We start from the raw sequence: 453600 nt of genomic DNA, 5'->3' as shown, positions 1-453600 counted from the left end.
CCTGGCAGTGCTCTGGGGCGGCGCGATGACGGTGAACCTGATCTGGCCACGGCCGGAGATCTACAACTCAGTACCGCCCTTCGAGTGGTACCTGCAGTGGGGCGGCGTCATGTTCGTTGCTGCGGTGATCATCGGCGGAACGCTCCTTTACCGCCTCCGTATCAGGCATCGGACAGGGGTTTTGGCCGAGCACGCCGCTGCGGCCCCCTCTCCCGAACCAGCCTCCGCGCAGCCAAACTCCGCCGAGCCAAACTCCGCCGAGCCAAATTCCCCCGAACCTGTCCAGGTCCTAACCCAAAGTTGATAGCAGTCTGACAATGAGGGCATCTCTTCGCTTGCGTTCCACGAGCGAAGAGATGCCCTCAGTGTCGTTCTAGACGAACGCCGACTTTCCCGTGACGGCCCTGGCCACGATCATGGAGTTGATCTCGTAGCTGCCCTCGTAGGTGTACAGGATTTCGGCGTCGCCGAAGAGCTTTCCCATCTCGTAATCCGTGGTGATGCCGTTCCCACCCATCAGGGACCGGCCCATAGCCACGGACGAGCGCGCCAAACGCGTTGTGGTCGCCTTGCACATCGCGGCCTGCACCATTTCCAGCTTCCCCGCCTGCTGGATGCGGGCCAGTTCCACCATCAAGGACAGGGAGGCATTGGCGTTGCCCAAAATGTCCGCGAGTTGCTGCTGGATGAGCTGGAACCGGGCCAATTCCTTGCCGAACTGCTTACGTTCCAGGGCGTAGGACCTGGCAATATCGAAGGCCGCCAATTGGATGCCCGCAGCCTGCCACCCCACCCAGGCCCGCGAGTCCCGCAGCAGATCATTGGCCCGGGAGAATGCCGTGGCGCCGGGCAGCAGGTTATCCGCAGGAATCCGGACGTCGTCCAGCGTGATGTCCGCATTCTGCATGATGCGGAGGCCGATCTTGTTGGTGATCTTGGTGGCCGAGTATCCTGGCCGGTCCGTCTCCACAATGAAGCCCTTGATCTGGTGATCAGACACGTCACGGGCCCACACCAAGGCGAAGTCGGCGATTGTCCCCGCTCCGATCCAGCGCTTGGCACCGTTGATGACCCATTCGCCGCCGTCGCGCCGCGCCGTCGTCGAGAGTCCTCCGGCGATGTCCGAACCGTGGTCCGGTTCCGTGAGGGCGAAGGCGCCCAACTGTGTGAAGGCTTCCAGCCCGGGCAGCCACTTCCGCTTTTGTTCGGGAGAGCCGAGTTCATGGATCATGCCGACGATGAGTTCGTTATGGATCCCCACGAGCGCGGACAGCGACACGTCTGCCCGGGCAATCTCGGTGTACATGAGGCCCTTGAACAGTTTGGAGGAGCCGTCGGTCTGCAGCCCGCCGAGCCCGTATTTTGCCATCTCGGCCAGGAGCCCGAACGGGAACTCTTCGCGGTTCCAATATTCGATGCTGGCAGCGCGGATCCGCGTTTGGAGGAACTCCCGCACCTCCGCGTACCGCTCCTGCTCCCCCGCAGGAAGCAGGTCCACTACATGCATCAGGTCCGCCTCCGGATAAGGAGGGAGGACTTTCCGTGTCGGTTCGCCGCTGGTAACGGTGCCGGCAGCTGCTTTTTCGTCGAGCATTTGACCCCTTCGTCATGTCCAACGCAGGCTCTTCCAAACCCTTGGATGTCCTAGTATATTGCAAGGTGATGTGGACCACTAGGCGGGGTGCTCCGGCGACGGCGCCGAGGCACTAATCCCCCAGCGAAAGGCGGACTATGACAGTCACAGAAGACTTCCGTGCGGCCCGTGACCGGCTGCTGGAACTGCGCGAGGATTACAGGCAGGCCCACAGGGAATTCGAATGGCCACGTTTTGACGAATTCAACTTCGCCCTCGATTGGTTCGACCAGATCGCTGCGGATCCGGAACGGGGAAACAAACCGGCACTGGTCATCGTGGAGCAGGACGGCAGTTCCACACGTCGCACATTTGCGGACCTTTCGCGACGGTCCTCCCAACTCGCCAAGTGGCTGCGCAGCGAGGGCGTCAAACGCGGGGACCACATGATCATCATGCTTGGCAACCAGGTGGAGCTTTGGGAGCTCATGCTTGCCGGCATCAAGCTGGGCATCGTCATGATCCCCACCACCACCCTCATGGGCGCCCGGGATCTCCAAGACCGCGTAGAACGGGGCGGGGCCAACTGGGTGGCCGTGGGTAGCGCCAACATTGGGAAGTTCGCGGACGTGGCGGGCGATTACACGCTCATCGAGGTCGGCGCGGACCACGCCAACGACCAGGCGCTGCAGTACGCGGATTCGTACGACGCCGGCACGGACTTCACGCCCGACGCCCCCACCAAAGCGGACGAGACACTGCTCCTCTACTTCACGTCCGGCACCACTTCGAGGGCCAAGCTCGTGGAGCACACCCACACCTCCTACCCCGTGGGCCACCTTTCCACGATGTACTGGATCGGCCTTGAACCCGGCGACGTGCACCTCAATGTCGCCTCCCCCGGCTGGGCCAAGCACGCCTGGTCCAACGTCTTCACACCCTGGATCGCCGAGGCCTGTGTCTTCATCTACAACTACGAACGCTTCAATGCGGCCGCCCTCATGGACCAAATGGGCCGCGAAGGAGTCACGAGCTTCTGCGCGCCGCCCACCGTCTGGCGCATGCTCATCCAGGCGGACCTCACTCAGCTGGCCTCGCCGCCCCGGAAGGTGGTGTCCGCCGGCGAACCGCTGAATGCGGAAGTCATCGGCCAGGTGGAGGAAGCGTGGGGCGTCACCATCCGCGACGGTTTCGGCCAGACCGAATCCACCGTCCAGATCGCGAACACGCCGGCACAGCCGGTGAAGATCGGTTCCATGGGCCGGCCGCTGCCCGGATACGACGTCGTCCTGGTCGATCCGCTCACCGGCAAGGAAGCCGACGACGGCGAACTCTGCCTGCGCTTGGACCCCCGGCCCGTGGGGCTCATGAAAAGCTACTTCGGTGACGAAGCGAAAACAGCAGAAGCGTTCCGCGACGGCTACTACCACACCGGCGATATGGCCAGCCGGGACGCCGACGGGGTCATCACCTATGTGGGCCGGGACGACGACGTCTTCAAATCCTCCGACTACCGCTTGTCCCCCTTCGAACTCGAAAGCGTACTGATCGAACACCCCGCCGTGGCGGAGGCCGCCGTCGTACCTTCGCCTGACCCGGTGAAGCTGTCGGTGCCGAAAGCGTTTGTGGTGCTCGCCGCCGGCTACGAACCCGGACCCGCCGTTGCCGAGGACATCCTGCGATACTGTCGCGAGCACCTGGCGCCCTTCAAACGGATACGGCGTCTCGAATTCGGCGAACTGCCCAAGACCATTTCAGGCAAGATCAGGCGTGTGGAACTTCGCGGCACGGAAGTGGCGCGGCACGGAAGCGGACCGTTGCCGGCAGGCCTCGGCCTGGAATACACCGAGGAAGAGTTCCCGAATCTGAAAGACTAGCCACCCGAGCAACGAAGGAGGCCCATGGGCACCCCACTCCCCCGCGACCCCATCGCCGACGCCCAACGCAACTGGGAACGGCACGGTTGGGGCGATGTCGCCGCGCCCATGGCAGCCATCACCGCGATCATGCGCACCCAGCAGATCCTGCTTGCACGCATCGAGACGGTCCTCAAACCGTTCGGCCTGACCTTCGCACGCTACGAACTCCTCGCGCTGCTGAGTTTCGCCCGCAGCGGCGCACTCCCCATGAACAAGGCGAGCGCGCTGCTGCAGGTGCACCCCACCTCGGTGACCAACGCCGTCGACCGTCTCGAAAAGGCCGGCCTGGTGGCCCGCTCCCCGCACCCCACCGACGGCCGCACCACCCTGATCGAGCTCACTGCCGAGGGCCGCACCCTCGCCAAGAAGGCGACGGCGGCACTCAATTCCGAGGTTTTCGGCAAGTCAGGCTTCGGGGCCGACGACGTCGATCACCTTATCCGCGTCCTGGGGACCTTCCGCAGGGATGCCGGGGACTTTACAGAGGAGTGATCCTTTCGGCGCTCTTCATGCCAGCTGAGTGAAACCCAGGGGGTCCGGATTCAGCCCCTCCGGTCCCACGTCCATCAACTGACGCCCGGCGTTCTACGGGATGCGTCCGCCCGCCCCACGCACCGCCGCCCTGAAACGGTCACCGAGAAGTTCGATCCGTTCAACAGGTTCGTTGCTAAAAACAAGACGCAGATGACGGCCAGCTACGTCGCCGCCCCAGCCAGTCATGGCAGTGGCGGCTACACCATGCCCTAAAAGCACTCGGGAAAGGTCCGATGGATTCACCCCATGCTCCGTGGTGTCCAGGATCTGCGACCAACCTCCGGCAGCCGGGATCATGGCAAAGCCTTCCAGGGATGCGGTAAGGGCATCACGCCGGCGTTGCCACTCTTCAATGCATTGAGCCAGTCCGTCATCGGCCCCGCCCAGGGCAGCTATCAGCCCGGCTTGGGCGATGCCTCCGGGGGTGATGCCGTTGTAGATGTGAACCATCGCGAGGTCCGGTATCACCGCGGCGGGGGCGACGATCCACCCGATCCTCCAGCCGATCATCCGCTGCTCGATCGAGGGTGTGCCAACAATGACGGTGCGGTCCCGCATCCCCGGATAGGACACCGGGCTCACAACCGGCAAACCGTCGTAGACGACTCCCTCCATAAACGACCAATAGATCAGCCACAGGTCCTTCTCCACGCATAGCCTGGTAATGGCCTGCCATTCCTCGTCATTGAGCCTGTAGCCGGCGGGAAACGACGGATTCTGGAGGAAGACGGCCCTCGTTCCGGGTGTGACTGCCGCTTCCAACGCATCGATGTCCAACCGCCAGGTTCCATCCCCGGCTGTCATCGCCACCAACCGCGGCACGCCTCCTGCCAGATAAACCCTGTTGAGCATGCCCGCGTACGTGGGGTCAGTGAGCACTATTTCATCGCCAGGGTCGGTCAGGGCCAGCAGTGCGTCCAGAAGGCAGTCTCCGTCGCTGGCAGTCAGGATGATTTCGGTTTCCGGATCGTACTTGACGCCGCTGCGGGACGCCACATGGGCCGCCACTGCCTCTTTGGCGGCCAACTGGCCCGTGAAAGGGAGGTATGAGTTGGCCGAGTCCAGGCCAACGGCCGCGCGGGTAGCTTCGATCGCCAACGGAGGCGGAAGAAGGTCGGTATCAAGATTCTCCAGGCGCAGAGTGTTTGGATCCTCACCCGCCGCCGCGGCCACCGTGTCTATGTTGAAGCCGGCGACGTACTTCAGCCGGGCAGGCCTGGTTCTCATCGTTGCCTCATTTCACCGAAGAAGGGTCATCCAAGACCATCGTCCGCTCGAAGTTCCCGAAACGGAACGGCAATAACGCGATTTTGAACTGCAATTTCCACGGCCACATGGATTACCAGCTGCCACCTTCTGTACCCGGATGCGCCGCCGGGCGTATCCTAAAGCTCCATTGCCGCAGTGGGGGGTGGAGCGTTTGGCCAAGAACCCGGGACAACGCCGCAGCATACTTCTGCGCCCTTTCCTCCTTGCCATGCTTGCCTCGTCTGCATGGATGCTGTGGTTGACAGGCCCTTCAGCAGCCGCCGCGGATATCCTTCCCGTCATACCTCCGCTACCGAGCAGCACCACGCCGCTAACGCAGACTCTGCAGGCGCCCTCGGTCACATCGTTGGCCGATTCTGTGGACCCAGCGGCTCCCGATCTTGATCCGCTGGCCGAGGCTTCCGCAGCTCCCGTGCTGTCTGAGGCTCCCGCGCTGCCTGAGGCTCCCACGGCTCCCGCGCTCCCGACGGTAACCGTCCCCCAAGTACTAGGTGCCCCCCAGGTTCCGGTCGTCGGCCAGCTTCCCGAGGTACAGAAACTTCCTGTGGTGGAGGGAGTCCTGGAGCTCCTGCCCGAAGTTTCAGACGTACTTCCCGTGCCCGCGGTGCCCGTGCTGCCGGAAGTGCCTGGCTTACCCGATGTGCCGGACTTGCCCGGGCTTGCCGACCCTCTGTTTCCTCCAACGCCAGCGACCACACCGAACCCGCTCGACGGCGTAACCCCGCCTGAGGTATCGACCTCCCCGGACGCCCCAATCTCACCGTCAGGCGCTCCAACGCTGCCACTCGCCGTCGTACTCCAAACCACGCAGGCAGCGGCGCCCGTGCTCGGAGGCCCGAGCCTCCCGCAGCCCATACCGACCTTTGATCCAGCAGGGGTTCCGCCCGCCGCGATGCTCGCACCCGGCAGCCCGGTTCCCGGCGCACCGCTTTATCCGGTACCGGCGCCAAGCACCGCAGGCGCATCGGGAGCGGGTGGCTCAAACACGTCGGCCCCCGGGGCGTCCGACATCCCGGAGGTCCTCGCACCGCTGCCGCCTCCGAGAGCCGGTCCAGTGACGGACCCGCAGCGAACGGCATCACCACAACCCTCGTTCGATCCCGGGTCCCGACCTGACTGATGCGGTGGCTCCTGCTTTGGCAGGCACCACCACCTGCGCCAACCGACGCAGGCATAAGACATCAGTCAGGAGGCACCCATGCTTCGCAAAATCCAGGTCCCTGTCCGCAATCACGCAAAGGCATCCGCCAGCCAACGTATCGGCTTTTGGCCCGACTTGGTCGGCAACTGGCCGGACCCGATGCACGCGGAAAGGAGCCGGATAGTCTGCTGAGGGGCGGCACACCGCCCAGGAAATAACGACGCCGGCCGGATGGTCAGTCTGACTGTCCGGCCGGCGTCGTGCTGTCCGAAGGCGCCCGTTTCCGACACGGCTTCATGGGCTCCCGGGACCACCTTCCCCATACTGATGGGCTTGCTGACCGGACTAATTACCGGACGGGTGCGGGCTCGGGATGACGGTTAGGACGGCGAGCCATTTCTCTCGGGCATCCCTTTCGAGTGGGCTATTAGATCAAGGAGCGGAAGATGTCCCAGCCGGTGCCGATGGTTTCGGCGGTGGGAACGAAGCCGGTGTACTTGAGCAGGTCTCCGTCCGGGTTGATGGCGATGGTGTCGTTCCGTGTCACCGTGTGCCCCCAATGTATTGCCTCGCCCAGGTTGTGGGTGAAGCTGCCGGCGCCGATGATTTCCGACATGACCTCCCAGCCGGGACCCCAGGTATTAGCCCCTTGCCAGCCTCCTTGGCCGTCTGATCTGTAGTGGTGCATGTAGCCGGCGTGGTCACGTCCGAGGATGTCTACGGCACCGTCGCCGCTTAGGTCGCCGGAGGCAATGATCTTGTCGAAGACCTGCCAGCCGGTGCCCACAACGACCGCCTGCTTCCAGCCGCCTTCACCGTCGCCGGGGTACAAGTGGAGATCGCCCCGTGCATCGCGGGCGAGGACATCGTTGTTGCCGTCCCCGTCAAAGTCACCCGGACCCACGAACGTGTCGAACATGTTCCAGCCCGTACCGACGACAGATCTGTCCAGCCAGCCTCCGTGTCCATCGCCCGGGTATTGGTAGAGGTCTCCCTCCGCGTCGCGAGCAAGGATGTCGTTGTTGCCGTCCCCATCGAAATCGCCAGGTGAGAAAACGATGTTGAAGATGTTCCATCCGGTGCCCACGAGCCTGGGCTGGTCCCAGTGCGACGTTTCGTAGCTGGGGCACACTCCGGCGTCGCACGATCCGAGGGTGTAAGTGTAGGTCCGGGGATACAGGACCAGTTCCCCGGTGTCCGTACGGCCCAACAGCTCGAAGTTTCCCCGCCCGGTCCAGCCCATGGCCCGGTTGGACGCCGCAATGGGCTCTGTCTCCTTGCTGTGCAGCAGCGTGTTCTCATCGCCCCTTAGGGAGTCGCCGCACTGTTGCTTCTCCGGAGTCGTCGCGTAGACGTTGAAGGAGAGGCGGTTCCCGCGGTCTTCCGGCAGAATTTTTAGGGGTTCCACTTGGCGTTCCGCCGGAAGGGGTGTGCCGTTGCTCAGCCATTCAATCGTGTAACCATCCGGCGCTGCCCCGGTCTTGTCGCAGCCCGAGAATTCCCCCGGCGCACCCATCCTCAGCTCTGATCCCACGAACGGCATTCCCACCATGGACACAACTCCGTCCATATCAATATGGTGGAGCGGTTGGGCGCCTGCCGCCGTCGCCGGGACACCGCCGCTGCTTGCCAAACCGATCACGAGAAGCGCAGCCATGGCACTCCGCCGTGCGACACGCTTGAAACCGTTTGCGATCATATTTCCCCCTTGAAGACCTGTCGCAGACCTTCCGCCTGAACGGCATCTTTCCGCCAAGGCTACATGAGCGCCCGGTACCCCTTTTGGAAGCGAGCCATGGCTTAGGAATCGGATTATGGGCAGACGCTAAGAATTGGAGCACTACCCCCTCTGGCCTTTGAGCCGTGTGGGCGACGCCTGTCGCGCCGCGTCATTCAGCCGTAACCACCACCGTCGGCTGCTAGCGTGCAGTCCTGACACTTCAGGAGGAAACACGTGGGCTTTGCCGAAGAACTCAAGAAGGACTGCATCAACAATTGGGACGCCGCAATCAACCATCCGTTTGTGGATCAGTTGCTCGGCGGGAGTCTTTCCGACGACGACCTTCGGCGCTACCTTGTGCAGGACTACCAGTTCTGCGATGCCTTCATAGCGCTCCTCGGGCAGGCTGTGGCGTCTGCTCCATCGTTGTCCTCACGGTTGGTGTTCGCGCGGGTCCTGGGAGCATTCGCATCGGACGAGAACACGTACTTCCAGGACTGCTTCGATGAACTGGACGTTGCGGACGCTGACCGGGTCGGGCCTGTTTTGGGAGCCGTGACCCGGGACTTTGATTCACTCATGCGCAGCGCCCTGGCTACCCGCTCCTATCCGGACATCCTGGCTGTCCTCCTTGTTGCCGAGTGGCTTTACGGGGACTGGGCCGCGCGGGCCCGAGATCCTGAACTGCGGCCAGCCGCGCCAAAGCACTCGGAGTGGATCCGCCTCCACAATAATCCCGAGTACAACGCCTGGGTGACGTGGCTACGGGAGGAGTTCAACGCCGTCGAGCCTGTAGATCCGGAAGTTCGCGACCGCGTTACGGAGACGTTCCGCGAGGCTGTGCGTTTGGAGCTCGCGTTCTTTGACGCCGCCCTTGTCCCGTCAGGCGCCCCGTCATCCGTCCCTGCTTAGAGAGCAACAAGTGGCTGTCCCTATGTAAGAGATGGCAACTGCAGTGGCGTGGCGCGAAAAGAGTTAGTGAATGTGGGATGCGAACGCAGAGCTGAGGGCGAAATATGAGACCACAGCCCCCTCCTGCTCAACCTGATCGCGCGCGTAGGAGCACGCCACAGCGATGTCGTCCAGGTCGGTCCAGTGCCAGCTGTCCGGGCAGTGGTGGTTATCGCAGAATTGCCACGTCATTTTCGTTCCTCAGTCATCGCCCTGTTTGTCCTTATATAGGACCGCTCCGGGGCGGGATCGTGACGAGGAAAGTATGGTGACCTGCGTCCTACTGGCGGGTCACCGAAAACGAAAAGATGAGAGCCGACACGAGGGCCAGGGCGGCAATACCGTAACCGACAACCAAGGCTGCAATCGCGAAGGGCCGTCCGCGTTCTCCACGTTGCTGGATCTGGTTGAGGGCGACGTGGCCTGCGCCCACAACGAAGACCGCGATGACGGCCATCCCGGCGAAGAACAGACCCACGAGGGCCAGCACTGCCATCGCTGCTGCCACGATGGCTTGGCGGTTGATCGGTTGGACGGATGCTTCCGTTTGGCCGGTTTGAACGATCTCCGTTGACATGTTCTCTCCCCATTTGTCGGTGCCAAAGAGTCTATCCTCGCGCATGCCATAACTGCGTTGCGGGGCTCACTCTGCGCGCTTCGCGTCGGATTTGAAGCGCAGAGCAGGCCCCGCAACGTAAAGAAACTCCTAAAGGTGCTTGAACTCCGGCTCCCGCTTCTCGCTGAATGCGGCCATGCCCTCCTTCTGGTCCTCGGTGGCGAACAGCGAGTGGAACACCCGCCGTTCGAAGAGCACTCCCTGGGCCAGACCCATTTCAAAGGCGGCATTGACGGCTTCCTTGGCCACCATGGCCGCGGGCTTGGACTTGGAAGCGATGACCTCGGCGGCTTTCACAGCCTCGTCAATGACTTCAGCTGCGGGGACAATCCTGGACACAAGGCCTGAGCGTTCAGCTTCCTCGGCGTCCATGAAACGGCCTGTCAGGACCATGTCCATCGCCTTGGCCTTCCCAACGGCACGGGTGAGCCGCTGGGAGCCGCCCATGCCGGGGATGACACCCAGGTTGATTTCCGGTTGGCCGAACTTGGCGTTGTCCCCGGCAATGATGAAGTCCGCCATCATCGCCAGTTCGCAGCCACCACCCAGGGCAAAGCCGGAGACGGCAGCAATGACGGGGATCCGGAGCCGCGTGAGGTCCTCCCAGCGGCGGAACCAGTCCGCCGCATACATTTCCATGTAGCTCTTGGAGGACATCTCCTTAATGTCGGCGCCTGCCGCGAACGCCTTGGCGGATCCCGTGATGACCACGGCGCCGATGCCAGGATCGGTGTCCATTGCGGTGACTGCGTCCACAAGTTCGTTCATGAGTGCTGTATTCAGCGCATTCAACGCTTCCGGCCGGTTCAACGTCACCAAGCCCACGCGGCCCCGACGTTCCACCAGGATGTTCCCGTACTGCTCCGTCATGCTCTCCCTCTCACTCAACGTCGTCATGTACAGAATCTCTCACACAGACTTGTCGCGTATGTCCGTGATGATGCCTGAGAAGTCACGTCCGGCACCCTCGCCCGCGGCGTAGGCATCGTAGATCCGGGATGCCAACGGTCCCATTTCCGCTGCAACTCCAGTGCTTTCCAACGCATTGACGGCCAGCCGAAGATCCTTGGCCATCAGTGCCCCCGCAAAACCGGGCTGGTAGTCGCGGTTGGCGGGGCTGGTGGGGACAGGACCGGGAACAGGACAGTTGGTGGTCAGGGCCCAGCACTGTCCGGAGGCGTTGGAAGCGACGTCGAACAGTGCCTGGTGCGTGAGTCCAAGTTTCTCCCCGAGTACGAAGGCCTCTGCCACGGCAATCATGGAAACGCCCAGGATCATGTTGTTGCAGACCTTGGCTGCTTGCCCTGCACCGTGGTCTCCGCAATGCACGATCCTCTTGCCCATGAGTTCCAGGATGGGTTTGACGGTCTCAAAATCTTCAGGCAAAGCGCCCACCATGAAAGTCAGGGTGCCGGCCTCGGCACCCACCACGCCACCGGAAACCGGCGCATCCACGGAACGGTGGCCTGCGTCAACGGCAATGACGGCCGCCTCCCGGGCCTCGTCAACGTTGATGGTGGAACAATCCAGGAACAAGGTATCCGGCGCGGCTACTGACAGCAGCCCGGGCCCGTCAACCCCGCGATACGCATCCAACACGTGCTTGCCGCTGGGCAACATTGTCAACACCACGGCCGCGCCGTCCACGGCTTCGTGCGCCGTGGATGCCATGGGAATTCCGTGGGCTTTGGCGGCCTCGACGGCGGCCGGCACAGGGTCATAACCGATCACATCGTGTCCGGCTTTGATCAGGTTGGCCGCCATGGGCCCGCCCATATGGCCAAGTCCGAGGAAAGCTATGAGTCCCGTTGCCGATGCTGCGTTCTCTGTCATGTCGTCTCCTTCAACTGGCTAACAAACTGGCTGGACATGCGGGCTGCACAACCCGGCGGTCATGTGGCGTCAGCGCCCAAGGCGGCGAGCCCCAGCTCGCGGTCGCCGAGCGGCGCAAAGTAGCCCTCGACGTCGGACTCGCGCACCTCAGCCAAAGTGGGAGGCTTCCACTGCGGGTTCCGGTCCTTGTCCACTACCTGTGCACGGATCCCCTCCCGGAAATCAGGCCCGGCCAGGCAGCGCAGTCCCACCCGGTATTCCTGGTCCAGCGCTTCCTCCAGCGACATCCCCGGAACACGCCGCAAGGATGCCAAAGTGACCTTCACAGATGTGGGCGACTTCGCCTCAATGGTGTCGGCCGCAGAAGCTGCCTCGGGCGAAGACTCCCCCAGCGAGCGCAAACTCCGTACGATCTCCTCCGCATCATCATGGGCATAGGCGGCATCGATCCACTCCCGCTGGCCAGCGATGGCCGAGTCCGGCGCCGCTTGGGCAAAACGCCCGACGGCGGCCTCCGCCGTCGAGCTCTCCAGCGCCTCTGCCAGCGCGGCGAGGTTTTCGGACGGCATAAAGTGATCCGCGAGGCCGAGGAACAAGGCATCGGCCCCGGAGAGGTGGGCGCCCGTCAGCGCGGCGTGGGTTCCCGTCTCCCCCGGCGAGCGCGACAACAAAAAGGTGCCGCCGACGTCGGGTACGAATCCAATGGTGGTCTCGGGCATGCCGGTGCGCGTCCGCTCAGTAACAATGCGCACCGAGCCGTGCGCCGAAACCCCCACGCCGCCGCCCAGCACCAACCCGTCCATGAAGGCGACATAGGGCTTGGGGTAACGGGCAATGAGCGAGTTCAGCCGGTACTCGTCGGCCCAGAACTCCGCCGTTTCCGTTCCGCCGTGCAGCATGTCCTTGTAGATGGCAACAATGTCTCCGCCGGCGCATAGCCCGCGGTCGCCAGCGCCGCGCACCAGGACGGTTGCTACGGCGTCGTCGTCAGCCCAGGCAGCCAACTGCTGGAGCATGGCTTTCACCATTCCCGCGCTGAGGGCGTTGACTGCCCGGGGCCGGTTGAGCGTTACGATGCCAAGATGGCCGCGGCGCTCAAAGAGAACTTCGTCTGTGTCCAAAGCCCCCATCAGCTACCTGCCGGCATGATGAAGCTGGCGCCCTGTCGAATGCCGGAAGGCCACCGCGACGTCACCGTCTTGGTCTTGGTGTAGAAGCGGAAGGCGTCGGCGCCGTGCTGGTTGAGGTCGCCGAAACCGGATGCCTTCCAGCCGCCGAAGGTGTAGTACGCGATCGGTACAGGAATGGGGACGTTGATGCCCACCATGCCCACTTCGACGCGGCTGGCGAAGTCGCGGGCGGAGTCGCCGTCGCGGGTGAAAATTGCGACGCCGTTGCCAAACTCGTGCTCACTGCAGAGCCTTAGCGCTTCGTCGTAGTCAGCCGCGCGCAGCACGCTGAGGACGGGGCCGAAGATCTCTTCCTTGTAGATCTTCATGTCCTTGGTGACGTTGTCGAAGAGCGTGGGACCAACCCAGAAGCCGCCGTCGTAGCCTTCCACTGTGAGTCCACGGCCATCGGTGACCAGGGTTGCGCCTTCGTCAACGCCGGACTGGATGTAGCCTTCGATTCTTTCCTTCGCGGAGGCAGCAACCACAGGCCCGAAGTCCGAGTCCTTGTCCAGGCTGTGGCCGACTTTGAGGTGTTTGACGCGCTCGGTCAGCTTGGCCACCAGGGCATCGGCAGTCTGCTGGCCAACGGGAACCGCAACGGAAATCGCCATGCAACGTTCACCGGCGGAACCGTAGCCCGCGCCAATCAGGGCGTCGGCGGCCATGTCCAGGTCTGCGTCGGGCATGATCACCATGTGGTTCTTTGCCCCGCCGAAGCATTGTGCGCGCTTGCCGTGCGCAGCCGCGGTGGCGTAGATGTACTGGGCGATCGGCGTGGAACCAACGAAGCCAATGGCCTTGACGCGCGGATCCTCAAGCAGGGCGTCGACGGCTTCTTTATCACCGTTGATCACGTTGAAAACGCCGTTGGGAACACCGGCTTCGCTGTACAGCTCGGCAAGCCGCAACGGAACGGAGGGATCCCGTTCGGAGGGCTTGAGGATGAAAGCGTTGCCGGCTGCGAGCGCGGGGCCCGACTTCCAGAGGGGGATCATGGCTGGGAAGTTGAACGGCGTAATACCGGCAACCACGCCAAGCGGTTGGCGCAGAGAGTGCACGTCAATGCCCTGCCCCGCGTTGTCCGAGAACTCGCCCTTGAGCAGGTGCGGCGCCCCTGCGGAGAATTCGACTACCTCGATGCCGCGCTGGATGTCTCCCTTGGCGTCGGCGAACGTTTTGCCGTGTTCGGAGGACAGGAGCTTTGCGAGCTCGTCAATGTTCTCGTTGACCAAGTCAACAAACTTCAGCAGGATGCGTCCCCGGCGTTGCGGGTTCATCGCCGCCCATTCGAGCTGGCCCTTCTCGGCATTTGCAATCGCGTTGCGGACCTCGTCCGCGCTGGCCAGCGGAAGCCGCGCCTGCACTTCGCCCGTGCAGGGATCGAAGACATCGCTGAACCGTCCGGACGTGCCGTCGATCCTCTGGCCGTCTACGTAGTGTGAAAGCTCGCGCACCATGGTGGAATGCTCCTTTGCATCGTGAATGACTGCCGTGCGGCTGGTTCCAGTAATCGGCAGGAACGCCTCAGCGACTGTGAGCCAGGTCATCTCTGAACCGAATATACTCGGACTTCCTACTAATTTCCAGAGGCGGTTTTTCGGACCCTGTCCAACAGCGCACAGTAGCTAGTGCACCTCTTTGAGTCCCTTGTAGGCGTCCAGCGCATCCTGCCGGGTGGTCTTGAGATCCACGATTTCCTCCGGGTAATCCGGTGTGCCGAACTCCTCGATCCAGCGGGCTATGTACTTGCCCTGGGGATCGAATTTGGTGCGTTGCGCCTGCGGATTGAAGATCCTGAAAAACGGCGAAGCGTCCGCCCCTGAGCCCGCCACCCACTGCCAATTCGCAGGGTTGGATGCCGGGTCAGCGTCCACCAAGGTGTCCCAGAACCACTGCTCGCCGAGTTGCCAATGTATGCCCAGGTTCTTCACCAGGAAGCTGGCCGCGACCATCCTCACCCGGTTGTGCATCCACCCTGTCTGCCAGAGTTGCCGCTGCCCGGCGTCCACCAAGGGGAAACCCGTGCGGCCCTGCTGCCAGGCCCGAAGCTCCTCTGCTGCAGACTCGTGACCTTCTTGAGCATTCGCGGGGCGGGAGCCATCGCCATCCGGCCAAGCCCACGGGAAGTGGTCGAACTCTTTGCGCAGGTTCGCTGTGGCCAGGTCCGGGTTATGGAAGTACTGGTGCCAACAGAACTCACGCCAGCCGAGTTCGGAGGCGAAAATACCTCTGCTTTCCGAGCTATTGGAAGCCAGGGCATGCCACACCTCGAACGGGCTGAGCTCACCCCAACGCAGGTATGGCGAAAGACAACTGCTGCCATCGACGTCCGGTCGATTACGGCCTTCGCTGTAATTTGCGAGTCCGTCCGCCACGAATTGCCTAAGCCGCTGGTGTCCGGCAGCAGATCCCGGCGTCCATGCCTCCCCCAACCCTGTGGACCAGTCAGGGTTGGTAGGCAACAGGTGCCACGATTCCAACGAATCACAGCCTGTCAGTTCGCCCGCGTAGCCGTGGCCGGACGCCGGCACAGCCAACGGGTCCCGGAAGTCCTGCGCTGAAACGGTCCGCCAAAAAGGAGTGAAAACCTTGTACTGCCCGCCGGTCTTGGTGGTGACTTCCCACGGCTCATGAAGCAGGGACGCTTGAAAACTCTCCACATGCATGCCGGCCTCACGAGCCCACGTCTTGATCCCGGCGTCCACCATCCGCTCAGCGGGGCCGTACCGGCGGTTCCAGAACAGCGCGCCGGCGCCGACCGCCGTCGTGATCTCCTGAACAACCGCGGCAGCCGGTCCCCGACGCAACAACAGCGGTATTCCGAGCGCCGCGAGATTGTCCTTCAGCGCGGCCAACGAGTGGTGGAGCCACCAGCGTGCGGCACCGCCGTGCGGCCGGATGCCGGGCGATTCTTCGTCCAGGACGTAGAGTGCCACCGCCGCGCCATCATCGACGGCGGCACGCAAGGCGGGGTTGTCCCTGACCCTCAGGTCGTCGCGGAACCAGACGATGGATGGCCTCAAATTACTACCCTCTTCCGAATCGGCATACAGCTGATGCCCCTGGGAAGGCATCCTAAGGGCATCAGCTGAACAACTAACCCGGAACTCAGGGGGTTACCTCAATGAGGGAACCGAGTCCTCATTTATTTGGCTGAATTCGGGGGCGCTGGTGTCGGTTTCACTCCAGACGGGGACACTGTTCATCACGTAGTCCCTGGCTGCGGGACCCACCATGTTCAGGCCGGAGTAGATGCGCTGGCCATGATTCTTCCTGGCGCGCAAGCCTTCAAGTTCAAGGGCGGTCCTGAAAGCGGAATCGGGAATGGGCACTTTGCGTCCGAGGACGCACCAACTGATGTAGAGGCCGTAGAGGGTGTCGAAATCCAGACCCTGCTCGGTGTCGTCGTCAAACACCACACAGTCACTGAGGAAACTACTGATTTGGGTGTCGGTCATTGCGGGGCCTCCGGTGGCGGAAGTAAAAACGGGCCGCCGGGCTGCATCAGCGAATGTCCTGTTCACCCACTATAGTCCTCCTGGGGTTCGCCTGTACCGGAAAGTAGGTTAACTCTGGATGCATTCTCTGCGGCGACACCGTCAAACGAACCTTCAACCCTCTGGTGCCCACCGCCGCATCGGCGTAGCTTCGGATACGTCCACACATGCGGCTGCACACCGGCCCCTCGGGCGAGCCAGGCAACGGTTTGCGTGGGCACTGTGGCTGATTGACTGTTCCGCTGATTGGAGGCACAGACGTGGCTGGATGGAATGCCGATACTGCCGCCGGGCCCCTTGGTTCCGGCACGGTCACTCTGGTGGAAGGCTCGTCATTCTGCATTTCTGCCGCCAACGGAGACATCCGCCCTGAGCTACCGCAGGGTGTCTTCCATCTGGACACCCGGATCCTCTCCAAGTGGGAACTGACGGTCAACGGACAACCACTTGAGCCACTGGCCGCGGAGACCAAGGAACCTTACCGGGCGCTCTTTGCCTCCCGGGTGCCCCGTTCCGATGGATACGCGGACAGTCCGCTGCTGGTGGAGCGGCTGCGCGAGGTCGGGGCCGGAATCCTGGAGAAGATCACAGTCCGGAACTACTCCACCAAAGCGGCGGATTGCCGGATCCTGTTGACGGTCGAGTCTGACTTCGCGGACCTTTTTGAGGTGAAGGAGGCCAGGATTACCCGCCACTGGACCGAGACCCGGCTTCCTGAAGGCAATTCACTGGAAATTCGCGGCAAATGGGAGGGTTTCCGAAAAAGCGTCGTCATCCAGGCTGAAGGTGCGGGTGCCGGAGCAAAGGCGTTGGGCTTCACCGCGAAAATTCCCCCTTTTGGGAGCTGGAGTACCCGCGTGAGCGTGGTGCCCACCGTTGATGGAGCCGGCACGCCGGTGCCGTTCACCCATCCAGCCCAGGGTGAGCTCTCCCCCAGCGACAGGCGCAGGCAGGAGTGGGTAGCCAGGATCCCTGCCTTGCAAATCAGCAACCACTCCATCGAGAGCACGCTCCGCCGCAGCTATGAGGACCTGGGCGCCCTCCGGATCCAGGACCCGGAACATCCGGACAGGGTGGTGGTTGCTGCCGGCGCGCCGTGGTTCATGACGTTGTTTGGCCGCGACTCGCTGTGGGCTTCGGAAATGGCCCTGCCGGTGGACCCGTCACTGGCCTTGGGCACGCTGCGAACGTTGGCCGACCGCCAGGGAACGGTGGTGGATCCGGTCAGTGAGGAAGAACCGGGCAAGATCCTCCACGAGGTGAGGCTCGACGTCTCCAGCGGCCTCGCTCTCGGCGGAAAGTCCGCGTACTACGGCAGCGTTGATGCAACCCCACTCTTCGTGGTTGTCCTGGGATCGGTCAGCCGCTGGGGATTCTCTAAGGACACTATCGCCGCCCTCCTGCCGAACGCCGACCGCGCCCTTGAGTGGATCCGTGATTACGGCGACCGGGACGGCGATGGCTTCGTGGAGTACGCGCGGCCCAACGAGCACGGGCTCATCAACCAAGGATGGAAGGACTCCTGGGACGGCATCAACTTTGCCGATGGCACCCTCGCTGAACCGCCCCTGGCGCTATGCGAAGTCCAGGCGTACGTGCACGGCGCCTATACGTCCCGGGCCTGGATGGCGTACGACGCCGGCGACCTCACCTTGGCTGCCGAACTTCAGGAACGCGCTGATCGCCTCAAGCAGAAGTTCAACGAAGAGTTTTGGCTTCCGGACAAGGGCTATTATGCCGTTGCATTGGACCGCGACAAGCGGCCTGTGGACGCATGCGCCTCCAACATGGGCCACACCATGTGGTTTGGCTTGATGGATGAGGACAAGGCCCCCTCTGTTGTGGAGCACCTGATGTCCCCGGAGATGTTCAGTGGTTGGGGAATCCGGACGTTGGCAAGCAACATGGGCGCCTACAACCCGGCCAGTTACCACAACGGCTCAGTCTGGCCGCACGACAATGCGCTGATTGTCCAAGGACTGCTGCGATACGGATTTGTGGAGGAAGCACAACGGATTGCCACAGCCTTGCTGGAAGCCGCCGAGTATTCAGGCGGCCGGCTCCCGGAACTCTTCTGCGGATTCGACCGGAAACAATTCAGCGAACCAGTTCCGTATCCAACCGCCTGCTCACCCCAGGCATGGGCTGCCACAACGCCCATTCAGCTGGTGATGGGCCTCATGCGCTACGACGCCCACATATCGTTGGGCGGCGTCTGGCTGGATCCTGTTTTGCCGTCGTCCTTCGGAGACCTCCACATCGGCAACGCCCCCATGGGAAGCGACCGCATCACCATCGACATTGTCGGATCGAAGCCCACGGTCCAAGGCCTGCCGGATGGCTTGACGTTCCGCCATGCGCAGCGGCCTTGGCTCACGGAGCTACTGGAACAAGCACACCTACGGGGCCCGGAAACCTGAGGTCCGACAAAACTGAGGGCCGGAAAAGTGGGGCCCATGTGGGGCCCATGTGGGGCCCAAAAAAGCGAGCCGCCCGGAAAGTCCCTTTCAAAGGATACTTCCCGGGCGGCTTCAAGCGGGGTCAGTGAGTGGGCAACAGGCCTTACTGGATGGCTGCTTTGAGTTCCTTGGCGGCCAGTTCCGGATCAAGGGCGCTGTAGATGGCGCTACCGGCCACGGCTACGTCGGCACCGGCCAACTGCACGGCCTGGATGGTGGAGAGGTTGACGCCGCCTGCAACCGAGAACGGTACACGGGCTTCTTCACCGGCGTTAAGGAGTCCGCGAAGATCGAAGCCAGGCTGGGCTTGCTCGTCCAGGCCAGCGTGGAATTCGATGAACTTGGCCCCGAGAGCGCGGGCTTCCTTCGCACGGGTGACCTTGTCGGCAACGCCGATCAGGTCAACCACGATGCCCTTGTTGTGCGTCTGGGCTGCCTTGACGGCGCCTGCAATGGTGGAGTCGTCTGCCGTTCCGAGCACTGAGACGAGGTCGGCGCCGGCCTTGAAGGCGATGTCGGCTTCGAGTTCGCCAGCGTCCATGGTCTTCATGTCGGCGAAGACGATCTTGGTGGGGTGTGCTTCCTTGATCGCGGTCACTGCGGAGAGGCCCTCTGCCTTGATCAGCGGCGTGCCCAGTTCGATGATGTCAACGTGCTCGGCGACTTTGCCGGCCAGGTCCAGGGCTGCCTCGGTGGTGAGGAGGTCAAGTGCGACTTGGAGTTTCATAGTGTTCTTACTTTCTTTGTGGGTTGTGTTGAGTTGGTGCGGTCCCAAGTAGGTAGCAGCAGAGCCCCTTTTGAGCGTTCATAACGGCGTCTGCTGCTACTTAGTTGGGCTTACTCGAGGTTGGCGTGACGCAGCCAGAGCTGTTCAGCGGGTTCGTCGGCGGCGTCCCAGAGGGTCTGGAAAACCGACTCCGTGGCGAGGAACAGCGCCTGCTCGAAAAGGCTGCCGGAGTACTGGCGCGAAATGTTTGAACCGTGGTCCGTCTTTTGGGCCGCCGGGATGATCACCAAAGCGTCGGCCAGCCCGGCCAGGGGCGAGTCTGCATTGGTGGTGATGGCTGCAACCTGTGCACCTGCTTCAAGTGCGGTCTGGGCGGCTTTGACCACACCGGACGTCGTACCTGAACCGGATGCAACCACCAGGAGGTCTCCGGAACTGATGGCTGGCGTGGTGGTGTCACCGGCGACATGGACGGTCAGGCCGAGGTGCATCAGCCTCATGGCCGCCATCCTGAGGACCAGGCCGCTGCGCCCTGCTCCTGCAAGGAACACACGTCCGGCACCCTTGATCCTGTCCGCAAGATGGGCCAACTGGGCGTAGTCAATGCCGGAGGTAGTGTCAGCGACTTCGCCCAGGATCAGGGATACATTGCCGGCTACGTCCGCGCTCGTGGCAGTTGCTGTTTCTGCGGTGACGTTCACATTCACTCCTTCGTGGATAGGTGCTCAAGCCTTTCGGGCCTATAGACAAGTCTTCCGGGCAGTTCGGGTAGGGGGAACGCCGAAAACGAGCAGTTCATACCACCCTTTTGGGTAGTTAACGTGGCTCCTCTTCGTTTAGGCTGCATCCATGACCCAGCTGGCAGAGACCAAACGCCGCCCGGATGGCGGGGCCCTTCCGTGGCAACTTCTGGACGCCATCGCAGATATCACGCAAGCACCCCTGATGCGTATTGCAGAGAGCCTGCGTGGCGCCCTTGCACCCTTCATCAAATGCAGCGCCCTGGTGATCTTTACCGAGGACTGCACGGGCCGGCCGCAAAAGAAGGCGGGCGAGGAAAGCATTGTCAGCAGGGTTTCCATCCCGGAACTGGACCGTGTAAGGGCCGTGATTCCAGGCGGTGGCCCCTGGCGGGGCAAGGCTGTTGTCGCCGGGAAAGAGCGGGAGGTATTGGCCTTGGGCTATGCGCCCAGCAACGCCCTCCTGGTCCTCACCGATCCTCTGGAAGGCCAGGCAGAAGATGCCGGGCGTGTCCTCTCCTACCTCTGGCGGCTCACTGCGGCCCGTATCCAGGAGAAAGTCTCTGACGCGCCGCCGTCGTACCTTCTGGAATCCCGCGCCGCATCAGCGGAGCGGATCCGCGTAACTGCCGAGTTGGTGGATCAGCACTCCACCACATTGGAAACCGTGCTCGCGGCGTTGAGGTCCAACTCCATGGACGACCACGCGGCCCGTACAGCCGTCACAGACATGACCGTCAAGGCCCTGATCAGCCTGCGGACCTTGAACGACCGCACCAGTGATCTTGTGGAGGAGCCGGTCAGCACGGCGTTCGAAAGGCTTCGCGAGGACCTCCGGCCGCTGATGCACTTCAGCAACATCGATATCCAATTCATCGAACCGCCTGCGAACGGCAGGGCGTTGCCAGGGGAAGTAGCCCACGCCGCCCGCGCCGTGGTTCGAGGCCTGGTCCTGGCCATCGCCGAGCAACCTGACGTGCATCGTGTCCGGGCTCAGTGGGACTGCGACGGCGAGAACCTGCTCATCAACGTCCGTGACGATGGCAGGGGCGACCTATCCCCCGAGGCTCCCAATATCGAACGCCTGCGCCAACGCGTGCAAGCCGTTAACGGCAGGATGAGCCTGGACGTCATGCAGGGCTGGGGAGCCGACATCTCGGTTGTGTTGCCGTTGGATGCACCATCAGCTCCGGCAGGGGATGTCGCGGCTTGGGGCCTTGCGGCGAGGGAGCTGGAAGTCCTGCAATTACTGGCGGCCGGCCAACGTAACCGGGCAATCGCCGCTGAACTCAATGTCAGCGAAAATACTGTGAAATTTCATATCCGGAATCTCTTCCGGAAGCTCGACGTCCGGTCCCGCACTGAGGCCATCGCCTTGGCGCACAGTGCGGGACTCCGGTAGTCGGCCGCTTAGTCCTGCTTTAGGAGGGCCAGCGTCCCGCGCTCGGCTCCGATGGTGGTGTTGTCCCCGTGCCCGGTACGCACCACCGTGTGGGCGGGCAGGGTCAGGAGGCGTTCCCGGATGGATGCCAGGATGGTGGGGTAATCGCTGTAGGACCGCCCGGTTGCTCCCGGACCACCGTTAAACAGGGTGTCTCCGGTGAAGACCGTGTCCTGTTCCTCCAGCAGGAAGCACGTGGACCCGGGCGAGTGGCCGGGCGTGTGGATGGCCCGCAATTCAGCTCCAGCGACCGTGAAAACGTCGCCGTCGCTGAGGTACTTGTCCGGCGTGGTGTCCGGATAGACCTGCTCCCACAACACCAGGTCCTCGGGATGCAGGTAGATGGGCGCTTGAACGGCGTCAGCAACCTCCCGAACGGCCCCAATATGGTCGTTGTGGGCGTGGGTCAGCAGGATGGCCAGGACTTTTCGGCCCTGCACCTGCTCGATGATGGCCTGGGCATCGTGCGGGGCATCGATGATGACGCATTCCTGCTCATCCCCAACAATCCAGACGTTGTTGTCCACGTCCCAGGTGCCGCCGTCGAGCGAAAACGTTCCGGAGGTGACCCGGTTCTCTACGGTGACGGCCATCAGAGCGCCACCGCCGGTTCGATTTCCACTACGGAGCGAAGGACTTTGCCCTCCTGCATCCGGGCGAAGGCTTCCTCCACCTGGTCGATCGTGATGCGTTCGGTCACGAAGGCGTCCAGGTTCAGGTTGCCTTGCTTGTAGTGCTCCACCAGCATCGGGAAGTCGCGCGAAGGCAGGCAGTCGCCGTACCAGGAGGACTTCAAGGAACCGCCGCGGCCGAAGACATCCAGCAGCGGCAACTCCAGTGTGGCGGTGGGCGAAGGAACGCCAACCAGGACAACGCGGCCTGCGAGGTCGCGGGCATAGAAAGCCTGCTTGTACGTCTCGGGACGTCCGACGGCGTCAATCACCAGGTCTGCGCCGTTGCCTCCCGTCAGGGCCCGGATAGCTTCTACCGGATCTTCGATGCTGGAGTTCACTCCGTGGGTGGCTCCCAGGGACTTGGCCATGTCCACCTTGTTGGCATCGATATCCACGGCAATGATGGTGGTGGCACCGGCCAACTTGGCGCCGGCGATCGCGGCAATGCCCACGCCGCCGCACCCGATGACGGCCACGGACTCACCACGCTTGACCTCACCGGTATTGATGGCCGCACCGATGCCGGCCATCACGCCGCATCCCAGCAGACCCACTGCGGCGGGATCCACCGAATCATCTACCTTGGTGCATTGACCCGCAGCCACGAGGGTCTTCTCGGCGAAGGCGCCGATTCCCAGTGCGGGCGAAAGCTCAGTGCCGTCCTCCAGCGTCATCTTCTGCGTAGCGTTGTGGGTGTTGAAGCAGTACTGCGGCTGGCCCTTGGCGCAGGCACGACATTGACCGCACACCGCACGCCAGTTCAGGATGACCCTGTCTCCGGGGGCAACATCCATGACATCCGGGCCGACCGCGCTGACCACGCCTGTGGCCTCGTGGCCCAGAAGGAACGGGAAATCGTCCGAGATGCCACCCTGCTGGTAGTGCAGATCGGTGTGGCACACACCGCAGGTGAGGATATCCACCAACGCCTCACCCGGCCCTGGATCCGGCACCAGGATGGTCTCCAACGTGACGGGAGCGTTCTTTTCCTTGGCGATGACAGCTTTTACTTTGTGAACCACGATCGGTTCCTTTCTCGGGTCGCGGAGAACTGGCAGTAGTTTGGATCAGGCACGGACGACAATCATCACACCCACACCTGATAACCGGTTGACTTATCGAACAGCCTCCTTGTAGATGCCCCGGCAGCTGCGATCCAAAGGACGGAGTCGTCGTCGGACGCCTGCTCAACCACGCCTGTCATGACAAGGTCGTCCGAGAGCCAGACCTCCACAGTATGGCCTGTTAACTGTGCCCAGTCCTTGCGCAGGCCGCGCCCGGTAATTGTCCTGTCCGGTTTCGCCCCCAACATCGCACGTCACCAGCCGCGTTCTGCCAGGCGGTGGGGCTGCGGGATTTCGTCGACGTTGATGCCAACCATGGCTTCGCCCAGGCCGCGGGAGACTTTGGCAATCACATCGGGATCGTCATAGTAGGCGGTGGCCTTCACGACGGCGGCAGCGCGCTCGGCAGGGTTGCCGGACTTGAAAATGCCGGAGCCAACGAACACACCGTCGGCGCCGAGCTGCATCATCATGGCAGCGTCGGCCGGGGTCGCGATGCCACCGGCGGTGAACAGGACAACGGGAAGCTTGCCGGTGGCGGCCACTTCCTTGACCAGTTCGTACGGGGCCTGCAGTTCCTTGGCCGCGACATAGAGCTCGTCCTCGGGGAGGGCTGCGAGCTTGGCGATCTCGGAACGGATCTTGCGCATGTGGCCTGTGGCGTTGGAAACATCGCCGGTGCCGGCTTCGCCCTTGGAACGGATCATCGCCGCGCCCTCGTTGATGCGGCGCAGGGCCTCACCGAGGTTGGTGGCGCCACAGACGAAGGGAACGGTGAAGTTCCACTTGTCGATGTGGTTGATGTAGTCGGCCGGGGTCAGGACCTCGGACTCGTCGATGTAGTCCACGCCAAGGGACTGCAGGACCTGGGCTTCGACGAAGTGGCCGATGCGGGCCTTGGCCATGACCGGGATGGACACGGCGGCGATGATCTGATCGATCATGTCGGGATCGGACATGCGGGACACGCCACCCTGGGCGCGGATATCGGCGGGGACACGCTCGAGCGCCATGACGGCGACGGCACCGGCGTCCTCGGCGATACGGGCCTGCTCGACGTTAACGACGTCCATGATGACGCCGCCCTTGAGCATCTCCGCCATGCCCCGCTTGACGCGGCCCGAGCCAGTGAGCGTGATGTGTTCGAACGGGCGTGGTGTAAAGGTCACGTGATACTCCAAGGGACTGAAGCCTGCGATTCATCACAAGCTCCCGGAACTGCACGCCCGGCCAAGAGCCAGGAGAACACCTGATATCCGGGTGATATATTAGTTAGAGTTCAGTATGCAATCGCCGAAGCCGGGAGTCAATCCCGGATCGCGCCAGGCAAATTCCTATGCTGCGAAAAGTGCCGTGCGGACGGCGTGCTCAAAGCCCGTGACGTGCGCCTTTGCAAGCTCTGCGGCCTTCTCCTCATCACCATCGATGACCGCGCGCAAGAGGTCCAGGTGTTCGCGGACGTGATGCTCAAGGTCCGGTAGCCGATCCAGGACCATGCACCAAATTCGGGTGGCCAGGTTGTCATAGCGGATCAGGACATCCTCGAGATGTGGATTCGCCGCGGCCGCGTAGATGCCTTGGTGGACGCTGGCATCCAGGCGCAGGGTCTCCACTACGGAGGCGCCGGCAACATCGAAGTCCTCCACGGCCTTCATGACGTCCCGCAGATGCTGCCTCGTAGCCGCAGAAGCCACGCGCGCCGCGCGTGCCGCGGCCAGTGGTTCCAGTTGGGTGCGGATCTCTGAGATAAAGGCCAGGTCAGTCACGTCCACGCGGGTGGCAAAGGTGCCCCGGCGCGGATAAGTGACCACCAGGCGGTCCAGTTCCAACCGCTTCAAGGCTTCGCGCACGGGGGTGCGCCCAATCCCGAGGTCCTTCGCCAACTGGTCATCATTGAGGAGATCCCCGGGCTTGATGTCCAGCATCAGGAGCCGGTCGCGCAAACGCTCATACGCGACGTCGGCCAAGGATTTCCTGCTGGTATCGTCCGAGATTGCCAGAGTTCCAAATGCCACAGTGCCAGCCCTTTCCGCAGTTCCCGAAAACCTATTGACCTGTCCTTGAGACCAGTATACGCTGATTCCCAATCCTAATATATCAGTACGGGACTCAAGAATATATCTAAAGGAGGAGACATGACCCTCGTGGCGACAGACTCACCAACAAGCATCCTGCCCCAGCCAGCAGCGCTCAATGACGAGCAGGCTCAGAAGTTCGTACTCACATTGTCGTGCGTCGAACGCGCCGGAATCGTGCAGGCGGTCACAACCTTCCTGTTTGAGCGCGGCTTCAACATTGACGAACACCAGCAGTTCGACGACGGCATCCGCCAGACGCTGCACCTTCGCACCGCCTTTTCCGGCTCCCCCGAATACTCGGCGGACCGGCTTGAGGAAGAGTTCAGTGCAATCGCTGACCGCTTCGACATGAAATTCAGCTTCCATGACCAGACCAAGAAGCGCGTGCTGGTCATGGTGTCCAAGTTTGGACACTGTCTTAACGATCTCATCTTCCGCTGGCGCGGCGGCAGCCTGGGCGGAGACCTCGTAGCTGTTGTTTCCAACCACGAGACCCACCGCGCCATGGCCGAGGCAGCCGGACTGCCCTTCATCCACATCCCGGTTACGCCGGACACCAAGGCCGAGGCGGAGCAGAAGCTCCTGGAACTCGTGGATGAGTACAAGGCTGACCTGGTGGTGCTTGCCCGCTACATGCAGGTACTCTCCGATAACCTGTGCCGCTCCCTCGAGGGCCGGGCCATCAATATCCACCACTCGTTCCTGCCTGGATTCAAGGGCGCCCGCCCCTACCACCAGGCCTATGATCGTGGCGTGAAGCTTGTTGGAGCAACCGCGCACTATGTCACGGCAGACCTCGACGAGGGCCCGATCATCGAGCAGGAAGTCATCCGCGTGGACCACAGCTACGGCCCCAACGCGCTCTCAACGGTGGGCCAGGATGCTGAAGCACTGGCACTGTCCAGGGCTGTCCGCTGGCACTGCGAACACCGCGTGCTGCTGGACCAGACCAGCACAGTCGTCTTCCGGTAAGACTCCCTCCCCACCGTCCACACACACGAACTTCAGCAGGAGAAACTTTCATGACATCGACGCCTCGCATTGTCATCATCGGCGCTGGGATTGTCGGCACCAACCTCGCCGACGAACTGGTCAGCCGCGGTTGGAACAACATCACCGTCCTGGACCAGGGGCCGCTGAACATGCCCGGAGGGTCCACGTCCCACGCACCGGGCCTGGTCTTCCAGACGAACCCTTCCAAGTCCATGGCACTGTTCGCCAAGTACACGGTGGAAAAGCTGCTCTCACTCACCGAAGATGGCCAGAGCTGCTTCAACCAGGTGGGAGGCCTGGAAGTCGCGACTACAGAGACCCGCCTGGCTGACCTGAAGCGCAAGCTCGGTTACGCACAGTCGTGGGGCATCGACGGCAAGATCCTCTCCCGCGAGGAATGCAAGGAGCTCTACCCCCTGATCAACGAGGAAGACATCCTTGGTGGCCTTCACGTTCCCACCGATGGCCTGGCCTTGGCCGCCCGCGCGGTCCAGCTGCTGATCAAGCGGACCGAAGCTGCCGGAGTCAAGTACCTCGGCAACACCGAAGTCACGGGAATTGAGCAGTCCGGCCGACGCGTCACGGGCGTCCAGACCGCCGATGGCGTCATCCCCGCCGACATTGTGGTTTCCTGCGCCGGCTTCTGGGGTGCGAAAATCGGCGAGATGATCGGTATGTCCGTACCGCTCCTCCCGCTGGCCCACCAATATGTAAAAACGACGCCGGTTCCCGCCCAGAAGGGCAAGAACGAACTACCCAACGGCGCCCAGCTGCCCATCCTCCGCCACCAGGACCAGGATCTCTATTACCGCGAGCACGGCGAGCGCTACGGAATCGGCTCCTACGCACACCGCCCCATGCCTGTGGATCTTGACGAGCTGGGCAGCTACGAGCCCAGCAGCATCAGCGAACACAACATGCCTTCGCGCCTTGACTTCACCCTTGAGGACTTCCTCCCCGCGTGGGAAGCAACCAAGCAGATCCTGCCGGCACTGCGCGAAAGTGAGATCGAGGATGGCTTCAACGGCATCTTCTCCTTCACCCCGGACGGCGGCTCCCTGGTGGGCGAATCCAAGGAAGTTGACGGCTTCTTCGTTGCCGAGGCCGTGTGGGTCACCCACTCTGCCGGCATCGCCCGCGCCGTTGCCGAGGTACTGGTTGACGGCAAGTCGCAGATCGACCTTGGAGACTGCGACATCCACCGCTTCGAAGAAGTCCAGCTGACGCCTGAATACGTCAGCGAAACTTCGCAGCAGAACTTCGTGGAAATCTACGATGTCCTGCACCCGCTCCAGCCCAAGCTCTCCCCCCGCAACCTTCGCGTCAGCCCCTTCCATGCCCGGCACAAGCAGTTGGGTGGCTACTTCCTTGAGGGTGGCGGATGGGAGCGCCCGTACTGGTTCGAGGCCAACGCTGAACTTTTGAAGGAAATGCCTGACGAGTGGCAGCCGCCTGCCCGCGACGCCTGGTCCGGAATGTTCAGCTCGCCGATTGCTGCCGCCGAGGCGTGGAAGACCCGTACCGCAGTTGCCATGTATGACATGACTCCCCTCAAGCGCCTTGAGGTATCCGGTCCCGGTGCCCTGAAGTTGCTGCAGGAACTGACCACGGGTGATCTGGCCAAGAAGCCCGGCGCGGTCACCTACACGCTGCTCCTGGATGAGGCCGGTGGAATCCGAAGCGATATCACCGTGGCCCGCCTGAGTGAGGACACGTTCCAGTTGGGTGCCAATGGCAACATTGACACCGCTTACTTTGAGCGCGCGGCCCGTCACCAGACTGAAAACGGCAGCGCCGGCGATTGGGTCCAGGTTCGGGACACCACCGGTGGCACTTGCTGCATCGGCCTGTGGGGTCCGCTGGCCCGCGACCTCATGAGCAACGCCAGCAGCGACGACTTCACTAATGACGGCCTGAAGTACTTCCGCTCCAAGCAGGTCACCATCGGCGGCGTCACCGTTACCGCCATGCGGCTTTCCTACGTTGGTGAACTGGGCTGGGAGCTTTACACCAGCGCGGACAACGGCCAGCGCCTGTGGGATGCGCTCTGGAAGGCCGGCCAGCCGTTCGGCGTCATTGCCGCAGGACGCGCCGCCTTTAGCGCACTGCGCCTCGAAAAGGGCTACCGCTCGTGGGGCAGCGACATGACCACGGAGCACGACCCCTTCGAAGCAGGCCTCGGCTTCGCCGTAAAGATGGCCAAGGAGAACTTCGTCGGCAAGGCCGCCCTTGAGGGACGCACTGAGGAAAGCTCGGCACGGCGCTTGCGCTGCTTGACGGTCGACGACGGCCGCAGCCTGGTGCTGGGCAAGGAGCCTGTGTTCTACAAGGACCAAGCGGTCGGCTACGTCACCAGCGCCGCCTACGGCTACTCGGTGAAGAAGCCAATTGCGTACGCGTACCTTCCTGCCGCTGTTTCGATTGGTGATTCCGTAGAGATCGAATACTTCGGACGCCGTATCCAGGCGACAGTCACCCAGGACCCGCTGTACGACCCCACCATGAGCAGGCTCCGCGGCTAAGGCCTGGCGGACGCTTCAGTTGGCCAGCGGCCCGGACTCATCCCCTCGCAACGGGGTCCGGGCCGCTGTCTTACCCGTTCTACTTCAGCCCGGCCTTACTTCGTCAACCAGCCCAGGAAGACACATGATCAGTTCAGAAACCATCAACGACTACCTTGCCAGGCTCGCTTCGCGGCAGCCCACCCCCGGCGGAGGTGCCGCCGCCGCCCTTCACGCCGCCCAGGGCGCCGCCTTGGTGGCCATGGTGGCCAGGTACACCACGGGTGAAAAGTATGCGCAGCATGCAGAACCCGTTGCCCGCATCACCAGCGCTGCGGACCATTTAATTGTTGAAGCGCTGCGCCTCGCAGACGCCGATGAGCACGCCTTCCAACGAGTAATTGATTCGTACAAACTCCCGTCCGGGACCGGGGAACTCAAGGCCGCGCGCGCTGCCGGCATCCAGGATGCCCTGGTCCAGGCGGCACACACACCTGCCCAGCTGATCAACCTGGCCGGTGAGGTGGTGGAACTCGCCACGGAACTCTTTGACATGGCCAACCCCAATGTCATCAGCGACGTCGCGGCAGCAGCAGATGCTGCCCGTGCCGCAGCCACAACCGCACGTGTCAACATCGACATCAACGTAGTGGCCATCAAGGATGGCGAAGCCCGCTCGCGCTTGGCAGAACAGACCGACGGCCTTGAGGAAAAAGTGGTCCTCGCAGCTGATTCCCTCGTCAAGCGCGTACGCGAAAGGATCCTCGCGTGAGTACTGAAGTGCTTTCCGGAAAGGGACTGGCCGCCCTCATCCAGCAGCGTGCACAGGATGAGGCCCGCCTCCTTGAATATGAGGGCCAGCGCCCTTCACTGGCCGTGGTGGTGGCAACGGACGACGAGTCCACGCACTGGTACGTCCGCTCCATTGAGCGCGCCGCGGAGCGCGCCGGAATAGGTTGCCGGATCCTGGACCTTGGGCATGATGCCACGGAACAGGTGCTGGCGAGCGTGTTGAAAGACCTCAGCGCTGAGCAATCGGTCAACGGCATTATTCTTCAAACCCCGTTGCCCGCGGGTGTTCGAACAGACGCTCTCGTGGGGCTGATCGCTCCGGAAAAGGACATTGACGGCGCCAACCCGCTCAGCCTGGGCCGCCTGGCCGTGGGTCAGCCCGCCTTCGCCCCTGCAACCGCACAGGCCGTGGTGGAACTGCTTGAGCATTTCCAGGTTCCGCTCGCAGGACGGAGCGTCGCCGTCGTCGGGCGTTCCGCTGTGGTGGGAAAGCCGCTGTCCCTGCTGCTGCTCGAAAAGGACGCCACCGTCACCATCTGCCACTCCAAATCAGGGGCGCTTGAGCGCTATACCCGGCCCGCCGACGTCGTGGTTGTAGCCGCAGGGCGGACCGGGCTGCTGACGGGCAGCCACGTTTCGCCGGCGTCGGTAGTGATCGACGTCGGAACGAACGTCCTTCCCGACGGTTCCCTGGTGGGAGACGTGGACGAGGCCAGTGTCACTGGTGTGGCGGCTGCCCTGACGCCGGTACCCGGCGGGGTGGGCTCAGTGACCACCGCGTTGCTGCTCCTCCACACCGCTGAAGCTGCCCGGGCACAAGCACGGCTGCTGGAGAAGACGGCCCTGGTTTCTGGAACCGCTGGATAGCCATGGAAACGCCGATCCGCTTGGAGGTTAGTCCCTCCGCTGACCTTGCCCGGCAACTGCCTCCCGCCTACGAGGCGCCGGGGATGATCAGCGTGACCTGCCTGCCGCATCACGGTCCGGCCAGGACGGTCGCTGCGTCGATTGAACTTGCCCGGCTGGGCTACCACGTCGTCCCGCACCTGGCAGCCCGGAGCATCGCCAGCCAGGCAGAGCTGCACCTGTTCCTACGTCAATTGCATGACGAGGGCGTCCGGGAACTTTTCCTCATTGCCGGAGACCGCAGCGTACCTGCCGGCCCTTATTCCTGGAGCGGCCAGCTGATGGAGGACATCAAGGCCTTCCCGGAAGATTTCTCCCTTGGCATCGCCGGCTACCCGGAAGGCCACCCTCAACTGAGCGCAGAACAGTTGCGGAGCAGCCTGGCCGGCAAGTCACCCCTGGCGTCGTCCATGGTCACGCAAATGTGCTTTTCGGCGGAATCCATCAGCTCATACCTGCAGGAGTTGCACCGGGCCGGATCACGGCTTCCAGTCTGGGTGGGCGTCCCCGGGCCGGTGTCCGTGCAGAAGCTGCTGGCCATGGGTGCGCGATTGGGTGTGGGACGCTCACTCAAGCTGGCCCGCGGCACAGGAATGGCCAAGGCACTCCTGCGCGGTGGTGACGTCATGCGCTATGACAGCTCCGGGCTGATCCGGGAAGTTCATCAGGCCCTCGACGGCCATCCGCTGTTTGCCGGCATCCACGTCTACAGCTTCAACGACCTCAGCCGCCCACCCAGATTTGAAGGGAAGATCGCATGGCTTCCAAAGCCCCACGTGAAAACATCGACGAGTCAAAGCTGACCGTCACCAAACCCAAGACAAAGGCTGTCGGCATTCCAGCCGTTGCCAACGCACTGAAAATCTCCCTGGAACAAATGGGCCCGGTGCGAAGCGTACAAACGCTGCTGGCAGTCAACCAGATCGATGGATTCGACTGCATGGGCTGCGCTTGGCCGGAACACGAGAAGCGCAACGCGGCAGAGTTCTGCGAGAACGGGGCCAAGGCCGTCGCCGAGGAAGCCACCCGGCGCCGTGTCACGCCAGAGTTCTTTGCCCAGCACTCCGTTGCTGAACTGAAGACCCGCGATGACTACTGGCTCGGCCAGCAGGGCCGGCTGACCCACCCTATGTTCCTCGATGAAGGCGCCACCCACTACACGCCCATCGAATGGGACAAGGCCTATGACCTCATGGCCGAGGAACTCCGGGGCATGGACCATCCCGATCAGGCAGTCTTCTATACATCCGGCCGAACCTCCAACGAGGCTGCCTTCGTCTACCAACTCCTGGTGCGCGGCCTTGGCACGAACAACCTGCCGGACTGCTCCAACATGTGCCACGAGTCCTCAGGCTCCGCGCTGGTGGAAACCATCGGAATCGGCAAGGGTTCGGTCAGCCTGACCGACCTGGAGACGGCATCACTCATCTTCGTAGCCGGGCAGAACCCAGGCACCAACCATCCGCGCATGCTCAGCGCCCTGGAGAAGGCCAAGAAGAACGGCGCGGTCATCGTGTCCGTCAATCCACTTCCCGAAGCCGGACTCCTGCACTTTGAAAACCCCCAACACGTAGCAGGCATGGTGGTGGGAACCCAGCTGACGGATGACTTCCTGCAAATCCGTGCCGGCGGCGATCAAGCCCTCTTCCAGGGCCTCGGTAAATACCTCCTGGAAGCCGAAGCCGCGGGCCGCAATACCCCGGGCCTGGAAACCGTCCTTGACCACAGGTTCATCGAGGACCACACCGTGGGCATCGACGAATACCTGCGCTTCCTGGAAAAGGTGGAGTGGGACGACATCGTGGAAGCAACAGGCCTCACCCTGGAGCAGATCCACTCCACAGGCGAACGGCTCCTGGCCTCGAACGCCACCATCGTCTGCTGGGCCATGGGATTGACCCAGCACAAACACTCAGTACCTACCCTCCGCGACGTCGTTAACGTCCTGCTGCTTCAGGGGAACATCGGCAAGCCCGGCGCCGGAGTTTGCCCGGTGCGTGGCCACTCAAACGTCCAGGGCGACCGCACCATGGGCATCTTCGAGAAGATGCCGGAAAAGTTCCATGACCGGCTGGACAACGAGTTCGAGTTCCTGTCACCACGGGAGCACGGCTATGACACTGTTGCCGCCATCCGCGCCATGAGGGACGGAAAGGTCCGCTTCTTCATGGGGATGGGTGGAAACTTTGTTCGTGCCGCCCCTGACTCGGAGGTTACCGAACAAGCGCTCGCCAACACACGGTTGAGTGTCCAGATCTCCACAAAGCTGAACCACTCGCATCTGTCCACGGGTAAGCGGGCTTTGATTCTCCCAACACTTGGACGCACGGAGAAGGACACGCAGCGGACCGGTGACCAGAGGGTTACCGTGGAAGACTCCATGAGCGCGGTCCATGCATCCCGGGGACGCCTCAAGCCTGCGAGCGAGCACCTCCACTCGGAAGTTGCCATTGTGTGCAATCTTGCCCACCGGCTCTTCACCGACGGCGCCGTGCGCCTGCCCAACGCCCCCAAGGCCGCATGGCTGTCGATGCGTGATGACTACTCGCTGATCCGCAAACACATCGAGGCCGTCTTCGATGGCTTTGAGAACTTCGAAGAGCGGATCCAGCACCCGGGCGGCTTCGTGCTGCCGCACCCGCCGCGCGATGCCCGGAAGTTCGATACCGCTTCAGGCAAAGCACACTTCACAGGCAACGAGCTTGAATACATCAAGGTCCCGCCCGGCAGGCTGGTGCTCCAAACGCTGCGGTCACACGACCAGTACAACACCACAATCTACGGCAAGGACGACCGCTACCGCGGCATCCATGGTGGGCGGAGGGTGGTCCTCATCAACGAGTCCGATATCGCGGAGCTGGGATTTGCTGATGGCGAGATGGTCCACCTGATTTCAGAATTCCAGGGAACTGAACGCCGCGCAGAAGACTTCCGCATCGTTTCGTACTCCACCCCCAAGGGGTGTGCCGCTGCGTATTACCCGGAAACCAACGTCCTTGTACCGCTGGACTCTGTTGCCGATACCAGTGGGACGCCGACGTCCAAGTCCGTCATCGTCCGGCTCGAACGGGCCTGAATGAGTCTGGACACAGTGTGATACATGCCATAGTATGTGACTGATATATCTTTCCTATTGGATCAAAGATATTAGGAGACCAGGCGCCGGAGCCCGCGCCCACCAAGAGCAATTTGCCCTCATGAAGACATCTATCAATGGAGAAACAATGTCTGATATCACCCAAGTCCAAGCAGATGCTGTACTAGCTGCGGCGCGCGACGCCGCGCGCGGAACCGAAACAGCAATGAACATCGCCGTGGTGGACGCCGGCGGCAACCTCAAGGCCTTCACCCGCATGGACGGGGCGTGGCTCGGCAGCATCGACATCTCCATCAAGAAGGCACGCACCGCCCGCTACTTCGACATGCCCACGGGCGCAATCGGCGAGCTTTCGCAGCCGGGGGGACCGTTGTACAACATCGAGGTCTCCAACGGCGGACTCATTACGTTCCCGGGTGGCATCCCCCTGCGAGGGGAGGACGGCACTGTAATCGGGGCGATCGGCGTCAGTGGCAGCACGGTAGAGAACGACCACACCGTGGCGTCCGCAGGAGCAGCAGTAGAGCTTCAGGGCGCGGCCCGGCCGTAAGCAAAGAAAAAAACTGTCCAATTGTCCGTGAATGGTGCTTCGGTGGCCTGAAACCTGGGGAGGTATTTCCTCATCGAAGCACCGCTCTCGGGCAATTGGGCAGCATTCATTTTCCGTATCACCACATGCCCAAGGAGTGTCCATGTCTGGAAACCGAGCAGTCGCCTACAAGGAACCCGGTGTCGTCGAAATCATCAACACTGACTACCCGACGTTCGAACTCAAGGACGGACCGGGCGTCAACCCGGCCAACGTCGGCCGGAAGGTACCGCATGGCGCGATCCTCCGCACGGTGACAACCAACATCTGCGGTTCCGACCAGCACATGGTCCGCGGCCGCACCACAGCCCCGCAGGACCTGGTCCTCGGCCACGAAATCACCGGCGAAGTGGTGGAGGTGGGTCCCGACGTCGAGTTCATCAAGGTGGGCGACATCGTCTCGGTGCCGTTCAACATTTCCTGCGGCCGGTGCCGGAACTGCAAAGAGCAAAAGACCGGGATCTGCCTCAACGTCAACCCTGACCGCCCGGGCAGCGCTTACGGCTATGTGGATATGGGCGGCTGGGTAGGCGGACAGGCCGAATACGTGCTGGTTCCCTATGCCGACTGGAACCTGCTGCGCTTCCCGGACCGCGACCAGGCCCTGGAAAAGATCATGGACCTGACCATGCTCTCGGACATCTTCCCCACAGGCTTCCACGGCGCCGTTACGGCCGGCGTGGGCGTAGGGTCCACGGTGTACGTCGCCGGTGCCGGCCCTGTGGGTCTGGCTGCCGCCGTCGGCGCCCAGTTGCTTGGCGCCGCCGTCGTGATTGTGGGCGACATGAACGAAGACCGGCTGGCACAGGCGCGCTCGTTCGGCTGTGAAACCGTCAACGTCTCCAACGGTGACCCGAAGGAGCAGATCGCGCAGATCCTCGGAGTGCCGGAAGTGGATTGCGGCGTGGACGCGGTTGGTTTCGAAGCCCGGGGCCACGGAAGGGACGCCTCGCACGAGGCTCCAGCCACCGTGCTGAACTCCCTTATGGACATCACCGCAGCCGGCGGCTCCCTTGGTATCCCGGGCCTCTACGTCACGGGCGATCCGGGCGGAATCGATGAAGCAGCCAAGCACGGCTCCCTCTCGCTCTCACTGGGCACCGGCTGGGCAAAGTCCCTGTCCTTCACCACGGGCCAGTGCCCGGTGATGAAGTACAACCGCCAATTGATGATGGCCATCCTCCACGACAAGGTCCAGATCGCCAAGGCAGTCAATGCCCAAGCCATCCCCCTCGAGGACGCTCCCCGCGGCTACGCCGAGTTCGACGCCGGTGCGGCAACAAAGTTCGTACTGAACCCGAACGGCTACGTGAAGGCTTAGCACGCAAACACCAGGAAGGGGGCATCATGCTCGCGCAGGAAATTCTCTGCGGCACTTCGCCAACATCCCACGTGCCCTGCGAGCGGATGCCTGCCCCAACGTGGTCCCAAGCCAGGCAGATGGCCTTCGATTGCGCTGTTCCGCTTGCGTCAGCGTCTGTACCACTGGCAGACGCGATCGGAAACGTGCTGACCACTGATGTGACGGCGTGCCAGGACCTTCCGCACTACGCGTCCTCTGCCATGGATGGCTGGGCCATTCATGGCGGAGGACCGTGGGAGATCACGACGCCGGGGCTGCCGCTGGCACCGGGACAAGCCAGCGTTATTGCCACCGGTGGCCTGGTTCCGGAAGGTGCCGTGGCGGTACTTCAGAAGGAGAGCGGACACGCCTTCGACGCCGGATACGGGCTGCAGCTCTCACTGAGACCCGACGCGAAACCCGGCGAGACGCTCCCCGGCCGGCATATACGGCCAGCCGGTGAAGAAGCCCGGGCCGGCGACGTCCTCGTGCCCTCCGGCACACTCCTTAATCCTGCCCACATTGCCCTTGCTGCCGTAGCAGGCCACGACGAACTGCAGGTGCAACGCAAGCCGCGGGTCGCCGTCGTGCTTACCGGCTCCGAAGTGGTGACCTCGGGTGTGCCGGCAGCGGGGCAGGTTCGCGACACCTTCGGCCCGCAACTCGGCGCAGTGATTTCCCAGCTGGGCGGAATTCCAGGCGGCCAGCAACGGATCGGCGACTCATACGAAGAGTGGCTGTCCGCACTTGACTCTCCGCCCGGAGGCGGACACCCGGATGTCACGATCACCACCGGCGGCACCGGCAAATCCGGAACTGACCACTTCCGCGCCGCAGTGGCCGCGCTCGGTGGGCGCCTACTGCTCGACGGCGTCGCTATGCGCCCCGGTCATCCTGCAGTATTGGCTGAACTCCCGGACGGCCGCTTCATCATCGGCCTCCCAGGCAACCCCCTGGCCGCAATGATGGCCCTCATGACCATCGGCGAACCACTGCTCGCTGCCCTCCAAAACAGGCCTTTCCGCACAGCTGGCCACCTCACGTCCGGGGCGGACGTCGATCCGGGTCCTGGCCGGACACAACTCATCCCCTGCACCTTCGTCCACGGGCTCGCTTTTCCTGCTTCCCACACGGGTCCTGGCATGATGCGCGGGCTGGCTTGGGCCGACGGTTTCATGGCCGTTCCCCCTGGCGGAGTTGAAGCAGGCGAACCCGTCCCGGTCATGCCGCTGCCCTGGACCAGCGGCTGGACCAGCGCCTGGACAAGCGCCTGGACAAGCGCCTGGACACAGGCGCAAGCAACCACAGATTTCCCCAACCTGTCAGGAAGGTACGCACCATGGCACGGATGACACAGCGCCGGAAGATACACCGCTTCCATCTGGACGGGACAGGTACCGAATATCCGGTGCGGTTCAAGGAAGACGTCCTCGCCGCCGAGGAGCCCTTGGAAATCAGGATCGGCGGCCGCTCCTTCGCCGTGACCATGAGGACTCCAGGAGACGACTTTGACCTCGTAGCCGGATTCCTGGTGTCCGAGGGCATCATCCGCAGCCAGTCCGAGCTGATCTCCCTGCGTTTTTGTGCCGGCGAGAAGGACGGAACGCAAACCTTCAACGTTGTGGAGGCCCAGCTTCGCTCCGACGTGCAGATGCCGGACACCATGCGGCACGTCTACACCTCCAGCTCGTGCGGCATCTGTGGAACGGACTCCATCGAAGCCGTCCGCAAGACCCTTCATTTCGATCCCTCCCAGGACCCGCTGCGGGTTCCCGTCGACATCCTGGCCGAACTGCCTGAGCGCCTCCGGGAAGCCCAGGCGGTGTTCGACAGGACCGGTGGCGTCCACGCCGCCGGGCTCTTCAGGGTGGACGGCGCCACCCCCGAGCTCCTCTGTTTGCGGGAGGACGTGGGCCGCCACAACGCCGTGGACAAAGTAGTGGGCTGGGCACTGCGCCAGGATCTGCTGCCCCTGACGGGCTTGGTCCTGCAGGTTTCAGGACGTGCATCGTTCGAGCTGGTCCAGAAGGCTGCCCTCGCCGGCATCCCCGTCCTGTCAGCCGTGAGCGCACCCTCCAGCCTTGCCGCGGACCTCGCTACTGAGACCGGCGTGACCCTGGTTGGCTTCAGCCGTGGTCACAGCCTCAACGTCTACGCCGGACGCGACAGATTGATCCGCCCCCGCAAAGCAGCACGTGAGGAGGTCTACGCCGGGCTCTGACCGCCCGTTTTCCGCGTTTGCACGCAGCTAAAGCCCTGTTGATGCCGATAGGGTGCGTTTGCTGTGCACAAACTCCCCGCGTGTTTCAAGGCCCGTGTCCGTGTCGGACTAGGATGAGGAAAAGACGAGGAGCATGCCGGGCAGGGCTTTACAGCCCCGGCCGCCTGCTTGGGACAACGACACGAGGCATCATGGCCCCACGCAACAATCCAGACATCGAGAAGGACGCAGACGCCCAAGGCGGCGGCGTCCAATCAGTGGACCGCGCGCTGCAAATCCTGGAAATCCTTGCACGCGAAGGGGATGCCGGCGTCAGTGAAATCGCTGACGAAATGGGCGTCCATAAATCCACGGTGTCCAGGCTTGTGGGCTCGCTGGTAAACCGCGAGCTTGTCCGGCAGAACAGCGAGAGGGGCAAGTACCAGCTGGGCTTCGGAATCCTTCGGCTGGCGACCTCCATCCCCGGCAGGCTGAGCGTCGTGCACGAGGCCAGGGAAGTACTGGAAGCACTTGCGGGTGAGTACAAGGAAACGGTCAACCTTGCCGTGCTTCGGTCCAACTACGCAGTCAACGTGGATCAGGCCATGGGCCCCTCAACGCTTGCCACCTACGACTGGGTGGGCAGCCTGACCCCGCTGCATGCGACGTCCAGCGGCAAAGTGCTTTTGGCCGCGCTGACGGCCGATGAGCGGAACCAGGTCCTCAAGACAGTCGGCCTGCCTGCCCGCACACCCCGCACCATCACCAATCGCGCGGAGCTGGAGAAGCAGCTGCTCGACGTCGCACGGAACGGCTACGCAGTCGTGCATGAAGAGTTCGAGATCGGCCTGACGGCGGTAGCCGTGCCCATCTTTAACCACATGGGCAATGTCATCGCTGCGGTGAGTATCTCCGGCCCCGCCTTCCGCTTTGCCCCGGAGGAGCACCCAGGGCTCATAGACGCCCTCCGTGAGGCTGGCTTCACCATCAGCGCCAAAATGGGCTACCGACGCCGCTAGGCGCTGCCAGGCCGCTTCTCGACGCTTCAAACCGCTGGCATCAGCATGCCCATTTTTGGGTGGGAAAATCGCTTGTTACGCAACAGTAGGCACGATATGCAACAGACTGCGCATGTCGGCGGCGCTGTCAAGGTGCCGCGAAATGGAACAGAAACACCTTGACATTGCCCCGTGACGGGGCGCACTCTGTTGCTTAGCGCGAGAACTGTTGATTCTTGCGAAACGCACGAAGGCGATTCAGCCAAAGCGACCAGAAACCCGTTCCCCGACTAAAAGAGGTGCACATGCGCAAGGCCTGCCCCACTGGTGAACCCGCTCCCGGGGAGGCGCTGCGGCTCGATACTGCTCCAACCATCATGGTCATCCAACCGGAGGAAGCCCCCAACCTTCCATCCGGCCCCACCCTCCAGGGCCATGTATAAACCCAAGCCCATGACTCGCCGAGCAAAGGACCCGCTCATGGCTATAAATAGCGATTTAAAGCCTTTAACTCCCGAGGAATTGCCCGCCAACGATAACCTGGCTGACACTCCCTCATCACGTAAGACAAACCGTCTGGAGAACCCTGGAGACGTCATCAGCGTCTCCCCAGATGAAACCAACCCCGCAGTCCTCGACGATGAGGGCGAAGGCGCAGAAGCACTCCCGGATACTGAGGAATACGCACAGATCCTGGAAGAACTGCGCCATGCCAGGACCGAGCAGGCAGTCAGCGCCCGCCGGAACCGCAAACTTACGCTGGACAAAGTCACCTTCGGAATCACGGGCGCCATCGCCGTCGCCTTCGTGGTCTGGGGCTTCGTCGGCCGGGACAGCCTTTCCGAATCTTCCAAAGGCGCCCTGAACTGGGTCATGGAATACACCGGCTGGCTCTTCATGGTTCTTGCCTCTTTGTTCGTCGTCTTCGTCCTCTGGCTCGCGCTGGGCAAGTTCGGCAACATCCCACTGGGCAAGGACGGCGAGAAGCCGGAATTCCGTACTGTCTCCTGGGTAGCGATGATGTTCGCCGCCGGCATGGGCATCGGGCTCATGTTCTATGGCGTGGCTGAACCGCTCTACCACTACATCTCGCCACCACCAGGCACTGTGGACGGCCGCACCCCTGCTGCCATTCAGACTGCCATGGCCACCTCGATCTTCCACTGGACCCTGCACCCATGGGCCATGTACGCAGTGGTGGGCATTGCCATGGCATACGGCACCTACCGCCTGGGCCGCAGGCAGCTGGTCTCCGCAGCGTTCACATCGCTGTTCGGCATCAGGATGGTGGAAGGCCCCCTCGGGAAATTCATCAACATCCTGGCCATCTTTGCCACGCTGTTCGGTACCGCCGCTTCCCTGGGCCTTGGCGCCCTTCAGATCGGCAGCGGCATGACCTCCAACGGCTGGGTGGGCGAGATCGGCACCCCGGTACTCGTGGTCATCGTGGCCATCCTCACCTTCTGCTTCGTCGCATCAGCAGTCTCCGGAATCAGCCGTGGTATCCAGTGGCTTTCCAACATCAACATGGTGCTGGCAGTCGTCCTGGCAATCATCGTCTTTGTTGCCGGCCCTACCCTGTTCATCCTCAACCTGATCCCTTCCGCAATCGGCGACTACGCCAGGGACCTGGCAGAAATGTCGTCCCGGACCGAAGCGGTCGGGGACGAAGCATTGCGTAGCTGGATGACCAGTTGGACCATTTTCTACTGGGCCTGGTGGATCTCCTGGACGCCCTTCGTCGGCATGTTCATTGCGCGCATCAGCCGCGGCCGGACCATCCGCCAGTTCGTCACCGGCGTCCTGCTGGTGCCAAGCATCGTCAGCGTTATCTGGTTCGGTATCTTCGGTGGAGCTGCCTTCCATGTCCAGCAGGAAGCTGACAAGGCCGGCACACCCGGCCTGGTGACCATGACCAACGGCGTGCCTTCCGTCAATTTCGACGGCGCACTCTTCGATCTCGTCAAGAACCTGGGCATGCCCGGCTGGGCCACCGCAGCAGTGATCGTGCTGGCCATGGTGCTGGTGGCAATCTTCTTCATCACTGGTGCCGACGCAGCCTCCATCGTCATGGGGTCGCTCAGCTCCAACGGAGCCGAACATCCCCGCCGCGGAGTAGTGATCTTCTGGGGAAGCCTTACCGGTGCAGTAGCAGCGGTTATGCTCCTGGCCGGCGGCGACGAACCATCCGAGGCATTGGCCGGGCTCCAAAGAGTCACGATTGTTGCCGCCCTGCCGTTCGTCATTGTCATGCTGCTGCTCTGTTTCGCCCTGACGAAGGATCTGCGCCGTGATCCTCTGTCACTGCGGAAGCGCTTGGCGACATCCGTAGTTGAACGTGCGATTCGTACGGGCGTGGAACAACATCGGGGCGTTCAATTCGATCTGGTCACGAGGCACGAGTGTGCGGAAGACTGCCCGGATTCCGACTGTCCCGGGGGAACTCCGACCGGAACCATCCCCACGGTTCAGCCTCCCCGCACCCAGCCGACCGACAAGTAAGGTATCCCGCCATGTCGCAAACCCATGAACACCAAAGCACCCTGCGTGTCTCCAGCGATTCCGGGGACACCGTGAGCTTCACCCTGGATGCAACGAAACCCGTAACGGTCAAGCTCCAGGTTGACGGTGGTTGCACTTGTGGAACCACCGCCACGGTCCAGGGCTCCTACGTCGATAGCGACCTGGGCAAGCGCTGACCATTCATTTCCAGACCCAAAACAGCAGGCGCCGGAATCTGAGCAGTACAGATTCCGGCGCCTGCTTTTTGTTTGCGGACTGGCGGGTTACTTGGGCATCGGGTTACTTGGGCATCAGCACGGAGTCGATCAGGTAAACCGTTGCGTTGGCCGTGTGGACGCCGCCACAAATCACGTTGGCTCCGTCAACTGTGAGGGCATCTTTGCTACCGCCAACCGTCACCTCGCCACCCTGGACCGTCTTGTGCGTTCCGACCACCTGGTCCGGAGTCAGCTGGCCTGGGACTACGTGGTAGGTGAGGATCTTGCTCAGCAGGGCATCGTCCGTCTTGAGCGTTTCAATCGTGGCGGGGTCGATCTTTGCGAAAGCATCGTCAACAGGTGCAAAGACTGTGAATTCACTGCCGTTCAAGGTGGAGACCAGATCCACTTTCGGGTTGAGCTTGCCGGAAACAGCGGCAGTGAGGGTCTTAAGCAGCGGGTTGTTCGAAGCGGCAACGGCCACCGGGTCCTGGGCCATTCCCACTACCGAACCGGCACCATCCGGAACCTGTGCGGCGTAACCGGCACAGCCGGGGCCAACAAGATCACGCGCGGGATCCATGGCGGCACTGGTCATGGATGAAGCCGACGGCGACGGTGCCGCGGACGTCATCTCCGGGGCGGCGGACGACGACGAAGGTGTGCTGGAACTGCTTGAACCACCACAAGCGGTGAGTCCGAGAAGGGCGGCGGCAGTGAGGCCAACGAAGGCGAGGGCGGGGCGCTTTGTGGACAACATGTCATTCTCCTTGTTCGTGGAACCAGGGCATTGGGTCCATTGGGTGTGGGCACTGGCTCCCCGGCGCTGCATCTGCGTTGCCGGCGGTTTGTGCCTCACCAGCTATTCGGAGGTCGCACCGGCGTGGATGGGTGCGGATTGAAAAAGTTTTTAAACCAAGCCATCGCGGCTGCGGCTCCGAACTGCCTACAGATATCCGGAGTCGGCACCCTTAAGGGCCGGTCCGGCGAACGTTGGGAGACGCAATGCTGCAACTAGCACTTATCGGCCTGTTGGGCGGGTTGATTACAGGTATCTCGCCCTGCATCCTGCCCGTCCTGCCCGTCATCTTTCTTTCCGGAGGTGTTCAGGGTGCACGCAAAGGCTCTCCAACCAGCTCCGCGGTAACAGAGGTGCCGCCATCCGCCGTCGATCTTAAGACCCGGTCCAGGCAGCGACGGCGGGCGGGCCTGCGCCCGTACCTGGTGATCCTGGGCCTGGTCATCAGCTTCAGCACCTTTACGCTGGTTGGTTCGTTCCTGCTGACCCTGGTGAACCTGCCGCAGGACCTGCTTCGATGGATCGGGCTGGTGGTGCTGGTGCTGATTGGTTGCGGCCTGATTTTCGATCGCTTCCAGCACATCCTGGAGAAGCCGTTCTCCTGGATCCCGCAGCGAAAGGTTGGTACTGAGAACGGTGGGCTGGTGCTGGGACTGGCGCTCGGCGTCGTCTATGTCCCCTGTGCAGGACCAGTGCTTGCCGCCATTGCCGTGGCCGGTGCCACGGGACAAGTGGGCCCCGAAACTATCGTCCTCACGTTGACATTTGCCGTGGGGGCGGCCGTTCCGCTGTTGGTGTTCGCGCTGGCTGGGCGTCGCGTCGCAGAGCGGGTCAAGGCGTTTCGCAAGAACCAGCGCAAGATCCGCATAGCCGGTGGCATCATGATGATCGCCCTGGCAATCGGGTTGGTGTTCAACCTTCCCCAGCTCCTGCAGAAACTAGTGCCCGACTACACCTCCACACTCCAAGAACAGGTTCAGGACAACGAGGCCGTGAAGAAGGCCCTCGATCTTGGTGGACTGGTAAATGACCAAAACCGTGAACTGGACAAGTGCAGCAACGGTGCCACCGAGCTCGAATCGTGCGGCATAGCGCCGGATATCAAGGGCATCCAGGAATGGTTCAACACCCCTGGCGGCCAGGCCGTGAACTTGAAGGACCTTAAGGGCAAGGTGGTCCTGGTGGATTTCTGGGCCTACTCCTGCATCAACTGCCAGCGCTCCGTTCCGCACCTCACGGACTGGTACAGCAAGTACAAGGACTCCGGCTTGGAAATCATCGGGATCCACTCCCCCGAGTACGCGTTCGAGAAAGAGACCCGCAACGTCATGTCCGGCGCGATGGACCTGGGCATCACATACCCCGTAGCCATCGACAACACGCTGTCCACGTGGACCAACTACCGCAACCGTTACTGGCCGGCCCACTACCTGATCGACTCCGAGGGAACAGTCCGGCACATCAAATTCGGCGAGGGCGGCTACCAGACCACTGAGAAACTGATCCGCAAACTCCTGCAAGAGGCCAACCCTTCAGCGGCGCTCCCCGCGCCCATTGAAGCGTCCGACGACGGCCCGGTAGCAGGTGCCACCACTCCGGAGACGTACTTGGGCACCACCAAGAAGGTCAACTATGCGGGCACGGAACCCTATAAAGCCGGGGTTGGGCTGTATACAGTACCGGCAGACCAGCCCGGTGACAGCTTTTCCTTGAAAGGTTCGTGGGATCTCGGAACACAATCCATAACTCCTGCCGGCGCCGGCTCCTCTATTGCCCTGAACTACCACGCCAAACAGGTGTACATCGTGGTCAGTGGTGAAGGCATGATCGATGTTGTCCGCGATGGCAAGACCACGTCCGTGGCGGTCTCAGGGACGCCCACGCTACATCAGATCGTGGACGACCCCGAAATCCGCGAGGGCAAGCTCGAGGTCAAGGTCCCGCAGGGCATCCAGGCGTACTCCTTCACGTTCGGATAGGGTGCGCCTCGAAGGTGGAAGCTTGATAGGGGGCCGTGCCCGCTTCGCGATGCCCTCCACGCCGCGGCCCCCTATCCAGCTTCCGCTTCATCGTTAGAAATACGGCTTCGTGATCAGCTCCAGCGCGTGGCCAGAGGGGTCCTTGAAATAGACACCGCGGCCACCGTGCTCCGTATTGGTCTCGCCTGGACGGGTCATCTGAGGATCCGCCCAATGCTCGACGCCGGCACTCACCAGCCGCTGGTAGGCACGGTCAAAATGCTGGTCGTCAACGAGGAAGGCATAATGCTGCATCTGGATCTCGACCGGGGGCTCAGCGAATTGGAGCATTACGCCGCCAGCCAAGGTCAGGTTGGTGAAGGGTCCCCAACCGGGTGCTTCGTCCGCTTCGAGGATGGACCTGTAGAACCCGGCCGAGACGGCGCGATCGATGGACGCGATGATGGTGTGGTTGAAATGTGCGGGCATGCATGACTCCTGGAAATGGGTTTAAAATCGATGGGCTGAAATTCATCGACCCACAGGGAGGAGCGCGCGGGACACCATCGCTCTGGCTGACAGAGGGCGTCAGAGCTCGGCCGGGTAGCCAATCCGTGCAGGGCAGGTGCCCGATCCGGTCATCACGTCCGCCAGTCTAGCGAAGAGTTGGGCGGCGGTGACAGGATGGGCGGCATGGCAATCGAGGTTCGCCCGGCAACGGTATTCGAGGACGTGAAAACCATCGTCGGCCCCAAACGTCCGGACGCCAACGTGTGCTGGTGCCTGAGCTACCGGATTCCCTCGAAACAAAATCTTGCGCTCCAGCGCGAGGAACGGGGAAAGTTCGTGGAAAAGCTGGTGGCGGAGGATCCGCCGCCAGGCGTTCTCGCTTACGACGGCGGCGAAGTAGTTGGGTGGGCTGCCGTTCACCCCCGGGCCGACACCAGCTTCGCAACGAACCGGAAGATTCCACATGTGGACGACGCCGCCGTCTGGTCTGTCTGGTGCATCAGGGTGCGGCCCGGGCATCGAGGCAAGGGCATCTCCCATCATCTGCTGGAGGGTGCCATCGAGATGGCCCGCGAGTACGGCGCGCCAGCCATTGAGGGCTATCCCGTGGACAACAAGGGCAGCAAGGTGGACTTGACCATGGCGTACGTGGGGACCCGCAGACTGTTCGAGAAAGCCGGCTTCACAAAGGTCGCAGAGACAACGTCCGTCCTCAACGGTTTCCCCAGGGTACTCATGCGCCTGGACCTGCGCTGACCCAACTGAGTCGCATTAGAGCACGTTTAGAGCCGTCAAAACGCGCACAAATGCGACTCAGTTGGGTCAGCCTTGCAGTTTCGCGGTCATTCGATGAGCTTCCTCGAGCAGCAATTTGCCGAGGAATTCCTGTCGATCCGGACGGAACCGGGGTTCGATCCCCGTCAAGGAAAGGGCCCATGCGGGGCGCCCCTGCTGGTCAAAAACGGCCGCGCCCATCCCCCAGCTTCCTTCAAGGATCAGCCCCGGATTTACCGAGTAGCCCGTGAGCCGGGTGCGCTCAAGGTTCCCCCGAACCACGTCGGCCGGGTGTCCCACGGCAAAGTCGCCAGCGTGCGCGGGCCAGTCCTTCAGCAGGGTTTCCTGCTCATCGGCGGGCAGGAAAGCCATGATGGCCGTTCCTGCCGACGCAACTCCCAATGGAAAACGTACGCCTTCATGCAGCACGAAGGATCTCACCGGGAACGAGCCTTCCTCGCGCAACACGCAGACGGTTTCGTTGCCGCGACGGATGGAGAAGAACGCGCTCTCGCCAGTCTCCGCGGCGAGCCGGCGCAGGCTGGGCCGGGCAATATCCTCCATGGGGAAGCGTGCCGCCGCCACCGATCCAAGGAGGAAGATCTCCGGCCCCAGAACCCACTTCCCGGCGGCTGAATCGTGCTCCAGCAAACCCTCCGCGGCAAGGGACGTCAGCAGCCGGTGCACTGTTGGCCGCGTCAGCCCTGATTCCCGAACCAACCCGGCCAACGATGTCCCCTCGGGTTTGCGCCCAACAAGCCTCAGCAGCAGGGCAACCCGGCCTACGACCTGGGCGCCCTGGACTGGGTTTTGCGTGGATTTCTGTTCCGGCACAGGTGCTCCTTTGAAGATTCATCCACAATATGGACACCATTGAGCCTACAGTCCACACCGTGAGTAGCCAAGCAGTCTGGTCGTTGACCCTGGGTGGGATGACACCTAGGCTCCTCTACAGGTCACGAGTCCACAACGTGGATACGTCCACCACGAACACTCAAAGAGGAGCTCCCATGTCGAAGATTCACGCCAGCGCAACCCAAGCGCTCCAAGACTTGATGGCAGACGGCCTGACGATCGCCGTCGGGGGTTTTGGCCTGAGTGGCATCCCCGCCGACCTGATCGATGCCGTCCGTGAGTCGGGCGCCAAGGACCTCACCATCGTCTCCAACAACATGGGGGTGGATGGCAAGGGGCTCGGTGTGCTGATCGAGGCAGGCCAGGTCAGGAAGGTCATCGCTTCCTACGTCGGCGAGAACAAGCTTTTCGCCGAGCAGTACCTCGCAGGCAAGCTCGACGTCGAGTTCACTCCCCAAGGCACCCTTGCCGAACGCCTCCGTGCGGGCGGCGCCGGCATCCCTGCCTTCTACACGCGGACCGGCGTGGGCACGCTTGTTGCCGAGGGCAAGCCGTTGGAGGAGTTCGACGGCGTGACTTACGTCCGCGAGCGCGCCATCACCGCCGACGTCGCGCTGGTTCATGCGCACACCGCGGACACGGATGGAAACCTGATCTACCGCTACACGGCGAGGAACTTCAACCCGGTGGTGGCAACGGCCGGCGCCGTCACCATCGCTGAGGCGGAGGTCATTGTGCAGCCCGGCGGGCTCGACCCCAATCACATCGTCACTCCAGGCGTCTACGTCCAGCGACTGGTGCAGGCCAGCGCACGCGTTAAGGACATCGAACAGCGCACAGTCCGCCCCCGGCGCGAAGCGCTAGCCCTCTAGAAGCGGTAACGGTCTAAAGAAGCGCTAACGGTTTAAGGAACAAGGAGCACAATCATGGCTTGGACACGAGACCAGATGGCCGCCATTGCGGCCGAAGAATTGAACGACGGCGACTACGTCAACCTCGGCATCGGCATCCCCACGCTGGTTGCCAATAACCTGCCCGATGGCGTGCGGGTTGTCCTCCAGAGCGAGAACGGCCTGCTCGGAATGGGCCCGTTTCCGTACGAGGGCGAGGAAGACGCCGACCTCATCAACGCCGGCAAGCAGACCGTGACCATCACCCCGGGAGGCAGCATCTTCGATTCCGCTACCTCGTTCGGCATGATCCGTGGCGGGCATGTAAAGGTGGCCATCCTGGGCGCGATGCAGGTGTCCGGCGGCGGCGACCTCGCCAACTGGACCATCCCCGGCAAGATGGTCAAGGGCATGGGCGGCGCGATGGACCTGGTGGCCGGGACGCCGCGGGTGGTGGTCCTCACCGAGCACAACGCCAAGGACGGCTCGGCCAAGATCGTTACCGAATGCACACTGCCGCTCACGGGGCTCAAGTGCGTTGACCGGATCATCACGGACCTCGCCGTCTTCGACATAGCGCCGGACCCGGAAAACCACGACGGCGGCACGCGACTTCTGCTGACCCGCCTCGCCCCGGGCGTCACCGTGGAAGAGATACGCAGTAAGACCGAAGCCGAGTTCGCTGTTGCGCTCGAGTCTGAGGAAGAAAGCACCCTCGAAGGAGTAAACGCATGAGCCTGAAAGACCAGTTCGGCAAGGACATCCTGCTCACCGGGTGGGGCCACAGCAAGTTTGGCAAACTCACGGACGAGACTTTGGAGTCCCTGATCGTCCATGTAGCCGGGGAAGCCATCCGTAACTCGGGGCTGGAACCGAAGGACATCGACGAGATCTACCTCGGCCAGTTCAACTCAGGCATGCAGCCGCTGGGTTTCACGTCGTCCTTGGCCCTCCAGCTCTCCGCAGACCTGGCCAATGTCCCTGCAACGCGCACGGAGAACGCTTGCGCCTCCGGTTCCGCGGCGTTCCAGCAAGGCGTGAAGGCTGTGCTCGCTGGAACTGCCCGCAATGTCTTGGTGATCGGCGCGGAAAAGATGACCGACGCCGGAGCGGACGTTGTGGGGGCGGCTTTGCTTGGTGCGTCGTACGAGATGGCGGGCAAGGCCTCCACTACAGGGTTCACGGGGTTGTTCGCCGAGGTGGCGAAGCACTACGGGAAGCGGTACGGCACGGGCATTGACGCCGCCAACTACCCCGGGGGCCTGGGCGATGTCCTCGGTTCCATTGCAGCCAAGAACCACCACAACGGAATGGACAATCCCTACGCCCAGATGCACCGGGACTTTGGGGAGGAATTCTGCCGCACCATCTCGGACAAGAACCCGATGGTCGCGGACCCCTTGCGCCGCACGGACTGTTCGCCGGTCTCGGACGGTGCGGCCGCCGTCGTGATTTCAACGTCGGCAACCGCCGGCGCGACGTCGCCTGTGCGCTTGGCTGGCTTCGGTCATGCGAACGATTTCTTCCCCGCGGAGAAGCGCGATCCCACCGAATTCGCCGCCACCCGAGCATCGTGGGAGCGCGCGCTGGGCATGGCGGGCGTGGGCATCGATGGACTGGACTTCGCCGAAGTCCACGACTGCTTCACCATCGCCGAGCTCATCATGTACGAGGCCATGGGCCTGACTCCCCGCGGCGAGGGCTCGCGCGCTGTTCAGGAGGGCTGGGTATACAGGGACGGCAAACTTCCCGTAAACGTATCTGGAGGCCTTAAGGCGAAGGGGCATCCTGTGGGCGCAACTGGCGTGTCGCAGCATGTCATTGCGGCCATGCAGCTCACGGGGACCGCCGGCGACATGCAGCTTCCCAATGCCCGGCGGGGTGCCGTCCAAAACATGGGCGGAGTGGGCATCGCCAACTACGTCAGCATCCTCGAGTCCCTTTAGCCCATCTGAGTCGCATTAGTGCGCGTTTAGAGTCGTCAAAACGCGCACTAATGCGACCTAGTTGGGCCGGCGGGGGCGGTCGGGGGCGTTCAGCGGTTCCGGATCAGAGCCGCGATCTCCGTGAACCCGAGCCGCTCTGCGTTCTGCAGGGCGGTTCGGCCTTGGGGATCACGGATATCCGGATCAGCTCCCGCGGCCAGCAGCTGCCGGACCACGTCTTGCTGGTTCGGCCCGCCGTTGTTGAGCAGGATGGCTTCCTGCATGGCCGTCCAGCCCAGGTTGTTCACGTGGTTCACAGGCACGCCCGCGGCGATGAGGATCCGCACAGTTTCGGTGTGCCCATGCTCGCTCGCCGGAATCAGGGCTGTGCCGCCATATCGGTTGATGCTGTCGACGTCTGCCCCGGCCGCCAACGTCAGTTGCAGCACCTCGTTGAAGCCTTCCGCCCCCGCGTAAAGGAACGCCGAGTCCTGGATGTCGTCCTTGGCATTGACGTTGCCGCCAGCGGCGATAAGCTCGCGGACCCGCACGGGATCGTTGGCCTTCGCGGCGAGGATCAGGAGCCGGTCGGTTTCCCTTTGGGCCTCCGGTGACAGCTTGGGCGGCAAGGCAACGGACGACGCCGGGACAGGACTGACACTCGACGGTGTCACTTGGGTAGGTGCCGGGCTGTCAGGTGAGGCGGCCGCCGTCGTACTCGCTGTTTGCGAACCGGACGTCTGTGAGTCAACAGGCGAGGACGGCGCGCAGCCAGCCAGAAGTCCGGCGACCAGCAAACCTGCGCCGATTGCCGAACCCGCAGTCAGCCCACGCGCCTTAGGGGAACCCATACCTTCGAGGCTACTTCGCAGCTATGGCCAAGGCCTCGGCACCAGCAGTCGCGCACGCCTCGTCCAAGGCGCCGTCGGGAGCACCGCCGACGCCGATGCCAGCCACGGATACGCCGTTGACCTTCAACGGGACACCGCCAGCCAGGAAAAGCGTGCCGGGAAGGTCCGCGATGGACGGTCCGGTGCCGTTGATGCGCTTGGCCAGTTCGCTGGTGGGGGCACCAAAGGCAGCCGCCGTGTAGGCCTTCTGCTTGGCGGCTTCGATGGTGTGCTCGGCGGCGTTGTCGCCGCGGAGAAGGGCCTGGACCGTACCGAAGCGATCTACCAGTGCGACGGTCACGAACGGAAGCTTGTCCGCCTGGCACTTGGCAAGCGCCGCATTTACGGCCGCACTCGAAGCACCCACAGTGATTCGGTTCTGGGCAACCACATTCTCCGGAGCAGGCTGGACTTCGGCAGCTACCGGCGCGGCAGGTGCGGTAACAGGCGCGGCCGCGGGGGCCACGGCATTGGCTACTGCGGTAACCCCGCCTGTGAGCAACAGCGCTCCAGCAGCGGCGGCAGCAATCATCTTGTTGGACTTCTTCATGGAGTTCTCCTCGTGGCACGCATCGGCAATTTCGGGTACATATCCCATGCTTCCGGGGCAGCTCCGGGCAGGCATCGGCCGTGAGCCGGTTCCAAGGTCAGCCTTTCCGCCAGCCGTATCAGCCAAAAGGTGGAGAGACCAGCAATCACACGGGATCTAGCATGGAAAGAGCGCCTACTACCGACCGGAACGGAAACAGGGACCCATCCAATGCCAGCAGCCCCTCAGCGGCCGGATCCAAGCACCCGGCTAGAGCCAAGCCGGCCCGAGCCAAGCCGGATCGATACCCGCATCGATGCGGTGGTGCACCTGGGCTTTGCCGTGCTGATGGTCGCCTCTGCTGTCCGCTACGTCATGCGCCACTCCCCCGCGGACAACCTGTGGACTGTGGCCTTGGCGGTCGCCGTGTGTGCTCTGTACGTCGTGACAGCGTTGCTGGCCCAACACCGCCAGCCCACCCAACACCGCCACCTCACCGGTCACCGCCAGCCTGGGCAGAGCCAACAAACCCTGAACCGCAAGCTGTGGATGTTTGCCTTGGTGGGGGTTTGGTCGGCTCTGGTGATCGCGGCACCCAGCTTCGCGTGGTGTTCATTCGCCATTTTCTTCCTCAGCCGCACCGCGTTCCGAGGGTGGACCGCGTATCTGGCTGGTGGCGCGACGGCGGCGGCCACCGCCGTCGGGCTTTTCCGTATGAGCGGATGGACGGACGTCGCCATGCTGCTGGGACCGCTCGCTGCCGGCGCGCTGTTGACGCTGGTTTACGACAAGATCGAGCGCGACAGTGCCCTCCAGCGAATGCTCTTCGAAGACGTATCCCAAGCTCAGGAACAGCTGGCGGCGAGTGAACGGACGGCAGGAATCGCGGCGGAGCGCGAGCGTGTTTCACGTGAAATCCACGACACCATCACCCAGGGCCTCGCGAGCGGCTTGCTCCACTTGGAGGCAGCCCAACGTTCCTGGCCTGATCCTGCGGCGCATCACGAGGTCAGCAAAGCAACCAGCCTCCTCCGCGGAAATCTTGCCGACACCCGGAGCCTGGTGCACGAGCTCTCGGCACCTGGCCTGGAGACTGCGCCCCTTCACGAGGCCTTGGAACGCGCCGCCCGGACGTATCTGGACCACGTCCGCGTGCAGGTCACCGGCGAGACCCGTCCCATCCCGGCCGAGGTCCGGCACGCCCTGCTCCGCGTGGCCCAGAGCGCCGTGGCCAACATCAAACTTCATGCCCACGCGGACAACGCCAGCGTGACTCTTGGGTACCTGCCGGATGCGATCACCCTGGACGTGTTCGACGACGGCCGCGGCTTTGATCCAGGAGCGGTACCTCCGCCGTCGGAATCGGGAGGATACGGCCTGCGCGCCATGCGGCAACGCATTGAGCAACTAGGCGGAGAATTGTCCGTGGAGAGCACCCCGGGTGAAGGTACGATCATCGCGGCCCAGCTGCCATTGCCGGCTCTGCCCGAAGATACCCCGGCCGAAGATACCTGGCCCGAAGATTCATCGAAGGAGTCCCTGTGACTACCATTTCCGTGCTCCTTGTGGACGACCATACGGTGGTCCGGAGCGGGCTGAAGGCGCTGTTGGGCACCCAGGCGGATATCGTCGTCGTCGGCGAAGCGGCATCCGGTGAGGAAGCGTTGGAAGCGGCTCAACAGCACTCACCCGCAGTGGTTCTCATGGACCTTGCGATGGGTGCGGGAATGGACGGCATCGAGGCCATCAAACAGTTGCGGCAGCGCAACCCCCGCCAAGCGGTGATCGTCTTCACCACCTACGATTCCGACGCCGACATCGTCCGTGCGGTGGACGCCGGCGCAATGGGGTACCTGCTCAAGGACGCTGCACCGGAAGAGATCTTTGCAGCTGTGAGAGGCGCCGTGCAGGGCAAAAGCGTGATGAGCGCGCCCGTTGCGTCCCGGCTTTTCCAACAGCTGCGGAACCCGGACGAAATCCTCACACCCCGGGAGGCAGAGCTCCTGAGCCTCCTGACGGAGGGCCTCAGCAACCGCGATCTTGGCAAACGCCTCTTCATTTCGGAAGCAACCGTCAAAACCCATCTGGCCCACATCTACGCCAAACTCGGCGTGGAGACGCGGGCGGCGGCCATCGCAACGGCCATCCGTCGTGAGGGCATGCGGTAGGCAGGCCGCGCCTGGCGATTCAAGGCTCATTGCTATATATCCACAGCCCGCCTTCCATTAAGCTGGCACTATGTCCGACGCTTCGGCACGCAAGATGTTCAAACATTCCGGAACCGCCCTGCTGGTCCGCGGAATTCTGGCCGTACTCTTTGCCTTCCTCGTGGCATCTTTGCCGGTAGCCACGGTCTTCGGGCTGGTTGTCGTGTTCGGAATCTTCGCAATCGTGGACGGCCTCACCAACGTAGCCCACTACTTTTATGACCCTTCACGCCATTCCGGCTGGACGATGGTGGGCGGCTTCATCTCCATCGCCGCGGGTTTGGTGGCGGTTGCATGGCCGGGAATCACAGCTGCAGCACTTGGCATCCTGATTGGGCTCTGGGCCTTGGTCCTGGGGCTTTCCGAAATCGTCTTCGCCTTTGCTGCAAGGAACTCCGTTAATGGCTGGGGGGTCTGGCTGCTGACGGGTCTTGTGACTGCACTTTTTGGACTCTTCGTCCTGATCAACCCCGGTCTCGGCTTCCTGGGCGTGGTGGGTTTGCTGGCAGCATTCTCCGCTGTTGCGGGGCTGTTGTTGATCGTTTGCGGCATCAAGATGCGCAGGGGCGCCTCGTCTGCCTTCATGTACGCCCACTAATCGGCCTGTCACGCTCAATCCTTCATGAGGGGATGCGCTCGGCGCTAAGTTCGGTAAGTTAGTGGCTGTGAAGATAGCTACCTGGAATGTGAACTCCCTCCGTGCCCGTGCCGACCGCGTGGAAGCGTGGCTTGAGCGCAGCGACTGTGATGTCCTGGCCATCCAGGAGACCAAGTGCAAGGACGATAACTTCCCGTGGGAGCTCTTTGAGCGCATGGGCTACGAGGTTGCGCACTTCGGCGTGAACCAGTGGAACGGCGTCGCCATTGCGTCCCGCGTTGGGCTGGAGGATGTAGAACGCACTTTCCTGGACCAGCCGATGTTCGGCAAGGCCGGCAAGGATCCCGCGCAGGAAGCCCGCGCTATTGCCGCCACCTGCGGCGGCATCCGCATTTGGAGCCTGTATGTTCCCAATGGCCGCTCCCTGGACGACGAACACATGCCGTACAAACTCAAGTGGCTTGACGTCCTTCAAGGCAACGCCGCGGAGTGGCTCAAGACCGAGCCCACCGCCCAGGTGGCGCTCATGGGCGACTGGAACATTGCACCGTTCGATGACGACGTCTGGGACATCGAACTGTTCCGTAACAACAACTTCACGCACGTCAGCGAGCCGGAGCGCGCCGCATTCCACGCCTTCGAAGCTGCCGGTTACACCGACGTCGTTCGCCCCTACACACCCGGCCCTGGCGTCTACACGTACTGGGACTACACGCAGCTGCGCTTCCCCAAGAAGGAAGGCATGCGCATCGACTTCTGCCTGGCTTCCCCGGCGCTTGCTGCCCGGGTCACCGGTGCCTCCATCGACCGCGAGGAACGTAAGGGCAAGGGCGCTTCCGACCATGCTCCCGTGATCGTGGAGCTTGCAGACTAATCACCGCTAATGGACGAAAGGGGCCGGCTGGAGATGACTGGAAACCTGTATAGGGGCCAGGCAGGACTGCCGTTCTCTTCGTCCCTGCGCATCTACGAGCCCCTTGAGGCGTTTCCGCCGGAGCAGCAGCGCCAGCTCGTGGCGGACAGCAGCAAGATCCGGTCCCGGGCCGCCGTCGAAAACGCTGAGCTCCAAGCCTCACTGGGCCGCATCACCCGGACGGGCGGGGACCCCTTCCCCACCGGCCGGACTGATCTGGTGCGAATGACGCGCGTCCCTGGCGGGCGGCACACTGCGGCGGACAGTTCCACAGATGCCGCCACCGGCGCGGCGGCCCAGGATAAGGACGCCCACGACGCCGGACGGCTGCTTTACTGCCCCAGCCAACTGGTGATTCGCGCCGGGTTGGCAGCGAATGCCCTCATGGATGGTGTGCACAGCCCGCTGGCCGATCTGCTGATTCCGGTTTCGCAGCGGGACAAGCACCAAGCGCGGATCGATCGCATCAACGCCGGGGAGGAAGCCAAGCGGGTCCACACCCGGGCCTCCACCTGGGGTATCCCTTTTAGTTGGTTCTCGCTTTTCGCTGAGTCTGACCGCAAGGATGTGGTGGAGTCGGACGGGCACATCCTCACTGTCCGGGTGTGGACGCCGTTGACGGAGGCCCTGGACAGGGCACGCTTTGCCGTAGCCCATCTGGCTTTGGCAGCCCCGGACCTGGACATGCTGGACGATCTCACGCAGCTCACCGAGTGGCTGGAGTTGTTCCATGTCCAGTCCATGGTGGAGTTGGATTACGGAGCTGTGGCGGACAAGGTGTACCCGGACGAATCCCCCATGGATGTTCGCCTCGGGATCGAGTGCCTTGCCGAGGGAGATATGACGGGCGCAGCGGCAGCTTATCGCCGGCTAGCCTCGCGCTGGATCCCCATCCGGCAGTTGGCGCGGGCCTCGTAGGCTGTCATCACCGGCACGGCGGCGCTGTTGTCTCCCGCACAATCAATTGGTGCGGCGCTACCTCTGAATGAACGGCACCGGCGATGCCATCGAGTTCGTCCAAAAGCATCTTGGTGCCCAGTTCGGCTTGGTCGTCCGGCCGTTGACCCACCGTTGTCAGGCCCAGGGCTTCGGAGAAGTCGTGGTCGTCGATTCCGATGACTGAGAGGTCCGCGGGCACTCGAACGCCGTGTCGCGTGGCTTCGAAGATGACCCCCATGGCCATTTCATCGGAGGAACAGAAAATGGCCGTAGGCTTGCGTCCGGGCTGGCTCCAGAGGCGGTTGAATGCCTGCTGCCCGCTGGCAACCGTGAAGTCACCCCATTCGTCCCACTCGGGACGGACTTCCAAACCGGCGTCGGTCATGACGTCCTGGAAGGCGCGGATCCGGACGCGGGGAACGTCGAAGTTCAGGTCTGTCTCGTCATCGCCATGGAGCAGGGCAATGTCCTTGTGTCCGAGGTCCAGCAGGTGCCGCACGGCGGTGGTTGCGGCGTCGTAATCGTTGATACCGATGTAGGCACAATCCTCAACGTGCCCGCCAACAACCACCAACGGGATGTCGATCTTGTGGAGGTGTTCCAGTTCGTCCTCGCTGAGCGCCATACACAGCACCAGCAGGGCGTCGATCTGTTTGTAAACCATGGTGGAGCTGAAGAGCCGCTCGCGATTGCTGCCATGGCCGCCAAGGTTGAACAGGGAGAGGTTGTACTTGCGTGAGTGCAGTTCCCTGTCCGCGCCTTCGATTGCCTTGGAGAAGAACCAACGGCTGACGAAGGGCGCCAGGACTCCGATGGTGCGCGTACGCCCGGTGGCCAGACCCGACGCCGACGACGACGCCACATAACCCAGCGACGCCGCCACTTCCAGGATCTTTTCACGGGTTGCCGGCGAAACCCGTGGCAGTCCCCTGACGGCCCTGGAAACGGTAGCCGTGGACACTCCCGCTGCTGCTGCGACGTCCTCGATGCTGACGCCTGTATGACCACCGCGCTGGGACCTACCCGTTGTTCGTGTCACAGGCCCCCCTCTCCGGCTGCCTTCACTTCGCCGTTCTCTGTCTCATGGCGAAGAATCAGTCTATTTTGTGCAGGCCTTGGTTACGCAGCGGAGTCGTTCCGCTGCGTAACCAACGCTGCAATTGTCTAGCCCTTGAGACCGCCGGACAGCAGGCCCCGGACGAAGTACCGCTGCAGGCCGAAGAACACCAGAAGCGGGATGATGATCGACACGAAGGCCGCGGCCGGGTTCAAGTAGTCCCTGGCACCGCGCGTGCCGGAAATCTCGGCCAGACGCTGGGTGATAGGTGCTACGTCGGCCGTTCCGCCGGAGAACACCAGCGCAACCAGGAGGTCGTTCCAGACCCACAGGAACTGGAAGATCGCCAGAGAAGCCAGGGCCGGAACGGAAAGCGGCAGGATGATCCGCCAGAAAATGGTGCTGTGTCCCGCACCGTCCACCCTTGCCGCCTCGATAACCTCACCCGGGATCTCGGAGATGAAGTTGTGGAGGAGGAAAATACCCAGGGGAAGGCCGAACATGGTGTGGGCAATCCACAGCTGCGCATACGAACCCGCAGGCAAATGCAGGGTTTGCGTGAAGAGTTGCAGGAGCGGAATCAGTGCCATCTGGAGCGGGATGATCTGCAGGGCAAAAACGAAAATGAAGAGTGCGTCGCGGCCCTTGAACTTCCCCCATGCGAAAACATAGGCGGCCATGGACGCCAATACCAGCACAAAGATGGTGACTGGAATGACGATCGCCACGGAGTTGATGAAGTACTGGGAAAGGTTGGCGGACTGCGAGCCCGCCGGGGTAAGGACATCCACATAGTTCTTGAAGGTGAAGTCCCAGTCAAGGAAGGCATTCCACCAGCCGTTTGAGCGGGGGCCTACTTGCTTGGCTGCGGGCCTGAATGAGGTAACAAAGAGGCCAAAAGTCGGGACAGACCATACGACGGCGATGATGATCGCTGCCGCTGTGGCCCACTTGGAAGTGAGCTTGGTCTTGACCCTGCGCATCATCGGCTGGGCGTCCTCCGTGGGGTCCGATCCAGGACGCTGCCGGGTGGCGGCCTTGGACGCCTCTTTCGGGGCTGGCGTGGCTGTCAATGGATCTCCCTTTGCTTGCGAAGGACTCGAGCGTTGTACACGACGATGGGCAGCACCATGAGGAACAGGATCAGGGCCAATGCGGCACCTCGTCCCGGCTCACCGGCACGGAAGGCCTGCGTGTACATTTCGTTGGCCACAACCGACGTGTCGTAGTTACCGGCCGTCATGGTTCGAACAATGTCGAATACCTTCAACGTGGCGATCGTAATAGTAGTCAGGACCACCACCAGCGCCCCACGGATACCCGGGACCGTCACGTTGCGGAACTGCTGCCAGGCGTTGGCCCCATCCAAGCGGGCCGCCTCGATGAGTTCCACGGGGACACCCTTGATGGCCGCGGAGAGAATCACCATGGCGAAGCCGGTTTGGATCCAGACCATCACGATGATCAGGAACACCGTGTTTTCCGGGGCGTCGAGGAGGAACTGCTTGGGGTTCATTCCCAACGCGTCACGGATGAAGTTGATCACACCAGTCTGTTCGATGCCGGGGCCGCGGTAGTCGTACACGAGCTTCCAGATGATACCGGCGCCTACAAAGGAGATGGCCATCGGCATGAAGACCAGGGACTTCAGAACCCGCTCTCCGCGGGCCTTATCGATAAAGACGGCGTAGGCCAAGCCGAAAGAGGTTGACAACAAGGGGACCAGAACGGTCCAGATAATGGTGTTACGCAGCGTGGTCAAAGCCTCAGGCTGGGTAAACATCCAAACAAAGTTGTCGAATCCGTTGCCTTGGCCACTGGCGTCCGTGAAGGCCAACATTGACGTGCGCACCGCTGGGTACACGAGGCCCACCAGCATCAGGATTCCGGCGGGAGCCAGGAATCCTGCCACCGTAACTTTGTCCTTGACTGATTTCGGTGCTCTGTCCACCACCAGCATGAGGATGCCGATAATAGCGGCAAAGATCGCGAGGGCGATCACTACTTGAAGGAGTTTTCCTCCGATAAATTCCATACCCAACCTCCGGGGCGTGAGTGAATCACTAGGTTCCGGGAAAAACGCTGCCTCCCCGACTGGGCAAACCAGGCAGGGGAGGCAGCGCTTTCGGAGTTAGCCCTTGGGCCAGCTGGACTCGATGCTGTCAGTTACCTGCTGGGCGGAGCTGCCATTGATCCAGGCAACGATGCCCTTCCAGAACGAGTTGGAACCCACGGCGCTCGGCATCAGGTCCGAACCGTCAAAACGGAAGACGGTCTTGGGATCCTGAAGGAGCTTGATGGACTGCTTGTCCAGGGCCGACTGTGCGTTGTTCGGGGCAAGGCCCTTGTTTGCACTGATGGCGCCGCCGAGCTTCACGCGGTTGTTGGCGAAGTCCGCACTAGCCATGAATGCCAGGTATGCCTGGACCTCAGGGGTGTCCTTGTAAGCGGCAACCGACTCGCCACCACCGGTGATGGCAGTGCCCTTGGATTCATCCACCGGAGGCGTCATGAATGCCCAGACGTCGCCGTCTTCGGCCACGTTGGTACCGGCAGGCCAGTTGGCTGCCTGGAACGATGCCTGGTGGTGCATGGCGCACTGTCCGTCCAGAACCGGCTGGCCAGCCTGGGCAAACGCGGTGCTCAAGATCGAGCGTGGGTCACCGAAGCCGCCGTTGACGTAATCCGGGTTGAGGAGGATGTCGCCAACCTTGTTGAAGGAGTTGACGATCTTGGGGTCATTGAACGGAATCTGGTGCGTGATCCACTTGTCATAGACTTCCGGGCCTTCGGCACGCAGGACAACGTCCTCGATCCAGTCGGTACCCGGCCAACCCGTGGCTTCGCCCGATTCAAATCCGGCACACCATGGCTTCATGGTCTTGTCGTCGGCGATCTTCTTGGTCAGGTCCATCATTTCGTCCCACGTCTTGGGGACCTGCCAACCCTTGTCCTTGAAGGTCTTGGGCGAGTACCAGACGTATCCCTTGACGTTCGCAAGCATAGGGGCGGCGTAGAACGTGCCGTCCACCGTGCCGTACTTCTTCCAGTCTGCGGACCAATTCTTGTCCACAAGATCGGACACAGTCTTGGGAGCGGGCTTCAGGTAACCGGCCTTGGCCTGCGTGGCCAGAAGACCGGGCTGGGGGAAGATCGCTACGTCAGGGGCCGTACCGGACTGGGCCCGGACACCGATCTGGGTCTCGAACTCCTTGCTGCCCTCGTACTTGACCGTAATGCCCGTGCACTTTTCGAACTGTGCCCAGGATTCCTCGAGGTTTGTCGCTTCGACGTCGACGATCGTGGAGTACACGGAGACTGTCTTGCCGTCGTGCTTGCCGTAGGTTTCGTATGCGGAACAGTCGTCCGACGCGGTGCTTCCGCCGCCGCCGCTGTTTCCGCTACATGCGGACATGGTAAGTGCCAGAACGCCGGCCGCTGCGACCGGGAGCAGGTACTTGGTTTTTTTCATGCTGAAGACTCCTCGCTGAGTACAAGAAAATCGTGGCGCGATTGATGTGGTGGCCCTCACACTAGCGAGGTTGTCCATAGAAATGCAAGCGCTTACACCGACCGTAACCACAACGATACAAAGTAACCTTTGCATCGCGCCGGAACTGCACCGCAGCGATCGCCGGGCGCCGTCGTCGACGTCTTGAATCCGCCGCCTGCAGCGGCCGCCACCCCACGGGCACGAGGAAGTCGCGGGTCCAACACGCACGTCATGAGATTTGTTTGCCCAGTATTGCCTATGCAACAGTGGGAAGTGTGGATGAACTTGAAGCACTCCAGACTATCGGCCGCCTGATCAAAGAAGAACGGCTGGCCCAGGGGCTGAGCCAGGTGCAGTTGGCCAAGCAGGCTGGGACGGCAATCAAGACTGTACGGACGCTGGAATCCGGTACGCGCCGCACCCAGGAAATCAATCAGCGCAAGCTCGAGCACGCCCTGGGGTGGCGCGCTGGATCCATGTCTGAAGTCCTCAAGGGAAAATCCAGCTTCGCTCCGGACCAAATCACTCCGGACGACATGCGCAGCAGCGACGAGCCACGGCAGTCCCCGGGGCCTCGCGTCATGGTACCGGCAGCCCCTATAGCCCGGGCCTCGCATCTTTCAGACGAGGAACTCCTCGCGGAACTGACGTACCGGATGATGCACCGCAACAGGGGCTAGCTGGTTGCTGACAGTTGCTGCCGGCGCACCATCTCGTTGATCCAGGCAGGCGCGAACGGAGAGGTGCAGTTGGGCGGAGTTGGGTAATCCTTCAGAACCTCCAAGCGCTCACCAATACTCAAGGCGCGGGCGCGATACTCCGGGTGTTCGATGCCGATCTGGGCAAGACAGGTGTTCATCGCCCACTGCAGGCGGTCCGGGGCGTCCTTCATCCCCTCCTCGATGGCATCCAGCAGCCCGGTAAGGTCCAGGCCGGCCGGATCCTTGACGACGCGCTCCGAGGTCAGCGCCCAACCGGCACTCGCCACCAAGGGATCCTTGTCCGCAAACCAGGCCAGTCGCAGCTCTTCGGCGTGCGGATTCTTCTTGACCACGTAGTTCACGAGCCAGTCATGGACTTTGGGTGTTCGGGCCTCGCGCAGCATGGTGTCCAGATCTTCGGATCCGTACGACTTAGGCCGGCAAATCAGCAGTGCCAGCAGCTTCGCCGCGGTGTCATCGGTCTCCCAAAGCTCGCGCGAAAGCTCCGGCTGTATCTTCAACCGCTTCGCAATCGCGCGCAATTTACTGAGGTTCACACCGTGATCGTCACCGTGTTTTTCGTTCACCTCGCGCGACCTCGGGTCTTCCAGCGCGGCCAGCTCGGCCATCACGCCGGCCAGCGTCGTCCCAGTTGCAGTCGTACCAGTCGCAGTTTTCCCGACCACTGGAGCCTCCCGTCCATCGCGTGTGAAACTCAGCCTACTAGGCGTGGATGTGCGGGTTCGCCGATGAGCCGCAAGGCGGGATGACAGCTCATAAGGTGCGGTCCACCACGTTCCTGAACTGCCATCCCCGCACCATGCGGTTAGGGCTACTTCCCGCCCTTGAACAGGCCTGCGATCTTGGAGCCGAGACCCTTCACGTTTTCGGTAACATCTCCGGCGATTTCCCTGGATTTCCCGGCAACGTCACCAGCAAGTTCCTTAGCATTCTCACTCACGTCACCGGCGAAAAATTCCTTGACGTTTTCTGCTGCATCGCCTGCGAATTCTTTGACGTTTTCTGCAGCCGCTCCAGCAAACTCCTTGACATTTTCAGCGGCCTCGCCGGCAAATTCCTTCGCATTTTCAAGTGCCTCGCCAGCTACATCCTTGGCCTTGCCCGCAGCGCCTTCCACTGCTTCCGATCCCGTGGTTTCTTCACTCATGGTGCTCTCCTTCGTGACGGTTGAACGCTGATCACTCCCGGTATTTACCCTGCAAAGCAATCAATCGCATCAGGGAGTTTTCCCCCTCTACTTTCAAACTATTGGCATCCACGCGGGTTACGCAACGCAAAACACCCGGAGTGAAATATTCGGCAAAATTAGCCAGGACAGTCAGCGAACCCGTTCAGCTTTTGTAAATTTCGCACGGGCCCCTGATGCCATATGGACCAATACGGGCGTCTTCTTGCCGATCACCAGGTCCAGGGCTTCGACCAGCCGTGAAATTTCGGCGGCAAGGAGGTGCGGTGCCACGCCCTGCCGGGGCTGGATGCGCACCCTTAATCCGGGCTGGCCTTTGACCTCATACGTGGCCACAGACGCGCCGGCGAGGTCCGGCCGATCTGCCAAAGCTGCCCGGAGCGCCTGTTCCGCGACGCCGCCACCGATCTGGACCTCACCGTCCACATGGCTCTCATCGTCGCTGGCCACCAGAAGGTTGGCCCGGCCTTTACCCTGTTGCGACACCCAGGCGACCATCGCAATAATGATGGCCACCAAAACCACACCGGCCACAATCCACAGCCAACTTTCCTCACGGCCGGGGAACCGGGTTCGCTGGAATGCATCCTCGGCACGGGCCCACATGTCCGCGGCCCAGCCGTGCCACCACGTTGCTACGGCCGGAACAGTCGCCAGCAGGAGAAGAAGCAGCCCAACGGCCAGGAGTTTCACGCCAATGATGAAGAGAAGCACCCGGTTGAGGGCACGCGGTGTTTCGTTCATGCGCCGACCACCCCCGACGTAGAGAGGTTCACCCGAACAGTGGGCATGGGAAAGGGGGACATTTCATCGAGTTCGGACTGCACTGCTTGTAGGACGGCTTCCTCGCTGACCCTGCTGCCGGAGGTGGGCCGGACGTTGACCACCACTGACTGCCTGGACACAATCACCATGACCTGTTCCGGTGTCACGTTGGCGGCAGTCCGCGCACGACGAGCAAGTGCCGAGGCCAGCACTTCGTCATCAACGACGACGGCGGTGCGTGGGTCCCGCAGCAAATGCCGGGCCCGTCTGCCTGGTAAAACAGCGTGAAGGAGGAAAAAGAGTCCGACCATGGCAATGACAGCACCGCTGGCGCCAAGCAGAAGAGGCGGCATGCCCGCCGGAAGTGCGATGATTCGCTCCGCTGCCGTGCTTGGGTCAATAAGCCATGGCGGTTGGCCGATGGCGCGGAGCGCAGATTCCAGAAGCGCGAGGACGCAGAGAATGATCACCAGCACGGCGGCGATGGTGGCTGCTCCTGCCCGGGACGAGTGCGTTTCCCTGCGCAGGACACGGCTCATTGCCGGGTCCTCGCCGGCGATGGGGCTGGCTCCGGAGCCAGCGTCAGAAGGTTCAATGATTGTTTGCTGGTCCTGTGTCACCGGACGCGGCCTCCCTCTGAAACGTGGGCTCCACTAATCCTGATATCCACTCTGCTTATGCGGAAACCACTGAGCCGGGTCACACGCTCCAACACGGTTGCCTTTGCGGCCACAGCACGGTCCCAGATGGAGCCGCCGAAGCCCTGGACACGCTCCGGATTGCGCAGTACTTCACTCAACGCGGGGATGCTGATAGGTGCCACGATGGACAAAGCCAGCAGGCCGTCGTCGTCCGACCAATCTGCGCGGATGTCGCTGGGTTCCACGCCGAGAGCCTCGGCGGCAGCGGCCTGTGCCAGCGATGTCAAAGCCTGGGTACTGATCCGGTTATGTCCGGCCAGGCTGGTGGTAGGTTCCACAGCCCCAGCCACGCTCATGACGAAGAGCGCCGGCCCGTAATGGCGTCCAGGACGCTGCGAAGATCAAGCTTGCCTTCAGCTGCACGGCCCAGGAGGGCGCCTATGCCCATGAAGAGCAGGGAGATAAGGAAGCCCCACAGCCCGAATTGGAAGGACATGAACGCCACGAAGGCGCCGATCGCGATTCCCACAACGGTCATGCTCATTGCAGAGCCTCCCTTTCGACCACGACGGTTTTGGGCTTGGGTGGCGGGGCCACATAGACATCGTTGATCTCGATGTTGACCTCGATGACCTGCAGCCCGACGAGCTCCTCAACAGCCCGGTAAACAGCAGCGCGGACCTGGTTGGCGACGCTGTGCAAGGGGTGCCCATAGACAGCCACAAGGTTGATGTCCACCGCCACCTGGGTCTCGCCGACTTCGGCGCGAACACCCGCGGCATGGTCCGAACTGCCAACAGCGTCACGGATTGCGCCAAGCGCGCGGGATGGACCTGAGCCCAGGGAGTAGACACCTGGAACCGCGCGTGCAGCGATGCCGGCTACTTTTGCCACTGCCGCCTCGGAGATGATGGTGCGTCCGGTACCGAGGACCTCGCCCTCAGGCGCAGGGTCGATCTGCAAGTTCTGATCTGACATCGAAGCACTCCCCTTCTCTTGAGTACCACCCTAGCGTCTAGCTCCGACGCTTTGTGAGAGAAGCGAGTGTGCGCGGCGGCTACTTGCAGTTCTTATCCATCCAGTCCTGGATCGGCTTCATAAGTTCCTCGAATTCAGGCTCCCCGTACTTGCGGAAATCCGTTCCGGCGGACTCCGTATACGCCCTCAGCTTCTCAAAGCTCGGCTTCAGTTCGTCAGGCACCTTGCCCTGCATTTGCGACAGTTCTTCCTTGGCCTTCTTGATATCTTCCGGGTCGCCGCCCACCAAGGCCGCCAACGGAAGGATGGTCACGCTCAGCATGGCGGCACTGACGGAGATGCACGCTTCAGACAAGGAAGCGAACTCGCCATAGACGCCGCCTGTGCCTGTGGTCGCGTCCGGGCTTGCACTGATCTCCGCGGACGGCTCAGCACTGGATTGTGGGGCGCTGGCTGTTGGGGCGTTCGACGACGCAATGGGCGTGGGCTGTGCAACCGGCAGCGGGAAAGAGCAGGCACTGAGCGCCAAGGTCCCGGAGAGAAGACACCCGATCAGCAGCGGGCTTGTACCTCGCCGGCCGGCACCTTTCCTGCGATTCCTTCCAGGAAGCCTGGACGTGCTGGAGCCTGTGGTTTCGATCATGGTGTCCCCCATTGGATTGCGTGCGATGACGAACCGGCGAGGGCAAGAATACGCCCGGCGGGAGGCAGTGAACAGAGGCTGAGTTATCCACAGGAAGTTCTCTTCGAGGGGGTCCTTGAAGCCCGCGCCACCTAGACTGGCCGACACATCACCAAACAGCCGCTGGGGAGCCTGTCATGACACGTCTTTCGTTTGCCTCTTTTACTGTTCTCATCGTCCGCGTGGCAGCTGCTGCGCTCGGGCTTTCGCTGCTGCTCACCGGCTGCCAGGGCGGCTGCCCACCGAGCAAACCATCTTCAGAAACAGGCCCGACGACGGCGTCCCCCACCTCTGGCGCGTCCGGCTCACCTTCTGCCGATGGTCCTTCCGCGACCACCGCTCCCTCCGGCGTCTACAAGCCCGCGGATGCGAAGGGCAAAGCGCAGAATGTGCCCGTGCCCGTTATGCCCGAGCTGGCTAAGGAGAACTCGAAGGAGGGACTGGAGGCGTTTATCCGGTATTGGTACGCCCAGCAGAACTACGCGATAGAGACCGGCGATAGCTCAAGTTGGAAAAGGCTCACAGCTCCAGACTGCCGCGCTTGTAATCGGATTCAAGAAGGGATCGACGATAGCAATGTCGATGGACGCTGGCTCGCGGGCGGAAAGATCACAGTTCCCGTGGTTGAGCCGCTGTGGACGGATAACGTAGTTGGCCAACAGGCAAAAGTGCAAGTGATTCAGCAGCGGGCTGACTATTTCAACGCCGACGGAACAACTGGGCGCGCTTTTGAGAAGGCCACCAACTCGGCATTCGGTTTATCTGCTTCTTTCGGACCTAACGGATGGACGGTGGCAGATCTTGGTCTTATCGGTTAGTTCCGTTGCCATCTTCTCGAGGACGTCATTCATCATGATCATTGCTGGGATGTTTGGGCTGGCGGCCGCAGTGCCGGCACATGCAGACTCAGATTCTTGGACGGGTGCTAACAACGAAACCGGAACAGTCGACGTCGGAAGCAGGCTGGTAGTCGATGCTGACACTGGCAAAAGTGTGCCAGTGCTCGGCAGCGCGATTTTCCCAACAACAGATCCTAACCAGTACATGGCAGATACCCACTGCCGGGCAGACGGTCCCGACACCGTCGACCCCGGTTGCCTGGCCTTAAGCTGCCCTGCCACAACACCGGGCGGCGAAGAAGGAACACCGGTGATCTGGAAACAAGCCCCCAAGTCCATCACCAACCCCGGCTGGACCAACTGGATCCCCGTCAGCGGACCCACCTGCCTGTACGACGCCCAACCCGAAAACGTCCTGGCCAACATCGCAGCCCGGATCCTGAACGACTTCCGCCAACTCCCCGTCAACCCGGGAACCCTCCAAGCCCAACCCTTCCCCCACACCCTCAAAGGCGGACCAACAAACTTCTACACCACCACCACCGAACAAGCCTTCAACATCACCATCCTCGGCCAAACCGTCCACCTGAGAGCAACCCCGGCCAGCTTCACCTACACCTTCGGCGACGGCACCAGCCTCGGCCCCACCCCCGCAGCCGGCTATTCGATCCCCGAAGCCGACTGGCTCCTCAACGACACCCGCACCAGCCACAGCTACACGGCAACAGGGAACTACCCCGCCACCATCACCACCAGCTTCACCGGCACCTACTCCGTAAACAACGGCCCACCACTACCCATCAACGGAACCCTGGACCTGACCACCCCACCAAAAACCATCCAGGTCTGGAAAACAGAAAAAGCACTCGTCGCCGACACCTGCCAGGAAAACCCCACATCCTGGGGCTGCCCCAACGCCGAAAAATGACGGGGCCCGTCGCTTCCCGACCCTCATTGAGACTAAAAGGGAGCCAGATCGCCGGAAAACAGCAGCCTTGACCCGCAAAGAAGGTCAGGAAACCACAGCACCCAAGAGGATCACAGGCAAGGGGATCAGGAGAACCACGTGTCCAGCGGGGAAACCGTGTGCAGCAATGGCAACGCGATGACGCGGGACGGGGCAAGAGGCTCGCCCAATTCGCCCAGGACTTGCCGGGCCAGGGCTACATCGTTGACGCAGATCCCATCGACTCCGAGTTGGACGGCTGCGCTGATTTCATCGCTTGTCGCCAGAGTCCAAGGGAATACCTTGAGGCAGGCGCCATGAGCCTCGGCGACCAATCCGGCGTCGAGAATTTCAAAGGCGGGCGCAATGGCGGAAGCGCCGGTTGCCAAAGCAGCCATCACAAATTCCTCAACGGCAGAAGGATAGAGGCCTACCGACCGGACGGGGCTCTCCCTGCTCAGCGCCACCAGCGGAACTCCAGGCAACATTCCTGACAGTGCCCGAATGATTTGGGGATCGAAGCTGCGGACGCGCAAGGCCTGTTCACCCTGGTGAGCCTTGAGCAGCCTGGACAATTCAGTCACTATTCCGTGGGCATACTGGTCCCAGGCCGCACCGTCAGTTTTGACCTCAATGTCCAGAACGACGTCGGCGGCATTGGCGAATCGCAACAATGCAAGGGTCTCGGACAGCGAGGGCGCACGCGTTTCAGGATCGACGTCGGTATTCGTCGCCGGGTGCTTCTCAACTACAGCCTGAAGCATGCTTTCCAACCTGATGTCGGCGGTTCCGATGACGGCGTCGTGCCTCAATACCAGTTGCATGTCAGACGTGAGCCAGACATCGACTTCTATCGCATCAACGCCAAGGCGAAGTGCCTCGACGAAGCTCGCCAACGTATTGCCGTGCCGTGTGGCAAGAACGCCCCGGTGGCCCTGAATTTCGATCATTGATCTTCCTATTCCGATTCGTCCACGACGGAAACTTCAATAACGGTAGTGAGCTGGGACAGTTGGGCCACGATGTCCGACGCTGCCATGGTGCCTTCAATCTCCAGCTCTATCTCAATGAGGTCAGCTGTGGCGGCGGTTTCGGTAGCAGTCATCAACCGGTCCATCACGCCCTTGGACTCGGCCGAACCCCGCGTCGTAGCGAAACCTTGAACACGGAAACCTTGCTCGGTGCACGTTCGAAGCACGTCCCTCAGGGCTCCGACACCGTCCATATAGGTAACTTTCAACATCCACTGGCTTGGCAAACCAAAGCGGAGCTTCGCAGTCACCACGGGATAGACATAGACGATGACGAAGTGGGCTGCGGTGACGAATACCGCGGGAAGCAGGAGGCCTGCCCCGGCGGACGTTCCGACTGCTGCTGTAACCCAGATGGAGGCTGCTGTCGTCAATCCGCGGACTTGGTTCCGCCGCACGAACACCAGCCCCGCCCCTATGAAGCCAATGCCGGAAACCACTTGAGCCGCCAGGCGGGAGGGATCCAGCCTCACCAGGTCCACCGTCAGGACGTCGCTAAAGCCATATTTGCTCACCACCATGAACAGTGCGGCTCCAAGTCCAACCATGGCATGGGTTCTCATGCCCGCAGACTTGTTCCTGCTCTGGCGTTCAAAACCTATGGCTGTGGATAGGACGAGTGCTGCGGCCAAGGCCAGACACATCTGCCACCACTGTGTATCCGCGCTGAAGATCACTTACTGCTCCGATTCGGTTATCAACCCCCTTCTTCTGTCCTCTTTGTGGAAGATCCAGTCCGATACGGATGTTCCATGCAAAAGCAGCCCAAGGTAGGCACGACGCGAGCCGGTCCTCCCGCTAATTCTTCAAGCCATGGAACGTACCAGTCAACGCTTCTGCACATTCGTGCAAGTTGGTCGAGGAACTTTGTAAGGACGTATTAGCATGGTATTTTCAGCCAGTATTTGTGGCTGAAAATACCCAGTAACACGCCAGGGAAGCCTATTTCCACCGTCGCAGAATCTGGTCTTGTGATCAGCCATCTTTGTGTGTAGGTTGACCATGACCTGAAGTTAGGTTGTCAGGTCAAATATGAAACAAATGCTTTTTTGCAAGTGCTAAGTCGCCCGGACAGCGATGACGAGGGGGTCAACGTGAGGGTTTTCCATGGGCAGATTAGGTACAAGTAATGCGCAAACCAGCAGGGCGCCGGTCCACAGACCGCCAATAAGCACCCCGAAGAACCGACGGTGGAACCGGAGAACACGCAGGGACGCATGGGTTTTTGCCGCTTTTGCGGCACCCAATGTCCTGCTCATCCTCCTCTTTACATACCGTCCGCTGGTCACCAACTTCTACTATTCCACCCTCGACTGGACGCTCGGGGCAGCCACAGCAACGAGCGTCGGGCTGGGTAATTATGTGGAGTTCTTTACCTCCCCCGACGCTTCAAGCGTGCTGGGCGTAACAGCCATATTTACGATCACCACCGTTGGCGGTGCGATGATGCTGGGCCTGCTGGTGGCGTTGGCTCTTAACCAGAGGCTGAAGGGCACAACATTCGCCCGGGCAGTGGTTTTCGCGCCCTATGTCCTTTCCGGCGTCGGCGTCGGCTTGGTGTGGTTGTTCATTTTCGATCCGACGTACGGCGTCCTTTCATGGATGCTCCGCACAGTTGGCCAGGCGAGTCCCCAGTGGGTCAACGATCCTAAGCTCGCGCTGCTCATGGTCATCATCGTGTACGTGTGGAAGAACCTCGGCTATTGCGCAGTGGTGTATCTGGCAGGTCTGCAATCCATTCCCACCCAGCTCCTGGAGGCTGCCGCGTTGGATGGTGCAAGTAGCCTGCGGCGCTTCACGTCGGTGGTGCTTCCCCTTCTTTCCCCCACCACCTTCTTCCTCCTGATCACCTCACTGCTGAGCTCCCTGCAGGCGTTCGACATCATCCGCATCATGACTCCATCCGGCAACGGAACCAGCACGCTGATCTTTGACTCCTACCTTCAGGCATTCGGCTCCTACAACCGGGCCGGATACTCCGCGGCCATCTCGGTTGTGCTGTTCGCCGGCTTGCTCGTCATGACGGCCGTGCAGTTGCGCTTCGTGGAGCGAAAGGTTCACTACTCATGAGCACCAACACCGTTGAAGCCACACCACGTCGTGACCGCCCGTTCTCCTGGCAAAACCTTGGCAAGACGATTGCCGGGGGTTACGTCCCCCTTCTGCTGGCAACCATGGTTGTCTTCGTGCCCCTCCTATGGATGATGTTGTCTTCCCTCAAAGCGCCCGGCGAGATCGTGACAACAAACCTGACCTGGCTGCCGAAGAGCCCCAGCTTTCAGAACTACGCAGACGCAGCATCCACCGTGCCCTTCGCGCGATTCTTCCTCAACAGCGTGATCGTCACGGTCATCGGATCCACCATTAAGTGCGTACTTGCAGTCTTCACGGCCTACGCACTCGTGTTTGTCCGTTTCCCCTTCAAGAGGGTGATCTTCCTCCTGATTCTGGTTGCGCTGATGGTCCCGCCGCAGGTTTCCGTGCTTCCCAACTACGTTTTGATCGCAGGCATGGGAGGGCTCAACACGTATTGGGGAATTATCCTTCCAGGCCTGGGAACGGCGTTTGGCACTTTCCTCCTCCGGCAGCATTTCCTCACACTGCCGCCGGCAATCCTGGAATCGGCGGAAATCGACGGAGCGGGCCACTGGCGCAAGCTCTGGAAGATCGTTGTCCCTGTGTCCGTGCCGAGCATCGCGACCGTGGCTTTGGTGACAATCGTTTCTGAATGGAACGAGTACATCTGGCCACTGATCGTCACCGACCATCCAGACATGATGACCCTTCCTGTGGGTCTAACGCAGCTGGTTAACAGCGATGGCAGCACCCAGAACTGGGGCATGCTCATGGCCGGCGCGGTGATCGTCCTTCTACCGATCTTGCTCATCTTTGCCGCACTGCAGCGATACATCGTCTCCGGGCTCACTCAGGGCTCGGTTACAGGCTAAAACTCCACCCTTCGAGGTTGCTTGGGCACCTCGATCACTAGAAAGGCACTTCCCCTATGTCAAAAACACTTTCCCGGAAGCATTTCCTCGGCTTGGCTGGTGCTTCAGTCACCGCCGTCGCGCTTGCAGCCTGTGGCGGTCCCTCGACTGATGCCGGAAGCACATCCGCAAAGGCGCTCTCCCCGGAGGATTGGTCCAAGATCAAACCTGCCCCAAGCATCAGTTTCATGTCCAGCCATCCCGGTAAGTCCCGGGATACGGAGCAGAAGCTGATAGAGGCCTTCCAAGCGGCCAATCCGGATATCAAAGTCAACCTCATCACCGGAGGCTCAAACTACGAGGAAGTGGCGCAAAAGTTCCAAACCTCCCAGGCCGGGAGCGAAGTACCGGACGTGGTCGTGGCGTCGGACGTGTGGTGGTTCCGCTACGCGGTTTCAGGTGCCATCCTTCCGATTAATGCGCTTCTCAAAGCCGTCAATGTCAGCTCCTCCGACTACAAGTCCGGTTTGATCGCAGATTACGAATATTCTGATCAGCTGTGGGCAGTCCCCTACGCCCGTTCAACCCCGTTGTTCTACTTCAATAAGGACCACTTCAAGGCGGCCGGAGTTCCCGAGCGGGCGCCAAAAACCTGGGAAGAGTTCGCCGAGTGGGCACCCAGGATCAAGTCGGCGAATGCTTCAGCTTCCGGATACCAAAACGCCTACCAGTACCCGGCGATAGCAGGTTATGCCGGCTGGACCCTGCAAAACGTCCTGTGGGGCCAAGGCGGCGGCTGGTCCAAGGAGTGGGAGATTACGGCAAATTCAAGCCAATCTGTCGCCGCGATGCAGTGGGTGCAGGACTCCATTGTGAAGAATGGCTGGGCCGGGGTCTCCTCCAAGAACGCCATTACCGACCTTCAAGCCGGTGCAATCAGCGCCACGATCAGCTCGTCCGCCGACCTCGCCGCCACCCTAAAGGCTGCGAAAGAAGCAAACATGAGGATCGACGTCGGATTCTTGCCGGGCGGTTCGGCCGCGGCGTCGCAGGTTTGTCCCACTGGCGGTTCCGGTTTGGTGATCGCCAGCAAAACGTCGCCCGAACGGCAGCTTGCAGCAGCCAAGTTCGTCACGTTCATGACGAACGCGCAGAGCACGTCCACTCTGTCTGCCGCAACCGGCTACCTACCTGTGGCCGAGGCGGCAGATATCTCGGCGATTGTTGCCCAGACACCGGAATTCCAAACTGTCGTAGACCAGCTCAAAGAGACCCGCACCCAGGACTTTGCCCGAACGTTCCTTCCCGGCGGAGACCAGGAGCTGGCCAAGGCAGCCACCAGGATCATGAATGAAAAGGCCGATGTGCAAGCAACGCTGACCGAGCTGAAGGGAACGTTGGAAGGCATTTACAACAAGGATGTGAAACCGAAGCTGAAATCGTAAGCCCCGGCGGCGTAAGCGTAGGCATCGTTGGGGGTGCCTACGCTTACGCACCCGACATGGCTGCGGACACCCAAATTCCTTGGATCAACTTGGGTGACGTGAAGATCACAAAGCAACAACCCCCGGAAGCGGCGATGCGTTAAAGAAGAAAAGCACCAGTTCCGAAGAACTGATGCTTCCCAGTGGTGGCTCCGACCGGCGTCGATCCGGTGACCTTTCGATTTTCAGTCGAACGCTCTACCAACTGAGCTACAGAGCCTAGGTGACAAGTCACCTTGAGAACCGAAATTACTTCCGGCGCTCAGAGCGACCCTGACGGGACTTGAACCCGCGACCTCCGCCGTGACAGGGCGGCGCGCTAACCAACTGCGCTACAGGGCCTTGCGTTTGCAGTATCTCTACCGCGTTTTTTTCAAGGCTTCTAGCTTACCAGACTTTTTTCATCCGATTTACCACTTGCCTTGCGTACCCCCAACGGGATTCGAACCCGTGCCGCCGCCGTGAAAGGGCGGTGTCCTAGGCCGCTAGACGATGGGGGCCTGAACTCAATTCGGATTATGCGAGGAAAAACAACACTTTATGCGTTCTTTTCGGTTCTCACCCGTCCGAACTGGACTCTAAAACTTTAGAGCATAGATGGCGATATTCCCAAATCGAGGTCTGCGCGACTATGCAATAGCGACTACGGGACGTGCTCGAGGAGGTCACCGACCTGGCAATCAAGCGCCTCGCAGATGGCTGTCAGCGTGGAGAATCGAATGGCCTTCGCCCGGTCATTTTTGAGGACGGACAGGTTGACGAGGCTCACCCCAACTCGACGGCTGAGCTCCGTCAGCGTCATGCCGCGGAGCTCCAGCAACTCATCCAGCCTGCAGTGGATGGCGATCGTCTCTTCGGCTGGCATCAGACAAGGCCTTCGGTGTCGCCCTGTAGGCGTCGCCCGAATTGGAACACGCCCCCCAGCAACACGAGCACCCCGCCAGCCACCAAAGGTGCCGGGTCGAACCCGGAAATGTAGACCAACGTTTCCCCGACCCTCGCCGGCATGGCTCCAAGCTGTTCGGCCAGCCGACTCTTAGCGGTGGAATCCAGAATCTGGGCGGCGCTTCCCGAGATTGCCAGGAGCATGCCGACGGACCCAACGATGACGGCAGTGCGCGGGCCGAACAGCACCCTGCTCGTAAGCCGATAGGCCAGCAGAACCAGGAGCGAAACGACGCAGAGGACGGCCACCAGATTCATGGCTGCCGACCAACCCAGGAGTGAAGCCTCATATACAGGGAGGACGGGGACGGTTGCCTGCACTTCCGAGACGCGGGCTACGGCACCGAGATCCAGCGCTTCCGACTCCCGGGTGGAAGGGTCAAGGGGCAGCCGCAGGACCACCTCTCCGTCGCCATTACTGATGATCGTCGAGACTGTTGAAAGCGAAGCGGCAATGGCGACCGCCACCGAGACGACAATGAGGACGACCGAATCCACTCTTGACAGCACACTCACGCGCGCCAGCGAATCCACGATCCTTCTTTTTGGACCCACAGTTTCCCCCCAGTGGTTATCGAAATTCGTTAATATCGAACATCGATAAACTAACCCCGCAACCCACGCGGCGTCAAACATTGGCAGTTTCTTGCCGTGACGCGTCCGAAAACCGCCAGCCCCGCCAACCTCCCCGGCACTAGATTGGCTCTATGACAACCACCACCCCGGCCGAACCTGGCCAGCCGTCCCCGGGCATGCAACCGCGCAACACCCCCGCGCCTGCAGCTCCCATCAGCAAACTTGGCATCGCCGCCGTCGTCGTCACCGTAGTCCTTTGGGCTTCAGCGTTCGTCGGCATCCGCGCTGTGGGCCCGAGCTTCTCCCCCGGTTCCTTGACGCTCGGACGGTTGGCGGTTGCCGCCGTCGTACTTGGAATCGTGGTGCTGCCCACCCTGAAAGTCTGGCCACGGGGCAAGGAATGGCTGCCCATCGTGGCGTACGGGGTGATGTGGTTCGGCGGTTACAACGTGGCGCTGAACGCTGCGGAGCACATGCTCGACGCCGGTACCAGCGCCATGCTGATCAACGTCTCGCCGATCCTCATTGCAGTCCTCGCCGGAGTAGTCCTCAAGGAAGGCTTCCCACGGTGGCTTCTGATCGGCAGCGCCGTTGCGTTCGGTGGCGTGGCGATGATCGCCCTCGGTTCGGGACAGCGTTCGACGGCGGATGTCGCCGGGGTGTTGTTGTGCTTGCTTGCCGCCGTACTCGCCTCCGTCAGCGCGATCCTGCAGAAGCCGGTGCTCCGGAAATTCACAGCCGGCCAGGCGACCTGGTTCGGCATCATGGTAGGCACCGTGTGCTGCCTGCCGTGGACGGGCCAACTGATCAGCGAGGTCCAGTCGGCGCCGCTGCCGGCCACACTCGGCTTGGTCTACCTGGGCATCTTCCCTACGGCCATCGCCTTCACCACATGGGCGTACGCACTGTCCTTGATCTCGGCCGGAAAACTCGCCGCCACGACGTACCTGGTCCCCGGCACCACCATCCTCATCTCTTGGGCTGTGCTTCAGGAAGTCCCAACCATCTGGGGACTGATCGGTGGCGTGGTGTGCTTGATCGGCGTGGGCCTGACCCGGCGAACGGCAATGGCTGCCCGGCGAACGGCAAAGTGACTAGCGGGCCATACCCGCAAGGAGCTCCCGGTGCGTGGGTGGATTGGCGCCCGGACGGCCAACGGTAATGGATGCTGCCATGGATGCCGTGGTTCCGATCCGCTCCAGGACCGTAGGCGCCAGACCGTCGCTGCCACGCAGGAGCAGGCCCATAATGAGCGCCGACATATATGAATCCCCGGCGCCGATGGTGTCGGCCACGTTCGATGGAATGGCGGGAACTGTGAGTTGCATGTGCCGGGTGGCCATGAGCGAACCGCTGGAGCCCCGGGTCACTACCGCAAGTACAGTGCCAAGGTCCAGGAGGTGACTCGCGGTGTCCTCCAAATCCTTGCCCGGGTACAGCCAACGGGCGTCGTGGGCGCTCATTTTCACGACGTCCGTCAATGGCACCAATTCTTCGAACAAGGAAAGTGCCTCGTGGTGGCTGCCAAGGAGGTCAGCACGGATGTTGGGATCGTAGGTAATCATGCAGCCGCCCTGCGCCTGCTCCAGCAGGCTCCGGACAACGCTGGCCCCAGGTTCAAGGAACGTGGCGATCGAACCCGTATGCAGGATTCTGGGTGCATACGGCAGCGCAAGCGGAGCAAGTGCCCAATCAATTTCGAACGTGTACTCAGCCGAACCGTCGGCATCGATCCGGGCGGTCGCCGTCGCCGTCTTGCCCAAGGACTTTGATCCGGGCAGCAGTACGACGCCCGCGCCCTGAAGGTGTGAGGCAATGGCGTCGCCCCGCTGGTCCCGTCCGATGGCGGTCAGCAGGCCGGCCTTTACATCCAGGCGGCCGAGCCCATAAGCAACGTTGGCCGGCGAGCCTCCGGGATATTCGATCTGCCCATCGGACGACTCCACGATGTCGATGAGCGCCTCACCTACCACGACGACGTCGAGGGGCTCAGGTGCGGAGGTAGGCGTGGCGGTCATGCGGTTCCTGTTCGTTCGTTGGTGAGATGCGGGGCTGGCCTACGGATTGCCGTTCGACGAGCTCGCATTCGAACAGTTCAGCATGACCTGGGGACGGTGCACCAGCGCGTACCAGCTCCAGGGCGTCAATGTTCCTTGTTGGGACTAGAGTCGGATCATGTCCGCGAATCTCCCTCCCGGCCTGCCCATCGTTCCCGACGGCGATCTCCCCTCCTCGCCGCTTCCGGAGCGGAAAGCAGTGCATAGCCCGATCGAGCATGCCTCCACCGAGGGCGCTGGATTAGCCGGAGTTGACGCGGATTTCCCTGCCGCGCCGTTCGAAATGTCGGCGGAGGAGTTCGAAGAAGCCGTGAGCGACGCCTTGCAGCTGATCCCACCCAAAGCTGCAAGCGCCATGGACAACGTGGCAATCTTCATCGAGGACGACTACACCCCACGCCCGGATGAAGATCCGGACACCGTACTACTTGGTTTGTACGAGGGCGTGCCGTTGACCGAACGCGACTCCTGGTGGGAAGCGGGCTCCCTGCCGGATCGGATCACTATTTTCCGCCAGCCCATCCTGGACATCTGCGCCACCCGCGAGGAAGTCATCGACGAAGTGGCCGTGACGGTGATCCACGAGATCGCCCACCACTTCGGAATTGACGACGACCGCCTCCATGAGCTCGGCTGGGGCTAGCCTTGTAAGCATGGGGCACGATCACAACCACTCCCACGGAGTAACCGCAACCGGCAAGCATCGCAAACGGCTTATTGCAGTCCTGGCCATCACCTTGGGTGTGGTGGGCATCCAGGTGGTTGGCGCGCTCATCTCTGGCTCGCTTGCGCTGCTGGCCGATGCAGGCCACATGCTGTCCGACGCCGCAGGCGTGTTCATCGCATTGATGGCGGCCTGGATTGCTACCCGCCCGGCGAGCGATCAACGGACTTACGGATATCAACGGGCCGAGGTGCTGGCGGCCTTGGCCAACGCCCTTGTACTCATCGTCATCGCAGTCGTCATCATGATCGAGGCCATCCGCCGCTTTGGGGAGTCGCCGGAAATCCACACGGACGTCATGCTGTGGGCGGCGATCCTGGGCGCCCTGGCCAACCTCATTTCCCTGATGATCCTGCAGGGGGCCCAAAAGGAAAGCCTCAACGTCCGGGGGGCATATCTTGAGGTCCTTGGCGATCTTCTCGGATCGATTGCCGTTATCGCGGCGGCCATCGTCATCATGACCACGGGCTTCACTGCCGCTGACCCCATTGCTTCTGTCCTGATCGCCCTCATGATCATCCCCCGCGCCTGGCACCTGCTCCGCGATGTTGTGGACGTACTTCTGGAAGCTACCCCCAAGGGCGTGGACGTGAACATGATCCGCGAGCACATCCTTGCCGTGGACGGGGTAGTGGAGGCCCACGACATCCACATCTGGACCATCACATCCGGGGTGCCCGTGTTCTCCGCCCATGTTGTTGTGGAAGACGAGGTCCTTAACGCCAGCGGGGCAGACAGCATCCTGGACCAACTTGGATCCTGCTTGGGGCGCCATTTCGACACCGAGCACTGTACCTTCCAGCTGGAACCTGTCAGCCACTCCGAGCACGAGTCACACCAGCACGCCTAGCCGGGCGCGTCACTTGGCGTCGCAGTTACCGTTCCTGCTGCTCCATCCACCGTGATGATCTGGCCTGAGCTGATCCGCAGGGTCGCGTCGGGCACGCCCACCACCGCAGGTATGCCGTATTCGCGGGCCACCACGGCGCCGTGGGAGTTGGGACCGCCCATTTCCATAACTAGGCCGCCGGCGGTGAGGAACAAGGGTGTCCAGCCGGGGTCGGTGGAGGGCGCCACGAGGATTTCCCCAGGTTCCAGATGAGCGCCAACCGGGTCCAGGATGACCCGCGCCGGGGCTGTGATGACGCCCGCCGACGCCGGACTGCCGGAGAGCGCTCCGGGAGAAGCCGGGGTTCTGCCAGCTGCGGCAGTGGCTTCAGGTTCTGTCCCGTCTGAGAGCAGTACCCGCGGAATATGCCGACGCCTCAGTTCCTGTGCGTATTCTGCGCGGCGATCTGCCACGAGTTGATGGAGCTTGCTGCCAGCCAGAGCAGTCTCTACTTCGTTGAGGTCCAGGAAGAAGATATCCTCCGCGTTTTCAATCCGCCCTGCCTCTGCCAGTTCTGCTCCGACCAGCGAGAGTTGTTCCCTTGCCGAAGCCAAGCCGAGGACGAGGTTGTATTTGGGCAGCTCCCTCATCCCGGCAAACCTGCGGGTACGGTCCAACGCCGCACGGACCAGCTTGGCATGGAGCGGACTCTTGGCCCTTGCCCGCGCAACCAATCTGGCAACCTGTTCATCTGCCTCCCGGGCAGCTTTCCCGAACTGCTGGTCGGGTGCGTCCGCCGTGTGCTCGAGCCGCAGATAGTTGACCACGACGCCGAGTATGTGGGTTGGGTCGTCCGACCATCGGGGCATGCCGAGGTCGATCTCAGCCACAGCCCTGTGCCCGTAGGTGCGGAGGAAAGCTTCAAGCCCGGATTGCGCAACTGATGGTAGTGCTCTGTCCTTGTACTGCTGAACGAGTTCGTCGAGTGTGGGGTAACTCAGGAAGGCCAAGGCCTCCGGATCTTCCCTGATCTCCTTGGCAAGCTGCCACAGCGCAAGGTCCATCTCGGTGGTGACATTGTTGGGTAGCCCACGGATGACTGTTTGGAGCTGGTCCCAGGAGGCTTGCCCGCCCAACAACTTCCGGACGAGTCCAAGCATCGCAAAGCCCAGAACGGGAAGGGGCAGCACTTGGGGAACCGTTGCGAATACTTCCTCCCCAAGGATTCGCTGCACGTGGGCAATTCGCTGGTGGGCGCTGACGCCCTCCGGCACCCGGAGGGCCTGATGGAGCTCTGCCTCAAGCTGCTCTTGGCGCTTCATTGCGGCGTCGGGACGGAAAAGAGCCCGGACTACCGACTCAGGGACACGGTATTTAGCAGCAACAGGCGCAACGTGCCTGATGAGTTTTATCGGAGTTTTGATGGTGACGGCGAACCGCGGGTCATCGAAGAGGCCACGAATCACCGCCGCAGAACGGGCCTCCATGATGTCAAAGATGCGCGGCACAATGACCCGGCCCACCTTGCTGCGCAGCACGGATGTGAAGTCGAAGAAGATCCTCTGCCCCGCCTCATAGTAGGGCGATGGTCCCGAGCGTGGATCGGGGACATCGAAAGCCGCCCTGCGGGCAACGCTGGAAGCTATCAGGCGGATACCCGCCAAGCCCATGGGCGTCAGAGGCCTGGTGAGGCCTTGGGCGAGGCTGAAGTTCAGGAACGCGTGCTCAACGGGAGTCGCCGGCACCCGCGAGGTCAGCGGATAGAGGGTAGTAATGGGCCTTGCCTGCGTGAGCCACAGTTTCCCGGACGAATCGATCGCCCATTCCGTATCCTGCGGGGCTCCATAGTGGGCCTCGACGCGCCTTCCCAACTCGGCCAGCGCGTGGATCTGGTCATCGCCGAGGCACGGCTGCACGGCGTGATTCTCGGTTGCCGCGGCCTGACCGGCCCGCTCAATTCGTTCGGTGCCACCGCCGGCAAGCGATCTGATTTCTACCTGCCGGTCACCCAGCGACCGCTTCAGGATGGAGTTGGTCTGCATATCAACTACGTACTGATCGGGATTAACGGCGCCTGACACTACGGCTTCTCCCAGACCAGGGCTGGCATCGATCACAGCTTCACGGCGCCGACCCGTCACCGGGTTGGCCGTGAACATCACACCGGCCGTCGCGGAATCCACCATCTCCTGGACAACGACGGCCAGCGTCACCGTGGCATGGTCAATACCGTTGGTTGTCCGGTAGCTCACTGCCCGGTCCGTCCAGAGCGATGCCCAACAGCGGCTTACGGCGTCCAGAACTGCGTCTGCTCCCACTACGTTCAGGAAAGTGTCCTGCTGCCCGGCGAAACTCGCGAAGGGCAAGTCCTCGGCCGTGGCTGAGGACCTCACTGCGACGGGGGCAGCGTCTCCCAACCTCCGATACGCCGCCCGTACCGACTCAGCGACGTCGGTGGGAACTCCGGCGTCGAGCACCAAGGATCTTGCCCGGGCGGCGAGCCTATTCAGTTCGTCAAGGTCCGAAGCTCCGGCCTCCTGCAGAAGTGCGAAGATCTCCTCCATTCCAATCGCAGAAAGGGCGTACCGGTAGGCCGACGTTGTAAGGCAAAAGCCCGGCGGCACAGGAAGTCGGGCGGCATTCAGCTCGCCGAGATTGGCGGCCTTGCCGCCTACCTCGGGGAGCATGTCCGCCCGGATGTCCGCAATATCCCGAATGAAGACTTGCCCGTTTACATCCGGGCCCGCGCTGTCTTCCTGCCTATGCTTCCCGGGCTGCTGGTTATCCATGGACGGTTCGCGCCATGGCCCTAAGCCGCGCCGAGCATGGGTCCGAATTTGGGCCGGTCTGCAAGCCGCGGATCCTCGCGGTCCGGAACAACGAGGACCGGCCCCTTGGCGTGATGGAGCACGCCATCAGAGGTGGAACCAAGGAGCATGCCCGCGAAACCACCCCGGCCCCGCGTACCCAGGACAACCAGCTCCACGCCCCGGCTGGCCTCAACCAACACGTCCACTGGTGAGCCGTCCCTAAGGTCCGTTTCCACGGGCAGCTGCGGGAAGTGGCTGCGGAGCCAGGCGACGCCTGCATCCAATTGGACTTTGATATCCGCGAACAGGGCATCGCGATCCAACGGTGCCGGCACCCAGGCCAAGGAGCCGCTGTACTGCGGGACTGCGCAGATGACGCGGAGTTTGGCCCCCATCCGCTGGGCTTGTTCGGCTGCCTCGAGAACGGCGACGCGGGCCTGCTCCGAACCGTCCACACCCACGGCGACGACGTTTTCCACCGTTCGCGGCCCGGCCTTGGCGTGCTCAGCCTTGATGTGCTTGTCCTCGGTGTTCTCGCCCAAACGATCGGCGCAATACAGCGGGACCGTTACGGTGGGGCATTTTGCGTGGGCCGGCAAGGCGCTGCTGACCGAGCCCAGGAGACGCCCGACAAAGCCACCACGGCCACGGCTGCCAAACACGAGGAGTGCAGCGTTCGCAGAGAGGTCAAGGAGGACACCCGCGGCATCCCCATTCTCCACTGACGCATCGACGTCAATGTTGTAGCTTGAGACCTTATCCATGGCTTGCTTGACGATTGCTTCCGCGCCCTCGCGGATCACGGAATCGTCCACGGTGGCGTATCCGCCGTCGAGGCCGGACGCTGCGAAGATGGGCACCGAATAAGCCGTGACTATATGCAGGGGAAGTTGGCGCCGTTCCGCCTCACGCGCAGCCCATACAAGGGCGCATTGACCATGCTCGGAACCGTCCACTCCGACGACGATTCCACCAGGCGCCACAGCCTGGTCCCCGCCGTCCCGTGGTTCTTCAATGTGTCTGCCGTGCTGGTCCATGGGGCCCGCCTCTCCACCTACTGCTTGATGTTCCGGCCATTCTGCCAGAGGTTCTCCATACCGGTGATCCTTTGCTGGCGCGCAACCAATAGCCGGGGCCGAAGAAACCCTCGGGGTTCTCCTTCCAATGCCCACTATTCTCGGTTGGCAATGCCGAATCAAGGCGACTTTGGGCTATGTGGATAACGGTCCGGGCTCGGTTTCCGGCACGCTCACCACGCGCCGGGTTGCGCTGCGGATGAACATCCAAAACACGCTGTCGCCGAGGCTATCCATGGCAGAAAAAGTTCGGTAGTGTTCGAGTCACCGAATGGCCGGCAAAGGTGTCCCAGGACACAACCCGGCCATTTATTTGCGGCCGCTTGGGGAACTCGGACGCGATCCAGCGCGCTGCCGAAAGGCACACACGTCAAGGAGGAACCCAAGCAGTGTCACTCACTCCTGATTCCGTCACGGAACGGACTACCACCGTGGTGATCGGCACCGGCCTCTCCGGCCTGGCTGTTGCCAGCGAGCTCAGCCGCTACGGCGTCGGTTCCATCGTGCTGGATGGCTTTGGTTCTTTATCGACCACCGGACCAGCGGTCCACACGGGAATGCTCCAGCGCTGCGACGCAGCAGACCCCGCGGCAATGCAGGAGCGCAACGAGATCCTGCGCCATTTGCGCAACTACGCCGCCAGCCATCACTTGGATGTCCGCACCACCACACGCGCTGTCCGGCTGGACTTCCTGGGTGGCGACTCGTCGTTGCAGCTTGGATACGGACCCGTCGCAAGCCTGACCACGGGCAGTCTGAGGGCTGGGATGAGCGTCTATGGCCCCCTTGAATCCACCCCACGTCAATGGGCCGTGCATACAGCCAGCGGGGTTCTCCTGGCAGACCACATCGTGGTGACGCGCTGCGCCCAGAGCCAGCTGCGCCGAATGCTTGCCGATCTGGGAATCGCCATAGGCCAGAACCTCGTGGCAGCCATGCGTGCAGTCGGGATGCACTTGGTGGGCGTTGGGGAACTTATTACACCCACGCCCAAGGAAGTACTACGGCAAGCCAAGGCAGTGGGGCAAGCGATCTCATCCAAGGTGGCCCTCCCCGCCGGGCCGGGCATCGCCCTCGCGTAGAACCTGACCTGGAGCCTTTACCTGGAACCCTGCGCGTAGATACCTGGCAGAGAACCCTGGCCTTGAAACGATCGAGCCAACCAAAGCATGTTCCTAAAAAGAACAAAAATTAACCCAAAAGGCCGGCGCCTCCGAAGACATTTGTCCTCGAAAGCACCGGCCTCTGAGTTGGAGCGTGAAGCTTAGGCGCCAGCGCGTACGTACGTGATGGGGCCGGTTGCGGTGAGCCAGCTGATCGGGTGGATGCCCGTCTGGTTGCCGTTGATGCCACCGCTGATAGCCTGGCCGTTGCCGATGTAGATGGCTACGTGGCCGGACTGGACGATCATGTCACCGGGCTGGGGGTCGCTGACAACCTTGCCGTAGTTCAGGAACTGCATGGGTGCGAGGTCGCCAACCGGGATACCTGCGGAGCCGAGGGCCCGTTCCACCATCGCGGTGCAATCCTGCATGATGCCGATCTGGGCGTAAGCCGAGGCGACCATGGCAGCGTTGATGCCACCAACAGCCGGAGCTGCAGCAGGCGCGGATGCCACGGGGGCGGTAGCCGTAGTGGTTGCAGCGGCCTGGACGGTAGCAGTTGCGGGAGCCTTCTTGGCCGCCGGAGCCGGAGCAACAGGAGCCGGCTTTTCAATGACGGGAGCCGCTACGGAAGCAACCGCGGGGCGCTCGAAGTTGATGGTGGCCGTCGATGCGGCCGTAACAACCTTGGTGGGACCCTCGGTGACGGTCTCGGCGACAGTTGCAGGGCTGGAGTCGCGCTGAACAGGGGTCTCTGCTGCGTGGGCAGCGATGGAGCCCGTGAGGACCAGGCCTGAAGCTGCTGCGATGACAGCGGCTTGGCGACCTGCGCCGGATGCGTTGCTGGCAACAGCCTTGGAGATGGAGATGAACGGATTAGGACGTACGCTGTCCGCCTTACGACGGCCGCGAAGAATGCGTGAAGACATGAAAGAGCCTCTCCCGATGCCTGCGAGGTTAGCTGTCGGATTCGGATGGGAGTCACCCGGCCACTATCCCCCGCTGTGCAGCGGAAGCTTCGTGACTTCACCCCAAGGCGCGCTCTGAAAGCGGGCCAAAATGGGTTCCCCGTCTCTGCCGTAGGTTTGTCTGCGAACGGATTCCGGACTGCGGCAGAGCTAGGCAATCAGACCGGAATGCCCGTTACGTGGAACAGGCACAGGTACAACCGTACGGGAAGATCACCCCAAAGTCACATTTACGTAACGAGCAGTTCGTTTTTGGCGTGTCGCAGTAACCGTTTCGAGATCTTCGCAAGTATGTAGAAAACCCCGCTATTCCGGGGAATTTTCGCCATCCGGGTCGTTGGGGGCCGCTAGCTTCTTCCGGGCTGTAACAGCGAGGAAGATCACGAGACCGATCGCCACCACAGCGAGGCCAATGATGCTCCAGGGGAAGGGCTGGGAAGCTGCCGGAGCCGCCTGAGTATTTTCCGTACCGGGGGCCGCTGTGCCCGCCGTCGGAACAGCCGCCGAAGCCGGGGAGGAGGCACCTGCCGAGCCGCTCGCCGTCGTCGTGCTTGTGCCGGAAACTGTGAACTTGAAGTTTCCCTCGATCGGGTGGGAGTCTGAACTGACCACACGCCACACCACGGTGTATTCGCCGGCTGGAGCGCCCTGACGCAGCTTCTGGACAGCCCTGTTGTCGATGATTTCCACTGCGCCATCTGCCCAGTTTTCGCCCCCGGCGGTGACGGTCACGCCGGAACCGATGGCCAGTGGCTGGTTGTTGAACGTGATGGATACCGACGCCGGCACTTCAGCCACCCGGGCACCGTTGGCCGGAGTTGTTGATTCGGCGACGTCGTGCGCGGAGGCCGGAGCAGCTCCAAGCAGCAACGCGGAAGCGAAAGCAAGAGCGGCTACGACGGCGGCCAGAAGCGGGCGGATGGTACGCATGGGGCGGTTTCTCCTAGTGTTGGCTTCCTTACAGACTAGGCGAACCGTTCCAGCACCCCACATTGGCGGGCATAGGATTTGAGAGCAAACTCCCCCGATCCCCGGAGACCTTCATGCTTAAACAAGGTTCTGCAATCGACCGCTACTTCAAGATCTCCGAGCGCGGGTCCACATACTCGCGGGAAATCCGCGGCGGCTTCGCGACCTTCTTCGCCATGAGCTACATCGTGGTGCTGAACCCGCTGATCCTCTCCGGGGCAGACTCGAGCGGAGCATCGCTCGGCTTCACGGCCGTAGCGGCAACCACTGCCTTCGTTGCGGGCATCCTCACGATCCTCATGGGCGCCTGGGCGAAGCACCCCTTCGCCGTGGCAACGGGCCTGGGAGTGAACGCATTCGTCGCCGTAACGGTTGCCTCCCACCCGGAACTGACCTGGCCGGACATGATGGGGCTGGTGGTGCTTTCGGGTGTCACCATGCTCATCCTGGTACTCACCGGATTCCGCACCGCCGTTTTCAGGGCCGTCCCGGAAGCGCTCAAGACGGCAATCGTGGTGGGCATTGGCCTGTTCATCGCCTTGATCGGGCTGGTCAACGCTGGTTTTGTCCGACGCATCCCGGATGCCGCCGGCACCACGGTCCCGCTGGGCCTTGGCGTGGATGGCAAGCTGATGGGCTGGCCGACGTTGGTGTTCGCTGTCGGCCTGGTCCTGACCATTGCGTTGGTGGTGCGAAAGGTCCGCGGGGCAATCCTGATCGGCATCGTGGTGTCCACCGCCCTGGCCGCCATCCTCGAATTCACGCTTCACATTGGTCCCAGCTTCGACGGTAAGAACGTCAACCCGCGTGGCTGGTCACTGGTGGCGCCGACGCTTTCCGAATGGGGCGCCCCGGACCTCTCCCTGATCGGCAAAGCCAACCCCTTCGGAGCTTTTGAACACCTCGGTTTCGTGGCTGCTGCGCTGTTGGCGTTCGTGATCCTCCTCAGCATCTTCTTCGACGCCATGGGCACTATGGTGGGCCTGGCCAACGAGGCAGGAACCGTGGACGAAGACGGCAACATTCCCAATGTGGACCGCGTCCTGCAGGTTGATGCCCTGGGCGCAATCGTCGGTGGCGGAGCCTCCGTTTCGTCCAACCAGATCTTCGTTGAATCGGGCGCGGGCATTGGCGAGGGCGCCCGCACCGGTCTCGCCTCCATTGTCACGGGCCTGCTCTTCCTGGTGGCCATGTTCTTCACGCCGCTCATCAACCTGGTCCCGTTCGAAGCCGTGGCTCCTGCGCTTGTGGTGGTGGGCTTCATGATGGTGTCCCAGGTTGGCAAGATCGACTGGCAGGACTGGGGCGTTGGCATTCCCGCCTTCCTGACTATCGCCCTGATGCCATTCACGTACTCCATTGCCAACGGCCTGGGCGCAGGCTTCATCTCCTACGTCCTGATCCGCACTTTCCAGGGCCGTGCCCGTGAAGTCCACCCCCTGATGTGGGCAGTGGCGGCTGCGTTCCTGCTGTTCTTTGGCATCGGAACTGTGGAGGAGTTGTTGGGCGTCAAGTAGCGATGTCCGGCATCCCGGACACTGCAGCACGCTGCAGCTGTTTTTTGGCCCGCTGGTGGGGTGTGCTTAAAGCATGGCTCCAAACACCAGCACCAACCCTTCCGTAGACGTCCTTCCCACACCATGGACCGGCCGCTTTGACGGCGACGGCGACGAACATCGCCGCTGGTGGCAGGTCGTCCAGCCCCTTACTTCCCCGGCCATTCCCGGCGCCTCGCGTCCCGCCGTCGTGCTGGGTTTCTGCAGCGACGCCGGAGTGCGGCGCAACAAGGGCCGTGCGGGTGCCTCCGCGGCTCCGGCCGCCATCCGCTCGGCGCTGGCTCCGCTGGCTTTCCACCTGGACCGTGACGTGTTCGACGCCGGCGACGTGGTTGTGGAGGACGACTCACTGGAAGAAGGCCAGCAGCGCGCCGGACGCGCCGTCTCGGAACTGCTCGACGCCGGAAACCTCACCGTGATGCTGGGCGGCGGCCACGAGACGGCATTTGCCAGCTACCTTGGCGTTGCCGGATCCAATGCGGTGCGCAGCGGAAAGCGCTTGGGTGTCTTGAACCTGGATGCCCACTTTGACCTGCGCGACGAGCCGACCCCGAGCTCCGGGACTCCATTCCTGCAGATGGCGCAGGAAGAAACCGCCGCCGGACGCGAACTGAGGTACGCCGTCGTCGGAATCTCGGAGCCCAACAACACGCGCACGCTCTTTGACACCGCTGACCGCCTGGGCGTGAAGTACTTGCTGGACGAGGACTGTTCCGCGGAGCGCGTCGAGACGTTCGTAGCCGATTTCGTGGCTGGAATCGATGTGCTGTACTTGACGATCGACCTGGACGTCCTGCCTGCTTCGGTGGCGCCCGGCGTCAGTGCCCCCGCCGCGTTTGGGGTGCCGCTGTCCGTGATCAGTGCCGTTTGCCGTCAAGTAGCGGCAAGCGGGACGCTGTTGCACCTGGACGTTGCCGAATTGAACCCGGAGTTCGATATTGATGGACGAACTGCGAAAGTGGCAGCAAGGCTGGTAAACACGCTGTTGGCATAGAGGCCTGTTCCCGGTCCCTGTCCTGCGTTTAGCCTGAGGGGAAGGGAAGGACGGCGATGGGCGCAACTCCTGTGCAGGACAAGTGGGCCTGGGTGGCAGGACCCGTTGCGGTCGCTTTGGGCCTTGCCGCACACGTCGTTTCCGGTGGGGGCGCCCCGGCGATGCCCGTTCTTCTGGGCTTCGTTGCCCTCTCGGCCTTGGCCGCTCAGCTGGTTGCCCGCTGGATCCATGGGCCCATCCTGTTGCTGCTGCTGTCCGGCGTGGCACAGCAATTGCTGTTCTTCGGTTTCGAGGCTTTGGGGGGTTCATTTTCCGGGGTCGGGTTCCTTGACCATCTGCACGGGCAGCCCCAGCAACCCGTGGCGGTTCCTGTGGACGGTCAGCCGGCTTCAGGGGAACTGCATGCTGGTGACCTGATGCTCTACACCCACGCAGCTGCCGCCATTCTCACCCTCGTGGTGGCCGCGGGCGTTTCGAGGCTGGCCAGACCAAGGGCAACGTTCCGTAGCTTTTCGGTAGCCGGGCCTCCGCGAGATGGCAGTTAATGCCAATGTCTTGCCCAAACACCGTCATCAACTGTCATCTCGCGGGATTTAAGCGATCATGAAATGAGGCGCATGGACTTTGCCGACCGCAGCAGCACGGCCGCTCCTTTGCGCAGCGGAGGCGCAGCGACATGGCACCAATTACGGAGCCGGCGGACGGATTCCTGACCGACTACTACGAGCACGTCACGGACGACGACGTCCGCAGCTACACAACTGAAACGTTGTTGGAACGGGCCCGCTATCACCGCTCGTTGGCAGAACGCCGTGAGACTGGACAAGCAGTCATCGGGGTCCTGAACGAAACAGATACCAGCCTGGTGGCAATCGTCACGGACGACATGCCCTATCTCGTTCCCTCCGTCACGGCCGAGATCTCTCGTGACACCGCTTCCATCCGGCTTCTGGTCCACCCGACTTTCAGCGTCACGCGGGACCCCGCCACCCACCGCCTGATCGATATCCACAGGGGACCCCACCGCGCGGGGCTGCCCACCGGCGTCGAACGTTCCGAAGATCATGCGCGGGCGACGCCGGCACCTTCGACGGACGGGAACGACGGCGGACGGCTCACGGAGGCGTGGATAGCGATCGAGATCCCCCGGATTCCGGACAACGCGAGCGCGGAGCTGCTGGTGGGCAGGTTGAACAAGGTCCTGGGTGATGTCCGGGCAGCGGCCGAGGACGCCGATGCCATCCACGAGGAACTGCTGCACGAAATCGGTGCACTGGAGGGGTCTGCGGCAAAAGACCGGACGGCGGGTGAAGCGCAGGAGCTGCTGCGGTGGCTGGACGACGGGAACTTTGTGTTCCTGGGATTCCGCGGGCGCCGCGGGCTCGGACTCCTCCGTGATGCGGCCGGTCCTGCGGCGCCGGGCGAGGTTTCCGGCCAGGTGCTTACACTCACCAAATCCACGCTTCGCTCAACGGTTCTTCGCCGTGCCTACCTCGACGAGATCAGCATTGCCACAGCGGACGGGAACGGCACCAACACCAGCGCGTGCACTTTTGTTGGCCTCTTCTCCCCCAGTTCAACAGCCCGCCCGGCCCAGCAGATCCCGGTCATCCGGGACACAGTGCAGGAAGTGCTGCGGGCCTTCGGCTACCCGGCGTCGTCACATCACGCCAAGGAGCTCCTTGCGGTGTTGGAGGCGTATCCGCGGGACGAACTGTTCCATGTTGATGCCGGGCAGCTGGCCATCCGTGCGCGCGAGATCCTCCGGCTCCAGGAACGCCATAGCACCCGGCTCTTTCTTCGTCCTGACTCCTTCGGCAGGTTCATGACAGCACTGGTTTTCCTCCCCAGGTACAGGTACAGCACGGCCGTCAGGCTCAACATCGAGCGCGAGTTGCGCGAGGCATTTGGCTCGGATGCCATAGAGTTCGAGCTTCGGTTGGGCGAATCCGCCATGGCTCGCGTGTTCTTCCGGATCCTTTTGCCACAGGACCCCTCACGGCACGAAGGTGCTCCGGCGGTGGTGGACGCGGCAGCCCTCGAGCAGAGGATCATCGCCGCTACGAGGTCCTGGGCGCAAGGCCTGGACGAGGCCCTCCAAACGAGGTATCCGCGGGAAGAGGCGGCCAGGTTGTCCAGGCAGTGGGCAGCCGCGTTTCCGGCCAGCTACAAGGCCGATTATGAGGTGGAGGACGCAGTTGAGGATATTGCCAGGTTCGAAAGTTTTCCGGCAGAGCCGGGTTCTGTGGACGAAGCAGATCCCCTCCTCACCGTTTACCAACGTCCCGGTACGGCAGTCCTCAGTGAGGATGCCCGGATCCGGCTCTACTTAACGCGCCCGCAGAGCCTGACCGAGATCCTTCCTTTCTTCCATAACCTGGGCTTGAAGGTCCTGGACCAGCGGCCTTTCGACGTTCATCGTGCCGACGGGCGGCAGTTCTTCCTTTACGACCTCGGCCTGAAGTATCCGCGCGGGCTTGACCCTGTAGCCACGGGGGATCTGCTGGCCGACGCGTTCTGTGCCGCGATGCGCGGTGACGCCGAGTCAGACGCTTTGGACGCGTTGGTCATCAAGGAGGGTATCGACTGGTGGCGGGTTGCCATCCTGCGCGCGTATGCCAAGTACCTCCGCCAACTCGGGAGCACCAACTCCTATGGTTTCATCGCTGACACACTCCGCGGGAACGCCCTGGCCACGCATGCCTTGCTTGAATTGTTCGAGGCAAAATTCAATCCTGACCGCTTCGCTCCGGACTTGTTTGAACCGGAACTCCTCAATTCCGGTCATGGCGAGCCAAAGCCGGCCAGGGGCGATCTGTTCGAAGAGGGAAGCAGCGAACTCAGCCACAGGACCCAGGCCGTTCATAGAGCCCGGACGAACCTGATGGAGGCCATCGACGCCGTCCCTGTCCTGGACGCCGACAGGTTGCTGCGTTCCCTGGCGAGCCTGGTGGATGCCACGCTCCGCACGAACTTCTATCTCAACAAGCCCTTCATCAGCTTCAAGCTCAACCCCGCCAGCATCCCGGCTGCCCCTGCGCCCCGCCCGAAATTCGAGATCTGGGTCTATTCGCCGCGCGTTGAAGGCGTCCATCTGCGTTTCGGTCCGATAGCCCGCGGTGGCCTTCGGTGGTCGGACAGGAGGGAAGACTTCAGGACGGAAATCCTGGGGCTCGTCAAAGCCCAGACGGTCAAGAATGCCGTGATTGTTCCCACCGGAGCCAAAGGCGGGTTCTTCCCCAAACGGCTCCCGGACCCGGCAGAGGACCGTGCTGCCTGGTTCGCGGAAGGTCAGGAAAGCTACCGGACATTCATCCGCGGGTTGCTGGATATCACCGACAACCTGGTGCCGGATCCCGACGGCGGAAGCAGCGGCCGCGTACTCGCGCCACCGCGGGTGGTGCGGCACGATGGCGACGACTACTACCTCGTTGTGGCCGCTGACAAGGGAACAGCAACCTTCTCCGACATTGCCAACGCCGTTGCCGGGGAGTACGGCTTCTGGTTGGGTGACGCCTTCGCTTCCGGAGGCTCAGTGGGTTATGACCACAAGCAGATGGGGATCACGGCCCGGGGTGCTTGGGAATCCGTGCGGCACCATTTCAGTGAACTCCTGGTGGATTGCCGTGCCGAGGATTTCACGGTGGTTGGCATCGGAGACATGAGCGGAGACGTCTTTGGCAACGGCATGCTCCTCTCCCACCACATCAAGCTCGTAGCCGCCTTTGATCACCGGCACATTTTCCTTGACCCTACGCCGAACCCCGAGGTCTCCTACGCCGAGCGGGAACGGCTCTTCAAACTGCCACGCTCCTCCTGGGCCGATTATGACCGCACCAAGCTGAGCGAAGGCGGCGGAATCTTTGCCCGGACGGAAAAATCCATCCTGATCACGGAACAAGTCCGGCTCGCCCTGGGGTTGGCTGAAGGCACGGATGCGAATGGCCAGCTGGCGATGAGCCCGCCTGAGCTTCTCCGCGCAGTCCTCACTGCCCCTGTGGACCTCCTGTACAACGGCGGAATCGGTACCTATATCAAGGCATCCACCGAGTCCAATGCCGATGTGGGAGATAAATCAAACGACGCCATCCGGGTCAATGCCGGGGATCTGCGCGCGCACATCATTGCCGAGGGCGGCAATCTTGGAGTAACCCAGCGCGGCCGGATCGAAGCAGCTTTGGCAGGCGTCCTGGTCAATACCGACGCGATCGATAATTCAGCCGGCGTGGATTGTTCGGACCATGAAGTGAATATAAAGATCTTCCTTGACCGCATGATCTCCGCAGGCAGGATGTCTGCGGCAGAGAGAACCGGATTCCTGCACTCGCTCCAAGACGAGGTTGGACGGCTCGTCCTGAAAACCAACGATGACCAGAACGTCCTGCTCCTCAATGACAAGCAATTGGCGCTGGAATGGAGCCCCAGCTTTGAACGGACCATGGATTGGCTCGAGTCAGTCACAGATCTGGACAGGGAACTCGAATATCTTCCCAGCAACGCCGAACTTCAAGCACGGGTCCTCACGGGCAAGGGACTAACCACTCCGGAACTCGCCGTTTTGGCCGCCTACGCCAAGATCGAACTCGCCCGCGAACTCACAGAGGGCGGTTTGTCGGATGATCCTTGGTTTTCTCAAACCCTTCGCGGCTATTTCCCCAAGCAAGTCTCGGAACGGTTCGGCGAACACCTCTCCACGCATCCCCTGCGCCGGGAAATCGTTGCCACGGTAGTGGCCAACGACATGATCAACATGGGCGGCATAGCGTTCGCCTTCCGCGCGATGGAGGAAACCACGGTTTCTGCCTCCGCGGTGGCCCGGGCGTTCGTAGTGATGCGGCAAATCTGGGACTTTGACGCCGTCACAGGCGCCATCGCCCAATTGCCGCCGAGCACTCCCCGCGAGCATGGAGCAGCCGTTGCCCTGGACATGCGGCGGTTGCTGGACCGGTCCGTCCGCTGGTACGTGACCCACGATTTCCGCGACAAGCCCATTGATGACGCCCTGGCACGGCTCGAACGGCCCATGTCCGTAATGCGGGCCAACTTCACGCGCTTCCTGCACGGCATCAACCTCGCCTACTCGCAGGAGCGCCTGGCCTACACCGATTCAGTGGGCATTCCCCACGCTTTGGGTGTCCGGGCTTCGGAACTGCTGGTCAGTTACGGCTTGCTGGATATTTCCGCGATCGCCGAGGAACTCCAGGAACCCGTTGACGCCGTGGCTGAGGTGTACTTCGCCGTCTTCGAAAGGATCTCGGCCATCCCCCTCCTGCAGCACATCACCATGCTTCCCCGGGACACTCACTGGGAGTCGCTTGCACGTGCGGCTTTGCGGGATGACATGTACCTGGTGCTCGCGGACATGACCAAAGCGGTAGTGCGGCACACGCCCCGGATCTCTGGTGCGGCGACTCCCACGACGTCAGACCCAGTGGAGCGAATCATGGACTGGGAACGTGGAAACATCGAACAACTGGCACGCGTCCAGGAGACCATCAAGGAGGCCATCAAGCCCGGTCCCGTGGACATTGCAGCGCTCTCCGTCGCGGTAAAGCTGCTTCGCGCCATGGTCCGGAGATGAGGCGTCGGTCACCAATACTGCCGGTCATCTTACAAATTTAGCGTCAAACGTCCTATGATTGACGGGTCGCCCTCGCATGCGGCAAGTAATAGGAGGCACCCAAATGACCGCTGCAATGACTGCAGAACGCGAAATTCGCCTGTCCTTCTCCAAGGCAGACGAGATCCACGACGGCCTTGAACGCGCCGTGGATGCTTTGATCAAGAACGCAGCAGCAGATGCCAACTGCGGCATTCTGGTGACCCGGCACGAGCCCGGCACCTACACAGTGGCCCTGGACGAATCCGTTCCCTTCGGCCAAACCCACGAAGTGCTCGCTGCGTAATAGTAGTAATTGCAGTTGTAGTAGAAAAGCAAAAAGCCGGGGCCCAAGCCCCGGCTTTTTGCTTCATTACGCCCGGCGGAGAGTCACGCCGTCGGACTTCATGAACAGTTCCTTGCCTTCCTCGGTGACGCCCGGCCCTGAGTGCTCAAGCCACACCACATTTCCGCTGCCGGAGACTTCCTCGATCAGCCCTGCCGCGATCACGTGCGCGTACTTGACTACCTCCACGCGCTCGCCAACCTTGAGTTGCCTCCAGTCCGAAACCGTAACCGAGTGTGCGTTTCGTCTGGAGAGGACTGCTCCACGTGCCTTCATTGAACTTCTACCCCTTTGTGGATGTTCGCTGTTGTGTATTGAGTTATGAACGGTTGACCGTCAAGCCCACGGCGTCGTTGACGTGGACGTGACGTACACCATAAGTTCTACTACATTTGTCACGCCCCGGAGATTGCGTTGCGAACAATTTCCGGGACGTGACAAATTTGCCCATCAAATGAGCGTTTTATTCGACGTCAGGCCAAAACCCCGACGGCGGATTCGGCGGCCGCACGGACCGCACCGGAGCCAACCAGGCGGTCAGCCGCTTCGAGTTCGGGCGACAGGAACCTATCGGTTCCCGGTCCCTGGACCACTTCACGAAGCACCTCAAGCACAGCCGTGCCGGCCGGGCCCGGGGTCAGTTCGCCGTCGGACATCTGCGTGCGCATGTCGATGGCGCGGGCGCTGGTGACCAGCTCCACGGCCAGGACGCGGCGGAGATTCTCCACGGCCTTGCGAAGCTTCCGGGCAGCATGCCAGCCCATGGACACGTGGTCTTCCTGCATGGCGGAGCTCGGGATGGAGTCCACCGATGCCGGCACGGCCAGGCGCTTGTTGTCCGAAACGAGCCCGGCCTGCGTGTACTGGGCGATCATGAGGCCGGAATCGACGCCAGGGTCGCCGGCGAGGAACGCCGGGAGTCCGTGCGAGCGGGCCGGGTCCAGCATGCGGTCCGTGCGGCGCTCTGCGATGGAGCTGAGGTCCGCGACGGCGATCGCCAGGAAGTCCAGGACATAGGCCACGGGCGCACCGTGGAAGTTGCCGTTGGACGTGACGCGGCCGTCCGGCAGGACAACCGGGTTGTCGATCGCAGCGGCAAGTTCACGGGAAGCCACCAGTGCGGCGTGGTCCACGGTGTCGCGGACAGCACCGGCAACCTGAGGGGCACAACGCAGCGAGTAGGCGTCCTGGACCTTGGTGTCGTTGATCCGGTGGGATGCGACGATGGGCGAGTTGGACAGCACGCGCAGCATGTTGTCCGCGCTGGCAGCCTGGCCGGGGTGCGGACGCAGGGCAGCGTGGAGCTCCGGCAGGAACACCTGGTCGGTGCCCAGCAGCGCCTCAACGCTGAGCGCGGCGGTGACGTCCGCCGTCGCGAGCAACAAACGGATGTCGGCGATGGCCATCAGGAGCATGCCGAGCATGCCTTCGGTGCCATTGACGAGGGCCAGGCCCTCCTTTTCCGCCAGCGTGACCGGTTCGATGCCGTGCTGTGCGAGCAGCTCAGCGACCGTCTGCTTACCGGGCACACCATAGAGTTCGCCGTCGGGACCGGTTGCTTCGCCTTCGCCCATCAGGACCAGTGCGCAGTGGGACAGCGGCGCGAGGTCGCCGGAGCAACCGAGCGAACCGAACTCGCGGACCAGCGGGGTAATGCCTGCATTGAGGACGTCCACCATGGTCTGCAGGACCACGGGACGGACACCCGTGCGGCCGGATGCCAGGGTCTTGGCGCGGAGGAACATGATGCCGCGGACCACTTCGCGTTCGACCGCCGGGCCCATGCCCGCTGCGTGGCTGCGGATCAGCGACTTCTGCAGCTGCGTGCGGAGGTCGTTGGGGATGTGGCGGTTGGCCAGCGCACCGAAGCCCGTGGAGATCCCATAAGCGGGGACATCGCTGGTGGCGAGGCTGTCGATGTGTGCCCGGACCTTGGCAACGTTATCCAGGGCCTCCTGGGAAATGGTCACCTTGGCGTCGTGGCGTGCGACGGCGACGACGTCTTCCGGGGTCACGCCACTGGAACCGAGGGTAACGGTGAGCTGTTCGTTCGATGTGATGGTCATGTTCTTACTTCTCGTTCATGGGGATGCGGACGCCGCGTTCGTTGGCGACTTCGACGGCGCGGTCGTAGCCGGCGTCGACGTGGCGGATGACGCCCATGCCGGGGTCGTTGGTCAGGAGCCGCTCGAGCTTCTCCGCGGCCAGGTCGGTGCCGTCAGCGACGGAAACCTGCCCGGCGTGCAGGGACCGGCCGATCCCCACCCCGCCACCGTGGTGGATCGAAACCCAGGTAGCACCCGAGGAGGTGTTGATCAGGGCGTTCAGCAACGGCCAGTCAGCAATCGCGTCGGACCCGTCGGCCATGGACTCGGTCTCCCGGTACGGGGACGCCACCGAACCGGAGTCCAGGTGGTCACGGCCGATCACGATCGGGGCCTTGACCTTGCCCTCGGCCACCAACTGGTTGAACAGCAGGCCGGCCTTGGCACGTTCGCCGTACCCGAGCCAGCAAATACGCGCCGGCAACCCCTCGAACTCCACCCGCTCCTGGGCCGCATCGATCCACTTGTGCAGGTGCTTGTTCTCCGGGAACAACTCCTTGATCGCCTCGTCCGTGACCCTAATGTCTTCCGGGTCCCCGGACAGGGCGACCCAGCGGAACGGGCCCAGGCCCTCGCAGAACAACGGACGGATGTACGCCGGGACGAACCCGGGGAACTCGAACGCCCGCTCATAGCCGCCCTTGCGTGCCTCATCACGGATCGAGTTGCCGTAATCAAACACCTCAGCCCCGGCGTCCTGGAACTCCACCATCGCCTGCACCTGCCGGGCCATCGAGGCCTGGGCCTTCTTCGTGAACCCTTCCGGATCAGCCTCAGCCTCCGTGTGCCACTCCGCCACGGTGATGCCCTCCGGCAGGTACGACAACGGGTCATGCGCGGATGTCTGGTCGGTGACCACATCGAAGGTCACGTCCCCGGCCTTGTGGCGGCGGAGCAGTTCCGGGAACACCTCAGCGGCGTTGCCCACATACCCCACCGACCAGCCACGGCGCTCGGCCTTCGCGGCCTGGACCTTCGCGATCGCCGCGTCCAGGTCCGTTTCAACCTCGTCCAGGTACCGCTTGCCCGCCCGGCGACGCAAACGGGTCTCGTCCACATCCACGATCAGGCACGCACCATCATTCAACGTCACCGCCAGCGGCTGCGCACCACCCATGCCACCACACCCACCGGTCAGGGTCAGGGTGCCGGCCAACGGGCCCTCGGACGAGCCCTCGGCGGCGGGGGCCGGGTGGCGTCCCTCCGCGGCGAGCTTGTTCCCCACCGCGGCGAATGTCTCATACGTGCCCTGCAGGATGCCCTGCGTGCCGATGTAAATCCAGGACCCGGCAGTCATCTGCCCGTACATCATCAAACCCTCAGCCTCGAGGCGGCGGAATTCAGGCCACGTTGCCCAGTCCCCCACCAGGTTCGAGTTCGCCAGCAGGACACGGGGAGCCCACTCATGGGTACGGAACACACCCACCGGCTTGCCCGACTGCACCAGGAGGGTTTCGTCCTTCTCCATCGTCTCCAGGGTGCGGGTAATCGCATCAAAGGCAGCCCAGGAACGCACCGCACGGCCAGTACCGCCGTACACCACCAAATCATCCGGACGCTCAGCAACCTCCGGATCCAGGTTGTTCATCAACATGCGCAACGGCGCCTCGGTCTGCCACGACTTGGCAGTAAGCTCAGTACCCCGCGCGGCCTTAACCGGACGGGCACCAGTAGTGAAATCGGCGGGTGCCATGATGACTCCTTCGTCTTTGGGAAGTGTGTAGTGGAAAGTTCTTCTGCTTCTACTAAAGCCCCTTTACGAGGCCCCAGGAATGGCTTTTCAACTGGTGCTGTCCGGGATTACAGACGCATGCCGCACTTCGCCGTTCCTCCGCCCAAGCGTCCTGATGAAGTACGGCCAGCCCTCGCATTCGCGCGAGAAGGAGCGCATGCTGGACCCATGGCAACGTTCCGAGTGACTACCTTGGTTGCGGCTCCGCCGGAGCGGGTTTTCGCGACCTGGACGGATCCGGACCGGTTCCAGGAATGGATCGGCGGAGTCACCCGCGTGACCGATCGCACCGGCTCGGTCGACCAGGTCGGCAGCCGCTACACGGTGTGGTTCGGACGGATGGCCAGCCCCACGGAGATCCTCGCCGTCGAACGGCCTTGGCACATCCGCACACGGTTCGGCAACGCGATCCTCAAGGGCGAGTCGGATGTGAGGTTTGCTCCCGAGGCAGGCGGCACGCGCATCCACCAGGAGTTCGTAACCCGGGGATTCATCGCGGCGATCTTCGGGCGGATTTTCGCCATGGGATCCTACCGGGGCAGCTTCCGCGGTGAGCTGGAGACCTTCCGCAGACTCGTCGAGCGCGAGGCCACGGAACCGGGCACGCTGAAGCCCGGCGAACCGAAGCCGCGTGGCGACTAGGGCGGATCGACTATGCGAAGGGCCTAGCCAGCCGGTCGTCCGTGAATGCGCACCGACAATTCGTCGGCAGCCTTGCGGATGCGCGCAGCCAGTACCGGCCATTGCTCAGCCGGCACTTTGTCCTCCAGGAACGTAACGGCGACTGCCGCCGTCGGCCATCCCACATGGTCAGTCACAGCGGCGGCGATAGAGCCGAATCCAGGCGTGATCTCGCCGTTTTCCGTGGCGTAGCCACGCTGCCGCACCTGGTCCAGATGGGAGGACAAGGCGGAGTACTTCATGATCGGGAATTCGACCTCGTGGCGCGATGTGAAGGCGGCGGCGTTCGGGTACAGGGCGCGAACCTGTGACTTTGGCAGGGCCGCCAGGATCGCACGGCCCGACGCGGTGAGGTGGCTGGGCAGGCGGACTCCGACGTCGGTCACCAGGCTTGGGCGGTTCTTGGCACGTTCCTCCACGATGTAAAGGACGTCGCGGCCGTGAAGCACGGCGAGGTGCGCGCTTTCGCCGATCGCGTCCACGAGCGAGGCCAGCATGGGCCGGCCGAGACGCGACAAGGGCTCCTGCCGCGAATAGGCCGAGCTGAGCTCGAAGGCGCTGATGCCGAGTCCATAGCGCTGCTCTTCGTGCAGATGCAGGACGAAGCCGTTGGCCTCCATGACGCCGAGCAGGTGGTAGACGCTGGAGCGGGGCAGGCCGAGCGCCGTCGCAATGTTCGACGCCGCCATCGGCCCCCGGCGCGAGGCCAGAAGTTTCAGGATGCGAAGCGTATTTTCGGCGGCAGGGACCTTGGACGTGGCCTTGCCTGGTGCCAGTGGCGTGGTTGTCATGGTTCCTCACTGCTCAAGACTGCTGAAGGGGACACCGTCCAGCCTCTCCCGGCCCGACGTGTCCGGTATCCCGTACTCAAGCGTGCCCTCTTAAGCGGCGCGGCGCCAGCCCGCACTTCCACTACGGTGTCTGAAATACCAGACTTAACTATTGTCCTCTGCTTGAGGGCGGTTCAGGCAGTGCCAACCTCTCGACGCCGTACGGCAACGAACGCGAACACCACAAGCGCCGCGCCAATCCCGAGCATCCAAAAGCCGCCGCTCCAATCGGTTCCGCTGGTGGTAACCACTGGCGAGTGCGTAAACGGAGACAGGTCCCTGAGCGACTTGTCGAAGCCAAGCATTCCGCCGTAGACCCCCAGCACCACGCCCAACGCCAGCAACGCCCAGCCCGCCGGAACAGTAGCCCGCGGAAAGGTCACAAAAACCGCCGCGGGCAACGCCAGGTAGAGCAGGGCAGCCGGGATTTGAGCCCCGGCGGTTTCCCATACGTTGCCCACTTCAACAACTGATTCACCGGAGACCAGCAAGGAATACCAGGCACCGAATGCCGCGAACACCATAACGAGCACCACCGAGGCCGCACCAAGGCCGAGGAAGCTGCCAAACCAACGAATCCGCCCCAGCGGTTCCGAAAGCACCAGCTCGGCTGTGCCCGCCACTTCTTCCTGCCGCAATCGCAGAACGGCCTGGAGTCCGCAGGCCGCCGCCAGGATGCCACCAATTTCAAAGAGGACAGCGATGACCAGCTGCGTCATGGATGTGCCTTGCGCCTCGATCATGGCCCTAAGGATCGCTGTGACGGAGGAATTCGTGATGCTGACCTGCTGGATGGCAGCGCCGAGGGCGCCGGTGAGCAGCCCTGCGATGAACCCGCCAATGCACCAGCTGACGATAGCGCCCTGCTGGAGTCGTAGTGCCAGGGCGAAGGGTCCGCGGAGTGAGCGGCGGGCGTCCGTCCGGCCACGACGTCCAGCCAGCACGCTTGCGCCAACATCGCGCCTGGACATGACGACGGCGGTAAGCGAGGCGCATGCGACGCCAAGGCCCAGCGGAAGCAGCAGGGGCCACAATCGGTTTCCGGTGTAGGCAAAAGTCTGTTGTCCCCAACCGATGGGCGAAACCCAGCTCGGCCAAGCTGCCGTGACAGTGAGGCCGTCCTGGCTGACCTCGCCGGTCGCGTCCCCGAAACCACGCAAAAGATAGGCGGCAACCACTAGCCCTGCCGCCGCTCCGTTTGCCCCACGCGAGGTGCTCATGAACTCGGACGCGAGCAATCCGACCGTGAGAAAAGCCAATCCAATGGCTCCGGCCGCAAGACCGGCAACCAGCGAGCCCGCGGCATCGAGCCCGCCGGCCACAAAGCCGAACGTGACGGCTGCGGCCACCAGTACGTTTGCAGCGAGCCCATGAGTCATGGTCGCCGCAAGCGGCATCCAACGTCCCGCAGCCGTGGAGGCGACGAGCTCGGCACGGCCCGCTTCCTCTTCGGCGCGCGTATGCCGCACCGCCAGGAAGGTATTCATCAAACCGGCAAGGACACCCAGGAAGGCGAAGATCTGGAAAAACGTAAACGCGTCCAGGGCAGGGCCGCGGACGAAGCCGCGGAGTATCAAGATAGCCGGGGTGGCCGTGGCAATATGCAGGATCTCGGCGCGGGAAGCATCGTCACCATATGCCGACGCCACCGCTGTTGTGGCGAAATAGGCGAGTGCACCGATGGAAGCAACCCAGCTCAGGAGCTGCCAACGATCGCGGCGGAGTCGTTGCCAATACAGATCCACGAAGCGGTTCATCTTAGAGGCCCGTCTTGGCGGGCGGCCGACGCCGCCGATGGTGAGTGCCGCCGTCGGCCTTCACTTCTTCTGTTTGGGATGGAAGGGCAACGCCATAGTGCCGGAGGAACAACTCTTCAAGCGACGGTGGAGCGACCAGGAGGCCCTGCACACCCAGACGGCCAAGAATCGGCAGGACCTCGTGGACACGATCCGAATCGGCGCTGAACTTGACCCGCCCTGCGGCCACCGTGAGGTCGTGGACCTGGGAAAGGCTTTGGAGGGCCCCGAGATCCACCTGGTCCTGCGCGAAAGAGATCCCGGTACGCGTCAGGTGACGCAGGGAGTCAAGCGTCCCGCCGTCCACTATTCGGCCTGCGCGGATGATGCTCACACTGTCGGCCAGCTGTTCCACCTCGGAGAGGATGTGGCTGGAAAGGAGGACAGTAGCTCCCTTCTCACCGACGAGCCTGCGAATCTCGCGGGTAAAGACGGCCTCCATCAGGGGATCCAGACCGCTTGTCGGCTCGTCCAGAAGGTAGACCTCGGCGTCGGCAACCAGGGCTGCGATGAGCGCAACTTTCTGGCGGTTTCCCTTCGAGTAGGCACGGCCCTTCTTGGTGGGGTCAAAGTCGAAGAGCTGACACAAACGCTCCTTTCGGCGTCGATACTCCGCCCGATCCGTCCCGCCGTCACGAAGCCGGGAAAGGAAATCGATGGTCTCTCCCCCTGAGAGATTCGGCCAGATGCTGACGTCGCCCGGGACGCTGGCAACACGCCGATGCAGTTTGACGGCGTCTGCCCATGGGTGCATTCCGAGGACGCTTGCACTGCCCGACGAGGCCCGTGCCAGGCCCAGGAGAATACGCAGCGTGGTGGACTTCCCTGCACCGTTGGGGCCGAGGAAGCCGTGGACTTGCCCCGCAGGGACTTCGAGGTCGAGGCCGTCCAATGCCTTGACCCGGCCGAAGTTCTTATGGAGATCGACGGTCTGGATGACAGGGTCCATGGAGCCGACGTTACGCAGGATCAGCGTCCCTGTGAAGGAAGGGAGCTGGCCCGGCCCGGAGCGAGGCTGTGACTCCTGTCGCACTGTCTGCGATCAAAGACACCAAACCCCCGTGAGGCCAATCACAAGGCCGCCAAAAGTGATGTGCTGGTTAGCGATCCCCTCCCAAAGACGAGAAGGTTTTACCATGCAACAAACCACGCTGGCTTCGAAGGACACCGTCCTCCAAGCCGCCGGTACGGCACTGAGCCGTGGCCTCAACGTCCGCCACATCCGCTTCATGGCACTCGGATCCGCAATCGGCACAGGACTGTTCTACGGTTCCGCGTCCGCCATACAGAAAGCCGGCCCGGCCGTCCTTCTGGCCTACATCGTCGGCGGCGCAGCCGTCTTCATGGTGATGCGTGCGCTCGGCGAAATGGCCGTCCGGCACCCCGTGTCCGGCTCGTTCGGCCAATACGCGAGCAAGTACCTTGGACCGTTCGCCGGCTTCGTGACCGGCTGGACGTATGTGTTCGAGATGGCCATTGTCGCAATCGCCGATGTCACTGCCTTCAGCATCTACATGGGCTTCTGGTTCCCGCAGGTGGACCGCTGGATCTGGGTCCTCGCGATCATTCTCTTCCTGGGTGCCATGAACCTGTTGAGCGTGAAGGTCTTCGGTGAACTGGAGTTCTGGTTCTCGCTGATAAAGGTGGTGGCCATCATCGCCATGATCGTCGGAGGCGCGGCAATCGTCGTCTTCGGCTTCCAGACGGGCGACGGCGGCGGTGTGGCACCGGGGTTGGGGAACCTGGTTCATCACGGCGGTTTGTTCCCGAACGGTTTCGAAGGGCTCCTGGCCGCGTTCGCCGTCGTGATGTTTGCCTTCGGCGGGATCGAGACAATCGGCATTACCGCTGGCGAAGCAGCCGACCCCAAGAAGGTCATTCCGCAGGCAGTCAACACTGTGCCGGTCCGCGTCCTGTTGTTCTACGTCCTGACCCTGGGCGTGTTGATGAGCATCTTCCCGTGGAACGAAATCGGCAGCAGCGGTAGCCCGTTCGTGCAGATCTTCGACGGCCTGGGCATCCCTGCTGCACCGCACATCCTCAATGCCGTGGTCATCACTGCCGCGCTGTCAGCGATCAACAGCGACATCTTCGGGGCCGGCCGCATCCTGTTCGGCCTTGCCCAGCAAGGTCATGCTCCGAAGAGCTTCGGCAAGATCTCCCGGCACGGCGTCCCCTGGATGACCGTGGTGATGATGGGCGGCATCCTCCTTGTGGGCGTCGTGTTGAACGCTGTGATCCCGGAAGACGTGTTCGTGCTGATCGCCTCGATAGCCACGTTTGCCACTGTGTGGGTCTGGGTGATGATCCTTGGTTCGCACGTTGCCATGAAGCGGGAGATCAAGCGCAAGGGGCTTGCCGCGTCGGAATTCGGTTCGCCCCTGTGGCCGGCAGCCTCCATCCTGACCATGGCGTTCATGGCCATGGTGATCGTGATCCTCGGGGTCTTCGAGGACACGCGGGTTGCACTCTACGTCGGCGGCACATGGCTCGTGCTGCTGTTCGTCGCTTACAAGCTATGGGTCCGCGGTGGCGGCCTGCGACGTGCGGAGCTCGTGGACGAAACCGTCTAGGAACCCCGCGCCCAAGTGACAGTTAATGCCAATGTTCGCGCAGAACATTGGCATTAACTGTCACCTCGCGGACCAGCTACCTCGCCGACCACCCGCCGTCCATCGTGTAGCTCGCGCCAGTGACCATGCCGGCGTCGTCCGAGGCCATCCAGGCTGCCAACGACGCCACTTCCTCAACCTCCACCAGCCGCTTTACGGCCGACTCCGTCAGCATCACTTTCGCCAGGACCTCTGATTCAGGGATGCCGTGGAGCCGGGCTTGATCGGCGATCTGGCGTTCCACCAAGGGCGTGCGGACGTATCCGGGGTTGATGCAGTTGGACGTCACTCCGTGCTCGCCGCCCTCCAAAGCAGTGACCTTGCTGAGGCCCTCCAGCCCATGCTTTGCGGAGACGTAGGCGCTCTTGTAGGCCGAAGCCCGGAGCCCGTGAACCGAGGAGATGTTGATGATCCGGCCGAACCCGTTGGCATACATGTGCGGGAGCGCGGCACGGATGAGGAGGAACGGGGCCTCCAGCATCAGTGCGAGTATCCGCCTGAATTCAGCAGGTTCGAACTCCTCGATCGGTGCTACTTTCTGGATTCCGGCGTTGTTGACCAGGATGTCGCAGTCGAGGCTGAGGGCAGCCAGCGCCTCGACGTCCAGCAGGTCCACCGTCCACGCCGTACCGCCCAGTTCGTCGGCGAGGGCCGCAGCTCCGGAGGCATCGACGTCGGCCACTACTACTTTCGCCCCGCGTGCGGCGAGCGCCCGGGCGCAGGCCGCCCCGATTCCGCTGGCACCGCCGGTGACCAGTGCTTTGCGTCCGTTCAAGGAGTTGTCCATGGAATCAGCCTTTCGCTGCGGTGCCGGCAGCTGAAGTAGCCAGTCCGTGCCGAACGGCGTCGGCTTCGTCCACGTCCTGGAGCGCGATGCCCTTGGTTTCCTTCAGCGAAACGACTGCGACGACGGTGATAGCGCAGGCGACGACGAGATAGATCGCGGTGGGGAGCCAGGAGCCGGTGTCCTTGAGCCATTGCGTTGCCAGCAGCGGGGCCAGCGAGCCAGCGAAGATCGATGTAACCTGCGAGCCGAGCGAAACGCCGGAGTAGCGCATGCGGGTGGGGAAGAGCTCGGACATGATTGCGGGCTGCCCTGCGTACATAAAGGCGTGCAGGCACAGGCCGATGGTCACGGCCAACACGATGACGACGGCGTTTTTGGTATCGAACATGGGGAACGCGAAGAACGGCCAGGTTGCGCCGGCGATCGCTCCCGCCAGGTACACGGGCTTGCGACCCCAGGCGTCCACGAGCCGCCCGACCTGCGGGATGACCAGGAAGTGGATCACGTGCGCAATGAGCAATGCCAGGAGGAGTGATGAGGTGTCGTACTTGTGGACGCTCTTGAGGTAGACGATCGCGAAGCTGACCACGAGGTAGTACATGATGTTCTCTGCGAAGCGGAGTCCCATGGCCTGCAGGATGCCCTTGGGGTATTTGCGGATGACTTCGCCGACGCCGTAGCTGATGGCCTTCGATTCCTCCACCTGCGCCTTGGCCTCGAGGAAGATGGGTGCTTCGGTGACGTGGGTGCGGATGTAGTAGCCGACGAAGACGATCACTGCGGACAGCCAGAATGCGACCCGCCAGCCCCAACCGAGGAATGCCTCGCTGCTGAGGGTGGTGGACATGATGAACAGGACCAGGGTAGCCAGGAGGTTGCCCACGGGAACTGCTGCCTGCGGCCAGGATGACCAGAAGCCGCGCGACTTGTTGGGGCTGTGTTCAGCTACCAGGAGCACAGCACCTCCCCACTCGCCACCGAGCGCGAAGCCCTGGATGAAGCGGAGCGCCACCAGCATGGCCGGTGCCCAGTAGCCCAGCTCGGCGAAGCCGGGGAGGCAGCCCATGAGGAACGTCGAGACGCCCACGATCACAATGGTCAGCTGGAGCGTGGGCTTGCGGCCGAGCTTGTCACCGATCTGGCCGAAGACGATTCCGCCCAGCGGGCGGGCCACGAAGCCAACCGCGTAGGTCAGGAACGCCTGGATGATGCCGTCAAGTTCGTTGCCGGTGCTCGGGAAGAAGTACTTGCCGAAAACCAGTGTCGCGGCGGTGGCGTAGAGAAAGAACTCGTACCACTCCACCACTGTGCCCACCATGGACGCAGCGACGATCTTCTTAAGGCCGGAGCCCTTGCCGGATTCGTTCCCGGCCTTTGATGTGGAGCGCTGCTCTACGCTCATATCCATCTCCTCAGTGTCCTCGTTGACCCTTTTGACAGTGCCCTGATGCATGCTGTGATCCACAACACGAAATGCTCCACTGAGTATTACTGCAGATTCATCCGTCCTCAATGACCAAAGAGGCACCAAGTGTGTGCAAAATTGCAGATATGAATCCCAATCCGGATGATCTCCTGATACTTCTCGCCGTTTCACGCTCGGGAAAATTCACGACGGCGGCACAAGCCCTGGGCTTGAACCACACCACCGTTTCGCGCAGGATAGCGGCCCTTGAGAAGGCCCTCGGCGGCCGCGTCCTCGCCCGCGCCGCGGGTGGGTGGGAAGTGACGGAGTTGGGGGCGGAGGCGGTACTGGTCGCCGAACGCATTGAAACTGCGGTGGGCGCGCTGGGACCCAGCGATGGCGCACCCGACCCCATTACCGGCGTCGTACGCATGACCGCAACCGATGGTTTCAGCGCCTACATCGCCGCCCCGGCAGTAGCCCGCCTTCGGCGCGACCACCCGGGGCTCAGCGTTGAGATCGTCACCATCACCCGCAGGGCGCTTCAGCAACGCTCCGGCCTGGACATCGAGGTGGTGGTGGGGACGCCGCAGGTCCACCGGGCAGAAGCAATAAGGCTCGGCGAGTATCGCCTGGGAATGTACGCCTCCCGCACATACTTGGCGGACAACGGCACGCCCCGGAGCATCGAGGAACTCACTCAGCATCAGCTGGTCTACTTCGTGGACTCCATGCTCCAAGTGGACGATCTGGACGCACCAAGAAGACTCGTGCCGTCCATGCGCGATGGGTTGAGCTCCACCAACGTGTTCGTGCATGTGGAGGCGACGAGAGCCGGCGCGGGCGTGGGCTTCCTGCCTTGCTTCATGGCCGATCGTCACGCAGATTTGGTGCGGCTCCTGCCGTCTGACTTCGCGGAGCTGCTCCCCTACTGGATGGTCCTCCGCCCGGACTCCATGCGCCGCCCCGCAGTGGCCGCCGTCGTCCAGGCCCTGCGCGAGGAGACGGAGCGCCGCCGGGAGGAGCTACTCGGGTGAAGCTGCCGGCGGGTCATGCCGAACCGGCGTCCCGGCGGCAAAGGCCCGCACTTGGGCGTCGTTCCATATGTGTGCAGGGACGGCCCCGCCCAAGAGCTTGCGGGCAAGGGTTGGGTCGTCGCCGAATGGCACGTGGCTGCCGGCCATGATCATGTTCCCGTAGCGGCGGCCCTTGAGCATGGCGGGGTCGGCGATGATCATGGTGTGCTCAAAAGTGTCGGCGATGGTGGCAGCATCAGCGCGTGCATTCTTCAGATCCGGGGCGTCGCCCGAATTGACCACGTACAAGCCATCGGGGGCCAGGACGGCGTCGGCGTGGTCGTTGAATTCGCGGGTGGTGAGGGCGCGTGGCGTGAAAGCTCCGGCGAAGACGTCCCTGATGATGAGGTCCCGCGTACCAGGGGTCAGGGACTCGGTCACTGCACGCGCTTCACCGACGCGGATCCGGAGCAAGGGCGCCCTGGGGAGTTCGAACCAGCCACGGACGTAGTCGGCGAGCTTTCGATCGAGCTCCACCACCACCTGCCGCGCATCCGGGTACGCCGCGTTGAAGTATCGGGCCATGGAGCAGGCTCCCCCGCCCAGGTGCAGGGCCCGCAGCTTTGGCTTTGTCTCCCGCGGCCACCTCGATTCCACCAGGGCAGCAATCCAGCGCATGTATTCGAAGTCAAGGAACAGTGGATCGGCGAGGTCAATGTGCGAGCTCAGCACGCCGTTGATCTTCAGGAGCCAGCCGTTGTTGTTGTCAGGATCGGGAAGCAGTTCGCAGTCGCCGGTGTCAATGTAATAGACGCCTGCTACCGGACCGTCAGGACGGGTGCCACCAGGCAGCTCAATGACTCCCGCCGTCGACCTTCCCGCCCGGCCGGACTTGCTTGCCTTGCTGGATTTACCGGATTTCGCCACTAAAACCGCCCTGCCTGAGTCATGGCTCCAGCCTAGTGGAGTCGCGCATCATCGCGTTCCATCGAAGCATTTAATAAGGATGCTTACCACTTAGCGTCATTGGGCCATAGGATCTCTTCATGGAAGCTTTGGGATCGGTTTGGGTGGAGGTGTTTACGGTCGCGTTCGCCTGGCTGACCGTGGTCTGCCTACTGATTGCCCGGGTGCCCAAACCGCCCAGCCTCCTGGAGGAACCGCCCGAGGACGAACACCCCGGCACCACGCAACCCGCACCCGGCGCACGCCAAGGACGGCTACGGCATCTCCTGCCCAGGCCACGGGCAGCCAGGCGCCCCAGGCCGCGCCATCATGAACACGCCTGAAGGCAAGGAGTCCCAACCTTAAAGCCCGACGGCGGGACGCACCATCCGATGTTCCGGCAGTAAGTACCACGAGGGATCGCACAGCTGCCGCTTGCCATCGGGCACGAAGCCGTTGCGACGGTAGAAGGCCTGGGCCCGCGGATTATCATCGAGGACCCACAGATAGGCCGGACCATCACCCAAGAGCTCGTCCACCAGCGCCTGGCCTACGCCGCGGCCATGGACCCGCTGCAGTGTGTACAGCATGAACAGCTCTACGTCACAGGGGCTATCCTCATCCCTGCCCGGTCCTGAAGCCGCGATTCCTACCAATTCACCATCGGGATCATGGGCCAGCATTCGCGGATGGCCCGCCGCGATCAAGGCCCTGTACCGCTCGATCCTCTCCGGCAGGGCAGCTTCCTGCTTCGCGAAGAATTCCGGCGGCAGCAAATGCCCATAACTCTCCCGCCAGGACTGGACATGCATGATGGTCATGGCTTCGGCGTCCTCAACAGTTGCCGGGCGCAGCGTGAAATCCATCGGCTACCGCACCCTGGCGATGGCGAAACCGTCCCAGCCCTTGCTGCCCACAGTCTGGATGGCCGTGGAATCAAGACGTGGGTCCTGGCCAAGCATTTCCAAGGCCTTGACGATTCCCGGCGCGTTCACCTCGTCCCGCGCAGGCTCCAGGATGGAGCCGTCCCAGATGACGTTGTCGATCACGATTACCGTGCCGGGATGGCCAAGACGGATGGCCCAGTCAAGATAATTGGGGTCGTTCTCCTTGTCCGCGTCGATGAACACAAAATCGAACGATTCCTCGCCCACCAATGTGGGCAGCGTGTCCAATGCGGCACCTACCCTGATGTCCACCTTGTGCCCCACCCCGGCCGCGTCCACGTTCGCCCGTGCGACGTCAGCATGCTTTTGGAGGTACTCGCACGTCACCAGCCGGCCGTCGTCGGGAAGTCCCTGGGCCATCCAGATACTGCTGAAACCGGCCAACGTACCAATCTCCAGGACGTGCCTGGCTCCGGACACCTGCACGAGCATCTTGAGCAGCTTGCCGGCATTCGGCGCCACTTCTATCTGTGGCATGCCCGCCTCGACTGCAGATGCCAGGGCGCGCTTGTGGGCAGGATCAGGACGCACGACGACGTCAGTCAGGTAATGCTCGACGTCAATCCAACCGGGTTCAGCCACGTGTTCAATCATGGCCCCCAGTCTTGCACTGGTCACTGACAGGGGAAAGAGCTAATCCGTGGTGGAAATAGCCTCTTCCAGACGCTCTACCTTGCCGGTCAGTTCACCGCTGTAACCGGGCCGGATGTCCGCTTTGATCACCAAGGAGACGCGGCTGCCAAACCGCCCCACAGCCTCCGTCGCCCGCTTAACGACGTCAAAAACCTCGTCCCATTCGCCTTCGATGGTGGTGAACATGGAGTCCGTCTGGTTCGGCAATCCGGACTCGCGGACGATCTTGACCGCGGCGGCCACGGCATCGTGCACGGAGGCGTCGGGGGTGGGTCCGCCGTTGGTGGCGGAAGCGGGCTGGCCTGAAGGGGCGACTGAGAATGCAAGCAACATGAAATCCAGTGTTTCACGTACTGGTTTGTCACATAACGGCCTACTCCCGCGTAACAAAGGCTCAACCCCTGTCCGTTGCTACCCTGACAAGCATGGAACAGCCCTCTGAACGCAAGCCCCTCAGGGCCGACGCTGCCCGAAATGTGGACAAAATCATCACCGCAGCCCGGCAGTGCTTCCGGGAACACGGCCCCGAAGTTCCCCTGCAGACCATCGCCGCCACGGCAGGAGTAGGTCCGGCTACGCTGTTCCGCAACTTCTCCGATAAAGAACAATTGGTACTTGCGGCCCTGTCCCGCCAACTTCGCCAGCATGTAGATCCCGTCGCGGATGCGTCCCTCGAAGGCATGGACGCCGCCGAGGGTCTCATCAACGTCATCGATGCCGTCATGGGGGTGGCAAGCGAAGACGCCAACCTGCTCGACGCCGTCGCGGGCCGACGCGGACTCCTCATGGGCATTACCGGCGGCCTTATCGGCTCCATGGCCACGCTCCTGGAGCGCGGTCAGGGTCAGGGTTCGCTGCGCCGCGATATCACCATCGAGGATATGGTCCGGCTCCTTGCCATGCTGATCGGCGCCGTGGACACCATGGAACCCGGGTCCGAAGCCTGGAAGCGTCCTGTGGCGCTCATTGAAGACGCTATCCGGACAGAACGTCCCTCCCGCCCGCTCCCGGAACAATCACCCATCCCGGGCGTCACGCTCACCGACGACGTCTAGCAGCTAGCCCCAGCCGAGCAACCTCAGGAGTGCCGCTGCGGCAGCACCCGAGATAACCACCACCAGGAACGGCGCGCGAAGCCAAAGAGCGACGGCGGCTGCCGCCAGTGCGCCAATGCGTGCGTCCAAAACGAGCCCCTGTCCTGAAGCGAGGGCGTTGACCACTGTCAGGGACGCCAGCAGCCCAATGGTCATGGTGCCTGCGATGTGCATAATCCTCGGGCTCTGCAGCAGCTTGGCCGGGACAAAATAGCCCACCAGCTTGGTCAGGTACGCAAGCGCACAGGCGATGAGGATCCAGAGCCAGAGGTTCATTCGTTCCCCCTGCCGGCAGTGTGGTTATCTCCGTGTCCCTGCTTGCGCGCGTACGGGTCGACGTCCGGCTCAAGTCCTTCATCCATCCGTGCGTGGCTGAACCAACCGATCACACCGGCCACCAGCGCAGCAACCAAAATGGGAACTCCCGAGGGAACAAACGGCACGGCGAGAATCGTCGCAAGTGCACACGCCGCGGCTATGGCCCAGGGTTCGCGTCCCTTCAGGCGGGGCCACAGCAATGCCAGGAACGCAGCAACGGCAGCACCGTCCAAGCCCCACTGTTTGGGATCGCCCATGGCGTCGCCGGCCAGCGCACCAATGGCAGTAAAGATATTCCAGAGAATGAATATTCCGATGCCGGCAGTCCAAAATCCGCGGCGTTGCTCGTCGAGATCCGACTGGCCGGACGCCGTCGCTGTTGACTCGTCAATCGTCAGGTGGGCCGAGATATATCGCCGCCATCCATGTGGACGCAGCATGGCATTGATCTGCATGCCATATATTCCGTTGCGCAGCCCCAGCAAAGCGCTGGCCGTCATCGCTGCTACCCCGGATCCCCCACCCGCCACTACGCCGATGAACGCGAACTGGGAACCTCCACTGAACAGCAAAAGACTCAGCACCATTGTTTGCCAGAAATCGAAACCTGACGCCACGGAAAGCGCACCAAAGGACACGCCATAGAGGCCTGTGGCAATGCTCAGCGACAGGGCAATCTTGAAAGCTGGCGAGTCCTTGAGTTTCAAGGGAACTGCTGGACCTCCACTCACTTCCGCAGGCTCCAGGACCACAGGATGAGCGGAACCTGAAGAGGCAATCTCAGCGTGTGGATGCGTCGCTGGCTGGGCGTGCCGTTGGGACCAACGGCACGGCGGAGGGCATCAATATGCCCTGCTAGGAATACGGTAAACATCGCTGTCGTGGCGTCCGCAGCCACTTTGCGGGTGGCCGGGATGAGGAGCCCGACGGCGGCAGTCGCCTCGAGCAGGCCGCTGGAAGCGACCCATTCCTCACGGGACATAAGAGCCAGTGGACCATTTGGCTGGCTCCCCGGCTCGTCGCTGCGGCACAGGTAATCAGGCACAACCGGGTAGTAGAACCCAGGTGTGCGGAAATGCTTCATGGCACTCGCCAGGAGAAGTGCGCTCAGACCGATTGCGGAAGTGGTTTGGGTGGCACGGGCTGACCAGCGAAATGACATGAGACCACTCAATCACAAGCGCGGTGGGGCCCAAAGTTCGGTGTTATCTGCTTGGGACCTGAAGCTGGGCCAGGACCTGCGCGGGTTTGTTCGTGGTGATCTCATGGATGCCCAGCCCCTGGCACAGAGCTACGTCCTTCTCCGAGTCCACGGTCCAGACCCTGAATACCCTGCCGGATTCCAGCCAGCGTTGGACGTTGCGGGCATGTTCCCGCACGTAGTCGATGCCTGGCCCGGCAATCCCTACCTCGCCGTGATCAAGGATGCGTTCAGCCTCCAACTGGGTTGCCTTCATGACGTTGGCCACCGCACCTGCCGTGATCGGACCCAGGCCCAGCTCTTGCCGAAGCTCCTGCACCGAAAAGTTGTCCACCAACTGGCAAATGTACTGGGCTGGGACCTTCTTCAGCAGGTGTTGGATCGAGTCGGAATCGAAGCTCATGAAAGAGACCTGCATGTTCTCAAGCCGGGACTCCCCGGGTATCCATCCCTCACTGAGCAGCACGTCCAGAACCCTGTCCTCAAGGTTGAGCTGGTAGGGGCTGGGGTGCTTGAGCTCGATCGCCAAACCTATCTCGCGCCGCGCGCCACGCAGAATGTCCAGCAGTTCCGGCAGGGTAAGGAATTGATCAGCGATCCCGCCGTAGGCATCCGGTATCCGGGCGCCCTTCCAGGAGGAGAAGTCCAAGGCCCGGAGTTCCTCAAGGGTCTTCTCCGAGACCGGGCCGGTGCCGGTGGAAGTGCGGTCCAGGTTGGCATCATGCAGAAGGACCACGTGCTGGTCCCGGGTCAAGTGGACGTCGCACTCAACGCCATCAGCTCCGTCAGCAATCGCCTTGAGGTAGGCCGCACGGGTGTGTTCCGCGAACGCAGCACTGGCGCCGCGGTGTGCGTAGACCTTGGGCCGGCGAGGGGCCAAATCGTCGCTAGTCATGCAGCCACGGTAGCCCACGCGGCTGCACGCACGGGGCTACGCTGGGCTAATGCAGGTGAACTCTGAACAAATCCCGGCCGAAGACCTCACCAACCAAGCCCAGCCAGCCCAAGCGACAGCTTCCGGAGCCACTCAACAGGGGTCCGCCGTCGTCGGCCGTTCTGCTGGTGACGAGGAAAAGGCAGCGGCTCTGCGCCGCATGAAACGACTGGCCCTGGCGCTGTTGATAGGCATGGCCATTGTGTTCATGCTGGCGTTCGCTTTCCAGAAGCAGTACCCATGGCTTGAGTATGTCAGGGCTGCGGCCGAGGGTGGCATGGTCGGTGCTTTGGCTGACTGGTTCGCGGTCACGGCGCTGTTCAAGTACCCCATGGGCTTGAAGATCCCGCATACAGCCATCATTCCCCGCCGAAAAGACCAGATCGGCGAATCGCTGAGTGAGTTCGTGGAGAGCAACTTCCTGTCACAGGAAGTTGTGCAGGACAAGTTGGCGAGCATTGACATTGCCCGCAAGGCGGGCCGTTGGCTATCCGGGCCGGGAGGCGCCGAACGTGTGGCCAAGGAAGGCGGCGCGATGATCCGCGGCGCGTTCACCGTGCTGAACGACGACGACGTGCAAGCAGTTATTGAGGGCATGGTCCGCAAGCACCTGCTCACCCCGCCGTGGGGACCGCCCGTGGGCCGGATGGCGGAACGGATCTTCGCTGACGGGCATCACCACAAGCTGGTGGACCTGCTGGTGGATCGTGCCGCCGATTGGATGGATGCCAACCATGCAACGGTCAACAGGCTGGTTTCGGACCGCTCGCCAGTGTGGGTGCCGACGTTCGTGGATGGGCTGGTGAGCGACAAGGTGTACGTCGAACTCCTGAAGTTCGTACGCGCGGTGCAAAATGACCAGAACCATCAAGTTCGCAAATCGATCGACGCTTATCTGACCGACCTGGCGCAGGACCTGCAACATGATCCTGCCATGATCGAGCGCGCCGAGACCATCAAGGCCCAGATCCTAGGTGATCCTGAAGTCCGGGAATTGGCCTCGCGCACCTGGGGAACGGTCAAGAATGCGCTGCTCACCGCCGTCGACGATCCCGACAGCGAACTCAGCCAGCGGTTCAAGAGCGCCGTCCGGGACTTCGGTTCGCGGCTGGTCAACGACGCCGAGCTCGCCGGCAAGATCAACGCCTGGATTGGCGACGCTGCGGGCTACCTCGTGAACACCTACCGATCGGACATCGCAGGCGTCATCTCAGACACGGTCGCTCGATGGGATGCCGAGGAAACGTCCCAGAAGATCGAGCTGCAAGTGGGCAAGGACCTCCAGTACATCCGTATCAACGGAACCGTCGTGGGTGCCCTGGCCGGGCTCGCGATCTTCACGGTGGCGCACCTGCTGTTCGGCTAAGGCCGTCAGCGGCGGACGCGGCGGCCAGACCGTGCAGCGAAGTCGTCCAGCGCTGCGATGATGTCACGTGCCAGCCATACGCTGACCCCACGCACTTTCCCGGCGGGAGTCAGCACCCCAGCCGCTTCCAGCCGTTGCACTGCCCTGTACGCCGTTGCCTGCGAGACCTTGGCGTAATCGGCTGCCATCTCAGCGGTGATTGCGGGCTCGCGGGGCAACAGCTCAAGGACTTTAAGCACGGATTCCTGAGCAGATCCGATCTTTGCGACGAACTCCTTCTGTGCAGTCCGGATGTCCTCCGCCAGCAACCGGCCATTTTCCACGGCGAGCATGGAAGACTCGGCAAAACGCTCAATGATGGGCAGGATTGTTCCCTGACGGTAGTCACCCAAGGAGTCGAAGTAGAGCCGGGTATTGGTCAGCAGCCCTGAAGAAACGGGGATGGTTACCTTTTCCGTTACCCCTTTAGCGCGGAGCAAGGCGCTGACGATCGCCCTGCCCGTGCGGCCGTTGCCGTCCGCAAAAGGGTGGATGGTTTCGAACTGTGCGTGTGCCAAGGCAGCTTGAGTCAGAGCGGGGATGTCGTCTCGGCGCATGAACTCGACCAGGTCCTCCATGGCTGCCATAACACGACCGTGATGGGGCGGCACGAACTCCGCTGAGTGGGGTGAGTTGCCCTGGATCCAAACTTGGCTGGTCCGGTATTCCCCAGCTATGACTTGGTCGGAGGAAGCCAGCAGGGTGTGATGCATGGCTCCGATATTCTGGACGCTGAGGTCTTCAGACAAGGCAATTGCGGCCTCCATGGCATCCACATTGGACGCAATCAGTGCAGCGTCAGGACTCGAGCGGTCGCCTAATTGCGCCAGCAGGATCTTCCGCGCACCGGCCGTAAGGTTCTCGATCTGGGAACTCGATGCGGACTCACTTCGGAGCAGCAACGCTGCGAACGGCGCAGATTCCTGTCCCAGCTCGGCGTCGAACCGGACCATTTCCACAGTGGCTGCCTCAACAAGCGACTGGGTGCGGGAATCAACCTGAGGATCGAGGCGGGCAATTTCTGCCGGGATGGCAGCTTCGTAGGGGCCGCGTGCCAAGAGCCGTTGACGCCTGGACGTTCCCGGCTCAGCGTCCGCTGCCCAGGGATGCTCTTCGTGGCTGATTGACGGCCAAGCAAGGCCGCCAAACTCTTCGTCGCGTTCACTGCGCATGGCTCTCCTTGAGAAGATCGACCAGCCCATTTTCTCACGATTCGCTGTTTATGAGAAAATCGAGCCATCCGATTCTCACAATCGACCGCCACTGAGAAAAACGATCGGCGACCTTCTCACGTCACCCGAGCAAATGAACCATCTGTCCCGGCCGCGCTTGGCCCAGCAGGTCCAGGTCTTCGTCGCGAACAACTGCGATCACGGGGGACTTGCTCGTCGGCGGGTGGCCGGCGAGCGCAATGACGGGAAAGCCCGACGGCGGCAACAGGACCGAGCCTGAAAGCAACGGTTGTGCCTGGGGTGCTGGAGTCGTGGCCGGCCCAGTGGCGCCCGCCACCGCCGTCGCACCGGCGGGCCCGAGTGGGCGCCCCACCAACCGGGCACCTACCCGGTCCGATTCCGGCGAGAGGATCCATGGTTCGCTGGTCAACCGAAGCCAGGTACCGGCGTCGTAATTTTCGGCTTGTGGACCCCGCTCCACTCGGGCCACCACCGGACGTTCGGGATCCAGGGCCCGACGCGGGGCGTGGTTCTCCGTCGAAATATTGTGGCCGTGGGCGCGTCCGAAAGTAAGCGAGCCGGCGGCGCGAAGGGGTTCCGTCTGGGGTTCGATGCCACCCTGAACGGCCAGGTAGTACCGGATCCCGAACAGCGCCGGCCCAAACTCCAATACCGCCCCCGGGCTGACGCGGACAGCCTTGTTGAACGGCAGCTCGGAGCCGTTGAGCTTGACCACGCCTTCCGCGCCCGTGATGGCCAAGGCCGAGGCCGTGACGAACCGGAGCCGGAGACCACCCAAAAGTATCTCCAGGCCGCCCGCAGAGTCAGGGTTGCCCAGCATTGCGTTGGCAAGGTGCAGGGAAGCGCGGTCCAAGGCCTGGTCAGGTGAAAGAGCCAGGGTCAAGGGGCCCGGATCAACAGCAACGGCACCCATTAAAACCTCCTCAAGTACCTCTTGCTCATGGCACGTTCCAGGACAAACTAGGCGAACGCATCAATTTCCACGCCTGCTTCCTCCAAGCCTGCCCGAACGGCGGCGGCCATGTTCACAGCCCCAGGAGTATCGCCATGGATGCAGAGGGAATCGGCGCTGACCGGGACAATGGTTCCGTCCACGGCCACCACTTCTTTACGCGTCGCCAGCCGAACGGCCTGGGCGACTACGGCTGCGGGGTCGTGCAGCACTGCGCCTTCCTCGGACCGCGGGACCAGTGTGCCGTCAGGAAGGTAGGCCCTGTCCACGAATGCTTCCCGGAAGACCGGGTGTCCGGATTCCTCGGCCAGCTTCAGCCAGGCCGAGTCCGGCAATCCCAGCACCGGCAGCCCGGGATCGTAGGCGTGGACTGCAGCGACCACGGCCTCAGCTTGGTCGGGATCGTGGACGATCCTGTTGTACAGGGCACCGTGCGGTTTGACGTAATCCACGGAAGCCCCCACGGCATGGGCCATCCCGTCCAGGGCGCCGAGTTGGTACAGGACATCGCCGAACAGTTCGTCGAAGGTCATGTCCAGCGAGCGCCGTCCAAAGCCGGCCAGGTCCCGATACCCCACATGCGCGCCGACGCGAACGTCCAGTTCGAACGCGGCACGGCAGCTGTCCAGCATGGTCAGTGGGTCTCCTGCGTGGAAACCGCAGGCCACGTTGGCGCTGCTCACGATGCGGAACATCGAGGCGTCGTCGCCCATGGTCCAGGAGCCGAACGACTCCCCCAGATCAGCGTTGAGGTCCACTGTTACCGCCTTCCAGCGTCAGATTGTTGTTGGTCTCGTTGGTGGGTGCGCCTGCCAGCAGTTCGCCGGGGATCGTATCGGGCAGCGGACCAAAGGCTTCCTTGGCAGTTGCGACGACGGCGCGGCCCATCATCAGGTTTCCGGCACCACCCACCACGGCACCAACGCCAAACGGCAGGGCTCGTCCCAGGAACGCGGAGCCTTGCCGCTTCAGGAGGTTCTTCAGGAACGCGCGCTGGATGGCATCGCGAATGACGCCGAAGCCACTGCCGGGAATCTTCTTGGTGAGTGTCGTGCCCCAGGCATTGGTCACGCCCTTGCCTCGTCCAAGGGACTGGCCGCTGAGGGCACCCAGCAGAGACGTGCCTTCCTCGCCGAGCATGATGGCCATGACCATCGTCCTTGCCCGTTCCGGGTCCGTCAGCCGGATGCCGTGGAGCTCCGCCAGTGTTGATGCATAAAGCGCGGTGGTCTCCAGGAACCCGACGGTGGCAAGGGCAGAGAGTCCCAGCGAAGCTGCGGTTCCGATACCAGGCACGACGGCGGTGGCCCCCACGGCAGCTCCCCCGCCTGTGATGGCGGCCAGGTAGTCGCGCTCCAGTTTCGCGGCAAGCTGCGCGGGCGTTGCCTTTGGATGCCTGCGCTGCATTCTGCGCAGGTTTGCCAGGACTAGTGGCCGCTGGATTTCGACGGCGCGCAGCAAGACATTGTGCACACCCGGCTTGGTGTTGCCTTGGGCGTCGAATACTGCGTTGTGGGCTGTCTCTTGGGCGATTTTCACCGCCGGGTTGGGGCGCTTGGGCATCTTCACCTCTGCATGGCAGTTAGTCGTTTCGCGGAGAACTACTGCGTTCAGCCTATGCCACCCGTAGCTTCGTATGGCCCGTTGAGAGGCCTGTTCTGCGCGTTTCCGGGCGAGGATTCAGCGCAGGGCGGACCTCTCAAGAGAGCCGGGCCGGCGTAGACTTGAGTGCACTCACGGAAGCAGTCCAAGCACGGACAGGGAGTATCCGTAATGAACGCAAACGACAAGACACAGCACATCATCCGGCACCACACCGACGCTCCTGCAGAGGGAGAGACGGAAGGCTGGGTTTCGCACGATACCGGCATCCACAGCCAGGATGCTGCCGAGGGGCCCGATTTCGACGACGACGCCCCACCGTCGGGCGCTTCATAACTCCGGCTCCTCCCTCACTTACCGCTGGCCGCTTTCAGGGGCGGCTGGCCCTTGGCGTGCGCTAGTCCCGAACCCACCGAGCCGGCCGCCGCTATTTTGGGGCGGGCCCGGTCGTGTTGCGGATAACGAGGTGCGGTGTCCGCACAAGGTGCGCCGGCGGCGTCGAGCCTTCCAGCCGATCGATGGCACGGTCGACGGCGGCCCGCGCCAGGAGCGGAGCGTCCTGGCTCACCGAGGACAACTGGACGTAGCTAAGGCGGGCGAACTGGCTGTCGTCGTAACCGAGGACGGACACATCCTCAGGGACGCTGAGCCCAGCTGCCCGGAAGCTTTCCCAGATGCCCAGTGCGCAGCGATCGTTGAAGGCAAGGACGGCGGTGGGCAGGTCCTCCAGAAGCTCCCGACCAGCCCGGAGGCCGTCTTCTTCGGTGGCGCCACCGGGAATCACCCGGGCTTCCAGCCCCCGGCCAGCCATCTCTGCCCGGAATGCGTCGCGGCGTTGTGGACTCGAAACAGCGTCCCCGCCGTCTACGTGGGCAATTCTCTGATGCCCCAGCGAGGTGAGATATTCCACTGCGATGCGGATACCGGCGTCGTCATCGCTGCTGACCGAGTCCAGGGATTCGCCGACGTCGTCGCGGAGCAGGCTGACCACAGGGAGCCTTGTGGCATAACCGGCCAGCTCGTCCTCCCCCAGCGCTGGAGAAATCATGATCAGGGCTTCACAACCCAGGTCCAGCAGAGACTCGACGGCACGCGATTCCGGCCGGCCGTTGGCCACTGCGCTTAGCGCGATATCGTAGCCGCGCTCAGTTGCTCCGGCGTAAGCGGCATCGACGATTTCGGCGTGGAACGGGTGCGACGTGGAAAAGCTGACACCCAGCAGCCTCGTCCTGCTGCTGCGGAGAAGACGCGCACGGCTATCGGGACGGTAGCCGAGTTCCTTGGCCGCTTGCTGGACTTTAAGCCGCGTGGCTTCAGAGGCTCCAGGAGCGTCCCGCATCACGATGGAAACGAGCGCACGGGAAACCCCTGCCGCTTCAGCGACGTCCATCAGTGTGGGACGCTTTCCCATCGTGGCCCTCCTTCGCCCGCAGCCAGTCTATAGAACGATCTAAGACACAAACGGCGCAAACGAATCCTGCCCCCGGACATGCGGCCGGTCGCGACTCAGACGACCGACCGCACTAGCCCGGTATCGCAGTGACGGCGCCCCGGGTGGGCCCCAGAACCCACCACATCCATCACTGCCAACTCAGCGTTGTCCGCGGACATGCGCCGAAAAGGGCAACGGCACATTACGCGGTACAACGACTTGGGCACTGGATATGTGCTTTGGCCCGCGGAAACGTGACGCGGGGTTTACATAAAAAGTTTTGGAACCCAGCGCTACCGGCCCGGGTAGACCACGGCTTTGAGCTGGCCGGGCTGCTTGCCGGCCATTAGCGCTACCTCGGATTCAGCCAGGCTGAACCTGCCCGTGACCAGGATGTCCAGGTCCACTTTGCCGTCGGCCAGCAACTGGATGGCCAGGGGCCACGTGTTGGTGTATCGGAAGACGCCGGAGATCCAGATCTCGCGATTCTGAATGTAGGAAACAGGCAGTTCGACGTCGTCCGCGCCGAGCCCCACCAGGATCACGCGGCCCGCAGGTCCCACGGCCTTAATCCCGGAACGGACCGCCTGTGGTGCGCCGGAAGCGTCAATGAAGGCATCGACGTCGAGCCCTTCCACGCTGTCCGTCTTCGCGTTCAATGCGTGTGTCGCGCCGTGTTCCAGGGCGAAAGCCAGCCGGTCCTCAGCGATGTCCGTGATGCAGATTTCACTCGCGCCGAAGGCACGCGCGGCTTGGGCGGCGATGATCCCGATGGGGCCTGCACCGGCGATCAGGACCCGGCTGCCGGGCTTGATTTCCGCTCGCTCGCAGGCCCAAAGCCCTACGGAGAGCGGTTCGATCAGGGCGGCTGCTTCATCGCTGACGTTGTCCGGGATGTCGTAGGCGAAGTCGCCCTGGATGGTGACGTACTCGGCGAAGGCGCCGTCCACCGGCGGGGTGGCATAGAACTCCATCTCCGGGCAGAGATTGTAGCGGCCGGCCTTGCACTGCTTGCACGTTCGGCACGGGCGTTGAGGTTCGACCGCCACCCTCGCACCTATGCGGGCGGGATCAACGGAACTTCCGACGGCGGCAATCCGCCCCGCGAGTTCGTGGCCGAGAATCAGAGGATGATCCACTACGAAGTCGCCGATCCGCCCGTGCTCGTAGTAATGGACGTCGCTTCCACAAACTCCAACCGCCGAAACCTGGACCAGGACCTGGTCGGCCTCAAGGTGTGGAATGGGCAGCGTCTCCATGGTCATTTCGCCTTGGCTTTGCAGGACGGACGCACGCATGGTCGCGGGAAGTTCGGGATGTCCGAGCCGAGGGGTCTGGGACGTTGAGGTTGTCATGGTGGGTTCCTTTGGAGTTGGTTACTTCACTGCACCGAGTGAAAGGCCTTGAACGAGCTTGTCCTGGGCGGCGAAGCCAGCGAACAGTACCGGGAGGGAAATTACGACGGCGGCGGCACACACCTTTGCGAGGAAGAGGCCCTGGCCTGATACGAAGCCGGTCAGGAAGACGGGGGCAGTGCCAGCCACTACGCCGGTGAGCACACGCGCCAGGAGCAGTTCGTTCCAGCTGAAGATGAAGCAGATCAGCGCGGTGGCTGCGATGCCGGGCATGGCTACAGGTGCTATGACCTTGCGGAGCGTGAGGATGAGGTTGGCGCCGTCGATCTGGGCTGCTTCCAGCATTTCCACTGGAACCTCGGCAAGGAACGAGCGCATCATCCACACCGCGATGGGCAGGTTCATGGACGTATACATCAGGATCAGGAACCAGATGTTGTCCAGGGCCCCGACCGTCCTGGCGAAGAGGTACAGCGGCAGGATTGCAGCTACTACGGGCATCATCTTCGTGGAGAGGAAGAAGAACATGACGTCCGTCCACTTCTTCACGGGCCTGATGGAGAGCGCATAAGCGGCCGGAATGGCAAGGATCAGGACCAGGACAGTGGAGAAGACAGAGGCCGTAGCGGAGTTGATCAGCGACGGCCACGGGCTGACCCCGGACGTGTCTCCGAAGAACTCCCTGTAGGCGCCCAGGGTGAGGTTCGCCGCGATGGAGGGCGGGTTGGTAGCGGCATCGGTTTCGGAGTGGAACGAGGTCAGTATCATCCACAGGACCGGTGCGGCGAACAACAACGCCAGGAGCCAGGCGGCAAGGCCGGCCGCGGTGTTGTTGCTGGTGGGGTCCATACGGGATTTGCCTCGACGGCGGATACCGGTTTGCGAACTGCTGTGGGCGGAAGCGGTGTGGGCTTTGGCAGGAGTGAGCGTGCTCATCGTGCTGCCTCCTTCTTGAAGAGCGAAAAGACAGTGCGGAGTGCGAACGTGGCCACAATGATGGTTCCGATGACCACCACCACGCCCGCCGCTGAAGCCAGGCCGTATTCGTTTGCGAAGTAGAACGTCTGGTAGATCGCGTACGGCAGGTTGGCTGTGCCGAGTCCGCCCGCGGTCAGGGTGAAGACGGCGTCGAAGTTCTGCACGATGTAGATCGCGCCGAGCAGGCCACCGAGCTCCAGATACTGGCGAAGATGGGGCAGGGTCAGGTGCCGGAAGATAGCCCACGGCGTGGCGCCGTCCATTTGGGCTGCTTCCACGGTGTCCATGGGCCGTGATTGCAGGCCCGCCAGGAGGATAAGCATCATGAAAGGGGTCCACTGCCAGACCAGGGACACGATGACGGCCATCAGCGGCGCCTGGGACAACAGGTCCAGTTGCGGCGGGGTCTGGCTGCCGAACAGGGACCAGATCCAGGTCAGTATGCCGTTGATGAGCCCATATGCGGGGTTAAGCAGGGCGTGCTTCCAGATCAGGGCTGCGGCGACCGGCACCACCAGGAACGGCGCGATCAGCAAGGTCCGTGCCAAGCCGCGGCCGATGAACTTCTTGTCCAGCAGAAGGGCAAGGCCGAGACCGATCACCAGGCTGAGGAGCACCACGGAGACGGTGAGGATGATGGTGGTCAGGATCGCCTGGCGAAGGTCCGGATCGGTGAGGACCGTGATGTAGTTCTCCAGGCCGGCGAAGGCTGTCTTGTCAGGGCTCAGGCTGTTCCAGTTCAGGAACGAGATGATCAGGGTCACCACGAACGGGAGCTGGGTGACGATGATGAGGAAGACCAGCGCCGGGAGCAGAGGAGCCCGCCGGGCCCAAGCCAGGGCGCGTTCCCGCGATGCTTGGTTTCGTGATGTTCTGTCTGTGGCATGTCCCGGGCGGGAGATGCGCGCCGTTGCGGTAGTCATGATGTTCTCCTGCGGTTCCGTTATTGCTTCTTGTACTTGTCGCCGACTTTTTGCGCGGCTTGCTGGCCCTTGGCCAGAGCGTCGGTCACGCTGCCTTGCCCGGCGATGGCGGAACTGACGCCTTGCGAGACGTTGGTGCCAAGTGCTGCGAACTCCGGGATGCCCACAAATTGAATTCCGACGGCGGGCCGTTCCTGAATACCGGGGTTCTTCGGATCTGCATTTTCAATAGCAAAGCGTTCAGCCTTGAAGAACGGAGCCGCGTTCTGGAAGTCGGCGTTCTCGTAGGTGGAGATGCGCTTGCCGGAGGGAACCTTCGCCCAACCAAGCTTGGAGGCCACGAGTTCTTCGTATTCCTTGGAGCTGGCCCAGGCGATGAACTTTTCGGCGGAATCCTGTTTCTTCGAGGCCGCCTGCATGGCCCACGACCACGTCCACAACCAGCCGGAGGAGTTGGTCTTTTTCACGGGGGCCTGGGCGTAACCTATCTTGCCCTTGACCGGCGAGGCGTCGGCTTCGAGGGCGCCAGCGGCCGAGGTGGCGTCGTACCACATGGCCACTTTGCTCTGGGTCAGGTTGTTCAGGCATTCCGTGAACCCTGCCTGTGCGGCGCCGGCTTCACCGTGCTCGCGGACCAGTTTGGTGTAGAAATCTGTTGCTTCCGTGAATTCGGGAGAGTCGACCTGTGCGTTCCAGTCTTTGTCGAACCAAGTGCCGCCGAAAGTGTTGACAACCGTCGTCAGCGGTGCGAAAACTTGTCCCCAGCCGGGCTGGCCACGCAGGCAGATGCCCTTCATGCCCGGCTCGGCACCGTCTACCTTGGCCGCAAGATCGGCCACTTCATCCCAAGTGGGCTTCTCCGGCATGGTGAGGCCCTTGGCGTCGAAGACATCCTTGCGGTACATCAGGAATGAAGACTCGCCGTAAAACGGTTCGCCGTAAAGTTTGCCGTCTGTGCCGGTGAGGGAGGCCGTGTAGGCCGGAAGGATGTCTGCCTGGTTGAAGTCGGGATCCTTGGCGACGTCGTCCAGCGGGGCCAGCCAGCCGTTGGCTGAGTAGAACGGAATCTCGTAGTTGGACAACGAGGCAACATCGTATTGACCGGCTTGGCTGGAGAATTCCTGGCTGATCTTGGCCCGGACATCGTTCTCGGGCAGAACCGTGTAGTTGACCCGGATACCGGTTTTCTTGGTGAAGTTGTCCGCAGTGAGCCTCTGCAGGTCTTCCATCTGCGGGTTGTTGACCATCAGCACATTGATGCTGTTCTGGTCACCTGCCCCCGCTCCGCCCGCTCCGGCGCACGCCGTGGCGGAAAGCGCGATGCACAGGGCGCCCGCTCCAAGGGCTGCCACACGTGTTTTTGGGCGCATTGAGGACTCCTTCGTTCTTCAGGGGATGCGCAGTCTTCCCACTCCGACTGCTGCGTTGGAGTAAGAGCCTGAGCGAGGCATTCAACCCGCAAAGCCGGGGTGCCTCGTTGTGTTCCTCAACATTAGGCGTGTGGGGTGGGGCACAACTAGCGTCCTGGATGACGCATACTGATACTTATTTTCCCCATCAGCATTGGAGAGCATCGTGAGCTCCGCGGAACCGAACGACGGCGCAGCCGCGCGGCTTGCCCAACGCCTGCTGGGGATGCGCGCCAACAGGGAGGTTATTCCCGAGGACCCGAACCACTCTGTGCGGTGGCATCAACACGACTATCCCAGCCCGGTTGCGCGGTGGAATTACCACCCCGAATATGAGATCCACCTCATCCGCAAGGGAACAGGAAAATTCATCGTGGGAGACCACATCGGCACTTTCGAGGCGGGCCACGTCGCACTGGTTGGCTCCGGGCTCCCCCACGACTGGGTCAGCGACCTGGAGCCAGGAGAGTTGCTCAAGAACCGCGATGCCGTGATCCAGTTCGACGGAAAGTGGGTGGATCAGGCCGCCACCGTGGTCCCCGAACTTGCCGAGGTAAAGCCCTTGTTGGAACAGTCAGCACGCGGCATTGAGTTCGTTGGAGCCACCGCAGTGTCGGCGGCTGCGTCCATCGAGGCGATGGGCCGTTCCCACGGACTGGAGCGGCTCCATCATTTGCTGGCGCTCTTTGCGATCCTCACCAGGGCACCCCGGAACGAACGGAATTACCTGGCCGATGAATGGTTCCGCCCCCAATTGGACGGCCAGGCCCAGGCCGTGGTGGACATCGTCCTGGAGTACGTTTTCAGCAACCACGCCGGCAGCGTCAGCATGTCCGAAGCCGCCGCAATGGTGGGAATGGCCGAACCCACGTTCTCCAAGTATTTCAAACGCGCCACCGGCCAGAACTTCAGCGACCTTGTGCGGAAGCTTAGGCTGGCGCACGCGCGGAGTCTTCTGGAGCGCACGGACAAAGCCATCTCAGAGATCTGCTACGAGGTGGGTTTCACCAATCTGTCCAACTTCAACCGGCACTTCCTCAAGGACGTGGGCGAGACTCCCCGGCAGTTCCGGCAGCGGCTGCAGGGATAGCCTGGAAACGCGCGTACTTCCTTAGCGCCCGCAATATCCACCCAGGTGGCCCTGAACGTGTTGCCGCAACAGCGACATTTTTCTTCTCCTCAGCGCACTTAAAAAGTGTTCGAACGAGCAACCCATGCGCGTCAGGAGCCACACATGAACACCCTCAACCAGGTATCGGCAATATCGGCCGTCCTACCGCTTGCCGATACCACCGACATCCACCTCCTGTTCATGGCCGGCCTGGTTTTCCTCACTGGCATTGTTGGCGTTGGCAGCGTCCTGCTGCTCCTTTTGCTGACCCCGCTCATCAGGCTGGCCTTCGGGCGTCATCTTCCCCATCCACGTGCCCGGCGGAACGATGCCATCCAACCAGGCACAAGAGGCATCTAGAACGATCTAGACGACAGCGCCCCGAACATGCAACCATTGGTTCACTAGAACGATCTAGACGCGTGAATCGAGGAACAACAATGACGTATCTTCAGCACCCGGTCATCGAGGACCGACCTGTCCGCATCGCTGTAATCGGCGCCGGCTGGATCGGCAAATTCCATGCCGAATCCATCGCCCGGAGGATTCCCAACACCCGGTTGGAAGCCATTGCTGATCCGGTCCTGCCAGCCCTGGAAACGTTGGCAAGCCGCCTCGGCGTCACCAAAATCAGCACCGATGTTGCCGACGTCCTCGCCGATCCCGATGTGGACGCCGTACTTATCGCCACTCCCCTGCGGTTCCATTCCGAACTGATAACCGCTGCCGCCAAAGCCGGTAAGGACGTGTTCTGCGAGAAGCCCGGCGGACGGACCATCGCCGAACTCGACTCCGCCATTGAAGCGGCGGCAAGTGCCGGCGTCGTGCTCCGTTTCGGTTTCAACCGCCGCTACTCCACGGATTTCGCCGCCGCCCGGAAGCTGATCGACGACGGCGCAGTCGGAGTCCCGCAGCTGCTCCGCTCCCTCACCCGCGATCCCGGCACCGAAGCCGGCATCAGCAACCCGGAGAGGATCGCCCCCGGCACCATCTTCCTGGAAACCCTGATCCACGATTTCGACACCCTGAACTGGCTGAATCCGGGCGCCGTCCCCGTGAAAGTCCATGCAGTCGCAGATGCTTTGATTGCTCCCGAGGCCAAGGCCGGCGGCCTCCTGGACACTGCGGTCGTCACTGTCACGTACAGCAACGGCGCCATCGCTGTAGCCGAAGCCAACTTCAACGCCCTGTACGGTTACGACGTCCGCGGCGAAGTGTTCGGCTCTGCCGGCATGGTCACCGCAGGCAGCCCACAGGCCACCAACGCCACCCGCTACACAGCCGCGGGCATCGGCTCGGACACCACGCGCCTGAACATCGATCTCTTCCACGATGCCTATACGGCAGAGCTGGCCCACTTCGCGGACGACGTCGCAGCACGCCGCGGGCGAGCAAGTGAACGCACGACGCCGACAAACCCGCCCGCCGCTGTAGCTGCCCCCGGCGGCGTGGATGCGCGCAACGCCTTGGCGGTTGCCCTGGCCGCTTTCACGTCAGCCCGGACGGGGCTTCCCGTGGATGTTTCCTCGATTGCGGACCTTCGTCCAGCCGAAACGCACCCGACCGCACAGCTTCAGGCCGTGGGGCACGGAGCATGAGCTTCCGCTTGGCTGTCTGCGCGGAGATGGTCTACGGCGAGCTGCCATTAATCGATCGGATACGCCGCATTCACGATCAAGGTTTCGAGGTGGAGCTTTGGGACACCCGCGGCCAGGACATCCCGGCCCTCGCAGCAACCGGCGCCACGTTCTCCTCCATGAGCGGCTACTTCGGCGGCAGCGTTATTGATCCTGCCACTGCGCATGAAGTCCTGGCCTCCGCAGAGAAGCTGATCCCCACGGCACTGGAGCTGGGCGTTGAACGCATGGTGGTTCACCCTGGCGAACTCGGTGAAGGCGGACGGGCTGTCCGCCCGCTCCAGCGGTCAACCGGTGAGATGTGGCTGACCGGCCTGCGAACCTTGGAACAGCTGGCTGAACTGGGCCAAAGGCACGGCATCGTGTTTGCCCTGGAAAACCTGAACACTATCCTGGACCACCCCGGCATTCCGCTGGCACGCGCCAAGGACACACACGCCTTGGTCGAGGCCGTCAACCATCCCAACGTGAAGATGATGCTGGACCTCTACCACGCGCAGCTCGGTGAAGGGAACCTTATTGAGCTGGTGCGCTCAGCCCAGCCATTTACTGGCGAGATCCAGGTTGCCGACGTGCCGGGCCGTTTCGAACCAGGGACCGGCGAGATCAACTACCCGGCCATCGCCAAAGCACTCCGCGACGCCGGGTACGCGGGCGTGATTGGCATGGAGGCCAATGCAATCGGCGGCCAGGGAATCCAGGCGGGGGACGCAGCGTTGGCAGCCTTCCGCGCCGCGTTCTCTCCCAACTGAGTCGCAGCTGAGCGCGTTTAGACGGCTCTAAACGCGCTCTAATGCGACTCAGTTGGGTCCTGCTCCCGCAGCAGCAGCACCCCGGCATTGGCGGCGACGATCAGCCCGATTCCCACCCACTGCCCCGCGGCCAGGTCCTGGTGCAGGATCACGGCGCCAATGACCGCGGCAAACACAGGGTTGATGCTCATGAGCACGCCGAACATGTTCGCGGGGACCCGCCTAAGCGCGATCAGATCAGCCACGTAAGGCAGCACGGATGCGAAGATTCCGGCCGCCACGGCGCAGAGAACGGCCAGGCCGTCCAGTGGTTGACTGATGAAAACCACGACGGCGACAGGCAGGAACAGCGTCGCCGACACTCCTGTTGCGGCTGCTGTGCCCTGGATGCCCTGCACTCTTTGGCCGACAGTCCGGTTCAGGAGGATGTAGGCGGCCCAGCTGCAAGCGGCGATGAGCCCCAAGCCGATCCCTACGACGTCCATGGATGCCTCGGGCCGGGTGATGGCCAGGACGCCGAATGCAGCGACCACAGCGCAGACCGCACTGCTTTTTCGTCGCGAGCTGATCAAGGCCACAGCCAGGGGCCCAAGGAACTCAAGGGTGACGGCAAGTCCAAGGCCGATCCGTTGGATGGACGCATACAGGCCGAGATTCATGGTGCCGAACGAGACTGCGAGCAGAAGGACGGGCCACCATTGCCGCCAGCGCAATTCCCTCAACCGCGGCCTGACGATAGGCAAGAGAACTGCAGCCGCCACGAGCTGGCGCACCGCCACCACACCTACAGGTCCCATGACCGGAAAGGCGAATGATGCCGTTGCGGCGCCAAGTTGGTTGGAAAGTGCGCTGGCCAGGAGCGTCGCCGCACCCCCGGCCTTCCGGGACGGCTTTACTCCAATTGCCCTCGTATCGATCATGGTGAAATTCTGCGCTCGGGCAACGTATCCGCTAAATGCATGGACGATGCTATTTATGCGGTGGGCGCATGAATAGGATGGGCGGTATGGACGTCGAGGTGAGGCAATTGCGGTGCCTTCTGGCAGTAGTCGAGGAGGGTACATTCACAGACGCAGCTATTGAACTGGGAATGTCCCAAGCTGCCGTTTCACGCAACATCTCCGGGCTCGAACAAGTTCTCGGGGTACGGCTGCTGGAACGGACCACCCGCAGCGTCGGCTTAACCCCGTCCGGCGAGCGCGTCGTGGCCAAGGCGCGGCGGATCCTCTCACTTCTGGGCGACCTCGAAAGGGAGGCCCGGTCCGGTACTGGAAAGGTCCGGATCGGCTACGCGTGGTCCGCTTTAGGCGCGCACACCATGGAGTTCCAGCGCCGATGGGCGGTCGTAATACCTGGTGTGGAGCTGCAGCTCCTGCACTCCAATTCCCCTACCGGCGGCTTGGCAGATGGAACCACCGACTTCGCTATCCTTCGACGCCTTCCGGATGCGGCCGGCGTCGAACATGTCCGGATTGGTGAGGAGAAGCGGTACTGTGCCATGTCCTCGGACGATCCGCTGGCCTCACGGCGTTCTGTGACCCTGGCGCAGGTAGCCCAGCGACCCGTGGCCATGGACTTGCGGACGGGAAGCACAACGCTTGAGCTATGGCCCGAGGAGGCGCGGCCGGACATCGTGCCCATTAATGATGTGGACGATTGGCTGACGACGATTGGCAGCGGGGCGGCGCGCGGGATGACTGCCGAGTCCACGGCCCACCAGTATCGACGTCGGGGCATCATTTATCGGCCGGTCCGTGACGTTGCGCCCGTGCCCGTGTACCTCGCGTGGTCCACGAAGGATCCACCTCAGGAGCGCGAACGGATTGTGGAACTGCTGACGGGGCTGTACGCGTGATGAGTGCTAGCTCGCCGCGCGCATCTTTTCCTAGCTCGCCGCGCGCATCTTCTTAAGGTGCAGTCCCCGGCACGGTATCGCCGCGGACACCAGATCCCGGCTGTGCTCGTGCTGGGGCTCGGCGAAGAACTTGTGGGTGTCGGTAAGTTCCACCAGGCGGCCCTGGAAGAGCACGGCCACGCGTTGGCACATGTGCCGCACGACGTCCATGTCGTGGGTGATGATCATCAATGACAATCCACGGTCCCGGTGCAGGCGTTGCAGCAGGTCAAGAATGGTTCGCTGGGTTAGTGCGTCCAGCGCCGAGGTGGCTTCGTCGCAGATGAGAATCTCTGGTTCCAACAGGAGCGCCCGGGCAATCGTGACACGCTGCAGTTGCCCACCGGAGCATTGTCCAGGGCGCCTGTCCAGTAGGCACGGTTCCAGTTCCACTTCCTTCATGGCGTCGTGAAGGCGCTGTGACCGCTCGGCGGACGAGAGCCCCATGTTGCGGCGGAGGGGAGCCTCAAGGCTGGCGCGGAGCGTCATTCGGGGGTCGAAGGAATCGTGGGGTTCCTGGAAAACCAGCTGCACGGCGGTTGGCGGACTGGCCTCGCCTGCCGCCAGGGTACGGGTGATGCTGCCGCCGCTGATCCCTTCGAGCCCGACGATTGCCCTTGCGAGGGTGCTTTTCCCGGACCCGGATTGGCCGAGCACACCTAGGATCTCGCCCCGTTTGAGGTCGAGCGAAACGGAGTTCAAAGCTGGGCGGTCCACGTTGCCGCGGCCGAAGCGCTTCCGGGCCCCGAAGCGTTTGACGACGTTCGTCAGGGTCAGCACGCTACGGCCCTCCGGGGTGACGTCCGTGATGCTGATGGGCAACAGGTTTGATGCGTCCAAGAGCTTCCGTGTGTAGGCAGTTTTGGGGCTGCCTAGAACTGCTTCCGTGGTGCCGGATTCCACGATTTTCCCGGCGTCCATCACCAGGACCCGGTCCGCAAAGGCTGCCACGGAAGCCAGGTTGTGCGTGATGTAGAGAATGCCGAGCCCACGCTGCCTGCGCTCACGGTCCAGCAATTCCAGGATCTGGCTTTCCAGCACCTTGTCCAGGGCGGAGGTGGGCTCGTCTGCCAGCAGGATTTCGGGTTGGCCGGCCAACGCCATCGCGGTCATTGCCCGTTGTGCCATCCCACCGGACAGCTGGTGCGGGTAGGCCCGCGCGCCCCATTCCGGATCTTCGAAACCCACTTCGGCGAGCAGCTCAAGTACCTTCCGGTCCGCCGGTTTGCCACCCAGGCCACCGTGCAGCTTCAGGGGTTCCTTGAGGTGCTTGCGGATGGTCTTGTTCGGGTTGAACATCCTCTTGGGCTGCTGGAACAGCATGCCCAGTCGCCCCCCGCGGATACGGTTTAGCTCTGCTTCAGGCGCCTGCGTTACATCCAGCGGGCCCAGCCGGATGGAGCCCGATTCAATCCGCAGCGGCTCCGGCAGCAACTGCAGGACGGACTTGGCGGTCATCGTCTTTCCCGAGCCCGAGCCTCCCACGAGGGCAACAAACTCGCCCGGCCGGACCGTCAGGCTGACGCCGGACAGGATTGGTGGCCCTGGCAGGACATGAGGCTGTGCGGCCGCGCTGCGGACGGTCAGGTCCTCGATGATGAGATCAGGCATGCTGGCCCTCCACTACAAGGACATCCACGGGGTCCGCTGCCCGGCGGGAGGCCCGTTGGCCGATCAGGGTGACGCAGAGAGCCACCAGGAAGATGGCAAGTCCGGGGGCGATGATCCCCCACGGAGCCCGTTCAGCGTACGGTTGGGCCGCTGCCACCATGGAGCCCCAGTCGGATTGCGGCGGTTGGACGCCCAGCCCAAGGTAGGACAACGCTCCGACGCTGATCAGGAGCTGCCCGAACCGCAGCGTCGCCTGTCCCAGCATCGGCGCTGCCAGGTGCGGAAGGATGTGGCGGAAAATAATGAACGACGGCGAACAGCCCACCACGCGCGCCGCTTCAACGAATCCGCGTGCAGAGACGTCAAATGCAAGCGTTCGCGCAAGCCGGGCGAACGGCGTCCACCCCGTGACCGTGAGCGCCACGAGCAACGATGAGAATCCGGTACCCATCGCAGCCACGATAAACAGTGCCACCACCATCTCCGGCAAGGCGAGCAGGACATCATTCGTGCGGGTAAAGAACTCGTCCAGCCAGCCTTTGCGGCGCGCACTCAGCACGCCGATCACCAGGCCGACGAGTCCAGTCAGCACCGTGGCCAGTGCAGCCACCACCAAGGAGAAGCGGCCGCCGTCGAGCAATCTGCTGAGGGTGTCCCGCCCAAGGTGGTCCGTTCCCAGCCAATGAGTGGCGCCAGGCGATGCAAGGCGCGCGGCAAGGTCCTGGTCGTCCGGCGGGAACGGCGTCAGCCAGGGCGCGGCCGCTACAGCGGCTACCACCAGGGCGAGAACGACGACGGCGGCCTTGTCTACCGCTGAGAGGTTACGCAAGGGCGCCACTCACCTTAGGGCTGAGGATCCGATGGAGGAAGTCCGCGAGGGTGGTGATTGCTACGGCCAATGCAACGACCACGACAACACCGCCCTGCGCCAGGGGAATGTCGCTGTTCACCACGGCGTCGTACAGGAGCCGTCCCATGCCCGGAATCGCGAAAATGACCTCCACAATGACCGAACCTCCCAGGAGACCGGCGAACCATACGGCGAAAAGAGTGGACAACGGGACCAACCCGTTGGGAATGACGTGCCGCATGACGGTCTGGGCGTGACTGAGACCGCGGGCCCTGGCGGCTTGTATGTGCTCTGCTTCCAAGGCATCGATCATGCCGGAGCGCACCGCTGAGGTGAAGAAGCTGATGGGTCGCAGGGCGAGGGTTACCGCCGGCAGGACTATGGAGGATGTGGTGTTCCAGCCAGCTGACGGCAGCAAGGACAGTTTGAGGGCGAATACCAGGACCAGGAGCGGTGCCAGCCAGTATTCGGGCATGGCGATGAAGGACTGGGTAATGGTGGTGATCAGTTTGTCGGCTTTGCCACCTTGCTTCAGTCCTGCGACGATCCCCAACGGCAGCGAAACCGCGACCGCAATGCCCAGCGCCACGATCACCAGGCTGAGGGTGATGCCGAGAGCGGGCATTACCTGGTCAACAACGGGCGTCCGGCTGATGTGCGATAGCCCCATGTCGCCGCTGAAGAAATCTCCGAGCCATCGGAAGTACTGGACAGGGAGTGGATCGTGGAGGCCCAGGCTTTGGCCGAGGGCCTGGACGGTGGAATCGTCCACAACATCCCCGGCCACCCGTGAGCGGATGATCTTGCGGACAGGATCGCCCGGGGTGACGTAGGGGATGAGGAAAACAGCGAAAGACGACAGCAGGACGGCGGCCATGAGGGTCGCCGTCCGCTTCGCAAGGAACATGATCATGCGGGGTTTGGTTCGTTGGTCCGGCTCGCTGCTAGGAGCCGGACTTTGCGGTCTGGGCTGTCAGGACGTAACGGGACAGCGGGTCCTGAACGTAGGAGAGGACGTTGCTGCGGATAGCATCAGTTGCTTGTTCGTTCACCAGCCAGAGGTTCACGGCCTGGTCATCCAGGATCTGGCCGGCCTTGGCATACAGCTTGTAGCGTTCCTCGGTGTTGGACGTCCGGGCCGCTTCGGCAATGGTGGAGTCGTACTCCTCGTTGCAGAAGTGGCTGAGGTTGTAGCTGCCCTTGCACGTGTAATCCGCGGTGAGGAAGCCGATCGGATCTGCGATATCTATCAGCCGGTTTCGTTGGCTGAGGATCATGTCATAGTTGCCGGCCAGAACATCAGGCTCAGCGGAGGCGTATTCCTTGGCCTGGATAGTGACTGGGACACCAATGCTCTTCAGGTTGTCCTGAATCACGGTGGCGACGTCGGCGAATTCCGACCGTTCGACGATGGCAATGATCTCCAAGGGCCTGTCCGCGCTGTATCCAGCATCGGCGAGGAGCTTCTTTGCTTCCTCAATGTTCTGCTTCGGCGCGCTTGCTTTGCCTGTTGCCCACGGTTCGGAGGGTGCGAATGGTCCCGCTGCCGGGAGGGCTGCGCCCTCGTAGACGCTGGCCGCCAGGGCATCAAGATCCAGCGCAGACCGCAGGGCCTTGCGGAAGTCGACGTTGTTGAAGGGAGCACGTCCGTTGTTCATGTAGAGCGTCGCCGTGCGGGGTGAGTTGGCTTTGAGAACAGAAACCTCGGGCGCGTTCTTAAGCGTGGAGAGGCCCGAGGCAGGGATGGAAAGGGAGATGTCAGCTTCCCCGGTTTGGACCTGGGCTGCGCGGGTCGCGCCGTTGGTGATGAAGCGGACTTCGGCTCCAGCGAGTTGCACCTCGCCGCCCCAGTAGTTCTTGTTGCGGTCCAGCGTCAGGGACTGCTTGGCCTTCTCGGACACGGGAACGAACGGCCCGGTGCAGTGACCGAAGGGGTCCACGGTGGTGCCCTGGTAAGCAGCCGGCGACAGGATGCCGGTGTTGACGCTGGCAAGCCGGTACGGCACCAGCGGGCTCTCCGCAGGAGTTGTCACACGAACTGTTTTGGCATCCATGGCCTGGACACCGCTGACAATGCCCGGGTTGAATGCCCGGGCAGGGACCTTGGCCTTGAGAACGGCGTTAAGGGCCTCAGCCACCGACTCGGCAGTGAGGTCGGTTCCGTCCTGGAACTTAACGCCCTGGCGAAGGGTGAAGTCCCACTCAAGGGGTGAGACCTGCTTCCATTCGGTTGCAAGGAACGGAACCACTTTGCCCTCGGCGGAGTCGTACTTGGTCAGCGTCTCCAGGCACCCGGACAGCGACAGGATGTACGCGGAGTCGGATTCCAGCGCCCAGTTGGCAACGGGTGCACGGAAGTTGTCCACCACAATGCGCTGGTTGGTATCCGCGATCTTCCCGGCGGTACCCGTCTGGGCCCCGCTCAGGCCACAACCCGTTAGGGCAAGGAGGGCCGCAAGACCAAGGGCTGCGAATGGGCTGAGTTTGCGCAATGGAACCGCCTGATAAGTGTGCCCGGGGAAGCACAGAGGAAATTGAAGACTATTTAGGTTAGCCTTACCTCTTTATTTCCGCGAAATGGCGTTCTTGGCGTCCGTAATAATTTGCCCTTCAGCAGGGTGCCTCAGAACGTTGTGGCGTCGATGACGAAGCGATAGCGGACATCGCTGGCGAGTACGCGTTCGAATGCTTCGTTGATCTGGTTTGCGTGTATGACTTCCACGTCTGCTCCGAGGCCGTGGGCGGCGCAGAAGTCCAGCATTTCCTGTGTTTGGCGGATTCCGCCCATTCTTGAGCCGCTGAGGTTGCGTCGGAATTCCACCAGAGACCACGCGCGCTGGTTTGGGGGTTTGGAGGGCAGGCCCACGAGGACCATGGTGCCGTCCAAGGCAAGCAAGGACAGATACGCATCCACGTCGATGTCCGCGGAGACGGTGTTGATGATCAGGTCCAGCTGGCCCTTCAGGTATTCGAAGGTGGCGGGTTCAGATGTTGCGTAGTAGCTGGTGGCGCCGAGCCTGACGGCGTCCTCCTGCTTCTTCAGCGATTGGCTGAGTACCGTGACTTCGGCTCCCAAGGCCGCGGCGATCTTCACCCCCATATGGCCCAGACCGCCCATACCTATGATGGCCACGCGCTTGCCTGGCCCGGCTTTCCAGTTACGCAGCGGCGCATACATGGTGATTCCCGCACACAACAGCGGGGCCGCGTCCTGGAGAGGCAGGCCATCGGGAATCCGGAGGACGTAGTTCTCATCCACGACGATTCCTGTGCTGTAACCACCCGCGGTGGGCTGTCCGTCACGGCCGAAAGAGTTGTAGGTGCTCGTGGCACCTTGCAGGCAGTACTGCTCCTCCCCTGCCCGGCAATTGACGCATTCCCTGCAGGAATCAACGAAACAGCCCACCCCCACCCGGTCCCCTACGGCATGGCGGGTGACTTTTGGACCGACGGCTTCCACCACTCCGACGATCTCGTGGCCCACCACCAGGGGGTAGTTGCTGGCCCAGTCTCCGCGCGCGGCGTGGATGTCGGAGTGGCAGATTCCGGTGTACTTGATGGAAATCAGCACATCGAAATCGCCCGGATCGCGCCGCTTCACAGTGCCAGGGGTGAGTGCCGAGGCAGCAGACGAGGCCACATAGGCCTTCACGGTAGTAGGCATGTCATCCTTCTTTCGGCAGTTGGCCCCGGAACGCGGCTGTTAGTTGGAGGGGAAGTTGTAGGAGGCGCCGGAGGCGTGGGTGGGTTCGGGCCAGCGGGAGGTGATGACTTTGCCGCGGGTGTAGAAGGAGACGCCTTCGGGGCCGTAGATGTGCTTGTCGCCGAAGAGGGAGTTCTTCCAGCCGCCGAAGGAGTGGTAGGCCACCGGGACGGGCAGGGGCACGTTGATGCCCACCATCCCGACCGTGACCGAGCGCTGGAACTTGCGGGCGTTCGCGCCTGAGGAGGTGAAGATCGCGGTGCCGTTGCCGTACGGGTTGGCGTTGATCAGCGCGATGCCTTCCTCGAGGTCGGCGACGCGGACCACCACGAGCACGGGTCCGAAGATTTCCTCGGTGTAGGCGGTCATTTCGGTCTTGACGTGGTCGATCACGGTGGGGCCGACCCAGAACCCGTCTTCGTGGCCGGGGACCACCAGGTCACGGCCGTCCACCACCATCGCCGCACCGGCGGTTTCTGCTTCGGTGACGATCCTGAGGATGCGTTCCTTGGAAGCGGGGGTGATGACCGGGCCCATCTCCGCGCCGGGTTCGGTACCGTTGCCGACCTTCACCGCCAACGCACGTTCCTGGACCTTCTTCACCAGCAAATCCGCAGCGTCCCCCACAGCCACGGCGACGGAGATCGCCATGCACCGCTCCCCCGCGGAACCGAAAGCGGCAGCCGCGAGGTGGTCCGCTGCGTTGTCCAGGTCCGCGTCGGGCATCACGATGGCGTGGTTCTTCGCCCCGCCCAGGGCCTGGACCCTTTTGCCGTGCTTGGTGGCGGTCTCATGGACGTACTGGGCGATCGGGGTCGAACCCACAAAGGAGATGCCGTCCACGTCCGGGTGGGTCAGCAGGCCGTCTACGGTTTCCTTGCCGCCGTGCAGGACCTGGAACACCCCATCGGGCAGGCCGGCCTGTTTCCACAGGCTCGCGAGCAGCATCGGAGCGGACGGGTCCCGCTCGGAGGGTTTGAGGATGAACGCGTTGCCGGTGGCGATGGCCATCGGGGCCATCCACAGCGGCACCATCACGGGGAAGTTGAACGGCGTAATCCCTGCAACCACACCCAGGGGTTCGCGGAAGGAGAAGACATCGATTCCGGTGGAGACCTGGTCCGAGTAATCACCCTTGAGCAGCTGCGGGATGCCACAGGCGAACTCGATCACTTCCAGGCCGCGGCCGATCTCACCCTTCGCATCGGAGATCACCTTCCCGTGCTCGGCCGTGATCAACTCAGCAAGCTCATCCACGTGCGCGGCGACGAGTTCACGGAACTTGAACAACACGCCCGTGCGCTTCGCCAGCGAAATATCCCCCCAGGACTCCGCTGCCTTCTTCGCAGCAGCCACCGCAGTGTTCAGGTCAGCCTCGTTCGCCAGGCGCAACTCAGCCGTGACCTGCCCGGTCGCCGGGTTGAACACCGGCCTGGTCTGTTCCCCCTCACCTGTGGACTCGGCGCCGTTGATGAAGTGGTTGATTTGGGTGAGCGTCGTCGTTGAGGTGCTCATGGCAAAGTTCCTTAGGAAAATAAAGCTGGGTGGCGGGAAACAGGATCAGGACACCGGGACGAAACCAAGGTTTTTGTCCACGATGTTCAGCAGGGGTTTGCCTTGACTGAAGAGTCGCAGGTTGTCCACGAACAATTGCCCCAGGTCATCGAGGTAGTCCTCGGTGTCGCCGCTCATGTGGGGTGTGATGATGACGTTGTCCATGCTCCATAAAGGATGCCCGGCGGGAAGCGGTTCGGGATGGACTACGTCCAGTGCTGCACCGGCAATGGATCCGGAGGCCAGGGCTTCCACCAGCGCGTCGGTCCCAACCAGTTCCCCCCGGCCCACGTTGATGAGGTGCGCGGTGGATTTCATGGCGGAAAGGACGTCAGCGCCCACGAGTCCCTTGGTGTCCCCGGTCAGTGGCGCTGCCAGGACGAGGTAGTCGACGTCGCCGACGATCCCGGCGAGGTCCCGGGATGAATGGATGTGGTCGAACAGTTCATCTCCCGGACGGCTGCTTCGCCCGGCGCCGCTGACGTGCAGGCCCACTGCACGGAAAAGGGACGCAATTTCCCGCCCGATGGAACCGGTGCCCACCACCAGGGCGCGTTGACCCTGGATCTTACGGGTGACCCTGTGCTGCCAGCGCTGCTGCTGCTGAAGCTTGAACGAGCCCTGCGAGTCTTTGGCAAGGTCCAGGACGAAACCCAGCGTGAATTCGGCAATTGCACGGCTCAGGACTCCACGGGAATTCGTGTAGACCACGTCGCTCTGGATGAGCTCGTCGAACAGGAGTTGGCTAACGCCCGCTGCCGTTACATGGACCCACTTCAGCGATGACGCTGCGTCCCAGTTCTCCCGCAAGGCAGGGGAAAAGGAATGCCACTGGTACAGGACATCCGCACCGTCCATCGCTTCAGCCAGTCCCTCTGCCTTGGTCAGCCGGACCTCGGCCAGGGCTTCGATCTCCTCCAACCGGGGCGGCAAAGCCTCCCGATACAGTGCCGTGACAACAGGCCTCTTGCGTCCAGGGGTAACCGTCATGACGACGCCGGTGCTCCTGCGGGCTTGGTCGCCGCACTGGCCTCGATCGAGCCAGCCACATCAATCACATCGATAGCGGCCAAAACAGCGGCGGTGAATTCCGACGTCGACGACGGGCCTCCCACGTCGCGGGTCCCGAGGCCCTCGCGCAACACTGCCTCGAATGCCTGCTGCAGGTGCTCAGCGGCTTCCGGGTGGCCCAGGTGCTGCAGCATCATCGCGCCGGACCACATCTGGCCCACCGGGTTTGCCAGTCCCTTCCCTGCGATGTCCGGAGCAGATCCGTGCACCGGCTCAAAGAGGGATGGGAAATCACCGTCGGGATTCAGGTTCGCGCTGGGAGCCACACCGATGGAACCGGTGACCGAGCTGCCCAGGTCCGAGAGGATGTCGCCCAGCAGGTTGGAGGCGACAATGACGTCCAGGGTCCAGGGTTTGAGGACCAGGTGCGCAGCCAAGGCGTCCACCAGTTCGCTGGTGAGCGTTACGTCAGGGTAGAGGCGGGTGGTTTCTTCCACTACCTCGTCCCAGAACGGCATGGTGTGGATGATGCCGTTGCTCTTGGTGGCCGAAGTCAGGTGGCCCCTGCGGGAGGACGCGAGCGAGGCGGCGTAGTGCGCTGCCCGGGACACTCCCAGGCGGGTGAAGATGGTTTCCTGGACAGCGGTTTCGTGGGGCAGCCCGCGGTACATGCGCCCACCGACCTCCGAGTATTCCCCCTCATTGTTTTCACGCACGATGAGGATATCGATCGGTTCCTTGTTCGCCAGGGGCGACTTCACGCCGTCGAGCGTTTTTACCGGCCGCAGGTTGATGTACTGCTGGAATTCGCGGCGGATGGGAATCAGCAACCCCCACAGCGATTCAGCATCGGAGACCTCCGGGGAGCCCACGGCACCCAGGAAAATGGCGTCATGCTGAGCGAGCTGGTCCAGGCCGTCCACCGGCATCATGCGGCCGTGCTGGGCGTAGTAGTCAGATCCCCAGTCGAAGTGCGTGAATTTCAGGTTGATGGAGTGGATCTCAGCGATTCGCTCAAGGGTTTCGATGGCCGCAGGGACGACTTCCTTGCCGATACCGTCGCCGGCGATGACCGCGATTTTGTGGGTAGTCATGATGCGTTCCGTTCTGAGGTGCCCGTCAGCTGCTGCCAGCGGGTGGCGGGCTCCGCCAGTTTGATAATGGTGCTCTTGGGCTCTGTCATTTCGCGGACTGCGTGCTTGACGCCTTCACGGCCAACCCCGGACTTCTTGAAACCGCCAAAGGGCATGGAATCGATCCGGACGTCGCTTGTCTCGTTGATGACCACCGCCCCGACATGCAGCTTGTCGGCAATTGCCAGTGCCAGGTCAATGGATTCTGTGAAGACACCAGCCTGGAGCCCGTATTCGGAGGCATTGGCCGCATGGATGGCGTCGGAGATCTGGATGAAGGGCGTGATGCTGACCACGGGGCCAAACACTTCCTCAATGATGACGCGGGCGTCTGCCGGCACATCGGTGAGAACGGTCGGCTGGTAGAAGGCGCCGTGGCGCTGACCGCCCACACGGACAGTGGCGCCGGCCGCTTTGGCCTCCTCCACCCATGCCTCAACCCGCCGGGCCTCCGCTTCGCTGATGAGCGGGCCGACATCGGTGCTGCGGTCCATCTTTGCTCCGACGCGGAGCGCGCTGGTCCCCGTGAGTACCTTTTCAAGGACTTCGTCGAACAGCGAAATGTGGACGTAAACGCGCTGGACCGACAGGCAGTTCTGGCCGGCCACACCGAATGCCCCGGCGACGATCGCCTCAGCAGCAGCTGCCGGTTCAGCATCGGCGCAGACGATCGTAGCGTTGTTGCCGCCCAGTTCCGAAAGGATCTTCTTTGCTCCCGCGGCGCCAGCAATGCGGTCGGCCGTGGCCGGCCCGCCGGTGAAAGAGATGAGGTCCACCTGGGGGTCGGTCACGATCGCTTCGGACACCCCGGGTCCCGACACGATCGCGGCGACGCGACCTGTCGGAACACCGGCCTCAAGCAACAGCTGAACGAAAGCCAGCCCGGTCAGCGGCGTGCGGCCTGAGGGTTTAAGTACGACGCCGTTGCCTCCGATCAGCGCCGGGCCCAGCTTGTGTGCCACAAGGTTCAGCGGATCGTTGAAGGGCGTAATGGCAGCGATGATGCCAACAGGCTTGCGGCTGTACCAGCCGATCTTGTTGGCTCCCGCCATGCTGTCCTCAAAGCCGAGAGTTTCCCCCACGAGTTCGCTCGACGCTGCCGCCGAAAGCCGCAACGTCTCGATGCACCGGCGCACTTCACGCTCGGCCTCGTTGATGGTCTTGCTGCTCTCGGCGGCAATGATCTCCGAAAACCGTACCGACTGCTCAGCCAGGAGCACTGCAGCCCGTTCCAGGGCCTCGCGGCGTTCCCGGAGAGGCCATTCATCGTCCAGGAGGTGGCGGTGAATGTGGGCAATCGCCCGGCGGACATCCTGCGGGGTTGAAGAACACACAGTGCCCAACAGCACGCCGTCTTCAGGGTCCCGTACTTCCAGGATCCTGTCTGCGGTCTCCCAAAGGCCTTCGAGGAACGCGCCTCCGGGAAGCGCCGCAACGCTTGCCCGCCTGTAGGCCGTTTCCTCAGCTGTTTTTAGGCGCGCTCCAGCGACGGTTGTTGATGAACTCATGGGAACCTTTACCTTGCCTGGCTAGCGGAATGTCTACTTGATACGGTCGATGATCTTCGCGGCTCCGCCAATGAACGGCAGGAACCATGGCGGGCCGAAGTGGCCCGGAACCGGCGGGTTCTTCAGGTCTTCCCACACATTTGCCGACTTGTCGCCGGCCATGTAGTGGGCCATCCGCTTACCCATGTGGGCCGCCATTTGAACGCCATGGCCGCTGTAGCAGAGGGAGTAGAACAGGCCGTCATGCTGGCCGGCATGGACCATCTGGTCCATGGATAGATCCACCAGACCGCCCCAGATGTAGTCCACCTTGGCCTTGGAGAGGTACGGGAAGAGCTCAGTCATGGCCTTGTGCAGGATTTCGGCGCTCTTGACGTCCGAATCCGGGCTGGACAAAGCGAACCGGGCCCGGCCACCGAACAGCAGCCTGTTGTCCGGCGTGATCCGGAAGTAGTACGTCAGCATCTTGCTGTCAGAGGCCTGGCGCCTGTTCGGCAGGATGCGGTTCACCACTTCTTCGGACAGAGGCTCCGTGCAGATGATGAAACTGCCAACCGGGATCACGCGGCGCTGCAGCCACGGGGTGATGTTGCCGGTGTAGCCGCTGGTGGCGACCAGGACCTGCTTGGCCCGGGTAATGCCACGGGTGGTGTGGACATCGTGCACTGTGCCCGAGACCTTGTTCAGCTCGGTGACCGATGCGTTCTCGCAAATGACTGCGCCGTTGTCGATTGCCACCTTTGCCAGGCCGTGCACGAACTTCCCTACGTGAAGACCGGCACCCAGCGGATCCATCATGGCACCTTGGTAGAAGTCCGTGCCGATTTCGCTGTGGATCTCTGACTTGGGGATGACCTTTACGTGGTGATCGACCAGGTTTGCCAGCAGCTCCTGGGACTTCAGGAAGCCATCGTAGTGGGACTTGTGGAACGCCAGGGAGAGCTTGCCGAAACGCTTGAAATCGCAGTCGATGCCGTTGTCGTGCACCAGCTTCTCGATGGTTTCGATGGCATCGTTGTATTCGCGGAACATCTCAACTGCACGGGGAGCTCCGTAGCGCTTGACTGCCGTGCTGAAGCCAATGGCCAAACCGGTCGTAGCCATTCCCCCGTTACGGCCTGAAGCGCCCCAGCCAACAGTGTGGCGTTCGAAAACGGCCACACTGGCGCCCTGCTTGGCGAATTCAAGGGCTGCTGACAGCCCGGTAAAGCCGGCACCGATAATCGCAACATCAACGTTCTCCGGGACCGGAGTGCGGCGGTAATCGCCGGAAGGCTCTGCAGTATCGAGCCAGTAGGGAACAAGTTTCACGGTATGACCTTTCGCTTCGAAGCCGGTTTAGAGACCGAGGTGCTTGTTGATCTCGTCCAGGGACTTAACCGTGGTGAGGTCGTAGCCCCCGCCAATGGGGTCGTAGCCACGGTCCAGCATCCAGAGGTTACGGAAGCCCATGTCATGCATCGGATGCATGTCGTACCGGGTGTGCGAGGAGACGTGCAGGAAGTCCTCCGGCTTGGCGTTCAGGGTATCGAGCATGTACTCGAAAGCCTGGTAGCGCGGCTTGTAGGCCTGTGCCTGCTCGGCAGTCAGGACCGCGTGGAACTCTGCACCCAGCTTCGGGATGCTGATATCCAGGAAACTGTCGTCCGCGTTGGACAACGCCACCAACTGGTAGTTGTCGCCCATGAGCTTCAGCGGGGCCGGCACATCCTCGTGCGCAACCCAACCGCGGACGGCGTCAGCGAACGCTGCGCCGGCACCTTCGGTGGGCCCAATGCCCCAGCGCTTGCACACCCGGTCAAAGGAATCCTGCAGGATCGCCTCATACGGCTTGTAGTCCCCCAGGACCTCGTCGAAGCGGTAGCCACGGAACTGCTTCTTGAACGTAGGCCACTGCTCTTCGGAGATGCGTCCATCGAGCAGCCGCCGGGTGGTGGGATCGATGTCGAAGTTGATCAGCGTGCCGTAGACATCGAAGGAGATGTACTTCGGCCGGAAGTTGGTCTCTGCCATGGGGTTTCCGTTCTTTTCGGGAGATGGAAGGGGGCTTGCCCCGTGTGTGTGGAGGTATCGAAAGAGGCGAGCTGAACCGCGAAATCGTGCCTGGCGGGCTGGAAGGTTCGTGCCCGATGATTCGACTCTAGGCCGCCAAATTGTAAATTGTCAACAGTTTCTAGTGCCGTAATTAGAACCATTCTCACAGAGAGGAAGCTTGAAAAAACTTTCTGTCAATTGTTGACAATCTACTGTTGAGGGGGTTGCATTGCATTAGATGACGGAGAGATCCGGATCACATTGCAACCTAGAACTTCTCCCTCCCCAGTGACCGACTCCCTCGAAGGGAAGCACCATGAAGATTCGTAACAAGGCCCAGACTGCAGCCGCAGGACTTGCCGTACTACTCGCCCTGAGCGCCTGTGGTGGAACAGCCAACAGCAGCGATTCCCCGGACGCGAGCAAGACCACGAACACTACAGACATCTCCGAGGGCGTCCAGCCCGACGAAAAGGCCGTAAGCCTCCTGCCGGCGTCCTATAAGGACAAGGGTGAACTGACGGTCGCCATGGACCTGCACTACCCGCCGACGACGTTCCTCGCTGAAGACAACTCGACACCGATCGGCCTGAACCCGGACATTGCCCGCCTGGTGGCAAAGAAGCTCGGCCTGAAGCTGAAGTTCCAGGACACCAAGTTCGACACGATCGTCCCCGGCCTGGACGGCGGGCGCTACGACTTCACCGCCACCACCATGTCCAAGACCGCTGAGCGGTTGAAGGTCCTGGACATGATCGACTACTTCAAAGCCGGCAACTCAGTGGCCGTGGCCGCAGGCAACCCGCTGAAGCTCAGCAACGAGACACTGTGCGGTAAGAACATTGCCGTTACCCAGGGCTCGACGGGCCAGCTCAAGCGACTCCCGGCCCTCTCGGAGCAGACCTGCACTTCCAAGGGACAGCCCGCGATCAACGCCGTGACCCTGCCCAACGTCCAGGAAGCCCTGACGCAGCTGGCATCCAAGCGGATCGACGGCATCCTCTACGACACAACCTCCCTCGCCTGGGCCGAGAAGCAGCAGCCCAAATCGTTCACAATCCTGACCCCCCAGATCAACGTCGGATCCAGCGACCTCACCGCAATCGGTGTCAAAAAGGGATCTGCCCTGACTCCCGCCCTCCAGGCCGCCATCCAGTCGGTCCTGAACAGCCCGGAATACAAGAAGTCCCTCTCCACCTGGGGCCTCGATGCCGGAGCCATCACGGATGCGAAACTCAACTAGGAGAGGTGCTCCCATGGTGCAAACCATCAGTAACGGAAGCAAACCGACAATGAACGGAATTGATCCGGCACTCAAGCCCCGCCTTCGCCGCAGAAGCACTTTTGAATACGTCGCCTGGGTGGTTTCCATCCTGTTTGGCGCGGGCATCCTCTTCTCGGTCTCCACCAACCCCAACTTCAAGTGGGACGTGGTGGCCAAGTATTTCACCCACGAATCGATCCTCCGCGGGCTGATGCTCACCATCTTCCTTACGCTCGCAAGCATGGCCCTGGGTACCCTCCTGGGCCTGGTCATTGCGATTATGAGGTCCTCGAGCGTCAAGCCGATCGCGGCCACAGCAGGGGCGTTCATCACCCTGTTCCGCGGTACCCCGGTCCTGGTCCAGCTGATCTTCTGGTTCAACATCTCCGCCCTGTACCCGAACCTCACCATCGGGATCCCGTTTACCGACATCGGCACCGCAATCGACACGAATGCACTCATGGGTCCGATCACCGCAGCCTTGGTCGGTTTGACGTTGAATGAAGCCGCGTACATGGCAGAAATCATCCGCGGAGGGTTCTCCTCGGTGGGCAAGGGACAAATTGAAGCCGCGGACTCCCTGGGAATGAGCGCCTCTACGAAGATGCGCAAGATCATCATTCCCCAGGCCATGCCATCGATCATTCCGGCCACCGGCAACCAGGTCATTGGAATGTTCAAGGAAACATCCCTGGTCAGTGTCCTGGGTGTTGCGGAACTTCTGCAGAGCGCCCAGCTCATCTACGCACGTACTTACGAGACCATCCCGCTGCTGATCGTGGCGAGCCTGTGGTACCTGGTGATGACGCTGCTGCTGAGCTACCCGCAGTCCAAGCTCGAACAGAAGTACTCCCACACCTCCGCCCGGGTACCCCGCAAGTCCAAGAAAGTCACCCTGACCGCACCGGAAGGCATCGCACGATGAGCACCGACGGCACAATCCACGCCCGCCGAATTCGTAAGTCCTTTGGGCACAAGACCGTTCTCCACGATATCGACCTCGATATCGCCAGCGGTGAAATCTGCTGCATCATCGGACCCAGCGGCTCCGGAAAGTCCACGCTGTTGCGCTGCATCAACGGCCTGGAGACTGTGGACTCCGGAATCCTGAAAGTCAACGGCGACGATTTCGGGTACTACGAGACCGACCACGCCTACCACGCGCTGCCCCCTAAGAAGCTTGCCCAGCAACGTACACGGGTAGGCATGGTCTTCCAGCAGTTCAACCTGTTCCCGAACATGACTGCCCGCGAGAATGTCATGTCCGGTCCGGTCCTGGTCAAGGGTGCCGACAAGAAGGAATCCTCCAAGCGCGCCCAGGAACTGCTCACCAGCGTGGGCCTCGGCGCTTTCGGTGACCGCTACCCGGCCGAGCTTTCCGGCGGGCAGCAGCAGCGGGTCGCCATCGCCCGGTCTTTGGCCATGGATCCGGAAATCATCCTGTTCGACGAACCCACCAGCGCCCTTGACCCCGAAAAGGTAGGGGAAGTCCTCGGTGTCATGCAGGACCTCGCCAAGAAGGGCATGACCATGGTGGTAGTCACCCACGAGATGGGCTTCGCCCGCGAAGTGGCCGATTCCCTGATCTTCATGGATGAGGGCTACGTGGTGGAACGTGGAGATGCCCGGGAGATCCTGAAGAACCCCAAGGAAGCACGCACCCAGGCCTTCCTGAAGCAGGTGCTGTAAGCGATGGATGGAAAACTCGCCGTCATCGGCCTGGGCAGCATCGGAAGCATGGCGCTCTGGCAGGCCTCACGACTGTCCGATTCCGTGGTCGGCTTTGAAGCACACGCCCCGGGCCATGGCAGAAGTGCGGTGGGTGGCGACACCCGGCTTTTCCGGATGCTTTACAGGGGAAGGCCGGACTACTACCCCATCCTGGAACGCTCCCGGGATCTGTGGGCCGAGCTCGAAGCAGAAACGGGACAGGACATCCTCACCCGCTGCGGCGGACTCTCCATCGGTACTGCTGATGGACCATACATTCCCAAGCTGCTGGAAACCACCCGCATCAACGGAGCGAGCCACCAGATCCTCAGCAGGGAGGAGATGGCCGAACGCTACCCGCAACACAATCTCCGGGCTGACGATGTCGCCGTTTACGATCCCTTCGGGGGCGCACTCCGCACGGATCGGGCAGTTACCGCAGCGGTTGCAGCGGCACAGGCCAACGGGGCCACGGTCCTCAGCAATACTCCTGTCAGCAGCATCACCGAAACCAACGACGGCGTTGTGGTCACCTCCGGCGAACAGTCCTGGACATTCGAACGGGTGATCATCGCCTCGGGTGGGTGGTCCCGGCAGCTCATGCCCGATTACCTGAAGGCGCACACGGATACCCGCAGGATTTTCCTGAGCTGGTTCGTCGCCCGCGACGCAACCCGGTTCACCCCGGAGAAGTTCCCCATCTTCATCAGGATTTCCGGTGAACGCTCCATGTATGGGGCGCCCGCGGTGGACGGCGTCACCGTGAAAGCCACCCTCGATGGCCGCGGTGCACCAACCCCCTCCGCGGACTCAGTGCCCAGGGAGCTGACCAAGGCGGAGATTGCGGAAACCATTGAGACGGTGACGGAATTCTTCCCGGACCTGGTTCCCAGCATCGTCCGTTCGGATGCCTTCCCGGATCTGTTCACTTCGGATTCGCAACCCCTCCTTGGCTTCTTTACTGAGCCGGGCAGGATCTACTCCGCCACCGGCTTCTCTGGCGCCGGCTTCAAGATGGCTTCCGGCTACGGCCAGATTGCTGCCAGCGAAGCACTTGGCAAGGGCGGCTTCGACGGGCTGGACTTCGTCCGCCCACAGCGGTTCAAAAAGTAAGCACCACCACACGATTCGCGGGCTAACGGCCCGCGAATCGCGTATTGTTGACAATCTACAGTTACTAAGAAAGTATGAAGCCATGGCAACACTTAGCCCCATCCTGAAGCAGGCCACTCCAGTGGTCGTGGACTACGCGTCCGGTAGTTGGATCCACGCCACAGACGGCAAGAAATACCTGGATTTCACCACCGGAATCGGCGTCACCAGCACCGGCCACTGCCACCCGGACGTAGTGGCCGCAGCCCGCGAACAGGTGGGCAAAATTGTCCATGCCCAGTACACCACCGTGATGCACAAGCCCCTCCTGGAGCTCACGGAACTCCTGGGAGGCGTCCTGCCCCAGGGCCTGGACAGCGTCTTCTACGCAACCTCCGGCTCCGAAGCAGTCGAGGCGTCCATCCGTTTGGCCCGTATGGCAACCGGTCGCCCCAACATCATTTCCTTCCAAGGTGGATTCCACGGGCGCACCGTAGCGGCCGCCTCCTTAACTACCGCGGGAACCAAGTTCCGCTCCGGGTTCTCCCCCATCATGGGCGGAGTGCATGTTGCCCCGTTCCCGCACTGGTACCGATACGGCTGGGACGAAGCCACCGCCGTCGAATTTGCCTTGAAGGAACTCGACCACCTTCTGATGACCATCAGCGCCCCCAGCGATACCGCCGGCTTCATCATCGAGCCAGTCCTGGGTGATGGCGGGTACATCCCAACGCCTGTCGCATTCCTCCAAGGCCTGCGTGAGCGCGCCGACAAGCACGGCATCATACTCATTCTGGACGAGGTCCAGGCCGGGGTCGGCCGCACCGGCAAGTTCTGGGGACACGACTGGGCAGGAATAAGCCCCGACGTCGTTATCACCGCCAAGGGTCTTGCCAGTGGCTTCCCCATCTCCGCAATCGCCGCCTCCGCCGATTTGATGGGCAAGGCGTGGCCTGGTTCCCAGGGTGGAACCTATGGCGGAAACGCAGTCGCGGCAGCAGCCGGCGTCGCAACTTTGGGTGTGATCCGGCGGGAGAACCTCGTGGAGAACGCCTTGCTGCGCGGTGACGAACTGCGGGCAGGACTGGACAACCTGAAAACGGAATTCGCGGGAATCGGCAATGTGCGTGGCCGCGGCTTGATGCAGGGCGTCGAATTCACCGCCGCCGACAACACCCCGGATGCGGCAACTGCCCTCGCCGTCCAACAGGCTGCCATCAAGGAAGAGCTCCTGCTCCTCACATGCGGTCCGCATGGCAACGTCATTCGCCTCATCCCCGCCCTGAATGTCAGCAGCGATGAAATTCAGCAAGGCCTGTCCAAGTTCACGCAAGCGCTCAAGACGGCCACCTCCTAGCCCCGATCACTAGCCCCCTGATCACTGAAAGAGCGACCATGACCACCTCCTTTGATCCCACCACCATCCCAACGGACCTGTTCATTGACGGAACGTGGCAGAAGGCAGCCAGTGGTGCCACCTTCGCCGTTGAGAACCCTGCTACGAACGAAGTGATTGCCCACGTTGCCGACGGCGGTCCTGAAGACGCTGCCCTGGCCATCGAGGCAGCCGGACGTGCCCAGGCTGCCTGGGGAAAGTCCACGGCCCGCGAACGAAGCGATATTCTCCGCCGCGCCTTTGAGCTGGTCATTGCCAACACGGACCGGCTCGCAGCCATCATGACCGCGGAGATGGGCAAGCCGTTGGCAGAAGCAAGGGGCGAGGTGGCCTACGGCGCCGAAATGCTCCGCTGGTTCTCGGAAGAAGCTGTCCGTATTGGTGGTGACAGTGCGGCCTCCGTTGATGGAAATACCCGCATCCTCATCACCAAGGAACCGGTTGGCCCCTCAGTCCTGGTCACTCCGTGGAACTTCCCGCTTGCCATGGGTGCCCGCAAGATCGCTCCCGCGGTCGCTGCCGGCTGCACCATGGTGTTCAAACCTGCTGAGCTGACGCCGCTGACGTCGCTGGCCTTGGTCGCCCTCTTCAAGGAGGCCGGTCTTCCCGACGGCGTGCTGAATGTTGTGACGACGTCCACCGCCTCCACGGTGGTTCGGACCTGGACCGACAGCGGCATCGCACGCAAGATCAGCTTCACCGGTTCAACCGAAGTGGGCAAGGTCCTGCTGAAGCAGGCGGCCGACAACGTGATGCGCTCCTCCATGGAACTGGGCGGTAACGCCCCGTTCATCGTCCTGGCCGATGCAGACATCGAAAAAGCCGTGGACGGTGCCATGAAGGCGAAGATGCGGAACATGGGCGAGGCTTGCACGGCAGCAAACCGCTTCTTCGTCCACCGTTCAGTGGTAGAGGAATTTGGCGAGAAGTTCTCCAAAAAGATGTCAGAATTGCAGGTAGGCAACGGCGCTGTGACTGGCACCGACGTCGGGCCCCTCATCGAGCAGAAGGGCCTGGAAAAGGTCGAAAGCCTCGTTGCAGATGCGGTCTCCAAGGGAGCGCGTGTGCTGACCGGCGGAAGCCGTCCGGAAGGCCCCGGCTACTTCTACACCCCCACCGTCCTGGTGGACGTGCCCATGGACGCCGCACTGATGAGCACGGAAATCTTCGGCCCCGTCGCCGCGATCACCGCGTTCGACAGTGAGGACGAAGTCCTCCGCCTGGCCAACGATACCGAGTGGGGCCTGGTGGGGTACGTATTCACGGAGAGCATGGACAAGGCACTGCGGTTCTCTGCGGAACTGGAAGTTGGAATGGTCGGACTGAACACCGGCCTGGTTTCCAACCCCGCGGCACCGTTCGGCGGCGTCAAGCAATCCGGACTCGGACGCGAGGGCGGGAAAATTGGAATCGAAGAATTCCTGGAGTACAAGTACACCGCAATAGCGGTCTAGCAGTTTCAAATTGCCGAAGCATGGAATGAGGGGATGTCAATGGCGGCACCGGAGGGAATGTTCGTATTGGAAGGCCGGCCCACGGCACAGCTGATCGCTGACCAGCTGCGTGAGCTCATTGTCCAAGGGGCGTTCAGCCCTGGACAGCAGGTCAATGAGTCTGCGTTGGCCAGCCAGCTGAACACTTCGCGGGGTCCGCTCCGCGAGGCACTCCAGCGGCTATGCCAGGAGGGCATCCTCGTGAGCAAGCGCAACCGCGGCGTCTTCGTGCTTGAGCTTTCCACGCAGGACGTCAAGGAGATCTACGCCGTTCGCGAAGCCGTGGAGTTGGCCGCTGCCAACACGCTGTTGGACTCGGACCCGGAGCACGTGGCGGACACGTGCCGGGAGCTCAAGGGCATCATCCGGAATATGGCCAAGCAGGTTGCAGCCTCCGACTGGCAGGCCATTGCGCGCCTCGACATGCAGTTTCACACCGCCTTCGTTTCAGGCACCGGAAACACGCGGCTCATACGTATCTATGAGACTCTTGCCGCGGAATCCAGGATGTGCATTTTGAGCCTGGAGGTGGCGTATCCCCGCATTGACGCGCTGGTGCAGGAACACCAGATGATCCTGGACCTCCTTGAGGCGCGTGACCGGGACGGACTTCAGCAGGCTATCAAACGCCACATGCAGAAGGCCGTAGAGGACCTCACTGCCAGCCCGGAAGCAACGGGAATTACCGCTTAGGAAAGTCCCCATAAAGGAAGGGCCCGGTTCATTGTGAACCGGGCCCTTCCTTTATGGAATTAGTTTGCGGGAACGTCCGTGACAACCCACATCTTCCGCAGCGTCTCGTGGATGGTCCAGGTGCCCGTCCATCCCGCCGGAGTAACGAACAACGTTCCGGGGCCGATGTCGAAGCTGGTTCCGTCTTCTTCAGTGATGGTCCCCTTGCCGCTGAGGATCTGGCAGATCTCGTCGTAACCGGGGCGCGTGCTCTTGAACACGCCCGGCGTAACCTCCCAGATGCCCGTCTTGTGGCCGTCGCGGGCCCACAGGCGGAACGAGACCTCAGTCTGGCCAGGTGTGCTGGTGGTTGCTTTCGGGATGTGCTCCCCCGGGTCCTGCGTTGTTGCGTCGCTCATGACAGTGGCCTTGATCATGGATTCTCCTTCTGGGACTGCGCCCTCTTGAACGTGCCTGCCGTCTTTGGAAAGCACAGTTTCCATCCTAGCAATTGTCAACAATCGACGATAGGCTTAATGGAGAAATATTCACCCCGACGCCCTGTCATCCACGCCGGCCCCGTCACCAAGGAGAACACTCCCCATGAAACTCATCTGGAAAAGCAGCCTGGAAAGTACTCCTGCCGCGTGCAGCGCGCAAAGCCGGAGGATATCGCTCTGGAACTCCCTGGAAGCCGGAGATGTAGTTTCCCTCAGCCTGCGCGGCTTTGAGTACCACAGGGGAACCGTGGATGACCGGACTGCGGACGGACAAACGATCTGGGTCATAGACCGCATCGGCGAACGGCGGCTTTTCCACATCGACGATGACTACGATCTGCTGGTCGCCTCCCAAGGCTGACGGCCCCCGGATTCACAGCGCAAAGCAACAGCCATCAAGGCCCTAGCCCCGGCAGCCAGGCAAGAGTACCGTCGAGGTGACGATGTAGCAGGACAGCCGGGAGCCCGGTACAGGGACTGGCCGCCCTTGGTTCTCAGAGGAGCCTTACAGTGGCTGGATGGAATGCGGATACAGCAGCCGGACCCCTCGGCGCCGGCACTGTCACCTTGGTGGAAGGCACGTCCTTCTGCATCTCCCTGCCCAATGGGGACATTCACCCGGACCATCCCCACGGCATGTTTTTCCAGGACACCCGGGTCCTGTCCGATTGGGTCCTCACCATCAACGGCCAGTCGCTGGAGCCACTGACCGCCCAGACAAAAGAGCCTTACAGGGCAGCCTTTGCCGGGCGCGTCACACGATCTGACGGGTATGCGGATACGCCGCTGATCGTGGAGCGCTTGCGGGAAGTAGGCGTGGGAATGGTGGAGCATGTGACCGTCCGCAACCATTCGATGGAACCCGTGGAATGTTTGGTCGAATTTGCAGTGGGCGCGGACTTCGCGGACGTTTTCGAAGTCAAGGAAGCGCGGGTCCAGAGGCAGTGGGAGGAGTCCCGCGTGTACCAACACAACACACTGACCATCCGCTCCCGTTGGCAGGATGTCCGGAAGTCCGTCGTCGTAAGTTCCGATGTTGCCGAGGCGACCCGCGAAGGCCTCAGGCACCGGACCACTATCCCTCCACGCGGGCACTGGAGCACCGTGGTCACCATTGCTCCCGGAACCGAGGGAGGGGCGCCTGCGGCGCCTGTGGTGCGTCCCGCCGTCGGCGAACTATCCCGCAGCGATCAGCGTCGCCAGGAATGGGTGGCCAAAATTCCCGTGCTGCACATGGGCAACCACTCCATCGAGAGGACGCTGCGGCGCAGCTATGACGATCTTGGCGCCCTACGCATTGAAGACCCCACGCACCCGGACAGGGTGGTTGTGGCAGCAGGAGCGCCGTGGTTCATGACGCTGTTTGGCCGCGACTCCCTCTGGGCTTCGGAGATGGCCATGCCCGTTGATCCTTCCCTCGCCCTGGGCACTCTGCAAACGCTTGCTGACCGGCAGGGCAAGGTGGTGGATCCCATCAGCGAGGAAGAGCCCGGGAAGATCCTGCACGAGGTCAGGCTGGACGTCTCCAGCGGTCTGTCGCTCGGCGGCAAATCCGTTTACTACGGCAGCATCGATGCCACTCCGCTGTTCGTCGTGTTGCTGGGTTCGGTCAGCCGGTGGGGGTTCGCCAAGGACACCATTGCGGCCTTGCTGCCCAACGCGGACCGGGCCCTGGACTGGATCCGGGACTATGGCGACAGGGACGGTGATGGATTCGTCGAGTATCAGCGGCTCAATGACCGCGGGCTGATCAACCAGGGCTGGAAGGACTCGTGGGACGGCATCAATTTTGCGGATGGGCGCCTCGCGGAGCCGCCTATCGCTCTCTGCGAGGTTCAGGCGTACGTCTATGACGCGTACATGGCCCGGGCGTGGATAGCGTACGACGCCGGAGACGCACCTTTGGCGCGGGAACTAGCCGATCGGGCAGCGGAGTTAAAAGTCCGGTTCAACGAGCAATTCTGGATGCCCGACCGCGGCTATTACGCCATCGCTCTGGATGGCAGGAAACGGCAGGTTGACGCTTGCGCGTCGAACATGGGCCACTGCCTCTGGGTGGGGTTGGTGGACGAAGACAAGGCGCCGCTCGTGGCCGAACGGCTGATGTCTCCTGAGATGTTCAGCGGCTGGGGAGTGCGCACCCTCGGAACCGACATGGGCGCATACAACCCGGCCAGCTACCACAATGGTTCTGTTTGGCCGCACGATAACGCCGTGATTGCCGCCGGCCTGATGCGCTACGGGTTCGTGGAAGAGGCCCAACGAATTTCGACGGCGCTGCTCGAAGCTGCCGACTACTCCGAGGGTCGCCTGCCGGAGCTGTTCTGCGGCTTCAGCCGGGAGCAATACAGCGAGCCCGTACCGTATCCCACCGCGTGCTCACCGCAGGCGTGGGCAGCCACTTCGCCCATCCAGTTGGTCACCAGCCTGATGAGATACGACGCCCATGTGTCCCGTGGCGGGTTCTGGATGGATCCCCAACTGCCGGCGTCCTACGGGGACCTGCATATCACCAATGCGCCTATGGGTGGTGGCCGGGTAACCATCGATATCGCGGATTCCGTTCCCACCGTGCAGGGGCTTCCGGAAGGGATGGTCTTCCATAGAGGACACCGGCCCTGGTTGACCGAACTTGTGGAGCAGGCCGGCCTTCGGAAGAAGGGCTGACTGCTATGAGGTTGGCATCAAATCGGCTGCGGGACGGGCGGCTGTTTCGCCCACGATGCCGGCTGCTTCGCGCATGATCCAGAGAGCCGGGGTGCCGTGCAGGGCGGGCATCACCTCACCCTTGATAATGAGGCGCGTGGCCCGTGGATCTCCCGCGACAGACCACCATCCGGTCTTGGGGCAGTGGTGCCCCGTGCGCGATGTTTCAACGGGCTCTGGAGCCAGGGTAGCGGGGCGTCGCTTCTTCATGGGAGGTCCTTCACTCAAGGGGCTTTCAGCGGATGCGAAGCCCGGTTTCAGGTAGTGAACCAAGCGTAGCAATTGTCAACAATTGACGATAGTACCTAGCGAAGGGAATTTCCGGCGTGGCCCAGCGGACAGTTTCGGATCTCATCGTTGAACGCCTTCAAGCGTGGGGCGTGGACAGGGTCTTCGGATACAGCGGGGACGGCATCAACGGCTTCATGGGCGCGCTCCGCAGAGCCCAGGATGCGGTGGAATTCGTGCAGGCAAGGCACGAAGAAGCAGCCGCCTTCATGGCCGTGGGGCACGGAAAATACACTGGCGGCGTCGGGGTGGTGACTTCGACCCAAGGCCCGGGCGCCATCCACCTGCTCAACGGACTCTACGATGCCAAAATGGACAGCGTTCCAGTGGTGGCGATCATTGGCCAGCAAAGCACCACCGTCCTGGGCTCGGGCTACATGCAGGAAATCGACCTGCTGACCGTGTTCAAGGACGTTGCGGCACAATTTGCACAGCTCGCCAGCTCTCCCGAACAGGCATCCATGCTCCTGGATCGCGCGTTCCGCACAGCACTGGAGACGAAGTCCCCCTGCGTCGTGATCATCCCCCACGACATCCAGTCAGCCGAGGCACCCGAGCTCGAACATGAGCACGGAATCGTTGTCACCGCCCCTGTATGGCACCCCGCACGAGTGATGCCACGCGAGGAAGACCTGATCGCCGCCGTCGAGATCCTTTCCAAAGGTGAGCGGGTAGCGTTCCTGGTGGGCCAGGGAGCGCGGGGTGCCCGGACCGAGGTCCAAGCGCTGGCCGAAAAGCTGCAGGCCGGCATCACCACCAGCCTGCTGGGAAAGCCGTACGTCGACGAGACGCTGCCCTTCGCTGCCGGCACCATGGGCCACCTCGGCACTTCTGCCAGCGCCTACGTCCTGGACAACTGCGACACGCTGCTGATTATCGGCTCCAACGATCCCTGGACGGAGTTCTATCCAAAGCCCGGTACTGCCGCAGCTGTCCAGATCGACATTGATGGCCGGCAGATCGCCAACCGCTACCCCGTGGAGGTTGGAGTGGTGGGCGATGCGGGCGCGTCGCTGGCCGAGCTCACCCAGCGGCTCGATCAGCAGCCCAACCAGCCGGAAAGCGCAAGGGCCAAGTGGCGTTCCGACGTCGAAACGCAGGTGCGCGCCTGGCGTCACCTTTCAGAGGAACGCGCCAACATACCCGCAGATCCCGTGAACCCGGAACTCGTGGTCCGCGAACTCAACGGCAGGCTTCCGGACAACGCACAGTTGAGTATCGACGTCGGCAGTTGCGTTTACTGGTACGCCCGCCAGCTGACCCTCCCGCCGGGAGTCCCGGCCCATCTCAGCGGCACGCTCGCCAGCATGGGATGCGCGATTCCCTACGGCCTGGCTGCCAAGCTTGCTTACCCGGACCGGCCCCTGGTGGCCTTTGCCGGCGATGGGGGGATGCAGATGCTGGGCATTGCGGAGTTGATCACCGTGGCGCATCGATGGCGCAACTGGTCCGATCCCCGGTTCGTGGTGTGCGTTTTCAACAACCGCGACCTTGCCGAGGTCTCCTGGGAGCAGCGCGAAAACGAAGCCGAACCGCGGTTCAACGCCAGCCAGGAGATCCCGGACTTTCCTTATGCCGACTATGCGGAGCTGCTGGGCCTGGCCGGAATACGGGTGGAGGACCCGGCCAAGCTCGGCGATGCGTGGGATTACGCGTTCTCGCTGGACCGCCCTGCAGTCCTGGAGGTCCTGACTGACCCGGACATCCCGCTCCTTCCGCCCTTCCCTGCCGCGGGAAAGAAGCTGGAAGACATGCGGTCCGCGCTGGCAGCTGAAGGCGCCGACGGCGGCCGCGCCCGGAAGCTTCTGGACAGCTATGCGGAGGCCGGGTCCCGGCTTCGGGACCCGGCCGGAACGTAGCCTAGAGGTTTTCCACCAAAGAGACGTCGCGCACGGCGCCCTTGTCCGCCGACAATGCCATGGCGGCGTAGGCACGCAGCGCAGGCGACACCTGGCGGTCGCGGTTCTTCGGCTTGTAACCGCCGTTGACTTCAAGTTTTTCGCGGCGTTCGGCGAGGATTTCGTCGGAGACCTGCAACTGGAGGGAGCGCGTTGTGATGTCGATACTGATGATGTCACCGTTCTCAACCAGCGCGATGGCACCGCCGGAGGCGGCCTCAGGGGAGATGTGTCCGATCGAAAGCCCGGAGGTTCCGCCCGAGAAGCGGCCGTCCGTGATGAGGGCGCACTTCTTGCCCAGGCCGCGTCCCTTGAGGAACGACGTCGGGTAGAGCATTTCCTGCATGCCCGGGCCACCCCTGGGGCCTTCGTAGCGGATGACCACCACGTCGCCTTCCTTGACCGTCTTGTTCAGGATCATTTCCACGGCTTCGTCCTGCGACTCGCACACAACTGCCGGGCCTTCGAAGGTCCAGATGGACTCGTCCACGCCTGCGGTCTTCACCACAGCGCCATCCACTGCTACGTTGCCGCGCAGCACCGCCAGGCCGCCGTCCTTGGAGTAGGCGTGCTCCACGGAACGGATGCAGCCGCCCTCAGCGTCGGTGTCCAGGGAGGTCCACTGGTTTGACTGCGAGAAGGCTGTGGAGGAGCGGACGCCGCCGGGAGCTGCATGCCACAGGGCCTGGGCCTCCTCGGTGGCCTTGCCGCCGCGGATGTCCCAGTCGTCCAGCCAGCCGTCCAAATCGTTGGAGTGCACGGAGTGGACGTTCTTGTGCAGGAGGCCACCGCGGTTCAGCTCACCCAGCAGTGCGGGGATGCCCCCGGCGCGGTGCACATCTTCCATGTAGTAGGTCTTGTCTCCGGCCACGTTCGGGGCCACCTTGGCCAGGCAGGGCACCTGGCGGGACTTGGCGTCCATCTCGGCCAGCCCGTAGTCCACGCCCGCTTCCTGGGCCGCGGCCAGCAGGTGCAGGATCGTGTTGGTGGAGCCGCCCATGGAGATATCCAGTGCCATCGCGTTGTCAAAAGCCTCGGCAGTGGCGATGGAGCGCGGCAGTACGGAGTCGTCGTCGCCGTCGTAATAGCGCTTCACCAGCTCGACGATTGTGGCGCCGGCTTTCTCGTACAGCGCCTTGCGGGCGGTGTGGGTCGCGAGCACTGAGCCGTTGCCGGGCAGGGCCAGGCCGATGGCCTCGGCGAGGCAGTTCATGGAGTTGGCCGTGAACATGCCCGAGCAGGAGCCGCAGGTGGGGCAGGCGTTTTCTTCAATGAGGTTGATGTCTTCATCGGAGATGGATTCGTCCACGGCGTCGGCAATTGCGTTCACCAGGTCCAGGGAGCGCACGGACCCGTCTGTGAGTGTCACGCGGCCAGCCTCCATGGGACCGCCGGAAACAAACACCACGGGGATATTCAGGCGCAGGGCAGCCATGAGCATGCCCGGGGTGATCTTGTCGCAGTTGGAGATACAGACCAGTGCGTCGGCGCAGTGGGCGTTGACCATGTACTCAACGGAGTCTGCGATCAGGTCGCGGGACGGCAGGGAGTAGAGCATGCCCGAGTGGCCCATGGCGATGCCGTCGTCCACGGCGATGGTGTTGAATTCGCGCGGCACTGCACCGGCGGCGAGGATCGCATCGGAGACGATCCGGCCCACGGGAGCAAGGTGGGTGTGGCCGGGAACGAACTCGGTGAAGCTGTTGGCGACGGCGATGATCGGCTTACCGATGTCCGTGTTGGCGACGCCGGACGCGCGCAGCAGTGCGCGGGCACCGGCCATGTTGCGGCCGTGGGTAACTGTTCTGGAGCGAAGTGCAGGCATGTATACCATCCTGCTTTGGTGCGCTATGGCGCGGAAGACGGTGTTGCTACTAGTAGTGAAAGTACCAGAGTAATAGTGTTGGACGGGTGAAAGATGAGAGGCGCAAGGAGCTGGGACTTTTCCTCAGGACGCGCCGGAACCAAGCCCTGCGTTCAGACTATGGTCTTCCTCCAGTGGGGCGGAGCCGGGAGCGCGGCCTCCGCCGGGAAGAGATCGCATTTTTGTCCGGCGTCAGCGTCACCTGGTACACCTGGCTTGAGCAAGGCCGGGATATCAGCCCTTCCCGGCAGGTGCTCGAGGCCGTAGCCCGCACGCTGCATCTATCCGACACAGGCCTCAGCTACGTTCTGTCCTTAGGCGGCTATTCGTCCGCCATGCCAAAGGGGCCCGTTGCGGCTGATGCTCCCCCGCACGTGCAACGGCTACTGGACGCCCTGGATCCCAACCCGGCCTATGCACTTTCGCCGGACTGGGGCGTTGCCGGCTGGAACAAGGCCTACGAGGCCCTGTACCCGAACATTGGAACCTTCGACGCCTCCGATAGGAACCTGTTGTGGCTCGTGTTCACGGATCCGTACGTCCGTGACCTTCTCCCCGATTGGGACGTGACCAGCAAGCGGTTCCTTGCCGAGTTCCGCGCCGAGACCGGTCAGCGACTTGGCGATCCCGATGTTGAGTTTCAAGTTGAACGGCTTAAGCAAGCCAGCCCGGAGTTCCAGGAGAGCTGGGACCGCTACGACATCCTGGGCTTCGAGTCCCGGGAACGGCTTTTCCATCACCCGGCGGTGGGCGTACTGCAGCTGGAGCACCACCAGGTCTCTCCGTCTGACAGGCCGGATCTCCACATCGTTGTCTACACACCGGCGCCCGGCAGCGATGCAGGTGAGCAGATGCAGCGGCTGATGGGGAACGGCAACTAGCGACATTGTTGGGAAACCAGCGGCCAGGTTGCTTGACAGAACTGGCGCTTCGTCGATTTTGCAACACGCATTGCTACCTATTAGGTGTGCGTGATAATCAGAATGTGACGCAGAATATTTGTCACCTTCTGAAGATATAACTATCGGAATAGCGCGCCCTCGAGACGGTCAATTGATAACCTCATCAAAGTATTGACAATAATCACGCAGACCCTTGAGACTGATCCCACGGCCAGCACGTCTAGGCTTCGCCGACTACCAGGAAAGCCAGAGTTCTCCGTAATGGCAGGTTGGGTAATAACGGAAGCTTTGAATCCTGCTGGTTATCATCCACAGTCCAAGGGAAGAACTGCATAATGAACAAGCTTGGACCATCATTGACATGTGCGGGACTGGCGATAATGGTCGGGCTCACAGCTTGCGCGTCCGAAGCGCCGAAGCGCGGGCAAGAATTAGATCAGCAGCCTGGGGTGACTGCATCAATGCAACCCAAGGATGCCTACGCCAATATCCCTCTTGACCAAATTGAGGAGGCGGTGACAGACATTGATTTTCTCTGGGATCCCGGGGATCCCCTTTACGGATATAACAACTATCCGATCGTTGCGCGCGTTTATATCGAGTCAATCGACGGCGGACGCACATTCATCCCCATTTCGAACCAAAGTGTCTTCCCGCAGACCGTTGGCAAGATGACGATTCGCGAAGTTTACAAGGGTGACGTCAAGCCAGGTGCACGAGTAACATATTCCCGCGCCGGCGGAACCGTAACTTACGAGGATTACTGGAGCAGCCTCAATCAGGCACAAAAGGACAAGATACTCGGCTTGAATCACGGCGGGAAGCCAGGCGACACGAAGTACGTTCAAGCAAAGATCATGGACGACATCGATGTTGAGTTGGGCAAGGAATACCTGGCATTCCTCCTACCGGAATCTTCCACTGATGGAAAACTCCACGAATATTTGATTACCGGATACCAGTACGGCCTCAGGGAAGCCAAAGGGTCCGGTGCCGCTGCAACGGTCCTCAACAACCAGACGCATACGTGGGAGAGTCTCGGCAGGTTCGTAAAGTTGCCCTAGCTTTCAGCTGGATCAGTCGCAGCGCCCGCGCCTCCTGGTTCCTGCACCCAACCGGAGTTCCCGTCAAGCAGTGCAACTCCCCGCGTAACAACTTGCCCCGCTCTGTGAGCCATGCCATATTCGTTCCATGATCAGCCTGTTGGACAGCTGGACTGCTGGACAAACCAAAGTCGTTAGGGTCGGTGCCGCCGAGGCGGTGCTTGCCACCCTGAGGGCTGCCATCGAAGACGGCAGCCTTCCAGTAGGTTCGCGCCTGGATTCGGAAGCCACGTTGGCGCAGCAGTTCGGCGTCAGCAGGACCATGGTGCGCGAGGCCCTGAAGTCTTCAAACGCCTTGGGCCTGACCGTAACCCGGACGGGCAAGGGCACTTTCGTCATCGCCGACAAAGTTGGCCAGGACCTGAAACTGGGCAAATACTCGGCGCGCGAACTCCTGCAGGCACGGCCTCACATTGAAGTGCCGGCCGCAAGCTTGGCCGCGGAACACCGCAGCCAGCAGGATGTCGAATCACTCCGGGAAATCCTGCGGGCCATGGATGAAGAAGATGATCTGGAACAGTGGGTCATCCTCAATTCAGAATTCCATGCGATCATCGCCCGCAGCAGTGGCAATGGCGTCTTCGCATCGATGCTTTCCGACATCGAGGAAGCCATGGCCAACCAGTCCAGCACCTTGAACCAGGTAGTGGACCGGAGGAAGGAATCCGGCCTCGAGCACGCGGCCATTTTTGAAGCCATCGAAAATGGCTCGGCTCAAGATGCCGGAATCGCCATGATGCGGCACCTTCATGGCGTAGAAGGATCGCTTGGGGCTGTCCTACCGGTCCCGGCGCCCTAAAGCGCTGGGTCGAACGGCAGCCCACCGCACCATTCGGACGGGTTCAACGACGAATCCGCATCGCCTCAATGCGCCCCTTTGGGTGCCTGACCATAGGAAATGATGACAAAAAAGTCGACCGCTTGGACACGGCCATGACAACGACTTCCATCAAAGCCCCCACCCGAACCCAACTCACCAGAAGCCAAATCCTCAACTACCTTGCTCGCAATGGCGCAAGCAAAGTATCAGACATCACCCACGGCGTCACAGCCTGCAAAGATACCGTCAAGGCCCGCCTCTCCGAACTGGAGGAAGAAGGATCCATCCGGGCAAACGTTCCCGCCGATATCCGCGGAAGAACCACGCCCTACTACTCGCTCACCACAGCCGGGCTTCCGCCGGAGACACCAAAAACAGTCATCACGGTGCATATCAAGCACGCTGCTGACGGCCGGTTAACCTTGGCATTCGACGACTACCCGGGGCTCACAACTACAGCCCGGAGCTTCATCGATATACCGGAGGCTGCCCGCAACGCCGCATCACGTTACACCGGCCACCCCGAGGCCAGCTTCGCAGTACACATCCGCTTCTGAAAGAACGACGGCGGTACGCGCCATAGGTGCGTCCCGCCGTCGTTCTTCTGCCTAGCGGCTTATCACCCGCCCGTGCCGCCCCCTCAACCTCCCGTGCGATGGATGGTGAATGCGGTGAGGAAGCCTACAGCTGCAGTCAACCCGGTCAGGTTGTGGTGTTCCTCGAAGGCCTCAGGAATCATCGTGTCGGCAAGCATGGCCAGTATGCCGCCTGCGGCGATAGCGGTGATGAAGGCGATCAGGGCCTCGGGTGCGTTTTCCAGCGCCGTGTATCCCAGCAGGGAGGCAAGCCCGCTGAAGACGGCTATCCCGGTCCACGTTCCAAAAACATAGACCCGGCTGCGCCCCGCTTTCTTCATCCCCGCTGTGCTGGACAGTCCTTCAGGAACATTGGAAATGAAAACTGCGGCGAGCATGGCAGGACTGACGGTGCCTGAAGCTAGAAGCCCAAGCCCGAGGACCACCGATTCGGGCACGCCATCGATGAGTGCGCCAACCGCAATGGCCGTGCCGCTGCCTGGCGAGTCCTTCTCGGAGGGCTGCCGTCCGCCGGAGCGCTTGCGGTGCTTGGCGCCTGCACGGTTCAGGAGAACGTTCGAACCGACAAAGATCACAGCCCCCGCAAGGAATCCTCCGATCGTCGGCAACAGGCCGCCGCCCTCCACCGCCTCATCGACGAGCTCGAAGGCGAGTGCCGAAATCAGCACGCCTGCGCCGAAGGCCATGATGGTTGATACAACCTTTGGCGGGACTTTCCATAGCCAGGCGATTCCGGATCCAAGGACCAACGCCCCTCCGGCAACAGTTCCCCACATCAGCGCCTGCAGCCACATCGGCATGATTCCTTGCCCTTCCACGCAACCGGCTCGAACCTGCATGGTAAGCACACTTACTACCGATCCGCACAACCCATGGCGTTGCGCCGCGGGAGAGCGCAATATGGGGGAATGAACGCGCCCAGCGCCGACGGTCGTGGCCGGAATGGAAGTCCGGCGCAGGGTGGTCCCGCCGGATTCGGGACCCGCCTGCACCCGTGGAGCCGCTACGTGGCGATGGGCGATTCCTTTACTGAAGGGGTAGGCGATCCGGAGCCCGGCAGCCCCGGCGGTCTGAGGGGCTGGGCAGACAGGGTCGCTGAAGAATTGAGCGCCGGCCACGAGGACTTCGCGTACGCCAACCTTGCAGTGCGCGGCCGGCTGCTCCACCAGATCCTGGAAGAGCAGATGGGCCCGGCCCTTGACCTGCAGCCGGATCTCATTACGCTCAACGCCGGTGGAAATGACCTGCTGTTCCACCGGAGCGATCCCGACAAACTGGCCCTCGAACTTGATTCCGGCGTGAAGGTCCTGGCGGACACAGGCGCAACAATCCTGCTGTTCGCGGGCCCCGACTGGGGTGCAACCCCGGTACTCGGACATGCCCGTGGCAAAGTAGCCATCTTCAACGAAAACATGCGCATCATCGCCGCCCGCCACGACGCCGTGATCGCCGACCTCTGGGCGTTGCGCCAGCTCACCAACCCGCAAATGTGGGATCCGGACCGGCTGCATTTCTCCCCGCTGGGCCAACACACCATCGCCATGATGGTGCTGGATACGCTCAATGTCCCGCACACTTTGGAGCCGATGGTTCCTAAGGCCCTGCCTCCACGCACGTGGCGGGAGGCGAGGGCGGACGACATCGTCTGGGCGCGGGAACATCTGGTTCCCTGGGTTCTTCAACGTCTCACGCAAAGGCTGGCCGAGGACAACCGACACCCCAAGCGACCGGATCCCGGGCCTGTTTTTGGCGCCGGAATGCCGCCGGGGACGTATGTGGGGACGGATCCGCACGAACAGTGATCGCGAACCCTGAAGAAACTAGCCCGTCGGCTGGGCCTCAGCTTGCGCGCGGATGCTCCAGGCGGACCAGTCCAAGGGGTGAACCGAGGGGCGTCCGAGCAAATATCCCTGGGCGGCAGTCACCTTTAACGCCGTGACTTCCTTGAGTTCTGAGGGAGTTTCAATGCCCTCCGCAACCACCGCAGCTCCAACTTCCCGGGCAAGCTCGACCACTGCCCTGGCACGGATCCGTTGTCCCTCGCTGCCTTCGATACCTTCAATGAGATGGCGGTCGAGTTTGATGATGTCCGGGCTCAGCTCGCTCAGGAGGTCCATGGAAACGAAACCTGCCCCGGAGGCGCTGACAGCAACACGCAGGCCGAGCGAGCGCAACTGGCCGAGTCCGTCGTCGCGCGTTTGGCCTTCCAAGGGTTCCAGGCTGCCGGTTAGTTCCACGATGATCCGTTCCGGCGCCAGCGACGCAGCAGCAAGCAGGTTCCGTACCCTTGGGTCACGGGAGGTCGCCGGAGTGAGGTTCAAGGCAACATACATGTCATGGGGGACGTCCTTGGCTGCAGTCAGCGCGCAGTGAAGGGCTGCGATCTCCAATTCAGTCCCCAGGCCCGCTTCCGCGGCCTCGCGGAACCAGACATCCGCGCCCGCGCCGTCCTCACCGACAAACCTGGTCAACGCTTCGACGCCCACCACATTTCCGTCAGGCAGTGCATGGACCGGCTGGAAGGCCGTCAACAAGAGCTTGTCCGCCAGTATTGCCTGGATGTCTTCCCGAACCTCCTGGCTGACGGGAACGGTCACCGTGCGCGCCGCATCGGAGGACTCAAGGTGGACACTGGAAACTTCCCGTAGAAGCGGAACCGCCGGCTCCGGGGCCGGAACCTTCCGTGTTTCCAGCAGGTGCTCCAGCAAAGCGCCCTGGGGATCATCCGGACGAGCCTCCATGAGCTGGCGGAGCTTGTTCCTGGGCCCTTCACTCTTCGGATCGGAATCACCGAGGATGGCATCGATGATGTCCATCACCTGTTCGCGCATGGTCATGTCCCGGGCAGAGGTGGACGCCTCGACGTCCTCCGCTGATGGGTGGTCAGCACCGCCGCCCGGTGGAAAAGAGCCCGCTTCTTGAGCCATTGAATATTCCTTTATGAGTATCCCCCGCTGGCTAAGCCAGACATGACCTGAACCCGAAAAAGCATGGGCCCTGCCACGAATCTTACAGAGAAACTCCGCGTTCCAGTTAGGGGCCTGATGCAGTCCAGGAAAACCGTGTCGTGCGGCAGCCAGCACTGGGATGCTAGAGATGTGATGTCGATTTCCACGGAATCCCGGACCGCGCTCACCTGGAAGCTTTTGCCAGCGGGGCTACTATCCCTGTCCGGGGTGCCACTTTTCGCCCTGGGCAATGACTTTCTCGGTTACGCACTCGTGGCGGCCAGCATTGTCACCGCTGTATTCATCGACCACGGCCTGATGCGGCACCTGGCAGTGGTAGCAGCCGGAATGGTCATCATCAGCCTGGTACCCCTGAACGCGGATCTCAGCATCGGACACATGGCACTCATGGGTGGCGCCCTTGCTTTGGCCGTGCTGGTTCCGTGGCTTGTATCCCGTCACCTGTACAACGAAAAGATCATCAAATTTCCGGTCAACACGGGCCGTCCATGGCCGCTCGCCGCGAAGCTATACCTGGTGGGCGTCGTAGCGCTTGGGTACTTCATCCTCCCGGCCTACCTCATTCGGACGGGCGTCTACCACAATTGGCCGGACGCGTCCGATCCCACCATCTTCTGGCGCCTCTTCCTCGGAGTGAACTCCGTGGGCATTTGGGACGAACTGTTCTTCATCTGCACCACGTTCACGCTGTTACGCCAACACTTCCCCGACTGGTTGGCCAACCTCCTGCAAGCTGTGATCTTCTCGTCCTTCCTGTGGGAGATCGGTTACCAGGCGTGGGGTCCCCTCCTTACCTTCCCGTTCGCGCTGCTGCAGGGCTATACGTTCAAGCTGACGAAGTCCTTCACTTACGTGGTGTCAGTTCATCTGCTCTTCGATTTCGTCCTGTTCCTGGCGCTGGTCCATGCGCACAACCGCGACTGGTTGCCCATCTTCCTGTACTGACCTCGGAAACTTCCTGTGCTGAGGCCTAGGTACTGAGGCCTCCGAAACGGAGCGCCTAAAAACTACTTTTCGGTGCGCCTAACTTTCGGCTATCCTCAAAAGAGAATTCCGCGATGATGAGGATGAATCAATGACCGCCCCGAGCCTGCTAAGACGACCTGCACCGACGAAAGTCTGGTCGCGCCTACTCCTCCTGGGCCCCGCGTTCGTGGCGGCGATCGCCTACGTCGATCCCGGCAATGTGGCCGCAAACCTGACGGCCGGAGCCAACTACGGGTATTTGCTGGTGTGGGTGCTGGTTGCAGCCAACGCCATGGCAGTCCTTGTGCAGTACCAATCAGCGAAGCTCGGCCTCGCAACCGGCATGAGCCTTCCGGAGATTCTCGGCAAGCGGCTTGGCACCAGGCGCCGGCGCCTTTACTGGGCGCAGGCCGAGATCGTAGCCGGCGCCACAGACATGGCCGAGGTAATCGGCGGCGCGGTTGCCCTCAACCTCTTGTTCGGACTTCCGCTACTGGCCGGTGGTCTCATCGTGGGTGTCGCATCAATGATGCTCTTGGCGCTGCAGTCCCGCCGCGGCCAGCGCTCCTTCGAGTACGCGATCCTGGTATTGCTGGGAATCATTGCCGTCGGGTTTGTATCCGGTCTGTTCGTCAACCCTCCGGACGCAGGAAGCGCACTGGGCGGTTTGCTCCCCCGCTTTGAGGGCACCGATACAGTCCTGTTGGCAGCAAGCATGCTCGGTGCCACAGTGATGCCGCATGCAATCTACCTGCACTCGGCCTTGGCGCGGGACCGCCACGGCTTCTCAGAGAACCCGGCGGTGCGGACGCGGCTGATCCGCGCAACCCGCGTTGACGTTGTGGGCGCCCTTTTGCTTGCCGGTGTGGTGAACATTTCGATGCTCCTGCTGGCTGCCTCCAGCCTCCGGGGCATTGAGGGAACAGACACGATTGCCGGTGCCCACGCGGCCGTGACGTCGGCACTTGGTCCGGCTATCGGCGTCGTGTTCGCAATCGGCTTGTTGGCCTCCGGCCTCGCATCGACATCGGTAGGCTGCTATGCCGGTGCAACCATCATGGGCGGCCTGCTAAAAGTACGCATCCCCTTGCTGACCCGCCGCGTGATCACCCTCATTCCGGCATTGATCGTTCTGGGAGCAGGCGTTGAGCCCACCCTGGCCCTGGTACTGAGCCAGGTCCTGCTGAGCTTTGGTATTCCTTTCGCGCTGATCCCGCTCATAAGACTCACCGGCAAGCGGGAAGTCATGGGCATCCATGCGGACTCCAAGCCATTGAAGATAGCAGGCTGGACGAGTGCAACTTTGATCGTCGGGCTGAACATAGTGCTCATTACACTGACTATCACCGGCCATTCCTAAAGCACTAAACCGCACCGTCCCCCACAGAAAGCTCCCTGGCCATGTCATCCAGGAAGCGCATCACGGTTTCACGCTCCTCTGCAGTCAGGCGGGCGGCGGCCAGAAAACGCCGGGCTTGCTGGCGCCCTACGGTCCGCATGGCCGTCTCGTGCGTTTCAGGGGTGATCGCGATGGCAAGGGCGCGCCTGTCTGTGGGGTGCGCTTGTCTTGCGATGTGCCCCGCGCGTTCCAGACGGTCGAGAAGTTTGGTGGTGGACGCCGTCGAAATGCCCAGGTGTGCAGCAATGGCGCCGGGGGTGGCAATGACTCCACTATTGGCGCTAACGATCAGGTAGTGCAGGGCCCGCATATCCGAGTGGTTGACCTTCATGAATTTCAGCGAGGTCTCAGAGAGCCGCTGTTCGGCGTCACGCAACCTTTCAAGCGAGGCCATGAGCTGGCTGATCTGCCGGACATCGTCACGGGATAGCCCCTCACGGTCTACCAGTTCGCGCCCGGGATCGTTGACGTCCATGTCATACATGCCGGTGGAAACCGAGGCTTCGATTTCATCCGGTCTGTTCATTCTGAGTATGTTACACCTAACTGCATACATGGTAGCCTTCTAGCTAGCTTGTCTAGCAATAATGGAGAGTGGATCTCCACGTTCGAGGCGCCGGAGGAAGGCAAAGAATGAACGCGACAGAAATGGTCGTCCTTCTCGACGACGCCGGCAGGCCCATCGGCGAAACCTCCAAAGCAGCAGTCCACACCCAGGAAACTCCACTGCATCTTGCCTTTTCCTGCTACTTGCTCAATGACCTCGGCGAGCTCCTCCTTACACGCCGCTCCCCCGAGAAGAAGACGTGGCCAGGGGTGTGGACCAACAGCTTTTGCGGGCATCCGGCTCCCGGCGAGGACCCCGAGGACGCTGTTCTCCGTCGCGCGCACTTTGAACTGGGAGTGGACGTGAGGCGGATCGAGTTGATTCTCCCTGACTTCCGTTACCGCGCCGTGGACCCCTCGGGCATCGTCGAGAATGAGCTTTGCCCTGTCTACGTGGCCCGGGTCCTGGGAACGCTCCGGCCAAATCCGCTGGAAGTGTCTGACTACGCCTGGATGTCGCCGGGACTCCTTGCAGAAGCCTTGGACAGGACTCCTGCTGCCTTCAGCCCATGGCTGGCACTGCAATTTCCCCAGCTCGTCGAGGCCCAGGCCCTGGCGCTCGGAGCACAAGCATGACTGTCACGTCCAGTGCCGCGCGCATCAAGACCGATCGTGGCAGAACCGATCTCTGCTCCGCCATCGAGGACGAACTGGGCGGACTTATGTCCGGCAGAGCCCTTGCAGCGGCCCCGTATGGTCCCCGTTTTGCCCGTCTTTGGGCCCTTGCCGGCGAGAACGTGCTCGGCGGGAAATTCGTCCGCCCGCTGCTCCTGATGGAAATGTACGACGCCCTGCAAGTGCCCCGGATGCGTTCGGATCATCATCCAAACCGGCAGACCGCCATCAGCATCGCGGCCGCCGTCGAGCTCCTTCATTACGCCTTCCTCCTGCATGATGACGTGATCGACGGCGACCTCGTCCGCCGCGGCAGGCCAAACCTGATCGGGTCCCTCCTGACGGAAGCCGGACTACCCCGCGCCGATAGCCAGCCCGGAGAACAAGCAATACTCCATTGGGCCCGCACGGGCGGAATCCTGATGGGCGATCTGTTGTTGGCCGCCACCCATCAGGCCTTCGCAAGAGCGGACCTGCCCCATCCTCTGCGTCTCCGGCTCCTCGATCTTCTTGAACACACGATCAACGAGACGGTGGCCGGAGAGCAACTCGATGTTGGCCTGGGCGACGGCGTCATCGCCCCCGAACTCGAGACAATCCTCATGATGTGCGGATACAAGACCGCCACCTACACCTTCGAACTTCCGCTTCGTGCGGCCGCCGCTTTGGCTGGCGCTGATGCTTCCATGGAATCGGTCCTCGCCACGGCGGGCCGCCATCTTGGGCTGGCCTTCCAACTCCAGGACGACTTCCTGTCCACCTTCGGGGATCCGCGCCAGCACGGCAAGGATCCCTTTTCCGATCTACGTGAAGGCAAACAAACAGCCATCATTGCTTATGCGCGGATGACCAGCGCCTGGCCGGCGATTGAGCCATGGTTTGGTCGTTCCGAACTCAGCAGGCCGCAGGCGGAGCACGTACGCCGGCAGCTCAGCGACTGCGGGGCCGAGGCTTTCGTCCAAGGCCTGATCCGGGAGCAACTGGCACACTTCCACGAAATTTTACGAGGTCATGCCGCAAACATTCCCGAAACCGCACTCAACGTCTTGATCGATCTAGCCGCACAACTGGAAGGACGGCAATCATGAGCGTCGATGTCGACACGTCCTTTGGGCATTTCACACGGACGGCCGAACGCGCCGCAAACCAGGTCATTGCTGCCTATTCCACCTCATTCGGGCTGGCAACCCGGATCCTTGGACCCCGCCACCGCCAGCATGTTCGCAACATCTACGCTTTGGTGCGTGTGGCCGATGAACTCGTTGACGGCGTCACTGCCGAAGCCGGCCTGAGTCACCAACAGCAAAACGACGCCTTGGACCACTTCATCGATGAAACCCACCGGGCGCTCCACATCGGCTACAGCAGCGATCTCATCATCCACGCCTTCGCCCAGACGGCACGGGCTGCGGGGATAGATGAGTCCCTGATTGACCCCTTTTTCGCCTCAATGCGCACGGACCTCGGCGAGCGCACGCCAACGCGCGCCGTTCCTCTCCGATTTGATGCGGGGGCTCATCAGGGGTACGTGTACGGTTCCGCCGAGGTGGTTGGGCTGATGTGCCTTCGCGTCTTCATGCGCGGGGAGAACATCAACGACGGCGATGCCGCGGCTTTGCGGTATGGCGCCAGCAGGTTGGGCGCTGCTTTCCAGAACATCAACTTCCTGCGCGACCTCTCCGATGACACGGCCCGGCTGGGCCGCAACTATCTGGGTGTGGCAGACCACCTTGAGGACCGGGATCGTCTGGAATGGGTGAAGACGATCCGCGCCCAATTGGACGATGCCAACGCCGTCATTCCCCTTCTTCCGCATGACGCCCGGGCCGCAGTCAGAAGTGCGCTGGCGTTGTTTGCTGCCCTGACGCGCCGCATAGAACAGACAAACATTGACGAGCTCTACCGGTCCCGCGTGCGTGTCCCTGACGTTTTCAAGGCAGGACTCGCGGCCAGGGCAGTCGCAGCAACCTGGCTGGAGCCCCGATGATGATGCGGCCGCGAATGACCCGGACAGTCGTGATCGGTGGTGGCATTGCTGGGCTTGCCACCGCCGCCCTCCTGGCGCGGGAAGGCCATGAAGTGCAACTTCTGGAGCGGCTCGACCACGTGGGAGGGCGAGCCGGAACGTTGGAGCGGAACGGTTTTCGCTTCGACACCGGACCGTCGTGGTACTTAATGCCTGGCGTCTTTGACCACTTTTTCGGCCTGCTGGGAACCAGCACAGCGGAACAGCTCGATCTTCAAACACTCAATCCCGCCTACCGTGTGTTCACTGAACCAAAGCACGACAACGGGCGGCAGGATCCGCTCACTATCCCACTGGGCAGTGAACAAGTCATGCGGACGTTCGAGCGGGTTGAACCAGGGAGCGCACAGCGCCTCGCAACCTATCTGGCTTCGGCAAAGCACACCTCCGACATGGCTGAACGCTTCTTCCTCTATAACCCCTTCACCAAGCTGCAATCACTCCTGCAGCCCGAGATCCTGCGCGCCCTGCCGGAGCTGGCCCGCCTCCTGCTCACTCCGCTGGAAAAGTTTGTCTCCCAGCGTTTTCACCACCCTGTGCTGCGTCAGGTCCTGGGTTACCCGGCCGTCTTCCTGGGCACCAATCCTGCTGAGGCGCCGGCCATGTACCACTTGATGAGCGCACTGGATCTTGGCGACGGCGTCCAGTACCCCATGGGGGGCTTCACACAGCTCGTGGAGCGTCTCGAAGCGTTGGCACGTGAAGCTGGCGTACGCATCCAGACCGGCGCGGAGGTCGTCCAGATCACCACCCGCGAAGCAGCCCGGGCCGGAGGCAAGGGGCATCTGGGCGGCTTGGGCCGCCGTCGTCGATTGCCTGGAACCACCAAACGCGAGGTGACCGGCGTCCGCTGGCGGGAGAAGCACGGCAGTGAGCATTTCAGCGTTGCCGACATCGTGGTTTCCGGTGCGGATCTGCACCATACGGAAACTGCCCTGTTGGCCGCTGAGGACCAGAGTTATCCGGCCACGTGGTGGCAGCGCCGAACCAGCGGCCCTGGTGCCGTGCTGGTGATGCTCGGTGTGAAGGGGCGGTTGCCCGGACTCCCGCACCACTCCTTGTTCTTCACCAGGGACTGGCAAGCGAACTTCCAGTCGATCTTCGGCAATCAGCCCAGCATCCCGGATCCCGCTTCCATCTATGTTTGCAAACCCAGCGCCACAGACCCAGGCGTTGCCCCGCCGGAGCACGAGAACCTCTTTGTGCTGATCCCCATACCCGCGGACCCCGGGATCGGATCAGGCGGGCCGGACGGCGCGGGCGACTCCCTCATCGAGAGGACTGCCGACGCCGCCGTCGACCAGATCGCGGAATGGGCCAACATTCCTGATCTCCGTGAACGGATCGTGGTCCGGCAGACCATCGGACCCGGAGATTTCTCCCGCGACTACAACTCCTGGCGCGGGGGCATGCTCGGCCCGGCACACACCCTGGGACAGAGCGCGATGTTCCGTGCCCAGAATGCTTCCAAGCGGGTGACGGGGCTGTTCTACGCCGGTGCCACCACCGCACCAGGCGTAGGCGTGCCCATGTGCCTCATCAGTGCGGAACTGGTGCTGAAAAGGATTCGCGGTGACAACAGCCCCGGGCCTACCGTTATCGACCCCAGCCGCATGAAGCGTACCGCCGGCAGGTTGCCCTGATGGGAATCGTCTATCTTGCTGTGCTGCTGATAGGCACTATGTGCATGCTGCTGCTGGACCACCGGTTCCGACTGTTCTTCTGGCGCGACGCCAGAGCTGCGGCGATCGTGACCGCCGTCGGGGTTTTGTTCCTGCTCGGCTGGGACCTGGCCGGAATCGGTTTGGGAATCTTCCTGCGGGGTGAGGGCGCAATCGCAACCGGGGTGATGCTCGGACCGCAATTGCCCCTTGAAGAGCCTGTGTTCCTGCTGTTCCTGGTGCTGTGCACGATGGTGCTTTATACAGGAGCGCGGCGGATTCTTGCCCGCTCCATGCTGCCTCGTGAGGGCGACCGGCGGCTTGAGAGTCGGCGGCTTGAAGATCAGCGGCTTGAAGATCAGCGGCTTGAGGATCGGCGACTTCAGAAGAAGAACCTGTGACTTACCTGTGGCTCTCGCTCGTGTTCGTTGCGGCCGCGGCCGTTGTGGGCGTGGTTTGTGTCCGGAAGGGCGCGAACTCCAACGAAGCCAGGCAGCATTGGAAGGCGGCTGGCCTTGCCTTCGGGGCGCTGGCGGTGCTGACGGCTGTATTCGACTCCGTGATGATCGGGATGGAGCTCTTCCACTACGACGCCTCACACATTCTGGGCCTGAAGATCGGGCTGGCGCCGGTAGAGGACTTCGCCTACCCCTTGGCGGGCGTGCTGGTTCTTCCCGGGCTCTGGGTTTGGTTGACGCGGGGGCGGGAGGCGGCACCGCGCAGTAACCTCAAAGGTCTCATCCCCCAAGCCCTGCTCGCGTCACGGCCCATTAGTTGGATCAACACGGCATATCCGTTCGCTGCAGCGATGTTCCTGACCACCCGAGAGGTCAACTGGGTACTGGTGGTCGGCACGCTGTATTTCCTCATCCCCTACAACCTGGCGATGTACGGGATCAACGATGTGTTCGACTACGCCTCGGACCTGCAAAACCCTCGAAAAGGCGGCATTGAAGGCGCCCTGCTTCAACCAAGGCTGCACCGGCCAATGCTATGGCTCGCCGCCATCACAAATGTGCCATTCCTTGTGGTGCTGGCGGTTGCGAGTGGCCCTGCTACTTGGCTGGGCATCGCTGTGAGCGCCTTCGCCGTGGTCGCCTATTCCGTGGCGGGACTACGATTCAAGGAACGTCCTGTCCTGGACTCACTGACGTCGAGTACGCACTTCGTGAGTCCCGCCGTCGTGGCTCTGACGTTGGCTGGTGCCGAGATGACGCCGGGACTGTTGATCCTGCTCGCCGCATTCTTCTTGTGGGGCATGGCGGCTCACGCGTTTGGAGCCGTCCAGGACATCGAACCGGACCGGCAGGCAAATATCGCTTCCATAGCGACAGTCTTCGGTGCCCGGCGAACGGTGCGGCTCGCCGTCGTACTCTGGCTTGTTGCGGGTCTCGCCATGCTGGCCACGCCGTGGCCCGGGCCGCTCGCAGCGGCAATCGCCGTCCCATATATCGCCAATTGCGCTCCCTGGTGGAACGTCACGGATATGACGGCGGCACGCACCAACACTGCATGGCGCCGTTTCATCTGGCTCAACTACGGATCGGGTTTCCTGGTCACGCTGATACTGATCCTGCAGTGGAACCTGACGTCATGAAGCGGTAGATTCCGGGCCCTGGGGTTGTTCATCAGTTGGGTCTTCGTCGATCGTGTCCACGGCCTGGCGCATGTGCTCAAGAAAGTCCATCACCACACGTGCTTCTTCCGGGCTCAGCGCGCTTGCGACGTCCAAAATCCGGCGATGCATTCCGCCCAGTGTATGCCTGACTTCCTGGTCCGAACCTGCTGTAGGCCGCAGAATCAAGGCCCGACGATCCGACGGATGCGGTTCCCGCCGGATGTGTCCGGATTCCACCAAACGATCGATCAGGGTGGTCATTGACGCGGACGTTATGCCCAAGCGATCGCCCAGGTCCTTGGGTTTCATCACCTTGCCCGCCGCTTCGGCTTCGAAAAGGTACCGCAAGGCCAAGAGGTCCTTTTCACCCATGCCCATGGCCGAACGGGTCCGCCTGCGCATGGCCTGTTCCGAGACACGATAAACCCGGAGGGCATTCAGGACATCAACGGCAAGGGCTTTCTGCCCGGGGTCCTTGCCGTACCAATAGCCCTTAGCGTGGCCGTTTGCGTCCATCCCATGATCCTTCGATAAGCGTGAAGCTTGTTTCCCTAGCATCTGATCCTAATTCACTGCGCTGAGTGAACACAGGGAGGCATGATTCGGACGATCCTGAACAAGATTTCGAGGGTTTTCCACATAGGCATGTTGGCAGGTCCCTAACGAAAAGGAGTGGTGCCAAAGTATGGGTATGGAGCGGAACGGAGAGAGCCAAACAGCTACGGCGGTTTCGGGCGTGCCTGTTTCATTGCCTGTGCCTGGTGGCTCTGGGGTTCAGGAGCTGCTGGCCGTGCTGGGCTCTTTCCGAATCGGTGCAGGCAGCAACGAGTTGATCGATCAGATTCGCGGCCTGGAAGACGCGAAATCAGCGATCGCGGCGTTGCAGGCGCGGGCAGCGGTCGCGTTTGACCTGGCCCAGCGCCGCGAACAAGCCGCCACCGGCGTCCCCTCCCCGGATCTCGGTCAGGGTGTCGGCGCGCAGATCGCCCTCGCGCGGCGGGAATCACCCAACCGCGGTTCCCGCCTCCTCGGACTCGCCAACGCCCTCGTGTCCGAGATGCCCCGAACCATGGCCGCCCTGGAAACCGGGCAACTGAACGAATGGCGGGCCACCCTGCTCGTGAAGGAAACAGCCTGCCTCTCCATCGAAGACCGCGCCGCCGTAGATCAGGAACTCGCCCCCGACACCGGAACCTTCAACGGCGCCGGAGACAAGACCATCACCGCCCTCGCACGAGCCGCCGCCTACCGCCGCGACCCACGCACTGTCACCCAACGCGCGGCCCGCGCCGCGACCGAACGGCACATCAGCCTCCGCCCAGCCCCGGACACCATGACCATCCTCACCGCCCTGCTCCCTGCCGCCCAAGGCGTCGCCGCCTACACCGCCCTCACCCGGGCCGCCGACTCGGCACGCGCCGGCGGAGACACCCGCACCCGAGGACAAGTCATGGCCGACACCCTCGTCCAACGCCTCACCGGCACCCCCGGCGGCATCAGCGCCATCAATGTCCAGCTCGTCATGACCGACCGCACCCTCTTCCAAGCCGACACCGAACCAGCACGGCTCCAAGGCTACGGAACCGTCCCCGCCGGATGGGCCAGAACCCTCCTCACCGGAGCACAATCAGAGGTGAGCCCGGAGTCCACGGAAGATAAGGCGTTCAACGTCTACCTCCGCCGGCTCTACACAGCCCCCGCCAGCGGTGAACTGCTGGCCATGGACTCCAAAGCCCGGCTCTTCCCACCCGGGATGCGCCGCTTCATCCAAACCCGGGACGACACCTGCCGCACACCCTACTGCGACGCACCCATACGCCACATCGACCACATCATCCCCTGGCACAACGGCGGACCCACCAGCCTGGAAAACGGCGCCGGGCTCTGCGAAGCCTGCAACCACACCAAAGAAAACCCCGGCCGCAACGCCAAAACAATCCCCGGCAGCCGACATCACCTCGAAATCAGCACCCCCACCGGCCACACCTACCAATCCAAAGCCCCACCACTGCCAGGCCACACGCGCTTTCCGGCAATTTCACCAGCACCGCCTTCACCGGCACCTACTTCACCGGCGCCTCCTTCACCCGTGCAGGCAGAGGCGCCCGAAACAGCGTCATGGTCACCAGCTTCGCCAGCCTCCCACTTCTCCATGGCTGGGATGCGGCTGGAAAACGACGTGCTGCACCGCACCAGTTGGAACTGACACCGGAGCGGATGCCGGTATGAGGACTATGTCGAACCAGGGCTATGCCGAACAAGCTTCCTTCAATGCCTGGACCGAATCAGCCGGGACGTCGTCGCCAGCCTCAGCAATCTGATTCAGCGGAGTCGTGATTTCAGCCGGAACACCGGCGGTGCGGGCAGCAGTGACCAGCCCACTGAGTACCTGCTTGTCCTCAACACTCACCAAACCGTCCTGGACCACAGCACAAATTTGTTTGTTGACCTCCCCGGCAGCAGCAGTGGCTACCTTCGAGGCTGCATCGCTGGCAGCATTCCCGGCGGCTTCCTGCACGGAGCCGCAGCCGGCGAGGAGGAGGAAGAGGGGCACGGCGGACAATGTTGCAAGGCGGCGATTCATGCGTTCCAGCCTAACAATCCCAACCGGAGTTCAGGCTGGGATGGCCAGCCTGCCCGCACCAACGCCCGAACCCATCCTGCCTCTGTTGCAGATAACGTAATGATTGACATGACATAACTCACATTCTGTAAGCTTGATTGAAAGTCACGCAGCCGGCTTCCCTCGCACTATTTCGGGAGGTCCGCATGGCCCCCAATTCCCTCAAATCCGAGATCCTCCTCGCACATGGAGTCGCGCCTTCCGCGGCTGCTGTCGCTCGAAGAAGAGCAGCAGGGCACCATGTCGCGCCCAACAAACCCGACGCCCTCCTCGGGGCGATAGCCGTACGGCAACTGTTCCACCGTTGGCCTTTGGTTCCATCCCGCGAGCTTGAACGTATCCGCCACGTCCTCATCCATTGCGATCAGCTGGGCTCGGCTGATACGCATCATTTGTCCGAACCGGCCCAAGCGCTTCTGGAGCTCATCAACAACGAGTTGGATCGGCGTCGCGCATTTGGTCATCAGCAAGGGGCCAACACGCAGGGGGCCGAAACAGATACGGCAGAGGCAATGCAGCCGGGTGCCGCTTAATGGCGGGGCATTTCGAAGTCGTTGACGCCATTGGCGGCGACTGCAGGGTACGCCTCGTCGATGACGACGGGATCGAACTCGCCCTGACCGTCACTTATAGGGACAAAGGCGCAGCAGCCAAGGCTATTTACACGCTGAGGGAAATCGCAGCGAGTGGCCTCATCGAGGACCACACATCGACGTTTCCCCCGCCTCACTGAGCCGCATTAGCGGTTGCTCCCACTGGGGAACAACCGCTAATGCTGCAACCGACCCAAAGAGCCGTGCCGGCCTACGCCCGAACGATTGGCAGTCCTGCCGTCGGGAAGACGCTGGGAAAGATCGACGGCGGCGGAACGGGTACAGTCTCCAGCGGCACCGTAATGGTGTCCGCGCTGACGGTGACGTCGTGATCCCGAACACGAATCGGCAGTGGTTCATCGCTGTAACCTGAGCCGGTAACGAGCGCCAGCGCGATGGATCCCTGAATGAGTTCCACAGACAGCAAGCGACCACGCACCTTGAGCCGGAAGGAGAGGCCGTCCCACTCCACGGGCAGCCGCGGATCGAAGCGCAGTACCTCGCCCTGGTCACGCATTCCGGCGAAACCGCAGACCAATGAGCTCCAAATTCCACCGGTGGACGCGATGTGGACGCCATCGATCGTGTTGCCGTGTGAGTTGTCCAGGTCAATGAACAAGGCTTCGGTGAAATGCTTCAGTGCGACGTCGCCATACCCAACTTCGGCAGCCATGATGCCCTGCACGCAGGCGGACAGGGTGGAGTCGCCGGTGGTGATGGGATCATAGAAGTCGAAGGCACGCTGCTTTTCCTCGGCTGAGAAGTCCTGCCACTGGAGGAACATGGCTAGAACGGTATCGGCCTGTTTAAGGACCTGGTGCCGGTAGATCACCAACGGGTGGAAGTTCAGCAGGAGAGGGTACTTGGACTTGGGCGTATTCCAATCCCATGGCTCCAGGGTCATGAAGTCGTTGTCCTGGCTGAAGACCTCCAAGTGGGGATCATAAGGGAGGGACATGCGCTCGGCAGCTTGGCGCCACACCAAGCGTTCCGTGTCAGCGATGCCCTCGTGTTCCAAGGCAGCCGCAGCACGGAGGTTAAACCGCGCCATCACGTTGGTGTAGAGGTTGTCGTTGACCACGGCGGTGTATTCATCGGGCCCGGTGACGCCGTGGATGTGGAAGAGGCCATCCTTTCCGAAGAAGCCCAGGGAGACCCACATGCGTGCAGTCTCAATGAGCAGGTCGGCACCGATGTCGGCGCGGAAGGTGGCGTCGCCGCTGGCCCACTCGTAGCGGTTGGCGGCAAACGCGATGGCCGCTGCGATGTGGAATTGCGCTGTTCCGGCGGCGTAGTAGGCACTCGCCTCCAGGCCATTGATGGTGCGCCACGGGAACAGGGCTCCGTCCACGCTGAGTTCCTTGGCGCGGACACGTGCGTCCGGAAGCATGGCGTGCCGTGATTCGAGCACTTTCCGGGCACCGTCGGGATTGGTGTACGTCAGATAAGGGAGCAGGTAGACCTCCTGGTCCCAGAAGTAGTGGCCCTCGTAGCCGGAGCCACTTACGCCCTTCGCGGGAATGCCGGCGACCCCGGCGCGGGCTGTTGCCTGCGCCAGCTGGAAGAGGGCCCACCGCACGGCCTGCTGGAGTTCGGGCTGGCCGCCGATTGCCACGTCCGCGGTTGTCCAGTACTGGCTGTAGTGGGCCTGGCTCTGCGCGAGGATTTCGGAGAACGGCACCAGGTTTGCCTCGGCGTCCGCCGTCAGGCTCTCGCCACCGTCGTCATCGTCTGTCAGGGTGCGCCCGGCCACGACGTAGCTGACCGTTTTCTCCAGACGGAACGCTTCACCGCTGTTGATGGCCAGGACGTAGCGGACGGACGATTCGTCCTCGGCCACGACAGTCTCGAAGGGCTGGCCTTCCGCGGAGATCCAGTGATCCACGGCCATCGCGATGCGCTGACGGGATTCGGAGGTCTCCCATGCCAGGCGCAAGGAGCCATCGGCACCCTGGAGGTGCAGCGGCAACAGGACACGGCCGGCGTGCCGGCCGGATCGCCTGGGGTCATGGACCGAGTGGTCCTCCACAGGCTGGTCCTGGCGGTTTACGACGCCGGAAACGATGTCCGCGGACACGTCGCGGTCAGCGCTCACGGTCAGTTCCAGACCAAGACATCCGCGCGAATCGAACCCGACAGCGCGGCGCTCCACCGTGGTGACCGTAGCCCCGGAGCGGCAAGCCCAGGTGGTGGTTTCCTCATAGACGCCTGTGGAGAAGTCCACACTTCGGTGATAGTCCAGCACCGTGGATTCGGCCAGGCTCAGGGCCTCGCCATCGATTGATACCGTGAAATTGTTGGCGTCCGGGACGTACACAATCCGCTGGCCCGTACGCGCAAAGCCGTACGCATTCTCGGCATGCTTGATGTCCCAGATTTCGTGGAAGCCGTTGATGAACGTGCCGGGAAGTTCGCCGTCGCCACGCGTGGAATGGGCGCCACGGACGCCAAGGTGGCCGTTGCCAAGGGCGAACAGCGTTTCCAGGGTTCCCTCGTCACCGGGGACGTGGATACTTTCCACGAGCTTCCAAGGCTCGCAGGGAAAGCGCAGCCGATCAGAGCTGATGAGTGCCATGGGCTAAAGAGGTCCTTCGAAAAGTAGGGTCAGAGAAGATCGATGAGGTCGTCGACCACAAGGGTGGCGCCGGCGTCGAGCAGTGTTTGGCGGCCAGCGCCGCGGTCCACGCCGATGACGGCCTGGAAGTCGCCGGCGCTGCCGGCCTGCACGCCGGAAACGGCGTCTTCCACCACGATGCATTCCTGGGTGGGGACGTCCAGCAGGGACGCAGCGTAGGTGAACGTGGCCGGGTCAGGCTTGCCCGGAAGTCCGACGGCGGCGGCCACCTGGCCATCGACGACCACCGTGAAGTGGTGGTCAAGTCCAGCTGCCTTCAGTACGGCGGGGGCGTTCCTCGAAGAGGACACGACGGCGACCTTGAGTCCCAGCTCAAGCGCGGCGTTGATGAACTTGACCGAGCCGGGGAAGGGCTCGACGCCGCGGGTGTCCACGATCTCGTTGAAGATTGCGTTCTTGCGGTTTCCCAGGCCCTGCACGGTTTCGTTCGTGGCGGCATCATCCAGCGGACCTTCCGGCAGCGTGATGCCGCGCGAGGTCAGGAAGTCCCGGACGCCGTCGAAGCGTGGCTTGCCATCGATGTGATCGAAGTAGTCGCTTTCCTGGTATCCCTGCGGGTGCCCGGCATCGGCGAGGTAGGAGTCGAACAGCTCCTGCCAGGCCTGCTCGTGTACCACGGCAGTGGGCGTCAGCACGCCGTCGAGGTCGAACAAGAGCGCCGAAGCACCAGTCCAGGCATTACGAAGATCAGTCATGTGCATAGTTCCGTTCAGCGCTTGTGGCGCGTGGTTTTGCGTTCGATGAGCTTGGTATCGAGCAGGTGGTTGGAGGGTGGGTTGGGGGGATCTGTATTCAAAAGTCGTTCGCACAGCAGGTTCGCGGCGAAGGCACCTTGGTCGGCAACGGGTTGCGCCACAGTGCTCAGTCCAAGGAACCAGCTCATGGGGTGGTCATCGATTCCGATCACGGAAACGTTCTTGGGCACGGACAGGCCATGCTCCCGCAAGGCCATCAGCGCGCCGAACGCTGCTTCGTCACAATGGGCGAACACTGCAGTGGGCCGTGCGCCGCGGGTGATGAGTTCGGTCATTGCCCGGCGGCCGTCGTCGATGCTTGGCCCGGCAGCCACCACAAGGTCCGGGTGGACGGTGAGGTGGTGTTCATCCAGTGCACGCCTGAAGCCGTGGAACCGTGGGGTCTCAGTCACAACGGAGTGTTCATTGCTCGAGAGAACGGCCAAGTCCCAATGGCCCAGCCCCAGCAGGTGTTGGGTGGCCTGCCAAGCTGCGCGCTCGTCATCGATACCAACATTGTCCCACGGAACATTCCGCATGCCCACGCTGGCGACTGGCAGCCCGGAAGCCTCCAAGGCTTCCACTTCCCCGGGGTCGAGGTCAACATTGAGCAGGAGCAGCCCGTCCACCCTTTGCGCCAACCGTTCAATATCGCCGAAGACCTGCTTACGCACGCTGGTCTTGTTGCGAAGGCTGATCAGGACGGTGTCGTAGCCGCTGTCGCCGAAGACCTCTTCTGCCGCTTCCACCGCCTGCGCGAAGAACCAGGCTGTAGCGGTGGGGGCGATGATGGCCACGGAACCCGTGCTGCCACCCGCCAGTCTGGATGCTGCTGCCGAGGCTTTGTAGCCCAGCTTGTTTGCGGCTTCCGCCACTTGCCGTTGGGCCTTTTCGGAAACGTTGGGGAGATTCCTCAGAGCCCTGGACACCGTACAAATGGACAATCCGGAGAGGACTGCGACGTCCTGGATTGTCACCCTGTGAGTCCTAACCATGCAACACGGCCTCAACCCTTTCCATACTCGATTAAACGTTGGGATGACGGCACTGCACCCGGGGAGAGCTCCCACATTGGGGCGGCCGCAAGCCAAAAGTGTAAGCGCTTACAATTTTGTCATTCAATAGTGTGTGGTCGAATGCGAATTTGTGACGCGAATCTCACGGAAAGGTTGATTCTGAGGGGCTGATGCCGTCTAATCCGGAGCCTGCGCCTAAGCTCGCGTTCACCCTCAGTGCCCGTTCAAAACCCTCAGTGCCCGTTCAAAACGTAGTACCGAAGGAACGCGCTGACATCCACCAGCTCCGCAGGCTCGATCCTGTGCCCCATTCCCGGGTACGTCCGCGCCGTCAGGGCAACGTTCGCGTGCAACCACTCTTCAGTGTGGGCGATGGCGTCTTCATTGATCACCGGGTCCGCCTTGTCGCGGCCCCAAAAGAACGGCGGAGGCGAATCGAAGGATTCGCTGAGCGCCAGGAGGTCGTTGTCCAGGACAAACCCGGACAGGCCAACCGTTGCCTTGAAAGCGTGGGGCCGCAGCCGCAGGAGCGTGCTGGCCATGGCCATTCCCTGCGAGTAGCCGAGCAGGCTGACGCTGCTGTGGTTCTCTTTCACGGTGTTGATCCAGTTGAAAACGGAGTTGGTTGAAGTGATGACGTCGGCGAAGTCGTTAGTCAGGAAGTAGTCCAGGAGGAACCAACCGTAGTGGTCGCCAATTTCCTTCGGGCCGCGAAGGGCCGCACAGGTGAATTCTGCGGGAAGAAACGGAAACAGGTCCACCATGCGCTGCTCGCTGGTGCCGTAGCCATGCATCATCACCAGCAACGGGGTGCCCCCGCGCTGGTTTTCGGGCTTCGACCAGACCACTGAATCCATGGAACGAGCCTAGTAGACTGGCCCCATGACACCGCAGGAACTGGCCAACCTGGCCCATCTGCGGCGCGCCCGCGATTTCATCGATCGCGAGTACGCGCGGCCTTTGGATGTGCCCACCATGGCGGCCGGCGCCCTCATGTCCCCCGCGCATTTCTCCCGCCAGTTCAAGGCCGCGTACGGTGAATCTCCCTACAACTACCTCATGACCCGGCGCATCGAACGTGCCATGGCCCTGCTGCGGGCCGGAACCAGCGTTACCGATGCTTGCATGGAGGTGGGCTGTACATCCTTGGGCTCCTTCAGTTCACGCTTCACGGAGATCGTCGGCGTAACGCCCAGCGAATACCGCTCGCGCGAGCACCATGCAGTGAAGGCGATGCCCACCTGCATCGCGAAGCAGCAAACGCGCCCTGAAAGAAACGGCAGTAAGAACCTGAGCAGGATTGAAGAAGCGCCGGTCTCACAGCTGCAATAGCGTGTGAGACATGAACATTTCATTGAAGTACGCACACGTCACCGTCAACGATGTCGATGAGTCGCTCGCCTTCTACCGCGACGCCCTCGGCCTGGAAGTCCGGAACGACGTCGGCTCGGACGGCCAGCGCTGGGTCACCCTGGGCAGCGATGCCCAGCCGGACCTCGAACTCGTTCTTTCCCCTCCACACGCCGGCCGCTCCCAAGCTGATGGCGACGCCATCCAGGAGCTGCTCACCAAAGGCGTCATGCCCATGCTCGTCTTCAACACGGACGATCTCGACGCGACGTTTGAAAGGCTGCGCGCGTCGGGTGCCGAAGTGCTCCAGGAGCCGATTGTGCAGCCTTGGGGTCCCCGCGACTGCGCCTTCCGCGATCCCTCCGGGAACATGATCCGCATCAACCAGGGCTAACGCCCCAGTATCAGTACGACGACGGCGGGTACCCGGCGCACTTACCGGGCCTGCCGCCGTCGTGCTTTCCGCAGGTCTTCGTACTTTCCGCGGAATGTGGGGTGCTTTTCCCGGTTCCGCAGCCACCAATCAGTGGCTCAACAGGCCAGCGCTTGAGCGTTCGCCGTACTCGTGCGTCGAGGCGATGGCGGCGGAAACGACATCGGAGAGCCTGAGCCGCCGGTTGTAAGCCTGACGTTGAAGACGTTCACCCGTGCCGCGGCGCAGGATCTTCGCCACGCCGGACCGTGCTAGGGCCAGGTCCCCGGTTTTAGTCAGCGCCCCGCGGACGTGCCTCAACAAGGCCCCCGCTACATCCGCAGCAGGATAGGGCCGGTGGTCCGTCGGGTGGATCAGTTGATCGTTGATGCCAAAGCGGCTGGACCGCCAGTTGGCCATGCGCAACAGGCTGGTCAAAGCGTCCGACGGCGGCTCCCCCTTCCGCCATTGTGTCGCCGCAGTCTCCACCAAAGCCCGGGCAATCACCGCGATGGTGAGTGCGTCCTCGGCGTACAGGCAGACGTCGGCGATCCGGAGTTCAACAGTGGGATGGCCTCTGGAAAGGCGGGCATCGAAGTAGATCATGCCCTCGTCCAAGGGGACGCCTGTGCCCAGGAGGTTCGCGAGCACCCCGCGGTAGCCTTCTGCCGAACCGAAGACATCCATTGGCCCGGCCGTGGGCCACCTGTTCCAAATTTGGGTCCGGTAACTGGCAAAGCCTGTGTCGGAGCCCATCCAAAACGGAGAATTGGCACTCAATGCAAGGAGCACAGGCAGCCATTGGCGCATCCTGTCCAGGACGCCCACGCCTTCATCCGGCGATTCGATCGCCACGTGGACGTGGAATCCGCAGGTTAGCTGCTCGCGCGAAATAAGGCCGAACTCGGTGCCCATGGTTGCGTAGCGTTGATTGCCCAGGGTGGGCGTCGCATGGAATTCGGGGGGTGTGGCCAAGGCTGCCACCCTGGCGCCCAAGGTCCGCGCAGCCGAGTCGGCCAATGCCCGGCCAAGGCGGATCTCGTCGCGAAGCTCCGCTGCTGTCCGGCAAGGCCGGGAATTCACCTCGATCTGTTCCTGTTTGAACTCGGACTTGAGGGAATCCCCGGCTTCCGGATAAGTTGCCGCGTTCATGTGGGGTTGGGCAGCTATGTCCAGAATGCCGGCAGCAAGCGGAAGCGGCATCCCGTCAACGGGATCTGCGATCAGCAACTCTTCCTCGACGCCAAACGTACGCATAGCTACCCTCCCCGCAGTAACGAAATTAGATGCCGTGGTTATCCCACGTGGCGCGGAACCTCCATCTGGAAACCGCAGCGGCAATGGAGCACCTGCGTTTGCAGATAGACCTCGAACAGGCTCGGGCCGTCCGGGTCGTCGGTGCTACGGGGTGGCTCGATGATGCTCTCCGAGGGGCGTCCCAACGTCATGGGCTCGCCGCAATGCGTGCAGCTGAACCACAGGCCGGATGCGGACGTAGACAGGAATTCGGCTTGGATCTCCGGTACTAGTTCAACCAGGGGCACGGGGTGGGCGTAAAACGTATCGCACTCACTGCAGGTATAGCTGACTTCAACGATTTCGGACTGGTTTGGTTCTGCTTCTACGACGGTCTCAACAAAAATGTACGAATCAGTATTGCAAACAGTGCACCAAGGCCGTGTGGCGGTGTCAAAAGTTGCGGGTTTCGCCCCAACCATGGGTTTAGGGGCGGGAATAGGGGATCCAAGCGTCATTGCCATTCTCCTTTATGCACGTATCCACCGCGAGGTGGGTTCCGACAACATATTGAATCGCGTCGGGAGAAGCTGATTGCTCCTCGAGGAGGCCTGCATGGATGCACGCGGCGAGCCGGCCGATTGTGGCCACAGCTTAAGGTGCAGTTCTTGGACCATCTTGGATGGCTTCAGGTCATGAGTCTCCAAGGGCTATCTGCTTAACCCACCTATGAATGTAGTTCATCAGTGGCGGGCGTCACAAGTGTGCAAGGTCCGTCACAGGTCCTAACGGTGGGATGAAAACTCCAGCGACAGCCCTTAGGGCTCAAAGTGCGCTACGGGAGCTTCGGCGGCCACAGCCTTGATGAGCTGCTCAGCCACGTCCCTGAGTTTTTGGTTGCGACCGTTGGAAGCCTTGGTGAGGATCCTGAAGGCCTCATCCTGGCTACAGCGGTTTTGGCCCATAATGATGCCGCAGGCCAAGTCGATCACTGTCCTGGACTGCATTGCCGCCTGAAGATCCTCGGCATGCTGCTGCTTGACGCCGATCCTCACGGCCAACCTCAATGAACGCTCGGCCTGGCTGGCGTACAACTCACAATTCCGGATTGTCTCGTCGTCGTAGACATTGGCCTTCGGGGCGAAGAAGTTCAGGGCTGCCGTAGCCCCCTCATCCAACTCCAGCGGGACGCAAAGGGCCGAAAGGTGCCCCCGTTCCGCGATGACAGTGCAGTACTCGGACCACCTTTCCTCCTTGGAGGTATCGGGCACATGCACTGTGGCATGGGTGCGCATGGCCTCCAGGCAGGGGCCATCGCCGTAAGCTTGCTGAACTTCATCGATCAGCCTCGCTTCATGGGTACTTCCGGCCACGGTTGCAGTGCGGCGTCGCCTGCTCAAAGTGATGCCGCACAGGACGTCCAGGCCTACGGCTTCGGAAACGGAGGCCGCGGAGAAGACGGCAAGATCATGCAGGAATCCCGCTACATCATCGCTGTCGATCACCAAGTCCTGAAGTTGTTCAGGCACCGAAACATCGTCAAGCGATGGGACAGTATCCGGCGGCGCTGGGACATCGTCCGGCACCGCAAAATCAACGTGCATTTCGTCCATGATTCAGTTTACGATCGTCCGGAGCCAACTCGTCACTCCCGGAAGAACAAGCTCCAGAATCCTTGCATCTGCCGTGCACCTATGTGCACAATCTAGCTAGAGTCCGCATTGGCGGACAGGCTTTACAGCTCATGCAGACGGGCACCCCGCATTAACAATGCAGAGGTAAATCCCATGTCGGCCCAGCCCGAGTCAAGAGTTCCCGACGAAGCCCACCAACCAGACGACCCCCTATGGTGTACACGCTGCAATACTGACCAACATTTGGTGGTGGATTCGATCCAATCGCACTATCCTCCCTCCCCCAACACGGTAGATGTGGCCTACGAATGCCACGCCTGCAATTACTCCTACGACCAGACCGCCACGGTACAAAGAGTGGCTGTCGTTCTGAACCGCCCCGGGGTTTCCCAGGGAGTACTGCAGTTCGGGGGCCAGTACTTGCATTGTGGGGAACCCATGAGGACCAGTAGTTGCGAGCTACGGCGGATCCAGGCCCCGCTTGTCCTGAAGCCTGGGGGCCAACTACGCATGTACGAGGTCATCATCAATACCCGCATCCTCCGCTGCCCGTGCGGCTTCCGCATGGAAATCCCGGACTAGATGCGGTAATCACGCCCCTAGCAACGAAACCAGTTTTAACAGAGGTAGAGGAACAGGAAGGGAAAACATGCAGACCGATTCAAAGAAGGACGAGTCTCCAGTTACCGGGACTGATCACAGGCCGGTTAGAAAGCACAAGCTTCCGGATCCGCCGGACCCGGACAATCTTCCGATCGACTACCCCGGCTCCGGGTGGGACATCAACAGGTACTCGCCCAGTGTCGCGCGCGAACTTCATCGGCGTGCCACGCACCTACGGGGCGTTTGACCTTGACTGACTTCCCGCCGGACCCTTCGCGACCGGATCCCACCCGGAAAGATCCCACCAGGGAACCGGGACCCACACCGGAGCCGGTTCCCTTGCCGGAACCAGGGCCTCCCCCGGTCCCGGACCCGACGCCGGGGCCAACAGTGCCGTCTCCACCGGCGCGGCCAGATACTGGACAACCGCCTGGACAACCGCCTCTTTAGGAGGTTTCCAACCCCATAGACCGGATCCTGGCAAATCCCCCAGTCAGGACCCGAAGGAGGGCATGCCGCACTACAGGGAGTGTGGCATGCCCTTTCGCGTGCCCGAAACTTTGGCGTGCCCGAACTTTGGCGCGCCCCGAAGCCAGCCAGCCTCAACGCCCTACTGAACAGCTAACCCCCATCCGATCTTTGTTTATGTTGGTTTCTATTGACTTACCAACACAAACAAAGATAGAGTCAAGCAATTCCACATCGTTGTGACAGCAGTCACCTGATGGGCTGCACTGACAAATGGCTTTACCGCAATGGAGGGTAAGTGTTCGCTGAAGAGCGCCAACAACTGATCTCCGCACTCGTCGCAGAGCGCGGACGGGTGAGCGTCACTGACCTCGCCGACCGTTTCAGCATCACCACGGAAACCATCCGCCGTGATCTCGCAGCTCTCGAAGTTTCGGGGAGCCTGCGCCGCGTTCATGGTGGGGCTGTCCCCTCGGACCGCTTGAGTACCCGCGAGGAAAGCATCCTGGAGCGCGCCATCCAGCGCCAATCCGAGAAACACCGCATCGCAGCTGCCGCGCTCGCCCTGATTCCGGAACTCACCACGGGCAGCATCCTGCTGGACGCAGGCTCCACAACCGAGACCCTGGCAGACCTGCTCGCCCAGCGCACACCTGCAGCCAACGGCAACGAGGAACTCGTGGTCATCACCCACGCCATTCCCATTGCCGGCAAGCTTTCCTCCACAGCGGGCATCGCCCTTCAGATCCTGGGTGGCCGGGTACGCGGGCTGACCCAGGCCGCCGTCGGACAGTCCACAGTGGAGGCCGCTTTCAGGCTTCGTCCTGATATCGCCTTCGTCGGCGCAAACGGCATCCACGCCACCTTCGGGCTCAGCACGCCCGATCCTGAAGAAGCCGCGGTAAAAGCCGCCTTCGTCAAGTCAGCCCGCCGCGTTGTGGCATTGGCCGATTCTTCCAAGCTGGACGCCGAGACATTGGTCCAGTTCGCCACCCTGAAGGATGTTGACACTTTGATTACAGACAGTGAACCCTCCGCTGAACTCAGCGCAGCCCTGGCCGAAGCCGGCGTTGACGTGGTGATCGCATGATCGTCACACTCACGGCCAACCCAAGCCTGGACCGCACGGTGGAGCTTCCGGCACCACTGGCCCGCGGCGAGGTACAACGTGCCGTCGCCGTCCACCAGGAGTCGGGCGGAAAAGGCGTCAACGTTTCCCGCGCCCTGGTGGCTTCCGGCCTCGAAACACTTGCCGTCCTTCCAGGCGCTGACTCGGATCCGGTACTTTCCGGACTGCACGACGCCGGCGTGCCGTTCGCTGCCCTGCCTATCGGTCAGGCGCTACGCAGCAACGTCACCCTCACCGAACCGGATGGCGTCACCACCAAGATCAACGAACCCGGCCCGGAGCTGAGCGACGAACAGCAGGAAGCCCTGATCGGGCTGCTGCTGGAGCGCTCCCGTGGCGCCAGCTGGGTGGTTCTCGCAGGCTCGCTCCCACCAGGAGTGCCCGCGGATTTCTACGCCACAATCGCTCGTCGACTCCGGTCGAACACTGATGGATCGGCCATCCCCGGCATCGCCATCGACTCTTCCGGGGCTCCGCTTGCGGCAGCTTTGAAAGGCGATGCCGCAGGAAAACCCGATCTCCTCAAGCCCAACGCCGAAGAGCTCGCAGAGCTCGCTGCCGCTGCCGGCTTCGCCATTGTCTCCACCGCCGAGGAACTGGAAGCCGACCCGGCACGAGCCGCCCAAGCTGCTGCCGCCGTCGTCGAAAGCGGTGTGGGCGCCGTTCTGGCAACACTCGGATCCAAGGGCGCAATCCTGGTGACGGCTGATGGGGCGTGGCTTGCCACGCATCCTCCCATCCAGGCCGTCAGCACGGTGGGCGCCGGGGATTCTGCACTGGCCGGCTACTTGCTGGCTGCTATCCAAGGCGGTTCCGCCCAGGACTGCCTTCGTCAGGCCGTGGCACATGGTGCCGCTGCTGCTTCGCTGCCGGGCTCCACTGTCCCTGCAGTCCACCAGACAACCCCCAACGCCGTAACCATCACGGCCCTCCAGAAGGACTAACAGTGACCCAGCTGATCACACCCCAATTGGTCATCCTCGACCAGAACCTGGGCGACTCCCCTGCCGACGTCATCCGCGTCCTGGCCGGCAAAGTCGCCGCTGCTGGCCGTGCTACCGAGGTTGAAGGGCTCTTCACCGATGCCTTCGCCCGCGAGCAGAAAACCGCTACCGGCGTCCCCGGCGGCATAGCGATTCCGCACTGCCGCTCGGCCGCAGTCACCGAGCCCGCCCTTGCCATGGCCCGCCTGTCCCACAAGGTGGACTTCGGCGCCAAGGACGGCCCGGCGGACCTCATCTTCTTCATTGCCGCCCCGGACGGCGCTGACCAGGAGCACCTGAAGTTGCTCTCCAAGCTGGCCCGCTCCCTCATCAAGAAGGACTTCACGGCAGCGTTGCGCGCGGCAGCCACTGAGCAGGACATCGTGGACCTCGTTGATGGGGCCTTGGCGGACAAGCCCGCTGCAGCTGCAGCTGCTCCGGCCACCGAAGCTGCTGCAGCACCCGCTGCCGCTGGGGCCACTGCCGCATCGACCACGACGGCGGCTGCCGGACCCAAGCGCATCGTCGCCGTTACAGCGTGCCCCACCGGCATCGCCCACACCTACATGGCTGCTGACTCGCTCGTTGCCGCTGCCCAGGAAATGGGCGTGGATCTCCAGGTTGAGACGCAGGGTTCCTCCGGGGCCAAGCCGCTGGATCCGGCCATCATTGCCGCTGCTGACGCGGTGATTTTCGCTGTCGACGTGGACGTCCGCGGCAAGGAGCGCTTCGCCGGAAAGCCGGTCATCAACGCTCCGGTCAAGCGCGGCATCGATGAACCCACCAGGATGGTCCAGGAAGCGTTGGCTGCTGCGGATGATCCGCACGCACGCCGCGTCCCGCACTTTGGTGCCGAAGAGCAGGCCGAGCGTGCTGCTGAGGAAAAGGGCGAGCACATCGGCCAGAAGCTCAAGCGCGCACTCCTCACTGGTGTTTCGTACATGATCCCGTTCGTAGCGGGCGGCGGCCTGCTGATGGCACTCGGATTCCTCTTGGGCGGATACTTGATCACCGGCTTTGCGGACAAGATCGTTGTCGACAACAGCATCTTCAACCTGCCTACCGAGTTCCCGGACAATGCGTGGGGTCCTCTCGGCGCCTACCTCGGGGCCGTCTTGTTCAAGATTGGCAACCTGTCCATTCAATTCCTGGTGCCGGCGTTGGCAGGCTATATTGCCTTTGCCATCGCCGACCGCCCCGGTATTGCACCAGGCTTCGTCGCTGGCGCGGTGGCAGGGTTCATGGGCGCAGGGTTCCTCGGGGCTATTGTTGGTGGTCTGCTGGCCGGCTACATCGCCTTCCAGATCGGCAAGCTCGATGTTCCCCGCTGGCTGCGTGGCCTGATGCCTGTGGTCATCATTCCGTTGCTTGCCTCCCTGGTGGCCTCCGGCCTGATGTTCCTTATCCTCGGCGCACCGATCGTGGCACTGACCAAGGCACTCAACACCGGCCTATCGGGCCTCACCGGCGCAGGCGCAATCCTCCTCGGCATCATCCTGGGCCTCATGATGTGCTTCGACCTTGGTGGTCCGGTCAACAAGGTTGCCTACTCCTTCGCTGTTGCGGGCCTCGGCACGGCAACGGTGGCAAACCAGGCACCGTGGCAGATCATGGCCGCAGTGATGGCAGCGGGCATGGTTCCGCCGCTCGCCATGGCCCTGGCTACCGTGCTGGACAAGAAGCTGTTCTCCTTGGCTGAGCGTGAGAACGGAAAGGCCGCCTGGCTTCTGGGTGCATCCTTCATCTCCGAGGGCGCCATCCCGTTCGCAGCTGCTGACCCGCTTCGCGTCATCCCCGCCAGCATGGTAGGTGGCGCCGTAACCGGTGCCCTGTCCATGGCCTTCGCAGTCACGTCCAAGGCTCCGCACGGTGGCATCTTCGTGTTCTTCGCAATCGACAACTTCCTGTTGTTCTTCCTGTCGATCGCTGTTGGTGTGGTGATCACCGCGCTCCTTGTAATTGCCCTCAAGCGCTGGGCTGTCCGCAAGCCGGTTGAGGCCGAGGCAGTTCCCGTCCCAGCAGGCGTGTAAGTCCCGGCAGGCGTGTAAGCGCCGGCAGATAATCCGTCAGCCCAACAGCACCCAAGCAATCAGAGGACCAGATACATGCAGACCTTCTCAGGCGTAGGCGTAGCTCCCGGGCGCGTCCTGGCACCGGTAAAGCAGATGCCGAAACCGATCCAGGAGCCGCACCCGAACGTCAACATTCCTGCCGACGTCACGGTTGAATCGCAGGGGCAGCGCATCAAGGACGCTGCCAAGGCGGTTCAGGCTGAACTGAGGGCCCGCGCGGCTACGGCCAACGGAGAAGGCAAGGAAGTACTGGAAGCAACGGCCTTGATGGCCGCCGACCCCATGCTGGTGAAATCGGCCATCAAGCTGTTGTCTCCTGAGGCTCCAGGTGGTGCACGGACTGCTGAACGTGCAATCTGGGAGGCTGGCGGAACGGTGGCTGAGACCCTCAAGGGCCTGGGCGGGTACATGGCCGAGCGCGTGGCGGACGTCCTCGACGTCCGGGCACGCATAGTGTCTGAGCTCCGGGGCCTGCCGGCACCGGGGATCCCGGCCTCCGATGTCCCCTTCATCCTGGCGGCTGAGGACCTGGCGCCTGCTGATACTGCCACACTGGACCCATCCAAGGTAGTCGCGCTGATTACCTCCAGCGGCGGGCCGCAGTCGCATACAGCCATCCTTGCCCGTGCTCTCGGCTTGCCCGCCGTCGTGGCCGCACTGGGTGTGGACGAGATTGCGGATGGCACCGAGGTCTATGTGGACGGCGCCGCAGGCACCATCACAGTTGAGCCAGGTGAAGACCTGCGGTTGGCTGCCAAGGCGTGGGCCACCCAGGCTTCCACGCTGGCGGCCTTCAGCGGGAACAACACCATGGCCGACGGTTTCCGGGTGCCGTTGTTGGCAAACGTTGGCACGGGTGCGGATGCTGTCAAAGCGGCCGACGCCGGCGCCGAGGGCGTTGGACTTCTGCGGACGGAATTCTGCTTCCTGGACCGCGACGACGAACCCACTGTGGAGGAACAGATCGCGGCTTACGGAGCCGTTTTTGCAGCCTTCCCGGGTAAGAAAGTTGTGGTCAGGACCCTGGACGCGGGCGCGGACAAGCCGCTGCCGTTCCTCACCAACGCCGACGAACCGAACCCCGCACTCGGTGTCCGCGGATACCGCACGGACCTCACGTCCCCCGGCGTCCTCGAACGGCAGCTCGAGGCCATCGCCGCCGCCGAAGCAGCCAACAATGCCGAGGTCTGGGTCATGGCACCCATGATCTCGACGGCGGACGAGGCCGCGCGGTTCGCCACGCTTTGCGCCGCCGCCGGGCTCAAAACCCCTGGTGTCATGGTGGAGGTTCCGTCGGCAGCGCTGACCGCCGCCACTGTTCTGCGCGAAGTGAGCTTCGCGTCCCTTGGCACCAACGATCTCACGCAGTACGCCATGGCAGCAGACCGCCAGCTTGGGCCGCTCGCCACCCTGAACGATCCGTGGCAGCCTGCAGTCCTGCAGTTGGTCAAGCTAACGGCCGACGGCGCCGCGCAGGTCAGCGGCGAAAGCGGCACGGCCAAGCCGGTTGGCGTCTGCGGTGAGGCAGCAGCGGACCCGGCACTCGCCGTCGTACTCGTTGGCCTTGGCGTGGCGACGCTGTCGATGAGTGCCCGGGCGCTTGCCGCCGTCGCGACCGTGCTCGCCACTGTGACTGTTGCCCAGGCGCAACAGCTGGCAGCGATTGCCTTGACGGCCCCCAACGCAGCCGCGGCACGCAGCGCGGTCCGGGCCCAGCTTCCCATCCTGAACGAGCTCGGCCTCTAGACTTCCCCACAACCACCCACATCAAAGGAGCACCAATGCCTGAACGTACCGCCACCATCGCAAGCCGCGTCGGCCTCCACGCCCGCCCGGCAGCCATCTTCGCTGAAGCCGCAGGCGACCTTGACCTCGAGGTCACCATCGCCCGCGAAGGCGAGCCTGCCGATGACGCCATGGACGCAGCGAGCATCCTGTCCCTCATGAGCCTGGGCGCCTCCCACGGCGATGTCGTAGTGCTGCGTGCCGAAGGCGAAGGGGCAGAAGCAGCCCTGGACAGCCTGGTGAAGATCCTCGAAACGGACCACGACGCCGAGTAGGACCGCTAAACCCCTCAGCGACACGGAAAAGGCCTGAAGACCCCCGGATTTGGGTGGCTTCAGGCCTTTTTTGTGTCCTGGACCGGAATACCCTGGCTCTGCTTCCCAATGAGGAAGGCTGCAATCGAAGCCTCAGTGGGCTTCACGTCCTGCAATTCCCCGGACAGATAGGCCTCCACGATCCTGGGATCCACGTAGGAAGTACGCGCCACGGTGGGGGTGTTGCCAAGCAGCTGGGCAGCGTCCTTCATGGCCTTCACCAAAGCCTGGGGCCGCGTCATGGTGCCTTCGGACTTCAACAAGGACAGGGCTGCCGCCGCGGTCCCCTTCCAGGTACGGAAATCCTTGGAGGTGTAGGCCGCTCCGGCTATTCCGCGGAGGTACTCGTTGATCATGGCAGCGTCCACCGAAACCCATGAACCATCGGACCGGTAGGCCAGCAAGCGTTCCTTGCCGGGCCGGCGGGCCAGCGGCTCCAGGAAAGCTGCCAGCGCGGGATCCTGGATGGAGATGTCCCACCACTGCCCGCTCTTGCCCGGGAACTTCAGGCCCACGGCATTGTCCTTGATTCTCGCGTGCCGGCACCTGAGCGTGGTGAGTCCGTAGGAGCCGTTCTGACGCATGTAGCTTTCAGAGCCCACGCGGAGAGCGCCCAGATCCATGAGACGCACGGCTGCGGCCAGGGTCTGCTGCCTGGGAGACAAGGTGTCTTTCAAGTGCAGTGTGACAGTCCTGCGCACGCCAGGAAGCACCGAGCCCAATTCCGTGGCCCGCTGGAACTTCTCGGTGTCTTTACGTTCGCGCCACCGAGGGTGGTAGATGTATTGGCTTCGACCCGCCGCGTCCACACCCGTGGCCTGGATGTGTCCATTGATGTCGGGACTGATCCACACCTCGGTCCACGCAGGCGGGATCGCCAGCGCATTAATGCGCTGGCGATCCTCTTGGCTGACCAGGCTCCCGTCGGGATACCTGTAACTGAACCCTTTGCCGGCCCTGCGGCGTTCAATACCGGGCTTGGAAAGGTCACTTCGCCGAAGCCTTGGCATTTTCAGTGATCGAATTCAGGGGTGGGCTAGGCTTCGTCGGGATCCGTGACTGCGGCTCCCGCGCTCATGACCTCGGCGTTGATCATCCATACAAGCTGCTCCAGGCGGGCGATGAATTCGTGCAGCAGGTCCGCTGTTGTGGGATCTTCTTCGTCCACCTCGTCATGGACGTCCCGCATGGTCTGGACGGTCCGCTCCACACGCTCGGTGACCAGCTTGACTGCGTTCTTGGTGTTGACCAGCCCGCCGGGGAACTCTTCAAGGCGGGTGCCGGCGGAGATGGTCCCGCTCCGGCCATCGGGCAAGGCGTGAAGGGCCCTCATCCGTTCGGCGGTGTCATCCGCGAATTGACGGGTGGCCGCAACGAGTTCGTCCAGCTGGAGGTGGAGGTCACGGAAGTTCGGACCGACGATGTTCCAGTGCGCCTGCTTGCCCTGGAGCTGTAGCTCGATCAGGTCTGTCAGGACGATTTGAAGGTTGTCTGCAAGCTGCTGTGACGCTTTCATGTTTTCCTCTCCTTGGACGGTCGGTGCAAGCGAAAAACCCTGGTGTCGAATTCCTTCGATGTGGGTCATTCATCAAGTGGCGACTTCAATAACTCTTTCATAAGGTTGCTTAGTAGTACAATGAAGAGTGTTGCTGTTCACATCTGGCGAACTTCACCCCTCGGTGAGGGCCGGAAGTGGTAGCGATAAAAAGTACTTGGAGGCGGTGGAACGCTCCCAAGTAACCGTAGAAGTAAATAGGAATGCATAGTCAGGAATCCAAAGATTCTTTGCGGATTCCCCCAGAAAGGAATGTGCTGACCATGAACACGCTTCTGATCATTGCTGGTGTAGTTGCAATTGTCCTTCTCTTGGTGGGCGGCTTCTCGCAGGCCCTGAACTGGCTGCTGTGGGTAGGCGTGGTCCTCCTCGTTATCGCAGCTATCGGCTGGTTGCTCAGCTTCATGTCGGGCCGCAGGGGACACACGGTATAGAGCGCGCACCGCGACAATGACCCGCACCGGCCAAGGACTTTGGTCGGCCTGCCGATGAATACCGCGGAACGTGAGGACTGTCCCACTGCAGGCGAACTGCAAGCAGGGGCAGTCCTCCGGCGCATCCGGCACCCGGATACAGGCTCCGGAACGGGCGCTTTAGCCGCCATGTTCGCATGAAACGCAGTGTTTTACCCGCCCGTACTGGGAGGAGGTGCCACGTCAGGATCCCGCGGAGTAGGGAATTCGTCCGGCGACTCCGGAACAGGAGAAGTGTCCGGGTCTTCCGGAGTGGGCCTGCCCTCAGGTGGCTCCCCCGGTCCGGGAGGCGTACCCGGCGATGGCCGCTCGGGTGCTTCACGCTCCGATCCCTGTCCTGGCAGTTCCTGCTCAGGCGTTGGTGTGCCATAGCCGCCGGCAGCGTCTTCAGGGTCAACGCGGTGTTCGTCCTGACTCATTTCTTCCTCCTTGGAAATCCTTTGAGGCCCCAAAAATTGTTCGAGGAATGCTGACAGTTCGACCGTAGTCCGGTGTAGTGTCGGCGTCCACCAATACCTATCTGGAGGTGTACGAATGGTAGAGCCGGAGCAGGTTCCCAGGACCGGCAGGAATGAATCCGTTGAAGAACGGATGGACCGCAACTGGATGGAGCTGATCCAGGAACTGCGGGTGCTCCAGACCGGCGTCCAGATCCTGGGAGGCTTCCTGCTGACCTTGCCCTTCCAAGCGCGCTTTGAGCACCTGGACGAGTGGCAGCGCGGACTCTACCTCTTCAATGTCATGGCAGCGGCCCTGACAACTGCTTTGATCCTTCTTCCGGTCAGCGTGCATCGCCGCCTCTTCCGCCGGGGACTCAAAGCCACTCTCGTCTCCAGTGCCGATGCCATCACCAAATGGGCCTTGGGCGGCGTAGCCATCCTGATTGTGGGTTCGGCCACCCTGGTCTTCGATGTCACCGCCGGCCGAACAGCAGCCCTGATTGCCGGTGGCTTCATCGTCCTGGTCCTGCTGCTACTCGTTGTGGGCATGCCCATATGGCTGCAGCGGCGGGCCCTGCAAAACGGGAACGGCAAGAGCGGAAATGCACCGTGAGCAAAAGGCACATCAATACGCGAAAGGAAGAGCACCATGCCTGGAAAGAAGAATTCGAGTCTGAAGGACCCGAAGCTATATGAAGAACTCCGCGACGAGGGCGCGTCCAAGGAAAAAGCGGCCCGCGTATCCAATGCTGCGGCCAAACAGGGACGCAAGGAAGTAGGCCGCAAGGGAGGCAAGTCCGGCGACTACGACGATTGGACTGTGGACAAACTGAAGTCCCGCGCCAAGGAACTCGGAATCAAGGGCTACTCCGGCAAGAAGAAGTCCGAGATCATTTCAATGCTGCGGAACCACTGAGATTCAACAAGAAAACAGTGTAGGCCGTTCATCATCACCGGCCGACGCTGCTTCCTCATTAGTCGGTGAGCCGTATTAGTCGGTGAGCCGCGGGGCAGGCCGTAACCTTTTGAGCCAGGTTTCAGTCTGCGCAATGTGTGCTGCCATCGCAGTCGCAGCCAAAGTGGGGTTTCGCTGGGCAATCGCCTCCAGGATCGCAGCGTGGCCGGCCGTGCTCCCCTCACGCACAGTGGTGCCCTCGTCGCCGTCGAAAATATGGAAGTGCCCCCCACGCGAACGGAAAAGGCGCACTAAGCCGGCCAGAGTGGCGTTACCGCTTGCCCGGCAGATTTCCTCGTGGAACTGCGAATCCAGTTCAGAATATTCGGAAGGGTCGTCCGTGCTTTCCATGCCGGCCACCAGTGCCGTCAGGGTAGCCAAGGCGGCAGGTGTTGCATTTGCGGCGGCTGCGGACGCAGCGTGCGACTCCATCAATCGTCGGATCTCGAAGAGCTCCAAAAGGCCGTCCAAAGGAAGCAAGTCGACCAGCAGCGCGAAGTTCTGAAGGATGACCGTGGGTTCCAAAGAGGAGATATAGGTCCCTGAACCGTGCCGCGACTCCATGATTCCGAGTGCTGACATGGCGCGGACAGCTTCCCGCAGGGAGCTCCGTGAGACTCCAAGCTGGGCGCACAGCTCCGCTTCGGGAGGGCATTTCTGCCCGGGCAGCAGTTCGCCGGAGGCGATCTTGTTTCGCAGGCCCTGCATGGCCGTTTCTACTGCACTCAATTAGCCGCCTCCTCCAGACCCGGTCCACGCTACAGCACCTGCGCACGTGCGTAGTGATATGACATCTTGTCAGACTTCACATCGCAAGACATCTTATCTCTTGCTGCCAGTGGTGGCTGTTTTGTGCCTAGACTCGCTGATTTGCGGAAAGTCATCTTATGTCTTTGGAAAGTTGTCTGTTGTCTTGGCGGAATGTGTGAGGTAACTTACAGACAGTCCCGCCTCTCCAAGCAAGAAGGCCTCTGTGTACACAGCCAGCAACCTCACGGCTCCCCGTCCCATGATGACACCGGACGGCGAGCCTTCCTCCTCCGACTGGAGCCTCACTCCCACCAAGGTCCACCTGAATCACGGCTCATACGGTTCCGTTCCTCGCGCGGCGCAGGAATTCCAGCTGGAGCTCAAGGCCCGCATGGAAGCAAACCCTTGTACGTGGTTCATGGGGCAGTACAACGCGGTGGCGGCAGCGCGTACGGAAGTTGCCGCATTCCTCGGAGTCGATGCCGCGCATATGGCACTGGTCCACAATGCCAGCGCCGGGGTCAGTGCCGTTTACAACTCACTGGAGTTTGCACCTGGCTCGGAAATCGTGATGACGAACCACGCCTACGGAGCCGTACTGCACGGGGCTCACCGGGTGGCCCGTAGACACGGCGCTCGGGTCCGAATCGCGGAAGTGCCGCTGGATGCGGATGCCGTGACCGCAATCGCCCTTGTCATGGCAGAAGTCAGCAACAAGACGGCCCTCATCGTGGTGGACCAAATCACCTCGGCAACAGCCCGGGCATTTCCCGTAGAGGCCATCGCCGAGGCAGCATCTGCCATGGGTATTCCCGTGCTCGTGGACGGAGCGCATGCGCCGGGGATCCTGGAATCGCCCGTGCCCGACTTTGACGGGTTCTGGGTTGGCAATCTGCACAAGTTTGCTTGCGCTCCGAGGGGTACGGCCGCCCTCGTAGCCCGTGGTGCACACGCCAGCAAGCTAACCCCGCTCATTGACTCGTGGGGCTTTCCCCACAGCTTCCCGGAGAACTTCGACCACGTCGGAACCCAGGATGTTACGTCCTGGATGGCCGCACGCACGTCGTTCGACACCATCGCGCAACGGTACGGCTGGGGAACTTTTCGCAGCTACGCCAATGCCCTCTGCGACTACGGCGAGTCCCTTATTGGCCATGCCTTTGCCGACTTCACAGGGCAGGACCACACAGTAGATGTCGGCATGCCGGTTGGGCCGCTGCGCTTGATCCGCTTGCCGCATGGCCTTGCCACTTCGCACGAGGATTCGCACACTGTGCGGGCTTTCATCTCGGACGAGCTGGACATCGAAACAGCGGTGACCACCTATGACGGTGAGGGCTTCCTGCGACTTTCCGCCCACCTCTATAACTCGCCCACGGACTTCGAGATTTTCGCCGCGAAAGCCGTACCTGAACTTGTGCGGCTCGCCCGATCCCTCTAGACAGCACCACTTGCGCCGCGCAACCGGCGCACGGATTGCCCACCTCAACCAAATCAACGGAGGACCCACGTGAAATCCAGAATAATGGCGTCTGCTGCAGCAGGCCTGGCGGCTGTTCTTGCACTTGCCGGATGCGGCGGCGGCCAGAATGCTGCCGATGGCAAAGTCACCTTGAAGATGGTGGAGAGCCTGACCAATCCCACCAGGACAGAAACCCTGAAGAAGCTGATTTCAGGCTTCGAGCGTGAAAACCCGGACATCAAAGTCGACCTCATTTCGCCTCCCACCGATCAGGCTGATCAGAAGATCCAACAGATGCTCCAGTCCGGCAAGGGGATCGACGTCGTGGAAGCGCGTGACATCACGGTGGGATCCTTCGGAGCCAACAATTGGCTCTATGACATGACCAAGGACCTGGACGGCTGGGATGGCTGGAACAACCTGACGGAAAACGCGGTCACGTACTCCAAGCAGAACGGCAAAACCTACTACATCCCTTACGGCTTCTACGGTCTTTCCCTGTTCTACCGCTCCGACCTCGTCAAGGACGCCGGGTTCGACGGTCCTCCCAGCAGCTGGTCAGAGATGGCGGAACAGGCCGCAGCGCTGAACAAGCCATCTGAGAACAAGTTCGGATATGCGTTCCGCGGGGGCACCAATGCAAACTCCAACGCCGTGGCCATCATTGAGGCCTATGTAGCTGACGAGATCGACCGTGAGAACGCCTTCAAGCTCACGAGTGGCAAAACGATCTTCTCGTCCCCCAAGGCCCAGGAGGCGATGGACCTCTACATCGACCTCTTCAAGAAGGGATCACCGCCGTCGTCCGTGGCATGGGGCTACCCGGAGATGGTCCAGGGCTTCAGCAACGGCTCCACAGCCTTCCTGCTGCAGGACCCGGAGGTCATCGCCACGGTCAAGGAATCGCAGTCCATCAAGGAAGACCAGTGGAGCGTTGCTCCCCTGCTCGTGGGCCCGGACGGCAAAGCAGTGCAGCCGGTGGCCTCCGCTGGCTGGGGTATCGCGGAGTCGTCAAAATCCAAGCCGGAGGCAGTCAAGCTCATCAAGTACTTGGCGCAGGGAGACGCCGCCACCACCTTCAGCAAGGACAACAGCCTCGTCCCCATCCTGAAATCCGCAGCACAGGACAGCTTCTACAGCACCGGTCCCTGGGCTGCCTACGTCAAGATGACCGAGAACCCGGACACGTACGTCTCCGCGATCCAACCCCGCAGTGTGTCGTGGTGGACGGAGTGGATCAAGAAGTCCGACGGCGAACTGCAGCGGGTGCTCACCGGGCAGATGTCCACGGCCGAGCTGCTGGCAAGCTGGGACACGTATTGGACCGAAAAGATGAAGGGATAGCTTCCGGTGAGTCTCGACGTCAAGCGGGCCACACCCCCACCATTGGGTCGGAAGACCGAAAAGCCGGATCCCAGTAATCGAACTCTGTCCAAACGACGGTTCAGCGCCCGTACGGCTTTTACCTTGCTGGCCTTCCTGGCACCGGCCGCCTTGTTCGTAGGGGTATTCACGTACTACCCCATGATCTCCGGGAGCCAGATGGCGTTCCGGAACTGGAACCTGAACGACCTTTCGGACACATCCTGGGTTGGTTTTGCCAATTTCCAGAGCCTGTTCGATGCTCCTGAATTCGGGACAATCGTCCGCAACACTGTGGTGTGGGTTGTTGGCTCGCTGGTTCCCCAAGTGGTGATTGGTTTCGCGGTGGCGCTGTTCCTGAAGCGGCGGTTCAGGATGCGTGGAACCTACCAGGCGATGATCTTCTTCCCGTGGGCTGTATCCGGCTTCCTCATCGGCATGCTTTTCCGGTGGATGTTCAACGCCGAATTTGGAGTGGTCAATGACCTGTTGATGAAGGCGGGGCTCATTAGCTCGCCCATTCCGTGGCTGTCCGATCCCGGCTTCGCCATGACGGCAATCATCATTGCCAACATCTGGTACGGCGTCACGTTCTTTGCCATCATGATCCTCGCCGCCCTGCAGTCGGTGTCCGACGAAATGTACGAGGCCGCTGCCTTGGATGGCGCCGGAAAGGTAAGGACGTTCTTAAGTATCACGCTGCCGAGCATCGCAACTACTTTGGCACTTACCATCCTTTTGCGGGTGATCTGGATCTTCAACTTTCCGGACATCATCTTTGCCATGACCGGCGGTGGACCGGCCGATCAAACCCACATCATCACCACCTACATGATCAAAATTACGCAGGAGGGTGACTACGGAAAAGCGTCCGCGCTCGGCTTGATCGTGGTGCTCACCCTGATGCTGTTCGCTGCCTTCTATCTCATGGCTGTCTGCTTTCGAAAGGGAGCCCGATGATCAACACTCCGACGCTCGCAGGCAGGATTTCCAAGGTTGTTTTCCTGGGGTTGTGCCTGGTCGCCACCGTTTTCCCGTTGTACTGGATCGTGGTGACGTCCCTGAAGGAGCCGGGGGCCATCTATTCGCTGCCACTGGATTACTGGCCGCGGCAATTGTCCTTGGACAACTACATCGGGCTCTTCACGAAGTCCGACTTTGGCCAGTACATGCTCAACAGCCTGGTGGTTGCGCTGGTGGCCGCCTCGGTGGCAACACTGATTTCGCTGCTCTCCGCTTACGTTCTGGCGCGGTTCCATTTCTCCGGACGCGGTGCCGTGCTGGGGGCGTTCCTGGTGACGCAGATGATTCCCGGATTTATTGCCCTGGGTCCCCTCTACCTCATGATGACCGACTTCGGACTCGTGGATTCCAAGACCGGGCTGATCCTGATCTATATCGCGATCTGCATTCCGTTCTGCACCATCATGCTCCGTGGCTTTTTCGAGAATGTTCCTGACGCGTTGGAGGAAGCCGCCATGATTGACGGCTGCTCCAGGCTGAGTGCACTCTTCAAGGTCATTGTTCCCGTGATGCTGCCCGGCATCGCAGCGAGTTTCGTCTTCAACTTCGTCAATTGCTGGAATGAATTGTTCTTGTCGGTGACCCTGATGAACAGCGACAGCAACAAGACCATTCCGACGGCATTGGCCGGCTTTATCTCGAGTTTCAACATTGACTGGGGTTCCATGTCGGCCGCTGCGGTTCTGACGGTGGTTCCAACGCTGGTGATCTTCGCCTTCGCCAGTAAGTTCATCGTTCAGGGACTCACGGCGGGTTCAGTCAAAGGCTAAGGCAAACGCACCCATCTGGGTCGCAGTTGTGCGCGTTTAGGGCGCCCTAAACGCGCTTAAATGCGACCCAGTTGGGAGCCCGACGCCGGGTCACGCCTTTTTCTTGGCCCGCGTCTTTGGCTTGCTGGCAGTTTTGCTGGCGGCAGCGTCGTCGTCGGCCGCTTTTTCCTTGCCGCGTTTCTTGTCCAAGCTCCGTTTCAGCGCCTCCATGAGATCGATGACGTCGCCGCCTTCCCCTTCGCCTTCCGTGACGCCGAACGTGGCCTCCGTATCCAGTGCTTCGCCCTTTTCGAGCTTGGCCTCGATCAACGTTCGGAGCTGCACCTGGTAGTCGTCGGTGTATTCTTCGGGGTCGAAGTCGTGGGCCATGGAATCCACCAGGGCGGAGGACATTTCCAGTTCCTTATCGGAGATCTTGATGTCCGTCTCAAGCGAGGGGAACTTGGCCTCCCGTACTTCATCGCCCCAGAGCAGGGCCTGCAGAAGGAGTACGTCCCCGCGTACGCGCAAGGCTCCGAGCCGTGTCTTCTGCCGCAGGGCGTACTGGACAATTGCAATCCTGTCCGTGTCCTCAAGTGTCTGCCGCAGCAGCATATAGGCTTTGGGGGATTTGGAATCCGGCTCCAGGAAATAACTGCGCTCGTACATGATCGGGTCCAGTTGCTCGGCAGGAATGAATTCCACTACCTCAATTTCGCGGCTGTTCTCTTCCGGCAAGGACTTCAATTCGGCCGCGGTGAGAACAACTGTGCGGCCTTCCTCTTCGTAGGCCTTGTCGATATCTTCGTATGCAACAACTTCGCCGCAAATTTCACACTTCCGCTGGTACCGGATGCGTCCCCCGTCCTTATTGTGGACTTGGTGAAGGCCAATATCGTGGTCCTCCGTGGCGCTGTAAAGCTTCACTGGTACGTTGACCAGACCGAACGCGATAGATCCCTTCCATATGGCCCTCATGCACCCAGTCAACAGCACAAGACAGCAGAGGAGAAGAGGTGGCAGGCAAGCAACAGGAGCGGGTGAACGTGGAAGGCCACGAGCTGACCCTCACCAACCTGGGCAAGATCATCTACCCCGAGACCGGGACAACCAAGGCCGAAGTCCTGGAATACTATGCCGCAGTCGCGCCTTTCCTCATTCCTGCCGCCGCCAACAGGCCCGTCACACGCAAGCGCTGGGTCAACGGGGTGGGCACTGCCGAGCACCCCGGACAGGTGTTCTTTCAGAAGAACCTCGAAGACTCCGCGCCCAAGTGGATCCCCCGCACGGCCATCCAGCACTCGGACCACACCAACGTCTACCCCATGGTCAACAACCTCGCCACGCTTACATGGATGGCACAGATAGCATCCTTGGAGATCCACGTCCCGCAATGGCAGGTTGACGCCGAGGGTAATCCGCTCCGGCCCGACCGCTTCGTCCTGGATCTTGACCCCGGTCCCGGCGCAGGCCTGCCTGAGTGCGTTGAAGTGGCCAAACTTGCCCGCTCCATCCTGCAGGACATGGGCATGGAGCCGGTGCCAGTGACCAGCGGCAGCAAAGGAATCCATCTGTATACCGGGCTGGAGGGGACCCTGAAGTCCGAGCAAGTATCGGCCTTCGCCCATGAGCTGGCGCGTGCCCTTGAGTCCGACCATCCCGAGCTGGTGGTCAGCGACATGAAGAAATCCCTCCGCCACGGCAAAGTGTTGGTGGACTGGAGCCAGAACAGCGGGAACAAGACCACCATCGTCCCTTACTCACTCCGCGGTAAAGCCCACCCAACGGTCGCGGCGCCGCGCACGTGGCGCGAACTCTCCTCGAGCACCCTGGACCATCTCGATTACACGGCGGTGATGAAGCGGGTCAGGACCGGCAAGGACCACTTCGCCCCTATCTCGTCACGGCACCTCCCGCCGCACGGAGAGTATACGGATGACGACGACGGCGCCGGAGCCCGCAGCGGTTCGGCAACCCGCAGCGGTTCGGCCGGTTCCCGCGAGCGCGTGGTGACCGTGGAGAACCGTCTCGCCAAATATGTGGGGATGCGCGATCCGGAGAAGACCCCGGAGCCGTTCCCGGCGTCGTCGGCTGCTTCTGCCTCGGCGAGGCCGGGAGGATCATCCTCTGACCAGCCGAAGCCCGGCGACCCTGCACCGCCCGGGGGCATCTTCGTCATCCAGGAGCACCATGCCCGCCGCTACCACCTTGACCTGCGGCTGGAGCACAACGGCGTCCTTGCGTCGTGGGCTTTGCCGCGCGGCGTTCCGGAGACGCCCGACCGGAACAACCTTGCCGTGCATACGGAAGACCATCCAATGGAATACGCGGACTTCGCTGGCGTCATTCCCAAAGGTGAATATGGTGCAGGGACCATGACTATTTGGGACCGTGGCGAGTACACGTGCGAGAAATGGCGGGACGGCAAGGAAGTGATCGCAACGCTAACGGGCCAGCCAGGAGGTGGACTGCACGGGACCAAACGTCTGGCACTGATCAATACGGGCGACCGTTGGCTGATCCACTTGATGAAGGAGCAACCCGGAGGACGGCTTCGGAAGGGCACTGCCAGTCCTCCCAACGAGGTCGCCCCCGTCGCGGCATCGGGGCCAGCCGCTCCCCAGCCAATGCCGAACTACACTCCCATGCTTGCCACGTCCGGCACCGTCGCCGACCTTCGCGGCGAGGACTGGCTGTACGAACTGAAATGGGACGGAATCCGCGCCATCATCACCGGCACCGAGGGCAGGATCCGTCTCATGAGTCGCAACGGCAACGATCTCACTGCCACCTACCCCGAACTAACAGACCGATCATGCTGGCCCGACGGCGATTTCGTGGCCGACGGTGAAATCGTGGCACTTGGAAAGGGTTCGCGGCCTGATTTTGGCCGTCTGCAGCTCCGGATGAACCTGGTGAAGACCGCTGACATCGAACGAGCCCGCGCTTCGGTCCCGGTGCAGCTCATGCTCTTTGATTTGTTGTACGACGGCGGCACGGATCTGAGCGGGCTTCCTTTCCGTGAGCGCCGGGAGCGGCTTGCCGCGTTTGCCGGGGGCTTGCGCGCGGGCTGCCCGCTTCACCTTTCGGCTGTGTTGGACCACGACGTCGACGACCTCATGGCAAGCGCGGCTGAACTCGGCTTGGAAGGGGTAATGGCGAAGAAGGCAGATAGCCGCTACGTGGTTGGCAGGCGTAGCCGCTCGTGGATCAAACTCAAGCTGGAGCAGAGCCAGGAAGTGGTTGTTGGTGGCTGGCGACCCGGCGCAGGTGCCCGGAATGGAACCTTTGGCTCGTTGCTGTTGGGCATTCCGCAGGGCGGGAAGTTGCATTACGTGGGCCGGGTGGGCACCGGGTTCAAGGAGTGGCAGCTGAGGGATGTCATGGAGAAACTGGAGCCCCGTCTGATACCCGATTCCCCGTTCGCCGATATCCCGCGCGAGGATGCTGCAGGTGCCCGTTGGGTAGATCCGGAGCTGGTGGCCGAAGTGACCTTCGGAGAATGGACCGGCCCGGGCAGGCTACGGCATCCCGTGTGGCGTGGGTGGCGTCCTGACAAGTCCCCGGAAGACGTAAGCCCGCCCAACTAGGTCGCACTTGAGCGCGTTTTGAGAGCCCTAAACGCGCTGTGCTGCTACCTAGTTGGGCTGGCTGTGTTCAGGTGGCTGCGGTCAGGAGGAGTGCGGCATCTGCGGGCGGCTGGTCCGATGGATCGCCGTCACGGCTGCACCCTGGCCCACTCGTCCGTGGGCTTGGTCGCGGTCCTTCGGGTGCCGGCGTTTGCCGCTACCGTCCGGCCAGTGCTGCTCCTGGTCCAAACCCAGGGTTACATCGATGGTTGCCGGCTCAGGCATGGGAGCCATGTCCATGGCCTCCACCAAGTGGCTGGCAACCTCGGGATCGATGTTTTCACCTTGATGCTTTGCAGTCATGGTTCTTCCTTTCCACAGTGAAACGAAGGAATTTCAATACTAGGTGGGCCGTCGATGGTTGTCTGCAGGATTTACCTGCATTCAGGAATCACCAACGGACCTTCTTCTCCGTCTTGGCCTGCTTGCCGCTGGTGGACGTGGGCTTATGGCCCTTGCCCGTGCTTTGCCAGCCAGCAGGAGCGCCGCCGCCGGATTTGCTGGCGAGCATTGCCTTCTGGGCATCGGTCAGTTTGGACTTGATGCCGCCGGAGGCGGACTTCGGACTTCCCGATGCTGCGGGCTCAGGGGTGTTGTTTTTGGAAGGATTGGCAGTCATAAAAGTGGACTCCTCTTCAGGTGTGAGTCCTGGAGAAGCACCAAAACCATGGCGTTGCGGTTCGAGAAAATAGCGTCGACAACGGGAACGGCATGGAGGCAGGGCCTCAACAGGCGTGGATTTTTGTCAGGTGAAACTCGGCTGTGCCGCTGCGGGCAGATGCCGGTCTACTCAAAAATCAGTGTTCCCATGCGTCATACCCTAACCAAGAATCGCCGCTTTTGTGAACCCCTCGGCTAGCATGGCACCCGTGACCTGGAGAATGTCCGTCGCCACCACCCTCCGCCATGCCGGATGCGTCTTCGCGGAGGAGGAAGCGCAACTCCTCATTGAGGCCGCCACGAGTCCGGACCATTTGGACTACATGGTGGACCAGCGCGTCAAGGGAAGGCCTTTGGAACACATCCTCGGTTGGGTGGACTTCTGCGGGAGCCGCATGGTTGTTGAACCCGGCGTATTCGTTCCACGGCGTCGCACGGAGTTCCTGGTACGCCAGGCGGCGAAAGTCGCATCGCCGGGTGGCGTCGTCGTCGATCTTTGCTGTGGCTCGGGGGCGATCGGTGCGGCACTCAGCGATCTTCTGGGGAGCTGCGAGCTGTACGCCGCTGACATTGATCCGGCCGCGGTGGGCTGCGCGCGCAAGAACGTGGAGCCCCGTGGCGGGCGCGTTTTCCAAGGCGATCTATACGACGCCCTCCCCCTCGAGCTCCGGGGACGTGTGGACGTGGTGCTCGCCAATGCGCCGTACGTCCCCACGGGTTCCATCGGCATGATGCCGCCTGAGGCGCGCTTCCACGAACCGATGATGGCGCTCGACGGCGGTACTGACGGTTTGGATGTCCAGCGCCGGGTTGCGCGGCACGCTGCTGAGTGGTTGTTGCCTGGAGGTTGCCTCCTGATTGAAACCTCGGAAGACCAGGCGTCCGAAACTGCCAGGATCATGCAGGCGGGCGGGCTGGGTGCACGGGTGCTCGTTGACAAGGAATTGGATGCAACGCTGGTGCTTGGAACCGCTCCTGCGCCCGGAGGCAATCCGTAAGCTTTTGCGTCCCATTACGCCTCATCTGGTGGGCTTGGCTAAACAATTTGGTAACAACGTGCCCGGGAGGGCAAAAATGGCCCGGCTTCCGCGCCGTTGCAGGGCAAAAGCAGGTAATGAGATGCAACACAGCTAGGCAATTTGCATCCCAAAACGGCCCAAAAATCGGATCTCAACTGGGGTTTGGGCGGCAAACCCCGTAAAATTGAACACCTGCCCAGAGCGGGGCAGCAGAAGTCGCAAGCAAATGACCTCCCTAGGAGAAGCCCAAATGCCCATAGACCAAAGCAAGATCGTCTCTCCGGATGGCGCAAGGAACGTCATCGGAAACACGGAAGCAGCCCACACCCCGGCCGCTTCCAACACTGTAAAGAACGTTAAGAAAACGAAGCTCCGCACGAAGCGCCGGTTGAAGGAATCCGACGTGAACGTTGTGGACCAGCCGATGCTGAAGAAAGCACTCGGCGGCACGATCGTCGGCAACACCATGGAATGGTACGACGTCGGCGTGTTCGGCTACCTCATTACCACCATGGGCCCCGTCTTCCTCCCGGAAGCGGACAAGTCCGTCCAGACACTCTTCCTTCTCGGCACCTTCGCCGCAACCTTTATCGCCCGCCCGCTTGGCGGCGTCGTATTTGGTTGGCTCGGCGACAAAGTGGGCCGCCAGAAGGTGCTCGCAGCAACACTGATGCTGATGGCGGCAAGCACTTTCGCCGTCGGGCTTTTGCCCGGCTATGCGCAGATCGGCATCTGGGCCGCCGCGCTGCTGGTAATCCTCAAGCTCGTCCAGGGCTTCTCCACCGGCGGTGAATACGCCGGAGCCACAACCTTCGTGAGCGAATATGCCCCGGACAAGCGCCGCGGCTTCTTCGCCAGCTTCCTGGACATGGGCAGCTACATCGGCTTCGCCCTCGGCGCCGCGCTGGTTTCAGTCCTGCAGCTCACGCTCGGACAGGCAGCCATGGAGGAATGGGGCTGGAGGCTTCCGTTCCTGATCGCCGGCCCCCTCGGCCTGATCGCTGTGTACTTCCGTAGCAAGATCGAGGAATCCCCGCAGTTCCAGGCCACCTTGGACGCCCAGGAAGCCATCGCCAAGGACGCCGCGGCACAAGATGCCAACGTCGCCAAGGGCCCGGTTGGCATCATCAAGGCCTACTGGCGCCAGATCGTGCTGGCAATGATCCTCGCAGCGGCGGCCAACACTGTTGGCTACGCCCTGACCTCATACATGCCTACATACCTCACGGATTCCAAGGGCTACGATCCCGTTCATGGCACCCTGTTGACCATCCCGGTCCTGGTGATCATGGCACTGTGTATCCCGCTTACCGGTAAGTTGTCCGACCGCATCGGCCGCCGTCCAGTGCTGTGGATCGGCGCGGGCAGCACCATCGTGTTCTCCGTTCCTGCCTTCATGCTGATCGGCATCGGCGATATCTGGTCGACACTGGCAGGCCTTGCCCTGATCGCATTCCCTGTGACGTTCTACATCGCCAACCTGGCCTCGGCCCTCCCGGCACTGTTCCCGACGTCCAGCCGCTACGGCGGAATGGGTATCGCCTACAACTTCTCGGTGGCCATCTTCGGAGGAACCACCCCGTTCATCGTGCAGGGCCTCATTGAGGGTACCGGCGACGACATGATGCCTGCCTACTACTTGATGGCAACGTCCATCGTGGGTGCGATCGCCATCTACTTCCTGCGTGAATCAGCCCAACGTCCGCTGCCCGGCTCCATGCCCAGCGTGGACACTACGGCCGAGGCCCGCGAACTCGTAGCAACACAGGACACCAACCCGCTCATCAACCTGGACGAGATGCCGTTCGACGGCCAGCCAATTGATGATGACGTGTTCGGCCGCCGGGACAAGGATCTGGCTCCCGCCTAGGGAACACTTGCCTGCAACTTCTGAGCAGCGCTTTCCGATAGTTCGCGGCCCCGCCGCCCGCAGTAGCCACCAACGCCAAGGCGCTCTCCTTGGGTTGGTGGCTACTGCTGTTAGGACGCGTTCATGCCGCCAACCCCGTTCCCAGACCGCTCCCGCGTTGTTGCCCAACAACGTAAAAGCGGCCGGGCAACTTAATAGCGGCCCGCCAACGGGACTCGGCATCGGTCAGGATCCGAGCAACCCCTTAACAGCCATGCCAATAATCCGCGCGCCCTCCGGAAATCCGCCAGGATTGGGGCCGGCGTAGTTGAGCCGTATGTACGGGCCTTCAGGCTCCGCAGGGAACCACTCCGTTCCCGCGGCAATGAGGACCCCGGCCGCTTCGCAATCCTTGGTGAGCTGATCGACGTCGAACCCGTCCGGCATCCGCAGCCACAGGTTCAAGCCGCCTTTGGGCAGATGGCTGAGGTGCGCCTCTGGCACGTGATCGCGGAGGCTGGTGACCAGCAGATCGCGGCGCGACTGCAGCTGATGGCCCAGGCCTCGAAGGTGCGTTTGCCAGCCGGGCTGAGTGACGACGTCGAGCGCTGCAGCCTGGAGCAGCCCGCTGACGTACATCGACTCCGCGGCCTGCGCGCCCATGATGCGTTCCCGCGCGGGCCCACGGGCGATAATCGCTGCCACGCGGATGGACGGCGAGACGCTTTTGGTCAGCGAGCGGATGTACACCACGTGGCCGGAATCGTCCCGGGCGGCGAGCGGGACGGACTGTGCGGTGATGCCAAAGTCATGGGCCCAGTCGTCCTCCACAAGGAAGGCGCCGTGCTGCCGCACAATCCTGAGGACCTCCTCGCACCGCTCGGGTGACCATTGGGCACCCGTGGGGTTGGCAAAGTTGGGCTGGGCATAGAACATCCGGGCTCCCGACTCCTCGAAAGCCCTCCCCAGCTCCTCAGGATCCGGCCCCTCAGGACCGGACGGCACCGGAATGACCCGAACGCCTGCTTGGCCACCGGCCAGCAGCGCCCCCCAATAACTGGGCGACTCCACCAGCAGTGGCCGGCCGTGTCCCACCAGCCCGCGAAAAATCGAGCTAAGTCCGCTCTGGCTCCCGGGAAGCACGACGACGTCGCTCGGCTGGGGCGGCGTGACGCCAACCGGCGTTGAGGTGCTGAGCTCGTGGGCGAACCAGGATTGCAGTTCGGGAAGCCCCTGCGCGGGTGGCCGCGACAGCGCAGCGTCCCCGCGGGCAGCCCTGGTTAGCGCGGCCCGGACGAGCCGTTCCGGCAGGAGTTCCCGGTCCGGATAGCCGGAGTGGAATGCGATGACGTCGTTCGAAGCGCTGCGCATGGCGCCAGAATTAAGCAGGCGCGGCGTTTGCGCGGCCCGGAGCGCCGCTGTCTGCCAGCCATAATCGGACGGCCTGGCGGTGCGGTATGCCCGCACGAAGGTGCCAACGCCGGGGCGGCTTTCTATGAGGCCTTGGGCAGTGAGGGTCCTCAACGCCTTCTGCACCGTCACCGGACTTGCCTGGTATTCGGCCACGAGTTGACGGGTGGATGGCAGTTTGGCTCCCGGCGCGGCCCCTGCGATCCATTCCTTTACTCGCGAGACAATCCGGGAACTGCTATCGTTATTCATGAGTCACAATAGTAGCGCTACTACACTTTCAAGGCCAGTGGTATCCAGGCGGACGTCGACCGGCATCTGGTGGGGCCTTCTTGGCGTTGTCGCATTCTCGTTCACGGTGCCCTTCACCCGGGTTGCCGTTGAAGGCCTATCTCCGCTGTTCATTGGGGCAGGCAGGGCCGTTGTTGCGGCCATTCTTGCAGCACTGGCCTTGGGCCTGACCCGCCAACGCTTTCCGCAGGGCTTCCAGTGGGTTCGACTGATTGTGGTGGCCGGTGGCATCGTTGCGGGCTTCCCCTTGCTGACAACGTTCGCACTGACATCCACCACCGCAAGCCACGGAGCCATCGTCATCGCGCTACTGCCTGCGGCCACGGCAACGGTAGCGGTGATCCGGGGCCGTGAACGTCCGCGGCTCCTGTTCTGGGTCCTGACCGCCATAGGTGTTATCGCCGCGCTGGTTTTCGCGCTGGTTCAGTCCGGCGGTTTCGGTCAGCTTCATTGGGCCGACCTGCTGCTCCTCGGCGCCGTGATTGCGGCAGCAATAGGCTATGCAGAAGGAGGTCTGCTGGCGCGCGAACTCGGCCCGTGGCAGACAATCTCGTGGGCGCTGGTTGTCGCCTCTCCTGTCATGCTGCTGCTGACGGTCCTTTCACTGGGATCGGGAGCGCCCTCTGCTACGCCAGTTCAGTGGTTGTCCTTCGCTTACCTGGGAGTTGTGAGCATGTTCCTCGGATTCTTCGCCTGGTACCACGGCCTGGCGATCGGACCCATGGCACAGGTCAGCCAGATCCAACTGGTCCAACCGGTCATGACCATCGCGTGGGCAAGCCTGCTTTTGGGAGAGTCGATGACGTGGACCACCGCTGTTGGCGGGCTCGCCGTGATCCTCTGTGCAGGCGCCGCTGTCCGCGTACGGCTCAAGCCGCCGTCGAATCCCTGACGCTGCCACGCCAAGTCTCGTAGACTCGGCGCATGCCTGACGCAACTGTGGGTTCGATCCATCACCTTGAGATCTGGGTGCCGCACCTTGAACGAGCCCGGGAGGAGTGGGGCTGGCTCTTAGGCGAGCTTGGTTACAAGCCTTTCCAGGAGTGGCCCACTGGCTACAGCTGGAAGCTCAATGGCACGTACGTGGTGGTGGAAGGCACGGATGCCATCACCGGAACGGCCCACCGGCGCACTGATCCCGGGCTCAATCATGTGGCCTTCCATGCCGGCACCCGGGAAAATGTGGACCGGATCCGCGCGCTCGGTGCCGACGCCGGGTGGTACGAGATGTTCGAGTCGAAGTACCCGCACGCCGGCGGTCCGGACCACTACGCGGCGTATTTGATCAACACTGACAGTTATGAAGTTGAGTTGGTGGCTGAATAGTAGCTACGTCGGCGGAACCACAGGACGCCACATGGCGACCCGAGGCCAACGCGTCAGCCCCAACTCAGCTTCGTGCTCCATGAGCCTGGCCAGCTCAGGACCCCAGCTGCCGGCGTCGAGCGTTTGGAACCCCAACCTCCGGTAGTACGGCGCATTCCACGGCACGTCGCGAAAGGTGCTCAGGGTCTGGCGATGCATGCCATGCCCCCTTGCCCACACCCTTGCCGCATGCAGCAGTTCGCGGCCGAGTCCTTGATGCGCTTGATCCGGGTGCACGCTAACTTGCTCCACGTGCGCGTTGCCATCAACAATGTCCGTCAATAGATACGCCAAGGGGTAGTCCAGCCCATCAACCCACACCCAGGCACGCCCGGCACCTACGTAGACGTTCATCTCGTCCGAGGAGAAGGGTTCGTCGTCCGCGATCTGATCCATGCCCAGTCCCCGAAAGGCTTCCCCCGCAGCCCGTTCGATGTCCTGCAAACGCGGGAGATCGTCTGTTCGAGCTAGCCGGATCACCGTTTATCCAGTGCGGGTGGTGCCTGTCCTACGAGGAACCCATTGCGGGTTTCGATCAAGTCCTGCAGGTATCTGGCCAGAACCAGCTTTTCCAGCAGGCGGCCCAGCGGCCCGAACGGGGCAGCGAACTCCACGGTGTCCACCATCAGCGTCCCGCTGCCGTCCTGCCGGAACTCATGGGTGTGGCGGAGGTACTTGAACGGGCCCCGCACCTGCTCGTCAGTGAACGACGCCGGTGCGTCCATATGCGTGATGCGGCTGGTCATGCGGAAACGGACTCCGAGGTGCCACGCCTGCCAGGTGACCTGCTCGCCTTCGGAGATCAGGCCTGTGGTGACGCCGCCTATGGCCTTTTCCCTGCTTTTGGTCATCGACCCCACATGGGCGTCGATGTTTCGGGAGAGGTCGAACAACTCCTGCGGTGACATGGCGGAGCGGGTTCGGCAGACGAAAGCTACGGGCATACCTTGATCTTCCCAGACTCTGCCGGGCAGCGCTCAGTGTTGCTGTCACCTTCCCACGAGGCCCATGTGTTGATCGTTGTAGCGGTTGCCCTGCACCCCGATCCGGCTGGCCATGGCATCCAGATCGGCAACTTCATCAGCGGATAGCGCAACCTTGGTTGCGTCAGCATTCTCATCAAGTCGTTCCCGACGCCGTGTGCCCGGGATCGGGACGATCCGTGGCTGCTGCGCGTGAAGCCAAGCCAGCGCGATCTGACCGGGTGATGCACCTTTCGAGGCGGCGAGTTCGGCCACATGATCCACCAGTGCCTGGTTGGCCGCCCGGTTTTCTGCGGTGAATCGAGGGATAGTGCCTCGGACGTCACCCGGCGAAAATTGGGTGGACGGATCCACAGTGCCCGTGAGGAATCCCTTGCCGAGTGGGCTGAACGGGACAAAGCCGATGCCGAGTTCCGCGAGGGCGGGCAGCACCTCCGGTTCCGGATCCCGTGTCCACAACGAATATTCACTCTGGACAGCGGTCACGGGAAAGACCGCGTGGGCCGCGCGAATAGTGCTGGCGGATGCCTCGGACAGGCCGAAGTGGCGTACTTTACCGGCCTGGACCAGCTCACCCACAGCTCCCGCGACGTCCTCGATGGGCACGTTGGGATCAACACGGTGCTGATAAAAGAGGTCCAGGGTTTCCACCCCAAGCCTGCGGAGCGACTCGTCCGCCACACGTTTGATCCGTTCAGGAGAACTGTCCAGCCCAACGGACTTGCCGTCTTCGATCCGCCAGCCGAATTTCGTGGCAATGACTACCTGGTCCTTGATAGGAGCAAGCGCCTCGCCGACGAGTTCCTCGTTGACGAACGGCCCGTACACCTCGGCCGTGTCAAAGAAATTGATTCCGATCTCCACTGCTTCGCGGAGCACCTTGATCATCGCCGCCCGGTCCCCCGGATTTGGGCCGTAGCTTTGGGACATGCCCATGCAGCCAAGCCCGATGGCGGAGACCTCCAGGCCTTGCCCAAGTGTCCGTGTGTGCATGATGCCTCCCTTTGCTTCGAATAACTCGATTGATCCAGTCAACAACCTTCCCAAGCCATTTGGGAGGCACTGACGTAAGGGGTACTGCCAGTGCCTTGCTACGGGTTGTGACCGGGCTTGTGGCGGGCCAGCATGGCCTCCTGATACTTTTCGATACTGATAGTTCACCCATAAGCCTTGAATGATTGGTGGTGTTTTCCCTGCCCGCATTCATGGCGCATGCCCGGGAGCTCCACAGGCTGGGGCCGCCAAACAACGACCGCCTGTCGGCGGTTCGGGTGGCCCTCAGTGTCGCAGTTCCGGGGCTGGTCCTGATTCTCGTGGGCCGTCCGGACCTCATGATGTATGCGGTGTTCGGCGCGCTCACCGGAATGTACGGACGCAACGAAACCCACCAACTGCGGCTCAAACACCAAGCCCAAGCCGCACTTGTTCTGGTTGGCGGGCTCACGATCGGCACGCTTCTTTCCGTCAATCACATCCATTCCTGGTGGCTGGTGCTGGTGGCGACGCTCTTTGCCGGCGCAGGTTCCTTATATGCAGACGCAGTGCGTCTTAAACCGATCGGGCCTTTCTTCGGCATCCTCGCCCTGGGGGCGTGCGCGTCGGTCCCCACCAGCGTTCCGTTCCTGACGGCGGTGCTGATCGGTGCAGCTTCGGCGGCGTTCTCGATTCTGGTCGGATTCGCTGGCTGGCTTCGGCACCGAAGGTGGGAGCCGGGCGCTGCCCGCGATGTCCCCGTCCTCCGCGGACCCTTACGGCAATCTGCCCTTGTTCATGCGGCCCGCTACACTCTCGCTGTCAGTGCTGCCGGCGCTTGTGGCGTTCTGAGTGGGAGCGGCCATCCGCATTGGGCCATGGCCGCAGCAGCCGTACCCTTGGCAGGTGCGGACCTCCCGAGCCGCGTTCACCGAGGCATCCACCGCATCGTGGGAACGTTCCTCGGGTTGGCGGTGGTCGCCGTCGTACTTTTCCCAAGTCCGTTGTCACCGCTGCAGTATTTCCCCGGCCATGCTGCCATCGTCCTGGCCATTGTGGTGGTCCTTTGCCAGTTCCCCACTGAGCTGTTCATGGCGCGGCACTACGGCTGGGCCATGGTGTTCTTCACGCCCGTGGTCCTGCTCATCGCCCAACTGGCGTCGCCCATGGATCCGGGTGTGCTGGTGATGGAGCGGGCCGTCGAGACGTTTGTCGGAGCGGTGGTTGGAATCGCGGTAGCGGTGCTGGTCAGGGCACCAGTGGTTGCGGCTCCTAGGGCTGCAGGGGCCGGCGCGGCGGGCCGGAGGTAAGCTTCGCCGGCAAGATACGCGCAAAGAAGCTAACCACTTTGTATCGACGCGTCGGGATGGAAACAGCCTTGCCCGCGGCGTTGTCCTCCAGCCCTTCCCGCACCACGCGCTCGGCGGTGAGCCACAGGAATCTCGGCGCCACGGACTTATCCATGCCCATGCGGTCGTGGAATTCTGTGTGCGTGAAACCAGGGCACACCGCTGTGACCTGCACGCCGGACTTCACATATGCAATATTCGCCCAACGGCTGAACGTCACCTGCCAGGCTTTGGCCGCCGAGTAGGTGCCCCTGTTGGCGAAGGCTGCGACGCTGGCAACGTTGATGATCCGGCCCTTGCCACGTGCCAGCATGACTTCCAGCGCCGCGTGGCACAGCTCCATCGGTGTCTGAACGTGAAGGCGTAGGTGCCGCCTTTCTTCCTCCACATCGTTCTGCTCGAACGACTTCAAGAGTCCGATTCCGGCGTTGTTGACCAGGACATCCACGGGTCGCGCCGCGTCCCGCAAGCGGTCAGCCACCAAGGAAACCCCGACGTCGGTAGTCAGGTCGGCGGACAGAACCTCCGCCGAGATACTAAAGTCGCGTTCGAACTCCTCAGCCTTTTCCTTGAGGCGTTCTTCATCGCGGGCTACCAGGACGAGGTGGTGTCCGGCTTCGGCGAGCTGGCGCGCGAATTCCGCACCGAGCCCGGCCGTGGCACCGGTGACCAGGGCGGTGAGTTCATTGGCTCGAGTCGTCATGCGCCTAGACTATGCGCTGAACGCTCCCGGCGCTGCTGTCTATTCGTCAAAGAGCCAGTGCTCTTCGCCAGAGGGCCCGTGCTCTTCGTCAGAGGGCCGCCTGCGTGGCTTGGTGGCGATGATGGCGAGGGCTATCGAACCGGTGATGCCGAGAATCCACCAGGGGAATCCGGGGTCTGTTGTAGTGGACGGCAGAGTGCGGGGTCCGTCAGCGCTGGTGGGGGCTGTGGTTCGTTCGCCCCGAACCAGGAGTCTGTGGCTGTTGATGCCTTTGGGGGTGCAGGTAATGAGTGTGAGGTAATCCTTGCCCTCGACTTTGCGCAGGGCCTCGGTTTGGTCGGGCAGGACCGTGAGGATTTGGTCGACCTTGTAGTAGATGGTCTCGTCGAGCACGTTGATGCTGAAAACATCGCCTTCATGAACTTTGTCCAAGTCGTCGAAAAGGGTGGCATTGACGAATCCTGAGTGGGCACTCAAGACACTATGAGTGCCTTCGCCGCCCACTGGCAGCGCGGACCCGAAGAGGTGGCCGGCACCTTTGGAGAGAGTGTCCTCGTCCGTACCGTGGAAGATGGGCAAATCTGCGTGGATGGAGGGAATGCTGATGCGGCCCATCATTCCTCCAGGCCCCACAGCCAACATCTTCTTGTACGCCTCGGAGCCGGCACCAATGGTGGTTTGCTCGCCGGCTTCGTTCAAGGAGTAAGGGTCCCGGAGGGGCCCTGAGGGCAGTTCTTCATTGAACTCCCGGGCCTGGTCCAGGAGGGACTTCTTCGCGGAAGGGTTCATGGTCTGGACAGAGTCCACGTACCCGCTGATCTCGGTGGCATGGACGCGATCCGAGAACCAGGCTGCCGCCGTGGGATAAAGCAGGATCCCGACGCCCATCACCGCGACCACCACGATCAGGAGCCGTTGCCGGCTCCAGGGTCCGGTCAGATACCGGAGTCCACGACGGGTGCGGGTTGGGGCGTGTGTCATCAAGATTCCTGTAGCTGGGGTGAGTCGATTGGAACAGTGCAGCAGTCATGGAGACTGCAGAAGGGAATGCAAGTGGGGAAGAGCGCCTGGTTGGCGTTCTTCCCCTCTTGGGGTTGCTGCGGGGGCCGCGGTAGCGGCGCCCTGCAGTGGGTGTTAGTTGTTGTTGGTGCGGCGGTTGCGGACGAGCATCAGGGCTGCGCCGGCGACGAGGAGGGCTCCTGCTGCGTAGAGGATGCCGGTTCCGACGCCACCGGTCAGCGGCAGTTCAAAGCCGCTGTTGGAGGGGATGTTCTTGACTTGCAGGTCGATCCCGACGCCGGTGGTGGTGCTGTTGATCAGGAAGGACACCGGCTCGGCGAGCAGTTCGTAGCCTGCCGGGGCGGTGGTTTCCACGAGGTAGTAGGTGCGGTAGTCCGGGGTTCCGGGTGCCACGGCTGCGCCGTTGGCCCAGGCCGAGTAGCGCAGGCCCGAGATCGTCAGGGTGCCGTCCGCGGCGACGGTGAAGACGCTCTGGCCGTTGAGGTCTACCGGGTTCGTTCCGGCTTTCGCGTCGGCTTCGTTGGTGTAGACGGAGAACGCGGCACCGGCAAGGGCTGCACCGTTCTCGTTGACCTTCTGCAGGGTCATTTCGCCCCACTTGGTCACGACCGGGGGTGTGACGACCGGGCCGCCGGGCTGGCCCGGGGCGATGGTGAAGCTGGCAGCGTTGGGGTAAACGAGGGCTTCGTTTTCGATTTCACCGATGGTGTTGACCTTGGTGTTGACCATGACCTGCACGCGGGTGTCGGTGTGGGCTGCCAGTTTGGCAAGACCGGCGGGGGTGAAGATGACCGAGACGGTGTTGTTCGCGGCGTCGAAGTTCACGGTGTAGTCCGTGCCCGCGGTCAGGGGTGTGCCGTCAGCGAGGGTCGCGGACGCGCCGATGTAGGTCAGTTTCTGGTCCAGGACGTCCACGATCTTGTAGCCATCGATGACGGCTTCGTTCGGGATGTCACCGGTGATGGTGAAGTCGATCTGGTCCCCGAGCTTCACGTCCGGGGCGTCCGTGACGGTCTTTTCAGCACCGGCGACGGAGTTCTTCGGGTAGACGTGGACGTCGTAGATCCAGTTGTCGTTGTTATCCGGGTCCGTCAACGGAACGGAGACCAGGAACGGGGCCGAGGGTGTCACACCGGCCGGGTAGTTCGTTTCCGTCACCAGGTACAGGCCCACCGGCAAGGCGGTGAACGCTGCGGTGCCGGCAGCGTCGGTGGTCTTCACCTGGGCAGCACCCAGGGTGTACCCGGCGCCGGTGATCGAACCGTTGGGATCGGCCGGGGCGAAGACGCTGGAGAGGTTGTGCGCGGCGTCCCAGCCGGCGTTGGTGGACAGGTCAATGGTGTTGACCTGCTCAATGGTGAACTCGATACCGGCCAACGGTGTCAGACCGGTCGTGTCCACGGACGTGCCGTTGTTCGGCAGGCCCGTCGGGGTGGAGGGACGTTCGAACTTATGGACCGTGATGGAACCGGTCGTGTCCCCGTCAACCAGGGGCGCAGCCGAAGCCGGGGCCACGGAGAAGGACATCGCCAACACCGCCCCGGCAATCGTGGCGGCGGCGGTCTTCCAAAGCCGCCCGGTGTGGTGATTACTCACAGTGTTTTCCTCTTTCATCGTGATGGTTCTTCCTACAGGTGGTACTCGGAGATGGACATGCACCGCCCCGCCCCGCAACACGCACAAGGCCAGGAGGGAACTCTTCTTTAGGTGGTGACCGGCTCGTCCCGGCTCTTCTTTAGGTAATGGACTCGTGCCGGGTGGTCGTGGATTCCTGCCGGGTAGTAGCGGACTCGCGGCGGCGGTTGGCGGCCAGGGCCAGTGCGAGGGCGGCCAGCAACAGGGCCGATCCTGCGGTAGTGAAGGGCCACCAGCCGATGCCGCCGGACTCGGGCAGCTCCAGGGCCGGCACGTCCCGGACCGTGAGCAGGAAGATCCCGTCACCATCGGCGTCGGTACTGGTCACCACCCCACCCGCGGAGCCTTGACCCGTAGAGCCTTGTCCGAGGGTCACGGTGCCGTTGGTGGCGATGGTGAATTTCACCGGTTCGGCCAGGAGGTTGAAGCCGGCCGGGGCGGTGGTTTCTTCAAGCCAGTACGTTCCGGGCTGGATTCCTTCGAGTTGGAACCGGCCTGTTTGCCCGGCCACGGCGGTGATGGCGGGGCTGGCCAGCACGGCACCGGGGGTGCCGGCGTTATCGACGTGCACCGCCCAGGTGGAGCCGGCCATCGGCACCCAGGTCCCGCCGGAGGACTCGCCGATCTTCTCGATCAGGACCTTCGCCGGGGTGTGATGGGTGGTGGTGCAGTCAGGGCCGGGCGCCCCGGAAGAGGGTGCGCAGGTCTGCGGTGGTGTGGTGGTGGAGGTGCCCGTCACGACGTTGACGAGTTGTTCGTTCCACGCCCCGGCCTTGACCAGCACACTGTACGTCAGGGTGGCCGTCTGACCGGCCGGCAGCGTGAACGCCGCCGTGGTCAGCACCGTGGAGGGCGGTACGGGGTTGGGCACCGGTACGGGTGCTCCGGTGCCGATGACCAGGGTCGCTGACCCGGACACGAACGTCGCGTCATCCAGGACCTCTGCCAGGTTGTCCTTCAGCACCACCCCGGTGATGGTGCCGCTGATACTGGACGCCGTCACCGTGTACACGATGGTCTGGCCAGGGCTCACGGACTGGTTTGCGGGAACGGACCCGTTGACCGTGGCGCTCTTCTTGATCTTCCACGCAGCCGGCGCGGTGACCTGCGCATCATCGGTTGCCGAAACAGGCAACCCCAGGGGCGGGTTCCCGGTGACCTTCGCCGTGTTGGTCACCAACCCCGTGGTCACATCCGAGGCCGTGACCACATACGTTGCGGTCGCCGTCACGGACTGCCCCGGCAAAAGGATCCCCGGAAGACCAGGCCAGGCATACGACAAAGCCGACATGGTGCCCGTTCCGGAGAACAGGGTTTCGGTGATCACCACCGAGGTCAGCGTCACATTGCCCGTGTTCTTCGCCACGAACGTATACGTGGCGGTCTCACCGGCCACCAGGGTGGTCTTGTCCACCGTCTTCACCAGCGTGATCGCAGGAGCGGACGCCGGAGCGATCGTGAAGATGTAGTCTTCCACCTCGCCGGAATCCGATGCACCGATCGGGACCTGGACCTGGGCGGTCGTGTAACCGATCCGGAACCGCGCATACGTCGTCCCCGCACCCACCCCGGCAGGGACTGTCCAGGTAAGTGTTGCGGTCGTGGCGCCCGCAGCGAACGTGGCGCAGGCGCGCTCCGCGGTGTTATTGAACAGGCCGTCCTTGTTCAAGTCAATCCAGCCACAGGTCGTTCCGGTTTTGCTGGCCCCGCTGATCGCCACGGTGGTTGAGTAGCTGGTAGCACCTTGCGTCATGGGCGCCAGAGCCACGCCGTCGTCCATCAGGTCCTGGGCCGCCGTCGCACCCGCATTCGGCGACGCGGTGCCGTTGGCGACCTGAGCGTTATCCTCAGTCACGTTCGCCCCAAGGGTCACATCCGAAAGAACAGCCCTTGCGGCATTGTTTTGATCGTAGGAAGCAGGCGCGTCACCGAAATCCTGCGGAACGGTCATCGCCATCAGAAAGTTGTCGGCGTTATGGCCCGAGTCCTGTGGGTCGTTGATCGTGTTGGGCGGCATAGTGCTGGTGGTTTGGGTGAAGATGGCGCTGATGTTGAACGTCAGGGACGTGACAATGCCGTTGATCCGGACGGAGCCGCACGCTGCCGTAGCCTCTGCGTCATGCTGAGGAGGCGTGCCACCGTTAACATTCGTGTCGCAGCGAATGCCAGTGTTGTCGTTAGTGGCAGTGATCGTATTTCCCACTACCGCCAGGTTTCCACCGGAAAGCCGGGTCATGGACAAACCTGTCGTTGCCATGTCCAGCACGACGTGGAATTCGGACTGTTGGTCGATCGTGCCGTCTTTGCCAATATCAAGCCATGAGGTGGCCCCGATTCCTGCAACGTTGAGCACAGGATTCCTAACTGGCTGGCTGAACGCGATCGTGACAGTCCCCAAGCCGCTACAAGGACCAGTTGCTGCGCAATTGTTGATTGCGTTGGTGGCGAATTCGACAGCTGGCGACCCGGCTGGGATTGCCGGTGAAAAGTCGCTCGCGACATAGCCTCGACTATCCATCGTTGTCCGGCCCACGAGGTCGGTTAGCCCCGATTGGTCGTAGGTCGCGGTCAGGCCCGACCCCGGCATCGTCAAAGTGGCGTCACCGCCAGTGATGTTCGCCGGGCTGGTCGCTATCTCATAGGCCTGAGCCGGTGCAGTCAGGCCGAGCGCCACCACTGAAAGTGCCCCGAGGACCACCATCAACGCGGCAACGAACGCCGTAATCTTCCCTAGCGGATACTTCAAGGGGTTCCTTCCAAAGAACAGTGACCGGCCGACCCCACAGCCGACGAGCAAAACGTTGAAGCAACGGAGGCCTCCCACTTGCGTCCTTCAAGGTGGATCTCCAGTCAATGAGTGCGGGGTGGGAAAAATTCGTGTCGCAGAAAACGAAAACTTTTTGAGAGGCAGCTCTCGGGGTCTCACAGGAAGATGGTGGCCAAGGCCCGGACTGCGCACGGAACGATGCCGAGCGAGACCAATGTCCAGTATTTGGACCAAATTGCGTCACGACTTCCACATCCCCGGCACTCATTGGACATGGAAGATCAACTCGCTCACTTGAGAATCGAAAGCAGATCCTTACAGCTCCGTGGGCGCTGGCGCCAACGTAGTGAGCAATCCGGATGGCTATTTCCCGGTGACTGGCTTGTTCCTGAAGTCGAGGACATGCTAAGGGCCCAAGCGGAGGGCGGCGAGCTGCAAATGTCTGCCAAAAACCTTGGGGCGTCCCGCGCCTATCACGGCGTTGGAGTCCGCGAAACCATGCAGGACCTCAGTGCCTTTTTTGAAGCGGCAGGTGTGCCTGCTGATGACGACTCCATGCGGGATCTCGTCGAGGGTTGGGCGACGGAAAATGAACGTCTTGAGCCGTTCTCCTGCACCGACGTCTTTACCGGGCTTGCCACCATGGCGCACTTCGAACGGCTGATTCATGAAATATCGCTCGGCAGCAGCGCCCGGCGGAGAAGCCACACGATAGCAACCCTGCACCTCGGCTGGTCTGAAGGCGGCAAGCTGCTTAACTGGGAAATGTTGGCCGAAATGGGACACATATGCCGAGGCGAATTAACGGCGGTCGACGCCACTGCGGCCTACCATCGCGGAAGCATTCACACCATGATGACCCGCAAGCGGGAGAGTTACGAGGCATTGTTCCGCTGTCTGCAACGCATCGACGCACTACACCTGGGCGGTGGGCGGCGCACGCTCGTGGAATTCCTGGATCTTCCCACCTCGCCGGCTGAGTGCGAGCGGGCAATCGCAGGCCTCCGATATAGACGGGCAGCCTGACAAAGGAAATGCCACGGAATAAGGAAATGCTGTGAAGCCGCGTCCTTTTCCGCAACACGATTCAGCGGCAACCAGTACTACATAGGCGTGGCTGCTGCCTGGGGTCGGATCAGGCAGCCAGTCACGAGGAGGCGCCACCGGATGAAGCAATCTTTCCCGGTGGCGCCTCCGCCAATTTTCCGCCTAAGCGAACTTTGCCAGGGGGTTGGCCAGGCGGCCAGCCATCTGCAATCCCCCGGAGGGATCCGAGATATCGAGCATCTGTTGGTTGTTCCGCAACTGCAGCCGATTGAGGCAGGACAACTCGAAGTCCGCAGCGAACAGATCATGCATGGCGAACTGCTCCGCTAGTTCCGGATGGCGTTCCTGATATTCACGAACCACGGCAGCGGCAGTCCCCCAGAACTCGTCTTCCCGCAGCGTCCCGTCCTCCACAAGGATGGCCCCCAGGAAACGGAAGATGCAGTCGAACACGTCGGTGAAGATGGCGAGGACCATTTCTTCGGCAGGAATCTCGGCCTTGACGCGGGAGACTTCCTCGGGCAACTCGAGCCGGTCTCCCATCACCACGATTTCCTCGGCGATATCCTTCATGATCGCGCGGACGGGTGCACCGCCTTCCAGGATCAGGATGACATTCTCGCCGTGAGGCATGAACGCGAGCTCATACTCGTAGAGACAGTGGATCAACGGAACGAGGTAGGCCTCAAAGTAGCGACGCAGCCAATCCGTCGGAGCCAACCCGGAGCGCTGAATCAAGGCTGAGGCCACCGAGGCACCGGAGGGATCCACGTGCAACAAGGACGCCATGGTGGCCAACTGCTGGCCGTCTTCAAGCAACGGAAGGGGACTTTCCCTCCACAGAGCCGAGAGCATCTTCGGGTAAGGCGAGCCCTTGGCCGAAGCAGCCTCGTAATAGCGGTTGTGGTATCCAATGGCCGCCCTTTCACGGATCATGGCCAGGCCCCGGTTCTGGAGCTCCTGGTCATTGCCGATCAATTGATGCAGCCAATCGTTGATCGCCGGCGTTGCCTTCATGTACTGGGGAGAAAGACCACGCATGAAGCCCATGTTCAGCACGGACATGGCCGTTTTGACGTACGCCTTCTCCGGTGAGGTGGTGTTGAAGAACGTACGGATGGACTGCTGCGCCTGGTAGGAGTCCTCGCCGCTGCCCAGGTTTACGATGTGGCGCTGGGCGATTTCTGCCGCGAACGTCACGGTGAGCTTGTTGTCCCATTGCCAGGGGTGCACCGGCATGAGCAGGTAGTCCTCAGGATCAAGGCCGGAAGCGGCAAGTTCCGCTTTGAACCATGACAGAGTTGCAGGTCCAAGTTCGGCCTCAAAGTGCGTCCGGTAATCCAAGCCTGCGCTGGACGTAAAGACGGCTCTGCTCCGATGCACAGCGATCCACTGAAGCTTCACCACAGCACCGGTTTCCGGCGCGAACGCATGATAATCGGCAATGCCGAAACCCAGCCGGCCGTTGTTGGCAACGAAGCACGGATGCCCCTCAGCCATACTGTGCTCGACCGCCTGAAAATCGGCCGCCCGGTCCGCGCCGCGGGTGATGCCCGCGGCCAACTCGGCAGAGCTAAAAGGCTTGCCCTGCTTGTAGGCGTGGCTGGCCAGTGTGCTGCTGATTTCCTCGAGGTAGACGGGCAGCATCTCCTGGCGAATGGCCAGTGCCTCGTGGAACTCGGTGATGAAGTCCAAGGCGTCCAGCGGCAGCTCCGCACCATCGCGCAGCCGGACGATCGACTCAACAGCCACGGACCAGTGTTCAAGCGCCAAGAACCGCGCACGGAAGCGGTACTCAACGGTGGCGTCGTCGCTGACCACCTTGTAGAGCCCGACGCCGCCGCCCTCCTCACAGATCAGCTCCGGCACCAGGATCCGCTCGTGGGAGAACTCGGCGATGGCTTTTCGGATCAAGTGCCTGTTGGCGACGGCCCAGCGCTCCGGAGTCAGGTGGGATACAAGTTCGGCTGCCTCGTGGAGGGTCGCTTCAGCGGTAGTGGTCACAGGGAATCTCCTCTGGTCGCCGCGGCAGGCGCGGCCAGAATCGGGGTCAGGGTCGCGAGGAAATCCTCGCGCGTGCAGAAGCTCAGAAGCCCCTGCTTATGGTCTTCGGCAGGATCGACGGCGGGAAGGGTCACCAGGCCGTGCGGACGGAAGCCCACCTTCTCATTCAGCACATGGATCTTGTGGTTGCGGGCGTCAGGCTCCACGACGACCCGCTGGGTTGCGGGGTGGTCGAACAGTTCCGCCATGACGGACTGCAAGACGGCCGTGGTGTAACCGGGCTGCGGGTCGCCACCTGGTGGGGACACAAGGAGGTGCATACCCACATCACCGCTCTGGACCTCGTAGACGTCCGCCAACGGCGAGGACTCTGGACGGTACCGCTCCATCAGGAAGGCGGGCACGCCGTCGTCGAGTCCCAGTAACGCCTGGTGGTGACCCGATTCGGCGATCCGCGAGTACTCCTCCACAACGTCCTGCTCGGTGGCCGAAACCATGCCCCAGAAGCGTGCGTACTCCTGGCTTACCCAGCTGTGGAGGACCGGTGCGTCCGCTATGGGGTCGACTGGCCGGAATGTGAAGCTCATACAGCAGCCCCCGCGGCGTTCGGAACTGTTGAAGCAACTGGAGCCGGTGCGCCGAACTGCTGGAACGCGATGCTCCGCTCGATCGGGTAGACCTCGCGGCCGGTGATTTCCCGCAGGATGCAGGAATTGCGGTAAGCGGCCATGCCAAGGTCCGGCGTGACGAAACCGTGGGTGTGAAGCTCGGCGTTCTGGACGAAGATTTCGCCGGGTTCGACGCCGGTTCCATAGTTGCGCTCGACGTCGAAGCGGCCCTTGGCATCGCGGCGGATCCGATCCGGGATGCCGGCCAGGAAGGCGGGTTCCTTGTACGTATAGCCGGTGGCGAGAACAACGGCTTCGGACTCGAGGCTGTAATTGCGGCCGTGTTCCTCGTGGTGCAACTGCAGTGTGTGGGTGCCCGTGGCCGGGTCCCACTCAGCGGCTGTTAGCGATGAGTGCGTGTGCAGTTGCGTATCCACCATGCCGGAGAGGCTCTTGGTGTATAGGAGGTCGTAAATGTCGTCGATCAGGTCCGGGTTGATGCCCTTGTAGAGGTTCTTCTGATTCTTGATCAGGGAGTCACGCTGCTCCCCCGGCAACGAATGGAAGTAGTCCACGTACTCGGGCGAGGTCATCTCAAGCGTCAGCTTGGTGTACTCCAACGGGAAGAAGCGGCCCGAGCGGGTCACCCAGTTGAGCTGGTAGCCGCACACGTCGATTTCCTGAAGGAGTTCGTAGTAAAGCTCCGCGGCACTCTGGCCGCTACCGACGATGGTGATGCTGCGCTTGGACTGCAGCTCACTCTTCCTCAACAGGTACTCGGCGTTGTGAAGGACAAGTCCGCCGCCGTCCACAATCCCTGCACAGGAGTCCGGAATATACGGTGAGGTGCCGGTTCCCAGAACCAATTTGCGGGCGCGAAGCACCTCAGCGCCGTCCGGACCCTGCACCAAAAGGCGGTACACGCCGTCGTCGTACGCCACATTCAGCACATCCGTGCTAAAACGAACCGACTCAAGCTGGCCGGCCACCCATTGGCAGTACTGGTTGTATTCCGCCCGCAGCGGGTAGAAGTTTTCACGGATGTAGAAGCGGTACAAGCGTCCGGTCTGCTTCAGGAAGTTCAGGAACGAAAACGGCGACGTCGGATCGGCCAGAGTGACGAGGTCCGCCATGAACGGTACCTGCAGGTGGGCCGGCTCCAGCATCATGCCGGGGTGCCAGTCGAAGGACTTGCTGCGGTCAAGGAAAACGCAGTGGAGGTTGTCCACCGGCTCGCTCAGCGCGGCCAGGCCCAGATTGAAGGGCCCGACGCCGATGCCGGCGACGTCGTAAATCTTGCCGTTGTCTTGGGTGCTCATGCTGCAGCCTCCATGGTGCTCGCCAGCAGGTTGTCGCCCGTCCGGCGGATAAGTTCGATGATTTCCTGAATGTCCCTCAGGGAGGCTTCGGCGTTGAGGAGGGTGAATTTAAGGTAGTGGCGATCGGCCACCTTGGTGCCTGCAACAACGGCTTCGCCCGAAGCAAAGATCGCTGTGCGAATGGCCGGGTTGAGGACGTCTGCGGCATCCTCGTCCAAGATCACGCCGTTAACGGCCGGGCGGTAGCGGAACACCAAAGTGCTCAACTGGGGTGCGGCGGCGAGTTCGAACTCGGCGTCATCCACCAACAGGGCTCCAACGCGGCCAGCAAGGTCGATCGCTTCGTCGAACAACGCGCCGATCGCGTCGGCGCCCATGATGCGCAGGGTGAGCCAGAGCTTGAGGGCGTCGAAGCGCCGGGTGGTCTGGATGCTCTTGTCCACCTGGTTGGGGATTTCGGCCTTCGCGGCGCTCTCCGGGTTCAGGTAGTCGGCGTAGTAGGTGACGTGGCGCATCATTGAGCCGTTGCGGACCAGGACTGCGCTGGAGCTGACGGGCTGGAAGAAGGTTTTGTGGAAGTCGACGGTGACGGAGTCGGCCACGTGAATCCCGTCCAGGAGGTGGCGGTAGCGGCCGGAAACGATGAGGCCGCCACCGTAAGCAGCGTCCACGTGCAGCCAGGAATTATAGGCGCGCACCAACGCCGCCAGTTCGGAGAGAGGATCGACCGAGCCGAAGTCAGTGGTTCCAGCAGTAGCCACGACCGCCATCGGTACCAGGCCGGCGTCGTGCGCTTCCGCCAGAGCAGCCGCAAGTGCGGCGGGGTCCATTCGGTGGTCGGCAGCGGTGGGCACGGAGATCACCGCGTCGAAGCCAAGCCCGAGCATGGAAGCAGACTTCTGGATGCTGAAGTGACTGTCAACGGAGGTGAAGATCCGGAGTCGATCCAGCAGGTGCGGCAGGCGCGCGTCGCCGTTCGTGGCACGCAGCCTGGCCACGGCGTGATTGCGGGCGATCAGCAGAGCCTGGAAGTTGGACTGGCTCCCACCCGAGGTGAAGACACCATCGGCCGCGGCGTCAAAACCAATACGGCCGGCAGTCCAATCGATGAGGCGCCGCTCGATCATGGTGGCGCCGGCACTCTGGTCCCACGTGTCCATGGAGGAATTCACTGCCGAGAGCACGGCTTCACCAACCAGCGCGGGAATGACCACCGGGCAATTCAGGTGTGCCGCATAACGGGCATCGTGGAAGTAGATCGCGTCCTTGAGGTAGAGCCCGTCAAGCTCCTCAAGGGCAGCAGCCGTATCCGGCAGCGGACGTTCGAGGTCGACGGCACCAACCCGGGCCTTCAGTTCTGCATGCGCGACGCCGGTGAACGGACGGGCCGTTCGCTGGACTTTGGTGGAGACAGCGTTGACTCCCTGAAGAACCTGCGCCACATAGCTGGGTGAATTTCGAGCGTTGAACAGCTGGTTTGTGGCAGCGAGGGCCAGTTCCACCTTGGAGCCAAAGTCCTGCTCCTGAGCGATCCGCTCTTCGACACTTGGTGACGTCACGTCAGCTTCCTTCCATCATTGGGCGCTAGTTAGCAAAGGCAAGCCTTACTTAGGCTTGCCTTTTCGTCAAACTTTTGTGACCTATTTCGCCCAACGTACGTATTCTGGCCGTTTTGTGAACAGGGGAAGCGTCATTGACTTTCATTGGAAGCTGACGCCGTGGAAAATACCCCGGCTCTTGCCAAGGGCTGTAGAGTCAACGGCACAGAAACTCTACGGTTGGGGGACCAGTGGCTGACGACATCCACGAGCGGATCGGATTCCGCGAGATCGATGAACACGGGAATGCGGTGCGGGCAGTGAATCCGCATGCCCCTGAAGCCCCCGAACGGGCACGGCGCCGAGTACTCGTGAACCCGTTCGTCGCGGCCCTCTGGGTGCTGGACGCTGGGTTGGCGTGGTTTTGCATCTGGGCTTTCGACTCGGTAGCGGCAATGACCGGTCCGACGGCGACAAGTCCCCCATCCCAAGTGAATTTCATGGTCCTGCAGTCGGTGCCCTACGTCCTTCCAGGCGCCATTCTGGTCACGGCCGCCCTTCTGTTCTGGCATGCCGCGCAGTGGCAGAAGAAGCACGCCACTACCTAGGTCTACGGCTGGTTCCGGACAGTCTTGCGGCGTCCCATCAGGTAGAGGACGAGACCCGAAAGGATAAGGACGGCGACCGGCAGAATGGAGAACGCGACTCCCGTGTTGGCCAATGCCCCGGCTGACGAATTGGAAGTAATCACGGACCCGCCGGGCTGAACCGACCCGCCGGGCTGATTGGGAACGGGCCGATTCGGAGCGGGCTGATTCGAATCGGGCCGCGAGGAGGCCTGGTGTCCTGGTTGCGGTGCTATCCGCAGGAAAGCCTTTTCGATCTCCTGCTGCCCTGTTCGCGGGAAGGCCACGGCGGTTGTGGCAGGATGCGTTGTTACCAGCCCACCTGCCGAAGACGTCCCCATAGCTGTTGCCGAGTTAGCGACGTTGCCTGCCTTGACGTCCCACCACGTAAGTTCGTAGCTTGCGGAAGCCGTCACAGTTTCGCCGGGCAGCAGTTCACCCGCGGCTCCGGGCCATGCGTAGACCAGTGGCCTGGGTCCTCGCGCGTGATCCGCAATGGCGACGTTCTTGAGGGCGGTGTTTCCGGCGTTCTTCGCCGTGAAGTGATAGGTGATGACCTGGCCCACCTTTGCGGGATCACCCACCGCAGAGGCATCTGCGGTGGTGGAGAACTCAAGGCGTGCATCCGGTGACAACGGTGTATCTGTAGTCACAGGCAACGAGGCCGTGAGGCCGCCGGCGCCGGGAACACCGGCGAGCGCAGCGGAGTTGGCGACCCGACCGGCGTCGAGGTCTGTTTGGGTGATGCTGTAGGCAGCGACAGCACTCACTGTTTGACCCGGTAGCAGCTGGCCGGGGATCCCGGGCCACGAATATGCCAGCTCCGGGAGTCCGGCAAGAGTGTTGTTGATGACCACATCAGTCAGAAGCACGTTCCCACTGTTCGTTGCCCTGAAGATGTAGCGAATCACATCCCCTGCCTGCGCTGGCGAGTGGACAGCGGAGGCATCAGCGCTGTGGGTAAACCCGAGGCCGGGAAGGGGCGCAGCGGCGCCAGTCAAAATGCACTGGATGTTTGCGCCGGCGACGGGCGTCAGCGCAAAGGGTCGGTCAACCACCGCTCCTGCGGGCAAATTCGGCTGCAGGCCAGCTGTGTCCGTACAGGTGATGTTCCGGTGGTAATTGGACGGGATGCCGCCGGCTTCCGTGAGGTAGTAGGTAGTGCCTGCGTTGGCCGTCGTCTGACCCGTGACACCAGAGCCCGCTGCGATACCTGCTACAGATCCTGAGGTAGTGGAGTGAGTAGTGGCATTTATCACTGGACCGGTGGGAGACCCCGCACGGATCTCCATGGTGAATTGGTCGGAGACCGCAGCGCGGGCGGTGGTCAGCGCCTTGCCCAGCGTAATCCTGGGAGCCCGGACCACCAGGGAGGCCGCTGCCGGAGGGTTCAAGTTGCTTGCAATGTCGGTAGGTGCGCTGGAATACGTGCCCTCGGCCGAAACTGTCACATTCACCACCACCGTGCACGAGGCCTGGCCCCGGCTGAGGTCGCCGCCGGAAATCGAGAGCGTTCCGCTGCCGGCATCTGCCGAGCGAAGGAATGGGTTGGTTCCGGGAACCTGAACGCACGTTCCCCCGATGTTCGGATCCCCGGCGATCGTCAGTCCGGAAGGAAGCACCTGGTTGATGGACCAGTCATGCTTCGCGTTGAGTTCGCTGGTATTGGTGACGGTGAGCGTGAGGGTGGAAATCCCGCCGGGGCCCACCACCGCGGGAGTGAAAGATTGCTTCAGTTCTGGAGTGACGTCAAGCAGGCGCACTTCGTCAAAGGCGCCATCGTTCCCGTTGGTGGTGCCGTTGTTATTCCACATTTCAAGCCCCAGGGAATTGCCATTGGCCTGGATCGCCGTGTTCGACGTCATCGAGTTGACGTTGACGGTCCTGGTGACGGTTCCCGGGGTTCCGCCGACGTCGCTGGTGACTTGTTGCCGGAACGAGTCCACGTTGGGATCGTCCCAGGTTTGGCACCCATTGAGTGGGTTCCCGACCGGCGTGGCTGTCCCGTCGCCGTCAACGGCGGCGAACTGATACGACGGATCGCCCGCAGCCAGGCCGCAATTCATGTACGCGGTGTTGAGGCCAAAAGCGTAATAGTGGCCCGCTGTCACCGGGATTGGGCGGGTGGTCCTGAATATCACCCCATCAGCGGGCCCGGACGGGATGGCATCGCACACTGATCCGGTGGAACTGGTAGACGGGCATTCGGTGTAAGAGCCGTTGACGTGATTAGTGGTGGGAGAGGCGGGGGTGAATTGTTGCCCCATGCCCAAGGCCAGCATGCGCATGTACTGATAGCTGCGAATATCCGCGAGCTCGGCACATCTGTTGTTTTTGCCTTCGGCCGCAGTTCCGGACTGCGCCCATGTGGGGGTGTTCGAATTCCGGTAGCTCAGGATGATGCCATTGCACCTGGCAGCGTCGATCCAACCTGGAGAACCTGTGTACGCCTGGCCGCCCCTGCCAATGTACTGCTTTGACCCGGGAGCCGAATAAGACTGCGCGCCAAGGGCGGAGTTGGGGCTGCCGTGCTCGAAATTCTCCGAGAACACCACAATGCCGGGCTGGGTAGCATCAGGCGTCGAGGATGTTGGAGGCATAGGTGGCGTTGACGGCGTTGTCGCCTGCGCAGGGGCAGGTTGAAGGCCTCCCACCGCCGAGGTAGCAGCCAGGGTGGACAGCAGTATCACCAAAGTTCTGGCCAGGAGAGAATTCTTCACGGCTGTTGCTTGTCTTTCCATCGTCCCCAAGCGCCCCAGGCTCAAGACCCAGGCAGTTGCGCTTGGTGCTTCCGCTTCCAAGGAAGCCGATGCGCACAGATATTGTCAGCCTCTTAGTGTTGGCTAAAGCGGAATCGTGACGGAGAAAACAGAAAAAGATTGAGGCCCTATTCGAGCTGGCCGGCGCCGGGAGCGGCAGGCGAAAGGCAGCGCGACTAGTGAAAACTACTGGCGAAGGACTTGGTAAGGATGTATTGGCCGCTGAACTGATAGTTCAGTGTGCTGCCCGCTTCTGTATTCCGAAGGAAAACGCCGAGCTCGAATGCAAGGCCGGCTGGCTCGATGGACGCCGTGGTGCAGCGGATCAATCGATTGTCCGCAGCGGGATCCGAGCACGACCATCCGGCCGGTGCCGAGAATTTCCCCGGGATGAACGTGGCATTCTCCGGCAGGCTGAAGATTGCTTCACCGGAGCCTGGCGCCCGATCTCCGATGAGTGAAAAGCCAACACTGACATCGCGATCGAGTAACCCGCTGCCGGCTTCCATGCCAAAGAAAGCCTCGACCGTCTGTGACGGGGCAGCCGTTGGAGGCGTCGCCTCGGTGGTTGAGGACATCGTCCCCGAGTTCGTGACAACTGCTGCCCGTTGCCTGGCAATTTCCTCGGTGACCGGAAGCGGCGGAACCTGTACGGGTGCAAAAGGTTGCGGCAATTGCACCGCAGTCGGAGCTGGGGAGGGGACGGTGGGCAAGTCAGCTGCAGCACTGGACGCCGGGGGTGATGCCGAGGCACTTGGAGCATCACCGGCGTTGCTGACCTCCACATCAGGCTGCCCGAACCACGCGGCAAGACCAAAAATCGCCACGCCTGCAGCGATCGCCGCAGCAACCTTCCATATGTGCCCGGGGGATCGAACTGTGGCAGGGCTCTGCCCGGTGACGCCGGACGGATTCGATGCCGCGAGCAATCCCGCAAGCGCGCCAGGAGTCAGCACGATGCCCGTCACCAGGGGGAAGAGAGCCGCCCGCATGGCACCTTCGATGTGGTTGAGTTCAAAGAGAAGCGCAGTGCACTTGGAGCAGGTCTCCAGATGCGCACTGACCTTTTCACGTGAGGTCCTTTTCAGGGCGTTCCGTGCATATTTGCCCAACTGGCCGGAATACTCCGAACACTCATCGTCGGGGGCAACCACCACGTGGTTTTGCAGATACGCCTGGCGGAGCCCCTCCCTTGCCCGGATCAGCAACGAGGACACTCCATTGGGGCTGACACCGATGAACGGCGCAGCAGCAGCCGGCTTCATGCCCTCAATGTCCACATGCCAAAGCACCGCTTGCCAGCGCTCGGGAAGGGACCTGAATGCCGACGCCACAGCCGAGGATTCGAATTCCCTCAAGACGGGGTCGGCGTCCACGACGGCGGTATCCAACATCGCGTCGTCAGGGGCGGACTGGGTGAGCCTTGCTTTCCGGTTCCGCGCATGCGCTGTCCGCTGCACGACCGTCAGCAGGTAGGCACGAAAGAATTCCCGTGGTCCTTTGCCGCCGCTAAGGGCCTGGAACACTGATGCGAAGGCCTCGGCAACGATGTCGTCGGCGTCACTCGGGTTATCGGTATTCGCCCGTGCGACGTATTGCGCAGCAGCCAGATGCCGCCGGTACAACGAGTCAAAGGCCTCGTTGTCACCTCCTCGGACCGCCGCAATGATTTCCTGATCGCTGACAGGTCCAGCGGTGATGGTTCCGCTGCTGGAACCAGTATCAAAATCGCTCCCCATAGGCCCAGTGTGACAGCAAATTCCGGGATGACTTGAATCGCAGGGTACTTAGGACTACGGGGTTAAATTACTTGGAAATTCCACGACACGATCCGACGGAAACGTGCACTAATCAGTTGGGAGGCGTCGAGTATCAGGCCGCCCTGGAGGCGCCAAAATAGCCCGCGAAACCCTACCCAAATGGCCCGCGAACCCTACTCGTTGTCCGGTTCGCCTACAGGTTTCTCGGCGGGCCAGTCGACGTCCTGCTCGTAGCCCTCATGCTTCTGCAGGTATGCCGCGATGTATGGGCAATGCGGAATGATGCGCTTGCCGGACGCCACCACATCGTCCAAGGCGAAGTGGGCCAGCACCTTGGCCAGCCCTTGGCCTTTGAACTGAGGTTTTGTCTCGGTATGCGTGAAATCGATGTGACCGGGCCGATCGATGAATTGGGACATCACCGCCAACTCACCGTCTACGCGGAGTTCGTAGCGGTGGAACTTATCGTTGCGCACTGTAGTGACGCCAGCGCGGAATGAGTCTGCCAATGATTCAGTGTGCTCGGTCATGATTCGAGATTGGCACGTAAACCGGGCGCTGGCAATGTGGACCGTTTTCCCCCGCGTGTTTGCGCCCCATCCGGTCCTGGTGGCGGCAGCACCGGCGTCGGGACCCTGCCAAGCAGCAGTACCGCGAGCGCGAAGCATGCCGCTCCCCCGCCCAGGAGCGCCAGCGTCAGGCCGTTGAACGCGGCATCCGCAACGGGGACAAAGACCACGACGGCGGCCGTCACCACAGCGGTGCGCGAGGGACCCCGCGCGTGGCTGGCCGCCGTCGGACGGTCCTCAAGGCGACCGAGGAGCAGCACGACCGGCAGCAGCAGGGCTACGACGGCGAAGAAGACGGGGATGCGCGCCCACCACCATTCCGCTGTGCCGTCGGCCGGTTTGGGAAAGTCGGTGAGCAAGAGGAGTCCGGACATGCCCACCAGGAGAGGAAGATGCCAGAGGTAGACGGTCATGGACCGGCGGCCCGCCACCGCAATTGACGCCTGGACCCAGCGGACAGAGGCGATCCAGCGTATGCCTTTGCCCAGAAGTTGGAGGGTGGCAGTCTGTGAAATCGCCAGCAGGAGCAGGCAAAGGTTGGGTGGGTTGATGTTCACCACCATGTTGCCCGGATATACGGCCACGCCGGTCACCAGCCCGAGCAACACGTTGCTGACTATGATCGCCCCTACCAGCCAGGTTCTGCTGCGATGCTCAAAAAAGCCGTCCGCCATGAGGAAGCCGAGCTGCTGGACTGCGCACCAGACAAACACCATGTTGACGAAGGCAAGAACCGGGAGCGCGCCGCGGAGGGAGTCGACCGTAATGATCAGCGCCACGAGGACGCCCAACGTGGGCAGCGGGGCACGTTGATGAAGCCGGGCCATGAGCGGGATGCTGAGCTGAGCCGTGAGGTAGGCAGCAAGGAACCAGAGTGGCATCGCAGCCCCGGTGGTCATCAACTGGATCACCTGGGGGTCAACGCCGCTGAGCAGAGCCAGCCAGAGCCCCGCCCACATGATGGCGAGCAGGGCCATGGCTGGCCTGACCAGACGCAGCAGTCTCAGCTGGGCGAAGTCGAAGCCTGTGCCGCCGCGTGCTTGCAGGCGTCGCCACGACTGCAACCCGGTGACGCCGCCCAGGACGAAGAACAACGGCACGATCATGAGCACCCAAACCACGGGCGTGAACCAGCTTTGCTCCATGAGGGTGTTTTCCGTGGTGACTTTCCCATCCCTGTGCAGGACGGGACTGACCATCATGCAGTGGGCCGCGACCACCAGGAGCAGGCAGATGAAGCGGACGAGGTCGATCGCTGGATCACGCTGCACACCCGGTTCACGCTGCACAACCGGATCACGCTGCACAGCCGGTTCACGCGGCACACCCGGTTCCAGCCGCGCAGCCGGAGCTGCCGGCACAGCCGTGCTTCGGCTGGCGCCTGGATGAACCGGCTTTCCCCGCTGCATGGCCCTCCCCACGAATACACGCTCCTGCTTGTTGACTCCATTGTCCGCCCCGGGTGCCACGGGGACCAGCGGTGCCCGCGTTGGCCGGTGCTAGTGGCGCGCCCTGGCCAGTAACCGCCCCCGTTCCTCCGGGTCCAAGGCACCGGCGCACGCTGCCGCGGCCAGGCCGTACGATCCGTCAAGTACTGCCTTGTCGGCGCCGGCCGAAGCGCCGAAGGCCGCGAACTCTGCTGTGTGATGGGCTGCGCCACGGACGTCGTAGCCAACCATGGGGTGGATGGTTGGCACCAGTTGGGAGACGTTGCCCATGTCCGTGGAGGCCACTGGCTCGGAATTGAAGACGACGTCCCGTCCGATGGCCGTCATGGCTGCCCGGTAGGCATCCGACAGGAACGGGTCTTGTCGGAGTTCGGCGTAGTCATTGCCCGCTGGCGTGACATCCAGGGTGCAACCGCTGGCGTGGGCGCCTGCTTCGAGGCAGCGCCGCACCTTGTCCTGGATGATGCGCAGCTTTTCGATGCTCGGAGCCCGCATCTCAATGCTCGCCCTTGCGCGCTCGGGGATGACGTTAACGGCGCTTCCGCCTTCGGTGACGATCAGCGAAATGATCGACCCGATCGGGAGCTGTTGCCTGGCCAGCGCAACGGCCGTCTGGGCGACGACAAGTGCGTCCAGGGCGTTGGCTCCTTCCATCGGGGCGGCAGCTGCGTGGGCCGGCCTGCCTTCGAACAACACGTCCCACATGGACATCGCCAGCGACGAACCGCCCACCACGTCCTTTGCCGCGGCATGGGCCATCATTGCCAGGGACACGTCCTCGAAGAACCCTTCGTCAATGAGATCGACCTTCCCACCGGTGGTCTCCTCCGCCGGCGTTCCGAGCACCTTGACAGTGATGCCGAGTTCGTCAGCGACTGCCGCCAGGGCCAGCGCTGCTCCCATCGCGCTGGCCGCGTTCACGTTGTGTCCGCATGCGTGGCCAATGGCGGGCAAGGCGTCGTACTCAACGCACAGCGCCACAACCAGGTCTCCGGTTCCCAGCCGCGCACTAAAGGCGGTGGGTTGTAGTGGCTGGCGATCATCGAAGCGGAAGCCCGCCGCATGGAGTAGCCGCCTGATCCGCTTGACTGCACGGAACTCCTGCCCGCCGAGCTCAGGATCGGCGTGGATGGCGTGGCTGAGGTCCAGCAGGTCCGGTTTCCACCGCTCTGTGGCAGCCTTCAGCCTGGCCTCGATGTCGCTTTGGGATACGCGTACGACGGCGGCCCCGCGGCTTAGGCTGTTAAGTCCAGCGGCGGTCATGCGGACACCCCGGCGTTTTCGCGCTTTGGGTAGCGGGCGCTTGCGGCCGCCGCGACGAGTGCGGCCACAGCAAGGGCTCCCCAGATGCCCTGCAGCCCGGACTCTGAAATATGCCCGGACTCCACGGACGCGGAGGAGATCAGCTTCACCACGGCCGCGCCCACCGCGATCCCGACGGACAATGCGAGCTCATTGAGCCCGGCAGCAGTTGAAGTTTCCTCCAAGGGGACGCCTTCCACGGACAATGAGCGGGTTCCGGCCTGGTACATTCCCAGGCTTAGGTTGAACATCGCAAAGCCCAGGCAATAGCCGGCGAGGGAACTGTGGGCAAGCATCATGACCAGGAATCCGATTGCGAGCAAGACACCGGCAAACACGAGCGTGGCCCGCTCACCGAACTTTCGCAAAGCCCGGGCCGTGAGCAGCGAGGACAAAAGGGAGAGCACGGAAGCCAAGGCCAGGACAATGGCGATCATCAGGGGGCTCAGGGCAAATCCGTAACCCGTCTTTTCAGGATTGGAGTGCAGGAATATCCCGTTGGTGCCGAAGTAGCTGATGGACGCGAAGCCAAAGAAGAAAGTAGCCAGTGAGATGGAGCGGATCCGCGGAATGGCCAGCATCCGCAGGTCCATGAAGCGCTTACCCTGGTTTGCGCTGTAATCACGCTTGGCCCAGTAGGCCAGCAGGGATGCTCCCAGCAGGCCAGCGGCCAAGGTACGGGCATCCAGCCAACCCCATTCGGGCGCCATCGAGACCGCCACAACAAAACCAATGAGACCGAGCGAGCAAGCCAGCAACGGCCCAAGGGCGATGCCCTCGCGGGTCGGCACACCGGCGTCGGGCAGTAAGAAGGAAGAAATGAACGCGACCACCGCGAAAGGAACCGCCACCCAGAAACCGAGCGTCGGGCTGGTGACCCCAACGATTCCGGCAAAAAGCCCGCCCGCTCCCACCATGATCATGAGCATCCCGATCATGACGCTCACGCCAGTGCGCGTATGCCCAGGGCTGCTAACGCGCAGGATGCCCATCATGAGGGGGATGAAGCCCACCACGCACGTAAGCATGACCACGCCGATCGTCACCGTCCACAGCGAGGGCCACAAGGCCATCTGAAGGACTCCTGCCGTCACAACCCCTGTGGACCAGCGCAGCACCAGCCTGTACCCGTAGCTGTCTCCAAGCCTTGAAATGATCGGAGTGAGGACTGCAAAGCTCACGTTGGAGATCAGGAAGATGCCGTTGATGGTGGGGTCGTCAATCTCGAAGACGGGTCCGAGCGCGGGGAGGATGGGGTTCAAGTACCCCTGGGTGACCCCGCTCAGTGATTCAATCAATGCCATTGCGAAGATCATTCCCGCAATGGACCGGCGCGTCGTTACTGACGCCGCCGCTGGTGCTGTCTTGCTTCCCATGTGCTTCCTTGTGGTCTTGGCCTGTTGAGGGTGCCGCCGATTAGTGATGCGAGTCACGACGATATTGCCCTCGTCTAGACTGGCTGGGAAATTGTTTGAAATAGACACAAGGAAGACATCAGTGAACGAATCAGCCATAATTTCCGAGCTGGACCTCGAAATCCTGAATGCCCTCCAAATCAATCCGCGGGCAGAGTGGAGCCGGATTGCCGACGCCCTTGAGCTGTCTGCGCCCACGGTGGCAAGGCGATGGAACGCCCTCGCCGGCCAAGGCCAGGCTTGGATCACACCTGCACCCGGACAGCGTTATCTCAGTGCCGGGTGGTCCGCCTTCATCCATCTGTCATCCTCGCCCAGCGAGAGCGAGGCATTGATTGAGCAGCTGTGCTCCGAACCTGCATTCGGCACAGTTTCTTTGGTGACAGGCGCGCACGATCTCTTCATTGACTGCTTTGCATCCAGCCATGAAGAGTTGATGGATATCGTCACCGGCGCCTTTCCAAGGCTGCCCGGCGTCACGCATCGTGAGGTCGTTTTCGTCACCAAGTTGTATCGGCAGGCCTCAGAATGGCGCAGTGGCACGCTGGAACCCGCGCGCGCAAGGCTCGTGTCAGCGGAACCCCTGCCCGAGCAGTCGGCCTACGCACCGGACCGGCTTGATGCAGCGTTGTTGGAGGAGCTCGCCAAGGATGGCAGGGCGAGCTGGGCGGAACTGGGTGCCGCCTGCCGTGTTTCGCCCCAAACAGCCCGACGGCGGGTGGAACGGTTCCTGGCAACCGGCTACATGACGCTGAGGTGCGATGCGTCCAGCTCCGCCCAGCAGGGGCTGAGGGAAGTGACGCTCGTCCTGAACGTTCCAGCTGAGTTCGTTGACGGTGTGGGCAGCTTCTTCGCGGCGTTGCCCAATTGCCGGTTGAGCGCCCAAGTCCTTGGCGCACAGAACCTGCTGGTCACTTTGTGGGTCCGGGACTATCTGGAGGTCCAGGCCTACGAACGCGAACTTGCCCAGCGGGCTCCAGGAAGTGCAGTCATCTCAAGGCAGGCGGTGGTGCGGACCTTCAAGCGGTTGGGCCACGTCCTTGACGAAGCGGGTCGCAGTCGCAGCGTGGTGCCCCTGCCGCTATGGAGGGAGACTTCGTAAGCGTTATCCACAAGGTCATACGGTGCTCTGGACGGATGCTCCTGACTCACGACAAATTCAGTCAGTTCACCGATCAGCCCATCGCGGACACCCGGAACTCGGTCGGGGCAATTGTTGCCATCTCTGCCGACAGCCGCGAAGATGTTGATGCCCTGGCCGCCAGGGCGGTCGAGGCCGGAGGTTCCGAGATGTACGACCCCAAGGACCTCGGGTTTATGTACAGCAGGGCGTTCCGTGACCTCGACGGCCACCACTGGGAAGTTGTGTGGATGGACCAGGCCGCCGCGCAGAGCGGCCCGCCGGAGCACTAAGCATCTGGAGCACTAAGCAACAGCGCCCTAAAGGACAGCCAGCACGCCAAGCACGACGGCGAGCAGCGGTGTTGTCCCCTGGAGAACCGCAGGGCGGAGGTACTTTTTGCCACTCGCTGCGAGCACCAGTGCCGCAAGGAGCATGGAACCGCAGCAGCTGAAGACGAGGGTCCAGCCCACCTGCGGAGCGCCCATGGCCACTGCGATGATGCCTATCAACGCGCCGATGGCCAGGAAGAGGTTGTAGAAACCCTGGTTGTAGGCAAGTGGCTTGGTGGTTTCGGCGTCGGCCTGTGATGTCACGCTGAATCGTTTCCATGTAGCTGGCTTGGTCCACGTGATGGATTCCATGGTGAAGATGTACACGTGGAGCAACGCCGCAAGCAGGGCGAAAATCAGGGAGGCCAGGATCATGGTCTGATCCTAGCCTCCCCATGTTACGACGCCCGTGAGGGCGGGGTTGTGTCAGTCACTCAGCATGGCGAGTGTCGCGCCTGCGAAGGACCACGCGGAACCGTTCCATCGCGCCAGCAAGCCTTGGAGGTTCTCACCGTCGGCCCGGTGGGCGGCGGTTTCCGCTTCGAGGGTCGCCAGGATTCCGGTGCGTAGCTCGGTATTGAAGTTCACCTTGCCAACCTGCATGGAAGGAGCCTTTGAAAGCTGTTCAGCGGGGATTCCGGAGGCGCCGTGCAGCACCAAAGGAACCTCCGTCCGTGCAGCAACTTCCTGGAGTACATCCCAGCGGATGTTGGGCTCACCCTTGTACTTTCCGTGGACGTTACCCACCGCAACGGCGAGCAGTTGCGCTCCGGTCCGCACAACGAACTCGGCCACCTGCGCCGGATCAGTGAGGCCGGCGGCTGAAGTGCCGGCGTCGTGCGCTGAATCTTCGGTACCGAATGCCTTGTCCTCGTCGCCCGCCAGGCCACCCAGCTCTGCCTCGATTACGACGTCGGACGCACCTTGCGCATCCAGCGCGGCACGGACTTCGCGGACCAAGGCGATGTTGTCCTCGAACGGCAAGGACGAACCATCCGCCAGCACGGCATCCGCACCGGCAGCCACGGAGTCGCGGATGACCTGCAGGTCCGATGCGTGGTCCAGTTGGACGGACACGGGAATGCTGGCGTCGTCGGCGAGGCCGCGAAGTGCCGCGATGAGCCTGAGCCCGTTGGGGGTGGAAGCCGTCTTCGGAGCTACGAGCAGGATCACGCCGAGCCGGGCTTCCTCCGCCGCCGAAACAACGGCCAGCGCGGTAGTGAAGTCGTAGCAGGTGAAGGCCGGAACAGCAGAGCCGTCAGCGAGCGCGGAAATGACCAACTGATCCAGTTTGGCGCGCATTAGTGGGCCAGGCCTCCCACCAGGATCCAGGCAACGTACGTCAGCGCGAAGCCGGCCAGGCCCAGGATGGTAGTGAGGACGGTCCAGGTCTTGAGGCCGTCGGTGACAGTAAGGCCGTAGTACCGGATCACGGTCCAGAATCCTGCGTCCGTCACGTGGGACAACCCCAACGCGCCGAATCCGATGGCGATCACGATCACGGCGATCTGGGCGGGCGTGTAGCCGCCTTCCATCACTGCGGAAGTGAGCAGGCCGGTAGTCGTGACAATGGCAACGGTGGCCGAGCCCTGGGCGGCGCGCAGTGCAAGGGAGATAACGAAGCCGAGAACGATCACCGGCAGGCCCAGGCTGTCCAGGGTGTGGGACAGGGCTGCGCCGATGCCGGAGGTGCGGAGGACTTCACCGAACACGCCGCCCGCGGCGACAACCATGAGGATGGAAGCAATGGGAGGAAGGGCGCCTTCGAAGATCTCGCCGGTTTCCTTGAGTGACCAGTTGCGGCGGACCGCCAGCAGGAAGAAGGAGAGGGCTACCGCCACGAGGAGCGCGAAGAACGGGTTGCCGATGAACGCGGCCACGCCGTACCAGTAGTTGTCCTTGGCAATGGTCAGCGTCCCCAGCGTGCCTACGAGGATTTGGACGATCGGAGCGGCGATCAGGAACATGATCAGGCCGGGACGCGGAGGGGCGATGGCGCGGGCGCCCGGACCGTCAGAGCCCACGTGGACCAGGGACTCGGAACCGAATTCGTCCACCTGCGCCTTGACGCCTGGAAGCAGTTCGTAGTCCTTGCGGTTCATGATGCTGGCAACCCAGTAGGACAGGAAGCCAAGCGGCACGCAGATGATCAGCGAGATCAGGGTGATGAGGCCAATGTCAGCGCCGAAGACGCCGGCGCCTGCAACGATTCCCGGGTGCGGCGGGACAGCCACGTGAATGGACAGCATGATGCCGGCCATGGGCAGGCCGAACTTGATGGGGTGAACGTTCGCGATCTTGGCGAAGGCATAGACAATCGGGACGAGGACGATGACGCCCACCTCGAAGAACACGGGAATCGCCACGAGGAAGCCCACGGCCGTCAAGGCGATGGCAACACGCTTGGCGCCCAGCTTCTCAGTGAAATGGGTGGCCAGCGACTGCACGCCGCCGGATACCTCGATCATGCGGCCAAGAATGGCGCCGAGGGCAATCAACAAAGCAACCTTGCCCATGGTGCTGCCAACGCCGTTGGCCACCACTGTGAAGATGTCCCTGAGCGGAATCTGGGCTGCCACGCCCACCAGGATGCTGACAGCCAACAGGGCAACGAAGGCCTGGATCTTGAAGCGGATAATCAGCACCAGCAGCAGGGCAATGCCCGCAGCAGCGATAGTTAGCAACAGGGGTGTTCCCAGTTCCACAGCCGGTTTGATGGCGGGGGCATCAGCAGCCCGGACCACCAAGGAGTTGATGAGGGGATTCATTGGGGGTGTCTCCTTTGACATACCAGTCTAGAGAAGACCGGCGGGAGGTGGCGACGACGGCGAAGGGGGGACCGCCGTCGTCGCGGGTTTTTATTGGGTTAGTTGGTGCGCTTTGTGGGCGCGACAACCTTGATGACGGCGGAGTCGTCGGCGGCGGCGAGGCCTTGGGCCTGGCCGAGGAGGTAAAGCTGTTCTGCAGCGGCGGCAACGGGTGCGGCAAGGCCGGCAGCGCGGGTGGCTTTGCCGACGATGCCCATGTCTTTGACGAAGATGTCCAGGCGGCTGAGGACCTCGGCTCCGTCCTCGGTGTAGGCCTCCAGGATGCGGGGGCCGCGGTTGGACAGCATGAAGGAACCGGCAGCTCCGGCTTCCAGCGCGGCGAGAGTCTTGGCCTGATCGAGGCCGAGAGCGTCGGCAAGGGCCATGGCCTCTGCAGCTGCGGCGATGTGTACGCCGCAGAGCAACTGGTTGACGGTTTTGAGTGCTTGGCCGTCGCCGGGCTTGTCGCCAACAATGCTCAGGGTGGAGGCCAACAGTTCCAGCGCAGGGCGGGCCTTTTCCAGCGCCTCGGGCTCGGCACCAACGACGATGAGCAGATCGCCTTCACCGGCACGTTTCGGTCCACCGGACAGTGGCGCGTCAACGAGTGAAACGCCGTACCCGGCCAGTTTTTCGACCGTGGCGGGGATGGCTTCGGTGCCCACCGTGCTGCCAAGGATCACGACGGCGCCCGGCTTCAGAACCGAGGCAACGCCGTTTTCGCCGAACAGGACATCGTTGAGCTGCTCACCATTGCGAACGGCCAGGAGCAGCGCGTCGGCGTCCTGCGAGGCTTCGCGGGCAGAAGCAAAAGTCTTGATGCCGGCTGCCGCAGCGAGCTCCAATCGGGGCTCGGCGATATCGAAACCGTGGACGGTCAACTCGGACGCGAGGCGGGTGGCCATGGGCAGGCCCATGGCGCCGAGGCCCAGAACGGTGATGGTGTAGTTGCTGCTGGTCATGGTGTTCTCCAATAAATAGGGGCCACGCTTGCCGGGTTCCCTGGCCGAGCTTGCGAGGTTAGGGGGCAAGTGGGGATGGGTTAGAAAGTGGCGCTGAGTTTGCGGGTGACCTGGGCGAGGGACTGGTCATCGCCCACATTGCCTGCGAACACGATGTACGGGATGCCCTTCGCGGGGCCGTCCACCGGTTCCCAGAGCGAGACGATGCCCGGCAGCATCGGTCCGCGGACGATCGCGTGCCGGATCTCCAGTCCGTGGGCCGCAACATCCGAGGACGTGATGCCACCCTTGGCGATGACGAACCGCGGCGGGAAGGTTTTCAGCGTCCGGTTCACTACATTGACGACGGCGGCCGAGACGGTGCGCGCGATCTTCAGGCTCGCGGCGGCGTCGTCGGTCTTGATGAGCAGGCGGCTGGTGTGGACGATCACGTCGCCCTGGCGGAGGGCATCGACGACGTCGGACACAACGGTTGCGATGTAAGCGTCGGCTTCCGCTTCGGTTTCGGCTGCGAGGAGCTTCTCGACGTCGATCTCGATGATCCGCGCCGAGCTGTGCTCTGCCGTGAGTGCGTTGAGCTGGCGGGTGGTCACGCCAACGTGCGAGCCAACCACGATCAGGCCGCCGGCTGTGGAGGGAGTGTTGCCGGCGTAGGCCTCTTCGGAGGTGAGTGCGGTGCGGATTTCCTGGCCGATGCGGCCACGGACGAACGGCGGGCCCACGCGGTAGAGGAGCTTCTTGCCGCGTCGTTCGGCTTCTTCTAGGCCCAGGGCCAGAGCACGGAAGTCGTTTTCGGTGACGATGTCGGCCACGATCGGCGTGGAGTTGGTAGCGGAATCAATGGCGTCAGCGATGGCTTTCGCGGAAATGGCCGGGTCCTGGGCCGATGCGCCGGCACGGATGATGTTGAGGTCAAGGACGATTACATCGCTTGCCGGGAACCGGCCCTTCGACTTCTCCGCCACATACTTGGCCATCTCGGAGTTGGCGAAACCGAAGGACGCGTCCTTCGCGAATTCCGTCTCGGACACCGGGGTTAGGGTGCCGGTTTCTTCCCCGGTGCCGCGCATGTAGTGCACACCTCCGATGGTGACCCTGCCGGCGTCGGGGAATGCCGGAACGATGACGACGCCGTCGGTGACCTCACCGGTTTCGGCGGCGACCGTAGCGGCGATGACGTCCGGCTCGAGCGGGTAGTGGCCGCGCAGGGTGGAGTCGCTGCGGCTGACGAAGTCAAGGCTGATCTTCCCGGCCGCTGCTGCCAGCGCATTCCGGACGATTTCCTCGTTCCGCGCCGCTGCTTCTGCAGGGTCCAAGCTGCGGGTGTTGGTGAGGACGTAGACGGCGGGCTTGGTCTGGCTCTCGCGAATGTGATTGAAGGCCCAGGTGAAGTCCGCGACGTCCCAACGGGTGAGGACAGCGAGATCCGCGACCGACTGCGTTCCCGTGGGGTCGTCGTCGAGGACCACCAGGACGCGGGGGGACGTCGCCGAGGATGCCGCAACGGCGTCAGCAACCAGCCGGGCCGGAATCTGGACCTCCGCGGGGAAAGCGGCCAGAACATCTGCTTCAAGGGTCACGGTGCACTCCATCGTGGGAAATCTGTGTAGCGGTTTAGTGAATGTAAGATGTCAGACATCTAACATTTCATAGCCAGTGTGACACAGCGCTCTTCACCGCGCAAGATGCCGTGCGTCACTAGTCTGGAGTCATGGCCGGCACCGCAATTCCACTCCCCTTCGTGGACGTGAGAACCCCCTCGCCTTCCCCCGGCGGGCAGATCCCGGTTGTGCTCATCCACGGCTGGGCTTCGGGATCGGCGTACTGGGAGCCGCTGGCAAAGCTACTGCTCGACGCCGGACGCGAAGTGTGGATCCTCGACCTCCCCGGCTATCACCCCGGCGAGGACACGCCACCGGACTTCGAGTGGACGCTGGACTCTGCCGCCGCTTCCGTTGCAGCAGCGATCCGCGCCCGCACGAAAGGGCCGGCGCACCTGGTGGGGCATTCGATGGGCGGCAGCGTCTCACTGACCTTGGCGGCAACCCATCCGGAACTAGTGGCAACAGTGACGCTGGTAGGAATGGTTCCGGCACCCCAAAACGAGGCCTTCAAGAACCTCCTGGTGTCACAGCTGGAGCAGGGATACTTCGACGCGGGCACCAAGCTGAAGCTCATGAACGCCTGGTACGGGCACCTCTCCCCGGAAGACATGGAGTTGCTGAGCAAAGGATTCGATACGCCGTTCCGGATTCTGTCCGCGAGCGCCTGGGCCGCCATGACCGGCGTCGAACCTTCAGTGCCCAGCCGCGTTCAGGCGCCGCTGCTGGTCATCGCTGGAACGGGCGACCGCGTGCGGTCAATCGAGCAGATGACGTCGTTCGTGGCGGCAAGCCCGACGCGCACCCTGAAGGCCATTCCCGACGCCGGTCACAGCGTCCACTGGGAGCAGCCGGAAGAATGCGCCACGACTTTGTGTGAATTTTGGAAAACGAGCTGGCCACCGCCAGCGTAAGATGTCTGACAACCATCCGCGCCTGGAGGAAAACATCCATGAGGTGCCGGAGGGTCTGAATTACAGGAAATGGGGATACATGGCACGCAAGTCGCTGGTGGGCGTCGTTGCTGATGAGCTGCTGGACCGGATCATCGCAGGCGAGTTTCCGCCCGGGACAATTGTTCCGGGCGAACTGGAGCTCAGCGCCCGGCACGAGGTGAGCCGCATGACCGTGCGCGAAGCCATGAAAACCCTCGAGGCACAGCGGATACTCAGCGTGGAACGTGGCCGCGGAACATTCGTGAATCCACTGAACCAGTGGGCATCCCTGGAGGCCGTCCTGCGTGCCGCTTCCGAAGGAACAAAAGACGCGGCCGCTGCCATCCAGCTCATTGAGCTACGCCGGATGCTGGAGACCGGCGCCTGCGAACTCGCAGCGGAACGTATCTCCGACAACGAGCTGATCACCCTCAAAGAGCACGTTGAAAAGATGCAGGCCGCACACGAGGTCAATGACGTGGCCGCCTTCGTGGAAGCCGATCTCGCTTTCCACGATGTCATCCTCCATGCGTCGGGCAACGTGTTCGTGGCCGTACTGTTCGAGCCGCTGCATCGCGTACTCGAGGCACGGCGGACGCAGACCTCAGCTTTCGCTGACATCCAGGAGCACGCGATCGGCCATCACCGGAAAATTGCGGCGGCCCTGGAGTCGCGGAATCCGCATGAGGCCCGGCTGGCCATGGACGCCCACATGCAGCAAACCCTGGACGACCTGAAGACGTACGTCCTGGAGGCTTAACCCAGGCAGGGGACAGCAACCGTACCAATGGAAGCCCATTGGTACGTCTCCTGTCCCCCGTTGAGTCAGGTTTAGTCGACGTCCGTGTTCACGATGTAGACGTCGCACGGAGCACCGTGTGCCACGCTGTTGGCGATGCTGCCAAGGACACGGCCCAGGCCCTTCATCCGCTTGTTTCCCACCACGATCAGCGAGGCGTTGTTGGTCTCGGCGTAGTTGATAAGCGCGTTGGCCGGCGTACCCCGGGCGGCGAAGTATTTGATGTTGCCGCTGGGAACATCAAGTTCCTCAGAGACCTTGCGGGCCACGTATTCTGCGGAGTCGGCCGAAGAAACCGTGATCCTGTCGCTGCCGCTGCCAAATTCTTCAATGCGGTCATCGGAGAACCCGCTGATGACATGCAACTCGGCGCCAAGGGCTGTGGCAAGCTTCGCTGCTGCCACGGCTGCCCGCTTGGCCGTTTCGCTGCTGTCAACGCCGACGACAATAACTTCAGACATGAGTACTCCTGGTTGTGGGAATTCACTGGTGGTGCTGCTAAAAATCTACACTCCATCCCCATCCGCCGCCGGGATCCGGGAAGAACCGGCATCTTCCAGCCTCCGTGTTTACGATCCGGCGTGTCCGGGTAGGGATAAGTCATCGGAACCATCACGCGACCGAAAGGCAAGGACATGAGCGAGGCATCATTTTCCCCGCAAACCGCCATCGTCACAGGATCTGACTCAGGGATTGGACGCGCCACGGCGGTTGCGCTGGCCAAGGCAGGCATGGATGTCGGCATCACCTGGCACACGGACCAGCAGGGTGCCGAGGACACTGCGGAAGAGGTCCGCAGTCTGGGCCGCAAGGCGGTGGTACACCATCTGGACACCACGAACGTCTCCGAAACCGCTGCCAACATTGACAAGCTGGCCGAGGAGCTCGGCGGCCTGGACGTGTTCGTCAACAACTCCGGAACGGGCGATGGCACCAAGTTCCTGGACCTGGATTACGACACCTGGATGTCCACCTTGGACACCAACCTCAACGGCGCCTTCGTGGCCATGCAGGCAGCTGCCAAACGCATGGTCAACGCTGGCCGCGGCGGACGCATCATCGCCGTCACCAGCGTGCACGAGTTCCAGCCGCGGGTCGGAGCCTCTGCCTACGATGCCTCCAAACACGGCCTTGGCGGGCTCATCAAGACCATGGCGCTGGAGCTCGCGGAGTTCGGCATTACTGCCAACAACGTTGCTCCCGGCGAGATCGCAACACCCATGACCGGGCAAACGGACGAGGACCCAAGGCAGAAGGAGCGGCCTGGCGTGCCGCTGGGCCGTCCCGGTGACGCACGCGAAATTGCGGCCGTCATCGCTTTCCTGGCCTCTCCGGATTCCAGCTACGTCACTGGCGCCTCGTGGCCTGTGGACGGCGGAATGCTCCAAATGGGACCGCATGCGGGATCGCACATCACGGGCAATGACTGGCGCGAAAGCTGAGCCTGCCGGACCTCTGGCCCGCACGGACGTCCGTGGGCTAGTCTGCATGAACGGCCTGCCGAGCGGGCCAGCATTTTCAAGATTCAGGGACGATGATGAGGAGCACCATGGCTGACCACACATATAGCGTTTCCGAAATTGTTGGCACTTCTTCCGAGGGCGTCGATGCGGCCGTCAGGAATGGCATCGCCGCTGCCGCCCAGACGTTGCGTAACCTCGACTGGTTCGAGGTGAAGGAGATCCGCGGCCACCTGGAGAACGGCGCAATTGCCGACTGGCAAGTAACCATCAAGCTTGGCTTCCGCTTGGAGCGCTGATCCCTTCCTCCGCGAGATGACAGTTAATGCCAATGTTTCAGACGAACATTGGCATTAACTGTCATCCCGGCGGGCGGGTTCGGGGGCCGGGATGGTCGCCGCCGATACCTCGCCAAAGCTGCTGAGCAGCGTCAAGGCGTCCGACGACGGCGAACCCACCTTCGCGGAATAGACCCTCAGGTGCTGGTCGGGGTCGTCCGGGAGGCCCAGGGTTTCAAAGTTCAGTTCAAGGTCCCCCACCACAGGGTGGTGCAGGCGGACAATCCCGGCAGACCGTGTGGCCACCCTGTGTCCCGCCCACCATTGACGGAAATGCTCGCTGTGCACGGCAAGTTCGCCCACGAGCTGGTTGGTCTGGGGATCGTTGGGGTGCCTGCCCACGTCCATCCGCAAGGCGCCCACTGCCTCGGCGGCCACGGTTTTCCAGTCCCTGAACAGGTCCTTGGCCGCAGGATCCAGAATGATCCAGCGGGTCAGGTTCCGTTCGGCCGCGGGCAGTGCTGTGAAATCCGTGAACAGCAGATGCGCCATCCGGTTTCCGGCCAAAACGTCAGCGCGTCGCCCCAGGACCATTGAGGGAACATCCCCGACGGCGTCCAGCAGCTGCCGCAAGGCAGGGCGCACCTTTTGGGCGGGGCCCGGATTACCGGCCGAACTGGCGCAGTGCTCCAGCAGGTCCAACATGTGCGCATGCTCCCCCGCGTCCAGGCGCAACGCCCGTGCAACGGAATCGAGGACGGCCTTGGACGGATGGATGTTCCGGCCCTGCTCCAGGCGTGTGTAGTAGTCCGTGCTCACGCCGGAGAGCCTCGCCACCTCTTCACGGCGGAGGCCCGGAACCCTGCGGGAGCCGTTGGACTGCGGAGCCCCGGCGTCCTCGGGCGAGAGGCGGGCACGCATGACTTTGAGGAATTTTCCGAACTCGGCGCTTTGACCCATCCGTCCATTCTGCCGTTATCGCAGCTGGCAGGACCAGAGCAGGACCACCATTTTGGGTAGGACTACCAGACCTAGGAAAAACAGGATCAGTCTGGATTGCTGACTCTGCGACGAAAACTGAATAGGCTCGGTACAGAGCCTCCCGAAAACGCTTTCTGGCAACCGGCGCACCAGCCGAACCCACAGGAAGCAGCGGCCCGGCCCAGAAATATCTACCTCGAAGGAGACCTCATGCCAGAGCTGACCCTAAATAACGGCGTCACCATTCCCCAGCTCGGATTCGGTGTTTTCCAGGTGCCTCCGGAAGAAACACAGAAGGTGGTGGAAGACGCCTTGGAGGCAGGGTACCGGCACATCGATACCGCAGCTGCCTACCGTAACGAGGCAGGCGTGGGTGCTGCCATCGCCGCCTCGGGCCTTCCCAGGGAAGACCTCTTCATCACCACCAAGCTTCGCAACGGCGAGCAGGGTGAGGCGTACGACGCCTTCCAGCGCAGCCGCGATGCCCTTGGCCTGGAAGCAGTGGACCTGTACCTGATCCACTGGCCCGTACCTTCGCAGGGGCTGTACACCCAGGCTTGGAAGGAGATGGAGAAGCTCTACCAGGACAAGCAGATCCGGGCCATCGGCGTCTCCAACTTCCTCACAGACCATCTGGATACCTTGCTGCGGGAAGCGGACATAGTGCCGGCCGTAAACCAGATCGAGCTGCACCCCACGTACCAGCAAGGCGATCTGGCAAACAAGTGCCGCGATCTCGGCATCGCCGTGGAGGCCTATAGCCCGCTGGGACAGGGCAAGGACCTGAACGCCGAGGTAGTGGCCTTGGTGGCCGCTGCACATGAAACGACTCCGGCACAGGTAATTCTGGCGTGGCACCTCGCGCAGGGAACCATCGTGATTCCCAAGTCCGCCGACTCTGCCAGGATGCGGGAAAACCTCGGCGCCGCCGATCTCACCCTTACCCAATCCGAACTGGCTGCCATCACCGCCCTGGAGGCCGGAGCCCGCATAGGTTCCGATCCCGCCGTCGCGGCTTTTACCCAGTTCTAAACAGACAACGTAGTTCTAAACAAAAGGACACAACAGCATGCAGTACACCCACCTTGGCCGTTCCGGCCTGAAAGTTTCACGCCTCTGCCTCGGGACCATGAACTTCGGTCCCCAGACGGACGAAGCCACCGCGCACTCCATCATGGATTCCGCACTGGATTCCGGCATCAACTTCTTCGATACCGCCAACGTTTATGGCGGTTCCGGCCACCGGGGATGGACCGAAGAAATCATCGGGCGCTGGTTCGCAAAGGGCGGCGAGCGCCGGGAACGGACAGTCCTGGCCACCAAGCTGTACGGCACCATGACGGATCGCCCCAATGAGTCCAAGCTCTCCGCCCTGAATATCCGTCGTGCCCTGGATGCCAGCTTGAAGCGGTTGCAGACGGACTACATCGACATCTACCAGTTCCATCACATCGACCGCCAGACACCGTGGGATGAGATTTGGCAGGCAATCGAGGTGGCCGTGCAGCAGGGCAAGATCCTGTATTCGGGCAGCAGCAACTTTGCCGGCTGGCACATTGCCCAGGCCCAGGAAGCCGCTCGCAGGCGCAATTACACCGGCTTGGTCAGCGAGCAGTCCATCTATAACCTCTTCCGGCGCGAGCTGGAGCTTGAAGTCATCCCCGCGGCGCAGCAGTACGGGCTCGGCTTGATCCCGTGGTCTCCCCTGCAGGGCGGCCTGCTGGGTGGCGTGCTGAAGAAGGAGGAGCAGGGCGTCCGCCGCACGGAAGGCCGTGCGCTGGAGACGCTGCGCAAGCATGAGGACCAGATCCGTCAGTACGAGGATTTCGCGGACGAACTCGGGCAGAAGCCCGGGGACGTTGCCCTGGCTTGGCTTCTTCATCAGCCTGCCGTGACGGCGCCCATCGTTGGGCCACGCACCCAGGAGCAGCTGGACGCCGCAATCCGGGCCTTGGATGTGACCCTCAACGAGGATGCCCTCAAACGGCTGGATGACATTTTCCCGGGACACCGCCCCGCCCCGGAGGACTACGCCTGGTGAGCAGCCTCCTCCCCGTCGGTCCCGGAATAGCGGACACGGTCTCGCCGCGGAACATCCTGTTCATCGGCGGTACCGGGGTCATCAGTGCGGCGGCGGCTGACCGCGCCGTTGCGCTGGGCCACCGGCTGACCATCCTCAACAGGGGACGGTCAGCCGGTCGGCCGGTTCCCGAGGGCGCTGAGGTGCTCCATGCAGACATCCGTGACAGCGGGGCAGTGCGGGAGGTGCTTCGGGGAAAGGAGTACGACGCCGTAGCGGACTTCATCTCGTTCACTCCGGCTCATGCGCGGGCCGGCTTGGAGATGTTCCGGGGAAAAACGGGCCAGTACGTTTTCATTAGTTCCGCCTCGGCGTACCAAAAGCCACCCAGCACCCTGCCCATCAGGGAATCGACTCCTTTGAAGAACCCCTTTTGGAAGTACTCGCAGGACAAGATTGCCTGTGAAGAGTTGTTGTTTGAGGCTTACCGCGAGCAGGACTTCCCTGTGACTGTGGTCCGGCCGTCGCACACCTACGACCGGACCAAGATCGCGCTGGTGGGCGGTTGGACTGACATTCACCGGATGCGCGCCCGAATGCCCGTGTTGGTTCATGGGGATGGGACCTCCCTGTGGACGCTGACGCACAGCCGTGATTTCGCCAAGGCCTTCGTTGGGCTCTTGGGAAGACCACAGGCTGTCGGTGAGAGCTACACCATTACTTCCGACGAGTTCCTGCCATGGAACCAGATCTACCGTCTCTTCGCCCGGGCGGCCGGGGTTCCTGAGCCAGAGCTGTTTCATGTTTCCTCCGAGACCATCGCCGCCCATAGCAAAGAGCTTGGCCCCAACCTTTTGGGGGACCGCTCGCACTCCGTGGTGTTCGACAACTCCAAGATCAAGGCACTCGTGCCGGATTACCAGGCAACCATCCCTTTCGCGGACGGTGCGAGGGAGATCATCGACTGGCACGATCAGCATCCCGGACTGCAGGTAGTTGCGGAAGACTTCATGGAACTGAGCGATCGGCTCTATGAGTGGACGGCAAGATGAGTGGTCTGCTCGATGAGTGATAGCGGCGGCAGCTGTTGCCAAGCAGCCAGTGGCCAGCGTAGAACAGCAAAGAGACCCGCCGGTCGAGATTCAAGCATAAGAGGAGATCATGCTCATGACACTTGCCCCGCTCATTGAACTCAACGACGGCTACAAGATCCCGCAACTGGGCTTAGGTACGTGGCCCCTGGATGATGCCCAGGTTGCCGATGCCGTGGTGGAGGCTGTTTCCTGCGGCTACCGACACATTGATACGGCGGTCAAATATGGGAATGAGGAAGGAGTCGGTAATGGTATCCGTGCCTGCGGTGTGGACCGGAGCGAGCTCTTCATCACTACCAAGCTCGACGGCGGATTCCAAGGCTCGGGCAAGGCAACCGCTGGGCTCGATGGCTCCCTGCAACGACTCGGGCTGGACTATGTTGACCTGCTGCTGATCCATTGGCCGCTCCCCCGCCGCGGCGAGTTCGTTTCCACGTGGAAGACGTTCGAGGAACTGCAGGCCTCGGGCAAGGTACGATCCATCGGCGTTTCCAATTTCAAGCCTTCGCACCTTGACCGGCTGTTCCGGGAAACGGATGTTGTTCCAGCGGTCAACCAGATCCAGGTCAATCCCGCCATCCCGCGTCCTGTTGCCATCGCGTTCAACGAGCAGCACGGGATTGTCACGGAGTCGTACAGTCCACTGGGCGCCAGCAGCGACCTCCTGAATGCCCCGGTTCTGGCGAGCATCGGCAACAAGCATGGAAAGACGCCCGGCCAGGTGGTCCTGCGTTGGCATGTCCAGCAGGGCCTGGTTGCCATCCCGAAGACCGCCAACCCGCAAAGGATGCGGGAGAACCTTGACGTCTTCGGCTTCGAGCTGGACCAGGATGACCTCAGAAGACTACAAACCCTCGACGCCGGTCCTGATGCCGGCGTCGACTCGGACGTTCAGGGACACTAGGGGACGGGAACACTAAACGTGGGGGAACTGAATATGGAAGCAGCAGGCGCAGAAACATTGATCTGGACCGGGTCCTACACTGCGGACCGGAATGGAAATGGCGAAGGTATCGGCGCCATCACCGTGGATGCGGACGGGAACCTTACTTCGCTTGGCTTGGCTGCGGCGGCGAACTCGCCGTCCTTCCTCGCCATTCATCCAACCCTCCCTGTGCTCTATGCCGTTGCCGAGGAAGGCAAGATGGTACGGGCGTACCGCCGTACCGGCACCGCTGAGCTGGAAGAGATGGGTGAACCATGGCTGGCGGGGGAGGCTGCTTGCCACGTCGCGACGGATCCACAGGGGCGTTTCATTGTGGTCACCTGCTGGGGTGACGGCCAGGTCATTCTCTACGAACTGGACCACGACGGCGCCATCACCTCGCGGACCAGCGCGGAAGCCGCCGTCGACCCCCATCAAACCGGACCCACCGATGAGCCGCGTCCAAGCCGCGCACATTCAAGCCTCATGCTTCCCGATGGTCGCGTGATGACCACGGACCTCGGGCACGATCTTGTGAGGGTTTGGCGGTACGAGCCGGGCCAGGGTCTGTTGCCCGACCACCACGTGATCCTGCCCAAGGACTCCGGCCCGCGTCATATGGTGCGGCATCCCAGCGGTACGGTTTTCATCGATACGGAATACTCGATTGAGGTTGCAGCGGTCAGGGCCGAACCCCAGGGAGTTTACGAACTCACGGCCGTGGTTCCCGCCAGTGTCAATAAAGCGTTCGACGGCGACTCCGCCGCGGAGATTGCAATGTCCGCTGACGGTCGGTTCGTCTATGTGGGCGTCCGGGGCTCCAACCGGATCTGCGTCCTGAAGGTGGGCGCCCAGGGCACGGACGTCACTCCCCTGGCCGATGTGCCAAGCGGGGGCGACTGGCCACGGCACCACCTGGTCCACGACGGCTGGCTCTTGGTGGCCCATGAAGGGTCCAACGACGTCCTGACTTTCAGGCTCGACCCCGAAACCGGCCTGCCCGACGGACCCGTAGGCCGGCTGGCGACAGGGTCCCCGAGCGTGCTGGTTCCGGCGGGTTAGGCCGCCCAGACCTGGACGTCGTCCGTTCCGCAGAACAGCTTGCGGCCCGTGGGTTCAAGGACCACCCACAGCAGTTCCTGATGGTGGGAAACGTCGTCGACACGGCCCGTGCCGGCACCCCAGGCGACGTCGTAGATCCAGACGCGATCGCCGACGCTGAGCTCAGTCCACTGCGCTGCCGGCACGTGCCGGTAGTCGCTGGGCCGGTTCAGGATGGAGCTGGTCATGCTGTGATGTCGCCAGCGGTCCGGCGCCGCCAGACAGTGGGCACTCCGTTGTGCGCCGGTAGGACGTGACCTTCCGCGAACACCTGGACGGCGTCAGGCTCAGAGTCCGGGCTCCACAAACCCGAGGCCGGGCAGTGGGAACCGGTGGGCATGACACGGGTGGCTCGTTCGCGCAGGAGGGCGATGCTCTTCATCGTTGAAACTCATCCTTGGGTAGTTCAGGGCGCTGCATGCTGTGAAGCAGGGCCTGGTGTGAAGCAGATCTCCTCAACCCTATGCAAGTCATGGACGGTTCGTTATAGGCAATTGCATAGCATTTCCGCACAGTGTCATGCAGGCGAACAATAGGATTTTGGCTCAATCTGGACTAATAGTCCTGCAAGCGCTTCCAGTATTGAACCCGTAACAGCGCTTCACTCTCAGAAAAACATCTATTTCTATGGATCAAATCCGCGCAAGCGCTTACAGTTATGAGTTGCCACACAGCAGAGTCGCTTAGCGGAAGGTTTCATCACTTGCTATCTCGCAGCTATAGATCCATTGTCCCCGCCGTCGTACTCGCCACCGCAGTGGTGACGGCTTCCACCGTTCTTCCCGCGAGCGCCGCCACCACCAAGAAAACGCCGCCTGATCCCGCCGGCCAACACTCAGTCCGCGGCGGCGTCAGTGATCAGAACTTCTACTTCGTCATGGCTGACCGCTTCAATAACGGCACAAAAGCCAACGACGACGGCGGGCTGGGTGCGGATCCGATGGTGTCCGGCTACGACCCCTCCCGCAAGGGCTTCTACAACGGTGGTGACCTGAAAGGCCTCCAGGACCGTCTGGACTACATCCAGGGTTTGGGAACGAATGCCCTCTGGCTTACACCGAGCTTCAAGAACAAGGCCGTCCAAGGTGACGGGTCAGTGGAGAACAGCTCCGCGGGTTACCACGGGTACTGGGTCACGGATTTCACGCAGATCGATCCCCATCTGGGCACGAATGCTGAACTGAAGACGCTGATCGATGCCGCCCATGCACGCGGCATGAAGGTCTATTTCGACATCATCACCAACCACACGGCGGACGTGATCCAGTATCAGGAGTCCGAGTCAGTGCCGTACATTTCCAAGGAAACAGAGCCGTACCGCACGGTAGCGGGCGAGGCCTTCGATGACCACGACTATGCCGGCACACAGGACTTTCCTGCACTGGATCCATCAACGTCCTTCCCCTACACACCGGTGGTCCCCGAAGCCGAGAAGGACGTCAAGGTTCCCGCGTGGCTCAACGACTCCACGCTGTATCACAACCGTGGCAACACCACCTTTTCCGGCGAGGACGCGCTCTACGGCGACTTCTTCGGCTTGGACGATCTGTTCACGGAGAATCCCCGCGTGGTCAACGGATTTGTTGATATCTACAAGAGTTGGATCCGCGACTTCGGGATCGACGGCTTCCGCATCGACACCATGAAGCACGTCAACGATGAATTCTGGCAGCAGTTTGGCCCGCAGGTCCTGAGCTACGCCAAGGAGCAGGGCAAGGACGAATTCTTCATGTTTGGCGAGGTCTTCGATACCTCCAAGAGCGTCACGTCCAAGTTCACCACCAGAAACAAGATGCAGGCTGTTCTCGACTTCGGTTTCCAGGGAGCTGCGCGCAGCTTCGCTTCCCAGAGCAGCAAGGCCAGTGGTTTGGCCGAGTTCTTCAATGGAGATGACTGGTACACCGACGCCGACTCCAATGTGTACCAACTGCCCACCTTCCTTGGGAATCACGACATGGGCCGTATCGGCACGTTCATCGCCCAGGACAACGCCGGGGCGTCAGACGCCGAACTCGTCGAGCGTGATGAACTCGCCCACGAGCTGATGTACTTCTCGCGCGGCAACCCGGTTGTCTACTACGGCGACGAGCAAGGATTCACGGGGGCAGGTGGGGACCAGGACTCACGGCAATCCATGTTCGCCAGCCAGGTTCAGGAATACCTTGATGACGACCTTCTGGGCACAAGCGCGACGCATGCAGCAGACAACTTCGATACCGGGCACCCGCTGTACAGGAAGATCAGCGAACTTGCTGCACTCACCGCCGAGCACCCCACCCTCCGCAGCGGCGCGCAGCAGAACCGCTACGCCGCCGACGCCCCGGGGATTTACGCCTTCTCGCGTATCGACGCCAAAGAGCAACGTGAGTACGTGGTTGCCGTGAACAACAGCGAGAGTGCGCAAACAGCGGAGATCCCCACGTACGAGGCGAAGCAGCCGTTCAACCTCGTTTACGGCAACGCTGCAGCCGACGTAAAGACTAACACGCAGGCGAAATTGACCGTTTCAGTTCCTCCGCTTTCCACCGTGGTGTACCAAGCAGCGGGGCGACTCGCACAATCCAAGGCGGCACCCGGCGTCGTCGTCAAGAAGCCGGTCACCGCTGCTGGTGACGCTACGCGCATGAAGGTAACGGCCGACGTCGACGGTAATTCGTTCTACGAAGTCACTTTCCAGGCGCGGACCGCGGGCGGGGAATGGGAGTCGATCGGCACGGACGATAACGCGCCGTACCAGGTCTTCCACGACGTATCCGCGATGCAGTCCGGCGCGTCGGTGGAGTACCGTGCCGTGGTGCTGGACAATGCCGGCCACACGTCGGCGAGTGAGCCGCGCAGCGGCGTGGTGGGCGAGCCGGCCCAGCCCGAAACCGTCACCGTGGCCGGCAGCCTCAACACCGAGCTCGGTTGCACGGAAGACTGGCAGCCGTCGTGCGAGCAGGCATCGATGACTTACGAACCGACGCACCGTCTGTGGCAGCTGAACGTCCCGAACCTGCCGGCCGGGACGTACGGATTCAAGGCTGCCCTCAACGGCTCGTGGGACGAGAACTACGGTGTGGGCGGAGTCCTGGACGGCCCCAATATCGTGTTCCAGCACTCAGGTGGCGCCGTCACGTTCCTCTACGACCACGCAACCAACGTGATCAGCGCCGTGACCGCCGGCCCGCAACCCGCCGCTGTATCCGTTCCCGGTAGCCTGAACTCCGAGCTCGGTTGTGCCGGCGATTGGATGCCTGATTGCCCTCAGGCCCAGCTTGCCCTGGACCCTGTGGATGGCATCTGGAAGCTTTCCGTGCCGGATCTGGCAGCGGGTAGCTACGAGTTCAAGGCAGCGATCAACGGCTCCTGGGCTGAGAACTACGGTTTGGGCGGCGCCCCGAACGGCAGCAACATAGCCCTGAAGCACGACGGCGGACCGGTCACCTTCCGGTACGACCCCGCCAGCCATCTACTCACCACCCGCTAGCCCAAGTAGGTAGCAGCAGTGCGCGTTTTGAGCGCTCAAAACGCGCACTGCTGCTACTCAGATGGGCCTAGTTGTAGCTCACGCTCAGGAGCATGGCCTTCAGCTGTGAGTATTGTTCGCTACCCATCCACGCCTTCGCTGCTTCAGGGGTGGCGAACGTGGGCTGCTTGTCGAGATCAAATTTCACGTATGCGATCATGAACCCGTTGGGCATCCTGATCTGGTTTGTGCCGGATGAGGTCTGCCCGGATTGAAGCTCGGAGGACAGCCGGATGTCCATGACGTAGACCGGAGGAGAGTCGGAACGCCCACTAGCCGTGGGCATCCCTCCGCTACCGGAGTTGTAGTCGATGTTCATGATGTAGTTCAAGGAGAACCCGAATTCCACCTGGTTTCCTGCTGTATCCGTTACTCCAGGAACCACGGCACGGTCCAGAACTGTCCGGTCCACCAGCCCGGCAGTACCGTCGCCGTAGAAACCGCTGCTCATAAAGGCGACTTCAGCGCCCGTGCTGTCCAGAACGGTAGCTCCGTCGGAAGGACCTTGTTCCGGGCGAACAGTCCAACCGGCGGGGTACCTGAACGAGACGTGCCCGTCAGGGAAGGTGAATGTCTGGATCGTGGGCACCTGGACCGGCGGCGCCACGGGTGCAGTGGTGGTGGCAGCTGGTGCGGTGGGGGTCGGCGCCTGACTGGCATCCGGCGTCGGAGTCGCTGTTGGCGTTGCCATTGGCGAAGGAGTGGCGGACACGCTCGGCGTTGGCGTTGGCGTTGGCGTTGGCTCAGGGGTGGTGACGGTGACGGCCGGCGCCGGCGTTGAGCTTATTGGCCCGAAGTTGGCCGCCACGAGGACACCGGCAGTGACAGCGGCAGCTCCCAGCAACAACGCTCCGGCAATCCGGACCTTCCGGTTCCTGCGCTCTTGGAGCGAGCTGACTCCAGCCGGCACAGTGTCACTGAAAACCCGAGGACCTGTCAGCATACGGGCCAAGGCTTCTTCGCCGTTGATTTCGGCCTCTGGTTCGTGGGCAAGAGGGTCGATCGAGGAAATCTGGCTCTTGATCTGGTCCATCTCAGACTCCCATCTTGTGTGTAGTCGTTTCGACACCTGCAGGCATCTGTTTCCGGAAAGCACCGCGTGCGCGGTGCAAGCGGACCTTCGCTGCGGATTCACTGCAGTTGAGTACGCGCGCGATTTCGGTGGAACCCAAACCGTCCCAATACGCCAGCTGGAGGATGTCCCGATCCTGTTCGCGGAGCCGGGCCATGGCATCCTGTACCACGACGTTCTCGGAGTCGTCCCCGAAACGCTCCACCGCCGTCGTGCGTAGCTTTTCCTGCAGTGCCTGTTGGCGGTCACGGCTCCTGTAGGCATTGCCGACGAGATTGCGCGCAACAGTGAGCAAGTACGGAATATCGGGTTGGGAGTTGTCGTCCCATTTTTGCCACACGACGCGGAAAACGTCCGCCGCGATTTCTTCGGCAATTTCCGCCGATTCCACCCTGCGGCGGACAAATCTGAAAACGGATGGATAGCTGTTTTTGTGAATGGCGATAAACGCCAGTTCGCGCTCGGAAAGCACGATTTTCCCCCTGAATGTAGTGTCCTGAACTGCAGGATACTTCTATAGTTTCCGGCCGACGTCCCACGGTTACACGCGGCTTGGAGAATTTTCGATAGATTCGTCCCACCGAACCCGAGCGAAAGCGTGGAAGTCACATGGTGGAATCAGGTCCCGCAGCAGACTGGGCCCGCAAACAGGTGGATCAGGGGCGCGTGCCGGTGGCCGTGCTGGGAATTGGATCGAGCCACGGCATCTCCGACGTTGTCGCCTTTGGGCACGACGACGGCCGGAAGGCAACCACCGATGACCACTTTGCGCTGTTCTCCGTCACGAAACCCATCAGCGCACTGACGGTGATGCGCCAGGTTGAGCTGGGGAAATTGTCGCTCGTCAATTCATTGACGGACGCGCTCCCCGGCTTCGGCGCAGGCCGCACGGACACGGTGACCCTCGAACACCTGTTGAGTCACCGCTCGGGAATCATGGATACACAGCTCGACGGCGGCACGCCCCTCCGCGAAGACCTCACCACGGCCGAGCAAGCCTTCTATGCGGGATCGCTGGTCCAGTACTGCAATGTGGCTTTTGAGGGTGCCGCGGCGATGGCTGAATGGGCCGATGGTCGCCCGTTTGAAGAGCAGCTCAGTTCATTGGCCACCGACACCGGCGCGAAAGGCCTCACGTTCCACACGGACTGCAATCCGCACACAGTCCGTGGCGCAGAAGAGCAGGGGCTGGACGTTGAGGGGATGTACAAGAAGAGGCACCCCGGCGCCGGGCTGTTCGGCACCGCCACGGATCTGCTCAATCTCGGCACCGAGTTGCTGCGCAATTCCGGCAAGGCCGTGCGGCCCGCCACGCTTGCGGCCATGCGCCGGCCAAGGACCACCGGGATTTCCCACATCAGTGTCCGGCCCAAGCCCTTGCGGCACACCGGCCTTGGTTTCCAGATGCCAGCCAACGAATCCGAGCTGCTTGCCCAGGGGATCTACGGTCACCCCGGGTGGTCGGGCACGGAATGGTGGATGTTCCCGGAGCAGGACCGGTGCGTCGTGTTCCTGACGAATGTCCTGGACACACCGGACCTTGGCGTGGACACCAATGAGCTTTTCAACGCGGTGGCTGCCTCCTGAGCCCTGGCTCCAACTGTCCTGGTTCCAAGCGCGCGCTTCGAGCTGAGCGGGCACGCCACGCGGAAACAGCCCATGCGATCAGGAACAGGCCCACAAGGAACAGGCCTGCGTCGCCAAGGTCGATCCCTCCAAGCCACGTAGTCAGCGGGTCTTCGAGTTCAAACGCCGCGTTGACGAATCCCCCGAGCGTGATCACGGAGATGAACAGCGCCGACACAGCCGAAATTCCGGTGATCACCACGTTGAAGCCGAGCTTGCGCTGGGGGTCGTTGATGGCGGAGTTGTACATTTTCATCATGGCCACGCCGTTGATGGAATCGCACAATGTCATGGCCGCGGCGAACGCGAACGGCAGCGCCATCAAGGCGAGCGGTGAGACTCCGGCGATTGACGCCGTCGTGGTGATAACCAGTAGTCCGATGGTGGTGGCCGTATCGAAGCCGAGCCCGAAGAGGAAACCGATCACGTAGATGTTCCGCGGCCGCTCCACCTTTGACAGGGGCTTGGCCAGCAAACGGGCAACAAATCCTTTGGCCTCGAGGTCTTCTGCACTGATCGCCGCACCGGCCTTGACGCTCCAGTACACCTGCGTGGCACGCATGAATGCCGAACCGTTGAAGAGCCCCATCCCCAGGAGGAACAAACCGGACACTCCGCTTCCGATCAGGCCCAGCACCTTGTTGCCCGCCGTGCCGTCCTCCATGAATTGGCCTATCAACGTTGCGCCCGCCACCACGAGGAGCCCCGCCAGGATCACCACGGAACTGTGGCCCAGGCTGAATGCGAAGCCGACGCTCACCGGATCCTTGTGCTGCGCGACGAACTTGCGCGTTGAGTTATCGATCGCAGCGATGTGGTCCCAGTCGTAGCTGTGCTTGATTCCGGCCACGTACGCGGTAATCACCAAGCCGAACGCAAGCGGCTGGGCCGCCACCAAACCCTGCGGTGAAAGCGAACCCAGCAGCAAAAGCACGACGGCGGCAATGTGTAGGGCGGCGACCGCGCCGAACGTGAAAAGCAGCCGGGTGCGCAATGGCAACTTCTCCCGGTCCCGGTACATGGCGGCGAACCCGGTCAGCGCAGTCATTAATACTTCCTCAGGTTCAAGGGCTCCTGCCCGTGCCAGCGTTTACGGAGAACGCCGGTGCAAGAGCCCAGCAGATGATTGAGTTCGTCGGTGCTGTTTGACAAGGATCTCAGCACAAGCCCCGTAGTGCCGCCAACACTTTTGGTCAGGGAAACGCCCGTGTAGGCGTCGAGGTGGCGGGTGAGCTCGTGCAGCTCATCGGCAAGCTCCTGATCCACTTTCTGATCCACCACGATCAACGACCCCAGGTGACTGAAGCCCTCCATGAACCCCATGCCTGCCACATCGTTGACGGGTGGGAGAATCAGGAGGTTGTCGAGAGCCAGCAGTTTCGCTCCGTTTTCGTCTTCGATCCAGATCTCGTTCCGCAGTCGCAGTTCTTCGTACTTGAAGGATGCGCCGTCCGGCGACCACCCTGGCGTGATGACCTCAGCCATGACAAGGCTCGACGTCGGGTGGAGGCTGATGCGCGAATTCTGCCGATAACTCGCCTCCCGATAAGCAATCAACTGGTCGGGCACGAACTCCAACCGCGCCCCCTCCCCCAGCCGCACACTCATCCGCTGCTCAGCAAACGAGCCCGGAGTCCGATAAACCTTGGTGGCAGACTGCGTAGTCAACAACAGCTCCGCCCCAGCCTCGACCTCCACGTCAACAACAAACAAGTCCGCCCCAAGATACGCCCCGCCAGGATTCACGATGACGTAGCAAACCTGCCCACTCCGATCCAAGTAATGCGGCCGCAAAACCCGCAAGGCGCCCTCATGAAACTGATGGATGGCAACGGATCGGCCAGCACGCTCGGCGACGCGCAGTTGGAGTTCGCCCCTCGGCGTCCTAAACGCTGAGGCGGCGGAGCCGGATTTGGGGGCCGCGGCATGGTGGGCCACGCGGGGGGCCCACTGCCGCGAGGGCCCCGACTCGAGCTTGCGAGAGTTGGGAGCGGCTGGGGACGGGCACGGCCCAAAATCCGGCGAAGCCGCCGGACTCGCCGCGCCCCTGCCGGACAAACTCACTGCGCCAGGTCGAGCATCAGGACGTCTCGGCGGATCCACTCCAGGACGGCGTCCAACCCTTCGTCGGTCTTCAGGTTGGTGAAGCAGAAGGGTTTGTTGCCGCGGAATTCCTTGGAGTCCCGCTCCATTACCGCGAGGTCCGCCCCCACAAACGGCGCGAGGTCCGTTTTGTTGATGATGAAGAGGTCGGATTTGATCATGCCTTGGCCGGCTTTGCGGGGGATCTTTTCGCCTTGGGCTACGTCGATGATGTACATCGAGAAGTCGACGAGTTCCGGGCTGAATGTGGCTGAGAGGTTGTCGCCGCCGGATTCGACGAAGATGACTTGAAGGTCGGGGTGCCGGGTTTTGAGTTCTTCGATGGCTGCTGTGTTCATGGAGGTGTCTTCACGGATGGCGGTGTGGGGGCAGCCGCCGGTTTCGACTCCGATGATGCGGTCTTCGGGCAGGATGCCGTTGGCTGCGAGGATTTTGGCGTCTTCGATGGTGTAGATGTCGTTGGTGATGGCGGCCATGGAAATGTCGCGGCTCATGTGGCGCGTGATGCGTTCCACAAGCTGGGTCTTGCCGGCGCCGACCGGTCCGCCAACGCCGATTTTGATGGGTTCTGACATGTGTGTCCTCCTGGGTTAGCTCATGAACATGCGGGCGCGTTGGCGCTCGTGCCGCATTTGTGAAATTTCAAGTCCGGGGCTGACGGCCCCAAAGTCGTCCCAGCACAGTTGTGCTATATCCCGGACGGCGGCAGCGACGGCGTCGTGCGCGTGCCGAAGTACCCGCTGCCCTGCGTTCTGCCCAAGCGGTATGGCGCGCACGGCGTTCTGGGTCAGGGAAGTGACGGTGGCAAACAAATACGCAGAAACAGCCTCCTCGTACGGAACCTGCAGTGACCGAGCAATCACCCCAAAAACCAACGGTTGATGCCCCCCAGCGCTCCCCTCACGAACCAGATCCCGATAGCGATCCAACTCAGCCGACGGAAATACCTCCCCGCCAATCTCGAGCAACCGCCCACCCATTTTCAAAGAAGCCTCCCGCACCTCCCGAGCCAACAGCTGCGAAGAAAGAACAGAATCCAACAAGCCAACATCCACCCCCTCATACAAAAACCGCACGGCCAACCCATCCGAATAAGTCAACTGCTGGCCAACAAAAGCAGAAAGCCAAACCCCGAACGCCCCCTCATCACCAACAAGCCCACGGTGGATGTAGCTCTCAAACCCCAAAGAATGAGCAAACGCCCCCGTAGGCAACGCAGAGTCAACCAACTGCTGAAGAGCCAGCTGATATGAGGTCATGAGCCACCCCGAAAAGTCAGGTGAAGAGCCGGAGCCGACCCGAAATTTTGGGCCGCGGTGTGGAGGGCATCGCGAAGCGGGCACGGCCCAAATTTCGGGGCGGCGCCCCAGCCGCAACCGCTTTCGGACACACGCTTAGTGCGAATGCTCAGCATGGCGGAAGGGCACCGGCATGACCCGCTCTTGCCTGTCGTAGGGGACGCCGACGCTCTTCAGGTAGTCCTCGACCGTGTGGTCATATTGGCAAACCATGACGTCGGCCCCGTATTCGGATGAGGTGTCGAAGAATTGTGCCTGCAGATGCCGGTTGCCGAGGGAGTGTGCGACGACCCCCATTTCGTGGATGCTGCGCGGAGCTATGACGAGGACGTCTGTTGGCAGCACGGAGATGACGATGAGGTTGGCGTCGTCGGCGGCGAGGATGTCGCCGTCGCGCAGGTCGCCGGATCCGGTGGGGAGCCGGATGCCGAGTTCTTTGCCGTGGTCGGTGGTGACGCGTTGGATGCGTTTGACGAGCAGGGCGCTGGGCAGGATCACTTTTTCTTTGTGGCGGCCGGCGTAGGCGTCGGGCTGTTCGTGGAGGTTGCCCAGGATTTTTTCGATGATCATGAGGGTCCTAGAAGAGGTGGTAGCGCTGCGCCATGGGCAGCACGTCGGAGGGTTCGCAGGTGGCTTCGACGCCGTCAACTGTCACCTTGTAGGTTTCGGGGTCGACGACGATGTCCGGGGTTTCGCCGTTGAACTTGAGGTCGGCTTTGCGCAGGTTCCTGATGCCGGTGACGGGCCGGATGAGGCGTTCGAGGCCAAGCTCGGCCGGCACGCCGGCGTCGATCGCGGCTTTGGAGAGGAACGTGATGGACGTGTGTTGGAGCGCTCTTCCGTAGGTGGCGAACATGGGCCGCATGGTGCGGGGCTGCGGCGTGGGAATGGAGGCGTTGGAGTCGCCCATGAGTGCGTAGGCGATCTGTCCGCCTTTGATGACGAGCTCGGGTTTCACTCCGAAGAAGGCGGGGTCCCACAACACCAGGTCCGCGAATTTTCCTTCTTCGACGGAGCCAATGACGTCTGCCATGCCCTGTGCGATGGCGGGGTTGATGGTGTATTTGGCTATGTACCGTTTGAGCCGGAAGTTGTCGCTTTCTGCTGAGCCGTGCGGCGCGCCGGTTGGGTCCTTCAGCATGCCGCGCTGCCGTTTCATGGCATCGGCCACTTGCCAGGTCCGGGTGATCACCTCGCCTACGCGGCCCATTGCCTGGGAGTCCGAGGACGTGATGGCGAAGATGCCGAGATCGTGCAGGACGTCCTCGGCTGCGATGGTTTCGGCACGGATGCGGGAGTCGGCGAAGGCCACGTCTTCCGGGATGTCCGGGTTGAGGTGGTGGCAGACCATGAGCATGTCCAGGTGCTCTTCTATGGTGTTTTTGGTGTATGGCAGCGTGGGGTTGGTGGAGGCGGGTAGCACGTTGGGCAGCCCGGCGATCTTGATGATGTCCGGGGCGTGGCCGCCGCCGGCGCCCTCTGTGTGGAAGGTGTGGATGACCCGGCCGTCGATTGCGTTGATGGTGTCTTCCACGAAGCCGCATTCGTTGAGGGTGTCTGTGTGGATGGCGACCTGGATGTCGTATTCGTCGGCCACCCGCAGGGACATGTCTATGGAGGACGTGGTGGAGCCCCAGTCCTCATGGACTTTCAGGCCTACGGCACCGGCGCGGATCTGCTCTGCGAGGGGCTCGACGGCGGACGCGTGGCCTTTGCCAAGCAGGCCGATGTTGATGGGGAGCCCTTCGGCAGCCTGGAGCATGCGCGCGATGTGCCAGGATCCGGGCGTGATGGTGGTGGCTTTGGTTCCTTCCGCAGGTCCCGTGCCCCCGCCCACCATTGTGGTCACGCCGCTGCAGAGTGCAGTGGGAACCTGTTCGGGGGAAATGAAATGGATGTGTGTGTCGATGCCGCCGGCTGTCAGGATTTTGCGTTCCCCGGCGATGATCTCGGTGCTGGCGCCGATCACGATGTCCACGCCGTCCATGATCTGCGGGTTGCCGGCTTTGCCGATCTTGAAAATGTGCCCGTCCTTCAGGGCGACGTCGGCCTTGTAGATCCCTGAGTAGTCCAGGACGATGACGTTGGTGATGACAGTGTCTGGGATGTCCTCGGAGCGCGTCGCCTGGCCGTTTTGGCCCATGCCGTCGCGGATGACTTTGCCGCCCCCGAAGACCACTTCTTCGCCGTAGACGGTGTAGTCGTTCTCAATTTCGAGGAACAGTTCCGTGTCCGCCAGGCGGATGGCGTCACCTGTCGTTGGGCCGTACAGCTCGGCGTATTGCCGGCGGGGAAGCTCGAAGCTCACTTCGCATCTCCTTCCATAGCAACACCCGGGCGAGCGGTCCCGCCGGGGCGGGTGCCGCCGTCGAGCATTCCATTGACGGCGTTACTCAGGCCGAAAACTTCGCGGGAACCTGCCAGCTCCACCAGGTGCACGGTCTTCTTGTCGCCCGGTTCAAAGCGGGCTGCTGTGCCGGCCGGGATGTCCAAGCGGCGGCCGTACGCGGCTTCACGGTCGAACTCCAGGGCGCGGTTGGCCTCCGCGAAGTGGTAGTGCGAACCGATCTGGACTGGGCGGTCGCCTCGATTGACAACCTCGACGGCGATCGCCTCACGGCCGTTGTTGCATGCGATGGGCTCGGGGCGGAGCCTGTATTCACCGGGGATCATGGGTGGCTCCTATCGGATGGGGTTGTGGACTGTGACGAGTTTTGTGCCATCCGGGAAGGTGGCTTCGATTTGGACGTCGTGGATCATCTCCGGCACGCCTTCCATCACGTCTTCGCGGCTCAGCAACGTGGTTCCGTAACTCATGAGCTCCGCGACGGATTTGCCGTCCCGCGCGCCCTCGATGAGCTCGTAGCTGATGATCGCTATGGCTTCCGGGTAGTTCAGCTTCAATCCGCGCGCCTGCCTTCGCCTGGCCAGATCGGCAGCCACCACGATCATGAGTTTTTCCTGCTCACGGGGCAAAAGATGCATCGATTCTCCTCAAAAGCCGCTACCTGGGTGCACACGAAGGGACAGTTTGTGATCAGCGTAAGGACTGGACGTTTCCGCCACGTTTCCAGAGGGTCTCAGTCAGCTGTGGGTTTTGCCGCCGTTCGATGCTTTCGGACCTGCCACACGCCGAGGATGACAACCACGACGACGCCCACCACCACTGCGGCACCGCGCCCCACTGTATGGGCTAGTTCTTCGTAGGAGTTCCCGGCGATGAACCCCAGGGTCACGAAAAGTGCACCCCAGATGATGCCACCGGTGAAGTTCCAGATGGCGAAGCGGCGGTAGGGCATCCGGCTGAGCCCGGCGAGCGCTGGCATGACGGCGCGGAAAAAGGCGGTGAAGCGGCCGAGGAATACGGCGAGGCCGCCACGTCGGGCGAGGAAATCCTCGGCTTTCTGCAGCTGGGCCCGTCTCTTATCCAGGAGTTTCAGGGCCATAATCCGTGGACCCAGGTGCTTGCCGATCTCGTAGCCCACAGTGTCACCCAGGATGGCTGCCGAGATGACGATCATGATCATGCTCCACAGCGGAAGGTCACCACGGCTGGCAAAGACTCCCCCCACCACGGCCGCCGTTTCGCCTGGGATCACGAAGCCGATAAACAACGCGTCCTCGGCAAAGACCAGTGCGAACACGATGCACATCACCACCAGCGGGCTGGCGTGAAGGAGTCCGTCGAACAACGACTGCATGGGCTTGAGTGTGTCAGATCAGCCGGTCCGGCGGGAGTCGTTTTCGCGCTCTGTTTTAGTGACGGCTTATCCATAGACAGTCTAATACATCACTAATATACTAGTTGAGTACTTCACGTGAGACCGTGATCAGCTCGATGAGGAGTTAAACAGCAGATGCAGAAACTCGCACACCGGCTCGAACGCCTGGGCACCGAAACTGCTTTCAGCGTCGCGCAGGCCGCTGCCGCTTGGAAGTCGAAGGGAAACCTGGTGTATCCCTTCCACCTCGGCGACATCAATATCCCGACGGCCCCGCACATCGTTGAGGCCATGAACAAGGCCATTGCCGACGGGTACACGGGCTACTGCCCGGGTCCTGGCATCCCCCAGCTCCGGGAAGCCCTGGCCGAGGACCTAGGGTCACGGCGCGGCATGGAGTTCTCTGCGGAGAACGTGGTGGTGATGACCGGCGGCAAGCCAGTGATCACCAAGTTCCTGCAGGCGGTCATGAACCCCGGCCAGGAAGTGCTCTACCCCAATCCCGGCTTCCCGATCTACGAGTCGCAGATCGAATACCTCGGCGGGACGGCCGTCCCGTACCGTTACGTGCCCACGAGCAAGGGCTTCGCGATCGACCTTGACCAGGTCCGTGCGTCCATCACTCCGAACACGGCCGCGATCATCTACAACGACCTGCAGAACCCCATCTCTGCCGAGTCCACGGCGGCCGAACGTGAAGCCATCGCCCAAATCGCGATCGAGCACGACCTCTGGGTCCTATCCGACGAAGCGTATTTCGAAACCCGCTACGAAGGTGTCTCCAGCTCGATTGCTTCCCTTCCGGGCATGGCCGAACGCACCGTGATCCTGTACACGTTCAGCAAGAAGTTCGCCATGACCGGCTCACGCCTTGGCTGTGCTGTGGCCCCGCGCGAGATCGCGCAGGTGCTCAGCACCCTGAACACCAACGATGAATCGTGCACCACGCACTACGTGCAGTGGGCCGGCATCGAAGCACTCCGCGGCCCCCAGGAACCGGTGCAGCAGATGCTGGACATCCTGAGGGAACGCCGGGACGCCGCGTGTGAAATTGTCAATGCCATCCCCGGCATGAGCGTGGCCGTGCCCCAGTCCACGTTCTACCTTTTCCCCGACGTCACCGAAGCCATGCAGCGGCTGGGCTACACCGCCGTCGGCGACTTCGCTTCCGACGCCCTATACAAGACGGGCGTTTCGTTCTGCACCCGTGAACACTTCGGCCGGCGACTGCCAGGCGAGGAACGGCAGTACATCCGCCTGGCCTACTCCGGCATCGAAGCGGACGCCATCCGTGAGGGCCTGGGCCGCCTGCGCGAATGGATCGAGGCAGCATGAGCCGCGTAGTCGTCACAGGACGCGTGCCCCAGCCGGCACTCGAAAAGCTCCGCGCTTCCCACGACGTTGACGCGTGGGAAGGCTCCGAATCAATCAGCCGCGAGGAACTCCTCCGCCGCGTTGCCGGAGCCGACGCGATCGTCAGCCTGCTCACCGAACGAATCGACGCTGAACTGCTCGACGCCGCCGGTCCGCAGCTGAAGGTCGTCTCCAACGTCGCCGTGGGTTACGACAACATCGACGTCCCTGCCTGCACGGAACGCGGCATCACCGCCACCAACACCCCGGGCGTGCTTACCGAGGCCACTGCCGACATCGCTTTCGGACTCATCCTCATGGCCACCCGTCGGCTCGGCGAGGGCGAACGGCTCATCCGGGCCGGTCAGCCATGGAAATGGGGCATGTTCTTCCTGCTCGGGTCCGGCCTGCAGGGCAAGACCTTGGGCATCGTCGGAATGGGTGGCATCGGACAAGCCACAGCCCGCCGGGCCAAGGCCTTCGGCATGGAGATCGTGTACCAGTCCCGCAGCGAAATCGACCCCGCCGTCGCCGCAGAACTCGGCGCACGGCGGGTGGAGCTCGACGAACTGCTTGCCATCTCCGACGTCGTCTCACTGCACTGCCCGTACGGGCCGGGCACGCACCACCTGATCGGCGCCGAGCAACTCAGCACAATGAAGGACTCCGCCTACCTCGTCAACACGGCCCGCGGACCCATCATCGACGAATCCGCACTCGCCCTGGCCCTCCGCGAAGGACAGATCGCAGGCGCAGGCCTTGATGTGTTTGAACAAGAACCCAAGGTGCATCCGTGGTTGCTGGAGCTGGAAAACGTGACGCTGGTGCCGCACCTCGGCTCCGCCACCGTCGAAACGCGCACTGCCATGGCAGTACTCGCGGCGGATAACACGCTCGCCGTGCTCGGAGGGAAACAACCGCCGACTCCCATCGGCTAAGGGACACGACAGTTGCTGTGACGGCGGGTAAATTTCCCCGCCGTCACAGCCCCATACCCCAACTAGTTATTCTTGCCGCGCGCTGCGACCTTCCATGTGTCCACCACTGCCCCCTCACGAACCACAGTGACCTCGTCCACGAGGTTCATGGCCAGGCAAACGTGGTTGGGGATCAGCCTGAGCCGCGTGCCTAGCGCCGGAAGCTCCTCAGAGTCCGGCCAAACAACTGTGGCGTGGTGTTCGGAGAGCGCCGTAATCCTGGCCTCCCGGTATTCCGGCAGGCGCCCATATCCGGTGGCCCAGTCGGGGCGGTCGCTGCCCAGGATCTTGCTGCCCGCGTCCACAACCACCCGCCGGACATTCCCGCCGTCGGACTCGTGGCGGCTGACCACAGTCGCAGCGACAGTCAGCGCGATGTCATCCCACGTGCACCGTTCGAGTTCAAGCTGTTGGGCGTCTCCGAAAACATAGACGCCCGGGCGGAGCTCAGTGGCCAGGGTTTCGGCGTCGAGCAATGCGGTCGGCGTAGAGCCGCCGCTGACGGTGCGGACCTCAAAACCGGCGTGCTCCAATGCGGCAGAAGCACGGCCAAGGGCCTCATTCTCGTTACTCGCTGCATCCCTTGGCATTCCCGGTTTGTAACTGTGTCCGGGGAATGTGAAGACGCCCGCAATGTTCAAGCCGTTTGCCGAAGCCGCCCGCGCAACCTCCACCACTTCTCCGGGCAGGACCCCGCTGCGGTGATGCCCGCTGTCCACTTCGATCAGGACATCGATGCTTCTGGCGTCGGCGCCCAACTGGCGTCCCATCGCCGTCGCGCTTTCCGCTGAATCGGTGCCCACCGCGATGCTGCACGTCCTGGCAAGCTTCCGCAGCCGCTCAGCGTGGTGCGCCTCAACCCACAGCGGGTAGGCGATGAAGATATCCGTGGCGCCGCCGGCTGCGAAGACTTCGGCTTCCCCGATCGTCGCAACCGTCAGCCCAACTGCTCCAGCCGCGAGCTGCTTGGCTGCGATCTCCAGGGTCTTGTGTGTCTTCACATGCGGGCGGAGCCTCAGTCCCCTGCTCAGCATGCTCGATGCCATGCGTTGAATATTCCGGTCGAGGATATCGACGTCGATCATGATGGCTGGTGTGACGATTCCGTCCGGGACTGCGTGATTCATTCTTAGAACAGTAACGTCCTACGGCCCGCATCCGCTCGCCGGGTTGCTGGAATACATCGTTGCAGACCATGCGGCACTGTTGCGCCGGATGGCCCAGGCGTAGTGTCGGTAGTAGGAGATTTCGGGTGTGGCAAATGGTCCGGAGTTAACTATCCGGGTTGTGCGCGAACTCGAGCGCACTGCCGCCAGCCGGAGTCAATCGCTCTGGCATTGCCTGGAATGAGGCCGAATGGCCCAGAACGATGCAGTACCCACAGCGGAACAGTTGCAGGACCTGCTGTTGGAGAGCCCCGGATTCACGGAATTCCTCCTTGGTTTGACCACTATTTCGGCTTCCTTGTTGGGCGGGGATGTCCCCATGCTGTGTGCCATTACCGTAGAACGGGACGCGGGCCCGTCCACGGTGGCGAGCAGCACAGAGGCGGCTCAGCGCCTGGACGAGAAACAGTACGAGTTCGACGACGGCCCATGCCTTAGCGCGCTCCGGCAACGGCAGACCGTCTTGGTTGAGGACCTTCAGGCCAACGTCCGCTGGCAGCACTACGCCGACGCTGTTTCGCAGGAAGCTATCACGACCATGTTGGCGGTTCCGATCCCTACCGACGACGACTCAAGGGCCGCGCTGAACTGCTACTCCACCGAAGCAGGAACGTTCGATCCAGAGACCGTGGCATCCATTGTGAAGCACGCAGAATCCTTGTCCAGGATTCTCCGGCTCGCCCTGCGCCTGCACACACCGGATCCATATCCTGTGCACCTGCGTTCCGCGTTGGAATCGCGGGCGATAGTGGATGCGGCTATTTCCCTCATCATGATGCAGAACCGTTGCAGCCGGGACGCTGCCGTCAGGCTCATACAGTTGGCGTCGCGCAACAGCGATAAGCGGCTGCACGAAATTGCCGAAGACATCCTGAAACGGGCCGGTCACGAGGATAAGGAGGGTAGGTAGGCTCTATGAACTCCGAACCCTGGGGGGCACCGGAAAACGACAATGAATATGACCAGCGCATGCACGCCGCCGATAGATTCCGAAACGGAACAGTAAGCCTCAACAGTCTGTGGATCTACTATTTCGGGATTGGCGGGGATGCCGATGAGCTGGCGCTGGACGCTTACCTCAACGGACTTCTGGTTCTTGCCCCAGGCCAGATGGAACTCGTAGATACTGCTTTCAGGGAGCTCACATCAGACGGCCGGATAGAACCGGCGGGCAATAGTGCCGATGAATATCAAAGGAACGGTAATGACTGAAACCCAGCCATCGCGCCACATCGCAAGTCCTCCCAGTTATCTTGGTCATTATGAGGACAGGCTGGATCAGACGGACTTCGTTGAACATCTGCAGGATCTCTTGGTGGAAAATGCCGATATCCGTGAATTCCTCCAGGACCTCGCTGAGTTGATCGCGCAGAAGCTCACAAGGAACGGAAACACGATTGCCTGCGGAGTCACCGTCATTCGGCAGAAGAAACCCGTGGCCGTGGCTGATAGCGATCCCCTGGCACGCAAACTGGACGAGATCCAGAACAGTTTCGGCGATGGCCCTTGCCTATCGGCCCTTCGCACACGAACGATCAGCCACGTCCCGAACGTTTATGAGGAAGATCGCTGGCCTGAGTACATGCGGGCCGCAGCGGCTTCCAACGTGGGCTCCATCCTGGCCTTTCCCATGGAATTGAACAGCACGGCGGAGGCCGTGGTGAATCTCTACTCCGAGCGCCCCCATGGCTTCTCCCACGAGGACTTATTGTCGGCAGAGCGCGTTACTGCAACTGCGGCCAAAGCCCTCCATCTGGCCTTGAAGATCGCCCAGTTGCGGGACGCGCGCGAGAACCTCACCGCCGCTCTCGAATCCCGCACGACCATAGACACCGCCGTCGGAATCATCATGGCGCAGAACCGCTGCAGCCGGGACGCGGCCTTCCAAATCCTCGTCAGCGCGTCCAGCCACCGCAACATCAAACTCCGGGCAGTGGCCCAGGGGATCATCGCCCACATTGCCGGGGATCGGAGGATCTCAGCACCTTTTGAGGAATAGGAAGCAGCCTGACTACATGCGGTTTTTCTGGTCCAAAACCCATTAGGCTGGATTTGGAACACGGGAGTCCAGCGATTCAAAGATTGTTTCAGTCGGCCAGCCGACCTGAACGGCCGGGAAGAAGATCATGACCAAGAAGCACCTTCCTCTGGACGAACTCTCGGGCGCCATCGGCCGGATTCTTGGCCTCCTGTTGACCGAGGAAAAGGTTGACCAAGCCGTTCAAAGCCTGTCGCTGGCCATCAAGGAGTCCGTACCCGGCACACTTGGCGCAGGCGTCTCCATCCTGGATTCGCAGGCACGGAGGACCAGCACTGGATTCACCGACAACATCGTGGAGCAGGCGGACTTCCTACAATATGATCTGGGCCAGGGTCCCTGCCTGACAGCGTGGGCCTCGGAAGAAAGCGTGCTGATCGAAGACCTAGGCACGGACACGCGCTGGCCGGAATGGCGTACTGCCGTCAGCTCCCTTCCCATCAGGTCAGTGGTCAGCGCACCCCTGATAGCAAACGGACGCAGCATTGGCGCTATTAAGATCTACGCGCCGGAACCTGCCGTCTTTGATGCAGGCACAGTCACGCTGATGGAGCTCTTCGCTTCCCCTGCTGCCACCCTTCTTTCCCACATTCAAAGCACTGAGACACCCAAGCGCATCAGTGAGGGACTGCAGGCCGCCCTGCACAGCCGCGATTTGGTCAACCGGGCCTGCGGGATATTGATGGAACGCCACAAGATCACTCACGAACGGGCACTGCAGCAACTGATAGGGAACGCCCGCGACCAAAGCAGAACCCTGCAGGAAGTCAGCGCCGAGCTTGTAGCCGGGATTCCGGCAGACCACAACTAAGGCCGCCGGATATGGGCTTCGAACGTAAAGAACCCGAGCAACGCCGAAGGCTCCTGGAAGCCCTCTCCGCTGCGCGGATCAGCACGGGCACCCTGTGGCTGCAGTACTTCAGCATCGGCGGGTCCGTGGGTGAGTACGAAGTGGAGGCGTACCTGCAGGGAATGCTGTCCGTTCCGGAACTGGAAAGGGACCTCCTGGCAATGGCGGCGAACGAGCTCCTGAATAACCAACCCGGTCCCCACGCACCATACGCTGACGAGCTTCCCAACTCGGATTCGAACGGTTCCGAATCTGGTTCCGGGCCGGGTTCAGGGACGGGTTCCGACCCGGCTCCAGGGACGGGTTCCGGCAGGGACGCTCCAGGCGACGAAGCCGATCCCCACTAGCTGTCACACAGCGCTCATCCGCCTGCAACGCCCCTGCAACATGAATGCGAAAGGCTGGAGCCACAAGGCCAACCGGCCAAAGATGGCAACAGCCGGCTGAGGGGAGCAAACATGAGCACTGCAAACAGGGATCTATTCCAGGCGCTGAAAACGCAGGCCAGCCTGGCGCAGGCCTTTGGCACCTTGCCGGGCAGCAAGGAGGAGCCACACGCTCTCAGCCCAGGCGAATACATAGAGGCGTGGCACAACGGCCGCCTTTACCACCGGGGCACGGTGCTCAAGACAATCGCGGGTACCGATCTGTTCTGGCTCCAGGATGCAGAAACCGGGAGCCGACGACTGCTGGATATGGAATCACTGGAAATCGTCGCCGCCGGGCAACCGGCTCCTACGCCAGCAACAAAGGCGCCAGAGCCTTTCCACGACGCTCCGTCAGAGGAGACGGTCACACCTATTTCGCTGTATCCGATCTTCCAGGACGGATCACAGGCAATCGCCTAGGAAGCCCGGCATCGTGGGCTCAACACGGAACCCCACGCCGGGAACAAAAACAGGCCGGAGACTCAACGTCTCCGGCCTGCAGAAAGGGTGGGCCCTGTGGGGATCGAACCCACGACCCACGGATTAAAAGTCCGATGCTCTACCAACTGAGCTAAAGGCCCCTCCAGCTGTTGAAACAGCCATGAATACTGTACCTCAACGTCAAGCCAGTCGAGGAACGGGGCCTGCAACGCGGCGTCGTGACCTCTTTTGAGCGAAGAGCCGACGACGGCGCGCGGCGGCAGCGGCGCGTCGGCCCACCTCCAGCGGCAAAGTAGGTCGGGAAGGCGCACAGGCAGCAAGAAAGCAGCCAAAGAAACCGTTACTCGACCCCATCAGGGCACAGGAGTACGGTGAACTCATGAGCGAACAGCCAGGATCACGTGCGTACGGCGGAGCGAACAGGCACCACAAGCCCAAGCCCTTCGCGCCCATCGACTTCGAACCGTTCGCCGGTGGGGCAGATCCCGCCCGCGTCTCCGAGGCTGCCCACCTGGCCGCCCAGGCGCTCGTAAAACGTGGCCGTGACAGCGACGACCCCAAAGTCACCCGTCGCCTGGTGAAGCTGGCCGACGAGCAGGGCCTCGAAGCCATCGCCGAGATGTGGGCCGAAAGCCCCGCCCGTTCCCTGCCCGGTGCTTTGTGGAGGCTCTACGCCCTCCGCGCCGCCACCATCCAGAACCCCGAGCGCATTTCTGTTTACTTCAGGGCAGGCCGCGACACCGCCCAGGTATCCAACGTGGTTGCAGGGGCAGCGGAGCCACCCGGAGCCGACGAAATGAAGACCATGGCAGATGCCATTTTGTCCGGAGCGTTCGACGGCGATTTCGACGTCGCGCTGGAACGTTCCGCTGCGTTCTGCCGGGTTGTGGCGCTCGGCCAGGCAACCCTGGCGGACGGGGCGGAGCACAGCAATGAAAGCCATGCAAGCAAGCTCACACGCAACTCGCACCAGCTGGTAAAGACCGCCGAGGACCTCGAGCACGCAGCCAATGCATGGCGCTTGGGGGAGCTGGATTAGGGCCCAAAAACCCCTGAATTTACCCACGTCGGGCCTTGCCTGTCAATGTTGACTTAGCCGCACCGACGTAGAACACTGAAACTGGTGCCGAACCGCGAAACCCCCGGGCTTCAACTTATAGCCGCTCCGAGCGGCCTACCGCCGAGAGGCGTATCCGGTTCGGCACCATTTTTATGCCCAGGCCCGGATCAGGGCTAGCCACCCCTGAATGTGAGCCGCTGCCACACCCGCAGACTTAGCGGTGGCCGTCGTCGTACAGGTAAAGTTGGGGCCGAAGCGGGAAGCGTCAAGTCAAGCGGCCCGCAGCCCATCCGTCCCCGGCCCGGAAGCGAAATGAAGCTGCGCCTTTTCCCCCAGGAACCTGCCGGGCTCGTACTGCTCGCGCAGATGGCAGGCGTCATTGTGGCCGCCACCGGAACGCTCTCAGAGATCCTCGGCGCCCAGGCCAGTGAGCACGCACGCCTGACCGAGGAACTCCACGAGCACGAGTCGAAATCCCTGGACCTGCACTTTGCGCTCCTGACGCACATGCGCACCAGCTTCGTGAACCCGCTCCCCCGCGAGGACATGTACACGCTGTCCCGGCACCTCAACGAGGCCATGGAGAAGCTCGACGCCGCGGGCGAATTGGTTGCGCTCTACAAGCTGGAACGCCTGCCCAAGCGCGCGGCCGACCAACTGGAGATCATCAGCCGCCAAGCCGAGCTGACGGTGGACGCCATGCGAAAGCTTGAGGACCTCGACGAACTCGAAGACTACTGGATTGAGATCCTCAGGCTGGCGAAACGTGCAGAGCGAACCCACCGCACATGGGTGGCCGAGATGCTGAAGGATATGAAATCGACGCAGTACGCCCGGCACAGGGACATCGCCAACCAGTTGGTGGAAGTCACCAAGGACATGCGTAAGATCGCCACGCAGGTAGGCAGCATCATCGTCAAGGAATCATGACGTGATCGTTGCATTCCTGGTCCTCGTGGTGGGTTTGGCTTCAGGATTCGCTTTCCTTAACGGCTTCCGTGATGTCTCCAATGCCGTAGCACTTTCCACGAGGACACGAGCCCTCACGCCATCCGTGGCGGTCCTCCTGGCAGCTGTTTTCAACTTCATCGGCGCCATGCTCAGCGGCAGCTTCGTCCTCGCGTTTACGCAGTCCTGGATCATCCTGCCCAACGGCATTGGCGGGCTAACAATGCTGACGTCTGCCCTCGCCGCATCCATCATCTGGGGCGTATACGCATGGTGGCGCGGCATCCCGTTGTCTTCCACCAACTCACTCGTGGGCGGATTGATCGGCGCAGGCGCTGCGAGCGTGCTGGTGGGCGGGCACTCGATCAACGGGGTGGACAACGTCCTCCTGACCCAGGTCGCTTTGCCCTTGGTCCTGTCACCTGTGATCGCTTTCGTGGCTGCCTATTTGCTCGTCTGGCCGGTGACCTGGGCTGCGCGCTATACGCAGCCGAATGTCATCAACAGGCGTTTCCGCCGGGCGCAAGCTGTCTCTGCTGCGGCCGTGGCTTTCGGCCATGGGCTCCAGGATGGGCAGCGCACTGCGGCCGTTCTCCTGTTGGCACTGGTGGCGGCGGGACTGTCCAGTGGGGGCGAATTGCCCCTGTGGATCCTCGTTCTGACCGCGATCATGCTCACAGCGGGCACCATGTTTGGTGGCTGGAGGATCTCGCACACGCTGGGTCACAAGTTGATCCGCGTTGACCCTCTGCGAGGGTTTGTGGCCCAAACCCTGACTTCCATGATGCTCTTCATTGGCGCCATCGGCCTGCAGCTACCACTATCCACAACCCATACGCTGACCGCATCCGTACTGGGAGCAGGCACCAACCAGCGCTTCGCCATCACCAACAGGCGTCTTGTTCGCAGGATTCTCCTGTTTTGGGTTGCCACGCCGCTCGTCACGGCCGCAATGGCCTTCGTCCTTGAGTTGGCGTTCTCACCCCTGGCGGACCTCTGACCCGTCTGAGTCGCACTTAAGCGCGTTTTGAGGGCTCAAAACGCGCGCAATTGCGACTTACTTGGGTACAAAAAAGTGACGGCGGCCGTACCCCCAAGGCGACGGCCGCCGTCGTTCATTGCCGGCTCCCCCAAAGCCGGAATCTGCAGACCCTTATCCGAAGCGGCCGGAGACGTAGTCTTCCGTGGCCTTCTGGGCGGGGTTGTTGAAGATGCTGGTGGTGTCAGCGAACTCGATGAGCTTGCCGGGCTTGCCGGTGCCGGCGATGTTGAAGAACGCAGTCTTGTCGGACACACGTGCGGCCTGCTGCATGTTGTGGGTAACGATCACCACGGTGTACTGGTCCTTGAGCTCATTGATGAGGTCCTCGACCGCCAGCGTGGAGATGGGGTCCAGAGCCGAGCAAGGCTCGTCCATGAGGATCACCTGGGGCTCAACAGCAATTGCACGGGCAATGCAGAGGCGCTGCTGCTGGCCGCCCGAGAGGCCGGAACCTGGCTTGTCCAAGCGGTCCTTGACCTCATTCCACAGGTTCGCTCCAATCAACGACTTCTCCACCAGGGCATCTGCTTCGCCCTTGGAGATCTTCTTGTTGTTCAGCTTCACGCCGGCCAGGACATTGTCCCGGATCGACATCGTGGGGAACGGGTTGGGGCGCTGGAAAACCATGCCGACCTGCGTGCGCACGGTCACCGGGTCAACGCCGGGGTCGTAGAGGTTGTCGCCGTCGAGCAGGACCTCACCCTCGACGCGAGCACCGGGAAGGACCTCGTGCATGCGGTTCAGCGTTCGGAGGAAGGTGGACTTGCCACAACCGGACGGGCCAATGAAGGCCGTGACGGACTTGGCTTCAATGTTGATGTTGACGTCCTCGACAGCCAGGAAGCTGCCGTAGTAGACATTCAAGTCTTTGACGTCGATGCGCTTGGACATGGTGTTCCTTATTCCTTGGGGGTTTATGGAAGTGTTGGTTGGGGCCGGGGCCGAAAAACCGGCCCGGCCTAGCGTCCCGTTTTGGGAGCGAACAGGCGGGCAATGACGCGGGCTCCGAGGTTCAGGAGCATCACCAGGATGATCAGCACCAAAGCAGCGCCCCATGCCCGCTGGTCCGAGGGGCCAGGGTTGGACGGCGAAGTCGGGTTCAGGATCTGGGTGTAGATGAACGTGGGCAGCGAGGCCATCCATCCGCCAAAGACGTTGTTGTTGATAGTGGTCGCGAAGCCTGCAGTGACCAGGATGGGAGCGGTCTCGCCGATAACCCGGGCGATGGCCAAGGTAACACCGGACGCAATGCCGGAGATCGCTGTCGGAATAACCACCTTGGTGATGGTGCGCCATTTACGCACGCCGAGCGCGTAGGAGGCTTCGCGGAGCTCGTTCGGGACGATCTTGAGCATTTCCTCGCTGGAGCGGACCACAACCGGGATCATCAGTACGGAAAGCGCGACGGCGGCTACCGCACCGGTCTTGGTGCCGGGGCCAACAACCGCGAAGAAAAATGCTGCCGCGAAGAGGCCGGCAACGATGGAGGGAATGCCGGTCATGACATCCACGAAGAACGTAATGGCGCGGGCAAGGGGACGGTCGTTGCCGTATTCCACCAGGTAGATGGCGGTGAGCAGGCCGACCGGCACGGAGATGACGGTGGCCAGGAGCGTGATCTGGAGGGTGCCCAGCAGCGCGTGATAGATGCCGCCGAGGACCTTGCCGCCTTCCTCGGCTGCCTTGTTATCGAAGGCACCGGTGACGCCGTTCATGGACGTACCAAGGAATCCAGGGGTTACCAGGCCGGGAATGCCGTTCACCAGCACAGTCCAGATGACGGAGATCAACGGCAGGAGGGCAATCAGGAAAGCCCCGACAATCAAGCACGTGGCCAGCTTGTCCTTGGCCTTGCGGGCGCCTTCGACGGCTCCGCTCCACGCCACCAGGCCGAGGGTGAACAGGACCGCGGAGACAAGGCCCCAGCCAAAGGCGTTGAACCCGATAAGGGCCAGGATGGCTGCGCCCACGATCAGGGCGACGGCCAGGACAATGTAAGGAGCGAACTTGGGCAGTTGGCCCTTGGTGAGCGCCGAGCGCTTGCGGACTACGGTGGCGGTCATTTAGTTGGCTCCCGAGAATTCTTTGTGCTTGGTGATGATCCAGCGGGCAATCATGTTCACGCCAAGGGTGATGACGAACAGCACCAGGCCTGCGGCGATCAACGTATTGACCTTGAGCCCGCTGGCTTCCGGGAAGTTCAGCGCAATTTCGGCGGCGATGGTCTGGTTGCCGGACTGGATGAGGCTTGCAGTCAAGACTCCCGAGGACAGCACCAGTGCAACCGCCATTGTCTCGCCAAGGGCACGGCCCAGGCCCAGCATGATGGCGCTCACGATTCCCGGACGACCAAACGGAAGTACCGCCATGCGGATCATTTCCCAGCGGGTGGCTCCCAATGCGAGCGCAGCTTCTTCGTGCAGCTTGGGGGTCTGCAGGAAGATTTCGCGGGACAGGGAGGTGATGATGGGAAGGACCATGACGGACAGGACGATGCCGGCGGTGAGGATGGTCTTACCGGTGGCGGATGCCGGTCCCTGGAAGATCGGGATCCAGCCGAGGTTGTTGGCGAGCCAGTCGTAGGCCGGGGAGATTTCCTTGGCCAGGAAAGCCGCGCCCCACGCACCGTAGACGACGGAGGGGATGGCGGCCAGCAGGTCCACAACGTAGCCGAGCCCCGAAGCCAGCCGGCGCGGGGCGTAGTGCGAGATGAACAGGGCCACCCCGATTGCCACGGGGGTTGCGATGACAAGCGCGATCACGGCGGCGATGAGCGTGCCCACGACGATCGGGGCGATGTAGGCGAAGAAGCCGTGGCCGCCCTGGATGTCCGCAGGCGGTGCGACGAGTGCAGGGATTGCCTGCACCACGAGGAACAGGGCGACTCCGAAGAGAACCGCGAGAATCAGGCACCCTGCGGCCATGGCGGCCCCGGAGAAAACCTTGTCCCCGGCGCGTCCTGCGCCTTGGGAGGTTGTCAGGGAGTTGGTGGTCACTTCACGATCCTTCAGTCTCAGTGAACTGGTCTTACATGGCTAAGTTCCCTATCCCGCGCGAACGGCCTTTCAGCCACTCCGCGCAGGACAGGGAACTTCAGTGTTTAGCCGGGTTCAGGCAAACCCGCCGGAAACCCTAGGCCTTGGCCTTGATGGTTTCGATGGCGGCCTTGGCCTTGTCCTGCAGCGTCTTGGAGAGCGGTGCGGACTTGGCAGCGTCAGCGGCGGTCTTCTGTCCTTCGTCTGAAACTACGTAGCTTTCGAAGGCCTTGACCAGGTCAGCGACTGCCTTGGTCTCGTACGTGGTGCATACGACGTGGTAGGAAACGAGCACTACCGGGTAGGCGCCGGAGACTGTGGTCTTGCGGTCCAGCTTGATGGCAACGTCGTTGGCGGCGCGGCCGTCAACGGGCTTGCCGGCTTCGACGGCCTTGGAAGCAGCATCAGCGGAGATCTTGACGAATTCCTCGCCGACCTTGATGGATGCGGTGCCCAGCTTGCCGGAGACAGCGGAGTCATCGGCGTAGGTCACGGCGCCCGGGGTGTCGGTGACGGTCTTGACGACGCCGGAGGTGCCCTTGGCGTTCTCGCCCTTCAGGCTTGCCGGCCAGATGCCTGCGGCCTTGTCCGTCCAGACCTCGGGAGCAGCAGCTGCGAGGTAGTCGGTGAAGTTGGTGGTGGTTCCGGAATCGTCAGAGCGGTTCACCGGGGTGACCTTGAGGTCCGGCAGGGTAACGCCGGCGTTCAGGGCCGCGATTGCGGGGTCATTCCAGTTGGCGATTTCGCCGCGGAAAATCTTGGCGACAGTCGCGGCGTCGAGCTTAAGGTCAGTGACGCCCGGAACGTTGAAAGCGACGGCGATCGGGGAGATGTACACCGGGATGTTGATGGCGCCTTCAGGGCCGCACTTGGCCTTGGAGCTCTCGAGCTCTTCGTCCTTCAGGTAAGCGTCCGAGCCGGCGAACTGTGCCGAGCCGTCGATGATGGCCTTGCGGCCTGCGCCGGAACCGTCCGGGGAGTACTGCACGGTCGCGCCCTGGTTTGCACTGGCAAAGCCGGCCTTCCAGGCGTCCATGGCTGCGCCGGTGGAGGATGCGCCGATGCCGGTGAGGGTGCCGGTGACCTTGGTGCCCGATGCTGCTGACGGCGTGCCAGCGGCGGTGCCCGTTGCGTTGTCTGAACCGCAAGCGGTGAGCGCGAGAGCGCCAGCTGCGATGACCGCGATTGCCGCGTTGCGGCCGAAGCGAGTTGCCTTCACTTGGATGTACCCCTTCCAGGGATTCTCTGATGCGGGCCGAACGGAGATTTCGGCGTGCGTGAGCTATGGACCTTTTGTGCCTTTACTGAAAGGTAAACAGCGCAGGTAACGGGATCTGACGTGGAAGGTGAACGCAAAGTGAACGACGGCGGACCATTGGGTTATGTGGCGCGTGCCACCTTGAGTGGGGGCTGGGTTCCCGTCTTTGGCGGCCGTTCGGCAAATAGACTGGAGGACATGGCTGCCGCGAAGGGATTTTCTGCAAGCAAGAGGTTCCTGCGTGCCAGAGTCCGGACGGGATTGGTCCGTAGCCGGAACTCGCTGACGCCCGCTATTCAAATGACGGTGTGCGCAGTGGGGGCCTACGCTTTCGCGGAATACGTACTGGGTCACCAGGGGCCCTTGTTCGCGGCCACTTCTTCGCTGATTGCGCTCGGCTTCTCCCGTGATCCGCGCTTGCGCCGTGTTATTGAGGTCGGTCTGGGCTGCACGCTCGGCATCGTGGTGGGTGACCTGCTGCTCCACTGGCTGGGCGCTGGGATCCTGCAGGCCGCCGTCGTGCTTCTTTTCTCTATCCTGCTGGCCAGGTTCCTGGACAGCGGGACTATTTTCACCACCCAGCTGGGGCTCCAGTCGCTGCTGGTGGTGCTGCTGCCTGCGCCGGCCGGCGGGCCGTTCACGCGAAGCCTGGATGCGGTGGTGGGTGGGGTGTTCGCTCTGCTGGTGACCATTTTGGTGCCGAAGGACCCGCGCCGGGAGCCGCGAAAGGATGTCCAAAAAATCCTGCACGAACTCGCCGAAGTGCTGCGCGAGTGCGCCAAGGCCATGGTCGAAAGTGACTCCACCATCGCCTGGCACGCGCTGATTCGCGGCCGTAACTGCCAGCCACTGGTGGACCGGATGCGGCAGACCCTGCGGGCGTCCGGCGAAGTTGCAACGCTCGCCCCGGCGCACCGGAGGCACCGCGACGAGCTAGCCAGCCTGGAGCACTCGCTGGAATACATCGACCTCGCGCTCCGTAACAGCCGCGTTTTTGCCCGCAGGCTCACCAGCGCAATCAACCATGCTGCGCTGTCCGACGAAGCAATTGAAAGCATTTCCGAGGTGCTGCAGGAAACTGCCGCCGCAATCGATGAACTGACCATCGGCCTGGCGGAGCAGAGCGAAGGAACCCGCCGCGTTCATCTGCGTCACGCACGCAACGAGCTGACCGACATCGCCTCGCGCCTGCACCCCAAAATGCTGGACGTTCAGAAGCTTGAGGGCGAAACCGTGGTGATGTTGTTCCGCCCCCTCATGGTGGATTTGCTGGAAGCGAGCGGTTTGGAACCCGACGAGGCCCGGGACGTGCTGCCGGCTCTGTAGGCCGCTCCCGCCGAGATGGCATTTAATGACAATCCGCCGGCTGAACATTGGCATCAAATGCCATCTCGCGGCTAATACTGTCAGCCCCCGCGACTAACCTTGAACCCATGGCTTCCAAGACCTCCCGCGCATCCAAGACACCCGCCTACAAATGCGCCGAATGCGGCTGGACGGCCATCAAGTGGGTGGGCAGGTGCGGTGAGTGCCAGGCGTGGGGAACCGTTGAGGAGTACGGCGCCACTGTTGCGCGTACGACGGCGGCCGCAACAGTTTTGGAGCCGGCCCGCCGGATCGCTGAGGTGGATGGGACAACGGCGGCATTCCTGCCCACGGGTGTGGACGAGTTGGACCGCGTCCTTGGAGGAGGGCTCGTTCCCGGTGCCGTCATCCTGCTCGCTGGGGAACCCGGCGTCGGGAAGTCCACCCTGCTGCTGGACGTCGCCGCGAAATTTGCCCGCACAGGGCAGGATGTCCTGTACATTACGGGCGAGGAATCCGCAGCACAGGTGAAGCTCCGGGCGGAGCGGATCGACGCCGTTGCGCACACTTTGTATCTGTCCGCCGAGACCGATCTTGGGCAGGCATTGGGCCAAGTGGAGAAGCTCGAGCCCAAGCTGCTGATCGTGGACTCTGTGCAGACGCTCAGCAGCGCCGACGTCGAAGGAAGCGCCGGTGGTGTCTCGCAGGTACGCGAGGTTGCGGCGTCCATCATCTCTGCGGCCAAGCGACGCAACATGACAACGTTGCTGGTTGGCCATGTGACCAAGGAAGGCACCATCGCAGGGCCGCGTTTGCTGGAACACCTTGTGGATGTCGTATGCCAGTTCGAAGGCGAGCGCCACTCGCGCCTGCGGCTGTTGCGGGCCGTAAAAAACCGCTATGGCGCCACGGACGACGTCGGTTGCTTTGATCTTAACGAGGCCGGCATCGAGGGGTTGGCCGATCCCAGCGGGTTGTTCGTTTCGCGGACCCGGGAGCCCGTCTCCGGAACCTGCATCACAGTGACCATGGAGGGTCGCAGGCCCTTGCTCGCTGAGGTCCAGTCGCTCCTCGCCGAGAGCGCCAATTCCCAGCCCCGGCGTGCCACCAGCGGGCTGGAAAGCTCCAGGGTTGCCATGTTGCTCGCAGTGCTTCAGCAGCGTGCCGGCTGCATGCTCCATAAGGACGATTCGTATGTGGCAACCGTGGGCGGGGTGAAACTCACGGAGCCGGCCACAGACTTGGCTGTTGCGTTGGCCGTCGCATCGGCCAAGTCCCGCAAGGCGCTACCCCAACGGCTCATTGCGTTCGGCGAAGTGGGCCTGGCTGGCGAAGTACGTCCCGTTCCCGGGATTAACCAGCGCATCCAGGAAGCCCACCGGCTAGGGTTCACGCATGCGATCGTGCCTGCCAGCCCGGCGGGCGCCGGTGTCATCCCGGACGGCTTCTCGGTGCGGGAAGTTGGCCACCTGGCCGAAGCGCTGGAACTGCTGATCACGTAATTCCGCCGGGGTGTCGGGAGCCCGCTGAGCTGCGGTTTCGGCAAGGATTGGGCCATGACCAAAAGAACTGTGCTTATTGGGGGACGCTTTTTCTTTGGCCTTTTGACCCTGGTGGCAGTGGGAACGCAGCTGACGGTTCATTTAGGCATGGGGTACGACGTCTGGAACTTCTTCAGCTACTTCACCAACTTATCCAATATCTTCGCGGCCGTGGTGCTGCTCATCAGCGGATACAGGGTTCTGGTCCGGAAACGACCCAGTGAGATCGATGACGCCACCCGCGGCACGGCGACCATCGCCATGGCCGTAGTTGGACTGGTATTCGGCGCTTTGCTTGCCGGCGAGGACCTTGGCTCCCTTCTTCCGTGGGTCAACTTTGTGGTCCACTACCTGATCCCTGTGGTGATGGTGGTGGACTGGCTGTTCCAACCACCGCGGGCAACCTTGACTACCCGCCATATCTGGTACTGGCTGCTCTACCCGGTGGGCTACCTGGTCTATAGCCTCATCCGTGGAGCGTTCGTCAAGTGGTACCCGTACTGGTTCATCGACCCCGCCCGGGCAGGTGGCTGGGGCGGTGTGGTGGTTTTTGCCGCAGCGATTTCCGTCGGCTTCCTCCTGGTGAGCCTGGCGATGCTGTGGCTCGGGAACAAGCTGAAGCGGCAGGTGGATTACTAGAATATCTACACCAATTTGTTATATCGAAGCACGTCAACCGCCCAATAGGCCCAAACAACCCTTGCCGGTGAGGCAAGAAAACGCACCTTCCAGCCATCCCCGCACATAACGAAATGACCCACTTTGGGGCTTGCTGGTGCGGTTAACGGTGCCCGGAAGCCATATCATGGTGCTAGTCGTCATCAGGGCATTTTTCGAAGCGCCCGCAGATGCCGGATTCAGCTTGTCTGTGAGCCATGGCTTGCACCTTCGAAGGGAAACCCAATGGCCCGGAGCCCGGAAGAGTCGCTCAAGGCGACTCTGGCCAGAGTCGCACCCGGAACTCCACTACGGGACGGCTTGGAGCGCATCCTCCGTGGACGCACCGGGGCCTTGATCGTGTTGGGCTCGGACCGCACCATCGACTCCATCTGTTCCGGCGGATTCGATATCGGCATCGAGTTCTCGCCCACGCGCCTGCGTGAGCTCGCCAAGATGGACGGCGCCATCATCTGCGACAAGGACGCCAGCAACATCGTCCGTGCCGCTGTGCAGCTCGTTCCGGACTCAAGCATCGAGACCCAGGAATCCGGGACCCGGCACCGCACAGCCGAGCGCGTCGCCATCCAGACCGGCGTTCCCGTTATTTCCGTCAGCCAGTCGATGCAGATCATCGCGCTGTACGTGAACGGCCTGCGGCACGTCCTGGAGGGCTCGGAGAAGGTCCTCGCGCGGGCCAACCAGGCCTTGGCAACGTTGGAGCGTTACAGCGCGAGACTGGACCAAGTCACCAGTTCCCTTTCAGCACTGGAGATTGAAGCACTGGTCACGGTCAGGGATGTGGCCGTCACCCTGCAACGCCAGGAAATGGTTCGGCGTATCTCCGAGGAAATCGCTCAGTACGTTCTGGAACTTGGCGAAGACGGCCGCCTGCTGTCCCTCCAGGTGGAGGAGCTCACCATGGGCCGCGGCCCGGGCAGCGATGTCATCATCCGCGACTACGCAGACCCCGACGCCACTCCCGAGGATATTGAAGAAGCCGTCCAGGCGCTCCTCAACCTCGGCCCCACTGAACTGATTGACTTGAGCAGGATTGCCGGAATCATCGGCTTCGCGGGTGGCGTTGAGCAGCTGGACGCCGTGGTCCAGCCCCGCGGCTACCGCCTACTGTCCGGCCTCAAGTCCGTGCCGAAGGCCGTCGCCGATCGCCTGGTGGACTACTTCGGCGGCTTGCAGAACCTCATGGCAGCCACCATCGATGACCTCATGACTGTTGACGGCATCGGCGATCAGCGCGCACGCACGGTCCGCGAGGGTCTGAGCCGCATGGCCGAAGCAAGCTTGCTGGACCGTTTCCTCTAGAAGCCGATTGCCGCCGTCGGACGCTTTCCGCCCACTCTCCTCCGGCCGCTAGTTCAGCTGAAACACTGCCTTGGTGCTGGACTTGTTCCCCAGCCGGGCCTCGAACGTGTAGTAGGCGCCGCCCGCGCCGGGCTTGGCGTCGATCGCAGCGCAGCCCTCCAGCGTCCGGTTGCGTTGCCAGGGGAAATTGGCGGTCTCGCTCTTGCCTGGCTGGATGGTCTTGACCAGGTCTTCACTTCCGGCCTGGCAATCCTTGGAGGAAAAGATCCTGTCCGAGCCACTCATCACCACGTACTCCATCTGCGACGTGCCAACGTTGACCTCGCAAGGCGCCGTCCCGCCATTGGTGATGGTCATGGTGAGCAGCGGCTTCTCCTCAGCCGAGTAGGCCGGCTTGTCAGTAGCCGCGGCGACGGTCACCAGGTTCAGGTCGCACACGGGCGTGGGCTTTGCGGACGGGGAAGCAGTGCCCGCTGTGGGCGCATTCCCTTGCGTGGGCACCTGGGACGCTTCCGGTGTGCTGACAGCTTGCGGCTCGGACTTACTTGCGAGCGCGCCGGTGATTGCCACGACGCCAGCCACTACGAGGGCGATCACCAGCAGCAAAGCGCCGAAGACAAACTGCCGACGACGGCGGTAGACGGCCGGGCTTGGACGTCGCCTGGGCGTCGGGGTGCCAGGGCGGGCGGAACCACCTGAACTGCGGGCAGCACCCTTCGCCGGCGCTGATGTGCGCGCGGACGACTGGTTCTTACCCTGATTGGCCATGTTTCTAGGCTAGGCGGGCCCACTCCGCTGCACGCCACCACCACGCCGCCGGACGCCAAACCCGCCCTGTGTGACGTGCACCGCACGAGGATTGCCGTCCTGGTTTCCACTACAGTAGAGGGCAGAATTCCAGCGCTTCTGCGCAAGCCTAAACTTCAACAGTCCGGGAGATCTGACGCATGGCACTTCCCGGTACGGACCACAGTACGAACCACGGTACGGACCCCGGTGCCCACCACCTCGATGGCCTCCATCGCGCCCTGGACCAGTGGTTCGGCGAGACCGCAAGGGACCTTCCGTGGCGCGAGCCTGACTGCAGCGCCTGGGGGATCCTGGTCAGCGAAGTCATGCTCCAGCAGACGCCGGTGGTGCGCGTGCTGCCGGTCTGGCGGGACTGGATGGAACGCTGGCCCACTCCCGCCCACCTTGCCGACGAGCCTTCAGGGGAAGCCGTGCGCCATTGGGGCCGTCTGGGTTATCCGCGCCGGGCGCTGCGACTGCACGCGGCCGCCGTCGCAATCCGGGACGAGCACGGAGGCGACGTCCCGGACACCTATCCCGAGCTCTTGAGCCTGCCAGGCGTCGGCAGTTACACAGCTGCCGCCGTCGCCGCCTTTGCTTTCGGGCGCCGCGAAACAGTGGTGGACACCAACATTCGCCGCGTCCATGCGCGCCTCATCTCCGGTCACGCCCTGCCCGCTCCGACGCTCACCGCAGCCGAGATGCGCCTTGCCGACGCCTTGCTGCCCGAAGACCGGCACCTGTCCGTGCGGTGGAACGCCTCCGTCATGGAACTGGGTGCGATGGTGTGCACGGCGCGCACCCCTAAGTGCGTCGAGTGTCCTGTGCGCTCAAGCTGCGCCTGGCTCGCGGCAGGTGAGCCGCCGCCGTCGTACACGCCCAAGGGTCAGTCCTGGCACGGCACGGACCGGCAAGTCCGCGGCGCCGTGATGGCCGTCCTCCGCGAAGCTGCTGCCCCGGTTCCGCGCGAAATGTTTGAACAGGCTCCTGCCGACCTCGGGTTCGCGCCGTCCGGCGTCGGGATTCCGCTGGCAGCACTGCACCGGCTCAACTCAGCCCCCGAGCAGCTGGAACGGGCACTCGACGGGCTGCTGCTCGACGGCCTGGCGGAAATGCACGACGGCGGATTGCGGCTCCCAGCGTAAGCGGCAATTGGGGCGTGATGTCGGTTCGGCAACGGGCCAGTGTGAGCCGTAACGATGCGGGTGCCTTTTGCCTGGGCTCCGGGTGCAGGAACCCGGGCCCGGCTTAGGCTGAATCATGGGCAAGATCGGATTGGCTTGGACCCTCGCGGCGATGACCTCGCTGATTCCGGGTTGCTATCCGGAATCGCCACCCCCGTGCCCAGCCATCGCGATGGCGCCGGTGGTGTCCCTGACCATTCAGGCCAGCTACGTGCACGAGGTTAAGTCCATTCGCATGAAGGCGTGCCAAGACGGCGCCTGCACAGAAGCGGACCTGGAGCTGTTTCCCGGAAGCATCTCCGTAGATCAGGGCTGCGCACCCGAGGGCGCTTGCTCGGCAACGTCCTCCCCGGACGGCACCCTGCACGGCAACCTCTTCCTGCCCAACCTGACGGAATCCCCCATCGAGGCAACCGTGTCCGGCACGTCCCCATCCGGGACCGCATTGCCTGTTCGGACGCTGACGTTCACGCCCAAGGCCGACTACCCGTTTGGCGAGCAGTGCGGTCGGTTCATCACCGCCAATCTGGTGCTCGATGGGGCGGGGCTAAGGCAGGGATAATCGAACGGTTCCTCTAGCGATTTGATTTTTGGACGGGTATCCTCGTCTAACCTGCCTGATGGTCAAAGTCCTGGGGGTGTCGTGCACCGGTCTGAGCAGCCCATTCGTGACACGTTTTCTGTCACGGCACCCACCCGCACCGTCGGCGCCCCGGCGCCTGCCGCAGCAGAAGGAAACCTGGTCGCGGACCTCAGCGCGAGGATCCGCCACAAACATGGCACGGAACTGAACGAACTTCGCGAGGCACTAAGTGGGTCCTCGCAACGCGGCTCCCGCCACCGCGGCCGACGCCACTATCGAATGAGCCCCACCCCATCATTTGAGGACGAGACCGTCAATGTGACGATCGTCGTCGAAGCCGTGGAATGGGGATGGTTCGCCACGGGCCCGGCGCCAGCAGGAACATGTGTCACTGTATCCATTGCTGCTCATCGCAGGGACAGTGGAATCCAAGCCCCGCTCTCGTTGACCGAGTGCGACTCGTGGCTTCGAGCCCTCCTGCCCGGTCCTTGGATGACGCACGTTTACCGATGCTGCTGCTCCAGCGGGTCCGCAAGTGCGGGGGTGGTCTCCTACAGGTTGTTTCTTGATGCGCTCCATAAGCCCGCTCCAAAGCCGCCGGAGGTGCTCGCGGAAGGCTGCCAACCCCTTCAACTGCAGTAGGCATTTTCGTATCGTGAAATCTTGATTCCGATATTAAACACAAAAAGGCTTTGAAATTAGCATTTCCGAAACACGCCCCTCATAGCGTCATGTGTGATCCCCGGCCGTGACCCTGCATGGCCCCGCACAGATAGGCGCCCCCATGAAGATTCCCGCACCCGCTATGGCTGTGAGCCCAGCGGCCAAGAAGCCACTCTATAGATCCCTGTTTTTCCAGATCCTGGTGGCTGTGGTGCTGGGGGTCGCCATTGGCTACTTCTGGCCGGGCGTCGGGTCCGCGCTTCGCCCCCTTGGCGATGGCTTTATCCAACTCATCAAGATGATCATTGCGCCACTGATATTCCTGGTCATCGTCACCGGCATCTCGGCCGTGGGCGACGTGAAGTCCGTTGGCCGGGTGGGCGTCAAAGCCCTCATCTACTTCACCGCCGCCACACTGTTCGCCCTTGCGTTCGGGCTGCTCGTGGCCAACATCGTACAGCCGGGAGCCGGCCTGAACATCGATCCCACCTCCCTGTCAGTAGAAGCCGTCAACGCCAAGACCACCACGGCGCCACCAAAGGATGCAGGACAGTTCCTGCTGGGCATCATTCCCACCAGCGTGGTTGGAGCCTTCGCATCCAACACGTTGCTGCAGGTCCTGTGTTTCGCGGTCTTCTTCGGGGCGGCCATCGTGGTGGTGGGACGGGAGAAGTGCAAGCCCGTCATCGACCTCATGGAGACCACCCTCGAACTCTTCTTCAAGATCATGTCCTGGGTGATGCGTGTTGCCCCTGTAGGCGCCTTCGGGGCCATGGCATTCATCATCGGCCAGTACGGGCTCAGCTCGTTGAGCACCTACGCCTTGCTGGTGGCTGCGTGCTACGGTTCGGCACTGGTCTTCATCGGATTGCTGTTCATCGTGGCCTGGGCGTATCCACGCGTTCCACTGTGGCAGTTCATCAAGTACTCCCGCGAAGAGTTCATGCTGGCGCTGGGCACGGCATCCACAGAATCAGTGCTGCCACGGATCATGACCAAGCTGACCAACGCAGGCTGCTCCCGCGCAACCACGGGCTTGGTGGTTCCCACGGGCTACTCTTTCAACCTCGACGGCGCCGCCCTCTACCTTTCGATCTCGCTGCTGTTCCTTGCCCAGGCCTTCGGGCATAACCTCGATTTGGGCCAGCAGCTGGCCGCCCTCGGGATCCTGATGTTGACCTCCAAAGGGATGGCAGGCGTTCCGGGTTCGGCCTTCCTGGCCCTTTCCGCTACCGCCGGCGCTTTGGGAATCTTCCCCGTTGCGGGCGTTGCATTGCTCCTCGGAGCCGACAGGCTGATGGACTCAATGCGCGTCGTGGTCAACCTGCTCGGCAACTGCGTTGCCACGTTTGTGGTGTCCAAATGGGAGGGGCAATTCGATCGTGAGGCGATGCTGGCCGCCTTCCGCGGGGAAACCACGACGCCGGAACCCACCAAAGAGGTTACGGAACCACCGGTGCCCGCTTCGGTGTAGCCAGCAGCTTTGTCCCTATTGGCGCCGGATGCGAAAATACTAAGTAACCTGTCAGTTACAGTCTTTCTCCGGGCGCGCTTCGCGCTGGAATCCCCACAGCGAATCGAAAGGGATGACCGATGAGCTCCACAGAGATGAAAGGTGAGGGAAACGTGCTTGGCGGCTCCTTGAAGTCCCGCATCATGGGGCTCGGCAGCAACGTCATGCCGGACGCCGCGGGGGCGGAGTTCAACCGGCATTTGAGCGAGCCGGGATCGGCCGACGACTAACCGCCAACCACACGCCGATAGGTGCTCGGGGTGAACCCCAGGTACTTCTGGAAGTCGTTCGTCAAATGTGCGTGATCGGCATAGCCAAGTTCGGCCGCGATGCCCGCAAGATCAGCGGAAGGGTCCAGACGTGCCCTCTCCGCGGCATCCTGCAGTCGACGTCGACGTATGAGCGCCGACGGGCTGAGCCCGATGTATTTCCTGGCAATTCGCTGGAGCGTCCGCCCCGAGACAGCGAGCCGGGCCGCCACGTCCTCAATCCGTGTCACGTCCGGGTCGGCCCCAATAACGTCCATCATCCGGTTCGCCAGTAAGGCCTCTTCGGAAGGGAAGTAGTTCAGGGCACCCAGCCACGACGCAAAGGCGTCCACTGCCAGCCCGCGGCGGGCACCGCCGTCGGGAGCGTTCATGGCCTGTACGACTGAACGGTGAAGGTCCTCAAACGGCAACACCACCTCGGCATCACGCAAGCTGCCCGGATCGTCGGTGAACACCGGAACAGCCGCAGGGCTCAACAGCGCTCCCACTGCCCAGCCACGGCCATTCAAGTCTCGATAAGCGGCCCGGGTTGTGGGACCCGAGAAGACCACGTCATCCAACTGCACAACGAGATTGGACGCGGGGTAGGCGATCAGGTGTTGACGGGACATGCGGCCTGGCTCGATGTCCCATTCAGGAATCCAGAACCATTGGACCAGCTCCGCAACAGACTCCGGTGCCGCCAAACGGTTGAAAGTGGGAAGCCGTGCCGGGTAAAGAATCCCCTTGAAGGAACTGTCCACGAGCCTCCTCCCCAACAAAGTCTGTCGCGAATTTCCAAGCGCCGGGGACAGCCCGGCCCGTAGCGTCAAGGACATGACAGATACTACAAGCACTGAGCCAACCACGGCCGCCCATGGAAAGTACACCACCCACGGAGTCCCCAACGGGCTGACCAGCCTCACGCCGTTCCTTGCCATACCCAATGCCAAAGATGCGATCACGTTCTATACGGACGTTTTCGGCGCACGGGTTGTTGGCGTCACGGAGATGGGCGGCGTTGTGGTCCATGCCGAACTCGACCTCGGAAACGGCCACCTTCAACTAGGGGAACCCAACCCGGAATACCACTTGGTCCCGGCGCCCGACGGCGATGATGACTGCTATTCCCTGGGCTTTTACTGCCCGGACGCAGACGCACTCGTGCAACGGGCGGAACAAGCCGGCGCCCTCATTCGCGAACCACTCACCACGTTCGTTTCAGGGGACCGATATGCCAGCATCCGCGATCCGTTCGGTGTCCGCTGGTCCATCATGACGCGGGTGGAAGATCTCTCCGAAGAGGAGAGCAACCGTCGAGTCGAGGAGTGGGCGGCCCAGCAGGGTTAGGAAAGACACAGGCAGAACGGATGTCCGGCCGGGTCAAGGAACACCCTGAAGGTGGTCCCCGGCTGGTGCTCCGCCTTGCTTGCCCCCAACGAAAGAGCCACTTCCTCACCCTTGTCCAGATCTTCCACCATCAGATCAAGGTGCATCTGCTGGGGTACCGTTTGCCCCGGCCATTCCGGTGCGTGATACGACTGGACCTGTTGGAAAGCAATGCAGTTGTTCCCATCGCTGGGACGGATCTCGAACCAATCAGTTTCGCCTTTGACCTCCCAGCCCAGCAGTTCGCCGTAAAAGGCGGCAAGGGCGGGCGCATCCGGACAATCGATAGCAACACTCGGGTATCGGGCTATTGCCATTTTGCTAAACCTCGTCTGCCGTTTTCTTCATTCGGGCCAGCGCACTCTTGGTGCCCCTTTGGGTAAGAACGTGAACCACGGCGCCAACGCCCGCGGAAACCACAGCGAACATGAGCACTCCCGGCAAGGAATCGTTCAGATTGGTTCCGTCCTTGGGGGCAGGTTTGCCTGTCTTTTTCTCCCAGAGTCCTTCAAGCGTCTTGTTTGCCAGCACTCCAGCTCCGAGGCTGACTGCCAGGCCGAACAATTTCACCAGCAAATTCACGAAAGAATCCTCCATCTGATCGTGCGGGTTTGCCCTGCCAAACACAAAGGAAGGCAGGGCCGCTGCAACCGCAACGGCCCTGCCCGAATTCCTAGTCGTGCTTGAAAGCGTCCTTTACCTTTTCGCCGGCGCCCTTGAGGTCGCTCTTGACCTGCTCGCCCTTGCCTTCGGCTTCCAGGCGCTCGTTGTCAGTGAGCTTTCCGGCAGCTTCCTTGGCCTTGCCTGCGATCTTCTCGCCAGCGTTCTCCATCTTGTCGTCAGCACCCATGCCCGCACCTCTTCCTTGTAGTGAACCTGTACCTCTACAACATCACTAATCAGTGTACTTAGCAATATTTGCTCCGGACGAAGGCGGGTCAGATCTCCCCGAATCCTTCGCCCACCAACCGCCCGACATACTGAACTGCCCTTGCGGCGTCCTTGCCACGGGCCTCCACGCGCAGGGTTGCACCCTGGCCGGCGGCGAGCGCCATGAGCGCCATCATGGACGTCCCGTCGACGTCGTTGATTGTCACCTCGGCGTCAAGGCCGGACAGTCCACCGGCTATCTTGGCCGCAGGCCGCGCGTGGATGCCCATGGGATTAATGAGCTCGAAGTCGCCTGCAGCATCCGGTTCCCGGGACTCGGAAAGACTGTCCGGCGCTTCCGTGCCGGCAGAAGCCCGGAATCCCACCGCTTCGGCAGCCTTACGCACGTCTTCGGCGCCCGCCCCGCCCTGCGCCGCGACTGCCGCGGCCACAAGCCCTTCAACCAAAGGCGCGTCGGCGAGCAAGATAGCGTCGGGGTCGCTGGCGAACTCGATCGCAGACTCAGCTGTCATTACTGCCGAGCCCAGATCAGTCAGCACCACGACGCCCTCTCCTCCGGCATCAACCAGTGACTGCTCGACGGCGGCAAGCACCTTCTCGAGGCTGGTGCCAATGCGTTCGTCGTCAGTGCCCCCGGCGGCGACGAGTTCGACGTCGGGCGCCATCTGGGCGGCGAGTTCCACAGCGCCCTCAGCGATCTTGCTGCTGTGGGAGACAACCACAATCCCAACCGTCATACGGCGTCGGTTCCCGTGTTTCCTGCGGAGCCGGCCGCTGCTGCTGCCGCGGCGCGCAAGAGCAACGCCGTTGAGGCCGCTCCTGGATCACGATGCCCCGCGCTCCGCTCCCCGAGGTAACTTGCGCGGCCCTTGCGGGCCACCAACGGATCGGTAGCCACGGCCCCTACTTCGGCCGCCTCGGCAGCAGCCTGCAGGACGGCGAGTACATCGCCGCCATCGGACGCCGCGTTTTTGGCCGCCTCAACTGCGGGCGTCCACGCGTCAACCATGGTCTTGTCCCCTGTTTCGGCTTTGCCGCGCGCCACCACGCCGTCGCGGGCAGCCGCGAGCGCGGAAGCCAAAGCATCGGCGTCGATGTCAGTGGAATCGCCGAGCGATGTGGCCGCCCGCAGATATGCCGTCCCATACAGAGGCCCCGCAGCTCCGCCCACCTTGGACATCAAGGCCATCGCCGCCGCCTTGAGGGCAGCTCCCGCAGTTTCCGGCGGCGTCTCGTCCAGCTTCTGCAGGACGGCCTGGAATCCACGGTCCATGTTCTCGCCGTGGTCAGAGTCGCCGATTGCGCGGTCCAGTTCAATCAATTCCGTTCGGTGTTCTGCCATAGCCTTCGCCGAAAGCTTCAGCCAGTCCACTGCCCAATCGACGCCCAGGCTCATGCTCACGCTCCCCAACGGAGGGCAGCCGTGTGGACGGGAGCATCCCACAACTGCACCAGCTCGTCGTCCAGGCGCAGCACGGACACCGAGCACCCCTGCATTTCAAGTGAAGTCACGTAGTTCCCCACGAGTGAGCGTTCCACGGATGCCCCGCGCTCCGCGAGCACCTGGGCGGCCCTTCGGTAGACGATGTAGAGCTCGCTCTGCGGCGTGCCGCCCATGCCGTTGACGAACAGCAGCACCCTGTCCCCGGACGAGATGGCGAGATCCTCAAGCACGGGTTCCAAGAGACGGTCGGTGATCGCGTCGGCGCTTTCCATGGCGATCCTGTGGCGTCCAGGCTCGCCATGGATGCCGATACCGATCTCGATCTCGTCCTCGGCCAGCTCGAAGCTCGGCGTACCCGCGTGCGGAACCGTGCAGCCGGAGAGCGCCACTCCCATGGTCCTCACGTTGGCAGCGACCCGCTCCGCGATGGCGGCGACGGCTTCAAGACCGTCTCCGCGTTCAGCGGCGGCACCGGCAATCTTCTCCACGAGGACCGTCCCGCCCACTCCACGGCGGCCCGCCGTATACAGCGAGTCCTCCACGGCGACATCGTCGTTGACCAGCACCGAACGCACGTGCACGCCTTCTACCTGTGCCATCTCCGCGGCAGTCTCAAAGTTCAGGACGTCCCCGGTGTAGTTCTTGACGATATGAACGACGCCGGCACCTGAGTCCACGGCGACGGTCGCCGGTATGATTTGGTCGGGCGTGGGCGAGGTAAAGACGGCACCGGGTACCGCGGCGTCGAGCATGCCGAGGCCCACGAAACCAGCGTGCAGCGGCTCGTGGCCGCTGCCCCCGCCGGATACCAGGGCAACTTTGCCCGCAACGGGTACGCCTTTCCGGATGACGTACTTGGGCTCGGGATGGACGTCCACGATGTCGGCATGGGCCATGCCGAACCCTTCGACGGACTCGTCCACCACGGCGCGTGGATCATTGATGAGCTTTTTCATGGGATGCTCCTGGGCGTGCTGTGGCTGGTGCTCTGACCCTACTACCGGCGCCCGGGCACACGGTAGGCCTCGGCGGCGCGAGGACGCCCACACCTATTAGCCGACACCCATTAAAAGGCAGGCAGGGACGGCCGCAAAGGCCCGTCCCTGCCGGAATGTCATGCTTGATCCGGGTGATGCCCGGGCTCCGCGCTGGTGGCTGGAGGACTTATCTCCGCCTCGCCCCGGGCGTGGAAATCGAGCCAAAATGCCGAGTACAGGTCCGGGTTGGAGTGGGCTGTCCCCGGCCAGAAGGATTCATTCGGCCAGGAGCCGTGGGGGATGTCTATCTGGAAAGCTGAAAAGTCCGGAAACGTGACACGATCTTGCACGGTCCGCCCCCTCAACTGTTCAGTACGGCGTCGCCGCCGGCCGTGACGACGTCGTCGAGCAGCACGGCCTGATCCATAACCACCGGCTGCTCCGCGACGGGAAGCCCGACTACGTGCCCAAAGCTGAACATGTTCTTCGGATCCAGTTCCGCCTTCGCCTTCTTAAGCCGCTCCCGTGCGCTGGGACCCCATGCCCGCTCCCTGTCCTCGGCATCCACGAAGTGCCCATGGAGGTTTACAAATGTGCCTGCATTGGCAGCCGGACGAAGATCTGCGTGCACGGCATCGAAAACTGCCGGCAGCACCTCGACAACGGGCGGCGCGGCAATGGCAACCATGTAGAAGCTGAACGCCGCGTCACGGCCGCCCACAATATCCTCGCCCTCCGCGCTCTTGGCAAGGGCGCCGCCCAGCAGCCGTAGTTCGGCCAGCAACACCGGACTCTCAACGCCCGGACCGAAGTGCCGCAGAATTGCCTCGGACGCCTCTTCGTCCAAACGGTCAAGCAGGAAGCCACGCTCGCGAACAGGGACTGGCTGGTCCGGATCCTGGTGGACCGTGTCGAATTGGCTTGCTTCCAAAGGGCCGGTGGCGTCCATCATGAACGGCGCGCTTCGGCGCATGGGCTCCAGCAGCTCCGCCGCAGCAGCCAGGTCACCCTGGTAGGCGTAGCGGAGGTGGATCACAAACTTTCCCCGCAAGGGCTCCGGAATCATCTCCATCTCCGGGAGACGCAAAAACGCCAACGACGCCGATGCCTCCGCAGGCAGCGATGGCACCCATTCCCTAAACGCCCCCAGGACTTCCGGGGCGTGCCCGCCGTCGAAGTAGACGCCGCCTGCGTAGAGATCGGCGGCTGGGAAGAGGTGGAATTCCATGGCCGTCACAATGCCCAGGTTGCCCTTGCCGCCTCGCAGGAGGAAGAACAGCTCGGGATTCTCGTCCTTGGTAACCCGTAGCTGGGTGCCATCCGATGTGACCAGCTCGAAAGCGATGACATGATCCGAGGCGAAGCCGTACTTACGGCCCAGGATGGGCAGGCCACCGCCCAAGGTGTATCCCACCACGCCGACGTCAGTGGTTGAACCACAGAGGCCCATCAAACCGAAGGTTGCAGCAAGCTCAACCACAGCCTTCCATCGAACACCGGCACCCACCCTGGCAGTCTTCTCAAGGGGGTCGATGCTGAGTTCCAGCATGCGGCGGGTACTGATGAGCATCCCGCCTTCTATCGCGTTTGTTGCACCATGCCCGGTGGACTGGACGGCTACGGGCATTCCCCGTTCCGCAGCCCATCTGATAGCCGCCGAAACGTCCTCTGCGTCGAGGGCGCCGAAGGCAAGATCCGGCTTGTGTTCAGTGGAGAGATTGAAGGCCGCTACCTCGGATTGGAAGCCGGGATCGGCAGGCGTGAACACGGGACCGCGCACGCTGAGTTGGAGTTCTGAAATGCTTGCATTACCTGAAAAGGACGCGTGGGACTGCATGATCTTCTCTCGATTGACCGAATGGCGGAAGCTCCCCAGCAAGCCTCGATCAGTTTATCCATCAACTTTAGATAAGAGAAGGGGTTTAAATCACGCATAATCCGGGCAGGGTTGAACCCCGCACCAGTCGGGTCTTGTTGTGGGTTCTCAGAGGTGCTTGATCATGCGTGTATTGCCCAGGGTGTTGGGCTTTACGCGGGCCAGATCCAGGAATTCCGCCACGCCTTCGTCATGCGAGCGCAGCAGCTCCGAGTACACCTGCGGGTCCACGGCCGACTGGTCCTCCATGACCTCGAAGCCATGGCGCTTGAAGAAGTCCACCTCAAACGTCAGGCAGAAGACGCGGCTAACGCCAAGCTCCTTGGCCTTTTCAAGGAGATCCTCCACCAGCACGTGCCCCACACCGCGCCCCCGCCACGTGTCGGCAGCCGCGAGGGTACGAATCTCGGCCAGGTCTTCCCACATAACGTGCAGGGCGCCGCAGCCAATCACGTCGCCATCCTGGGATTCGGCAATCCGGAATTCCTGGAGGCTCTCGTAGTACGCCACAGTTTCCTTGGCCATCAAAATCCGCTGCTCCGCCAAGGGCGCGACCAGCCTCTTAATCGCCACCACATCACTGGTACGGGCAGGACGAAGGCTAAAGGTCGAATTCACTCCCCCATCCTAGCTACGTGGGACGGGGCCGCGGATTCGTGACCGAGAAGGAGGGGGTTACCAACATTTATGGGTCCATCTGTTGGCAAAGGGCCGTGGCGGCCACGCTTCAGGACGCCTATCTGGTGGACTGGAAGCGCTTACCAACACTTAGCTTGATAAATGTTGGTAAGCTGGGGGCATGGCAACACATCCGCGCGTTGGTATTCCGGTCGATCCGGTCTCCTTCGAGACCTTCGACTGGAAGCCGCGAGCGCCGGAGATGTACTCCCGCGCGGAGGTGGAGCGCCAAACCGGTCCTTACCAGGCGGCCGTCACGGCGCCGATAGCCGCCTGGACTCCCATCATCTCCAGCGAAGATTCCGCCGATATCGAGGACGCCACTCGACAGCTGGTCGGGTTCGACAAGCACGCGCAGCGGCTCCTTGGTAGAGAGAATCCCGCGCTCGGGCCAATGACGGCGATCCTGCTGCGCACAGAGTCTGCCTCCAGCTCGCAGATAGAACAGTTGACGACGTCCGCCAAGCAGCTCGCTCTTGCCGAGATCGACGAGGGCGGCAAATCCAACGCCCTCACCGTCATCGGCAACGTTCGAGCCATGGAGGCGGCCCTCCAACTGGCCGACGACATCAGCGAGGAGTCCATCCTCGCAATGCACAAGGCACTGATGCTCCACCAGCGCGGCTTCGATCCTGCCGGCGCCGGCCGTTTCCGGGACGAGCAGGTATGGATCGGCCCGGGTCAGGCAGGGCCACGGGTGGCCGAGTTCGTCGCTCCGCACCACGACCGCATTCCCGGTGCGATCACGGACCTGGTTAAGTTCATCGATCGCCATGATGTCTCCGTACTCGTCCAAGTGGCGATCAGCCATGCCCAGTTCGAAACGATCCACCCCTTCCCGGACGGGAACGGCCGGACAGGGCGAGCACTGGCGCAGTCGGTTCTCCGTAACAAGGGCCTGGTGGACTCAACCGCCGTGCCGATCTCCGCGGGCCTCCTGGTGGATACCGCACGCTACTTCGCAGCACTGGGCGCATTTCGGGAGGGCGATGCCGGCCCGATCGTCCGCGAGTTCGCCATGGCGAGCCGGATCGCCGCAACTACGGGGTCGCGGCTGGTCGACGACCTTGTCGCACAACTCGAGGAGTCCCGCGCTAAGATGACGGGACTGCGCGCGGACGCGGCGGCCTGGCGGGTGTTGCCCGCACTGATCGGCCAGCCTGCAGTGAACACGAAATACCTTGTGACCGAGCTCGGACTTGGCGAGATGGCGGCATTGCGGGCACTCGATACCCTGACGGACCGCGGCGTACTGACGGAAGCGTCAGGCCGCGGCCGCAACCGCGTGTGGCAGCACCGCGGGATATTCGAAGTCCTCGATGCCTACGCCACCGGAATTAGCCGTATGTCCGCAGGCTGATCCGCCGCCGCCCGTTCCGGTCACTAGATCCCCAACTCCTCCGGCAGCGCCACGTCCTCGCCCAGCACCTGCTTTGCCAGGAAGTGCTCCACGACTCCGTACCAAACCTTGGCGTGCTGCGGCTGCAGTACCCAGTGGTTTTCGTCGGGGAAGTAGAGGAACCGGTGCGGGCTCTGGCCGTTGTCGTCCGCGGGCAACTGCGACGAGGATAGCAGTTCGTACCAAAGCCGCAAGCCCTCGCCGATCGGGACGCGATAATCCTTGTCTCCGTGGATCACGAGCATTGGCGTCTTGATGTTGCGTACGTTGAGGTGTGGCGAGTTCTCCATCGCCATCTCCACCGTCATTTCCTTCAGCCAGTATTGTGCGGCGTCGGTGGTGGGGCCGAACTGGTCCAGGGCCCACAAACTCGCGTGGGTCACGATGGCCTTGAAACGGTCGGTCTGGCCGGCAACCCAGTTTGCCATGTAGCCTCCGAAGGACCCGCCCATCGCCGCAGTCCTTGACCCGTCGATGTCCGCGCGCGCAACTACGGCATCGGTGATGGCCATGAGGTCCGAGAAGGGCTTCTTGCCCCATTCGCCCCAGCCGCGCTGGATGAATTCCTGGCCATAACCCGTGGACAGCGCAGGGTCAGGCAGCAGCACGGCATAGCCCTTTGCGACCAGCAGCCAGGGATTCCAACGCCAGGTCCAGGCGTTCCATGAGCCCAGCGGTCCACCGTGGATCCACAGCAGGAGGGGAGCCGGCTTGTCATCGGAAGCCCCTTCAGGGAGCGCCAGGTACGCTGGCACGCGGGAGCCATCCTCCGCCGTCGTTTCCACGCGTTCGAGGCGTCCCTTGTACCTTGGCCGTTCCGTGGGTGCCTGCAACCTCACCACTTCTCCGGAAGCGAGGTCGATCCGCACAGCTTCAGGGGGAAACTCGTATGAGCTCCGCAGCGCGTAGGCTGTGGTTCCGTCCGGCGAAACCACGACGTCGGAATACGCTGCAGCGTCTTTCGTTACCCGTGTGACCCGCCCGTCGGCGACGTCGATCCGGAAAAGCGGCGACGCGCCGTCGTCGTCCGCTTTCACCAGGATGGCATCGCCTTGCGGGAGCCACGCCAAGGCAGTTGCCCAGCGGTCCCATTGGTGCGCGAGCGGCTCCAGGTCCGTTGTTTCGCTGCCTGATACGTCCAGCAGGTGCAGCTTGATCTGCGGCGCCTGCGTGGGCGTGGTGTCACTCTCACTCTCCACTACCAGCGTGCGGTTGTCCGGGCTGACGGGACCAGGGAAGTAGCTCATTCCCTCGCGGTCCAGAAGCACCTTTACTGTTCCCGTGGCAACGTCGACGGCGGCCAGCACCTCACGGCTGTTGGCCTTGGCGAGGGCTTTCGTGAGGCTCGTGTAGATGGTCTTGCCGTCCGGACTCACCACAGTTTTGGCTTCCCGCAGCGAGCCTCCGACGCCGGGCGTCAGGTTCCTCAGTTTGAGCGGCGTTGGCGCGTCAATGGTTGTTGGCTTGCCGTGCTCCTTCGCCTCGCCCGGCTCCACGGCGAACAAACGCGGTTCGGCAGGACCCAGGTCCGCGTCCCAATAGCGGATCGGGTAGCCACTGTGCAGGATGGCGGACACTTTGTTGTCTTTGCGGGCCTTGCGGCGTTCCTCGTCGTTCTCCTCATTGCTGGAGCCTGCCAAAACCTCGGCGTTGACGAAGATGGCATCCGCATTCTTTGCGGCCATAACGGAACTGATCCCGCCGGCGCGCGAGTGCACAACCCGGGCCTCGCCGCCATCGGCGGGGAGCAACCACAATGCGTTCACCGGATCGGCGTCGGGATCTGCGCTCTCGGGGTCGGGGCGGGAGGACGTGAAGTAGAGGTCGCCGTTCGCGGCGAAGGCGGCACCGGCCTCACCCTTGGCACTCCGGGTGATCCGACGGGCATGGCCCTGACCGGTGGGGTCCATCTCCCATAATGCGGTGACGAACTCAGTGCCTTTGCCATTGAGGGTTGAAACGGTGGTGACCAGGCGCTTGCCGTCCGGGCTGAGCGTGAGACCACTGACCCGGGGGATGGAGAGGTAGTGATCGATGTCGTGGAATGGAGTTTCAGGTGATGCCGTGCCTGGGCTTGGGGTGTCAGTGGAATCCATGCTCCGATTCAACACGCATTGTGTCGCGGATCACAGGGTAGTTCACTCTTAGTGAAACACTACTTTCAGATATTCGCCCGCCGCTCCCAACTGGGTCGCATTTAAGCGCGTTATGGGGGCTCATAACGCGCTTAACTGCGACCCAGTTGGGAGGTTGCGGAGCGTCTGCAGCACGGCGGCGGTCCCGTCTTCGTTCCCGATCCGCGCAGCGAGGACTTTTGCCCGGGCTGCGTAGGACGGGGTGCTGACAGCTTCCCGGATGGCGTACGCCAATCGCTCAACGGTGAGCCCCTTGTAGGGAACCGGCCGGGGCCCTGCGCCGAGGGCAGCAACCCGGGCAGCCCACAGCGGTTGGTCCGTATACACCGGGACGCAGACCGTGGGGACACCAGCGCGGAGGCCGGCAGCGGTGGTGCCGGAGCCCGCATGGTGCGCGACTGCCGCCATCCTCGGAAACAACCATTCGTGCGGGACCGCACCGATGCCGATCGCATCATCGTCCGAGAGGTCCCCCGCACCCTGCAGCACCGCCCTGACGCCCGCCCGCCTGATGGCCTCAAGAACGAAACCGGCCTCCAGCGCAGCGCTGCTTCCAAACCCGACGAACACCGGCGGTGGCCCTGCGGATAGAAAGTCCTCCAGTTCCGCGGACGGACTCCATTCCGGCTCGGGCGCCGGCCACCAGTACCCCGCCATGACCAACCCAGGGCGCCAGTCCGTCGGTCGCGGTAGAACTGTGGGGCTGATCCCATGGAGGACCGTGCTGCTCGCCCTGGCTCGACGTCGCTCGGCAGCTTGGCGTGACAGCTTCGGCAGGCCCAACTCGTGGCGAAGCCTTGCACTCGGGGCATCATAGGGGGCAGGTCCGGCCAGGACCCGCTCGCCAATAATCCGGTTGCCCAGCCCGCCCAGGTTCCGGGCGGACCCCAGCAGCACAGGAGGGTAGTCTGCGCTGGGTTCCACCGGCTGCAGATGCGCGCCCACCGCTGGAATTCCAACCGCTTCAGCGACGTCGTAGGCATATGGCGCCACGGAATTAGCCAGGATGACGTCCGCACCCGCCTCAACCGCAGCCAGGGTCCCGGTGGCCGCTTGATCCATGTACTCGCTCAGCTCCCGCCAGGTGGTGAGCATGCCGCCGGACGACTTTGCTCCACCCGGTGTAGCACGCTTGATGATCCTGGCAAGGTCGCCGGGAAGAGGACGATACTCACACCCGGACCTGACCACGAGGTGCGCGTACGCGGGGTTGGCAGCGATGGACACCTCGTAGCCCAGCTTTTGCAGACGACTGCCGAGCCCTGCCATGGGGGCGACATCTCCGCGCGTCCCCGGACAAATCATCAATACTCGCATGCACCCCTCCATTGCAGTTCTTGACTCTCCATAGCCACCCTAAGGGCACACCGGCACCCAAAACTCCGGGGACCAACGCACGCGGGGACCAACGCAAATGCCCCGCCCACTCCTTTCGGAATGGACGGGGCAGTTGGCTTACGTTGCGTACGCCTTATGCGGTAGGAGCGATCTCCGGGATCCGCGGCTTGGCGTTGCCTGCAAACGTGAACTTGGCGTCGTCACCTTCGCCGTCCACATCCACCACAACGATGTCACCGGAGTGCAATTCGCCGAAGAGGATCTTCTCGGAGAGCTGGTCCTCGATCTCGCGCTGGATGGTGCGGCGCAGCGGCCGGGCACCCATTGCGGGATCGTAGCCACGGGTGGCCAGAAGAACCTTTGCTGCCGTGGTGAGCTCGATGCCCATGTCCTTGTCCTTGAGGCGGCGCTCCAGGCGGGTAACGAACATGTCCACGATCTCGATGATCTCGTCCTGGGTGAGCTGCGGGAACACCACGACGTCGTCAACACGGTTGAGGAACTCGGGGCGGAAGTGCTGCTTGAGCTCCTCCGTGACCCGGGCGCGCATCCGGTTGTAGCCAGTCTGGGTATCCGTGCCGGACTGGAAGCCCGTAGCGACGCTCTTTGAGATATCGCGGGTACCCAGGTTGGTGGTCATGATGATCACGGTGTTCTTGAAGTCCACCACGCGGCCCTGGGAGTCGGTCAGTCGGCCATCTTCCAGGATCTGCAGGAGCGAGTTGAAGAGGTCCGCGTGGGCCTTCTCAACTTCGTCGAACAGGACCACGGAGAATGGACGGCGACGAACCTTCTCGGTCAGCTGGCCGCCTTCTTCGTAGCCGACATAGCCCGGAGGTGCACCGAAGAGACGCGAAACCGTGTGCTTCTCGGAGTACTCGGACATGTCCAGCGTGATGAGGGCATCCTCTTCACCGAACAGGAACTCGGCAAGGGCCTTGGCGAGCTCGGTCTTGCCGACACCCGTAGGCCCGGCGAAGATGAACGAGCCACCGGGACGCTTGGGGTCCTTCAGGCCTGCACGTGTGCGGCGGATAGCCTGCGACAGGGCCTTGATGGCCTCGTCCTGGCCGACGACGCGCTTGTGCAGTTCGTCTTCCATCTTGAGGAGGCGCGAAGACTCTTCCTCGGTGAGCTTGAAGACGGGAATGCCGGTGGAGTTCGCGAGGACCTCGGCGATCAGGTCTTCATCAACCTCGGAGATGTCATCCATGCCGCCGGACTTCCAGTTGCGTTCCTTCTCAGCGCGTTCGGCAATGAGCTTCTGCTCTTTGTCGCGCAGCGAAGCGGCACCCTCAAAGTCCTGGGCGTCGATGGCGGATTCCTTCTCCATCTTGACGTCGGCAATGCGCTCGTCCATGGCCTTGAGCTCCGGCGGAGCGGTCATGCGGCGGATACGCAGGCGTGCACCGGCTTCATCGATGAGGTCGATCGCCTTGTCCGGCAGGAAGCGGTCCGAGATGTAGCGTTCGGCCAGCTGCGCGGCTGAGGCGAGGGCGCCGTCGGTAATCGTTACGCGGTGGTGTGCCTCGTAGCGGTCCCGCAGGCCCTTGAGGATCTCGATCGCATGAGCGACGGAAGGCTCCTTGACCTGGATCGGCTGGAAGCGGCGCTCAAGGGCAGCGTCCTTCTCAATGTGCTTGCGGTACTCATCCAGCGTGGTGGCACCAATGGTCTGGAGTTCACCACGGGCAAGCATCGGCTTCAGAATGGACGCAGCATCGATGGCGCCTTCAGCAGCACCGGCACCAACGAGGGTGTGGATCTCGTCAATGAAGAGGATGATGTCGCCGCGCGTGCGGATCTCCTTGAGGACCTTCTTCAGGCGCTCTTCGAAGTCACCACGGTAACGGGAGCCGGCAACCAGTGAACCAAGGTCCAGCGTGTACAGCTGCTTGTCCTTGATGGTCTCCGGGACGTCGCCGCGGACAATCGCCTGGGCAAGGCCCTCGACGACGGCCGTCTTACCGACGCCGGGCTCACCGATGAGCACTGGGTTGTTCTTGGTGCGGCGGGAGAGGACCTGCATGACGCGTTCCATCTCCTGCTCGCGGCCGATCACGGGATCGAGCTTGTTCTCGCGGGCAGCCTGGGTGAGGTTGCGTCCGAACTGGTCCAGAACCACCGAACCTGCCGGGGTTCCCTCCGGCTGGCCCTGGCTGGAACCCGAACCCGCGGTTTCCTTGCCCTGGTAGCCGGAAAGCAGCTGGATGACCTGCTGGCGGACCCTGTTGAGGTCCGCGCCAAGCTTGACCAGTACCTGGGCAGCAACGCCTTCGCCCTCGCGGATGAGGCCGAGCAGGATGTGCTCGGTACCAATGTAATTGTGGCCGAGCTGCAGTGCTTCGCGGAGCGAAAGCTCAAGCACCTTCTTGGCGCGCGGGGTGAAGGGGATGTGCCCGGATGGAGCCTGCTGGCCCTGGCCGATGATCTCCTGCACCTGTTCGCGGACGCCATCGAGCGAAATGCTCAGGGATTCAAGCGCCTTTGCGGCAACGCCTTCACCCTCGTGGATCAGACCCAAGAGGATGTGCTCGGTACCAATGTAATTGTGGTTGAGCATCCGTGCCTCTTCTTGGGCAAGGACAACCACGCGACGGGCACGGTCCGTAAATCTCTCAAACATTTCGCCACACTCCTAGCTACGACGTACTTTGATGCTACGTGCCGAAGCCCGACTTTTGGAGCGTGTTCGCCACAGGGGAAACATGACGCCCAGTGGAATAAACCCGGCACCCCCTTCGCGGCACCGAGGCCTGCCCGGCGGAACGCCTGTCCCACGCCCGTGCCGGCCTCGGGGAGGACGTGGTCAGCCATCCAGGACAGCGGTTGGCCGGAGAACGCCTGCCGCCCGCTGACGAGGCGCATTGGCGAGGGCGCTTTGACCAGTCGTTTTGAGCAGGGCGCTTTGACCAGTCGTTTTGAGCAGGGCGCTTTGACCTGTCACTTTGAGCAGGGCGCTTTGACCAGTCGTTTTGACCGGTTCCAAAAGGTCGCATAATGCCAACCGTGGGCCCCGGAACGATTCACGGAATATTCCAAGGCCCGGTTCAGGCACCCCCCGGAAGGCCTGACAACAAACTATGGGCTTAAAAAGCCAATGCCCCGGCAGAAGCTGCCGGGGCATTGAAGGCGGGTGAATCAGGAATTGGCCTTCTGGTACGCTTCCTGAATTTCAGCCTGAATACGTCCGCGGCTGTTTACGGTGTAACCGTTGTCACGAGCCCATTGACGGATCTGTGCCGAATCCTGGTTTCGGGTTGCAGTCGCACGGCCACGTGTTGCACGGCCCGAAGAGGTCTTCCTGGCCTTGGCTACGTAGGGCTCCAGTGCTTTGCGCAGAGATTCTGCGTTAGCCGTGGACAAGTCCATCTCGTAGCTAACGCCGTCCAGCCCGAAACGGACAGTTTCGTCCGCTGACCCTTCATCCAGGTCATCGACGAGGATGATTTTAACTTTCTGTGCCATGAGTAGCCTCTCTTTTGGAGGGTTGGATAATCAGAAATTTGAGGGTTCCTATTCCTGATTATCGTTCACGCCAAGCACGCACGTCAAAGGCACTTTTTGGGTTTCCTGCTAAGGCCACCCAATTTGCAGGCTATTTAGCTGCCGGGCCTTCACCCTCAGGGCCGGAATTCCGCAAATTGGCCTCGGCTTGGGCCCGGGCTTCCGCCTGCCGCTCGGATTTGTCCGCATTGAAGATCGACTTCATGGCAAACCAGAAGATCAACCCAACAACGATCGATGGCGCCAGGACTGCGATGTATTCCATGATCAGTGTCCTTCAGGCTTCAGCAAAGGGAACAGAATGGTTTCGCGGATACCTGCGCCAGTGAACAACATGACGAGGCGATCGATGCCGAGCCCGATACCACCCATGGGTGGGGCACCGTATTCAAGGGCGCGAAGGAAGTCTTCGTCCAGTTGCATGGCCTCTACGTCGCCGGCAGCAGAACGGCGTGACTGCTCCGTAAGCCGTTCGCGCTGGATAACGGGATCAATGAGTTCGGAGAAGGCCGTGCCACGCTCCATGCCCCCGATAATCAGGTCCCATGCCTCGATGAGCCGGCCGTCTTCGCGATGCGGACGCGCAAGCGGTTGAGCGGACGGAGGGTAGTTGTAAACGAACGTCGGGTTCAGCAGCGTGGGTTCCACAATCTCGCCAAAGAGCTCAACCACGATCTTCTCCGCGTCCCACTGCGGGTCCACCTTGATCTCGTGCCTGGCAGCAATGGCCAGCAGTTCATCCACAGTGGTGTCGGGAGTGACTTCAACGCCAACCGCTTCAGAAAGCCCCGGGTACACCGCAACCCAGGCCCATTCGCCGTCGAGGTTGATCTCGCCTGCATCCGTCTGGATGGTACGGGTGCCAACCACGTCCGAGACGTTCAGGATGATTTCCTTCATGCGCTCGGCCATGACGAACTGGTCAGCCCAGGCTTCGTAGCACTCAAGGGTGGTGAATTCGGGGCTGTGCGTGGAGTCCACGCCTTCGTTCCGGAACACGCGGCCCATGTCGTAGACACGGTCGATGCCACCCACTACGGCGCGCTTCAGGAAGAGTTCCGTGGCGATGCGCAGGGTCATCTTCTGATCGAACGCGTTCATGTGCGTCTCGAACGGACGGGCCGTTGCACCACCGTGGACCAGCTGCAGGATGGGGGTCTCCACCTCGACGTAGCCGTGGCGGTCAAGGGTGTCGCGGACAGACCTCGTGATGGCAGCACGCTTGTAGACCATCTCGCGCGCTTCATCGCGGACGATGAGGTCCACGTAGCGCTGGCGAACACGGGTTTCTTCGTTAAGCTCCGCGTGCAGGACCGGGAGCGGGCGCAGGGCCTTGGAGGCCATGGACCAGGAATCGGCCATGACGGAGAGTTCACCACGGCGGGAGGAAATGACTTCACCCTTGATGAACACGTGGTCGCCAAGGTCAACCAGGGCTTTCCAATCGGCCAGCCCTTCCTCGCCCACATTGGCCAGGCTCAGCATCGCCTGGAGACGAACGCCCTTGCCGTCAACGCCACCTTCCTGGAGGGTGGCAAAGCAGAGCTTGCCGGTGTTTCGTACGAACACGACGCGGCCGGTGACGCCTACGATGTCACCAGTGGTTTCGTCGGCTTCCAGATGCGCATACTTTTCGCGGATCTCGCTCAACGAATGCGTCCGCTCAACGCCCACAGGATAGGCCTCTGTGCCACGTTCGATCAGCTTGGCGCGCTTGTCCATCCGGATACGCATCTGCTCGCTGGCATCGATGGGCTCTGCGGAGGTGTTCAGGGCTGGGGTGTTTGCGGAAGTCACAGTCCTTAAGTTTACCGGTGATTACGGGCCTCTATTTCCGGGACATAGACTCGGGCTGTGGAGACGTGGACAGTTGAAACGGACGACGGCGGCGGGCAGCTTGAGGTGCACACCTTCCGGCCGGCGTCGGAAGCCTCGATTCCCGGTTCGCACGCACCTGCGGAACCGTCCGGCGTCGTCGTGGTCCATGGGACTTTGGTGACCGATTCCCTGTACTGGCCGTTCGCGCGGACCTTGGGCACCATGCTGGGACGGCCTGTCCATTGCTATAACCGCCGGGGCCGCGGACGTTCGGCGCCACAACCGCCAGGCTACTCCGCCGGCACCGAGATCGCAGACCTCCGGGGGGTGATGCGCAGTACCGGTTCAAAGGATGTCGTGGCGCACAGTTATGGCGGTTTCGTAGCCCTTCAGGCTGCTCGCAGCACGGAGATCAACCGCTTGGTCACCTACGATGCTGCCGTCTCGTTATCAGGAAATCTCCATGGCCGGTGGCGTCCGGAATTGGAAGCCGCAGTTACCGCAGGCCAACTGGACCACGCGTGGGCCCATCTGGTGCAGGGTTTGGGAACCGCCGGCCCCATCTCATACCTGCCCATGGGGGCATTACGGATGCTGAGCATCCTCTCAGCGCAGACCCGGCTGGGTTCGGAGATGCGCTCCCTGTTGCCCACCGCCGTCGCCGAAATGCGCGCGGTCCTGGACGCCGACGCGCATCTTCACGATTTCACCTCGCTCGCGACCCCAACACTCATGCTTAGCGGTGGCTGGAGTCCGTCCTACTTCGCAGAAACCGGCCGCATCCTTGCCGGAGCGGTTCCAGCCATCGATTTCGCTATTGTCCCCTTGCAGTTCCATGAAGGTCCCCTGCGGCCCGGCAGGCGGCTTGCAGCCCGAATCGCCCGCTTCCTTTCAGGAGGCACCGCCCCGATGCCAGCGCGTCCCAGGATAAGCCGGTGAGGGAACGCACCATCAAAACGCACGACGGCGGCAAGCTCGCCTTGTACACCTACGGCGCGGAAGACGCACCCGGGGAGCGCCGCGTGGTCCTGATCGGCGGCGCATTCCTCACAGCCCTGATCTATCGGCCCTTTTCCATCGCCCTCGCGAAAGGCCTCGGCGAGGGGTGGGCCGTGGACGTCTACGATCGCAGGGGCCGCGGCAACTCAAGCGATCAACCACACAACTACTCCATGGTCACGGAAATTGCGGACGTGCGCACCATCATGGATGCTACCGATGCAAGGAACATCCTCGGCCACAGCCTGGGCGGGTCGGTGGCCCTCAACGCTGCGCAGGCGTTTGCCGGCACGCACCACCAACCGGACCGGCTCGCCGTCTACGACGCCGCCGTGAACATCGACGGAAGCATGGATACGGATTGGATGGCCGGTTTCGAAGACTCCGTGAACAAGGGCAATATCAACCTTGCACTGGCCCGCATGAGGCGGGGAATGCATCCCGGAAGTGCCCTGGCCCGGATCCCTGAACCTCTGCTCGTGGGCCTCATGGCCGTGGTTTCGCGAACCAAAGTCAACAAGATGTTCCGCGAACTCATGCCATCCGGCGTCGGAGAACTCAAAGCTGCCTTCGACGCCACGGAAACTCCGCGTGACTTCTCCGCCCTTCCTCCCAATACCCACTTCATGGTGGGCAAGAAGAGCCCGCAGTACTACAAGGTGACCGCAGCGCGTTTGCACGCCGCTGTTCCCGGAAGCACCCTCGAGATATCGCCAAAGGGCTTCCACGGTTCCGTTCCAGCCGCCGTGAACGAACTCGTGATGGACATCTCCGACTACTTCAGAAGCTGATTGTTATCCACATAGCGTCCGGCATGCTGCCTGCGTTCAGGTGGCTCGGTTAGGCTCAAGACATGACGCGCGAGATCATCACCACAAAGGACGGCGGACACCTCGAGGTACTGACTACGGGCGGTGACCTGGCAGCTGCAGGCTCCGGTATCGTGGTGGTGCCTGCCTCAATGGTCACGGCCACCGACTACACACGTTTCGCGCAGAAACTGAGCGAGTCCCTTGGCCGGCCCGTCCACACCTTTAACCGCCGCGGACGCGGTGAATCCTCTCCGCAGCCGGAGGACTACACCCTCGAAGCCGACATCCGCGATCTTGACTCAGTCATGAAACACACATCCAGCACGGACGTATTCGGGCACAGCTTCGGCGGCGCCGTCGCACTGCATGCGGCACGCACCTTACCGGTTGAGCGACTCGCCGTTTACGATCCCGCCGTCTCGGTCAACCACAGCGTCAAAGCCGACTGGACGCCGGAATATGAACGCGCGACGGCGGCAGGAGACTACGATCGCGGCCTCGCCGTACTCATCAAGGGAGTAGAGACCGGCGGGGCCTTCGCGCGCATGCCCCTCTCGATGTTGACGCTCGCCACCAAGCTGACCGCCGGAACACCCATGGGCAAGCAGATGCGGGAACTGATGACGTGCGGAGTCCGCGAAATCAAGGCTGTGATAGCCGCGGACATGCCCGCCGAGCCGTTCCTGGAGCTGCCCCTTGAAACGCTGATCGTGGTGGGCGAGAAAAGCCCCGCATACTTCGGGGTGGCCTGCGGCCAGATCCACGACGTCCTATCCGGCTCGAGCTACACCATCCTCCCCGGGTTCGGGCACGATGGCCCCAACAAAGCGCCCGACAAGCTCATCGCAGAATTGTCTGGGTTCTTCTCGGGCTAGGGAGTTTCACATCCGCGTGGGCGTTCCCACGCTGGCTGTGAATTGTGTGGTTAAAGTGGGGAAGCCCCGACCGTGGTGGTCGGGGCTTCCCGTTAATGTTTGTCCGGCGGTGTCCTACTCTCCCACACCCTCCCGGGTGCAGTACCATCGGCGCTGTGGGTCTTAGCTTCCGGGTTCGGAATGGGACCGGGCGTTTCCCCCACGCTATGACCGCCGTAACCTTGTTACCCGTCCCGCGCACCGTTTGTGGTGTGGGGTGGGAAGACTGTGTGGTTACAACTGTGGTGTTGTGTATTCAGTTGTTGGTTCCTGGAACGGTTGTTGTTCGGGAACCACATAGTGGACGCGTGCAGTGTGTTGTGTGTGGTGTAAGTTGTTGGCCTATTAGTACCGGTCAGCTTCACGAGTCTTTGGTCCTCGCTTCCACATCCGGCCTATCAACCCAGTGGTCTGGCTGGGGGCCTCTCACACGTATTGTGTATGGAAATCTCATCTTGAAGCGAGCTTCCCGCTTAGATGCTTTCAGCGGTTATCCCATCCGAACGTAGCTAATCAGCGGTGCACTTGGCAGTACAACTGACACACCAGAGGTTCGTCCGTCCCGGTCCTCTCGTACTAAGGACAGCCCTTCTCAAATTTCCTGCGCGCGCAGCGGATAGGGACCGAACTGTCTCACGACGTTCTAAACCCAGCTCGCGTACCGCTTTAATGGGCGAACAGCCCAACCCTTGGGACCTACTCCAGCCCCAGGATGCGACGAGCCGACATCGAGGTGCCAAACCATGCCGTCGATATGGACTCTTGGGCAAGATCAGCCTGTTATCCCCGAGGTACCTTTTATCCGTTGAGCGACGGCCATTCCACAATGTACCGCCGGATCACTAGTCCCGACTTTCGTCCCTGCTTGAGATGTCTCTCTCACAGTCAAGCTCCCTTGTGCACTTACACTCGACACCTGATTGCCAACCAGGCTGAGGGAACCTTTGGGCGCCTCCGTTACTTTTTAGGAGGCAACCGCCCCAGTTAAACTACCCATCAGGCACTGTCCCTGACCCGGATCACGGGCCGAAGTTAGATGTCCAAAGTGACCAGAGTGGTATTTCAACGATGACTCCACCCGAACTGGCGTCCGGGCTTCAACGTCTCCCACCTATCCTACACAAGCCACTCCGAACACCAATACCAAACTATAGTAAAGGTCTCGGGGTCTTTCCGTCCTGCTGCGCGTAACGAGCATCTTTACTCGTACTGCAATTTCGCCGAGTTTATGGTTGAGACAGCGGGGAAGTCGTTACTCCATTCGTGCAGGTCGGAACTTACCCGACAAGGAATTTCGCTACCTTAGGATGGTTATAGTTACCACCGCCGTTTACTGGGGCTTAAATTCTCAGCTTCGCCCACAAGGGGCTAACCGGTCCTCTTAACCTTCCAGCACCGGGCAGGAGTCAGTCCGTATACATCGTCTTGCGACTTCGCACGGACCTGTGTTTTTAGTAAACAGTCGCTTCCCCCTGGTCTCTGCGGCCCACACCCGCTCACGGAGAGCAAGTCTCCATCACGGGGCAGGCCCCCCTTCTCCCGAAGTTACGGGGGCATTTTGCCGAGTTCCTTAACCATAATTCTCTCGATCGCCTTGGTATTCTCTACCTGATCACCTGTGTCGGTTTGGGGTACGGGCGGCTAAAACCTCGCGTCGATGCTTTTCTAGGCAGCATAGGATCACCGGATCCCCCCGAACGGGAGTCCCATCAGATCTCAGGATCGTGCTCGAAACACACAGGAACGGATTTGCCTATCCCTGACCCTACATCCTTGGACCGGGGCAACCATCGCCCGGCCCGGCTACCTTCCTGCGTCACACCTGTTAATACGCTTACCTCCCGGGATCAGGTCCCGCGCTCGGCCAAAACCCACACACCACAAGGGTGGGCGGGCAGGCTCCGGGCGGTTAGTATCCCCCGCTTGGCATGGGCGGTTTTTCGCCGGTACGGGAATATCAACCCGTTGTCCATCGACTACGCCTGTCGGCCTCGCCTTAGGTCCCGACTTACCCAGGGCAGATTAGCTTGACCCTGGAACCCTTGATCATTCGGCGGACGGGTTTCTCACCCGTCTTTCGCTACTCATGCCTGCATTCTCACTCGTGTAGGCTCCACCGCTGGTTTCCACCGCGACTTCACTGCCCACACGACGCTCCCCTACCACTCCACACCCCTGAACCACGAAGGCTAGGGTACTGTGTGAAATCCACAACTTCGGCGGTGTACTTGAGCCCCGCTACATTGTCGGCGCGGAATCACTTGACCAGTGAGCTATTACGCACTCTTTCAAGGATGGCTGCTTCTAAGCCAACCTCCTGGTTGTCTTCGCAACTCCACATCCTTTCCCACTTAGCACACGCTTAGGGGCCTTAGTTGGTGGTCTGGGCTGTTTCCCTCTCGACTATGAAGCTTATCCCCCACAGTCTCACTGCTGCGCTCTCACTTACCGGCATTCGGAGTTTGGCTGACGTCAGTAACCTTGTAGGGCCCATCGGCCATCCAGTAGCTCTACCTCCGGCAAGAAACACGCAACGCTGCACCTAAATGCATTTCGGGGAGAACCAGCTATCACGGAGTTTGATTGGCCTTTCACCCCTACCCACAGCTCATCCCCTCCATTTTCAACTGAAGTGGGTTCGGTCCTCCACGACGTCTTACCGTCGCTTCAACCTGGCCATGGGTAGATCACTCCGCTTCGGGTCTAGATCACGCCACTACACTCGCCCTGTTCAGACTCGCTTTCGCTACGGCTACCCCACACGGGTTAACCTCGCGACGTAACACTAACTCGCAGGCTCATTCTTCAAAAGGCACGCCGTCACAGTTACTTGTGATTACTCACGACTGCTCCGACGGATTGTAAGCACACGGTTTCAGGTACTGTTTCACTCCCCTCCCGGGGTACTTTTCACCTTTCCCTCACGGTACTGGTCCGCTATCGGTCATTAGGAAGTATTTAGGCTTATCAGGTGGTCCTGACAGATTCGCACGGGATTTCTCGGGCCCCGTGCTACTTGGGATCCTCTCCAGGCGGTACACAACATTACGGTTACGGGGCTCACACCCTCTCTGGCCGGCCTTTCAAGACCGTTCACCTATGCCTGCACTACACACCCCACCGGTCCGGCAGAACCAGTACGGAAAGTCCCACAACCCCGCCCATGCAACGCCCGCCGGCTATCACACATGGAAACGGTTTAGCCTGATCCGCGTTCGCTCGCCACTACTAACGGAATCACTCTTGTTTTCTCTTCCTGCGGGTACTGAGATGTTTCACTTCCCCGCGTTCCCCCCACGCACCCTATGTGTTCAGATGCGGGTCACACAATCACCCAAAAGCGTTGTGCGGGGTTTCCCCATTCGGACATCCTGGGATCAACGCTCGGTTATCAACTCCCCCAGGCTTATCGCAGATTCCTACGTCCTTCTTCGGCTCCTAATGCCAAGGCATCCACCGTGTGCCCTTAAAAACTTGACCACACACAAACCAGCAAACCCACAACAAAGGGGCCCACCGGTTCACGATGCATCATCTATTCGAGAGAACCACGGCCACAAAGGGCCAGGTTCATTCATAAGAAATTGCTGTAAGAACACACACCCACCAACCCCGAAGAGCCGGCACCATGCGTGTTCTAGATGCTCGCGTCCACTATGTAGTTCTCAAACAACAACCCCGTCAACCAGACCCCCAACACCCACACGGGTGCCGGTACGAACCGGAAGCAGGAACAAAAGAAACACCAGAACTGTGTCCCCCTGCATTGCTGCAAAAAGGTCCTGTTGCCTCAGGACCCAACAGTGCGCCAAACACAACCCACACAAACCACGCCCCGGCACGTTCCCAACACCACACACCCCCAAAGGGGCACGCACTGCCGTACTAACACCAGGACACAACCGGTAAGGCCATGCCAAACAAACGTTTGATTCGTTGATATTCCACCCATGAGCACCCACCGCAGAACATACGCCTGCTCAATGGGCAACACTGACAACCACCAGCCCCCGCATGCACGGGAACCAGACACGGTTGTTAGCAGCTCCTTAGAAAGGAGGTGATCCAGCCGCACCTTCCGGTACGGCTACCTTGTTACGACTTAGTCCCAATCGCCGGTCCCACCTTCGACGGCTCCCCCCACAAGGGTTAGGCCACCGGCTTCGGGTGTTACCAACTTTCGTGACTTGACGGGCGGTGTGTACAAGGCCCGGGAACGTATTCACCGCAGCGTTGCTGATCTGCGATTACTAGCGACTCCGACTTCATGGGGTCGAGTTGCAGACCCCAATCCGAACTGAGACCGGCTTTTTGGGATTAGCTCCACCTCACAGTATCGCAACCCTTTGTACCGGCCATTGTAGCATGCGTGAAGCCCAAGACATAAGGGGCATGATGATTTGACGTCGTCCCCACCTTCCTCCGAGTTGACCCCGGCAGTCTCCTATGAGTCCCCGCCATAACGCGCTGGCAACATAGAACGAGGGTTGCGCTCGTTGCGGGACTTAACCCAACATCTCACGACACGAGCTGACGACAACCATGCACCACCTGTAAACCGACCGCAAGCGGGGCACCTGTTTCCAGGTCTTTCCGGTTCATGTCAAGCCTTGGTAAGGTTCTTCGCGTTGCATCGAATTAATCCGCATGCTCCGCCGCTTGTGCGGGCCCCCGTCAATTCCTTTGAGTTTTAGCCTTGCGGCCGTACTCCCCAGGCGGGGCACTTAATGCGTTAGCTACGGCGCGGAAAACGTGGAATGTCCCCCACACCTAGTGCCCAACGTTTACGGCATGGACTACCAGGGTATCTAATCCTGTTCGCTCCCCATGCTTTCGCTCCTCAGCGTCAGTTACAGCCCAGAGACCTGCCTTCGCCATCGGTGTTCCTCCTGATATCTGCGCATTTCACCGCTACACCAGGAATTCCAGTCTCCCCTACTGCACTCTAGTCTGCCCGTACCCACTGCAGAACCGGAGTTGAGCCCCGGTCTTTCACAGCAGACGCGACAAACCGCCTACGAGCTCTTTACGCCCAATAATTCCGGATAACGCTTGCGCCCTACGTATTACCGCGGCTGCTGGCACGTAGTTAGCCGGCGCTTCTTCTGCAGGTACCGTCACTTTCGCTTCTTCCCTACTGAAAGAGGTTTACAACCCGAAGGCCGTCATCCCTCACGCGGCGTCGCTGCATCAGGCTTTCGCCCATTGTGCAATATTCCCCACTGCTGCCTCCCGTAGGAGTCTGGGCCGTGTCTCAGTCCCAGTGTGGCCGGTCACCCTCTCAGGCCGGCTACCCGTCGTCGCCTTGGTAGGCCATTACCCCACCAACAAGCTGATAGGCCGCGAGTCCATCCAAAACCACAAAAGCTTTCCACCACCATGACATGCGCCAGATGGTCATATCCGGTATTAGACCCAGTTTCCCAGGCTTATCCCAGAGTCAAGGGCAGGTTACTCACGTGTTACTCACCCGTTCGCCACTAATCCCCCCAGCAAGCCAGGGATCATCGTTCGACTTGCATGTGTTAAGCACGCCGCCAGCGTTCATCCTGAGCCAGGATCAAACTCTCCGTTGAAAACAAAAAATCAAACAGACACAACCACACCCACCGGAAATAACGGCGAACACGGCTGCACAAAATTCGAAACCAGCTGAAAACCAAACCACCACACACGGGGGTGCGCAGCAGCCTGGCCATAATTTCAACCAATCAAAAAACAATCGGCATCAACAAACTTGGCACACTATTGAGTTCTCAAACAACAGACCCTCCAAAACATCACCCCGGACAGCGCACCACAAAGCAGCACACCCAACAGGGCCATTGGAAAAGAAGAGTTATTTTTGGCCGCCTACCGAACCGTACACACCTTCCGGCTTTCCGTTTCGCACCCGGCGACTCAGAAAACAATACACGCCCCACACCCCCAACGCAAATCCACCCCAACACACCCAAACACACCCCCAAAAACCCGCGCCAGCACCGCCGTCGAGCACTACTCCGCACGTTCATCAGCCTGGCCAACGTGACCACTTCCGATGACGACCGTGTGCACTAGTGGGAGGATGGGACGCATGGAACTGCACATCACAGGAGATGCCGCCGCCGACCAGCTATTGAGTGACGATGCCTTCGCATTGCTGACCGGAATGTTGCTCGATCAACAGGTGACCATGGAGTCGGCATTTGCCGGTCCAGAGAAGATCCGTGCGCGCCTTGGGTCACTGGATCCTGGCACGATCGCAGACTACGACCCCGCAGGCTTCGTGGAGGTATTCAAGGAACGCCCTGCCGTGCATCGTTTCCCAGGCTCCATGGCTGGCAGAGTCCAAGCCCTGGCCGAAACGGTACACCGGGATTGGAACGGAGACGCTGCGGCAATCTGGACCAGCGGCAATCCCGACGGCGATGAGGTACTGCGCCGGCTTAAGGCATTGCCTGGATTCGGAGAGCAGAAAGCGAAAATCTTCCTGGCCCTGCTTGGTAAGCAATGCGGCCTTCAAGCCAATGGATGGCGGGAAGCAGCGGGGCACTACGGCGAAGAGGGTTCATACCTCTCTGTTGCCGACATCGTCGACCCCGACTCCTTGGTCAAAGTTCGCGCCAGCAAACAAGCGGCCAAGGCGGCTGCAAAGGCTTCCAAGGCAACGGGCGGCTAATCACTCCCGCGTCGACGGGCACCTGACGCATGGTCCTTATGGCATTCCGCCACTTGCCAGCTTTATCCACATAGGCGGATGTAGGTCTGATGTGACATTGGTCGTGCTGGAAGAGTGATTTCCATGGACGGCGTTCTGGAGCGGGCTGAGGCTACTGAGGTTTCGGGCCTGCCTGTGCCTGGTGGCTCTGGGGTTCAGGAGCTGCTGGCCGTGCTGGACTCTTTCCGGGTCAGCGCGGACAGCAACGAGTTGATCGATCAGATTCGCGGACTGGAAGACGCGAAATCAGCGATCGCGGCGTTGCAGGCGCGGGCAGCGGTCGCGTTTGACCTGGCCCAGCGCCGCGAACAAACCGCCAGCGGCGTCCCCTCCCCGGATCTCGGTCAGGGGGTTGGCGCGCAGATCGCCCTGGCGCGGCGGGAATCACCCAACCGTGGTTCCCGCCTCCTCGGACTCGCCAAGGCGCTCGTGTCCGAGATGCCCCGCACCATGGCCGCCCTGGAAACCGGACAACTGAACGAATGGCGGGCCACCATCCCGTGGCACAACGGCGGACCCACCAGCCTCGCCAACAGCGCAGGGCTCTGCGAAGCCTGCAACCACACCAAAGAAAACCCCGGCCGCAACGCCAAAACAATCCCCGGCAGCCGACATCACCTCGAAATCAGCACCCCCACCGGCCACACCTACCAATCCAAAGCCCCACCACTGCCAGCGAATGCGGCCGCTGCGACATGAAGTGCCGGACGGTCGAACGTCAGTTTCGGCATCGGCGGCAACGGGCTCGTCGTCCATTCCTAAATATCCCGGAGGACTCCCGCGTGAGGTCCGGCTATGGGCCTGCGGCAATGGGCGGGCGGCGTTGGGTTGGGGTGGTGTTACCGAGGGCCCCTACTACGATGATTTGGGGGCAGTTAACGAGTGAAGGCCTCCATGATGATGGAGGCCTTTGTCTTGGGTTCAGGGTTGGCAGGCGCCTGGTTCGGTTGTTAGGTGTGGTTAAAGTGGGGAAGCCCCGACCGTGGTGGTCGGGGCTTCCCGTTAATGTTTGTCCGGCGGTGTCCTACTCTCCCACACCCTCCCGGGTGCAGTACCATCGGCGCTGTGGGTCTTAGCTTCCGGGTTCGGAATGGGACCGGGCGTTTCCCCCACGCTATGACCGCCGTAACCTTGTTACCCGTCCCGCGCACCGGTTTTGGGGTGTGGGGTGGGAAGACTGTGTGGTTACAACTGTGGTGTTGTGTATTTAGTTGTTGGTTCCTGGAACGGTTGTTGTTCGGGAACCACATAGTGGACGCGTGCAGTGTGTTGTGTGTGGTGTAAGTTGTTGGCCTATTAGTACCGGTCAGCTTCACGAGTCTTTGGTCCTCGCTTCCACATCCGGCCTATCAACCCAGTGGTCTGGCTGGGGGCCTCTCACACGTATTGTGTATGGAAATCTCATCTTGAAGCGAGCTTCCCGCTTAGATGCTTTCAGCGGTTATCCCATCCGAACGTAGCTAATCAGCGGTGCACTTGGCAGTACAACTGACACACCAGAGGTTCGTCCGTCCCGGTCCTCTCGTACTAAGGACAGCCCTTCTCAAATTTCCTGCGCGCGCAGCGGATAGGGACCGAACTGTCTCACGACGTTCTAAACCCAGCTCGCGTACCGCTTTAATGGGCGAACAGCCCAACCCTTGGGACCTACTCCAGCCCCAGGATGCGACGAGCCGACATCGAGGTGCCAAACCATGCCGTCGATATGGACTCTTGGGCAAGATCAGCCTGTTATCCCCGAGGTACCTTTTATCCGTTGAGCGACGGCCATTCCACAATGTACCGCCGGATCACTAGTCCCGACTTTCGTCCCTGCTTGAGATGTCTCTCTCACAGTCAAGCTCCCTTGTGCACTTACACTCGACACCTGATTGCCAACCAGGCTGAGGGAACCTTTGGGCGCCTCCGTTACTTTTTAGGAGGCAACCGCCCCAGTTAAACTACCCATCAGGCACTGTCCCTGACCCGGATCACGGGCCGAAGTTAGATGTCCAAAGTGACCAGAGTGGTATTTCAACGATGACTCCACCCGAACTGGCGTCCGGGCTTCAACGTCTCCCACCTATCCTACACAAGCCACTCCGAACACCAATACCAAACTATAGTAAAGGTCTCGGGGTCTTTCCGTCCTGCTGCGCGTAACGAGCATCTTTACTCGTACTGCAATTTCGCCGAGTTTATGGTTGAGACAGCGGGGAAGTCGTTACTCCATTCGTGCAGGTCGGAACTTACCCGACAAGGAATTTCGCTACCTTAGGATGGTTATAGTTACCACCGCCGTTTACTGGGGCTTAAATTCTCAGCTTCGCCCACAAGGGGCTAACCGGTCCTCTTAACCTTCCAGCACCGGGCAGGAGTCAGTCCGTATACATCGTCTTGCGACTTCGCACGGACCTGTGTTTTTAGTAAACAGTCGCTTCCCCCTGGTCTCTGCGGCCCACACCCGCTCACGGAGAGCAAGTCTCCATCACGGGGCAGGCCCCCCTTCTCCCGAAGTTACGGGGGCATTTTGCCGAGTTCCTTAACCATAATTCTCTCGATCGCCTTGGTATTCTCTACCTGATCACCTGTGTCGGTTTGGGGTACGGGCGGCTAAAACCTCGCGTCGATGCTTTTCTAGGCAGCATAGGATCACCGGATCCCCCCGAACGGGAGTCCCATCAGATCTCAGGATCGTGCTCGAAACACACAGGAACGGATTTGCCTATCCCTGACCCTACATCCTTGGACCGGGGCAACCATCGCCCGGCCCGGCTACCTTCCTGCGTCACACCTGTTAATACGCTTACCTCCCGGGATCAGGTCCCGCGCTCGGCCAAAACCCACACACCACAAGGGTGGGCGGGCAGGCTCCGGGCGGTTAGTATCCCCCGCTTGGCATGGGCGGTTTTTCGCCGGTACGGGAATATCAACCCGTTGTCCATCGACTACGCCTGTCGGCCTCGCCTTAGGTCCCGACTTACCCAGGGCAGATTAGCTTGACCCTGGAACCCTTGATCATTCGGCGGACGGGTTTCTCACCCGTCTTTCGCTACTCATGCCTGCATTCTCACTCGTGTAGGCTCCACCGCTGGTTTCCACCGCGACTTCACTGCCCACACGACGCTCCCCTACCACTCCACACCCCTGAACCACGAAGGCTAGGGTACCGTGTGAAATCCACAACTTCGGCGGTGTACTTGAGCCCCGCTACATTGTCGGCGCGGAATCACTTGACCAGTGAGCTATTACGCACTCTTTCAAGGATGGCTGCTTCTAAGCCAACCTCCTGGTTGTCTTCGCAACTCCACATCCTTTCCCACTTAGCACACGCTTAGGGGCCTTAGTTGGTGGTCTGGGCTGTTTCCCTCTCGACTATGAAGCTTATCCCCCACAGTCTCACTGCTGCGCTCTCACTTACCGGCATTCGGAGTTTGGCTGACGTCAGTAACCTTGTAGGGCCCATCGGCCATCCAGTAGCTCTACCTCCGGCAAGAAACACGCAACGCTGCACCTAAATGCATTTCGGGGAGAACCAGCTATCACGGAGTTTGATTGGCCTTTCACCCCTACCCACAGCTCATCCCCTCCATTTTCAACTGAAGTGGGTTCGGTCCTCCACGACGTCTTACCGTCGCTTCAACCTGGCCATGGGTAGATCACTCCGCTTCGGGTCTAGATCACGCCACTACACTCGCCCTGTTCAGACTCGCTTTCGCTACGGCTACCCCACACGGGTTAACCTCGCGACGTAACACTAACTCGCAGGCTCATTCTTCAAAAGGCACGCCGTCACAGTTACTTGTGATTACTCACGACTGCTCCGACGGATTGTAAGCACACGGTTTCAGGTACTGTTTCACTCCCCTCCCGGGGTACTTTTCACCTTTCCCTCACGGTACTGGTCCGCTATCGGTCATTAGGAAGTATTTAGGCTTATCAGGTGGTCCTGACAGATTCGCACGGGATTTCTCGGGCCCCGTGCTACTTGGGATCCTCTCCAGGCGGTACACAACATTACGGTTACGGGGCTCACACCCTCTCTGGCCGGCCTTTCAAGACCGTTCACCTATGCCTGCACTACACACCCCACCGGTCCGGCAGAACCAGTACGGAAAGTCCCACAACCCCGCCCATGCAACGCCCGCCGGCTATCACACATGGAAACGGTTTAGCCTGATCCGCGTTCGCTCGCCACTACTAACGGAATCACTCTTGTTTTCTCTTCCTGCGGGTACTGAGATGTTTCACTTCCCCGCGTTCCCCCCACGCACCCTATGTGTTCAGATGCGGGTCACACAATCACCCAAAAGCGTTGTGCGGGGTTTCCCCATTCGGACATCCTGGGATCAACGCTCGGTTATCAACTCCCCCAGGCTTATCGCAGATTCCTACGTCCTTCTTCGGCTCCTAATGCCAAGGCATCCACCGTGTGCCCTTAAAAACTTGACCACACACAAACCAGCAAACCCACAACAAAGGGGCCCACCGGTTCACGATGCATCATCTATTCGAGAGAACCACGGCCACAAAGGGCCAGGTTCATTCATAAGAAATTGCTGTAAGAACACACACAAACATGTGCGTGTCCTAGATGCTCGCGTCCACTATGTAGTTCTCAAACAACAACCCCGTCAACCAGACCCCCAACACCCACACGGGTGCCGGTACGAACCGGAAGCAGGAACAAAAGAAACACCAGAACTGTGTCCCCCTGCATTGCTGCAAAAAGGTCCTGTTGCCTCAGGACCCAACAGTGCGCCAAACACAACCCACACAAACCACGCCCCGGCACGTTCCCAACAACACACACCCCCAAGGGGGCACGCACTGCCGTACTAACACCAGGACACAACCGGTCAGGCCATGCCAAACAAACGTTTGATTCGTTGATATTCCACCCATGAGCACCCACCGCAGAACATACGCCTGCGCAATGGGCAACACTGACAACCACCAGCCCCCGCATGCACGGGAACCAGACACGGTTGTTAGCAGCTCCTTAGAAAGGAGGTGATCCAGCCGCACCTTCCGGTACGGCTACCTTGTTACGACTTAGTCCCAATCGCCGGTCCCACCTTCGACGGCTCCCCCCACAAGGGTTAGGCCACCGGCTTCGGGTGTTACCAACTTTCGTGACTTGACGGGCGGTGTGTACAAGGCCCGGGAACGTATTCACCGCAGCGTTGCTGATCTGCGATTACTAGCGACTCCGACTTCATGGGGTCGAGTTGCAGACCCCAATCCGAACTGAGACCGGCTTTTTGGGATTAGCTCCACCTCACAGTATCGCAACCCTTTGTACCGGCCATTGTAGCATGCGTGAAGCCCAAGACATAAGGGGCATGATGATTTGACGTCGTCCCCACCTTCCTCCGAGTTGACCCCGGCAGTCTCCTATGAGTCCCCGCCATAACGCGCTGGCAACATAGAACGAGGGTTGCGCTCGTTGCGGGACTTAACCCAACATCTCACGACACGAGCTGACGACAACCATGCACCACCTGTAAACCGACCGCAAGCGGGGCACCTGTTTCCAGGTCTTTCCGGTTCATGTCAAGCCTTGGTAAGGTTCTTCGCGTTGCATCGAATTAATCCGCATGCTCCGCCGCTTGTGCGGGCCCCCGTCAATTCCTTTGAGTTTTAGCCTTGCGGCCGTACTCCCCAGGCGGGGCACTTAATGCGTTAGCTACGGCGCGGAAAACGTGGAATGTCCCCCACACCTAGTGCCCAACGTTTACGGCATGGACTACCAGGGTATCTAATCCTGTTCGCTCCCCATGCTTTCGCTCCTCAGCGTCAGTTACAGCCCAGAGACCTGCCTTCGCCATCGGTGTTCCTCCTGATATCTGCGCATTTCACCGCTACACCAGGAATTCCAGTCTCCCCTACTGCACTCTAGTCTGCCCGTACCCACTGCAGAACCGGAGTTGAGCCCCGGTCTTTCACAGCAGACGCGACAAACCGCCTACGAGCTCTTTACGCCCAATAATTCCGGATAACGCTTGCGCCCTACGTATTACCGCGGCTGCTGGCACGTAGTTAGCCGGCGCTTCTTCTGCAGGTACCGTCACTTTCGCTTCTTCCCTACTGAAAGAGGTTTACAACCCGAAGGCCGTCATCCCTCACGCGGCGTCGCTGCATCAGGCTTTCGCCCATTGTGCAATATTCCCCACTGCTGCCTCCCGTAGGAGTCTGGGCCGTGTCTCAGTCCCAGTGTGGCCGGTCACCCTCTCAGGCCGGCTACCCGTCGTCGCCTTGGTAGGCCATTACCCCACCAACAAGCTGATAGGCCGCGAGTCCATCCAAAACCACAAAAGCTTTCCACCACCATGACATGCGCCAGATGGTCATATCCGGTATTAGACCCAGTTTCCCAGGCTTATCCCAGAGTCAAGGGCAGGTTACTCACGTGTTACTCACCCGTTCGCCACTAATCCCCCCAGCAAGCCAGGGATCATCGTTCGACTTGCATGTGTTAAGCACGCCGCCAGCGTTCATCCTGAGCCAGGATCAAACTCTCCGTTGAAAACAAAAAATCAAACAGACACAACCACACCCACCGGAAATAACGGCGAACACGGCTGCACAAAATTCGAAACCAGCTGAAAACCAAACCACCACACACGGGGGTGCATGACGATCCGGCATATAATTTCAACCAATCAAAAAAACAATCGGCATCAACAAACTTGGCACACTATTGAGTTCTCAAACAACAGACACTTACCGGCACCACCCACAACCCCTACAGGGCCGCAGGATCGCTCCGGAGCAACTTTTCAAACTTACCCGATTCGATCGCATGAAGCAAACCGCACTCAGGCCCCCAAGCCAGATCGGAGGCACAAAAAGCACCACCGGAAACCGGTAATTTGAAGGGGATTTCGTCACCATTATTTCCGCATCAGCGGCGGCGACTCAGATAACTTTACACGTGCCATACCGTCCGAACAAATCCGCCCAGACGCCGCCCAAATCCCCGTAAACACTGGGGAAACGGCCCAGAAACACCTCAATAACCGCAAAACCGTTGTTCGTGAAGCCCGTCACACGAAGAAGCAGCGGCAATAGCCGCTCTTTGAAGCGGCACCAAGGATCCGCCGTCGGGCCTCATCAGCGGTCGATATCGGCCAAGCCACCGGGCGATGAACTCAAGAGCAACCGGCAATACACGTCAGGACGTGAGAGAACGACACGCCAAACGCGTCAGGACGTGAGAGAACGACGCTCGAAAACACCGATTATCTGAGAGAACATCCGAAGAAGGCGGCGCGCGAGCGCGCGCAGCGGATGAACCGACAAACAGCCGAACCCCAAACAGCCGAAGCCCCCCACGGCCTGCACCCAAACGGCCCGGCCGTGCCCGGTCAAGGCTCAGTGCCCGGTCAAGGGTCAGTGCCCGGTCAAGACTCAGTGCCCGGTCAAGGGTCAGTGGCCGCCGTGGCCTGCGCCTTCGGTCTTGCGCATCATCGAACCGAGCACCACTGCAGCTCCGGCAATGATGGTTGCCGCCAGGAAGGCGGCTTGCATGCCGGCTACAAGGCCGGACGTTGCGGACACCACGGCGAAGATGGACACGAGCAGTGCAGTGCCAGCGGCACCGGCCACTTGCTGGGCCGTGCTCATGATGGCCGATCCGTGGGAGTACAGGTGCGGAGGCAGCGGGTTCAGGCCAGTGGTGAAGGCCGGCGTGAAGAGGAGTGCCAGGCCGAGGCTCAACGTTACGTGCAGCGCAATGACCCATCCGAGGGCGCTGGCCTGATCGAGCCGCGAGAACTGCCAGAGGGTCAGGACCATGAGGACTGAACCGGATACGGTCAGGGGCAGCGGACCCACTTTGTCGAAGATCCGCCCGATCACGGGCCCCAACAGACCCATGGCCAAACCGCCGGGCAGGAGGGCAAGGCCGGTTTCCATCGGTTGGAGGTGCAGCGTGTTCTGCAGGTAGAGCGGGAGCAGGATAACTCCACCGAACAGGGCCATCATCGCCACGACCATCAGCAGCGTGGACACTGTGAACATTCGGAAGTTGAAGGCCCGGAGATCCAGTAGTGGCGAGTCTGACTTCTGCAGTTTGAGCTGGCGGAAGACGAACAGCGCCAGGCACACGAGTCCCACTACGAGTGCGACGACCGGGACCACCCCGGCGTTTGCTCCACCAATCTGGCTGAGGCCATAGACAAGGCCACCGAAGGCAGGCACCGTGAGGACCACCGAAGTGAAGTCCAAACCAGTCTTCCCGCGCTCCCCCACGTTGGTGAGGTACTTGGCACCAATCGCCAAGGCAGCCAGTGCTACAGGGAGGACGAACACAAACATGAAGCGCCACGAAAAGTGGTCCAGGATGATGCCTGAAACGGTGGGGCCCATTGCGGGAGCGACCGAGATGGCGATGCTGACGTTGCCCATGACGGCTCCGCGCCGGGACATCGGGACAAGGGTGAGGATTGTGGTCATCAGCAAGGGCAGCATGATCGCCGTGCCGCCGGCCTGGACGATTCGCGCAAGGAGCAGCACGGGAAACCCGGGCGCCAGGGCGGCGAGCAGAGTTCCACCGCTGAAGAGTCCCATCGCCAGCATGAACGAGCCCCGGGTGGTCAATCGCTGCAGGATGAACCCGGTAGTGGGAATGACGACCGCCATGGTCAGCATGAACCCGGTGGCGAGCCACTGGACCGTGGGCGCGTCAACCTTGAGATCGGTCATCAGCCGCTGGAGCGCCACGTTCATGATGGTTTCGTTGAGGATCACCACAAAAGTGGCAACCAACAGCGTGACAATGACCGTGACGGATTCACGGGACATCTTCCCGGATACAGGAGCCTGGGCGAGTACTTCCTCTGTGGAGGGCGCACTTGCGGACGCGCCGGAACCGGGCTCGCTGTTGGCGTCGGACGTGACGTCGGTAGACATGAGGATTCCTCAGGTTTGGGCTTGGAGTCCGGCGATCGGTGCCGGTAAAGACAGGAACAGTCTAGACGCCCAAGGGATTCCCGTCAGCAGAAAATCCAAACGTTGGGTATTCAACCTCAGGAATTAAGCGGAACGTTGTCTATCAACCGCACCGGACCTACCTTGGCGGCAATGATTGCCAGCCCTTCGCCGCGGAACGGAGTTTCCTTGCAGTTCTCCGCCAGCGGCTCAAGGGTGGCGGGATCCACGACGTCGAAATAGTCCAGTTCCACCAGTGGCTGGGACTGGACAAGCGCGACGGCGGAATCCAGGTCCAGCGGTTCATGTGCGTTCGCGCGGGACTCGATGAGGCGCAGAGCCCGCGAGAGCACCAGCGCTGCCCCGCGTTCTTCGACCGAGAGGAAGCGGTTCCGGCTTGAAAGCGCCAGCCCGTCGTCATCACGGACGGTTGGCACGGGCACGATCTCCACTGGGAAGTTCAGATCCACGACCATCCGCTTCACGAGGGCAAGTTGCTGGGCGTCCTTCTGGCCAAAGTAGGCACGGTAGACGGGGATGGAACCGTCCGCAGCTGCCCCGCCTGGAAGTCCGTAGTGCAGCAACTTGGCTACCACGGTCAGGGCACCGTCGAAGTGTCCCGGGCGTGAGGCGCCTTCCCATTTCCCGCCCAGCGGACCGGCCGTGACACGGACCAGCGGCTGCCCGCCGGGGTACACCTCGTCCACGGCGGGCGCGAAGACAAGGTCCACTCCTTCGGCATCAAGGATGGCCATATCGGCCTCAAGCGTGCGGGGATAGCGGTCGAGGTCCACGGCGTCGCCGAACTGGAGGGGGTTTACGAAAATGGTGGCCACCACGACGTCGTTCTCTGCCACGGCGGTCCTCGCCAACGCGGCATGGCCTGAGTGCAGGGCCCCCATGGTCGGCACCAGGCCCTGGGAAGTTCCTCGTTTTGAAGCCAGGAGCCGTGCGCTTTCAGTACGCAGTTCGGCCGTGGTGGTCACGAGTTTGATGGCCATGCTTTTCAGATTCCTTCCGGCGCGGTGGGCTCTGTTCCCAAGGCCTCGCCAATGTCAGTCAATTGTTCAGGACGCAGCAGTCCGCGGTTTCCGGCACGCCGGGCCGTCGCCCGGGCCATGGCCTGGTAGGCCGCGAGCACGTCGCCGCCCGCTCCGCCGTCGTATTCTTTCAGCGCCTGGGCGTGCGCAGCAACGGTGCCTACGTCGCCGCGCGCGACGGGGCCGGTCAATGCGGATTCCCCGCTCGCAAGAGCGTTCTCGAGTGTGGCCCGCAGCAATGGCCCCAGCATGGACTCCGGTGATTCGACGCCAATTTCCCGCAGCAACTGTGACGCCTGCGCAACAAGCGTCACCATGTGGTTGGAACTGTGCGCGAGGGCCGCGTGGTACAGGGTGCGGTCTGCTTCGGCAATCGCTACCGGCTCGGCGCCCATCTCCACAACCAGTGCCTGGGCAATTGGCAGCATAGCGGCGTCGGCGGTGATTCCGAACGTGCAATCCATCAGGCGGGTCAGGTCAAGGCTCATACCGGTGAAAGTCATGGCAGGATGCAGTGCCAGCGGAATTGCACCGGCCGTGCGGATCGGCTGCAGGATCCCGACGCCGAAGCGGCCGGACGTGTGGGCCACCAGTTGGCCCGGTTGCCACGCACCGAGCTTCGCGAGTCCAGCAACAAGTTCGCCGAGGGCATCGTCAGGAACGGCAAGGAGCACCAGTTCCGAGCGCTCCACGATGTCCTGGATCCCAAGGATCGGGACTCCCGGAAGCAGCGTCTCTGCCCGCTCGCGGCTCGCTTCGGATACCGCAGAAACCCCGACGACGGCGTGCTCGGCCGCGCGCAAAGCGGCACCAAGGACGGCACCCACCTTGCCGGCGCCGATGATGCCGACTCCGAGTCTTCCTGGCCTAACCATGCTGGGGGTCCTCCTGAGTTGGTGCGTGGGGTAGAGATTGTGTTGGTGGTTGGGGTGGAACCTGGCCGCTTACCTCCGCAAGCCATTGCTCGCTGGTCTGCCGCTTTCTCGCCTCGCGGGCACGGGCAGCCTGCTGGTCGAATAACTGCACGGCCACCTCCACGTCGGCCTGATAGAGGCGTGGCACCACAGGTCCCGCCGTGGTGTGGAGGACAAGGTCCGCGACACCGAAACGCCGCGCCAGCGGACCTTGCTGCAGGGCCATGGACTGAGTGCGCTGATGGGGAACCAGGACCAAAGTACGCCACCATCGGCCGGATCGAATCAACAGTGCCGTTCGCGTGGCCAGGAACCCGTTGCGCCGCCATCCCAGCGGGGCCAGAAGCCGGGCGCGGCGCGGAGTGGTAACGAAAGCATCCCCGGAGGTAAGCCCGGCCAACCCCTCCAGCCCGGACGTGAAAACCCGTTCCGGATCCTCAACACCCGGGTCCGGCAGCACGAGGGACAGCATCCGCATGACGTCCGGCTTCATGCCCACCGGTAGCAACGTGGTCCGGGCAGCATTCTCATTGCCAGCAGCGCCGCCGTAGCCGGCCACGTTGACTTGCATCCGATACCAGCCGAAGATCCTCCAGATGGGCGGCTGGGTGACTTTCAGCGCCTGGATCCGGCCCGGGGGCAAGGTCTGGGCTTGGGTGTCCAGGAGCCCGTAGCGCAGCCGGATCCCATCAGGGGAGATCGCTGCGGTGAAGTTGTAGCCCTTGTTGAATGAGCTCCAATAAGCAGCACCAATGCCCAGCACGGCCGGGATCAGCGCCAGGAAGATGGCGCTGTTTTCGGTATACACGGAGATGGCTATGGATGCCACGGCACCGAGCAGGATACCCACGGTTTGCTCGCTGAGCAGGAGCGAGCCAATAAGCCGGGAAGGTGGCACGGACAAGACAACGTGCTCGGGCGCTTCTGGGATTTCCTGTGGAGTCTCCGGTCCACTCACCACTCCGGCGGCACGGGCAAGGATAGTGGCGCGCAGCTGTTTGGCCTGGGCCAGCGGAAGGTAAGCGAGCCGCACGGCCGACTCGCCGGCGTCGGCGACTTCAAACTTGAGTTCAGCGAGGCCAAAAATCCTCGCCAAGAGCGGTTGCACGATGTCGATCGCCTGGACACGGTCCAACCGCGCCTGCCGCTGCTGCTTGAACACGAAACCGGTGTTGACCCGGACATAGCCCCCGGCCACCTGATAACGCGTGAAGTACCAACTCAGGATGAATCCACCCACGGTCAGGAGAAGCACAATGCCCCCGCCGGCCAGCAGCCAGGGCACCCTTCCATTGAGGTTGGGATCGAGGATGTCACGCCCCTGCAGTATCCGTTCAAAGGCGTCGCGACCGAAAAAGTATCCAACGGCGGCAAGCGCCACCCAGCCACGCACGAACGGCGATGCTGGATGCACGCGCCGCCAATCGCCGTCGTCGGCTTTAGCCGGGAGGCCTACGGTGGCGCTACCGTCCGGGCTCACAGCCCGGCCAGCCTGGCTTCTCCACGTGCCGAGAGCTGTTCACGCAGCCGTGCGCCTTCCCCGGCAGGAAGCCCGGGCAGGTATGCGCTGGTACCGGCGGACGCCGTGTGGAGCTTCAAAGTACAGAGTCCCAGTCCACGTTCCACCGGACCGACAGACACATCCACGTACTGCATGCGCCCATACGGGACCACCATGGTGCGCTGGAAAAAGATGCCGCGGCGGATGAGGAGATCGTCATCGCGCTCCGCATAGCCGATTGCGCGGACCTGGCGCGGAATCAGCACGAGCCGCCACAACGCCAGGACGAGCATCACCGCAGGTACCGTGATGGCGAGCCACAGCGGAGGCCAACGCCACCACCCCAGCTGCACAAACACGAGGGGAAGGCTGAGGATGGCCACCATCACCAGGTTTCCGATGGCCCATTCCACCAAGCGGACCGTGACGTACTTCGGGGAGACCCGCAGCCACTGGACGCCGGGAGGGTCAATCGCCTCGGTATGCATACTCGCCTTCGCCTTTTGCTTCCCCGCGGCGGGTTTCCGGTCCAGGAGTGCCACCTTCGAGGTCTTCGGGTGGGATCCGGCAGAACCTCTCCACCACCAGGCCGACGACGACCATCACCACGCCACCACCGCCCATCAGGACGGCGTTCCACAGGATGCCTTCACCACTGCGCAAGGTTCCGATTCGCAGAAGGTCAAAGGAGATGCCAGCATGCCAGCCCAGAAGGAGCGTCCCTGCATATGCGCAGGCCTGGGCAAGAATCAGTGTCCTGGCAGCCAGGATCGGGTTGAGCAGGTTCTTCTTCTTGCCGTTGCGCCACCGCAGCACCCGGATTCCCATGATCAGGGTGAGCACGGCGATGACGCCCATGGTGACCAGTGCGGAGACCGGAAGCACGGGAGTGGGCATGCTGAAGCGGTTCGTTGCCGCCGTGGCCAGCCAACCGATGGCGGCAGCGATGATGGCGATGATGACCAGGACCGCGGGGCGCATGGGCTTCACTGCTACTCCACCGCTCCCGTCGCAGGAACACCGGCGACGTCGCCGTAGCCGTCGAAGCGACGGATGCCGGGCATGTCATCAGCTGCGGCCGCCAACTCTGCCACGCTGTGCCCGTTCAGTTGGGCGTTCGGCTCCAGCAGCGACCACGGGTACAGGACAAAGGCCCGTTCGGCCGCCCTCGGATGAGGCAGGGTCAGGACGGGGTCGTCGCTGACCACATCACCGAAAACGATGATGTCCACATCCAGCGTCCGCGGGCCCCAACGCACTTCACGGGTGCGGTGGTGCTTCTGCTCGACGTCGTGGCAGTGCTGCAGCAGCTCCAGGGGACTGAGAGTTGTTTCGACTGCCATGACCATGTTCAGGAAATCCGGTTGGCCTTCCGGGCCGCCGACCGCCTTGGTCTGGACCACCGGCGACACTCCAAGGAGCCTTACTTCCGGTGGGTCCACGAGATCGGCGACGGCTGTGGACAGGGTGTCGTTCCGCTCACCAAGGTTGCTGCCGAGCGCCAGGATCGCTTTGGTGTATCCAGAGTTCATGACCGCTCCCTGTGGACACTCACGGTGACATCGCCAAACGGAACCTCGATGGGCGCCTTCGGCTTGTGGACGGTGACATCGACCGCCGCCACGTTGTAATTGGCGAGGATGCCTTCGGCGATCCTCACGGCCAGACCCTCAATCAGGTTCAGCGGCTCGCCCTCAATGTGCGAGGTGATGAGCTCAGCCACCTCGCCGTAGTGCGCGGTGTACTGGAGGTCATCCGTCTCCGCAGCCTTGCTGAAGTCAGTATGAAGGACGGCGTCCACGACGAACGGCTGGCCGTCCCGGCGCTCGAAATCGAACACTCCGTGATGGCCGACGGCGGTGACACCGGTCAGCGTGATCCTGTCCACAAGGGCCTCCGGTCAGCGGGCGATTCGAGCGGCAACCTTGACGGCGTCAAGGCTGGGACCGACGTCGTGGACGCGGACAGCCCAGGCGCCCTTCGCGGCGCTCAGGGCAGTGATGGCTGCCGTGGCGGCATCCCGCTCCAGCGGTGCGGCAGACTTGCCGGCAACAGTGAGGAGCGAGCCGAGGAACCGCTTGCGCGACGCAGCCACCATGACCTTGTGGCCGAGCGTGAAGAGCTTGTCCAGGTTCTTGAGGATTTCCCAGTTCTGGTCCTCGTTCTTGGAGAAGCCAATCCCGGGATCAACGATGATCTGCCCGGGAGCAACGCCCGCTGCATAGAGTTTGTCGCGAACACCGCTGAGCTCGGCCACGACGTCTTCCGTGACGTCGTTGTACTCGGTGAGGCTGTCCATGGTGCGGGCATCGCCACGACGATGCGTGAGGATATACGGAACCTTGGTGCGCGCCACGAGTTCGGGCATGTCCGGCTCGATGGTCAAACCTGAGACGTCGTTGATGATCGCGGCGCCGGCTTCCACCGCAGCAGCCGCCGTTGACGTGTGCATCGTGTCGATGCTCACCAGTGCGCCAGCCTTGACCAGCGCCTGGATCACGGGGAGGACCCGGCGCTGCTCTTCTTCGGGGGAAACGGGTTCAGCGCCGGAGCGGGTGGACTCGCCACCGACGTCGATGATGTCCGCGCCGGCGTAGAACATACGCAGGCCAAGTGCGATTGCGGTGTCCGGCGTACGGTGGGTACCGCCGTCGCTAAAGGAATCCGGGGTGACATTGAGAATTCCCATGACGAGCGTGCGGTCCGTTGGCAGGTCCTCGAACCTGGCCGCAGGCCGCGGCTTGCGGAGAATCGGCAGGGGGCTTGTGGCCGGGCCGGTTCCGGGTGCTGCAGCGAGGGAATCCATATATTGCTTACCTTCCGATGATGAGGCTCATGGCCTCGGCGCGGGTGGCCGGGTCATGGAGCTGACCGCGCACCGCACTGGTGACGGTCTTGGCGCCGGGCTTGCGGATGCCGCGCATGGACATGCACATGTGTTCGCATTCGACGACGACAATCGCCCCGCGGGGGTTGAGGTGCTTTACCAGTGCCTCGACGATCTGCGTGGTGAGCCGTTCCTGCACCTGCGGCCGGCGCGCATAGATATCCACCAAGCGGGCCAGCTTGCTCAGACCTGTCACCTTGCCGTCATGTGACGGAATATAACCAACATGGGCCACACCGTGGAACGGGACCAGATGGTGTTCGCACGTCGAATAGAAGGGAATATCCTTCACGAGGACAAGCTCTTCATGGTCGAGGTCAAACGTGGTTGAGAGGACATCCGCCGGGTGCTGGTGAAGGCCCGCGAAGACCTCCGCATACGCCTTGGCAACCCGCTTGGGCGTGTCCTGCAGGCCGCCGCGGTCAGGGTCTTCACCAATGGCGAGCAGGATTTCACGTACTGCTGCTTCAATGCGCGGGCGGTCCACTTTATTGCCCCGCTTGCCGTCCGTGGCTGAGCCGTGGGCGGCGGCGAGGTCGTCGTCGTCGAAATGAGTCACAGCAGAAAGCTTAGCCGTGAAGCGGAGAGTCGTTGCCGCCGTCGGGTCCCGGTGACTGGAATGACTCCTGGCTGCTGACGCCCTGGGAGTGCGGGGCTACGGCATCCAGCGGCTCGTCCAGACGGGCCTTCTTGGCCTCTTCCTGGGCCTCACGCTCGGCTTTCTCGGCGCGCGACTCTACGGGCGGAATCGACTGGACAGGACGGGACTCCTTGGACAGCCAGATCTCACGGAAATCACGCTTGCGGATGTCGTGGAAGATCTCGGCGATTTCGGCCTGGTTGAGGGTTTCGCGCTCAAGCAGTTCCAGTGCCAGCCGATCGAGGACATCGCGGTTCTCGGTGAGGATGGCGTAAGCCTCGTCGTGCGCCTGGTCGATCAGGCGACGCACTTCCTCGTCCACAACGTAGGCGATCTGGTCCGAGAAGTTACGCTCCTGCGCGGCGTCGCGGCCAAGGAACGGCTCGCCGCCGCCCTGGCCGAGCTTCACTGCGCCAACCCGTTCGCTCATGCCGTACTGCGTGACCATCTTCCGGGCCGTTGACGTGGCCTTCTCGATGTCGTTGGACGCGCCGGTGGAGGGGTCATGGAACACGATTTCCTCAGCAACACGGCCACCCATGGCGTAGGCCATCTGGTCCAGCAACTCGTTGCGGGTAACCGAGTACTTGTCGTCCTCGGGAATCACCATGGTGTACCCAAGGGCGCGGCCACGGGGAAGGATGGTGATCTTGGTGACCGGAGCTGAGTTCCGCAAGGCGGCCGCAACCAGCGCGTGGCCACCTTCGTGGTACGCGGTGATCTTGCGTTCGAGTTCCTTCATGACACGGCTGCGCTTCTGCGGGCCTGCCATGACGCGGTCGATTGCCTCGTCCAGTGCGCGGTCATCAATCAGGTTGGCGTTTGAACGCGCCGTCAGCAAGGCGGCCTCGTTGAGGACGTTGGCCAGGTCGGCGCCGGTGTACCCCGGGGTCTTCTTGGCAACAGCCCGGAGGTCGATGCCCTGGGCCATCGGCTTGCCCTTGGCGTGGACGTTCAGGATCTGCTCGCGGCCCACCATATCCGGGGCCTCAACGGTGATCTGGCGGTCGAAACGGCCCGGGCGAAGGAGCGCGGGGTCCAGCACGTCCGGACGGTTGGTAGCTGCGATGAGGATGACGTTCGTCTTGACGTCGAAGCCGTCCATCTCCACCAGGAGTTGGTTCAAAGTCTGTTCGCGTTCATCGTTGCCGCCACCGATGCCTGCGCCACGATGGCGGCCTACGGCGTCGATTTCGTCCACGAAGATGATGGCGGGGGAACTCGCCTTGGCTTGTTCGAAAAGGTCGCGGACACGCGAAGCGCCAACGCCCACGAACATTTCAACGAAGTCCGAGCCGGAGATGGAGAAGAAGGGAACGCCTGCCTCGCCCGCAACGGCGCGGGCCAGCAGCGTCTTACCAGTGCCTGGAGGGCCGTACAGCAGCACACCCTTGGGGATCTTGGCGCCAACGGCCTGGAACTTTGCCGGTTCCTGGAGGAATTCCTTGATTTCCTGGAGCTCTTCCACGGCTTCGTCAGCACCTGCGACGTCGGAGAAGGTCACCTGCGGCATGTCCTTGTTGACCAGCTTGGCCTTGGACTTGCCGAACTGCATCACCTTGGAGCCGCCACCCTGCATCCGGGAGAGCAGGAACCAGAACAGCACACCAAGCAACAGCACGGGGATGAGCAAGGAGAACAGTCCGGAGAACCAGTTGTTCTCGATCGGCTGGTCAGTGAAGCCCTTGTCGGGGTTGGCGCTGGTGACAGCCTTGACGACGTCCGGGCCACGGTCCGTGACGTAGAAGAACTGGACGTTCTTGCCTTTGTCCTGGCCATCAATATTCAGGTTGTCTTTCAGTACCAAGTCAACGCGGTTCTCGGCGTCGAAAATCTTGGCCTGCTCCACCTTGCCGCTTTGCGCGAGGAGTTCCAGGCCGTCCTTGGTGTCAATACGTGTGGAACCGCCCGGAGCCAGCGTTGCGAATGCCACCAGGAGCAAGCCGACGACGACAACAATCCAGATGCCCGGGCCCTTGAAGAAACTCTTAGCTTTCATCTGATCGGGGTTTCGCCCCGTCCCTCCTGGTAGTGCTGCGAGGCGCAACTTCTGCGCGCGAATGGTGCTGCTTCAGTTTCTAGCTATACACCGTTCCCAGTTATTCACGCACTGGAATGCTCAAAAGTTCCCTCTGGGCGTACACAGGATACTCGCCTACGTCGCGCTAGGACAGCCCTGGCTGGGGATTCGTAATGGATTCCCGGGTCACGAGGGGACACTCCAGAATCGTCGGTTTCGCTGCCAGGACGGCGAGGTCTGCCTTGCCCTCGATGGCATCGATCAGCCGTTCGGTGGCCCAGGCGCCCATCTCGTAGTGGGGCAATGCCACTGTTGTCAGGCCAGGGTAGAGGTTGGCCGCGATGAGTTCCTGATCGTCGAAACCCACCACGGACAGTTCGTTGGGAATGCTGATTCCCAACTCAGCCGCTGCACGGTAGGCGCCCATGGCCATGCGGTCGTTGTAGCAGAACAAGCCCGTGGGCCGGTCCTTCCGCTTGAACATCCGCAAGGCGGCAACATAGCCGCCCAGCACCTCCGAGAGTTCGGACTCCACCGGTGCGGCAGCGCCGTCGAGCCCTGCTTCGTCCAAGGCGTTCCGGAAGCCACGCAATCGGTCACGCGTAGCCGGGACGTCGTCGGTGTTGTTCAGGAAACCGATCCGGCGGTGGCCGGCATCTAGCAGGCTTTGCACGGCTACCCTGGCCCCGCCCTCTTCATCGGGGACTACCGAAGCGACGCTCCCGGCCAAGCTCTCGGAGTCCACGAGCACCGCTGGAATCGAACTCAGGTTTTCCGGCAAGGTGACCTCGCGGTGGTACATGGTGGCGTACAGGATGCCATCCACGCGCCGCTCCAGGAGGGCTTCGACATCGGCCTGCCTGGACTCGTCACTTGCTGCACCTGAGGTGTTGATGATCATCAGGTTGTAGCCCCGCGCCCTGGCGGCCTCATCCGCACCCAGGATAATCCGCCCTGCGTGTGGCGTGGTGGCGATTTCCTCACTGACGAGACCCAGCATCCCGGTCCGTTGCGTGCGCAGGGCCTGGGCCAGCCGGTTTGGGCCGTAGCCGAGACGTTCCGCCGTGGCTTTGACCTTTTCCCGTGTTTCCACGCTGATGCGAGCGTAAGCGACGTCATTCAGGACGTGGGAAACAGTGGTGACAGACACGCCGGCGGCAACTGCTACGTCCTTGATGCCAATGCTTTTGTTCGTCAACGGGTTCCCACGTCCTTATGGTCCGGTGAAGGGCGTAAGTAAGGGTGGTTACTCGTAAACGTGCGGGGCCAGGGTGCCCACGAAGTCCAGGTTGCGGTACTTCTCGGCGTAGTCCAGGCCATAGCCCACAACGAATTCGTTGGGGATGTCGTAGCCGACGTATTTGACGTCGATCTCCACCTTGGCGGCGGTCGGCTTACGGAAAGCGGTGCAGATCTCAACGCTGGCCGTACCGCGGGATTCAAGGTTGGACTTGAGCCATGACAGTGTCAGGCCGGAGTCGATGATGTCCTCCACGATCAGCACGTCCTTGCCCATGAGGTCGGTATCGAGGTCCTTGAGGATCCGTACAACACCCGAGGACTGGGTGCCGGAGCCGTAGGAAGAAACGGCCATCCAGTCCATGCTGACGTGGCTGTGCAAGGCACGGGCCAGGTCCGCCATGACCATCACGGCACCCTTGAGGACACCGACGATCAGCAGTTCGCGGCCTTCGTAGTCCTTGTCGATCTGCGCCGCCAGTTCAGCGATGCGCGTTTGGATTTGCTCTTTGGTGTAAAGAACGTGCTTGAGATCTGCCTGGACGTCGTTTGAATCCACCAATGGCTCCTGTTTTGATGCTCGGGTTCGGCTACTGTTGGGGCGATTTCTGATGCCGGAATACTAGCTTCCCACAGCGTGCGGCCTCCCGGGGACCGCCGGTGGCCGAATCACCCGTCCCGGCAGCAGCCGAGGCAACGGAACCACCAGCCCGTTCCTGCTCCAAATCACTGAGGGACAGGCGGTAAACACTCACGTGGCCAGGAAGTTCCACAGGGCCGGCAGAACCTTTGCGGCGAAGCAGCGCTTCCGCGGCTTGGAGCCGTCCGTACCCGGGTTGTTGGCCCCCGACGTCGGCAGCCGCCTTCGCGATGACCCGGAACCTCAGCGCTGCGGGAAGTCCGCGTACGGCATCCTCTGGCAGCCACGCGCCGTCGTCGGTTCGCTGCACGAGCGAGAGATACGTCTCGTTTGCAAGATCCTCCAGGAAATCGGCGTCGTGCTGCAGGATTGCGGCTGTCCGCGCCAAGGATTCAGCAACGCCGGGCCCCAGTTTTTCTTCGAGGACCGGCATGACCTCCACCCGTGTTCGCGAGCGCGCGAAGGCAGAGTCACTGTTGCTCGGATCATGCCACGGCTGCAGTTCCTCGACCTCGCAGATTTCCAGGGTCTCTTCGCGCCGCAGGCCCAGGAAGGGCCGGAGCAGGCGTCCCCGGACCGGCCTCATGCCCGCCAAAGAACGGGTACCCGAGCCACGGGCCAGGCCAAGGAGCACCTGTTCGGCTTGGTCATCCAAGGTGTGGCCGAGGAGGATTCGATCGCAACCAAGATCATCTGCTGCGGCTTCGAGTGCCGCGTGCCGGGCATCGCGGGCCGCAGCTTCGGGTCCGAAGCCGGTGGACGCAACCTCAACCGTGCGCACTTCCACAGGTGAGAGGCCCAGTTCCCTCAAGACAGCTGCCGTTCGGGAAGCTACGTCTGCCGAGCCAGCCTGGAGCTGGTGGTCGACAACCACGCCGGCCACGGAAAGGGGATGCCCGTCCACATGGCCGCGCCGGGCGAAGTATCCAGCCACCGCGGCGAGCGCAAGTGAATCCGGCCCTCCGCTGCAGGCTACGAGCACACGTTGCGGGTATCCCGCAGCGGCCAGGGCGTTCTGCACCTGCTTCCGTGCCTTGCCGACGACGGGCGCCAAACGGCCCGGCCGGCGTCGGCCCTTGCCTGGGGAAACGGATGCAGCGCTTGGGGAACTGCTCAAAGCCCCATCCGCTCGAGCCACATCCTGGAATTGTGGATCTCTTCCTCGGTGGGGAGGTTTTCGGCCGAGTTCCACACCCGGTTGAAGCCTTCCATGCCGCCCACCTCAACAACTTCGCGCACGAACTTTGCGCCGTCTGTGTACTGGCGCATCTTGGCGTCGAGACCGAGGAGGTTCCGGATGAACTTCTCGATGATGCCTCGGTCCTTGCCGCGATCATTGAAGCGCTGGCGAATCGTCTTAACGGACGGGACGATGCTGGAGTCCACGGCATCCATCACCACGTTGGCATGGCCTTCGAGGAGGCTCATGACGGCAGTGATGTGGGACAGGGAAGCCTTCTCCTCTGGATCCTGCAGCAGGTCCAGAATTGCGCCCCGGCTTGGCACGTTCCCGGATGCAGCGCGGTCCTTCAGGGACTTGGCTACGGCGGCTGCCCGCTCAACCAGGGAATCCATGTTGCCCAGAAGGTGACCGCTGAGCTTTTCGATTTCGCCGAGCATGTGGTCCCGCAGCCACGGTGCTGCCGCGAACTGGACCCGGTGCGTTTGCTCGTGAAGGCATACCCAGAGCCTGAAGTCGTCCGGGTGCACGTTGAGTTCGCGTTCAACGGAGATGATGTTGGGCGCAACAAGGAGTAGCCGCCCGCCCGAAGGGACGTGGGCTTCGGGGGCCAAGGCCGCGAACGGATCATATTGGCCCAGGACTTTACTGGACAGGAAAGCAAGGATGGCGCCGAGTTGGCTACCGGTGATGGCGCCGCTGGCCGCAGCGGCAGCGGGTGTCAGGGACAGGCTGTTGCGGGACTCCAGCATTTTCGCCAGAACAGGCTGGAGCATGACGGAGAAGCTCTGGGTGTTGGCCTTGGACCATGAGGCGCGGTCCACAACGAGAACGTGCGAATCCCGCAGGTCCCGGGCCGCTTCAAGCCCCGTGATGTCATGGACATGTGGCACGGAGATATCGGCATTGAAGCGCAGGTTCTCCACCGCCTTGCCGATTTCCCCAGCGCTCAGTGCCGGGCCGGGCGGGGTAAGCCGGGCAGCCGTCGAGGCGGCCAGGTCCCAATTGATCAGGGACGGGGCCCCTGCTGACGAATCTCGGGCAGATGACACCATACGGTCCATCACACCACATGACCCTGACAAAGGGCCCTTAAGTTCGCTCCGCGCGGAGCGGCGGGATTTTACTGTTCCCCAGCGGGGTTAGCGGCAGCCGCACGAGGCGAGCACCGATGCCGAACGGTCCATCGCCTCCTTGTTTCCAGCCGCACCCGGTTCCAGCCCATTGCCGATGAACGAGAACACCAAAAGGCGCCCATCAGCGTCCACCACGTACCCGCTCAGCGCGATGACAGTGTTCAGCGTCCCCGTTTTGGCGCGGACAAGGCCCGCACCCTGGGCTGTGCTCGGATCCACGTACCTGTCATCCAGGGTGCCCGTCAGGCCCGCGACCGGGAATCCGTCCAGGGCGGTCCGAAGGCTCAGGTCCGGTCCGCTGGTAATGGCCCGGACTACCTCGGCAAACTGGCGGGCAGACACCTGGTTCTCCAAGGCAAGGCCGGAAACATCGGCCAACTGCAACTGCTTGGGATCAGTGGCGATTCCCAACTCCCCCAGCCGTTGGCGCACGGCTGAAGTGGCGCCGTCGTACGTTGCTTCCTGTCCGGACGCAATGGCGGTCATCCGCCCAAGCGCCTCTGCCAGGAAGTTGTCCGAGGTCTCCAGCATGAGGTCCACCTGCTCGCCCACAGTGGCGGACTCAGCTGCAGCCAACACTTTGGCCGGGACGCCCTTGCCACGTTCGACGCCGGGACTCACCTGGACGCCGGCAGCCACCAATTGTTCGGCGAAAGCCTGGGCGGTGGTGACGGCCGAATCCTGGGGGCGCGGCCCGGTGGTGACTGTTGGTGAGTAGCGCCCGGAGTTCAGGGCGAGGGAAAACAAGGGGGCGGTTTCGCCAGCCGCGACGTCGTCCAGGCTCCACGCAGGATTGAGGGGCGCGCCGCTGAACAGCGAATCATCAACCTGCACGGTCACAGGCCCTTTGACCCCGGCGGTAGCCAAGGAAGCGGCAGTATCGGAGGCCAGGGTTGCAAGTCCCGCCCGGCCCATCACGGCCTCTGGATCCGAGGCGCCTCCGCCGAGCAGCACGTCCCCTCCCCCCGTCAGCACAACGGTCGAGGGTTCACTACCGGCCAGCACACGGGTGGTAAAGCGTGATTCGGGACGGAGCGCCTTCAAGGCAGCGACGGCGGTCAAAAGCTTCATGTTCGACGCCGGGATTCGGTTGGCGTTGGCATCGCGGTCGAACAGGACCGTGCCTGTGGAGGCGTCCATGACAATGCCCGTAATGCTGCCGGCGCCGACGGGTTTCAGGGCGTCATTCACAAGGCGCGAAAGCTCAGCCGGGACGGGCACGGGGGCATCGGGGTCCAAAGGAAGCACGCCATTGGCCTCGGACAGCCGGTCCGGCTCCTGCTGCCATGATGGCGCGGAGGGTGACGGCTTGGGTGCGGTGAGGAGTCCCGGCACCATGCCGGCCACCACGATCGCCCCCAGGCAGAGCAGGACCAACGTCAACAGCATCGGCCACTTCAAGCGCCCCCACGCCGTGGACACCCACTTCCGGGCACCCCCGTTTTTAACGCCCATCATGGAAGTTGCTTGGTCCTGTCAGTCCTGAAAATGTCGCCGCCGGTTCAAGAAACCCGGGCCTCTCGCTATATCCTCAATAGTAGTCGGCGGCGCTGGCTGCACTTTCGCCTGCCGCGCCCCACCCACACCCGTCAAGGAGCACGCCATGAAGCACGACGTGACCATCGAGATCCCCAAGGGATCGCGCGTCAAGTACGAAGTTGACCACGAAACCGGCCGCGTCCGCCTGGACCGCGTCCTCTTCACCTCCATGCAGTACCCCACGCACTACGGTTTCTTCGAGAACACGCTGGGCGAAGACGGCGACCCCCTGGACGCACTGGTGCTCCTGCAGGACTTCGACCTCCACCCCGGCGTCATCGTTGAGTCCCGCCCCATCGGTGTTTTCAACATGACTGACGACGGCGGCGGAGACGCCAAGGTCCTCTGCGTCCCGGTGGATGCACGCTTCGACCACATCCAGGAAGTGAGCGACGTCAGCGAATTCCTGATCAAGGAAATCGAGCACTTCTTTACCCGTTACAAGGACCTGGAGCCCGGCAAGTGGGTCAAGGCTGAAGGCTGGGGCGACCGCGCCGCTGCCGAAGCCGAGCTGGAAGCCTCCATCAAGCGCTTCTCGGCCGAAGGCCACTAGCAACACTTACGACGGCGGCTGGTGCTGTTCCCTGTGAACGGCACCAGCCGCCGTCGTGCTTTAAGCAACGCGGGGTCAGATACGGCCCATTATTGGCTAAAACATGGGCCCTAAGTGACCCCGCGTTGCTTTGATGGGCACTGCTCCCCATCGCGGCATCTTCGGGGTCCGCCTAGGCTGGGACGAGACTTTACGACGCATGTAACAGGGGGTACCACATGGCTGGGTTCTACGGCGCGGACATTGCGCAGCTTCGCAGTCTGGCCGGCGTCATGGGCAAGGCTGCCGATGCCATCAATCTGCAGAGCGCGCAGTTATCCAACGCCATCAACTCCGCAACGGCGTGGCAGGGCCGCGACGCCACGGTCTTCAAGAGCGATTGGAACAGCCAGCACAGGCAGAGCCTGGTGAAGGCCGCCAACATGCTGAGGGACAACGCGAGCCAGCTCAAGAAGCACGCCAACCAGCAGGAATTTGCCAGCCACAATGACGGTTCGGGTACGTCGGTGGGCGTCCTGATGGATGTCTACGACACCGCAACGGGCGTCAAGGAACTGGGCGCGCAGCTCTGGACCGCCTACAAGTACGGGAAGCTCGGACATGCCGAATGGGTCAAGACCCGCGAGGTACTCACCAATTGGCGGGCTGGCGGTACGGTGCTGCGGGATGCTTTGAGTGCTTTGCGCAGCGGCGAGAAGGTCACTGATGTCATCACGGACCTGAAGGCCAACATTCCCTACAGCCAGGCGTTCCAGGATGCCAGCAAGTTCTCGAAAGGCCTGCGCGTCGCCGGGGCCCTGGCGGCCCCGCTGAACATTGTTGGCGGTATCAGCGACATGATCAGTCCGGAGCACGACGGCTGGCGCGGTACCGGAGACCGGGTAGCCGGCGGCCTGTCCGTAGTGGGCGGGGTGGGCAGCATCATGCTCATGACTGCCGGTGGCGCAGCTTTGCTGGGGCCCGTTGGCGCGCCAATCGTAATCGGCGCGGGCATCGTTGCCGGCGCCTGGGCGTTGGGCAACCTGGTGGCGGACAACTGGGATTCCATCAGTAACTTCGCCCGGAACCCCGGGAGTTATATCGCCGACGGCGCCCGGGAAGTAGGCAATTTCGCCAAGGATGTAGGCAGTAAGGTGGCAGACGGGGTCGGTAATGCCGCCAAGTCAGTCGGAAACTTTGTCGGAGGGATATTCGGATGACCACCAGCACCATGAATTGGACCGAGCGGGACGTACAGGCTGCAGCGAAAGTCCTGGCCTCGGCAAGCGCCACCGGCAAGGCCTTGCCGACGCTGACAGATGAAGAGGTTGTTGCCTTGGACGGCGTCCAGCACGAGCAAATCGTGGCCCTTCCGTGGCTCACTTCGCAGGATGCCAGCAAGGAGCTGATGTGCGCCGTGGCCCTTCGTGGGCTGCTCGCCAAGGAACTCGTCTACCCTGTGATCTTTGAAGGCGAGACCGAACCCACCCGTCTGCACGCCACGGAGGAAATCACAGGCGCCCTGACACTGCGTCGCAGTGGCAGCAGCGTGGTCTCAGTGGAACGCACCGTTTCCACCGGCAAGCGCTGGCTCTACGGCTACATCCACGACGACGGCGTGCTGCTGGAAGAAGTGGATGAAGGCGGGCTGCACGGCTTCACTGTTGTCACCCGGGACCAGTTGGCTCCGCGCCTGGCGGAATTCGTTGACCCGAACACAGCGGCCAACCGCGACACCGATCCCACTGTTTACTCTGAGGCCGGGTTCGAAGAATATGCCGCAACGGCCCTGGCCGATACGCAGGCGGCCAGCAACGTGGTGGTCTTCAATTCTGATACGAACGACTTTCCAACTGTCACCGTCTACACCGGCCCCAGCAGCGTGCACGTGCTTACTCCGCGGGTGGAAGGCGAATCTGTCTCCCTTGAGCTGAAAGAGACATCCGCGCCGACGCTTGCCCGCGTCCTCGGCGGGCTGGCCGGGCTGGCCTGACGCATGAGCAATTCGAAGTCCCAGACCGCTACTGGCTTGGTTGATGCCCTCAACGGCCGCCCTGTACGCCGCCATCCCGGGACCGGCGCCTACTTCGTGAAAGCATCCGGAGGGGCCCACTTCTGGGGTCGCGTCCTTGACGCGATCGTGTTCCTTGCAGGCTATGGCATCCTGGCTGCAATAGTGGCAGTTGCACGCAATGCCATGATGAACAGTGGCTCACTTCTGGCCTTCAACGACGGCTTCTGGTTGACGCTCTACGTTGTTCTCTGGTTCGTTGGTTTGTTCGTTTACGGCATGATCTGGGGTACTGCGGGCAGCGTCGGCGATGCTGCCGCGGGCATGCGCTCGGTACGTATCAAGGACGGCACGACGGCGGGTGCCTGGTTGGGCGGGTGGCGCGCTATCTGCTGGTCCTTCTTTCCGTTCTTCGTGGTGATGCTGATTCTTGCGGCGTTCAGCGGGAGCTCGGACGATACGTGGGATCCGAAGTTTGCTGCTCTTGATCGCCGATCCGGCGTGGCGGAGGGCCGGCAGCCGGTCCCGGACCCCAAAGTAGGGGCCGCAGAGCGGGCATCCTCGACAGAAAAATTTTAAGGAAAACAAGCCCTTGCAGAGCGGCTACCAGCCGGTAGCATGTGATCCACTATGTTCACTCTGACCATCAACCAACGCGACAGCCGCCGCGACGGCGATCTCGTGCCAGGGCTCCTCAAGGACCTGCGGCATATTCCGGCACGGCTCGACTTCGACCGTTCGGTTGAGGATGAGGTGCAAGGCATCGTCGAGTCCGGCCACCAAGCTGTTGACACAGCACTGATCGCCCTCCGGACCGGCCAATGGTATGTAGGAATCGGAGTGGGGCCCATCAACGAGCCCCTTCCCAACCTTGTCAAGGACGCTTCCGGGCACGGTCTTGTCTATGCCCGGCGGGCTGTTGACCGCCTCCGCAACGGGAAGGAACGTGTCCCTGTTGCCGTTGATGGTCCCTTCACAGCTTTGGCGGCAGAAGCCGAAGCAGTACTGCGCCTCCTCGGACACATCGTGCAGCACCGGAGCGCGGCCGAGTGGCGGGTCCTGGACCTCCTCACCCCCGGAGTGCGTGGCCAGCAAAAGGCCGTGGCACAGGAACTCGGCATCACGACGCAGGCGGTCAGCAAAGCACTAGCCCGTGCACAGTGGGTGGAGGAACACGCTGCCCGACCCGCCGCGGCCCGTCTGCTGCAGATGATCCTCGAAGTGCGGTAGCTGACTACAGCCCCGGCTTAGGGCTGCCTGTAAACAGCTCACCGATTGCGGCGACCGGCCTATTCGATGCCGGGCAGGTCCAGACACCCTGATCACTGACCACGCGGGGCGTTAGGGGGTGGTTATTTGGGTGTTGAGGGCACTGGGGCCAGTTGCTGCAAGTCGCTCTATTCTCTTCAATGACCCACTCCTGAATCTGATCGGCCACGGACGCAAGCTGACCAGCGCGCGAAAGTTCGGCCAAGACTGAAATGCCTCGTCCTGTGGAATCACGGGCGCTGTAAATCATGACTGAAAGCACCCGCGGGTCGTCGTACCAATCCACGTCTTGAATGCGGGGCGGCTCAAACCCGCTGGAGACAACGTCGCGCAAGACGTGATTAATAATTTCGACAATCTTGACCGTCATAAAAAACCTCCTGGCGCCACTCCCTTGTGAACACTTCTGCCGTAACGGGGTGTTCTGTCATTAGATTACATCCGCGCGGTGTTACCTACTACGTCGGGTGATTCGAGTGACATGGGTGATAATCACTTAGTTTGGGGGAAATATGCGCTATCAAAGCACTAAGTTCAAGCAGACATTCTTTGGATTGGTCGCAGCAGTGCTCCTGCTGCTTCTAGGAGTCGTGCCCAGCGCCTCGGCGGACGACACTACGGTCTCACAGGTCGTCATCTTCAATGACACCAATGCGGCCGCCGACTCAACTCTGAGGATCGAGTTCGATGCGCCCCTCTCGGAGAATGCCGCCCGTCAGGTCAAGTCCACATTAGGTGATACGCAATTGATAGAGCCGCGAGGGGCCGTTACACCGCCGCTCGTGTACGGTCCGACGACTAATCAGAACATCAGCTGCAGGATGGGCAATTATCGGTTCTCAGATACAAACGGCGCGTTCCAGATCAGGAATAATTGCCTTTACAACAATGCAAATTGGAGCTATCAGATCTCAAGAATGCTTGCCGGCCAGATCACTAGCAACGTCAGTGAATCAGGTCTTGTTTGGTAAAAAGCCGGCGTCCTCCAAGGAAAGAACGCACCTCACACCGTTCCTGCGAACTACTTCTTCCACGGCACCATGAGCAACGTCAGGAACTATGAAACAGTTACCTATGGAGATCAGCTTTCCTTCAGGGTCCTCATCGGGGGTCGCGCCGGATCAGCTGTGCTAACCATCGGCGGCACGGTAAGAATGGTCCCCTGACGCACACACTAACCCAACTAATATGTAGCTCGTTTTGTCAACGGGCGTGGGGAAGCGATCCCGGTTTGGTTTCCGGGGTCGCTTCCTTTTGGTCCGGGTCTCGGCCTCGGGAGGGGCGGCGTGTCGTTGACGACGCCGTTGTCAGACTAATATGCGCGGACTGGTTACCCCAGGACGAGGTGTCTGGCTGGAGGCTATCGCTTCTCTAGGGTGGAGCGTGGCCTAAGAGGGTTGCTCATAGTTGGGTCGGCGTTCACCGAGACGGACAGTCCAATGATCTACCCGGAAGGCCAGAGCCCTGGCGAGCCAACCCCGCATACTTTCGCGGTCCCACGGCGCGCCAGCAACGCGAACCCAACTGAGTCGCAGTTAATGCCCTTTTGGGCCCTCAAAACGGCATCTGCTGCGACTCAGTTGGGTGGGTAACGCGATTACTGGTTGCCGAGGTTGTCCTTGGCCATCGCGGCGCGGTCCTGCACATCTGCAGCAGCCGCCTGGCCCTCGTCCTTGACGTTGGCAGCAGCTTCCGTGGCGCTGTCTTTGACGTTCTGGACCGCGTCCTGCGCCGGCTCCTTGAGGTGTTCGGCCATCTCCTGGGCGGCGTGGCCCAGTTCCTCGGTCAGTGGCTGGGCTGCTTCCTTGACTGCCTGCGCAGCCTCGCGTTCCTTGTCCGACGGTGGGATGAGGGCCGAAACCAGCAGGCCTGCGCCGAAGGCGATCAAGCCGGCAGCAATGGGGTTGCCTTGGGCTTTTCGTGTGATCACCTGCGGTGCGTCGCCAATGTCCGAGACCACACCGGAAACAGCGTCCTGGGCCTGATGGGCAACATGGCCCGCCCTGTCCTGAACATCGTCGCGGGCGCCAAACACGGCCGTCTTGATCCTGTCTACTCTCCGGTTGACGATGTGCGAGGGCGTGACCTTGTCAGCTACGGCGTCAACGTTGGTACTGAGCCGCCTGCGAGTTTGTTCGATGTCGGCGCGCAGGGCGTCGGGATTCTGCGTCATCGTGTCTCCTCAGTATTCGGTTTGAAGGTTGGAGGTATTTCCTTGACTGTCTCGGTGGTGCGCGGCATGCCCTTGATGGCGTTCAATTCCTTTCGCCCCATCGAGGCCAGCACCGCTGCGACTATGCCCCAGATGACCGCCACAACAACGGCGGACCATCCCAGGCCTATGAGCTGACCCAAGGCCCACCAAAGAGCCAGGGAAAGGAACAGCACGGTCAGATGCCCGGCCCAAGCGGCTCCGGCCATCATCCCTGCGCCCTTTCCGGCCTTGGTGGCCGATTCCTTGAGCTCTACCTTGGCCAGCTCAACTTCCTGCCGCATCAACGTGGAGACGTCGCGTGTCAGGTCGCTCAGCAACTCGCCGAGGGGTACGGATTCGGCTTTGAGATGGGCTTCGGTGGGAGGAAGGTCGGCAGGACTACTCATCGGGGACCTCCATAGACGGGATCATCGGGATCGCTGGGATCATCGGGACGTGCGAGCGGATCTCCTTGGGCCTTCACGCCACCGGCATCGGTTTCCGGGTAGGGCATGGTTGATCCTTCAAGGCCACCCGTGGTGCCCGCGCCGTATCCCGTGTCGGTTCCAGCTCCCGTTCCAGCAGCTGTCGTTCCGTATCCAGCTCCCGTTCCAGCAGCGGTCGTTCCATACCCGGCAGCGGTCGTTCCGTATCCAGCGGTTGTCGTCTGGGGCCCTGGCAGATCAACTGCCGGAGGTGACACAGCGCCACCCTGGGTTGGGTAGTACTGGGCGCGCGGGGTCCGGGTGGTGGTATCCGAGGTGCCCGTTCCCGTCATGGGCGAGTTGTCCGCCATTCCCCGGCCCAAACGTCCGGCGAGGACGCCGGCACCGGCAGCCAGCAGCAAGAAGGTGCCGGGCTTACGCCGGGCAAAGCTCTTTACCTCATCCAGGAGTGAACCCGGATCCCGGTTTTCCAACCAGTGGGCAATCGAGGAGGAGCGCTGGGCCGCTTGCTGGACCAGGTCCGTGGCGACTCCGCCGTCCTGGCTGGCATTGGCCATGGTGGATAGCTCGTCGGAGATGGACCGCAAACCCTCCGCGACCCTCTGTTGCTGGGTAGCGGCCTGATCGGTCAACTCGCCCTTGGTTTGCGTCAGCAATTGCCGGGCGTTCATTTTGACCTCTTGCGCCACGTTTCCGGCTTCGGCCTTGGCTGTTTCAACCACACCGCCAGCAGCATCGCGGGCTGTGCCGGCCACTTCGGCGGCTTCGTGCTTGGCCGATTCGACGCTTCCCGTGCCGGACGTCGTTCCGGATCCCGTGGTAGTGCTCCCGTAACCGGTAGTTCCGGCGCCGGCATCTGTTTCCATGCCGGTGGTGTCGGTTTCGACCGGTGAGTCCAGGTAACTTCCCGTGTAAGGCTCGGTCCCGGCGGGGACCCCAGTCCGTGGCGCCGCGAAGCTTCCGTCCTGCGGCGATTGGCTCTCAGTCATTGTCGCTCTCTTTCCACAGTTGGCAGGCTGCGGACAGCAGCCGGGATAGTAAGTATCGTTACTATCAATGGGTGTGTACCCGCTTGCCGGTGGTTCAATCGCCACATACTGATCGAAATCCCAGCTCGACACGCAGCGTATGACCCGCCTACCTTGGATCAATGAGCCACAAGCCCACCAGGCGGCGGCTGATTCCCGCGCTCCGAAAAACTGTGACCCGTCACCGACTCCTGTTTGCGGCCAAAACTGCTGCGGCGGCAGGCGTCGCTTGGTATCTCGCACCCTTCATGCCGGGTCCTGCTGCCTCCTACCCCTACTACGCACCGCTCGGCGCCCTCGTGAGCATGCATCCCACGGTGGCAGACTCCGCCAGGCATGGCCTGCAGAGCCTCATGGGCTTGGCCTTGGGTATAGGCATGGCTTTTGCGGTGACCACGGTGGCAGCGCCCACTGCGTTGGCCGTTGCCGTGGTGGTGGGACTGGGCGTGATCATCGGCGGCCTCCCCCGGCTGGGCACCGCCTCCGAATGGGTTCCCATGGCTGCTTTATTCGTACTCGTCCTCGGGGATTCCAATGCGGAGGGCTTCTCCTTTGCCTACGTCCTGCAGATGGCCATGGGCGTTGCCGTTGGCTTCGCCGTGAACTGGCTGGTGTTTCCGCCGCTGCATCTTGAGGGAATCGATCCCGCCCTGGCCGGACATCAACGGGCTTTGTCCCAACAGTTGAAGGACATGGCGCGCGCGATGGAGGAATCCTGGCCGCCCAACCACGAAGCCTGGGCGAGCCGCAGCGGCGAACTCTCAGCAACGGCCGCAGCCGTGCGTACTGCCGTTCATGAAGCGGAACTGAGCGCAAAAGCGAACCCCAGGTCCCGGCGTCGTGCTGGCCGGCTACCAAGTGATTTGGCTGGTTTGCGGATAGTGGAACGGCTGACCTTCCATGTCCAGGACATCACCGACGTCCTGGCCAGCGTGATCTGGGAGGAGGACGCGGGAACCGTCATCCCGGACAGCGTCCTGACCAACCTGTCCGAGGCGCTGGAGGCCGTATCCCGCGTGATTGATCAGTGGCGGGGCGGGGATGCCGGGGAATTGAAGAGCCACCTGGCAAAGGCGAAGGAGAGCGTATCCGCGCTCGGGGATGCAGTCACGGAAGCTGCAGCTGGCCAGGCTTCGGTGAACGCGGCGGCGTCAGTGGCCATGAGTTTGCGCAGGATCATCACGGTGGTATCGCCTGCCGACTAGTACCACAAACGTCAGGAATCAGCGTGGCGTCAACGGTGGCGAGGCCTTCCGCCCCTTGCCGGCACCGAGACCCTCCAGCACTTCCGTCAGCGCCTCCAATGATGAGCGGTGCGGCATCCACCCAAGCAGACTATGCGCACGGCTTGTGTCCATGATGGGTGCGCCCGCCGCCATGTCCACCCAGCCGCCGTCGGTTACCTGCAAGCGCAATCGCCAACTGACCTCGACGACGGCGCGCAGCACCGGGAGCGGTAGGGGCAACTGCCGTCGGGCGTTGAGGATCCAGGCGAGGGCGTTGGGATCCAGCACGGGCTCCGCGGCGATGTTGAATGCGCCTTCTGCCTGACGTTCCAGCACACGCCAGTAGGCATCGGCGACATCGTCGGCGTGAACGGCCTGAAATATCAGCTCATTGGGAATGGGGAGAATGGGCAACCATGGCTTGCGGGGAATGAGCCGTGGGAGAACGCTCCCCAGGAAGTAGCGGCCCACTTCACTGCCCGCCTCAGCGCTGAAGATCAGTGCCGGGCGGAGCCGAGCCACTACGATGTCCGGATTTTCCTTGGCAAAGCCATCCAGAAGCCGCTCTTGCGCTGCCTTGTCCACGCTGTAATGGGATCGCCTGATACCGCCTGCCGGCCAGTTTTCCTTGGTCCGTTGATCCTTGGGGGCTGGTGAATAGGCACCAACGGACGAGGCACAGACGACGTGCTTCACGGCGGCCTGGCGGGCGGCGCCAAGTACGTGCGCCGTTCCCGCCACGTTGGTCCGGCGCAGAAGTTCGCGATTGTGGTTTGGCTGGATCTGCCAGGCCAAATGGACCACGGCGTCGGCACCTGTGAACGCGTTCTCCAGTGCTTCCCGGTCCTTATAGTCGCCGACGTCAAGCGTGTGCCACTCCATTGCGTTGTAAGGGGCCGCATTCTTGTCAGGTTCGCGTCGCGCTATCCCGACGAGGTCAAGATCCGCGCCCTCTTCCGAACGCGCAGCCTGCAACCGCTTCAGCAATGCCGTACCTGCGTTGCCCGTGGCTCCCGTGATGACTATGCGCATGAGACTCTCCCTTCCCCCTCCTGCAATTCCCCGTCATGCATGGGGATTCTCCCCCGTGGACCGGATACGCTCCAGCACCGCCGTCGTAGAGTGTTCGGGAACGTAATCCAAAATCGTCACCGTGCCGCCATAGCGTTCCACGGCCGCGGTCTCGGCCAGCATTTCCGGCGTGTAGTCACCGCCTTTGGCGTACACATCGGGCTGCAGCATCTCGATGAGCGGGATGGGAGTCGGGGTGTCGAAAACAGTGACGTGATCCACGCAGCTAAGCGCGGCGATCACGGCGGCACGGTCCGCCTCCGGATTCACGGGCCGGTCCTGTCCCTTCAGCTGCCGCACCGAGGAATCGCTGTTGAGGGCCACCACCAGGACATCGCCCAGCTGCTTGGCTTGGTTCAGATAGCGGGTGTGGCCGCGATGCAGGACATCGAAGCACCCATTGGTCAGAACGATCCTCCGGCCCTCCCTGCGGTGCGCTTCCACCTGCCTGGCCAATTCATCGGCAGTCAACGCAGTATCGGCGAACCCGCCCAGGTGGCGGGCAAGTTCCTCGGTGGTGCAGACGGAGGTGCCCGGCCGGTGGACCACCACGTCAGCCGCGGCCTGGGCAAGGTCAACGCTGGTAGTCAGGGGCAGCCCGGCCGCCCGGGCCAAGGTCAGCGCGGCAACGAACGTGTCGCCCGCACCTGAGGCCTGCTTCTCGGCTTCGGGCCTGGCCCAGGTTCGGTGGGTGGCGCGGGATCCGTTCATATCGTCTCCGCTTGCTTCCGGATCGCTGGAACGTAGCGTCAGCGTCCCATCACGGTCCAAAGTCACGACGACGGCGCCCGCGCCTGAGGCGCGAAGGAGCTGGTCTGCGTGGGCCTCCACGAAGGGGCAACGTGCAGCGCCACCGGGGAACTCTGTTCCGAGCAGCCCGGCAGCTTCCTGGGCGTTCGGGGTGGCAAGGTCTGGCTTGAGTTCGGCCCACCGGGCAGGATGATGGGCATCGACCACCAGCAGGGGGCCTTGCCTGTGGCTGAAGTCAGGGTGGGAACCAGTCTGAGGACTAGGGGTGGGTCCAAGGGCATCCATCAGAGCGTCGCGGACCGGCCCCTCCAAAGCGCCGGCCTCGTAATCGCACAGCACTACGGCGTTGGAACCAGCGAGCGCTCCCGGGATGGCGGCCGCCAACTCCTGGAGGCCCTCCGGGGGAACGTCGGTGGCTGCGTCGTCCAGGCGAAGCATCACTTGGCCGGCACTGCTTATCCGGAACTTGGTGGTGGTGACCATGCCGGGCTGCTGCACCACGCCGGATATGTCGATGCCGGCAGCAGCGAGTCTCCCAAGGAGTTCCTGACCCGCAGCATCCTGGCCGATCAACGAGACAAACCTGACGTCCGCACCAAGGGCCGCCAGGTTCATGGCAGTATTGGCCGCTCCTCCGGGGGCGAAGTCGCGGCGCTTGACCTGGACCACTGGGGCGGGAGCTTCGCGGCAAAAGCGTTCAATCAGCCCATCCCACCAACCGTCCAGGATTGCGTCGCCGACAACTGTCACAACGGGCCGTTCTTCGGCCAGGCGGCGCGGCAGCCATTCGGCCAAACCTTCTTGATTGGATAGGCGTGCCATTGGGTACCTTCCGGTAGAGGCGGCATGTTCCTGCTCCCCTCAGGTACCCCGCAGCCCGCGGTTCACACGCCGGGTCCGGTAGTTTTCCAGCACCTTTGACGAAGGGAAGTCCAGATGGCCGTTCAACCGAATTTGGGCGTTGGCCCGGTGCTGGAAAAGTTCCCTGATGTGGAAAGGATTGCGGTCTTGAGGGGTGGCGGCCTGGGCGATGTGATTTACGCATACCCGGCGCTCTATGCCCTGAAAGCGGCCTATCCTGAAGCCGCGATCACGCTCTTGGGCACGCCGATCCATGCGGCTTTGGCGGCCGGGACGGATGGGCCCATTGACGAGGTGGAAATTCTCCCGTTCGCCAAAGGCGTCCGCGACCGCCACCACAAAGACGGCGATCAAAACGACGACACCGACGACAGACTTGCCCAGGAAGAATTCTGCTCAGCCATGCGCGCCCGCAAGTTCGACCTGGCGCTGCAAATGCATGGCGGTGGCCGGTACTCCAACCCTTTCCTGCTCCGTCTGGGGGCGCGGCACACGGTGGGCACCCGAACAAAGGACGCCGAGCCCCTGGAACGGAATCTCGATTACATCTACTACCAAAACGAGCCTGATCGATGGCTTGAGGTAGCGGGCTTGGCGGGAGTGCCAACCATCATTTCTCCACCCTTGCGGCCCCTGCCCGAACACCAACAAAGCGTCGAAAGCCTGCTCAACCAACGGCGTCCCCTCCTGGTGCTCCACCCGGGTGCCACCGATCCGCGGCGGCGATGGCCGGCGTCGTACTTTGCTGAAGCTGCGGCGATCATCGCGCAGGAAGGCGCGCAGGTGTTGGTGGTGGGTGACCGCTCCGAAAAGGCGCTGGCCCAGGAAGTGGCAGAACTCGCGGCAAGGCAACTGACAGTCCAGCACAAAGATGCCGTGCGCTCAGTTGCCGGCGAACTGGAGATCGGCGAACTCGCCGCGCTCCTGGATGCGGCCACCGTAATGCTTGCCAGCGACAGCGGTCCACGGCATTTAGCGCAAGCCCTTGGAACACCAACCGTGGGGATCTTCTGGGTGGGCAACGTCTTCAACGCAGGGCCCCGGGGCCGGAGCCTGCACCGCGTCCACATGTCGTGGGTGACCGAGTGCCCGGTGTGTGGGGCCGATGTGACCCAGGTGGGCTGGTCTGCACAGCACTGCGGCCACGACGACACCCTGATCAGGGGTATCGCCGTGGCCGACGTTGTTCAGGACGTGCATGACCTTATGGCCACGAGCCTTCTTCTGCGGGGCAAATAAGGAGCTCGCGGACCTCGCTGCCAAACGGCTGCGACAACGCGAACACCACGGCTTGCGCCACATTCGCGGGATCGTTGAGTTTGGAGTCGTCCTGAGGCTTGTATTGTTCGTCGCGGTCATCAAAGAAGTGTGTCTTCATGCCGCCCGGGATGATGGTGGTGACACCAATGACTCCCCCGGTTTCGGCTGCCAATGCCCGGCTGAATCCGATGACGCCGAACTTGGAGGCACAGTACGCCGTGGCATCCGGCAGTGCACGCAACCCGAGGGTTGATGCGATGGTGATCGCCCGGCCCCGGGATTCCTTCAAATAGGGCAACGCCGCACGGACCACGGAAACGGTGCCCAGGAGATTCACTCCAATCACCTTTTCCCACTCGGCTGCGGGAACGTCCGCCAGTTTGCCACAGCGGTCGATGCCCGCGGCCGTCACCACCCCATCCAGGCCGCCGAGGCTTTCGGCTGCCTCCTTCACAGCCGCTTCAACTGATTCACGGTTGGAGACGTCGACTTCAAGGGCTTTCGCGCCGGATACGTTGCTGATGTTGCGGTCGAAGACGAAGGGAGTGCCTCCGGCGTCGCGGATGGCATCGACGATTGCAGCGCCGAGGCCGGAGCCGCCTCCGGTGACGATGACGCGGCCGGGAGTTTGCGTGTTCATACGGTTCCTTTCGGTGGTCGATTCTTGGATGAGACTTGCGTTCAGCTGACTTTGGCGAGTGCTTCAGCCAGGCCGCTGGTGGAGCGGGCCGGATGGAAGGGCACCGTTACGCAACGCCCTCCCCACGCAGCCACGAGGCTGGCTTCCGGCAATTCATGGGGTTCGTAATCTCCGCCTTTGACCCAAATATCGGGCCTGAGTTGGCTCAGGCAGGCTTCGGGGGTGTCCTCGTCGAAGACCACCACGGCATCAACGCAGGACAACGCGAGCAAGAGCTCTGCCCGGTCCTCCATGCTGACGATCGGCCGGTGCGGGCCCTTCAGACGCCGGACGGACTCATCGGAATTCAAGCAAACGATGAGGCAGTCCCCCATGTCCCGGGCCGCGGCCAGCGTGCGTGCGTGACCGGCATGGAGGAGGTCGAAGCAGCCGCCGGTCGCCACGACCGTCCCGCCACCCGCGCGGATTGTCCGCGCGAGTTGGATTCCCGGTTCCAGGCCTTGGATGCCCGGTTCCACGCCCGGAAAGCGGCCAAAAAGCTCGACGACGGGACTCCCCTTTGCCCTGCCTGGCTGGCTGCCATTTACTGCGTCGGGGGTACTGGTATCCATGGCCAGGGACGAGGCTCCGCCCTTCGCGAGGAACGCGGAGGCATCCTCGACAGCCCTGGCCGCAGCAGCAGGCAGCGCGAGTCCCAGGCCCAAATACACGGCAAGGCTCCCCGCCAGGCGGTCTCCGGCGCCGCAAGGATCGTCCACGATTGTCTTTGGGGCGGGGATGATCCTGCCCGGCCCCGCACCTTCCACCAAAACCGCGCCCTCTTCGCCGGTCGTGAGCAGGACGGCACGGCTGCCCCAGCGATCCAGCAAATGTTTCCCTGCGTCCTCCGCAGTGCTCTTGGACGGATGCCGCCCGCCCGCCTTGGCCCGCGCCTCTGCGAGGTTGGGCGTCACGACGGCGATACCCGGCACCGGCTCCGAACCGGCAGGGTGCGGATCCCACACCACCGGGACGTGGCGGGCGGAGTTGGCGAGCGCAGTGCGGATGTCGGGGTTTGCAGTGATTCCGCGGCCGTAGTCGGCTACGATAACCGCTTCCGCGGAGGCAATGGCAGCGAGCATCTCCGCGGTGCATGACGGGGAAGGGGCAGGCGCGCATCCTTCATCGAACCGGACCACGGGATGGGTCCCAATACGCACGCGGGTCTTGGTGGGCGTTGGGGCGAGCGGGGCTCCGGTGAGTATGGTGACACCGGCCAGGGCGCGCCTGAGGTGGCTGGCGCCGTCGTCGTCGGACACCGCGGTGACCAGGGCGACGTCGTGACCGTCGCGTGCAAGCAGGGTAGCCACGAGGCCCGCGCCACCTGCCCGACGCCGGATATGGGCAACGTCCACAACGGGTACGGGCGCGTCGGGGCTGAGCCGGGTGGCGGTGCCGTTGATGTCCACGTCCAGGAGGACGTCACCTACGACTGTCACTTTCATGGCTGGGCTCCGTCCCCGGCCGGGCGCGGCCCCGTCCGCCTCGCGACCTCAGCATCGAAGGCGCGGCATACAGCGTGGACGGCAATGAGGTGGCCTTCCTGGGCGTTGGCGGCGATGGCGTCCACTGTGATGGCTTGGTCGCAGGCTTCGGCCAGGGGGTTGGGCCCGGCGCCGGTCAGCGCCCACGTGGTGATGCCGCGTTCTCCTGCTGCCCGAACGGCGGACAGGAGGTTGGGGCTGCGCCCGCTCGTGGAGAGCAGGATGAGGACGTCCCCTGCCCGGCCGTGTGCCCTGACCTGGCGGGCGAAGACTTCCTCGTAGCCGTAGTCGTTGGACAGTGCCGTGAGGGCGGAGGTTTCGGCGTGCAGGGAAATTGCGGAGAAGGGTGCGCGTTCCGCGTCGAACCTGCCTACGAGTTCTGCGGTGAGATGCTGGGCTTCGGCCGCTGATCCCCCATTGCCGGCGGCCAGCAGCCGTTGTCCGGACAGAAGACGGTGGGCGAGCTCGGTTCCCCATTCGGAAAGGCGGGCGGCCTGCGAGCGCAGGGACTCGAGCGCTGGCAGTACGTTGTCCAGGTGTGCGGCGACCTCTGAGGCGATCTGTGGTTCACGGGTGTTTGTTGAGCTTGTAGACCCGCTCCAGCCTGCGGGCACGGTATCCGGGACGGGCTGCGTGTTCCGCGTGATTCTCTTGGGAACTGTCGATTCTGTAGTCACAGCGCTGTTCCTTCCAGTGGTTCCAGGCCTTCTCCGGCTTGCCGGGACAACCCCGCGGCCAAGACGGACCGGTACGCTTTCTCGGTGTCCGCGGCGATGCGGTCCCAGGAGTAGCGCGAGCGGGCGCGGCGGTTTCCGGCCCGGCCCATTTCGGCACGCAAGGCGGGGTCGGCGAGGAGCCGCCCCACGGCGTCGGCGATTGCTTCCGGGTCCCGCGGCGGTACGTGCAGTCCGGTTTTCTGGTCGACGACGGTCTCCCGGAGTCCGCCGACGGCCGCGGCCACCACGGGCACCCCGCAGGCCATGGCTTCGAGGGGAACGATGCCGAACGGTTCGTACCACGGCGTGCAGACCACGGCGTCTGCGCTGCGGAAGATTCCGGGCATGGCGTCGCGCGGTACCTGTCCCCGCATGGTGACCTTGTCCTCAACGCCGAGTTCCTTGGTCAAGGCGCGAAGCCTCTGGGCTTCCGGATCCTCTTCCAGGTTCAGGGCGTCGCCGGAGCCTCCGACGATGAGGAGCTCGACGTCGTCGAAACCGGCTTCAGCAAGGAGGGGCAGTGCCTGGATCACCAGATCCACGCCCTTCCTGGGAACCAGGCGGCCGACACTGAGGATGCGGTGCGCGGGGGACTTATTCTCTGGTTCTCCAGTGCCCGGGAAGAGGTTGAGGTCCACCCCGCATGGTGCGATGGAGATCCTCGACCTGCCAATGCCCAGCGCTTTGAGCTCAAAGACCTCGTCAGGGCAGGTGGCGATCACCCAGTCTGCCGTGCGCCCTACCCACGGTTCCAGCCATGCACGTGCGGGTGGGCTGGTGTCCGCTGAACCTTGGTGCCTGCGCTTGACCGAACCCAGTGCGTGGAATGTCTGGACCACCGCAATGGGCTCGGCGGCACCGGCCCGCCTGGAAGCCTGGATCGCGGCCAGTCCGGACATCCAGAAATGCGCGTGGACAACGTCCGGGACCGAGCCGGCCCAGTCCCGGCAGATGCCGTCGGCGAGCTCACCCATGAAAGGAAGCAGCTCGTCCTTGGGGATGTGGCGGGCAGGGCCGGCGTCAACGTTGACGACGGTGAGTCCCGGCGCGACCTGCACCTTTGCAGGAAGATCCGGGTCATCCCGCCGCGTGTACACGGTGACTTGATGGCCACGGCTGGCAAGACTTGATGAAAGGGCCGCCACATGGACGTTTTGCCCCCCGGCGTCCACACCTCCCAAGGCGGCCAATGGACTGGCGTGTTCGGAAACCATGGAGATTTTCATGGGTGCGTCCTCTCTGTGTCATGGCTGACGGACTCCGAACCGGGTTGCGGGCGGCGTTCCGTGTCGGGGAGCTGTTTATTCGGGACCTGCTGTTCGGGGATCTGCTTTTCAGGAAGACGGGTATGGGCAGGCGAGGGGCGGGCCGTGGGGAGATCCGCCAGGAGTTCGTCCCAGGCCTGATGGAATTTCCCGAGCCCATAGCGTTCCAAGGCTGCGGCCCGGGCCACCATCCCCATCGCATAGGCGTCACCGGGCTCGTCCAGCAGGCACCGCGCAAACCGTTGGAGTTCGTCCACGTTGTTCGAAACAAGACCTGCTCCCGGCGGGATAGCCCGGGTCGCCTCAGTGGTCGCCAGTGCCAGGACCGGCATTCCCAGGTGCATGGCTTCGAGCAAGGCCAACCCGAGGGATGTCCAACGGAGGGGATGCAGGTAGAGCCGGCAGCGGGCGAGTTCCTGATGCAGCCGGGGCGCGGGTACGTCCCCGGAAATCCGCAGGCGCTCCTCGCTCAGGCCGAACCCCTTCAGGTTCAGCGCTTCGGGCAGGGCTTCCGTCCCCATCCCGAACACCCGCAAGGGCCCTACTCCGGCGAAGCCCGGGAGGAGGTCCGTGCCCGTCACCCGGCCGCGACGGACGGGTTCGTTGACCACCACCCCCATCTCTTCGCGTTCACCGGTATAAAGCCGGCCGGGATCCGGGATGCCGTGCTCGATGACCACTGTTGGCGTGGATCCGGTGTCCCAGAAGAGCTGGTTGAAGTGCGTCACATGAACCACGGGGATACCGTGCTGATCGGCCAGTGGATGGAGAGTGAACGGGACATCGCCTTTGGGCGTGTTGTGTTCAACGTAGACGGCAGGCAGGTCCACTCCGGGCCTTCGACCCAGCTTCCGGGCAACTGCGGCGATCTCCTCCGGACGTTGCAGGACCACCACGTCCACGCTGTCCGGATCAACGGTGTCCAGGTCAATCTCCTGCGCGGCGACCGGCCACTCCCTGCCGCCCCGCCCCAAACCCCACGCACCGCCGTCGGGTTCTACCGGAAGGAGGTATTCGTGCCGCCCCCTGACGAAGGCCTCCATCCATCCTCCGTGGACATGCCAGACCAGGATCCTCATGGTTTCCACACCTTTCTTCGGGTGCTGAGCGAGGACACTCCCCCCAACAGCCGTTCCACCGCCTCAAGGACTTGTTCCGGGGTAACTGAGCTAAGGCACGGGTGCCCCGGTACCGGGCAGATGCGTGCCCGCGTGTTCCTGCATGCTGCTTCCTGGTCGCCGAGCAATTCCATCGGAACGCCGTAGGGCGCCCAGCGGATCGCAGGAACCACAGGGGAAAACAGGCACACCACCGGAGTTCCGACCGCTGCCGCCAAGTGGGCGGGACCCGTGTTGCCGGTGACCACGACGGCGGCGCCCGCGAGTACCGCTGCCAGTGTCCGCAAGTCTGTGGTGCCGCCGAGATTGTGTGCCGAGGGTCCTGCCACGGTTGCCGTCAGCGATGTTTCGCCCGGCCCTCCCGTGACCACCACCCGGTGCCCATACGCTTCAAGGAGTTCCACCGTGGCTGCGTGGTGGAGTGCAGGCCACGCCCTCGCCGGAGCAGCCGCGCCCGGGTGGACCACGATGTACGGGCCCTTTTGGGTGAGTTCGTCCACCAGCTCCCCGGGTTCGTCCAGCGGGTTGATGTGGAGCTTGCCGTCGTCGCCCCGGGGAAGCTGGAAGCCAGCTGCCTGCGCAATCCCCAGCGCCCGCACAACTTCGGGCTGGTCCTCGGCGAAGTCTTCCCCGGGTTTCAACCGGACGTCCAGCAGGGAGCCGGCGTAGTCAGTGGAGGCGCCCGTGATGCGCTTGACGCCTGCCAGCCGCAGCAACAGTGCCAACGGAAGCGGGGACTGGTGGAAGGACGTGAGGATCACGGCTTCCTCAATCCTGGAGCTGCGGACGAACTCGATCAGGCTATTGGTCAGCTCAGGCGTCACGGCCGGCGCCGGATTCACGATCCATGGGCACGGCCACGTGTGGACCTGGGTGACTCCGGGCAGCATCTCCGCCGCGCCGGCGCCCTCGGGGCCGCAGAGCAAGACGACGTCGTTGCGTCTGCTGCCGTCCGGCCTGCTTCCATTCGCCACGGCACGCAGGGCGGGTCCAGCGAGGAGCACATCGCCCATGCTGTCCAGTCGGGCTACCAGGACGCGGCTCATACGGGTGAATCCTGCCTGGCGTCGGGTTTCGGGAATTCCCCTCCTGTCGTGCCTGTCGCGGCATCCAGCAACAGCCCGACGGCGGCCAACAGGTTCTCCGCGACCACCCCCGCCGCCTCAATTTCCTCGGACCGCGTGACGTGGGTGGGCACCAGTACGGACCGCGAGCCGGCTGCCGTCGCTGCTTCGACGTCGGCACCGATGTCCCCAACGAAGGCCACCTGGGACGGGTGCAGCCCCAACGTGCTGCATGCGGCGAGAATCATTCCCGGCGCGGGCTTACGGCAGGTACAGCCATCGGCCGGGCCATGCGGGCAGATTTCCCACACATCGAACGGGCCCAGAAGCTCCTCAACGCGCCGGTTCACGGCGTGGACCTGATTCAACGTCAACAGGCCACGGGCAACACCCGACTGGTTGCTCAGCACCCCTGTCGCCAGTCCCGCGCGGCGTACCTGCTCAAGAGCCGAACGGGCAGAATCCATGGGCCGCACCAGTTGCGGGTTGCCGTTATAGGGCACGTCAACGACGAGCGTTCCATCGCGGTCAAACAGGACCGCTTTCAACGTTCCAGTTCCTCCCATACCCGCAACGTTCCCCAGTTCTCCCGACACTAAACAGCGTGACGACGAGAAGTTTCCCTGCGGAGCCAGCACCTGCATTGGCCGCTAGACTCCTAGCGGGAGGCCACCATGGACACAGCCGAAATGAACGGACAACCCCTGCTGCTGGCCTTGCGCGCCTTGAAACTAGGGGACCTGCTTGTTGCCGTTCCGGCGCTTCGCGGCCTGCGCCGGGCATTCCCCGAGCACCGCATTTTGTACGCCGCACCGGCCTGGATTGCGGAGGCCTTGGAACTGGTGGGCGGCATCGACCACCTCCCCACGCCGGGCCTTGATGATCCACTGAACATCGCCCCGGGCGCCGTCGACATCGCCGTTAACCTGCACGGAAACGGACCCGAAAGCCGGCAGCGCATCAATGAACTTCGGGCAAGGCGGGTGCTCGCGTACCAAGCTCCCGGGCTCGACGGACCTGAATGGACAACCGGCATCCCTGAACGCGAACGCTGGACCCGCCTCCTGAACTGGCACGGCATCGACGCCGATCCCTTGGATTACCGGCTCAACAGGCCGAGCATTCCCTCGCCCCGGCCTGGCGCCACGGTCATCCATGTGGGCGCCGCGTATGGCAGCAGGCTCTGGCCCATAGAGCGGTTCGCCGAAGTGGCCGTCGAGCTCTCCCGGGCAGGGCACGACGTCGTGCTGACCGGGGGCACGTCCGAGCGCGGGCGGGCAGTGGAGACCGCCGCCTTGGCAAAACTCAACGGAGCAAACCTCGACGGCGGCGTGCTGGCCGGGCGGCAGGGCCTCGCAGAGTTCGCGGCGACCATTGCGGATGCCCGGCTCGTCGTTTCGGCGGACACCGGCGCCGCACACCTGGCGTCCGCGTATGCCCGGCCCTCCGTGGTCCTGTTCGGCCCCGCTCCCCCTGAAGAATGGGGTCCACCGCCGGGACCGCACGTGGTGCTTACCGCCGTCGAACTTCGCCGCGGTGACGTTTTCGCCGCCGATCCCGATCCTGCGCTCCTTGCCGTGACCGTCCGTGATGTGTTGGATGCGGTGGGAGGGTTGGGCTGCTGACTCCTGGGCTCTTGGTGGTTTCGGCTGTTGCTTTCGCTTGTTAAGGCGCCGTTCCGTCCTGGAGGCGTGCTTCCTCGTCCAGGAGCTGTGTCTGCAGGGACACCAGGATCTTGGAAAGCCGCCGCGAGACCTGCATTTGGGACATGCCCAGTGCCTCCGCGATGGTGGACTGGGTTTCCTCGCGGTAGTAGCGGCGATAGAGGAGGTGCCTGTCCTCCGCGCTCAGGCCCCGGATTGCGTTTCGAAGGGCGAGCACGTCCTCCAACCGCTCCGTCGGAGATCCGAAAGCGGAAACGCATGCTTGCAGTCCGTCGCGGCCCTCCGCAGCGGGGGCGTCCAGGGAATCCGGCCGTTTGCTGGTGCCGGCCATCAAGGCTTCCCTGACTTGGCAAGGTTCCAGGCGAAGGTCCGCCGCCACTTCTTCGGGCGTCGGAGTCCTCTGCAGGCTTTGCGTCAGTTCCTCGGTCCGGGCGAGCACTTGGCGCCGCACATCCTGGATGGGCCTCGGTGGCCGCACTACCCAGCAGTGATCGCGGAGATACCTCTTGACCTCACCGGCGATGGTCGGGGCGGCGTATGCAGGGAAGCTGACGCCTTTGCTTTCGTCAAATCCCCGTGCGGCTTTGATCAAGCCCATGTACGCAACCTGCCGGACGTCGTCGAGGTCGTGCGTGTGCGCGGAATACCGGGCGGCAATCGATTTTGCGAGATTGAGATGGTCCAAAACCAAACCGTCCTGGAAGCTTTGACGGATGGTACTTTCCGGCGCAGGAGGCCGGGTTTGGACGTCGTGTGGTCGGGTTTGTCGCATGTGGCTTCAATCCTTAGACCTGCTGGAGTGGGTGAGCCCACGGCAAGACTCCTTAAAAAGAGAAGCACACTTACTATTAGCTTTCAACGGGTATTCAGGACTACGCTCGAAGGGTAGCCTCCTCCAGGGATCGGAGATCCACGTGGAAAACCAACAACTCACCGAACCGCATCTTGTAGCAGCCGAAATCCAGGACCTGCTTCTGGATACACCGGACGTGGAGGCCTTCCTGGCCGAGCTGGCACGCCACTCAGCGGCCATGTTCACCAAACCTGACAACGAAGTATTTTGTGGCATCACGCTGCTTCGGCATCGGGCCGCGGCCACAGTGGCAAGCAGCAGCGAACGGGCGCAGATGCTCGACGAACTCCAGTACCAGTACGCCGACGGCCCATGTGTCCATTGCTGCAGGGAAGGCACACTAGTGCATGTTCCGGACTTCGAAAAAGACAACACTTGGCCTGAGTACAACGAGCTAGCCCTGGCGAACGGTGTTCATTCTGTCCTCGCCGTTCCTTTCCCGCTCACGGATGACACCGCACGGGCAGGCTTGAACCTCTACTCCGAACGCCCCAGCGGCTTCGACCAGGCCGCCGTTCAACGGGCCACCGATTATGTTCAGCAGGCATCCAAGGGCCTGCAACTGGCCGTGCTGATTGCGCAGCACAGCCAAACCGCCGCCAACCTTCGTGCCGCCATGGCATCCCGGACAGTCATCGACGTAGCCACAGGCATCATCATCGCCCAAAACAGGTGCAGCCAAGCTGAAGCGGTTGAGCTCATCAAAAAGGCCTCCAGTAACCGGAACGTCAAGCTCCGGGACGTTGCACAGGCAATTGTCGACTCAGCCGGTGGCGGCCCTGTTCAAACCCATTTCACTTAACCCCCACCAAAACCACAACAATCCACAGCGAGGTGTCACTGATGCAAACCGTCACGAAGGCCATCGAGGTAGAGGTACCGGTTTCGGTCGCCTACAACCAGTGGACCCAGTTCGAAAAGTTTCCCGAGTTCATGAGCGGCGTGGAGAATGTCCGCCAGATCAACGATTCAACGCTGCACTTCTCAACCAAGGTCGGCGGAGTCCGGCGCGAATACGATGCCCGCATCACCCAACAAGTTCCGGACACAGTCATTGCGTGGGAGAGCATCGACGCACCGCGCAACGCCGGCACAGTCCGCTTCGACAGCCTCGGACCCCAGCACTGCGGCGTCAACGTGACACTCGAATGGGAGCCCGAAGGATTCGTGGAGAAGGCCGGAGCCGCGCTCTCCGCCGACGAAATGCAGGTGGCCGCGGACCTGGACAAATTCAAGGAATTCATCGAGGACCGCGGCCACGAAACCGGTGCCTGGCGGGGGCGGGTGGACTAGCCCGCGCCGCCTCCGGGCTTAGCCGTGCGGCTGTTACAGCAGGCTGCGCAGAACCAGGGCGGCGCCGTCGTCGAATACTGACGCGGTGACCTCATCCGCAACGGCGATCACTTCCTCGGGAGCCTGGCCCATGGCCACTCCCCTGCCGGCCCATGTGAGCATCTCGATGTCGTTGCGGCCATCGCCCACCGCCACCGTGTTGGCCTGTTCCGTGCCGATCCTCTTGCGCAGGGCCTCAAGCGCACTGGCCTTGGTCACGCCCTCCGCGGCAATGTCCAGCCACGCAGTCCAGCCAACCGAGTACGTCACGCCGGAAAGGCCGATGTGGCGGATGGCGTGATTGAAGTCGTCAGAAGTGTTGTCGCTGCTGAAGACCACCACGCGTACCGCCGTGGCCTCCAACATGGTCTGGAAGTCCACGCCGATTGCCTCGACGCCAAAGCTGGCATCCTGGAAACGCTCCGTGGAGAGGAAGTTCCCGTCTTCATCCTCCAGCGCGTACTTCGCGTTGGGCAGGCGTTCGCGCAGGGCCTTCAGCGCCGGAGCGGGATCGAACGTTGCCTTGTGGATGATCTCATAGCCGGTTTCAAGGGTGGGATCCAGCCGGAGAGTAACGCCGCCGTTGCAGCACACCGCGTAGCCACGTTCCAAGCCGATTTGCCCGATGATGGGCAAGGTGGCATTCAGCGACCGGCCGGTGGCGATCATGACGTCATGCCCGCTCGCGACCACCGCCTGTGCGGCCGCCCTAACCTCTGGGGACATGTGGCCATCGTGGTCCACGAGCGTACCGTCAACGTCCAATGCGATCATGAGTTTGTTGTTGTCATTTGGCTGGTCATCGATGCCAGCAACTGGAGTGTCAGTCAAAATAGTCATGGTTCCAGTAGAGCAGACACCTCTGACACCGCACTAGGACCGAGGACACAGCGAGGGATTAACGCCGCGTGAACACTCCGGGCCGCCCCATCAATTCCGCGCCGAAACCTACAGGACCGGCAAAACCTCAAGCCCGCCAAGGTACTTCTGCAGGGCCTTGGGAACGTTGACCGAGCCGTCCGGGTTCTGGTGGTGCTCCAACAGGGCCACGATCCAGCGGGTGGTGGCCAGGGTGCCGTTCAGGGTGGCCACGGCACGGGTGCCCTTGGCGACGCCTTCCTCGTTGATCACGCGTTCGCGGATGTTGAGGCGGCGGGCCTGGAACGTGGTGCAGTTGGAGGTGGACGTGAGCTCACGGTAGGCATTTTGGGTGGGAACCCAGGCTTCGCAATCGAACTTGCGGGCAGCGGACATGCCGAGGTCGCCCGCAGCTGTGTCGATCACCCGGTAGGGAAGCTCGCACTTGGCCAGCATTTCCTCTTCCCAAGCGAGCAGGCGTTCGTGTTCCGCGGCTGCTTCTTCAACCGTGGTGTAGATGAACATCTCCACTTTGTTGAACTGGTGTACGCGGATGATGCCGCGGGTGTCCTTGCCGTGCGAACCGGCCTCGCGGCGGTAGCAGGAGCTTTGGCCGGCGTAGCGGATGGGACCGGAAGAGAGGTCCAGGATCTCGTCCGCGTGGTAGCCGGCGAGGGCCACCTCCGAGGTTCCCACAAGGTAAAGGTCGTCTTCAGCGAGACGGTAGATCTCGGCGTCGTGCTTGACATCGAACCCGGTGCCCTGCATGGTCTCCGGACGCACCAAGGTGGGGGTGATCATCGGGACGAAACCAGCCTCGATCGCCTGGTCCATGGCCATCTGCAGCAGCGCCATTTCCAAGCGGGCACCCACGCCACGCAGGAAGTAGAAGCGCGCGCCCGAGACCTTGGCGCCGCGTTCCATGTCGATCGCGCCGATCAGTTCGCCGATTTCCAAGTGGTCCTTCGGCTCGAAATCCGTGAATTCGCGCGGCGTGCCCACCGTCTTGACCACAACGTAGTCGTCCTCGCCGCCCTCGGGAACGCCATCGACGATCAGATTGGGGATGGCGCGGAGCAGCTCTTCCTGCTTGGCCTGGGCGGCAGCAGCTTCAGCGGAAGCGGCCTTCACCGAGTTGGCCAGTTCCTTGACCTCGGCCAGCAGGGCCTGCTTTTCCTCGCCCTTTGCCTGGGCAACCTTCTTGCCGAAGGCGTTCTGCTCGGCGCGGAGGGTTTCATGGCGGATAAGCGCCGCACGGCGATCGGAATCTGCGGAGATGATCGCGTCCACAACAGACTCGTCGGCGCCACGGGCGCGCTGGCTGGCACGGAACTTGTCCGGATTTTCGCTGAGGTCTTTTACGTCGATCACCACACAAGAGTATCGAATCTGCGGTGCACGCCCAGGACGATAGTGTTGGAGCACCATGAGCGACTGGATCCTGTACGTGATTCTCGCTGGGGGCGTGGCGTTTGCCGTCTCCAGTTGGTGGGGTGTGCGCCGGTTGAGAGCCCGTCACATCAGGAGCGCGGTTCGGGAGGACACCCACAAGCCGGAGCCAGGGCACCAGAAGGTTGCGGTGATCCTCAACCCGGTGAAAAACAAGTCGCTCGAGGCCCGCCAAGCGATTATCGACGCCTGCGACCTCGCCGGTTGGGACAGCCCGAAGTTCTTTGAAACCACTGTGGAAGACCCTGGTTACGGGCAGTCGCGCCAAGCGCTGGAGTACGGGGCCGACGTCGTTCTTGCGTGCGGCGGCGACGGTACAGTGCGTGTGGTGGCTGAGTCGCTGGCGCATAAAGGCGTGGCGATGGGCCTCATTCCGCTGGGCACCGGCAACCTTCTGGCCCGCAACGTCGAACTGGACGTCACCGACATCGCCGACTGCATCCAGATCGCCCTCTTTGGGCACCAGCGCTTTATTGATACCGCAAGCATGGCCATAGACAACGGCATTACGGGAGAATCGTCCACCCATACATTCCTTGTGATCGCCGGTATGGGCCTGGACGCCGAGGTTGTGGGAGATACCAAGGAAGACCTGAAGAAGACCGTGGGTTGGCTGGCCTATACAGAGGCCGGAGTCCGGCATCTGCCCGGCCGCCGCAAGCGTGTCACCATCACCATGGATGACCAGCCGGAACAGGCCCGGAAAATCCGGAGTGTGCTTTTCGCCAATTGCGGCCTGATTCCTGGCGGCATCGATTTCATTCCGGAAGCCATGATCGACGACGGCATGCTGGACATCGTCGTCATGAGCCCGCGCAGCGCGTTCGGATGGATCGCGATGTACGCGAAGATCCTGTTCAAGCACAAACGGAATTTGCCGGTGATGAATTTCTATCGCTCCGGCAAGGTCACCATCCGCAGCCAGGAACCCATGGCGACTCAACTCGACGGCGACCCCGCGGGCGAGGCCACGGAGGTCACCGTCCAGGTCCAGCCGGGTTCGCTATTGGTGCGGGTACCGAAAGCTCAAACCCTCTAGACTGCACCCTTTTCGGGTTGGGCCGCATTTGCTGCGGCTGCTTCGGCCGCCGCCTTCGCCGCGGCCCGTGCCTCGGCCTGCTCACGGATCATCGCTTGTTCTTCTTCAAAACGGAGTCGATCCGCGCGGTCAGCTTCGTCGCCGTCCCAGTCGTCCTTGTTCTCGCCGGAAGGCTTGGGATTGACGATCATGCCTTGGCCGTCTTTGTCATCCCGGTGGACAGACATGACCGCTCCCTTCTTTTGGGCATTCATCCATCGTTTATGGATCAGGCAAGCATACGCACAGTTGCATCAACGCGAAAGGGGTTGAAGGTTCAATTATTTAGCGCTGGACCCAGCGCAGCCTAGCCCTTAAGAATCGATTGGACCCACGCATGAGCGGAGGCAAAGGCAGCGTCCGAAGTATGTGGGGCAACCACGGCAGCCTGCTTGTCGGCGCGCGCGTATGAGCCAAGGAAACGGGTTGCCGGGCTGATTCTGTGGAGGCCCGCCAAGGCATCAGCAACACGGGAATCCGACGCATGACCGTCGGCATCGATGCTGAAGAAGTAGTGGCCAAGGTACTGGCCGGTGGGGCGTGATTCGATCCGGCTCAGGTTGACCCCCCGCGAAGCGAACTGGTCAAGGATTTCCATGAGGGCACCGGGGTGGTCCTCCGGCAGCGGGACAACAACCGTTGTCTTATCCGCACCCGTGCGTTCGGGCAAGGGACCTGGACGGCTCACCAGGATAAAGCGGGTGACTGCATCCGGGTTGTCGCCGATGTTTTCGGCCAGAACGTTAAGCCCAGGCTGCTCCCCCGCAATCAACGGGGCGCAAATGGCGGCGTCGTAATGGGCGTCTCCTTCCAGGAGGCCCATGGCCGCTGCCGCGGTAGAGGAACCGGGGACGTAATCCGCGTTCGGAATATTTTCCTCCACCCAGAGGCGGCATTGGGCCCATGCGTGGCCGTGTGTGGAGATGCGCTTTATGTTGGCAAGCACGACGCCGGGCCTCGCCACGAGCACGAACGTGATAGGCACCAGGGCCTCGCGGATGATCCGGAGCTCTGGGCCGGTGGCAATGGCATCCAGGGTCGCAGTCACGCCACCCTCCACCGAGTTTTCGATGGGAACCATGGCAGCGTCCGCCTCACCGTTGCGAACCCGCTCGAGGGCCGTGTTTACGTTGGTGCAAGGAATGCGGGAGGCATCAGCGGCACCAGGGACCTGCATGAGGGCGGTCTCCGTGAACGTTCCCTCAGGGCCCAGGAACGTATAGGTCGGTGCTGACATTGAATATTCCTTGCTGGTTATATGCGCGGGTCGGGCTGCCGAAGGTTAGAGAACCACTGGCTTGAGACCGTTGTCCGACACCATTGGCCGGCCGGCTTCGAACCACATGTCCATCCCACCGGCCACGTTCACGGCAGAGTAGCCCTGGCCCACCAGCCACTGGACTACGCGGAAGGAACGGCCACCGGTACGGCAGATGACGAAGAGGTCGTCATCGGGATCAAGTTCATCCAAGCGGGCCGGCAGTTGGTCCATAGGGATATGCCGTGCGCCCTCAACGTGTCCGGCAACCCATTCATAGTCCTCGCGAACGTCCAGGATGCTGGCATCAGCCGGAATATCGCCCACAGGCACGGTTTCGAAGTCGCTCATGGCGGTTCCTTCCCATCGATTCAGATCATCATCCAGCCTAGTCGCAGCAGCCGCGAAGCGGGACGTCGCTTGCGCCCCGCGGTTGCGGCACTAAGACTGGGACGCAGAGACTCCGTTGAATCGGCTGTTAGGAGCAGGACCATGGCGGCTGGCCAACCCACCATCCTCGCAACATCCGGCGGTTACAAGCCTGGCAGCCGGACCCGCATCGAGTTCGACCACCTCATGCACTACGCCGTGGAGCTGTCCGGGGTGAGTGGGCGCGCACCCCGCGTGACCCACATCGGTACTGCATCAGGTGACCAACGCTGGTGGGCGGCAGAGATGGATCAGGCAGCCCGCATTGCCGGGTTTGATTTCGCTCATCTCAATCTCTTCACCATGCCCAATATTGAGGACCCTGAAGCTCATCTTTTGGAGCAGGACGTGGTGTGGGTCCACGGTGGTTCGGTGGTCAACCTGCTTGCCGTATGGCGGGCACACGGCCTCGATGGCATTTTGCGGAAGGCCTGGGAAAGCGGCGTGGTCCTGGCCGGGGTTTCCGCGGGTTCCATCTGTTGGTTCAAGAGCGGCGTGACGGATTCCTTCGGCCCTGAATTGCAGCCGGTTACGAATGCGCTTGGCTTCCTTCCCTACGCCAACGGCGTCCACTATGACTCCGAACCCCGCCGCGCTCCTGCCATCCACAAGCTCGTGGCCAACGGCACGCTGGGAGAGGCGCATTGCACGGACGACGGCGTGGGGCTGGTTTACCACGGCACCGAGCTGGTGGAGGTGGTGTCCGAAGTCAAGAACAAGGCCGCTTTCCGGGTCACTGCAGGTGCTGGTGAGAGCGTGGACGCCATCGCTGTGGAGGAACGGTTGGAGTCTCGTTTCCTTGGTTGATCTTTCCCTGCAGGCCCTCAACGCTGTGGCGCTTCGGGATGCCCTCGCGACCGGCGAGCTGTCGGCAAGGGACGCCACCGGCCATTTCCTGTCCGTCATCGAGGCCCGCAACAGGCACTTGGGCGCCTTCATTACCATTACCGCAGAGCAAGCGATGGCCGACGCCGGCACGGCGGACAACCTGCACGCGCAGCTCTCCCGCGCGCACCGCCTTTCCGAGTTGCCCCTCCTGCACGGCATGCCCCTCGCTTTCAAAGACCTCACGGACGTAGCCGGCGTTCCCACCACCCACGGCAGCGCCGCCCTGGAGCACAAACCCGCACCTGAGGATGGCGCCCTCGCAGCCACCCTGAAGGGCCAAGGCGTCATCTCGCTGGGCAAAACCCAGGTTCCGGAGTTCGGGCTCACCGCGTACAGCGAAAACCGCATCGCACCGCCGTCGCGCAATCCCCACTCCTTAAGCCGAAGTTCCGGAGGGTCTTCGGGCGGAAGCGCAGCGGCCGTGGCGGCTGGCATGGTTCCTTTCGCTCCCGGGACGGACGGCGGCGGTTCCATTCGGATTCCGGCAGGCGCCTGTGGCCTGGTGGGGCTCAAGCCGGGGCGCGGCATGGTGCCATCCGGAGCAAACGCGGGTGACGCAGCTAAATTGGTGGTCGCCGGACCGCTGGCACGTACGGCGGCGGACGCTGCCCTGCTGATGGACGCGCTGGTCCCCCGCGAACAAGCGCCCGACGGCGGTTATCTCGCCAACGTTGGCCAAGCGCCAACGCCACTGAAAGTGGGCGTGAGCCTGGATAGCCCGTGGGCCGGAGTCTTCCCTTTCGAGGTGGAACAGGAAGCATTGGACGGCCTTGCGCGGGGAATCAAGCTGCTTGAAGAGGCCGGCCACCGCGTCGCGGAAGCGGAGATCCGCTACGACAACCGCTACCCGGAGGCGTTCACCGCAGCCTGGACTGCCGGCGTCGGGAGCGCCCGGATAGCACCCCAGCGCGAGGCGCTCCTGACCCCGCTCACCCGGACGTTCCGTCGTCGTGCGCAGCAGCGCAGCGCGTTGAAGGTCAATGAGGCCCTCGTTTTCCTGCGGCAGTTCGAGCACGACACGATCGCGCAATATGCGCAGTGGGACGTCATCCTCATGCCCACGCTGGCTCAGACACCACGCCCGATCGGCTGGTTCACGGGCGGCGGCCACAGCAGTGAGCCCTGGCCCAGCGAATGGGCGGGCGACGCAGACGAGGATTACAGAAGACAATGCGAGTACGCGCCTTGGTCCTCCATGGTCAATGTGTGTGGATTGCCGGCGATCAGCATCCCCGTCAATGTGACAACGAGCGGCCTTCCGATGGGCATCCAGGTGATCGGTAAACCCGGTTCTGAACTGCAGCTTCTTCAGCTCGCGGCGGTTTTGGAGGCCTTTCAGTAAGCGGGCTTGGGTGGTTGTCTACCATATGGAAAGTGGTTGCCACGGGCATCCATCGATGTGACAATGCCCGCAGTCAATGCCAGCATTGAGGAAATGAGCACACCTCTAACCACGGCTACGCCCCAAAAACCATCGGGCGATACGTCATTCTTCGGCCACCCAAAGATGCTGGCCAGCCTCTTCTCCGTGGAGATGTGGGAGCGATTCTCCTTCTACGGCATGCAGGGCATCCTGCTTTACTACATGTACTTCAGCGCCGAGCAGGGCGGGTTGTCGATCGACAAGGGCCTCGCCGCTGGCTTGGTTGGCGCTTATGGCGGCGGCGTCTACCTGTCCACCATCCTGGGCGCATGGCTCGCAGACCGTATCTTCGGTTCCGAAAAGGTCCTCTTCGGCTCGGCCCTCATGATCATGGCGGGCCACATTGCCCTGGCTCTCCTGCCCGGTATTCCCGGACTGATCGCCGGCCTTGTTTTGGTGGGCATCGGATCCGGCGGCCTGAAAGCCAATGCCACCGCGCTGGTTGGCAGCCTGTACGGCGAGAAGGACGAGCGCCGCGACGCCGGCTTCTCCATCTTCTACATGGGCATCAACATCGGCGGACTCATCGGCCCCCTGGTCACAGGCTGGCTCCAGGAGAGCAACGGCTTCCACTGGGGCTTCGGCGCAGCAGCCGTGGGCATGGCGATCGGCCTTGTCATCTACTCGCTGGGCCGCAGCAAGCTCCCCGAGGAAGCCCACCGCGTTCCCAACCCGCTCCCGGCTGCTGACCGCACACGGTATGGGCTGATTTTCCTGGGCATCCTCGTGATCATAGGAGTACTGCTCGGCACGGGCACGGTTAACGCCGACAACCTGGCTCGCAGCATGGCTTACGCTGCCATCGGTGCCTCAGTGATCTACCTTTTCCTGATCTTCCGCAGCGCCAAAGTCACAGGCCTGGAGCGCAAACGCGTGCTGGCGTTCATCCCGCTGTACATCGCATCGGCCGCCTTCTGGGCCCTGTTCCAGCAGCAGTTCACCTTCATTGCCGTGTACTCCGAAGAGAAACTGGATCGCAACCTGTTCGGCTGGGAAATGCCGGCGGCCTGGGTCCAGTCCATCAACCCGGTGTTCATCATCATCTTCGCCGGCGTCATGGCAGCCCTGTGGACCAAGCTGGGCACCAAACAGCCAAGTTCCCCGCTGAAATTCTCTGCAGGTCTGCTCATCATGGGGCTGGCCTTCCTCTGCTTCATCCCGCTGGCTGGCGACGGCAAGACCCCGCTGCTGGCGCTTGTGGGAATCCTGTTCCTCTTTACACTGGCAGAACTCTTCCTCTCCCCCATTGGCCTGTCCGTGAGCACCAAGCTCGCCCCGCAGGCTTTCCACACCCAAATGGTGGCGCTGTTCTTCCTGTCCGTCTCACTGGGCACCACGCTGGCAGGCATCCTTGCCGGCCTCTACAACCCCGACGACGAACTCCCGTACTTCCTGGGCATTGGCGGCGTGGCTGTGGTGTTGGCTATGGCACTCGCTGCTGGATCCCCGGCTATCAAGAAGCTGATGGGCGGCGTGCGGTAGCTGGCGGCGGGTGACCGATCCAGTTTGCGCTTAACAACGACGACGACCCTTACCTTCGGTGGGAATCCCACCTGACGTAAGGGTCGCCGTCGTACGCGTTTGCTTGGTAGCGGCAGCTGCTGCCTAGTAGTTATACCTGCTGGAAGCCCCGATCGCAGCAAAGAAGAAGATCAAGACGACCACCGTGATCGCCACGCCGACGTAACCCATGATCAGGCCGGCAATCGCCATGCCCTTGCCCGCCGGTTCGCGGTTGAGGGCAAGATGGCCAAGGATCACAGCGGCGATCTGCGGCAGGATGAAGAACCCAAAGCCAACAAATGTGGCAATGCCGCAGCACATGCTCGCGATGCTCAGGCCCTTGGGCTGCGTGGGCATGGCGTAATACGCGGGCTGGCCGTAAGGGTTCTGCTGGCCATAGGGCTGCTGCTGGTACGGGGCTTGGTTGTACGGGCTCTGGTTGTATTGGCCTTGGTTGTATTGGCTCTGGTTATAGGGGCTGGGGGGCTGGCCATACGGCGATGGGCCCGGCTGGCTGTAATCACCGGGCGTGTACGAGCCCTGGCTGGATACACCCTGATTGGCGCCGCTCTGGCCGCCGCCGCTCTGGCTGGCGGGGCTCTGGCTGGCGCCGCCCTGGCTTGTGGGCGGCAGCGGCTGCGTGTAGAAGTCGTCCTGGCCCTGGGCGTTCTGCGTGTAGGCGCCCTGATCGTACGGCGGAAGCGGCTGAGTCTGTGAGGTCTGCTCCGGCGCGCTGAATTCGGCCGGCGGGATGTACTGCGGCGGTTCGTAGCCCGCCGGTTTGTCCTCGTTGCCCTTGGATGGTTGATCTGACATGGGAATCCCCCTCGCTAAGTCCTTGTTTCCCACCCTACCGCCGCCACGTGCGCCGCATAAGGCGACCCGCTTTCCGGTTCCGCCCAGTCTCGGGGCATGCGTCCCGGGGTGTCGGAACGGGCGACGGGGCGGAATCCTCCCACTAAAGCCGCCGCTCGTAAACGCGAGGTAAATCTTTGGCTCATCCGGCGCCACATCGCCGCCATTCTGCGTCACAGGGGCCGGATCGCGGGACATTTCCTGTCAGGGGGCGCGGTGGTCTGGCATGCTGGACGACATGGCTAGCCGAGCGGGCACAGTTGCCCTTCCCCAGGACCTTGTTGACATCACAGCCCTGCTGGACGCGTACTTCGACGTCACCCCTGATTTGGGCGATCCCGCGCAACGCGTAGCGTTTGGAACGTCGGGCCACCGCGGATCCAGCTTGAAGTCGTCGTTTAACGAGCCGCACATCCTCGCGATCACGCAGGCAATCGTTGAATACCGCGGCCGCCAGGGCATCACCGGGCCGCTATTCATCGGGCGCGACACCCACGCCCTGAGCGAACCCGCGCAGAACTCCGCACTGGAGGTACTGGCCGCCAACGGCGTGACCGTCCTGGTGGACGCCCGCCACGGTTACACCCCGACGCCGGCGCTGAGCCACGCAATCCTCAAGTACAACCGCGAAGCCGCACCGGGCACACCCCAGGCTGACGGCATCGTGGTCACCCCCAGCCACAACCCGCCCGGCGACGGTGGTTTCAAGTACAACCCCCCGCATGGCGGACCGGCCGACACCGACGCCACAGGTTGGATCGCCGAACGCGCCAACCAGCTCCTTGAGAACGGCCTCCGCGGCGTCAAGCGCATTCCGTTGAATGATGCTTTGAACGCGGACACCACCGGAAAGTTCGACTTCCTCAGCAGCTACGTTGATGATCTCCCATCCGTCCTGGACCTTGACGCCATCCGCAATGCCGGTGTCCGCATCGGCGCCGATCCCATGGGCGGTGCGTCCGTTGATTACTGGGGCGAGATCGGTGAGCGCCACCAGCTCAACCTGACGGTCGTGAACCCCACCGTGGACCCACAGTGGGCTTTCATGACCCTGGACTGGGACGAGAAGATCCGCATGGACTGCTCCTCGCCTTCCGCGATGGCCTCGCTCATCAAGCGCATGTCACTGGGTGCGGATGGTACCGCCGCCTACGACGTCGCCACGGGTAACGACGCCGACGCCGACCGCCACGGCATCGTCACGCCGGACGGTGGACTCATGAACCCGAACCACTACCTCGCCGTCGCCATCGATTACTTGTATCGCAACCGCAGCGGCTGGAATCCCGAATCCGTGGTCGGCAAGACGCTGGTTTCGTCCTCGATCATCGACCGCGTAGCTGCAGGGCTCGGCCGCAAGCTGGTTGAAGTTCCCGTCGGCTTCAAGTGGTTCGTGCCGGGCCTGCTCTCCGGCGAGGGCGCGTTCGGTGGCGAGGAATCGGCCGGCGCCTCCTTTAACAAGCGCGACGGCAGTGTGTGGACCACGGACAAAGACGGCATCCTGCTGGCCCTGCTGGCCTCGGAAATCACGGCCGTCACGGGTAAATCCCCGTCGCAGCTGTACAAGGGACTCACGGACCAGTTCGGCGCACCCGTCTACGCCCGAATCGATGCCGCTGCCACGCGCGAGCAGAAGGCCAAGCTGGGTAAGCTCTCCGCCGCGGACGTTACCGCTACTTCCCTTGCCGGCGAAGACATCACCGCCAAGCTCACGGAAGCTCCCGGCAATGGAGCTTCAATCGGCGGCCTGAAGGTTGTTACCGAGAACGCATGGTTTGCGGCCCGCCCCTCCGGCACCGAGGACGTCTACAAGATCTACGCCGAGTCCTTCAAGGGCGCAGATCACCTGGCCAAGGTGCAGGAGGAAGCCAAGGCTTTGGTGGATGGGGTAATTGCGTAGCCTCTGATTCGCGCCCTTAGGCGGTTTGCGAGTCCTCAGCGTCTGCGGCGTCCTGCGTCCAGAGCTTGAGGATGCGTCGGATGGTGTGGTTGCCTTCCGGCGCCATGTCCACCAGTGCCACCTGGTCAAGCACGACGACGTCTCCCGGCTTTGGGCGCTTCCCGTCGTGATGCGAGATGTGCGGCCGGTATCGTTCGAGGACGTAGTTCGGCGTAGCGATGCGCCCGCCCACGCTGACCACGGCGTCGAAAAGTTCCTCGTGCAGGCCCTGGAGCAGCGGGTTTTGTTCCACCAAGCTCACGGGAATCGACCCCATGTGGCCGAAGCCCGCTTCTTCGCCAATGATCAGTGGCGTTCCGAGCGCTCCCTGGACGGGTGCTTCGGCCAAGTCAGCGAGGACACTGGCGACGTCGGCACTCACGTCAGTTCCGACGTCGAACCTTAACAACGTGATGTGAAGCGGCCAGTCGCTGCGCGGAAACACCAGCCCTGGCCGCACGGGCTCCGTAAATGCCACCCAGATGAGGTTCCGCATAGGCATAGTTTGCCACTCAGCGGGTCAGAACTGACGGGATCTGCGAGAGGGATGCCGAAAAAGCCGCAGGAAGTGAGAGAACATCCAAACCCCCGGATCCTCGCTCACATCGTGGCCATTAAACGCCGATGCTCTCGCACATCATGGCGTGCGAGAGCATCGGCGGAACAACAGGAAAGACTAAACGGTGCGAACAACCTCTTCGTAGGCGAACTTCGGCTTTGCTTCGCCCCAGGCGTCCGGGCCGGGCTGGCCGATGTTGACCACCAGGAAGCTCTTCTGGTCGCCGGCAGGGAAGAACTCGGCGTCAATGGCAGCGAAATCAGCGCCGGTCATCGGGCCGGCCGCAAAACCGAGCGAGCGCACGGCGAGAATGAAGTAGCCAGCCTGCAAGTGGGCGTTGTTGTTGCCAGTGGTTGCCGCGAATGCGGGGTCGGCGTCGTACATGGCCTTGGGGGCGCCGTAGGCGGGGAGGAACTTGTCCCACTGACCCTGCCAATCGGTGTCGTAGGACAGGATGGCGACCAGCGGAGCCGAGGCGGTTTTGGCCTGGTTGCCCTTGGAGAGCGCGTCAACCAGTTTGGCGCGGGCCTCGTCCGAGCGGACGTAGGTCACGCGGAGGGGCTGGGAGTTGAAGGCGGTGGGGCCAAACTTGGTGAGCTCGTAGATGGCGCGGGCCTGCTCGTCGGTGACCTCACCGGCAAAGCTGTTCGCGGTACGGGCTTCGGCAAAAATGGCGTCGACTGCTGCGGCGTCAATGACTGCTTCTTCGTGGGCGATCGTCATTTGTGAACCTTTCGCTGGGCCCTTGCCTTGGGGGCGGCTGGGCACTTCTGCTTTCCATGGTTGCAACTTCAAGTTCCCTTGTCCTCTTCCCATGACGGCCCGTGACGTTGCGCACAGTCATTCACTGGGTAGCATCAGGGATACACGCTGCATCGCTTGGGGGACATGCCGTCTCGTCAAGCCGAAGGAACGACTTGAAGGGTCCCCATGCCAACCGTCCCTCTCGCGGCCGTTCGACGGATGCCGGCTGTTCTTGTCCTGCTGCTCCTGACTTTTATCCTGCCAACCGCGCAGGCCTGGGCATCGGCCCAGCAGCCCGACGTCAAGGATTCCGGGTCGCGGTTCTTTGGAGCACTGCTGAACTGGGACAAGGACTCAGCAGCTGACTTCGCCCAAAGATTGGGTGACCCCGCGGCCCTGTACGGGCAGAACGTAGCCCTTCCCATGGATGAAGGCGGCCGCGCCTACCTGAAGGCGTACTTCTCACAAGTCGCAGACCAAGGCTCCCATGCACTGCTCACGGTCCAGCCCGGGATCGATTTGAAGGACATCAGTGAGGAGGTCGCCACAGATTTTGGACGTCAAGTCACGACGGCGGCGGCGGGCTTCCGGGGGAAAGTCTTCGTCCGCTTCGCGCCGGACATGAACGCCCCGTGGGTTCGTTGGGGGCAGGAACCTGAGGCATACCGGGCGGCGTTTGGCACAGTAGCTTCAGCACTGCGGGCCAGCCTGACTGATCCTGTGATGGTTTGGTCGCCTACCGCGGAAAGGGACTACCCGTTCCGGGATGCAACATCTACTCCTCCCAAGGGCGTTCCGCTGGGCTCAGTGGACACCAGCGGAAACGGGATTTGGGATCGGGACGACTCCGCGTTTTCGCCGTACTATCCCGGCGACGAGGCCGTTGACTGGGCCGGCCTGTCCGTTTATCACGACTCGACGGGCGCCGGAACAGCCAGCAACACCGTCCCCGCAACGGGCGAATTCAACGACGCACTGCACGCTTCCGGCGCTGGAACCAGCAACGAAGATTTCTATGCCAACTTCGGTGAAGCCCGGAGCAAACCGATCCTTGTTGAAACCGGCGCCTTTTACTCGCCAGGGGCGGGGGGTGCCGCCGAGCTCGACGTGAAACAGACGTGGTGGCAACAGGTCTTCACCGCGGTTGGGGAGCCCCGAAACGCCGACGTCCGTGCTGTGGTCTGGAACGAAACTACTGATGTTCGCAGTCAGGGACAGGTGCCCATTGACTGGCGGGTCACCGCAGAATCCTCACTATCGACCCCCTTTCGTACTGCTTTGGATGCTTCGGGCCTCGCGACAGGACCTGTCACGGAGAAGGGCCTTGTGGATGTGCCGGGTGTCGAGGTTCCTCAGCCGAAGACTGGAACTGTCATCCAGGGATGGGCGGCGTGGGCGTCCGCCGGCTCTGTATTGGTGGCCGTCGCGGCTTTGTGGATGCTGTCATCCCGGGCATTTGCCAGCAAATGGGCCTACAGCGGTACCAGTAAGCGTGATGCGCGGATCGACATGCTCAGGGGCCTGGCAATCGTGTTCGTTGTGGTCAACCACGTAGGCATCAACTCCGTGTTCCAGGTGCTCAGCCAAGAGACCCTGGGAGTTGTTTCCGGCGCGGAATTGTTCGTCATGCTCTCGGGTGTTGTCCTGGGCATGGTCTACGGGCCAAGGATCGCCGCCGAATTGGGAGAGGTGGTGGACGGGACATCCAAGCGCGCCGGGAAACTCTACTTCACCGCCCTTGCTGTGGTCCTGATCGTGTACGTGCTGAGTTTGCTTCCGTTCATCAACGCCGCGGCAGTCACCACGTTCACCGATCAAGGAACGGGCGCAGCCGGGCGAGCGGCCGCCGGTACAACCTATGACCTGTATGCCGGCATGGAAGGGTTGCTGCAGTTCCCGGTGCCGCAAGGCCTGATCCCCGCCCTGCTGCTGTTGCAAGTAGGCCCTTGGCAGTTCAACATCATGGGCCTTTACGTCATCCTCTTGCTGATCAGCCCTCTGATCCTAGTGGCGCTGTCCCGCGGTTTCACTTGGCTGGTCCTCACGCTCAGCCTGGGCCTCTACGTCGCCGGATCAATTTTCCGGTTCCGGCTGCTTCCCTCGCAGTTCGAGGACTCGTTCCCTTTTCTGGTCTGGCAGCTCTTGTTCGTAGTCGGGATGACGGCCGGGTTTTATCGGCATCAGATCATCGCGTGGTTCGCTGCTCCGCGGCAACGCCTGCTCCTCGGTGTTTGTATTTTCCTGGCAGCCGCATGTGCGTTGTTCTCGTGGAGCGGTCCGTATCTGACCAACCAGTTGGATGTTCGGCTCGCACTTATCCCGGAAAGCACGTTCCGGTACATCTACGACTCCTTCTTCGGCCGCACGTACCTTGGGCCAGGGCGCGTGCTCAACGTCATCCTCATCACCATCGCTTTGTATTCAATGCTGAGCGCTTTCTGGAAGCCGTTGTTCCGCGCTGTGGGCTGGTTCTTCATTCCGCTGGGCCAAGCGACCCTGTACGTGTTCATCATGCACGTCTTCTTCATCGTGGCGATCGCCAACATCCCGGCGCTGCGAGATGGAAATCTCTGGCTGAACACGGCCGTCTACATTGCCCTGCTCGCGACACTCTGGGTGATGGTCAAAACAAAGTTCCTCTTCCAGGTGGTCCCCCGGTAAACCTGAACGCAGTGTGGAGGGCGCCGCTATTGGCCCCACAATGGCGGTAATGTTGCACCGAATCCCAAATACTCTTCTGAGGAAGGCCCCGCCATGAGCATGCTCGGCAACAAATGGAAGCTCCACGGCAACGGGAAGTCCATCCGGCCCGGCCACGTAGTCTCGCCCGATGAGCGGCTTGCCTGGCCCCTCACTATTGGCATCGGCATGCAGCACGTCGTGGCGATGTTCGGCGCGACGTTCCTGGTTCCGATCATTACCGGCATGCCGCCCGCCACCACCTTGCTCTTCTCAGGCCTTGGCACGCTGCTTTTCCTCATCATCACCAAGGGCCGCGTGCCCAGCTACCTGGGTTCGAGCTTCGCGTTCATCGCACCGATCCTGGCGTCGCAGCAGCAGTACGGCGTTAGTGGCGCGCTGGGCGGCGTGGTGCTTGCCGGCGTCGTGCTGGCGCTTATTGGGGCGATCGTCCAGAAGTTTGGTGCCGAATGGATCAACCGGCTCATGCCGCCGATCGTCACCGGTGCGATTGTGGCGTTGATCGGCCTGAACCTCGCGCCTGCAGCGAAGAACAACTTCGACGCCGCGCCGGTCACCGCGCTGGTAACCCTGGTGACGATCATCCTGGTCAGCGTCCTCTTCCGCGGAATCCTGGGGCGCCTAAGCATCCTGGTGGGCGTTGTGGTGGGTTATCTCGTGGCGATGATGCGCGGCGAGGTCAGCTACGAAAAGATGGACGCGGCCGCGTGGGTGGGCCTGCCCCTGTTCCAGACGCCCGAATTCCACCTCGGCGTTGTGGGCTTGTTCGTGCCGGTGGTGCTGGTGCTGGTGGCCGAGAACGTGGGCCACGTAAAGTCGGTGGCCGCGATGACCGGTCAAAACCTCGACGGCGTCTCCGGCCGCGCGCTGATGGCTGACGGCGCCGCGACCGTACTTGCCGGCCTGGGCGGCGGTTCCGGTACGACAACCTACGCGGAAAACATTGGCGTCATGGCCGCCACCAAGGTCTACTCGACGGCGGCCTACTGGGTGGCCGGTATCTTCGCCATCCTGCTGAGCTTCTCTCCGAAATTCGGCGAGCTGATCGCGACCGTCCCACCCGGCGTACTCGGCGGCGCCGCGACCATGCTGTACGGCATGATCGGCGTGCTCGGCGTGAAGATCTGGGTCCAGAACAAGGTCAACTTCTCCAATCCGATCAACCTGACGACCGCCGCTGTTGCCCTGATTATCGGTATTGCGGATTACACGTGGACTATTGGCGAGCTGAAGTTCACGGGCATTGCTTTGGGGTCTGCTGCGGCGCTGGTGATTTACCACGGCATGAAGGGCCTGGCCCGTTGGCGCGGGACCGTGGCTGAACCGGAAATGGAGACGGCGGGCCTGCCGCCTGCCGTGAAGTCCGCGATGAACGCTGCGGCGAAGAGGACCGGGAAGAAGAAATAGGGGGTTAGGCCGCCCCGGCGTCCTCCTCTACCTCAGCCTCCCACCGCAACAAGTCCCCCGGCTGGCATTCAAGGACTTCGCAGAGTGCTTCCAGGGTGGTAAACCGCACCGCCTTTGCCCGCCCGTTCTTCAGCACAGCGAGATTGGCCGGCGTAATCCCAACCTTCTCCGCAAGCACGCCCACGGGCATCTTCCGCTTGGCAAGCATGACGTCGATGTCCACGATGATGGGCATCAGATCACCTCGTCGAGCTCGGAGCGCAAGCGGGCAGCTTCGACGTCGCGGTCAACGGCCTGGGCAAGCAGCGCCCGCAGCACCAGCACGAGAAGTGCCACACCGCCGATCATCAGCGCAGCCCCGCAAATCAACAGCACAATCCCGGGGGCAATATCGCCCGGAGCCAAGATCACCGCGATGCCGAACATCAACACAGCAGCAACGGAAACAGCCCCGAAGATGACGTCCACGAACCGGAAGGCCGCATGGGAAAAGACCGTTCCGCGGCGCACCATCGTGAGCAGACGCCATACGCAGACGGCAACAACCTGCACACAGAGAATCCCCAGGACCACGATCACCAACAGCGCGATCCGTGGACCGTCAGGGGCGCCGGCCTCAACGAGGTCGGCCGAGAACAAGGGCACCATCCACACTTGAACGAAAAGTGAGCCCGCCAAAACCGTCGCGATCACAACCCGCAGCGCAAGGATTGCCAGCTTTCCCATCGAGTCTCCTTTATCGATCAACAATATGATTCTATCGATATTCGATCATCAATCAATCGCTCCAGCGGCAAAATTAATACTCAGCTTGCTTACTAAAATGACCTTCCCTAGGCTTGAACAGGTCAGACAAACAACTCTCACAGCGGCGGCCCGCGCTCAAAAGCAATCCGCCGCGCAATGGAGGAGGAACAATGTCAGAACACACCATCACAGGCAAGAAGGTCGCATTTCTGTTGACGGACGGCGTGGAGCAGGTTGAACTCACCAGCCCCTGGCAAGCCGTGAAGGACGCGGGCGGCCAGCCAACGCTCGTGGCACTTTCAAAGGGAAAGCTGCAGGGATTCAACGGCGTGGAAAAGGGTGACACCTTCGACGTCGATCTCGCAGTAGCCGATGCCAACGCATCGGACTTTGACGCCCTGGTACTCCCCGGCGGCGTGGTAAACGCCGATCACCTCCGCGTGGACAAGGATGCCCAGAACTTCACGCGGGCTTTCTTCGAGCAGCACAAGCCAGTGGCCTCCATCTGCCACGGACCCTGGATCCTGATCGATGCGGGCGTGGTCAAGGGCCGCAACGTCACCTCGTACCACACGCTACAAACCGACCTGAAGAACGCAGGCGCCAACTGGACCGATGAAGAAGTCGTCGTGGACCAAGGCCTTGTCACCAGCCGGAACCCGGACGACCTCCCGGCGTTCAACAGCAAGGTAGTAGAGGAAATCTCCGAGGGCCAGCACGCTGGCCAAACCGCTTAGCGCCACACTCCCGAGGGCTTCCCAAGCACGACGTCACAACATAGCGTGATGCCTGACAACCCTTTGGAGGCACGTATGCGAAAAGTTACCGCCGGCCTGTTCCACTCCGTGGATGGCGTAGTTCAGGACCCGTTCAAGTTCCAGTTCGACAGCTTCGACGACGAGCTGGGCAAGGGCCTGACCAAGATGATCAACACCGTGGATACGGTGGTTCTGGGCCGCGTCAGCTACCAGGAGTGGGCCGGATATTGGCCGAATGCGTCGCAGGACGAAGACTTTGCCGCCTTCATCAACCCCGTGGAGAAGTTCGTCGCATCCCGCACTCTCTCCGAGCCTCTCGAATGGGAAAACTCGCACCTCATCGATGGGCCGCTGGAGCAGTTCATCACTGACCTGAAAGGGCGTGACGGCGGAGAGATCGCAGTCTGCGGCAGCATCTCCGTGGTACGCCAACTGCTGTTCGCAGGGATCCTGGACGAGCTGACGCTTATGACACACCCCGTGGTGGCAGGCAGCGGACGGCGGCTTTTCGAGGACGGCGACCCCCTGAACAGGCTCGTCCTCGAGGACCAGTACGCCACGAGCAAGGGCAACGTTGTGAGCACGTACAGCCTGCGAAGGGATTGATCTGCTGCTGTTGTAACGAGACGACGGAACCCCCGCGGCAGGCGGGGGCTCCGTCGTCGTGTGTGTTTAGGAAATTGTTTGCGTCTCGGAAAGTGAAGGGACCTCGACGGCGGCACGCCGGGCCCGCGCGGCCCTCACGAGTCCGCTTGAGACGATCGCCCCCACGAGGGCAAGCGCCGCAAGGACGATGAACACAATGTGGTAACCGGCGGCTCCAGGGTTGGCATCCAGGATGGAGCCGTAGACGATGAAAGCGAACATCCCCGGCGCATAACCCACGAGGCATGCGATCCCGAAGGCGGTGCCGCTGGTCTCCTCGGGGATTCCAACCTCATCCATCGGGGCCCAGAACACGCCGCGCATGGTGAAGATGATGAGTGAGAACAACAGGGTAACGATCATCGCCGGAATCTGGCTCCCCGGATCTGCGGGAAGGAGCAGCAGAACCCCTACCACCGGGATCAGGCTCAGGAACGCCAAGCGGATGTACCGGCTGGCACCCTTGAACACCTTGTCCGCCAGGACGCCGCCGATCGGGCCGCCGAGGATCTTCAGGCCGTACTGGTTGATGATGCCGTAAGCACCGACCAGCGCGACGGGAAGTCCGTAGACGTAGGTCAGATACGGGATGAAATACGTGAGTCCGCAGTAGACGACGTACACCATGAACACGGTGAAGCTCACCCACCAGAGCTGGGGCAGCTTCGCCGCGCGCCAGATTTCAGCGAGACCCGCCTTTTGTTTCCTGGGTGCTGGATTCTCACTTGTCTGGTTGCGAAGCAGCAGGAACAGAAGCACACCGACGGCGATGTCAAGGATTGCGTAGAAGGCGATGGCGGCGCGGAAGCCACCAAGCCCGGAACCGAGCCAAACGAAGATTCCCAGGGCGGAGAAGGCCACTGCAGTGTCCACTACGCCGCGCCCGCCCTCGAGCAGGCCGAAGAGCCGTCCCTGTTCTTTGGAACCACCGAGCTGGCGGATGCTCTTCAGCAGCGCCGGCCAGACCAGGCAGTCGGAACACACGGCGAGCAGCGCGAAGACCACCAGGAGCGTGCTGAATCCGGGGAAGGTGCTGAGGAACAGACCCAGCGCCCCGCAGCCAACGAGTCCGAGGGGGATGAGGACCCGCGTGGAGAAGCGGTCCGCGAGGTATCCGCCCACGACGAAAAGGGCTGTTGCGACGATCGAATTAACGCTCAGCAGCGTCCCGATCTCAGTATGGCTGAGGCCCATGGCTTCCTGCATGGGAACGTAGAACGCGTCCTTGAGGTTGGAGAGCTTATAGATCGTGCCGCCGGCCATGACGAGCAAGGCAAAGCGGACCCACTTGCTCCAGTCGGTGCTTTTCGTGGTCTTCCCGGGGGCTATCGCGCTCATCGTGCACCTTCCAGGGACTTGTTTGATTCCAGCTGCGACACAGCAATATCGCGCAATGAGGCGAGCAGGCCTTTCACATACTTCACCTGGTCGTCGGCCCAGCCGGGTTCGGCAGCGAGCAGTTCCTCCTTGGTCCACCCGGCAGGGATTCCGGTCGTACTGAAATCGCGGTATGGGATGAAGGGGTCCTCTCCCTCACCCGCGTGCCGGAATGCAGGCGCGTAGTACAGGTTCTCCTGCTCCAGAGCCAGGGCGATGACCTGCGGCTCGTCTTCGCCTAGCATCAAGAGCTCGAAGAGCATCCGCGCGCCGGGCAGGTCGTCGTCCGGACTTCCCTGGAGCACACCACGGTGGCCATACCCGTCCCCCTCGGGGAGAATGTGAACACCCTTCAAGTGTGCCTGAAGAATGTGCGGTGCGAGCGTTGACAGGGCGTCCATCGGCCTCTCACAGGCGTTGATCATGTTCCCGAAATCGAACATTGCGTGAAGTCGCGGGTGCGAAATGCGGCGCAACAGCCCGGCAATTTCGGTAGATCGCAGCTCCTCGTGCTGCTCAAAGGAGAAATGCAGGCCGTACTCGTCAGCCAGCTCAGCGAGCCAACGCAGGTCCTCCTCTATCCGGGTCAGGACATCGGAGAGTGCGCCTTCGAAGCGCGAGTAGACGCGGATATTCTCGACGCCGAGGATCCCGGCAATGCGGACTGCTTCCTCGACGTCCGCTCGCGCGGTGGTGCTGATCTCCAGGTGGGTACTGAGACGCAGGCTGCGGGCGCGGTCCGCGAACTGGCGCAACCGGTCATCGCTCATCCGGCCCAGGCTCCGCTCCTCGCCATCGAGGACGTGGATGCACACACCAGCCAGGCCATGGCGATGCGCGAAGTCGAGCACGTCGTCGGGCGAAAAGTTTCCATAAGTCAGGTTGCCCAAGAGAGCGTACGCATGGCCGAACAGTCGGGCACCGTCAATTCGGTCGATCAGGGTTCGGGCAAGCCCGTCGGTCAGTTGCGGCAGGGAGTCGATCTCCTCTTCATTGAGGCGAGGTTTCAGGAGCTCCTGAAATCGAGTGTCGGCAGGGGGCATGGTTGGCTCCTTGGGGGGCGTGCGAGGGGCGGCGGGGATTGTCACACACCATTTGTACGTGGGTAATGGACGCCGAAAAAGATCCATTATGGACACTGCCGTTAAGTCCATTCAGGGCGTTACGCCGAGCTTCTCCCATCGATCCCACGCTGCGGCCATCCTGCCCGCCGCCTCAGCCATATGATCTTCAGCGGTCCCCGCGAACCCGATCAGCAGCGCCGGTGGCAGGCGCCGGGTTACCCGGTATTCGCCGAGGGGGTAGGTGTACACGCCACCCGCTGCGAGCCCTCGAGCCACCTCGATATCGTCCGAAGGTTCCCGAAGCCAGGCCATGACGTGAAGGCCCGCATCCACGCGTTCTGCATGGATCCGGTGGCTTAATCGCTGATCGATTGCTTCGAGCAGGGCGTCCTGGCGAGCCGCATACAGACGCCGGGTCCGGCGCAGATGCGCATGCAAATGCCCTTCTGAGAGGAAGTCCGTAAGGGCCGCCTGGAGGACCGTCGCGGGCGGCCGGCCAATGATGGAAGATACGGAGGCAAATGGCTCCACCAGATCCTCCGGCAACACGCAGTAACCGAGCCGGATGGATGGCGCGAGTACCTTGCTGAACGAGCCCACAGTGATGACGTGCCTGCTCAGATCCAGTCCGAACAGCGTCGGAAGAGCCTTACCGCGGTAGCGAAGTTCGCTGTCGCAGTCATCCTCCACGATCCAGCTTCCGTTTCGTTCCGCCCAGGCGATCCACTCCGCCCGCCGTGCCGGACTCATTGCCGTGCCGAGCGGATGCTGCCGCGCTGGAGTCAGGCAGGCAAGACGAGCCGGGGACCCGCCGTCGAACTCGTCCGGAAGGACCGCCCCCTCCCCGTCAATGGGGACGCCCTGGACCGGGCAGCCTTGGGACTGGAAGGCGAGCCGTCCGGAAATATGGCCTGGGTCCTCGACGACGACGGTGTCGCCGGCGTCCAGGAGGAGCGCCGCGAGCACATTGAACGCCTGCTGGGCACCAGAGGTGACGATGACCTGTTCCGGCGTGCACCCCAGACCCCTGACATCGTTGACGTAGTCCGCGATCGCTACCCGCAAGGGACGGTGGCCATGCGGATCGCCGTACCCGTTCATGAACTGCTCTGTGCTGCCGGCATGGCGCCCCAGGAGGCGCTTCCATGTAGCCGCGGGGAAGGCCGAGGCCGCCACCTGGCTGGCGACGAATGATTCCGACTCGGTGGGCGCCCAGGCGTGCGGCGCCTCCCCGGACAGGCCGGCGCCACGTGAAGAGGTGGCCGCTCCGCGTTCGGAGAGCGGCGGCCGGGACAACGGCTGCCGCGGAGCGTGGTCACTCCATAAGGTGTCGACGTACGTGCCGTCGCCCGCGCGCGAGCGCAGGAAGCCCTCGGCGGTGAGTTGCTCGAACGCCGAGACCACCGTGATCCTGGAAACTCCCAGCTCAGCCACCAGCGTGCGGGTGGAGGGCAGGCGGGTTCCGCTTGGCAGCGATCCTGTCAGGATCTGGGTGCGCAATTGCCCGTAGAGTTGCCGATGCAGGGGCTGGGCCGCGTCGCGGTGGAGCTCGAGTCCGGCAAGGAGACGGCCGCCGGCGCTCTTCATCCCCCGGACCGCAAAGCTGATTTCACTTCTTCCCGGCCTTCAAGTCCGCAACAACCTTCGCGATCCGCCGAGCCCGGGTCTCGTCCGTCTTGGCGTCTCCAATTGGTTCCACGTACCGGCGTTGGGCACTGTAGTTCAGCGTTCCATAGAAGGCCTTGGCCTCGGGCTCAGCCTCAAGGGCCGCAGCAAGATCGTCCGGAACCTCGATCACACGTGGCTGCGTGTCCACTTCCAGGTCCACGTCCACGGTGTCGCCAGCGGACGCGCCGGTCAGGTCCCTGTTCGCGGAACTGACACCCACCATGTGTTTCCCACCCATCACCGCGATGCTGCTGCGATAGCTCTGGCCGTTGATGGTCACAACCACTGGGGGCCGTTTGCCGGCATCAAGCGCACTAACTACGTCCTCGGGAACCTCAATGCCGGCCTTGTTGCCATCGCCGACGATGGTCGTGGTGAATTTCATGTCCCAAGTATGCCGTTGGCCACCCGTAGACGCACCCCGCCAGCCGGGCTACGTTCGGTATAAGCAACTACCAAGTGAACCGAGGAGCGCGAACCATGGACGAGCAGGATCTTCTGGAACGGATTCAGTCACTCGTGGAAGAGGAGCACCGGCTGCGTGATGCAGCGGTGGGCGGGGGAACTGAGGACGACGTGGACGGCGACGGCAGCCGCGCCCGCCTGGCCCAGCTTGAGGCTCAACTCGACCAGTGCTGGGACCTGCTCCGCCAGCGCCGGGCCAAGAAGCGTGCTGGTGAGAATCCCGACGACGCCGAACCGCGTCCCATCAGCGAAGTCGAAGGCTACAGGCAGTAGTCCCGCCCGACGACGAAGGAGCTACGCCCCCTCAAGCACCTGGCTGGTAGCCCACGCAACGTACTTGGCCGCGTTGGCAACGGCATCTGCGACATCCGGAACGCCATCCTTGCGCTGTGCGACGTCCAACAACTGGGCCGCAGCTACTATCCCGTGTTTGGCGAGATCCTCCGGCGTCACCGTGATTCGGCCTGCCACAGCCACCACGGGTATTCCGTGGACGCTTGCGGCGTCGGCCAAGGCGATTGGAGCCTTGCCGGTGAGCGACTGCTCATCCATGGAACCCTCGCCCGTAATCACCAGGTCCGCCTCGCTAAGGTGCGAAGCCAAGCCGGTCAGCCCGGCCACCAGCGCGAAGCCGCCTTCAAGCGCCGAGTCCGTAAAGGCAAGGAACGACGCCGGGAACCCGCCTGCCGCTCCGGCTCCCGGAACGTTGACGTCCCGGCCCGTGGCTTCCCGAAGGAGCGATGCCCAGTTGCGGAGGCCGGCGTCGAGCCTTTCAACAGCATCCTCGTCGGCTCCCTTCTGGGGGCCGAAAACATGAGCGGCACCTTCCGGCCCGAACAGCGGGTTTTGGACGTCGACGGCGATCCGGAACTTTGCTTGTGAAAGCCGCGGGTCCAGTCCGGAGACATCCAGGGCAACGACGTCGGCGAGCGAACCTCCGCCAAGAGGCACCACATTCCCGGCAGCGTCCAAGGGCTTGAGCCCCAGCGCACGCAAGGCGCCACTACCGGCGTCGGACATTGCCGAACCGCCAAGTCCCAGCACAATCTCGGTGGCCCCGGCGTCGAGCGCCGCAGCGATGAGCTGTCCGCAGCCGTAGCTGTGGGCCCGCAAAGAATTCTCGGGGGTGGGCTCCATGAATGCAAGGCCGGAAGCCTGGGCGGTTTCGATGACGGCTGTGGCTCCGCCGAAAGAATCTTTGCGGATGGCCCAGGAAGCTCCGACCGGCTTGAGAATTGGACCCACAACGGCGTGGTTCCGCTCATCGTAACCGGCGGCGATAGCGGCATCGAGTGTGCCTTCACCACCGTCAGCTACGGGAAATTGGGTGGTTACGGCGTCCGGATAGACGCGCAGTGCGCCCTCGGCCATGGCTGATGCGGCTTCCGCGGCGGTGAGGGATCCCTTGAACTTATCCGGGGCGATGAGGATACGCATGGGTCCATCTTGCCAGCTTTGCCCGGAAAGCGGTTGCCGGTTACGAAGATTGCGTCACTCGTTTAGCGCGCGAACGGGGGAACCCTCGAGCCACCCCTTGACGTCCTCGAATGCACCGCCATAAAACTGCCGGTAGCTCTCGTGCGTCACATATCCGATGTGCGGCGAGAGCACAGTTCGCGACGAATGAAGCAAGGCATGTCCGGCGGGCAGGGGCTCCTCGTCAAAGACATCCATGGCGGCGCCACGAATCCAGCCCTCTTCCAGCGCCCGGATCAGCGCTGCCTCGTCCACCAGCGGCCCTCGTGCGGTGTTGACCAGAACGCCCTCAGGTCCAAGCAGCCGCAATTCCTCCTCGCCAACAATGCCTTCCGTCCGCTCAGACAAACGCAGATGCAAGGTCACGACGTCGGACTCCCGGAACAGCTCCTCTTTGCCCACCATTCGGGCACCGGCAGCCTCAGCCGCCTCCGCCGTCAGGTTCTGGCTCCACGCCAAAACATCCATGCCAAAGGCCTTCGCGTAGCCTGCAATCCGCTTCCCGATCTTGCCGAGGCCGACGATTCCCAGCGTCTTTCCTTCGAGTTCAAACCCGACGGCGGTCTGCCAGTCGCCTGCCCTCAGCGAGTTTTCCTCCACAACCAGGTTGCGGGCAAAAGCGAGCAGCAACGCCCACGTCATCTCCGGTGCCGCTGCCGGTGAACCGCCCGTTCCGCACACCAGGATGCCACGCTCCGACGCAGCCTCAAGGTCGATCGCAGCATTGGCCATGCCCGTGGTCACAAGCAGTTTCAGGTTGGTCAATGACTCGAGCACCCGGCGCGGAAAACGCGTCCGTTCGCGCATTGCCACAATGATGTCGAACGGCGCCAAAGCTGCCACAGCCTGCTCTTCGGAAACGAAAGGTGCGCTGAAAACGCTGACTTTCACGCCGTCGTCGAGCAGCGAATCCCAAGGGGCGTAGTCACTGGCAACCTGCTGATAGTCATCAATGATGGCCAAGCGGTAACTCGTCACGTCATTCTCCTCGCGCGGCGGCTGGTGGTAGAAACACCATCTCACGTGCACCGGCGGGTGGGTGCGCATTTTCCGGTGATGCGCTTGACTGGAAATTGAACCCTTCCCCTTCCGAAGGAGATGCGTTGACAGAGCCCAAGATGATGCCAGCCCTTCCCAAGCCCGAGCATCCCCGTCCCCAGCTGGTCCGCGAGAACTGGATGAACCTCAACGGAACCTGGGGTTTTGAGATCGACGCCGGCGACTCGGGTTTGGAGCGCGGGCTCGCCAGGCGCGAGCTCACCAGTGAGATCCTGGTGCCGTTTGCCCCGGAATCGGTTCTTTCCGGAATTGAGCACGTGGATTTCATGGAAGCTGTTTGGTACCGACGTACGGTGACCATCCCCCAGGAGTGGGCCGGCCAGAACGTCCTCCTGCACTTCGGCGCCGTGGACCACGACGCGACTGTCTGGGTCAACGGCATTGAAGTGGCCCGCCACAGGGGTGGTTTCACCCCCTTCACCGCCGATCTTGGTGGAGTGGCCGAGCCCGGCACGGAAGCGGTCATCGTTGTCCGTGCACGTGACTCGCGGCACGAAATGCAGGCACGGGGCAAGCAGGCAACCTGGTACAACAACACTCATTGCCAGTACACCCGCACCACGGGAATCTGGCAGACGGTGTGGATGGAAGCTGTCCCGGAGGTCCACGTCAAACGCCTCCGAATGACTCCGAACCTGGCCGGTTCCAGCATCACGATTGAGGTTCCGATCAGCCGGAACCGCGCAGGGCACACGGTGACTGCTGTCCTCAGCGATGAGGGCGGTACAAATGTGGAATCTACGGCCAGAGCCGACTTGGATCTCACGCCAACATTGCGCCTGGGCATTCCCGCTGGATCTCTGCGCCCTTGGTGCATTGAGGACCCCTTCCTTTACGACCTTGAGGTGACAGTCCGGGATGCTGCCGGAACAGTCGTTGACCGCGTCAGCAGCTACGCGGCCGTTCGTTCAGTTGCCCTTGACGGCAAAGTGGTTCGTCTAAATGGCAAGTCCGTGTTCCAGCGATTGGTGCTGGACCAGGGATATTGGCCGGAGTCGCTCATGACCTCGCCGGATGACGCTGGGTTGGTCAAGGACATCGAGTTGTCCATGGCGGCAGGATTCAACGGTGCACGACTCCACCAGAAAGTGTTCGAAGAGCGCTTCCTCTACCACGCAGACCGGCTCGGTTACCTGGTCTGGGGCGAGTTCGGCGACTGGGGCGTCTCCGGAGGAGGAACCATTGGCCAGAACCAGAAGCCAACAGCGAGTTTCGTAGCCCAATGGCTTGAGGTGCTTCAACGCGACTTCAACCATCCCTCGATCATCGGATGGTGCCCGCTCAACGAAACGCACCAGATCCTGCACGATCGGCTCACGGTATTGGATGACGTCACGCAGGCCATGTTCCTTGCCACGAAATTGGCCGACCCCACACGGCCTGTCATCGACGCATCCGGATACTCCCACCGCATCCGCGAAACCGACATTTACGATTCCCATTCCTACGAGCAGAATCCGGAGCAGTTCCGGATTGAGCAGCAGGGCCTTTCGGACGGGAAGCCGTTTGTAAACCGGAATCCGCAGGGTGAGGAATACTCCGTGCCTTACGCTGGCCAGCCATATTTCGTGTCCGAATTCGGCGGCATTTGGTGGAATGAAACGGAGGCTCGCCAAGCAGCGCCAGAAGCGGGCCTCGGAACGGATGTTTCGACGTCGTGGGGTTACGGCCAGCGCGTCAGCAGCGAGGAGGAGTTCTACGCCCGTTTCGACGGACTATGTGGCGTGCTCCTGGATAACCCGGACATGTTTGGTTACTGCTATACGCAGCTGACGGATGTCTTCCAGGAAAAGAATGGCATCTTCACTTTCGATCGCGGAGCCAAGTTCGATCTCGAGCGGATCCGGGCCAGCCAGGTCCGTACGGCAGCCATCGAAGCCCGCCGAGATGGCATTTGATGACAATGTTGCAGCCTGGGACTGTCATCAAATGCCACTTCGACGCGAAGCGTCCCGCTAAACCCACTGCCCCCGGCGCACCATGACGTCCTTCAGCAAGTCCAGCCGGTCGGACACAATTCCGTCAACGCCAAGGTCCAGAAGTCGTTCCATCTCCGCGGAATCGTTGATGGTCCAGACGTGAACCTGCACGCCCACGCGGTGCGCGCGACGAACAAAACCGGCAGTTACCACCGGAAACCGGCCGTACCGGACCGGCACCTGGAAAGCGTCGACGCCGCTGAGCACCTTGCGGGCCAGGCCCGCCGGCAGCACGGATCCAAGAAGTACGAAAAGCGCCGTCAGGGTGCTTCCAGCCGAAGAAGCGGTCCGCTGGCTGAGGAGTTTCAACACTGCACGTCGACGCCGGTCGGAGAAACTCGTCACCAACACCCGGTCATGGATGCCGTGCTTCTCGATAGCTTCGGCCATCGATTTAACGGAATTCCAGTCCTTCACGTCCAGGTTCAGGCGGGCATCGGGAAACGCAGCTACGAGCTCGTCAAAAGTCGGCACAGGTTCCACTCCGCCGATGCGGGCCTTGGCTACCTCGTCTGCCGTTAATTCGGCGATCCGCCCGGATGAATCCGTGACCCGGTCCAGGGAAGAATCGTGGAAAACGAGCAGGACGCCGTCTGAAGTGGTGTGTACGTCGGTTTCAAGGTGCAAAGTGCCCAGCTCAACCGCGGCCCTAAACGCAGTCAAGGAGTTCTCCATCCCATGCGGGGAGAATCCCCGGTGGGCAAAGGCCACCGGGCCCACAGTGCCATCCTTGCGGAGGAAATATGGCAGCGTCACACCCGAAGCGTAGCCCATTGCGCATAGGCGCCTACGCTTCCTCGGTGACCGTCACCTTCTCCAGTGGGACCACGGCCACCCCATCGCTGACGTGCACCAGCGTACGGCCGCGACCGCCGTCGAGCTCCACCCAAACTGCCGTTGCGTCGCCGGTAACGGCGTCCACTATGCCAGCCGATTCGTACCCGGGCGTCAGCGTGACGCTAACGCGGTCGCCCTGACGGAGTGACCTCCAGTGGTGATCCGGCTCGATCCGCCGCAACGGAGCGGTGTTGAAATCGTTGATCCTACGCTTGGCCATGATTCCCCTACATCCAACAAGCAAAACGTGTCTGTGGCTGAGAGCCTACGGGCGCAAGTTGAACGCGGGTTGTATGGAGACTGGGAAGTTGGTGACAGCTTTGCGGAGCATCAGGGCTGCCAAACTAGTGGCATGACTGTATTGATTGCCGGATGCGGCGACCTTGGAACCGAAGCCGGACTGCGTTTCGCAGACCTGGGCCATGAGGTGACCGGGCTCAGACGCTCGCCGGAAAAGCTCCCCGCGGAGATCCAGGGCATTCGCGCGGACCTCGCACGTGGAGTCCCGGTCATCCCGGCAGATGTGACCATTGTCGTGGTCGCAGTGGCCGCCGATTCTTCCACCGAGGAAGCATACCGGGCGGCGTACATAGACGGCCTCCGAAATATTCTGGACGCTTTGGATCGTGATTCTGTTGAACCGGAACGCATCTTGTTCGTCTCCTCCACTGCCGTCTATAAGGACTCCGACGGAGCGGTGGTGGACGAGACCACACCCACCGAGCCCACGCGTTTCAGCGGCAAAGTGCTGGTGGAGGCTGAAAATATGTTGCTTGCCCGCACCCGGGGAACGGGAACTCAACCCATCATCCTTCGGCTCGGCGGCATTTACGGGCCGGGACGAACGCGACTGATCGACCAAGTCCGGTCAGGGCAAGCCGTGATTCCGGCGCGGCCCCGGCACACCAACCGTGTTCACAGGGATGACGCCGCGGCCATGATCGTGCACCTCACCACGATGGATCAGGACCCGGATCCGGTCTACGTAGGCGTGGACGACCACGCGGCCGAGATGGGCGACGTCATGCGGTTTCTTGCTTTGGAAATGGGGAACGCGGAACCACCAATGGCGTCGGAAGACCAACACGGCGGCCCCGGGGACAAGCGCTGCTCCAACCAGAGGCTTCGCGAAACTGGCTTCGAGTTCGCCTTCCCCACTTACGTTGAGGGCTACCGCGCCGTGCTGGCTGGCCAGGGTGTACGCCACCCGTGACGCAGCCACCCCACGGCAAGAGAGCGGGCTTGCAGCTGTTGTGCCGAAGCTATTTTGCCGTGCAGGCAGCCGCCGGTCTTTCGTGGTGGATCGCCATCTTCCTGTCACCCGTGGTGCGGGAAGCAACCCTCGGTAGCCTCGATCCCGTCGTTGTCGCGGCCTTTGACATTCCACTTTTCGTCATCGCCTCCGCCCTTGCCGCAATCGGATTAAAGGCCGCCGCAGCGGTGGCCACTGCTTGGACGGGAATCGTCGCCATTGCCCTCGGTGTCTACGCCACGGTGACAACTGAAGCAGGATCGGGCGTTCTGATCATGATTGCCGCTGCCGCTTGTTCCCTGGCCGCCCTCAGCATCCTCTTCCTGGGCGGGATACCCACGGCTTGGATCATCCAAGGGCCCTTCGCATTCCGCTCAGCCACTGGCCGTCGCACCACAACAAACGTGGGAGCAACGATCGGCCAAATGATCCTCTTCTGGGGATTTTTCCTGGCTGTGATCCCCTTGGCCCTGACGTTCCTCGAAGAGCGATGGGAAGTGTCCCTGCCATTTCCGCAGATGGCCGCGCCCGTCGGAGCGCTGCTTCTGACGTTCGCAAGTGCGCTCGGCGTGGCCTCCGCCCTGACCATGTCCTGGCTCGGAGCTGGCACCCCGTTGCCCTCAGCCATGCCCAACCGCTTGGTCATCGCCGGACCGTATCGCTGGATTCGCAATCCCATGGCTGTTGCGGGCATTACCCAAGGTGCCGCGGTTGGCCTCATCCTCGGGTCCTGGCTGGTAGTCGCCTACGCCGTTCTCGGCTCACTGCTGTGGAACTATGCCGTCCGGCCGCTGGAGGAAGCCGATCTCGAAGAGCGGTTTGGTGCAGAGTTCATCAGATACCGCGAGTCGGTGCGGTGCTGGATCCCTCGTGTTTGAAGTAGCTAGACCGTTTGCTCCGTAAGTTTCGCCTCGAGGATCTGCGCCACTCCGTCGTCGTCGAAGTGGGGCGCCTGCTGCCCCGCAGCGAGGATCGCTTCCGGGTGCCCGCTGGCCATCGCGTAGCCGTGACCGGCCCAGCGGAGCATCTCGATGTCGTTGGGCATATCCCCGAACGCAACGACGTCGGCGGCGTCGATCCCCAGAGACGCGGCGTACTTCGCGAGGGTGACGGCCTTGTTGATGCCGGGCACTGACATCTCGAGCATTGCGGTGCGCGGTGCCGAGTGCGTCGTGCTGACCAGATGGGCCACGGCAGGCTGAACTTCGGCAAGGAATTCGTCCGGGGTGCCTTTGCGGGTTATGGCGAGGAACTTCACGACGGCGTCATCCGCCGTCAGCGTCTGGTCCAGCGGTGCGGGGGTGAACTCCGCAAGCAGCTCGCTTGTTTCGTTCTCGAGGAAGCCCGGCTCCAGTTGGAAACCAGTCAGCGTTTCCACGGCGAACAAAGCATCCGGCCGCAGGGACTTGATGATGCGTCGCGCTTCAAAAATGGAGGTGATATCCAATGTGCAGGAAGAAATGGGCTTCTCGGTTTCCAGATCCCAGACCACTGCGCCGTTGGAACAGATCACGATACCGCTGTGCCCGAGTTGTTCCTGGAGCGGGTATAGCCAACGCGGCGGGCGGCCCGTTACGAACACAAGCTCCACCCCGGCGTCCCGGCATGCTTTGAATGCCTTGACGGTCCGATCACTGATCTTGCCGTCATGACCGAGGATGGTGCCGTCAATATCACTTGCTACGAGGCGCATCATGTCAGTCTACGTGGCTGTTGAGAACCCAAATGCCGCAACTAACGCTCGAACATGCCAGTGATGGTTCCGCGCGCCAACGTATGCGCAGGAAGGACTGAGGCAAGTATGCGCGCCTCGGAATCCTTTTCGATGCCCAGGTCCTCAACGTCCAGCGCATGTACAGCCACTACGTAACGATGCGGTCCATGCCCTCTGGGAGGCGCCGCCCCAACATAGCCGCTGCGGCCGCCGTCGTTCTTCAACTGGAACGCACCGGCAGGCAACGCGTGGCCGCCCTTGCCCCCGGAACCGGCTGGAAGGCTTGATACCTCAGGAGGAATATTAAGTACGGCCCAATGCCAGTAGCCCCCGGGGCCGGGAGCGTCGGGATCCCACATGGTGACCGCGAAACTCCTGGTTCCGTCCGGAGCTCCGCTCCAGCTCAGCTGGGGAGATATGTCTTGGCCGCCCGCACCCAGAATCCCGCTCCGCTGATCGGGGCCGAGGGTATCGCCGTCGTTGAACGACTCGCTCGCAACCTGCAATTCATGGTCTTGCATTCGCACCTCCTCTTAACCGGACTACACCGGCAAATGTTCTGGCCGGCAACAGTTTTAGCTGGCAACAGCCCGGTGGTTGAGCTCAGCCCGTGTGGGCGGATTGGCGCCGGCGCGGGACACCGTGACCGCGGCGGCACGGGTCGCATGATCCATGATGGCGGCGAGTATTTCAGCCGGCATGGCTCTGAGTGCCCCACGGTTTTGCGCACCGTCCAGCCCGCGGTCCACTATTGCTGACAGCAGCCCCGCCATGAACGAATCGCCGGCACCAACCGTATCCACCACCGTCACGCTAGGCGCCGGGACCTGGGTCTCACCGATGGCCGTGATTCCCCACGGACCACGCGCGCCCCGCGTCACCACCACCAGCGCGGGTCCTTCCGTACCTCCCAGTGACAACCAACGGCGTGCCGATTCCAGCGGATCAATGCCCGGATAGAGCCATTCAAGATCTTCGTCGGAAGCCTTCACGACGTCGGAGAGCACCACAAAGCGTTCAGCCTGCCGCCGTGCGTAATCGCGATCGGTAATGATGCTGGGTCGGCAGTTGGGATCGAAGCTGATGGTGCTGCTCGGGTGGGCATGCTCGACGGCGGCAAGCACGTCCGCGGCACCGGGCTCCAAAGCCGTGGCTATTGAACCCGTATGCAGCAAGGTGGCTCCCTGCAGCATGAGCGGCAACCGCTCGCCGAGGCCCGGCAAATCCCAGGTGAGATCGAAGGCGTAGGTGGCGGCGCCGTCGTCGTCGATCACTGCCGTGGCTATGCTCGTGGGTTTGCCGTCGGGCGGAAGGGGGACCATCACGGAACTGGACCGCAGGTGCGCCGCAACGGAATCGCCGTACGCGTCCTGGCCAAAACGCCCGATGAACTGCACGGGGTGATCCAAACGCGCCAAGCCAACGGCTACGTTGAGCGGACTGCCGCCAACGTGCGCCTCGATTCCGCTGGGGCGCTGCACAACGTCAACCAAGGCCTCGCCAATCACAGTCAGCATGGGACCACTCTGCCAGAGGAAGGGTGGGCGCTACCAGTGATTCAGGAGAGCAGGCGTTGTACCAATTCGCGGCATTTCTTGTAAGCCACGGCCTTTGGATCTATGAGATCGAAGTGATCCCCGGGGACACGCAGCAATTGCGCTGCGCTGCCGGCTGCTGTTGCCGCGGCGACGTAGGCCTCGGACTGGCTGACCGGAACGTCCTCGTCGTCGGTAGCGTGAACGGCGAAAACCGGAACATCAATAGGCAGGGAACTCATGGGGTCCGCGTATTTATGCCTTTTGGGGTATCTGGCAGAATCGCCGCCCATGAGGTTGCAGACGGCACCGTTGCTGAGGTTCAGTTTTTCGGCGGCAGCCAGGTTCAGCAAGCCGGACTGACTGACGACGCCCGTCAGGTGGACGGCATTATCCTCCGGTGCACGCACCAGTTGACGGTCGGCGTCGGGCGTTCCGATGGCCGAGAGGCGCTGCCGTCCGGCGGCCCACACAGCCAGGTGACCGCCGGCGGAGTGGCCCAAGGCCACTACCTTGCCAAGGTGGAGCTCGTGCTTTCCGGCGATTTCGGCGAGATGGTCAATGCCGGCCAGGATGTCTTCGAATGTATGGGGCCAACCACCGCCGTTGCCGGCCCGCCGGTATTCAAGGTTCCAGGCGGTAATTCCATGCGCCGCGAGGTCGCGGGCCAGGGGCTCGCCGAGCTCGGCGCCGTACTGTGAGCGCCAGTAGCCGCCGTGGATCACCACCGCGACACCACCCTTGACGGCTGACGCGCCGCGATGGTTTCCGTTGTTCGGTTCAGGTATGAAGAGTTCGCCCCATTGACTGGGGTGTTCGCCGTAGCTGTACTTGTGCCGCAACATTGCGCCCTCCTTTGTACCGAGCCTATCGTGACGTCCCGCAACTTTGGCTAGGGCACCCCGACGGCGGGTGGCCCGCGCCAGTGTCGGACCCGCCCCGTAAGCTGGGGGCATGGCAAGCAATTGGGACAGCCTGGACCAGGACCAGCGCGATGCAGTGGACGCGAACGTGGCGCTCTATGAGCGTGTTCGCCCTGCCCTGAAGCGGGTCACGCGGGATGTGCTGCTGACCCTAAGGGACATGCTCAACGACGCCGAGGTCACTCCCCTGTTTGTTACCGGACGGACCAAAACAGTGGAATCGTTCCGCGAAAAAATCTCACGCACGGATGATCCTCTGGAGCCGGGCGGCCCACGTGTACTCAAATTCCCGGACCCTTTCCGCACCTTGAATGACATGGTGGGCATCCGAGTCATCACCAAATTGCCTGCCGAGAACGCAGCCGTAGCCAACATCATCAAGCGGCAGCGCCAGCTCTTCGACTGCCGTGGAGACCGCGAGAAGGACATCGGTTCCATCGAATCGGGCACGTACGGATACTCCAGCCGGCACCTCATCCTGCGAACCATCCAGAATGAGGCCGTCAAGGAGTATCAGCATGTCTTCAACCCGGACATGCCTGCCAACGGCAGCTACTTCTTCGAGTGCCAGATCCGCACGGTCTTTGCGCACGCCTGGAGCGAGATCGAGCACGATATCCGGTTCAAGGCGGAGGATCCGCGTGCATGGACCCCGCATTTCGACCGCCAGTTCACAGCCACTGCGGCCATGTTGGAAACCGTGGAAAGTGCCTTCGCGGACCTCCATGAGCGGTACGAAGAGGTCAGAAGCTATTGGGACCTGCACGGCGAGGGTGCTTCCCCGCTGACTCCCAACCGCGTCCGGGACGTCTGGCGTACGCTCCTGCCTCACGTTGACCGTAAAGTTGATGACGACTGGGGGTGGGCTGCCGAACTCCTGGCCGCCCACGGACTCACCAAAACCGTGGAACTTGCGGGGCTCCTTAGCGCCAACCGGATCACGGAGGTCCGCAAAGCCCTGGATCACCGCTACTCCCCGGGCCCCGACCGCCTCCTGGATGACCTCCTGCTGTGGCAGTACGGAACCGAACACATTGACCTCACCGCTGAGGCGCCCGACGTCGTTCCGCACCCGCGGCGCGATAGCCTCCAGCGGCGTCTGAAGCAGATTGAGCGTTACCGCCAGACTGCACTGTAAGGACGCCATGACTCCCGAGCAACTCATGTCACTGCGGGTGACTTTCCGCTCGCCCCGCCGCCTGCTGACGGAATCCCTGGCCGGACTGGTGGTTGCACTGGCGCTCATCCCGGAGGCCATCGCGTTCTCGATCATTGCGGGCGTCGATCCCAGGGTCGGGTTGTTCGCGTCCTTCACCATGGGCGTCGTGACGGCCCTTGTTGGTGGTCGACCAGCCATGATCTCTGCGGCGACAGGGGCTGTCGCCTTGGTCATCGCTCCCGTGATGAAGGAGTACGGACTCGACTACCTGATCGCCACGATCATCCTGGCGGGTATCTTCCAGATCATCCTCGCTGTCCTGGGTGTTACCCGGCTCATGCGCTTCATTCCGCGGTCGGTGATGATCGGCTTCGTGAACGCACTGGCAATTTTGGTGTTCATCTCGCAGATGCCCGAACTCTTCAATGTCCCTTGGATGGTCTATCCGATTGTTGCCGTGGGTCTCGGCATGGTCTTTGGCCTGCCTCGCCTGACCGCGGCCATTCCCGCACCCCTCGTGGCGATCGTGGTCATCACCCTGGTTACCGTTCTGGGGCACATCGACGTTCCAACGGTTAGCGACAAAGGCGAACTCCCCCACAGCCTGCCCGGGTTCTTCCTGCCCAATGTCCCGCTGGATCTGGAGACGTTCCGGATCATTGCGCCTTTCGCACTGTCCATGGCCCTTGTTGGCCTGCTGGAATCACTCCTGACAGCCAAGCTCGTGGACGACATCACGGACACACGATCAAATAAGACCCGCGTTTCCTGGGGCCAGGGAGTGGCGAACATCGTCACAGGTTTCCTTGGTGGGCTGGGTGGTTGCGCCGTGATCGGACAGACCATGATCAACGTCAAAGGATCCGGCGCGCGGAGCCGGCTTTCCACTTTTTTGGCGGGCGTCTTCCTGCTGGTCCTGGTGGTTGTCCTGGGCGACGTTGTGGGGATGATTCCCATGGCGGCCCTTGTTGCCGTGATGATCTTCGTTTCCCTGATTACCTTCAACTGGCACTCTGTTCGGCCATCCACCTTGAAGCGCCTGCCCAAATCGGAGACCGCCGTCATGCTGATCACTGTTGCCGCCGTTGTGGCGACGCACAATCTGGCGGTGGGTGTCGGCGTCGGCGTCTTGACCGCGATGGTGCTCTTTGCGCGGCGGGTGGCGCACTTCGCTACCGTCGAGAGGACGGAACTGGAACTCAACGGGGAAACCGTGGCCACCTACACGGTGGATGGCGAGCTCTTCTTCGCTTCGTCCAATGATCTGTACACCCAGTTCGACTACGCAAAAGATTCCTCGGAAGGCATAGATCGCGTGGTGATCGATCTTCACGCCTCGCACCTTTGGGACGCATCAACTATTGCGGTACTGGATTCCGTCACCGAGAAGTACCGGAATCACGGCCGCGAGGTGGAGTTCATTGGTCTGAACGAGGCAAGCGTTCGGATGCGCGAACGGCTCGCGGGAAAGCTGAACGACTGACCCGACGCCTTCCAAACAGCGGTCATCTGACATATATGCCCAGTTGAAAGTAACGAACTCGGTCTTGCCCGCGGACCAATGTGAGCATGGATAAATGCTTGAGGCAACGAATTCCCAGACAGTGACTTCAGGGGCCGCGGCTCCCGTCAACCCGGCTCTCGCCGCAGAGGCCAGGATCGCGCGGATAGCCGTGACGGTTTTCCCACTCCTGGTTGTGCTGGCTGGCGTCCTCGGATTCCTCCTTCCGGAACTCTTCAAGCCCATGGGCGTCGCCGTTCCTTATTTGCTGGGCGTCATCATGTTCTGCATGGGCCTCACGCTGACGCCGCCCGACTTCGCTTCTGTGGCGCGGCGTCCTTGGGCTGTGGCACTCGGCATCGTGGCGCACTATGTGATCATGCCCGGCGCGGGCTGGTTGATTGCCGTCCTGCTTCAGCTTCCGCCCGAGCTCGCCGTCGGCCTTATTCTTGTGGGCTGCGCACCGTCCGGTACGGCGTCCAACGTGATGGCGTTCCTGGCCAAAGGCGACGTCGCACTGTCGGTGGCTGTCGCCTCGGTTTCTACGTTGATCGCTCCCGTCGTCACGCCTGCCCTGACTCTCCTGCTGGCCGGTTCGTTCCTGCACATTGATGCTGGCGCCATGGTGCTGGATATCGTGAAGACCGTGCTGCTTCCGGTCATCGCAGGCCTGCTCGCCCGACTCTTCCTCTCGAAGCTCGTCGCGAAGGTGCTGCCGGCACTTCCCTGGGCGTCCGCCGTCGTGATTTCACTGATCGTGGCTATCGTCGTGGCCGGCAGCGCCAGCAAGATCGTTGCAGCCGGCGCCATCGTGTTCCTGGCAGTCGTCCTCCACAATGGCTTTGGGCTGGGCCTGGGTTATCTCGCCGGTAAACTGGGCCGCCTGGATGACAAAGCCCGCCGCGCCCTGGCATTCGAGGTTGGCATGCAGAACTCCGGCTTGGCCGCGACCCTTGCCACGGCGCACTTCAGTCCACTGGCCGCGCTGCCCTCCGCCGTCTTCTCTCTGTGGCACAACATCTCCGGCGCGATTGTAGCGGCATGGCTGGCTCGCCGCCCGCTGAAGGACTAGCGTCCCCGGGCTCGCGTCCCGCAGCCCGACTTATACCTGCTTCAACCAGTTGGACACCCCTTGACGCAATTAGTTGTGAACGTTAACAATTACGGAAGCCAACAAGTAGCCAACCGGGAAGATCATTCAATGAAGAACTGGGCAGGAAACCTTGAGTATTCGTCCGCAGACGTCCAGCGGCCCACCTCCGTGGACCAGCTGCGCGGGCTTGTGGCGAACGCGCCGCGGATCAAGGCCCTTGGTTCCCGTCACTCGTTCAACAACGTCGCAGACACCGATGGCATGCACCTTCTCCTGGATGCATTGCCCCAGGAGATCTCACTTGATCCCGGCAAGGGCACCGTCAAAGTCAGCGGCGGTATCAGCTATGGCGCACTCTGCCGGGCAGTCGAGGAACAGGGTTATGCCATCCACAACCTCGCTTCGCTCCCCCACATCTCGGTTGCGGGAGCCATCCAAACCGGGACGCACGGCAGCGGTGTCGGCAATCTCTCCCTGGCTGGCGCCGTCGAAAGCATTGACCTGGTGCGGGCAAATGGCGAGCTGGTGACGCTTAGGCCGGACGACAACGAATTCCTCGCCAGCGTTGTGGGACTCGGCGCCCTGGGGATCGTCACAGGACTGGAACTGGCCGTCCGGCCGAGCTACCAGATGCGGCAGCGCGTGCTCACGGGCCTGCCGTGGGACCGGGCGCTGGCCGATTTCGTGAACATCGCGTCGGCCGCCTACAGCGTCAGCTTCTTCACGGACTACACCGGAGACGCCATCCCGCAGGTGTGGTTCAAAGCCCTGGATACCGAGCCAGCCCTGCCCAACCTCTTCGGTGCAAGCGCGGCTACTGCCGCTCTGCACCCGCTGCCCGGGATGTCGGCGGAAAACTGTACGGGTCAGCTGGACGAGCCCGGCAAATGGCTGGACCGCCTGCCGCACTTCCGCCACGAATTCACGCCGAGCAACGGTGAGGAACTCCAGAGCGAATTCCTCCTGCCCCTGGAGCATGCACCTGCGGCTCTTCAAGCTGTCCGAGAGCTCGCGGACAAGCTGGCACCCCTGCTGTTCATCTCCGAAATCCGTACAGTAGCGGCCGACGAATTCTGGCTCAGCCCGTTCTACCGGCAACAAAGCGTGGCCCTCCACTTCACATGGAAGCCACTGCAGGCCCAGGTGGAAGCGGTACTCCCGGAAGTTGAGGAAGCACTGCGTCCCTTCGGCGCGCGACCACACTGGGGCAAGCTCTTCACGCCAAGCCTGTACGACTTCGCCACTCTCTACCCACGCTTCGAGGACTTCTGCAGCCTCGCCGCCACCAACGACCCCTCGGGCAAGTTCCGCAACCCCCTGTTGGACAGCATTTTGGGAGCCACAACCTCGTTGCTTGGCCGCTGATCCGTTGCTACTCACCACGGAATAGCAGGTTAGCGACGTCCCAGCGGCCCTCCTGACCAAACGCGCACGACGACGGCGGCCCGGCTCCCCGCAAAGGGCTGGACCGCCGTCGGGGTTAAGTCGGCCGGACTACTGGATGTGCGCCAATACGGCTCCCGCGGTCACCACGCCGCCGGGTGCCGAGAGCACCTCGGAGAGCGTGCCTGCACGGTGGGCTGCCACCTGCGTTTCCATCTTCATGGCCTCGACTACCAGTAACGGGTCGCCTGCAGAAACCTCGGTGCCGGGCTCCACGAGCCACTTCACCACGGTGCCGGCCATGCTGGAGACCAGGGCTGATTCCGCTGGCGGGGCTACCCCAGAATCGGAGGCTCCCACGTAGTCACCCTGCAACCCCGTGACCACCGAGCCTGACGGAAGTGCCTGCCCTGACCGGGCCCAACCCTCCAGCAGATCAGCCGGGAGTCCCACCGCGAGCCGCTTGCCGTCGACATCCACGGTGATGGTGCGCCGCACGCCGCCAGGGGCAACCATGTTGTATTCGGGATCAACGGGGATCTGATCTGCAAAGTCCGTCTCGATCCACCGGGTGTGAACATTCAGCCCGGCTACGGGCGTAAAGTCATCGGACTCCACAACGGCGCGGTGGAATGGCAACACGGTGGGCAGTCCGGTGATCTCCATTTCCGCAAGTGCACGGCGTGCGCGGCGCAGCGCTTGCTGGCGGTCGGCGCCAGTAACAATCAATTTGGCCAGGAGCGAATCGAACTGCGGTGCAATAAACGAGCCCGCGCGGACGCCGGTGTCCAGGCGAATGCCGGGGCCGGTGGGCGCTTGGAACGATGCCACTGTGCCCGGGGAAGGCAGGAATCCGCGGCCAACGTCCTCTGCGTTGATGCGGAACTCGAAGGAATGGCCCCGTGCGATGGGATCCTCGGAAATGCTCAAGGGCAGGCCGGCTGCAACACGGAACTGCTCCTGAACGAGGTCAATCCCAGCCGTTTCCTCGGTAATAGGGTGCTCAACCTGCAGGCGCGTGTTTACCTCAAGGAAGGCCACGGCCCCGTCCGCGGAGACGAGGAATTCGACAGTCCCGGCGCCGTAGTAGCCGGCCTCGCGGACGATTGCTTTGGCTGCGTCATAGATCTGTTGCTGCTGGGACTGGGTGAGGAACGGCGCAGGCGCCTCTTCCACGAGCTTCTGGTGACGGCGTTGAAGGGAGCAATCGCGCGTACCCACCACAACGACGTTGCCGTGGGTATCCGCGATGACCTGCGCTTCCACGTGCCGAGGCCTGTCAAGGTACTGTTCAACGAAGCATTCCCCACGTCCGAACGCTGTGATGGCTTCGCGCACTGCGGAGTCGAAAGCCTCCTCCACTTCGGCGAGTTCGCGGACAACCTTGAGCCCGCGGCCACCGCCGCCAAAGGCCGCCTTGATGGCCACCGGCAGTCCGTGTTCCTCGGCAAAAGCCCGGGCTTCAGCAGCATTGGCAACCGGCCCGTCGCTGCCGGCTACAAGGGGTGCACCAGCACGGACAGCGATCTCGCGGGCTGTGATCTTGTTGCCCAACTGTCGGATCGACTCCGGTGACGGACCGATCCACTCGAGTCCGGCGTCGAGAACTGCTTGCGCGAAGTCGGCGTTTTCCGACAGGAAGCCATACCCGGGGTGGACGGCGTCAGCACCCGACTGTTCAGCAACGGATAGCAGCTTCGCGACGTTGAGGTAGGTCTCAGCAGGGCTGTTTCCGACCAGGCTGTAGGCCTCATCCGCGGCACCCACATGCATTGCGTCGGCGTCGATGTCCGCATAGACGGCCACGGACGAAATGCCGGCGTCATCGCAGGCTCGGGCGACTCGAACAGCGATTTCTCCGCGGTTCGCAATCAGGACCTTTCGCATCAAATACTCACTTCTCTGGGGTCTTGGTGAAGTCGGGGGAATCGGGGACCATCCGGAACCGGATCCGTCCGCCAATGGGGACCTGCCCGGCAAGGTCAAGGTGTTCGTCGCGAACCACGCCGATCACGGGGTAACCACCGGTGATGGGGTGGTCGGCCAGGAACAGCACGGGGAGGCCGGCGGGCGGGATCTGGAGGGCACCAGCCATGGTCCCCTCACTGGGAAGTTCACCCTCGCGGGCGCGCTGGAGAGGAGTACCGTCCAGTCGCATGCCCACGCGGTTGGATTGTGGTGTGACCAGCCATTCCTGGCTTGTTAGGGACTCGATGGCGGACTGATCAAACCAATCAGCACGGGGTCCGGGAACCACATCGAGAACGGTGACATTGGCACCCGGAAATTCCGGTTGCAGCTCCGGGCTTCCAACCGCAGTAGACGCCGTGGCGTCGCCCGCCGGGAGCTCCTGCCCGACCACCAATGGCGCAGGTCCGATCCCCGACATCGTATCGGCCGAACGACTCCCCAGGACTTCGGGAACCGCTATGCCACCGCGGATTGCAACATAGTTCCGGAAACCGGCCTCGGGCGGTCCAACAGTAAGGACTTCGCCGTCGAGCAACGCGAATGGAGCAGCCATGGGAACGCTGCGCACTGCGTCCTGGATGCCGCCGTCAGATTCTTCGAATTCAACCGACGACGGCGACTGGACCGTTAGGGTGGTGGGCGCACCTGTCACGGCAATCACTTGGTCGCCGATTGCCTCCACCGTAAGCCCGCCATTGACGGTTTCGATGGCTGCGGCCGACGAACTGTTGCCGACAAGACGGTTGGCCCGCCGGAGCGATGCCCGATCCAACGCGCCGGCCGCCGAGACCCCCAAAGCCCCGTAGCCTCTGCGGCCAAGGTCCTCGATAAGGCTTTGAGCGCCGGGGTTGAGTACCCGTAATCCGGAGTCCGTGTGGTGATCCGAGTCGGGTTCAGCTTGATGCGCCGCACTGGCCGTGACAACCTCCCGAACAGCCCGGTACTGCACCCTGTCACCGGGCCGAACCAGGGCCGGTTGCGGACGGTCGAGGTCCCACATCCGGGCTCCCGTTCGGCCAATCAGCTGCCAACCGCCGGGAGAGCGCCGGGGATAGACAGCCGAGTACTGGCCGCCGAGGGCCACGGATCCAGCGGGAACAGCCGTGCGGGGTGAAGGGCGGCGGGGAACCGTGAGGACTTCATTCTCGCCCACCATGTAGCCGAATCCGGGAGCGAAGCCAGCGAAGGCAACAGTCCAAATCTGGCCGGTGTGGGCCGCAATCACGCCCTCCACGCTCAGCCCGGTGAGCTCCGCGACATCGGCGAGGTCATCGCCGTCGTACACGGTATCGATGACGACCAGCCCGGAATCGGTAACGTCCGTCGCGACGAGTTCCAGTTCGAGCAACCGGGCGCCGATGGCCCGGGTTGCCGCTGCGGATTCGCCAACCACCATAACTGTTTCGGCTGCTGCCAGGACGTCTACCTGGCCAGGGAGCGGAGACTTGTAGAGCATGTCCTGCAAGGCCAGTACGTCCTGCAGCCCATCCAGTTCCGCAAGGACGGCACGTGTGCCGACGGGTCGCACGGACCGGACCCTCTTCGCGGTGGTCGTTTGCTTCGCAGTGGTCGTTTGCATCACGGTCTCCATCATCCGCTTCGTCGCCAATTAGGCGGCCGACTCCTGCAGCAGGCGAAGGTCTTCTTCAGGCTTCGGATCCCGGCCCAGGAGCATACCCACGATCGTGACAACGGCTGTCAGGACGAGGTACCCGGCGATCAAATACCAGCCGCCGGATGCCGCGCCGTAGAGGGCAGTGAAGATGATGGGCGCAACAGCTCCACCAATCACACCGGCCAGGGTGTAGGCCAGGGAGCTGCCGGCATAGCGCAGGCGGGCTGGGAACTGCTCAGTGATGAAGGCGGCCTGCGGGCCATACATGAACGCGTGCAGCGCCAAACCGATCACCGTGCCGATGGTCAACATAACCACTGACTTGCCCTGGATCATGAGGAAGAACAGGGGAATATAGACGGCTGTGGCGGCCGCTGTGACGCCGTAGACAAGGCGGCGGTTGAAGCGGTCGGTAAGAGCGCCGGCCAACGGAATGAGGAACAGCTGGAATGCGGATCCGATGAGGATGGCTGCCAGGACATTACCCGTGGTCATGCCAAGTTGCTTGGTGGCGTACACCGCAACAAACACGGTGAAAAGCGCGTAGAGGACGTCCGGGCAGACCCGGGAGAGCGCTGCTGAAACCAAGGCCTTGGGTTCAGTGGTGAAGACCTCTTTGATGGGTGCTTTGGGTCGTTCGCCGTGGGCCTGGATTGCCTTGAAGACCGGGGTTTCTTCGAGCTTGAGGCGGATGATCAGGCCAAAGACCACCAGGAGTGCGGATGCCAGGAAGGCGACGCGCCAGCCCCAGGAAAGGAAGGCCTCGTTGCTGAGTGAAGCAGCCAGGATGGCGAGGACGCCATTGGCCATCAGGTTGCCCGCAGGCGGGCCGATCTGTGCAGCGGAGGACCAGAAGCCACGCTTGTTGGGGTCGCCGAATTCACTGGACAGCAGAACCGCTCCGCCCCATTCGCCGCCTACACCGATGCCCTGGGCGAGGCGAAGAAGAACCAGGATGGTGGGCGCCGCCACGCCGATGACTGAGTAATCGGGCAGCGCACCTATGAGTACGGTCGCGACGCCGATAAGCACCAGCGTGAATACCAGGACGTACTTGCGGCCAATCTTGTCGCCCAAACGCCCGAAGATGACGCCGCCGATCGGGCGGGCCAAGTAGCCCACCGCGAAAGCTGAGAAGGAGAGCAACAGTGCAACGAACTCGTCGTTGCCGGGGAAGAAGATCTTGGGAAAGACGAGGGCCGAAGCCACGGAGTAGATAGCGAAGTCATAATATTCAAGCGACGTGCCGGTGAGGCTCGCTATGTATGCCTTGAGGGCGCCGGCCGGTGGCTTCCTTGTCACGGCCTTGGCTGCGTTGGTGCTGGTCATGGTTTCCTCCGGGGGATGAGGGGTTTGCTGCGGGGCCTGGTTCAAACAGGTCTAGAGGAACGAGCCGATGCTGACGCCGGCGTCGTCGAGAGCGGACTTCACTGCAGTGGCCATCGCGACGGCCCCCGGTGAGTCACCATGCACGCAGATGCTTTCTGCGTGGATCTTCAGGATGGAACCATCGATCGTCCTGACGGACTGTTCGGTGGCCATCCGCAAAACGTGTTCCGCCACTTCGGCGGGGTCGTGCAGGACGGCGCCTGGCTGTGAGCGCGAGACGAGGGTTCCGTCCGGGTTGTAGGCGCGGTCCGCGAACGCTTCGGCAACGCCACGAAGGCCGGCTTCCTCAGCGAGGCGCAGGACTTCGGAACCGGGAAGGCCGAGGATCGGAAGGTTGGGGTCAACCGATTTCACGGCGTCGACGACGGCCTTTGCTTGCGCCGTGTGCTTGACGATGGCGTTGTAGAGGCCGCCATGGGGCTTCACGTACTGGACGCCCGCACCCGTCGTGGCAGCCAGCGCCTGCAGGGCCCCGATCTGGTAAACGACGTCGTCTGCCAGCTCCATGGGATCAACGTCCAGGAAGCGACGGCCGAATCCTGCAAGATCCCGGTAGCCGACGTGGGCGCCAATCACGACGCCGGCCTCAGCCGCCTTTTTGCAGGTGCTGCGAATAACGCTGGGGTCGCCAGCGTGGAATCCGCACGCAACGTTGGCACTGGAAACGGATTCGAACATGGCTGCGTCGTCGCCCAGCGTCCAACGCCCGAAGGACTCTCCGACGTCGCTGTTCAGGTCGATGACTGCCATGGTGTGATTCCTGCCTCGTGATGTGCGTTACATCAAGGATGCACCAGATTTCCGGATTGTTCAACAATCCAGCGATCCTAATTTTTGGCAATCGTGTAATTTTGGTGTCATGGCCAGTGCAGATCAGGAACCACGGGGAAAAGCCGGCATCGACGGCGCTGGCGCCCGCATGCGCCTCCGAGTGCCTTCGGTTGCCGAGAGGGTTGCCGAAGAACTGCGCTACCAACTGGCCGAGGGCTTCCTCGTGCCCGGAGCCAAGCTCACGGAAGCCACCATCGCCGAGGACCTGGGGGTTTCGCGCAACACCGTCCGTGAAGCGTTCGCCGAACTGGCCAGCGAGCGCCTGCTGGTGCGGCAACCGAACCGGGGCGTCTATGTGGCCACGTTGGAAGCCGGCGACATTCACGATGTCTACACCGTGCGCAGGGCCATCGAGGTCAGTTCCATCCGGGCCGGAGGCTCTCCAGAGCGCATCGCCGCGGTGAGGGCCGCCGTCGAGGAGGGAAAGCGCGCAGCAGCGGCAGACGATAACGAAGGCCTCGGCAGCGCCAACCAGCATTTCCACGGGGCCATCGTTGCCTTGGCCGAAAGCGGGAGGCTGAACTCGATCATGGCCCAAGTGCTCGCTGAGATGCGTCTTTACTTCCACAAGGCCACCATGAACGCGCACTTCTACAGCGACTGGCTAAAGGAAAACGAGCAGATCTGCTCGGCACTCGAATCCGGCGACCTGGAGCGCGCCGGGGACCTTCTGCTCGCCTACCTCAACAGGTCAGAGCAGCAACAGGCCGCGATCCACGGCGAATAGCCGGGATTCGCTGCGCTCCCTCCCACTTGCCTCAGTCCGCACCGCGAATTTTCGCCGATTGCTGCGCTCCAGGACGCAAAATCAGGCCGCAATATCGCGGAGCAACCGGGCAGGAGCGTCAGCGCTTGCCCTTCTTGCGCGAACCCTTGCCACGGCCCTTGTCCGGATTCGGGGCGTAGCGCTGCGCCACGGCGGGCTTCTTGGCCCCGCTCCCACGACGATCCGGCTTGGGCGCCTTCTTCGGCTTCTCCTGCCGGGCCGACGGCTGGCGTGAACTCTGCGCCGTCCGGCCGCGCACGATCCCAATGAATTCCTCAATCACCGGGCTATCTGTTCCCGCAAGCCAAGCGAGGCCAATCTGAGTTCCAGGAGCGCCGGTCAGAAGCCGCATCACTGTCTGCTTGTTGTTCAGGTGCCGGGCCACTGACATGGGCAGGATGGCCAACCCGGCTCCGGAAGCCACCACCTGTAAGGCCATATCCGGCCCGCCCATTTCCTCCACGTCCAGGAAATTCTCCTCGGACAGGTCCTCCAGCGCCACCTCTTCAAACACGGAGATCTCGTGTCCCTTGGGAGCGACCACCACCGGCTGCTCTTCATACAGGGGAATGACGTTCAGGCCTTCCCGGTCCACGGGCAGCCGAACAAAGCTAAGGTCAGCGGAACCGTCGCGCAAAACTGAAAGCTGCGCACCGTCGTCGGACATGAACGCGTGCAACGGGACGTCCGGCATCCGCTCTTCCCACCGCCGGATCCATTTCCCAGGCGTCACACCCGCAACATAAGCGAAGCGAAGCTCGCTCGGGGGCTCGGTTATTTGGGCGGATTCTTCAGCGTCTGGCACACACTCACAGTACCGGCCAGATACCCTTGAAGCATGACGTCCTCGAACTCCCAGTCCATGAAACCGGCAACCGTTGCCAAGAAACTCGGCATCTACCTGCCCGCGACACCCCAGGAGTTCCAGGATTCGTCCATCTCCCGCGAAGAATTCGCCGAACTCCAGGCCAACCCGCCGGAGTGGCTCGCCGAGCTCCGCCGCAACGGCCCGCACCCGCGCCCGGTACTGGCACAGAAGCTGAACGTCTCCATCAGCGGCCTGGCCCGCGGTGGCGTCGAAGAAGCACTCACGACGGCGGAAATCACCGAGCTGCTGCAGGCTCCACCACAGTGGCTGGTTGTGGAGCGCGCCACGCACGCCGCCGTCCGCGCCGAAGCACAGCGCGTCAAGGAAGAGGCTGCGAAGAAGGCAGCCACCAAGGAAGCCAAGGACAACGCAGCAGCCAAGCGCGATGCCCCGAAGACGTCAAAACGCGATCACGCATAGTATGAGCTGGCTGTGGCCGGGACCAGTTGGTCCCGGCCACAGCTGTTTAATTAGTCCTGGTGTAGCTGCACGAAGTTGCCGCAGCCGTCGTCGAACACTGCGCTGATGCCGGAAGGATCCTCGGAGGGCTCGCCCTTGAACGTCACGCCGGCTGCAACCAAGCGCTCATACTCGGCCTGCACATCCGGTACGCCGAAGACGATGGCGGGGAGGCCGGCGTCGTGCACTGCGTTCATGTAGTTGGCGCCGATCGGGTTGTCGCTGGGTTCCAGCAGGAGTCCCACGGAATTGTTGTCTGCGCTGTTGTCCGCGCCGGGATCCTTAATGATGAAGAGGTTGTGCTCGGGCATGGCCATCAGGGTTTCGAAGCCCAACGTTTCCGTATAGAAAGCATGGGCCGTAGCGGGGTCCTTGACGTGGATGCTGCACATTTTCAGTCTCATGGGCCCTAGGCTACGCCCCTGGACCCAGAGAGTGGCAGCGTGGGAACACTCTGGCGCATACTGAAATCACAGCAGCGCGTACTCGCCTGGAGGTGGTCCAATGCCCGCCATGATGCTCCTGTGGGGCCTAGCCTTGGTGCTCGCAACAGCGGCAACAACGTTCGTCCTCCACAGAAAACTCACGCATGGGCGCGGCCCGGAACCGGACACGATCTTCTGGGATCTCTTCGCCGGCCTGGTCGTGATTCTTCCGGCCATCCTGGTTCCCGCAGTGGAATGGGCGCCGGCCGGACTGATCATGGTCTTCGTCGGGATGACCGCTGCAGCAGCAACGCTGGCTACCAGCCGCAAGGTTGACCGTCTCCACGCAGCCGAGCCCCGGCGTCGTCGTGGTATTGCCAAAACTGCCGCACGCCACGCGAGCGTCCTCCAGCAGTGGCAGCGCTACGAACTCGATCCCGGGCAGGCAATAGATTTCCCGGCAATGACGGACGTCAGGATGGCCGAGACAGCTGCCCTTGCCCGCGCCATGCGGGAGGCTGAACGCTGCCGGGTGACACCCGGGACTGACTACCAGGCCGCCGTCGAGCGCCTGGCCCAAGCACTCATCGAAGCGGAGCGTGCGGCAGGGGTGCCGAGGGCCGGACAACCCGCGCCGAGGTGACACTTAACACCAATGCTAGGCGCGAACATGGGTGTTAAGTGCCATCTCGGCGCGTGTCCCAGGCGCTTTGCCTAGCCGACCGGCAGCGCGCTCAACTTGTTGGCCTCGACGATCCGGGCAGCGGTTGCCTGGCCCATCCTGACCGCGCCGTCCACATGCTGGTAGCCCTCCGCGGCGAGGTCCGACGAGGACCAGTAGATCGGTCCGACGTTGGCGTGCTGGTCCTTGCCGTAGCGGTGCAGGCCGCCGAGATCGTAGCTGGAGGCGTATGCGCCGCGGGTCCATTCCTCGGAGCCCCAGTCTGACTCGTAGTAGACCTCGGGGGTGAGGGCCTTGTCGCCGAGGAAGCCGGCGATGGACTCGAGGACGGCCTTCTTGCGGTCTTCGGCGCTGAGCTCGAACACGGCGTCGGCTTTTTCATCGGAAATGAAGCCCACCAACGTGCCGCGGGAGTCGCCGTGGTTGGTGTTGTCGTAGACCTCCTGCACCAAGGCGCCGGCGCTGAAACCGGTGCCCGAGAGGCCTTCTTCGCGCCAGAACGGCGTGCTGTAAACAGCGTGAACCTTGATGACCAAGCCCAGTGACTGGTGCTGGTGCATCTGGTGCTGGCGGCGCGGCAGCGGCGGGTTGAAGGAAACACGCGAGTACAGGTTTGGCGGCACCGCCATGATGACGTACCGCGCGTTCACCGTGGCTCGCTCAGACTCAACCGTCACGCGGTCGACGTCCCAGTTGATGGTGCGAACCGGGCTGTTAAGCACGACGTCGGAACCCAGCTCGGCGGCCTGGAGCAGCGAAACCTGCTGCATGCCACCAATGACGCGCTTGTCCAGGATGAAGTCCTCGTCCGTCAGGTGTGTGAAGGACCCAGCGGAAGCGGCCATGAGGACGGCCTGCAGCGCAGAGAAGGCGTGGGCAGGCTTGGTCAGCATGCCGCCGGCGATGAAGAGGCCGATGTTGTTGCACGCTTCTTCATCGTTGGAGTTCTGACGGAGCCAGTGGTGGAAGGAGATGGTGTCCAGTTCGCGGGCCTTGGGGTGCGCCCAGGGCTCGGTGGGACCGATCTCCGCGGCGAGCCCGTCCAGGATGGCAACGAGCTTGTCCATCTCGGCCTTGGTGTGCTCGTTAACGGGGAAGGTGTCACCCGTGTACTGGACGCGCTTGCCGTCTGCGCCGATGTAGACGGACTCGCCGTCGCGGTAGCGCGGGTACATTTTCAGTCCCAGCTCGTCCAGCAGGTCCATGAGGGCCGTCTGGTCCGGGGAAACCCACTGGCCGCCGATTTCCAGCATGGCGCCGTCAATGGTGTCGGTCCAGGTGCGGCCGCCCACGCGGTCGCGTGCTTCGAGCACTGCGACGCTGAGTCCGGCCTTCTTCAGTTCGCGTGCCGCCGTCAACCCTGACGGTCCGGCACCGACGATCACAACGTCGCGATCAAGATTCTGCATGATGTCCTCTCCGTGGCCGTCCGTGGTGGCTGACCAATAAATGAATGGCATTCATTTATATTTGATAATAGCTGCCAAGTCCGCGAGTGGGAAGACCCGATGGAATAATGCTGGAGATACAGGCAGCAGAAAGGCTTCCGATGCCCGCACCCACACCCGCGCCCGAACCCGAGCCGGGCGCTGCCCCAGCTTCCGCCAGCAAGGCGCGGCGGCGCGCCGGACGGCCCATGGCACGCATCCTGGACCAGAACGGCATCACGACGGCGGCCCTGGAGTTAATCAGCAGCAAGGGTTACGACGGTCTCACCATGGCAGCCCTGGCACGTTCGCTGGGCGTGGCGCCATCCGCCCTCTACAACCACGTAGCCTCCAAGGACGACGTGCTCTTGCTGGTGGAGGACCACTTGGCCGCGATGGTTGATGTGTCCGCTTTTGGTGTGGAGCCGTGGGATGTGGCCGTGCGCCGCTGGGCATGGTCCTACCGGGATGTGTTTTCGCAGCACACGCCGCTGATCCCCGTTATTGCCGTACTTCCGGTGGCGAACGCTCCGAAGACCCTGGCGATGTACGAGGCCGTGACCGCCGGATTCCGCGACGCCGGGTTCCCGGAAGAGAAGATCATTTCGGCGATTGTTGCGTTGGAGGCCTTCGTCTTCGGGGCCGCATACGACGTCACCGCGCCGGAGGACATTTTCGACGCCGGCTCGCTTGCGGACCAGGTGCCCAACTTCACGGCAGCCGTGGACAGACTCGCCTTGGAGCGCCATCCACGGCCGACCGATGTTGCTTTTAGTTTGGGGCTTGAGGCGCTGATCACCGGGTTCGGCGCGCTGCGGGGGTAGTTTTTGAGGAGGTCGTCAGCGGTCCCTTCCGCCCGTGCCTAGCGGGCGCCAACCACCACGACCTCGAACGTTGTGGACCCCGGCTGGAAGAACTTTGCGTTCACCACGGCGAGCGTGTCACCGAACAGGGCCGCCGTCGTTGGAGTCTTGAAGAGCCCACTGGTGATGACGCCCTTCAGCTTCCCGGATTCCTGGTCATCGTCCAACACGAACCTGCTGACCTGGTTGAGCATGTTCTGCACCGCCCAAAGCTGGTTGCCCTTAACTACGATGCCATCGACGGCGGGAACGCTGACGCCCTCGATTATTTCGCTTGCACCCGTTGCAGGGTCGACCGTGTAGAGGGCGCCGTTTCCTGAATGGGCGACGATGAGGCTCTCGCCGTCCGGAGTTGCTGCGATGCCGTTGAGGTTGAACTGCGACGTCGTGTCATTCGCGGGACCGGACAGAGAAAGTGTCCGGACACTGCCGAGTTCGCCGTCCTGCCCAACCGGAACAAGGTACAGTTCAGCGGCCACGGAATTCGTGAACCAGGCGCCTTCAGGGGTCAAAGCAACGTCGTTGATAAACGCTGGACCGGTGGTCAGTTGGAGCACGGCGACCGTCTGGCGTGTATCTGTGTTGTAGACGTAAGCTTGCCCGGTCCCGCCCCCAGCGACAAACAACAGGCTGTTGCCCACATCCGCGGTCATCCCGACAGCGGCCCGGCCATCAGGCACGTCGATGAAAAGTGACGCCGTTTGCTGGCGGACGTCGCCGCGGAAGATGTCTCCGTTTCCAAAGTCTCCGGCGTAGAACGTCGTTCCTGCGCCGGCGGCAATTCCTTCGGCCGATGAGGCTCCAGGCAGGGGGATGAGGTAATCCGTGGCCCGGGCGGCAGAGGCCAACGGCGCGGGGCCGAAGAAGGCCGCGAGCACAAGGGCGACTACGCCCGCGAAGACGCGGCGCACAGCCCTGGTTCGGGGCTGTGACGGGTCCCGGCGCAGGAATCTGCCCCGAGCGATGACAGTGCTGTGGTTTGAGTGACGCATGATGCTCCCTGGATCAGGTTCCGGCGGAACACGTCCCCGCCATCTGCGGGAGCTCCGCCGATTGTGCTGTCAGTCTAGGCACCGGCCTGACGGCGTGCCAGAGCTTGCGGAACATAATTTCTTGTACTACAAGTTAATAACTTGTATCCTAAGTTTCAGGCAAAGATGCCCGCACCTTAGGAGAACCATGAGCCCTGTAGATCTCATTCGCCACATCAAACTGTCAACGGCCCGTTTGCCCCTCACCGTGCCCATCAGCGACGCCAAGGTGTTCACGGGCCGCCAAAAGCCGATGACCGAAGTAGTGTTCCTCTTCGCCGAGATCACCACGGAGCAAGGCCACAGCGGCATCGGGTTCAGCTACTCAAAACGCGCCGGCGGTCCCGCACAGTACGCCCACGCGAAGGAGGTTGCCGAGGGCATCATTGGCGAGGACCCCAACGACATCGGCAGGATCTACACCAAGCTTCTGTGGTCCGGAGCATCAGTGGGCCGCTCGGGCGTTGCAACCCAGGCCCTGGCTGCCATCGACATCGCGCTTTACGACCTCAAAGCCAAGCGCGCCGGACTCCCCTTGACCAAACTGCTGGGCTCATATCGCGACTCCGTGCAGACCTACAACACCTCCGGCGGCTTCCTCAACGCCACGTTGGAAGAGGTCAAGGCACGCGCAACGCAGTCCATTGAAGAAGGCATTGGTGGCATCAAGATCAAGGTTGGCCTCCCGGATTCCAAGGAAGACCTCCGTCGCGTGGCCGGCGTCCGCGAGCACATCGGCTGGGACGTACCGCTCATGGTGGACGCCAACCAACAGTGGGACCGTGCGACTGCCCTGCGCATGGGCCGCCAGCTTGAGGAATTCAACCTCATTTGGATCGAAGAGCCGCTGGACGCCTACGATTTTGAGGGCCACGCGCACCTTGCCCAGGTTTTGGATACGCCCATCGCCACGGGCGAGATGCTGGCCTCCGTGGCGGAACACAAGGGCCTTATCAACGCCAACAGTTGTGACATCATCCAGCCCGATGCACCCCGCGTTGGCGGCATATCCCAGTTCCTGCGCCTCGCTGCGCTTGCGGATGAGCGCGGTCTTGGCCTGGCTCCGCACTTTGCCATGGAGATCCACCTGCACTTGGCCGCTGCCTATCCGCGGGAACCCTGGGTGGAGCACTTCGATTGGCTGGATCCCCTCTTTGAGGAACGCCTGGAGACCAAAAATGGCCGGATGATCGTTCCGGACCGCCCCGGACTGGGCGTTACGCTGAGCGGGCAGGCCCGCGCCTGGACCACCGAATCCGTGGAATTCGGCGCGTAATCTTGAACCCATGAGCCGAAACCTGACTGCGGATCTCGCCGCCGACCTTCGCACCCGCATCGTCGACGGCGTCATCCAGCCAGGTGAGAAACTCCCCAGCGAAAACACCCTCATCAGCGAATTCGGCGTCAGCCGGACAGTGGTCCGCTCCGCCCTGACCCGCCTGCAGGCTGAAGGACTTGTCGAAACTGAACGTGGACGGGGCAGTTTCGCACTGACCCCGCCGGCGGACGGACCTACGCAGGCCCCCGGAACCCGTCCGGTATCCAGCATGGAAGAGCGGCTGCAGATGCTCGACTTCCGGATCGGCGTCGAGACCGAAGCAGCAGCCTTGGCGGCCCTGAACCACACGGGCCATCAATTGAAGGCAGTGCATGGTGCACTGGAGCAATTCACCGCGAGTTCGGGCCACCCGGCCCACTCCATGAAGGCTGACTTCGAATTCCACCGGGCCGTTGCTGCAGCGTCAGGCAATCCCTTTTATACGGACTGCATCACCGCCCTGGGTCAAACAATGATCACCATGCCACGCACGCGCCTCCTGGGCAGTGAAGAGCAGGACTCCCGGGAACGGTTCGAACAAGTGGTCCACGAGCACTCCTCTATATACGCAGCCATCGCCGACCGCGACCCAGCCGCTGCCGCCGCAGCGATGCGCCTTCACCTGAGCAATTCACGACGCCGGTTCAAGGGTTCGCCGCGCGGCTGACCTCCCGCTTCGCAGCCCAACTGAGTCGCATTAGTGCGCGTTTAGAGCCGTCTAAACGCGCACTACTGCGACTGAGTTGGGGAAACAACAAAAGAGCCCCGATCCTAAGACCGGGGCTCTTTCAATTGCGTGCGCGAGGGGGGATTTGAACCCCCACACCCTTTCGGATACTGGCACCTGAAGCCAGCGCGTCTGCCGTTCCGCCACTCGCGCGCAACTTCTTTTTCAGGACTTCCACCGGTCTCCCAGCTTCGTTTCCTTCAAAAGCAGCGAGATCAAGCATAACGGACATTCCAGACAAAACACCAATCGAGTCGCTGCCGGGCTGTGGGCAACGCTGCTGGGAGGTGCCCAAGCCATACAACTTTTGCTTAACGGCACGGAAATTTCACCCCCTGGCTCCCCCGGCAGAACGGGCCGGAATCGAACTTTTCCGCGTCGTAAGGCGTTGTGGATTAAGGCCATTCCCAGACACTCCCAGTAGTATCGGGAAGTGGAAGGGCCGTTCGGCGCTCACTTTGCTGTGTGCGTGGACGGGTCGAAGCACCGAGTATTGAACCAGGCACAGTGGGTGCCGCGGCGAGGAAAGGAGAAGGACCATGGGTTTGCTGGACAAAGTCGAGCGCGGCATTGAAAAGGCTGTCCGCAATGTCTTCTCCACGGGGTCGCGGGCACGTGTTGAGCCTGTGGAAATCGCGAGCAAGCTACGGCGCGAGCTGGACAATAAGTCCATCACCATCGCAGCCGGGCGCACTCTCGCCCCCAATGTGTTCGATGTCCTCCTCAGCGACGAAGATTTTGGACGTGCCCAGGAGTGGGGGACTCCACTGGCTGAGGAACTGTGCGATGTAGTCATCCAGCACGTTCGCAGCCAGGGCTACACTCTCCAGGGCGCGGTCCGGATTTCGTTCCGTCGAAATGAGGAGGAACGCGCCGGTCACTTCGAAATAACTTCCCGGACCGAGAAATCCTCCGACGACGCCGCTGCCGCACCACAAGCCCCGCGGCCGAATGTTCCAGCTGCACCCGCCCGGCAGCCCACCCGACTCCAGCCTGTCCTGGACATTGCCGGCCAGCGCTATTCCCTCAATGCCCAGTCGGTCGTGCTGGGCCGCTCTTCGGAAGCGGACATCCTGGTGGATGACACCGGAGTTTCCAGGAAGCACCTTGAGGTCCGCACCCAGAACGGCACTACGTGGGCCGTTGACCTTGGTTCCACCAATGGCAGTTACGTCAACGGTCACAAGGTGGACGGCAGCGTGGAGCTCACTGACGGCTCAACCATCACGATGGGACGTACCAAGATCATTTTCCGCCTCCTCCCCCAGACCCTGGGTGGCCACGCGTGAACGACATCAGCGAACTGACCATCACGGCACTTCGCTTCGGTTTCCTGCTGTTGCTGTGGGTCTTGATCTTCAGCATCGTGTCCACCATGCGCCGCGACTTCCAGATCGGCCGCAAGGCTGTGACCGGAGCCCCGACAGCACGCGAGGTCCGCAAGCACCCCGAATTGGCAGCTTCCCCGCCGCCCGCCATCCAGCATGCGCGCAATTTGGTGGTCACTGAGGGCCCCCTCAAGGGCACCACACTTCCCTTGGCGGCAAGCCCCATCCTGTTGGGCCGCGCGCAGGAAGCCACGCTGGTCCTGGAAGACGACTACGCTTCCGGCCGGCATGCACGCTTGTTCCCGCAGGGCAGCCGCTGGTTCATTGAGGACCTTGGGTCCACCAACGGCACCTACCTGGCCGATCAGCAGCTCACCCGTGCCCTGCCGGTGGAGCTTGGCGTTCCCGTGAGAATCGGCAAGACGGTTATTGAATTGAGGCCGTAGTCCATGGCCTCTCCCGAGACCCCGGAAGGCAAGGAAACGCCTACGGAGCGCCCACTCATCATGCGCTACGCCGCGCGATCCGACGTCGGACGGATCCGCTCCAAGAATGACGACTCCGCGTATGTGGGCCGCCATCTTGCAGTCGTTGCCGATGGAATGGGCGGACATGCAGGCGGAGACGTCGCCTCGGCCTCCACGGTGCTGGACATGATCCACCTCGATCATGATGACTACCCCGAGGGCGCCGATACGATCCTCGCCGATGAGATCCAGACCGCCAATTCGCTGCTGTCCGAGCTGGTTCATCAGAATCCCAAGCTTTCCGGCATGGGCACCACCGTCACCGCCCTGCTCCTCGAGGGCCGCAAACTCCATTTCGCCCACATCGGCGATTCCCGGGCCTACCGCCTGCGGAACAAGAAGTTCGAGCAAGTCAGCATTGACCACACGTTCGTTCAACGCCTTATTGATGAAGGCCGGCTCCGCCCCGAAGAAGCCGAAACACATCCCCACAAGAACGTCCTGATGCGCGTCCTGGGTGACGTCGACGCCAGCCCTGAGCTGGACTTGGATGCCCTCGACGTCGAACCGGGCGAACGCTGGTTGCTCTGCTCGGATGGCCTCAACTATGTGGCAGGGCACGTGGTGGAGCGGGTATTCCGGGAAACCAAGGACCTGCGGGAATGCGCAGAAATCCTCGTTAATCTCACGTTGGAAGCCGGCGCTCCGGACAACGTCACCGTGGTCGTGCTGGAAATCGTTGAGGAGACCGTCGACGACGTCAACACGGCCGCCGTCGACGTCGTTCCTCCTGCGGCGCTTGCCGCGGTGGACGGGTCGGAATCATCTGCTGCAGGCAAGCCGACAGAAGGTCCCTCCGCCACCAAGCCAGCAGACGCCAGTCCGGGCGAGCTTAAGGCAACTGCGCCCAATGATGGCAAGGTTGCCGACGCCGGTTCATCCTCCAGCCCTGTCGACCCAACGGCGGAGGGCGGCCCAGCTACGGAGGGCGACTCATCTGCGGAGAAGGCTGAGTCCGCTGACGAAGACGGAACCTCCAAAGAACCGCCCACCACTACTGACCCGCATCTGGGTGAGCATCTTTCCGCTGAGGTCCTCCGCGAGGAACTCGCCAGCCGCCCCCATGAGCTTGTGGGTGCTGCGGCTACGGCGGCCGAGACCGGATCCATCCCCACTGTGGCAGGGCGTACCGTTGCTCGACGTGCGGCTACTGTGCTCACCCACAAAGCCGAACAGGATCGTCTGGAAGTCGAAGAACCGGCACGACGCCGCATCCGCTGGCTCATGCCCGCCGTCGCAGCTGTTCTTGTGCTCGGCGTCGTGGTGGGCCTATGGCTTGGCTACGCCTGGACGCAGACCCGCTATTACGTTGGAGAGTACGATTCCCGTGTAGCAATCTTCAACGGCATTTCGCAGCGGCTCGGCCCCATCCAGTTGTCCCGGCTCGAGGCTGTCACCGACCTCCGTGTTGAGTCCCTTCCCGAGTATGGTCAACAGAGTGTTCGGCAGACCGTTCCTGCCGGAGACCTTGATGATGCGCAACGTATTGTGGAGAACCTGAAGAACTACGGCAGTACGTCGGGAACCTGCCCCAGCACCACTCCTTCCCCGACTCCGTCAGCGACAACCAGTGTTCCAATTCCCAGTACAGCGGCCATTGCCAGCCCTACGCCTTCGCCCGTACCGACTCCCTGTGAGGCGGCAAAATGATCCAGACTGAGACCGCGGCCAAACCGCGCCGCAATGTTGAGCTGGTGCTTATCGTGCTTGCGCTTGCCGTTGGCATCGGCGCCAGTGCTCTGGTGAGCATCAATTCCGAAAGTGGACTCGACAGCGACTTCTGGTTCCAATCAAGCCTGCTTGCTGTCGCTGCCTTTGCCTTCCACGTAGTCCTGAGGTTACGCGCTAAGTATGCCGATCCAGTAATACTTCCGATCGTTGTTGCCCTCAACGGGCTCGGACTCGCTTTGATCCACCGCATGGACGGTCCAGGGGACGATACCGGTAATAACCAGCTCCGTTGGACGCTCATTGCCATGGCGGTATCCATCGCTGTGATTTGGTTCCTCAAGGACCACCGCATCTTGCGCCGGTTTACCTACATTTCCTTGGCAGCGAGTGCTTTCCTTCTGATTTTGCCGCTCGTTCCGGGCATCTCTGCCGGTGAAGTACTGGGTGCGAGCGTGTGGATCAGGATCGGCCCGATGACGTTCCAGCCAGGCGAAATTGCCAAGATCACCCTGGCAATATTCTTCGCCGGGTATCTATCCTCCAACCGGGACCTCATCCTGCTGGCCGGACGCAAAATCGGCCCCATGCAGTTCCCGCGGTTCAAGGACCTGGGTCCCATGATCACTGCCTGGTTGGTGAGCATTGGCGTCCTCGTATTCCAGCGCGACCTCGGATCGTCAGTCCTGTTCTTCGGCCTCTTCATTGTGATGATCTACGTCGCTACGAGCCGCATCTCATGGGTGGTGATCGGCCTTGCCCTGATACTTGGGGGCGGATTCATTGCTTCCAGGATCTTCTCGCACGTTGCCTTCAGGATCGATAGCTGGATCAACGCGTTCACTCCCGAAGTCTTTGGCAGGTCACCCGGTGGCAGCGGGCAGATCGTCCAAGGCCTGTTCGGCATGGCTGACGGCGGCCTTGTGGGCACAGGCCTTGGCCAAGGCCGGCCGGACCTGGTGCCCTTCGCCAACAGCGACATGATCGTGGCACTCATTGGCGAAGAACTCGGCCTCATCGGCCTGTTCGCTGTCGTGATGCTCTACCTGTTGCTTTTTACCCGCGGTTTCCGCGCCGCACTCGGCACCCGGGATGCGTTCGGCAAGTTGCTGGCGTGCGGGCTCTCCTTCGCAATCGCGCTCCAGTGCTTCGTGGTCATCGGCGGCGTCACCAGACTTATTCCGCTGACCGGCCTCACCACGCCATTCCTGGCCGCCGGTGGATCCTCCCTCCTGGCCAACTGGATAATCGTCGGCCTCCTGCTCATGATCTCCAACACGGCCCGCGGGCCCATAGATACCACTCCGATGGTGAATAAACCTCCTGCAAGCAGCACCAACCCGGCCGCCCGCAAGTCAGCTTCCGTACCCACGCCGGGCGCGCCCACGGAAGCGGTGAAGCATCCATGAACCAGGCAATTAGAAGTTCGTGGATGGCTGCCGTCGCCATGTTCGCCTTGATTTTCGGCGCCATCAGCTATGTCCAGGTCATTGGCGCTGACGATCTCAACGCCAATCCATGGAATCAGCGGGCAATCCTGGCAACATTCTGCAACGACCGCGGGGCGATCATCGTCGCCGGTAAACCGATTGCAGAGTCCGTTCCGGGTAACGAGTCCTGCGCGTTCCAACGCAAGTACACCCAGCCGGAACTTTATGCGGGCATCACGGGATACTTCTCCAGGGGATTTGGTTCCACCGGGCTCGAACAGTCCCTCAGCGACCAGTTGGCCGGCAACTCCGACCAACTGTTCCTGGACCGCGTCAGCCAGATGTTCCTTGGCAATGAGCCCAAGGGCGCCTCTGTGGAACTCACGCTCGATCCCGCCATCCAGCAGCTTGCCTACGACCTCATCCCCGAGGGCCAGCGTGGCTCGATCGTTGTGACCAACCCGAAAACCGGCGCCATCCTTGCCATGGTTTCCAAGCCGTCCTACGACCCCAACCTGATTGCTACACACGACACCGCTGCCGCAGCGGCCAACTACGCCGAGCTGAACAAGATTCCCGGCATCAACTTGAACCAGAACCTCAGCGGGCCTACGGGTAACTTGTTGTCCCCGGGCTCGGTGTTCAAGCTCGTGGACACTGCGGCCGCCCTGAATTCCGGCAAGTACAACAAGGACAGCGAACTGCCGAACCCCAGCAGCCTGCCCTTGCCTGGATCCAGTGCGAGCCTGCCCAACTACGCCGGCGGCAACTGCAACGTCCGCGAAACGGCAACGTTCTCTTTCGCCCTGGAACAGTCATGCAACACTCCCTTTGCGAGCATCGCGCTGGACCTGGGCCAGGACGCCATCCGGGATCAGGCAGAGAAGTTCGGCTTCGGGGACACCTTCGGCGAGCAGCTCAAGCTCCAGCAGGCCATCAGCGTCTTCCCGAAGGACCTGGACCAGGCCCAGCTTGCCCAGTCCTCAGTGGGGCAGCGCGACGTCAAGGCAACCCCGCTCCAGATCAACCTGATGACTGCGGCAATTGCCAACGGTGGTGTGCAGATGAAGCCCAACCTGGTCAAGACAGTCCGTGCGCCCGACCTCCGGGTGATCAGCGAGTTCAAGCCAGAGGCCCTGCGCACCAGCACGACCCAACCCATCGCGAACCAGATCACCCAGTGGATGAGCAGCGCGGTCTCCAACGGCATCGCCAGCGGCGCTGCTGTCCCGGGGGTCCAGGTAGCCGGTAAGACGGGTACCGCCGAGCTCGGCGATTCAGGTTTGAACAACTCTTGGTTCACCGGGTTCGCCCCGGCGAACGATCCGCAAGTGGCCGTCACCATCGTCATGGAAGGTGTGGATGTGCTCACAGGCGCCAAGCTAACCAGTCCGAACGCAAAGAAGATTTTTGAGGCGGTGTTGAATAAGTGAGACCTACTTCGGGAATCACACTCGGCGGCAGGTTCCAGCTGACCAGTCGCATTGCGATTGGCGGCATGGGCGAGGTCTGGAAGGCCAAGGACCAGATCCTGGGCAGGATCGTTGCCATCAAGGTGCTCAAGGAGGAATACACCGGGGACCCCGGCTTCCTCCAGCGCTTCCGCGCCGAAGCCCGCCACACAGCACTCCTTAACCACGTGGGTATTGCCAACGTCTTCGATTACGGCGAAGAAGCCGGCTCGGCGTACCTCGTCATGGAACTGGTGCCCGGCCACCCGTTGAGCGGCATCCTTGAGCGCGAGCAGGTCCTGTCACCTGACATGACCCTTTCGATCATCTCCCAGACGGCGCGCGCACTGGCAGTGGCACATGCCCAGGGCCTGGTCCACCGCGACATCAAACCGGGCAACCTCCTGATCACGCCGGACAACCGCGTCAAGGTCACCGACTTCGGTATCGCCCGCCTGGCTGACCAGGTGCCGCTGACCCAGACCGGCCAGGTCATGGGCACCGCCCAGTACCTTGCTCCCGAGCAGGCAACAGGACAAACTGCCACCGGCTCGTCTGACATCTACTCGCTGGGCGTCATTGGCTACGAATGCCTCACCGGCCACCGTCCGTTCTCCGGTGAATCCCAGATCGCCATTGCCCTTGCACAGGTTAACGACGCTCCGCCACCACTTCCGGAGACGCTGCCCACGCCGGTGCGTGCCCTCCTGATGTCGATGCTCGCCAAGGATCCAAAGAACCGTCCAGCCAACGCCATCAAGCTGGCGGAGGCCGCCGAGGCTATCCGCAACGGCGATATCACCACTGCCCACGCCGCGGTGCCGGGTATGCTCCTCTTCGAAGCCGCTACCGGACCCATCACGGCACCGGTCAATACTGCTACGGCCCCCACCGGCGTCGTTACCTCGCCGTTTGGCAAGGAGCATTCCACGACGTCGACTTCCGCACTTCCGGTGCTCGGCGCAACCGCCGCCGTTGGAGGTGCAGCCGGTGCGGCTGTTGGAGCCGCCGGCGCTTCCGCGGACAACCATTTGGCGCGGGCGAATGCGCTGGAGGCAGAGCGGCAGCTGAACGACGAAGAAGAAGTCATCTACAGCGATGATGACAACTACGACGACGTCGAGCCTGAGCGTAAGAAGCGCAGCCCCTGGACCTGGCCACTCGTTGCCCTGATCCTGCTGGTGCTCTTCGCACTGGTTGGTTTCCTGATTTCACAGTCGGGCTTCTTCTCCCCGAATCCCGGTCCGGGCGAGTCCACCTCTGCAAGCGCAAGCCGGAGCGCAAGTCCAACGTCGCAATCGGCCACACCAACGCAGACGTCCCAGGCCCCCTCCCCGACACCGACGCAGTCCACCCCCCAGAAGATCAACCTGATCCCTGAGGAGTATCTTGGACAACCGTTTGAGACTGTCCGCAGCCAGCTTGTTGGATTGGGCCTGCAGGTCAACGGGCAGGAAGTGTTCAACACTGCCCCCGCCGGCACGGTAACTGACCTTAACCCCACGGGTCCCGTGGATCCAGGGGAAGTTATCACTGTCCAGTACTCCAAGGGTCCGGAAATGGTGTCCGTGCCCAGCATCGGGGTCGGCCTCAGCGAGGAAGAGGTGCGGGGACTGATCGAAGCAGCGAACCTGCGGTGGGTCCCGGGCGATCCCGTCAATGGCGCCGTCGGCCAGAAACCAGGCACCTTCGTACGGTCCGAGCCGGCCCCTGGAACAAAGGTTGCGGCTGGTTCGGTAGTCACATACCACCTGTCCAAGTCGCTTGTACCGAGCAATCCGACGTCCCCGAGCGCCAGCCCCAGCGGCTCCGGCAGCCCGAGCAACTAAGTAGCCGCCATGTCTACGCCACGGCCCGGTCCAGCGCACCGAGAGGAGAGTACACCTGTCTCTTCGCAGCGCATCCTCAATGGTCGCTACGAACTCGGTGACCTTATCGGCCGTGGCGGCATGGCAGACGTCTACCGTGGGTCGGATACGCTCCTGGGACGCACCATTGCAGTCAAAGTCCTGCGTGCCGACCTCGCCCGCGATCCCCAGTTCCAGGCCCGCTTCAAACGCGAGGCCCAGGCTGTCGCAGCACTGAACCACCCTTCCATCGTGGCCATCTTCGATACCGGCGAGTACTCTGTCCCGGGCGGACCGGGTGAGGACGTGCGTGTCCCGTACATCGTGATGGAGTTCGTCGCAGGACGGACGCTGCGGGACATGATCAAAGCGCACGAACTCGGTGTTGAAGACTCCATCGGCTACACCCTTGGCGTCCTCGCGGCGCTGGAATACAGCCATCGGGCGGGCATTGTGCACCGCGATATCAAACCCGCCAACGTCATGGTCTGTGCGGATACCGGGGACGTCAAGGTCATGGACTTTGGCATTGCCCGGGCCATGGCTGACTCCGCTGCCACCATGACGCAGACGCAGGCTGTAGTGGGAACGGCACAATACCTTTCCCCCGAACAAGCACGGGGAGAGACCGTTGATGCCCGCAGCGATCTCTACTCTGCGGGCTGCCTTCTGTACGAACTGCTTACCAGCCGGCCACCATTCGTAGGCGACAGCCCGGTTTCAGTGGCCTACCAGCACGTCCGGGAGACGCCCGACCTCCCCAGCGTCCATAACCCCGAGGTTTCCGAGGCTTTGGATTCCGTGCTTGCCAAGGCCCTGCAAAAGAGCCGGTCGGACCGATTCCAGGATGCGGCTGCCTTCCGGCGGGCACTCAGGGCCGCGAGCAATGGCATCGCCGTTCCCGTGCTTCCCGCCAGCGAGGCACCCACCGACCCCAACGACCTCATTTCGTCCGAAGACCCGGAAACGCAGCTCTTGAGCGCCACGGCCGTTGGATTCCTTGACGTCGAGCACTACAACGGCGTGACCCAGGACCCCATTGAGGAACCGCTGGACGAAGCGCTTCCCTTGGACCTCCCACCCGAACGTGAGCGGACCTCCCACCAGAAGTCCCGCCGTCGCACTTGGGCGGCGACGCTGGCAATCTTCACTATCCTTGTTCTCGCAGGCGCCGGATTCTGGATCTACAGCCTGGTTAACGCGCCCCCCGCGGCACCGGCCAAGGTGGCGGTTCCCTCGGTGACCAACATGTCGGAGTCCCAGGCGCTGCAAGAGCTCTACTCCGCAAAGCTGGTCCCCAAAACTGCCCGCGTGGCCAGTGACAAGGTTGCCAAGGACATGGCGATCGGCACCTCACCCAGTGCTGGCTCCATGCTTGAACAGAACGCCGAGGTCATCCTCAACATCTCCAGCGGTCCCAGCTCGGTAACTATCCCTGCCGACATTGTGGGCCGCACCGAGTCAGACGCCCGCGACACCCTTCGGCGCCTGGGAATCACGGGCAACATCTCCAGCGTGCGGACGCACAGCCCCACGGTTCCCATCGGACTCGTGATCACCACGGGTCCCGCCCCCGGGGCGCCCATAGCCGCAGCTTCCAACGTTGAGCTGCAGGTGTCGTCCGGCAAAGTGCTGATGCCCCAACTGATCGGTCTTGCCCAGTCGGAAGCCGAAGCGCTGCTGAAGGAGAACGGCCTCGTCATGGCCGTGGTGGAGCAGGAAAATTCCCAGGTGACCCCCGGCAAGGTCACGGCACAAAGCGAAACCTTCAATACTGAAGTGGATCAGGGCAAGACAGTGACGGTAACGGTAGCCAAGGCCCCGGTTCCGACGCCCCCACCCACGCCCACAGATACCTCCAACCCCAAGCCGACCCCCACTAAGAAGGACTAACGGGTCACGTCCCCTCAGCTGCCGCTACAAGTCAGTGCTGGATCAGCGGACTCAGCTTCGAAGCACGTTCGGCAGCTCCGGTCATGCCGAGGGACTCCAGCCAGTTGCCCAGCATCTGGTAGCCGCCTTCGGTGAGGACTGATTCCGGGTGGAACTGCACACCGCAGAGGGGAGCGGTCTTGTGCTGCAGGCCCATGACCACACCGTTCGTGGTCTCGGCCGTGATCTCCAGGACGTCGGGGATCGAGTCGCGAACCGCGGCGAGTGAGTGGTAGCGCGTGGCCGTTACGGGCGACGGAAGCCCGACAAAGACACTCTTGCCTTCGTGCTGCACCGGCGAAGTTTTCCCGTGCATGAGCTCAGGAGCGTGGGTGACAACGCCCCCATAGGCTTCGGCAAGGGCCTGGTGGCCAAGGCACACTCCGAACATAGGCTTGGCGGCCTCGCCGCACCACTTGATGAGGTCGATGCAAACACCGGCTTCTGCCGGCGTTCCTGGACCGGGAGAGATAAGGACTCCATCACGGGCAGCGGCAAGCTCCTTGGCTTCTGCGAGTGTCACGTCGTCATTTCGGACCACGGTTGTCTCTGCGCCCAGTTCCTGCAGGTAGCCCACCAGGGTGTAAACGAAGCTGTCGTAGTTGTCCACGACGAGGATTTTTGTTGAGCTCATGGCTGCTGCACTAAACCAATCGTTGAGTCGGTCAAAGAAGTGAATTGGGAGAACCACGGGAAGAGGAATTCCACCATCAGGACGAGGGCTACGGCCACAAGCGCCACCGATGTCAGTATCCGCACCCACAAGGGGCCGGGCAAATTCCGAAAGATCCAGGCGTACATCCGTTACCCCTTTCCTTGGGCTTGGGCTACTTGGGCGGCTATTTCCGACGGCGGTCCGGCTGAGGCCGGTTGCCAACCCTCAAGGACGGAGTAGGCGATGATGCGTTCCTGGGATCCGAAGCGCGGGTTGCAACTGGTCATGGTCAGGATGCTTTCACGGGGCGTGACTCCGGGTTGGGTGGGGACCGGCATCAAGACGTCGGTTTGGCTGGGCAACACAATCTGGTTGTTGCGGAAAACATAGGTGTAATAGCCGTCTGGCGTCTGGACGTAAATCTTGTCCCCGGGGACCAGGGTGTGGATGTTATCCAGTACAGCGCCGTGTGTTTGCCGGTGCCCCGCGACGGCGAAATTGCCGAGGGCTCCAGGCATGCTGGTGTTTCCGTAGTGTCCCAGGCCCAGCGTGTCCAGGACATCCTGGTCTGTTCCTTCGATAATGGGCCGCGTGTAGTCCGGACCGAATCGCGGGATGTACATGATCCCGATGGTTTTCCCATGGGCAGGTGCTGTCCCGACGACGGGCGGACCGTAGTCCGTGGCCTGGCTGGCGGCTGGCGTTACCGGCCCCGCAAATTCCTGTGCAAAACTCTTCACGGCTTCGGTCTGCTTGGCGTCGGCCTCCACGTTGGTCCACCACAGCTCCCAGCCCACAAAAAGCAAGAGGACAATGCCTGCGGTAATGAGCAACTCGCCCAGTACCTGGCTGATAGTGCGCATAACAGCCGAGGCTGTGAGCCGGTCGCGGGGAGGCTTCCCCTGGTTCCGGCGGGCGGACGGCACGGCGGCAGCCGCCGTCGTCTGCTGGTCCGCCACAGGGTCTCCTCATGTAGGGCGCGGGCGGCGCTGGCCTACCCCGGTTGCGGCTAGACTTGACAGCTAGTAACAACCCGGAGCACCGCGTGGCCGTTGACCGCTGGAATTTTTCCTTCCTGCAGGATACCAAGGCCGGCAGCATCGGGTTTCAATCGAACAGCCAAGGAGGATCCGTGCCCGAGTCCAAGCCCCGCAAGCGGCCTGCCCGTCAGGCCCAGCAGACTTCCGCCGCACAGCAGTACAAGCCGAATCCCGTTTGGTACAAGCCGGTCATGTTCGGCCTGATGATCCTGGGGCTGATCTGGATCATCACGTTCTACATCACCGAGGGCAAGTTCCCCGTGCAGGAATGGGCTTCGTGGAACATCGTTGCCGGGTTCGGCATCGCCATCGTCGGATTCCTCATGACTACGCGCTGGCGCGCCTAGGAATCCCACACCTCACATTTCGGTGCCCGCGAACGTCTACAGGTTATGAACACCAGGCACACCACCATGGATTCCCCGCTGGGGCAGCTGACGCTGACTGCCCGCGGGGAGTTTTTGACGGGCATCTTTTACGAGGGCCATTGGCACATGCCTCCGCCGGACTACTTCGGAGTCCCGGCACGTATCGACGAGCCACTCTTCGAGCAGACCCGTGTCCAACTCGATGAGTATCTCGAAGGAAAGCGCACTCAATTCGACGTCGCTTTTGAGGCCCGGGGCAATGCCTTCCAAGAGAAGGTCTGGCAGCGGCTCCAACACATTCCTTTTGGGGAAACCATTAGCTACGGCGAACTCGCTCTCGAGATGGGGGACCCCCATCTGGCCCAGGCTGTTGGATCCGCAGTAGGGCGGAATCCCATTAGCATCATCATCCCGTGCCACCGCGTGGTGGGGCGCAAGGGGCAACTCACGGGCTACGCGGGAGGCCTGCGCAACAAGCGCTTCCTTCTTGAGCTCGAAGAGCCAGCCGTCGTGAAAGAGGGCAAGCTCTTCTGATGCAGCGCCCGCACCCGGCCCACAAGAGGCCGTTCGAAGCAGTCGTCCAGGAACACGGCGGCACTGTGCTCCGGGTGTGCCGTGCAGTGGTGGGCCTTCATGATGCTGACGACGCATGGTCCGAAACGTTTCTTTCGGCTTTGCAGGCTTATGGTGCCCTCCCTGAGGATGCCAACCTTGAGGCCTGGCTCGTCACTATTGCGCATCGGAAATGCATCGACCTCATCCGTTCCAGTAATCGCCGCCCCTTACCTGTCGATCAGCCACCCGAGCGGCCCTCGAAAATTGGCATTCCTGGTGACAACCAAGCGGAGCTGCTCAGCGCTGTCGGGCGATTGCCACCTAAACAACGCCAGGCAGTGGCCTACCACTATTTGGCGGGCCTCCCATATCAGGACATAGCGTCACTTCTTGGCGGGACACCGGATGCCGCACGACGTGCTGGATCCGACGGTGTGAAAGCCCTCCGTGCCATGCTCCGCGAAGAGCCCGAATCCGTGCGGGCTTTCCTGGTTCATTCCACGTCCGTGACCACCTCATCCGTCCCAGCATCGGCGAAAGGAGAAATCCGATGACTCTTGAATCACTCCCGGACCACGCCGAGGTTGCCGTGCTCCTTAAGCCCCTCGACGCCGGAATCGAACCCGCCCTGTCCAACCTCCACGCGAGACTTGTCCGCGCTGCCCAGGAAAGCCATTCCCTGGATATCGCATACTCAGTGGTGGATTCACCTGTGGGCAAGCTCCTTTTGGCGGCTACGGAACATGGCCTTGTGCGGGTAGCGTTCGAGCGTGAGAACCATGAGGCCGTATTGCAATTGCTGGCCAGCACGGTGAGTCCCCGCATCCTGCATGCACCCTCACAACTTGAGGCCGCTGCCCGCCAATTGGACGAGTACTTCAACCGCACCCGTCAGGATTTCGACCTTCCCTTGGATTTCCAGCTCGCACGCGGGTTCCGCCTCAATGTCCTCCACCACTTGCCGCACATTGCCTACGGCAGGACCGAGAGTTACGCACAGGTGGCCCAGGCCGCCGGAAGCGCCAAAGCTGTGCGCGCCGTTGGAACCGCCTGCGCCACGAACCCGCTGCCGGTGATCGTTCCCTGCCACCGCGTGGTGAAGTCCGACGGCACTTTCGGCGGTTACCTTGGCGGAACCGAGGCGAAACGAAGGCTCCTCACACTTGAGGCTGCCGCATGAGCGAGGACGCCCTTTTTCCGTTGACGCTTATCCAACCTGACACCCACGACGCCGGCCCCCGGGTGATAGCTCCAGGCGCCGTGCACGTGCCGGGCTGGCTCAGCCTGGAGCAGCAGAGGTGGATCGTGCAACGCTTTGGCGAATGGACACACGGGCCGGTGCCCCTGCGGGCAGCGACGTTGCCGGGAGGGCACCGGATGTCTGTCCGGACCCTTTGCCTGGGCTGGCATTGGCAGCCCTACCGTTACACGCGGGAAGCTACGGACGTGAACGGCAGGCCGGTACTCGAGTTCCCGGAGTGGATGGTTCGCTTGGGCAGGAAGGCCGTAGCCGATGCTTACTTGCCCGGGCCGGAAGGCAACGAGGCCCTCCCCGAACTCGCCGGCAATTACACACCCGATGCCGCACTGGTGAACTTCTACGATCGCGGGGCCACCATGGGCATGCATCAGGACAAGGATGAACGTTCCAATGCTCCGGTAGTGTCGCTCAGCATCGGGGAGACGTGCCTCTTCCGTTTCGGCAACACCCAGACGCGCACCAAGCCGTATACGGACGTCGAACTCCGGTCGGGAGACCTTTTCGTTTTCGGCGGAGCCTCGAGGTTCTCGTATCACGGCATCCCAAAGGTCCTCCCCGGAACCTGCCCGGAAGGGTGTGGGCTCTCCCACGGACGAATCAACATCACCATGCGTGTCACGGGGTTGTCCTAGGGGCCAGATCCCAGCGATAAAAATGTCACAGGCAGGGGGCAGAATGTCCCTAGAGACAAGAGCAAGGGTTGGCGTCCGTGGGACGGCCGCAGAGGAGCATTCATGACCACGGAAGAAACCGGCATCATCATCGGCCAGGATGGCTTGGCGCGGCCACTGTGGGCTGCCTCGGATCCGCTGATGCAGGCTTACTACGATCACGAGTGGGGCATGCCGGTCCGGGACGAGCAAGGGATGTATGAGCGCATCAGTCTCGAGGCGTTCCAAGCCGGCCTGTCATGGGCAACCATCCTTCGGAAACGGGAAGCCTTCAGGAAGGCTTTCCTGGATTTCCACCCTGAAAGCGTCGCTGCTTTCACGGACGCGGATGTCGAGCGGCTGATGCTGGACGCCGGCATCGTCAGGAACCGCCTTAAGATCCAGGCGGCAATCACCAACGCCAAGGCCACCATCGCCCTTAGGGCTGAGGGCGGGCTGGTGGACTTCGTGTGGTCCTTCAAACCGGATACTACGCCTGCCCCCCGAACCTATGCAGAAATCCCCACCACTTCGCCCGAATCGATAGCGCTGTCCAAGGCGCTCCGTAAGAAGGGCTTTGCGTTCGTTGGCCCCACCACCATGTATGCCCTCATGGAAGCCGTAGGGATCATCGACACACACTTGGTTGATAGCCACAGGCGGGGTACGTCGGGCGTTTGGCTGGAGCAAGGTCAGAAGTAGCGCTTCGGCCTTCCACAGGCCACCCTCGGCCATTTTCCACAGAAGTGCGTAACTTTATCCACAGGCGTGGATAAGTTCTGTGGACATCCACGTACTTTTCCCCAGAATCCCCGTCGCAGTGCTGATCCTGGGCGCCGGACCCACACGAGGGAGTTATGCCCACTGTGCATCCCGCTGTGGATAGTGGCCGCATCTTCATTGAACGTTCATCAGTGGACCATTGCTGGATTTACTCATTAGCGCTTTCGCTGACGATCCGAAGCCCAAAATCGTCCCGAAGCCGGCCGTCCTCCCTCGCCGGTCCTCTTCGCGACCCTGCATCCCGGCGGAGTTACCCACTTAACAACAACCCCCTACCCACAAGTTATCCACAGGTGGGGAAAACTTGTGGGTTTCCCGCGCTTGATCCGCGCGCTTGCGCCAAAAAAGCAACCGCAACGGTCCTGAACTACACACGTGTAAGTTATTAACATTGTTGATAAGCCTGTTGATAGAGACCCCTCCACACCACCATTAACAGCTTTATCCACAGCTCGCCTGGAAAGGGCTTGGTTGTCCACAAACGAGACAGGTTAGGGGACAAAGTTATCCACAGATGTGGATGAATCCATGCCTTTCCGGGGATATCTACTGCTCTGACAGGCCGCACAGGCCCCTAACAAGCTAACTACACGGATGTAAGTTACTCACACTGTGGACAACAGCTGTGGATAACGTCCAACGCCGATAATAGGGGAGTGGGATTACTTGCCGATGAAAGTCGACCTTAAAAAGCAGATCGAAACGTACAACGCCTCGCACGGCAGGTTTTGCGTGGTGACGGTTCCGGCCCTGCAGTTCCTCATGATCGACGGCCATGGGGATCCAAACACCTCCCAGTGCTATAGGGATGCGCTGGCCACCATCTATCCGATCGCTTACAAGATGAAGTTCTTCAGCAAGCAGGAGCTGGGCCGCGATTACACCGTGATGCCCTTGGAAGCGCTCTGGTGGGCAGAGGACATGGATACGTTTACAAGCGCCAGGGACAAGTCACGCTGGGACTGGACCTTGATGAATATGGTTCCCGGCTGGATGACCCAGGATCACTTCGAGGACGCACGTAAGATCGTCGCCCAAAAGGGCCAAGGCCCGGCAATTGACGCTCTTCGATTGGAAACACTCGATGAAGGGCTAAGCGTCCAGACCCTCCATATAGGGCCCTACGATGACGAGGGTCCAGTGCTCGCGGAAATGCACAACAGCTTTATTCCCGGCGAGTCGCTGACGATGTCGGGGAAGCATCACGAGATCTACCTCAGCGACGCTCGCCGCACTGCACCGGAGAAACTCAGGACGATTCTGCGGCAACCGGTCACAGTTGCGGGAAGTGTTGCAGCTAGCCTGCAGTGATGCGGAACCACGCGAGCACGGCCAGAAGGCCTGCCACGAGGATGAGGCCGCCCGCTTGGAGCAGGGCCTGGTTCTTGTCCCGCGGGGCATAGGCAATAGCGGCGGCAGCGAGGCCGCCGGTGATCAGGCCACCCAAGTGGGCTTGCCAGGCGATGCTGGGTACAAAGAAGCCAATGGCACCATTGATCGCAATGAGGACCCAAAGTTGTTTGGTTTCGCCGCCGCGATGACGCTGCACTACGAGCATGGCACCGAACAGGCCGAAAATGGCGCCTGAAGCTCCCACCACGCCAACCACGGGAAAGGTGGGAGTCAACAAAAGGTAGCCCACGGATCCGCCAACGGCGGAGAGCAGGTACACGGCCAGGAACCGGATCCGCCCGAGCAAAGGCTCAAGGGCTTGTCCGAAAATCCACAGCGTGTACATGTTCAGGACGATGTGCAGCAGGAACCCTTGCGAATGAAGGAAGGCCGCCGTAAGCATCCGCCAAGGCTCGCTGGCAGCTGCATAATTTGCGAACGCAAAATTCTGGAATACGGCGTCGCCGGGAACAATCCATTGAAGGACGTAAACCAGCACGCACAACCCGATGATCGTAAACGTCACCAAGGGCCGGCCGGTTGCCAAGGCACCGCCATAGGGAGAGCGGTAGGTCGGCGTCGTACGTTTTTGTTCGTTGACGCAATCAACACATTGGAACCCGACGGCGGCCGCCCGCTGGCACTCGGGGCACGCGGGGCGTCCGCAGCGCTGGCAGCGCACGTAGGAGGGCCTGTCCGGGTGCCGTGGGCACACCGGGATGGTGGCGGACGGCTCTGCCGACGGGATTCCGTAGCTCATGAATGCAGGCTAGAGCTGTTCGATGTCGATGCTGTTGATGACGACGTCCTCAACGGGGCGGTCGCCCATGCCGGTGCGGACGCCCTCAATGGCGTCAACAACCTTGCGGGATTCCTCGTCAGCTACTTCACCGAAGATGCTGTGCTTGCCGAACAGCCAGTCGGTGTTGACCGTAGTGATGAAGAACTGTGACCCGTTGGTGCCCTTGCCCATCTGGATACCAGCGTTGGCCATGGCCAGTTTGTAGGGGGCGTTGAAGGTCAGCTCGGGGTGGATTTCGTCGTCGAACTTGTAGCCCGGTCCGCCAACGCCGCGGCCCAGGGGATCGCCACCCTGGATCATGAAGTCCTTGATGATGCGGTGGAAGATGGTGCCGTCATAAAGGGGCGTGCCGGTCTTGTCTTCGCCGGTTTCCGGGTGCGTCCAGGACTTTTCGCCCGTAGCGAGGCCAATGAAGTTGGCGACCGTCTTGGGGGCGTGGTTGCCGAAGAGGTCAACCTTGATGTCGCCGAGGCTCGTGTGGATCGTTGCTTTTGCGGTTGCGATGGTCATGGCCCCATTCTTTCATGCAGGGTCAACGGGGGCATGGCTGTAAAGCCGGTTCCGCGCTGGGTGAAATCCGGGAAGAATCCTGCAGATGAATAGCCGCTGTTCCTCAAGGCACGTAGGCTAGCTTCAAACGAGCATGTGTATCGGGAGGTAGTTGTGAAGAAATCAGACCGTATTGCCCGCGACCTTGAACACTCCGTTGCGGCTGGTGTGGATAACGCCCGCGACTGGGCGGCGCCCCGTGTGGAAGCAGCCGTCAATTGGGCTGTTCCCCGTATTCAGCACGGCATTGATACCGCTTCCCCCAAGATCCAGGAGGGACTGAAGTCGGCGGCGCACAACCTCGCCGACGGCGTGGCAACAGTTACGCCACGGCTTCAGGATGGGCTGGCGCACCTCGCGCCGAAGATCCATGACGCTGTGGAGGACGCCACACCCAAGATCCAGGAGACCCTTAATAAGGCAACTCCGGCCCTTGGACTCGCCCGGGACAAGGTAGTTGAGGAGTACCTGCCCAAGCTGTCCGAGCAGCTGGGCCAGGCTTCCGTAGTTGTCCATCACGTCCTTGAGAACGCGCCCGCCCAAGTGGATGCCGTTGCGCAAAAACTGGTGGACTCGGGTGTGGTCCACAGCGTGCAGGAGCAAGCTCAGGCCACCGGCAAGCAGATCAAGGCAGTGGCGGACCAGACCAGCAAGGCTGTTTCCCAGCAGTTGGCTGTCCAGCAGAAGCCGAAGAAACGCGGATGGCTGGTTGTCACAGTTATCGCGGCCGCGGTTGCTGCCGGTGTTGCTGCGTGGAAGGCCTCCAAGCCTGTGGAGGATCCTTGGAAGACGCCGGCCCCGGTCAATCCAACCCCTGCGCCAACGCCGGCCCCGGCTCCCGCAGACACTGCAGCATCAGCTACGGCGACGGCAACCGTGCCGGCCGAATCCAAAACTTCTGACATTACGCCCGAGGAAGCCGCTGCCGAAGTGGAGCAGGCAACCAAGGATGCGTTCGAGAAGGGCAAGGATTCCACGTCCAACGTCGCTACGGATGCCAAAACCGCTACCAGGAACATTGCGGCAAGCGGCCACAAGGACGACGACACCACGTCCACGTCCAAGGACTCCCAGCTCTAGGGTTCTGATTGGCCTGGTTCATAGAGGCCGCCATTGATACAAACACTGAAGGGATCCCGGCCAGCCCGGGATCCCTTCAGTGTTTGCCAGCTTGTAACCCAACAGTCCGCTGGGGACGCTCTGCCGGGTGTTAGATTTGAAGTGATGTCAGCCGATAGACCCGTTGCGGGTGCCCTCAAGGAAGTCCCGGTGCCTCCGGGGGTTTCAATCGTCATCCCGGCGTATAACGAGGAAAGCGTCATTCGCCAGTGCCTCATCGCGGCCATCTACCAGTCTGTTCCTGCTGAAGAAATCATCGTGGTGGACAATCTCTCCACCGACCGCACCCCCAGGATAGTGCGCCAGATGCAGCAGGAATACCCGGAAAGCCCCATTATCCTTTTACGGCAGGACGCCACGCAGGGACTCATTCCCACCCGCAACTTTGGGCTCAACAGCGCCAACGGGGAAATCGTAGGGCGCATCGACGCCGATTCCGTCCTCGAGCCTGACTGGGTTGAGCAAGTCCAGAAGGCCTTCATGGACCCGTCCGTCCAGGCGGCTACCGGACCTGTTGTCTATTACGACATGCCAATGCGCCGGTTCGGGCTCAAAGCGGATGACAAAATGCGCCAGCTGATGCTGCGCCTGGCCAAGCACCAGTACCACTTCCTGTTCGGTTCCAACATGGCCCTCCGTCGTACCGCATGGGAAACCATCCGGGACGAAACATGCCTGGATGAAAAGGATGAGATGCACGAGGACATCGACCTCTCACTGCACCTCGCCGAGCACGATCTCCATGTCCGGTATTGCCCGCAAATGGTGTCCGGCATGTCGGCCCGGCGCCTTGAGGACTCTCCTCGCGACTACCGCTATTACGTCACGCGCTTCGACCGGACGTACAAGGCGCACAACGTGAAGAAGATGGCCCTGAAAGCGCCCATGGTGGTGTTCTTCTCGGTCTACTTCCCCGCCAAACTCCTGCGGGCCATTCATACGGCCAACGCGGCGCAGGGCATTCGACGCAGCAGCCTTTAGGCCCTGGTCCAACAACTTCCTTCCGGCAACAGCACGCATGGCAACTTCCCGCCCGGCAACAGCACGCAGGGCAGTAGAAGCCCGACGGCGGAAGCTCAGTCAGTTCCCAGCTCGGCCTCCCGCCGGTCTGCTTCGCCTTTGTCGCGCCGTTGGCCGGCGACCACCACCGCAAGTCCAATGAGAATCAGCACAAGGCCGGCGTATGTCCCGGCTGGCAGTGTTTCGTTCAGGAAGATGGCCGCAAGGATCGCTGCCCCGGGAATTTCCAACAGGATGATCATGGAAACCAGCAAGGGGCTCATTGTGGCCAGCAGGTGGTTGAACGCAGTGTGTCCTACCAGCTGTGCACAAACGGTGATGGCGAGAATCCCAAGCCAACCTCCGGCGTCGAACCCTGCCAACGGTTGGCCACTGAGCAAAGCCAGCACAGCAACAATCGCGGCACACATTCCATAGCAGAGCGTGGTGTACGTGCCCGTTCCCATGGACTGGCGGGCCTTGCCGCCAGCCAGGGTGTACAGGCCGGCCAAAGCTCCGCCAGCCAGCGCCAGGACGTCGCCCAGCAGGGCCTGCGGTGAAGAGCCCATGTCGAATCCGGTAATGGCCACGACTCCGCCAAAGGCTATCCCCAAGCCCACCAGGACCGGCCAGCGATGGCGGGCGCCCCTGAACAACTGGAAGACCGCGATCCATGCTGACTGGAGGCAGACCAAGGCAGTGGCTGCAGCTACCGAGGTCAGCTGCAGTGCCGTGATGAAGCAAGCGAAGTGAAAGGCCAGGGCGACGGCGGCAACCGTGCACCAGCCAAACTCGCGGCGGTTGATCTTCCCAAACTGTTTGGGCTCCCGGATTGCCACCGGCGCCGCCATCACGACTGCTCCGATCGCGTTCCGCCAGAAGGCGATCGCCAACGCCGTCACTGACGTGGCACCCAAGGTGCCGGCGATCAATGGTCCTGACGAAGCCACGCCAAGGACTCCCAGCGCTGAAATGAGAAGATTCACGGATCAACCTTAGTTTGGTGCGGCACCCCTCCCGCCCTCTATGTGCGGCGCGGCCAGTGTGGTTGTCTTGATTCAACATTCCAGACAGTCGGCGACGGCTTTCCCAAGGGGACACCTGATTGAACACAACGCCCGTCCGTGGAGCCAGACGGAGACGATCAGTACTGCTGCTGATCGCAGTTGCGGCCCTGGCTGTCGCCCTGGTCGTTACGGGCTGGTTGGTGGTTTCCCGGGAACGGTCCGGTGGCCAAGGTACGGGCAAGACCGAAATCCCAAGTATCTTCCCCGTCCCACAACATCTCCAGGCCGGAGGGGGAGATCCCATCCCTCTGAACGGCCACGTTTACATTGTGGCTTCCCCCGGCACAGACCAAGCGTCCATCGCTGCCCTCCAAGACCTGGTGACAGGAGCCGGGGGTACCGCAGAAGCCGTGACAGCCCTGGACAGCCCAGCGGCCGGCAGTTCGGCCGTCTTCCTTGGCACCGCAGCGGATCCCACAGTAAGCCCGGTACTCAAAGAGCTGGGAAAGGAAAGCGCGGCGGACATCCAGAACGCAGTCAGCCGAGCTGAAGGCTACGCCATAGCCACTGGAAAAACTTCAGGGATTCCGATGGCGGTACTCGCCGGAACGGATGCCGACGGCGTTTTCCATGCCGTGCAAACCGCGCGCCAGTTGCTTAAGGATGGGGCCATGTCGGCGGCCCGGGTCAGTGATTGGCCGCTTATGGGAACCCGTGGCGTCATCGAAGGGTTTTACGGCACGCCATGGTCCCATCAGGCCCGTCTGGATGTCCTCAAATTTGCGGGACGCCAGAAAATGAATACCTACATCTATTCCCCAAAGGATGATCCATTGTTGCGGGAGAAGTGGCGGGCACTGTACTCGGACGAGGACCTCAAGCAACTACGGGAGCTGGTGGATACCGCCACTGCCAACCACATCCGCTTTACTTACGCGCTGTCCCCGGGCATCGATAGTTGCTATTCCGCCGAGGCGGATCTCAACTTTGCAGTGGCCAAGCTTGAATCCTTGTATTCGATCGGTGTCCGTTCGTTCGTGATTCCGCTTGATGACATTGCCACCAAAGTCCAGTGCGCAGAGGACCTCAAGGACTTTGGTGCAGGTCAAGCCAACCTGGCCAAAGCACAGGCTTCATTCCTCAATGACGTCAATGACCGGTTCATTTCGACAAAGCCGGACATCGAACCCCTGCAAACGGTTCCCACCTTCTACAACGGTTCCGGGAGCAATCCTTACAAGCGGGAACTTGGCCGGTCCCTGAACCCCGGGATCGTTGTCCAGTGGACCGGTGAAGATGTGGTCTCCCACAGGATCAGCGCCAACTCAGCCGAAACCGCCAGGCTGACATACGGGACCCCGGGTTCTCCACGGGACCTCGTCATTTGGGATAACTACCCCGTGAACGACTTTTCCCAGGACCACCTCTTCATGGCCCCGGTCATTGGGCGGGACCCGGATCTGTACAAATCAGTCCGCGGAATCGTGACCAATCCAATGATTGAGCCCTATCTGTCTCTCCCTGCCATCTTTAACTACGCCGACCTCTCATGGAACGGACCAGCGTACAAGCCCGGCAAGTCCATGGACGCAGCCCTGCAACAGGTCTCGGGCCCGGATCCGGAGGTCCGCGCAGCCGTAAGGGCTTTCGTGGACCTCAACCAAGACTGGCAGGACGACAAGCTCACTCCGTCTGCTCCGGAGCTCCGGCGGGACATGGGGCAGTTCTGGTCGGATTACGACGCCGGCAGGTCGCCTTCGGGCGGTCTGAAGGCGCGGGCTGAGCTGCTCCAGAAGCTATCGGAATTGTTGCCGAGGATGGCGGTGCCAGGCTTCGCGGAGGATGCCACCCATTGGGCAAAGGCGGCGGCCAATTACGGACGGGGTGTGGAGGAGGCCCTGATCATGCTCGAGGCTGCCAAGCGAGGGGATTCCCCTGCCGTGGCTGAAGCCCGCCGCAATGTCCAGGCTGCGTTGGCGGCGGCGGAAGCCAAGACGCAGCCGACACTGGAGCTCGGGGTGGTGACTCCTGTGCTGGGGGATGGTGAACTGAAGGCATTCCTGGAGCGGGCCCTTAACACCGTGGCTCAGGACAACTGAGTTTGCTCCAGCCCCCAAACTGGGTTGCGCAGTCAACTGAGTTGCTCAAGCCAAACTGGGTTAAACGCAAAAGTCCCGGTCATTTCTGACCGGGACTTTTCTTATGGTGGAGGCACGGGGACTCGAACCCCGAACCCCCTGCTTGCAAAGCAGGTGCGCTACCAATTGCGCCATGCCCCCATAAGAAGCAACCCGTCAATCATACCCCATGTCAGGACCGGCTTTTGCCAGTTCCAGACCGGGCTCCGTGGCTAGTCGACCTTGTCGGTTGACTTGCTCCAGAGATCCTTCCGGGCTTCGGATTCCTGCGCCTTTTTATAGACCAGGACGCCTGCGACCGCCGCTGCAACTACCACCAGCAACTTCTTCACAAGCACCTCATTCCGGTTCAGTGTTACCTGAACCTGTTAGGTTCCGTGGGCGTACCAGGACTTGAACCTGGGACCTCTTCGTTATCAGCGAAGCGCTCTAACCGCCTGAGCTATACGCCCCGATGCCTCATCGGGCCGAGATATGACTGTACAGCACATCCCGGCCCGATCTCAAATCGAGGCATTCCGGCCGCTGAATCCCACCGTTTTCGGCGTAAATCCGCGGCTTTTTGCTAGTCGTCCGTCAGGGTGACGCCGATGCCGCCAACCAACGTTGCCGAAATGTTATAGAGCACGGCAGAGAGCATCGACAGGGCGGTCAGCAGAACCACATTCACCACGGCAATAATCGTGGCAAAGGAAGCCACCTGGCCAAGTGAAGCGATTTTCTTCAGCTCGAAACCACTGCCTTCGGATCCGGCCAAGGTTCCAAGCAGGCTGTCCACCTGGTTGAAGATGCCTGTGAGATCCAACACAGTCCACAGCACGATCGCGGCGACAACGGTGACGATGCCCAGTGCCACGGACAGCAGGAACGCCATCTTCAACACCGACCACGGGTCAACCTTGCTGACAAGCAGGCGCGCACGACGCACCTTGGCCTTGGGGGCTGGCTTCACAAGTCCCGGGCCGCCCTGGGCAGGGCGTTGACCGGGGGCACCAGCCGGACGCTGCCCCGGCTGCGCAGGCCGCTGGCCGGGAACTCCGGCGGGACGCTGCCCGGCTGAAGCGGGGCGTTGTCCAGGAGCTCCTGCTGGTCGCTGGGCCGAGTTGGTGGCAGTTGCCGGCCGGGCTCCGGCAGCTCCGGCACCGGCAGGGCCAGCTCCCGGGCGTTGCTGGGGCCTTGCAGGCGCTCCTGCCTGCGTGCTGCCCGAGGGCTGCCGGAGTCCGCCGGGGACACCTGTGCTCGGCTTGGGATATGAGTCGGAATTACTCACTCGTTACCTCCGGTGTTGTCTTCGTTCAGCTCCGCGCCCGATTCTGTATCCGGGTCCACGTCGTTTTCCGTTTCTGACGTGACGGTCGCCTCAATGGCTCCGTCTTCTGCAGCCAACGTTACGTCATCGTCCTGTCCGTCCTCGGACTCTTCGCCTTCCAAACCGCGTTCGCTGTTGCGGGCGACCTCAATAATGCGGTCGTTCTTGTCGGGCTTGGCAAAGATGACGCCCATGGTGTCACGGCCCTTTGCCGGGACGCCACTCACGGCAGAGCGGACCACCTTGCCGCCCTCCATGACCACCAGGACTTCGTCTTCTTCCTGCACAATCAAGGCGCCCACAAGGTCACCGCGATCCTCCGCGAGCTTGGCAACCTTGATCCCAAGGCCGCCACGGCCCTGCAGACGGTACTCATCCACGGCGGTGCGCTTCGCATAGCCGCCCTCGGTCACGATGAAGACGAAGGAGCCGTCCTGAACCACATCAGCGGCCAACAGTTCGTCATCTTCACGGAACTTCATACCCGTCACACCTGACGTTGCCCGGCCCATCGGACGTAGGGCATCGTCCGTGGCGGTGAAGCGGATGGACTGGCCCTTGCGCGACACCAGCAGGAGGTCATCAGTTTCACTGACCAGCTGTGCGGAGACGAGTTCGTCACCGTCGCGCAGGTTGATGGCGATGACACCGGCGGTGCGGTTGGTGTCGTAGTCCTCAAGCCTGGTCTTCTTGACCAAACCGTTCTTTGTTGCAAGCACCAGGTAGGGAGCTTGCTGGTAATCGCGAAGATCCAGGACCTGTGCGATGTGCTCATCGGGCTGGAATGCCAGCAGATTTGCTACATGCTGTCCCTTGGCGTCGCGTCCCGCTTCTGCCAGTTCGTAGGCCTTGGCACGGTAAACCCGGCCCAGGTTGGTGAAGAACAACAGCCAGTGGTGCGTGGTGGTCACAAAGAAGTGCTCCACGACGTCGTCGCCGCGCAACTGGGCACCCTTGATGCCCTTTCCGCCGCGCTGCTGCGAGCGGTAGTTGTCACTGCGTGTGCGCTTGACGTAACCACCACGGGTAATGGTGACGACCATTTCCTCTTCAGGGATCAGGTCCTCCATGGACATGTCCCCGTCGAAGCCCATGAGAATGTGCGTCCGGCGGTCATCGCCGTGCTTTGCAACAATCTCAGCAAGTTCCTCGCTGATGATCTGGCGTTGACGCTCTTCCGAAGCCAAAATCGCGTTGTACTCCTCGATCATGGCTTCGAGTTCGGAGTGACGGTCCTGGATCTTCTGGCGTTCCAAGGCAGCCAAACGGCGCAGCTGCATATCGAGGATTGCGCGGGCCTGGAGTTCATCGATCTCCAGGAGCTCCATGAGTCCCTCGCGGGCTGCCTCTGTGGTGTTGGACGCGCGAATGAGGGCGATAACCTCATCAAGCATGTCCAGCGCCTTAAGGAGTGCACGCAGGATGTGTGCTTCTTCCTCAGCCTTGCGCAAGCGGTAACGCGTCCGGCGGGCGATGACGTCCATCTGGTGTGTCACCCAGTGCCGGATGAAGGCGTCCAGGCTCAAGGTGCGGGGAACGCCGTCGACGATTGCCAGCATGTTCGCTGAGAAGTTGTCCTGAAGCTGCGTGTGCTTGTACAGGTTGTTCAGGACGACCTTGGCCACAGCATCGCGCTTCAGCACGATCACGAGGCGCTGACCGGTACGGCCCGAGGTTTCATCGCGGAGGTCCGCGATGCCTTGGATCTTGCCGTCCTTGACCAGTTCGGCGATCTTGATGGCCAGGTTGTCCGGGTTGGCCTGGTAAGGCAGTTCGGTGACCACCAGGCAGGTGCGGCCCTGGAGTTCCTCCACGTTGACCACTGCGCGCATTGTGATGGAGCCACGGCCAGTGCGGTAGGCGTCCTCGATGCCCTTGTGACCGAGGATGGTGGCACCCGTGGGAAAGTCCGGTCCCTTGATCCGCTGCAGGAGCGCCTCAAGGAGTTCCTCCCGTGAAGCGGTGGGGTTGTCGAGGGCCCACTGCACGCCTTCGGCAACCTCGCGCAGGTTGTGCGGCGGAATGTTGGTGGCCATACCCACCGCGATACCGGAGGAACCATTCACCAGCAGGTTCGGGAAACGCGCCGGCAGGATGGTGGGTTCCTGGTTCTTGCCGTCGTAGTTGTCCTGGAAGTCGACGGTTTCTTCGTCGATGTCGCGGACCATTTCCATGGCCAGTTGGGCCATCTTGGTTTCGGTATAACGGGGAGCAGCAGCGCCGTCGTTGCCGGGGGAACCGAAGTTGCCCTGGCCCAGGGCCAGCGGGTAACGCATGGTCCAGTCCTGGATCAAGCGGACCAGGGCGTCGTAGATAGCCATATCACCGTGAGGGTGATAGGTACCCATGACGTCACCCACAACACGGGCGCACTTGTTGAAAGAACGGTCAGGACGGTAGCCGCCGTCGAACATCGCGTACAGAACGCGGCGGTGCACCGGCTTGAGGCCGTCGCGGACGTCCGGGAGCGCGCGCCCAACGATAACGGCCATGGCGTAGTCCAGGTAGGAGCGCTGCATTTCAGTCTGCAGGTCCACCTGCTCGACGCGGTCAGTCAGCACATCGCCTTCAAGGATGAGGTCGTCGACGGTGGGTTCCGCCGGGACTTCGGGAGTTTCGTCACTCATAGTCTAAGTTTTCCGTTTCAGGTATATGTCAGCTCTGGAATATCTACGCCTTGTAAGGCACTAGATATCCAGGAACCTGACGTCCTTGGCGTTCTGCTGGATGAAGTTACGGCGCGATTCGACGTCCTCGCCCATCAGTACCGAGAAGGTCTGATCGGCAGCCAGGGCATCGTCCATGGTGACCTGCAAAAGAGTGCGGCGGTCCGGGTCCATGGTGGTGTCCCACAACTCGGTGTAGTCCATTTCACCAAGACCCTTGTAACGCTGGATTCCGTTGTCCTTGGGAAGGCGCTTGTTCATGGCCGCCCCCTTGCGGATGGTGTCGTCCCGTTCGCGATCGCTAAAGACGTAGTCGTGGGCGGCGTTGGACCACTTGATGCGGTACAGCGGCGGCTGCGCAAGGTAGACGTACCCGTTCTCAATCAGCGGGCGCATGTAGCGGAACAAGAGCGTCATCAACAGCGTGGTGATGTGCTGGCCGTCAACATCGGCGTCTGCCATCAGGACGATCTTGTGATAGCGCAGCTTGGCGATATCGAAATCTTCGCCAATGCCGGTGCCGAAGGCTGTAATCATGGACTGGACTTCGGCATTGCCGAGTGCCTTGTCCAGGCGAGCACGTTCAACGTTAAGGATCTTGCCCCGCAACGGCAGGATGGCTTGAGTTTCGGGGTTGCGTCCCCGCTTGGCCGAGCCACCTGCGGAGTCACCCTCCACCAGGTAGACCTCGCAACGCGAAGGATCCTTGGAAGAGCAGTCGGACAACTTGCCCGGCATGCCGAAGGATTCCAGCGGGCTCTTGCGGCGGGCATTATCGCGCGCCTTGCGGGCAGCCATACGTGCCTGCGCAGCGGAAATGGCCTTCCGGATGACGTCACGGGCAGGACCGGGGTTGCGCTCCAACCAGTCGCCCAACTGGTCCGTGACAACGCGCTGGACGAAGCCCTTGACCTCTGAATTGCCCAGTTTGGTCTTGGTCTGGCCTTCAAACTGCGGCTCGGAAAGCTTTACCGAGATGACGGCCGTCAGACCTTCACGGATGTCATCACCGGTAAGGTTGTCTTCTTTTTCCTTGATGATGCTTTTCTCCCGCGCGTAACGGTTGATCAGCGAGGTCATTGCAGCGCGGAAACCTTCTTCGTGGGTTCCGCCCTCGTGGGTGTTGATGGTGTTCGCGTATGTGTGGACACTTTCGGAGTACGCGGTTGTCCACTGCATGGCGACCTCGACGGCGATGTGGCGCTCAGTGTCTTCGGTTTCGAACGCGATGACGTCCTCGTGGACGATCTCCACCTTCTTGCTCGAGTTCAGGTGCTTGACGTAGTCCAACAAGCCGTCCGGGTACTGGTAGACCACTGTGCGGTGCTCGGCGGCAACTTCACCTTCGGTGGCGACGGCGTCGAGATCCAGATCGTCCTCACCTTCCCGGGCTACGGGACGTTCGTCGGTCAGGGTGATCCGCAGGCCCTTGTTGAGGAAGGCCATCTGCTGGAAGCGCGCACGAAGCGTCTCGAAGTCGAATTCGGTGCTCTCGAAGATGGTGCCGTCAGGGTAGAACGTCTGTGACGTCCCTGTTTGGTCCGTCTCTTCTCCCTTGACGAGTTCGCCCTGGGGCTTGCCGCCGTCTGCGAATGACATGCGCCAGACGTGGCCCTGGCGCCGGACTTCCGTGTTCACCCGGCGGGACAGTGCGTTCACCACAGAGATACCCACGCCGTGAAGACCACCGGAAACCGCGTAACCGCCGCCGCCAAACTTACCGCCAGCGTGCAGGATGGTCATCACGACTTCGACGGTGGGCTTGCCCTCGGTGGGGTGGATGTCAACAGGGATGCCGCGGCCGTCGTCAACAACCTGGACACCGCCGTCTGCGCGGAGCGTAACTTCAATGTGCGTGCAGAATCCAGCCAGAGCTTCATCGACAGAGTTATCCACCACTTCATAGACCAAGTGGTGCAAACCGCGCGGACCGGTGGAACCGATGTACATACCGGGACGCTTGCGTACCGCTTCAAGGCCCTCCAGGACAGTGATGTCGCTGGCACCATACTCCCTGGGGGTTTCCGCGGGCGTGTCAGGCTTAGGAACAGTGTCCTCTTCGGGCTCTACTGCCAAGGTCTCTGCATTGTCGTTAGCCACAGGCGCTTTCGACTCCTCTGTATTCGATGACGGCCGTTCCCCGTTGAAGGCTTCGGCAAGCCGAGGCCTTCAACGAGCACGTGACTGATTGCGCCGATTACTCCGACGAAGAGGGCCCTGGAACCCACGAAAGTGTTTCCAGGACCCCGACGACGTTTCACCGGCGCTCAGTGATCTACGCCAATTCTATCGTGGAAATGCCGGAATCCTTGCAAATACGGGGGCAGCCGAGAGCTGAATGTGCCTATGGGAGGCCACTGGCCCTATCTGAAACGGCCCTACGGTGGTCCTGATGGGGGCCTATACGACTCGGGGGCGTTGAAACGCCCTGCACGCCGTTTAGCCGTACGTGTCCCGGGGTCCCCGACCGTTGACGCTGCGCCCACCTTTGCGCCAACTTGGCGCAGACGGACCGAGCACGTGGATGCTGGTCACCACGCCTTCCCCCAGTTCATTCCGGAACATCTCCAGCAGGCTTGTACTCAGCAATCGCAATTGGGTTGCCCATGCCGTGGAGTCGCAACGGACATGAAGTGTGGTGTCAGTAAAGCTCTCCGGCGTGCAGTGCGCAGAAATGTCCGCGCCCACCAACGTTTCCCACTCGGCCATGACCGAGCCAACGGCCACGGGCGACGTCCAACCACGTTCTGCCACCAACCGGCCAACGACCTTCCCCAGGCCCAACGGGTCACGTCCGGTCCCATGAAACTGGGTAAAACCCCTGGTGTCGCGAAGGCCCTTGCGTTTAGGCGCGGATCCGGGGCGGGGAGCCCGCTGCCTGACTTCGCCTCGGGCCGCTGCGGCCTCCCGCATCCGGTTCAGCGCGGCTTGGGCAGCATCGATTTCGTCCGGATCGCGGCCGGGTTGAAGTCCGTCGGGGCTATCCTTCGCCATCGATGCCTCCCGGAACAACGGTTATACGCCGCCCGGCCAGCTCCTCGGGAATATCGGCGATGACGGCGGCCGTGACGAGTACCTGTTCGGCACCGGCCACTATTGCTGCCAGTTTACGCCGGCGCTGGACATCGAGTTCTGCAAAGACATCGTCAAGAATGAGGATCGGCGCGGTACCGCCGGTACGCGCATCATCCAGCATGACGTAGTAGGAAGCGAGGCGCAGCGACAAGCACATGGACCACGTTTCACCGTGTGAAGCGTAGCCCTTGGCCGGTGCTTGCCCAAGCACGAGCTCCAATTCGTCCCGGTGCGGGCCCACCAGGGAGATGCCCCGCTCCAGTTCCTTCTTGCGGGAGGCGGCGAAAGCCTGGACGTAGCGCTCAGTGAGTTCGTCAACCGACAACAGCCTGAGGTCCTCGCCCGACGCCGAAGGTTCCGTTGGGCGATCGGCCGGCCCGCCGTCGTCGTCCAGTACGCCCTGGATGGTTGAGCGGTACACCGCGCCGGCGTCTTTGGAACCGTCAGTGAGCTGCGCGTAGGCACTGTTCAAATGCGGACGCAGGCGCTCTACCAGTTCCAGCCGTGCGTGCAAAAGCTCAGCACCGGCGCGTGCCATGTGCTGGTCCCAAACATCCAGCGTGGCCTCATGGCCTGCAGTAAATTTGCCCGTCCGGGCCGATTTCAGCAGGGCGTTGCGTTGCTTCAACACTCTGTCGTAGTCGCTGCGGGTAGCCGCGTGGCGCGGAATCAGGCTAACCAGGAGCTCGTCAAGGAAGCGTCTGCGGTTGGAGGGATCGCCCTTGACCAGCGCCAAGTCCTCAGGCGCAAAGAGGACTGTCTGGCAGATGCCCAAAATGTCCCTGGCACGCACCGGGTTTCCGCGATTTATCCGGCCGCGGTTTGCCCGGCCTGCATTAATTTCCACCTCGATAACCGTGGACTGCTCGCCGCGCACCAACTTTGCCCTGATCATTGCGCGCTCGGCGCCGAAGCGAAGGAGTGGGGCATCCGTACTGACACGATGCGAGCTCAGGGTTGCCAAATATCCGATGGCTTCCATGAGGTTGGTCTTACCGATCCCGTTCGAACCCACCAGGACAGTAACCCCGGGGCCGAGCTTCAGGTCAACCTGGGCGTAGCTGCGGAAATCGGTCAGCGAAAGATGTTCAAGATACACGCCGTCTGCTGGACTCCTGCGGCCTAGTTGGCCGGACGTGTGGCGTGTCCGCCAAACTGGTGGCGCAACGCTGAAACCATCTTCATGGCCGGTGAGTTGTCTTCGCGGGAAGAGAACCGGGCAAAGAGGGCCGCTGTGATGGCCGGTGCCGGAACAGCGTTGGCAATTGCCTCTTCCACAGTCCAACGGCCTTCGCCGGAGTCTTCCACGTAGTCATCGATCGAGGCCAGTCCCGGATCCTCGTCGAGTGCTTTGACCATGAGATCCAGAAGCCAGGAGCGCACGACGGTTCCTTTTTGCCAGGCCCGGAAGGTTCCTGGAAGATCCTTCACGATGTCCTTGGCCGCCAGCAATTCATAACCCTCGGCATAGGCTTGCATGAGCCCGTACTCGATGCCGTTGTGAACCATCTTGGCGTAGTGGCCGGCTCCAACCCCGCCTACGTGGACGAAGCTATCGGCTCGTTCGCCTTCAGGGCGGAGGGCATCGAAGACCGGCATGGCCAGTTCGATGTCTTCCTCAGCGCCGCCAGCCATGAGCCCGTAACCGTTCTGTAGGCCCCAAACACCGCCCGAAACCCCGCAGTCCGCGAAGCGGATGCCTTTTTCAGCGAGTGCAGCAGCGTGTTTCTGGTCCTCAGTGAAACGTGAGTTGCCGCCGTCGATGACCAAGTCGCCCGGGCTGAGCTTTTCGCCGAGTTCGGTGATCACGGCATCGGTGATGTCGCCTGACGGAACCATGACCCAAACGAGCTTCGGAGAGGGCAAGGCAGCGATCAGGTCGTCCACGGAAGCGACGTCTGTCACGTCGGGGTTACGGTCGAATCCAGTTACTTCGATGCCACCGTTCCGCATGCGTTCCCGCATGTTGAAACCCATTTTTCCAAGGCCGATCAGTCCGATGTGCACGGGGTGAACTCTTTTCTGCGCTAGTGGATAGGTGGCGGATCGCTAGTTTGGAAGGCGAACCGGCATCACGAGGTAGCGGTAGTCATCCTGGTCTTCGCCATCAGCCTCAGCCTGGGCCGTGATCATGGCTGGTTTGGGGGCGGTGGTGAAGGAGAACCGAACGTACTTCGTCTCGATGACGCTCAAGCCTTCAACGAGGTAGTGCGGATTGAAGGCGACCGTGATGTCCTCGCCGGAGAGCTGGGCTTCCAGTTCTTCGGACGCCTGCGCATCTTCGCCCGTACCGGCGTCGAGGTTCAGCAGACCCTGGCTGAAGGCCAGGCGGACGGGTGTGTTGCGTTCTGCCACAAGCGACACACGACGAACCGCTTCAACGAGTTCCTGTGTTTGGACCGTTGCGTGGATGGGTGTGGAGTCCGGGAAGAGCGAACGGATTTTGGGGTAGTCGCCATCCACGAGCAGGGACGTGGTGGTTCGGCCTCCACTTTCGAAGCCGATCAGGCGGCTGTCGTCGTCAGCGAGTGCAAGGTTGATGTCCCCACTGCCGCCGAGGGTCTTTGCCACCTCGTTCAGCGTCTTGGACTTGACCAGCGCGCTGGTGGAAATGCCAGGAGTTACGGGCTTCCACGGGACTTCGCGCATGGCGAGGCGGTAGCGGTCCGTAGCGAGGAGAGTGATCATGTCATCCTCGATTTCCATGCGCACGCCGGTGAGGATCGGCAGGGTGTCGTCCTTGCTGGCAGCGATGATCACCTGGGAAACAGCCTGCGCGAAGGCGTCACCTGGCAAGGTGCCGCTGATGGTTGGCAACGCCGGAAGTGCCGGGTACTCCGCCTCAGGCATCGTAGCCAGGTGGAAACTGCTGCGCCGGCAGGTGAGGGTGACTTTGCTCCCGTCGGTTTCAACTTCCACGGGAGCTGAAGGGAGGCTGCGGCAAATGTCTGCCAGGAGACGGCCGGACACCAGAATGGTGCCCTCCGCGGTGATATCCGCCGGGATCTCAAGGCGGGCTGATGTTTCGTAGTCGAAGCTCGAAAGGCTTACCGTTCCTGCCTCGGCTTTGAGGAGGAGGCCGGAAAGCACAGGTACGGGCGGCCGCGGAGACAACGACCGCGCGGTCCACGTAACGGCTTCTGCCAGGACGTCGCGGTCGACTCTGAACTTCACGGAAGGGTGCCGCCTTTCATTGCTGCTGCCAAGTAGTAGCTGCGGATCCCTGCCTGGAACCCGCCAAACCTTTGCTGTCCGATACCGGAACCTGCATGGTCCGCACTCAAGCGAACTACAAACAGACCCAAGGATGGGAGCGCTGCTGACAGCTTAGCCGGAAGATCCGCGATTAACCCATCCCCGGCAGCACTCGCCCCTCGTATGTGGATAGCCGGAGGCTGGCCGTTCATGGGGTTGATTGGTCTGCCGGCGGCAGACCGGTGTGGCGCAGAACGAGATTGTTATTTGAGGGATTTCAATTTTTTGGGATTCGTAGTGTTAATAACTGCTGTGGAAACTGTGGATAACTGGATCTGGCCGCACGGTTCCGGGGTTAAGCCCTGTTCACGGATTGTGCGTTAACTGGGTTTTAAACAGGGTGTGGATGGGGACAACTCCCAACCCGGTTTTTAACGATCCACAGATGCCTTAAGGGTTTTAAGCCCATTAACCGCGCTTGTCCCCTTAAGTATCCACAGGGTTATCCACACGCACCTGTTAATAAGGTATGTAGTGCGCGGCCGGATGTGGATTCAGGAGTCCCGCTGCTGCTGCTTGATGCGGTTTGTGAGTTCCGTGACCTGGTTGTAAATCACACGACGCTCGGCCATCAGCTCACGGATCTTGCGGTCGGCGTGGATGACCGTGGTGTGGTCTCGTCCGCCGAGCTCCTGTCCGATCTTCGGCAAGGACATGTCAGTGAGTTCGCGGCAGAGGTACATCGCGATCTGGCGGGCGGTGACAAGCGTGCGGGTACGGGACTTGCTGCAAAGCTCTTCCATGCTGAGCTTGAAGTAGTCAGCCGTCTGGTCCAGGATCTGCTTCGCCGTGATCTCCTGGGCGCCGTCGTCCGTGATGAGGTCCTTGAGGACCATCTCGGCGAGGGCCACGTCCACCGGCTGTCGGTTCAGGCTCGCAAAGGCAGTGACGCGGATCAGGGCACCTTCAAGTTCCCGGATGTTGCTGGAGATCTTGGAAGCGATGTACTCCAGGGCGTCGTCCGGCGCGGACAGTCCTTCGCTGAGGCCCTTCTTGCGGAGGATGGCAATGCGGGTTTCCAGTTCAGGCGGCTGGATGTCCGTCAGCAGGCCCCACTCGAAACGCGAGGTCATCCGGTCCTCGAAGCCTGCCAACATCTTGGGAGGCTGGTCGGAGGTAATGACCACCTGCTTGTTGGCGTTGTGCAGGGCGTTGAACGTGTGGAAGAACTCCTCCTGGGTCCGGTCCTTACCCGCCAGGAACTGGATGTCGTCGATAAGCAGCACATCCACGTTTCGGTACGTGGTCTTGAAGCTCGTGCCTTCGTCATCGCGGATCGAGTTGATGAAGTCGTTGGTGAACTCTTCGGAGTTGACGTACCGTACGCGGATTCCGCTGTAGAGGCGACGGGCATAGTGGCCGATCGCGTGAAGGAGGTGCGTCTTGCCGAGCCCGGAGTCGCCATAGATGAACAACGGGTTGTAGGCCTTGGCCGGGGCCTCGGCTACTGCAACCGCGGCCGCGTGGGCGAAGCGGTTGGAGGAACCGATCACGAAGGTGTCGAAGATGTACTTCGGGTTTAGCCGGCCGAATTCATGCGAGGTGCTGGGCGGTGTCGGCTGCGGCTTAGGTTCAGCCGCCAGGTCCGGCATCGTGGAATGCTCGACGGCGGGTTCCGGCTCTTCGTGAATGGGCACCAGATCGGTGTCAACGTCGATCGCGCAACGGATGTCATCGGAAAAGACGCTGCGGAGGGCGTCGTCAAGGGCGTCCTTGACCTGCGTCTGCAGGACTTCCCGGGTGAGCTCGTTGGGAACGGCGACCAGAAGCGTGGAGCCGATGAGCCCTTGGGCCTGGGCGAGGATGACGAAACCGCGCTGGCGGGGTGTGACCCGGTCGTCCTGTTCCAGAAGGCTAAGCACCCTGCGCCAGGAACTTCCGACAGTATTGGCGTGGTTGGCTTCGTCTACTGTCAT

The 453600-nt window shown here is 62.2% G+C and carries 433 protein-coding genes, 7 tRNA genes, 6 rRNA genes and 1 riboswitch (1 of these 447 only partly in view); of the genes, 197 read left to right on the top strand and 249 right to left on the bottom strand.

Annotation, left to right across the window (positions count from 1 at the left end):
• Positions 1-304, top strand: partial view of an APC family permease gene (locus tag LDN82_RS02230; protein WP_224166204.1) — the 3' portion only. It extends 1331 nt beyond the left edge of the window; only the last 304 of its 1635 coding nucleotides appear in the window; its start codon lies off the left edge, out of view; it ends in the stop codon at positions 302-304.
• A 69-nt stretch (positions 305-373) separates the two neighbouring features.
• On the opposite strand, the gene LDN82_RS02225 is transcribed toward LDN82_RS02230, so the two are convergent.
• Positions 374-1594 carry an acyl-CoA dehydrogenase family protein gene (locus LDN82_RS02225; RefSeq protein ID WP_224166203.1) on the bottom strand — a complete coding sequence of 407 codons (1221 nt, stop codon included), beginning with the start codon at positions 1592-1594 and terminating at the stop codon, positions 374-376.
• Between the two features lie 137 nt (positions 1595-1731).
• On the opposite strand from LDN82_RS02225, the gene LDN82_RS02220 reads away from it, so the two are divergent.
• A complete protein-coding gene (locus LDN82_RS02220; RefSeq protein WP_224095076.1) occupies positions 1732-3450 on the top strand; it encodes an AMP-binding protein in 1719 nt (572 codons plus the stop codon).
• Between the two features lie 24 nt (positions 3451-3474).
• Positions 3475-3984 (top strand): MarR family transcriptional regulator, encoded by a 510-nt coding sequence (locus LDN82_RS02215; protein ID WP_224095074.1) that lies wholly within the window; start codon positions 3475-3477, stop codon positions 3982-3984.
• A gap of 93 nt (positions 3985-4077) precedes the next feature.
• On the opposite strand, the gene LDN82_RS02210 is transcribed toward LDN82_RS02215, so the two are convergent.
• A complete protein-coding gene (locus LDN82_RS02210) occupies positions 4078-5253 on the bottom strand; it encodes a pyridoxal phosphate-dependent aminotransferase (RefSeq protein ID WP_224095072.1) in 1176 nt (391 codons plus the stop codon).
• Between the two features lie 280 nt (positions 5254-5533).
• Between LDN82_RS02210 and LDN82_RS02205 the strand changes: the two genes are divergently transcribed.
• Entirely contained in the window at positions 5534-6415 is an 882-nt protein-coding gene (locus LDN82_RS02205) for a hypothetical protein (RefSeq protein WP_224166202.1), read from the top strand.
• A gap of 448 nt (positions 6416-6863) precedes the next feature.
• Here the strand turns inward: LDN82_RS02205 and LDN82_RS02200 are convergent, their stop codons facing one another.
• On the bottom strand, positions 6864-8135 hold the full coding sequence (locus LDN82_RS02200) for an FG-GAP-like repeat-containing protein (RefSeq protein WP_224095068.1): 1272 nt from the start codon (positions 8133-8135) through the stop codon (positions 6864-6866).
• 255 nt (positions 8136-8390) lie between these two features.
• On the opposite strand from LDN82_RS02200, the gene LDN82_RS02195 reads away from it, so the two are divergent.
• The gene (locus tag LDN82_RS02195; RefSeq protein WP_224166201.1) at positions 8391-9068 is read left to right on the top strand and encodes a TenA family protein; all 678 of its coding nucleotides are present in this window, start codon (positions 8391-8393) and stop codon (positions 9066-9068) included.
• Positions 9069-9131: 63 nt separating this feature from the next.
• On the opposite strand, the gene LDN82_RS02190 is transcribed toward LDN82_RS02195, so the two are convergent.
• The 8 genes from LDN82_RS02190 to LDN82_RS02155 form a co-directional block, all read right to left on the bottom strand.
• On the bottom strand, positions 9132-9299 hold the full coding sequence (locus tag LDN82_RS02190; protein WP_224166200.1) for a hypothetical protein: 168 nt from the start codon (positions 9297-9299) through the stop codon (positions 9132-9134).
• 88 nt (positions 9300-9387) lie between these two features.
• A complete protein-coding gene (locus tag LDN82_RS02185; protein WP_224095062.1) occupies positions 9388-9684 on the bottom strand; it encodes a DUF4190 domain-containing protein in 297 nt (98 codons plus the stop codon).
• Between the two features lie 129 nt (positions 9685-9813).
• A complete protein-coding gene (locus LDN82_RS02180) occupies positions 9814-10593 on the bottom strand; it encodes an enoyl-CoA hydratase (RefSeq protein ID WP_224166199.1) in 780 nt (259 codons plus the stop codon).
• A gap of 39 nt (positions 10594-10632) precedes the next feature.
• Entirely contained in the window at positions 10633-11556 is a 924-nt protein-coding gene (gene mmsB / locus LDN82_RS02175) for a 3-hydroxyisobutyrate dehydrogenase (RefSeq protein WP_224166198.1), read from the bottom strand.
• Positions 11557-11615: 59 nt separating this feature from the next.
• Positions 11616-12686, bottom strand: coding sequence for an enoyl-CoA hydratase/isomerase family protein (locus LDN82_RS02170; RefSeq protein ID WP_224166197.1), 1071 nt, complete (start codon positions 12684-12686; stop codon positions 11616-11618).
• The gene (locus LDN82_RS02165) at positions 12686-14185 is read right to left on the bottom strand and encodes a CoA-acylating methylmalonate-semialdehyde dehydrogenase (RefSeq protein WP_224167443.1); all 1500 of its coding nucleotides are present in this window, start codon (positions 14183-14185) and stop codon (positions 12686-12688) included. Before LDN82_RS02165 ends, LDN82_RS02170 begins: the two co-directional genes overlap by 1 nt.
• A gap of 168 nt (positions 14186-14353) precedes the next feature.
• The gene (locus LDN82_RS02160) at positions 14354-15751 is read right to left on the bottom strand and encodes a deoxyribodipyrimidine photo-lyase (RefSeq protein ID WP_224166196.1); all 1398 of its coding nucleotides are present in this window, start codon (positions 15749-15751) and stop codon (positions 14354-14356) included.
• 93 nt (positions 15752-15844) lie between these two features.
• Complete coding sequence (locus tag LDN82_RS02155; protein ID WP_224166195.1) at positions 15845-16186, bottom strand: hypothetical protein; 342 nt, start codon at positions 16184-16186, stop codon at positions 15845-15847.
• A 299-nt stretch (positions 16187-16485) separates the two neighbouring features.
• On the opposite strand from LDN82_RS02155, the gene LDN82_RS02150 reads away from it, so the two are divergent.
• Entirely contained in the window at positions 16486-18645 is a 2160-nt protein-coding gene (locus tag LDN82_RS02150) for a glycogen debranching N-terminal domain-containing protein (protein ID WP_224166194.1), read from the top strand.
• Positions 18646-18787: 142 nt separating this feature from the next.
• On the opposite strand, the gene hxlA is transcribed toward LDN82_RS02150, so the two are convergent.
• Positions 18788-19411 carry a 3-hexulose-6-phosphate synthase gene (gene hxlA / locus LDN82_RS02145; RefSeq protein ID WP_224095053.1) on the bottom strand — a complete coding sequence of 208 codons (624 nt, stop codon included), beginning with the start codon at positions 19409-19411 and terminating at the stop codon, positions 18788-18790.
• Positions 19412-19521: 110 nt separating this feature from the next.
• Entirely contained in the window at positions 19522-20112 is a 591-nt protein-coding gene (gene hxlB / locus LDN82_RS02140) for a 6-phospho-3-hexuloisomerase (RefSeq protein WP_224095052.1), read from the bottom strand.
• A 148-nt stretch (positions 20113-20260) separates the two neighbouring features.
• Between hxlB and LDN82_RS02135 the strand changes: the two genes are divergently transcribed.
• Entirely contained in the window at positions 20261-21553 is a 1293-nt protein-coding gene (locus LDN82_RS02135) for a response regulator transcription factor family protein (RefSeq protein ID WP_224166193.1), read from the top strand.
• A gap of 8 nt (positions 21554-21561) precedes the next feature.
• Here LDN82_RS02135 and LDN82_RS02130 read toward each other — a convergent pair whose 3' ends face one another.
• The 5 genes from LDN82_RS02130 to LDN82_RS02110 form a co-directional block, all read right to left on the bottom strand.
• The gene (locus LDN82_RS02130) at positions 21562-22185 is read right to left on the bottom strand and encodes an MBL fold metallo-hydrolase (protein WP_224166192.1); all 624 of its coding nucleotides are present in this window, start codon (positions 22183-22185) and stop codon (positions 21562-21564) included.
• Positions 22185-23288: an S-(hydroxymethyl)mycothiol dehydrogenase gene (locus LDN82_RS02125; protein ID WP_224166191.1), complete on the bottom strand. Its 1104-nt coding sequence runs from the start codon at positions 23286-23288 to the stop codon at positions 22185-22187. Before LDN82_RS02125 ends, LDN82_RS02130 begins: the two co-directional genes overlap by 1 nt.
• A 65-nt stretch (positions 23289-23353) precedes the next feature.
• Positions 23354-23578 carry a hypothetical protein gene (locus tag LDN82_RS02120; protein WP_216922220.1) on the bottom strand — a complete coding sequence of 75 codons (225 nt, stop codon included), beginning with the start codon at positions 23576-23578 and terminating at the stop codon, positions 23354-23356.
• Positions 23579-23584: 6 nt separating this feature from the next.
• Entirely contained in the window at positions 23585-24433 is an 849-nt protein-coding gene (gene pdxS / locus LDN82_RS02115) for a pyridoxal 5'-phosphate synthase lyase subunit PdxS (RefSeq protein WP_275965525.1), read from the bottom strand.
• A gap of 231 nt (positions 24434-24664) precedes the next feature.
• Positions 24665-25345 (bottom strand): GntR family transcriptional regulator, encoded by a 681-nt coding sequence (locus LDN82_RS02110; protein ID WP_224095049.1) that lies wholly within the window; start codon positions 25343-25345, stop codon positions 24665-24667.
• Positions 25346-25465: 120 nt separating this feature from the next.
• On the opposite strand from LDN82_RS02110, the gene purU reads away from it, so the two are divergent.
• The 14 genes from purU to LDN82_RS02040 all read left to right on the top strand — a co-directional run bounded on the left by purU (position 25466) and on the right by LDN82_RS02040 (position 41525).
• Entirely contained in the window at positions 25466-26380 is a 915-nt protein-coding gene (gene purU, locus LDN82_RS02105; RefSeq protein WP_224095047.1) for a formyltetrahydrofolate deformylase, read from the top strand.
• A 50-nt stretch (positions 26381-26430) separates the two neighbouring features.
• Entirely contained in the window at positions 26431-28923 is a 2493-nt protein-coding gene (locus tag LDN82_RS02100) for an FAD-dependent oxidoreductase (RefSeq protein ID WP_224166190.1), read from the top strand.
• Between the two features lie 124 nt (positions 28924-29047).
• On the top strand, positions 29048-29674 hold the full coding sequence (locus tag LDN82_RS02095; protein WP_224095043.1) for a cyclodeaminase/cyclohydrolase family protein: 627 nt from the start codon (positions 29048-29050) through the stop codon (positions 29672-29674).
• Positions 29671-30561, top strand: coding sequence for a bifunctional 5,10-methylenetetrahydrofolate dehydrogenase/5,10-methenyltetrahydrofolate cyclohydrolase (locus LDN82_RS02090; RefSeq protein WP_224166189.1), 891 nt, complete (start codon positions 29671-29673; stop codon positions 30559-30561). Before LDN82_RS02095 ends, LDN82_RS02090 begins: the two co-directional genes overlap by 4 nt.
• Before the next feature lie 2 nt (positions 30562-30563).
• Positions 30564-31403 carry a methylenetetrahydrofolate reductase gene (locus LDN82_RS02085; protein WP_224166188.1) on the top strand — a complete coding sequence of 280 codons (840 nt, stop codon included), beginning with the start codon at positions 30564-30566 and terminating at the stop codon, positions 31401-31403.
• Positions 31358-33676 carry an FdhF/YdeP family oxidoreductase gene (locus LDN82_RS02080; RefSeq protein ID WP_224166187.1) on the top strand — a complete coding sequence of 773 codons (2319 nt, stop codon included), beginning with the start codon at positions 31358-31360 and terminating at the stop codon, positions 33674-33676. The genes LDN82_RS02085 and LDN82_RS02080 overlap by 46 nt, the downstream gene beginning before the upstream one ends.
• Before the next feature lie 148 nt (positions 33677-33824).
• Positions 33825-34247, top strand: coding sequence for a heme-binding protein (locus tag LDN82_RS02075; protein ID WP_223947734.1), 423 nt, complete (start codon positions 33825-33827; stop codon positions 34245-34247).
• Between the two features lie 142 nt (positions 34248-34389).
• The gene (gene fdhA, locus LDN82_RS02070; protein WP_224095036.1) at positions 34390-35607 is read left to right on the top strand and encodes a formaldehyde dehydrogenase, glutathione-independent; all 1218 of its coding nucleotides are present in this window, start codon (positions 34390-34392) and stop codon (positions 35605-35607) included.
• 86 nt (positions 35608-35693) lie between these two features.
• Complete coding sequence (locus tag LDN82_RS02065; RefSeq protein ID WP_224167442.1) at positions 35694-36980, top strand: molybdopterin molybdotransferase MoeA; 1287 nt, start codon at positions 35694-35696, stop codon at positions 36978-36980.
• The gene (gene fdhD, locus LDN82_RS02060; RefSeq protein ID WP_224166186.1) at positions 36968-37849 is read left to right on the top strand and encodes a formate dehydrogenase accessory sulfurtransferase FdhD; all 882 of its coding nucleotides are present in this window, start codon (positions 36968-36970) and stop codon (positions 37847-37849) included. The genes LDN82_RS02065 and fdhD overlap by 13 nt, the downstream gene beginning before the upstream one ends.
• 191 nt (positions 37850-38040) lie before the next feature.
• On the top strand, positions 38041-38847 hold the full coding sequence (locus tag LDN82_RS02055; protein WP_224095032.1) for an IclR family transcriptional regulator: 807 nt from the start codon (positions 38041-38043) through the stop codon (positions 38845-38847).
• A 284-nt stretch (positions 38848-39131) separates the two neighbouring features.
• Positions 39132-39269 (top strand): hypothetical protein, encoded by a 138-nt coding sequence (locus tag LDN82_RS02050; protein ID WP_224166185.1) that lies wholly within the window; start codon positions 39132-39134, stop codon positions 39267-39269.
• Positions 39270-39306: 37 nt separating this feature from the next.
• On the top strand, positions 39307-41328 hold the full coding sequence (locus tag LDN82_RS02045) for a BCCT family transporter (RefSeq protein WP_224095027.1): 2022 nt from the start codon (positions 39307-39309) through the stop codon (positions 41326-41328).
• An 11-nt stretch (positions 41329-41339) separates the two neighbouring features.
• Positions 41340-41525, top strand: coding sequence for a hypothetical protein (locus LDN82_RS02040; protein ID WP_224166184.1), 186 nt, complete (start codon positions 41340-41342; stop codon positions 41523-41525).
• Between the two features lie 103 nt (positions 41526-41628).
• Here the strand turns inward: LDN82_RS02040 and LDN82_RS02035 are convergent, their stop codons facing one another.
• Positions 41629-42306 (bottom strand): fasciclin domain-containing protein, encoded by a 678-nt coding sequence (locus LDN82_RS02035; protein WP_224095024.1) that lies wholly within the window; start codon positions 42304-42306, stop codon positions 41629-41631.
• 245 nt (positions 42307-42551) lie between these two features.
• On the opposite strand from LDN82_RS02035, the gene LDN82_RS02030 reads away from it, so the two are divergent.
• On the top strand, positions 42552-44324 hold the full coding sequence (locus tag LDN82_RS02030; RefSeq protein ID WP_224166183.1) for a cytochrome c biogenesis protein DipZ: 1773 nt from the start codon (positions 42552-42554) through the stop codon (positions 44322-44324).
• Positions 44325-44417: 93 nt separating this feature from the next.
• Here LDN82_RS02030 and LDN82_RS02025 read toward each other — a convergent pair whose 3' ends face one another.
• Positions 44418-44792, bottom strand: a complete 375-nt coding sequence (locus LDN82_RS02025) for a VOC family protein (protein WP_224166182.1) — start codon at positions 44790-44792, stop codon at positions 44418-44420.
• Positions 44793-44996: 204 nt separating this feature from the next.
• Between LDN82_RS02025 and LDN82_RS02020 the strand changes: the two genes are divergently transcribed.
• Positions 44997-45569 (top strand): GNAT family N-acetyltransferase, encoded by a 573-nt coding sequence (locus LDN82_RS02020; RefSeq protein WP_224095021.1) that lies wholly within the window; start codon positions 44997-44999, stop codon positions 45567-45569.
• Positions 45570-45635: 66 nt separating this feature from the next.
• Here the strand turns inward: LDN82_RS02020 and LDN82_RS02015 are convergent, their stop codons facing one another.
• On the bottom strand, positions 45636-46421 hold the full coding sequence (locus LDN82_RS02015; RefSeq protein WP_224166181.1) for an IclR family transcriptional regulator: 786 nt from the start codon (positions 46419-46421) through the stop codon (positions 45636-45638).
• 176 nt (positions 46422-46597) lie between these two features.
• Here LDN82_RS02015 and LDN82_RS02010 point away from each other — a divergent pair, with 176 nt between their 5' ends.
• Genes LDN82_RS02010 through LDN82_RS02000 form a run of 3 tightly spaced genes read left to right on the top strand, consistent with a single transcriptional unit; the run spans position 46598 to position 49278 of the window.
• Positions 46598-47314 carry a CoA transferase subunit A gene (locus tag LDN82_RS02010; protein WP_224166180.1) on the top strand — a complete coding sequence of 239 codons (717 nt, stop codon included), beginning with the start codon at positions 46598-46600 and terminating at the stop codon, positions 47312-47314.
• 54 nt (positions 47315-47368) lie between these two features.
• Entirely contained in the window at positions 47369-48067 is a 699-nt protein-coding gene (locus tag LDN82_RS02005) for a CoA transferase subunit B (RefSeq protein WP_224166179.1), read from the top strand.
• Complete coding sequence (locus LDN82_RS02000) at positions 48064-49278, top strand: acetyl-CoA acetyltransferase (protein WP_224166178.1); 1215 nt, start codon at positions 48064-48066, stop codon at positions 49276-49278. Before LDN82_RS02005 ends, LDN82_RS02000 begins: the two co-directional genes overlap by 4 nt.
• A gap of 89 nt (positions 49279-49367) precedes the next feature.
• Here the strand turns inward: LDN82_RS02000 and LDN82_RS01995 are convergent, their stop codons facing one another.
• Positions 49368-50108 carry an ankyrin repeat domain-containing protein gene (locus LDN82_RS01995; RefSeq protein WP_224166177.1) on the bottom strand — a complete coding sequence of 247 codons (741 nt, stop codon included), beginning with the start codon at positions 50106-50108 and terminating at the stop codon, positions 49368-49370.
• A gap of 10 nt (positions 50109-50118) precedes the next feature.
• Positions 50119-50697, bottom strand: coding sequence for a heme-binding protein (locus tag LDN82_RS01990; RefSeq protein WP_224166176.1), 579 nt, complete (start codon positions 50695-50697; stop codon positions 50119-50121).
• A gap of 210 nt (positions 50698-50907) precedes the next feature.
• On the opposite strand from LDN82_RS01990, the gene LDN82_RS01985 reads away from it, so the two are divergent.
• From LDN82_RS01985 to LDN82_RS01965, 5 genes are all read left to right on the top strand, one after another.
• The gene (locus LDN82_RS01985) at positions 50908-52221 is read left to right on the top strand and encodes a sensor histidine kinase (RefSeq protein ID WP_224166175.1); all 1314 of its coding nucleotides are present in this window, start codon (positions 50908-50910) and stop codon (positions 52219-52221) included.
• On the top strand, positions 52218-52844 hold the full coding sequence (locus LDN82_RS01980; RefSeq protein WP_224166174.1) for a response regulator transcription factor: 627 nt from the start codon (positions 52218-52220) through the stop codon (positions 52842-52844). The genes LDN82_RS01985 and LDN82_RS01980 overlap by 4 nt, the downstream gene beginning before the upstream one ends.
• Before the next feature lie 70 nt (positions 52845-52914).
• Positions 52915-53481 (top strand): DUF308 domain-containing protein, encoded by a 567-nt coding sequence (locus LDN82_RS01975; RefSeq protein WP_224166173.1) that lies wholly within the window; start codon positions 52915-52917, stop codon positions 53479-53481.
• Between the two features lie 67 nt (positions 53482-53548).
• On the top strand, positions 53549-54355 hold the full coding sequence (locus LDN82_RS01970; RefSeq protein ID WP_224166172.1) for an exodeoxyribonuclease III: 807 nt from the start codon (positions 53549-53551) through the stop codon (positions 54353-54355).
• Between the two features lie 33 nt (positions 54356-54388).
• Entirely contained in the window at positions 54389-55312 is a 924-nt protein-coding gene (locus LDN82_RS01965; RefSeq protein ID WP_224166171.1) for a hypothetical protein, read from the top strand.
• 7 nt (positions 55313-55319) lie between these two features.
• Here the strand turns inward: LDN82_RS01965 and LDN82_RS01960 are convergent, their stop codons facing one another.
• From LDN82_RS01960 to LDN82_RS01945, 4 genes are all read right to left on the bottom strand, one after another.
• Entirely contained in the window at positions 55320-56372 is a 1053-nt protein-coding gene (locus tag LDN82_RS01960) for a LacI family DNA-binding transcriptional regulator (RefSeq protein ID WP_224095006.1), read from the bottom strand.
• A 125-nt stretch (positions 56373-56497) separates the two neighbouring features.
• Positions 56498-57463 (bottom strand): carbohydrate ABC transporter permease, encoded by a 966-nt coding sequence (locus LDN82_RS01955; protein WP_224095005.1) that lies wholly within the window; start codon positions 57461-57463, stop codon positions 56498-56500.
• Positions 57460-58425: a sugar ABC transporter permease gene (locus LDN82_RS01950; protein WP_224095004.1), complete on the bottom strand. Its 966-nt coding sequence runs from the start codon at positions 58423-58425 to the stop codon at positions 57460-57462. The genes LDN82_RS01955 and LDN82_RS01950 overlap by 4 nt, the downstream gene beginning before the upstream one ends.
• A 96-nt stretch (positions 58426-58521) precedes the next feature.
• Entirely contained in the window at positions 58522-59862 is a 1341-nt protein-coding gene (locus LDN82_RS01945; RefSeq protein WP_224166170.1) for an extracellular solute-binding protein, read from the bottom strand.
• Positions 59863-60125: 263 nt separating this feature from the next.
• Between LDN82_RS01945 and LDN82_RS01940 the strand changes: the two genes are divergently transcribed.
• Positions 60126-60563, top strand: coding sequence for a helix-turn-helix transcriptional regulator (locus tag LDN82_RS01940; protein ID WP_224166169.1), 438 nt, complete (start codon positions 60126-60128; stop codon positions 60561-60563).
• On the opposite strand, the gene LDN82_RS01935 is transcribed toward LDN82_RS01940, so the two are convergent.
• From LDN82_RS01935 to LDN82_RS01900, 8 genes are all read right to left on the bottom strand, one after another.
• Entirely contained in the window at positions 60560-61213 is a 654-nt protein-coding gene (locus LDN82_RS01935; protein WP_224167441.1) for a DNA alkylation repair protein, read from the bottom strand. The genes LDN82_RS01940 and LDN82_RS01935 overlap by 4 nt on opposite strands.
• Before the next feature lie 203 nt (positions 61214-61416).
• Entirely contained in the window at positions 61417-61752 is a 336-nt protein-coding gene (locus LDN82_RS01930) for a hypothetical protein (RefSeq protein ID WP_224166168.1), read from the bottom strand.
• A gap of 171 nt (positions 61753-61923) precedes the next feature.
• Positions 61924-62535: a hypothetical protein gene (locus LDN82_RS01925; RefSeq protein WP_224094999.1), complete on the bottom strand. Its 612-nt coding sequence runs from the start codon at positions 62533-62535 to the stop codon at positions 61924-61926.
• On the bottom strand, positions 62532-63176 hold the full coding sequence (locus LDN82_RS01920; protein ID WP_224166167.1) for a DUF6286 domain-containing protein: 645 nt from the start codon (positions 63174-63176) through the stop codon (positions 62532-62534). Before LDN82_RS01920 ends, LDN82_RS01925 begins: the two co-directional genes overlap by 4 nt.
• Positions 63173-63553: a hypothetical protein gene (locus LDN82_RS01915; protein ID WP_224094995.1), complete on the bottom strand. Its 381-nt coding sequence runs from the start codon at positions 63551-63553 to the stop codon at positions 63173-63175. The genes LDN82_RS01920 and LDN82_RS01915 overlap by 4 nt, the downstream gene beginning before the upstream one ends.
• The gene (locus LDN82_RS01910; protein WP_216922303.1) at positions 63550-63741 is read right to left on the bottom strand and encodes a hypothetical protein; all 192 of its coding nucleotides are present in this window, start codon (positions 63739-63741) and stop codon (positions 63550-63552) included. Before LDN82_RS01910 ends, LDN82_RS01915 begins: the two co-directional genes overlap by 4 nt.
• Positions 63738-64175, bottom strand: coding sequence for an Asp23/Gls24 family envelope stress response protein (locus LDN82_RS01905; RefSeq protein ID WP_223947702.1), 438 nt, complete (start codon positions 64173-64175; stop codon positions 63738-63740). The genes LDN82_RS01910 and LDN82_RS01905 overlap by 4 nt, the downstream gene beginning before the upstream one ends.
• A gap of 79 nt (positions 64176-64254) precedes the next feature.
• Positions 64255-64818, bottom strand: a complete 564-nt coding sequence (locus tag LDN82_RS01900) for a hypothetical protein (RefSeq protein WP_224166166.1) — start codon at positions 64816-64818, stop codon at positions 64255-64257.
• Positions 64819-64994: 176 nt separating this feature from the next.
• On the opposite strand from LDN82_RS01900, the gene LDN82_RS01895 reads away from it, so the two are divergent.
• Both LDN82_RS01895 and LDN82_RS01890 read left to right on the top strand, forming a co-directional pair.
• On the top strand, positions 64995-65675 hold the full coding sequence (locus tag LDN82_RS01895; RefSeq protein ID WP_224166165.1) for a DUF6318 family protein: 681 nt from the start codon (positions 64995-64997) through the stop codon (positions 65673-65675).
• A 331-nt stretch (positions 65676-66006) separates the two neighbouring features.
• On the top strand, positions 66007-66624 hold the full coding sequence (locus LDN82_RS01890) for a hypothetical protein (RefSeq protein WP_224166164.1): 618 nt from the start codon (positions 66007-66009) through the stop codon (positions 66622-66624).
• A 125-nt stretch (positions 66625-66749) separates the two neighbouring features.
• Here the strand turns inward: LDN82_RS01890 and LDN82_RS01885 are convergent, their stop codons facing one another.
• Positions 66750-67592, bottom strand: a complete 843-nt coding sequence (locus tag LDN82_RS01885; RefSeq protein ID WP_224166163.1) for a glycerophosphodiester phosphodiesterase — start codon at positions 67590-67592, stop codon at positions 66750-66752.
• 8 nt (positions 67593-67600) lie between these two features.
• Entirely contained in the window at positions 67601-68317 is a 717-nt protein-coding gene (locus tag LDN82_RS01880) for an MgtC/SapB family protein (protein ID WP_224167440.1), read from the bottom strand.
• A 463-nt stretch (positions 68318-68780) separates the two neighbouring features.
• On the opposite strand from LDN82_RS01880, the gene LDN82_RS01875 reads away from it, so the two are divergent.
• Genes LDN82_RS01875 through LDN82_RS01865 form a run of 3 tightly spaced genes read left to right on the top strand, consistent with a single transcriptional unit; the run spans position 68781 to position 72045 of the window.
• Positions 68781-69743, top strand: coding sequence for a sugar ABC transporter permease (locus LDN82_RS01875; RefSeq protein WP_224166162.1), 963 nt, complete (start codon positions 68781-68783; stop codon positions 69741-69743).
• On the top strand, positions 69740-70621 hold the full coding sequence (locus LDN82_RS01870; RefSeq protein WP_224166161.1) for a carbohydrate ABC transporter permease: 882 nt from the start codon (positions 69740-69742) through the stop codon (positions 70619-70621). The genes LDN82_RS01875 and LDN82_RS01870 overlap by 4 nt, the downstream gene beginning before the upstream one ends.
• A 56-nt stretch (positions 70622-70677) precedes the next feature.
• Positions 70678-72045 (top strand): ABC transporter substrate-binding protein, encoded by a 1368-nt coding sequence (locus tag LDN82_RS01865; protein WP_224166160.1) that lies wholly within the window; start codon positions 70678-70680, stop codon positions 72043-72045.
• Positions 72046-72228: 183 nt separating this feature from the next.
• On the opposite strand, the gene LDN82_RS01860 is transcribed toward LDN82_RS01865, so the two are convergent.
• From LDN82_RS01860 to LDN82_RS01840, 5 genes are all read right to left on the bottom strand, one after another.
• A tRNA-Phe gene (locus tag LDN82_RS01860) sits at positions 72229-72304 on the bottom strand.
• 48 nt (positions 72305-72352) lie between these two features.
• Positions 72353-72426, bottom strand: a tRNA-Asp gene (locus tag LDN82_RS01855).
• An 85-nt stretch (positions 72427-72511) separates the two neighbouring features.
• Positions 72512-72584: transfer RNA gene (locus LDN82_RS01850), tRNA-Glu, on the bottom strand.
• A gap of 143 nt (positions 72585-72727) precedes the next feature.
• A complete protein-coding gene (locus tag LDN82_RS01845; protein WP_224094941.1) occupies positions 72728-72949 on the bottom strand; it encodes a helix-turn-helix transcriptional regulator in 222 nt (73 codons plus the stop codon).
• Entirely contained in the window at positions 72949-73563 is a 615-nt protein-coding gene (locus LDN82_RS01840) for a hypothetical protein (RefSeq protein ID WP_224166159.1), read from the bottom strand. The genes LDN82_RS01845 and LDN82_RS01840 overlap by 1 nt, the downstream gene beginning before the upstream one ends.
• Positions 73564-73736: 173 nt before the next feature.
• Between LDN82_RS01840 and LDN82_RS01835 the strand changes: the two genes are divergently transcribed.
• Positions 73737-74699, top strand: coding sequence for a DMT family transporter (locus LDN82_RS01835; RefSeq protein ID WP_224094939.1), 963 nt, complete (start codon positions 73737-73739; stop codon positions 74697-74699).
• On the opposite strand, the gene LDN82_RS01830 is transcribed toward LDN82_RS01835, so the two are convergent.
• Positions 74700-75623: a carbohydrate kinase gene (locus LDN82_RS01830; RefSeq protein ID WP_224166158.1), complete on the bottom strand. Its 924-nt coding sequence runs from the start codon at positions 75621-75623 to the stop codon at positions 74700-74702. It lies immediately after the preceding gene.
• Between the two features lie 157 nt (positions 75624-75780).
• On the opposite strand from LDN82_RS01830, the gene LDN82_RS01825 reads away from it, so the two are divergent.
• Complete coding sequence (locus LDN82_RS01825) at positions 75781-76305, top strand: metallopeptidase family protein (protein WP_224166157.1); 525 nt, start codon at positions 75781-75783, stop codon at positions 76303-76305.
• A gap of 10 nt (positions 76306-76315) precedes the next feature.
• On the top strand, positions 76316-77236 hold the full coding sequence (locus tag LDN82_RS01820) for a cation diffusion facilitator family transporter (RefSeq protein ID WP_224094936.1): 921 nt from the start codon (positions 76316-76318) through the stop codon (positions 77234-77236).
• On the opposite strand, the gene LDN82_RS01815 is transcribed toward LDN82_RS01820, so the two are convergent.
• Complete coding sequence (locus LDN82_RS01815; RefSeq protein WP_224166156.1) at positions 77233-80004, bottom strand: PEP/pyruvate-binding domain-containing protein; 2772 nt, start codon at positions 80002-80004, stop codon at positions 77233-77235. The genes LDN82_RS01820 and LDN82_RS01815 overlap by 4 nt on opposite strands.
• Positions 80005-80024: 20 nt before the next feature.
• A complete protein-coding gene (locus tag LDN82_RS01810) occupies positions 80025-81062 on the bottom strand; it encodes a universal stress protein (protein WP_224094934.1) in 1038 nt (345 codons plus the stop codon).
• Positions 81063-81490: 428 nt separating this feature from the next.
• Between LDN82_RS01810 and LDN82_RS01805 the strand changes: the two genes are divergently transcribed.
• Entirely contained in the window at positions 81491-82183 is a 693-nt protein-coding gene (locus tag LDN82_RS01805) for an FAD-binding protein (RefSeq protein WP_224166155.1), read from the top strand.
• 182 nt (positions 82184-82365) lie between these two features.
• On the opposite strand, the gene LDN82_RS01800 is transcribed toward LDN82_RS01805, so the two are convergent.
• Positions 82366-83133: an NlpC/P60 family protein gene (locus LDN82_RS01800; RefSeq protein ID WP_224166154.1), complete on the bottom strand. Its 768-nt coding sequence runs from the start codon at positions 83131-83133 to the stop codon at positions 82366-82368.
• Positions 83134-83136: 3 nt separating this feature from the next.
• Positions 83137-83329: riboswitch (cyclic di-AMP (ydaO/yuaA leader) on the bottom strand.
• A gap of 149 nt (positions 83330-83478) precedes the next feature.
• A complete protein-coding gene (locus LDN82_RS01795) occupies positions 83479-84102 on the bottom strand; it encodes a copper resistance CopC family protein (protein ID WP_224166153.1) in 624 nt (207 codons plus the stop codon).
• A gap of 113 nt (positions 84103-84215) precedes the next feature.
• Between LDN82_RS01795 and LDN82_RS01790 the strand changes: the two genes are divergently transcribed.
• The 5 genes from LDN82_RS01790 (at position 84216) to LDN82_RS01770 (ending at position 92597) form a co-directional block, all read left to right on the top strand.
• The gene (locus LDN82_RS01790) at positions 84216-85658 is read left to right on the top strand and encodes an NCS2 family permease (protein ID WP_224166152.1); all 1443 of its coding nucleotides are present in this window, start codon (positions 84216-84218) and stop codon (positions 85656-85658) included.
• Positions 85659-85731: 73 nt separating this feature from the next.
• Positions 85732-86691, top strand: coding sequence for a formimidoylglutamase (gene hutG / locus LDN82_RS01785; RefSeq protein ID WP_224166151.1), 960 nt, complete (start codon positions 85732-85734; stop codon positions 86689-86691).
• A gap of 56 nt (positions 86692-86747) precedes the next feature.
• Positions 86748-87236 carry a hypothetical protein gene (locus tag LDN82_RS01780; protein ID WP_224166150.1) on the top strand — a complete coding sequence of 163 codons (489 nt, stop codon included), beginning with the start codon at positions 86748-86750 and terminating at the stop codon, positions 87234-87236.
• Between the two features lie 131 nt (positions 87237-87367).
• Complete coding sequence (locus tag LDN82_RS01775) at positions 87368-92272, top strand: NAD-glutamate dehydrogenase (RefSeq protein ID WP_224166149.1); 4905 nt, start codon at positions 87368-87370, stop codon at positions 92270-92272.
• A 103-nt stretch (positions 92273-92375) separates the two neighbouring features.
• Positions 92376-92597, top strand: coding sequence for a hypothetical protein (locus tag LDN82_RS01770; protein ID WP_216922352.1), 222 nt, complete (start codon positions 92376-92378; stop codon positions 92595-92597).
• A gap of 66 nt (positions 92598-92663) precedes the next feature.
• Here LDN82_RS01770 and LDN82_RS01765 read toward each other — a convergent pair whose 3' ends face one another.
• The 3 genes from LDN82_RS01765 to LDN82_RS01755 all read right to left on the bottom strand — a co-directional run bounded on the left by LDN82_RS01765 (position 92664) and on the right by LDN82_RS01755 (position 96434).
• Positions 92664-92912, bottom strand: a complete 249-nt coding sequence (locus tag LDN82_RS01765) for a hypothetical protein (RefSeq protein ID WP_216922354.1) — start codon at positions 92910-92912, stop codon at positions 92664-92666.
• Between the two features lie 197 nt (positions 92913-93109).
• Positions 93110-94702 (bottom strand): histidine ammonia-lyase, encoded by a 1593-nt coding sequence (gene hutH, locus LDN82_RS01760; RefSeq protein ID WP_224094925.1) that lies wholly within the window; start codon positions 94700-94702, stop codon positions 93110-93112.
• Positions 94703-94706: 4 nt separating this feature from the next.
• Positions 94707-96434, bottom strand: coding sequence for a urocanate hydratase (locus LDN82_RS01755; protein ID WP_224166148.1), 1728 nt, complete (start codon positions 96432-96434; stop codon positions 94707-94709).
• 207 nt (positions 96435-96641) lie between these two features.
• On the opposite strand from LDN82_RS01755, the gene LDN82_RS01750 reads away from it, so the two are divergent.
• The gene (locus LDN82_RS01750; protein ID WP_224166147.1) at positions 96642-97115 is read left to right on the top strand and encodes an SRPBCC domain-containing protein; all 474 of its coding nucleotides are present in this window, start codon (positions 96642-96644) and stop codon (positions 97113-97115) included.
• A gap of 23 nt (positions 97116-97138) precedes the next feature.
• Here LDN82_RS01750 and LDN82_RS01745 read toward each other — a convergent pair whose 3' ends face one another.
• The 3 genes from LDN82_RS01745 to LDN82_RS01735 form a co-directional block, all read right to left on the bottom strand.
• Positions 97139-97945 (bottom strand): IclR family transcriptional regulator, encoded by an 807-nt coding sequence (locus tag LDN82_RS01745; RefSeq protein WP_224166146.1) that lies wholly within the window; start codon positions 97943-97945, stop codon positions 97139-97141.
• 173 nt (positions 97946-98118) lie between these two features.
• Positions 98119-99741 (bottom strand): hypothetical protein, encoded by a 1623-nt coding sequence (locus tag LDN82_RS01740; protein ID WP_224166145.1) that lies wholly within the window; start codon positions 99739-99741, stop codon positions 98119-98121.
• 1 nt (position 99742) lies between these two features.
• Complete coding sequence (locus LDN82_RS01735) at positions 99743-100729, bottom strand: ABC transporter ATP-binding protein (RefSeq protein ID WP_224167437.1); 987 nt, start codon at positions 100727-100729, stop codon at positions 99743-99745.
• Between the two features lie 187 nt (positions 100730-100916).
• On the opposite strand from LDN82_RS01735, the gene LDN82_RS01730 reads away from it, so the two are divergent.
• Positions 100917-102353, top strand: coding sequence for an amino acid permease (locus LDN82_RS01730; protein WP_224166144.1), 1437 nt, complete (start codon positions 100917-100919; stop codon positions 102351-102353).
• Positions 102354-102429: 76 nt separating this feature from the next.
• Here the strand turns inward: LDN82_RS01730 and LDN82_RS01725 are convergent, their stop codons facing one another.
• Together LDN82_RS01725 and LDN82_RS01720 are read right to left on the bottom strand one after the other, a co-directional pair.
• Complete coding sequence (locus tag LDN82_RS01725) at positions 102430-103179, bottom strand: 3-hydroxybutyrate dehydrogenase (RefSeq protein WP_224166143.1); 750 nt, start codon at positions 103177-103179, stop codon at positions 102430-102432.
• 4 nt (positions 103180-103183) lie between these two features.
• Complete coding sequence (locus LDN82_RS01720) at positions 103184-104581, bottom strand: MFS transporter (protein ID WP_224094913.1); 1398 nt, start codon at positions 104579-104581, stop codon at positions 103184-103186.
• 149 nt (positions 104582-104730) lie between these two features.
• Here LDN82_RS01720 and LDN82_RS01715 point away from each other — a divergent pair, with 149 nt between their 5' ends.
• On the top strand, positions 104731-105621 hold the full coding sequence (locus LDN82_RS01715) for a LysR family transcriptional regulator (protein ID WP_224166142.1): 891 nt from the start codon (positions 104731-104733) through the stop codon (positions 105619-105621).
• On the opposite strand, the gene LDN82_RS01710 is transcribed toward LDN82_RS01715, so the two are convergent.
• A complete protein-coding gene (locus LDN82_RS01710; RefSeq protein ID WP_224166141.1) occupies positions 105610-106527 on the bottom strand; it encodes a fused MFS/spermidine synthase in 918 nt (305 codons plus the stop codon). The genes LDN82_RS01715 and LDN82_RS01710 overlap by 12 nt on opposite strands.
• A 119-nt stretch (positions 106528-106646) precedes the next feature.
• On the opposite strand from LDN82_RS01710, the gene LDN82_RS01705 reads away from it, so the two are divergent.
• Positions 106647-106889 (top strand): hypothetical protein, encoded by a 243-nt coding sequence (locus tag LDN82_RS01705; RefSeq protein WP_224166140.1) that lies wholly within the window; start codon positions 106647-106649, stop codon positions 106887-106889.
• 18 nt (positions 106890-106907) lie between these two features.
• Here LDN82_RS01705 and LDN82_RS01700 read toward each other — a convergent pair whose 3' ends face one another.
• From LDN82_RS01700 to LDN82_RS01690, 3 genes are read right to left on the bottom strand one after another with little or no spacing between them, the layout of a single operon-like run.
• Complete coding sequence (locus tag LDN82_RS01700) at positions 106908-107411, bottom strand: N-acetyltransferase (RefSeq protein WP_224166139.1); 504 nt, start codon at positions 107409-107411, stop codon at positions 106908-106910.
• 3 nt (positions 107412-107414) lie between these two features.
• Complete coding sequence (locus LDN82_RS01695) at positions 107415-108086, bottom strand: O-methyltransferase (protein WP_224166138.1); 672 nt, start codon at positions 108084-108086, stop codon at positions 107415-107417.
• A 39-nt stretch (positions 108087-108125) separates the two neighbouring features.
• Complete coding sequence (locus LDN82_RS01690; protein WP_224094903.1) at positions 108126-108458, bottom strand: thiamine-binding protein; 333 nt, start codon at positions 108456-108458, stop codon at positions 108126-108128.
• Between the two features lie 92 nt (positions 108459-108550).
• Here LDN82_RS01690 and LDN82_RS01685 point away from each other — a divergent pair, with 92 nt between their 5' ends.
• Positions 108551-109180, top strand: a complete 630-nt coding sequence (locus LDN82_RS01685; protein ID WP_224094902.1) for a TetR/AcrR family transcriptional regulator — start codon at positions 108551-108553, stop codon at positions 109178-109180.
• A gap of 3 nt (positions 109181-109183) precedes the next feature.
• On the opposite strand, the gene LDN82_RS01680 is transcribed toward LDN82_RS01685, so the two are convergent.
• The 4 genes from LDN82_RS01680 to LDN82_RS01665 are packed head-to-tail and all read right to left on the bottom strand — an operon-like array spanning position 109184 to position 111633.
• The gene (locus LDN82_RS01680) at positions 109184-109495 is read right to left on the bottom strand and encodes an AzlD domain-containing protein (RefSeq protein ID WP_223947666.1); all 312 of its coding nucleotides are present in this window, start codon (positions 109493-109495) and stop codon (positions 109184-109186) included.
• Positions 109492-110244: an AzlC family ABC transporter permease gene (locus tag LDN82_RS01675; RefSeq protein ID WP_224166137.1), complete on the bottom strand. Its 753-nt coding sequence runs from the start codon at positions 110242-110244 to the stop codon at positions 109492-109494. Before LDN82_RS01675 ends, LDN82_RS01680 begins: the two co-directional genes overlap by 4 nt.
• 20 nt (positions 110245-110264) lie before the next feature.
• Positions 110265-110699 (bottom strand): hypothetical protein, encoded by a 435-nt coding sequence (locus tag LDN82_RS01670; protein WP_224166136.1) that lies wholly within the window; start codon positions 110697-110699, stop codon positions 110265-110267.
• 43 nt (positions 110700-110742) lie between these two features.
• Positions 110743-111633, bottom strand: a complete 891-nt coding sequence (locus LDN82_RS01665) for a glycerophosphodiester phosphodiesterase family protein (protein ID WP_224166135.1) — start codon at positions 111631-111633, stop codon at positions 110743-110745.
• A 49-nt stretch (positions 111634-111682) separates the two neighbouring features.
• Between LDN82_RS01665 and LDN82_RS01660 the strand changes: the two genes are divergently transcribed.
• Entirely contained in the window at positions 111683-113038 is a 1356-nt protein-coding gene (locus tag LDN82_RS01660; protein ID WP_224166134.1) for a DUF445 family protein, read from the top strand.
• Positions 113039-113043: 5 nt separating this feature from the next.
• On the opposite strand, the gene LDN82_RS01655 is transcribed toward LDN82_RS01660, so the two are convergent.
• From LDN82_RS01655 to LDN82_RS01640, 4 genes are all read right to left on the bottom strand, one after another.
• Positions 113044-114249: a Fic family protein gene (locus tag LDN82_RS01655; RefSeq protein ID WP_224166133.1), complete on the bottom strand. Its 1206-nt coding sequence runs from the start codon at positions 114247-114249 to the stop codon at positions 113044-113046.
• A 121-nt stretch (positions 114250-114370) separates the two neighbouring features.
• Complete coding sequence (locus LDN82_RS01650) at positions 114371-115183, bottom strand: biotin-dependent carboxyltransferase family protein (protein ID WP_224166132.1); 813 nt, start codon at positions 115181-115183, stop codon at positions 114371-114373.
• Between the two features lie 47 nt (positions 115184-115230).
• Entirely contained in the window at positions 115231-115980 is a 750-nt protein-coding gene (locus LDN82_RS01645; RefSeq protein WP_224166131.1) for a 5-oxoprolinase subunit PxpA, read from the bottom strand.
• Positions 115964-116785 (bottom strand): hypothetical protein, encoded by an 822-nt coding sequence (locus tag LDN82_RS01640; protein WP_224166130.1) that lies wholly within the window; start codon positions 116783-116785, stop codon positions 115964-115966. The genes LDN82_RS01645 and LDN82_RS01640 overlap by 17 nt, the downstream gene beginning before the upstream one ends.
• Positions 116786-116995: 210 nt before the next feature.
• On the opposite strand from LDN82_RS01640, the gene LDN82_RS01635 reads away from it, so the two are divergent.
• The gene (locus LDN82_RS01635; protein WP_224166129.1) at positions 116996-117160 is read left to right on the top strand and encodes a hypothetical protein; all 165 of its coding nucleotides are present in this window, start codon (positions 116996-116998) and stop codon (positions 117158-117160) included.
• Between the two features lie 91 nt (positions 117161-117251).
• Here the strand turns inward: LDN82_RS01635 and LDN82_RS01630 are convergent, their stop codons facing one another.
• From LDN82_RS01630 to LDN82_RS01610, 5 genes are all read right to left on the bottom strand, one after another.
• Positions 117252-118235, bottom strand: a complete 984-nt coding sequence (locus LDN82_RS01630; RefSeq protein ID WP_224166128.1) for a LacI family DNA-binding transcriptional regulator — start codon at positions 118233-118235, stop codon at positions 117252-117254.
• Positions 118236-118549: 314 nt separating this feature from the next.
• Entirely contained in the window at positions 118550-119611 is a 1062-nt protein-coding gene (locus tag LDN82_RS01625; RefSeq protein ID WP_224166127.1) for an NAD(P)-dependent alcohol dehydrogenase, read from the bottom strand.
• A gap of 21 nt (positions 119612-119632) precedes the next feature.
• The gene (locus LDN82_RS01620; RefSeq protein WP_224166126.1) at positions 119633-120547 is read right to left on the bottom strand and encodes a carbohydrate ABC transporter permease; all 915 of its coding nucleotides are present in this window, start codon (positions 120545-120547) and stop codon (positions 119633-119635) included.
• Positions 120544-121512, bottom strand: a complete 969-nt coding sequence (locus tag LDN82_RS01615) for a sugar ABC transporter permease (RefSeq protein WP_224166125.1) — start codon at positions 121510-121512, stop codon at positions 120544-120546. The genes LDN82_RS01620 and LDN82_RS01615 overlap by 4 nt, the downstream gene beginning before the upstream one ends.
• Before the next feature lie 20 nt (positions 121513-121532).
• Entirely contained in the window at positions 121533-122882 is a 1350-nt protein-coding gene (locus LDN82_RS01610) for a sugar ABC transporter substrate-binding protein (RefSeq protein WP_224166124.1), read from the bottom strand.
• Between the two features lie 205 nt (positions 122883-123087).
• Between LDN82_RS01610 and LDN82_RS01605 the strand changes: the two genes are divergently transcribed.
• The 4 genes from LDN82_RS01605 to LDN82_RS01590 all read left to right on the top strand — a co-directional run bounded on the left by LDN82_RS01605 (position 123088) and on the right by LDN82_RS01590 (position 126421).
• The gene (locus tag LDN82_RS01605) at positions 123088-124011 is read left to right on the top strand and encodes an AraC family transcriptional regulator (RefSeq protein WP_224166123.1); all 924 of its coding nucleotides are present in this window, start codon (positions 123088-123090) and stop codon (positions 124009-124011) included.
• Positions 124012-124155: 144 nt separating this feature from the next.
• Entirely contained in the window at positions 124156-124392 is a 237-nt protein-coding gene (locus tag LDN82_RS01600) for a hypothetical protein (RefSeq protein ID WP_224166122.1), read from the top strand.
• 80 nt (positions 124393-124472) lie between these two features.
• Positions 124473-125630 carry a Gfo/Idh/MocA family oxidoreductase gene (locus tag LDN82_RS01595; RefSeq protein WP_224166121.1) on the top strand — a complete coding sequence of 386 codons (1158 nt, stop codon included), beginning with the start codon at positions 124473-124475 and terminating at the stop codon, positions 125628-125630.
• Positions 125627-126421 (top strand): TIM barrel protein, encoded by a 795-nt coding sequence (locus LDN82_RS01590; RefSeq protein ID WP_224166120.1) that lies wholly within the window; start codon positions 125627-125629, stop codon positions 126419-126421. The genes LDN82_RS01595 and LDN82_RS01590 overlap by 4 nt, the downstream gene beginning before the upstream one ends.
• A gap of 38 nt (positions 126422-126459) precedes the next feature.
• Here LDN82_RS01590 and LDN82_RS01585 read toward each other — a convergent pair whose 3' ends face one another.
• The gene (locus LDN82_RS01585) at positions 126460-127341 is read right to left on the bottom strand and encodes an EamA family transporter (RefSeq protein WP_224166119.1); all 882 of its coding nucleotides are present in this window, start codon (positions 127339-127341) and stop codon (positions 126460-126462) included.
• An 86-nt stretch (positions 127342-127427) separates the two neighbouring features.
• Here LDN82_RS01585 and LDN82_RS01580 point away from each other — a divergent pair, with 86 nt between their 5' ends.
• Positions 127428-128276: a LysR family transcriptional regulator gene (locus LDN82_RS01580; protein WP_224166118.1), complete on the top strand. Its 849-nt coding sequence runs from the start codon at positions 127428-127430 to the stop codon at positions 128274-128276.
• 30 nt (positions 128277-128306) lie between these two features.
• Here the strand turns inward: LDN82_RS01580 and LDN82_RS01575 are convergent, their stop codons facing one another.
• From LDN82_RS01575 to LDN82_RS01525, 11 genes are all read right to left on the bottom strand, one after another.
• Positions 128307-129926 (bottom strand): ABC transporter ATP-binding protein, encoded by a 1620-nt coding sequence (locus LDN82_RS01575; RefSeq protein WP_224166117.1) that lies wholly within the window; start codon positions 129924-129926, stop codon positions 128307-128309.
• The gene (locus LDN82_RS01570) at positions 129919-130764 is read right to left on the bottom strand and encodes an ABC transporter permease (RefSeq protein WP_224166116.1); all 846 of its coding nucleotides are present in this window, start codon (positions 130762-130764) and stop codon (positions 129919-129921) included. The genes LDN82_RS01575 and LDN82_RS01570 overlap by 8 nt, the downstream gene beginning before the upstream one ends.
• On the bottom strand, positions 130748-131689 hold the full coding sequence (locus tag LDN82_RS01565) for an ABC transporter permease (RefSeq protein ID WP_224166115.1): 942 nt from the start codon (positions 131687-131689) through the stop codon (positions 130748-130750). The genes LDN82_RS01570 and LDN82_RS01565 overlap by 17 nt, the downstream gene beginning before the upstream one ends.
• Before the next feature lie 31 nt (positions 131690-131720).
• The gene (locus LDN82_RS01560; RefSeq protein WP_224166114.1) at positions 131721-133268 is read right to left on the bottom strand and encodes an ABC transporter substrate-binding protein; all 1548 of its coding nucleotides are present in this window, start codon (positions 133266-133268) and stop codon (positions 131721-131723) included.
• A 131-nt stretch (positions 133269-133399) separates the two neighbouring features.
• Positions 133400-134440 (bottom strand): NAD(P)-dependent alcohol dehydrogenase, encoded by a 1041-nt coding sequence (locus LDN82_RS01555; protein WP_224166113.1) that lies wholly within the window; start codon positions 134438-134440, stop codon positions 133400-133402.
• Positions 134441-134479: 39 nt separating this feature from the next.
• A complete protein-coding gene (locus tag LDN82_RS01550) occupies positions 134480-135994 on the bottom strand; it encodes a CoA-acylating methylmalonate-semialdehyde dehydrogenase (protein WP_224166112.1) in 1515 nt (504 codons plus the stop codon).
• A gap of 45 nt (positions 135995-136039) precedes the next feature.
• On the bottom strand, positions 136040-137023 hold the full coding sequence (locus LDN82_RS01545; RefSeq protein WP_224166111.1) for a D-2-hydroxyacid dehydrogenase: 984 nt from the start codon (positions 137021-137023) through the stop codon (positions 136040-136042).
• On the bottom strand, positions 137020-138138 hold the full coding sequence (locus LDN82_RS01540) for a tartrate dehydrogenase (RefSeq protein WP_224166110.1): 1119 nt from the start codon (positions 138136-138138) through the stop codon (positions 137020-137022). Before LDN82_RS01540 ends, LDN82_RS01545 begins: the two co-directional genes overlap by 4 nt.
• Entirely contained in the window at positions 138135-139685 is a 1551-nt protein-coding gene (locus LDN82_RS01535) for an aldehyde dehydrogenase family protein (protein ID WP_224166109.1), read from the bottom strand. Before LDN82_RS01535 ends, LDN82_RS01540 begins: the two co-directional genes overlap by 4 nt.
• A 33-nt stretch (positions 139686-139718) precedes the next feature.
• Positions 139719-140996, bottom strand: coding sequence for an FAD-binding oxidoreductase (locus tag LDN82_RS01530; RefSeq protein WP_224166108.1), 1278 nt, complete (start codon positions 140994-140996; stop codon positions 139719-139721).
• A 27-nt stretch (positions 140997-141023) separates the two neighbouring features.
• A complete protein-coding gene (locus LDN82_RS01525) occupies positions 141024-141698 on the bottom strand; it encodes a haloacid dehalogenase type II (RefSeq protein WP_224094853.1) in 675 nt (224 codons plus the stop codon).
• Positions 141699-142035: 337 nt separating this feature from the next.
• Between LDN82_RS01525 and LDN82_RS01520 the strand changes: the two genes are divergently transcribed.
• From LDN82_RS01520 to LDN82_RS01490, 7 genes are all read left to right on the top strand, one after another.
• Entirely contained in the window at positions 142036-142962 is a 927-nt protein-coding gene (locus tag LDN82_RS01520) for an ABC transporter substrate-binding protein (protein ID WP_224094852.1), read from the top strand.
• Between the two features lie 49 nt (positions 142963-143011).
• On the top strand, positions 143012-143908 hold the full coding sequence (locus LDN82_RS01515) for an amino acid ABC transporter permease (RefSeq protein ID WP_224094851.1): 897 nt from the start codon (positions 143012-143014) through the stop codon (positions 143906-143908).
• A complete protein-coding gene (locus tag LDN82_RS01510; protein ID WP_224094850.1) occupies positions 143905-144672 on the top strand; it encodes an amino acid ABC transporter ATP-binding protein in 768 nt (255 codons plus the stop codon). Before LDN82_RS01515 ends, LDN82_RS01510 begins: the two co-directional genes overlap by 4 nt.
• Before the next feature lie 3 nt (positions 144673-144675).
• Positions 144676-145806, top strand: a complete 1131-nt coding sequence (locus tag LDN82_RS01505) for an FAD-dependent oxidoreductase (protein WP_224166107.1) — start codon at positions 144676-144678, stop codon at positions 145804-145806.
• An 82-nt stretch (positions 145807-145888) separates the two neighbouring features.
• Positions 145889-147142 (top strand): aspartate aminotransferase family protein, encoded by a 1254-nt coding sequence (locus tag LDN82_RS01500; protein WP_224166106.1) that lies wholly within the window; start codon positions 145889-145891, stop codon positions 147140-147142.
• A gap of 38 nt (positions 147143-147180) precedes the next feature.
• Positions 147181-148635, top strand: coding sequence for an NAD-dependent succinate-semialdehyde dehydrogenase (locus LDN82_RS01495; protein WP_224166105.1), 1455 nt, complete (start codon positions 147181-147183; stop codon positions 148633-148635).
• Between the two features lie 39 nt (positions 148636-148674).
• A complete protein-coding gene (locus LDN82_RS01490; RefSeq protein WP_224166104.1) occupies positions 148675-149367 on the top strand; it encodes a GntR family transcriptional regulator in 693 nt (230 codons plus the stop codon).
• Positions 149368-149426: 59 nt separating this feature from the next.
• On the opposite strand, the gene LDN82_RS01485 is transcribed toward LDN82_RS01490, so the two are convergent.
• Entirely contained in the window at positions 149427-149783 is a 357-nt protein-coding gene (locus LDN82_RS01485; RefSeq protein WP_224094847.1) for a cupin domain-containing protein, read from the bottom strand.
• Positions 149784-149949: 166 nt separating this feature from the next.
• Between LDN82_RS01485 and LDN82_RS01480 the strand changes: the two genes are divergently transcribed.
• Entirely contained in the window at positions 149950-150207 is a 258-nt protein-coding gene (locus tag LDN82_RS01480) for a hypothetical protein (protein WP_224094845.1), read from the top strand.
• A gap of 149 nt (positions 150208-150356) precedes the next feature.
• The gene (locus LDN82_RS01475) at positions 150357-152513 is read left to right on the top strand and encodes a glycogen debranching N-terminal domain-containing protein (RefSeq protein ID WP_224166103.1); all 2157 of its coding nucleotides are present in this window, start codon (positions 150357-150359) and stop codon (positions 152511-152513) included.
• 3 nt (positions 152514-152516) lie between these two features.
• Here the strand turns inward: LDN82_RS01475 and LDN82_RS01470 are convergent, their stop codons facing one another.
• Complete coding sequence (locus tag LDN82_RS01470; protein WP_224094841.1) at positions 152517-152762, bottom strand: hypothetical protein; 246 nt, start codon at positions 152760-152762, stop codon at positions 152517-152519.
• Between the two features lie 116 nt (positions 152763-152878).
• On the opposite strand from LDN82_RS01470, the gene LDN82_RS01465 reads away from it, so the two are divergent.
• Positions 152879-154699 (top strand): thiamine pyrophosphate-requiring protein, encoded by a 1821-nt coding sequence (locus LDN82_RS01465; RefSeq protein ID WP_224166102.1) that lies wholly within the window; start codon positions 152879-152881, stop codon positions 154697-154699.
• A 1-nt stretch (position 154700) separates the two neighbouring features.
• On the opposite strand, the gene ilvD is transcribed toward LDN82_RS01465, so the two are convergent.
• Entirely contained in the window at positions 154701-156563 is a 1863-nt protein-coding gene (ilvD, locus tag LDN82_RS01460) for a dihydroxy-acid dehydratase (RefSeq protein WP_224094837.1), read from the bottom strand.
• Between the two features lie 86 nt (positions 156564-156649).
• On the opposite strand from ilvD, the gene LDN82_RS01455 reads away from it, so the two are divergent.
• The 4 genes from LDN82_RS01455 to LDN82_RS01440 all read left to right on the top strand — a co-directional run bounded on the left by LDN82_RS01455 (position 156650) and on the right by LDN82_RS01440 (position 159984).
• Positions 156650-157483 carry a helix-turn-helix transcriptional regulator gene (locus LDN82_RS01455; RefSeq protein ID WP_224166101.1) on the top strand — a complete coding sequence of 278 codons (834 nt, stop codon included), beginning with the start codon at positions 156650-156652 and terminating at the stop codon, positions 157481-157483.
• Between the two features lie 356 nt (positions 157484-157839).
• A complete protein-coding gene (locus tag LDN82_RS01450; protein ID WP_224166100.1) occupies positions 157840-158568 on the top strand; it encodes a hypothetical protein in 729 nt (242 codons plus the stop codon).
• Positions 158569-158698: 130 nt separating this feature from the next.
• A complete protein-coding gene (locus LDN82_RS01445) occupies positions 158699-159406 on the top strand; it encodes a FadR/GntR family transcriptional regulator (RefSeq protein ID WP_224167436.1) in 708 nt (235 codons plus the stop codon).
• 134 nt (positions 159407-159540) lie between these two features.
• Positions 159541-159984, top strand: a complete 444-nt coding sequence (locus LDN82_RS01440; RefSeq protein ID WP_224094833.1) for a hypothetical protein — start codon at positions 159541-159543, stop codon at positions 159982-159984.
• A gap of 83 nt (positions 159985-160067) precedes the next feature.
• Here the strand turns inward: LDN82_RS01440 and LDN82_RS01435 are convergent, their stop codons facing one another.
• Positions 160068-160823, bottom strand: coding sequence for a ZIP family zinc transporter (locus tag LDN82_RS01435; RefSeq protein WP_224166099.1), 756 nt, complete (start codon positions 160821-160823; stop codon positions 160068-160070).
• A gap of 108 nt (positions 160824-160931) precedes the next feature.
• On the opposite strand from LDN82_RS01435, the gene LDN82_RS01430 reads away from it, so the two are divergent.
• Positions 160932-161825, top strand: coding sequence for an SGNH/GDSL hydrolase family protein (locus tag LDN82_RS01430; protein WP_224166098.1), 894 nt, complete (start codon positions 160932-160934; stop codon positions 161823-161825).
• Between the two features lie 18 nt (positions 161826-161843).
• Here LDN82_RS01430 and LDN82_RS01425 read toward each other — a convergent pair whose 3' ends face one another.
• Positions 161844-162950 carry an EAL domain-containing protein gene (locus LDN82_RS01425; RefSeq protein WP_224094829.1) on the bottom strand — a complete coding sequence of 369 codons (1107 nt, stop codon included), beginning with the start codon at positions 162948-162950 and terminating at the stop codon, positions 161844-161846.
• Positions 162951-163121: 171 nt separating this feature from the next.
• On the opposite strand from LDN82_RS01425, the gene LDN82_RS01420 reads away from it, so the two are divergent.
• Both LDN82_RS01420 and LDN82_RS01415 read left to right on the top strand, forming a co-directional pair.
• The gene (locus LDN82_RS01420; RefSeq protein ID WP_224166097.1) at positions 163122-163937 is read left to right on the top strand and encodes a CPBP family intramembrane glutamic endopeptidase; all 816 of its coding nucleotides are present in this window, start codon (positions 163122-163124) and stop codon (positions 163935-163937) included.
• Between the two features lie 130 nt (positions 163938-164067).
• Entirely contained in the window at positions 164068-165318 is a 1251-nt protein-coding gene (locus tag LDN82_RS01415; protein WP_224166096.1) for an Nramp family divalent metal transporter, read from the top strand.
• A gap of 4 nt (positions 165319-165322) precedes the next feature.
• Here LDN82_RS01415 and LDN82_RS01410 read toward each other — a convergent pair whose 3' ends face one another.
• Positions 165323-165883: a MarR family transcriptional regulator gene (locus LDN82_RS01410; RefSeq protein ID WP_224166095.1), complete on the bottom strand. Its 561-nt coding sequence runs from the start codon at positions 165881-165883 to the stop codon at positions 165323-165325.
• Positions 165884-165990: 107 nt separating this feature from the next.
• Here LDN82_RS01410 and idi point away from each other — a divergent pair, with 107 nt between their 5' ends.
• Genes idi through LDN82_RS01380 form a run of 6 tightly spaced genes read left to right on the top strand, consistent with a single transcriptional unit; the run spans position 165991 to position 171862 of the window.
• Complete coding sequence (gene idi / locus LDN82_RS01405; RefSeq protein ID WP_224166094.1) at positions 165991-166539, top strand: isopentenyl-diphosphate Delta-isomerase; 549 nt, start codon at positions 165991-165993, stop codon at positions 166537-166539.
• Positions 166536-167666 carry a polyprenyl synthetase family protein gene (locus LDN82_RS01400; RefSeq protein WP_224166093.1) on the top strand — a complete coding sequence of 377 codons (1131 nt, stop codon included), beginning with the start codon at positions 166536-166538 and terminating at the stop codon, positions 167664-167666. Before idi ends, LDN82_RS01400 begins: the two co-directional genes overlap by 4 nt.
• Positions 167663-168565 (top strand): squalene/phytoene synthase family protein, encoded by a 903-nt coding sequence (locus LDN82_RS01395; RefSeq protein WP_224166092.1) that lies wholly within the window; start codon positions 167663-167665, stop codon positions 168563-168565. Before LDN82_RS01400 ends, LDN82_RS01395 begins: the two co-directional genes overlap by 4 nt.
• Before the next feature lie 14 nt (positions 168566-168579).
• Positions 168580-170247, top strand: a complete 1668-nt coding sequence (gene crtI, locus LDN82_RS01390) for a phytoene desaturase family protein (RefSeq protein WP_224094822.1) — start codon at positions 168580-168582, stop codon at positions 170245-170247.
• Entirely contained in the window at positions 170247-170666 is a 420-nt protein-coding gene (locus tag LDN82_RS01385; protein ID WP_224166091.1) for a lycopene cyclase domain-containing protein, read from the top strand. The genes crtI and LDN82_RS01385 overlap by 1 nt, the downstream gene beginning before the upstream one ends.
• On the top strand, positions 170663-171862 hold the full coding sequence (locus LDN82_RS01380) for a prenyltransferase (protein WP_224166090.1): 1200 nt from the start codon (positions 170663-170665) through the stop codon (positions 171860-171862). Before LDN82_RS01385 ends, LDN82_RS01380 begins: the two co-directional genes overlap by 4 nt.
• On the opposite strand, the gene LDN82_RS01375 is transcribed toward LDN82_RS01380, so the two are convergent.
• Positions 171857-172399 (bottom strand): MarR family transcriptional regulator, encoded by a 543-nt coding sequence (locus LDN82_RS01375; protein WP_224166089.1) that lies wholly within the window; start codon positions 172397-172399, stop codon positions 171857-171859. The genes LDN82_RS01380 and LDN82_RS01375 overlap by 6 nt on opposite strands.
• 175 nt (positions 172400-172574) lie before the next feature.
• Between LDN82_RS01375 and LDN82_RS01370 the strand changes: the two genes are divergently transcribed.
• A complete protein-coding gene (locus tag LDN82_RS01370; protein WP_224166088.1) occupies positions 172575-174089 on the top strand; it encodes an HNH endonuclease in 1515 nt (504 codons plus the stop codon).
• A gap of 42 nt (positions 174090-174131) precedes the next feature.
• Here the strand turns inward: LDN82_RS01370 and LDN82_RS01365 are convergent, their stop codons facing one another.
• Positions 174132-174467 (bottom strand): hypothetical protein, encoded by a 336-nt coding sequence (locus LDN82_RS01365; RefSeq protein ID WP_224166087.1) that lies wholly within the window; start codon positions 174465-174467, stop codon positions 174132-174134.
• Between the two features lie 185 nt (positions 174468-174652).
• On the opposite strand from LDN82_RS01365, the gene LDN82_RS01360 reads away from it, so the two are divergent.
• Both LDN82_RS01360 and LDN82_RS01355 read left to right on the top strand, forming a co-directional pair.
• Positions 174653-175039: a hypothetical protein gene (locus LDN82_RS01360; RefSeq protein ID WP_224094816.1), complete on the top strand. Its 387-nt coding sequence runs from the start codon at positions 174653-174655 to the stop codon at positions 175037-175039.
• Entirely contained in the window at positions 175039-175239 is a 201-nt protein-coding gene (locus LDN82_RS01355; protein ID WP_224166086.1) for a hypothetical protein, read from the top strand. The genes LDN82_RS01360 and LDN82_RS01355 overlap by 1 nt, the downstream gene beginning before the upstream one ends.
• Before the next feature lie 71 nt (positions 175240-175310).
• Here LDN82_RS01355 and LDN82_RS01350 read toward each other — a convergent pair whose 3' ends face one another.
• From LDN82_RS01350 to LDN82_RS01335, 4 genes are all read right to left on the bottom strand, one after another.
• Complete coding sequence (locus tag LDN82_RS01350) at positions 175311-177674, bottom strand: glycosyl hydrolase family 65 protein (RefSeq protein ID WP_224166085.1); 2364 nt, start codon at positions 177672-177674, stop codon at positions 175311-175313.
• Positions 177675-177703: 29 nt separating this feature from the next.
• Positions 177704-178435, bottom strand: coding sequence for a beta-phosphoglucomutase family hydrolase (locus LDN82_RS01345; RefSeq protein WP_224166084.1), 732 nt, complete (start codon positions 178433-178435; stop codon positions 177704-177706).
• 8 nt (positions 178436-178443) lie between these two features.
• Positions 178444-179445: a LacI family DNA-binding transcriptional regulator gene (locus tag LDN82_RS01340; protein ID WP_224166083.1), complete on the bottom strand. Its 1002-nt coding sequence runs from the start codon at positions 179443-179445 to the stop codon at positions 178444-178446.
• A gap of 272 nt (positions 179446-179717) precedes the next feature.
• Positions 179718-180341, bottom strand: coding sequence for a phospholipase (locus LDN82_RS01335; protein WP_224166082.1), 624 nt, complete (start codon positions 180339-180341; stop codon positions 179718-179720).
• Between the two features lie 25 nt (positions 180342-180366).
• Between LDN82_RS01335 and LDN82_RS01330 the strand changes: the two genes are divergently transcribed.
• Entirely contained in the window at positions 180367-180816 is a 450-nt protein-coding gene (locus LDN82_RS01330) for a helix-turn-helix transcriptional regulator (RefSeq protein WP_224166081.1), read from the top strand.
• A 10-nt stretch (positions 180817-180826) separates the two neighbouring features.
• Positions 180827-181228, top strand: coding sequence for a VOC family protein (locus LDN82_RS01325; protein ID WP_224094804.1), 402 nt, complete (start codon positions 180827-180829; stop codon positions 181226-181228).
• Between the two features lie 129 nt (positions 181229-181357).
• Here the strand turns inward: LDN82_RS01325 and LDN82_RS01320 are convergent, their stop codons facing one another.
• The 3 genes from LDN82_RS01320 to LDN82_RS01310 all read right to left on the bottom strand — a co-directional run bounded on the left by LDN82_RS01320 (position 181358) and on the right by LDN82_RS01310 (position 184095).
• A complete protein-coding gene (locus LDN82_RS01320; protein WP_224166080.1) occupies positions 181358-182503 on the bottom strand; it encodes a glutamate--cysteine ligase in 1146 nt (381 codons plus the stop codon).
• 38 nt (positions 182504-182541) lie between these two features.
• The gene (locus LDN82_RS01315; protein WP_224094801.1) at positions 182542-183000 is read right to left on the bottom strand and encodes a hypothetical protein; all 459 of its coding nucleotides are present in this window, start codon (positions 182998-183000) and stop codon (positions 182542-182544) included.
• A 300-nt stretch (positions 183001-183300) separates the two neighbouring features.
• Entirely contained in the window at positions 183301-184095 is a 795-nt protein-coding gene (locus LDN82_RS01310) for a GAF and ANTAR domain-containing protein (protein WP_224166079.1), read from the bottom strand.
• 459 nt (positions 184096-184554) lie between these two features.
• Here LDN82_RS01310 and LDN82_RS01305 point away from each other — a divergent pair, with 459 nt between their 5' ends.
• The 6 genes from LDN82_RS01305 (at position 184555) to LDN82_RS01280 (ending at position 191431) form a co-directional block, all read left to right on the top strand.
• Positions 184555-184698 (top strand): hypothetical protein, encoded by a 144-nt coding sequence (locus LDN82_RS01305; RefSeq protein WP_224166078.1) that lies wholly within the window; start codon positions 184555-184557, stop codon positions 184696-184698.
• A 787-nt stretch (positions 184699-185485) separates the two neighbouring features.
• A complete protein-coding gene (locus LDN82_RS01300) occupies positions 185486-186277 on the top strand; it encodes a DeoR/GlpR family DNA-binding transcription regulator (RefSeq protein WP_224094793.1) in 792 nt (263 codons plus the stop codon).
• The gene (locus LDN82_RS01295; RefSeq protein WP_224094790.1) at positions 186274-187260 is read left to right on the top strand and encodes a hexose kinase; all 987 of its coding nucleotides are present in this window, start codon (positions 186274-186276) and stop codon (positions 187258-187260) included. The genes LDN82_RS01300 and LDN82_RS01295 overlap by 4 nt, the downstream gene beginning before the upstream one ends.
• Before the next feature lie 2 nt (positions 187261-187262).
• Complete coding sequence (locus tag LDN82_RS01290; RefSeq protein WP_224166077.1) at positions 187263-189329, top strand: fructose-specific PTS transporter subunit EIIC; 2067 nt, start codon at positions 187263-187265, stop codon at positions 189327-189329.
• A 75-nt stretch (positions 189330-189404) separates the two neighbouring features.
• Complete coding sequence (gene ptsP, locus LDN82_RS01285; RefSeq protein ID WP_224166076.1) at positions 189405-191117, top strand: phosphoenolpyruvate--protein phosphotransferase; 1713 nt, start codon at positions 189405-189407, stop codon at positions 191115-191117.
• Positions 191118-191152: 35 nt separating this feature from the next.
• Entirely contained in the window at positions 191153-191431 is a 279-nt protein-coding gene (locus tag LDN82_RS01280) for an HPr family phosphocarrier protein (RefSeq protein ID WP_223935423.1), read from the top strand.
• Positions 191432-191490: 59 nt separating this feature from the next.
• Here the strand turns inward: LDN82_RS01280 and LDN82_RS01275 are convergent, their stop codons facing one another.
• Together LDN82_RS01275 and LDN82_RS01270 are read right to left on the bottom strand one after the other, a co-directional pair.
• A complete protein-coding gene (locus LDN82_RS01275) occupies positions 191491-192480 on the bottom strand; it encodes a DNA topoisomerase IB (RefSeq protein ID WP_224166075.1) in 990 nt (329 codons plus the stop codon).
• Positions 192481-192506: 26 nt separating this feature from the next.
• Complete coding sequence (locus LDN82_RS01270) at positions 192507-192986, bottom strand: DNA starvation/stationary phase protection protein (protein WP_224094784.1); 480 nt, start codon at positions 192984-192986, stop codon at positions 192507-192509.
• Between the two features lie 302 nt (positions 192987-193288).
• Here LDN82_RS01270 and LDN82_RS01265 point away from each other — a divergent pair, with 302 nt between their 5' ends.
• Positions 193289-193459, top strand: a complete 171-nt coding sequence (locus LDN82_RS01265) for a hypothetical protein (RefSeq protein WP_018778938.1) — start codon at positions 193289-193291, stop codon at positions 193457-193459.
• A 191-nt stretch (positions 193460-193650) separates the two neighbouring features.
• On the opposite strand, the gene LDN82_RS01260 is transcribed toward LDN82_RS01265, so the two are convergent.
• Positions 193651-193917 carry a hypothetical protein gene (locus LDN82_RS01260; protein ID WP_224166074.1) on the bottom strand — a complete coding sequence of 89 codons (267 nt, stop codon included), beginning with the start codon at positions 193915-193917 and terminating at the stop codon, positions 193651-193653.
• A 115-nt stretch (positions 193918-194032) separates the two neighbouring features.
• Between LDN82_RS01260 and LDN82_RS01255 the strand changes: the two genes are divergently transcribed.
• Positions 194033-194551, top strand: a complete 519-nt coding sequence (locus LDN82_RS01255) for a DUF6328 family protein (RefSeq protein ID WP_224166073.1) — start codon at positions 194033-194035, stop codon at positions 194549-194551.
• Between the two features lie 36 nt (positions 194552-194587).
• The gene (locus tag LDN82_RS01250; RefSeq protein WP_224094779.1) at positions 194588-194854 is read left to right on the top strand and encodes a Rho termination factor N-terminal domain-containing protein; all 267 of its coding nucleotides are present in this window, start codon (positions 194588-194590) and stop codon (positions 194852-194854) included.
• A 75-nt stretch (positions 194855-194929) separates the two neighbouring features.
• Here LDN82_RS01250 and LDN82_RS01245 read toward each other — a convergent pair whose 3' ends face one another.
• The gene (locus LDN82_RS01245) at positions 194930-195622 is read right to left on the bottom strand and encodes an FCD domain-containing protein (protein ID WP_224094777.1); all 693 of its coding nucleotides are present in this window, start codon (positions 195620-195622) and stop codon (positions 194930-194932) included.
• 244 nt (positions 195623-195866) lie between these two features.
• On the opposite strand from LDN82_RS01245, the gene LDN82_RS01240 reads away from it, so the two are divergent.
• The 4 genes from LDN82_RS01240 to LDN82_RS01225 all read left to right on the top strand — a co-directional run bounded on the left by LDN82_RS01240 (position 195867) and on the right by LDN82_RS01225 (position 200260).
• Positions 195867-197084 carry an aminotransferase class V-fold PLP-dependent enzyme gene (locus LDN82_RS01240; RefSeq protein WP_224166072.1) on the top strand — a complete coding sequence of 406 codons (1218 nt, stop codon included), beginning with the start codon at positions 195867-195869 and terminating at the stop codon, positions 197082-197084.
• A gap of 69 nt (positions 197085-197153) precedes the next feature.
• Complete coding sequence (locus LDN82_RS01235; RefSeq protein ID WP_224166071.1) at positions 197154-198449, top strand: sugar ABC transporter substrate-binding protein; 1296 nt, start codon at positions 197154-197156, stop codon at positions 198447-198449.
• A gap of 6 nt (positions 198450-198455) precedes the next feature.
• Positions 198456-199427, top strand: a complete 972-nt coding sequence (locus tag LDN82_RS01230) for a sugar ABC transporter permease (protein WP_224166070.1) — start codon at positions 198456-198458, stop codon at positions 199425-199427.
• Positions 199424-200260, top strand: coding sequence for a carbohydrate ABC transporter permease (locus LDN82_RS01225; RefSeq protein WP_224166069.1), 837 nt, complete (start codon positions 199424-199426; stop codon positions 200258-200260). The genes LDN82_RS01230 and LDN82_RS01225 overlap by 4 nt, the downstream gene beginning before the upstream one ends.
• A gap of 90 nt (positions 200261-200350) precedes the next feature.
• On the opposite strand, the gene LDN82_RS01220 is transcribed toward LDN82_RS01225, so the two are convergent.
• A complete protein-coding gene (locus LDN82_RS01220) occupies positions 200351-201217 on the bottom strand; it encodes a Ku protein (RefSeq protein WP_224094770.1) in 867 nt (288 codons plus the stop codon).
• Positions 201218-201255: 38 nt separating this feature from the next.
• On the opposite strand from LDN82_RS01220, the gene LDN82_RS01215 reads away from it, so the two are divergent.
• Positions 201256-203829, top strand: a complete 2574-nt coding sequence (locus LDN82_RS01215; protein WP_224166068.1) for an ATP-dependent DNA ligase — start codon at positions 201256-201258, stop codon at positions 203827-203829.
• An 81-nt stretch (positions 203830-203910) separates the two neighbouring features.
• Here LDN82_RS01215 and LDN82_RS01210 read toward each other — a convergent pair whose 3' ends face one another.
• Together LDN82_RS01210 and LDN82_RS01205 are read right to left on the bottom strand one after the other, a co-directional pair.
• Entirely contained in the window at positions 203911-204171 is a 261-nt protein-coding gene (locus tag LDN82_RS01210; RefSeq protein WP_224166067.1) for a hypothetical protein, read from the bottom strand.
• An 88-nt stretch (positions 204172-204259) separates the two neighbouring features.
• Positions 204260-204487, bottom strand: a complete 228-nt coding sequence (locus tag LDN82_RS01205; RefSeq protein WP_224166066.1) for a hypothetical protein — start codon at positions 204485-204487, stop codon at positions 204260-204262.
• 262 nt (positions 204488-204749) lie between these two features.
• Between LDN82_RS01205 and LDN82_RS01200 the strand changes: the two genes are divergently transcribed.
• Positions 204750-205526, top strand: coding sequence for a putative protein N(5)-glutamine methyltransferase (locus LDN82_RS01200; protein ID WP_224167435.1), 777 nt, complete (start codon positions 204750-204752; stop codon positions 205524-205526).
• Between the two features lie 271 nt (positions 205527-205797).
• Positions 205798-207417: an MFS transporter gene (locus LDN82_RS01195; protein WP_224166065.1), complete on the top strand. Its 1620-nt coding sequence runs from the start codon at positions 205798-205800 to the stop codon at positions 207415-207417.
• Between the two features lie 225 nt (positions 207418-207642).
• On the opposite strand, the gene LDN82_RS01190 is transcribed toward LDN82_RS01195, so the two are convergent.
• Positions 207643-209058 carry a PLP-dependent aminotransferase family protein gene (locus LDN82_RS01190; RefSeq protein ID WP_224094760.1) on the bottom strand — a complete coding sequence of 472 codons (1416 nt, stop codon included), beginning with the start codon at positions 209056-209058 and terminating at the stop codon, positions 207643-207645.
• On the opposite strand from LDN82_RS01190, the gene LDN82_RS01185 reads away from it, so the two are divergent.
• Positions 209057-209989 (top strand): DMT family transporter, encoded by a 933-nt coding sequence (locus LDN82_RS01185; protein ID WP_224094758.1) that lies wholly within the window; start codon positions 209057-209059, stop codon positions 209987-209989. The genes LDN82_RS01190 and LDN82_RS01185 overlap by 2 nt on opposite strands.
• Before the next feature lie 32 nt (positions 209990-210021).
• Positions 210022-210423, top strand: a complete 402-nt coding sequence (locus LDN82_RS01180) for a VOC family protein (protein WP_224094756.1) — start codon at positions 210022-210024, stop codon at positions 210421-210423.
• Between the two features lie 3 nt (positions 210424-210426).
• Here LDN82_RS01180 and LDN82_RS01175 read toward each other — a convergent pair whose 3' ends face one another.
• The 3 genes from LDN82_RS01175 to LDN82_RS01165 are packed head-to-tail and all read right to left on the bottom strand — an operon-like array spanning position 210427 to position 212438.
• A complete protein-coding gene (locus tag LDN82_RS01175) occupies positions 210427-210942 on the bottom strand; it encodes a GNAT family N-acetyltransferase (RefSeq protein WP_224166064.1) in 516 nt (171 codons plus the stop codon).
• Positions 210939-211406 (bottom strand): SRPBCC family protein, encoded by a 468-nt coding sequence (locus LDN82_RS01170; RefSeq protein WP_224094752.1) that lies wholly within the window; start codon positions 211404-211406, stop codon positions 210939-210941. Before LDN82_RS01170 ends, LDN82_RS01175 begins: the two co-directional genes overlap by 4 nt.
• 45 nt (positions 211407-211451) lie before the next feature.
• Complete coding sequence (locus LDN82_RS01165) at positions 211452-212438, bottom strand: aldo/keto reductase (protein ID WP_224094750.1); 987 nt, start codon at positions 212436-212438, stop codon at positions 211452-211454.
• A gap of 191 nt (positions 212439-212629) precedes the next feature.
• On the opposite strand from LDN82_RS01165, the gene LDN82_RS01160 reads away from it, so the two are divergent.
• Positions 212630-213727: an FUSC family protein gene (locus LDN82_RS01160; protein ID WP_224166063.1), complete on the top strand. Its 1098-nt coding sequence runs from the start codon at positions 212630-212632 to the stop codon at positions 213725-213727.
• Here LDN82_RS01160 and LDN82_RS01155 read toward each other — a convergent pair.
• From LDN82_RS01155 to LDN82_RS01140, 4 genes are all read right to left on the bottom strand, one after another.
• On the bottom strand, positions 213690-214469 hold the full coding sequence (locus LDN82_RS01155; RefSeq protein ID WP_224094748.1) for an SDR family oxidoreductase: 780 nt from the start codon (positions 214467-214469) through the stop codon (positions 213690-213692). The genes LDN82_RS01160 and LDN82_RS01155 overlap by 38 nt on opposite strands.
• A 39-nt stretch (positions 214470-214508) precedes the next feature.
• The gene (locus LDN82_RS01150) at positions 214509-215450 is read right to left on the bottom strand and encodes a class C sortase (protein WP_224166062.1); all 942 of its coding nucleotides are present in this window, start codon (positions 215448-215450) and stop codon (positions 214509-214511) included.
• Between the two features lie 153 nt (positions 215451-215603).
• The gene (locus LDN82_RS01145) at positions 215604-217085 is read right to left on the bottom strand and encodes a SpaH/EbpB family LPXTG-anchored major pilin (RefSeq protein WP_224094746.1); all 1482 of its coding nucleotides are present in this window, start codon (positions 217083-217085) and stop codon (positions 215604-215606) included.
• Positions 217086-217224: 139 nt separating this feature from the next.
• Positions 217225-219870 (bottom strand): GEVED domain-containing protein, encoded by a 2646-nt coding sequence (locus LDN82_RS01140; protein ID WP_224166061.1) that lies wholly within the window; start codon positions 219868-219870, stop codon positions 217225-217227.
• Between the two features lie 459 nt (positions 219871-220329).
• On the opposite strand from LDN82_RS01140, the gene LDN82_RS01135 reads away from it, so the two are divergent.
• Entirely contained in the window at positions 220330-220917 is a 588-nt protein-coding gene (locus LDN82_RS01135) for a hypothetical protein (RefSeq protein ID WP_224094742.1), read from the top strand.
• A 183-nt stretch (positions 220918-221100) separates the two neighbouring features.
• Here the strand turns inward: LDN82_RS01135 and LDN82_RS01130 are convergent, their stop codons facing one another.
• From LDN82_RS01130 to LDN82_RS01115, 4 genes are read right to left on the bottom strand one after another with little or no spacing between them, the layout of a single operon-like run.
• The gene (locus LDN82_RS01130) at positions 221101-222942 is read right to left on the bottom strand and encodes an IucA/IucC family siderophore biosynthesis protein (RefSeq protein WP_224166060.1); all 1842 of its coding nucleotides are present in this window, start codon (positions 222940-222942) and stop codon (positions 221101-221103) included.
• A complete protein-coding gene (locus LDN82_RS01125; RefSeq protein WP_224094740.1) occupies positions 222939-223529 on the bottom strand; it encodes a GNAT family N-acetyltransferase in 591 nt (196 codons plus the stop codon). The genes LDN82_RS01130 and LDN82_RS01125 overlap by 4 nt, the downstream gene beginning before the upstream one ends.
• The gene (locus LDN82_RS01120; protein WP_224094738.1) at positions 223526-224869 is read right to left on the bottom strand and encodes a lysine N(6)-hydroxylase/L-ornithine N(5)-oxygenase family protein; all 1344 of its coding nucleotides are present in this window, start codon (positions 224867-224869) and stop codon (positions 223526-223528) included. The genes LDN82_RS01125 and LDN82_RS01120 overlap by 4 nt, the downstream gene beginning before the upstream one ends.
• A complete protein-coding gene (locus tag LDN82_RS01115; RefSeq protein WP_275964968.1) occupies positions 224866-226428 on the bottom strand; it encodes an aspartate aminotransferase family protein in 1563 nt (520 codons plus the stop codon). The genes LDN82_RS01120 and LDN82_RS01115 overlap by 4 nt, the downstream gene beginning before the upstream one ends.
• A gap of 230 nt (positions 226429-226658) precedes the next feature.
• Here LDN82_RS01115 and LDN82_RS01110 point away from each other — a divergent pair, with 230 nt between their 5' ends.
• Positions 226659-227015 (top strand): hypothetical protein, encoded by a 357-nt coding sequence (locus LDN82_RS01110; protein ID WP_224094736.1) that lies wholly within the window; start codon positions 226659-226661, stop codon positions 227013-227015.
• 2 nt (positions 227016-227017) lie between these two features.
• On the opposite strand, the gene LDN82_RS01105 is transcribed toward LDN82_RS01110, so the two are convergent.
• From LDN82_RS01105 to LDN82_RS01080, 6 genes are all read right to left on the bottom strand, one after another.
• A complete protein-coding gene (locus LDN82_RS01105) occupies positions 227018-229753 on the bottom strand; it encodes a hypothetical protein (protein ID WP_224166059.1) in 2736 nt (911 codons plus the stop codon).
• A 215-nt stretch (positions 229754-229968) separates the two neighbouring features.
• Positions 229969-231531 carry an RNA polymerase sigma factor gene (locus LDN82_RS01100; RefSeq protein WP_224094730.1) on the bottom strand — a complete coding sequence of 521 codons (1563 nt, stop codon included), beginning with the start codon at positions 231529-231531 and terminating at the stop codon, positions 229969-229971.
• A gap of 194 nt (positions 231532-231725) precedes the next feature.
• A complete protein-coding gene (locus LDN82_RS01095) occupies positions 231726-232082 on the bottom strand; it encodes a GNAT family N-acetyltransferase (RefSeq protein ID WP_224094728.1) in 357 nt (118 codons plus the stop codon).
• On the bottom strand, positions 232079-233530 hold the full coding sequence (locus LDN82_RS01090; RefSeq protein ID WP_224166058.1) for an acyltransferase: 1452 nt from the start codon (positions 233528-233530) through the stop codon (positions 232079-232081). The genes LDN82_RS01095 and LDN82_RS01090 overlap by 4 nt, the downstream gene beginning before the upstream one ends.
• Positions 233531-233620: 90 nt before the next feature.
• On the bottom strand, positions 233621-234832 hold the full coding sequence (locus LDN82_RS01085) for an amidohydrolase (RefSeq protein ID WP_224166057.1): 1212 nt from the start codon (positions 234830-234832) through the stop codon (positions 233621-233623).
• Positions 234829-236247 carry an MFS transporter gene (locus LDN82_RS01080; RefSeq protein ID WP_224166056.1) on the bottom strand — a complete coding sequence of 473 codons (1419 nt, stop codon included), beginning with the start codon at positions 236245-236247 and terminating at the stop codon, positions 234829-234831. The genes LDN82_RS01085 and LDN82_RS01080 overlap by 4 nt, the downstream gene beginning before the upstream one ends.
• Before the next feature lie 121 nt (positions 236248-236368).
• Between LDN82_RS01080 and LDN82_RS01075 the strand changes: the two genes are divergently transcribed.
• Entirely contained in the window at positions 236369-237388 is a 1020-nt protein-coding gene (locus tag LDN82_RS01075; protein ID WP_224166055.1) for an Lrp/AsnC family transcriptional regulator, read from the top strand.
• A 35-nt stretch (positions 237389-237423) separates the two neighbouring features.
• Positions 237424-237699: a VOC family protein gene (locus LDN82_RS01070; protein ID WP_224166054.1), complete on the top strand. Its 276-nt coding sequence runs from the start codon at positions 237424-237426 to the stop codon at positions 237697-237699.
• A 27-nt stretch (positions 237700-237726) separates the two neighbouring features.
• Here LDN82_RS01070 and LDN82_RS01065 read toward each other — a convergent pair whose 3' ends face one another.
• From LDN82_RS01065 to LDN82_RS01045, 5 genes are all read right to left on the bottom strand, one after another.
• The gene (locus LDN82_RS01065) at positions 237727-238113 is read right to left on the bottom strand and encodes a DUF1304 domain-containing protein (protein ID WP_224094716.1); all 387 of its coding nucleotides are present in this window, start codon (positions 238111-238113) and stop codon (positions 237727-237729) included.
• A gap of 51 nt (positions 238114-238164) precedes the next feature.
• A complete protein-coding gene (locus tag LDN82_RS01060) occupies positions 238165-239040 on the bottom strand; it encodes a class II fructose-bisphosphate aldolase (protein ID WP_224166053.1) in 876 nt (291 codons plus the stop codon).
• Positions 239040-240506: a GntP family transporter gene (locus LDN82_RS01055; RefSeq protein ID WP_224166052.1), complete on the bottom strand. Its 1467-nt coding sequence runs from the start codon at positions 240504-240506 to the stop codon at positions 239040-239042. The genes LDN82_RS01060 and LDN82_RS01055 overlap by 1 nt, the downstream gene beginning before the upstream one ends.
• A gap of 98 nt (positions 240507-240604) precedes the next feature.
• A complete protein-coding gene (locus tag LDN82_RS01050) occupies positions 240605-241507 on the bottom strand; it encodes an NAD(P)-dependent oxidoreductase (RefSeq protein WP_224094706.1) in 903 nt (300 codons plus the stop codon).
• An 80-nt stretch (positions 241508-241587) separates the two neighbouring features.
• Positions 241588-243087 carry a four-carbon acid sugar kinase family protein gene (locus LDN82_RS01045; protein ID WP_224166051.1) on the bottom strand — a complete coding sequence of 500 codons (1500 nt, stop codon included), beginning with the start codon at positions 243085-243087 and terminating at the stop codon, positions 241588-241590.
• A gap of 131 nt (positions 243088-243218) precedes the next feature.
• On the opposite strand from LDN82_RS01045, the gene LDN82_RS01040 reads away from it, so the two are divergent.
• Both LDN82_RS01040 and LDN82_RS01035 read left to right on the top strand, forming a co-directional pair.
• Positions 243219-244022, top strand: a complete 804-nt coding sequence (locus tag LDN82_RS01040) for an alpha/beta hydrolase (protein WP_224166050.1) — start codon at positions 243219-243221, stop codon at positions 244020-244022.
• Between the two features lie 79 nt (positions 244023-244101).
• Positions 244102-244803: a FadR/GntR family transcriptional regulator gene (locus LDN82_RS01035; protein ID WP_224167434.1), complete on the top strand. Its 702-nt coding sequence runs from the start codon at positions 244102-244104 to the stop codon at positions 244801-244803.
• A 71-nt stretch (positions 244804-244874) separates the two neighbouring features.
• Here LDN82_RS01035 and LDN82_RS01030 read toward each other — a convergent pair whose 3' ends face one another.
• Entirely contained in the window at positions 244875-245303 is a 429-nt protein-coding gene (locus LDN82_RS01030) for a universal stress protein (protein ID WP_224094701.1), read from the bottom strand.
• A 174-nt stretch (positions 245304-245477) separates the two neighbouring features.
• Between LDN82_RS01030 and LDN82_RS01025 the strand changes: the two genes are divergently transcribed.
• Both LDN82_RS01025 and LDN82_RS01020 read left to right on the top strand, forming a co-directional pair.
• Positions 245478-246284: an SDR family oxidoreductase gene (locus tag LDN82_RS01025; protein ID WP_224166049.1), complete on the top strand. Its 807-nt coding sequence runs from the start codon at positions 245478-245480 to the stop codon at positions 246282-246284.
• Positions 246285-246391: 107 nt separating this feature from the next.
• Positions 246392-246601 carry a dodecin gene (locus LDN82_RS01020; RefSeq protein ID WP_224094697.1) on the top strand — a complete coding sequence of 70 codons (210 nt, stop codon included), beginning with the start codon at positions 246392-246394 and terminating at the stop codon, positions 246599-246601.
• Between the two features lie 54 nt (positions 246602-246655).
• Here LDN82_RS01020 and LDN82_RS01015 read toward each other — a convergent pair whose 3' ends face one another.
• Complete coding sequence (locus LDN82_RS01015) at positions 246656-247540, bottom strand: helix-turn-helix transcriptional regulator (RefSeq protein WP_224166048.1); 885 nt, start codon at positions 247538-247540, stop codon at positions 246656-246658.
• Positions 247541-247771: 231 nt separating this feature from the next.
• Here LDN82_RS01015 and LDN82_RS01010 point away from each other — a divergent pair, with 231 nt between their 5' ends.
• From LDN82_RS01010 to LDN82_RS00990, 5 genes are all read left to right on the top strand, one after another.
• Positions 247772-248593, top strand: a complete 822-nt coding sequence (locus tag LDN82_RS01010; RefSeq protein WP_224094694.1) for an aldo/keto reductase — start codon at positions 247772-247774, stop codon at positions 248591-248593.
• A gap of 37 nt (positions 248594-248630) precedes the next feature.
• Entirely contained in the window at positions 248631-249602 is a 972-nt protein-coding gene (locus LDN82_RS01005; protein ID WP_223935354.1) for an aldo/keto reductase, read from the top strand.
• Complete coding sequence (locus LDN82_RS01000; protein WP_224166047.1) at positions 249599-250633, top strand: NAD-dependent epimerase/dehydratase family protein; 1035 nt, start codon at positions 249599-249601, stop codon at positions 250631-250633. The genes LDN82_RS01005 and LDN82_RS01000 overlap by 4 nt, the downstream gene beginning before the upstream one ends.
• 115 nt (positions 250634-250748) lie before the next feature.
• Positions 250749-251579, top strand: a complete 831-nt coding sequence (locus LDN82_RS00995; RefSeq protein ID WP_224094692.1) for an aldo/keto reductase — start codon at positions 250749-250751, stop codon at positions 251577-251579.
• A gap of 33 nt (positions 251580-251612) precedes the next feature.
• Positions 251613-252662, top strand: coding sequence for a beta-propeller fold lactonase family protein (locus LDN82_RS00990; RefSeq protein WP_224167433.1), 1050 nt, complete (start codon positions 251613-251615; stop codon positions 252660-252662).
• Here LDN82_RS00990 and LDN82_RS00985 read toward each other — a convergent pair.
• Both LDN82_RS00985 and LDN82_RS00980 read right to left on the bottom strand, forming a co-directional pair.
• Positions 252659-252889 (bottom strand): hypothetical protein, encoded by a 231-nt coding sequence (locus tag LDN82_RS00985; RefSeq protein ID WP_224166046.1) that lies wholly within the window; start codon positions 252887-252889, stop codon positions 252659-252661. The genes LDN82_RS00990 and LDN82_RS00985 overlap by 4 nt on opposite strands.
• On the bottom strand, positions 252886-253083 hold the full coding sequence (locus tag LDN82_RS00980; RefSeq protein ID WP_224094690.1) for a hypothetical protein: 198 nt from the start codon (positions 253081-253083) through the stop codon (positions 252886-252888). The genes LDN82_RS00985 and LDN82_RS00980 overlap by 4 nt, the downstream gene beginning before the upstream one ends.
• A gap of 321 nt (positions 253084-253404) precedes the next feature.
• Between LDN82_RS00980 and LDN82_RS00975 the strand changes: the two genes are divergently transcribed.
• The gene (locus LDN82_RS00975; protein ID WP_224166045.1) at positions 253405-256170 is read left to right on the top strand and encodes an alpha-amylase family glycosyl hydrolase; all 2766 of its coding nucleotides are present in this window, start codon (positions 253405-253407) and stop codon (positions 256168-256170) included.
• Between the two features lie 67 nt (positions 256171-256237).
• Here LDN82_RS00975 and LDN82_RS00970 read toward each other — a convergent pair whose 3' ends face one another.
• The gene (locus tag LDN82_RS00970; protein WP_224166044.1) at positions 256238-257242 is read right to left on the bottom strand and encodes a hypothetical protein; all 1005 of its coding nucleotides are present in this window, start codon (positions 257240-257242) and stop codon (positions 256238-256240) included.
• A 1-nt stretch (position 257243) separates the two neighbouring features.
• Entirely contained in the window at positions 257244-257753 is a 510-nt protein-coding gene (locus LDN82_RS00965) for a sigma-70 family RNA polymerase sigma factor (RefSeq protein ID WP_224166043.1), read from the bottom strand.
• A gap of 137 nt (positions 257754-257890) precedes the next feature.
• On the opposite strand from LDN82_RS00965, the gene LDN82_RS00960 reads away from it, so the two are divergent.
• Positions 257891-258868 carry a serine hydrolase domain-containing protein gene (locus LDN82_RS00960; RefSeq protein WP_224166042.1) on the top strand — a complete coding sequence of 326 codons (978 nt, stop codon included), beginning with the start codon at positions 257891-257893 and terminating at the stop codon, positions 258866-258868.
• Here LDN82_RS00960 and LDN82_RS00955 read toward each other — a convergent pair.
• From LDN82_RS00955 to LDN82_RS00915, 9 genes are all read right to left on the bottom strand, one after another.
• Entirely contained in the window at positions 258846-259955 is a 1110-nt protein-coding gene (locus tag LDN82_RS00955; protein WP_224166041.1) for a nickel transporter, read from the bottom strand. The genes LDN82_RS00960 and LDN82_RS00955 overlap by 23 nt on opposite strands.
• Positions 259955-260845: an urease accessory protein UreD gene (locus LDN82_RS00950; RefSeq protein WP_346347107.1), complete on the bottom strand. Its 891-nt coding sequence runs from the start codon at positions 260843-260845 to the stop codon at positions 259955-259957. The genes LDN82_RS00955 and LDN82_RS00950 overlap by 1 nt, the downstream gene beginning before the upstream one ends.
• Positions 260846-260967: 122 nt before the next feature.
• Positions 260968-261585, bottom strand: coding sequence for an urease accessory protein UreG (ureG, locus tag LDN82_RS00945; RefSeq protein WP_224166040.1), 618 nt, complete (start codon positions 261583-261585; stop codon positions 260968-260970).
• A gap of 15 nt (positions 261586-261600) precedes the next feature.
• On the bottom strand, positions 261601-262269 hold the full coding sequence (locus LDN82_RS00940; protein ID WP_224166039.1) for an urease accessory protein UreF: 669 nt from the start codon (positions 262267-262269) through the stop codon (positions 261601-261603).
• A gap of 135 nt (positions 262270-262404) precedes the next feature.
• A complete protein-coding gene (ureE, locus tag LDN82_RS00935) occupies positions 262405-262878 on the bottom strand; it encodes an urease accessory protein UreE (protein ID WP_224094676.1) in 474 nt (157 codons plus the stop codon).
• Positions 262879-262885: 7 nt separating this feature from the next.
• Positions 262886-264616, bottom strand: a complete 1731-nt coding sequence (ureC, locus tag LDN82_RS00930) for an urease subunit alpha (RefSeq protein ID WP_224166038.1) — start codon at positions 264614-264616, stop codon at positions 262886-262888.
• Positions 264613-264981, bottom strand: a complete 369-nt coding sequence (locus tag LDN82_RS00925; protein WP_224094672.1) for an urease subunit beta — start codon at positions 264979-264981, stop codon at positions 264613-264615. Before LDN82_RS00925 ends, ureC begins: the two co-directional genes overlap by 4 nt.
• Before the next feature lie 9 nt (positions 264982-264990).
• Complete coding sequence (locus LDN82_RS00920; protein ID WP_224166037.1) at positions 264991-265293, bottom strand: urease subunit gamma; 303 nt, start codon at positions 265291-265293, stop codon at positions 264991-264993.
• Between the two features lie 95 nt (positions 265294-265388).
• The gene (locus LDN82_RS00915; RefSeq protein WP_224166036.1) at positions 265389-266009 is read right to left on the bottom strand and encodes a DedA family protein; all 621 of its coding nucleotides are present in this window, start codon (positions 266007-266009) and stop codon (positions 265389-265391) included.
• Positions 266010-266165: 156 nt separating this feature from the next.
• Between LDN82_RS00915 and LDN82_RS00910 the strand changes: the two genes are divergently transcribed.
• Positions 266166-267365 carry an aminotransferase class I/II-fold pyridoxal phosphate-dependent enzyme gene (locus tag LDN82_RS00910; protein WP_224166035.1) on the top strand — a complete coding sequence of 400 codons (1200 nt, stop codon included), beginning with the start codon at positions 266166-266168 and terminating at the stop codon, positions 267363-267365.
• Entirely contained in the window at positions 267362-268321 is a 960-nt protein-coding gene (locus LDN82_RS00905) for a D-glycerate dehydrogenase (protein WP_224166034.1), read from the top strand. The genes LDN82_RS00910 and LDN82_RS00905 overlap by 4 nt, the downstream gene beginning before the upstream one ends.
• Before the next feature lie 62 nt (positions 268322-268383).
• Here the strand turns inward: LDN82_RS00905 and LDN82_RS00900 are convergent, their stop codons facing one another.
• Positions 268384-269487: a D-TA family PLP-dependent enzyme gene (locus tag LDN82_RS00900; RefSeq protein WP_224166033.1), complete on the bottom strand. Its 1104-nt coding sequence runs from the start codon at positions 269485-269487 to the stop codon at positions 268384-268386.
• A 229-nt stretch (positions 269488-269716) separates the two neighbouring features.
• Between LDN82_RS00900 and LDN82_RS00895 the strand changes: the two genes are divergently transcribed.
• The 6 genes from LDN82_RS00895 (at position 269717) to LDN82_RS00870 (ending at position 273262) form a co-directional block, all read left to right on the top strand.
• The gene (locus LDN82_RS00895) at positions 269717-270436 is read left to right on the top strand and encodes a GAF and ANTAR domain-containing protein (RefSeq protein WP_224094664.1); all 720 of its coding nucleotides are present in this window, start codon (positions 269717-269719) and stop codon (positions 270434-270436) included.
• A gap of 5 nt (positions 270437-270441) precedes the next feature.
• On the top strand, positions 270442-270738 hold the full coding sequence (locus tag LDN82_RS00890) for a hypothetical protein (RefSeq protein WP_224166032.1): 297 nt from the start codon (positions 270442-270444) through the stop codon (positions 270736-270738).
• Positions 270731-271525, top strand: coding sequence for a GAF and ANTAR domain-containing protein (locus tag LDN82_RS00885; RefSeq protein ID WP_224166031.1), 795 nt, complete (start codon positions 270731-270733; stop codon positions 271523-271525). Before LDN82_RS00890 ends, LDN82_RS00885 begins: the two co-directional genes overlap by 8 nt.
• A gap of 127 nt (positions 271526-271652) precedes the next feature.
• The gene (locus LDN82_RS00880) at positions 271653-272375 is read left to right on the top strand and encodes a GAF and ANTAR domain-containing protein (protein WP_224166030.1); all 723 of its coding nucleotides are present in this window, start codon (positions 271653-271655) and stop codon (positions 272373-272375) included.
• A gap of 11 nt (positions 272376-272386) precedes the next feature.
• Positions 272387-272761 carry a hypothetical protein gene (locus tag LDN82_RS00875; RefSeq protein WP_224166029.1) on the top strand — a complete coding sequence of 125 codons (375 nt, stop codon included), beginning with the start codon at positions 272387-272389 and terminating at the stop codon, positions 272759-272761.
• A 111-nt stretch (positions 272762-272872) separates the two neighbouring features.
• A complete protein-coding gene (locus tag LDN82_RS00870) occupies positions 272873-273262 on the top strand; it encodes a hypothetical protein (RefSeq protein WP_224166028.1) in 390 nt (129 codons plus the stop codon).
• A gap of 88 nt (positions 273263-273350) precedes the next feature.
• Here the strand turns inward: LDN82_RS00870 and LDN82_RS00865 are convergent.
• Positions 273351-273423 (bottom strand) — tRNA-Lys (locus LDN82_RS00865).
• A 239-nt stretch (positions 273424-273662) separates the two neighbouring features.
• On the opposite strand from LDN82_RS00865, the gene LDN82_RS00860 reads away from it, so the two are divergent.
• From LDN82_RS00860 to LDN82_RS00850, 3 genes are all read left to right on the top strand, one after another.
• Positions 273663-274322 (top strand): hypothetical protein, encoded by a 660-nt coding sequence (locus LDN82_RS00860; protein WP_216922681.1) that lies wholly within the window; start codon positions 273663-273665, stop codon positions 274320-274322.
• 333 nt (positions 274323-274655) lie between these two features.
• Positions 274656-275273 (top strand): nuclease PIN, encoded by a 618-nt coding sequence (locus tag LDN82_RS00855; protein ID WP_224166027.1) that lies wholly within the window; start codon positions 274656-274658, stop codon positions 275271-275273.
• Position 275274: 1 nt separating this feature from the next.
• Positions 275275-276291, top strand: a complete 1017-nt coding sequence (locus tag LDN82_RS00850; RefSeq protein WP_224094657.1) for an inorganic phosphate transporter — start codon at positions 275275-275277, stop codon at positions 276289-276291.
• 153 nt (positions 276292-276444) lie between these two features.
• On the opposite strand, the gene pstB is transcribed toward LDN82_RS00850, so the two are convergent.
• The 4 genes from pstB to pstS all read right to left on the bottom strand — a co-directional run bounded on the left by pstB (position 276445) and on the right by pstS (position 280587).
• Positions 276445-277224 carry a phosphate ABC transporter ATP-binding protein PstB gene (gene pstB, locus LDN82_RS00845; protein ID WP_224166026.1) on the bottom strand — a complete coding sequence of 260 codons (780 nt, stop codon included), beginning with the start codon at positions 277222-277224 and terminating at the stop codon, positions 276445-276447.
• Between the two features lie 68 nt (positions 277225-277292).
• Positions 277293-278396 carry a phosphate ABC transporter permease PstA gene (pstA, locus tag LDN82_RS00840; RefSeq protein ID WP_224166025.1) on the bottom strand — a complete coding sequence of 368 codons (1104 nt, stop codon included), beginning with the start codon at positions 278394-278396 and terminating at the stop codon, positions 277293-277295.
• A complete protein-coding gene (gene pstC, locus LDN82_RS00835; RefSeq protein ID WP_224166024.1) occupies positions 278397-279329 on the bottom strand; it encodes a phosphate ABC transporter permease subunit PstC in 933 nt (310 codons plus the stop codon).
• Between the two features lie 136 nt (positions 279330-279465).
• Positions 279466-280587: a phosphate ABC transporter substrate-binding protein PstS gene (pstS, locus tag LDN82_RS00830; protein ID WP_224094649.1), complete on the bottom strand. Its 1122-nt coding sequence runs from the start codon at positions 280585-280587 to the stop codon at positions 279466-279468.
• A 237-nt stretch (positions 280588-280824) separates the two neighbouring features.
• Here pstS and LDN82_RS00825 point away from each other — a divergent pair, with 237 nt between their 5' ends.
• From LDN82_RS00825 to disA, 4 genes are all read left to right on the top strand, one after another.
• A complete protein-coding gene (locus tag LDN82_RS00825) occupies positions 280825-281952 on the top strand; it encodes an FUSC family protein (RefSeq protein ID WP_224167431.1) in 1128 nt (375 codons plus the stop codon).
• A gap of 107 nt (positions 281953-282059) precedes the next feature.
• Entirely contained in the window at positions 282060-283433 is a 1374-nt protein-coding gene (gene radA / locus LDN82_RS00820; protein WP_017197019.1) for a DNA repair protein RadA, read from the top strand.
• A gap of 54 nt (positions 283434-283487) precedes the next feature.
• Complete coding sequence (locus LDN82_RS00815) at positions 283488-284111, top strand: Pr6Pr family membrane protein (RefSeq protein WP_224166023.1); 624 nt, start codon at positions 283488-283490, stop codon at positions 284109-284111.
• A gap of 264 nt (positions 284112-284375) precedes the next feature.
• Complete coding sequence (gene disA, locus LDN82_RS00810; RefSeq protein ID WP_216922711.1) at positions 284376-285452, top strand: DNA integrity scanning diadenylate cyclase DisA; 1077 nt, start codon at positions 284376-284378, stop codon at positions 285450-285452.
• Positions 285453-285500: 48 nt separating this feature from the next.
• Here the strand turns inward: disA and LDN82_RS00805 are convergent, their stop codons facing one another.
• Positions 285501-286220 (bottom strand): hypothetical protein, encoded by a 720-nt coding sequence (locus LDN82_RS00805; RefSeq protein WP_224166022.1) that lies wholly within the window; start codon positions 286218-286220, stop codon positions 285501-285503.
• 329 nt (positions 286221-286549) lie between these two features.
• Between LDN82_RS00805 and LDN82_RS00800 the strand changes: the two genes are divergently transcribed.
• From LDN82_RS00800 to LDN82_RS00785, 4 genes are all read left to right on the top strand, one after another.
• Positions 286550-287386: an A/G-specific adenine glycosylase gene (locus LDN82_RS00800; RefSeq protein ID WP_275965520.1), complete on the top strand. Its 837-nt coding sequence runs from the start codon at positions 286550-286552 to the stop codon at positions 287384-287386.
• A 115-nt stretch (positions 287387-287501) separates the two neighbouring features.
• A complete protein-coding gene (locus tag LDN82_RS00795) occupies positions 287502-287987 on the top strand; it encodes a hypothetical protein (protein WP_224166021.1) in 486 nt (161 codons plus the stop codon).
• Between the two features lie 805 nt (positions 287988-288792).
• Positions 288793-290145: a cation:dicarboxylase symporter family transporter gene (locus tag LDN82_RS00790; RefSeq protein WP_224166020.1), complete on the top strand. Its 1353-nt coding sequence runs from the start codon at positions 288793-288795 to the stop codon at positions 290143-290145.
• Positions 290146-290264: 119 nt separating this feature from the next.
• A complete protein-coding gene (locus tag LDN82_RS00785; protein WP_224166019.1) occupies positions 290265-290414 on the top strand; it encodes a hypothetical protein in 150 nt (49 codons plus the stop codon).
• On the opposite strand, the gene LDN82_RS00780 is transcribed toward LDN82_RS00785, so the two are convergent.
• On the bottom strand, positions 290411-291196 hold the full coding sequence (locus LDN82_RS00780) for a helix-turn-helix transcriptional regulator (RefSeq protein WP_224166018.1): 786 nt from the start codon (positions 291194-291196) through the stop codon (positions 290411-290413). The genes LDN82_RS00785 and LDN82_RS00780 overlap by 4 nt on opposite strands.
• 73 nt (positions 291197-291269) lie before the next feature.
• On the opposite strand from LDN82_RS00780, the gene LDN82_RS00775 reads away from it, so the two are divergent.
• A complete protein-coding gene (locus LDN82_RS00775) occupies positions 291270-291782 on the top strand; it encodes a VOC family protein (RefSeq protein ID WP_224166017.1) in 513 nt (170 codons plus the stop codon).
• Here the strand turns inward: LDN82_RS00775 and LDN82_RS00770 are convergent.
• The 8 genes from LDN82_RS00770 to LDN82_RS00735 form a co-directional block, all read right to left on the bottom strand.
• On the bottom strand, positions 291779-292138 hold the full coding sequence (locus LDN82_RS00770) for a VOC family protein (protein WP_224166016.1): 360 nt from the start codon (positions 292136-292138) through the stop codon (positions 291779-291781). The genes LDN82_RS00775 and LDN82_RS00770 overlap by 4 nt on opposite strands.
• Positions 292139-292142: 4 nt before the next feature.
• On the bottom strand, positions 292143-292403 hold the full coding sequence (locus tag LDN82_RS00765; RefSeq protein WP_224094636.1) for a DUF4235 domain-containing protein: 261 nt from the start codon (positions 292401-292403) through the stop codon (positions 292143-292145).
• A 91-nt stretch (positions 292404-292494) separates the two neighbouring features.
• Positions 292495-292671 (bottom strand): CsbD family protein, encoded by a 177-nt coding sequence (locus tag LDN82_RS00760; protein WP_224094634.1) that lies wholly within the window; start codon positions 292669-292671, stop codon positions 292495-292497.
• Positions 292672-292759: 88 nt separating this feature from the next.
• On the bottom strand, positions 292760-293449 hold the full coding sequence (dhaM, locus tag LDN82_RS00755; protein ID WP_224166015.1) for a dihydroxyacetone kinase phosphoryl donor subunit DhaM: 690 nt from the start codon (positions 293447-293449) through the stop codon (positions 292760-292762).
• Positions 293446-294108 (bottom strand): dihydroxyacetone kinase subunit DhaL, encoded by a 663-nt coding sequence (dhaL, locus tag LDN82_RS00750; protein WP_224166014.1) that lies wholly within the window; start codon positions 294106-294108, stop codon positions 293446-293448. Before dhaL ends, dhaM begins: the two co-directional genes overlap by 4 nt.
• 2 nt (positions 294109-294110) lie before the next feature.
• Positions 294111-295112, bottom strand: a complete 1002-nt coding sequence (gene dhaK / locus LDN82_RS00745; RefSeq protein WP_224166013.1) for a dihydroxyacetone kinase subunit DhaK — start codon at positions 295110-295112, stop codon at positions 294111-294113.
• Between the two features lie 382 nt (positions 295113-295494).
• Positions 295495-296970 carry an FAD-binding oxidoreductase gene (locus tag LDN82_RS00740; RefSeq protein WP_224166012.1) on the bottom strand — a complete coding sequence of 492 codons (1476 nt, stop codon included), beginning with the start codon at positions 296968-296970 and terminating at the stop codon, positions 295495-295497.
• A 147-nt stretch (positions 296971-297117) separates the two neighbouring features.
• The gene (locus tag LDN82_RS00735) at positions 297118-297627 is read right to left on the bottom strand and encodes an amino-acid N-acetyltransferase (RefSeq protein ID WP_224166011.1); all 510 of its coding nucleotides are present in this window, start codon (positions 297625-297627) and stop codon (positions 297118-297120) included.
• A gap of 181 nt (positions 297628-297808) precedes the next feature.
• Here LDN82_RS00735 and LDN82_RS00730 point away from each other — a divergent pair, with 181 nt between their 5' ends.
• Complete coding sequence (locus LDN82_RS00730; protein WP_224166010.1) at positions 297809-299047, top strand: Fic family protein; 1239 nt, start codon at positions 297809-297811, stop codon at positions 299045-299047.
• A gap of 23 nt (positions 299048-299070) precedes the next feature.
• Here LDN82_RS00730 and LDN82_RS00725 read toward each other — a convergent pair whose 3' ends face one another.
• The 6 genes from LDN82_RS00725 to lysS all read right to left on the bottom strand — a co-directional run bounded on the left by LDN82_RS00725 (position 299071) and on the right by lysS (position 307863).
• Positions 299071-301182 carry an alpha/beta fold hydrolase gene (locus tag LDN82_RS00725; protein ID WP_224166009.1) on the bottom strand — a complete coding sequence of 704 codons (2112 nt, stop codon included), beginning with the start codon at positions 301180-301182 and terminating at the stop codon, positions 299071-299073.
• 120 nt (positions 301183-301302) lie between these two features.
• Positions 301303-302538, bottom strand: coding sequence for a glycosyltransferase (locus LDN82_RS00720; RefSeq protein ID WP_224166008.1), 1236 nt, complete (start codon positions 302536-302538; stop codon positions 301303-301305).
• 154 nt (positions 302539-302692) lie between these two features.
• Positions 302693-305185, bottom strand: coding sequence for an ATP-dependent Clp protease ATP-binding subunit (locus LDN82_RS00715; RefSeq protein WP_224094623.1), 2493 nt, complete (start codon positions 305183-305185; stop codon positions 302693-302695).
• 515 nt (positions 305186-305700) lie between these two features.
• On the bottom strand, positions 305701-306027 hold the full coding sequence (locus LDN82_RS00710; protein WP_223947524.1) for an Lsr2 family protein: 327 nt from the start codon (positions 306025-306027) through the stop codon (positions 305701-305703).
• A 130-nt stretch (positions 306028-306157) separates the two neighbouring features.
• Positions 306158-306331: a hypothetical protein gene (locus LDN82_RS00705; RefSeq protein ID WP_216922753.1), complete on the bottom strand. Its 174-nt coding sequence runs from the start codon at positions 306329-306331 to the stop codon at positions 306158-306160.
• A 2-nt stretch (positions 306332-306333) separates the two neighbouring features.
• Complete coding sequence (gene lysS / locus LDN82_RS00700) at positions 306334-307863, bottom strand: lysine--tRNA ligase (protein ID WP_224166007.1); 1530 nt, start codon at positions 307861-307863, stop codon at positions 306334-306336.
• Between the two features lie 57 nt (positions 307864-307920).
• Here lysS and LDN82_RS00695 point away from each other — a divergent pair, with 57 nt between their 5' ends.
• The 3 genes from LDN82_RS00695 to LDN82_RS00685 all read left to right on the top strand — a co-directional run bounded on the left by LDN82_RS00695 (position 307921) and on the right by LDN82_RS00685 (position 310570).
• Positions 307921-308823 carry an alpha/beta hydrolase gene (locus tag LDN82_RS00695; protein WP_224166006.1) on the top strand — a complete coding sequence of 301 codons (903 nt, stop codon included), beginning with the start codon at positions 307921-307923 and terminating at the stop codon, positions 308821-308823.
• Positions 308820-309674: an alpha/beta hydrolase gene (locus LDN82_RS00690; protein ID WP_224166005.1), complete on the top strand. Its 855-nt coding sequence runs from the start codon at positions 308820-308822 to the stop codon at positions 309672-309674. The genes LDN82_RS00695 and LDN82_RS00690 overlap by 4 nt, the downstream gene beginning before the upstream one ends.
• Positions 309675-309736: 62 nt before the next feature.
• Entirely contained in the window at positions 309737-310570 is an 834-nt protein-coding gene (locus LDN82_RS00685) for an alpha/beta hydrolase (RefSeq protein WP_224094620.1), read from the top strand.
• A gap of 101 nt (positions 310571-310671) precedes the next feature.
• Here the strand turns inward: LDN82_RS00685 and rrf (LDN82_RS00680) are convergent.
• The 3 genes from rrf (LDN82_RS00680) to LDN82_RS00670 form a co-directional block, all read right to left on the bottom strand.
• Positions 310672-310788, bottom strand: a 5S ribosomal RNA gene (rrf, locus tag LDN82_RS00680).
• Between the two features lie 145 nt (positions 310789-310933).
• A 23S ribosomal RNA gene (locus LDN82_RS00675) occupies positions 310934-314089 on the bottom strand.
• A gap of 573 nt (positions 314090-314662) precedes the next feature.
• Positions 314663-316185: ribosomal RNA gene (locus tag LDN82_RS00670) — 16S ribosomal RNA — on the bottom strand.
• Together the 16S, 23S and 5S rRNA genes form the textbook arrangement of a ribosomal RNA operon.
• Before the next feature lie 491 nt (positions 316186-316676).
• On the opposite strand from LDN82_RS00670, the gene LDN82_RS00665 reads away from it, so the two are divergent.
• Both LDN82_RS00665 and LDN82_RS00660 read left to right on the top strand, forming a co-directional pair.
• Positions 316677-317270, top strand: a complete 594-nt coding sequence (locus tag LDN82_RS00665; protein WP_224166004.1) for an HhH-GPD-type base excision DNA repair protein — start codon at positions 316677-316679, stop codon at positions 317268-317270.
• A 123-nt stretch (positions 317271-317393) separates the two neighbouring features.
• On the top strand, positions 317394-318008 hold the full coding sequence (locus LDN82_RS00660; protein WP_224166003.1) for an HNH endonuclease: 615 nt from the start codon (positions 317394-317396) through the stop codon (positions 318006-318008).
• Between the two features lie 312 nt (positions 318009-318320).
• Here LDN82_RS00660 and rrf (LDN82_RS00655) read toward each other — a convergent pair.
• The 19 genes from rrf (LDN82_RS00655) to dacB form a co-directional block, all read right to left on the bottom strand.
• A 5S ribosomal RNA gene (gene rrf, locus LDN82_RS00655) occupies positions 318321-318437 on the bottom strand.
• Between the two features lie 147 nt (positions 318438-318584).
• Positions 318585-321740, bottom strand: a 23S ribosomal RNA gene (locus LDN82_RS00650).
• A 554-nt stretch (positions 321741-322294) separates the two neighbouring features.
• A 16S ribosomal RNA gene (locus LDN82_RS00645) occupies positions 322295-323817 on the bottom strand.
• Positions 323818-324719: 902 nt separating this feature from the next.
• Entirely contained in the window at positions 324720-326204 is a 1485-nt protein-coding gene (locus tag LDN82_RS00640) for an MDR family MFS transporter (RefSeq protein WP_224166002.1), read from the bottom strand.
• Between the two features lie 116 nt (positions 326205-326320).
• Complete coding sequence (gene panC / locus LDN82_RS00635) at positions 326321-327223, bottom strand: pantoate--beta-alanine ligase (RefSeq protein WP_224095171.1); 903 nt, start codon at positions 327221-327223, stop codon at positions 326321-326323.
• Positions 327224-327228: 5 nt separating this feature from the next.
• Complete coding sequence (locus LDN82_RS00630; RefSeq protein WP_224166001.1) at positions 327229-328137, bottom strand: DUF2520 domain-containing protein; 909 nt, start codon at positions 328135-328137, stop codon at positions 327229-327231.
• Positions 328130-329656 carry a PH domain-containing protein gene (locus LDN82_RS00625; protein WP_224094618.1) on the bottom strand — a complete coding sequence of 509 codons (1527 nt, stop codon included), beginning with the start codon at positions 329654-329656 and terminating at the stop codon, positions 328130-328132. The genes LDN82_RS00630 and LDN82_RS00625 overlap by 8 nt, the downstream gene beginning before the upstream one ends.
• Positions 329653-330165 carry a PH domain-containing protein gene (locus LDN82_RS00620; RefSeq protein WP_224094617.1) on the bottom strand — a complete coding sequence of 171 codons (513 nt, stop codon included), beginning with the start codon at positions 330163-330165 and terminating at the stop codon, positions 329653-329655. Before LDN82_RS00620 ends, LDN82_RS00625 begins: the two co-directional genes overlap by 4 nt.
• On the bottom strand, positions 330146-330667 hold the full coding sequence (locus LDN82_RS00615) for a DUF3180 domain-containing protein (RefSeq protein WP_224166000.1): 522 nt from the start codon (positions 330665-330667) through the stop codon (positions 330146-330148). The genes LDN82_RS00620 and LDN82_RS00615 overlap by 20 nt, the downstream gene beginning before the upstream one ends.
• Positions 330668-330669: 2 nt before the next feature.
• Complete coding sequence (gene folK, locus LDN82_RS00610) at positions 330670-331209, bottom strand: 2-amino-4-hydroxy-6-hydroxymethyldihydropteridine diphosphokinase (protein WP_224094613.1); 540 nt, start codon at positions 331207-331209, stop codon at positions 330670-330672.
• Entirely contained in the window at positions 331206-331565 is a 360-nt protein-coding gene (gene folB, locus LDN82_RS00605) for a dihydroneopterin aldolase (protein WP_224094611.1), read from the bottom strand. Before folB ends, folK begins: the two co-directional genes overlap by 4 nt.
• Before the next feature lie 12 nt (positions 331566-331577).
• Entirely contained in the window at positions 331578-332483 is a 906-nt protein-coding gene (folP, locus tag LDN82_RS00600) for a dihydropteroate synthase (RefSeq protein ID WP_224094609.1), read from the bottom strand.
• 7 nt (positions 332484-332490) lie between these two features.
• Positions 332491-333123: a GTP cyclohydrolase I FolE gene (gene folE / locus LDN82_RS00595; RefSeq protein WP_224094607.1), complete on the bottom strand. Its 633-nt coding sequence runs from the start codon at positions 333121-333123 to the stop codon at positions 332491-332493.
• Between the two features lie 10 nt (positions 333124-333133).
• Positions 333134-335203, bottom strand: a complete 2070-nt coding sequence (ftsH, locus tag LDN82_RS00590; protein ID WP_224094605.1) for an ATP-dependent zinc metalloprotease FtsH — start codon at positions 335201-335203, stop codon at positions 333134-333136.
• A gap of 166 nt (positions 335204-335369) precedes the next feature.
• Entirely contained in the window at positions 335370-336422 is a 1053-nt protein-coding gene (locus tag LDN82_RS00585) for a LacI family DNA-binding transcriptional regulator (RefSeq protein ID WP_224094604.1), read from the bottom strand.
• A 48-nt stretch (positions 336423-336470) separates the two neighbouring features.
• The gene (hpt, locus tag LDN82_RS00580; protein WP_216924216.1) at positions 336471-337022 is read right to left on the bottom strand and encodes a hypoxanthine phosphoribosyltransferase; all 552 of its coding nucleotides are present in this window, start codon (positions 337020-337022) and stop codon (positions 336471-336473) included.
• A gap of 31 nt (positions 337023-337053) precedes the next feature.
• On the bottom strand, positions 337054-338124 hold the full coding sequence (gene tilS, locus LDN82_RS00575) for a tRNA lysidine(34) synthetase TilS (RefSeq protein WP_224095169.1): 1071 nt from the start codon (positions 338122-338124) through the stop codon (positions 337054-337056).
• A gap of 92 nt (positions 338125-338216) precedes the next feature.
• Positions 338217-339338, bottom strand: a complete 1122-nt coding sequence (locus tag LDN82_RS00570; protein ID WP_224094603.1) for a zinc-dependent metalloprotease — start codon at positions 339336-339338, stop codon at positions 338217-338219.
• An 87-nt stretch (positions 339339-339425) separates the two neighbouring features.
• Positions 339426-340874: a D-alanyl-D-alanine carboxypeptidase/D-alanyl-D-alanine-endopeptidase gene (gene dacB / locus LDN82_RS00565; RefSeq protein WP_224095167.1), complete on the bottom strand. Its 1449-nt coding sequence runs from the start codon at positions 340872-340874 to the stop codon at positions 339426-339428.
• A gap of 148 nt (positions 340875-341022) precedes the next feature.
• Between dacB and LDN82_RS00560 the strand changes: the two genes are divergently transcribed.
• The 5 genes from LDN82_RS00560 to LDN82_RS00540 all read left to right on the top strand — a co-directional run bounded on the left by LDN82_RS00560 (position 341023) and on the right by LDN82_RS00540 (position 344731).
• Complete coding sequence (locus LDN82_RS00560; protein WP_144663396.1) at positions 341023-341511, top strand: inorganic diphosphatase; 489 nt, start codon at positions 341023-341025, stop codon at positions 341509-341511.
• Between the two features lie 218 nt (positions 341512-341729).
• Complete coding sequence (locus tag LDN82_RS00555; protein WP_224165999.1) at positions 341730-342710, top strand: hypothetical protein; 981 nt, start codon at positions 341730-341732, stop codon at positions 342708-342710.
• Positions 342707-343483, top strand: coding sequence for a hypothetical protein (locus LDN82_RS00550; RefSeq protein WP_224165998.1), 777 nt, complete (start codon positions 342707-342709; stop codon positions 343481-343483). Before LDN82_RS00555 ends, LDN82_RS00550 begins: the two co-directional genes overlap by 4 nt.
• A gap of 3 nt (positions 343484-343486) precedes the next feature.
• Positions 343487-344080: an RDD family protein gene (locus LDN82_RS00545; protein WP_224165997.1), complete on the top strand. Its 594-nt coding sequence runs from the start codon at positions 343487-343489 to the stop codon at positions 344078-344080.
• Between the two features lie 51 nt (positions 344081-344131).
• Positions 344132-344731, top strand: a complete 600-nt coding sequence (locus LDN82_RS00540) for a hypothetical protein (RefSeq protein WP_224094599.1) — start codon at positions 344132-344134, stop codon at positions 344729-344731.
• Between the two features lie 4 nt (positions 344732-344735).
• Here the strand turns inward: LDN82_RS00540 and LDN82_RS00535 are convergent, their stop codons facing one another.
• Positions 344736-345140: a hypothetical protein gene (locus tag LDN82_RS00535; protein ID WP_224165996.1), complete on the bottom strand. Its 405-nt coding sequence runs from the start codon at positions 345138-345140 to the stop codon at positions 344736-344738.
• Between the two features lie 142 nt (positions 345141-345282).
• On the opposite strand from LDN82_RS00535, the gene LDN82_RS00530 reads away from it, so the two are divergent.
• Positions 345283-345741: a hypothetical protein gene (locus tag LDN82_RS00530; RefSeq protein ID WP_224165995.1), complete on the top strand. Its 459-nt coding sequence runs from the start codon at positions 345283-345285 to the stop codon at positions 345739-345741.
• A gap of 626 nt (positions 345742-346367) precedes the next feature.
• Here the strand turns inward: LDN82_RS00530 and LDN82_RS00525 are convergent.
• Genes LDN82_RS00525 through LDN82_RS00515 form a run of 3 tightly spaced genes read right to left on the bottom strand, consistent with a single transcriptional unit; the run spans position 346368 to position 348399 of the window.
• Positions 346368-346943 carry a DUF3618 domain-containing protein gene (locus tag LDN82_RS00525; RefSeq protein WP_224094596.1) on the bottom strand — a complete coding sequence of 192 codons (576 nt, stop codon included), beginning with the start codon at positions 346941-346943 and terminating at the stop codon, positions 346368-346370.
• Positions 346940-347371 (bottom strand): phage holin family protein, encoded by a 432-nt coding sequence (locus tag LDN82_RS00520; RefSeq protein WP_224165994.1) that lies wholly within the window; start codon positions 347369-347371, stop codon positions 346940-346942. Before LDN82_RS00520 ends, LDN82_RS00525 begins: the two co-directional genes overlap by 4 nt.
• Positions 347368-348399, bottom strand: a complete 1032-nt coding sequence (locus LDN82_RS00515) for a hypothetical protein (protein WP_224165993.1) — start codon at positions 348397-348399, stop codon at positions 347368-347370. The genes LDN82_RS00520 and LDN82_RS00515 overlap by 4 nt, the downstream gene beginning before the upstream one ends.
• A 161-nt stretch (positions 348400-348560) precedes the next feature.
• Between LDN82_RS00515 and LDN82_RS00510 the strand changes: the two genes are divergently transcribed.
• A complete protein-coding gene (locus LDN82_RS00510; RefSeq protein ID WP_224165992.1) occupies positions 348561-349643 on the top strand; it encodes an FUSC family protein in 1083 nt (360 codons plus the stop codon).
• An 18-nt stretch (positions 349644-349661) separates the two neighbouring features.
• Here the strand turns inward: LDN82_RS00510 and LDN82_RS00505 are convergent, their stop codons facing one another.
• Together LDN82_RS00505 and rfaE2 are read right to left on the bottom strand one after the other, a co-directional pair.
• Entirely contained in the window at positions 349662-350696 is a 1035-nt protein-coding gene (locus tag LDN82_RS00505) for an NAD-dependent epimerase/dehydratase family protein (protein WP_224165991.1), read from the bottom strand.
• 33 nt (positions 350697-350729) lie between these two features.
• A complete protein-coding gene (gene rfaE2, locus LDN82_RS00500; protein ID WP_224094586.1) occupies positions 350730-352307 on the bottom strand; it encodes a D-glycero-beta-D-manno-heptose 1-phosphate adenylyltransferase in 1578 nt (525 codons plus the stop codon).
• A gap of 114 nt (positions 352308-352421) precedes the next feature.
• Between rfaE2 and LDN82_RS00495 the strand changes: the two genes are divergently transcribed.
• Positions 352422-353585, top strand: coding sequence for a glycosyltransferase family 9 protein (locus tag LDN82_RS00495; RefSeq protein ID WP_224165990.1), 1164 nt, complete (start codon positions 352422-352424; stop codon positions 353583-353585).
• On the opposite strand, the gene LDN82_RS00490 is transcribed toward LDN82_RS00495, so the two are convergent.
• From LDN82_RS00490 to LDN82_RS00460, 7 genes are all read right to left on the bottom strand, one after another.
• Entirely contained in the window at positions 353551-354246 is a 696-nt protein-coding gene (locus LDN82_RS00490) for an SDR family oxidoreductase (protein ID WP_223947500.1), read from the bottom strand. The two genes, LDN82_RS00495 and LDN82_RS00490, sit on opposite strands and share 35 nt — an antisense overlap.
• A gap of 41 nt (positions 354247-354287) precedes the next feature.
• On the bottom strand, positions 354288-355730 hold the full coding sequence (locus tag LDN82_RS00485; RefSeq protein WP_224165989.1) for a PfkB family carbohydrate kinase: 1443 nt from the start codon (positions 355728-355730) through the stop codon (positions 354288-354290).
• The gene (locus LDN82_RS00480) at positions 355727-356329 is read right to left on the bottom strand and encodes an SIS domain-containing protein (RefSeq protein WP_224167606.1); all 603 of its coding nucleotides are present in this window, start codon (positions 356327-356329) and stop codon (positions 355727-355729) included. The genes LDN82_RS00485 and LDN82_RS00480 overlap by 4 nt, the downstream gene beginning before the upstream one ends.
• Before the next feature lie 113 nt (positions 356330-356442).
• Positions 356443-357711 carry a glycosyltransferase gene (locus tag LDN82_RS00475; RefSeq protein ID WP_224165988.1) on the bottom strand — a complete coding sequence of 423 codons (1269 nt, stop codon included), beginning with the start codon at positions 357709-357711 and terminating at the stop codon, positions 356443-356445.
• Complete coding sequence (locus tag LDN82_RS00470) at positions 357708-358829, bottom strand: glycosyltransferase (RefSeq protein WP_224165987.1); 1122 nt, start codon at positions 358827-358829, stop codon at positions 357708-357710. The genes LDN82_RS00475 and LDN82_RS00470 overlap by 4 nt, the downstream gene beginning before the upstream one ends.
• Positions 358826-359914 (bottom strand): glycosyltransferase family 9 protein, encoded by a 1089-nt coding sequence (locus LDN82_RS00465; RefSeq protein ID WP_224165986.1) that lies wholly within the window; start codon positions 359912-359914, stop codon positions 358826-358828. Before LDN82_RS00465 ends, LDN82_RS00470 begins: the two co-directional genes overlap by 4 nt.
• Positions 359911-360498: an HAD-IIIA family hydrolase gene (locus LDN82_RS00460; protein WP_224165985.1), complete on the bottom strand. Its 588-nt coding sequence runs from the start codon at positions 360496-360498 to the stop codon at positions 359911-359913. Before LDN82_RS00460 ends, LDN82_RS00465 begins: the two co-directional genes overlap by 4 nt.
• Before the next feature lie 108 nt (positions 360499-360606).
• Here LDN82_RS00460 and LDN82_RS00455 point away from each other — a divergent pair, with 108 nt between their 5' ends.
• Entirely contained in the window at positions 360607-361557 is a 951-nt protein-coding gene (locus LDN82_RS00455; protein ID WP_224094578.1) for a glycosyltransferase family 9 protein, read from the top strand.
• A gap of 40 nt (positions 361558-361597) precedes the next feature.
• Here the strand turns inward: LDN82_RS00455 and LDN82_RS00450 are convergent, their stop codons facing one another.
• Positions 361598-362368, bottom strand: coding sequence for a sigma-70 family RNA polymerase sigma factor (locus LDN82_RS00450; protein WP_224165984.1), 771 nt, complete (start codon positions 362366-362368; stop codon positions 361598-361600).
• A 142-nt stretch (positions 362369-362510) separates the two neighbouring features.
• On the opposite strand from LDN82_RS00450, the gene LDN82_RS00445 reads away from it, so the two are divergent.
• The gene (locus tag LDN82_RS00445) at positions 362511-363251 is read left to right on the top strand and encodes a GAF and ANTAR domain-containing protein (RefSeq protein WP_224165983.1); all 741 of its coding nucleotides are present in this window, start codon (positions 362511-362513) and stop codon (positions 363249-363251) included.
• A gap of 41 nt (positions 363252-363292) precedes the next feature.
• Positions 363293-363742, top strand: a complete 450-nt coding sequence (locus tag LDN82_RS00440; RefSeq protein WP_224165982.1) for an SRPBCC family protein — start codon at positions 363293-363295, stop codon at positions 363740-363742.
• A gap of 33 nt (positions 363743-363775) precedes the next feature.
• Here the strand turns inward: LDN82_RS00440 and LDN82_RS00435 are convergent, their stop codons facing one another.
• The gene (locus LDN82_RS00435; RefSeq protein WP_224094575.1) at positions 363776-364621 is read right to left on the bottom strand and encodes an HAD family hydrolase; all 846 of its coding nucleotides are present in this window, start codon (positions 364619-364621) and stop codon (positions 363776-363778) included.
• A gap of 108 nt (positions 364622-364729) precedes the next feature.
• Complete coding sequence (serS, locus tag LDN82_RS00430) at positions 364730-366010, bottom strand: serine--tRNA ligase (RefSeq protein ID WP_224094574.1); 1281 nt, start codon at positions 366008-366010, stop codon at positions 364730-364732.
• Between the two features lie 55 nt (positions 366011-366065).
• Here serS and LDN82_RS00425 point away from each other — a divergent pair, with 55 nt between their 5' ends.
• Entirely contained in the window at positions 366066-367127 is a 1062-nt protein-coding gene (locus LDN82_RS00425; protein WP_224094573.1) for a diacylglycerol kinase family protein, read from the top strand.
• Here LDN82_RS00425 and LDN82_RS00420 read toward each other — a convergent pair.
• The 3 genes from LDN82_RS00420 to LDN82_RS00410 form a co-directional block, all read right to left on the bottom strand.
• Entirely contained in the window at positions 367124-367354 is a 231-nt protein-coding gene (locus tag LDN82_RS00420; protein WP_216924263.1) for a hypothetical protein, read from the bottom strand. The genes LDN82_RS00425 and LDN82_RS00420 overlap by 4 nt on opposite strands.
• Before the next feature lie 119 nt (positions 367355-367473).
• Positions 367474-368403, bottom strand: a complete 930-nt coding sequence (gene pheA, locus LDN82_RS00415; protein WP_224165981.1) for a prephenate dehydratase — start codon at positions 368401-368403, stop codon at positions 367474-367476.
• A 45-nt stretch (positions 368404-368448) separates the two neighbouring features.
• Complete coding sequence (locus LDN82_RS00410) at positions 368449-368775, bottom strand: rhodanese-like domain-containing protein (RefSeq protein ID WP_224094571.1); 327 nt, start codon at positions 368773-368775, stop codon at positions 368449-368451.
• Positions 368776-368916: 141 nt separating this feature from the next.
• On the opposite strand from LDN82_RS00410, the gene LDN82_RS00405 reads away from it, so the two are divergent.
• The 3 genes from LDN82_RS00405 (at position 368917) to LDN82_RS00395 (ending at position 372646) form a co-directional block, all read left to right on the top strand.
• On the top strand, positions 368917-369660 hold the full coding sequence (locus tag LDN82_RS00405; RefSeq protein WP_224165980.1) for a peptidase E: 744 nt from the start codon (positions 368917-368919) through the stop codon (positions 369658-369660).
• Entirely contained in the window at positions 369653-371083 is a 1431-nt protein-coding gene (locus LDN82_RS00400) for an amidase (protein ID WP_224165979.1), read from the top strand. The genes LDN82_RS00405 and LDN82_RS00400 overlap by 8 nt, the downstream gene beginning before the upstream one ends.
• Positions 371084-371146: 63 nt before the next feature.
• Positions 371147-372646 (top strand): peptide MFS transporter, encoded by a 1500-nt coding sequence (locus tag LDN82_RS00395; RefSeq protein WP_224167605.1) that lies wholly within the window; start codon positions 371147-371149, stop codon positions 372644-372646.
• 123 nt (positions 372647-372769) lie between these two features.
• Here LDN82_RS00395 and LDN82_RS00390 read toward each other — a convergent pair whose 3' ends face one another.
• Positions 372770-373483 (bottom strand): DUF4190 domain-containing protein, encoded by a 714-nt coding sequence (locus LDN82_RS00390; protein ID WP_224165978.1) that lies wholly within the window; start codon positions 373481-373483, stop codon positions 372770-372772.
• A 277-nt stretch (positions 373484-373760) separates the two neighbouring features.
• On the opposite strand from LDN82_RS00390, the gene pgm reads away from it, so the two are divergent.
• A complete protein-coding gene (gene pgm, locus LDN82_RS00385; RefSeq protein WP_224165977.1) occupies positions 373761-375422 on the top strand; it encodes a phosphoglucomutase (alpha-D-glucose-1,6-bisphosphate-dependent) in 1662 nt (553 codons plus the stop codon).
• A 16-nt stretch (positions 375423-375438) separates the two neighbouring features.
• On the opposite strand, the gene LDN82_RS00380 is transcribed toward pgm, so the two are convergent.
• Both LDN82_RS00380 and LDN82_RS00375 read right to left on the bottom strand, forming a co-directional pair.
• Positions 375439-375957: a 2'-5' RNA ligase family protein gene (locus LDN82_RS00380; protein WP_224167604.1), complete on the bottom strand. Its 519-nt coding sequence runs from the start codon at positions 375955-375957 to the stop codon at positions 375439-375441.
• A 180-nt stretch (positions 375958-376137) separates the two neighbouring features.
• Positions 376138-376743, bottom strand: coding sequence for a malonic semialdehyde reductase (locus tag LDN82_RS00375; protein WP_224094562.1), 606 nt, complete (start codon positions 376741-376743; stop codon positions 376138-376140).
• 207 nt (positions 376744-376950) lie between these two features.
• Here LDN82_RS00375 and opgC point away from each other — a divergent pair, with 207 nt between their 5' ends.
• Together opgC and LDN82_RS00365 are read left to right on the top strand one after the other, a co-directional pair.
• Positions 376951-379425 (top strand): OpgC domain-containing protein, encoded by a 2475-nt coding sequence (gene opgC, locus LDN82_RS00370; protein ID WP_224165976.1) that lies wholly within the window; start codon positions 376951-376953, stop codon positions 379423-379425.
• A gap of 93 nt (positions 379426-379518) precedes the next feature.
• Positions 379519-380871, top strand: a complete 1353-nt coding sequence (locus LDN82_RS00365; RefSeq protein ID WP_224165975.1) for a solute carrier family 23 protein — start codon at positions 379519-379521, stop codon at positions 380869-380871.
• Between the two features lie 4 nt (positions 380872-380875).
• Here the strand turns inward: LDN82_RS00365 and LDN82_RS00360 are convergent, their stop codons facing one another.
• Both LDN82_RS00360 and LDN82_RS00355 read right to left on the bottom strand, forming a co-directional pair.
• Complete coding sequence (locus LDN82_RS00360) at positions 380876-381106, bottom strand: helix-turn-helix transcriptional regulator (RefSeq protein WP_224165974.1); 231 nt, start codon at positions 381104-381106, stop codon at positions 380876-380878.
• Positions 381106-381597, bottom strand: coding sequence for a DUF2975 domain-containing protein (locus LDN82_RS00355; protein ID WP_224165973.1), 492 nt, complete (start codon positions 381595-381597; stop codon positions 381106-381108). The genes LDN82_RS00360 and LDN82_RS00355 overlap by 1 nt, the downstream gene beginning before the upstream one ends.
• 191 nt (positions 381598-381788) lie before the next feature.
• On the opposite strand from LDN82_RS00355, the gene LDN82_RS00350 reads away from it, so the two are divergent.
• Entirely contained in the window at positions 381789-382355 is a 567-nt protein-coding gene (locus LDN82_RS00350; protein WP_224094558.1) for a type 1 glutamine amidotransferase domain-containing protein, read from the top strand.
• Positions 382356-382430: 75 nt separating this feature from the next.
• Positions 382431-382982 carry a dihydrofolate reductase family protein gene (locus tag LDN82_RS00345; RefSeq protein ID WP_224165972.1) on the top strand — a complete coding sequence of 184 codons (552 nt, stop codon included), beginning with the start codon at positions 382431-382433 and terminating at the stop codon, positions 382980-382982.
• Between the two features lie 66 nt (positions 382983-383048).
• On the opposite strand, the gene LDN82_RS00340 is transcribed toward LDN82_RS00345, so the two are convergent.
• The 4 genes from LDN82_RS00340 to LDN82_RS00325 all read right to left on the bottom strand — a co-directional run bounded on the left by LDN82_RS00340 (position 383049) and on the right by LDN82_RS00325 (position 387515).
• On the bottom strand, positions 383049-384359 hold the full coding sequence (locus tag LDN82_RS00340; protein ID WP_224165971.1) for an MFS transporter: 1311 nt from the start codon (positions 384357-384359) through the stop codon (positions 383049-383051).
• On the bottom strand, positions 384356-385441 hold the full coding sequence (locus tag LDN82_RS00335; RefSeq protein ID WP_224165970.1) for a TIM barrel protein: 1086 nt from the start codon (positions 385439-385441) through the stop codon (positions 384356-384358). The genes LDN82_RS00340 and LDN82_RS00335 overlap by 4 nt, the downstream gene beginning before the upstream one ends.
• Before the next feature lie 111 nt (positions 385442-385552).
• Positions 385553-387049: a PLP-dependent aminotransferase family protein gene (locus LDN82_RS00330; RefSeq protein ID WP_224165969.1), complete on the bottom strand. Its 1497-nt coding sequence runs from the start codon at positions 387047-387049 to the stop codon at positions 385553-385555.
• 22 nt (positions 387050-387071) lie between these two features.
• Positions 387072-387515 (bottom strand): YdeI/OmpD-associated family protein, encoded by a 444-nt coding sequence (locus LDN82_RS00325; protein ID WP_224165968.1) that lies wholly within the window; start codon positions 387513-387515, stop codon positions 387072-387074.
• Between the two features lie 95 nt (positions 387516-387610).
• On the opposite strand from LDN82_RS00325, the gene LDN82_RS00320 reads away from it, so the two are divergent.
• A complete protein-coding gene (locus LDN82_RS00320) occupies positions 387611-387868 on the top strand; it encodes a DUF2630 family protein (protein WP_224094554.1) in 258 nt (85 codons plus the stop codon).
• A gap of 21 nt (positions 387869-387889) precedes the next feature.
• Here the strand turns inward: LDN82_RS00320 and LDN82_RS00315 are convergent, their stop codons facing one another.
• Complete coding sequence (locus LDN82_RS00315) at positions 387890-389032, bottom strand: glycerate kinase (RefSeq protein ID WP_224094553.1); 1143 nt, start codon at positions 389030-389032, stop codon at positions 387890-387892.
• Between the two features lie 54 nt (positions 389033-389086).
• Positions 389087-390049: a D-2-hydroxyacid dehydrogenase family protein gene (locus LDN82_RS00310; RefSeq protein ID WP_224165967.1), complete on the bottom strand. Its 963-nt coding sequence runs from the start codon at positions 390047-390049 to the stop codon at positions 389087-389089.
• A 140-nt stretch (positions 390050-390189) separates the two neighbouring features.
• On the opposite strand from LDN82_RS00310, the gene LDN82_RS00305 reads away from it, so the two are divergent.
• Entirely contained in the window at positions 390190-392028 is a 1839-nt protein-coding gene (locus tag LDN82_RS00305; RefSeq protein WP_224167603.1) for a sugar-binding domain-containing protein, read from the top strand.
• A gap of 57 nt (positions 392029-392085) precedes the next feature.
• Here the strand turns inward: LDN82_RS00305 and LDN82_RS00300 are convergent, their stop codons facing one another.
• Together LDN82_RS00300 and LDN82_RS00295 are read right to left on the bottom strand one after the other, a co-directional pair.
• Positions 392086-392883, bottom strand: a complete 798-nt coding sequence (locus LDN82_RS00300) for a glycerophosphodiester phosphodiesterase (RefSeq protein WP_224165966.1) — start codon at positions 392881-392883, stop codon at positions 392086-392088.
• Between the two features lie 13 nt (positions 392884-392896).
• Positions 392897-393166, bottom strand: a complete 270-nt coding sequence (locus tag LDN82_RS00295) for a hypothetical protein (RefSeq protein WP_224165965.1) — start codon at positions 393164-393166, stop codon at positions 392897-392899.
• Between the two features lie 132 nt (positions 393167-393298).
• Here LDN82_RS00295 and LDN82_RS00290 point away from each other — a divergent pair, with 132 nt between their 5' ends.
• Together LDN82_RS00290 and LDN82_RS00285 are read left to right on the top strand one after the other, a co-directional pair.
• A complete protein-coding gene (locus LDN82_RS00290) occupies positions 393299-394159 on the top strand; it encodes an SDR family oxidoreductase (RefSeq protein WP_224165964.1) in 861 nt (286 codons plus the stop codon).
• A complete protein-coding gene (locus LDN82_RS00285; protein ID WP_224165963.1) occupies positions 394156-395076 on the top strand; it encodes an isoprenylcysteine carboxylmethyltransferase family protein in 921 nt (306 codons plus the stop codon). Before LDN82_RS00290 ends, LDN82_RS00285 begins: the two co-directional genes overlap by 4 nt.
• A 5-nt stretch (positions 395077-395081) precedes the next feature.
• Here LDN82_RS00285 and LDN82_RS00280 read toward each other — a convergent pair whose 3' ends face one another.
• Genes LDN82_RS00280 through LDN82_RS00265 form a run of 4 tightly spaced genes read right to left on the bottom strand, consistent with a single transcriptional unit; the run spans position 395082 to position 398292 of the window.
• Positions 395082-395891 (bottom strand): HAD family hydrolase, encoded by an 810-nt coding sequence (locus LDN82_RS00280; protein ID WP_224167602.1) that lies wholly within the window; start codon positions 395889-395891, stop codon positions 395082-395084.
• A gap of 41 nt (positions 395892-395932) precedes the next feature.
• Entirely contained in the window at positions 395933-396433 is a 501-nt protein-coding gene (locus LDN82_RS00275) for a YbhB/YbcL family Raf kinase inhibitor-like protein (RefSeq protein WP_224165962.1), read from the bottom strand.
• Positions 396434-396487: 54 nt separating this feature from the next.
• Positions 396488-397429 carry a carbohydrate kinase gene (locus LDN82_RS00270; protein WP_224165961.1) on the bottom strand — a complete coding sequence of 314 codons (942 nt, stop codon included), beginning with the start codon at positions 397427-397429 and terminating at the stop codon, positions 396488-396490.
• A 41-nt stretch (positions 397430-397470) separates the two neighbouring features.
• Positions 397471-398292, bottom strand: coding sequence for an alpha/beta hydrolase (locus LDN82_RS00265; RefSeq protein ID WP_224094542.1), 822 nt, complete (start codon positions 398290-398292; stop codon positions 397471-397473).
• 109 nt (positions 398293-398401) lie between these two features.
• On the opposite strand from LDN82_RS00265, the gene LDN82_RS00260 reads away from it, so the two are divergent.
• From LDN82_RS00260 to LDN82_RS00245, 4 genes are all read left to right on the top strand, one after another.
• The gene (locus LDN82_RS00260; RefSeq protein WP_216924310.1) at positions 398402-399508 is read left to right on the top strand and encodes a RelA/SpoT domain-containing protein; all 1107 of its coding nucleotides are present in this window, start codon (positions 398402-398404) and stop codon (positions 399506-399508) included.
• A 7-nt stretch (positions 399509-399515) separates the two neighbouring features.
• Positions 399516-401012 (top strand): SulP family inorganic anion transporter, encoded by a 1497-nt coding sequence (locus tag LDN82_RS00255; protein WP_224165960.1) that lies wholly within the window; start codon positions 399516-399518, stop codon positions 401010-401012.
• A 94-nt stretch (positions 401013-401106) separates the two neighbouring features.
• A complete protein-coding gene (locus tag LDN82_RS00250; protein WP_224165959.1) occupies positions 401107-402102 on the top strand; it encodes a bile acid:sodium symporter family protein in 996 nt (331 codons plus the stop codon).
• 129 nt (positions 402103-402231) lie between these two features.
• Complete coding sequence (locus tag LDN82_RS00245) at positions 402232-403488, top strand: D-arabinono-1,4-lactone oxidase (RefSeq protein ID WP_224165958.1); 1257 nt, start codon at positions 402232-402234, stop codon at positions 403486-403488.
• A 129-nt stretch (positions 403489-403617) separates the two neighbouring features.
• Here LDN82_RS00245 and LDN82_RS00240 read toward each other — a convergent pair whose 3' ends face one another.
• Genes LDN82_RS00240 through LDN82_RS00225 form a run of 4 tightly spaced genes read right to left on the bottom strand, consistent with a single transcriptional unit; the run spans position 403618 to position 409231 of the window.
• Entirely contained in the window at positions 403618-405393 is a 1776-nt protein-coding gene (locus tag LDN82_RS00240) for a biotin carboxylase N-terminal domain-containing protein (protein ID WP_224165957.1), read from the bottom strand.
• A gap of 7 nt (positions 405394-405400) precedes the next feature.
• Positions 405401-407068, bottom strand: coding sequence for a 5-oxoprolinase/urea amidolyase family protein (locus LDN82_RS00235; RefSeq protein WP_224167601.1), 1668 nt, complete (start codon positions 407066-407068; stop codon positions 405401-405403).
• 18 nt (positions 407069-407086) lie between these two features.
• Positions 407087-408421: an MFS transporter gene (locus LDN82_RS00230; protein ID WP_216924323.1), complete on the bottom strand. Its 1335-nt coding sequence runs from the start codon at positions 408419-408421 to the stop codon at positions 407087-407089.
• A gap of 51 nt (positions 408422-408472) precedes the next feature.
• Positions 408473-409231: a 5-oxoprolinase subunit PxpA gene (locus LDN82_RS00225; RefSeq protein WP_224165956.1), complete on the bottom strand. Its 759-nt coding sequence runs from the start codon at positions 409229-409231 to the stop codon at positions 408473-408475.
• 109 nt (positions 409232-409340) lie between these two features.
• On the opposite strand from LDN82_RS00225, the gene LDN82_RS00220 reads away from it, so the two are divergent.
• Positions 409341-410039 carry a GntR family transcriptional regulator gene (locus LDN82_RS00220; RefSeq protein WP_224165955.1) on the top strand — a complete coding sequence of 233 codons (699 nt, stop codon included), beginning with the start codon at positions 409341-409343 and terminating at the stop codon, positions 410037-410039.
• A gap of 118 nt (positions 410040-410157) precedes the next feature.
• Here LDN82_RS00220 and LDN82_RS00215 read toward each other — a convergent pair whose 3' ends face one another.
• On the bottom strand, positions 410158-410883 hold the full coding sequence (locus LDN82_RS00215; RefSeq protein ID WP_346347106.1) for a LysR family transcriptional regulator substrate-binding protein: 726 nt from the start codon (positions 410881-410883) through the stop codon (positions 410158-410160).
• A 33-nt stretch (positions 410884-410916) separates the two neighbouring features.
• On the opposite strand from LDN82_RS00215, the gene LDN82_RS00210 reads away from it, so the two are divergent.
• Positions 410917-411366 carry a DUF5997 family protein gene (locus LDN82_RS00210; protein WP_224165953.1) on the top strand — a complete coding sequence of 150 codons (450 nt, stop codon included), beginning with the start codon at positions 410917-410919 and terminating at the stop codon, positions 411364-411366.
• 50 nt (positions 411367-411416) lie between these two features.
• Here LDN82_RS00210 and LDN82_RS00205 read toward each other — a convergent pair whose 3' ends face one another.
• Positions 411417-411809 carry a VOC family protein gene (locus LDN82_RS00205; protein WP_224165952.1) on the bottom strand — a complete coding sequence of 131 codons (393 nt, stop codon included), beginning with the start codon at positions 411807-411809 and terminating at the stop codon, positions 411417-411419.
• A gap of 100 nt (positions 411810-411909) precedes the next feature.
• On the opposite strand from LDN82_RS00205, the gene LDN82_RS00200 reads away from it, so the two are divergent.
• Positions 411910-412473 (top strand): hypothetical protein, encoded by a 564-nt coding sequence (locus tag LDN82_RS00200; protein ID WP_224165951.1) that lies wholly within the window; start codon positions 411910-411912, stop codon positions 412471-412473.
• Between the two features lie 71 nt (positions 412474-412544).
• Here LDN82_RS00200 and LDN82_RS00195 read toward each other — a convergent pair whose 3' ends face one another.
• Positions 412545-413921: an NAD(P)/FAD-dependent oxidoreductase gene (locus tag LDN82_RS00195; protein ID WP_263422277.1), complete on the bottom strand. Its 1377-nt coding sequence runs from the start codon at positions 413919-413921 to the stop codon at positions 412545-412547.
• Positions 413922-414028: 107 nt separating this feature from the next.
• Here LDN82_RS00195 and LDN82_RS00190 point away from each other — a divergent pair, with 107 nt between their 5' ends.
• Positions 414029-414763, top strand: coding sequence for a TetR/AcrR family transcriptional regulator (locus LDN82_RS00190; RefSeq protein ID WP_224165949.1), 735 nt, complete (start codon positions 414029-414031; stop codon positions 414761-414763).
• A 38-nt stretch (positions 414764-414801) separates the two neighbouring features.
• Here the strand turns inward: LDN82_RS00190 and LDN82_RS00185 are convergent, their stop codons facing one another.
• Positions 414802-415794 carry a hypothetical protein gene (locus LDN82_RS00185; RefSeq protein ID WP_224165948.1) on the bottom strand — a complete coding sequence of 331 codons (993 nt, stop codon included), beginning with the start codon at positions 415792-415794 and terminating at the stop codon, positions 414802-414804.
• Positions 415795-415981: 187 nt separating this feature from the next.
• Between LDN82_RS00185 and LDN82_RS00180 the strand changes: the two genes are divergently transcribed.
• Together LDN82_RS00180 and LDN82_RS00175 are read left to right on the top strand one after the other, a co-directional pair.
• Positions 415982-417109, top strand: coding sequence for a mandelate racemase/muconate lactonizing enzyme family protein (locus tag LDN82_RS00180; protein WP_224094526.1), 1128 nt, complete (start codon positions 415982-415984; stop codon positions 417107-417109).
• A gap of 10 nt (positions 417110-417119) precedes the next feature.
• On the top strand, positions 417120-417818 hold the full coding sequence (locus LDN82_RS00175) for an FCD domain-containing protein (protein ID WP_224094525.1): 699 nt from the start codon (positions 417120-417122) through the stop codon (positions 417816-417818).
• A gap of 130 nt (positions 417819-417948) precedes the next feature.
• On the opposite strand, the gene LDN82_RS00170 is transcribed toward LDN82_RS00175, so the two are convergent.
• Positions 417949-418031, bottom strand: a tRNA-Leu gene (locus LDN82_RS00170).
• A 386-nt stretch (positions 418032-418417) separates the two neighbouring features.
• Here LDN82_RS00170 and LDN82_RS00165 point away from each other — a divergent pair.
• From LDN82_RS00165 to pknB, 7 genes are read left to right on the top strand one after another with little or no spacing between them, the layout of a single operon-like run.
• Entirely contained in the window at positions 418418-419167 is a 750-nt protein-coding gene (locus LDN82_RS00165; RefSeq protein WP_216924342.1) for a DUF3662 and FHA domain-containing protein, read from the top strand.
• A gap of 5 nt (positions 419168-419172) precedes the next feature.
• Positions 419173-419652, top strand: a complete 480-nt coding sequence (locus LDN82_RS00160) for an FHA domain-containing protein (protein WP_224095160.1) — start codon at positions 419173-419175, stop codon at positions 419650-419652.
• 3 nt (positions 419653-419655) lie between these two features.
• Positions 419656-421383 (top strand): protein phosphatase 2C domain-containing protein, encoded by a 1728-nt coding sequence (locus LDN82_RS00155; protein ID WP_224165947.1) that lies wholly within the window; start codon positions 419656-419658, stop codon positions 421381-421383.
• Positions 421380-422810, top strand: a complete 1431-nt coding sequence (locus LDN82_RS00150) for an FtsW/RodA/SpoVE family cell cycle protein (protein ID WP_224165946.1) — start codon at positions 421380-421382, stop codon at positions 422808-422810. The genes LDN82_RS00155 and LDN82_RS00150 overlap by 4 nt, the downstream gene beginning before the upstream one ends.
• Positions 422807-424264 (top strand): penicillin-binding protein 2, encoded by a 1458-nt coding sequence (locus tag LDN82_RS00145; protein WP_224094524.1) that lies wholly within the window; start codon positions 422807-422809, stop codon positions 424262-424264. Before LDN82_RS00150 ends, LDN82_RS00145 begins: the two co-directional genes overlap by 4 nt.
• Entirely contained in the window at positions 424261-426111 is a 1851-nt protein-coding gene (locus LDN82_RS00140) for a protein kinase (RefSeq protein ID WP_224094523.1), read from the top strand. Before LDN82_RS00145 ends, LDN82_RS00140 begins: the two co-directional genes overlap by 4 nt.
• A gap of 9 nt (positions 426112-426120) precedes the next feature.
• On the top strand, positions 426121-428022 hold the full coding sequence (pknB, locus tag LDN82_RS00135; RefSeq protein ID WP_224165945.1) for a Stk1 family PASTA domain-containing Ser/Thr kinase: 1902 nt from the start codon (positions 426121-426123) through the stop codon (positions 428020-428022).
• 31 nt (positions 428023-428053) lie between these two features.
• Here the strand turns inward: pknB and LDN82_RS00130 are convergent, their stop codons facing one another.
• Positions 428054-428695, bottom strand: a complete 642-nt coding sequence (locus tag LDN82_RS00130) for an aminodeoxychorismate/anthranilate synthase component II (RefSeq protein WP_224094520.1) — start codon at positions 428693-428695, stop codon at positions 428054-428056.
• 170 nt (positions 428696-428865) lie between these two features.
• Positions 428866-429579: a class E sortase gene (locus LDN82_RS00125; RefSeq protein ID WP_224167600.1), complete on the bottom strand. Its 714-nt coding sequence runs from the start codon at positions 429577-429579 to the stop codon at positions 428866-428868.
• Positions 429580-429848: 269 nt separating this feature from the next.
• Here LDN82_RS00125 and LDN82_RS00120 point away from each other — a divergent pair, with 269 nt between their 5' ends.
• The 7 genes from LDN82_RS00120 to LDN82_RS00090 all read left to right on the top strand — a co-directional run bounded on the left by LDN82_RS00120 (position 429849) and on the right by LDN82_RS00090 (position 434684).
• Positions 429849-430103 carry a cell division protein CrgA gene (locus tag LDN82_RS00120; protein WP_224094519.1) on the top strand — a complete coding sequence of 85 codons (255 nt, stop codon included), beginning with the start codon at positions 429849-429851 and terminating at the stop codon, positions 430101-430103.
• A 45-nt stretch (positions 430104-430148) separates the two neighbouring features.
• On the top strand, positions 430149-430658 hold the full coding sequence (locus LDN82_RS00115; protein ID WP_224094518.1) for a methylated-DNA--[protein]-cysteine S-methyltransferase: 510 nt from the start codon (positions 430149-430151) through the stop codon (positions 430656-430658).
• The gene (locus tag LDN82_RS00110) at positions 430658-431233 is read left to right on the top strand and encodes an RNA polymerase sigma factor (RefSeq protein ID WP_224094517.1); all 576 of its coding nucleotides are present in this window, start codon (positions 430658-430660) and stop codon (positions 431231-431233) included. Before LDN82_RS00115 ends, LDN82_RS00110 begins: the two co-directional genes overlap by 1 nt.
• The gene (locus tag LDN82_RS00105; protein ID WP_224165944.1) at positions 431230-431859 is read left to right on the top strand and encodes a methylated-DNA--[protein]-cysteine S-methyltransferase; all 630 of its coding nucleotides are present in this window, start codon (positions 431230-431232) and stop codon (positions 431857-431859) included. Before LDN82_RS00110 ends, LDN82_RS00105 begins: the two co-directional genes overlap by 4 nt.
• Entirely contained in the window at positions 431856-432572 is a 717-nt protein-coding gene (locus LDN82_RS00100; RefSeq protein WP_224165943.1) for an alpha-ketoglutarate-dependent dioxygenase AlkB, read from the top strand. Before LDN82_RS00105 ends, LDN82_RS00100 begins: the two co-directional genes overlap by 4 nt.
• A gap of 102 nt (positions 432573-432674) precedes the next feature.
• A complete protein-coding gene (locus LDN82_RS00095; protein WP_224165942.1) occupies positions 432675-433292 on the top strand; it encodes a DNA-3-methyladenine glycosylase I in 618 nt (205 codons plus the stop codon).
• 753 nt (positions 433293-434045) lie between these two features.
• The gene (locus LDN82_RS00090; RefSeq protein ID WP_224165941.1) at positions 434046-434684 is read left to right on the top strand and encodes a GyrI-like domain-containing protein; all 639 of its coding nucleotides are present in this window, start codon (positions 434046-434048) and stop codon (positions 434682-434684) included.
• On the opposite strand, the gene LDN82_RS00085 is transcribed toward LDN82_RS00090, so the two are convergent.
• The gene (locus LDN82_RS00085; protein WP_224165940.1) at positions 434671-435525 is read right to left on the bottom strand and encodes a rhomboid family intramembrane serine protease; all 855 of its coding nucleotides are present in this window, start codon (positions 435523-435525) and stop codon (positions 434671-434673) included. The genes LDN82_RS00090 and LDN82_RS00085 overlap by 14 nt on opposite strands.
• A 9-nt stretch (positions 435526-435534) precedes the next feature.
• Positions 435535-436077, bottom strand: coding sequence for a peptidylprolyl isomerase (locus LDN82_RS00080; protein WP_216924370.1), 543 nt, complete (start codon positions 436075-436077; stop codon positions 435535-435537).
• Between the two features lie 153 nt (positions 436078-436230).
• Here LDN82_RS00080 and LDN82_RS00075 point away from each other — a divergent pair, with 153 nt between their 5' ends.
• Entirely contained in the window at positions 436231-437196 is a 966-nt protein-coding gene (locus tag LDN82_RS00075; protein WP_224165939.1) for a hypothetical protein, read from the top strand.
• 144 nt (positions 437197-437340) lie between these two features.
• Positions 437341-438216, top strand: coding sequence for a glycosyltransferase family 2 protein (locus LDN82_RS00070; RefSeq protein ID WP_224165938.1), 876 nt, complete (start codon positions 437341-437343; stop codon positions 438214-438216).
• A 95-nt stretch (positions 438217-438311) separates the two neighbouring features.
• Here LDN82_RS00070 and LDN82_RS00065 read toward each other — a convergent pair whose 3' ends face one another.
• Positions 438312-439220: a DMT family transporter gene (locus LDN82_RS00065; RefSeq protein WP_224165937.1), complete on the bottom strand. Its 909-nt coding sequence runs from the start codon at positions 439218-439220 to the stop codon at positions 438312-438314.
• A gap of 119 nt (positions 439221-439339) precedes the next feature.
• Between LDN82_RS00065 and LDN82_RS00060 the strand changes: the two genes are divergently transcribed.
• Complete coding sequence (locus tag LDN82_RS00060) at positions 439340-441340, top strand: beta-N-acetylglucosaminidase domain-containing protein (RefSeq protein WP_224165936.1); 2001 nt, start codon at positions 439340-439342, stop codon at positions 441338-441340.
• Between the two features lie 104 nt (positions 441341-441444).
• On the opposite strand, the gene LDN82_RS00055 is transcribed toward LDN82_RS00060, so the two are convergent.
• From LDN82_RS00055 to dnaA, 11 genes are all read right to left on the bottom strand, one after another.
• Positions 441445-441520 (bottom strand) — tRNA-Ala (locus LDN82_RS00055).
• A 71-nt stretch (positions 441521-441591) separates the two neighbouring features.
• Positions 441592-441711 (bottom strand): DLW-39 family protein, encoded by a 120-nt coding sequence (locus LDN82_RS00050; RefSeq protein WP_216924378.1) that lies wholly within the window; start codon positions 441709-441711, stop codon positions 441592-441594.
• 46 nt (positions 441712-441757) lie between these two features.
• Positions 441758-441831 (bottom strand) — tRNA-Ile (locus LDN82_RS00045).
• A 113-nt stretch (positions 441832-441944) separates the two neighbouring features.
• Entirely contained in the window at positions 441945-442649 is a 705-nt protein-coding gene (locus tag LDN82_RS00040) for a DUF3566 domain-containing protein (protein WP_224094504.1), read from the bottom strand.
• Complete coding sequence (gene gyrA, locus LDN82_RS00035; RefSeq protein ID WP_224094503.1) at positions 442646-445315, bottom strand: DNA gyrase subunit A; 2670 nt, start codon at positions 445313-445315, stop codon at positions 442646-442648. Before gyrA ends, LDN82_RS00040 begins: the two co-directional genes overlap by 4 nt.
• A 60-nt stretch (positions 445316-445375) precedes the next feature.
• Positions 445376-447454 (bottom strand): DNA topoisomerase (ATP-hydrolyzing) subunit B, encoded by a 2079-nt coding sequence (gene gyrB, locus LDN82_RS00030; RefSeq protein ID WP_224165935.1) that lies wholly within the window; start codon positions 447452-447454, stop codon positions 445376-445378.
• Positions 447455-447793: 339 nt separating this feature from the next.
• On the bottom strand, positions 447794-448348 hold the full coding sequence (locus LDN82_RS00025; protein WP_224094502.1) for a DciA family protein: 555 nt from the start codon (positions 448346-448348) through the stop codon (positions 447794-447796).
• The gene (gene recF / locus LDN82_RS00020; protein WP_224165934.1) at positions 448335-449528 is read right to left on the bottom strand and encodes a DNA replication/repair protein RecF; all 1194 of its coding nucleotides are present in this window, start codon (positions 449526-449528) and stop codon (positions 448335-448337) included. Before recF ends, LDN82_RS00025 begins: the two co-directional genes overlap by 14 nt.
• A 23-nt stretch (positions 449529-449551) precedes the next feature.
• On the bottom strand, positions 449552-450436 hold the full coding sequence (gnd, locus tag LDN82_RS00015; RefSeq protein ID WP_224165933.1) for a phosphogluconate dehydrogenase (NAD(+)-dependent, decarboxylating): 885 nt from the start codon (positions 450434-450436) through the stop codon (positions 449552-449554).
• Between the two features lie 42 nt (positions 450437-450478).
• On the bottom strand, positions 450479-451603 hold the full coding sequence (dnaN, locus tag LDN82_RS00010) for a DNA polymerase III subunit beta (RefSeq protein WP_224094501.1): 1125 nt from the start codon (positions 451601-451603) through the stop codon (positions 450479-450481).
• A 575-nt stretch (positions 451604-452178) separates the two neighbouring features.
• The gene (gene dnaA, locus LDN82_RS00005; protein ID WP_224165932.1) at positions 452179-453600 is read right to left on the bottom strand and encodes a chromosomal replication initiator protein DnaA; all 1422 of its coding nucleotides are present in this window, start codon (positions 453598-453600) and stop codon (positions 452179-452181) included.

Source organism: Arthrobacter sp. StoSoilA2, assembly GCF_019977195.1.
Lineage (GTDB): Bacteria > Actinomycetota > Actinomycetes > Actinomycetales > Micrococcaceae > Arthrobacter.
This window is presented reverse-complemented; position numbering and strand designations above follow the sequence as displayed.

What these genes read in the sequence shown, in the direction of transcription:
- LDN82_RS02225 (WP_224166203.1), bottom strand. Translation starts at nt 1,594, where the DNA reads ATGCTCGACGAAAAAGCAGCTGCCGGCACCGTTACCAGCGGCGAACCG.
- LDN82_RS02220 (WP_224095076.1), top strand. Translation starts at nt 1,732, where the DNA reads ATGACAGTCACAGAAGACTTCCGTGCGGCCCGTGACCGGCTGCTGGAA.
- LDN82_RS02215 (WP_224095074.1), top strand. Translation starts at nt 3,475, where the DNA reads ATGGGCACCCCACTCCCCCGCGACCCCATCGCCGACGCCCAACGCAAC.
- LDN82_RS02210 (WP_224095072.1), bottom strand. Translation starts at nt 5,253, where the DNA reads ATGAGAACCAGGCCTGCCCGGCTGAAGTACGTCGCCGGCTTCAACATA.
- LDN82_RS02200 (WP_224095068.1), bottom strand. Translation starts at nt 8,135, where the DNA reads ATGATCGCAAACGGTTTCAAGCGTGTCGCACGGCGGAGTGCCATGGCT.
- LDN82_RS02190 (WP_224166200.1), bottom strand. Translation starts at nt 9,299, where the DNA reads ATGACGTGGCAATTCTGCGATAACCACCACTGCCCGGACAGCTGGCAC.
- LDN82_RS02185 (WP_224095062.1), bottom strand. Translation starts at nt 9,684, where the DNA reads ATGTCAACGGAGATCGTTCAAACCGGCCAAACGGAAGCATCCGTCCAA.
- LDN82_RS02180 (WP_224166199.1), bottom strand. Translation starts at nt 10,593, where the DNA reads ATGACGGAGCAGTACGGGAACATCCTGGTGGAACGTCGGGGCCGCGTG.
- mmsB (WP_224166198.1), bottom strand. Translation starts at nt 11,556, where the DNA reads ATGACAGAGAACGCAGCATCGGCAACGGGACTCATAGCTTTCCTCGGA.
- LDN82_RS02170 (WP_224166197.1), bottom strand. Translation starts at nt 12,686, where the DNA reads ATGGGGGCTTTGGACACAGACGAAGTTCTCTTTGAGCGCCGCGGCCAT.
- LDN82_RS02165 (WP_224167443.1), bottom strand. Translation starts at nt 14,185, where the DNA reads ATGGTGCGCGAGCTTTCACACTACGTAGACGGCCAGAGGATCGACGGC.
- LDN82_RS02155 (WP_224166195.1), bottom strand. Translation starts at nt 16,186, where the DNA reads ATGACCGACACCCAAATCAGTAGTTTCCTCAGTGACTGTGTGGTGTTT.
- hxlA (WP_224095053.1), bottom strand. Translation starts at nt 19,411, where the DNA reads ATGAAACTCCAAGTCGCACTTGACCTCCTCACCACCGAGGCAGCCCTG.
- LDN82_RS02135 (WP_224166193.1), top strand. Translation starts at nt 20,261, where the DNA reads ATGACCCAGCTGGCAGAGACCAAACGCCGCCCGGATGGCGGGGCCCTT.
- LDN82_RS02130 (WP_224166192.1), bottom strand. Translation starts at nt 22,185, where the DNA reads ATGGCCGTCACCGTAGAGAACCGGGTCACCTCCGGAACGTTTTCGCTC.
- LDN82_RS02120 (WP_216922220.1), bottom strand. Translation starts at nt 23,578, where the DNA reads ATGTTGGGGGCGAAACCGGACAGGACAATTACCGGGCGCGGCCTGCGC.
- pdxS (WP_275965525.1), bottom strand. Translation starts at nt 24,433, where the DNA reads ATGGCGGAGATGCTCAAGGGCGGCGTCATCATGGACGTCGTTAACGTC.
- purU (WP_224095047.1), top strand. Translation starts at nt 25,466, where the DNA reads ATGACCCTCGTGGCGACAGACTCACCAACAAGCATCCTGCCCCAGCCA.
- LDN82_RS02100 (WP_224166190.1), top strand. Translation starts at nt 26,431, where the DNA reads ATGACATCGACGCCTCGCATTGTCATCATCGGCGCTGGGATTGTCGGC.
- LDN82_RS02095 (WP_224095043.1), top strand. Translation starts at nt 29,048, where the DNA reads ATGATCAGTTCAGAAACCATCAACGACTACCTTGCCAGGCTCGCTTCG.
- LDN82_RS02085 (WP_224166188.1), top strand. Translation starts at nt 30,564, where the DNA reads ATGGAAACGCCGATCCGCTTGGAGGTTAGTCCCTCCGCTGACCTTGCC.
- LDN82_RS02080 (WP_224166187.1), top strand. Translation starts at nt 31,358, where the DNA reads ATGGCTTCCAAAGCCCCACGTGAAAACATCGACGAGTCAAAGCTGACC.
- LDN82_RS02075 (WP_223947734.1), top strand. Translation starts at nt 33,825, where the DNA reads ATGTCTGATATCACCCAAGTCCAAGCAGATGCTGTACTAGCTGCGGCG.
- fdhA (WP_224095036.1), top strand. Translation starts at nt 34,390, where the DNA reads ATGTCTGGAAACCGAGCAGTCGCCTACAAGGAACCCGGTGTCGTCGAA.
- LDN82_RS02065 (WP_224167442.1), top strand. Translation starts at nt 35,694, where the DNA reads ATGCCTGCCCCAACGTGGTCCCAAGCCAGGCAGATGGCCTTCGATTGC.
- fdhD (WP_224166186.1), top strand. Translation starts at nt 36,968, where the DNA reads ATGGCACGGATGACACAGCGCCGGAAGATACACCGCTTCCATCTGGAC.
- LDN82_RS02055 (WP_224095032.1), top strand. Translation starts at nt 38,041, where the DNA reads ATGGCCCCACGCAACAATCCAGACATCGAGAAGGACGCAGACGCCCAA.
- LDN82_RS02050 (WP_224166185.1), top strand. Translation starts at nt 39,132, where the DNA reads ATGCGCAAGGCCTGCCCCACTGGTGAACCCGCTCCCGGGGAGGCGCTG.
- LDN82_RS02045 (WP_224095027.1), top strand. Translation starts at nt 39,307, where the DNA reads ATGGCTATAAATAGCGATTTAAAGCCTTTAACTCCCGAGGAATTGCCC.
- LDN82_RS02040 (WP_224166184.1), top strand. Translation starts at nt 41,340, where the DNA reads ATGTCGCAAACCCATGAACACCAAAGCACCCTGCGTGTCTCCAGCGAT.
- LDN82_RS02035 (WP_224095024.1), bottom strand. Translation starts at nt 42,306, where the DNA reads ATGTTGTCCACAAAGCGCCCCGCCCTCGCCTTCGTTGGCCTCACTGCC.
- LDN82_RS02030 (WP_224166183.1), top strand. Translation starts at nt 42,552, where the DNA reads ATGCTGCAACTAGCACTTATCGGCCTGTTGGGCGGGTTGATTACAGGT.
- LDN82_RS02025 (WP_224166182.1), bottom strand. Translation starts at nt 44,792, where the DNA reads ATGCCCGCACATTTCAACCACACCATCATCGCGTCCATCGATCGCGCC.
- LDN82_RS02020 (WP_224095021.1), top strand. Translation starts at nt 44,997, where the DNA reads ATGGCAATCGAGGTTCGCCCGGCAACGGTATTCGAGGACGTGAAAACC.
- LDN82_RS02010 (WP_224166180.1), top strand. Translation starts at nt 46,598, where the DNA reads ATGTCGAAGATTCACGCCAGCGCAACCCAAGCGCTCCAAGACTTGATG.
- LDN82_RS02005 (WP_224166179.1), top strand. Translation starts at nt 47,369, where the DNA reads ATGGCTTGGACACGAGACCAGATGGCCGCCATTGCGGCCGAAGAATTG.
- LDN82_RS02000 (WP_224166178.1), top strand. Translation starts at nt 48,064, where the DNA reads ATGAGCCTGAAAGACCAGTTCGGCAAGGACATCCTGCTCACCGGGTGG.
- LDN82_RS01995 (WP_224166177.1), bottom strand. Translation starts at nt 50,108, where the DNA reads ATGGGTTCCCCTAAGGCGCGTGGGCTGACTGCGGGTTCGGCAATCGGC.
- LDN82_RS01990 (WP_224166176.1), bottom strand. Translation starts at nt 50,697, where the DNA reads ATGAAGAAGTCCAACAAGATGATTGCTGCCGCCGCTGCTGGAGCGCTG.
- LDN82_RS01985 (WP_224166175.1), top strand. Translation starts at nt 50,908, where the DNA reads ATGCCAGCAGCCCCTCAGCGGCCGGATCCAAGCACCCGGCTAGAGCCA.
- LDN82_RS01975 (WP_224166173.1), top strand. Translation starts at nt 52,915, where the DNA reads ATGTCCGACGCTTCGGCACGCAAGATGTTCAAACATTCCGGAACCGCC.
- LDN82_RS01965 (WP_224166171.1), top strand. Translation starts at nt 54,389, where the DNA reads ATGACTGGAAACCTGTATAGGGGCCAGGCAGGACTGCCGTTCTCTTCG.
- LDN82_RS01950 (WP_224095004.1), bottom strand. Translation starts at nt 58,425, where the DNA reads ATGGAATTTATCGGAGGAAAACTCCTTCAAGTAGTGATCGCCCTCGCG.
- LDN82_RS01945 (WP_224166170.1), bottom strand. Translation starts at nt 59,862, where the DNA reads ATGAAAAAAACCAAGTACCTGCTCCCGGTCGCAGCGGCCGGCGTTCTG.
- LDN82_RS01935 (WP_224167441.1), bottom strand. Translation starts at nt 61,213, where the DNA reads ATGGCCGAGCTGGCCGCGCTGGAAGACCCGAGGTCGCGCGAGGTGAAC.
- LDN82_RS01930 (WP_224166168.1), bottom strand. Translation starts at nt 61,752, where the DNA reads ATGAGTGAAGAAACCACGGGATCGGAAGCAGTGGAAGGCGCTGCGGGC.
- LDN82_RS01925 (WP_224094999.1), bottom strand. Translation starts at nt 62,535, where the DNA reads ATGAACGAAACACCGCGTGCCCTCAACCGGGTGCTTCTCTTCATCATT.
- LDN82_RS01915 (WP_224094995.1), bottom strand. Translation starts at nt 63,553, where the DNA reads ATGAGCGTGGCTGGGGCTGTGGAACCTACCACCAGCCTGGCCGGACAT.
- LDN82_RS01910 (WP_216922303.1), bottom strand. Translation starts at nt 63,741, where the DNA reads ATGAGCATGACCGTTGTGGGAATCGCGATCGGCGCCTTCGTGGCGTTC.
- LDN82_RS01905 (WP_223947702.1), bottom strand. Translation starts at nt 64,175, where the DNA reads ATGTCAGATCAGAACTTGCAGATCGACCCTGCGCCTGAGGGCGAGGTC.
- LDN82_RS01900 (WP_224166166.1), bottom strand. Translation starts at nt 64,818, where the DNA reads ATGATCGAAACCACAGGCTCCAGCACGTCCAGGCTTCCTGGAAGGAAT.
- LDN82_RS01895 (WP_224166165.1), top strand. Translation starts at nt 64,995, where the DNA reads ATGACACGTCTTTCGTTTGCCTCTTTTACTGTTCTCATCGTCCGCGTG.
- LDN82_RS01885 (WP_224166163.1), bottom strand. Translation starts at nt 67,592, where the DNA reads ATGATCGAAATTCAGGGCCACCGGGGCGTTCTTGCCACACGGCACGGC.
- LDN82_RS01880 (WP_224167440.1), bottom strand. Translation starts at nt 68,317, where the DNA reads ATGTGTCTGGCCTTGGCCGCAGCACTCGTCCTATCCACAGCCATAGGT.
- LDN82_RS01875 (WP_224166162.1), top strand. Translation starts at nt 68,781, where the DNA reads ATGGGCAGATTAGGTACAAGTAATGCGCAAACCAGCAGGGCGCCGGTC.
- LDN82_RS01870 (WP_224166161.1), top strand. Translation starts at nt 69,740, where the DNA reads ATGAGCACCAACACCGTTGAAGCCACACCACGTCGTGACCGCCCGTTC.
- LDN82_RS01865 (WP_224166160.1), top strand. Translation starts at nt 70,678, where the DNA reads ATGTCAAAAACACTTTCCCGGAAGCATTTCCTCGGCTTGGCTGGTGCT.
- LDN82_RS01845 (WP_224094941.1), bottom strand. Translation starts at nt 72,949, where the DNA reads ATGCCAGCCGAAGAGACGATCGCCATCCACTGCAGGCTGGATGAGTTG.
- LDN82_RS01835 (WP_224094939.1), top strand. Translation starts at nt 73,737, where the DNA reads ATGACAACCACCACCCCGGCCGAACCTGGCCAGCCGTCCCCGGGCATG.
- LDN82_RS01830 (WP_224166158.1), bottom strand. Translation starts at nt 75,623, where the DNA reads ATGACCGCCACGCCTACCTCCGCACCTGAGCCCCTCGACGTCGTCGTG.
- LDN82_RS01825 (WP_224166157.1), top strand. Translation starts at nt 75,781, where the DNA reads ATGTCCGCGAATCTCCCTCCCGGCCTGCCCATCGTTCCCGACGGCGAT.
- LDN82_RS01820 (WP_224094936.1), top strand. Translation starts at nt 76,316, where the DNA reads ATGGGGCACGATCACAACCACTCCCACGGAGTAACCGCAACCGGCAAG.
- LDN82_RS01815 (WP_224166156.1), bottom strand. Translation starts at nt 80,004, where the DNA reads ATGGATAACCAGCAGCCCGGGAAGCATAGGCAGGAAGACAGCGCGGGC.
- LDN82_RS01810 (WP_224094934.1), bottom strand. Translation starts at nt 81,062, where the DNA reads ATGGACCAGCACGGCAGACACATTGAAGAACCACGGGACGGCGGGGAC.
- LDN82_RS01800 (WP_224166154.1), bottom strand. Translation starts at nt 83,133, where the DNA reads ATGTCTTCACGCATTCTTCGCGGCCGTCGTAAGGCGGACAGCGTACGT.
- LDN82_RS01795 (WP_224166153.1), bottom strand. Translation starts at nt 84,102, where the DNA reads ATGCGTACCATCCGCCCGCTTCTGGCCGCCGTCGTAGCCGCTCTTGCT.
- LDN82_RS01790 (WP_224166152.1), top strand. Translation starts at nt 84,216, where the DNA reads ATGCTTAAACAAGGTTCTGCAATCGACCGCTACTTCAAGATCTCCGAG.
- hutG (WP_224166151.1), top strand. Translation starts at nt 85,732, where the DNA reads ATGGCTCCAAACACCAGCACCAACCCTTCCGTAGACGTCCTTCCCACA.
- LDN82_RS01780 (WP_224166150.1), top strand. Translation starts at nt 86,748, where the DNA reads ATGGGCGCAACTCCTGTGCAGGACAAGTGGGCCTGGGTGGCAGGACCC.
- LDN82_RS01775 (WP_224166149.1), top strand. Translation starts at nt 87,368, where the DNA reads ATGGCACCAATTACGGAGCCGGCGGACGGATTCCTGACCGACTACTAC.
- LDN82_RS01770 (WP_216922352.1), top strand. Translation starts at nt 92,376, where the DNA reads ATGACCGCTGCAATGACTGCAGAACGCGAAATTCGCCTGTCCTTCTCC.
- LDN82_RS01765 (WP_216922354.1), bottom strand. Translation starts at nt 92,912, where the DNA reads ATGAAGGCACGTGGAGCAGTCCTCTCCAGACGAAACGCACACTCGGTT.
- hutH (WP_224094925.1), bottom strand. Translation starts at nt 94,702, where the DNA reads ATGACCATCACATCGAACGAACAGCTCACCGTTACCCTCGGTTCCAGT.
- LDN82_RS01755 (WP_224166148.1), bottom strand. Translation starts at nt 96,434, where the DNA reads ATGGCACCCGCCGATTTCACTACTGGTGCCCGTCCGGTTAAGGCCGCG.
- LDN82_RS01750 (WP_224166147.1), top strand. Translation starts at nt 96,642, where the DNA reads ATGGCAACGTTCCGAGTGACTACCTTGGTTGCGGCTCCGCCGGAGCGG.
- LDN82_RS01745 (WP_224166146.1), bottom strand. Translation starts at nt 97,945, where the DNA reads ATGACAACCACGCCACTGGCACCAGGCAAGGCCACGTCCAAGGTCCCT.
- LDN82_RS01740 (WP_224166145.1), bottom strand. Translation starts at nt 99,741, where the DNA reads ATGAACCGCTTCGTGGATCTGTATTGGCAACGACTCCGCCGCGATCGT.
- LDN82_RS01735 (WP_224167437.1), bottom strand. Translation starts at nt 100,729, where the DNA reads ATGGACCCTGTCATCCAGACCGTCGATCTCCATAAGAACTTCGGCCGG.
- LDN82_RS01730 (WP_224166144.1), top strand. Translation starts at nt 100,917, where the DNA reads ATGCAACAAACCACGCTGGCTTCGAAGGACACCGTCCTCCAAGCCGCC.
- LDN82_RS01725 (WP_224166143.1), bottom strand. Translation starts at nt 103,179, where the DNA reads ATGGACAACTCCTTGAACGGACGCAAAGCACTGGTCACCGGCGGTGCC.
- LDN82_RS01720 (WP_224094913.1), bottom strand. Translation starts at nt 104,581, where the DNA reads ATGAGCGTAGAGCAGCGCTCCACATCAAAGGCCGGGAACGAATCCGGC.
- LDN82_RS01715 (WP_224166142.1), top strand. Translation starts at nt 104,731, where the DNA reads ATGAATCCCAATCCGGATGATCTCCTGATACTTCTCGCCGTTTCACGC.
- LDN82_RS01705 (WP_224166140.1), top strand. Translation starts at nt 106,647, where the DNA reads ATGGAAGCTTTGGGATCGGTTTGGGTGGAGGTGTTTACGGTCGCGTTC.
- LDN82_RS01700 (WP_224166139.1), bottom strand. Translation starts at nt 107,411, where the DNA reads ATGGATTTCACGCTGCGCCCGGCAACTGTTGAGGACGCCGAAGCCATG.
- LDN82_RS01695 (WP_224166138.1), bottom strand. Translation starts at nt 108,086, where the DNA reads ATGATTGAACACGTGGCTGAACCCGGTTGGATTGACGTCGAGCATTAC.
- LDN82_RS01690 (WP_224094903.1), bottom strand. Translation starts at nt 108,458, where the DNA reads ATGTTGCTTGCATTCTCAGTCGCCCCTTCAGGCCAGCCCGCTTCCGCC.
- LDN82_RS01685 (WP_224094902.1), top strand. Translation starts at nt 108,551, where the DNA reads ATGGAACAGCCCTCTGAACGCAAGCCCCTCAGGGCCGACGCTGCCCGA.
- LDN82_RS01680 (WP_223947666.1), bottom strand. Translation starts at nt 109,495, where the DNA reads ATGAACCTCTGGCTCTGGATCCTCATCGCCTGTGCGCTTGCGTACCTG.
- LDN82_RS01670 (WP_224166136.1), bottom strand. Translation starts at nt 110,699, where the DNA reads ATGTCATTTCGCTGGTCAGCCCGTGCCACCCAAACCACTTCCGCAATC.
- LDN82_RS01665 (WP_224166135.1), bottom strand. Translation starts at nt 111,633, where the DNA reads ATGACTAGCGACGATTTGGCCCCTCGCCGGCCCAAGGTCTACGCACAC.
- LDN82_RS01660 (WP_224166134.1), top strand. Translation starts at nt 111,683, where the DNA reads ATGCAGGTGAACTCTGAACAAATCCCGGCCGAAGACCTCACCAACCAA.
- LDN82_RS01655 (WP_224166133.1), bottom strand. Translation starts at nt 114,249, where the DNA reads ATGCGCAGTGAACGCGACGAAGAGTTTGGCGGCCTTGCTTGGCCGTCA.
- LDN82_RS01650 (WP_224166132.1), bottom strand. Translation starts at nt 115,183, where the DNA reads ATGGGTGCCGTTGCTGTTGATCCGGGCCCCTTGACCCTGGCTCTTTCA.
- LDN82_RS01640 (WP_224166130.1), bottom strand. Translation starts at nt 116,785, where the DNA reads ATGCCCAAGCGCCCCAACCCGGCGGTGAAAATCGCCCAAGAGACAGCC.
- LDN82_RS01635 (WP_224166129.1), top strand. Translation starts at nt 116,996, where the DNA reads ATGAACGCAAACGACAAGACACAGCACATCATCCGGCACCACACCGAC.
- LDN82_RS01630 (WP_224166128.1), bottom strand. Translation starts at nt 118,235, where the DNA reads ATGGGAAAGCGTCCCACACTGATGGACGTCGCTGAAGCGGCAGGGGTT.
- LDN82_RS01625 (WP_224166127.1), bottom strand. Translation starts at nt 119,611, where the DNA reads ATGACAACCTCAACGTCCCAGACCCCTCGGCTCGGACATCCCGAACTT.
- LDN82_RS01620 (WP_224166126.1), bottom strand. Translation starts at nt 120,547, where the DNA reads ATGAGCACGCTCACTCCTGCCAAAGCCCACACCGCTTCCGCCCACAGC.
- LDN82_RS01615 (WP_224166125.1), bottom strand. Translation starts at nt 121,512, where the DNA reads ATGACTACCGCAACGGCGCGCATCTCCCGCCCGGGACATGCCACAGAC.
- LDN82_RS01610 (WP_224166124.1), bottom strand. Translation starts at nt 122,882, where the DNA reads ATGCGCCCAAAAACACGTGTGGCAGCCCTTGGAGCGGGCGCCCTGTGC.
- LDN82_RS01600 (WP_224166122.1), top strand. Translation starts at nt 124,156, where the DNA reads ATGAACACCCTCAACCAGGTATCGGCAATATCGGCCGTCCTACCGCTT.
- LDN82_RS01595 (WP_224166121.1), top strand. Translation starts at nt 124,473, where the DNA reads ATGACGTATCTTCAGCACCCGGTCATCGAGGACCGACCTGTCCGCATC.
- LDN82_RS01590 (WP_224166120.1), top strand. Translation starts at nt 125,627, where the DNA reads ATGAGCTTCCGCTTGGCTGTCTGCGCGGAGATGGTCTACGGCGAGCTG.
- LDN82_RS01585 (WP_224166119.1), bottom strand. Translation starts at nt 127,341, where the DNA reads ATGATCGATACGAGGGCAATTGGAGTAAAGCCGTCCCGGAAGGCCGGG.
- LDN82_RS01580 (WP_224166118.1), top strand. Translation starts at nt 127,428, where the DNA reads ATGGACGTCGAGGTGAGGCAATTGCGGTGCCTTCTGGCAGTAGTCGAG.
- LDN82_RS01575 (WP_224166117.1), bottom strand. Translation starts at nt 129,926, where the DNA reads ATGCCTGATCTCATCATCGAGGACCTGACCGTCCGCAGCGCGGCCGCA.
- LDN82_RS01565 (WP_224166115.1), bottom strand. Translation starts at nt 131,689, where the DNA reads ATGATCATGTTCCTTGCGAAGCGGACGGCGACCCTCATGGCCGCCGTC.
- LDN82_RS01555 (WP_224166113.1), bottom strand. Translation starts at nt 134,440, where the DNA reads ATGCCTACTACCGTGAAGGCCTATGTGGCCTCGTCTGCTGCCTCGGCA.
- LDN82_RS01550 (WP_224166112.1), bottom strand. Translation starts at nt 135,994, where the DNA reads ATGAGCACCTCAACGACGACGCTCACCCAAATCAACCACTTCATCAAC.
- LDN82_RS01545 (WP_224166111.1), bottom strand. Translation starts at nt 137,023, where the DNA reads ATGACGGTTACCCCTGGACGCAAGAGGCCTGTTGTCACGGCACTGTAT.
- LDN82_RS01540 (WP_224166110.1), bottom strand. Translation starts at nt 138,138, where the DNA reads ATGACTACCCACAAAATCGCGGTCATCGCCGGCGACGGTATCGGCAAG.
- LDN82_RS01535 (WP_224166109.1), bottom strand. Translation starts at nt 139,685, where the DNA reads ATGAGTTCATCAACAACCGTCGCTGGAGCGCGCCTAAAAACAGCTGAG.
- LDN82_RS01525 (WP_224094853.1), bottom strand. Translation starts at nt 141,698, where the DNA reads ATGGCAGAGACCAACTTCCGGCCGAAGTACATCTCCTTCGATGTCTAC.
- LDN82_RS01520 (WP_224094852.1), top strand. Translation starts at nt 142,036, where the DNA reads ATGAAGATTCGTAACAAGGCCCAGACTGCAGCCGCAGGACTTGCCGTA.
- LDN82_RS01515 (WP_224094851.1), top strand. Translation starts at nt 143,012, where the DNA reads ATGAACGGAATTGATCCGGCACTCAAGCCCCGCCTTCGCCGCAGAAGC.
- LDN82_RS01510 (WP_224094850.1), top strand. Translation starts at nt 143,905, where the DNA reads ATGAGCACCGACGGCACAATCCACGCCCGCCGAATTCGTAAGTCCTTT.
- LDN82_RS01505 (WP_224166107.1), top strand. Translation starts at nt 144,676, where the DNA reads ATGGATGGAAAACTCGCCGTCATCGGCCTGGGCAGCATCGGAAGCATG.
- LDN82_RS01500 (WP_224166106.1), top strand. Translation starts at nt 145,889, where the DNA reads ATGGCAACACTTAGCCCCATCCTGAAGCAGGCCACTCCAGTGGTCGTG.
- LDN82_RS01495 (WP_224166105.1), top strand. Translation starts at nt 147,181, where the DNA reads ATGACCACCTCCTTTGATCCCACCACCATCCCAACGGACCTGTTCATT.
- LDN82_RS01490 (WP_224166104.1), top strand. Translation starts at nt 148,675, where the DNA reads ATGGCGGCACCGGAGGGAATGTTCGTATTGGAAGGCCGGCCCACGGCA.
- LDN82_RS01485 (WP_224094847.1), bottom strand. Translation starts at nt 149,783, where the DNA reads ATGATCAAGGCCACTGTCATGAGCGACGCAACAACGCAGGACCCGGGG.
- LDN82_RS01480 (WP_224094845.1), top strand. Translation starts at nt 149,950, where the DNA reads ATGAAACTCATCTGGAAAAGCAGCCTGGAAAGTACTCCTGCCGCGTGC.
- LDN82_RS01470 (WP_224094841.1), bottom strand. Translation starts at nt 152,762, where the DNA reads ATGAAGAAGCGACGCCCCGCTACCCTGGCTCCAGAGCCCGTTGAAACA.
- ilvD (WP_224094837.1), bottom strand. Translation starts at nt 156,563, where the DNA reads ATGCCTGCACTTCGCTCCAGAACAGTTACCCACGGCCGCAACATGGCC.
- LDN82_RS01450 (WP_224166100.1), top strand. Translation starts at nt 157,840, where the DNA reads ATGAACAAGCTTGGACCATCATTGACATGTGCGGGACTGGCGATAATG.
- LDN82_RS01440 (WP_224094833.1), top strand. Translation starts at nt 159,541, where the DNA reads ATGACAACGACTTCCATCAAAGCCCCCACCCGAACCCAACTCACCAGA.
- LDN82_RS01435 (WP_224166099.1), bottom strand. Translation starts at nt 160,823, where the DNA reads ATGCCGATGTGGCTGCAGGCGCTGATGTGGGGAACTGTTGCCGGAGGG.
- LDN82_RS01430 (WP_224166098.1), top strand. Translation starts at nt 160,932, where the DNA reads ATGAACGCGCCCAGCGCCGACGGTCGTGGCCGGAATGGAAGTCCGGCG.
- LDN82_RS01425 (WP_224094829.1), bottom strand. Translation starts at nt 162,950, where the DNA reads ATGGCTCAAGAAGCGGGCTCTTTTCCACCGGGCGGCGGTGCTGACCAC.
- LDN82_RS01415 (WP_224166096.1), top strand. Translation starts at nt 164,068, where the DNA reads ATGACCGCCCCGAGCCTGCTAAGACGACCTGCACCGACGAAAGTCTGG.
- LDN82_RS01410 (WP_224166095.1), bottom strand. Translation starts at nt 165,883, where the DNA reads ATGAACAGACCGGATGAAATCGAAGCCTCGGTTTCCACCGGCATGTAT.
- idi (WP_224166094.1), top strand. Translation starts at nt 165,991, where the DNA reads ATGAACGCGACAGAAATGGTCGTCCTTCTCGACGACGCCGGCAGGCCC.
- LDN82_RS01400 (WP_224166093.1), top strand. Translation starts at nt 166,536, where the DNA reads ATGACTGTCACGTCCAGTGCCGCGCGCATCAAGACCGATCGTGGCAGA.
- LDN82_RS01395 (WP_224166092.1), top strand. Translation starts at nt 167,663, where the DNA reads ATGAGCGTCGATGTCGACACGTCCTTTGGGCATTTCACACGGACGGCC.
- crtI (WP_224094822.1), top strand. Translation starts at nt 168,580, where the DNA reads ATGACCCGGACAGTCGTGATCGGTGGTGGCATTGCTGGGCTTGCCACC.
- LDN82_RS01385 (WP_224166091.1), top strand. Translation starts at nt 170,247, where the DNA reads ATGGGAATCGTCTATCTTGCTGTGCTGCTGATAGGCACTATGTGCATG.
- LDN82_RS01375 (WP_224166089.1), bottom strand. Translation starts at nt 172,399, where the DNA reads ATGGACGCAAACGGCCACGCTAAGGGCTATTGGTACGGCAAGGACCCC.
- LDN82_RS01370 (WP_224166088.1), top strand. Translation starts at nt 172,575, where the DNA reads ATGGAGCGGAACGGAGAGAGCCAAACAGCTACGGCGGTTTCGGGCGTG.
- LDN82_RS01365 (WP_224166087.1), bottom strand. Translation starts at nt 174,467, where the DNA reads ATGAATCGCCGCCTTGCAACATTGTCCGCCGTGCCCCTCTTCCTCCTC.
- LDN82_RS01360 (WP_224094816.1), top strand. Translation starts at nt 174,653, where the DNA reads ATGGCCCCCAATTCCCTCAAATCCGAGATCCTCCTCGCACATGGAGTC.
- LDN82_RS01355 (WP_224166086.1), top strand. Translation starts at nt 175,039, where the DNA reads ATGGCGGGGCATTTCGAAGTCGTTGACGCCATTGGCGGCGACTGCAGG.
- LDN82_RS01350 (WP_224166085.1), bottom strand. Translation starts at nt 177,674, where the DNA reads ATGGCACTCATCAGCTCTGATCGGCTGCGCTTTCCCTGCGAGCCTTGG.
- LDN82_RS01345 (WP_224166084.1), bottom strand. Translation starts at nt 178,435, where the DNA reads ATGCACATGACTGATCTTCGTAATGCCTGGACTGGTGCTTCGGCGCTC.
- LDN82_RS01335 (WP_224166082.1), bottom strand. Translation starts at nt 180,341, where the DNA reads ATGGATTCAGTGGTCTGGTCGAAGCCCGAAAACCAGCGCGGGGGCACC.
- LDN82_RS01330 (WP_224166081.1), top strand. Translation starts at nt 180,367, where the DNA reads ATGACACCGCAGGAACTGGCCAACCTGGCCCATCTGCGGCGCGCCCGC.
- LDN82_RS01325 (WP_224094804.1), top strand. Translation starts at nt 180,827, where the DNA reads ATGAACATTTCATTGAAGTACGCACACGTCACCGTCAACGATGTCGAT.
- LDN82_RS01320 (WP_224166080.1), bottom strand. Translation starts at nt 182,503, where the DNA reads ATGCGTACGTTTGGCGTCGAGGAAGAGTTGCTGATCGCAGATCCCGTT.
- LDN82_RS01315 (WP_224094801.1), bottom strand. Translation starts at nt 183,000, where the DNA reads ATGACGCTTGGATCCCCTATTCCCGCCCCTAAACCCATGGTTGGGGCG.
- LDN82_RS01310 (WP_224166079.1), bottom strand. Translation starts at nt 184,095, where the DNA reads ATGGACGAAATGCACGTTGATTTTGCGGTGCCGGACGATGTCCCAGCG.
- LDN82_RS01305 (WP_224166078.1), top strand. Translation starts at nt 184,555, where the DNA reads ATGAGGACCAGTAGTTGCGAGCTACGGCGGATCCAGGCCCCGCTTGTC.
- LDN82_RS01295 (WP_224094790.1), top strand. Translation starts at nt 186,274, where the DNA reads ATGATCGTCACACTCACGGCCAACCCAAGCCTGGACCGCACGGTGGAG.
- ptsP (WP_224166076.1), top strand. Translation starts at nt 189,405, where the DNA reads ATGCAGACCTTCTCAGGCGTAGGCGTAGCTCCCGGGCGCGTCCTGGCA.
- LDN82_RS01280 (WP_223935423.1), top strand. Translation starts at nt 191,153, where the DNA reads ATGCCTGAACGTACCGCCACCATCGCAAGCCGCGTCGGCCTCCACGCC.
- LDN82_RS01275 (WP_224166075.1), bottom strand. Translation starts at nt 192,480, where the DNA reads ATGCCAAGGCTTCGGCGAAGTGACCTTTCCAAGCCCGGTATTGAACGC.
- LDN82_RS01270 (WP_224094784.1), bottom strand. Translation starts at nt 192,986, where the DNA reads ATGAAAGCGTCACAGCAGCTTGCAGACAACCTTCAAATCGTCCTGACA.
- LDN82_RS01265 (WP_018778938.1), top strand. Translation starts at nt 193,289, where the DNA reads ATGAACACGCTTCTGATCATTGCTGGTGTAGTTGCAATTGTCCTTCTC.
- LDN82_RS01260 (WP_224166074.1), bottom strand. Translation starts at nt 193,917, where the DNA reads ATGAGTCAGGACGAACACCGCGTTGACCCTGAAGACGCTGCCGGCGGC.
- LDN82_RS01255 (WP_224166073.1), top strand. Translation starts at nt 194,033, where the DNA reads ATGGTAGAGCCGGAGCAGGTTCCCAGGACCGGCAGGAATGAATCCGTT.
- LDN82_RS01250 (WP_224094779.1), top strand. Translation starts at nt 194,588, where the DNA reads ATGCCTGGAAAGAAGAATTCGAGTCTGAAGGACCCGAAGCTATATGAA.
- LDN82_RS01225 (WP_224166069.1), top strand. Translation starts at nt 199,424, where the DNA reads ATGATCAACACTCCGACGCTCGCAGGCAGGATTTCCAAGGTTGTTTTC.
- LDN82_RS01220 (WP_224094770.1), bottom strand. Translation starts at nt 201,217, where the DNA reads ATGAGGGCCATATGGAAGGGATCTATCGCGTTCGGTCTGGTCAACGTA.
- LDN82_RS01210 (WP_224166067.1), bottom strand. Translation starts at nt 204,171, where the DNA reads ATGACTGCAAAGCATCAAGGTGAAAACATCGATCCCGAGGTTGCCAGC.
- LDN82_RS01205 (WP_224166066.1), bottom strand. Translation starts at nt 204,487, where the DNA reads ATGACTGCCAATCCTTCCAAAAACAACACCCCTGAGCCCGCAGCATCG.
- LDN82_RS01200 (WP_224167435.1), top strand. Translation starts at nt 204,750, where the DNA reads ATGTCCGTCGCCACCACCCTCCGCCATGCCGGATGCGTCTTCGCGGAG.
- LDN82_RS01195 (WP_224166065.1), top strand. Translation starts at nt 205,798, where the DNA reads ATGCCCATAGACCAAAGCAAGATCGTCTCTCCGGATGGCGCAAGGAAC.
- LDN82_RS01185 (WP_224094758.1), top strand. Translation starts at nt 209,057, where the DNA reads ATGAGTCACAATAGTAGCGCTACTACACTTTCAAGGCCAGTGGTATCC.
- LDN82_RS01190 (WP_224094760.1), bottom strand. Translation starts at nt 209,058, where the DNA reads ATGAATAACGATAGCAGTTCCCGGATTGTCTCGCGAGTAAAGGAATGG.
- LDN82_RS01180 (WP_224094756.1), top strand. Translation starts at nt 210,022, where the DNA reads ATGCCTGACGCAACTGTGGGTTCGATCCATCACCTTGAGATCTGGGTG.
- LDN82_RS01170 (WP_224094752.1), bottom strand. Translation starts at nt 211,406, where the DNA reads ATGCCCGTAGCTTTCGTCTGCCGAACCCGCTCCGCCATGTCACCGCAG.
- LDN82_RS01165 (WP_224094750.1), bottom strand. Translation starts at nt 212,438, where the DNA reads ATGCACACACGGACACTTGGGCAAGGCCTGGAGGTCTCCGCCATCGGG.
- LDN82_RS01155 (WP_224094748.1), bottom strand. Translation starts at nt 214,469, where the DNA reads ATGACGACTCGAGCCAATGAACTCACCGCCCTGGTCACCGGTGCCACG.
- LDN82_RS01150 (WP_224166062.1), bottom strand. Translation starts at nt 215,450, where the DNA reads ATGACACACGCCCCAACCCGCACCCGTCGTGGACTCCGGTATCTGACC.
- LDN82_RS01135 (WP_224094742.1), top strand. Translation starts at nt 220,330, where the DNA reads ATGTCTGCCAAAAACCTTGGGGCGTCCCGCGCCTATCACGGCGTTGGA.
- LDN82_RS01125 (WP_224094740.1), bottom strand. Translation starts at nt 223,529, where the DNA reads ATGAGCTTCACATTCCGGCCAGTCGACCCCATAGCGGACGCACCGGTC.
- LDN82_RS01120 (WP_224094738.1), bottom strand. Translation starts at nt 224,869, where the DNA reads ATGAGCACCCAAGACAACGGCAAGATTTACGACGTCGCCGGCATCGGC.
- LDN82_RS01100 (WP_224094730.1), bottom strand. Translation starts at nt 231,531, where the DNA reads ATGGGGAGCGATTTTGATACTGGTTCCAGCAGCGGAACCATCACCGCT.
- LDN82_RS01095 (WP_224094728.1), bottom strand. Translation starts at nt 232,082, where the DNA reads ATGACCGAGCACACTGAATCATTGGCAGACTCATTCCGCGCTGGCGTC.
- LDN82_RS01090 (WP_224166058.1), bottom strand. Translation starts at nt 233,530, where the DNA reads ATGCAGCGGGGAAAGCCGGTTCATCCAGGCGCCAGCCGAAGCACGGCT.
- LDN82_RS01085 (WP_224166057.1), bottom strand. Translation starts at nt 234,832, where the DNA reads ATGACCGCCGCTGGACTTAACAGCCTAAGCCGCGGGGCCGCCGTCGTA.
- LDN82_RS01080 (WP_224166056.1), bottom strand. Translation starts at nt 236,247, where the DNA reads ATGGGAAGCAAGACAGCACCAGCGGCGGCGTCAGTAACGACGCGCCGG.
- LDN82_RS01070 (WP_224166054.1), top strand. Translation starts at nt 237,424, where the DNA reads ATGCTCCTGACTCACGACAAATTCAGTCAGTTCACCGATCAGCCCATC.
- LDN82_RS01065 (WP_224094716.1), bottom strand. Translation starts at nt 238,113, where the DNA reads ATGATCCTGGCCTCCCTGATTTTCGCCCTGCTTGCGGCGTTGCTCCAC.
- LDN82_RS01060 (WP_224166053.1), bottom strand. Translation starts at nt 239,040, where the DNA reads ATGCGCGCCAAACTGGATCAGTTGGTCATTTCCGCGCTCGCTGACGGC.
- LDN82_RS01055 (WP_224166052.1), bottom strand. Translation starts at nt 240,506, where the DNA reads ATGAATCCCCTCATCAACTCCTTGGTGGTCCGGGCTGCTGATGCCCCC.
- LDN82_RS01050 (WP_224094706.1), bottom strand. Translation starts at nt 241,507, where the DNA reads ATGACCAGCAGCAACTACACCATCACCGTTCTGGGCCTCGGCGCCATG.
- LDN82_RS01040 (WP_224166050.1), top strand. Translation starts at nt 243,219, where the DNA reads ATGGCCGGCACCGCAATTCCACTCCCCTTCGTGGACGTGAGAACCCCC.
- LDN82_RS01035 (WP_224167434.1), top strand. Translation starts at nt 244,102, where the DNA reads ATGGCACGCAAGTCGCTGGTGGGCGTCGTTGCTGATGAGCTGCTGGAC.
- LDN82_RS01030 (WP_224094701.1), bottom strand. Translation starts at nt 245,303, where the DNA reads ATGTCTGAAGTTATTGTCGTCGGCGTTGACAGCAGCGAAACGGCCAAG.
- LDN82_RS01025 (WP_224166049.1), top strand. Translation starts at nt 245,478, where the DNA reads ATGAGCGAGGCATCATTTTCCCCGCAAACCGCCATCGTCACAGGATCT.
- LDN82_RS01020 (WP_224094697.1), top strand. Translation starts at nt 246,392, where the DNA reads ATGGCTGACCACACATATAGCGTTTCCGAAATTGTTGGCACTTCTTCC.
- LDN82_RS01015 (WP_224166048.1), bottom strand. Translation starts at nt 247,540, where the DNA reads ATGGGTCAAAGCGCCGAGTTCGGAAAATTCCTCAAAGTCATGCGTGCC.
- LDN82_RS01010 (WP_224094694.1), top strand. Translation starts at nt 247,772, where the DNA reads ATGCCAGAGCTGACCCTAAATAACGGCGTCACCATTCCCCAGCTCGGA.
- LDN82_RS01005 (WP_223935354.1), top strand. Translation starts at nt 248,631, where the DNA reads ATGCAGTACACCCACCTTGGCCGTTCCGGCCTGAAAGTTTCACGCCTC.
- LDN82_RS00995 (WP_224094692.1), top strand. Translation starts at nt 250,749, where the DNA reads ATGACACTTGCCCCGCTCATTGAACTCAACGACGGCTACAAGATCCCG.
- LDN82_RS00990 (WP_224167433.1), top strand. Translation starts at nt 251,613, where the DNA reads ATGGAAGCAGCAGGCGCAGAAACATTGATCTGGACCGGGTCCTACACT.
- LDN82_RS00985 (WP_224166046.1), bottom strand. Translation starts at nt 252,889, where the DNA reads ATGACCAGCTCCATCCTGAACCGGCCCAGCGACTACCGGCACGTGCCG.
- LDN82_RS00980 (WP_224094690.1), bottom strand. Translation starts at nt 253,083, where the DNA reads ATGAAGAGCATCGCCCTCCTGCGCGAACGAGCCACCCGTGTCATGCCC.
- LDN82_RS00970 (WP_224166044.1), bottom strand. Translation starts at nt 257,242, where the DNA reads ATGGACCAGATCAAGAGCCAGATTTCCTCGATCGACCCTCTTGCCCAC.
- LDN82_RS00960 (WP_224166042.1), top strand. Translation starts at nt 257,891, where the DNA reads ATGGTGGAATCAGGTCCCGCAGCAGACTGGGCCCGCAAACAGGTGGAT.
- LDN82_RS00955 (WP_224166041.1), bottom strand. Translation starts at nt 259,955, where the DNA reads ATGACTGCGCTGACCGGGTTCGCCGCCATGTACCGGGACCGGGAGAAG.
- ureG (WP_224166040.1), bottom strand. Translation starts at nt 261,585, where the DNA reads ATGTCAGAACCCATCAAAATCGGCGTTGGCGGACCGGTCGGCGCCGGC.
- LDN82_RS00940 (WP_224166039.1), bottom strand. Translation starts at nt 262,269, where the DNA reads ATGACCTCATATCAGCTGGCTCTTCAGCAGTTGGTTGACTCTGCGTTG.
- ureE (WP_224094676.1), bottom strand. Translation starts at nt 262,878, where the DNA reads ATGATCATCGAAAAAATCCTGGGCAACCTCCACGAACAGCCCGACGCC.
- LDN82_RS00925 (WP_224094672.1), bottom strand. Translation starts at nt 264,981, where the DNA reads ATGATCCCCGGTGAATACAGGCTCCGCCCCGAGCCCATCGCATGCAAC.
- LDN82_RS00920 (WP_224166037.1), bottom strand. Translation starts at nt 265,293, where the DNA reads ATGCATCTTTTGCCCCGTGAGCAGGAAAAACTCATGATCGTGGTGGCT.
- LDN82_RS00915 (WP_224166036.1), bottom strand. Translation starts at nt 266,009, where the DNA reads ATGCAGTCGTTGTTCGACGGACTCCTTCACGCCAGCCCGCTGGTGGTG.
- LDN82_RS00910 (WP_224166035.1), top strand. Translation starts at nt 266,166, where the DNA reads ATGCAGAAACTCGCACACCGGCTCGAACGCCTGGGCACCGAAACTGCT.
- LDN82_RS00905 (WP_224166034.1), top strand. Translation starts at nt 267,362, where the DNA reads ATGAGCCGCGTAGTCGTCACAGGACGCGTGCCCCAGCCGGCACTCGAA.
- LDN82_RS00900 (WP_224166033.1), bottom strand. Translation starts at nt 269,487, where the DNA reads ATGAATCACGCAGTCCCGGACGGAATCGTCACACCAGCCATCATGATC.
- LDN82_RS00895 (WP_224094664.1), top strand. Translation starts at nt 269,717, where the DNA reads ATGGCCCAGAACGATGCAGTACCCACAGCGGAACAGTTGCAGGACCTG.
- LDN82_RS00890 (WP_224166032.1), top strand. Translation starts at nt 270,442, where the DNA reads ATGAACTCCGAACCCTGGGGGGCACCGGAAAACGACAATGAATATGAC.
- LDN82_RS00885 (WP_224166031.1), top strand. Translation starts at nt 270,731, where the DNA reads ATGACTGAAACCCAGCCATCGCGCCACATCGCAAGTCCTCCCAGTTAT.
- LDN82_RS00880 (WP_224166030.1), top strand. Translation starts at nt 271,653, where the DNA reads ATGACCAAGAAGCACCTTCCTCTGGACGAACTCTCGGGCGCCATCGGC.
- LDN82_RS00875 (WP_224166029.1), top strand. Translation starts at nt 272,387, where the DNA reads ATGGGCTTCGAACGTAAAGAACCCGAGCAACGCCGAAGGCTCCTGGAA.
- LDN82_RS00870 (WP_224166028.1), top strand. Translation starts at nt 272,873, where the DNA reads ATGAGCACTGCAAACAGGGATCTATTCCAGGCGCTGAAAACGCAGGCC.
- LDN82_RS00860 (WP_216922681.1), top strand. Translation starts at nt 273,663, where the DNA reads ATGAGCGAACAGCCAGGATCACGTGCGTACGGCGGAGCGAACAGGCAC.
- LDN82_RS00855 (WP_224166027.1), top strand. Translation starts at nt 274,656, where the DNA reads ATGAAGCTGCGCCTTTTCCCCCAGGAACCTGCCGGGCTCGTACTGCTC.
- pstB (WP_224166026.1), bottom strand. Translation starts at nt 277,224, where the DNA reads ATGTCCAAGCGCATCGACGTCAAAGACTTGAATGTCTACTACGGCAGC.
- pstA (WP_224166025.1), bottom strand. Translation starts at nt 278,396, where the DNA reads ATGACCGCCACCGTAGTCCGCAAGCGCTCGGCGCTCACCAAGGGCCAA.
- LDN82_RS00825 (WP_224167431.1), top strand. Translation starts at nt 280,825, where the DNA reads ATGGCTGCCGCGAAGGGATTTTCTGCAAGCAAGAGGTTCCTGCGTGCC.
- radA (WP_017197019.1), top strand. Translation starts at nt 282,060, where the DNA reads ATGGCTTCCAAGACCTCCCGCGCATCCAAGACACCCGCCTACAAATGC.
- LDN82_RS00815 (WP_224166023.1), top strand. Translation starts at nt 283,488, where the DNA reads ATGACCAAAAGAACTGTGCTTATTGGGGGACGCTTTTTCTTTGGCCTT.
- disA (WP_216922711.1), top strand. Translation starts at nt 284,376, where the DNA reads ATGGCCCGGAGCCCGGAAGAGTCGCTCAAGGCGACTCTGGCCAGAGTC.
- LDN82_RS00805 (WP_224166022.1), bottom strand. Translation starts at nt 286,220, where the DNA reads ATGGCCAATCAGGGTAAGAACCAGTCGTCCGCGCGCACATCAGCGCCG.
- LDN82_RS00795 (WP_224166021.1), top strand. Translation starts at nt 287,502, where the DNA reads ATGGGCAAGATCGGATTGGCTTGGACCCTCGCGGCGATGACCTCGCTG.
- LDN82_RS00790 (WP_224166020.1), top strand. Translation starts at nt 288,793, where the DNA reads ATGAAGATTCCCGCACCCGCTATGGCTGTGAGCCCAGCGGCCAAGAAG.
- LDN82_RS00785 (WP_224166019.1), top strand. Translation starts at nt 290,265, where the DNA reads ATGAGCTCCACAGAGATGAAAGGTGAGGGAAACGTGCTTGGCGGCTCC.
- LDN82_RS00775 (WP_224166017.1), top strand. Translation starts at nt 291,270, where the DNA reads ATGACAGATACTACAAGCACTGAGCCAACCACGGCCGCCCATGGAAAG.
- LDN82_RS00770 (WP_224166016.1), bottom strand. Translation starts at nt 292,138, where the DNA reads ATGGCAATAGCCCGATACCCGAGTGTTGCTATCGATTGTCCGGATGCG.
- LDN82_RS00760 (WP_224094634.1), bottom strand. Translation starts at nt 292,671, where the DNA reads ATGGGTGCTGACGACAAGATGGAGAACGCTGGCGAGAAGATCGCAGGC.
- dhaM (WP_224166015.1), bottom strand. Translation starts at nt 293,449, where the DNA reads ATGACGGTTGGGATTGTGGTTGTCTCCCACAGCAGCAAGATCGCTGAG.
- dhaL (WP_224166014.1), bottom strand. Translation starts at nt 294,108, where the DNA reads ATGAGCCTGGGCGTCGATTGGGCAGTGGACTGGCTGAAGCTTTCGGCG.
- dhaK (WP_224166013.1), bottom strand. Translation starts at nt 295,112, where the DNA reads ATGAAAAAGCTCATCAATGATCCACGCGCCGTGGTGGACGAGTCCGTC.
- LDN82_RS00740 (WP_224166012.1), bottom strand. Translation starts at nt 296,970, where the DNA reads ATGCAGTCCCACGCGTCCTTTTCAGGTAATGCAAGCATTTCAGAACTC.
- LDN82_RS00730 (WP_224166010.1), top strand. Translation starts at nt 297,809, where the DNA reads ATGGCAACACATCCGCGCGTTGGTATTCCGGTCGATCCGGTCTCCTTC.
- LDN82_RS00725 (WP_224166009.1), bottom strand. Translation starts at nt 301,182, where the DNA reads ATGGATTCCACTGACACCCCAAGCCCAGGCACGGCATCACCTGAAACT.
- LDN82_RS00720 (WP_224166008.1), bottom strand. Translation starts at nt 302,538, where the DNA reads ATGCGAGTATTGATGATTTGTCCGGGGACGCGCGGAGATGTCGCCCCC.
- LDN82_RS00715 (WP_224094623.1), bottom strand. Translation starts at nt 305,185, where the DNA reads ATGTTTGAGAGATTTACGGACCGTGCCCGTCGCGTGGTTGTCCTTGCC.
- LDN82_RS00710 (WP_223947524.1), bottom strand. Translation starts at nt 306,027, where the DNA reads ATGGCACAGAAAGTTAAAATCATCCTCGTCGATGACCTGGATGAAGGG.
- LDN82_RS00705 (WP_216922753.1), bottom strand. Translation starts at nt 306,331, where the DNA reads ATGGAATACATCGCAGTCCTGGCGCCATCGATCGTTGTTGGGTTGATC.
- LDN82_RS00685 (WP_224094620.1), top strand. Translation starts at nt 309,737, where the DNA reads ATGACGCGCGAGATCATCACCACAAAGGACGGCGGACACCTCGAGGTA.
- LDN82_RS00665 (WP_224166004.1), top strand. Translation starts at nt 316,677, where the DNA reads ATGGGACGCATGGAACTGCACATCACAGGAGATGCCGCCGCCGACCAG.
- LDN82_RS00660 (WP_224166003.1), top strand. Translation starts at nt 317,394, where the DNA reads ATGGACGGCGTTCTGGAGCGGGCTGAGGCTACTGAGGTTTCGGGCCTG.
- LDN82_RS00640 (WP_224166002.1), bottom strand. Translation starts at nt 326,204, where the DNA reads ATGTCTACCGACGTCACGTCCGACGCCAACAGCGAGCCCGGTTCCGGC.
- panC (WP_224095171.1), bottom strand. Translation starts at nt 327,223, where the DNA reads ATGGCCATCAAACTCGTGACCACCACGGCCGAACTGCGTACTGAAAGC.
- LDN82_RS00630 (WP_224166001.1), bottom strand. Translation starts at nt 328,137, where the DNA reads ATGGTTAGGCCAGGAAGACTCGGAGTCGGCATCATCGGCGCCGGCAAG.
- LDN82_RS00620 (WP_224094617.1), bottom strand. Translation starts at nt 330,165, where the DNA reads ATGCATACCGAGGCGATTGACCCTCCCGGCGTCCAGTGGCTGCGGGTC.
- folK (WP_224094613.1), bottom strand. Translation starts at nt 331,209, where the DNA reads ATGAACTCTGGATACACCAAAGCGATCCTGGCGCTCGGCAGCAACCTT.
- folP (WP_224094609.1), bottom strand. Translation starts at nt 332,483, where the DNA reads ATGGATTCCCTCGCTGCAGCACCCGGAACCGGCCCGGCCACAAGCCCC.
- ftsH (WP_224094605.1), bottom strand. Translation starts at nt 335,203, where the DNA reads ATGAAAGCTAAGAGTTTCTTCAAGGGCCCGGGCATCTGGATTGTTGTC.
- LDN82_RS00570 (WP_224094603.1), bottom strand. Translation starts at nt 339,338, where the DNA reads ATGGTGTCATCTGCCCGAGATTCGTCAGCAGGGGCCCCGTCCCTGATC.
- dacB (WP_224095167.1), bottom strand. Translation starts at nt 340,874, where the DNA reads ATGGGCGTTAAAAACGGGGGTGCCCGGAAGTGGGTGTCCACGGCGTGG.
- LDN82_RS00560 (WP_144663396.1), top strand. Translation starts at nt 341,023, where the DNA reads ATGAAGCACGACGTGACCATCGAGATCCCCAAGGGATCGCGCGTCAAG.
- LDN82_RS00555 (WP_224165999.1), top strand. Translation starts at nt 341,730, where the DNA reads ATGGCTGGGTTCTACGGCGCGGACATTGCGCAGCTTCGCAGTCTGGCC.
- LDN82_RS00550 (WP_224165998.1), top strand. Translation starts at nt 342,707, where the DNA reads ATGACCACCAGCACCATGAATTGGACCGAGCGGGACGTACAGGCTGCA.
- LDN82_RS00545 (WP_224165997.1), top strand. Translation starts at nt 343,487, where the DNA reads ATGAGCAATTCGAAGTCCCAGACCGCTACTGGCTTGGTTGATGCCCTC.
- LDN82_RS00540 (WP_224094599.1), top strand. Translation starts at nt 344,132, where the DNA reads ATGTTCACTCTGACCATCAACCAACGCGACAGCCGCCGCGACGGCGAT.
- LDN82_RS00535 (WP_224165996.1), bottom strand. Translation starts at nt 345,140, where the DNA reads ATGACGGTCAAGATTGTCGAAATTATTAATCACGTCTTGCGCGACGTT.
- LDN82_RS00530 (WP_224165995.1), top strand. Translation starts at nt 345,283, where the DNA reads ATGCGCTATCAAAGCACTAAGTTCAAGCAGACATTCTTTGGATTGGTC.
- LDN82_RS00525 (WP_224094596.1), bottom strand. Translation starts at nt 346,943, where the DNA reads ATGACGCAGAATCCCGACGCCCTGCGCGCCGACATCGAACAAACTCGC.
- LDN82_RS00520 (WP_224165994.1), bottom strand. Translation starts at nt 347,371, where the DNA reads ATGAGTAGTCCTGCCGACCTTCCTCCCACCGAAGCCCATCTCAAAGCC.
- LDN82_RS00515 (WP_224165993.1), bottom strand. Translation starts at nt 348,399, where the DNA reads ATGACTGAGAGCCAATCGCCGCAGGACGGAAGCTTCGCGGCGCCACGG.
- LDN82_RS00510 (WP_224165992.1), top strand. Translation starts at nt 348,561, where the DNA reads ATGAGCCACAAGCCCACCAGGCGGCGGCTGATTCCCGCGCTCCGAAAA.
- LDN82_RS00505 (WP_224165991.1), bottom strand. Translation starts at nt 350,696, where the DNA reads ATGCGCATAGTCATCACGGGAGCCACGGGCAACGCAGGTACGGCATTG.
- rfaE2 (WP_224094586.1), bottom strand. Translation starts at nt 352,307, where the DNA reads ATGGCACGCCTATCCAATCAAGAAGGTTTGGCCGAATGGCTGCCGCGC.
- LDN82_RS00495 (WP_224165990.1), top strand. Translation starts at nt 352,422, where the DNA reads ATGGCCGTTCAACCGAATTTGGGCGTTGGCCCGGTGCTGGAAAAGTTC.
- LDN82_RS00490 (WP_223947500.1), bottom strand. Translation starts at nt 354,246, where the DNA reads ATGAACACGCAAACTCCCGGCCGCGTCATCGTCACCGGAGGCGGCTCC.
- LDN82_RS00485 (WP_224165989.1), bottom strand. Translation starts at nt 355,730, where the DNA reads ATGAAAGTGACAGTCGTAGGTGACGTCCTCCTGGACGTGGACATCAAC.
- LDN82_RS00475 (WP_224165988.1), bottom strand. Translation starts at nt 357,711, where the DNA reads ATGAAAATCTCCATGGTTTCCGAACACGCCAGTCCATTGGCCGCCTTG.
- LDN82_RS00470 (WP_224165987.1), bottom strand. Translation starts at nt 358,829, where the DNA reads ATGAGGATCCTGGTCTGGCATGTCCACGGAGGATGGATGGAGGCCTTC.
- LDN82_RS00465 (WP_224165986.1), bottom strand. Translation starts at nt 359,914, where the DNA reads ATGAGCCGCGTCCTGGTAGCCCGACTGGACAGCATGGGCGATGTGCTC.
- LDN82_RS00460 (WP_224165985.1), bottom strand. Translation starts at nt 360,498, where the DNA reads ATGGGAGGAACTGGAACGTTGAAAGCGGTCCTGTTTGACCGCGATGGA.
- LDN82_RS00455 (WP_224094578.1), top strand. Translation starts at nt 360,607, where the DNA reads ATGGACACAGCCGAAATGAACGGACAACCCCTGCTGCTGGCCTTGCGC.
- LDN82_RS00450 (WP_224165984.1), bottom strand. Translation starts at nt 362,368, where the DNA reads ATGCGACAAACCCGACCACACGACGTCCAAACCCGGCCTCCTGCGCCG.
- LDN82_RS00440 (WP_224165982.1), top strand. Translation starts at nt 363,293, where the DNA reads ATGCAAACCGTCACGAAGGCCATCGAGGTAGAGGTACCGGTTTCGGTC.
- LDN82_RS00435 (WP_224094575.1), bottom strand. Translation starts at nt 364,621, where the DNA reads ATGACTATTTTGACTGACACTCCAGTTGCTGGCATCGATGACCAGCCA.
- LDN82_RS00425 (WP_224094573.1), top strand. Translation starts at nt 366,066, where the DNA reads ATGAGCGACTGGATCCTGTACGTGATTCTCGCTGGGGGCGTGGCGTTT.
- LDN82_RS00420 (WP_216924263.1), bottom strand. Translation starts at nt 367,354, where the DNA reads ATGTCTGTCCACCGGGATGACAAAGACGGCCAAGGCATGATCGTCAAT.
- pheA (WP_224165981.1), bottom strand. Translation starts at nt 368,403, where the DNA reads ATGTCAGCACCGACCTATACGTTCCTGGGCCCTGAGGGAACGTTCACG.
- LDN82_RS00410 (WP_224094571.1), bottom strand. Translation starts at nt 368,775, where the DNA reads ATGAGCGACTTCGAAACCGTGCCTGTGGGCGATATTCCGGCTGATGCC.
- LDN82_RS00405 (WP_224165980.1), top strand. Translation starts at nt 368,917, where the DNA reads ATGGCGGCTGGCCAACCCACCATCCTCGCAACATCCGGCGGTTACAAG.
- LDN82_RS00395 (WP_224167605.1), top strand. Translation starts at nt 371,147, where the DNA reads ATGCCCGCAGTCAATGCCAGCATTGAGGAAATGAGCACACCTCTAACC.
- LDN82_RS00390 (WP_224165978.1), bottom strand. Translation starts at nt 373,483, where the DNA reads ATGTCAGATCAACCATCCAAGGGCAACGAGGACAAACCGGCGGGCTAC.
- pgm (WP_224165977.1), top strand. Translation starts at nt 373,761, where the DNA reads ATGGCTAGCCGAGCGGGCACAGTTGCCCTTCCCCAGGACCTTGTTGAC.
- LDN82_RS00380 (WP_224167604.1), bottom strand. Translation starts at nt 375,957, where the DNA reads ATGCGGAACCTCATCTGGGTGGCATTTACGGAGCCCGTGCGGCCAGGG.
- LDN82_RS00375 (WP_224094562.1), bottom strand. Translation starts at nt 376,743, where the DNA reads ATGACGATCGCCCACGAAGAAGCAGTCATTGACGCCGCAGCAGTCGAC.
- opgC (WP_224165976.1), top strand. Translation starts at nt 376,951, where the DNA reads ATGCCAACCGTCCCTCTCGCGGCCGTTCGACGGATGCCGGCTGTTCTT.
- LDN82_RS00365 (WP_224165975.1), top strand. Translation starts at nt 379,519, where the DNA reads ATGAGCATGCTCGGCAACAAATGGAAGCTCCACGGCAACGGGAAGTCC.
- LDN82_RS00360 (WP_224165974.1), bottom strand. Translation starts at nt 381,106, where the DNA reads ATGCCCATCATCGTGGACATCGACGTCATGCTTGCCAAGCGGAAGATG.
- LDN82_RS00355 (WP_224165973.1), bottom strand. Translation starts at nt 381,597, where the DNA reads ATGGGAAAGCTGGCAATCCTTGCGCTGCGGGTTGTGATCGCGACGGTT.
- LDN82_RS00350 (WP_224094558.1), top strand. Translation starts at nt 381,789, where the DNA reads ATGTCAGAACACACCATCACAGGCAAGAAGGTCGCATTTCTGTTGACG.
- LDN82_RS00345 (WP_224165972.1), top strand. Translation starts at nt 382,431, where the DNA reads ATGCGAAAAGTTACCGCCGGCCTGTTCCACTCCGTGGATGGCGTAGTT.
- LDN82_RS00340 (WP_224165971.1), bottom strand. Translation starts at nt 384,359, where the DNA reads ATGAGCGCGATAGCCCCCGGGAAGACCACGAAAAGCACCGACTGGAGC.
- LDN82_RS00335 (WP_224165970.1), bottom strand. Translation starts at nt 385,441, where the DNA reads ATGCCCCCTGCCGACACTCGATTTCAGGAGCTCCTGAAACCTCGCCTC.
- LDN82_RS00330 (WP_224165969.1), bottom strand. Translation starts at nt 387,049, where the DNA reads ATGAAGAGCGCCGGCGGCCGTCTCCTTGCCGGACTCGAGCTCCACCGC.
- LDN82_RS00325 (WP_224165968.1), bottom strand. Translation starts at nt 387,515, where the DNA reads ATGAAATTCACCACGACCATCGTCGGCGATGGCAACAAGGCCGGCATT.
- LDN82_RS00320 (WP_224094554.1), top strand. Translation starts at nt 387,611, where the DNA reads ATGGACGAGCAGGATCTTCTGGAACGGATTCAGTCACTCGTGGAAGAG.
- LDN82_RS00315 (WP_224094553.1), bottom strand. Translation starts at nt 389,032, where the DNA reads ATGCGTATCCTCATCGCCCCGGATAAGTTCAAGGGATCCCTCACCGCC.
- LDN82_RS00305 (WP_224167603.1), top strand. Translation starts at nt 390,190, where the DNA reads ATGATGCCAGCCCTTCCCAAGCCCGAGCATCCCCGTCCCCAGCTGGTC.
- LDN82_RS00300 (WP_224165966.1), bottom strand. Translation starts at nt 392,883, where the DNA reads ATGGGCTACGCTTCGGGTGTGACGCTGCCATATTTCCTCCGCAAGGAT.
- LDN82_RS00295 (WP_224165965.1), bottom strand. Translation starts at nt 393,166, where the DNA reads ATGGCCAAGCGTAGGATCAACGATTTCAACACCGCTCCGTTGCGGCGG.
- LDN82_RS00290 (WP_224165964.1), top strand. Translation starts at nt 393,299, where the DNA reads ATGACTGTATTGATTGCCGGATGCGGCGACCTTGGAACCGAAGCCGGA.
- LDN82_RS00280 (WP_224167602.1), bottom strand. Translation starts at nt 395,891, where the DNA reads ATGCGCCTCGTAGCAAGTGATATTGACGGCACCATCCTCGGTCATGAC.
- LDN82_RS00275 (WP_224165962.1), bottom strand. Translation starts at nt 396,433, where the DNA reads ATGCAAGACCATGAATTGCAGGTTGCGAGCGAGTCGTTCAACGACGGC.
- LDN82_RS00270 (WP_224165961.1), bottom strand. Translation starts at nt 397,429, where the DNA reads ATGCTGACTGTGATTGGCGAGGCCTTGGTTGACGTTGTGCAGCGCCCC.
- LDN82_RS00265 (WP_224094542.1), bottom strand. Translation starts at nt 398,292, where the DNA reads ATGTTGCGGCACAAGTACAGCTACGGCGAACACCCCAGTCAATGGGGC.
- LDN82_RS00260 (WP_216924310.1), top strand. Translation starts at nt 398,402, where the DNA reads ATGGCAAGCAATTGGGACAGCCTGGACCAGGACCAGCGCGATGCAGTG.
- LDN82_RS00255 (WP_224165960.1), top strand. Translation starts at nt 399,516, where the DNA reads ATGACTCCCGAGCAACTCATGTCACTGCGGGTGACTTTCCGCTCGCCC.
- LDN82_RS00250 (WP_224165959.1), top strand. Translation starts at nt 401,107, where the DNA reads ATGCTTGAGGCAACGAATTCCCAGACAGTGACTTCAGGGGCCGCGGCT.
- LDN82_RS00245 (WP_224165958.1), top strand. Translation starts at nt 402,232, where the DNA reads ATGAAGAACTGGGCAGGAAACCTTGAGTATTCGTCCGCAGACGTCCAG.
- LDN82_RS00240 (WP_224165957.1), bottom strand. Translation starts at nt 405,393, where the DNA reads ATGCGAAAGGTCCTGATTGCGAACCGCGGAGAAATCGCTGTTCGAGTC.
- LDN82_RS00235 (WP_224167601.1), bottom strand. Translation starts at nt 407,068, where the DNA reads ATGGAGACCGTGATGCAAACGACCACTGCGAAGCAAACGACCACCGCG.
- LDN82_RS00230 (WP_216924323.1), bottom strand. Translation starts at nt 408,421, where the DNA reads ATGACCAGCACCAACGCAGCCAAGGCCGTGACAAGGAAGCCACCGGCC.
- LDN82_RS00225 (WP_224165956.1), bottom strand. Translation starts at nt 409,231, where the DNA reads ATGGCAGTCATCGACCTGAACAGCGACGTCGGAGAGTCCTTCGGGCGT.
- LDN82_RS00220 (WP_224165955.1), top strand. Translation starts at nt 409,341, where the DNA reads ATGGCCAGTGCAGATCAGGAACCACGGGGAAAAGCCGGCATCGACGGC.
- LDN82_RS00210 (WP_224165953.1), top strand. Translation starts at nt 410,917, where the DNA reads ATGACGTCCTCGAACTCCCAGTCCATGAAACCGGCAACCGTTGCCAAG.
- LDN82_RS00205 (WP_224165952.1), bottom strand. Translation starts at nt 411,809, where the DNA reads ATGAGACTGAAAATGTGCAGCATCCACGTCAAGGACCCCGCTACGGCC.
- LDN82_RS00200 (WP_224165951.1), top strand. Translation starts at nt 411,910, where the DNA reads ATGCCCGCCATGATGCTCCTGTGGGGCCTAGCCTTGGTGCTCGCAACA.
- LDN82_RS00195 (WP_263422277.1), bottom strand. Translation starts at nt 413,921, where the DNA reads ATGCAGAATCTTGATCGCGACGTTGTGATCGTCGGTGCCGGACCGTCA.
- LDN82_RS00190 (WP_224165949.1), top strand. Translation starts at nt 414,029, where the DNA reads ATGCTGGAGATACAGGCAGCAGAAAGGCTTCCGATGCCCGCACCCACA.
- LDN82_RS00185 (WP_224165948.1), bottom strand. Translation starts at nt 415,794, where the DNA reads ATGCGTCACTCAAACCACAGCACTGTCATCGCTCGGGGCAGATTCCTG.
- LDN82_RS00180 (WP_224094526.1), top strand. Translation starts at nt 415,982, where the DNA reads ATGAGCCCTGTAGATCTCATTCGCCACATCAAACTGTCAACGGCCCGT.
- LDN82_RS00175 (WP_224094525.1), top strand. Translation starts at nt 417,120, where the DNA reads ATGAGCCGAAACCTGACTGCGGATCTCGCCGCCGACCTTCGCACCCGC.
- LDN82_RS00165 (WP_216924342.1), top strand. Translation starts at nt 418,418, where the DNA reads ATGGGTTTGCTGGACAAAGTCGAGCGCGGCATTGAAAAGGCTGTCCGC.
- LDN82_RS00155 (WP_224165947.1), top strand. Translation starts at nt 419,656, where the DNA reads ATGGCCTCTCCCGAGACCCCGGAAGGCAAGGAAACGCCTACGGAGCGC.
- LDN82_RS00150 (WP_224165946.1), top strand. Translation starts at nt 421,380, where the DNA reads ATGATCCAGACTGAGACCGCGGCCAAACCGCGCCGCAATGTTGAGCTG.
- LDN82_RS00145 (WP_224094524.1), top strand. Translation starts at nt 422,807, where the DNA reads ATGAACCAGGCAATTAGAAGTTCGTGGATGGCTGCCGTCGCCATGTTC.
- pknB (WP_224165945.1), top strand. Translation starts at nt 426,121, where the DNA reads ATGTCTACGCCACGGCCCGGTCCAGCGCACCGAGAGGAGAGTACACCT.
- LDN82_RS00130 (WP_224094520.1), bottom strand. Translation starts at nt 428,695, where the DNA reads ATGAGCTCAACAAAAATCCTCGTCGTGGACAACTACGACAGCTTCGTT.
- LDN82_RS00125 (WP_224167600.1), bottom strand. Translation starts at nt 429,579, where the DNA reads ATGCGCACTATCAGCCAGGTACTGGGCGAGTTGCTCATTACCGCAGGC.
- LDN82_RS00115 (WP_224094518.1), top strand. Translation starts at nt 430,149, where the DNA reads ATGAACACCAGGCACACCACCATGGATTCCCCGCTGGGGCAGCTGACG.
- LDN82_RS00110 (WP_224094517.1), top strand. Translation starts at nt 430,658, where the DNA reads ATGCAGCGCCCGCACCCGGCCCACAAGAGGCCGTTCGAAGCAGTCGTC.
- LDN82_RS00105 (WP_224165944.1), top strand. Translation starts at nt 431,230, where the DNA reads ATGACTCTTGAATCACTCCCGGACCACGCCGAGGTTGCCGTGCTCCTT.
- LDN82_RS00100 (WP_224165943.1), top strand. Translation starts at nt 431,856, where the DNA reads ATGAGCGAGGACGCCCTTTTTCCGTTGACGCTTATCCAACCTGACACC.
- LDN82_RS00095 (WP_224165942.1), top strand. Translation starts at nt 432,675, where the DNA reads ATGACCACGGAAGAAACCGGCATCATCATCGGCCAGGATGGCTTGGCG.
- LDN82_RS00090 (WP_224165941.1), top strand. Translation starts at nt 434,046, where the DNA reads ATGAAAGTCGACCTTAAAAAGCAGATCGAAACGTACAACGCCTCGCAC.
- LDN82_RS00085 (WP_224165940.1), bottom strand. Translation starts at nt 435,525, where the DNA reads ATGAGCTACGGAATCCCGTCGGCAGAGCCGTCCGCCACCATCCCGGTG.
- LDN82_RS00080 (WP_216924370.1), bottom strand. Translation starts at nt 436,077, where the DNA reads ATGACCATCGCAACCGCAAAAGCAACGATCCACACGAGCCTCGGCGAC.
- LDN82_RS00070 (WP_224165938.1), top strand. Translation starts at nt 437,341, where the DNA reads ATGTCAGCCGATAGACCCGTTGCGGGTGCCCTCAAGGAAGTCCCGGTG.
- gyrA (WP_224094503.1), bottom strand. Translation starts at nt 445,315, where the DNA reads ATGAGTGACGAAACTCCCGAAGTCCCGGCGGAACCCACCGTCGACGAC.
- LDN82_RS00025 (WP_224094502.1), bottom strand. Translation starts at nt 448,348, where the DNA reads ATGGCGAAGGATAGCCCCGACGGACTTCAACCCGGCCGCGATCCGGAC.
- dnaA (WP_224165932.1), bottom strand. Translation starts at nt 453,600, where the DNA reads ATGACAGTAGACGAAGCCAACCACGCCAATACTGTCGGAAGTTCCTGG.